The sequence below is a fragment of the Roseburia sp. 831b genome (assembly GCF_001940165.2).
Lineage (GTDB): Bacteria > Bacillota > Clostridia > Lachnospirales > Lachnospiraceae > Roseburia.
The window spans coordinates 410,515-871,887 of record NZ_CP135162.1; the positions used below are offsets into that span (position 1 = coordinate 410,515).

Consider the following 461,373-nt stretch of genomic DNA (forward strand, 5'->3'; position numbering starts at 1 on the left):
GCAGTATTAAGTATCACACCGGGCAGTTTTGAATTCAGTTTTAATTTTGGTGATTTGTTATCGTTGTTATGTGCTTTCTTTTTTGCAATGCATATTACTGTGCTGGGGAAGGTGACCAAAAAGGCAGATCCGATGCTGATTAATTTTGTCCAGCTGGCAACAGCCGCCATCATATCGGTGCTTGTTTTGGCGGTTACGGATGCGGATGCCCTTTCCAGGGCAGATATGTCATCTGGAATCTGGGCGATTTTATTTTTGGGATTGTTTAGCACATGTCTTTGCTTTTTCCTGCAGACGTATGCCCAGAAATATACGACATCTGCGCAGGCAGGCGTGCTTCTTTCCATGGAAGGATTGTTTGGCAGCGTGTTTTCTGTCCTGCTTGGGATGGAGGCGCTCACAGGCAATATGATAGCAGGAGGCGCAATGATTTTATGCTCGGTTATTGCACTTGAATTCTTTTCGGGAGCGTTGGAAAAGTAAGGAATATATTATATCAAGAGGCAAATGCACAAAGTGTGTTATGTAGCATATTGGATATATCGGTACAATATATAATAAATTGTCCGATTTTGATTCATTTTGCACATGTTGGTTTACATAAAAATAGCCTTTTGGATAATCATAAATTATTTGAAGAAAATTACCCAAATTCTGTGCGAATTTCAGCAGATTTTGGGTAATTTTTTTCGTTTGCGGTGTAATTGTAAAATCCTATCATATTCGGTTTACATAACATCAAAAATTAAGGTACTTTTGGAAAATTTATAAAAGAACAGCTTCTAATTGTCCAATGTACTATAATTGGCATTTACAACACATTGATTAATATCGAATAAAAAGAAAATGAAACCAACATCTGCCCTTTCTTTTTCAAGAAGTAAGGAACACAAGGTAAAAAAATACCGCCGGTCAAATCTGACCGGCGATATTTATAAGTACATTTGTGAGTTCTAAAAGTTATCGCAGTGCCTGCCCTATCTTATGTAAGAACCACTTTCCTTATTATCTGGAAAAATTAGAAATCTGTTAAGTCAGCAGCTCTCTTCTCTAAGAATGCTGTCATACCTTCTTTTTTGTCATGTGTAGAACATGTTACACCAAAGAGGTTTGCTTCCATCTCAACAGCGTTCTTGATATCCATGTCATAACCGTTGTTGATAGCAGCTTTTGCGATAGATACGGCATAGCTTCCTTTGGAAACAATCTTAGCAGCCATAGCTTTTGCGGTTGCCATTAATTCTTCTGGAGCAACAACTTTGTTAACAAGACCGATGCGGTATGCTTCGTCAGCTTTGATGTTGTCACATGTGAAGATCATTTCTTTTGCACGTCCCATACCAACAAGACGAGCTAATCTCTGAGTACCACCGAATCCTGGGATGATACCAAGACCACATTCTGGCTGTCCGAAGATTGCGTTGTCAGATGCGATACGGATATCACATGCCATAGAAATCTCACAACCACCGCCGAGTGCAAAGCCGTTAACAGCTGCGATTGTAACCTGACGCATGTTCATTAATTTGAAGAATGGTACGCTTGCTTTCATACCAAATGTTCTTGCTTCTGCTGCAGAGAAATTAACCATTTCTGCAATATCAGCACCAGCAACGAAAGATTTGAATTCGTTGCCTTTTTTATCAGGACCACCTGTTAAAATAACAACTTTGACATCATCTCTTGCTTCGATTTCGGTTAAAGCTACGTTTAACTCGTCAAGTGTCTCGCTGTTTAATGCATTTAAAGCAGCTGGTCTGGAAATAGTAAGAACGGCAACTTCGTTCTCAACATCCAATTTTAAATTCTTGAATTCACTCATGATAGGAACCCTCCTGAATAAGTTTGATAAAAAATTAACAATATCGTTATGATTAGCTTATTCCTTTTTACAGATTTTGTCAAGTGAAAAAGCGAAATGTGGCACATTTTTTCATACCAGAAATGTTAGTTGCCAAAAGGCTGTTCTTCCTTTTTGCGATGGTCAAAATGGAAGAGGCCTGGCTGATCGGTTCCACGGCATTCAACGCACAACAGAAGGCATACTAAGATTTTCTAAGATTCCGAAATTAAACATTTCCAACTGTGGTTAGATTTGGTATACTGTGTTAGGAAATTATTGACGTTTGAAGGATTAGAAAGAGGAAAAACAAGGAAATCATGTGGAATAAATTGGAAAAAAAGGTTGTCATCTTAGCCGTGGTACCGTTTCTTTTAACCGGGATTCTAACGGGCTGTACGGATGAAAAGCAGGAGAATGAGGATGCTTACCGGCAGATTGGAATCAACTGTATGAAAAGCAATGATTACGAGGGTGCAATCAGCGCGTTTGACAGTGCATTAGATCAAAAGATTGGAAAAATAGGCGACGAAGAGGTTGATATCTGCTATTACAAGGCAGCAGCACAATATGCAAACGGTGATACCGATGGAGCATTGGCCACTTATACCTCACTGGTGGACTATGACGACACCAACAGCAATGCTTATTATTTAAGAGGTGTGCTTTATCTTTCCATGCAAAATAATGCGGCAGCACTTGCAGATTTTTCCAGTGCGGTTGCAAATACGGATGCAAGCTATGAGCTTTATTTAAATATTTATCAGCAGCTTACGCAGGCGGGACTTTCAACGGAGGCACAGGATTATCTGGATAAGGCGCTGGAACTAAAAGGAAAAACAGCAGATGATTATTTCTGGCGGGGAAGAATTTATCAGACAACCGGAAAATATGAGGATGCGATTGAGCAGTACAAAGCAGCAATTGACAAGAAAAAGACAGAGGCAAATCTTTACCTGGCGCAGGTGTACGAGGCACAGGGCGATACTGATACAGCAGAGACTTATTATCAGGCTTACATTGATTCTGGAATTGCAGATTCCGAGGCAATGAATGCCCTTGGAAAAGTTGAGATGAACCAGCAGAATTACAAAGAGGCAATTGAATATTTTAAATCTGGATTAGAGATGGATGAGGTAACAAACGAGCAGGAGCTTTTGAAGAATCTGGTGCTTGCGTACGAGAATAACCGGGATTTCGAATCTGCAAAACAGACGATGGAGACCTATCTTTCCAAGTATCCGGATGACGAGGAAGCAAAGAGAGAATATACATTTTTATGTAACCGCTAAAAAGTTTGAAATGTATAAACGGACAGATTGTGTGAAACAGGAAAGTTTCACAGCAGAATAGGAGCATATATGGCAGAAACATATAAGATAGAAGAAGTAGAGGAAAAAGTCCTCCTAATCGGAGTGAGTGAGCAGGAGGGAGACGATGCAGAAGATTCTCTCACGGAGCTTGCAGAACTGGTAAAAACAGCGGGAGCAACCGTGGTTGGCACGCTGATTCAAAAAAGAGAATTGATTCACCCGGGGTATTATGTGGGAACCGGTAAGGTGCAGGAGATTCAGGAACTTATCGAACAGACCGGAGCAACCGGAATTGTGTGCGATGACGAACTGACACCGGCGCAGCTTCGCAACTTAGAGGATGCGCTTGACACGAAGGTGATGGACCGTACCCTGATTATCCTTGATATTTTTGCGGCACGTGCAACGACCAGTGAAGGAAAAATCCAGGTAGAATTAGCACAGTTAAAATACAGACTGGGACGACTGACCGGTATGGGAACTTCGATGTCACGTCTTGGTGGTGGAATCGGAACAAGGGGACCGGGAGAGAAAAAGTTAGAGGTAGACCGCCGTCTGATTAAAGACCGCATTGCGCAGCTCAACCGCGAATTAAAGGAAGTCAGACAGCACCGGGAGGTGACAAGAGCCCAAAGAGCGAAAAATCATGTGCCGGTTGCAGCGATTGTAGGTTATACCAATGCCGGAAAATCAACACTTTTGAACCGTCTGACGGATGCGGGCGTGTTAGAGGAAGACAAACTTTTTGCAACACTAGACCCAACTACCCGTGTACTTGAATTGCCGGGACGTCAGGAAATTTTACTGACAGATACCGTAGGTTTTATCCGAAAGCTGCCACATCACTTGATTGAGGCGTTTAAGAGTACCTTAGAGGAAGCAAAATATGCAGATTACATCATTCATGTGGTGGATTCTTCCAATCCGCAGATGGAAAAACAAATGCATATTGTATACGAGACACTCTCTGACTTAGAGGTAAAAGACAAACCGGTTGTGACACTTTTTAACAAGCAGGACAAGCGTACGGATGACGAACCGCTGCGGGATATGAAGGCAGATTATGTGCTTCACATTTCCGCTGCAAAAGGGGAAGGACTCGATGAGGTAAAAGAGCTGCTGTGCGAACTTTTGCGGGAAAACAAGATTCTGCTAGAACGTCTCATTTCGTATCAGGATGCAGGCATTATCCAGCAGATTCGGAAACAGGGAGAACTTTTGAAGGAAGAGTACCGCCCGGAAGGAATTTACATTGAAGCGTATGTTCCCATGCAGTTATATGGAAAACTTTAAGGCGATGTGAAAGGTTTTCATTAAGAGACGGTTATCCCGAAAAGATTTTGTGGAGAAACGATGGCTTGTGTGCTAGAATAAAGGTAAATAAGCGATAGAAAGTCAGAACAGTTATCGCACCTTACAAATGGAATAAGAATGAAGTGATAAATTCACAATAGAGAAATGGAGAACGCGTATGACCTTATTAATTAAAAACGGGCAGGTCATCAACCCTGCTACCGAGATGGACGAGATTGCAGATGTCTATGTGGAAGACGGAAAAGTTGCCGAGATTGGCAAAGGCTTAAAGAAGAAAGCAGACCGCGTCATTGACGCAAAAGGCTGCTTTGTCATGCCGGGATTTATTGACATGCATGTACATTTAAGAGATCCGGGTTTTGAACAGAAAGAGACGATTGAGACCGGATGTAAGGCGGCAGCACATGGCGGTTACACCACAATTCTTGCGATGCCAAATACAAAACCGGTGGTCGATAATGCGGATGTTGTAAAATATGTCCAGAACAAGGCAAAGGCAGTTGGAGTTGTCAATGTTCTTCAGGTTGGTGCCATTACCAAGGGACAGCAGGGAAAAGAATTGGCAGATATCGAGGGTATGGTAGCAGCCGGAATCCCAGCCATCAGCGAGGATGGAAAGTCCGTGATGAATGCCCAGCTTTACCGGGAAGCAATGCAAAAAGCAGCAGAGTTAAACATTCCTGTGCTGGCACATTGTGAAGATATTAACATGGTCAATGGCGGCGTGATGAATCAGGACGAGAAATCCAAAGAGCTTGGTCTAAAAGGAATCACAAACGCTGTGGAAGATATTATCACTGCAAGAGACATTATGTTAAGCAAAGAGACAGGGGCGAGATTACACCTTTGCCACTGTTCTACCTATGAATCGGTCGACATGGTAAAACATGCCAAAATGGAGAACATCAAAGTATCCGCGGAGGTTTGCCCACATCATTTTACCCTGACATCGGATGATATCCACAAAATCGACGCATCGGTAGACCCGACACACCAGATTTCGATTGAGGCAGATGCGGACACCAATTACAAAATGAATCCGCCACTCCGTACCAGACGTGATGTGGAACGTTTGAAGGAAGGACTTCGCGATGGTATCATGGAGGTCATTTCTACTGACCATGCACCACATACCTTTGAGGAAAAGAATACTTCCATGGCAAAGGCACCGTTTGGAATTGTCGGACTTGAGACAGCAGCATGCTTAACCTATTCGGAACTTGTACTAGGCGGATATCTCACACCGATGCAGATGGCAGAGAAAATGAGTTACAATCCGGCACGTATTGTCGGAATCGACAAAGGTGATATTGAGCCTGGAAAAGTTGCAGATATCGTGATTTTTGATCCAAAGAAAGAATATACGATTGATAAAAATGAGTTTGCAAGTAAAAGTAAGAATACCCCATTCCATGGTAGAAAAGTAACTGGAAAAGTTAGAACTACAATTGTAAATGGAACGGTTGTATATGAGGAAAAAAAGTAAAAAGGAGTTAGAAATGCCGGAAAAATTCGAAGAAACAGCAATTATCATCAGACAGGAAGAGATTGCGGATGACATTTACAGCATGTGGCTTAGAACAGATGAGATTGCGGCACATGCAAAAGCAGGACAGTTTGTGTCCGTCTATTGTAAGGAAGGAAGCAGACTTTTACCGCGTCCAATCAGTATTTGTGAGATTGATGCAAAAGATGGCGCAATCCGTCTTGTGTACCGTGTCGCCGGAAAAGGAACCGATGAATTCAGCAGAATGAGCACAGGAATGCAGCTTAAAATTGTGGGACCACTCGGAAATGGTTTCCCGAAAAAGAATAAGAAAGCATTCTTAATCGGAGGAGGAATCGGAATCCCGCCAATGTTACAGCTTGCAAAAGAATTAGACTGTGAAAAACAAATCGTGCTTGGTTTCCGCGACGAACTCTTTTTGATGGACGAGTTCCGCGCGCAGGGAGAGGTCTATGTAGCAACCGAGGACGGAAGTGCGGGAACAGAAGGAAATGTGTTAGATGCCATCCGTGAAAATGGTCTGGAAGCAGATATCATTTATGCCTGCGGTCCATTGCCGATGCTTCGTGCGTTAAAGACTTATGCGGCAGAAAAAAACATCGAATGCTGGATTTCCATGGAAGAGCGCATGGCATGCGGAATCGGTGCCTGTCTTGCCTGCGTTTGTAAATCCAAAGAAAAGGATGCACACTCAAACGTCAACAACAAGAGAGTCTGTAAAGAGGGTCCGGTATTCCGTGCAGAGGAGGTAGAATTCTAATGGCAAACATGAAAGTAGACCTTTGTGGTGTAACCTTAAACAATCCGGTTATGACAGCGTCCGGTACGTTTGGTTCCGGAGAAGAATTTTCCGAATTTGTGGATTTGAATAAATTAGGTGCCGTTGTGACAAAAGGTGTTGCAAATGTGCCGTGGGAAGGAAATCCTACCCCTCGTGTGGCTGAGGTATACGGTGGCATGTTAAATGCAATCGGACTGCAGAATCCGGGTATTGATTTATTTGTGGAACGCGATATTCCTTTTTTGAAAAAATACGATACGAAGATTATTGTCAATGTCTGCGGACGTACCATCGAAGATTACTGTGAGGTGGTAGATCGTCTCGCCGACCAGCCGATTGACATGATGGAAATCAATATTTCCTGCCCGAATGTCAAGGAAGGCGGAATCGCCTGGGGACAGGACCCGAAGGCAGTAGAGCAGATTACCAAAGAAGTGATGAAACATGCAAAACAGCCTGTCATCATGAAGTTATCTCCAAATGTGACAGACATTACCGAGATGGCAAAGGCAGCAGAGGCAGGTGGTGCAGATGCACTTTCTTTGATTAATACCTTAACCGGAATGAAGATTGACATTCACAGACGCTGCTTTGCACTTGCAAACCGCACCGGCGGAATGTCAGGCCCGGCCGTACATCCGGTGGCTGTGCGTATGGTTTACCAGACCGCACAGGCAGTGAAGATTCCAATCGTTGGAATGGGCGGCATTTTAACGGCAGAGGATGCCATTGAACTGATTTTAGCAGGAGCAACCGCCGTATCGGTTGGAACCGCGAACTTTACCGACCCTTCTGTTACAATGAAGATTGTAGACGGAATCGAAGATTACATGGATCGTTATCAGGTCAAAGATATAAAAGAATTAATCGGAGCGGTACACGACCGCTAGAGAATAGAAGAAAAGCCCGTATGGCAGAGATGCTGTGCGGGCTTTTTTCAAAATAGGATTCGGGTGTCAAAAGGCAGCTTACAGTTTTCTTGTTGGCAAATTGTACAAGGGCTGGACTCTTTTGTTCCGATGAGTAAACATAAGAAAAGTCTAAGTATGCCTAATGAAGATTATTATGAAAAGACGTGACCGGCATTCAATGAACCGTCCATGGTTCATGAAGCCTTGTTCTGCCATCCATGGCAGAACATCACTGGGTACCTTGAGGCATACTAAGATTTTCTAATGTTTTCTCAAAGTCACGAAAAGAGTCCAGCCCTTGTGCAATTTGCCAGCAACTAATTTGTGTGCTGCCTTTTGGCACCCGAATCCTATTTCAAAAATGCTCCGTGAGGATTCTTTCTTACAAATGTACGCCTTAATTCGAAAGGATATTGACGAAATAGAAGAAATCTTTTGTTATGAAGTTAGTTGTAACTAACCAACAGAAAGAGGATGAGAAAATGTTTTTAGAAATCAAGGGAATTGAAAAAAGTTTTGGCAGCAGAGAACGGCAATCGGAAGAGCGACTGTGAAAAACCCGGATATTTTGCTCTGCGATGAACCGACCGGGGTCCTCGACTACCACACTTCGAAAGAGATTTTAAAGCTGATTGAGGATGTCAACAAGAAGTACGGCAACACGATTATCATTGTCACACACAACGATGCCATCAAGGATATGGCAGACCGCGTTGTCATGCTCCACGATGGAAAAATCCGAAAGACTTACCGGAATGAGCATAAAATACCGGCACAAGAGTTAGAGTGGTAAGGAGGATAGTGGCATGAAAAATCCGATGAATCGCAGATACCTAAGGGAATTAAGGGATGATTTTGGAAAATATGTGGTGCTGTTTCTTTTTATGGCAGGCATGATAGCGTTAGTGTCCGGCTTTTTGGTATCAAATGACAGCATGCAGGCGTCTTATGAAGAGAGTTTTACAAAGTACAACATTGAGGACGGTAACTTTGAACTCTCGGAGGAGGCAGACGAGACACTGCTTGATACGCTTGAAAAAGAAGACCTGACCATCTATAAGAATTATTATCTTGAGGAAGAGACCAAAGAGGTCGACAGTACCCTGCGTATTTTTATAAATCGTGAAAAGATTAACAAAGCTTGTCTGATGGAGGGAGCATTTCCAACAGAAAAAAATGAGATTGCGATTGACCGTATGTATGCGGACAACAATGAGCTGAAAGTTGGAGATACGATTACCATTCAGAATCAGAAAATGAAGATTACCGGGCTGGTGGCACTTTCCGATTACAGCGCGCTTTTTTCCAATAATTCAGACATGATGTTTGATGCAATGAAGTTTGGTGTCGCTGTTGTAACCGAGGAAGGTTTTGCACAGTTTTCGGAGGACAATCTTCATTACAGTTATTCCTGGTTTTACGATGAAAAGCCAGAGGATGATACCGAAGCAAAAGAGATGGCAGACGATTTCATGAAAGTGCTGTCGGAAAATGCGATGATGGAAAACAGAATGCTCGAAAATTATATTCCGCAGTATTTGAACCAGGCAATTCACTTTACCGGGGATGATATGGTGGGTGATAATGCGATGATTGCGATTTTCCTGTATATTGTCGTATTGATTATTGCATTTGTCATGGCGATTACGACGAGCAACACAATCTCAAAAGAAGCAAACGTAATCGGAACACTCCGCGCGTCCGGTTACAGCAGGGGTGAGCTGGTGCGTCACTATATGGTGTTACCGCTCATTGTCATGTTTGTCGCCGCAGTTGTCGGAAATATCTTAGGATACAGTGCCGTCAAAGGTTATATGGCAAGTCTCTACTATGGAAGCTATAGTCTGCCGACTTATGTCACATGCTGGAATGCGGACGCTTTTATCCGGACAACGATTGTTCCGCTTGTCATTATGTTTGTCATTAATTTTGCTGTCCTTACAAAGAAAATGCGCCTATCACCGCTGCGCTTCTTACGGCGTGATTTAGCGACGAGAAAGAGGGAAAAGGCATTCCGCTTAAATACCAAGATTCCGATTTTTACCAGATTCCAGCTTCGTGTGTTTTTCCAGAACATCCCAAACTATGTGGTGATTTTTATCGGAATCATGTTTGCAAACTTTATTCTGCTGTTTGGATTCCTGTTCAACCCATTGCTGGATAAGTTTTCCGATGAGATTTTAGCGAAGATGATTTCGGATTATCAGTACGTTCTTAAGATGCCGGTTGAGACAGAGAATACGGATGCAGAAAAATACATTGCAGGAACCCTAAAGACCTTAGAGGGAAGCTTTAAGGTGGAGGATGTCTTAATCTATGGCATTGAGGCGGACAGCGATTACGTGACGATTGATTTTAAAAAGGACAGTGACATCTATATTTCGAGTGCCTATGCCGATAAATATGGTCTGGAAAAAGGCGATACCATCACACTTTCACAGAAGTACGGCGAGAAAGAATATGACTTTACAGTGGATGGTATTTACGATTATCCGTCCTCGATTGCCGTGTTTATGACAATGGATGAATATTGTGATATTTTTGACAAAGACGAAGGATATTTCAATGGCTACTTTTCAAATACAAAGTTAGACGATATAGAGGATAAGGTGGTTTCCACCATCATCACACAGGATGACCTGACGAAAACATCAAGGCAGTTAAAACTTTCCATGGGTGGTCAGATGGCAATCTTCTGGGTATTTGGTGTGGTGATGTTCCTTTCCCTCATCTACCCTTTGAGTAAAATTATCATTGAGAAGAACTCGGTATCCATTTCCATGACCAAGATTTTAGGATACAACAACGGGGAGATTAACCGGCTTTACATGATGTCGACAACCAGCGCAGTGCTGTTGTCACTTTTGCTTACGATTCCACTTGACAACTGCATTATGAAGGGAATGTGCGTCAGCCTTTTCGCGGATTATCCGGGTTATTTCCCATATTATGTGCCGGGTATTACATATGTGAAAATGCTCGTGCTCGGAGTACTTTCCTATGCTGTGGTAGCTGTGTTACAGATGAAAAAAATCAAGAAAGTTCCACTTGGCGAAGCCTTAAAAAATGTGGAATAATGCAAAGATGCGGACGTTTCGCGCCGCAATTTTGAAAAGATACGATTGTTGAGAAAAGTTGCCCAGTAACTTCGTTGACAGTATATATAGGAATTTCTAAAATAACAGTGTTAGCTAACACTGTTATTTTTTTGACCAAAACCAAGGAGGAACTTGAGATGCCGGATAAGACAATCACACAGGAAAAAATCTTAGAATCTGCGAAAACAGAATTTTTAGAGAAAGGATTTTTGAATGCGTCATTACGAAACATTGTGAAGAACGCCGGTGTGACGACGGGAGCTTTTTACCGCTATTATGACAGCAAGGAAGCGCTCTTTGAAGCAATCGTCGGGGAGCATGCGCAACATGTGCTTGCATTGTTTTGTCATACGATTGACCACTTTGAAGAACTTCCGGGGCAGGAACAGACCGAGCAGATGCTTGAACTGTCCACGGACTGCATCGGGGAGATGCTTGACTATGTGTATGAGCATTATGATGCATTTAAACTTTTAGTCGGATGTGCAGACGGAACGATATATGCTGATTTTATTCACAAGCTCGTGGAAAAGGAAGTGGAGTCGACGTACTTTTACATCGGGACGTTAGAGCGCATGGGACATAAAATGGAGCCGATTAACAAAAATCTGATTCACATGATAGCAAGCGGGCAGTTTACCGGCATCTTTGAGGCGATTGTGCATGACATGCCAAAAGAAGAGGCGGTCGAGTATGTGACACAGATGCGGCGCTTTTACTCTGCGGGATGGTCAGAACTTATGAATATTCAATTTGGCAGATGAAAGAGGAGGACATATGAAACAGAAAGAAAAATCAACCCTAGGATGGCTTGCTGAATTCGCCGGTACGCACAAAAAGGAATACATAAAAAGTGTTGTGTATGCGGTATGCGGCGTTATCTGCAGCCTGCTTCCCTATTTTATCATAGGGGATCTGGTGACAAATCTGATTGCGGGAAACCGCGACTGGGAGTTTTACCTGAAGGAAGGTATCTGGATGGCAGCATTTTGGCTTGCGCGCGTGCTGTTCCATGCACTTTCGACAAGCTGTTCCCATAAAGCAACCTTTGCGGTGCTTGGAAATATCCGAAAGAGATTGTGCGATAAGCTGGCAAGAGTGCCGCTTGGAAAAGTAAAAGAGGCATCTTCCGGCTCTTTAAAAAATATTATCGTGGAGCGCGTGGACAGCATTGAGACAACGCTCGCCCATATTTTGCCGGAATTTACGGCAAATCTGTTAGCTCCCATCTGTGTATTTGTTTATTTTTTAACAATTGACTGGAGAATGGCGCTGGTTTCTTTGATTACGTTTCCACTTGGCATGATTTGCTACATGGGCATGATGGTCGGATACGAGGAGAGTTTTCAAAATACCGTGACAAAGACGAAAGTGCTCAACGATACCGCAGTGGAATACATCAACGGAATCGAGGTGATTAAGGCGTTTGGCAAGGCAGAAAATTCTTACGAGAAATTTAAAATTGCCGCAAAAGAAGGCGCTGACTGTTACATCGAATGGATGAGACGATGCAATGTATTTTTCTGTCTGGCAATGACGGTGACACCATGTACGATGCTGACGGTACTTCCAATCGGTGGCTGTTTTGTGAAAAACGGAACGCTTGGAGTAGCGGATTTTATCATGTGCCTGATTCTGTCCATGGGACTTTTGACGCCACTCATCACAGTGATGTCCTATTCCGATGATATTGGAAAAATGCGCACGATTTTAGGGGAAGTGACAGACGTTTTAAGCTGGGAAGAGTTAGAACGTCCGGAGACCTTGAAAGACGAGCCGATGAGTTTTGACGTCGAGTTAGAGCATGTGACTTTCGGTTATGATGAAAAAGAAGTGTTACACGATATCAGCATGAAGATGAAAGAAGGAACCGTCAATGCTTTGGTTGGACCGTCAGGAAGCGGAAAATCTACCATTGCCAAACTGATTGCCTCCCTCTGGGATGTGCGAAGCGGAAGCATCCGCATCGGTGGTGTGGATGTAAAAGAACTTCCGTTAGAGGTGCATAACCGCAAGGTTGCCTATGTGTCACAGGATAATTATCTGTTTGATGATACCATCCGTGAAAATATCCGGATGGGACGCCCGGATGCGACGGATGCAGAGGTGGAGGAAGTTGCGAAAAACAGCGGATGCCATGATTTTATCATGCAGTTAGAGGACGGTTATGACACGATTGCGGGCGGCGCCGGCGGTCATCTTTCCGGTGGAGAACGACAGCGGATTGCGATTGCGCGCTCCGTGTTAAAGGATGCACCAATCGTCGTGCTAGACGAGGCGACAGCCTATACGAACCCGGAGAGCGAGGCTGTGATTCAGGCCTCAGGGGCAAAGCTTGTCCGCGGAAAAACATTGATTGTTATTGCACACCGCCTTTCTACCGTTGCCGATGCCGATAAGATTTTTGTCATTGAAAATGGAAAAGTAGAAGAGTGCGGAACACATGAGGAACTGTTAGGACAGCAAAAACTTTATCAAAAGATGTGGGAAGCCCATATTTCCACAAAAGATGACGGAGAGGAGAATACTGTTTATGCTTAAAATATATCAGAAATTCTTTCGCTTTTGCGGAAAAGTAAACAAAGGAAAATTCTACCGCTCCTTAGCAGACGGCGTAATGATTGCAATGATGGAGGCATTAAAAATTCCGGCGATGCTTTTGATGCTTCAGGGAGCAATCAATGGAACCATTACAGGAACTTTGATTTTAGAGTGTGTAGGAATTTTAGTGGCAAGTATTCTTATCAGTGCGGCATTCAAATACCGCTCCACGATGTATCAGTGTGAGGCAGGGTATGGAACGGCAGCAGGAAAAAGAATTGAGATTGCCCAGCATCTGCGCTATCTGCCGATGGGGTATTTTAACCGGAACAGCCTAGGTTCCATCACATCTGTCACAACAAACACGATGGAAGGACTTGCAGACGTAGCGACAAGAGTAGTTATGATGACAACGCAGGGAATTTTATCACCGGAATTATTGCAGTTTTGATGCTGCTTTATGACTGGCGCATCGGACTTATTGTATTTGCGGGAATTGCTCTGTTTTTCCTGGCAAACAGCCGGATACAGAAAAAGAGCCAGCGGCTTTCTCCAAGAAAATATGAGGTGGACCGCTCCCTGGTTGAAAAAGTAATCGAGTATGTGCAGAGGATTTCCGAGGTAAAAAGTTACAACCTGACCGGAAAAATGGCTGGAAAATTAAATCGGGCAATTCAGGAAAACACAGACTGCAACACGGAGATGGAGCTTACGTTTGTTCCTTTGATGGCATTACAGAATGGGATTATCAAACTGACCGGAGTTGCCATCACGCTCTGTTCCGTAGCTTTTTATCTAAACGGAAGCATGGAACTTTTAATCTGCATCGGAATGATTATCTGCTCGTTTATGGTATTTTCAAGTTTAGAGCAGGCGGGAAATTATTCGGCATTGCTTCGTACCGTGGATGTCTCTGTGGACCGTGCACAGGAGATTTTAGACTTGTCGGCGATGGATATTGATGGAAAAGAAATCACACCGCAGACGCATGATGTAGAATTGCGGGATGTAACATTTTCCTATGAAAAGAAGAAAATTATCGACGGTATTTCGGTTCGGATTCCGGAAAAAACGACAACGGCAATCGTTGGACCTTCCGGTGGCGGAAAGACCACACTGTGTCATCTGATTGCAAGATTCTGGGATACCGATACCGGTGAGATTTTATTGGGCGGTCACAATGTAAAAGAGTACAGCATGGACAGCCTGATGAAAAACTTCAGTTTCGTGTTCCAGAATGTGTATTTATTCCAGGATACGATTGCGAATAACATCCGCTTCGGACAGGAGGACGCCCCGATGGAAAAAGTAATCGAGGCGGCAAAACAGGCGTGCTGCCACGACTTTATCATGGCGCTGCCGGACGGCTATGAGACGGGCGGACACCATCCTTGTCGTAGACAAGGGAAAAATTGTGCAGCAGGGCAGACATGAGGAACTGATGCAGCAGGATGGAATCTACAGGCGGTTTGTGACATCACGTGAGCTTGCGGCAAGCTGGAAATTGTAAAAGTGAGAAATCCTCTCAATAGGAATTCTTGATTTTCCTGTTAAAATTCATTATGATAAACGAGGTTAGGAATGACTAACCTGTGTAAATCAATAAGACTCCTTGCGAACTGCAAAGCTGCTGAATTTGGAGTTCACCGGAAGTTGCTACCTTCCGGAAGGAGTTTCTTAGTGAGCGAGAGAATGGAGGAAAACAGCACATGAATTATTTAGAAATTGAAAAAGTAATCGGACGCGAAATCTTAGACTCAAGAGGAAATCCTACGGTTGAGGCAGAAGTGACATTGGTGGACGGAACAATCGGTCGCGGAATGGCACCAAGCGGTGCATCCACAGGTGAATTTGAGGCATTAGAGCTGCGCGACGGCGTAAAAGACAGATATCTCGGAAAAGGTGTGGAGAAGGCAGTTGAAAATATCAACACCATCATCAATGACACCTTATGCGGAATGGATGCTTCCGATATTTATGCAGTAGATAGAGCAATGATTGAGGCAGATGGAACAAAGGATAAATCAAAATTAGGCGCAAATGCAATTTTAGCAGTTTCCATTGCAAGTGCGAGAGCAGCCGCAACAGCACTTGATATTCCGCTTTACCGTTTCTTTGGCGGAATCAGTGGCAACAGACTTCCGGTACCGATGATGAACATTGTAAATGGTGGATGCCATGCATTATCCTCAGGTCTTGATGTGCAGGAATTTATGATTATGCCGGTTGGAGCACCGAATTTTAAAGAGTGCTTAAGATGGTGTGCAGAAGTGTTCCACGCACTTGCTTCTATTTTAAAAGAACGTGGACTTGCAACAAGCGTTGGAGATGAAGGTGGTTTCGCACCTGCATTAAAATCTGACGAAGAGGCGATTGAGACGATTTTAGAGGCAGTGAAAAAAGCCGGTTATGAACCGGGAAAAGACTTTAAGATTGCCATGGACGCAGCTTCTAGTGAATGGAAGACAGGCAAAAAGGGCGAGTACAAGCTTCCAAAAGCCGGAACCGTATTTACATCCGAGGAACTGATTGCACATTGGAAAGGTTTGGTTGAGAAATACCCAATCATTTCCATTGAAGATGCATTAGACGAAGAAGACTGGGAAGGCTGGAAGAAACTGACCGCAGAGTTAGGCGACAAAGTCCAGTTAGTCGGAGATGATTTATTCGTCACAAACACCGAGAGACTTTCCAAAGGAATAGAACTGGGATGCGGCAATTCTATCCTGATTAAATTAAACCAGATTGGTTCTGTCTCCGAGACGTTAGAGGCAATCAAGATGGCTCATAAAGCAGGCTATACCGCCATTGCTTCCCATCGTTCCGGTGAGACGGAAGATACCACAATCGCAGACCTTGCAGTTGCATTAAATACCTGTCAGATTAAGACCGGTGCACCGAGCAGAACAGAGCGTGTTGCAAAATATAATCAGCTGTTACGCATCGAAGAGGAACTCGGCGCTGCAGCAGTTTACCCGGGAATGGGTGCATTTAATGTGAAATAGAACGTTCCTGTAATTCTACATCTGAATTCTTGGAAACATACACTTTTTCAGGATTCTTATAAAGTTTATACAAATTTATAAAATACACGTTGTGTAATTATAGAACACATGCTATAATATACGCAACGTGTATTTTGTGTTTTAAATCAAACTTTGAAACTAGAATGTGAGGAGGCAGTTTATGAAGGAGAAGGAAGTGCTTACGGAATGTCAGAAGAAGATGAAGGAGCTTCGGGAAGAGACAGGAATGAACCGCAAGGAGTTTTGCGAGCAGTTTGATATTCCATACAGAACGGTGACGGAGTGGGAGCGTGGCAATCGAAATGCACCCGGTTATGTGCTGCGTTTTATGGAATACTATATTGCAATGGAAAAAGTGAAAGAGCGCTCGAAACAGAAGGATTTTTTGGCAGAAGAATTCGAGACCAAAAGATTACGGATACGCCATTTCAAAAAGGAAGATGCAGAGTCTTGTTATCAGGGCTGGGGAAAGGATGAGAGACTGGGAAGTTTTATATTGGGCTATCCGATGAACTTACCACAGATGGAAGATTTTGTGGGGAAGCAGCTTTTCAATGAGAATGCATGGGTTATCGTAGAAAAAGAAAGCGGAAGCTGCATTGGTGCTATAACGGTTACGATTCCATATACACAGCTTGGCATCGGGGAAGCAGGCTATGTCATAGGAGAGCATTATCAGAGAAAAGGCTATGCGTATGAGGCGGTGAAGTGTATATTACAACACTATCTGGTGGAGCGTGATTTGTATATGATAGAAGCAAAGTATCAGGAGAAGAATATAGCATCTGCCGGATTGTTGAAGAAATTAGGGTTTAAGGTGGATGGAACACTAAGAAACCGGAGGGTTGAGGTTTCCTCCGGCGAGCGAAGAAATCTGGTGGTATGTTCCATTACAGGTGATGAATATAAGGAGAAGAATGCTTATGAAGAAAACTAAAGAAGACATTACAATCAGAAGCTCTGCCGGAGAATACTTATCGTACATAGCCGCAACGGGCAATGGGGATGTTGACATGGAGGTCTTATATTTTGAGGAGTCTATCTGGATGACACAGAAGATGATGGCAACGATGTATGACGTTACAAAACAAAATATCAGTCAGCATATACAGAAAATTTTTGACGACAATGAGTTAGAGGAAGCGTCAACTGTAAAGAATTTCTTGACAGTTCAAAAGGAGGGTGCAAGACAGGTTGAACGGGAACTGGTTCATTACAATCTCCCTATGATTATCGCAGTCGGTTTCAAAGTGAATTCGATAAGAGCCGTCCAGTTTCGAAAGTGGGTCAACCAGATTGCGACCACTTATACCATTAAAGGATGGGTAATGGATTCGGAACGGTTGAAGGAAGGAACGTTTTTATCGGATCAATATTTTGAGGAACAGCTGGAGAAAATACGTGAAATCCGCTTGTCAGAACGAAAATTTTATCAGAAGATTACGGACATTTACGCGACGGCGGTAGATTATGACAAGACCGCTAAGACAACGAAGGATTTTTTTGCAAAGGTGCAAAATAAGATGCATTATGCGGTACATGGGCATACCGCGGCGGAGCTTATTTATGAGAGAGCGGATGCTGCCAGGGTGCATATGGGACTGCATACATGGAAGGATGCACCGGATGGGAAAATAATTCCAAGCGATGTTGTGGTAGCAAAGAATTATTTATCAAAAGAAGAGATGGAATCGTTAACCAGAATTGTGTCGGCTTATCTTGACTTAGCAGAAGACCGGGCGAAAAGAAAGATTCCAATGACAATGGAAGACTGGGCAAAAAGATTAGACATCTTTTTACAGGCAGACGACAGAGAAATTCTGCAGGATCCAGGAAAGATAACAGCGAAGATTGCAGAAGAACATGCCTTGTCAGAATTTGAAAAATATAGAATTATCCAGGATGAACAGTTTTTATCGGATTACGACAAATATTTGCTGGAGTTAGAACAATCCACAAAATAAAAAATGATAAAATTTCTCAACAAAGAAAAAAGCATGGAAATGTCGAAAAATAGGATTATAATATATAGTTAATAGCTAAAACCTATGAGGAGGCAGATAACACGTTAAAGAAGTTGAAAAAGATTGATCCAAAGAAAACAGGCATTTTTGCAGCAGGGGTACTGTTTGGTACTGCCGGAATTAAGATTCTTTCCAGCAAAGATGCAAAGAAACTTTACACAAACTGTACTGCAGCCGTACTTCGTGCAAAAGAATGTGTGATGAAGACTGCAACAACCGTACAGGAAAATGCAGAGGATATTTATGCAGAGGCTCAGCAGATTAATGAGGAAAGAGCTACAAAGGAAGCAGAAGTATTTTCTGAGGAAGAAGTTTCAGAGGAAGAAGTTTCCGAAACAGAAACAGAGGAATAAAAAATGAGGACACCTATGACCTTTTTGGGGTTATAGGTGTTTTATCGTTTTCATCAGCCCATAAATCCAAGATGCGTAAAAGTAACGCAGACCTGGAGAAGAAAATTGGAGTAAAGACATGAAATTTAAAATAGAACATGAGATAAAGGGAAGAATCAGAATCCATGTGATACAGAAGAGAATGTCGTTTGAGCAGGCAGATATGCTTCAATATTATCTGGATGAACAGGAAATGGTTCTTTCTGCAAAAATAAAAGAGCGTACCCAGGATATTACAGTATGTTATCAGGGAGAGCGGGAGGAATTACTTGATATTTTAAAGAAGTTTTCTTATGAAAAAGTAGAGCTGCCACAGGATTATTGTAAGAATTCCGGCAGGGAAATGAGCCGTGAGTATTGGGACAGATTAGTCAATCAGACCGTGCTTCATTTTGGAAATAAGATTTTTCTGCCGTATGAAATCCGTGCAGGAATCACACTGGTGAAATCCGCAAAATATATCTGGCAGGGAGTAAAGACACTTGCACGTGGAAAAATTGAGGTTCCGGTGCTGGATGCAACGGCAATCGGCGTATCAATTCTTCGTGGTGATTATGCAACTGCAGGTTCTGTGATGTATCTGCTTGGTGTAGGCGAAACCTTAGAGGAGTGGACATACAAAAAGTCCGTCGGAGACCTCGCAAGAAGCATGTCCTTAAATATTGATAAAGTATGGCTGGTAAGAGAAAATCAGGAAATACAGGTTTCCGCTTCTACCGTAAAAGCAAAGGACTGTATCCGGGTACATATGGGCAATCTGATTCCGTTTGACGGAGTTGTGACAGACGGGGAAGCAATGGTAAACCAGGCATCCCTTACCGGGGAATCAGAGCCGGTAAGAAAGGTCAAAGGAGGCGTGGTTTACGCTGGAACTGTGGTAGAAGAAGGCGAAATCACATTAGAGGTAAAAGAGGCAAATGGCGCCAGCAAGTATGATAAGATTATGACGATGATTGAGGAATCAGAGAAACTGAAATCATCCTTAGAAGGAAAGGCAGAGCACCTCGCAGACCGGTTAGTTCCATATACCTTTGCAGGAACCGGACTGGTATGGCTGCTTTCCCGTAACGAAGGCGCTTTCGGTTCTGATGGTAGACTTTTCCTGTGCGTTAAAGCTTGCAATGCCATTGTCGGTTCTTTCTGCAATTCGTGAGGCAAATACCTACGATATTACCGTAAAAGGTGGCAAATACCTAGAGGCGATGGCGGAGGCAGATACGATTGTATTTGATAAAACAGGAACGCTGACGAAGGCTCAGCCAACCGTTACACAGGTGATTTCGTTTAATGATATGGAACCGGATGAACTGCTTCGTGTTGCGGCGTGTTTAGAAGAATATTTTCCACATTCCATGGCGAAAGCAGTTGTACGTGAGGCACAAAGAAAAAATTTAGTGCACGAGGAACTTCATTCAAAAGTAGAATATATTGTGGCACATGGAATTTCATCCAAGATAGAGGATAAAAAGGTCATTATCGGAAGTTATCATTTCGTATTTGAAGATGAGAAAACCATGATACCGGAAGAAAAAAAAGAATTGTTTGACGAACTTCCACCGCAGTATTCCCAGCTTTATATGGCAATGGATGGAAAACTTGCCGCAGTAATCTGCATTGAAGACCCGCTGCGAAAAGAGGCCGCAGATGTTGTAAAATTATTGCGGAAAAATGGAATTACAAAAGTAGTTATGATGACCGGAGACAGCGAGCGGATTGCAGGTAATATTGCAAAAAAAGTTGGCGTGGATGAGTATCATTCAGAGGTGCTTCCGGAAGATAAAGCAGAATTTGTAAGAAAAGAAAGAGAAGCCGGACGAAAGGTCATTATGATTGGCGATGGAATCAATGATTCGCCGGCATTATCAGCCGCGGATGTAGGTGTTGCAATCAGAGCAGGAGCAGAGATTGCAAGGGAGATTGCGGATGTAACAATCGGTGCAGAAGATTTAGGCGAGATTGTTGTGTTAAAGAAATTGAGCAATGCACTGATGGAGCGAATCCGCAAGAATTACAAAGTCATCGTCGGATTTAACACAGCCTTGATTTTGCTTGGAGTAGGTGGCATTATTCAGCCAACTACATCTGCATTGCTTCACAATACATCGACACTGATTATCAGTACGAAAAGCATGAAAAATCTTTTAGAGGAAGAGAAGAAAGCTGCTTCACCAGAGAAAGTCTAATGACTTTCTCTGGTAAGCAGCTTTTTGTAGGTAGCTTCCATTCCAAAAGCTCCGAGCGGAGCTGTAAGAATAATTGCCATGACCGCTACTGACAGAACAAGTTTTCCACATGCAAGTCCAGAGGCGAGAGGCACGGAACCAATCGCCGCCTGTACCGTAGCTTTTGGTAAATATGCAATCACACAAAAAATGCGTTCTTTCCAATTCAGATTTGTTTTTGCGGTACATAATAATACGCCACATGCCCGAAAGAGCAGGGCGATAAAAATCATAAGAATGGCAGCAAATCCAGCTTTTAATGTGTAGCGGATGTCCACCGCTGCACCAACCAATACAAACAGCATAACCTCAGCGGCAATCCACAGCTTCCCAAATTTTTCGGACAAACGTTTTGACACAAAAGCAATACTTTTCATTTTTAAGACGCAGGCCATACTCACAACTGCTAACAGACCGGATATAGCGACTTTTCCCTCGAGCCAGCCTTCCACGGCAACAAGCAGGAAGGAAACACCCAGAACAATAATTACTTTTGTGCTGTTTCTTACATAATGCTTTTTCGCATAAGCAGTTTCAAAAAAACAATAAAGAAGATATCCGGCTGCCACTCCCAGCAGAATTCCCAAAACAATAGAAACCGGCACATTCAAAAAGTCTTTCATATGAGCAGTTCCACCTTGTGCCATGCCAAGAAATGTCGTAAATAGCACAATGACAAAGATATCATCACAGGAGGCACCAGCCAAAATCATCTGTGGAATTGCCTTCTTAGTACCATACTTGTTTTCCATGAGCTGTACCATTTTTGGAACAACAACGGCCGGGGAAACAGCACCTAACACAGCTCCCATGACAGCAGCTTCGATTCTGGTGATGCCAAAAAGAACAGGAGCAGCTAACACGTATCCTATCATTTCACAGGTTGCCGGAACAAAGGAAAGCATGATTGCCGGCCGTCCAACTTTTTTCAAATCCGCTAAATCCAAAGACAAACCAGCTTTAATCAATATGATAATGAGGGCCATCTTCCGTAAATTCGCTGATATTGAGAGTATGGAAGGGTCAAGAAAGTTTAGAACATACGGACCTAAAACGATACCGGTAAAAAGCATACCGATAATTTTTGGAAGCTTCAGGCGCTGGCAAATAGCTCCCGTGGCTAAACCAACAAGAAAAATAAGTGATAATGATGTTAACATAAAATATCCTCCTTTAAGCGCAAAAAAGCTGATGCTTTCTGCGACAATGATAATCGTAGAAGTCATCAGCCAATAAGCAGTTTAGGTTTCCCAAGGGAGAACTTCATTCCCTGTCAATTTATATAAAAATTACACCTCTTTTTTGAAAATGTCAAGATGTTTTCAAAATAAAGTTAGGAGAAACTAACTTTCGCGTTCCTGAATAAAGGTGATAAGATCCTGCATTTTGTCAGAAATTCCATCTAAGATTTCAGAGTTCGAGGATTCGGATTCAATGGTTTCTGTCGCGTGCGCAGAAAGTTCTTCTGTGACAGCGGAGATGGTCTGAACAGAATCGACGATAACCTGGTTAGCTTCCTTTAATGTCTGTGCACTTTCTGCCAAGTGTTCTACGTGTTGCTGAATGGAATTGGTATGTTCTTTAATCTGGGAAAAATTCTTAGCAGTGTTTTCAACGCTTTCTTTTTCACAGGAGATTCCGGTAATCATTGTGCCGATGACGGATACCACTTCTTTGATTGCGGAGGTCACGTTTTCAATCAATTCCGTAATCTGAACGGTGGCATCTTTGGTACGGGTAGACATCTGTGTAATCTCTGTGGCAACAACGGCAAATCCTTTTCCGGCTTCCCCGGCACGTGCAGCCTCGATGCTTGCATTTAAGGCAAGAAGGCTTGTCTGGGAGGTAATGTCGTCGATCAATTCTACAATGGTGTGCATCTCATCCATGTATCCGTCTAAGGTATTTAGCTTTGTGGCGGCAAGTTCGCTGTTAGAAACAGAAGTGTCAACCTGTTTGACCAATGCGTCCATGGCTTCATTTCCAGCTGATACGATGGAAAGCGTCTGCTCCATATTCTGCTCGATGGAGGTGGAAACAGATTCCACAATCTGCGTTTTTTCCTGAATGGATTTCGACTGGAGTGCCTGCTCCTGTACGGCATTTGCGGTATCGGACGCTCCGTTTGCAACCTCCTGCATGGCGTAGAGTGTATTTTTCGAGGAATCATTTAAGGTGGATAATTGCTTAGAAATATTGTTAATTTCTGCATTGATATGTTCGGATAATGTGGATAAATCGGTAAAAAGCTGCTGTGTCTTTGCTTCGGATTCCCTGGAGTCATCCAGTTTCTGTGTCAGGTTCAGGTTCAGTGTCTTGGAAGTATAGTAAGAAAAGAAACCGACAATCAACATAATGGTAATCTGAATGATAGCGGAATCTGCACTGGTATATCCAAATTTTCCGGTATTAGCACCCAGAATAATCAGGACAATATTTTCCAAAACGGCACCAATATTAATGAGAATAGAATATCTGGTATCGTTGTACACAGAGATGACGAGAATCATCGGAATGACAAATAAAAATACGAGGTTATTCGTGGAAGTAAAGATGGAAAATGTGTAAAAAACAGCAAAACCAATGCTGCAAAAATGCTTGATTTTAGGCGTTTCAAAATCTTTCTTCCAAAAATAAATTTCGGCTGCGACAGGACCAAAACCAAGAATGAGTGCGATTATAAAAAAGGAAAATGGCTGTGTGCCGGACAGTGCCTGAAGCAGGAAAAAAATAAGCATGATGATGACATTGCATGCATGTGCATATAAAACAGTTGTGTTGTTTCGCTCCAAATCGGTTTGATATCTTTTTTTCATGATGTCCTCTTTTCTACACGGAAAAAGGGTGGTGGAAAAATCCGTGTGTATCCCTAAAATTTACAAAAATACTCTTATTTCTTATTTTATATGGTTCGTTTTTAAATGCAATAAGAGTGGAAAAAACGGATGGAATATCGCAGAAAACAGGCTGATGTAAGACAGAATCTGGCTTGCAGCTCAAAAGACATTGCGTTATAGTGATTAGGGCAGTTTTCCAAAAAAGGGTGCTGTGGTTTCGATTTTACCGATAAAGGAGCAAGGGAAATGAAAAAACAGGAAAGTCTATTGTTACATGTGAAATATCAGGCGAAACCGGGAAGGAGAGAAGCCTTTTTAAAAGAGATTTTGGAATCCGGTATTTTAGAACAGATTCAAAAGGAAGATGGATATCTTGGTTATGCGTATTATTGTGATGTCGTCCATCCGGATGGGATTCTTCTGGTAGAGGAATGGGAGTCGAAAGCAAAGCAGGAGAAACATCTTTTGACACCACACATGATGGAACTGAAAAAAATCAAAGAACACTATATAGCGGATACTGTTGTCCGGGAAATGAAAATAAGCGAGGAGTAAGAGATGGAGTATATTTGTGGTTTTACATTTGCACCATTTTGTGGAGCAGGTGTATTAAAGGAGGCGTCAGCCAAAGAAAGTTTAAAAGAAATGAAAGAGAGAACAGGTGCCAATTTTGTGATTTTTGCACCGGGTGGTGTACAAAAGACAGCTCATTCAGAAGAAATCTGTTACACCTCGAAGGATACGATGACAGACGAAGAACTGATTTCGATGATTAAGTATGCAAAAGAATTAGGACTTGGGGTAGCATTAAAACCAACGGTAAACTGCAAGGATGGAACATGGAGAGCGTTTGTGAGCTTTTTCGACCATGATGTTGTCTGTGAGCCAAAGTGGGGAAACTGGTTTGAGTCCTACACAAAATTCCAGTTACATTATGCAAAGATTGCACAGGAACATGGATGCGAAATGTTTATCGCCGGATGCGAGATGGTGATGACAGAACACAGAGAGCAGGAGTGGAGAACACTGATTCGCGCAATAAAAAACGTGTATCATGGACTTGTTTCCTATAACACCGACAAGTATCAGGAAAGTTATGTAAACTGGTGGGATGAGGTGGATGTGATTTCCTCTAGCGGTTATTATCCGATTGACGATTGGGAAAATCAGTTAGACCGTATTGAAAAGGTAGTTGAAACATACCAAAAGCCATTCTTTTTTGCGGAGGCAGGATGCATGTCTGTCGAAAAATCAAATCTTGTGCCGAATAACTGGGAAGTAAGGGGAGAAGTAGACCTGATGGGACAGCGTGACTGGTACGAGGCGATGTTATCCGCAGCGCAGAAGAGAAGCTGGCTAAAAGGAGTGGCGTTCTGGTCCTGGAATGCAAAGCTCCCTTCCGTAGAGGAGGCAAGGGAAATGGGGGACTACGAAGTCTACGGAAAACCGGCAGAACAGGTGATAAACCAGTATTTTACTAGGAGATAGTCATGCCTATCTTAAAAATAACTAAAAATTAATCTCAAAATAAAATAATTTAGCTAAAATAAGTTTACATTTAACTAAAAATGATTTATACTTTTGGTAGTAAGGTTAGAAACAGGCTAATAAATAAAAGATGAAATGAGATAGGAGAATTGCGATGGATTACATGGAAACATACAAAGAATGGTGTACAGACCCATATTTTTCAGAGGAGACAAGAAAAGAATTAGAGGCGATAAAAGAGAACAAGGATGAGATTGAAGACCGTTTTTATCGTCAGTTAGAATTTGGAACCGGTGGACTCAGGGGCGTGATTGGTGCAGGTACCAACCGTATGAATATCTACACAGTGCGCCAGGCAACACAAGGACTTGCCAACTACATTTTGTCTCAGAATGGACAGGATAAGGGTGTTGCAATCGCACACGATTCCAGAATTATGTCACCGGAATTTGCAATGGAAGCTGCACTTTGCCTGAATGCAAATGGAATTAAGGCGTATGTCTTTGACAGCCTTCGTCCAACACCGGAACTTTCTTTTGCAGTGCGTGAGTTAGGATGCATTTCCGGAATTGTAATTACAGCAAGCCATAACCCTAGAGAATATAATGGATATAAAGTATACTGGGAGGACGGTGCACAGATTACACCACCTCACGATAAGAATATTTTAGCAGAAGTTGCAAAAGTAACCTCTTTTTCCCAGGTAAAGACCATGGAGAAAGCGGAAGCTGTTGAAAAAGGACTTTTCCATACAATTGGAAAAGAAATCGATGACCGTTACATGGAAGAGTTGAAAAAACAGTCCATTCACCCGGAAATCATCAAAGAGATGGCAAAAGACATTAAGATTGTTTACACACCATTACATGGAACAGGAAATCTTCCGGTACGCCGTGTCTTAAAGGAACTTGGATTTGAAAATGTTTATGTGGTAAAAGAGCAGGAACTTCCAGATGGAAATTTCCCGACCGTTGCATATCCAAATCCAGAATCACCAAAAGCATTTGAACTTGCATTGAAGCTTGCAAAAGAAGTGGATGCAGATATTGTGCTTGCCACAGACCCGGATGCAGACAGACTGGGTGTTTACTGCAAGGATACCAAGACCGGTGAGTATGTAACCTTTACCGGAAATATGTCCGGTATGCTGATTGCGGAGTATATCTTAAGAGAGAGAACTGCAACCAAGACTATGCCAAAGAATCCGGCACTGGTTGAGACCATTGTAACAACCGACATGGCAAAAGCGATGGCAGCTTCTTATGGTGTGGCATTGATTGAAGTTTTGACCGGATTCAAATATATCGGAGAGCAGATTAAATTCTTTGAACAGAATCATTCTCACAACTATGTGTTTGGATTAGAGGAAAGCTACGGATGCCTTGCAGGAACTTATGCAAGAGATAAGGATGCATGCGTGGCTGTTATGATGCTTTGTGAGGTTGCATCCTGGTGCAAGAAAAATGGAAAGACACTTTGGGATGCCATGATTGATTTATATGAGAAATATGGCTATTACAGAGAAGGTCTTGCAACCATGACATTAAAAGGAATTGATGGTGCGGCACAGATTCAGAACATGATGAGCAGCATGAGAGAAAATCCAAAGAGCACCTTAGGCGGATTTGAAGTGCTTGCAGTGCGTGATTACAAAGAAGATACCAGAAAAGATTTAAAGACCGGGGAAGTGACAAAGACAGGACTTCCAATATCGAACGTTCTTTATTATGAACTGAGTGATCAGGCATGGTGCTGTGTGCGTCCATCCGGAACAGAGCCAAAGATTAAATTCTACTTTGGTGTAAAAGGAAGCTCACTTTCCGATGCAGAAAAGAAGTTAGAAGTTTTAAAAGAAGATTTGATGCAGATGGCATAGAAATTTTTTTGGGGGAAAAAGCATGAATATTTTATTCGATGATGAAAAAAAGATTTTTAAAATAGATACCGAACACACAAGTTATGTGATAGCGGTTACGGATGAAGAAGGATTTTTAGGTCACGTTTATTATGGAACAAAGATTTCAGATATGGATGTAAACTATCTGCTTCGCACGGAGGAAAATCCGTTTGTTCCATCTAAAAATAACCGTGACAGAAGTTCTTTTTTGGATACGTTTCCAATGGAATATCCTGGAAATGGTGTCGGAGATTACAGAGAGAGTGCAATTGCAGTAAAAGACGGAAATGGTCATTCTGCTGTGATGCCGCTATATCGTTCTTACAACATAACTCCAGGAAAAGCAAAGATACCAGGACTTCCGGCTGCGTTTGCAAAAGAAGGAGAATGTCTTTCACTGGAAATTGTGTTATACGATGAGGTGCTTTCCTTAGAGGTTACGCTTGTATACACGATTTATGCAGGTTCTGATGTGATGACACGAAGCACAAAGGTCACAAACCGCTCCAAACAGGAGATTACATTGACAAAAGTAATGTCCGCATCCATTGACATGGATGCAGAAGACTATGAGATGCTGTCCTTGCATGGTTCCTGGGCGAGAGAACGTCAGATAGAGCAAAGACCAATCGGATACGGAAAACAGTCAGTAGGTTCCACAAGAGGGGAATCCTCCCACCAGGAACATCCATTTGTTGCATTGGTTTCCAAAGGAGCAACACAGGAAAGCGGCAGAGTTTACGGAATGCATTTTGTCTATTCCGGTAATTTCTTAGCCCAGGTGGAGAAAAACCAGTTTGATTCCCTGCGCATGATGATGGGAATCCACCCACAGGATTTTGCATGGAAATTAGGAGAAAATGAAACGTTTTATGCACCGGAGGCAGTGCTTGTTTATTCTGACCAGGGACTTGGTGCGATGACAAGAAATCTCCATGACTTTTACCGGAATCATATGATTCGCAGTCCTTACAAGAATAAGAAACGTCCAATTTTAATCAACAACTGGGAAGCTACTTATTTCGATTTTGATACAGAAAAACTGATTGCGATTGCAAAAGAAGCAAAAAAATGCGGCATTGAGATGCTGGTTATGGATGATGGCTGGTTTGGCCACCGAAATGACGACAACACCAGCCTGGGTGACTGGCAGGTGAATGAGAATAAAATAAAAGGTGGATTAAAACACCTGGTGGATGAGGTAAATAGGATTGGCCTTGCCTTTGGTATCTGGTTTGAGCCGGAAATGATTTCGCCGGATTCCAATCTGTATCAGAAACATTCAGACTGGGCGATTGCGCTGCCAAATCGTACACCATGCCGTTCCAGAAATCAGTATGTCTTAGACCTCTCCAGAAAAGAGGTAAGGGATTACGTCTACGAAGCGGTTGCATCTGTTTTACGAAGCGCCAACATCGCTTATGTAAAATGGGATATGAACCGTCAGCTGACAGATTTGGGCAGCAATTTCTTAGACGCAGATCATCAGGGAGAATTGATGCATCGTTATGTTTTGGGTGTTTATGAGTTACAGGAACGCCTGATTACAGAATTCCCGGAACTTTTATTGGAAAATTGTTCCGGAGGTGGTGCAAGATTCGACCCAGGTATGTTATACTATAGTCCGCAGATTTGGTGCTCCGATGATACAGACGCAATCGAGCGATTGAAAATCCAAGAAGGTACCGCGCTTATTTACCCACTTTCCACGATGGGAGCGCATGTTTCCGACTGCCCGAACCATACAGTAGGACGTGTGACACCGTTTGAGACAAGAGGAAATGTGGCGTTAGCAGGAACGTTTGGCTATGAGCTTGACATTACCAAGATTCCAGAAGAAGACCGCAATATGATTCCGAAACAGACCGCAATGTACCACAAATACAACGATCTTGTAAGGGAAGGCGATTATTACCGGATTGCATCCTATTCCAGCAATCATGAATATGACTGCTATGAGGTTGTCTCCAAAGATAAAAAGGAAGCATTGGTTACATTTGTGCAGGTTTTGAATCGTCCAAATTGCCATAGCCGCAGAATCCGCTTACAGGGATTGGATGAAAAAGTGCGCTATCAGATAGAAGGAATCGAGGGCAGTTTCTATGGAGATACCCTGATGCATGCCGGTGTGAAGATACCGAATATGTGGGGAGACTTCCAGTCTGTACTGCTCCACTTAAAAGAGGCAGAAAATTAGGAATTTAGCAATAAATACGAGGTGTAAAAATGGCGAAAGCAGTGAAGTTAGCTGATATTGCGGAACGATTATCCGTCAGTACCGTCACAGTTTCAAAGGCGCTCTCCGGGCAAAAAGGTGTCAGCGAGGAGATGCGTAAAAAGATAAAGGATCTTGCAGAAGAATTAGGATACCAGCAGCCTTCTACCAAGACAGCAAAAAAAGAAGGAAAAAGCTACAACATCGGAGTTTTGATTTCAGGAAGATATCTTGATAAATATGACTCTTTTTATTGGCAGATGTATCAGCAGGTAGCGACCAGAGCAGTGGCAAAAGGATGCTTTACACTGATGGAATCGGTCGATGAGAAGAACGAGAAGAATGCAGGTATTCCGGCTTTGGTACAGGAGCAGAAAGCGGATGGTCTGATTGTAATAGGAAGAATGTCAGATGATTATTTAAAAATGCTGAACAAAAAAGCAAACGTTCCATTGTTATACCTTGATTTTTGTACGGAAGACCGAAAGGCAGACGCTGTAATATCGGACAGTTATTACGGAGCATACCGCCTTACGAACTACCTGTTTGATAAAGGGCATCGCAAGATTGCCTATGTAGGAACACTCCGGGCAACGGGATCTATCATGGACCGTTACTTCGGCTATGTGAAATCCATGTTAGAGCATGGTGAAAATGTGAAAGAGGAATGGCTGTTAGAAGACCGTGATTTAGAGACAGGAATGATTGATACGGAGCTTTATATGAAGTTCCCGAAGGATATGCCGACGGCATTTGTCTGCAACTCGGATTTAACGGCAAGTTATCTGATTAAAAAACTTCGTGAAAACGGATACCGGGTTCCGGAAGATATCTCGGTTGCAGGGTATGATAATTACTTATATCCGGGACTCTGTGATATTGCACTCACAACCTATGAGGTAGACATCAAAGAGATGGCAAGATGTGCGATTCATACGATGATTAAAAAATTAAACGGTGAAAGTTACAGACAGGGAATCAACATTGTCGAGGGACATCTGGTGATTCGGGAAAGCGTAACCAAACTGGAAAAATAGAACAGGAATAAGAAAAGACCGCAGGAGAGACATTCTTCTGCGGTCTTTCTTATGTAATAGGGAATTTCGTTCCTATTACACAAAAAATACTCCGCGAGGATTCTTTTTTTATAAAGCAGTACTATCTCACTATAATATGGTTAAATAAGCTAAAAAGATAGGTTTAAAAATTAAGTTAAAATAAAGTAATAAATTAAGCTAAAAAAGAAAAAAGAAAAATTAATTATAAATATTGTATAAAAACAGAGTGCGAATATTGTAGGTAAAGTAGAAAAGCACAAAAACAGACAGAAATCAATTGACTTAGGAGCAAAAAGGGTATATGCTAAAAACAAGCTAAAAAACAACTTAATAAAAGCTTAAAGGGAGGAAGAATTACTATGAAACCAAAAAAAGTTTTAGCGGTATCTTTAGTAGCTACTATGGCAGTCGGAATGATGGCTTGCGGTTCTAAAGATGCAAGCAGCAAGGATGGCAATGCAACTGGAACAGAAACAGGTTCTCAGGCAGAAATGGAAGATGGCGCATTAAATTATGCGGATATCACTTTGGGGGAAGATTACACAGATCTTACTGCCACAATTACTTTCTTTAATCACAGAACAGATATGGATTCTGAAGATTACGGCGGAAAGAATTGGAAAGATTACATTGCGGCATTCAACGAAATGTACCCAAATATCACAGTAAAGGTTTCAACAGACACCAACTATGCAGACGATGCATTGACACATTTACAGTCTGGCGATTATGAAACAGTCGTTATGATTCCTGCAGTTGATAAAGCAGATTTGAGCGAGTACTTCATTCCTTATGGAGACCTCGATACCATGAAGAACGAAATCAACTATGCATCTACATGGGAATACGGTGGACTTGTTTACGGTGTACCTTCAACTGCTACTACACAGGGTATCGTATACAACAAGAAAGTATTTGAAGAAGCTGGTGTAACAGAACTTCCAAAGACACCAGAAGAATTCATCGCTGCTTTACAGGCAATCAAAGATAACACAGATGCAATTCCAATGTACACCAACTACGCAGCAGGATGGACAATGGGTGCATGGGATGCTTACATTGGAAACAATGCAACAGGCGATGTTACATATATGAACCAGAAATTAGTTCATACAAAAGATCCATTCCAGAATTATGGTGATGATACACATGCATATGCAGTATACAAGATTCTTTACGATGCAGTTGCAAATGGATTGATTGAAGATGACTACACAACAACAGACTGGGAAGGTTCTAAGACCAAATTAAACAACGGTGAAATCGGATGTATGGTACTTGGTTCCTGGGCTTACCCACAGATGGAAGCTGCTGGAGATCATGCAGAAGACATCGGATATATGCCATTCCCAATCACTGTAAACGGTGAACAGTATGCATCCGCTGGTGCAGATTACTCTTACGGTATTAACTGCAACGCTTCAAAAGAAGAGCAGGAAGCTGCTATGGTATTTGTAAAATGGATGACAAAAGAATCTGGATTCTCTTACAACGAGGATGGACTTCCAGTAGACGCAGCCAGCACAGGAACAAAACTTTCCTTTGACGGTGTTACATTCCTTGAGGATGAACCAGCTTTAGCAGGTGAGGAAGATTACTTAAACGAGATGAATGCAGAATCTGAATTAAACATCAACAACAGTGGTAACACAAAGATTCAGCAGATTATTGAGCATGCAGCCAACGGAGATGAAACATTCGACGATATTATGGACGAGTGGAATCAGGCTTGGTCAGATGCCCAGGATATGAATGGAATTGATGTAACATATTAAGTAAAAAAAGATGTTCTGCCGTGCCGGGAAACTGGCGCGGCAGAAAAATGAAATGGAGGAAGTGTGACAATGGCAGAAGCGGTTGCAAAAAAGAAAAGTGAAAAGAAGCCGTTTAATTTTGTTAGATGGGCAAAGAGCAGAAAAGGGCAGCAGGTTTTAATCTGCGTAGCATTTATGGTAATTCCACTGCTGTTGCTATTCACATTTACATATTTTCCGTTTGCGGAAATGGTGAAATTCAGTTTTTATAAAATGAAATATTTAACCCCAGTCGATAAAAGACAATTTGTCGGATGGCAGAATTACATTTCGGTATTCAAAAGAGATGACTGTTTTGGAGCTTTAAAATTAAGCGTTTACTACATGGTCGGAGCAATTTTACAGTTGGTAATTGCACTTTATCTGGCAACAATCTTAAGTTTCAAGGTAAAGGGTGGAAACGTATTCAAAGGACTTATGTTTTTCCCATATTTGATTAGTGGTATTGCAATTGGTTTTATTTTTAAGTTTTTCTATACAAGAGGATATGTATTCGACACAATTTTACAATGGATAGGCTTTAATATTGACAATCTTCCATACTGGTTAAAGGATCAGAAAGTAAATAACTGGTCCCTTGTCGCAACATCCGTATGGCGTTATTTCGGACAGAATATGGTTTTATTTATCGGAGCGATTATGTCTGTTGACGCTGATTTATACGAAGCGGCTGAACTGGATGGTGCAAATAAATTTCAGCAGTTTAAACACATTATTCTGCCAAGTATCAAAACAATCGTAACATTAAATGTTATTTTATCAATCACAGGTTCCTTAAGTGCATTCGAGCAGCCATACGTTATCACAAATGGTGCAAATGGAACAGGAACATACTTTGTAATCATGAATACAATTGCACACACAAGCCAGAAGGTTGGTCTTGCAAGTGCGATGGCGGTAGTACTGTTATTGATTATTTTTGCATGTACGATTTTACAGAAGTTGTTCTTCAAATATATTTTCCGCGATGCGAACAGTGAGGATGAGTCCTACAAGGCAAAACGTGCCCGTCTGAAAGCGGAAAAAGAGGCGAAGAAAATGAAAAAGGAGGTAGCATAACATGAGTGAGGCTATCACAAAAAGAAGAAAACATTACTCAGTTGGCGAGATTGTTTGGACAATTGTGAAATATGTATCTTTAATTTTCTTTGGATTATGTGCAGTTGTTCCAATTATCTCCTGCGTGATTACAGCATTTAAGACGGACACTGAGTATGCGCAGACCAATGTTATGACATTACCGGAAAGCTGGTTGAACTTTGACAACTTTGTGAAAGCTTTCACAAGTGCGAACATGGGAAGAGCGTTCTTAAACTCTTTCATTGTTATGGTAAGTGTACTGTTAGTATCCGTTGTCATCGGAACACAGCTTGCTTATGTATTAAACCGATTCAAATTTGTCGGTAATGGTTTGATTCGAAATTTATTCCTTTTTGCATCTTTGCTTCCAGCAGTTGCAATGCAGGTTACAGTGTATAAAATTATGACAACACTTAGCTTTGTCAATCACCTGTATGGTTACATCATCATGATGTGCGGAACTGACGTTATTTCGATTTACATTTTCATCCAGTTCATGGAAAACATTCCGGTTTCTCTGGATGAGTCAGCGATTATTGATGGAGCATCTTACTGGACGATTTATTGGAAAATCATGCTTCCATTATTAAAACCGGCAATCGTAACATCTTGTATTTTAAAAGGTGTAGGTGTTTACAACGAATATTACTGTGCGAACCTGTATTTACAGGATAAGAACTTACATACAATCGCAACTTCCCTTTATACCTTCGTTGGACCGATGGGAAGTCAGTACAACCTGATTTGTGCAGGTGTTATCATTTCCATGCTTCCGGCATTGTTGGTATTCATCTTATGTCAGAAACAGATTTACAGTGGTATTGCAGCAGGAGCAGTAAAAGGTTAAGAAATTAGAAATAAATTAGAACAAAGAAGGAGGAAATGTGATGAACGAAAAAGCAATGCTTGCAAAAGAAGCAAAAGAGCATTTGGTGCAGGACATCATTCCTTTTTGGAAGAGACTAAGAGATGACGAGTACGGCGGATATTATGGCTGGTTGTCTTATGACCTGGTTTTAGATAAAAAGGCTGTGAAGGGCTGCATTTTAAACAGCAGAATTACATGGTTTTTCTCCAACGCATACACGGTATTGAAAAATGCCGGTATGTGTGATGAGAGCTTACTAGATGAGGCAAGACATGGATATACGTTTTTAAAAGAGAAATGTCTGGATAAGGAAAATGGTGGAATATTCTGGTCATTAAAATATGACGGAACACCGGAAGATACAACAAAGCATACTTACAATCAGGCATTTTGCATCTACGCATTATCCTCCTATTTTGAGGCTTCCGGTGACAGAGAAGCATTGGAACATGCTTATGAACTTTTCAACCTGATTGAAGAAAAATGTACGGATGAAATTGGCTATTTAGAGGCATTTACCATTGATTTCAAACCGGAATCCAATGAAAAACTTTCCGAAAACGGAGTTCTTGCAGATAAGACAATGAATACTTTACTTCATGTATTCGAGGCATACACAGAGTTTGTCAGAGTGACAAAATCACTTTCGGATGCATGGGCAAAAGAGGCAAGAGAAAAAGTAGAAAAACGCCTGATGTGGATTATGGATACTTTTGCAGACAAAGTTTACAATCCAAAGCTTCACAGACAGGAAGTCTTTTTCGACAGAGAATATCACAGTATTTTGGACTTACATTCCTATGGACACGACATTGAGACAGCATGGCTGATGGACCGTGGTGTGGAAGTGCTTGGAAGAAGTGACTATGAAGCAAAAATGACGCCGATTACCAAAGATTTGACGGCGCAGATTTACAAGATTGCATTTGATGGAAGATCCCTTGCAAATGAATGTGACCGCGGTGTGGTGAATGAAAACCGCGTCTGGTGGGTACAGGCAGAGACTGTCATCGGATTCTTAAACGGATACGAGAAGGACTCTTCGAAAAAAGAGTATTTAGAGGCAGCCGTAAAGGAATGGAACTTTATCAAAGAGTACGTCATAGATAAACGAAATGGTTCCGAGTGGTTCTGGGAAGTAAACAAAGACGGAAGCCCAATCGAGGGCAGACCGATTGTGGAACCTTGGAAATGTCCATATCACAATGGACGTATGTGCATGGAACTAATCAAACGCTGTGCGGATTAGAGATAGGAGGAGCTATGATTCATAAGAAATATTTTGAATTGTTAGAACAACAAGAACAATTTTTAAATCGTAAAAATAAAAAAAGCGATTTCTATAACGGTGTTTATGACCGTTATGAATATCCGGTTTTGACAAGAGAGCATATTCCACTTACCTGGAGATATGACTTAAATGAAGAGACAAATCCATATTTTATGGAACGCTTAGGAATTAATGCAGTTATGAATTCCGGAGCAATTGAATTAAATGGAAAATATTACTTGGTTGCAAGAATCGAAGGAAACGACAGAAAGTCTTTCTTCGGTGTTGCAGAAAGTGATAATGGAATCGATGGATTCCGTTTCTGGGATTACCCAATTTTATTAGAGGACACCTGCCCGGATGAGACAAATGTTTATGACATGCGTTTAACCAAACATGAGGACGGATATATCTATGGTGTGTTCTGCTCAGAAAGCAAGGATCATTCGGTGAACGACTTGTCCGCAGCAGTTGCAGCAGCAGGAATTGTCCGTACCAAGGATTTAAAACATTGGGAGAGACTGGATAATTTAGTTACCTTAAATTCTCCACAGCAGAGAAACGTTGTGTTACATCCAGAATTTGTAGATGGAAAATATGCATTCTACACAAGACCAATGGATGATTTCATTGAAACCGGAAGCGGCGGAGGAATCGGATTTGGCTTATGTGATGATATTACACATGCAGTCATTGATGAAGAGAAAATGACCAGCCTTCGAAAATATCACACCATCACAGAGGCAAAGAATGGTGCCGGAGCAACTCCAATCAAGACAGAAAAAGGCTGGATTCACATTGCACATGGTGTTCGTAACACAGCAGCAGGACTTCGCTATGTAATTTATGCATTTGCAACAGACTTAAAAGATCCATCTAAAGTAATCGCAGAGCCATCTGGACTTTTGATTGGACCAAGAGGAGAAGAGCGTGTTGGTGATGTCAGCAACGTTGTATTCACAAACGGAGCAATCGTAAATGAGAAGAACGAAGTATTTATTTACTATGCTTCTTCTGACACCAGAATGCATGTTGCAACTACAACCGTAGATAAATTAGTAGATTATGTATTCAACACACCAAAGGACCCATTAAGATCCGTAGAGTGCGTTGCACAAAGATGTGATTTAATCACAAAGAACCTGGAATTATTAAAGGAACATAAAGGAGAATAGAGATGAGCAAATATCAGATGTTAAGCCCTGAGGTACCAAACGTACCTTGGCAGGAACGTCCAGAAGGAATCAAAGATGCTCCAATCTGGAGATATACAGAAAACCCAATTATCGGAAGAAATCCATTAAAAGGGGTTGCAAGAATTTTTAACAGTGCGGTAATGCCTTATGAAGGAGAATTTATCGGAGTATTCCGTGGAGAGCAGACAAATGGTATTCCATACATTTACATGGGAAGAAGTAAAGACGCTATCCACTGGGATTTTGAAGAAAATAAAATTCAGTTTGTCGATGAAGAAGGAAAGCCATTCATGCCGGTTTACGCTTACGACCCAAGACTGGTAAAAGTTGAAGATACCTACTATATCATCTGGTGCCAGGATTTTTACGGCGCAGCAATCGGAATGGCAAAGACAACGGATTTCAAGACATTTACCAGAATTGAGAATCCATTCCTTCCATTTAACAGAAATGCCGTTTTATTCCCAAGAAAAATCAACGGAAACTTCATGTTGTTATCCAGACCGTCTGACAGTGGTCATACACCATTTGGTGATATCTTCGTCAGCGAGAGCCCAGATATGGTTTACTGGGGCAAACACCGCCATGTAATGGGTAAAGGTTCCGAGTGGTGGGAATCCTTAAAAATCGGTGGTGGAGCTGCACCAATCGAGACATCAGAAGGATGGTTATTATTCTACCACGGCGTAAGTGGAACCTGTAATGGTTATGTATATTCTATCGGTGGCGCAATCTTAGATCGCGATAACCCATCGATTGTAAAATATCGTTGTGAAAACTTCCTTTTAACACCAGAAGAGTGGTATGAGGAACGTGGTTTCGTACCAAATGTCTGCTTCCCATGTGCAACCATCCATGATTCTAAGACTGGAAAGATTGCAATCTATTATGGAGCAGCAGATAGTTATGTTGGTCTTGCATTTACAGAACTGGATGAGATTATCGATTATATCAAAGATCACAGCGTTGTAAATAGTACAGATACAGAAATTGGCAGACGTTAATTGTTGTCCTTCCATATTTCTAATTATAAATATTCACTGCACGGAGGCTGCCAATTGGCGGCCTCTCTGTGCAATTAGAAAATGTAAAAAACAGGGGGAAGAAAATGCAGATATTTTCAGATAACGAAAACTTACAATACAGTGGCCGAATTGACTTTGACAATCCAAAGGAACCGGTATTTGTCTATGCGGCAAGCTATGTCAAGATGAATTTTACCGGAAGCACATTAAAGGTAAGAATTTCCAATCAAAAACAATACTGGACGAATTATGTGGGCTATATTCTGGATGGAGAGCAGGGAAAAATCACCCTAAGTGATGAGCCAGGGGAAAAGCTTTATGTGATAGCAGAAAACATGAAAAACGAAAAGCATGAACTGATGCTTTTTAAGAGAATGGATTCCTGTCACATTTTTACGCTTCATGGTTTTGAAGTTGGGGAGGGTGCCACACTTTTCCCGGTGGAAGAAAAACCAAACCGGAGGATTGAGGTGTTTGGAGACAGCGTATCCTGTGGTGAAGTGTCAGAGGCAGTTGAATATGTAGGAAAAGAAGATCCAAAGCATGACGGGGAGTACTCCAACAGCTGGTATTCCTATTCCTGGATGACAGCAAGAAAGTTAGGAGCCGAGCTTCACGATACCTCGCAGGGCGGAATTGCTCTTTTGGATGGAACAGGCTGGTTTTTAGCGCCGGATTACCTTGGAGTGGAGTCCTGCTATGACAAAATCGAATACAACACAGCGTTTGGAACTGTGAAACAGTGGGATTTCAAGAAGTACCAGCCGCAGGTTGTGATTGTGGCAATCGGTCAGAATGACAACCACCCGACAGATGAGATGGCAATCGACTATCACAGTGAAAAATCAAAGCACTGGAGAAAACGTTATCAGGATTTTATTGAAAAACTGATGCAGCTTTATCCAAAGAGCCAGGTGATTTTGACAACAACAATTTTGCGTCACGATAAAAGCTGGGATGAGGCAATTGAAGAAGTTTGTGAAAAAATAAACAATCCGAGGGTGCATCATTTTCTTTACAAAAGAAATGGCTGCGGTACACCGGGACATATAAGGATTCCAGAGGCAGAAGAAATGTCAGAGGAATTAAGCGCCTATATCGAATCACTCGGGGATATCTGGTAAAGAGAGGGGAGAAACATGCAGTATCAATTAGATTATACCAATGCAATTTCCAATCACGGTGATTGGACGAGAATGCAGAACTTAATGGAGCGTGCGAAAGCAGGAGAAAAGTTAATCATCGGATTTTTCGGTGGTTCTATCACAATGGGTTCTTTGTCAAGCACACCACAGACCTGTTATGCCTACCATGTTTACGAATGGTGGTGCAAGACTTTTCCACAGGCAGAATTTACTTATGTGAATGCAGGGATTGGTGCAACAGATTCCCAGTTTGGATGTGCAAGAGCGGAGTCGGATTTGTTACAGTACCAGCCTGATTTTGTGGTTGTGGATTTTTCCGTCAATGACGAGAGCAATGAGCACTATTTTGAGACATACGAAGGTGTGATTCGAAAACTCTATTTTTCAAAAACAAAGCCTGCCGTTTTGCTTTTACATAACGTTTATTACAACAATGGGGCAAATGCGCAGTTGTGGCATGCAAAAGTGGCACGCCAGTATGGAATTCCTGCGGTTAGTATGCAAAGCAGTATTTACCCGGAACTTTTGGCTGGAAGAATTGAAAACCGGGCGATTACACCGGATGACCTTCATCCAAATGATGCCGGACATGAACTTGTCGCATCCGTTATTACTTACGCATTAGAGCAGATGAAAGCTGCCCTGAAGAACGGTGTGGCTGATCCTATAAAAGAAGCAGAAAAGAAAGCACCAATCACACAGAATGCATACGAAGATTCGGTTCGTTACCAGAATAACAGCAATGTTTTTGTGTCCGATGGATTTTTAAAGGATGAAGAGAAGCAAGAGGTGATAACAGATATTTTTAAGAATGGCTGGACGGCAGCGAAGAAGGGCGATCGCATCACATTTGAAGTAGAAGGAAGCTGTATCGGTGTCCAGTACCGGAAAACCATTCAAAAACCGGCGCCGGTTGCAGAGCTTGTCTTAGATGGAGATAAGGAACATGCGGTATTGCTGGATGCCAATTTTGAGGAAACCTGGGGCGATAAATTACAGCTTGCTACTGTGTTAGACCATGGTGAGGCAAAGCTTCATAAGGTAGAGATTACGATAAAAGAGACACATGAAGGTGACAAGCTGCCATTTTATCTGGTATCTGTCATTGCTTCTGGAAAATAGGGAGGAGAAAAGGGATGTTTCAAGACGATTTTGTGTGGGGTGTGGCGAGCAGCGCATACCAGGTAGAGGGAACCGATGCAGAGGATGGCAGAGGAAGAACGGTCTGGGATAAATTCGTAGAGGAAGGAAATATCTACGAAAATCAGAATGCCAGAACCTCCTGCGACCACATGCACCGCTATAAAAGTGACTATGCATTGATGAGAAATCTTGGAATCAAAGCATATCGTTTTTCCATAAACTGGGCAAGAATTCTCCCGGAGGGAACCGGTCCGGTAAATGAGAAAGCGATTGCGATGTACCGCGATATGATTTTAACCATGAAAAAAAATGGAATTACGCCATACCTGACGATGTTTCACTGGGAATTTCCGCAGGCATTGCAGGAAAAAGGCGGCTGGTTAAATGAGGACGTGGTGGAGTGGTTTGGCGAATATGCAAAGGTTGTCGCAGAGAATTTTTCCGATATTTGTGAAAATTTTATCACAATCAATGAACCACAGTGCGTGGTTGGACTTGGTCATTTAAGAGGAGCTCAGGCGCCGGGGTTAAAGCTGTCTGTTCCAGAGACCTTTCAGATTGCGCATAACCTGTTAAAAGCGCATGGCAAGGCAGTCATCAATCTTAGAAAATATGCAAAACAGGAAATCAAGGTAGGATTTGCGCCGACAGGTGGAGTTGCGTATCCGTACACGGACAGCAAAGAAGACATTGGGGCAGCAAAAAAAGTTTATTTTGGATTTTACAATCCGATGGACAACTGGACCTGGAACATTTCCTGGTTTTCAGACCCTGTATTTTTGGGACACTATCCAAAAGAAGGGCTGGAAAAATTCAAAGAATATCTTCCGGTTATCACAAAAGAAGATATGGAGTTGATTCACCAGCCACTCGATTTTATGGGACAGAATATTTACAACGGCTACTATGTGCGAGCAGGAAAAGACGGCGAACCGGAATTTGTAGACCGTGCACCTGGATTTCCAAGGACAGCGAACAACTGGCCGATTACACCAAGGGCATTTTACTATGGAATCAAGTTTTTGACAGAGCGCTATCCGCTTCCACTCTACATTACGGAAAATGGAATGGCTTGCCATGACACCGTAGGAAGTGATGGAAGAGTGCATGATACGGATCGCATCAATTTCCTGGATTCTTATATTGGCGCAATGCAAAAGGCGTATGAGGAAGGCGCAAATATCAAAGGATATTTCCTGTGGACATTTTTAGATAATTTTGAGTGGACCGAAGGCTATAAGGATCGGTTTGGAATTGTATATGTTGATTTTCAGACACAAAGACGTATCGTAAAAGATTCTGCGTTGTGGTACCAGAAAGTTATGGAGACGAATGGAGAAAGCTTATCGATGAATCAGACGACAAAAGAAATTTTATTTTTAAATCCGGTTTGCACCCACAATATCTGGGGAGGCACAAGATTAAGAGAGGATTTTGGCTATCCGGTAGAAGGAAATGACTTAGGAGAATGCTGGGGAATTTCAGCACATCCAAACGGAGATGGAACCTTAAGAGATTGTTCTTATCAAGGCTGGAAATTATCCGAATTGTGGGAAAAACACCCGGAAATTTTCGGAAATGTGGAAAGTGACCGTTTCCCGCTTTTGATTAAAATTATTGATGCAAAGGATGATTTGAGTATTCAGGTGCATCCAAATGATGCCTATGCAAAGGAACATGAGAACGGCTCCCTTGGAAAAATGGAATGTTGGTATATCTTAGACTGCAAAGAAAATGCAACAATCGTCATCGGACACAACGCGAAGACCAAAGAAGAACTCCGCCAGATGATTGAAGAAGGAAGATGGAGTGATTTCATCCGTGAGGTTCCAATCAAAAAAGGAGATTTCTTACAGATTGATCCTGGAACCGTGCATGCCATCAAAGGCGGAACCTTGATTTTAGAGACACAGCAAAACAGTGATATTACCTATCGTGTGTATGATTACGACCGTCTTTCCAATGGAAAACCAAGAGAATTACACATTGAAAAGAGTATTGACGTCATCACCGTTCCTGCAAAATCCGTTGCAGACAGTGTGAAGTCCGCAGAAAATCTTCCGGTGAACCAGCTGAACGAACTGTATGCGTGCCAGTATTATCATGTATACAAGATGGAAGTATCGGGAAGCATGAGTTTTGAACAGGACAAACCATTTTTTAATATGACAGTGACAGAAGGCGACGGCATTGTCAATGGACAGCCGGTGAAAAAAGGTGATCATTTTATTCTTCCAAACGGATTTGGAACGGTAGAGTTGCAGGGTGAGATGCAGATTATTGCGTCAACCATATAATTACGGGCTGTAAACGAATACAAAAAAGACTGATTTGTAAAAAAATCGGTCTTTTTTTTGTGCAAAAAGGGCGTAAATATGCCCCAAAAGGCTCCTCTGTTGTAAACGTTTTCAAACAAGCAAATTGATGTGGACAGATGAATCCGATAAGATAGCAACAACAAAACAAAGTGCTGTAGCCGCTGGAAAGGCATAGGCTTGCAAAGCCGAAGTTGTTGGTTCGAATCCAACCAGTACTGCTTGTTTATGAAAATAAACATAGATTATGGAGAAAGAGGAGAAAAAGATTATGGGAAAATTATTTACGTCAGAATCAGTAACAGAAGGACATCCAGATAAGATTGCCGATCAGATTTCAGATGCAATCTTAGATGCCTTGCTTGAACAGGATCCATATTCAAGGGTTGCAGCGGAAACAACCGTAGCAACAGGAATTGCATTAGTCGTTGGAGAAATTACAACGAATGCATATGTGGATATTGCAAAAATTGCAAGAGAAACCATTAAGGAAATCGGATATGTAAACAATGTGGATGGATACAATGCAAATTCAATTGCAGTACTTACTTCCATTGATGAACAGTCAGCGGATATTGCACTTGGTGTTGATAAGGCGTATGAATCAAAGCAGGATGGAGTAACGGAAGATTTTGGAACGGGTGCAGGAGATCAGGGAATCATTTTTGGATACGCAACGGATGAGACACCGGAGTATCTTCCACCGGCTATCTCATTTGCACACAGACTTACAAGGCAGCTCACAAAGGTGAGAAAAGATGGAACGCTTCCATATCTTAGACCGGATGGAAAGTCACAGGTAACCGTAGAATTTGAGGAAGATGGCAAGACCGTAAAGCGTATACATACAATTGTAATCTCCACGCAGCATGCAGAGGAAGTAACACTCGAACAAATCAGGAAGGATATTCTTACCTATGTGATTAAACCGGTCATTCCAGAGGAACTTTTAGATGAAGATACAATATATTATGTAAATCCAACAGGCAGATTTGTAATTGGAGGACCACAAGGAGATTCTGGACTTACGGGAAGAAAAATTATTGTTGATACCTATGGTGGAACGGGACGCCATGGAGGTGGAGCATTTTCAGGAAAGGACCCGACAAAGGTAGACAGATCAGCAGCATATGCAGCAAGATGGGTTGCAAAGAACCTAGTGGCTGCGGGAGTTGCAAAGAGACTCGAAGTTGAACTTGCGTATGCAATTGGAGTTGCAAAACCAGTCTCGATTGCAGTTGAGACTTTTGGAACAGCCACAATTACAGAGGAGAAAATCGTAGAAATTATTGAAAAAGTATTTGATCTTCGGCCGGCAGCCATTATTGATGCACTAAATCTTAGAAGACCTATCTACAAGCAGACAGCAGCATATGGACATTTCGGCAGGACAGATATCGACCTTCCGTGGGAGCATCTTGATAAGGTGGAAGAGATTAAGAAATACCTGTAAGGGAACCGTAATAAGAGAACATATCAGAAATGGACTGGTCAGTGGATAAAAGATTCGGAGGAAATAAGCGTGGTAAAGGTAGAAAAAGATATTCATTGGAGAGAAAAAGAACTGAGTATAAAAGAAGTAATAGAAAAGTATCCAGAAGTTTCCCCATTTGTGATTATTAAGACAGATGCACAACGAAGGGGTGTAACGTATACACAGAAAGCTTTGGAGCGTGTTGATGAAAACGTGCATCAGCTGGTTCACAGGGGATTTTCAGGAGAAAAAAATGATAAGACACCATTTTCCTTACTGCTTAGAGATGGAACAAGCGTTCTGACAGGCGGAGCAGCAGGGTTTGGAAAAAGAGATCCGTTGGTTGTAGATGTGGTAGATGACAAAATTGTTCTGACAGATAATAGAGAAGTATTAGAAGAGGTATCCTATTGGGAAAAACCTGATTTTTATGAGAAATTCACAAGCAGTGGTGAACCAATGTGGCATGTTGCATGGGCAAGACCACAGAGAATCGATTTGAATCCACATCAGTATTGCCAGTTTTGGAATACGCCAGGGCATGGATGTAAGTACTGCTCCATCGCTGCTACTTATAAAAGCAGTGATAAGCCACAGTATGTCAATCTGGATGACATAGAAGAGACGGTAAAGGAAGCCTTAAAGCAGCCTGGACGATTTACCAGTATCTTTCTTACGGGTGGAACCATCTTAAGTGGAAAGGAATTGCTGGATGATGAAGTAGATTTGTATATCAATATTTTGCAGAGAATCGGAAAAAATTTTGGCGGAAAAAGATTCCCAAGTCAGCTGATTGGTACTGCGTTTAACCGAAGACAACTGCAAAGAATACATGATGAAACAGGGTTAATGAGCTACACGGCAGATATAGAAGTATTAAATGCAGAATTGTTTGACTGGATTTGCCCGGGTAAATCAGCCAAAATCGGATACGAGGAATGGAAAGACAGACTTTATCAGGCAGTTGATATTTTTGGCAAAGGATATGTAAATACAGGTCTTGTTGCAGGTGTCGAGATGGCAAAACCAAAGGGCTTTATTTCCGAAGAGGAATCTTTGGGAAAAGTTTTAGAAGAGGCAGAAGAACTTTGCCGGCATGGAGTAGCACCTGTTGGCTGCGTCTGGACAGTGGCACCAGGTTCCATTTTCTTTAAGCAGGAAACACCATCCCTAGAATACTATGTCCGTTTGGCAAAAGGATTTGATGGATTACGAAGAAAATATGACATAAGTGTGGATATGGACAATTACAGAAGATGTGGAAATCATCCGGACAGTGATTTATCAAGAGTATAGGAGGTTGTGGAAGAATGGCAGCAGCATTAGAACAGAAAGTAGTGGAACTTTTAAATGATGTCAACAGTGTAAAAGTTCTTGCAACGACAGATAAAGAGGGAAATCCTCATGTTACATTTAAAAATTCGATAAGAGCAAGAGAGGATGGATATATCCAATATTGGGAGTTGATTGAGACTTCAGGGACCAATAAAAATATGGTAAATAGTATCTGGTTTCACAAACAGGTGGCAATTAATGTATATGCGGATGGAGTGAGTTACCAGATTAAGGGAATACCATACAAAGCAATTATCTCCGGGAAAGAATTCGAGGAGGCATATAAACAGGTCCGGGAAAGATTTGAAGATGGAGATTTGTCAACGGTCTGGCTGATTGAACCGTTGCAGATTACGGAGGAAACCTTTCAAAAACGCAAGACACAGGAGGAAGAACAACACCCTATTTTGAAACATTTAGACAGATTATTGGAAAAGGAATAAAGAAAAGAAGAGGAGATTTCGTATGAAAAAGATAAAGTTTTTGAGTGCATTATTCGTCATTACCTTATTGGCTGGGATTGTGACCGGATGCGCTAAGAAAGTGGAGAATACAAGTACAAATGAAAGTGAAGCTAGTACTGCAGGCGAACAAAAAGATAAGACAGCTTCAAACGTGGATAGCAATTCGAAAAAAGAGAAGGTTACGGTAAGACTTGCGGACATGAGTGTCTATGGGATAGCAATATTCAATTATGCAGATAAAATAGGGCTTCTTGACGGATATTTTGACGACCTAAAGGATTATGATGTGACAGTCGAACTTTCAGAGTGGGCAAGTGGTGTTGACCAGAATACGGCATTTGCGGCAAAACAGATTGATTTTTCAAGTATGGGAAATATCCCGGCGGTATCAGGGGCAAGCAGTGGTTTTGGCACCAAAATAATTGCGGTTAATTATTTGTATGATGATGAGTATGTTCTTGTGGCAAGAGAAGGCTCCAATGTGAAAAAAGTTGAGGATTTGAAAGGAAAAAATGTAGGAACATATGTGGGGACCGTTACCCATTATGCTGTGGCAAAGTATCTTGAGAATGCCGGACTTACGGTGGATGATGTAAATTTGCTGAATGTAGCATCAGAAACAGCGACCTCTCTTAGAAATGGGGATATTGATGCCGGCGTACTTGGAAATGTTGTAGCACATCAAATAGAAGAAGAGGGAGCTGGCTATATTCTGTCAGAGGATAAGATACCAATTTACAATTATGTTGTAGGAAGAACGGAATTTGCGGAACAATATCCAGAGATTACGGTTCGTGTTCTTCAGCTGATTAATGATACCTGGGATTATGCACTGGAACATCAACAGGAGTATATGGAATTTTATGCAGGTGTATCAGGTACCGACCTTGCTACCGTTGAAGCATCCTGGAAAGATAATTTTCCTGTCAAATCAGCAAAGGATTTTGATACAAGCGATTATGATGCATATCTCGAATTGGTTGACTGGATGAAAGGGATTGAATACATTGGCGCGGATGTAAATCCGGATGATTTGCTGGATCTTTCTTATGTGAGACAGCTGAAAAAATAAATAGTATTCGAGAAATATTGCCATAAGTCGGGCTTTAAGAGGTGTGTTGAATGATAGGTTATGAGAAAGAAAAAGAGACGAATACAAAAACAGAGAGAGTGAAAAATTTTATACTTGCCATAATATTACCTGTTTTACTCTTGATTCTGTGGGAGTGGAACGTTTCCAAAGGAGTATTAAATGGAAATGTTGTTCCGGCACCGACAACATTATGGAACACATTTTTGGGGCTGGTTACATCGGGAAAGCTGCTAGAAGGGCTTGCAGTGAGCTTTCAGCGTGTTTTGATTGGATTTGTAATAGCAAGCTTTCTGGGAATTGGAATCGGATTTTTAATGGGATTGTTTTTGCCATTTCAGAAAGCGATGTCATCCTTGGTCAATATTTTACGGCCTATCCCGACCATTGCATTGGTACCAATATTCATAATTGTATTAGGTGTAGGTGAGGCTACCAATATTTCGATTATTATGATAGGAGCTGTCTGGTCAATATTATTAAATACGACAGCGGGAGTTATGAGTGTAGACCGGAAACTGATGGAATTAGCGTATGTGTATCGGCTGCCCAAAAGAGACATTATTTTCCGCATTGTGCTTCCATCCGCAATGTATAGCATTATTACAGGTTTGCGTTTAGGAATTGCCGGTGCGTGGATGAGCGTGGTGGCTGCCGAGATGATTGGAGCAACAAGTGGAATCGGATATATGATTATGTTTGCAAAATCGCTTGCGCAGGCAGCCAACATGTACGTTTTGGTAATCGTAATCGGTGTGATAGGGTTCCTGATAGATAAAATTCTGCAATTTTTCCAAAATCAGGTAAGAAGAAAGTTTTGTGGGATTTTGAATTAACCGGAAAGGCATGATGAATATGGAAAAGGATGAAACAATACTTAGTGTCAGACATGCAAAGAAAGATTTTGTGATTGGAAACGAAATCGTAAATGTGCTAGGAGACATTAATCTGGAGATAAAGAAAGGAGAATTTGTGTCAATTGTAGGCTCTAGCGGATGTGGAAAAAGCACCTTGCTGAAATTGATTACATCCCTGGAGAATCTCACGGATGGAGAGATTTTGATAGAGAATGAGCCGGTAATGGGACCATCTGAAAAATGTAGTATGATATTTCAGGAGGCAAGACTTTTTCCATGGTTGTCCGTGGAAAAGAATATTGAATTTACCATTCCGAAAAATGTGCCCAAAAAGGAACGGAAAGAAAGGGTCAAATCCCATATTGAACTGGTCGGATTAGGAGGATTTGAAAATGCCGTGCCCGCCCAGCTTTCTGGGGGAATGCAGCAGCGTGTGAGTATAGCAAGAGCACTGGCTGCCAAACCTGAAATCTTGTTACTGGATGAACCTTTTGGAGCATTAGATGCTTTTACCAGAATCAATATGCAAGAAGAAACGCTTCGCATATGGGAAAAGGAGAAAACGACCATGTTATTGGTCACACATGATATTGATGAGGCAATTTATCTAAGCGACAGAATCATTGTGTTATCTGCAAAGCCAGGACTTGTGAAAGCAGATATTAAGATAAACCTTCCAAGACCTCGGGAACGCAGTGGGGAAGCATTTATGCAGATACGGCGTAAGGTCATGATGGAATTGTTTGAAAAAAAGAATTCACAGCATGATATAGAATACTATATTTAGAACCAGCTTGGTCCGGATGAACAAAATTTTTATACTGACTGTAAACGTTTACAGAAAATTATGTTGAGTATGACACTGACAATGGATATACTGAAAATAGTAAATCAAACCAATGAAAAAAAGCTTGTGGAACATCCATCACTGCTAGAAGATGGTGTCATTATTTAGCGAGGTAATAACATGTCAATCAAAAAAATAGCAAAATTAGCAGGGGTTTCAACAGCAACAGTATCAAGGGTGTTGAATAATCCGGACTACCATTGTCAGGATGCCGGGGCGAGAGACCGAATATGGAAGGCTGCAATGGAGATAAATTATACACCAAATGAAGCAGCAAGAAATCTGAAAAGGGGTCAGATACAGATTGAGAAAACACGTTATATTCATGTGTTGATGACAAGAACGGAACGCAACAATGCGGATCCATTTTTTTCAGAGATGCTGCATGTGGTGGAATCTGAAATTCATAAACAGATGCATATTTTATCCAAGGTATGGTATATGTCTCTGTTTTCCGATGACAGACAGTGCCGACTGAAAAATCTGACAAAAATTGTAGATGAGTTGTACGAAGAGACAGAGGGAAAATGCGATGGCCTTATCATTATTGGAAGATGTAATGTGGAGGCATTAAAGAAAATAAAACGCCGGTTTGTTAATGTTGTTTCGATTAATCGGAATTCTACAAATTTTGAAGTCGACGAAGTGACTTGTGATGGAAAAAAGATAGCAGAAAAAGCAACTGAGTATTTGATTGAACTGGGACATACGGAAATTGGGTATGTAGGGGAATGCCGCCACGAAAAAAGATATCAAGGATATGTTGATGCGATGAAAAAGCACGGCCTGGAGCCAGCTGTTTCCTATATATATGAAACAAAACAGACGGAAGAAGCAGGTTATGAGGTGATGCAAAAAATCTTAAAAACGGAATATTGGCCAACGGGCATTTACTGTGCAAATGATATTACCGCAATTGGGATGTTAAAGGCATTACGAAAATCCAGAAAAAAACACATTACCATTTCGATTGTATCGAGTGATGATATTGAACAGGCACAGTACACGATACCTATGCTCACAACCGTAGCATTACCAAAGTATGAGATGGGAAAATTTGCTGTTTCACTTTTGCTGGATCGAATCAATAAGGAGCATAGCTCTGTGATTACAATGGAGTTTGAAGGACAATTAAAAATTCGGGAAAGTTGTTCTGATCTGAAGGATAGCAGTATCGCTTACTATATTTAAAAAATGTTATAAGAAATAATGATAAGTAATAATAAGTGAACAGCGATATATAAGTATTAATATTAAGGAAGGAATATCGATATGAAACAGATTATTCACAATGCCAAGGAGCTTATTGGAAATACACCGCTTATGGAAACTCACAATTATATGAAAGCTGTGCAGATTGAAAATGCTACCATTTTAGCGAAGTTAGAATATCTAAATCCGGCAGGGTCTGTAAAAGACAGAATCGCAATCGCTATGATAGAAGATGCGGAAAAAAAAGGTAAATTAAAGTCGGAATCTACGATTATAGAGCCGACAAGTGGAAATACAGGAATTGGACTTGCAGCGGTGGCAGCCGCAAAAGGGTACCGAATCATTTTAACCATGCCAGAGACAATGAGTATCGAAAGAAGAAACTTACTGAGAGCCTATGGTGCTGAGATAGAATTGACAGAGGGGCGCAAGGGTATGAAAGGAGCGATTGAGCGGGCCGAAGAACTGAGGGAGACAATTCCAAACTCTGTGATACTAGGGCAGTTTGATAATCCAGCGAATCCTGAAATTCACAGGAAGACAACGGGACCTGAGATTTGGAGACAGACAGATGGAAAAGTGGATATTTTTGTGGCTGGTGTTGGAACAGGAGGCACGATTACCGGCATTGGAGAATATCTAAAGAGTCAGAATCCCAATATAAAAGTTGTGGCTGTGGAGCCAGCAAGCAGCGCGGTATTGTCTGGAAAAAAGGCTGGCATACATAAAATCCAGGGAATAGGAGCAGGATTTATGCCATCCATATTAAATCAAAACATATACGATGAAGTATTGGCAATCGATAACGATGACGCCTTTGAGGAGGGAAGACGATTTGCAGTAAGCGAAGGAATTTTAGTCGGAATTTCGTCTGGAGCAGCACTCAAAGCGGCATGTATTCTTGCGGAAAGAAAAGAGAATGAGGGCAAAAATATTGTAGTATTATTGCCGGATTCCGGGGATCGCTATTTGTCAACACCACTTTTTGACTGATTACCGGAACACCCATTTTTCTTTTCTTTTGATATTTTGTAAGGATGCAACGGTCATAACTGCTGAAACTAATTGAAATACCCCCAATTTTATGATAGTATGAAAACGATATTGAAACTAATTTTAATATGTAAGAAAGGCGGCAAGCCCTTATAAATAGGAGGTAAAAGAAAGTGGAAGCATATAAGCAGGAATTTATTGAATTTATGGTAGAAAGTGATGTTTTAAAGTTTGGAGAATTTACCTTAAAGAGTGGTCGTAAATCTCCTTTTTTTATGAATGCAGGAGCTTACGTGACAGGTTCTCAGCTTATGAGATTGGGTGAATATTATGCAAAAGCGATTCATGAGACATACGGAGATGATTTTGATGTACTCTTTGGACCTGCTTACAAAGGTATTCCAATCAGCGTTGTGACAGCCGTTGCATTCAGCAAATTATATGGAAAAGAAGTTCGTTACTGTTCAGACCGAAAAGAAGAAAAAGACCACGGTGCAGATAAGGGATGCTTCCTTGGAAGTACATTAAAAGATGGCGACAGAGTTGTCATGATTGAGGATGTTACTACTTCCGGTAAATCCATGGAAGAGACAGTACCAAAGGTAAAAGGTGCTGCAAACGTTGAAATCATCGGTCTTATGGTATCTTTAAACCGTATGGAAAAAGGTCTTGGCGGCAAGAAGAGTGCCTTAGAAGAGATTAAAGAAAAATATGGATTTGATGCAAATGCAATCGTTAGCATGGAAGATGTAGTGGAGCACTTATATAACCGTCCATGTCAGGGAAAAATAGTAATTGATGATACGATGAAGAAAGCGATTGACAATTACTATGCAGAATATGGAGTTAACTAGAAAAAAGCGGCGCATTGTCGCATGGTTTCTATTTTTGGTTTATTTTACAGTTTTGTTTTACTTTTTATTTTTTTCAGAATCGTTAGGAAGGGGATTTTCGGAGCGGGAATACCAGTATAATCTGGTTCCGCTCAAGGAAATCGGTCGTTTTTTGAAATATGCACACATATTAGGGAAAAAAGCAGTCTGGTTGAATCTTGCAGGAAATGTCATTGCATTCATGCCGTTCGGCTTTTTTCTTCCTGCTTTTTCGAGAAGATGCAAGGAAATCTGGTATGTGCTGTTATATAGCTTTGAACTTAGCCTTTTGGTGGAAACGATTCAGTTAGTTACAAAAGTAGGCAGTTTTGATGTGGATGATCTGCTTTTAAATACCATAGGTGGAGTCTGTGGATATCTTGTATATGGAAGTTTGCAAAAGATCAGGAGAAAATGGAATGTCAACAAGAAGACGCAGAAAAGGGAGTTATAAATTTACAGAAAAAAAGCAATCCAAACGAGGCATTTTTGCATTGATACTTGCCATCATCTCAATCGTATGCTTGTGTGTGGTGGTCGTCGAGTCGTCTAGTGCAGGCGGGAATGGAACGATGTATTTAGGAAGCATTGGTGTCGCATCCATGCTTTTGGCATTGGTTGCATTGGTGTTTGCCATAAAAAGTATGTTTGAGGAAGAGTCGTTTAAACTTTTTCCATATTTAGGACTTGGAAGTTCGATTTTTGCAAGTGCGGTCTGGGTTGTGCTTTATATTGTGGGAATTGTAATCGGATAGGAAAGGATTGATAAAATGGGTTATCAGGAATTATACAAAGAGTCAAACGAGGCGGCAGCAGAGCGTTATGAACTCGTATTAGAAAGAATTTCACAGATTTGTGAGCATGCAGATGTAAAAGAACCATTTGCAGATTATTTTGAAAAGACAGCATCTTTTTTGATGTCTGTCGCAGAAGTAATGAAGTTACAGGAAGAGCAGAAACTGTTATTATCCGGGGACTGCCTTTCTTTGGAAGAGTTACAGAAATTAAATGCAAAATTCTGTAATGAGATTGAAAAAGAGCATTACGAAACCAGCTATTTAAACCCGGCTTATGCGAAGAACGCATTGGGAGAAGAGTTTGGAGCGTTACTTTGCATGCTTGCGGCGCATGAGAGACAGGTTTACCTAAAGGCATTTCGTGGTGACAAGATGATGGTTACCATCGCATTTGAACTTTTTGTGGAGGTTTATACCTGCTTTGAGGATGAGGATGTCGAGAAAAAGTCAGTAGAACAGGCAATTTACTGGTACTTCCATGATTACAGCGAATTGTTTGAGGAGCAGATGGTAAGCAACCTTGTAAATCCAGAAAACGATTTCGCAACACATATTGTGATGGATTCTGATTTAGAGGATTTGCGATTCTTATACCAGTATGGACAGCACGTCGGTCCAGACGAAATCGGTATCGCCAAATTTTTAAATACCATGTCAGAAGAACAGATTCAGGCAATGGCAGATACTTATACAGAAGGATACCGTATCGGTTTTGTGGCAACCGGAAAAGACCTTTCCAAGAAGACAACGGTAGATGTCCGTTATCCAATCGGATTTGAGCGTATGGTGCGCGCTGCACTACGTAATTTTGAAAAAATGGGCTTAAAACCGGTGATGGGACCATATGCAACTTCTGTGAACAAACAGTATGAGTATGATCACCGTGAAGACATGGCAGCATATTTTGATAAGGCGTATGTTGAGCGCAGATTAGAGTGCAGAAAAGCTGCGTTCGAAGCGTGCAAAGAGCTTGCAGCAGGTTATGCCGGACCAGCCGTAATCGAGGTGTTTGGCGAAGTCCCATTCTCTCCGGTTACCAAGGAAGAGGCTTTGAAATTTGATGAGAAACAGCAGCAGTTAAGTGTTTATGATTTGAGTCAGAGAGGACAGATGACGAATCAGTACATCAAAGGTGAGGAGAGAAGTTTCACCATTATTGCATACCCAATTCCATCCATCGGAGAAAAGTTCGAGGAAATTTTTGCAGAGACTGTGAAAATCAATACCTTAGATTATACGTTGTATCAGAATATGCAGCAGAAGCTGATTGATGTCTTAGACGACGCAAAACAGGTTCACATCACAGGAAAAGGTGCAAACAAAACAGACCTTTACGTTTCCATTTATCCATTGAAGGATAAGGCGAAAGAGACTGCATTTGAAAACTGTGTTGCAGATGTGAATATTCCGGTCGGAGAAGTCTTTACTTCCCCTGTTTTAGCCGGAACAACCGGAAAACTTTTTGTCAGCCAGGTTTATTTGAATGAATTAAAATATTTGAACTTAGAAGTAGATTTCAAGGATGGTATGATTTCTAACTACAATTGTACGAACTTTGAAAAAGAAGAGGACAATAAGAAATATATCTTTGACAATGTATTGTTCCATCATGAGACACTTCCGATGGGCGAGTTCGCAATCGGAACAAACACAACAGCATACCGCATGGCAAGAGAGTTTGACATTGCAGATAAGCTCCCAATCCTGATTGCAGAGAAGACGGGTCCTCATTTTGCAGTAGGTGACACCTGTTATTCCCACGAGGAAGATAATGTATCCTACAATCCAGATGGAAAACAGATTGTGGCAAGAGAAAACGCAGTTTCTGCTTTAAGAAAAGAGGATATGAGCAAGGCGTACTTTAACTGCCATACGGACATTACCATTCCTTATGACGAGTTGGATAAGATTACCGTTATCAAAGAAGATGGTACAGAAGTAGATGTGATTGCAGATGGAAAATTCGTGGTTCCTGGAACAGAGGAACTGAATGTTCCATTGAATTAGTTTTGCAAAGTACAGGTGCCAGTATATATTACACATACTTATTAACAGAATAATAATTATTAATTAGACTTCTAAAGAAAAAGAAGGTACAATATCCTTGTAAAAATTTCATAGACTCTCTGCAGGATTCAGCCCTTGGAATCCTGCAGAGATACTCGCAAAAAGAAAAAAGTCCGTGTTTTGTGTATGCGTTTGCAATTCAGACAGCACAGAGCCGGTTTCTTTTTTGAAATAAAGGAGGATTATTATGGCAAAAGTTGGTATTGTAATGGGCAGTGATTCTGATATGCCTGTTATGGCAAAGGCAGCTGATATTTTAGAAAAATTAGGAATTGATTATGAGATGACAATCATTTCGGCACATCGTGAGCCGGATGTTTTTTTTGAATATGCAAAGAGTGCAGAAGCAAAGGGATTTAAGGTAATTATCGCTGGAGCCGGAATGGCAGCACATCTTCCAGGAATGTGTGCAGCGATTTTCCCAATGCCTGTCATTGGAATCCCAATGCATACAACTTCCCTCGGCGGAAGAGATTCTCTTTATTCCATCGTACAGATGCCATCCGGCATTCCGGTTGCAACAGTTGCAATCAATGGTGGAGCAAATGCAGGTCTTCTCGCAGCGAAGATTCTTGCAACTTCGGATGAAGCGCTTTTAGAGCGCCTGAAAGCATACAGCAAGGATTTGAAAGAACAGGTTCAGGCAAAAGATGCACATCTTCAGGAAGTAGGCTATAAGAATTACTAGAATGGATAAAGATGTCTTGTGACGATTCCCAGGTAGAACGTTGCAGGGCATTTTTTTTGCCAGCAACGAATTTGTAATGAAATTAACAATGCTTGGAACAGGAAATGCACTTGTGACAGAATGTTACAACACCTGTTTTGTGTTAAGTGAAGATGCAATTATTTTATGGTAGATGGTGGCGGTGGAAACACCATTTTAAAGCAGTTGAAGGCTGCTGGTTTTGACTGGAAAAACATCATTCCACTGCAAAAGATGCCAGTGAGCTTGCAGAGAAGCTTGGTGTAAAAAATCTTGTACTCTATCATACAGAAGATAAAAATATCAAAGAACGAAAGAAAATTTATACGCAGGAAGGAAATCCTTGTTGAAAGAACTGGGAACAGTGGTGGATGATCTGGTGATTGAGCAGGTGATCCGTACCGGGACAGCAGATATTGGTGAGAAATATCTGACAGTCATTCGTAAAGCTGCCGGAGATTATACGAAAGAAATCTTTCATAAGATGAGGGAACGGGAATACAATCCAGAACTGATGCGTCTGTATGTGGTCGGCGGTGGCGGTTGTATGATCCAGAATTTTGGAGAATATGACAAGAGTCGGGTAACGATTGTACGGGACATCTGTGCCACAGCGAAAGGTTATGAAGCAATGACCGTAAGGAAAATCCTGAGAAACGGAGGGATGCTTGTATGAGAAAAGAACGAAAAATCATCAATACAAATATCCGTTTGAATCTTTGTGATGAACAGGACAGACAGGCATGGGAATATTTGCAGATGATGGACAGGGAAAATATAAATCGTACACTAGAGCAGTTGTAATTGCTTTAAACGATTATTTTTCCAGAGAGTACAGGAATGAAGCAGATCCGTATCTGGAAACCAGAGAAAAGGAAGATGCTTTTCTGGAAAGAGTGGAAACAGCTGTCCGGGATGGAGTGAAAGAATCTGCCCCGATGGCTATAGCGAAGAATCTGATGGAAATGCTTGTACCGTTTGTAAAAGAATCGGTAGGAGAAATTAATCTGCCGGACAGAACACTAACAATGGAGAAAACAGATGGAGAGATCGCAGAAGATAATCTGGACTGGGAGAAAGAAGCTGATATGGATGCAGCATTGGATTTTGCGGACAGTTTTTAGATAGTTATAAAATAGCAGTAACAGGAAAACAGACTGACAGTAAGGAATAGCTTTACAAAAACAGAATAGCAGAAAAAGACGATGGCAGTGATGGTATTTCTATTGGTAAAAATCAGTGGAATGTTCATGACTGCTATTTTTATGCCTTTCAGCAGAAATGGAAAGTGATTCAGAAAAAGAAAAGCAGAAATAACAGGGAACTATGGCAGAAAGGCGTTGGCAGATGGAAAATGTTGTATAAGCAAGGCAAAGAAGAAATATAGAGTGCCGGATACGGCACATGATTGTCCGATACTTCGCATCGGAGTGGTGCATGATCAGCCTGTTTCAGAAAGCGAAAAAATGAAACAGTTTGTATGGAATGTGAATTGGACAGAGAAACGGAAGCACATCACTTTTCAGAACCAGAATGGGAAGAAGGTGCGAGACAGCAATCTGTCCAAAACATTCCATCTGGACATCAGCAAGGAGGGATTGGAGAATGAATTTAATGGAAATTACGAAAGGGTACGAGCCGAAGCAGAACGAACAAACGGATCAGATGAAGAGCTTGCCGGATATTACCGACAAGTGGAAGCAGCTTGCGAAGGAGAAACAAAGAGAGCTAGAAAAACAATTGCAGTCAATGAAGTATCAGGCAGAACAGAATAGAAGGATTGCTGCGAAGGAGATACAAAAACTGAAAAAAAGAGTGGAGTTGCAATTAGGGAAATAAGTGAAATAAAACTCTTCTGTAGAATTGGATATGTTTCGGCGGTTATATTTGCTGTTTGTCTCATTGAGATATGTATTTTATGATTTTCCATAATGATGGCAATCATGCTGTGGTTATTTTTCTAGAAAAAAGCATTTGACTGAAATTCCGAAGATAGGTTTCTGCTAAATACACAATCTTATGGAGGATTGCATTGCTTGCTAATTTGTATTTTTAGAATATCTTAATTTGCTTTGCACATCTACTTTTCCTATTTTAATTTCTCTTATGCTATCGTTTAAGCATAAGGAGGAATTCTACTATGACAACGATAATAAAATCAATCTATAAATTTGAAGATAAATTTCCGGTTGAACTTGTGACCTGTTCCGGCAGCGGACTTGATCCGCATATCTCCCCTGCAGCGGCTAAATATCAGGTGACAAGAATTGCAAAAGCAAATAATATGAGTGAAGAAAAAGTCAGAGCTATTATTGAAAAATGCACCGACAGTAGATTTTTAGGTGTTTTTGAAGAGAAAACAGTAAATGTTCTGAAAGTCAATTTGATGTTGGACGGTATCCTGTAACTAGCACTCTCAAAAGATTTCAGACTTCTGCTCATCTTTATACAATCTTAATTTCAAAACAAACTTACTTACGCCCATTTAATACAAATAAAGATAAAATAAAGAGAATATACAAAAGAAATTAAGATTATGGGGATATAGTTATGCAACAGACAAACAGATCAAGACATCGACATATGACATCATTTCAAGTGATTAGTTTAGGGTTTTTATCCGTGATTCTCTTAGGCAGTCTGCTTTTGATGCTGCCGATTGCTACAAAAAGCGGCCAGTGTACCTCCATTTTGGATGCTTTGTTTACCGCAACTTCTGCGGTTTGTGTGACGGGACTGGTTATTAATGATACGGCAACCTACTGGTCTTTATTTGGCCAAGGAGTTATTTTACTGCTGATTCAAATCGGAGGTATGGGAATTATTACGATTGCTATTGCAATTGCTACTGTTTCCGGACGCAAAATCGGGTTGATGCAGCGAAGTACCATGCAAGAGGCAATTTCGGCTCCAACGGTGGGTGGTATTGTGCGGAGAACACAATTTATTATTCGGACTACTATTCTTATCGAAATCATTGGTGCAGCTCTTTTAGCCCCTGTTTTTTGCAGGGACTTTGGATTTTGGAAAGGAATATGGTATTCGGTGTTCCATTCCATTTCTGCTTTTTGCAATGCAGGATTTGATCTGATCGGTATAAGAAGCCCTTTTTCCTCGTTGACATCTTACTCTGTACAGCCGATTGTAAATCTTGTGATTATGGTGCTGATTGTTGCAGGAGGTATTGGATTCCTTACCTGGGAGGATATAAAGAATCATAAATGGCATTTCAAAAAATACCGAATGCAAAGCAAGGTAATTTTTATGGTAACAGGACTATTGATATTCTTACCGGCTCTTTACTTTTTTTGCTTTGAGTTTTCAAATTTGCCTCTTATGGAAAGAGTATGGGTTTCCGTGTTTCAATCTGTTACACCGAGAACAGCAGGATTTAATACGGCAGATTTGAATTTGCTCAGTGAAGTTGGGCAAATGCTTATCATTATGCTGATGCTCATCGGTGGCTCGCCCGGTTCCACTGCAGGTGGTATGAAAACGACAACTCTTGCAGTTCTCGTTTCATCGGCATTATCTGTATTTAGAAAAAAGGAACACACTCATTTTTTCGGCAGACAAATTCCAGATGGCACTATCAGAAATGCAGCTACGATTTTTTTGATGTATATCGTTTTATTCCTTCTCGGAGGAATGGTAATTAGCAGCACAGAAGATATTCCACTTATGACTGCTCTATTTGAGACAGCGTCGGCAATCGGGACGGTAGGGTTATCGCTGGGAATAACTCCTGAGCTGGGGCTTGTTTCCCATATAATCTTGATTTGCTTGATGTTTTTTGGCAGAGTGGGTGGATTAACCTTGATTTTTGCCACCCTTTCTGAAAAAAAGCCTAACGGTTCAAAATATCCTCAGGAAAATATCACAGTAGGTTAAAGGAGAATGAAAAATGAAATCAATATTACTTATCGGTCTGGGAAGATTCGGACGGCATATTGCTATAAAATTAGATGAATTGCACCATCAGGTGATGGCGGTAGATAAAGAAGATACCCGAGTTGATGCTGTACTTCCCTTTGTAACCAACGCTCAGATTGGGGATGCGACTAATGAGGATTTTTTAAGTTCGCTTGGTGTTGGAAATTTTGATGTTTGTATTGTGGCAATCGGAGATAACTTTCAGAATTCATTGGAAGTAACGTCCCTTTTGAAGGAACTCGGTGCAAGAATGGTGGTGTCTCGTGCCGCTCGTGATGTTCATGCAAAATTTCTTTTACGAAACGGCGCAGATGAAATTGTTTATCCCGAAAGGCAGCTTGCCGATTGGGTTGCAATCCGTTATAGCGCGGATCATATTCTCGATTACATAGAACTAGATGAAGAACATGCAATCTTTGAAATATCTATACCGGGAGAATGGATAGGAAAAACAATCGGTCAGTTGGATATACGAAAAAAATATAACATCAATATTATGGCACTAAAAACAAATGATATTATGAATTTGGAAATAAGTTCCGATACGCAGTTGTTAAAGGGTAGTACCATGCTTGTTCTCGGGGAGACAAAACATATTCAAAAATGTTTTCATATTTAATTTTTGAAAGAAGTTGGTGATATGAAAGACTTTGTTCTACTTATAGTAGTATTGGCAGCATTTATTTATGGTTATTTTCTTATGGGAAAACTGGATAAATTGCTCGAGGAAAATCAATCCCAAAAACTTATTTCAGGTTCTAAGATTAGAATTGGATTTGAAACACCTGCAATCATAGATTCTATTGCAGAACTATTAGAACAATTTTCAAGCGAATACCCAGACTATGAGCTGAACCTGTTCTATGGTTCTGTAGGTGAAATAATAAATGGGCTAGTAAATAATAAACTTGATTTTGGCTTTATCATAGAGGACTCTAACGATATTTTGAAAGATGAGTATTGTTCCTTATCCCTTCAAATAAAGCAAAATGTCATTACGCCAGGCTCTATAGACATTGCGGTACATCCAATCAACACGATTGAGAAACCAGTGAGAGTGATATGGAAAAATGACATTAATTGTATGAAGGGTGTATTTGTAGAAAAATTGCATGATTTTTCGAAGCGTTTTCTGTTTTCGGCTACATGCCCGAATGGAAAAAAAGAAGAAAAGGTGGTATAATTTTTATGCAATTTTAATGTCAGTACTAAAATGCTTTTTTGAAATTTACTTATTTTTTATATATTGTTTTTGTACAGGGAGGTGACCGTATGGGCGAAAGCAGACAAAATCCGGAACAGTTGCTAAAGTCAATCCAAACCGATGAAGAAAACCGGAATAAAGGGCATTTGAAAATCTTTTTCGGATATGCGGCTGGTGTGGGTAAAACCTACGCCATGTTAGAAGCAGCTCATATGGCAAAACAGCAGGGAATTGACGTGATAGCCGGTTATATAGAACCACACGCACGCCCCAAAACAGCAGCTCTTTTGAATGGCTTGGAAGTTCTTCCTACAAGAGAAGTTCTCTATAATGGTATGATACTGAACGAATTCGACATTGACATGGCGCTGAAAAGAAAACCACAGCTTATCCTTGTAGATGAACTTGCTCATACAAATGCAGAAGGATGCCGGCATGCAAAACGGTATCAGGACATTAAGGAACTTTTGAATGCAGGGATCGATGTCTATACGACTGTCAATGTTCAGCATATTGAAAGTCTTTGTGATACAGTTGCATCCATTACGGAAATTGTTGTACGGGAACGCATCCCTGATTCCTTGTTTGATAATGCAGACCAGGTTGAATTAATGGATATTGAGCCACAGGATTTAATTGACCGTTTGAATACAGGAAATGTATACAGACAGACACAGGCAAAACAGGCGATAGAAAATTTTTTTACAATAGAAAATTTGACAGCTCTTCGGGAGATTGCACTGCGGCGATGTGCGGATCGGGTGAGTATCCTCACAGAAAATGCCCGCATTAAAAATCATGGAGATTATCATACAGACGAACATATTCTTGTTTGTCTATCTTCTTCTCCATCTAATGCGAAAATTATCCGTACTGCCGCAAGAATGGCTTCTGCTTTCAAAGGAAAGTTTACGGCTCTGTTTGTAGAAACACCTGATTTTTCGGTGATGAGCGAGGAAAATGTAAAACGCCTGCGTTCAAATATTCGTCTTGCTGAGCAGCTTGGGGCAAAAATTGAAACAGTTTACGGAGAAGATATTCCGTTTCAGATTGCGGAATTTGCCCGTTTGTCCGGTGCGTCAAAGATTGTGATCGGGCGAAGTTCTGCTACAAAACGGCATTTGCTCAGCAAACCGCCCCTGACAGAAAAACTGATTGATTATGCCCCTAACCTGGATGTGCATATTATTCCGGATACGATTTCTAATGTGGCAGTGTATCAGTTAGGAGGGAGCAGGAAAAAGAACCATATCGTCTTCTCTGCCACTGATACATTAAAATCTACTGCGATTCTGATTTTATCCAGTTTAGTCGGAATGATTTTCCAGAATCTTGGATTTGACGAAGCAAATATCATTACTGTTTTTGTTTTAGGTGTTCTTGTCACTGCTGTCAGCACGAAACATCAGGTATACAGTCTAATTTCCTCAATTGTAAGTGTTTTGATTTTTAATTTTCTGTTTACGGACCCCCAATTTACCTTGCAGGCGTATGATCAGGGTTATCCTGTTACCTTTATTATCATGTTTTTGGCGGCATTTTTAACCGGTTCTCTTGCTATACGGATTAAAAACCAGGCAAAACAGGCAGCACAATCTGCTTACCGTACCAAAGTGTTATTTGATACAAACCAGTTATTGCAACAGGCAAAAGATAAAAATGCAATTGTATCCACAACTTCAAATCAGCTCATTAAACTCTTGGGAAAAGATATCGTTTTTTATTTGGCTGATGGAGAAGTGTTGGATACGCCACATATTTTTTCTGTAACTGAGGAAAACATGGAATCGTGTATTTCCGAAAATGAAAAGAACGTTGCCAGTTGGGTATTGAAAAACAATAAACGTGCCGGAGCCACAACAGGAACGCTTTCCAATGCAAAATGCCTGTATCTTGCTGTTCGCAGCAACAGTATGGTATATGGAGTTGTTGGAATTGTGATGGGGGAAATACCGCTTGATCCATTTGAAAACAGTATTCTACTGTCCATTCTCGGAGAATGTGCCCTGGCTTTGGAAAATGAGAAAAATGCCCGTGAGAAACAGGAGGCGGCTGTCCTTGCAAAAAATGAACAGTTGCGAGCGAACCTGTTGCGTGCTATTTCACATGATTTGAGGACACCGCTGACATCCATTTCCGGTAATGCCAGCAACCTTTTATCCAACGGAGATTCCTTTGATAATGATACAAAAAAGCAGCTATACATGGATATTTATGATGATTCCATGTGGCTGATTAACCTTGTAGAAAACTTGCTGGCTGTAACCCGGATTGAAGAAGGACGGTTGAATCTCCATATAACGGAAGATTTGATGGATGACGTGATCACAGAAGCGTTACATCATATTAACCGAAAGAGTGAAGAACATCATATTTCCGTTGAAAGCAAAGAAGAATTTCTTCTTGCAAAAATGGATGCAAAGCTTATTGTTCAGGTAATCATCAATATTGTTGATAATGCTATCAAATATACACCTAAAAACTCTCATATTGTTATTCGGACAGAAAAGCGGGGAAAACAAGCAATCGTATCTATATCGGATGACGGAAACGGAATTGCTGACGAAATAAAGCCACGGATATTCGACATGTTCTATAGCGGTGCAAATCAAATTGCAGACAGCCGCCGAAGTTTAGGACTCGGATTATCTTTGTGCAAGTCTATTATTAACGCCCACGGCGGAGAACTTACTGTTTCAGATAATCTGCCGCACGGAACAGTATTTACATTTACATTACCGGCAGGGGAGGTCAAAGTATATGAATAAGTCACTAATATTAGTTGTAGAAGATGACACATCTGTCAGAAATTTAATTACAACAACCTTAAAAACGCACGAATACCGATATCTGACGGCATCCGATGGTCAATCGGCAATTTTAGAAACATCTTCACACAATCCTGACATTGTTTTACTTGATTTAGGACTTCCTGATATAGACGGTGTTGAGATTATTAAAAAAATCCGTACTTGGTCAAACATGCCAATTATCGTAATCAGTGCTCGCAGTGAAGATACCGATAAAATTGATGCGTTGGATGCTGGCGCAGATGATTATTTAACAAAGCCATTTTCTGTTGAGGAACTGCTTGCCAGACTACGAGTCACGCAAAGAAGGTTATCGATGATGCAAAAAGTATCCCCTGCCGAAGCGGTTGTTTTTGTAAACGGAAAACTTCGTGTAGATTATGCTGCAGGTTGTGCTTATTTGAATGAAGAAGAGTTGCATTTAACACCTATTGAATATAAGTTGCTTTGCCTGTTGACAAGAAATATAGGAAAAGTTCTGACCCATACTTTCCTTACGCAAAGCATTTGGGGAAGTAGTTGGGATAATGATATTGCTTCCCTTCGTGTGTTTATGGCAACACTTCGTAAAAAAATCGAGAAAGAACCGAACTCTCCACAATATATCCAAACACACATTGGCGTGGGGTATCGGATGCTGAAAGTTGATTGAACTTCACAACACCATAGTTAAAGTTGGAATATAATCTAATAGGTAAAATTTAATAGAATAACACGTAAAAAAGCACTGAAAATCGTTTGCTGATCAGGAAGACGTGTTCTTTATAACGTGGATAAGATAAAAAAAATATCTTGATGCAATGGCAGTGTAATGAAAGATGAGAGGATAAAATACAACAACTTTCCTTCGGTATGAAAAGTAAAAAGGGAAAAATATTCCTGTAAAACAGGTGAATACCAGCGTCCGGATGGACGTTATGAGTATCGCTACAAGGATGAACTTACCGGAAAGCGCAATTCGGTTTATGCAGCTGATCTGATGAGTCTGCGAGAAATGGAAAAGAAGATCAAGGAAAGAACGAAAAAGAATTATATCCGTATGTGGGACTACCGGATACGAAATACTTTGGGAAACATTCGTGTTGTGGATTTTAAGACATCTCACGTAAGGACGTTCTTTTCAGCATTGTCAGATGAAGGACTGGCACACAGCACGATCAAAGGTCTTTATGGTTTATTGAATCCCAGTTTTGAACTGGCAGTGGAAGACGGGATTATCCGTAAGAATCCGGTAACTGGAACTCTTGGAGATTATGGGGCTCCGGCAAAAGAGAAAGAAGCACTGACACTGGAACAGCAGGAAAAACTTTTGAAATTTGTTGAACAGAGTAATGTGTATAAGCCTCATCTTCCAATGATGTAGGTTATGTTTGGGGCTTGTCTGAGAGTGAGTGAGACCATTGGATTAACCTGGTCAGATGTGGATATGAAGAACCGGGAGATTCATGTAGGTGGACAGCTTGTGCATTATGAAGGTGATGAAGGATATTGTTTCCATGATTCAGAAACTAAAACGGATGCAGGAATCAGAGATTTTCCTATGACACAGATGGTATATGATGCGTTCCGTAAACAGAGAGAGCTGAACCTGAGCTTGGTTTACAGAGTAATGTGGAGATTGGTGGACGCAGTGGATTCATCTTCAATACAAAGCAAGGACGTCCGATTATGCCGGCGGGAGCGAACAGCTTTCTGAAAAACATTGTTAATGCCTATAATTAAGAAAGAAAGCAAACTGGCAGAAGAAGAGAAGCGAGAGCCGGAGCTGATGCCTCCTATTTCATCGCATACCCTTCGTCATACGGGATGTACCAGATTGGGTGAGAACAATGTCAATCCCAAAGTTATGCAGTATGTGATGGACCATTCAGATGCACAGATCACAATGAATGTCTACAATCATATTGCAGAGAAGTCTCATGTGGAGAACGAGATGTCTAAAATGAATCTGCCAGAAACCGTACCTGCTGTGGTATAAACCATAAGTCGTTGCTGTAAAATGTGGTAAGAAAATCAGACGAATATATTTTTCCAAGAATTTGTCGTAAAAATGTGGTCAAATCAAGAAAATCGAGTGCGAAAGCAAGTGAAAAATCCCTGTGAAGTCTGCAAAATCAAGGCTTCACAAAATCTTCACAAAATAATTAGCACTCACCTCTTGACAGTGCTAATAACTGGTGCTATAACATAGTTAGAACAAAGGAAGGGAACAAAAAGAGGATAAGAAATCCAAGAGGCTTCTGGAAAAAGTCCTATGAGTTCTTGAAACATCCCGGTTCCAAAGAAACAAGGTAAACAAGCATGAGAGATTTGCAGAGCGCAAATCGTAAAGAAAAGGAGAGATGACTTATGTTAATGCCTAGTATTTTTGGAGAAAACTTATTTGATGATTGGTTTCATGATTTCCCATTCTATGATGACAGGGATATGCGTAAAGCAGAAAAGAAGCTGTACGGCGGAAGAGCTGCAAACGTTATGAAGACAGATGTCAAAGAGATGGACAATGGTTACGAAGTAATGATTGATCTTCCAGGATTTAAGAAAGACGAAGTAAAGGCATCCTTGCAGGACGGCTACCTGACCATCAGTGCAGCAAAAGGTCTTGATCAGGATGAAAAAGATAAGAAATCTGGAAAATATATCAGGAAAGAGCGTTACGCCGGTGCATGTGAGCGAAGCTTCTATGTTGGCGACGCTGTTACGCAGGATGAAATCAAAGGTGAGTTCAAGCATGGTATCTTGAAGCTCTTTGTTCCAAAGAAGGAAGAGAAACCTGCAGTAGAAAATAAAAATTACATTGCAATTGAAGGATAATTGTAATACCCATGGGGCTGTCGCATTGCGGCAGCCCTTTTTCTATGGTAGTATGTTAGAAGTAAAACATGGGAGGAAGAGTTTTGAAAAGAAAGATACGAAAGAGAAAAATAGTGGGAAGTCTGGCATTAACCATATTGTTAGCAACACAGTTTCTAGCATGCAAAACACCGGCAGAGAGCGAAACGGCAGCGAAGGAAAGTGTGACGGAAGTGGAAGCAGCAAGTGAGACAAAAGAGGATGCAGGCATTAACCTGGAACATAAAACAGGGGAGAAAGCTCCGGAAATTTCTTATGTGACGATTTCGATGGCGGGAGACTGTACACTTGGCAATACACAGCTTCAAGGGTATGCGGGAACTTTTAATGAGATGTACGATCAAAAAGGTCCAGCATACTTTTTCCAGAATGTAAGAGACATTTTTGAGGCAGACGATATGACAATCGTGAATTTCGAGGGAGTGCTGACCGAATCGGATGATAAGGTTGAAAAAGCCTATAATTTAAAAGGAAAACCAGAGTACAATCAGATTCTGGTTGATGCCGATATCGAGGCGGCAAGCCTTGGAAACAATCACCGGATTGATTATGGAAAACAAGGAATGATAGATACCCAGGCGGCGTTAGATGAAATCGGACTAACCTATGCATACGATGATGTGACCGATATTTATGAGACAAAGGATGGAATCAAGATTGGAATCGTGTCCGTGGATGAAGTTTATGATGGCACAAAGGTAGAAACGTATCTGCAGGATGGAATTGCCCGGTTAAAAGAGGAAGGTGCCAACATTATTTTAGCGTGCTGCCACTGGGGCATTGAGCATGTGTACTATCCGGAAAGTTATCAGACAGAACTTGGTCAGAAGTGCATTGACTGGGGAGCAGATTTTGTGATTGGATGCCACCCGCACGTGTTGCAGGGAATCGACAATTATCATGGAAAATATATGCTATATAGCTTAGGTAATTTTTGCTTTGGTGGAAATCGCAACCCACAGGATAAGGATACGATGATTGCGCAGGTAACTTTTCAGTTAGAGGACGGAGTTACAAGGGGAGAGGCGAGATTGCAGGTCATTCCGTGTACCCTAAGCTCAGTCACAAGTCGAAATGACTTTTGCCCGACACCAGCCCAGGGAGAAAAAAGAGAGAGCATCATTGAAAACTTAAATACTTACAGCCAGAGTTTTGGTGTTTCCATTGATCAGGATGGATGGGTGAGCCATGACTCCAAAGAGGAACAGTGAGAATTTTTATCCGAAAATAGTTATTAGAATAACAGAATTTAGCGAGATAATATATAAGATAACCTAATAAGTAACATTACAATATATAATTGGAAAAATCCGCTATTTAAAGCTATACTATACAGGTAGTAAAAATGTGTCAAACCGCTTTTTACAAGAAACGTTAAGAGGCTATAAACAGGAGGAAAAATAAATGGATTACAAGAACGCAGGTGTGGATATCGAGGCTGGATACAAATCAGTTGAGTTGATGAAGAAGTATGTGAAAGAGACAATGCGTCCAGAAGTTTTAGGAGGACTTGGCGGTTTCTCAGGAGCATTTTCATTAGGAAAAATCAAAGAGATGGAAAATCCGGTTTTGTTATCTGGAACAGACGGTTGTGGAACAAAAGTAAAACTTGCTTTTCTTATGGACAAGCATGACACCATCGGAATTGATGCCGTTGCAATGTGTGTCAATGATGTGGCATGTGCAGGTGGTGAACCATTATTTTTCCTTGATTATATCGCATGTGGAAAAAATTACCCAGAGAAAATCGCAACCATCGTAAAAGGTATTGCAGAAGGATGTAAACAGTCCGGCTGTGCATTGGTTGGTGGTGAGACTGCAGAGCATCCGGGACTTATGCCGGAAGATGAGTACGACTTAGCAGGATTTTCCGTTGGTGTTGTCGATGAAAAAGACATCATCACAGGAAAAGACTTAAAAGCCGGCGATGTTTTAATTGGTATGGCATCCACAGGTGTTCATTCCAACGGATTTTCACTGGTTCGTAAGATTTTCAAAATGGACAAAGAGACTTTAAATACTTATCATGAAGAATTGGGAACTACCTTGGGAGAAGCATTGCTTGCACCGACCAGAATCTATGTAAAAGCAATGAAATCCATCAAGGACGCAGGCGTTCGTGTCAAAGCGTGCAGCCATATCACAGGTGGTGGTTTCTATGAGAATATTCCAAGAATGCTTCCAGAAGGAAAACACGCAGTTGTCCGCAAAGACAGCTATGAAGTACCGGCAATTTTTAAAATGATGCAGCGTGTTGGAAACATCGAAGAAGAAATGATGTATAATACCTACAACATGGGACTTGGTATGATTGTAGCAGTTGATCCTGCAGATGTAGAAAAGACCATGGAAGCAATCAAAGCAACCGGAGATACACCATATATCGTTGGTGAAATCAAAGACGGTGAAAAAGGAGTAACTTTATGCTAAAGATCGCAGTTCTGGTGTCCGGAGGTGGAACCAACCTTCAGGCAATTTTAGATGCAATCGACAACGGAACAATCACAAATGCGAAAGTGGAAGTTGTCATCAGTAACAATAAAAATGCATATGCCTTAGAGCGTGCGAAAAAACATGGGATTGAGAATCTTTGCATTTCGCCAAGAGACTTTGCGTCTCGTGAAGAATTTAACGATGTATTTCTGGAAAAATTGAATTCATACAACGTGGATCTGGTGGTACTGGCAGGATTCTTGGTTGTCATTCCGGAAAAAATGATTCAGGCATACCGCAATCGCATCATCAACATTCATCCATCGTTAATCCCTTCTTTTTGCGGAACCGGCTACTATGGCTTGAAAGTGCATGAAGGAGTTTTGGCACGTGGCGTAAAGGTGACAGGTGCGACAGTTCATTTTGTGGATGAAGGAACGGATACCGGTCCAATCATTTTACAGAAAGCGGTCGAAGTAGAGCAGGGCGACACACCGGAGGTGTTACAGCGCCGTGTCATGGAGCAGGCGGAATGGGTGATTATGCCAAAGGCAATTGATTTGATTGCAAACGGTCATGTTACCGTGGAAGATGGACATGTTATTTTAAAATAGAAGGAGCGGGAAAAGATGAAGGTTTTAGTTGTAGGAAGCGGCGGACGTGAGCATGCAATCTGTACCAGTGTTGCAAAAAGCAAACATGTGGATAAAATTTACTGTGCACCGGGCAATGCAGGAATTGCTGCATTAGCAGAGTGTGTTCCAATCGGTGCGATGGAATTTGATAAATTGGTAGCATTTGCAAAAGAAAAAGAGATTGATTTTACCATCATCGGAATGGATGACCCATTGGTCGGCGGTATCGTGGATGTCTTTGAAGCAGAAGGTTTAAAAGTATTTGGACCTCGCAAAAATGCAGCTATCCTGGAAGGTTCCAAGGCATTTTCCAAGGATTTGATGAAAAAATACAACATCCCGACAGCAGCGTATGAGAATTTTACATCCGCAGAGGATGCGCTTGCTTACTTGGAGACAGCCAAGATGCCAATCGTATTAAAAGCGGACGGTCTCGCGCTCGGAAAAGGTGTTTTAATCTGTAACACTTTAGAGGAAGCAAAAGCGGGCGTCAAAGAAATCATGGAAGACAAGAAGTTCGGAACAGCCGGAAATACCATGGTTGTCGAAGAATTTATGACAGGACGTGAAATCTCCGTTTTATCTTTTGTAGATGGAAAAACTATCAAGACCATGTCTTCTGCACAGGATCACAAACGTGCAAAAGATGGTGACCAGGGGCTTAACACAGGAGGAATGGGTAACTTTTCTCCAAGCCCATTTTACACAAAAGAAGTGGATGAGTTCTGCAAGAAATATATCTACCAGCCAACCGTAGATGCGATGGCAGCAGAAGGAAGACCGTTTACCGGCGTTATCTTCTTTGGTTTGATGCTGACAGAGGATGGACCGAAAGTGTTAGAGTACAATGCCCGTTTCGGTGACCCGGAGGCACAGGTTGTACTCCCTAGAATGAAAAATGATGTCATTGATGTCATGGAAGCCTGTGTAGAAGGCAGATTAGACCAGATTGACCTTCAGTTTGAAGACAATGCAGCAGTCTGCGTTGTACTGGCATCTGACGGTTATCCGGTTTCCTATGAAAAAGGATTTGAAATCAAAGGCTTAGAGAACTTTGAAGGAAAAGACGATTACTTCTGTTTCCACGCCGGAACCAAATTCGACGAGAATGGTAAAATCGTGACAAACGGCGGCCGTGTTCTTGGCATTACAGCAACCGGTAAAGACTTAAAAGAGGCAAGAGCAAAAGCTTACGAGGCAACTGAGTGGGTTGATTTTGCCAATAAGTACATGCGTCATGATATTGGAAAAGCGATTGATGAGGCAAAATAAGACGGAATAGATTCGGATGCGAAAGGGTAGTTTTATTCCCTGTAAATAAAAGATACGAAGATAAGAAATGAGTCTGACATGTAGTAAAATGCAATGGTTAGACTCATTTTGTGTATAAAAGGCGGTTTTCTAAGATGAATGCTTGTATGAAAAAGAGTTTATCAAATCGATGTTTTTATCAATTGTATCTAAATGGAATTACTGTATAGAATAGAATTTTATCGTGTCAGACAGTATTTTTTACGGATGATTACTTAAAATTATAAGGAAATACTGCACAGAATAAAAAAACTGTCATCTAAGCAGTAAATTTCATTGCGAACGGCCTTGGAATCACGAAAATTACTGTGCGAAATAAAAAAATCTTTATCTAGGCAGTAATATTTTAGAATAACAGTAAATGGTTTAAAAATTACGGTACAGGAAATTATTTTATTTGAGCAATTCCATAATAGAACTTGTGATTTCCTCAGGTTTCCTATCGGTTGGATGATTTACCATTGATACCATTAAAGCAAACATTCCACCTAAAATAAAATTTTGCTGTGCCAGGTCACATTTTTTGTATTTTTCATTTTTAGATAAAACGATTTGCGTATATTTGGAAAAAGGTTCATACATCAATAAAGCTAAATTGCTATCTACAATTCGTTTTATTTCTTCGCGCAGCTCAAACCACACGTCAAAACATGAGGTAATAGCTTCCTCTATGTTTGTGATGCCTTCATCGAACTTCCCTATATATTCTTGAAAAACCTTATCAAAATGAAATCGTAAAATATCTTCTTTTACCTCAAAATTTCTATAAAAAGTTAATCTTGATATCCCAGCTTTTTCACAGATATCTGTAACTGTAATTGTTGCAAATTCTTTTTTCTCCATTAATTGAAGCAGGGCTTCCTCCATCCATAACTTGCTTTTTTCAGATTGTTTCATAGATTTTTCTCCAAACTGTAACAAAACAATAGAGTCTGTATCTTCTTTTTGTTTTGTTTCCTGTTTATAATAACCATACAAGATGTAACACCTGTTACAAATATAACACATGATTCATTAATTTTACAAGGAGGATTTTTTATGATTCTATTTTTAACATTATTAAGTGGTATTGCGTGGACAATCGTTTACGAAGAAAGTATTCGTGTTGGTTTTAAAGATAAAACCTACTGTATGCCATTGTTTGCACTTGCGCTCAACATCTGCTGGGAAGGACTTTATTCCGGGCTTGGGATACTTGAACCAAATGGAGCTCAGACAGTTGTAAATATAATCTGGTTTTTATGCGATATTTTGATTACGGTTACCTATTTCAAATATGCAAAGCCGGATTTCCCGGATCATGCAAAAAAATATTTTATCCCATTCAGCGTACTTGCATTTATTTCATGCTTCTTAATTCAGTATGGTTTCTATGTGGAATTTGGCCGTCACATGGGTTCAAGATATTCCGCCTTTTTACAGAATGTAGCGATGTCGATTCTTTTTCTGATTATGCTGTTTAGAAGGGACAGCTCGAAAGGACAAAACATGACAATCGCGATTGCTAAGTGGATTGGAACGCTTGCTCCTGCCATTCAGATGGGAATTTTAGAAGGATTTGATCCATTCATTGTAATCTGTGGAGTCCTTTGCAGTGTATTTGATTTAATCTATATTTTCATGCTGCCAAATGTCGCCTCATTACGAAAAAAAACGAAACCGTGACATGTAGCATTTTTTATGTTAATATAGAAATTGTGTTGTGTTATGAGAATTTTTTCAACCACAATACAAAAAGTTCATAAGTCTGTTTTGCCTGAAAACAGAAAATCATGCTAGTGTTAAGTTACAAAAGTTTTTGGAATTGCAAGTAAAAATGTAGTAGTTTGGAAAATGAGGTACAACATGAAAAAGGGAATCATATTCGACATGGATGGTACATTGTGGGACTCCGCACAGAACGTGGCAGAATCCTGGAATGTAGCGATTAAAGAAAGCGGTTTTATAGAACGAGTATTAACAGCTGAGGACATCTCACATGTCATGGGAAAGACGATGGATTGTATTGCAAAACAATTGTTTCCGGAATTATCGGAAATACAGCGCGTATTGCTGCTGCAGTCCTGTTGTAAGCATGAGAATGCTTATTTGAGGAAGCACGGTGGTAATCTTTATGAGGGCGTAAGGGAAGTCTTTACGGAACTGCGAAAGGATTATCATGTCTCAATTGTAAGTAACTGCCAGGGCGGTTATATAGAGGCATTTTTGGATTATTATCAGCTGAATGATCTGGTAGATGATTTTGAATGTTATGGAAAGACATTAAAGCAAAAAGGCGAAAATATCAGGCTTGTAGTAGAACGGAATAAATTAGAAGAGGCAGTTTATGTCGGTGACATTCAGGGAGATTACGATGAAAGCTGTAAGGCTGGAGTCGGATTCGTCCATGCAGCATATGGATTTGGAACGATTGACGCAAAAGTTCCGGCAATCCATAGTTTAGGGGAGCTTCCGGGTGTCTTAAAAGAAATGAATTTTTAAAAATATGAACTTTTGAAAAAAGGGAGATGCAGACGCTGCATCTCCTTTTGTAGTTGGTAAGGTGTTTCAAACAAAGCCAAAACTTACCTGCCATCCTATTTTTAACGATAATCACCCATATAATAAAGGGCTAAGGTACCAGGACCGGAATGAGCTCCAATGGTCGGACCAATGTAGTTAATCATAAAGTTATGGATGCCAAGGCGTTCTTTTAAAAGTTCAGCGAGTGCGTTTGCGTCCTCAACACAGTCTCCGTGGCTGATGATTACGATATCGTTTTTATCGCGCCAGGAACCAATCTGTTTTTCCATGCTGTCAGCCAAAGCAGTGATGGATTTTTTGCGTCCTCTTGATTTTGAAAGTGGAATCAGGTGTCCTTCGTTATCAACATGAAGGATAGGCTTGATACTTGCAAGCGTTCCAAGAAAAGCAGCCGTTTTGCTGACACGTCCGCCACGGTAGAGATGGTAAAGATCATCTACGGTAAAGTTGTGAACGACGTGAAGTTTATTTTCTTCCACCCATGCAGCCGTTTCTTCCAGTGATTTTCCGGCGTCCCTTAAAGTAACTGCCTTATGTACTAAGAGTCCTTCGCCAGTGGAAGCACAGAGGGAATCCACTACAATGACGTTTGCCTCTGGATGTGTTTCGGATACTTCTTCCACCGCAATACGTGCGCTGTTATAGGTTCCGCTTAATCCGGAAGAGAATGCAATATAGAGAATGTCTTTTCCAGTGGTCTCAATCAGATTGGTAAAAAATGTAGCAAGTTCCTGTGGGTTTGCCTGAGAAGTGGTCGGGAGAGAACCGTTTCGCATCATAGCGTAGAACTCTTTTTCAGGGAGAGAATTCTCTCTGGTGTAGGTTTTCCCCTCGATGGTATATGGTAAAGAAATTACAGCAAGGTCATGAGCCTTGATATAATCCTCCGGTAAATCCGCTGTTGTATCTGTCATGATAATAAAGTCTTTCATGTTGCCTCCTTATTCTGTTTGGTGTCAAATGCATCAAAACGATAATTTGCAAGAACAAACAATTGTATTTTATCGTGTCTATTATATAGGATTTCAAAATAAATGAAAAGACAATAAATGTGAAAATTAAAAAATATAAAAGAAAGTGCTTTACTTTTTCCAAAAAAGAAAGTATGATAAATGCAATCTTATTATCGTATTGTGTCAGTAATTCGAATACTCCGATTTTTCAGGGAGGATATGAATTGAAGATTATTGGCATGTTTGGCTGGGAGCAGACAGATCTTTGTATCTATCTTGCCAGCATCTTAGAGAACATGGGTTATCATGTTCTTGTCATTGACAATTCAAGGGAAGAGACCATGGATTGTTGTATTCCAAAACCAAAACAGGAATTGCACACCGTAACATACAAAAATGTGGATTACCGGCGCCATCTTACCGTACATTTGTGGAAAGATGAGGCTTATGATTTTATTATTGTGGATTTGGGGAATCAGATTTCAGGTGAGGAAGCGGCAGTGTGTGACGAATTATTTTTTGTGACAAGCTGCGATAGAAGAAATCTGGAAAATGCGAAAAATATTATGCTTGGTATGAAACGACCGATGGGTGTCATTATCCGCAATTTTTGCTCGGATACGCTAAGACCGGAGCGGATTCTTGCAACACTTGAGTCAGAAAACTGCTTTGTGATGGAGCGTTTCCTGCTTCCGTTCCATGTGGGGGATGAAAGTGTCAGAGTCCGGATGCAGTATGAAGGGTATGATGGCATTTGCCATATTTCCAAAGCGCTTGAGAGAATGCTATTTACAATCTGCAGTATGATAACGGAGCGGGAGGCGCATTTTGTGATACAGGGAATCCGCCGTGCCAAGAAGGGGGAATGTTATTGATTGTCTTATTCTGGAGCGAGTGGAAGGGGTGTGGAATCACATCCAATATGGAGGCAGTGGCGGCGCAGATTGCCATGCAGCATCATAAAAAATGTGTGCTGGTGCAGACAAAACGAATAAACAACGATATCAGTGCGTCCTTTTTTGAGCCGCAAAAAGGAGCATACCTTCGGGAAGCATGCGACTACTTTTTTGCAGAGGGATTGGATTATCTGATGATGCAAAAGGAGATGAAAACCGAGCAGGTGCTGCAGTCCTTAAAGGAAGTACTGCCACATCAGCTATATTATTTACCGCCTGGAGGACGGGAGCGGTTTGAACATGCCACGAAGCAGGCTGGGAAAATGAAACAGATTTTGGAGCAGTTGGATGCCTTATTTGACTTTGTTTTTGTGGATGCAGGATTTGGTGAAAATGAACTGATTACGGAATTTATGAGGAAGGCAGACTACATTGTGATTAATTTCACACAGGATGCGCACAGACTGGACTCGTTTTTTGAAAAATCCTATGACACATCGAAAAAGTTCTTTTACCTGATTGGCGCCTATCAGCCGCAATCTGTCTATAACCAGAAGAATATACAACGGATTTACCGGATTCCAAAGGAGAAAATGGGGGTTGTTCCATACAATCCCAAGTTTCAGTTCGCCTGTGAAAAAGGGCATCTGCTACATTATGTGGGGGAACAGAAGAAAGCATTTTTACATGAGAGAGACAGTTCATTTTTTCGTGAGATTGATGCGGTGTCAAATTATTTTTTAGGGGAGGTGGAGCGTGGAAAAACGAACGTTAACCTGTCTTAGCAGAGAGGAACTTGTGCAAAAAGTAAGGGAGCACATCAATCATATCTTAAGGGAAAATTTGTATGAGCTGAATATGAACGAGGAACAGGTTGTACGGCTGCAGCAGCAAAAGAAAGAACTACGAATGTACTTGAAACGTGCGGGGTGTGGAGATGCCGTTGCAAAAGATTTCCTTGTGAACCTTATCATGGAAAGCTTAAAGAAGTTGTTTTTTCAAGGGGAGGCGGATTTGGCAAAGACCTATCTTTTCTCGGATGCAGGACAGCAAAATGTGGAAAACCAATTTAAAATTCTGTTGTTTCAGTGGAAAAAGCAGTATGGAAAAGAGGCGTTGGAGCGTCTGCTGATGCAGGAAGAGACAATTGCAAAAGGGGATAATCAAACGTATGAGGTGACAGAACAACAGATTCGTAGGTGGTATTGCAACAGCCGTATCTCGTTTTCTTATGAGGAACAGTTAGAACTGCTTGGATTAGATGTTTATGCTTTTTATAAAGGGCTTGGAGTGATTGATGAAATCCGGGATATGAATGTGGATGGGGTTTCGGGCGGCGTATCAGGCGGCAGTGGCGATTATAAGAGTGTCTGGATTTTTCTTAGAGGAAAAAGTGTGCATCTTAGTTTTTTGGATTTTGGTTCAGAAAAAGAGATTGAGCGCATCGCCAGAAACTGTTGCAGATATCACCAGCCGGGGGAGATTTCCAAGGCAAAAGGTTATCTGGTACATGAGATGGCAGACCATGCCAGAGTTGTGGTTGCAAGGCCGGATTTTTCGGAGAACTGGACTTTTTTTATCCGTAAACTTGATATGGTTCGAAAGCAAAAATTAGAAACGCTCTTTTTAGAGGAGGGCGCAGAAAAAATGCTGGCATTACTTCGTTTCCTGATAAGGGGATGTCAGGTGTGTGGCATTACCGGCATGCAAGGGTGTGGAAAGACGACATTGCTGTTGGCGTTGATTGAGGAGATTGCACCGGAATATACACTACGTGTGTTAGAGCTTGCATTCGAACTGCATTTAAGGGATGTTTATCCGGGGCGCAACATTATGACATTTCGGGAGACAACCAATATTGATGGAGTAGAAGCACTTGAGGTCTCCAAAAAGACGGACGGAACCGTGACGATTATCGGGGAAATTGTGGCAGCAAAGGTGGCAGCCTGGATGATTGAGAGCGGGCAAAGCGGTTCTCTTTTTACCCTGTTTACGCATCATGCCAAGACGACGGAAGCACTTGTGTATACACTCCGCAACAGCCTGTTAAAAGAAGGAAACTTTCATTCCGAGGAGATTGCGCTCTCCCAGGTGGTACAGGTGGTGCGTTTTGATATTCATTTACATATGGACCGGAAGGGACATCGCTATATCGAAAGAATCAGTGAAATCATTCCTGATGAGACGACAAAAAAAGGATTTGTGGTTTCGGATTTAATCTGCCGGAAGGAGAACGGATACCAGTGGGTAGGAAAAATCAGCAGGAAAACCAGGGAAGATATGGTGAAGTGGATGACAGAGGCACAAAAGGAGGAGTTTCTTGGAATGGATTTATGAAGGGATATTGTATACAATCCTTAGTTTTTTCCTGGTATGGGTTCGGGCGCAGAAGAGGGCTGTAACAAAGAAGGAAAAAAGAGAAAGGCAGTTAGAAAAAAGGATTTCAAAACTATCGGGTGCATACCGGAGATATCACAATATGGAAGATGCCTTGTCGGAGGCAGAGTGGGAAACGTTTTTAGAGACAAAGGATAAGGGAACCAAAAGTGTGTATGAGAGACTATTACAAAAGTTGTGTGAGGAGGTATTAGAATCCGGCGATCGGAAAAAAGATGGCACATCTGTCTTTTTACGAAATCTGATGGCAATTTTGGACGAGGTGCGGGATAATGGTCTTTTTTCACAAAAAATATATTATGCGTTTTTAGGCCTAAGGCCACTTTGTGTTGTTCCTTTTTTCGCTGTACCACTCATTCATCTGTGGGCGGTCAAAAGTTCAGAGCAGTTATCCATCTATTACCAGGGCAGCTTTGAACTGATTACCATTACAATTACGTTTATAGTTACAATAATATCGTATTTATGGGTATCCTGGCTGGAAAATCAAAATCTTCTAGAAGGCTATTCCTATCGGGTGGAAAGGTGGCTGCTTAGGAATCCTTACTTAAAAAGAAGGGTGAATTGCAGAATTTCACGCAGGTATTCGTATTATTTAAAGAAAAATGAATTCCTAAAAGGAATCCAGGGATTTGGAAACGTGAGGGAGTTTGAAGTGCGAAAAAGGCTGACAGCGCTGCTTTTCGTGGGCGGAGCCGCGTTTGTTGTGATACTCGGATGGTACAGCAGCAAACATGAGTCTGAAAAACAGATTGCATTTCCGAGGATGTACACGCTTGCACTTGAGGCGGAGGAGGTAGAATTCTTAGAGGAGGATATGCGGGAGCAATTTCGTGCGCTTAGGAAGAAGCAGACGACGCTTTCTGACGTGGAAAGACGCTATGCAGGGTATCCGGATGAAGTAAAACAGACGGTTTTGCTTTTGCTTAAGCAGGCATTGGAAAAGGAAAATGCACACGGCGGACGCTGGTATTTGTTTGGCATTTGTCCCCTCTTTGGAGTAATGGGATATTTTTTACCGGAATTGTTGCTGCGGATGCAGGCAGGACACATGATGGAAAAGAAAATGGAGGAAGTACAGATATTATTGATTGTGCTGTTTGTACAGACACAGGATGCGCAGGCGACGGTAGAGCAGCTTTTAGAGGCGATGGAAGAACATGCGGTAGTATTCCGACGTGCCATTGAGGAGGCGGTCGACCACTTTTCCGTGGATTGGAAAAAAAGCATAGAAATATTGAAAGAGCAGATATCTTATGAGCCCATGGAGCAGATATGTGAGACACTTTGTCTTTGTGAAGAGGTCGGTGTGGAGGCTGCCTTTGCAGGCATTGAAAAGGAGAGGGAATACCTGATAAAAAAGAACAACCAGCAGCGTGAGGCAGGGCTTAGGGAGCGTGCTGCACTGGCAAAGGTGGTGGCGTATGTTCCTTTTTTGACGGTACTTACTTTAAAACTGATGATTCCATTTATTGCGGAAGGATTAAGCCAACTACATTTGTATGGGCAAGGAATTGGACAATTTTTTTAGAAAAAGGAGAGGAAGAAAATGGAAAATAGTTTAAAGGGTTTAACATTGGCAGCAGGCATTATCATTACCTGTATTATTATCAGCCTTGGATTTTATGTGGCAAGGGAGGCGAGAGATACGGCTGCAAACGGAACGGGACAAATCAATGCGTTACAGGCGGAGTTTTCCGATACTTCAAAAACCATGTATGATGGGACAGAGGTGTCGGGAAGTGAGGTGTTAAATGTGATTCGTAAGTTCAGCGATGAGACGTTTGGAATTCAGGTTGTGACAAGCAAAAAGAAGGAATCCTATTTTTATATTTATCGTTTCGACCCGGCAACCGGAGAGCTGGGCAAAAAATCCCAGACAGATTATAAAACTGCCCAGGATGTGACAAGTCCAAACTATATCAATCCAACCGGACGTTTTGAGGGCAGTGTGGTGAAAGATGGAAACGGAACAATCATAGGATTGATTTTTACACAGGTGTAGCTTATGGAACAGGTTTTAGAAGGCATTGAGATGGGCGCTGCGATGCTGTTTTTCCTTGCTGCGTTGTTCTTTTGTCGTCACCTGACAAGAGAGTGCGACAGAATGTATCAGTGTATGGAACAGGTGGAACATGACAATGCAGTCTGGAAAGAGGAAGGCACAATTTTCAATGGATGGTTAGAGGATGAATGATAGTCTGGGAAAGATTTTTTCCATTTTAATTGCGGCGGTTCTGATGGTGTATCTTCCGGTAACGGCAATGGAGGAACGTGCCAAAACGGCGGCACAGCTGTATTTGTTAACCGAAGAAACGGAACTGATAGACAGTGTCTGTAACGTCGGATTTTTGAGTCAGAATATGTACGAACAGTTTCAAAATAAAATTTTGCGTCTTCCAGGTATTTACGAGGTAAAGATTACGATAGAGCGTAAGGAATTGCAGTATGAGGATGAAAACGTCTCCTATGTCAGCCGGTTCTGGGATACCGATGAGATTGAGGAAATACTTCGGAATGAGGAACTGTTTGCACTGTATCGGAATGATTTTATCCGAATATGGGTGACAAGAAAAGATGCAAGACAGTCCTTTTGGCCGGGAATGGATCAGACCGTAAACGTCTTTTATGGAGGAACAGTCAAATATGAAGCTTACTGATTTTAGCATTGTTTTTGTTGTATTGTTTGTGGTAAGCCAGGTGCCGAAACTGTTAGAAAGTGAATGGGTAAGGCAGGAAAAATTTACAACGGTGGAATATAACCGGATTTTTGATCAGGCGGCAGAGGACTGTCTGATGGGAAGTGTAAAAGAGGAGTGCGCAGATGGTAGTATCAGAATGGATATAAAGACGGCAGAAAAGCATTTTTATGAACAGATTGCATTTGTGTTTGATGCCACGGATGAGGCGGCAATGGAGGCGCTTTATGATGGTGTGAAGATGGTGCAGTTTGTCAATCGAAACGAGAGCCCTGGTGTCTGGAACAGCTATCAGAAAGAGGAAGGAATCTCCGTGGAGGAGAGTAACAGGCTGCGGGCGCAGATGGAAGATACTATCCTTCGGGCAAGGCGAAAAGATGCAGCGCTATTTTCCCTGTCGTTTCCGTTTGCACCATATCAGGAATGGAATCAGAACTTAAAACCGCATGCGTTTTATGCAATGTATGAGGGCAGGGAATATGGATTCCACAGGCAAAACCGCAGATACTTTTTTAGCGGAAGCATGATAAGAAAAACGGATGAGGATTAATCCTCATCCGTCTTTTCCACTTCTGGTTTCTTAATATATATTTTTTCGACCCGGTTTTTATCCATTTTTTCAACGCGCAATAAAACGTTGTCATCTGTGATGATGATTTCATTCTTCTGTGGAAGATGATCGAGAAGACCAATCAGATAACCACCGATGGTATCATAGTCTTCGGAGGTAAAGTTTAAGTCAAGCTTTTCACAGAGGTCTTCTAAGTTTGTGGAGCCTAATACCAGGTATTCGCGGTCACTTAACTGCACAATGGAGTCTTCTTCGTCCATATCGTATTCATCCCGGATTTCACCGACAATCTCCTCTAAGAGGTCTTCTAATGTAATCAGTCCGGCGGTTGCACCATATTCGTCTAACACAATTGCAAGAGAGATAGAAGACTGACGCATTTCAAGGAAAAGCTCAGCGGTATTCTTATGCTCATATGTAAAGTATGGTTCACGCATGATATCACGGATGGAAAAATGCTCCTTATCCTGATAGAGTAACAGGTCTTTCATATTGATAATACCAATCACATTATCGGTGGTATCTTCGTAAACCGGAAGACGTGTGAATTTATCCTCCTGGAAGATTTCGATTAATTCCTCGTAAGTATTGTCGACATTGGCAAATGTCATATCAATTCTTGGAACCATCACTTCTTTTGCAACTGCATCGCCAAAATCAAACAGATTGTTAATCATTTCACGTTCTTCAGATTCGATGACACCGGTTTCATGGCTGACGTCTACGATAGTACGAAGTTCTTCTTCCGTCATCTGATTCTGTGTATTGTTTGGGTCAACGCGTAGTAATCGCAAAAATCCCAAAGACAGATGATTTACGATGAAGATGACAGGTGTTAAAAGCTTCATCAGATAGTAAATGATATTCGCATAGGAGAGCGAAATCTTCTCCGAGTTTATGGTGGCAAGTGTCTTTGGTGTAATTTCACCAAAAATTAAGATTAAGAGTGTTAAAATACCGGTGGCAATACCAGCGGCGACACTGCCAAAGAGTTTGATTGCGAGTGAAGTTGAAATGGAAGAGGCGGAAAGGTTTACAATGTTATTTCCAATCAAAATTGCACTGAGCATCTTACCGGAATTGTCGGTAATTTCCAAGACGCGTGCGGCTTTTTTATTTCCTTCCTCCATAAGGGTACGCATTTTAATCCGGTTGACGGTTGTAAGCGCTGTCTCTGCGGATGAAAAAAATGCGGATAAAGATAGTAGAATTGCAATGATGACAATTTGTGATATGTCACTTGTGTCCAAATAAGTTCACCTCAGTTTTCTTAGTTTTAGTTACAAGAAATGGATTATGAAAATTCATAATCCATCTCTTTTGTATGATATATACTATATTATATTGCGGTTTATTCGTCAACACTGTAGTTAGGAGCTTCTTTTGTGATGTGAATGTCATGTGGATGGCTTTCACGTAAAGCAGCAGCAGAAATCTTAACGAATTTTCCTTTTTCTTTTAAGTCTTCGATAGTTGGGCAGCCACAGTAACCCATACCGGAACGGATACCACCGACTAACTGGAATACAGTATCTTCCACGTTACCCTTGTATGCAACACGTCCTTCAACACCTTCTGGAACGAGTTTCTTTGCACCTTCCTGGAAGTAACGGTCTTTAGAACCATTCTCCATAGCGGCAAGAGAGCCCATACCACGGTAAACTTTGTATTTTCTTCCCTGGTATAATTCAAAAGTTCCAGGAGCTTCGTCACAACCGGCAAAGATACTACCCATCATACATACGTTTGCACCGGCAGCAAGAGCTTTTGTCATATCACCGGAGAATTTGATACCACCATCTGCGATAACTGGGATACCGTATTCTTTTGCAACGTTATAACAGTCCATAATAGCAGTTACCTGAGGAACACCGATACCGGCAACGATACGTGTTGTACAGATAGAACCAGGTCCGATACCAACTTTGACAGCATCAGCACCAGCTTCGATTAAGGCGCGTGTTGCTTCACCGGTTGCTACGTTACCTGCAATTACCTGAAGGTCTGGGTAAGCAGCTTTGATTTTCTTTACAGATTCCATGATATTTTTGGAATGACCATGAGCGGAATCCAAAACGATAACGTCAACGTGTGCTTTTACTAAAGCGTCAACACGTTCCATCATGTTTCCGGTTACACCAACACCTGCACCACAAAGAAGACGTCCCTGGGAATCCTTTGCGGAAAGTGGATATTTGATCTGTTTTTCGATATCTTTGATTGTGATTAATCCTTTTAAATGGAAATCTTTGTCAACGATAGGAAGTTTTTCTTTTCTGGCTTTTGCAAGAATCTGTTTTGCTTCCTCTAATGTGATGCCTTCTGGAGCAGTGATAAGACCTTCTGAAGTCATGCTTTCTTTGATTTTTTTAGAAAAATCTGTTTCGAATTTTAAATCACGGTTTGTAATAATACCAACTAATTTTTCGCCCTCGCAGATTGGAACACCGGAGATTCTGAACTTGCGCATCAAATCTTCAGCATCCTGCAATGTATGTTCAGGTGAAAGGAAAAATGGATCCGTAATAACACCGTTTTCAGAACGTTTTACCTTGTCAACTTCCTCTGCCTGAGCCTGAATAGACATATTTTTATGAATGATTCCGATACCACCCTGTCTAGCCATGGCGATTGCCATTCTATGCTCTGTTACAGTATCCATAGCGGCACTCATCATAGGAATGTTTAAAACAACTTTCTTTGTAAGGTGTGTTGTTAAATTAATCATGTTTGGAGTTACTTCGGAGTACTGTGGAACTAATAATACGTCATCAAAAGTAATTCCTTCACCGATAATTGTACCCATTTTTTTTTCCTCTCTTTCTTTTCTGTGCTTTGTTATATTTTTGCAATAATAGCAAAAAAAAATAGGCATGTCAATATGAAATTTGATATTGCTTATAAAAACTTATTTATTAAGAAGAAACTCTAATAAATAAAATTATAAAGGGTTATAGAAAAGGTTGTTCACAAATGAAATAAGGTGTGTTATGATTATTCATGTCAGGCGACGAGGCCACGTTTAGGGGGTTCGTCGCCCTTTTTACAATAAAAGACAAGTTTGATAAGGAGATTATCCATGCAGTTTCGACCATGTATTGACATTCATAACGGAAAGGTAAAGCAGATCGTCGGAGGAAGTCTAAGAGACGAGGGCGATGTGGCAACCGAGAATTTCGTGTCAGAGCAGGATGCGGCCTATTTTGCAAAGCTGTACCAAAAAGATGGCATTAAAGGCGGTCACATCATTTTACTGAATGCCGCAGACAGCCCCTATTATAAGGAAACAAAACAGCAGGCAAAGAATGCGCTGCAAGCTTATCCGGGTGGACTCCAGGTTGGAGGAGGAATCCATGATGGGAATGCCAAAGAATTTTTAGATGCGGGCGCAAGCCATGTGATTGTGACGTCATTTGTTTTTCGGGAAGGCAGAATCTTTTACGACAATTTAAGGAAAATTGAGCAGGCAGTTGGAAAAGAACATCTGGTGCTAGATCTTAGTTGCAGAAAAAGAGAAGATTCCTATTATATAGTGACGGACCGGTGGCAGAAATTTACAGAAGAAAAAGTGACGACAGAGTTGTTAGATGAATTGTCAGGTTACTGCGATGAATTTTTAATTCATGCAGTGGATGTGGAAGGAAAAAGCAAAGGAATCGAGACGGAGCTTGTGAAGCTGCTTGGTGACTGGGGAAAAATACCGGTAACCTATGCAGGTGGTGTAGGAAGTTTTGATGACTTAGAGCAGTTAAAAGAGCTTGGAAAAGGACACCTGAACGTAACGATTGGAAGCGCATTAGATTTATTTGGCGGTCCAATGGATTATCATAGCGTTTTAAAATTCATGAAAGAAGAGAGGGACTAGGTATGAGCAATTATTCGAAAGCAGATATTATCCGGATGGTTGAGGAAGAGGATGTCGAGTTTATCCGGCTTCAGTTTACGGATATGTTTGGAACATTAAAAAATGTGGCAATTACATCAAGTCAGTTAGAAAAGGCATTGAACAACGAATGTATGTTCGACGGCTCATCCATTGAAGGGTTTGTACGAATCGAGGAATCGGATATGTATCTTCACCCGGATTTGGATACGTTCACGATTTTTCCATGGAGACCACAGCAGGGAAAAGTTGCGAGAATTATCTGCGATGTCTATGGAACAGATCAGAAGCCGTTTGAAGGAGATCCCCGTTATATTTTAAAGAAGGTCATCAAAGAGGCAGCTGACATGGGATATCAGTTTGATGTCGGACCGGAATGTGAATTTTTCTTATTCCATCAGGATGACGAGGGGCAGCCAACAACCATCAGCCATGAGAGAGCAGGCTATTTTGACTTAGGACCGGTTGACCTTGGGGAAAATGCAAGACGTGATATGGTACTGACCTTAGAGGATATGGGATTTGAGATTGAGGCATCCCACCATGAGGCAGCACCGGCACAGCATGAGATTGATTTCCGTTATGATGAGGCATTAAAAACAGCCGACAATATCATGACCTTTAAGCTTGCAGTAAAGACAATTGCAAAGCGCCATGGTCTGTTTGCTAGCTTCATGCCAAAACCAAAGTACGGCATCAACGGTTCCGGCATGCATATCAATATGTCTTTATTTAAAGATGGAAAAAATATTTTTGCAGACGAGTCAGATGAATTAGGTTTAAGCCAGGAAACGTATTATTTTATCGGCGGTATCATGAAGCACATGAAAGGAATGTCTGTGATTACCAATCCACTTGTCAATTCCTATAAGAGATTAGTGCCAGGTTATGAAGCACCAATTTATATTGCATGGTCGGCTACCAATAGAAGTCCGTTGATTCGTATTCCGGCATCCAGAGGCGCAGGAACAAGAGTAGAACTCCGCTGCCCGGACCCGGCTGCAAACCCATATTTAGCATTGGCAGTTTGCCTTGCAGCGGGACTGGATGGAATCCGCAATCAGATGACACCACCGGAAAGTGTAACGGAGAATGTGTTTGAGATGCGTCTTTCCAAGAAAAATCAGTTAGGAATCGAGTCCCTTCCGGCAGATTTAGGAGAGGCTATTCATGAGTTTGAAGCAGATACCTATATTCAGGAAGTATTAGGAGCTCATATTACCGAGAAATACATGGAGGCCAAAAAAGCAGAGTGGGCAGATTATCGTTCTCAGGTAACCCAGTGGGAAATCGAGAATTATTTATATAAAATCTAAACGGAAGATGTAGAAATAGGGGAAAAGAATTGACGAATATCATTGTTGCGTTTCCGAAAGAGGAAATCGCAGGAAATATCAAAAAAGCTCTGCTGCAAAACGGGTTTTCGGTTGAGTCAGTGTGTACAACCGGAGCCCAGGTGTTACAGAGTGCCAATAGACTTGACTCCGGCATCTTAGTCTGCGGTTATCGTTTCGTCGATATGATGTGCACAGAACTGCAGGAATATCTTCCACCTCATTTTGAAATGCTTTTAATCGCCTCAAAGACAAACTGTGAGGAATTGGCGATTCAGAATATTGTAAGTCTTTCGACTCCGTTAAAGGTACACGAGCTGCTTCAGACGCTTGAGATGATGGAATACACCATCACAAGAAAAAGAAAGAAAGAGCGTGCAAAGCCAAAGGAGCGGAGCGAGGAGGACAGACAGTTAATCGACCAGGCCAAAAGGCTTCTGATGGAGCGAAACAACCTGTCGGAGGATGAGGCACACCGGTATATGCAAAAGAGAAGTATGGATAATGGCACGGGTCTGGCAGAGACTGCCCAGATGATTTTAAGTTTATTGACCTTGTAATTGCCGACAAAATAACATAACATAAGAAGTAGATTGAAATTGAAAAAGAAAAAGAGGGAAAACTATGTATCAGTTAAATGACAACTATCAGAAATTACCAGGAAGCTACCTTTTTAGTACCATTGCAAAAAAAGTAGCTGCATATTCACAGGTGAATCCAGAAAAAAATATCATCCGTCTTGGAATCGGTGATGTAACACAGCCGCTTGCACCAGCTATCATCGAGGCACTTCATAAGGCAGTAGATGAGATGGGAGATGCAGAAACATTTCATGGATATGCACCTGACCTTGGATATGAATTTTTAAGAAGCACGATTGCAAAGAATGATTATGCGGCAAGAGGATGTGACATCAGCGCAGATGAGATTTTTATCTCCGATGGTGCAAAGAGTGATTCTGGAAATATCCAGGAAATCTTTTCAACGAATAACCGTATTGCAGTTTGCGATCCAGTCTACCCGGTTTATGTAGACTCCAATGTTATGGCAGGAAGAACCGGAACTTATGATCCAAAGACAGAGATGTGGAGCAATGTCATTTACATGCCTTGTACCAAAGAAAATAATTTTGTACCTGAGTTCCCGAAGGAGACACCGGATATGATTTATCTTTGCCTTCCAAACAACCCGACCGGTACGACCATCACAAAAGCACAGTTACAGGAATGGGTAGATTATGCCAATAAAGTAAGTGCCGTGATTATTTACGATGCAGCTTATGAAGCTTATATTTCAGAGGATGATGTGGCACATTCCATCTATGAGTGTGAAGGTGCAAAGACCTGTGCCATCGAGCTTAGAAGTTTTTCCAAAAATGCAGGATTTACCGGAGTTCGTCTTGGATTTACGGTTGTTCCAAAAGAACTTACCTGCAACGGAATTTCGTTACATGATATGTGGGCAAGACGTCATGGAACAAAGTTCAACGGTGCACCATACATTGTACAGCGCGCCGGTGAAGCCGTTTACTCTGACGCAGGAAAAGCACAGTTAAAAGAGCAGATTGCTTATTATATGAGAAACGCAAAGACCATCAAAGAAGGATTAAAAGACGCAGGTTATACGGTATTTGGTGGTGTGAATGCACCTTACATCTGGTTAAAGACACCAGATCAGATGACATCCTGGGAATTCTTTGATTACTTACTTGAAAAAGCAAATGTAGTTGGAACACCAGGTTCTGGATTTGGACCAAGTGGAGAAGGTTACTTCAGACTGACCGCATTCGGAAGTTACGAAAATACGGTTGCAGCCTTAGAGCGCATTAAAAACCTTTAGAGAATAAGAAGTAAGATGGGAGAAATGTGAATGGAATCACATAATAATCAAAAGAAAATAGCATTGATCAACGACCTGTCTGGATTTGGAAAATGTTCCATTACCGTAGAACTTCCGATTATTTCTGCGATGGGCGTGCAATGCTGTCCCATGCCAACTTCCATTTTTTCAAACCATACCGGATATGAAAGCTTCTTTTTTGAAGATTATACGGACAAAATGGAACCATATTTTAAAGAATGGAAGAAACTTGATTTACAGTTTGAAGGAATCTGCACCGGTTTCTTAGCGTCCGCGCGTCAGATTGAGATTGTGGAAGCTTTTTTGAAGCAGTTTAAAACGGAAAAGACTATTGTTGTTGTAGACCCTGTGATGGGAGATTACGGTGAAATTTATCCAAGCTATGACAAAAAGACCTGCGAGAAAATGAAGCGTTTGATTCCGTATGCAGACATTATGACGCCAAACCTGACGGAGGCCTGTATTTTAACGGATACGCCTTATCAGGAAAAATGGACCAAGAAGGAGATTTTAAGTCTGGCTGAAAAGCTTTCAAATCTTGGACCGGACAAAATTGTCATTACCGGAATTGTCCAGGGAAAATACATTGCAAACCTCTGTTATGAAAAAGGAAAAGAGGCAAAACTGCTACGGTGCGAAAAAGTAGGAACGCAGCGCGCCGGAACAGGCGATATTTTCTGTTCGATTGTGGCAGCGGATGCCGTGAACGGTGTGTCGTTTGAAGAATCTGTAAAGAAAGCGTCCACTTTTTTAAAAAAATGTATTGCAAGAACAACAGAACTTTTGATACCGGAACAAGATGGCGTATGTTTTGAAGAATTTTTATATCAGCTTCGACCAAAAGAACGAAAGGGGAATTCGTGATGAAAGGAATGACGAAAGTCAAACTGGTGATTGCATTGTTGGTGGTAATCGCCGTTGCAATTTTTTATTATGTTTCACTTCCGGCAATTAATATTCATTCAACAGAAACTTGGAAATTTATTTTCCTGATTTTTGCGGTGCTTTTAGTGCTTTATATTGTAAGGAAAGCAAAGAAAGCAGGACAAAGCAAGATTGAACTGTCCTTTATTAAGGAATATACAGGTTTAAAGATTGGAGTGATTGTCTTTTTACTGTTTTTGGTGGTTTATGTGGCAGGATCCATTTTATCCTCACCGATTGTCAATGCAGCAAAATATCAAAGACTTTTAAAAGTGGAAGAGGGAGAATTTACCGAGGATATCAAACAGATTTCCTATGACCAGATTCCACTGTTAGACCGTGACTCCGCATCCATTCTGGGAAATCGTAAGATGGGTAGTCTTGTCGATATGGCGTCGCAGTTTGAAGTCAGCGATCTTTACTCACAGATTAACTACAAAGGGGAACCGGTTCGTGTGACACCGCTTCGTTATGCGGATACCATCAAGTGGCTGACGAACCAGAAGGAAGGAATTCCAGCCTATATCAAGATTGATATGGCAACGCAGGATACGGAGCTGGTTCGTTTGTCGGAAGGCATGAAATACACGCCATATGACCATTTCCATAGAAACTTAAATCGTCATTTAAGATTTCGCTATCCGACCTATATTTTCGATGATATCAGTTTTGAGATTGACGAGGAGGGTACGCCTTACTGGATTTGCAGTGTTGCAGATTATAAGATTGGCCTGTTTGGCGGTAAGACTATCGGCAGAGTTGTGCTTTGTAATGCTGTGACAGGTGAGTGCACCGATTATGCGGTAAAAGATGTGCCAAGCTGGGTAGACCGTGTTTATTCTGCAGATCTTTTGGTACAGCTTTATGATTATTATGGATCTTTAAAACATGGATTTATCAACAGTGTGTTAGGACAGAAGGATTGTCTGACCACCACGAACGGTTATAATTACCTTGCAATGAATGATGATGTCTGGGTTTATACCGGAGTAACCTCCATCACAAGTGACCAGTCTAACGTCGGATTTGTCCTGATGAATGAGAGAACGATGGAGACAAAATATTATCAGGTGGAAGGCGCGATTGAAGATTCTGCGATGTCCTCTGCGGAAGGTAAGGTGCAAAACCTTGGCTATACGGCAACCTTCCCACTGTTATTGAACATTGCAAATGAGCCGACCTATTTCATTGCATTAAAGGATGACTCCGGTCTGGTAAAAATGTATGCAATGGTAAATGTGCAGAAATACCAGATTGTAGCAACTGGCGATTCTGTCAGCGAATGTGAAAAGAATTACATGGAATTGATGAAGCAAAATGGCGTCAATGCGGAAACGAAAGAGAGCGACAGTGTTAAGAAAGCAACCGGTACGATTGCAAAAATCACCGATGCTGTGGTAGAGGGAAATACGCATCAATACATTTTACTCGAAAATGATTCCAATATTTACGATGTATCAGTAGCAGATTATCTTGATATCGTGCGCTATAGTGTAGGAGACACCATCACATTTGAATATATGGAAGGTGATCAGGCCAATACCGTGCTTGGAATTGAAAAATAGAACTATAATTGTAGTTGAAGAAAGGAACCGAAAGGTTCCTTTCTGGCTATATAGGGATGCCGGAATAGAGCATTACTGTACGGATAAAGGTTTTAGCATTTCAAGCAGTAAATTATGAGGAGTTTTAGAAAATTTGAAGGTGAAATACTGTACAGATAAAGTTTTTTTGATTTCAAGCAGTAAATTATGAGGAGTTCTAGAGAATTTGAAGGTGAAATACTGTACAGATAAAGTTTTTTTGATTTCAAGCAGTAAATTATGAGGAGTTCTAGAGAATTTGAAAGTGAAATACTGTACGGATAAAGTTTTTTTGATTCTAAACAGTATTGTATGAGAGTGAGGAGAAAAGTAGACAACTTCTAAGTTGAACGGAGGATGAATCAATTATGAATGACCTACATGTACACACGAAATTTTCATGTGATTCCGACGCAGAGATGAAAGAATACATCGAGAGTGCTATCCATAAAGGTATGAACTCGATTGGTTTTACAGAACATGTTGATATGAACCAAAATGACTACGGTTATAATTACTACAATTCTTCGGATTTTTTCGAAGAGTTTCACAGGTTGAAGAGTTTATATCAAGAAAAAATTACCATACTTGCAGGTATCGAATTTGGGGAACCACATCTATATCCAGATGAGCTAGATAAACTTGTTAGTCTGCCGTATGATTATGTGATTGGAAGTATTCATTGGATTGGTAATATGTTCCCTTGTCAAAAAGTTAGAGAACAGTATTCTGCTAAGGAATTTTATTCACTATATTGGAAAGAGGTTCTAAAAACAGTAAAGCATGGTGGCTTTCAGGTATTAGGACATATGGATTTTCCAAAAAGATATTATGGAGAAATCTATTATGAAGAAGCTGTAATGAATGAAATATTTAAAAGATTATTGGAACAGGATATCGTGCCGGAGATAAATAGTTCCTCTATTCGAAAAGGACATCATCAGACGATGCCAGGAAAAGAACTTCTTCAAATTTATGAAGATTGTGGTGGCAACTATATTACGATTGGTTCCGACGCACATGAGGTAAAAGATTTGGCTGCTGATAATGAAGCTGCAAAAGAATTAAGCAAATCTTTAGGATTGCAGGAAGTGATTTTTATAAATAGAAAGCGGGTATTGGTAAATGAAATCTTATCTTGAAAAAAGACCTTGATAAAGTCAATTTGACCGTATAAATATAGAAAGGGGCAGTTATAATGAATCATGACCAGATGATGAAAATAAAAAATTTTAAGTATTTAAACCAGAATGCATTAAAAGGAAAAATCCTTTTTACAGGGTCATCTCTGATGGAGATGTTTCCTGTCTGTGAAATTGCAAAGAGTCAGGGAATTAATCAGGTGATATACAATCGTGGTGTTGGTGGACTGAACACGGACGAGTTCCTAGAGAACATTGATATACTGCTTTTAGACCTTGCACCATCGAAGATATTCATCAACATTGGCACAAATGATATTACAAAAGAGCGGTTTGGAGATCAATGGATGACTCATTTGATGGATAATTTTGGTAAAATTATTAAGATGACAAAAGATAGTCTCCCGGATGCCAAAATCTATATAATGGCATTCTATCCGGCAAATCTTCATCTGCCTTGGCAGACAGAAGAGTCCATTCAATGGATGAAACTTCGTACGCCGGAAAATCTGGCACAGTGTAATGAACAGCTGAAAGAAATTGCAGAAAAATATGGTTGCCATTATCTTGACTGTAATGCAGAGCTTGTAGATGCAAACGGGGAGCAGAAAGAAGAGTATGCCATTGATGGCGTGCATATGTATGCAAACGGGTATCTGAATGTTTTTAAGGTGATAAAACCTTATTTGCAGCAGGAAATGAATTTTAGAAAAATAGATGAATCAAATTACTGGGATTGTATGGAATTAGAAGTTGATAAAAGCCAGGAGCATTTTGTTGCAGATAATAAGCGCTCTTTAGTGGAGGCTGCCTTTGAAGAAGGCTTGTATACACTGGGAATTTATCAGGGTGAAACAATGGTAGGGTTTATTCTATATGATTATGATGAAACTTTTCCAGGATGGTCGCTGAGCCGTTTTATGATAGGAAAACAGTATCAAGGCAAAGGATACGGCAAAAAAGCAGTGTTAGAATTTCTTGATTATTTTAAGAAAAAACATAATGCGGATAAAATATACATCAGTGTGTCGTTGGATAATGCGATAGCGCGGAAAATGTATTCCGACATCGGATTTCAAGAAATCAAGGAGATTGCATATACATTTTCAGGTATGAACTTTCAAGAAATGCAAATGGTAAAAGAATTATAAGGAGGAGAACGTAGCAGTTATCATTACTACGAAAAATAAGTTATGGATATCAAGGAAAGATTTGAATATTGGTGTAAAAAGTTAAGAATCAGCCCTCAATGGGATATTAAATTAGAAATGCTCGAGGATTCAGAGTGGAATAAGACAGGAGATTTTAAAATTGACCCAACAGACCGAAAAGCGGTGCTGATGCTCAATGCCAAGAGCCCGAAGCAGGAAAATATGGAGGAGGTTATTGTCCATGAATTGATGCATATAAAAATGTATCCGTTAGACCAGGTTTGCGAGTCGTTGATTACCTCAAATTTTGAAGAAGGTACGCCGGCCTGGGACTTTGCGTACCGCGAATTTTTTGAAAATCTGGAAATCACGGTGGAAGAATTAGCAAAGTGTTTTCTGCTTGAGTTTGGGGAGAACAAAAACTTTTCTTTTGGAAGATGTAAATCAGGAAAGAGCTTTGATGAATTATATCAGGGTTTGCAGAAAATAGAGTAGAAAGGAAAAGTAAGAATGGAAGTTCAGTACATACGATGTGACAGCAGCAATGAAGATTTTATTGAAAACTGTAGACTGCTTGACCAGGATTTAGACCGAAGAGTCGGAAAAGAAATTCAAAGAGACAAATACAAGACATACAACCAGATAGATAAAATCAAAGAATGTATGCTGGTTCTAGTCGATGGAAAAATAGCAGGAGGAGGTGCCATTCGTGCCTACAACAAGGAACAGGTTGAATTAAAGCGTGTTTTTGTCCGAAATGCTTTTCAGGGAAGAGGATTAGGAACCGGACTTGTAAAAGCACTCATAAGCTGGGCAACGGAATTAGGGTATCAAAGCATGATTTTAGAGACAGGAGAGCGATTAAAAGAAGCCCAGCATGTCTATGAAAAATTAGGCTTTGAGCGAATCAAAAATTATGGACCGTATGTTGACATGAAAGAATCCCTATGTATGGAGAAAAAGCTTGGTTCCGATTAAGTTTGGCTGTCAAAAGCTGCTTCATCTACTAAGTTAGGAAGCAGCTTTTGATATCAAAACTTAAGATACCCCTTGACAACGTCCGATTTTCTTGTATAATCAAATTTGCAACTTGTTTGCAAATGCATTTAACTTGCAAAAGCAAATGATTTGCAAAAATCAACTGTTTGTGAAGTAGAATATTTGAAAAGAGATTATAGTAGGAGAATCAGATGTTAGATATTATTTTAGATACCTGTATCGACAGTGTAAAATTACTTCCGTTTCTATTTCTCACCTATCTGGTGATGGAAGCATTGGAACATAGCACTGGAAAGAAATTAAGTAAAAGGATTCAGAATGCGGGAAAAGTCGGGCCGCTTTGGGGAGGACTTTTAGGAGTCATTCCACAGTGTGGATTTTCGGTAGCGGCATCTAGCCTTTATGCGGGACGTGTCATTACGGTCGGAACATTGCTGGCTGTTTTCTTATCGACCTCAGATGAGATGCTTCCGATTTTTATTTCGGAATCGGTTCCGGCAGCAACTATTTTTAAAATTCTTGCGGTAAAAGTAATCATTGCAATTCTATCCGGCTTTTTGGTGGAATTTGTCTATGTAAAGCTGTTGAAAAAGAAGGAAGAAGAGATGGACATCCATGTCGTGTGTGAAGAGGAACATTGCAGTTGTGAGGACGGCGTCCTAAAGTCAGCATTCAAGCACACCATAAAGATTTTTGTCTATATCCTATTGATTTCATTTGCATTAAATCTTTTGATTGGCGCAATCGGAGAAGAACATCTTGCAACACTTTTTTCTTCCGTTCCGGTAGTAGGAGAATTGGTTGCAGCATTGATTGGACTGATTCCAAACTGTGCATCCTCGGTGGTTATCACAGAACTTTATTTAGGTGGAATCATTCAGGCCGGAGCGATGATGTCCGGATTATTGGTAAATGCCGGCGTCGGAATGTTGATTTTAATCCGGTTAAACCGTAACTGGAAGGAAAATGCAGCGATTGTGGCAACCTTATATGGACTTGGTGTTTTCTGGGGAATTGTGATAGAATGCATAGGAATCGTATTTTAGAGAAAATCAGCCTGGAATCGCTGGTAAGAAAGGCAGAGGGATAAAAATGGCAGGAAACAGCTATACGACAGCAAGCAGAACAAAAATTTTAGAATATTTGAAAAAAAATGGCGACCGCACGGTAAATGTAAATGACATTTCCAATTATTTAAAGGAAAACAAAAGCGAGGTTAACATAACAACTATTTACCGATACTTAGATAAACTTGCCAAAGAAGGAACGGTAATCAAATATGTAGCAGAAAAAGGAAATCAGGCGGTTTACCAGTATGTGGAGCAGGGGCATCACTGTGACGAACACCTTCATTTGAAATGTGTAAAATGCGGCTGTATCATCCATCTGGAATGTGATTTCATGAGAGAAATTGCAGAGCATATCAAAAAAGACCATGGATTTGAACTTCAGTGTAAGAACTCCATTATTTATGGCATGTGCAGTAAATGCCAGGAAAATGAATAGCAGCTTATGAGAAAGTATGACGATAAAGGTGTATAGGAAAAAGAGCAGCATAGCATAAAAAAGAAGAAAAAAGCATAGTATGTTCTAAAAGTAGTTAGGTTTTTCGCATGAAAAAAAGGAACGTACTTCAGATAGGAATTCTGTTCGAGATGATACTATTGGTTATCATTGTGGTGGTTAAGAACGGAATTCCTTTTTTGCATTCAGAGGCGGTAGCAGTAAACGGAGATGGCTTTATCAAATGGGTAGACTTTAATGTATCCTATGAGGCATTAGAACGGGCATATGAGCTTGATTTGGAGTCGCATGATACAAATACACCACTCAACTGGATAGAGCTTCTAGCGTACGCAGGAGCAAAAGGAGGAGGGGAGTTTACCAAAGACAGCATTGCTGCAATCGAGGAGGTGGCAGAGAAGATTAGAAAAGGGGAGAGTACGATGGAGGAACTTTCTGCCGGAATGAAATATTATCCTTATTATAAAGAGGCATATTCTGCTGTCTTGGACGGCTATGTTGGAACCTATGAGATTGAGGAAAAGCAGAAAGATGGGACGGTATCTTATGTGGAAAAATATGGATTGAAGGCATTTTCTCCGATTGCAAAAGGATTTGAGTATCAGGATTACGATGATTTCGGGGTCTCGCGGTCGTATGGATATAAAAGGGAGCATTTAGGGCATGACATGATGGGGCAGATAGGTACACCCATAATCGCGGTGGAGTCCGGTGTGGTGGAGGCGCTAGGCTGGAACCAGTATGGAGGCTGGCGGATTGGAATCCGAAGTTATGATACGAAACGTTATTATTACTATGCGCATTTAAGGCAGAACTATCCTTATGTAAAAGAGTTAAAAGAAGGCAGTAAGGTGACGGCGGGAGACGTCATTGGGTATATGGGACATACCGGTTACAGCACAACCGAAAATGTGAATAATATTGAGATTACACACCTTCATTTTGGAGTGCAGCTTATTTTTGATGAATCACAAAAAGATGGCAACGGCGAAATCTGGATTAATGTATATCCGCTGGCACAGTTTTTACATCAGAATCAGAGTGAGGTAGAAAAGGTAACAGACAGTAAGGAGTGGAAACGCGTTTACCAGATGCGGGAAGAAGCAAAAAGCACTGAGCACGAATAATCGTGCAACAGTGCTTTTGTTTTTTCAACACCACGTAGTGGAATGAAAAATTTATTTTCTGAAGTTTGCTCTTTTACGCAAGGTTGGGTCAAGGATTCTTTTACGAATACGAAGACTCTCTGGTGTAATCTCAAGAAGCTCGTCAACATCGATGTAATCGATTGCCTGCTCTAAGCTTAAGATTTTAGGTGGAACAAGAGTTAAAGCTTCGTCAGCGGAAGAAGAACGTGTGTTTGTAAGATGTTTTTTCTTACATACGTTAATCTCGATATCTTCGGCTCTTGAACTCTGTCCGATAATCATACCGGCATATACTTTTTCACCAGGTCCGATGAATAATGTACCACGATCCTGTGCTGCAAATAATCCGTATGCAACAGATTCGCCGGATTCGAATGCAATGAGGGAACCGGTAGAACGGTAGTTGATATCGCCACAGTAAGCATCATAGCCATCGAAGATCGTGTTGATGATACCGTTACCCTTGGTATCTGTCATGAATTCTCCACGGTAACCGATAAGTCCACGGGAAGGAATTCGAAACTCGATACGGGTATATCCGCCTGAGATAGATCCCATGTTGCGGAGTTCGCCTTTACGCTGCTGTAATTTTGAGATAACAGCCCCGGTAAATTCATCTGGAACATCGACATAAGCGATTTCCATTGGCTCTAATGTCTTGCCGTTTTCATCTTTTTTGTATAAGACTTCTGCTTTACTTACTGCAAATTCGAAACCTTCACGACGCATGTTTTCAATCAATACGGATAAGTGAAGCTCACCACGGCCGGAAACTTTTAAGCTGTCAGGGCTGTCTGTTTCTTCGACACGCAAGGAAACGTCGGTATTTAATTCTTTAAACAAACGGTCACGGATGTGACGGGATGTGACATATTTTCCTTCTAATCCGGCAAGAGGACTGTCGTTTACGATAAAGTTCATAGAGATAGTAGGCTCTGAAATCTTCTGGAATGGGATTGCAACCGGATTCTCAGGAGCACAGATAGTATCTCCGATGTGGATGTCTGCAATACCGGAAATCGCAACGATGGAACCGATTTTTGCTTCTGTGACATCTACTTTATTTAAACCGTCGAACTCGTATAATTTGCTGATACGGACGCGTTCTTTTTTGTCAGGGTCATGATGGTTTACCACAACAGCTTCCTGGTTTACTTTTAACACACCGTTATCGACTTTACCGATACCGATACGTCCTACATATTCGTTGTAATCGATGGTGGAGATTAAGACCTGGGTATTGGCATCCGGATCTCCTTCTGGAGCTGGAATGTAGTTTACGATGGTTTCAAATAACGGAACCATGTCTTTTCTTTCATCGTCAAGGTCTAACATTGCATATCCATCTCTTGCAGATGCAAAGACGAATGGACAGTCAAGCTGCTCGTCGGAAGCATCTAAGTCCATGAAAAGCTCTAAGACTTCGTCGATTACTTCGTTTGGTCTTGCTTCAGGACGGTCAATTTTGTTGATACATACAATAACCGGAAGGTTTAAGGCAAGAGCTTTCATCAAAACGAATTTGGTCTGAGGCATCGCACCTTCGTAAGCGTCTACGACAAGAACAACACCGTTTACCATTTTCAGAACACGTTCTACCTCGCCACCGAAGTCTGCATGGCCTGGTGTATCGATAATGTTGATTTTAATATCTTTGTACTGAACTGCTGTATTTTTGGAAAGAATGGTGATACCACGTTCTCTTTCGATATCGTTTGAATCCATGACACGTTCCTGTACTTCCTGATTGGCACGGAACACACCACTCTGTTTTAAAAGCTGGTCGACCAAAGTTGTTTTACCGTGGTCAACGTGTGCAATAATTGCTATATTACGGACATCTTCACGTTTCATTTTCATAAAAATTATCTCTCTTTCTTTTCCTGTGGTAAGTTTTGCTATATCGCTTTTTGCTTTTGCAAAAGGTTTCCACAAATCATTTCCTACATGTAACCGAACTTTTTTATTTTATCACATATAAATAAGAACGCAAGCGTTTCTTCCATTTTAGGGAGTTTTCACGGATTTTGCCACGACGAAAAAGGTCGAATTGTACAATATTTATTATGATTTCTTATCGACACGTTATTCGAATATTTTGCAGAGGAAAAATGGTAAAAAATAGTATATCGTCGTGTTACCCGTACCAGAAAAATAAAAAAGCAGAAATTGCAGTACGAAAAAAAGAAAACATAAGACTGCGCGGGTTACAAAAGGAAGGGAGAAGAATTCATGGCAGATAAAATTTTTGAAAACAACCAGGTATCAATTGTAGGAGAAATCGTTTCGGATTTCCGGTTTAGCCACGAGGTTTATGGGGAAGGGTTTTATGTGGTGGATGTCTCGGTAAACAGATTAAGCAACATTATGGATTACATACCGGTTATGATATCGGAACGTCTGATTGACGTCGAGGGAGATTACATGGGGCAGTATTTAGCTGTTTCCGGTCAGTTCCGCTCGTTCAACCGGCATGAGGAAAAAAAGAACCGTCTGGTGCTGTCGGTTTTTGCAAGAGAAGTCGAATTTGTGGACGGACCGGAAGAAAATGTAAAGAGCAACCAGATTTTTCTGGATGGATTTATCTGTAAAGAGCCAATCTATCGTAAGACACCGTTAGGACGTGAGATTGCAGACCTGCTGATTGCAGTAAATCGTTCCTATGGAAAATCAGACTACATTCCATGCATCTGCTGGGGCAGAAACGCCAGATTCGCATCTAATTTTGATGTGGGTGGTCATGTGCAGGTATGGGGACGAATCCAAAGCCGTGAGTATGTGAAAAAATTATCAGAGGAAGAGACGGAAAAACGAGTTGCCTATGAGGTTTCTGTCAGCAAGGTAGAGTTTTTAGAGGAGTAGTTGCATTTTTAAAAAGACTGTGCTATATTTACACCATACATGAAAACAGAATTAAGTTGGATAGAGGTTGCGTGATTTAAGAGTACCGATTTGGATGTGCCAGACACAGACGAAGATGAGGAAAAGGAAAGAACGCCGAAAGCAGACGGGAACTGGTAACCGGAGGCTTGGGCATAAGGTTAAGAGCTTTATGACTGTCATCGATGAATCTGTTCATTTTGGAATGAATGGAACAGGATGGGGCGCTATCGAATTCTTTGGGATGATGAAATTCGTCCGTAAGATATTAGAAAAAGGAAGCTGGCTCATCGAGTCAGCTTTTATTTATGAAGTACTTCAAAAGGAATCCGGTTTAGTTCGCAAAGAAAAAGGAGAGAAAAAATGGCAATTTTTAAAGGAGCCGGTGTTGCAATCGTAACGCCAATGAAGAACAATGAGGATGTAAATTATGAGAAGTTAGAGGAACTGATTGAGTATCAGATTTCAGAGGGAACCGATTGCATCGTAATTGCAGGTACCACAGGAGAGGGTTCTACTCTTACCATGGAAGAGCACAGAGACGTCATCAAAGCGGCAGTTGAGTTCACCAGACACCGTATTCCAGTTGTGGCAGGAACCGGATCAAACTGTACCAGAACAGCAATCCAGTTATCCAAAGAAGCACAAGAGGCAGGAGTAGACGGACTTTTAGTTGTAACTCCATATTATAATAAAGCAACACAGGGAGGACTTGTCTCTCATTACACACAGATTGCAAACGAGACAAAGCTTCCAATTATTATGTATAATGTTCCGGGAAGAACCGGATGTAATATGCTGCCGGAGACAGCAGCGCAGTTATACCGCAACGTAGAAAATATTGTCGGATTAAAAGAAGCAACCGGCAATCTGGCACAGGCATCTAAGACCATGTACTTAACCGATGGAAAACTTGACTTATACTCCGGTGAGGACGGACTTGTGGTTCCACTTATGTCTATCGGTGCCGTTGGTGTTATTTCCGTCTGGTCGAATGTTGCGCCGAAAAAGGTACATGATATGTGTGCAAGCTATTTCGCAGGAGATGTGAAAAAAGCAATGGAATTACAGCGTGAGGCATTGCCACTGGTAGATGCTTTGTTTAGTGAAGTAAATCCTATCCCAGTAAAGAAAGCGTTGAATCTGATGGGATTAGAGGCAGGACCGGTACGTTCTCCACTTACTGAGATGACACCGGAAAATGCTGCTAAGATGGCAACAATCATGAGAGAGTATGGCATTCAGTTAAAATAGTTTCGCAGAAGAAAAGAGGAAATAAAAATGACAAAAGTAATTATGAGCGGTTGTAACGGAAAAATGGGACAGGTCATTACCGGAATCTGCAAAGAGGATGCAGACATTGAAATCGTAGCCGGAATTGATCCATACGATGGCATCAAGAATGATTACCCGGTATTTTCAAACATCTCACTTTGTGATGTAGATGCAGATGTTATCATCGATTTTTCCAATGCAAAAGCAGTGGATGATGTGTTGGTATACAGTGTAGAAAAACAGGTTCCGGTTGTCCTTTGTACCACAGGACTTTCCGAGGAACAGTTAAAGAAAGTGGAAGATGCGAGCAAGAAGGTTGCAATCTTAAAATCTGCAAACATGTCACTCGGTATCAATACCTTGATGGAACTTTTGAAAACGGCAGCAACTATTTTTGCACCGGCAGGATTTGATATGGAAATCGTAGAAAAACACCACAATCAGAAACTCGATGCACCAAGCGGTACCGCGCTTGCATTAGCAGATGCCATGAACGATGCGCTAGACCAGAAATATGAATACAAGTACGATCGTAGTCAGGAACGCAAGAAGAGAGACAAGTACGAAATCGGAATCTCTGCAGTCCGTGGTGGCAATATTGTCGGAGAGCATGAAGTCATTTTTGCGGGAATGGATGAAGTAATTGAATTCAAACACACAGCATATTCAAAGGGTGTTTTTGCAAAAGGTGCGGTTGAAGCTGCAAAATTCTTGAAAGGAAAGGCAGCCGGACATTACGAAATGAGTGATGTCATAAAGGCAACCATGTAAGAAAATGTTAGTAGGAAATCATTTGTCAGCGTCGAAAGGTTATGAGGCAATGGGAAAAATGGCATTGAAATTAAATGCCAACACCTTTGCATTTTTTACCAGAAATCCAAGAGGTGGAAAGGCAAAAGAAATCAACCAGGCGGACGTTGACCGTTATCTTGCTCTTGCAAAAGAGCATCAGTTTGGAAAGCTTGTGGCACATGCACCGTACACGATGAACCTTTGTGCCGCAAAGGAAGACATTCGTGCATTTTCCAAAGAGATGATTGCGGATGACCTGAAACGAATGGAATATACGCCGGGAAATTATTATAATTTTCATCCGGGTTCCCATGTCGGACAGGGCGCTGAGGCTGGTATCGAGCTGATTGCAGATGCATTAAATGATGTTTTAACAAAAGACCAGAATACGATTGTTCTCTTAGAGACCATGGCTGGAAAAGGAACCGAGGTTGGACGTAACTTCGAGGAGCTTCGGGAAATTTTAGACCGCGTCAAGTTAAAAGAAAAGATGGGAGTCTGCTTTGATACCTGTCATGTCTGGGACGGCGGATATGATATCGTAAATCATTTCGATGAGGTGCTGTCAGAGTTTGACCGTGTGATTGGGCTAGACCGCCTGTACGCAGTTCATTTTAACGATAGCATGAATGAATGTGGAGCACACAAGGACCGTCATGAGAAGATTGGAGATGGAAAGATTGGGCTAGAGGCGATGAAGCGTATCGCAACGCACCCTGCACTTTCCGGGAGACCGTTTATTTTAGAGACACCAAACGATGATGCAGGCTATGCAAGAGAGATTGCATGGATTCGCGAATGGACAGAATAAAAGAAGAGGATTGACAGATGATACTACCGCCTGGGCTTTCGGCTCAGGCGGTAGTTTTCTTTATGTAATAGGAAATTTCGTTCCTATTACATAAAAAAATGCTCCGCAGGGATCGCACTGCGGCGGAGTTGAACAATGTCGCAAATGCGACCCGCCGCAGGCGGAGAATCCTGCAAGCAGGATTCTTTTTTATTGCAGGCCCAGATGCCTTGCATGCAGGGCTTATTTTATAAATAGACAATAATGCATAGCTATTGTCCAAATTCATGTGTGTTATGTAAACTAATAGATGCACATTGGACAAATAGAGGTAGAAAATACGAAACCTATATAATTATTGGCTCAAATCCGCGAAATTTTGGCTAATATAAAATGAATTTATGACTATTATCCAAACAGGCATTTTTATGTAAACTAAATCCTGTAAAATGCCTTGAAATTAGACAAGAAATGAAGAAATGTGCCTTTATTATCCATTTGGAATCTGGTATCTGCTGATTAATCCACTTTTGACATATATAGTATTGAAAACTACATAACAAAGTAAATAATACAATAAAACATTGACATCAATACTGAAAAGTTCTATACTTAACCATAAATAGTTTGATTATCAAACTATTTGACGGCATGAGAGACCTATGAAGTGTGTTTCGCATGTGAAAAAGGATTAATTTGGAGGTTTTATTAAGATGAATACGGAAAAGAACGGATTTCAGGAGCTTCGAATCAGGGAAAAGGTTGCGAAACTTCCAATCGTGCAGGGAGGAATGGGGGTCGGTGTAAGCCGAAGCCACCTGGCAGGTGCAGTAGCAAAAGAGGGAGGTATTGGCATCATTTCAACAGCTCAAATCGGTTATGATGAGGAAGGATTTGAGTACGACCAGGCGGGATGTAACCTTCTTGCAATTCGAAAACATATCAAGAGGGCAAAGGAGATTGCCTGTGGAAATGGGCTTGTGGGCGTCAACATCATGGTTGCACTTAAGCATTATAAAGAGCACGTAAAAGAAGCGGTTTTGGCAGGAGCAGACGTCATTATCAGTGGTGCGGGGCTTCCAATGAGTCTGCCGGAGTTAATTGGAAAAGAGTGCAAAACCAAGATTGCACCGATTGTTTCTTCCAGGCGGGCAGCGCAGTTAATCTTAAAAATGTGGTCACATAAATATGACCGGACAGCAGATTTCCTTGTGGTAGAAGGACCAAAAGCGGGTGGTCATCTTGGATTTTCCAAAGAACAGTTAGCAGAGACGACGGATGCTGTCTTTGACGAAGAGATTCAACGTATCATCGAGTGTAAAAAAGAGTATGAAGAAAAATACGAAAAAGAGATACCGGTCATTGTAGCAGGCGGTATTTTTGATGCAAAGGATGTCCGCCATGCATTTTCACTTGGTGCAGATGGGGTGCAGGTTGCGAGCCGTTTTGTTGCGACGGAAGAATGTGATGCGTCGGATGCCTACAAACAGGCATATATCCAGGCGGATGAGGAGGATATCCAGATTATCCAAAGCCCGGTCGGCATGCCGGGGCGGGCGGTTCGAAACAAGTTTATCGAGCATTTGGAAAAGGCAAGAATCCCAATCTCAAAATGTTACAACTGCCTGGAAAAATGCAATCCGTCTAAGGTTCCATACTGTATTACAAAAGCTCTGATTGACGCAGTCAAGGGGGATGTAGAGAACGGACTTGTGTTCTGTGGTGCAAATGTTGGAAGAATTCATGAAATGACGACGGTTCACAAGCTGATGCAGGAACTTTTGGCATAGGGAACGAAGTAGATAAACAGAAGGAAAAAGTTCAACCCGGTTTTGACGAGAATCCAGCGCTTTGGATTCCCATTCATAACCGGGTCGAACTTTTTTTAGTGGAACTTTTCTATTAAAGTTCGCATTTATTAAAATTTGAATTGCAACTCATTAAAAAATTATAACAACTGAATTCCGTTTTCTTCACATTTTTTTGCAATCTCTTCTGGCCAGATAGAAGACTGAACTTCACCAATGTGAGCTTTTCTTAAGAAGAACATACAGATACGGGACTGTCCGATACCACCGCCGATGGTATATGGAAGTTCTTCGTTTAAGATTGCTTTCTGGAAAGGAAGTTCTGCACGTTCCGGGCAGCCTGCTTTTTTCAACTGGCTAAGAAGCGCTTTCTTGTCAACACGGATACCCATTGAGGATAATTCCAGTGCAATATCAAGAACCGGATAGTAAACTAAAATATCAGCGTTCAATTCCCAGTCATCGTAGTCAGGAGCACGGCCGTCATGTTTTTCTCCGGATTCCATGGTATCACCAATCTTCATGATGCAGACAGCACCCTTGGTCTTTGTAATATAGAATTCACGCTCCTTTGGTGTGTAATCCGGGAACATATCTTCCAATTCCTGTGTGGTGATGAAGAAAATATCATGTGGAAGAATTTCCTCTATGTAGTCATACTGGATTGCCATGTATTTTTCTGTCTTACGAAGACATTTGTAAACAGTGCGTACAGTTTCTTTTAAAGTCTCAATATTGCGTTCTTCCTTCTTGATGACTTTTTCCCAATCCCACTGATCCACAAAGATAGAGTGGATGTTATCCGTATCTTCGTCACGACGGATGGCGTTCATATCGGTGTAGATACCTTCACCATAAGAAAAATCATATTTTTTCAAGGCGTAACGTTTCCATTTTGCAAGGGAATGTACGATTTCAGCCTGTTTTTCATTCTGTTCTTTGATGCCAAAAGACACAGGTCTTTCCACACCGTTTAAGTTATCATTCAATCCGGATTCCGGGTCTACGAAAAGCGGTGCGGAAACACGGGTTAAATTCAAGCGTAAGGCAAGCAGATTTTGAAAGAAATCTTTTACCGTTTTGATTGCAATCTGTGTATCATGTAAATTTAATTCTGACTTATAGCCAGATGGGATAATTAAGTTGTCCATTGAAAGGCTCTCCTTTTATTTCCTGGTTTGGATAAAAATGGTGCTTAAGCACCGACCTTAATCATTATAGCACAAGGCAACTCAATTTCAAGAAAAGAAGAAGTATTTTGAAAAAAATACATGTATACCGGATACAAGGAAAAACGTAGTTGACAACCACAAAAATTTGCGTATAATGAAACTCAAGTTAGAAAATAAAATAAAGTCTTCAGGGCAGGGTGCAATTCCCTACCGGTGGTAAAGCCCACGAGCCGCAAGGCATGATTCGGTGAAACTCCGAAGCCGACAGTAAAGTCTGGATGAAAGAAGAATGAATGAAAATTGTAGTTGTATTTGGGAAAGAATACATGTGATTTTGGATTTATGCTCTGGAATGGGATTCATTTCAGAGCTTTTTTATGTAATTGGAAATTTCGTTTCGATTATATAAAAAAGGCTCCGCGAGGATAGCATTGCGGCGGAGTTGAACAATGACTTTTGGAAAAACAAGATTACAAGATATTCTTTAAACTTAAGCAATATCAAATCAACTACAAAGATAGTCAAAACCCCTGAACATACCGCTCAGGGGTTTTTCACTTTTTACTAACAATTCGCTATCAAAAATATTCCATAATGTAGTAATTGACAACTGACGCAAAGGCAGGAACAGTATGTGCCTATGGGAGAAGATTAGAAAATCTTAGATTTCCTTATCTTCGCACATTAAAACATACTATTCCTGCCGTTACGTCAGTTGTCAAATAGTAAGCTATGAAATATTTTTTGATACCGGAATCTATACAGGAAAAAGGAGAAACACATGGAACCAAAACAGCAAACAGAAGATGAAACATACATGAGGCTCGCAACCAAGCTTGCAAAAAAAGGCGTTGGCTGGGTTAATCCGAATCCAATGGTCGGTGCGGTCATCGTCAAAGATGGCAGAATCATCGGGCAAGGTTATCACCAAAAATGTGGGGAATTACATGCGGAGCGAAATGCTTTTGCAGATTGTAAAGAGGATGCATGCGGGGCGACACTTTATGTGACGCTTGAGCCTTGCTGTCATACCGGCCGGACAGCGCCTTGTACACAGGCAATCCTAGAACATAAGATTGCGCGTGTGGTGATTGGTTCGAATGACCCGAATCCGCTTGTTGCGGGTGGCGGAATCCGGATTTTAAAAGAACATGGAATTGAAGTGAAAACCGGTGTCTTAAAAGAAGAATGCGATGCGATAAATCCCGTCTTTTTTCACTATATCAAGAATAAGACACCCTATGTGACGATGAAGTATGCCATGACAATGGATGGAAAAATAGCTACAAAAACCGGAGCGTCGAAGTGGATTACCGGAGAGGCTGCAAGAAAAAGAGTGCACGAGGAGCGCCATAAAAATATGGCAATCATGGTGGGAATCGGAACGGTTCGCCTGGATAATCCAAGCCTTACGACGAGGCTTGAAAATTACAATGCCAAGAATCCCATCCGCATTATCTGCGATACCAATCTTGCCACACCGCTTGCGGCAACGGTGGTTACGACCGCAAAGGAGCAGCGCACGATTCTGGCAACCTGCTGCAAGGGGCAGGAAAAGTGGAAACCATACGAGGATGCCAGCTGTGAGATTCTTCTGGTAAAAGAAGAAAATGGAAGGATTAACCTTAAGGATTTGATGATACAGCTTGGGAAAATGGGAATTGACAGCATTTTGCTAGAAGGCGGAGGAACCTTAAACGAGGCAGCACTCCGAGCCGGAATTGTAAAAAAAGTGCAGACCTACATTGCACCGAAAATTTTTGGCGGAGATACAGCGAAAAGCCCGGTTGCGGGAATTGGTGTAAATGTTCCAAATGATGCATTTTTCCTGAAAAATACAACAATTGAGAAAATTGGAGATGATTTTTTATTGGAAAGTGAGGTGGTGACATGTTCACCGGAATTGTAGAGGAAATCGGAACCGTTGAGGCAGTCAGAAAAGGTGCCAGCTCTGCCGCAATGCGAATCGGCGCAAAAGAGATTCTATCGGATATCAAGGTAGGAGACAGTATTGCAGTCAATGGAATCTGTCTGACCGTAACTTCTTTTGACGGGAAGGGATTCTGGGTAGATGTTATGCCAGAGACGTTAAGCCGTTCTTCCATTGGAAAAGCGGCAAGAGGAAGTGCCGTGAATCTTGAGAGAGCGATGCTTTGTGGTGGCAGATTCGGCGGTCACATCGTCTCCGGCCACATCGATGGAACGGGAACGATTTTAGAGGTACAGGCAGATGACAATGCGGTCTGGTATACCATCGCCGCGGAGAAAGGGGTTATGCGCTATATCGTGGAAAAAGGATCGGTTGCAATCGATGGAATCAGTCTTACCGTCGCAAAAGTGCAGGAGGAGCGTTTTTCCGTGTCGGTGATTCCGCACACCAGGGAAAAAACTATACTTTCCAGAAAAAAAGCAGGCGACATTGTCAATTTAGAGAATGATGTCATTGGAAAATATGTGGAAAAACTTTTACAGACGCCAGATACGGAAAAGAAACCGTCCAATATTTCGAAAGAGTTTTTACTAAAAAATGGATTTTAGGAGGAGAAAAGATGTACGAATTTCAGACAGTAGAAGAAGCGTTAGAAGATTTACGAAATGGAAAAATCATTTTGGTAACGGATGATGAAGACCGGGAAAATGAGGGTGATTTTATCTGTGCAGCAGAGTTTGCAACAACAGAAAATGTCAACTTTATGGCAACCTATGGAAAGGGGTTAATCTGTATGCCTATGAGCGAAGCAATTGCCAAAAAGCTGATGTTTCCACAGATGGTGACGGACAATACGGACAATCACGAGACCGCATTTACGGTGTCTGTCGACCACGTTGCGACCACAACAGGAATTTCCGCAAAAGAGAGAGGACTTACCGCAAGAATGTGTGTCAGTGACGATGCAAAACCGCAGGATTTCCGAAGACCGGGACACATGTTCCCGCTTCAGGCGAAGAAAAACGGGGTGCTTGAGCGAAACGGTCATACGGAGGCAACCGTGGATTTGATGCGTCTGGCGGGTTTAAAAGAATGTGGTCTTTGCTGTGAAATCATGCGCGAGGATGGCACGATGATGCGCACCAAAGAATTGATGGAGCTTGCAAAAGAACATAAACTCTCATTCATCACCATTAAGGCAATCCAGGAATATCGAAAAAAACATGAAAAACTCGTCGAGCGCGTTACGGTAGCAAAGATGCCGACCAAATACGGAGAATTCATGGCATATGGTTATCGGAATCTTTTAAATGGAGAACATCATGTAGCACTGGTAAAAGGGGAGATTCGCGATGGCGAAAACCTGTTATGCCGTGTTCATTCGGAGTGCCTGACCGGTGACGCCTTTGGCTCCCTTCGCTGTGACTGTGGGCAGCAGTTTGCAGCTGCCATGACCCAGATTGAAAAAGAAGGCAGAGGAATCCTTCTTTACATGCGCCAGGAAGGGCGTGGCATCGGACTTTTAAATAAGCTTCGCGCCTATGAACTTCAGGATGGCGGAATGGATACGCTAGACGCCAACTTAGCACTCGGTTTTCCGGGAGACATGAGAGAATACTATATCGGCGCTCAAATTTTAAAAGACCTTGGCGTTAAGACCATGCGCCTTTTGACAAACAATCCAGACAAAGTATATCAGCTTTCCGATTTTGGAATGGAGATTACAAAGCGTGTGCCAATTCAGATGGAAGCAACGCCGTTTGATCGTTTTTATTTAAAGACAAAGCAGCAGCGCATGGGGCACATTCTGGATGTGACCGGTATGTAATAAGAAAGGTTACAAAAAGAAATGTTGTACCATAAAAAAATTATGTAAACCAATTAAAAAGATGATAAGAAAGAAGAGGAAAAGAACATGCAGATTTTAGAAGGAAAAGTAGTAGCAGAAAACGTAAAAATTGGAATCGTGGTAGCAAGATTCAACGAGTTCATCACAGGAAAATTATTAGCAGGTGCAGTAGACGGATTAAAACGTCACAATGTAGAAGAAGACAACATCGACGTGGCGTGGGTGCCGGGAGCCTTTGAAATTCCGCTGATTGCGTCAAAGATGGCAAAAAGCAAAAAGTACGATGCGGTGATCTGTTTAGGAGCAGTCATCCGTGGTGCCACCAGTCATTATGACTACGTTTGTAGTGAGGTTTCAAAAGGAATTGCAACCGTATCTTTAAACAGTGATATTCCAGTGATGTTCGGTGTCCTCACCACCGACAACATCGAGCAGGCAATCGAGCGTGCCGGTTCTAAAGCAGGAAACAAAGGATTCGAGTGTGCAACCGGAGCGATTGAGATGATTAACCTGATTCATGAATTGGAAGCATAAAGGAAAGTAGAAAAATGATGTTGCCGTTTGGGGTGACATCATTTTTTGATAGGAATATGTAAGAAAATCTATTGTCAAAAAATATTTTGCTTTGCCAGGGTAATGTGATAAACTATTAATAATTGTAAAAAAGGAGGATATAGGAAGAAAGGGTAAGAAATGGAGTTAGATGAGATTGCGGATCAGATGCGCCTGTTGTCACAAGTGATGGAAGAATCAGACTACGATATGAGACAAATGCGCAGGCAGACCGGATTGTTAAGAGAAAGAGCGGGAGTAAATCAAAGGATGCAGGAATTGATTAACAGAAGAGATTCTATTTTATCATCTTTCCAACGGGAAAAGGAATCCTGGCATGATGAAATCAAAGTGCATCTTGGTAAAGAAAAAGGCAGACAAGAGGAAAAGGAAGAGCAGAAAAAGCAAGAGGAGACTGAAAATGGCACAGATACAAGTGAATATGGAGGCAGTGGAGCAGAACGCAGAACAGAGCTTTACAATAGCGAGAGATCTTGAACCGAGATACTTATCACATTCTGATACGGAAAGCACGATTCAAGGCGCAGGATATTCAAAAACAGCGTTTGATGTATCGCAAAATCTGATTGATTTACTAGGAGATGCAGTGGAGGCGGAGGATAGAACAATTAAAAATCTGGGGTTACGCTTCAAGGAGCTGGATGAAATGCAGGCTGAACTGTTGGAGGAGAACATGGACAGCAGACCAACATTACGTCCTCTCAACAATTAAAAGGAGCGTGACATGAATTATAATTCAGTAATAAAACCGGATGCAATGATAAGCCAGTGTAATGAAATGCTGCTGATGTTTGAACAGGATAATGACAGTATCCAAACAGTCTGGAATGCATTTCATCAGTTTATCGAGGATTCCGAAATAGAAAGCGAAGCATTCCATGCACTAAAACAGCGTGTGAGCGATTACCTTACCGTTTTACAATCCATGAAAATTGCAAATGAGATGGATATGGAGGACTGCAGGAACTTTTCAAGGCTGATGGAAGCCGTAGGCGGAAATATCATAGGAAGTGATGTTCTGGATGGAAAAGAGGCTGCAAAGCAGGATATGCTAGACCATGATGCATTAGCAGATAAGAATGCGTCAAAGGCGAAGCATACCAGCAAACCTTTAAAATGGTATTACGAATGCCAGAAGAAATATTATGAAATGCTTGCCGAAAATGATGAGGACATTTACAATGAATGGAGACGTATGGAAGAAACTTATGATGAAATAGATGCGGCGTCAGCCAATTATTTCATCAGAGGAAATCAGGTTCGGACAATGGCGGCATCGGCGTTGCAGGAACTGAAACAATTGTCCATTGATAACAGCAGCACACCGATGAGCAGTGTATACAGAAATACCTTACAAGGTATCTGCACCACATATGAAGATACTTTTGACAAGGGAAACATATCCGAAAAGGAAAAATACCAGATTAAGAGCTGGATTGAGACAGATTATAAATTGTCGGACGAAGAGCTTGAAGTTGCAAAAGAATACATAGACAAGTATTTTAAAGAAAATAAACAGGCAAATCAACTATTGAACAGTAAAAAGGCGACAGCAGCGGCAGCTATAAGAAATCAGATGTCTGTGGAAGAATTCAAGGAATACCAGATGATGGCAGCCTTGTATAATAAGACAAGCAAGTGGAATGGCTTCTGGCTTGGTGTAATAGATGCAATTCCGTTTCTGACAGAGGTGATAGATTGGAGTGACAGCATGGTCTGTGAAATGGAAGAAAAACAGATCGTGAAAAATGCAACATTAAGCAGTATCATGGAAAATGTAAGGTGTCAAAATCCGTTTGCATATGGAGGTGAGTATGCGGCATCGTTAGCCGCACAGACAGCAGCAATAAAGGGATTGCTTGAATCTGGAGAAGGGGCTGAGATAGCTAAGTCAGCTGAGGGGCTAGAAAGAGCCGAAACAGCTGAAACGGTAAAAGGATTGGCTGTAGAGAGTGGTAGAATATCTAATTTAGATGATGGTTTAAACTTTTCTAGCAGTGCTTTAGGGCACATGGGAGAAGGTGAAAGACAAGTTCCGATGCAAACACTGCAAGATGCAATTAGATATGGGGAAGCCATGCCAGATCCAAGAGGTTCTAATGCAACGATGTACTATACCACTATGTATAAAAACGGGAAAATGTATAATTTGGAAGTGTTGTATGATGAAATTTCTAATACAGTGTATCATTTTGAGTATGCAAGGAAACCAATGGGAAATTTGCCGGCAATACCCAAGTAAGGAAGAAGGAGTGATGAAGAAGCATGACAGAAAAAGAGCAGTTATATTATCTGATTAATGGAGTTTTAGATGGCTCATATCAGGTTAAGGCATTTTGTTCAGAATTTACAAGAGTATATGATTTAGAGGTTGACTATGAGCAGTTGTCTGAATTAGAAAATAAGGAGTTCGGAGATTTGTGTGAAATGGCAGGTAGATTTTCTGATGACGAAGAAGAGTTAAAAATTCCAAATATGTTTTTCTCAGAGGAAAGTATTTTGAATAAAGTAAAACATGTAAAGCAACTATTAGAGTAAGGGTATAGTAAAAGTCAGCAAGAGATTTGATAGTGTTTATGAATGGTGGAATTTTTTGGCAGATATATCTTCAAAGGCAAAAAGTGAAGAGATATCATTAAGAAAATTGTAATTGCAAAACAAGTTGACACAGACAAAATACCGTGATATGTTCATAACACAGTACATTGTGTAACAGAAAAGGAATCATTTGAGATGAAAAAAGAAGAAATGACGGTGCTGGATTTTTTGCTTGAAGCACTAGGAATTTTAGGCTTATTATTTTATATTGGGTTTCAGATTTATTATGGAATTTTGTATAGTGTTCCAATTGTCACGATTATCGTGAATGTTTTGATAATGGCGCTTGTTTATGCATTGCTCACCGGACTTTGCTTTTTCCCGGAAAAAGTAAACGGAATCAAAAAGGAGATGTGCAAAGGACAGGTCAGACATTATACGATTGAAATGCTTCGTACCATCAAGTTAATTTTTACCTTGTGTCTGGTGTTCACCAGTGTATGTGATGTCCTCGGAACAGAGATTCAAAAAGGTTACAGCATCATTGTTGTGATTGCGATTCTTGTGGTGGCGATCTACTATGAGGCAAAAGTCATTCGTATTTTGAAAGAGCAGAATAAAAAGTAAAAAGCGATTCGAAAGGAAAAAGTGTGTCAAAACAAAAGTTTGGCACACTTTTTTTTGATGTCATGAATCTGCTGTTTTGGATATGAAAATGATATTTTGAATCTATATTATGAGATAAGATGAGGACATCAAAATGGAAACTGTATCAGATAGGAGGAAACATGAAAGGGATACATTTTATAGATGAGCATGGAACTTTCACCATGGAACAGGCGGAAAATGAGAGCTATCTTTATTTTCCAATTGCCGGAGAAAATGGAATGAAAAGTTCCGTTACTCCTAATTTTGGGGGAGACAGCAAATTAGACCAGAATACATTTTTGTTGGAACCAGTTAGTTCGGAGAATCTTCATAACAATCGCTCTGGAAGAAATTTCTGGTGTGAGATAAAAGGAGAGGGCGTTTGGTCGGCAGTAGGACAGTCGGCTGAGGCAGAAGCAGGAAAATTCACCGAAAACCAGGATGAGAGTGTATTGACAGCCGGATTTATGTGGCAGACTGTGGAAAGAACTTCTAAGAAGTATCAGTTGAAAGCTACTGTCACAGCATTTGTACCGAGGTCTGTCAATGCAGAGGTTATGCAGGTTACCATCCAAAATATAGGAGAGAACAGCAAGGAAATCACTTCGGTGGCAGCAATTCCAATCTATGGAAGAAGTGCGGATAACCTTCGGGACCATCGGCATGTTACTTCTTTATTACATAGAATCCGCACCACAGAAAATGGAATTTATGTAAAACCAACCTTGTCCTTTGACGAGCGCGGTCATCAGAAAAATCATTTGACCTATTATGTTTGTGGATTGACAGGAGAAGGAGAAAAACCACAGTCTTTCTATCCAGATGTTGATATTTTCTTAGGAGAAGGTGGTACTTTTACGCATCCAAGGGCTGTGTTAGAACATAGGGATGGTGAGCCTGCCGGAAAAACCTTTGAAGGAACAGAAGCAGTAGGTGGAATCCGTTTTGCACCGGTCACTTTAGCAAAAGGTGAAAGCAAGACATTTACGATCTTCTTAGGAGTCACCGACGATGAAAAAGAAATTGCTGCATTATCAGAAAGACTAGTAACCAAAGAAGCGGTTGAAAAAGAGTTTGCGGTTATAAAAGAAGACTGGAGAAAACAGGTGAATGTTGCATATCATACCGGGAACAGGGAATTCGACCAGCTTTTAAAATGGGTAAGTTTTCAGCCAATTTTACGTCGTATCTACGGATGTTCTTTTTTACCACATCACGATTATGGAAAAGGTGGAAGAGGCTGGAGAGATTTATGGCAGGACTGTCTTGCACTCCTAATCATGAATCCATCCAATGTCCGTAAAATGATTTTAGATAACTTCGGTGGAGTTCGCATGGATGGAACCAATGCAACCATTATTGGCGAAAAACCAGGAGAGTTTGTTGCAGATCGTAACAATATCACACGTGTGTGGATGGATCATGGAATGTGGCCATTTTTAACAACGATGTTATACCTGGATCAGACAGGTGACTTAGATTTATTAAATCAGGAAGTATTTTATTTTAAGGACCGTCAGGTAGAGCGTGGAACAGCGCACGATTTGGATTGGAACGAAGAGGAAGGTAACTGGCAAAGAGACGAAAATGGAATGTTATACAAAGGAACTGTATTGGAACACTTACTATTACAGCATCTTTGTTCCTTCTATGAGGTGGGTGAACACAATTACATTCGTCTTCGTGGTGCAGACTGGAATGATGCGATTGATCTTGCGAATGAAAGAGGCGAGAGTGTGGCATTTACCTGTGCATATGCTGGAAATTTAAAGAATTTAGCAGGTGTGATTCGAAAATTAGAAGAAGGAGACAAGGGACGTAAAATTACTCTGTTAGAGGAGATGCAAGAACTTATTCTTTCGAAAAAAGAAATCTGGGATGACATTGAGAAGAAGAAAGCATTGTTGGCAGACTTTACTACAAAATGCCGTCATACTGTGAGCGGAAGAAAAGTGGAAATGGATGCTCTTTTAGTTGCGGATTGTCTGGAAGAAAAAGCAGAGTGGATGATGGAGCATATCCGTAAAAACGAATGGATTGAAGATCAGGACGGAGATGGTTGGTTTAATAGTTACTATGACAATCACGGAAATGCAGTTGAGGGTATATTTGATTCCGGTGTCAGAATGATGCTGACCGGTCAGGTGTTTGCAGTGATGAGTCAGACTGCAGATGTAAAACAGACCAGAGCAATCTGTAACAGTGCTGATCGTTATCTTTATAAAAGAGAAGTGGGTGGTTATCGCTTAAATACCAATTTCCAGGAAGAAAAATATGACATGGGACGTATGTTTGGTTTTGCATATGGAGAAAAAGAAAATGGTGCAGTATTTTCACATATGACGGTAATGTACGCAAATGCGCTTTACCAGAATGGATTTGTGGAAGAGGGTTACAAAGCACTTCAGACTTTAGCGGACACAGCGCTTGATTTTGAAACGAGCCATATTTATCCAGGAATACCAGAGTATTTTAATGCAAAAGGCAGAGGACTTTATCATTATCTGACCGGTGCAGCAAGCTGGTATATGTTAACCATGGTAACACAGGTATTTGGTGTGCGTGGTGAATATGGAGATCTTGTGTTAGAACCAAAACTGACCAAAGAACAGTTTGATGCAGATGGAAAAGCACAGATTCATCTTGAATTTGCAGGAGCAAAACTTCAGGTAACTTATGAGAATCCAAAACATCTTGGCTATGGCGCATACAAAGCAGCCAAAGCAGCCTTAGACGATAAGACAGAGATTGCTGCAAAAGATGGAAAACTCGTAATCAAACGTGCCATGATTGAGAAACTTGGTTCTGGTGAACATCAGATTCAGGTTTCACTTCTTGGATAAAAACGGAAAAAATGTTCCGTTGTGAATAATTTAAATAAATGTGACATTATAAAGGAGAAAGAAAATGAAATATGGTTATTTTAATCAAAAAGAAAGAGAATACGTGATTACACGTCCGGACACACCGGCACCTTGGGTCAACTACTTAGGTTCTCCAGAATATGGTGCAATCATTTCCAACAATGCAGGTGGATATAGTTTTGCAAAATCTGGTGCAAACGGAAGAATTCTAAGATATGTTTTTAATGATTTTGATCAGCCAGGCCGTTATATTTATGTTAGAGATGATGAAAGTAAAGATTTCTGGTCCGCTTCCTGGCAGCCGGTTGGAAAAGATTTAGATAGTTACAAGAGTGAATGTCATCACGGACTTGCATACACAAGAATGCTTGCAGATTACAGTGAGATTCACACGGAGGCACTTTACTATGTCCCATCTGGAGAATCTTATGAAGTATGGAATTTAAAAGTAACCAATACTTCCGACACTGTTAGAAATTTAACAATTACAGGATATGCTGAATTTACAAATAACAGCAACTACGAACAGGATCAGGTCAATTTACAGTATTCCCAGTTCATCACAAGAACATTCTTTGAGGGAAACCGTATCCGTCAGGCAATCCATAGCAACCTAGATGGAATCGAAGATGGAAAAGAGGTAGACAACAAGATTGTAGAAAGCCGTATCTTTGGATTGGCAGGAGCATCCGTTTCTTCTTACTGTGGTGAAAAAGAGAAATTCTTAGGTCGTTATCACGGGTATGGGAATCCGATTGGTGTTGCAAATGGAGAATTGGATGGAAGCTTAACCTACAATGGAAATGGTTGTGGCGCACTTTCTACAAAGATGACCTTACAGCCAGGTGAGACAAAAGAAATTGCATTTGTAGTTGGAATGAAAGAAAAAGAAGAGACAGATGCCATTTTGACTCGCTATGAAAAACCAGAAAATGTTTGTGAAAAAGAAGTTGACGAACTGAAAAAATATTGGGATGAAAAATTATCACACTTCCAGGTTAAGACACCGAGCGAAGAGTTTGATACCATGATTAATACCTGGAATGCATACAATTGCTTTATGACCTTTATCTGGTCAAGAGCGGCATCCTTTATTTACTGTGGACTTCGTAATGGATATGGATATCGTGACACTGTTCAGGATATCCAGGGTGTGATTCATCTTGCCCCAGAGATGGCAGTAGAGAAAATCCGTTTCATGTTATCCGCTCAGGTACATCATGGCGGCGGACTTCCACTTGTAAAATTTACACACAACCCTGGACATGAGGATACACCAGAGGATGCTTCTTATGTAAAAGAAACAGGTCACCCAGCTTACCGGGCAGATGACGCACTTTGGTTATTCCCGACCGTTTACAAATACGTTGCAGAAACTGGAAATATTGCATTCTTAGACGAGGTGATTCCATTTGCAGACAAAGAGGAAGCAAGTGTTTATGAACATTTAAAACGTGCCATTGACTTCTCTATGAATCATCTTGGAATTCATGGAATGCCAGCAGGACTTTATGCAGACTGGAATGACTGCTTAAGACTTGGAAAAGATGGAGAGTCTACATTTGTAGCATTGCAGTTTTATTATGCAATGACCATTTTAAAGAAATTTGCAGAGGAAAAACAGGATACCGCTTACATTCAGTATCTAGAAGAGAGCCAGAAAAAGTTAGGCGATATCATCGAAGAAAACTGCTGGAACGAAGACCGTTTTATCCGTGGATTTACAGAAAAAGGTGAGGTAATCGGGAAGAGAACCGACAACGAGGCAAATATGTGGTTAAATCCTCAGAGTTGGAGTGTCATCAGTGGTTATGCAAGTGAAAAACAGGCAAAGCTTGCCATGGATAATGTATATGAAAAATTAAATACAAAATATGGTGCAATCCTGATGGACCCACCGTATCACAAAGAAGCATTCGACGGTGCACTTGCCGTTATTTACAATGCAGGAAGTAAAGAAAATGCCGGTATTTTCTCACAGTCACAGGGATGGGTTATTCTTGCAGAAGCGTTGCTTGGACATGGAGAAAGAGCATTCACCTATTTTATGGAAAATGCTCCCGCAGCACAGAACAATCAGGCTGAGGTGCGTGTGTTAGAGCCTTATTGCTATGGTCAGTTCACAGAAGGAAAGGCAAGTCCAAAATTCGGGCGCTCCCATGTGCATTGGTTAACAGGAACCGCATCTACGATGATGGTAGGATGCGTAGAAGGTATTCTTGGTATTCGCCCGGATGTGAAAGGTTTAAAACTTTCTCCATCTGTTCCAAAAGAGTGGAAAACATTTGAAATCAATAAGATATTCCGTGGAAAACAGCTTCACATTGTTGTAAACAATCCAAACGGCGTAGAATCTGGATGTAAGAAGTTAATGGTAAATGGTGCTGAGTTAGAAGGAAACTATATTCCAGAAGACATAATGACAGCACAGACTGAAATCGAACTTTTCATGTCATAAAGTTTCGATTCGTTTTTTTAGAAAATAAACAAAGAAAAGGTCAAAAATGGTATCGCTTTAAACGCATAGACAGATACTGTTTTTGACCTTTTTCTGTAAAAAGAAGGATTTGTATGAAGCAAAATAATTCTATTTTTGGACGGAAACCTTGTCCCACTCAGTTCGAAAGTGTTTGGTACGGTAGCGATGAGGCGTTAATCCGGTTTTCTTTTGAAAAACCTGGATAAAATGGCTTTGCGAGGAAAACGATAAGTAGTTTGCAATATCGACAATATTGTAATCGGAATACTGCAAAAGGTTTTTAGCTTTTTCAATTTTTAAATCCAGGATATACTGGCTTAACGAAATGCCCATCTCCTGATGAAAGAGCTTGGAAAGGTAACTTTCCGAAAGATTTAAGTATTCCGCAAGCTCTTTTAACGTAATGCGAAAATGAATGTGACTATAAATGTAGTCAATACAAAGTACAATCGGTTTGGAAAGTACCTGACTGCTTTTTAAGATATTCATCTGATTACAAAAGTCAAAACACATGGTATCGTGGAGAGCTGCGATTTCTTTGACATTTTTTAAGGTATCCATTTTTAAAATATAAAAATCACTCATACCATAGGCTTTTTCCTGTTCCATACCGGAGTGCACACAGTAACGTGTAATCATTGCGGTTGTAACCACAAAATGATACCGGATGTTTTGCAAGTAATTTTCGGATAATTTTCCCATACCGGCGGGCTTTAAAAAGGTGTTTTCCTTGATATTATTTTTGACATAATCAATATCTCCGCCCGCAATTGCGTCATAGAATGTAAATTCGTTTTCCATGACACGATGCTCCATCAAAGACTCATGTTGAATAAATTCACTTCGATACCATTCTTTTGTTAAATCCATATCCATACCGTGCCTTTCTCTCATGTTAAAAAATAGATAACATGAAATTGATATTTTGTCAATGATTTTTATATAATGAAACACCATTCCTCACTATAATCATAATTACAAAATACATCAATTCTTAGGGAGGAATTCAAAGATGAAAAGAAAGATTTTATCTATGGTGTTAGCTGCTTCTATGTTAGCAACACTCGTTGCAGGATGCGGAAGCAAATCAGCATCCAACGCAGATGCTTCTTCAACAGAAGCAGGCAATGCAGGAACAGCTGTTGAAGGTACAGCATCCGATGAAGGAAAGGTGTTAAATATCTACTGTTGGAACGAAGAGTTCAAAAGCAGATTAACAGACCATTATCCAGGATATGAAGAAGTAGATGCAACGCATGGAAAAATTGGGGACGTTTCCGTTGTATGGAATATCACGCCAAGTGATGATAATGCATATCAGAACAATCTTGATCAGACATTATTAAAGCAGCAGGATGCAGCAGATGATGACAAGATTGATATCTTCTTAGTAGAAGCTGACTACGCTTTAAAATATGTTGATACAGATTATACTTTACCAATTGAACAGCTTGGTATCACAGATTCCGATTTATCAGAACAGTATCAGTATACAAAAGATGTTGTAACAGATTCTAACGGACAGTTAAAAGGTATTTCATGGCAGGCAGCCCCTGGTGTATTGTTCTACAACAGAGAAGTTGCAAAAGAAGTACTTGGTACAGACGATCCGGCAGAAGTTCAGAACTATGTATCTGATTGGGACAAATTTGTTGAGACTGCTGGAACTATGAAAGATGCTGGTTACCATATGACATCCTCTGTTATGGATACATACCGTGTTTATTCTAACAATGTAACATCAAAATGGGTAGAAGATGGCAAAATCAACATTGATGACAATATTATGAAATGGGTAGAAGATTCTAAGAAAATGTACGATGCAGGTGAGACAGGAGCTCATGCAATGTGGAGTGATGACTGGAGCAAAGGTTTCTACCCAGAAGGAAAAGTATTTTGCTACTTTGGACCAGCATGGTTAATTAACTTCTGTATGGCTGCTGATGTAGATGGAAGTATTGCAAACCAGGGTGGCTGGGCTGCAACAACAGGTCCTCAGGGATTCTACTGGGGTGGTACGTGGATTTGTGCTGCTAACGGAACAGATAATGCAGGACTTATCAAGGATATCATGTTAAAACTTGCAACAGACAAAGATACCATGAAAGAAATCGTTGAAAAAGATGATGACTTTGCAAATAACAAGACCGTTATGGATGAAATGGCAAAAGACCCTAATTACAGCAGTAAAGTATTAGGTGGACAGAATCCACTTGATATGTATTGTGAAGGTGTGGAATCCATCAGCCTTGATAACATCTCTAACTACGATTCAGGTTGTAACTCTGAATTCCAGAGTGCATTAACCAATTACTTTGAAGGAAATGCAACATTAGACGAAGCACTTGATATTTTCTATACAGCTGTAGAAGAAAAATATCCAGAATTAACACACTAATCATAAAAAACAAAAATTTGTACCCGCCGATTTATTCGGTGGGTACGAATACCTTAATACGAGGCGCGTATAAAAACTGCAGAGTGAAATTGTGCAGTTTAAGGGTAGGAAAGGAAAGGTCTCATATGAAAAGAAAAGAGAAAGGAAAAGTCGTAAGATACAACAAATGGGGATATATCTTCTTAATTCCTTTTGTAGTTATCTATTTGATTTTTCAATTGGTTCCATTAATCACGACCATATACAACAGTTTTTTTGAATGTTATCAGTCAGGATTAACACAGATTGGTCCTAATTTTGTCGGACTCGAAAATTACAAAAGTATTTTAATGAATCCAGAACTCTGGGAGTATGCAAAAAATACCTTTGTTATTTGGATTATCGGGTTCGTTCCACAGATTTTGATTTCCCTGCTTTTAGGAGCATGGTTCTCAGATCCAAGTCTGAAACTTAAGGGACAGAGATTTTTTAAGACCGTTATCTACTTACCAAACTTAATCATGGCATCTGCTTTTGCAATGTTATTCTTCACTCTTTTCTCAGATGGAGGACCTGTAAACGACTTACTCATTCAGTTAGGAATTTTATCAAAACCATTTAAATTCTTGTCAAATGTAGGAAGTACCAGAGGATTAATTGCATTCATGAATATGATTATGTGGTTTGGTAACACAACCATCCTTTTGATGGCTGGTATGATGGGAATTGATACTGCGCTTTTTGAGGCGGCAGAAGTAGATGGTGCAACATCTACCCAGATTTTCTTCCGTATTACACTTCCATTACTTCGTCCAATCTTAGTATACACATTGATTACATCATTAATCGGTGGTATCCAGATGTTCGATGTTCCACAGATTTTAACAAATGGAACTGGTAACCCGGTACGTTCTTCCATGACATTAATCATGTTTTTGAACAAGCATTTATATAGTAAGAACTACGGTATGGGTGGTGCGCTATCGGTAATCTTATTTATCATAACCGGTATCCTTAGTATGATTGTATTCAAAATGACAACTCAGAAGGAGGAATATTAACGATGTCTGCAGAAAATAAAAAAAAGAATACGTCAAAAACAGGCAGCTCTCTTGGAATTAAAGGGAGAAGAACAATTGCATACATTGTATTAGCAATTATTTCATTCCTTTGTCTGTTTTGGTTTGTCGTTTTATTTGTCAACGCAACAAGATCACACTCAGAATTAACAAAAGGATTTACGCTTATTCCAAGTAAGTATTTGGGAAAGAACTGGTACAATATCATGCACGGAAGCCTGCCAGTATGGAGGGGAATGTTGAACTCACTTTTTGTATCAGTATGTTCTGCGGCGCTGTGTACCTACTTTTCCGCGATGACAGCATATGCCATTCATGCATATAATTTTAAGTTGAAAAAGTTCATGTTCACATTCATTTTAATGATTATGATGATTCCAACACAGGTAAACGCGTTAGGTTTCTTAAAATTAATTGATAGATTGCACATGGATAATACATTTGCCCCACTCATTATCCCAGCAATTGCTTCACCGGTGACATTTTTCTATATCAAGCAGTATATGGACAGTGCTTTGCCACTGTCGCTGGTGGAGGCTGCCAGAATCGATGGTTCCGGGGAGTTCAAAACTTTTAACCAGATTGTATTACCATTGTTAAAACCTGCGATTGCAGTACAGGCAATTTTCTCATTCGTAGGAAGCTGGAACAACTACTTCGTTCCTGCCTTAGTCTTACACGACAATGAGAAAAAGACACTGCCAATTTTGATTGCACAGTTAAGAGGTGCAGATTTCTTAAAATTCGATATGGGTCAGGTGTATATGATGATTGCATTCTCCATTTTCCCGGTTATCGTTGTTTATTTATTACTTTCTAAGCACATTGTACAAGGAGTTGCAATGGGAAGTGTGAAGGGTTGATTCTGCAACGTCACCCTTAGAAAAGAACCACAAAAGCTTCTGCTTGGCGGTTCTTGGAAAACATACTTGACTTTTTCGTAAGTCATACTCCTTCTTAATTTGTAGGGCTGTCGTACCTTAGTACGGCAGCCTAGATTTATTTTTGGAAAAAAAAACGCCTGGAGAACTCTCCAGGCACACTCCATTATCTAGTATAATATATTTTGTGTTACAAGTCTATACTTTTTTTCAGATTCTGTTAGAATAAGAAGAGTCGACAGCGGGATGTGGGAAAAGGAGAATGCAAATGAATGAATTACCTGGAATCACAAGAGAAGACGAAGAAAAAAGACTGGCGTATGTCATTGACATTGCGCAAAAGAATCTGGAACGGAATCAGCAAGGGGTTGCGAAATTAAAGCAAGACTTGCACGAATTGTTGGAAACCTATGGAGCAAAGGACGTTGAGGCGTTATCCATGTGGAACAACACGGTGGTTTTGTTAGAGGAGACTAAGACCGACCTGGTTCGAAGCGAGAAGGCAAGGAAGAAACCGTATTTTGGAAGAATTGATTTTACCGATGAGACGTTAAAAAAGAAGGAATCCTATTACATAGGAAGAGTTGGAATCGCAAAGGATATTACGAATCTTGAGGTAATCGACTGGCGTGCACCAATCGCAACGGTTTATTATGAAAATGCGCTCGGTCCTTGCAAGTACAGCGTGAAGAACGAGGGAACGTATCAGATTGATTTATCCAGAAAAAGAACGTATGAGATTGAACAGGATACGTTAAAAGATTTTTACGATTCGGATGTTGTCGCAAATGACGAACTTTTAACAAAGTATTTAGCAAAAAATAAAAAAGCGGTACTTGGTGAAATTATTGCGACCATTCAACAGGAACAAAATACCATTATCCGAAAATCCCCGAAACAAAATATTATCGTGCAAGGTGTTGCGGGTTCTGGAAAGACGACCGTTGCCATGCACCGGATTTCCTATATTTTGTATAACTATGAAGAGGAGTACCGGCCAGAAGATTTTTATATCGTGGGCAGTAACCGCATTTTACTAAATTATATCACCAGTGTTTTGCCGGATTTAGATGTCTATGGAATCAGGCAGATGACGATGGAGCAGCTTTTTACCAGACTTTTATATGAAGACTGGGATGAGGTCTCGATGAAAATCAGGCACCTTGAAAAAGGTGATATGACGGCGGCCGAAAAAGGAAGCTTTTCCTGGTTTCATGATTTGGAAAAATTCTGTAACGAGCTGGAATGGGAAACGATTCCAAGAGAAGATATTGTCATCAACCGCGCAGAATATGGTATTCACGCGGCCGAAAATAAGAAACGGAAATTAGTCCAAAAGCAGGTCCTTTTGTCAAAAGAAGCCATTGAAACCTATCTTAAGGAAAATCCGCAGGTTTCCATGCAAAATAAGATTTTAATGCTCAATGAGCGTCTTATGGCAAAGGTGCAAAATGAAATCATGGGAAAAGAGATTGGCTACATGCCGGAGGATAAAAAAGAAATTCAAAAACAGTTTCGCTTTTTCTTTGGACCGAAGTTGTGGAAGGGTTCTATTTTTGAATTATACGAAGACTTTTTAAATTTACAGGATGTCCGTGGAAAAGTGGTTCCCTATGTAAAAAATGAGTTTGATGTCTATGATTTAGCAGCGCTTGCTTACCTCTATAAAAGAATCAAGGAGACGGAAGAGGTCAGGGAAGCCAGCCATGTCGTCATTGATGAGGCGCAGGACTTTGGCATGATGGCGTATGCAGTTTTGAAATACTGTATGCGTGTGGGATGCACGTTTACCATCATGGGTGATGTATCCCAGAACATCAGTTTTGGCTACGGTTTAAATGACTGGGAAGAGTTAAAAGAGCATTTTTTAACCGGAACCTATGACAGTTTCAATCTGTTAAAGAAAAGCTATCGAAACACAATTGAAATATCCGATTTTGCCACGAATATTTTAAAACACGGAACCTTTCCAATTTATCCGGTTGAACCGATTTTGCGTCATGGCAACTCTGTGCGTATTGAGCAATGCGAGGATGACGCAGAATTAGAAAAAGAGGTCGCGGCCGCCATTCGAAAATGGCAGAAAAAGGGCTTGGAAACGATTGCGGTAATCTGCCGGGACGAAAAAGAGGCGACAGCGGTCGCAAAGAGATTGAAAAAGAAAGTGAAACTGCTTGACAGCAACCTGGAAACTACGGAATTTAGCAGCGGAGTCATGGTGCTTCCGGTCACTTACACCAAGGGATTAGAGTTTGATGCGGTCATTCTTTATGACCCGGATGAAGAAAAATATCCATCGGATAACGGTCATGTAAAACTTTTGTATGTAGCGGCAACACGAGCGCTTCATGAACTCGCAATCTTCCACAAAGGAAACTTAACTGGAATCATCAGAGATCCGGTTCCAGAGGGAAGACGTGTCGAGATGCTGCCGGAGGAGACGAAGCGTCCAGAAAAGAAGGAAGACAAGAAAGCATCCAAACAAGAAAGTGCTTCTAAATTATTGGATGCAGATGGCAAAAAAGCTTTGGAAAGAGCGCAAAAACCGCGCACCGAGGTTGGCCCACGAAAGATTGAACTTTCCGACTGCCAGAAGATACAAAAATCACAAAAGGTAGAAATGGTTCGCCCAGGAGGAGCGAAAACTTCTGCCAAAAACCAGGAACTTTTGAAAAAACGAAGAGAAGAGCAGGCAAAAAAAGCAGCTGTAAAGAACAATAGCATTACGGCAAAAACAGGAAGCCCACAGGAAGAAGAGAAAAATCTATCTCCATACAAGTTCGGTGATATTCCAGATCAGAGCAAACTTCGCCCGATGGGGCACAGCAAAGCAGATTGCGCAATTCGCTGGGGCAAAAAGGCAAAAGATTATGTGGATTTGGCAAGTGCTTATGGAACGCTTCGCATCACACCGGTTACGCCGGAAATTGTCCGTATCAGTTTTCAAAAATCACAGTTAGCGGAGTTCTCGGATTGTAAGAGCATTGCACTTTTGCAAGGAAGTGTGAAATGGAATTTCAAAGAGTCGAAGGATGCGTTTGAGCTTGCGACAGAGAAACTTCTTGTGCGTGTGGAAAAGAAAGTCGGAGCAGTGCAGTTTTTTACAAGAGATGGAAAGAAACTTCTGTCCGAAAATGCCAAAGAACCAAGACTGTTAGGCCAGGGCATGAAAAATCAAAGCTATGTCTTTTTTGACTGGGAAAAGAATGAAAAGCTTTGGGCGAAAGGTCTTTTAGACGATGATTTAATCAAGATGAATCTTTCTGCAAAATATATTTCTTACGGGAACCGTGCGCTGCGTCTGCCATGCCTGCTATCGGAAAAAGGATATGGACTCACATTCGCTGCAAAAGATGCGGTGATGTGCTGTGATATTTCGGTATATGGAACCTATGTGATGACAGAGGAGATGCCACAGACCGATTACTATTTCATGTACGGCGGTAGTGCAGGAGCATCCAGAGAACTTTACAAGCTTTTAACGGGGAAAATAAAATGACAAATATAGTTAAAATAACAGATTATAATGCAGCAGAATTGGATATTTATGCAAGAAAAAAGGAAAGCCAGCTGTTGCATTACTATGAACCAAAGCAGGGAATTTTTATTGCGGAGAGCCCGATTGTAATTACAAGGGCTCTCGATGCGGGATATGAGCCACTTTCTTTTCTTGTTGATGAGGCAGAACTAAAAACAGAGATGGCGGCGGCGCTTCTTTCGCGCTGCCCGGATACTTTGGTCTATACCGCAGAAGCATCCATTTTAAAACAGATAACCGGATTTGAACTGACAAGGGGAATGCTTTGTGCGATGCATCGAAGAGAGCTTCCTTCTGTGGAGGAGGTTTGTGCTAATGCAAAAAGGATTGCGGTGCTAGAGGATGTCGTAAATCCAACCAATATCGGTGCAATTTTCCGCTCTGCAGCAGCACTCAATATGGATGCGGTATTGTTGACACCGGCATGCAGTGACCCGCTGTATCGCCGGGCAATCCGTGTCAGTATGGGAACAATTTTTCAGGTGCCATGGACTTATTTTTCCAGGAAGGAGACAGTCTGGCCGGCAGAGGGAATGGATGAACTGCACCGACTTGGTTTTAAGACGGTGGCGATGGCGCTCCGGGACGATTCTTATAGTATTGATGATCCAAGGCTTCATGCGGAGGATAAGCTGGCGGTTATTCTTGGAACAGAAGGAGACGGTCTTTCTAACGATACGATTGCAGACTGTGATTATACAGTAAAAATTCCGATGACACATGGAGTAGATTCCTTAAATGTTGCAGCGGCAAGTGCGGTGGCATTCTGGGAGCTGGGTAGAAGCGGAAAAAGATAAAAAAGGTCGAAAACAAAATTTATGGTATTTATGAACAAAAAAAGGACATACGAATTGGTATAATTATGCATTGACGCGAAACGCAATATTGCAAATAATAATAATTACCAGACGTTTCGAAAATTTTCGAAACAAATACCGAATAGAGCATGCATGACGGAAACTATTTTGGAGAAGGGGAAGGAGAAAGTCTGGAAAATAGAATGAAGGGAGTTTTTTCAAAATGAAAAAACAGGAGAGAACAGCTTTACGGGCAGGAGCATGGTTGGCAGTGTTTGCACTTGGCATCGCATCAGCTCCGGTAGGTTATGCTCCACTACAGGCAGAGGCTGCAACATTACAGCAAAAGTACGAGTTACTAGATGATGTGCAGGACTCTGCCATTTTGCATTGTTGGAACTGGTCGTATCAGACGATTGAGGAGAACATGCAGCTGATTGCGGAATGTGGGTATTCTGCAATACAGACATCACCATGTACACAGCCGAAAGATTACACTTATGACGGTGTGGTCGGAACGGATGTCGGAACACCTGGGGTTGGTGGTTCCGGAAACTGGTGGAAACTGTACCAGCCGGTTACGTTTTCTGTCTGCGATAACGGACAGACATGGCTTGGCACAAAAGAGGAATTGGAATCCATGTGTGAAAAGGCAGAAGAGTACGGCATTAAGGTAATTGTGGATGTCGTTACCAATCACATGGGAAATATTAAGGGTTGGCAGAATTCATTGAGTGATGTTTCCCCGCAGGTTGGAACATATTGGAATGAAGATATGTTGACGGATGAGTCATACTGGCACATCAACGATTATCAGACCTGGATGAGTGACAGCAGACTTCATTTCACACAGGGAACCATGGGAATGCCGGACTTAAATACCGGGGACAGCCGTGTGCAGGCCTATGTTGCCAATTACTTAGACGAGCTGATTGACTGTGGCGTGGACGGATTCCGTTTTGATGCGGCGAAACACATCGAGACTCCGGACGATGATCCTTCGTTTGCAAGTGATTTCTGGCCGAATGTATTAGGGGAAGCCGAGTCACATTATAAAGCAGTCACCGGGGATGATTTGTATGTATACGGAGAAGTGTTAAATACAGTTGGGGATAATTTCAGCATTGACTCCTACACCAAATATATGACAGTGACAGACAACTCCGCCGGAAATCATTTGTTAGAAGCATTCCGAAACAATAATGTGGGAACGTTAAGCATGGATTATGCGCCGGAAGTCTCTCTTTTATGGGCAGAATCGCATGATACTTTTATGAATGAATCCTCCCGGTATGCATCCGATAAGTCGATTGTCAGAACCTGGGCGATGGTGGCAAATAAAGACAATGCATCCGCACTGTTTTTTGCAAGACCGTACGCATCCGCAGAGATTCTGGAAAATGATCAGGATGGCTGTATGAAGAGCAATCTTGCAGTGACACTGGTGCAGGCGCAGATGGGCGAATGTGAAACTTACGTGTGGGCAAGCAAGGAAATTGCGGCAATCAACCATTTCAACAACCGTATGAAAGACCAGTCGGATGAGATGGGCTCCGATGGAAATGTTGCGTACTGCAAACGTGGAAACGGAATTGTGCTGGCAAGTTTTAACGGAGCAGGAACCATCAGTATGTCGTCACACGGATTAGCAGATGGCACCTATACGGATGAGGTATCGCGCAATACATTTACCGTTTCCGGTGGAGTGCTTCGTGGAACGATAACCAGTGAGTATGGAATCGCAGTCATCTACCAGAATGTTATGGACAATCCATCCACAAACTATCCGGTTCAGATTACCTGTGACAAGGCAGGTGGCACAACATTTTACACAGATGGATTAGAGGTTACACTCTCAGAATCCTATGCTAACAGTGCTTCTTATCGTGCGTCGACAGGGGAGGCTGGAACTTTTTCCGGAACTTGCGCTGTCACCATCGGACAGGGATTAAAGGCTGGGGAGAGCGTTACGTTAACGGTTACGGCATCAAACAGCAAAGGAACACAGACGAAGACCTATACCTTTTACAGGGATGAATATGATCTGACAGACTGCATCTTTTTTGAAAATACGAATGACTGGGATAACGTGACGGCATACTTATGGAACGATGAGGGAACGACTGTTGCCACAAATGCATCCTGGCCTGGAGAAGCGATGTATGCGTGTGATACAAAAAATTGTATTTATGCATTAAAAATAGATACATCTGCCGGTTACAATAAGGTCATTTTCAGCAACAAAGGGGCATCGCAGACAGCAGACCTTGCGTTTGGAGAAGTTGGTTATCTGTATCATCCGTCGACTGGAACCTGGACAGAATATGTGGCAGATACGGTAAAGACGCCAATGATTACGGCAAGTGAGGATTCCAAGAAATTTACAGACAGCATCACCGTAACCTATACGGTAGAAAATGCGGCATCGGCTACGATTTCTGTAAATGGCAAGGAGGAGACGTTTACCGACTCCATCACCAAGACTCTGACGGAGAGCAGTACCGTTGTAATTACAGCTGTAAATGAAAAGAAATCGGCAACAAAAGAATTTACTTACACCAAGGTAGAGCCGGTGGAGACGACAACCGTATACTTAAATATTGCAGCCTGCAGCTGGTTTACCAACGATAAGGCTGTTCCTGCAATCAAAACAGACGAGGATGAGACGTATACACAGATGTCATCGTTTGTGAATGCAGCAGGCGAGACGATTTACACAGCAAAAATCAGTGGAGATGCAACAAAAGCAACGGTAGTTCGAATGCTGCCAAGTGGAAACGTTTACAATGCGGTAACGTTTTCGGTAAATCAGGGAAAGGATTACTTTACCGGCGACAGTAACTGGTCACAGGTGACGGCTTCTAAGTACGAGGAACCGGAAGAAGCTGAGATGATAACGGTTTATTTTGTAAATAACTATGAGTGGGGCAGCGTCTACGCCTACGCCTGGGGCGGCAGTGTGACAACATCGACATGGCTGGGAGATGCAATGGAATATGTAGGCACGAATGCGTCCAACCAGAAAATTTATAAGATTTCCATTGCCGGCGACAGCACAGGATTGATTTTTAACAATGGGGCAGGAAGCCAGACAGTGGATATTACAAGCGGAATTTCGGATGGAACCAGCTATATGTTAAGTGGCTCTGGAAGTAAACTTAGCGTTGTGGCAGGCACATATCAGAAGTAGAAAACATAATTTTTGAGTATAGGAAAAGGCAGTAGCTGCGGAAAGTCGTGGTTACTGTCTTTTTTTGAAGGTGAGAAGCAGAAAAATTCTTCATAAAAAATTAAACTTATTTTACATTGAATTTTAATTTTATTTATGATATGTTTAATAATGTTAAAACTAATGAGGAAGGATTGTTGATGTAAAAATAAATTTTACACAAATCTAAGCTTAAGATATGAAAAACAATAGAAAGGAGACTGCGATGGAGATTGATAAAATACCACAATGGATACTCATGTTAGAGCCGGAGGATATCGCATTTCTTAAGAACTTTGTTTTAAAATCAGGTTCCTTAAAAGAAATTGCACGCTTGTATGAAGTTTCTTATCCGACAGTGAGGTTAAGACTCGATAAGCTCATTCAAAAGATTGAGCTGAGTGACAAAAAGGAAGAAGAGCCATTTTCAAAATTCATCAAAGGGTTAGCAGTTGACTCTGTCATTGATTTAGAAACTGCAAAACTTATCATTGAAAAATACAAACAGGAAAAGGAGAACCGTCATGATTGAATTAATAGCCGGATTTGCAGTTGCAATTGTATTGTTAGGAGTGGAGTATTTTTTGTGTACAAAGTTAGAGAACCCGCTTTGGGGCGGAATCATTCCATTCGTTGTGCTTATCGCATCGATAGCACTTATTGTATGGAAAGATGTGCCATTGACGTCGGGAAAACTTGTTCCATTTATTTTGTTGAATGTGATTTGCTTTTTAGAGTGGGCAAGTGGCAGGGAAAAGCATAAACAGCTGAAGCAGGCTGAGTTAGAGCGTATGAAGGCGAAGGATATCCAGTAAAAAGCAGCTTGTCACAAGCAAAGGAGTAGTTATGCAATCAGATAGAGAATTAAGAGAACAGTTACGAAATATAGATCATAAAAGTTACCCGCTTTACAAGTCATTAAAGGGAAGTTATCGTTTTCCGAAGTATGTTTTGTGCATTGATCATGTGCAGGGAGATCCATTTGCGGCACCATCGGATGTGCGCGTCGTGGTAGAGATAAAAAATGCCGGATTCCCGGAATTTACAAGAAAGGATTCCCTGACAAGAGAGACACTTGCGGATATCCTTTTACGTGAGTTTGCAAGGCAGATTCATGCATTTACGTTTAAGGCGAAAGGCTCTGGAAAAAGTGGACTGATTTCCGTTTCACAGCCAGGACAGGAAGTGCTGAAAAGAACGGCATGTGAAGTAGGAGCCAAAGAAATTACGATGCGTTTTTCGGTTGGGTTTCCGGCAAATGGTCGAACCATCAATGCAAGAGAACTGGAAAAGATAGTATTTGAATATCTTCCGGTGTGCGTGGAAAAAGCACTTTATTACCAAAGCCTGGATGCAAAACGTGTGAAGGAAGCAATTGACCTTGCAGAGGATCAACAGGCGATTCGAGAGAAACTTAGCGATATGGGACTTGTGGCATTTGTTGCGAACGGTTCGATTCTGCCCCGCGAGAGTGGAATCTCATCGCGCCCGATGAAAGGTGCAAAAGAGTTCATTTCTCCGAAATCATTAGAAGTAACCATGGAACTTCCACACAAGGGAACCATCAAAGGTATGGGCATTCGAAAAGGAATCACTTTGATTGTAGGTGGCGGTTATCATGGTAAGTCCACAATTCTTACGGCACTAGAACTTGGTGTATACAATCACATTGCAGGCGATGGAAGGGAATATGTGATTGCCGATGACACAGCAGTGAAACTTCGCTCAGAGGATGGACGTTTCATCAAAAATGTTGATATTTCAATGTTTATCAATGATCTTCCAAGCGGCACGGACACACACGATTTTTCCACAATGGATGCCAGTGGAAGCACGTCGCAGGCAGCAGGAATTGTAGAAAGCATCGAGGCAGGCAGCCATCTTTTCCTGTTAGATGAAGATACCTCCGCAACGAATTTCATGGTGCGTGATGCTTTTATGCAAAAGGTTGTCAGCCCGGATAAAGAGCCAATCACACCATTTCTTGCAAGAGCAAGAGATTTGTATGAAAATTTAGAAATTTCAACGATTCTTGTGGCGGGAAGCTCCGGAGCCTTTTTCCACATTGCAGATACGGTCATTCAGATGGATTGCTACGAGCCGATTGATATCACAGAAAAAGCGAAGACGCTCTGCAAAGAATTCCCAATTTCAGAAGAAGAGACCAAACCATTCGTGAAACCAGACAGTCATCGCATCATGGAAAAAGATAAAGATGGTGCGACAAAACGCCGTGATTACCGCAGTGGAGCCGTGAAAAAAGACGCACCAGAGCGGCTGAAGGTAAAGACAATGGGAGTAGATGGTTTTGCCATCGGGAAACAGAATGTGGATTTGCGCTATCAGGAGCAGCTGATTGACAGTGAACAGACCGCGGCATTAGGTCTTTTGCTAAAATATGCAGTTGAGCATCTCGTAGATGGGAAAAGAACGATTGCTGAGGTTGTAGAATTGTTACAGAAAAAATTGGACGAAGACGGAATGAAATTTGCAGCAGAGCGTGGAGAGATATCCGGGGGATATGCAGTTCCGCGGAAACAGGAGCTGTTTGCCTGCATTAATCGGTATCGGGTGTAGAGGGATGAGAGATTTGAGATTACCATATGATGATAGTTTGAATATTAGCTTATTGAGTAAAGTATTTGAGCGTAAGCGTATTTCAAACTGCTATAAGTATTTTTGGTTCCAAGCTATATTGGAATTGCTTTCGGAAAAAAAAAGTGAGATTTTCTTATGATGAAATTCTGAATCAAATGATAGAAGATGCATGGTATATGGTTACAGAATATAAGCTGCGTTTAGGACCATGTAATACGACAGACAATCTGGAAGAGGTAGTGAAATATATTTTTTCTACCACGAAAATATCGTCTACGGCAAAAAAAGGAACCGTGATTCAGTATCTGGAAACGTGTGATGACCCCGTAATTCAAAGGTATAAGAAGAACTTAATTGTGAATGTGCCATATTGTTTACAGAGTCCATTTTATACCTCGATTAAGAATCTGGGACGTTCAAAAATTAATGAAATAAACACACAGAAGCATTTGCTTTATTATTTTGTGTCGGCTGAAGGAACAAACTCACAATTAGAGATGAATGAAGAGTGGGTGAGTTATCTGATTCACAACAGGGATATATTACGAGACTGGGTAAAATATAATCTTATAGGTTATTTACAGGATAGGAATCCAAGTGTGCCGGGAATCGTGGAAAAAATAATAAAGCCTGAGAAACGTGATTTGAGAAGAGTAAGGGAATATTGGAAGACGATAATTGAAATCGAGCCTGGCATAACGGAAATATATGAGAAAACGGTTATGAAGGATAAGGAGATAAGCATAGATCATTTTGTGCCATGGCAGTATGTGGCACATGATGAGCTGTGGAATCTGAGTCCGACAACGAAGAACATAAACAGTCAAAAAGGCAATCAGTTACCAAATTTTAAGGATTATTTTGGAAAATTGTCATCACTGGAATATCGGGCATACAAAGCTTCCTATAAGTATGAAAATGTAAAAGAGAAATATAAAATCTGTTTAGATCATCATGTTAATAATCTGGATGTAAGAAGTAGTTTATATCAGGCAGATTTAGACCAATCAATGTTTGAGACGCGTTTGTTTAATATAATCAAGCCGGTTTATGATTCTGCAAGGCTGAGTGGCTTTACGGAGTGGATACATTAACTAGAAATAATGGATACAATTGTTATTCATTAGAGAATGAATGTGAAATATGTGGGTTTTATGTGTAAATGCTGTTACAAGGGGATATCTCATTTTGTTTTGTACGAATTAGATGCTAATGTTAATATGGAGGATAAAAAATGATTGTGCAGTTTCAGAAAATGAGTGAATATATCAATGATGGTGGATTATGGGTATTAATACCCTATTGTCTCATATATTTGTTAATGACGCTAAATTATAAGGTGTCAAAAAATCGCGTTAGAGCAATAGAGTATTATATTATTTTTAAGTTTAGTATTTATTTTGCCGTAGCTATATTAGCCATGAAGTTTCTATTTGTCCCTATCGAAAACACGATTTTTGTGAGTTCTGGCATTGCCACTGCATTGATTCTGGTTTTGGTAGGAACGGTTGTATACAATTTGATTGTTCCGGTGAAGGCAATGAAGTTTAGTGACAGTGAATATACTTTCATGTCGGTGTTGGCTACAATATTAGTATTACTGTTGTTCTTTCCAATTGACATTGAAGTATCACTTAATGTAGTTGGTATACTTTTAGGAAAGTTTTTATGGTTTGATAGCAGAATTGAATTGAAAAGAATACAAAAAATGGTATCATCGATAAAAAATCGAAATGTAAGAATCTCTTTTTTGCAAAGGAACAAGGAACATATTATCGTCTCCGTAACCTGTAGTGTTATAATCCTTATTCAAGTTATTTTAATGAAAGTCGCTAGAGAATTATCAAGTGTACCAGTGCTAATAGGTATTTCCATATTGGGATTAGCAATCGGAGTAATCATTTCATCTATACTGGAAAGACAGATTGATAAAATTGGAAAGAAAAAAATGGAAGCAATTCAAAGGTTTGAGGAAGTAACAGGGAAAAAGATAAAAATTTGTAAATAATTTTTCCTTAGTACATGTCACGCAAGAGGGGCAATCACAAAAATTAGATGTGAATATGCGACGCATCATAGAAACTACAAAAACGGATGCTGGAACAAGGGTGCAGATACAAAATATAGTGCCACATGTGTGCTGACGCATCTATTGCTCGAATATGGCAAAATCGGGAAGAAATCCCAAGACATTGTAGTACCTTATGGGGTATTCGGATATAGGTGTAACAATGAATGTGTATACATATATCGGATTAGACGATGCTGAGGATTAGCTTAGAATGTCTCTATTTCAATTGCATCAAAATATTTTTAATTTACTCATTCTAATAAAAATGATGAAATGAAACTTGATTTTGACAAAGCTGAAATGTATACTTCAATTAAGTCATTATAAATAAAATGACGAAGTTGAATTCAAAATGAGGTAGTTAAAATGAAACAATTTGATTACACAGAAAAATGGAAAGAATTGCTTACACCTGAGATTGTTGGGTATCTAACAACAATTCATGAATACAAGGGTGAACAGCGTTTAATTGCGGAGCGCCATGCTGATGTATTAGAAAGTCTTGTTGAGGTGGCTAAGATTCAAAGTACAGAGAGTTCTAATAAAATTGAGGGGATTTATACTTCTGATGAACGTTTGAAGAAGATTGTTTTGGATAAGACAATGCCAAAGACAAGAAATGAGCGTGAGATTGCAGGATACAGGGATGTGCTTAATACAATACACGAGAATTTTACTCACATTCCAATCCGTGATACATTTATATTACAAATTCATAGGGATTTGTATAAATTTGAGAAAGGGAACTTCGTGTGGCCAAGAAATGAATCCGAAGTACGAGCACTTACCAGTCAGCAATTTCGTTGGCTCATGGAAGGTCTAACAATTTTTCCAAAGAAAACGGTTCAAGAGATCCGACCGCCAGAACATATGGCATAATGATTGTGCAAAAGGTAGAAATTTCAGGGGCATCATTCCTGGGTTCTAATATGGTAATTACAATCATCTGTAAGTCCAGTATTCTGCATTATTAGCGTGTTATTGCGCTTTTAGGTAATTGTAATTTATATCCATTGTTTTGAAAACTCTGCATTTACAAGGTCTACAAATCCCTTGTGGGAGCTTACAGGCATAGGCAATTTGCCGAATTTTGAAACGAACAACATTCGCAATTTAAGTCCATATCCGCTATAATAGACCTTAGAAAAGAGGTACATTATGGCGATGGAATATACAGAAGAACAATTGAATAATTTTGACAAGGCTACCCTTATTCAACTGTTTTTGGCACAACAATCACAACTCAAAGATATTGATCGGAAACTGCAACTGTTGTTGGAACAGGTCGCTGTATTGAACAATAACCGTTTTGGGAAGTCATCTGAGAAACTTGATGTAGATAACCAGATCAGCTTCTTAGAGGTTGATGGCAATATCGTTTATTTTAATGAAGCAGAAGCTGTTGCAGCCCTTGAATGCTCAGAGGAAGAAGAAACATCGAAACCTCATAGTAAAAAGAAAAAGGGGAAACGCGCTGCTGACATCAAAGGTCTTCCAATCGTTCCGGTTGAACACAAGATGACGGAAGACGAGTTAATCGACGAATTCGGAGAAGATGGCTGGTATCAGCTTGAAGATGAAGTATACCATCGCTATCGTTTTACCCCAATGAAGATTGAAATCGAAGAACATCACGTTGGCGTGTATAAATCTAAAAAGGACAATCATTTCAAAAAGGCAGATCATCCTGCTTATTTACTAAGAAACAGTCTTGTTTCACCATCTTTGCTAGCAGGCATTTGGAATGCCAAATATGTTAATGCAGCACCTCTTTATCGTCAGGAACAGGAATTCCAAAGAATGGGTCTTAACATCGATCGCGCGGATATGGCTCATTGGACCATTCTATGTGCAGAGAGATATCTCTCAATCTTTTATGATTATCTGCACGAGAAAATGTATGACTATCATGTCTTACAAGCAGATGAGACTCCGGTTCTTGTTTCAAAAGAAAACAGAACTACCGGAAATAAGCATTACATGTGGGTATACCGTACAGGAAAGATGTATCTGAATAAGCAGATCATCTTGTACGAGTACCAACCATCTCGTAATGCCAGTCATCCACGAGCTTTTCTTAAAGATTTTCAAGGAATTTGTCTGACGGATGGCTATCAGGTCTACCATACGATTGAAAAAGAACGCGAAGACCTGAAAATCGCTGGGTGCTGGGCACATGCAAGACGTCGCTTCGATGAGGCTGTTAAGGCTCTACCAAAGGCAAACCAGAAAATGTCTCTTGCATATCTGGCATTGAAGCAAATCCAAGCAATCTATCGCGAGGAGAACAAGCTTGGGGACATGAATCCGGATGAACGCCTGAAACATCGTCAGTTGACTGTAAAGCCACTGGTGGATGCTTATTTTGCATGGGCAAAACAGAATCTCATGTCTGTTCCGCCGAAGAGTAAGACAGCAAATGGATTTACTTACTCCTTGAATCAGGAAAAGTATTTGAGAACATTCCTTGAAGATGGAGAAGTGCCAATCGATAACAATTCGGCAGAACAGGCAATTCGGCCATTCTGTGTAGGCAAGAAAAACTGGGTTATGATTGATACCATCGCAGGGGCAGAAGCAAGTGCAATCATTTACAGCATTGCAGAAACTGCAAAGGCTAACGATCTAAAACCTTATAATTACTTTGAATATCTTCTGACAGAGATTCCAAAGCACATGGATGACCATGATGCAAGTTTTTGTGAAGATCTGCTTCCTTGGTCAGACAAGCTACCAAAGGAATGCAGAAAGCAACTTTAAAACCAACGCCGCTCTTTGGAGCGGCTAATCAAGTATTAGTACCGACTATGGTGCGTTTACATATTTTTTACACTATGGTAAATTTATTTCTTTTGTCTGCTTGATGATGTTTCGCATCGTAGATTTTTTGATGAATTCATAGTCTGTCCGAAAACCAAAAGTTTTGTGTAATGAATCTGTTATTTCTGTTCGGGTGTAGGATGGAACGTAGCCATTAGCGGTATTTAACAGAGTCATTTTCATGGAGCGTAAAGTCTCGATGAGCTGCTCTGTTGTATAGTTATTTCCTATTTTCTGCTCTAACAGGCGGTAGAGAAGAAGGCTGATATAGCAGGTCATGAAATGTGCCTTAATCCGGTCATTTCTTCTGACATACACAGGTCTGGCTTCGAATTCAGTTTTCATGATTCTGAAGTTCTCCTCAATTTCCCAGCGCTGCTTGTTAATCTTTATGATTTCCTCAATATTTCCCTCCAGATTTGTCATAACCGCATAGAAACCATCGTAAAGTTCTTCTTTTGCTATCTGTTCCTCATCAATCTCATATACGTTCTTTTCTGCAATCTCACCATCGTTTGTTACGGCAGTATTTTTCACAAAACGCATTGGATCATTTTGATTTTTGCCCTTTCGTTTTTTGCAAGGAGAGTTAATAATCATCTCTGCACGCTCGATTTGACGTGACCGGATTCTTTGCTGATAAGCTTTATATTTCGGTGAGTATGTAACGATTAGTGTTTCATCCAAATCTCCAGTAACAACAGGAACTTCTTTGTAATAAATGGAGTTAAAAACTTCTTCATCGGTTTCGTCCAAAGTCCTGATATCTATAAAATCTGTCGAACCAACCTTTCTGAACTGTGTTAGATTCAGGGCGATATCACGGTCTTCCTGCTTCATCTTCTTAAGGGAATGCGTGATGACATAAGCCCGATTCCCGATGCTGTTAAACGCTCGGTTATTTGCACTTCCAAGACCGGCATCTGAACAGAAAATAAATTCACTGCAGTTGAAATCCTGTATGATTTTTTTCTCCAAAGGTTTGAGCGTTGTCTGCTCGTTTTGATTGCCTGGAAAAATATTAAATGCAAGTGGAATGCCATCAGCATCCATAAACAGGCCCATACCAACAATCGGATTTGGGCGGTTCTCTTTGCTTTTTCCATAGTGCTTCAAACCGCTTTCTTCCTCAATCTCAAAGTAATAATTTGTACAGTCATAGTAAAGTATCTTCTGATTTCTTGGATAGATGAAGTTTGAGTTTTTGTATAGTTCACTTTGGATGAAATCTGATTCCTCTGCGATTACAGACAAAGCTCTGTAAACATCCTGAATTTCATACTTTGGCGGCTCCAGCAGAGTTTTACAAAAGTTATAGCTGCTGAGCTTGCTTGAAGGAGAAAGGATCCTTGCGTAAACCAGATCAGTAAGAATCGCATGGAAATCATACTTAAATTTATGGCGTCCTTTAATGGCACGGCAGATGTTATCAAGACGGAGGTGTGTGCATAGCTGTTGAAGGAAGAGATAACCGGCATGAAAAGAACGTTCTTCGTTCATAGGGATGCAGGCAGCCTGAGAAAACTCAACTGTGACTTTCCCTGTGCGCTCATTGTAGAGTTCGGTTTCTTTGGCAGCTTCGCTTTTCGCCCAAGCCATAAGTTTTTCATCATCACCATTGAACTGTTCCAGCAAAACGTTGTATTTTCCGAGCTTTTTATAGATACGAGAAGATGATTTTCAATCTTTTTTTCGTAGGAAGATTAATATCGCTTATTTTTATATTTTATTTGCAAAGTCATATTCTCTCAGCAAAGTTTATGGATTTGAGAGAGATAAAACGTATAAAAGGTGGATCGCTATTGACGAAAATATAGTAAAAGTGTATACTGATTTTATAACATACTTTGTATTTTTAGATAAAATATACAAAAGTGATCAGTTTCAAGGAAGGGAGGATAAAAATATGAAGAATATGAAGGTAAGAACCAAGCTAAATCTGATACTGGTTCTGGTTATTTTTCTTGTGGCTTTTGGGAGTGTTGTTTCCATCAAGGATTTGGAAGATGTGAAAGATAAAGCATTGGAGACAATGGATGCATCATCCCGTCAGAGTTATGATGATTCAATTAAAGAGCAGGTGGGCGTGGTTATTTCCCTGTTGTCGGAGATTAATGACGCATATAAAGCGGGAACTTATACGCTGGATGAAGCCAAGAAAATTGCGGCAGATGAGGTTCGGCAGATGCGTTACGGAGAGACAGGTTACTTTTGGATTGATCAGTCAGATGGAACAAATGTAGTTCTGCTTGGCAGCGATACCGAGGGAACGAACCGTATGGAGACAGAGGATGCAAACGGATACAAGATGGTGAAAGAAATCATACGTGTAGCAGTGGAAGATGGTGGAGGATACACAGATTATGTATTTCCTAAAGAAGGAGAGACTAAACCTTCACCGAAGCGTTCCTACAGTGAGTATTTTGAACCATTTGACTGGGTGGTCGGTACTGGAAATTATACCGATTATATTGATACTGCCATTGAAAAGCAGGACAAGGTATTTTCAAGCTATGCAATGAAAAAGGCAATCACACTGATTGGGGCATGTGTTGCAATGCTTGTGGTTGTTGCAGTGCTTGTTTTCATGATCGCACAGGATATTACAAAGTCACTTAAGAAAGTTGTAGCAGAGATTGAAGTGATTGCAGGTGGTAATTTTGCGCATAGAATGCGGACCAATATGATGAAACGGAAAGATGATTTCGGACAGCTGGCAGGAACACTTGAGACAATGAGGGAATCAATATGCGGATTGCTTTCCCAGGTAAAGATAGAGGCAGCAAATATTGATACAGTTGTGGAAGCAATGGATAGCAGTATATCAAATCTGAATGGGGAAATTGAGGATGTGTCTGCGACAACCGAGCAGCTTGCTGCAAGTACTGAAGAAACTGCCGCATCGACAGAACAGATCAACAGTATGACTCAGCAGATTGATGGTGCAGCGAAAGAGATTGCGATACGTGCACAGGATGGGGCTACGGAAGCAGAAGAAATTCATAAGAGGGCAGCACAGACGAAGGAAGCAACGGTGGAGAATCGACAGAAAGTTCAGACGATGCTCGGAGAAATCAGGGGAAGGCTGGAGCAGGCACTTGAAGAGGCAAAGGTTGTGGAACAGATCGGCGTGCTTGCTGATTCTATCCTTGCGATTACCGGACAGACTAATCTGCTTGCACTGAATGCATCCATTGAGGCAGCACGTGCTGGCGAGGCCGGAAAGGGATTTGCAGTTGTTGCAGAGGAAATCCGGGTATTGGCAGAGCAGTCTAAAGATGCCGTGGCAAATATTCAGGCCGTGACGGAAAATGTGGATAATGCAGTAGCAAATCTTGCAAATGACTCTAATCGTCTGTTGGATTTTGTAGATACAGATATTGTGAAGAGTTTTGATGATTTTGAGAAAATGGCAGATGATTATAATATGGATGCATCTAAAATTAATGATCTGGTATCGGATTTTAGTGCAACCTCAGAAGAATTGGTAGCATCAATTTCCAATATTACAGAGGCGATTGAAGGAATTACCTCCGCATCAAATGACAGTGCTGCAGGTACAACAAATATTGCGCAAAAAACCGTTTCTATTGCAGGCGGATCGGCAGAAGTCATGAAAGGTGTTAAGACAGCAGAGGCTTCGGCAGGAGAACTCCGCAAGAGTGTAAGCAACTTTGTAATTGAAGAATAAGAAATATATTTACAAGAGGAATTCGTATATTGCTCATTTGTGGAGAATCGGTTCACGACTTTCTGTTTGAGATTTCCGCAAAAATATCATACGAAAAGAAGGATAATATAGTCGGTCACACATTTTGTGTGACCGTTTTCTGTAATTTTATAAACTTTCTAGCCTAATAGATATTGAAATAATATATATTTTCTTTGGTTCTTATACAGAAGTCGGTATGGAAAACTGCCGGGGGGTTCTACTATTTGATCAAGATGATAATATCTATAGTGTACAATTTATGCGCCGGTGCTTCCGTAATGTTTTATTCCAATATGCCAAAAATTGTATGCAATTATTGCTATGATTAAAGCAATAATAGGTGAAATATGGGCAATCCATAAATGTGGCAAATTTTTTTCAAGCAGGTTTGCAACAGGATAATATCCGGTAAGTGCATAAGGTATAATAAAAGTAAGTACTAACTGCATTTCTTTTGAATAAATTTTTACTGGATAATCACAAAAGTTTTTGAGTCCATAATTATTATCTGTTAATAAGGAAACAATTTCTTCACTTTTTACTGTCCAAAAGCTAATTGTTCCGGTAATGACTGTAATTGCGGAAAATATAATAAAACCAGAAAGGAGGTTGAAACTATAATATATAATCCTTGTTGCAGTCCAGTGGATTTGAAGTCTTTGTAGACTATATATCCAAAAATATATAGAGAAAAATAATCGTGGTAAAAATGTATATTGGAATTGCTGCAAAACTAAATATGTAAAAGGACTTATAGGACGAGTTAAATATAAATCAAATTTTCCACTGTGAACCAATTCACCGATATCTCGCATTGGGCTCCAGAAAAAGAAACAACTAAAAGAATAGGACAACCAGCTTGTTGTAAACATAAAAAGAACTTCATATTTGTTCCAACCAGCAATACTGTTGAAATTATAAAATATAACATAAAATCCTGCAAAATATACACCAATCAATTTCTATCATTGCTTATGGATTAAACTTAAAGCGAACTTTCTTTCCGTGCTGTAACCGGAATGAATTGAAATCCTGCTTTGCTTTTTCGATTTCTTGGGTCTTATCAGAAGTCTTTTCTTTATCATATAAATCAAACAGGACTTCAACTACAAAGAGTCCATTTTCATCACTGATCCAGAAATCATTTGCATAATGTACCATGACTTCTAAATAATTCTTAGCATCGCAATAGAGATTATTTATGAAAAAACGGTCTCCACTGATGGTGATTTTACCAGTAAGTTTTTCATCATCAACATCAAGGATAACGTGCAATCCCTGGGTCATTGCTTCTTCCTCTAACCATGGATAAATCAAATCTATCCAGATACGCCACATTTCCTCATTGCGGATTCGGGTGTATTGAGATTCTACAATTTCCTGATGTTTGATACGCAAGTGCAATTCTTCTAAGTCAGCAGAATCATCTGTCTCAAACAGTTCACTTTTATCATTTTTGAACGCTTCAAGTTCTTTCAATTCCTGTCGGTATTCTTCAATATGGTCTACCTCTTCAGCTGTTTGAACGTAAGTGGAGAATGGCGCTAAATGCTTCATCGACAGGGACAAAAGTGGAATTGCTGAAAAAGGCTGTTGATCTTTATAATGGAGATTTACTTCGTTCTGCCAGTTCAGAGCATTGGATTATAGGACAGTCTGTACATTATCAGCATCGCTATATTGGTGCAGTGACAGAGCTTTTGAAAACGCTACATGAGGATCAGGATTATCATTGCGTCCATCGTTATGCGGCAAAGGCACTGGCGATTGTTCCGCATAGCGCAGATATTTATTACTGGCTGATTCATGCGATACATACGCAAGGGCATACAGAGATTGCCAGAAGTGAACTGCGGACAGCAAAAAATCATCTGCTTGAGGAAGATTATGAGCTGCTGGCAAATAGATTAGCTGTGGAAGAGAATATGACGTAAGAAATGCCGGAGGTGCAATTTATTCCTCCGGCATTTTCGTCCCTTACAAACTTGAATTTGAATTTCCTCAAATTATGACCTCTTAACAGAGTTTATAGGTTATCAATAAAATCCTCCAAAAACCTTGCAAATAAAGGATTTTTCGTAGTGTTCTCGCCTTATCCCTTTATACGATTTCACTATTGTTTATGCTTCCCTCGTGACCTCATAAGGGAAAAATCAAGGGAAGGAAAAACTCGCAACACAATATAACAAAATGTGGTAATCAGGAAACTGTGACATATGTGCGAATATAATATACTGGAGGATTTATTATATGGACAAGTACATTTTTGATGAAAGCAACGGCTTGTGGTATGAATTGCAGGGAGATTATTATATCCCTTGCCTGATACTTTCCGAAGAAGAAACACAGCCTATCGACTTATGGGGACAACGCCACAAGCAGTACCTAAAGGAGCATAGGCACATTGTTTACACCACAATGCTGATGGATAGAACACTTAACCGCTATCTTGCAGATATTAACCAACAGGCGGAGCAAATGTTCCATAGATTGATTGAGTAAATGGCTCAAAAGCAGGGTGTGACAGAACAGTTAAAAGCGGAACAGTCAATGGAATGGATAGGATTGATGAACAACATACAAGTTTGTGCAAAAGAGATTGTGAACAATGAGATAATTTTTGTATAATTAGATAAAGGGGCTGTGAAAAAAGAATAGTCCCGCATAAAAAAGAAAGACCAAGAGTTTTGCAATGAACTCAAGGTCTTTCTTTGTGTTATAATTAACTTACCATGAAAATTAATAACATAATCTATTCTAACCCAAAACAGGCAGTTTTGCCAATACTAATTCAAGATTATCTGGACATTTGTGATCCGGTGCTGACATTTGACAGATTTATGGGAGAAATCGAACTGGAGAAATATCTGAAAAATATTCCGCAACATCATACAGGAAGACTCAGATATGACCCGGTCAGCATGCTGAAGACAGTTTTGTTCGGATTTATGGAGAACGGCTATATATCATTGCGTGAGCTGGAGGATCAGTGCAAAGTCAATCTCCGCTTCATGTATCTCATGGATCATCAAACACCTTCTTACCGCACCTTCGGCTACTTCATTAACGAAGTAATTGCTGATTCCATTGAAGATATATTTCAGGACATAAACAAAAAAATCTTCGAGACAGAACATGTGGACCTCCAACATCTATATATCGATGGCTCCAAATTTGAAGCAAATGCGAATAAATACTCCTGGGTATGGAAAAAATCAACAGAAAAATCCAGATACCGCCTCTTTGATAAAATCACAACACTCTTTCAGGAAATCAATGAGGAACTGTCATGTACCGGTATAAAGTTTTGTATCAATAGTGAATATGCACCAGAGTATCTGAAAGAAGCCGCAGAACAGTATGCAAAAGCCTGGCAGATGGATAAAACGATGTTTGTTCATGGCAGGGGACATCGAAAAACCACGCAGCAGCGCCATTATGAGAAACTCAGTGAGTATGCTGCCAAGCTGGAAGAATACGTGGAAAAAATCAGGATCTGTGGAGAAGACCGCAACAGCTACTCAAAAACAGATCATTCGGCTACTTTTATGCGAATCAAGACAGACTACATGGGAAATGACCAGCTGCTTCCGGCTTATAATGTACAGGTCGGTGTTGCAGATGAGTACATTGCTGTTGTTGATGTAAATCAGTACCGCTCAGATATGGATTGTTTTGTTCCGCTGATGAACAAATTTTATACTACATATGGCTTCTATCCGAAGTATCCAGTAGCGGATGCCGGATATGGTTCTTACAACAATTACATCTTTTGTGAGCAGCATGGAATGGAAAAATATATGAAGTTTCCCATGTTCAAGAAAGAGACTACTGACAAAAAGTATCAAGAAGATCCATTTCGTGCAGTAAATTTCCCAATCGGGAAAGACGGAATCATGCGTTGCCCAAATGGGAAAAAATTTTATCTTCAGTACCGTAAAAACGTAAAGGGAAACAAGTATGGACGCCAGGAAGAAATATACCAGTGTGAAGACTGTTCTGGATGTCCATACGCTGAACACTGTAAAAAGACAGATAAAAACCGCACCGTTCGGATTAACCGTGAACTTACAGCGATGCATCAGGAAGTGATTGGAAATCTCGAAAGTATCCAGGGAGCACTTCTGAGGATGAACAGATCCATCCAGGCAGAGGGCACATTTGGTATCATAAAAAACGACCGTTGGTACAAAAGAATTGTCCGAAGAGGAATAAAATCTGTCCTGCTTGAAGTATTTCTTGTTTCTATTGGACACAATCTTTATAAATATCACAATAAACATGAAAAAAATGTAACAGCCGCATAGGATTCCATAATAGCCTTTCTTATGGGGTAAGGGGAATTATACACGTTTTATGAAATATAACTACTGTTGTATCCATAATAAAAAGGACGCATGAAAAAACTTTCGTTTTTTCACACGCCCTTTTATTTCAAAAAATTCTTGACAACTACATCGAACCTCGATACTATATATATAGAGGTTCGATATATCGAAGTGGAATAGTGAGGATGCCTATGAATAGTAAAATAAAAAGGATTTATGTACCTATGACAGAAAGCGGTTTTTACATTTTGTTCTGTCTCCAACAACCTCAGCATGGCTACGGAATTAGTCAACAGGTCAGGCAAATGACAGGTGGAGAGTTAATCATTAGTGCAGGAACAATGTATGGAACGCTTTCTAAAATGGAAAAAGATGGCTTAATTGATTTTGAGAGTGAGGAGGAAAAAAGAAAGCTTTATCGAATTACCGAACTTGGAAAAGAAATCTTACATCTTGAAATTAAACGTATAGAGCGATTGTATAAGAATAGCAAAGGAGAGGAAATAAATGAATAACAAAAAAACTGTAATACGCTTTTTTACCATTGCAGATTATGAAGATGAAGAAATTTGGTTGCATAATCAGCATATGAATGGTTGGAAACTGGTAAAAATGATTCCCCCTTGTTTCTTTATTTTTGAAAAGTGTACGCCAGCGGAAGTAGCGTACCGACTGGATTATAAAAATAATTCGGAAACCAGTAACTATTTCCAAATTTTTAGGGATTACGGTTGGGAATATATTGGCCGTTGTGTTGGATGGCTGTATTTTCGTAAACCGTCAACAGAGATGGATTCCGAGCGTGATGGCGAAATATTTTCCGATAATGAATCAAGAATAGAAATGATCGACCATGTGGTAAAAACTCGTTTACTTCCAATTTTAATAATCTTTCTATGCTGCGTTCTTCCTAATTTTATAAGAAGCATAGAAACCAATGACCCACTTACAACCGTGTTCACCGTGTTTTTGGCAATCATGACCCTGCTATATAGTTATCTGATTGTTTATTGTGGTTTGAAATTGCGAAAATTAAGGAAAAAATATAGAAATGATTAATATATGTTTATAATTTGGGTATCAAAAATAAAACTGGTGGAATTATCAAAGTTGCTCTGAAAACATAAGATATGAAGTCTCCTACAAGATTTTTCGTCACGCAGGAGACTTTCTTATATTCTGATATTTCCAGCTCAATCCTCTACATGAAATACATCTTCCACCAGCATATTAAAGTACTCTGATATTCGCAGCATAAATTCGGCAGATCGACCATGTGAAACAGTCGGATGCAAAGGTGTGGCTCATCAAATTACAGAAAGATGGTCGAGGGTATAGTACCATTCATACGGTGCGTGGTGTTGTAAGACCGGCTTTTCAAATGGCAACAGATGATGATTTGATTCGTAAGAATCCGTTTGATTTCCAATTGGTGACAGTAGTAGTAAATGACAGCGTGACAAGAGAAGCCATTTCTAGAGCAGATATGCGTAAGTTCTTAAAATTCGTGGAAGAGGATAAGCATTTTAGTAAATACTACGAAGGTTTTTTTATTCTTTTTCACACAGGACTTAGAATTTCAGAGTTTGTAGGACTTACCATAAATGATATTGATTTTACAGAGATGAAGATCCATGTTACGCATCAGCTTCAGCGAAAGAGAAATATGGAATATATCATTGAAGATCCCAAGACTTCCAGTGGTACCAGAGATATTCCCATGACTTCCGAAGTGGCAGAATGTTTTCATAGGATTATTGATAAGAGAAAGAAAGTAAAGGTGGAGCCGATGATAGATGGCTACAGTGGATTTCTTTATCTCGATAAGAATGGGATGCCTATGGTTGCCCTTCATTGGGAGAAATACTTTCAGCACGTTGTAGAGAAGTACAATGGCATTTATAAGATTCAGATGCCAAAGATTACACCACATGTTTGCAGGCACACGTTCTGTTCGAATATGGCAAAGTCAGGAATGAACCCAAAGACGCTTCAGTATATTATGGGGCATTCGGATATAGGTGTTACATTGAATACCTATACACATCTAACATTTGACGATGCAAAGGAAGAGACGGAGCGATTATCAAAGGCTCAGTAATAGCGAGTTGTACAGAATTCTAATTTACAACTTTTGATGGAAAATTTACAACTTTTTATGCCAAGATATGCCAAGAAACGGAACAAAATAATCTGCCGGAAATGTGCCGCAAACCCTGTAAAATCAAGGAAAACAGAGGAGTTACAATACTATGATAAAAGTACTGTTCATCTGCCACGGCAACATCTGCCGCAGCACCATGGCCGAGAGCGTTTTCACCCACATGGTGAACCAGTTAGGTCTTATACAACAATTTGAAATCGATTCCGCAGCAACAAGTCGCGAAGAAATCGGTAACCCACCACATTATGGAACAGTGGACAAACTGCGCAAGGAAGGCATCCCACTTGTCCCACATCGTGCACGTCAGATGACAAGGGACGATTATCTGTACTATGATTATTTGATTGGCATGGATTACGCGAATATCCGCAACATGACAAGAATTGCCGGTGGGACAGATAGTCAGGGAAAAATATATAAGATGCTTTCGTTTGCAGGCTATGAAGAAAATCATAAACTCACAGAGGCAAGAGATGTTGCAGATCCATGGTACACAGGCGACTTTGATGCGACTTATCGTGATGTAGTGGCAGGATGTGAAGGGCTGTTACAGTATATAAAAGAACATTTCTGAATCTTATATAAAAATTTTCCAAACATTATTTTTAAAAGTGCTTGCAAAACGCCCCCATCTGTGTTATAAATGTTACAACATTAATTCATTAAAGCGTTGAAAGAGACTCTTCTCTTTAGAGGCCGACAGGAATACAACGTCACCGACTGAGAGCGTTGTTTGGAAGAGAAGAAGAAGGGAACACTCTGGAGCAGACTGGTTGAACCAGTTTTACAGCGAAGACACTGCAGAACTGTTAAGTAGGTCAGTACGTGGGTGCGCGTTAAGCACATTGAGTGGGAAAATGATTTTTAATGTGAGTCGTTTTTCAAAGCGGGTGGTACCGCGGGATCATAGAAGAGGAATCTCGCCCCTGAGAAAGCAAAGTTGCTTTTTCAGGGGCTTTTTGTTTACCAATAGAATCCCGTCCCGCTCCTAATCAAACCGCACAAGCGGAAACGTAAGGAGAGTACAAGACATGGAATTTATGACAGGAGTAACAGGAAAAGACACACTGGAAATCAGCGATTTATTAGCTGGAGATTTCGCAGGAAAAAGCGTAAAAGTAAACGGAGCGGTTCACACCATCCGTGATATGGGGGAGGTTGCCTTCATCGTTTTGCGCAAAAGGGAAGGACTTCTTCAATGTGTTTATGAAGAAGGAAAAACAAAATTTGCCTTAAAGGATTTGAAAGAGGCATGCACGATTGAGGTCGAAGGAACTGTAAAAACAGAAGATCGTGCACCAAACGGATTCGAGATTCGACTTGATACGATTAAGGTATTGTCGGAGCCGAAGGAACCGATGCCGCTTGCCATTTCCAAATGGAAGATGAACACCTCATTGGAGGCAAATTTGAACAATCGTCCGATTGCACTTCGCAACATCAGGGAGAGAGCAAAGTTCCGTATCCAGGAAGGCGTGGTGAGAGGATTTCGTGATTTCCTTTATCAGGAGGGATTCACCGAGATTCATACTCCTAAGCTTGGTGCAAAGAGTGCTGAGGGCGGGGCAAACCTTTTCAAATTAGAGTATTTCCACAGACCTGCGATTTTACAGCAGAGCCCACAGTTTTATAAGCAGATGATGGTCGGCGTTTTTGACCGGGTATTTGAGACAGCACCGGTTTTCCGTGCAGAGAAACACAACACGAAACGTCACCTCAACGAATATACAAGTTTAGATTTTGAGATGGGATACATCGATGGATTCGAAGATATCATGGCGATGGAAACCGGATTTTTGCAGTATACAATGGAGTTACTGAAAAAAGATTACGCAAGAGAGTTGAAAATCCTCGGCGTAACCTTACCAAAAGTGGATAAGATTCCGGCAATCCGTTTTGATGAAGCAAAACAGCGTGTAGCGGAAAAATACAACAGACAGTTCCGCAATCCATACGATTTAGAGCCGGAAGAAGAGGCACTGATTGGTCAATACTTTAAAGAAGAATATGATGCAGATTTTGTGTTTGTCACACATTATCCATCCAAGAAAAGACCGTTTTATGCGATGGATGATCCGGCAGACCCGACTTACACTTTAAGTTTTGACTTACTTTATCAGGGACTTGAGATTACAACCGGTGGACAGCGAATCCACGATTATGATATGCTCATGGAAAAGATAGAAAAACGTGGCATGGAGACAGAGGGCATGGAACAGTATTTGAGCTGCTTCAAACACGGAATGCCGCCGCACGGAGGTCTTGGAATCGGAATGGAACGTCTCACAATGAAATTAATCGGCGAGGACAACGTCAGAGAGACGACACTATTCCCAAGAGATTTAAGCCGTTTGGAGCCATAGAGAGCCGGGACAACTAGATACGGCTTAAATCTCTTTGAGGTTCGCCAACCACTATCTCCATACCATCGACAAAAGAAAACGGAGAACAACAAATGAAACTACAAGAACAATTAGAACAATACCACCCTTTCAACGAACAGGAGGAGCGCGACAAAAAGGTCATGCTTCAGTTGCTTAAGACTCAGCCGGACATTTTTACCAGAGAAAATGAGGTAGCTCATTTTACCGCATCTTCCTGGCTGTTAAACTGCAAACACACAAAGGTGTTGATGATTTATCACAACATTTATCATTCCTGGTCATGGACGGGAGGTCACGCAGATGGTGAGGAAAATTTGCTTGCAGTAGCAATCAGAGAGGCACAGGAAGAGACCGGTGTGAAAGAGATTCAGACGGTTGATGATACCATTTTTTCCATTGAGACGCTGACCGTCGATGGCCATGAGAAAAGAGGACGCTATGTGCCATCCCATTTGCATTTGAATGTGACGTATCTTTTGGAGGCAGACGAAGCGGAGGTGCTTCGGATTAAGCCGGATGAAAATAGTGGTGTGAAATGGTATGCACTGGAGGAAGCGCTAGAGGCGTGCAGTGAGCCGTGGATGGTGGAGCGGATTTACAAAAAGTTAAATAAGAAACTACAAGTGTAGTTGCAAAAACAATGTGATACGATGAGATTACGAACAATAGAAAGATAAGAATGCAGCATACGAATCGTAATAGAAAAAGAGACATATAGAAAATGCAGGAAAAGAGGGATAACGTGAGACATTTAGGAACGAAAACGATTGAGACAAAACGCCTTACCCTACGACGTTTTACATTAGATGACGCAGAAAAAATGTATGAAAACTGGACAAGTGATGACCGCGTGACAAAGTTTTTGACCTGGCCGACACATAAGAGCGTTGAGGTGACAAAAAAAGTAGTGACAGAGTGGGTCAGCAATTACGACAAGGATGACACAAACAAATATTTGTGGTGTATTGCAAGGAAGGAAAATGACGAGCCAATCGGAAGTATCGATGCGCATATAGCCAAAGAGCAGGCAGAGAGTTTTGAGGTGGGCTACTGCATTTCGGAAAGCTGCTGGCATCAGGGATTTACCAGTGAGGCATTACAGGCAGTGATGGATTTCTTATTTGATGAGGTTGGGGCAAACCGTGTGGAGGCACGTCACGATCCGGCAAATTCTCATTCTGGTGAGGTTATGAAAAAATGTGGCATGCATTATGAGGGAACCAGAAAGATGGCAGACTGGAACAATACCGGAATCTGCGATGAAGCCCTTTATGGAAAAGTAAAAGGCGATGAAAAAGAAACCACAGAACAGGAAACTACGGGAAACAAAGCCGTTTCCAAGGAATGTAGCGATTCTACAAAACATAAAAAAAATATCATTTCCGATGAGACGATTGAGTATGTTGGAATTCTTGCGAAACTGGAATTAAACGAGGAAGAAGCCGAGCAGGCAAAAAAAGATATGGGTGATATGCTTGACTATATCGATAAATTGAATGAACTAGACGTGACAGGTGTGGAACCGATGTCACATATTTTCCCGGTTCATAATGTGTTCCGTGAGGATGTCGTAAATGAGCATGATGGAAGCAAGGATACCTTAGCCAATGCACCGGTACAAAAAGATGGTGGATTTAAGGTACCAAAGACCATAGGTGATTAGAAAACATTTATGTCGCAAATGCGACCCGCCGCAGGCAAAGAATCCTGCTTGCAGGATTCCTTTTATAGAAATGAGGGAAAAAGATGAACTTAATGAGTTTAACTGCCGTTGAATTAGGCAAGAAAATAAAAGCAAAAGAAGTGTCGGTGGAGGAAGCTGTACAGGCTGCAATCGATGCCATTGAGAAAAGAGAAGAAAGCGTACACAGTTTTGTGACTGTGGATAAAGAGGGTGCCTTGGCCCGTGCGAAGGAAGTACAAAAGTTAATCGAGGATGGAACCTTAAGTGGTCCGCTTGCCGGTGTTCCGGTTGCAATCAAGGACAACATGTGTACCAAGGGATTGCTTACCACCTGTTCTTCCAAGATTTTATATAATTTTTTACCAACTTATTCTGCTGAGGCAGTAGAGCGTCTGGAAAAAGCTGGTGCTGTTATCATTGGAAAAACAAACATGGATGAGTTTGCGATGGGAAGTACGACAGAGACTTCTGCCTTTGGAGAAACCAGAAATCCATGGAATTTAGAGCATGTGCCGGGAGGGTCTTCCGGTGGTTCTTGTGCAGCAGTGGCAGCCGAGGAGTGTTCATTTGCACTTGGTTCAGATACCGGTGGCTCGATTCGCCAGCCAAGTTCTTTTTGTGGCGTGACCGGAATCAAACCAACGTATGGAACCGTTTCCCGTTATGGGTTGATTGCCTACGGTTCTTCCTTAGATCAGATTGGACCGGTTGCCAAGGATGTGACAGACTGTGCAACCATTTTGGAAGCAATTTCTTCCTATGATAAAAAGGATTCCACTTCCGTAAAACGTGATGATTACCATTTTACAGAGGCGCTCGTGGATGATGTCAAGGGATTAAAAATTGGAATTCCAAAGGATTACTTTAAAGAGGGAATCGATGAAGATGTCAAGAACGCAGTCCTTTCGGCAGCAAAGACATTAGAGGAAAAAGGTGCGATTGTCGAAGAATTTGACCTTGGTCTGGTAGAATATGCAATTCCTGCTTATTACGTCATTGCGTGTGCGGAGGCAAGCTCGAACTTAGCACGTTTTGACGGTGTAAAATATGGCTATCGTACCAAAGAGTATGAAGGGCTTCACAATATGTATAAAAAAACCCGTTCCGAAGGATTTGGAGCAGAGGTAAAAAGACGTATCATGTTAGGTTCTTTCGTATTAAGCAGCGGTTATTACGATGCATATTATTTGAAAGCGCTTCGTACTAAAGCCTTGATTAAAAAAGAATTTGATAAAGCATTTGAAAAATACGATATCATTTTAGGACCGGCAGCACCAACCACAGCACCGAAATTAGGAGAGTCCTTAAAAGATCCAATCCAGATGTACCTGGGGGATATCTATACGATTTCCGTAAACTTAGCAGGTCTTCCGGGAATTTCGCTTCCATGCGGAGAGGATGAAAATGGACTTCCAATCGGGTTACAGCTGATTGGGGACTGTTTCGAGGAAAAGAAGATTATCCGCGCAGCGTATGCGTTTGAACAGACAAGAAACTACAAACATAGTCCGATTGCAGAAGATTGTGCTGCAAAAAAAGTGGCACAGGACTAGGAAAGGAGACAGAAAAAATGAGTAAAACATACGAAACCGTCATCGGACTTGAGGTCCATGTTGAATTAGCAACCAAGACGAAGATTTTCTGCTCCTGTTCCACTGCGTTTGGAGGAGCACCAAATACACACACCTGTCCGGTTTGTACCGGTATGCCAGGTTCCCTTCCTGTTTTAAATAAGCAGGTTGTAGAATATGCAATTGCAGTTGGACTTGCAACGAACTGTTCCATCACACAGTATTGCAAGTTTGACCGTAAAAACTATTTTTACCCGGACAACCCACAGAACTACCAGATTTCCCAGTTATATCTGCCAATTTGCAGGAACGGAAGCGTTGAGATTGAGACTTCTGCCGGTAAAAAGAACATTGGAATCCATGAAATTCATATGGAAGAGGATGCCGGAAAACTGGTACATGATGAGTGGGAAGATGTTTCCATCGTCGATTACAACCGTTCCGGTGTGCCACTGATTGAGATTGTATCTGAGCCAGACATGCGCTCGGCAGAAGAGGTTATCGCTTATCTGGAAAAATTAAGAACCCTGATTCAGTATCTTGGTGCATCCGACTGTAAGTTAAACGAAGGTTCCATGCGTGCCGATGTCAACCTGTCTGTACGTGAAGCAGGTTCTTCAGAGTTTGGTACCCGTACCGAGATGAAGAACTTAAACTCTTTTAAGGCAATCACACATGCGATTGAGGGTGAGAGAGAACGTCAGATTGAATTGCTTGAGATGGGACGTAAAGTTGTGCAGGAGACCAGAAGATGGGACGATAACAAGGAATCCTCCCACGCAATGCGTTCGAAGGAAGATGCACAGGATTACCGTTATTTTCCGGAACCAGACCTGGTTCCAATCGTGATTTCAGATGAATGGTTACAGGAAATCAAAGACCGCCAGCCGGAGTTCCGCTCGGAAAAATTAGAGCGTTACAAAAAGGAATATGAGATTCCAGAGTACGATGCCAAGATTTTGACCGAGTCCAAGCATTTAGCGGACTTATTCGAGGCGACAACCGCTATCTGTAAGAAACCGAAAAAGGTATCCAACTGGCTGATGGTAGAGACGATGCGTCTGATGAAAGAGCATGAGATGGATGCAGAGGACTTAAGCTTTTCACCGGAAAATCTTGCAAAACTGATTGAACTTGCAGATGCCGGAACCATCAACAGCAGTGTTGCAAAAGAAGTGTTTGAAAAAGTGTTCGAGGATGACATTGATCCAGAACAGTATGTTGAGGAACATGGCTTAAAGACAGTTCACGATGAGGGCGCACTCCGCAGCACGATTGAGCAGATTCTAAAAGACAACCCACAGTCCGTCTCGGATTACCACAGTGGAAAACAAAAAGCGATTGGATTTTTGGTGGGTCAGACGATGAAGGCGATGAAGGGAAAAGCAAATCCTTCCATGGTAAATGAAATCTTAACCGAGTTATTGAGAAAAGAATAACGTTATTGAGAATTTCTTGAATTGACGAAAAAAACAGAGCTTGTTATCCTAGAAAGAGAGTTAGTGTATGCTAACTCTCTTTGTGTTATACAAAAAGAAGAAGTATTATCAGGGTCTTGAAATTGACATATCAAAAGGGGGATATCTCAATTTATCAGAATAAGTTATAAAAGAGGGAAAAAGAAATGGAATTACTAAAAGTAAAAGTGTTGCTGGGCTTTTTGACGATGAGGGAGACGGACCTTACGGTAACAAATCTTGCGGTGGTATTAGGCGAAGAAAAATATGCCATCAGCCGGCTTTTTACCAGCATGGAAAAGGAGGGACTGTTGGACCGGACAAACAAGAGAAAACCGGTACTGACAGAATCTGGAATGCGAACGGCAAACATTTACCGTCACAAGGTGGAAGGGGTGTTAGGACACCTTTTATGTGCCGGCGTTTCGCAGGAGGAGGCAAAAGCGGATGCAATTGCAATGGCAGTGTATTGTTCCGATGCAACCTTTTCCAAGCTTCGCCAGCAGGGAATTGCAAGGAGGGTAAAATTAAGTTTTCATGAGGGACTTCATTTTGATGGGGCAAGACTATGCCGTTCTTATCAGGAAGGAACGGAGCCGCTTACCTTTCTGATTTATCAGGCGTTGGGAAATGAGCAGGAGCAGCTCTCAAAATGGAATGACCGGTTTGAAAATCCCGGTAAGCTTTGTATCCAAAATAAACAAGGACAGGTCTCATTACATGTGTTGGCAGGTTCACAGGGCTATGAGTTTGAGTATTGGGATGGAGAAAACTGGCGAAGCATGCTGCGTCAGGGAACGGTCATTTCTTTTCCGGCAGAGTATTTAAAGTTTACCAGCATTGCAAAAGACGAGGGGCGGATGCTCTATGGAAGAATTCCGCTTCGGGTGAAAAACGAGAAAAATATGGAAAAACTGCTGTTTACAACGTACATTGCATAAACTTTTGAAAATGATTATCAGTTGCAGATTGCAACAATAGTTAGTCGTGACAAACCAAGAAAAAGAATCGGAAGTAGAAAACTTTGTTGCAAACGTGCAACAAAAAGAGACTTTTCTGTGAAAATACAATGTGTTACTATCATTTCTGCAAAAAACAGATTAAAATTTTATACCAGGCGGTTAGACAAACCTAACCAAAAGGTGAAAGAGAAAGAGGAGAAATGATGAAGAGAGGAAGTTTGAAAAGATTTTGGAAAAAGACAGCAGTGCTTTCCCTTACCGCAATGTGTGTCTTAAATTTTGGAAGTACTCAGATTGCATGGGCAGAAGGAACGGAAAGTGCGACAGAAGCAGAGACAGCGAGTGAGCAATATAAATTAGAGGCAGGAACTTATCAGGTGCCAATCAAATCTTTGGTAAGCGCTGCACCACTTCCGGCGGTTCAGGAAGCATTTGCAACCGCATTTGGAACACAGGCTGTATTAAACGTAGCGGAAGATGGAAGCATGGAGGCAGTTGTCAATTGCCACAATATGCAGATTAATTTGATGGGAACCATCTATTATGCGAATGTCATGACGGTTCAGGATGCAACGAATCATACCTATCAGACCGTTACTTCTTCAAAAGCGTTTGGTTCAAGTGAGACAGAGCAGATTCAGGCACCGGATGAAGTGTCTTTCCCATTGCCTATAAAGGAGGATGGAACAAGCGTTTTAGAGATTACAGTTGATTTCATGGATAAATTTTTAGGAGGCGGTGATCCATATCCAACCAATGTAACCCTGACACTTGATTTTGACAATGCGAAGAAGAAAACAGATTTTACAGATCTTAAGGATTTTGTAGCGGAGTGCGAAAAGCTTTCAGCAGATTCATATACCAAGGAATCTTACGATGCATTTGCAGCAGTACTGGCAGAGGCAAAAGAAATGGTTGCAGCAGACGATGGCTTTACCGTATCTGAGACAGAGAAAAATGAAATGATGAAGCGTCTTACCGATGCGAAGAACGACTTGGTAGAAGTGACAAAAGATGATGACAGCAAAAAAGACGATGATGGCAAAAAGGATGACGATACCAAGAAGGACGACGACAGCAAGAAAGACGACGATACCAAGAAGGACGACGATACGAAGAAGGACGATGACACGAAGAAAGACGACGACAGCAAGAAGGATGAGTCAGAGAAATTAGAAGATGGAACATATTCCGTATCTGTTGCGTTATATCATGCCACAAAAGATACGTTATCGATGGCTTCTAGTGCGATTTTACCGAATGCCGAAATCGTGGTAAAAGATGGCGTGTCTACCATGTACATTCATACACAGCCGATGACATTTGGCTCGATTACAGCAAGCCTTCAGGAGTTAAAGGTTGCGGATATCAACAATCAGTTCAAGGATGCAGCGGTTACGACAAAATCAAAAGATGGAAACCCAACCGGATTTTCCTTTGTGCTCCCACATCAGGGAAGTTATCTGACTTTAAAAGTAAATCCACATGTTGCCATGATGGGAAATATGGATTTGGATGCCCGCTTGTTTGTTGATTATACAACACTGAAAAAAGTATCGGATGACACCACAGATGATACAAATAAGAATGGTTCTACCACAGATGGTACAGACAACAACGGCTCCACAACCGGCAGCAATGCCACAACAGGCAACAATGGAACTGCAGCCGACAACAACACTACAACAGGCAGCACAGTAAATACAACAAACAACACAGTAACAGCCACGACAGACCATACAGCATCTTCAACTACAATTGTAAATGCAGCATCCGACTGGGATATCGTCGCAGCGCAGCTTGCAGCACTCCAGGAAAAAGGAACGGTTACAGCAGCCGTATCCGATGTCACAGTCGTTTCCAAGACCGTATTGGAGCAGTTAAAAGGACAGGATAAGAACCTTGTAATCCAGCTTGGAAATGGAGCAAGATGGACTATCAATGGAAAAAATATTACAGCGGACAGCTTCCAGGATTTAGACCTTGGTGTTATTTTAAATGCGAATGTGATTCCACAGAATCTGGTAAATCAGGTTGCAGGAAATGGAAACGGCTCCATGCAGATCCACCTAAATCACAACGGAGCATTTGGATTTACTGGAACCTTGACTGTAAATGTCGGAACACAGTATGCAGGACAGTATGCGAACCTTTACTATTACAATGCGTCTACCGGAAAAATGGAACTTGTAGGAAGTTACGCAGTAAATGCAAATGGTGAGACAGATTTGACGTTTACACATGCATCGGACTACGTTCTTGTGATGGACAACGAAGCTTACACCGTGAAAACTCCAACAACAGGAGATGAAAGCAATATGGTATTCGCATTCTTCGTTCTGCTTGCAGGCGCAGGCGTATGCGTTGCATCAGCCAGAAAAAAGTACGAAAAATAATGTTTTAACACAGGATTTGTGCTTTGGCACAAAACCGGAATGTAAAAGAATGGAGATAAAAATGAAAAGAAGTTTGTCAAAAAAGATAGTTCAGTTTTTTGGCGGCGTGGTGATGGCAGCTTTTGTAGCTGCTATTTCCATGCCCGTTTATGCTATGGAGGACGGAGCATATACCGTTGGAAGAAGTACTTCATATGCGAATCCCCAGACGGGAGAGACCGTGGATGGGGGAACCAATATAGCACTCGGTGACAGTATGTGTGCAAGTATTGTGGAAGGAAGCGCATTGGTCGAGCAGTACCAGGGAAGTACTTACGTGACACTTGGAATCGGCTTAATGTCCAATATTACCAGCGTTCGTTTTCAGATTCAGGGGGCAGACGGAAGTTACCGCGAGGTCGCGGCAACACAGACCGGAAGCTGCCAAAGGGATGGGGATACCTGTAATCATTACCGTATTCAGGTAGATTCCGCAGATTTATATATCAGCCCGATTCTATACGTGGTACCGATGGGGCGTGATGTACAGTTTTTTGTAAAATTAGATACAGGTTCTGCAACACCGGGAAGTGGAAATTTTGTCAGTGAAATGATTCCGGCAGCACCGGCAAGCACAACAGCAGAGCCGTCAGCGGAAACAAGTGCGGCTGCTTCCTCCAAGGCATCCGCGGGCAGCACTGCGGCACCAAATGATTCAAGCACATCCGTAGTTACATCAGAGACAAAAGATGCAGCATCCCAAAAGACGGATGAGGATACCGAGGAAGCAGCAGAAATAGAAGAACCGGAGACAGAAAGTCTTGTGGAGGAAACGGAAAGGCTGATGGAGGACACGCAGGCTTTAGAAGCCGACACGGAAAATCGCGTGATGGAGGATACCGAGGACGCCAAAAAGACAAAGGATAAGGAACAAAAAAAGAAAAGTCATGCACCGGTTGTCGCAGGAGTTGTGGTACTTCTTGCAGCAGGTGGAGGGGCAGGTTATTGGTTTTATAGAAAGAAAAGGATGTAGAAAATGAAAAAGATTCGAATTGTGGCAGTATGTCTGTCACTGTTATTGCTCACAGGCTGCGTGGACCAGTCTGCACCCAAGGAGTCTGGGCAGGCATCGGAACGTGCAACAGAGCAAAATAAGACAGAAAACCAGCAGGAGAACGAGACAGGGGAAAAAGAGGTAGAAAATCAGCAGGAGAATGGCGAAAGGGTTGTTGCAACTTCTGTGGCGACTTGTGAAATTTTAGACAAACTTGGGATTGATTCTGTGGTAGGCGTTCCACAAACGGATAGCTATACCATCCCCAAGCGTTATGAAGATGCAGTCAGTATCGGTTCCCCGATGGCACCGGATATGGAGGTTGTCGCATCACTTAAGCCGACGCTGATTCTATCCCCCAATTCCCTGCAAGGAGAGTTAGAACCTCAATACGATAACATCGGTGTGGAAAGCTATTTCCTGGATTTAAAGAGTACAGAAGGCATGTATCGCTCCATCGAGGAATTAGGAGAGAAACTGAATGCCGCCGAGAATGCAAAAGCTTTGGTCGATGAGTATGAGACATTTTTGCAGTCATATCAGGAAAAGCATGAGGAAAAAGAGGCTCCGACGGTTTTGATTCTGATGGGACTTCCGGGTTCTTATGTTGTGGCAACCGAGAGCAGTTATGTCGGAAGTTTGGTAAAGCTTGCCGGAGGCGTCAATGTATATGGGGATGGAGACGGTTCTGATTTTTTAAATATCAATCCAGAAGACATGGTGGAAAAGAACCCGGATCTTATTTTGCGGACTTCCCATGCGATGCCGGAACAGGTGAAGCAGATGTTTGCGACAGAGTTTTCCACAAATGAAATCTGGCAGCATTTTACTGCGGTTTCCGAGGGAAGAGTCTATGACCTCGATAATGAAAAATTTGGGATGAGTGCCAATTTCCGTTATCAGGAAGCACTAGAGGACTTAGAGCCGATTTTGTATGGCAAGGAGTAGAACGATGGCTTTGAAAAAGAAAATAGGGGCAAAAAGAATTGTATTCGTTTATGTATTTACGACGGCTGCATTGCTGTTACTTTTGTTTGCATCGGTAAATATCGGCAGCATCAAAGTGACACCCATGCAGATGTTAAAAGGGCTGTTTGTCGCTTATGATGAACAGGTGGCAACCATCTATCACCTTCGTTTCCCAAGAATTTTTATTGCGATGGCAGGAGGAGCCGCGGTTGCGGTCTCTGGCGTATTGCTTCAGGCAGTCATGAAAAATCCATTGGCAGACCCGGGAATCCTTGGCATCAGTTCGGGTGCAAGCTTAGCGTCGGTTCTTATTACCATGTTTTTTCCGGCGATGTTTTTTTCGATTCCGGTCTTCGCCTTTTTAGGCGGAATCGCTGCATGTGCGCTGGTCTATGTATTATCCTGGAAGGGCGGGTTACATCCGCTGCGTGTGATTTTAACCGGTGTTGCCGTGAATGCATTTTTTACAGGACTGCTTTCGGCAGGAAACAGTATGCTTGGAAAAGATTACACCGGAGCCGCAAGTATCATAGATGGCAATATCAGCATGAAGACCTGGGATGATTTTAAAATGCTGATTTTTTATACGGTCATCGGGCTTGTGCTATCGCTTGTGCTTGCGAAATACTGCGATATTTTAGGACTTGAGGATAAGACGATTCTCTCTCTCGGAATTCACGTGAATGCGTCAAGAATGGGAATCTCAGTTGTTGCGGTTTTACTGGCATCCGTCAGCACAGCGGTCATGGGGAGCATTAGCTTTCTTGGACTTTTAGTGCCGCATATTGCAAGGCTTCTGGTTGGAAACAGCCATAAAATCTTATTGCCATATACGATGATACTGGGAGCTTTTACCCTTTTGGCTGCAGATACGCTTGGAAGAACGATTGCATATCCGTATGAGATTAGTGCAGCCGTTGTGATGGCGGTCATCGGCGGTCCATGTTTTATTTTACTGTTAAGGAGGTCGGCACACACGTATGAACAAGGTTAAGACAGTTTATGAAGCAAAGAATCTGTCCTTTTCCTATGGGAAAAATAAGGTTTTAGATGATATTAGCTTTTCCATCAAGGAAGGAAAGGTCACAACGTTAATCGGCGCAAACGGTTGCGGAAAGTCGACGCTGTTTCAGCTTTTGACCAGAAATTTGACACCGGATGTTGGAACGATTCTTCTAGAGCAGGAAGATATTTCCAAAATGCGTCTGAAAGAACTTGCAAAAAAAGTTGCAATCGTGCATCAGTACCATGTGACACCACAGGATCTGACAGTAGAAAAGCTGGTTGCATACGGCAGGCTTCCACATCAATCCATCCTTGGCAGCTTTCACAAAAAAGAATCGGATGGGGTAAGAAAGAGACAGCTTGACCAGGAAAAAATTGACTGGGCGCTTTCCGTGACCAACACCGATAAAATAAGAAAAAAGGCAGTGCTTGATCTCTCAGGCGGACAAAGGCAGCGTGTTTTCATTGCAATGGCATTAGCGCAGGACACAAAGCTTTTACTTTTGGATGAGCCAACTACCTATCTGGATATCCGTTACCAGGTGCAGATTCTTGGACTCGTGCGGGAATTGAATGAGACATACGGGATGACAATTGTGATGGTGTTACACGACATCAATCAGGCATTTGCTTACAGTGATGAGATTCTTGCACTAAAAAATGGGAAAATAGTGGCGCAGGGGGAACCAGCCAGACTGATTGATGAAGAACTGATTCAAACGGTATATGATGTCAAGCTGCCGGTTTACTCCATTGAGGAAAAAAAGGTTGTCTTAGCGGTGTAAGAAAAGATTGACTTTCTTTCGAAAAGTATTATAATGAAAACCAAGTTGTTTACTAGGAATTATAGGAATGGAGTTATAATACGAAATGGAAATGGTAGAACAGATTAAGAAATTACAGGAAGAAAAGGATGTTGTCATTTTGGCACATTATTATGTAGATGGAGCCGTACAGGAGATTGCGGACTATGTCGGAGACTCTTACTATTTAAGCAAGGTCGCAACACAGGTAAAACAGAAGAATATCCTGTTTTGCGGCGTCAGCTTTATGGGGGAGAGTGCGAAGATTTTGAATCCGGAAAAGACGGTTGTGATGGCGGACGAAACCGCAGACTGTCCGATGGCGCACATGGTTACCGTAGAGCAGATTGCAGAGGTAAGAGCGCAGTATGAGGACCTTGCCGTAGTCTGTTATGTAAACTCAACGGCTGAAATCAAGGCAGTCTCGGATGTCTGTGTAACATCCTCCAATGCGGTTCGCGTTGTGAAGAATCTGAAAGAGAAGAACATCTTTTTCGTGCCGGATGAGAACCTGGGAAGATATGTCGCAGAAAAACTGCCGGAGAAGCATTTTATTTTCCACGATGGATTCTGCCATGTACATAAAAGCATCAAAGCAGAGAATTTAAAGGCAGCAAAAAATGTGTATCCAGATGCACTTGTGCTGACGCATCCAGAGTGTACCGCAGATGTGATTGCATTGTCTGATTTTGTCGGAAGTACCTCTGAAATCATTGATTTTGCAACAAAGAGTGATGCAGAAAAGTTCATCATCTGTACCGAGATGGGCGTTTTTTTTGAACTTTCCCAGAAGAATCCAAAGAAGAAATTCTATTCGGTCGGTCACCGTCAGTTCTGCCCGAATATGAAAAAGGTGACACTTGAGAAGGTGTTACAGGCATTAGAAACGATGGAACCGGTGATGGAGCTTCCAGAGGATGTGAGAGTGAACGCCGAGAAACCGCTTTCCCGTATGCTAGAACTTGCAAAATAAAAAGGAGGGACGGCAATGTCAAAAAAAGAGATTTTAAAGCTGTCCTTCGTAAAGTCCATACCCATATTATGCAGCTATCTGTTTGTGAGCATGGCATATGGCATGATGATGGAAGAAGCCGGATTTCACTGGTATTGGTCGCTGTTTGTCAGTATGACCGTCTATACCGGTGCGTTCCAGTTCCTTCTTATCACACTTTTAAGCAGTGGTGCATCTATTTTTACAATTGCGCTCACTGCTTTTTTTATGAACAGCAGACAGGTGTTTTACAGCCTTACATTTGTAAATGAATTCAAGAAAAAGAAAAAACGTCTTCCCTATCTGATTCATACGATGACGGACGAGACGTACGCTATCAACTGCAGCCTCACACTCCCGGAGGAGGAAAAACAGGATGTGATGTTTTACGTTGCCTTTTTCAGCCGTTGTTACTGGATGATAGGAGCGGTGCTTGGTGGAATGATTGGACAGATTCTTCCCTTTGATATGGAAGGAATTGATTTTTGCATGACGGCACTTTTTGTGATTATCTTTATCGACCAGTGGGAACATGCCACGACACACCGGCCGGCACTGTTTGGAATTGGAATCGGCATGGTCTGTCTGCTTTTGTTTGGAAAAAATAGTTTTATGCTCCCGGCACTCCTTTTTACTTCCGGGATTTTGCTCGCCGGAATCTTGTATGAGGATGAAAAAAGAGAAAAGAATCAGAGGAAGAAGGAGGAAAAGGCATGACAATACGAATGATAGGAATTGTATTACTCTGTGCGGGCATTACGTTTTTCCTCCGGGCAGTTCCGTTTCTTGCCTTTTCAGGAGACAGAAAGATGCCAGCCTCGCTTGAGCAGCTTGGAAAAGTGCTGCCTTCTACACTGATGGCAATTTTGATTCTTTACTGTCTGCGGGATGTGCCGACCGGTGGTTTACATAATGCAATTTCCAAGCTTGTGGCGGTTCTTGTCGTAGGCGTCAGTTACAAACGAAAGCATCATACTTTTTTAAGCATTGTATTAGGAACGGCGGTGTATATGATATTGTTGCGGATTTTCTAAAGAAATCTAGACCGGGAACGAAAAATGTGATAAAACTAGATTAGAATAGAAACAATTTGCCACCTGAAGGATAATAGGAGAAGTAGATGGGATATCAGTTACCGAAGGAAAATGAAAAGATTTTTCGTGAAAAATTAGAACATATCTGTAAAAATTCAAGGTTGTTGTCGTCACACAAGTTCATGCAGCATGGTTCGACAAGTGTGTTCCGGCATAGTGTGTCGGTTGCATATGTCAGCTATTGTCTTGCAATCAAGTGGAAGGTTAAAGTTGACATGGATGCTCTGATTCGAGGAGCGCTGTTACACGATTACTTTCTGTATGACTGGCATGAGAAAGACGCATCTCACAGATGGCACGGCTATCATCATGCGGATAAGGCATTGAAGAATGCAGCGGAAGAGTTTGAGCTGACTGCGATTGAAAAAGATATGATTTTCTGTCACATGTTTCCACTGAATCTCACCAGAATTCCAAAGTATAAAGAAAGCTGGATTTTATGCTATGCGGATAAGCTTTGTTCCAGTGCCGAGACTGCAAAAGGGTTCAAAGAAGCAGGAGAACAGATTGCGATGAGTCTGCTTGCAAGGTTTCGGATGGCATAAAAATCAGAAAAGACATTTTGTAAGGTATCGTTTTTCAAACAAGAAATCGCCCAGACCGTGAGGTCTGAGCGATTTTTTTGTCGGTGGAAATTTCATTTCAAAAGCGGATTACTTATGCTTCTGCCAAATTTCCTGTGTATAACTGATAATATTTTCCGTGTTCGGCAATCAACTGGTCATGGTTGCCGCGTTCGATGACGCGTCCCTGTTCCAAAACGATGATACAGTCGGAGTTCTTGACGGTGGAGAGACGATGTGCAATGACAAATGTAGTTCTGCCATGCATCAGCTTATCCATACCATCCTGCACGATTTTTTCCGTTCTGGTATCGATGGAACTTGTTGCTTCATCAAGGATTAAAACAGGAGGATCGGCGATGGCTGCACGCGCAATGGCGAGAAGCTGGCGCTGTCCCTGGCTTAAGTTTGCACCGTCTCCGGTCAGCATGGTGTTGTAACCATCCGGCAGCTGGCGGATAAAGGTATCGGCATTTGCAAGTTTTGCGGCTGCGATGACTTCCTCCTCGGTTGCATCGAGTTTTCCGTAACGGATGTTATCCATAACAGTTGCGGTAAATAAATGTGTATCCTGCAATACAATGCCAAGAGAGGAACGAAGATCGTCCTTTTTAATCTTGTTGATGTTGATGCCGTCGTAACGGATTTTACCATCCTGAATATCGTAGAATCGGTTAATCAGGTTGGTGATGGTTGTTTTACCGGCACCGGTACTTCCAACAAAGGCAATTTTTTGTCCCGGTGTTGCGTAGAGGTCAACGTTGTGCAAGACAATTTTGTCCGGGTTATAACCAAAGTCGACATCATCAAAGACAACATCACCTTTTAATTCTTTATACTCAACAGAGCCGTCCGCCTGGTGTGTATGCTTCCATGCCCAAAGACCGGTATGCTCGTTGGTTTCTACAATCTGTCCATTTTCCTTTTTTGCATTGACTAAAGTAACATATCCTTCGTCGGTTTCGACTTCCTCGTCTAAGAGGTCAAAGATTCGCTCACATCCGGCAAGTGCCATGACGATGTTGTTTAACTGCATACTAATCTGGCTGACCGGCTGGTTGAAGCTCTTGTTAAAGGTCAAAAAGCTTGCAAGTCCGCCGAGGGTGAAGCCGCCAACCTGATTTAGGGCAAGTGCGCCACCGACAATCGCGCAGAGTACATAGCTGATATTTCCAATCTGTGCAACAACCGGCATTAAGATGTTACCAAAAGCGTTTGCGTTATCTGCACTTTGGAATAACTTGTCATTTAAGACATTGAAATCTTCGATACTTTCTTCCTCATGCGTAAAGACTTTTACTACTTTTTGTCCATTCATCATTTCTTCAATGTAACCATTTAAGGTTGCAATATCACGCTGCTGGGCAATGAAGTATTTCGCACTCTGGCCACCGATTTTTTTCGTGCAGATTAACATAATACCTACCATGACAAGGGTAAGGATGGTCAGTGGAACATTGAATGCAATCATGCACACAAAGACACTGACAATCGTAATCACGCTGTTTAAAAGCTGTGGCATACTCTGGCTGATCATCTGACGCAGCGTATCGATATCGTTTGTGTAGGTTGACATAATATCGCCATGCGGATGTGTGTCAAAGTAACGGATTGGAAGTTCTTCCATATGCGTGAACATATCGTTACGAAGGTTGCGAAGTGTTCCCTGGGATACATAAATCATCAGTTTACTCTGCGCATAAGCTGCGACAATACCGATGGCATAAAACACAGCGACACGTTCAATGGCATGTAACAGACCGCTAAAATCCGGAGCATCGGAAGAAAGAAGCGGTGTGATATAACCGTCAACCAACGTTCTCATAAAAGCAGTTCCCTGTACGTTTGCCAATACAGATACAAAAATCAAAATGACAACCAGCACGAGATGAACGGCATAGTTTTTCATCAGATAGCGTAATAACCGAAGGAAAAGTTTTCCTGGATTTTTTACATTGGATTTACGTCCAGGAGCGCCTGGATTTTTTGGATTCTTTGGCATTATGCAGCACCTCCTTCATCAAAGTCACCGCCGCCTTTTGTCTGGGACTCATAGACATCGCGGTAAATTTCGTTTGTTTTTAATAATGCTTCATGTGTGTCAAAGCCGCTGATGACACCATCATCAAGGACAATGATACGGTCTGCATTCTGCACAGAGGAAATTCTCTGGGCAATGATTAATTTGGTTGTACCCGGAATCTCTTTGGCAAAGGCCTCGCGGATTCTTGCATCGGTAGCGGTATCCACCGCACTAGTGCTGTCGTCTAAGATTAAAATCTTAGGATTCTTTAAAAGTGCTCTTGCGATACAAAGCCGCTGTTTCTGACCGCCGGATATGTTTGTTCCACCCTGCTCAATGTGGGTGTTGTATTTGTCAGGAAAACGTTCAATAAATTCATCTGCGCAGGCAGCCTCGCAGGCACGCTTGCATTCTTCCTCGGTCGCATTCTTATTTCCCCAGCGGAGATTATCTAAGATAGAGCCGGAGAAGAGAACATTGTTCTGCAGTACGACGGAAACCTCATTACGAAGAGTGTCCATATCGTAGTTGCGGACATCGATGCCGCCGACTTTTACAGATCCTGCTGTCACATCGTAAAGACGGCTGATTAAGTTGACAAACGAAGTCTTAGAACTTCCGGTACCGCCGATGATACCAATGGTTTCACCTGGGTGAATGGTAAGGTTAATATCGGAAAGAACCGGTTTTTCTGCAGTCTTATTATATTGGAAGAAAACGTGGTCGAATTCAATGCTTCCGTCTGCAATCTCATAGACTGGATGTTTTGGGTTGGAAAGATCACTTTTTTCTTCGATGATTTCTACAATACGCTCGGCACTTGCCATACTCATGGTTAACATAACGAATACCATGGAAAGGAACATCAGACTCATCATGATGTTCATACAATAGGTAAGAAGACTCATCAGTTCACCGGTGGAAAGGGAGCCGGCCACAATCATTTTTGCACCGAACCAGCTGATTAAGATAATGCAGGCATAAACGGTTAAAAACATGGCAGGGTTGTTCCAGACAACAACACTTTCTGCTTTGACAAACATTTTGTAGATGTTCTCACTTGCAGCGGTAAAACGTTTTTTCTCATATTTTTCACGCACATAAGCTTTTACTACACGAATCGCAGATACATTTTCCTGAACAGAGGCATTTAAGTCATCGTATTTTGGAAATACCTGGGAAAAGTATTTGTAAGCCTTTGTCGTAATAAATGCAAGGAAAAGTCCTAACACGATAACGGCAATTAGATAGATGCAGGCAATTCTTGCATTGATGAAAAAGGACATGCACATTGCACAAATCAGACTGATTGGGGCACGTACACACATACGCAAAATCATCTGGTATGCCATCTGGACGTTGGTGACGTCTGTCGTAAGACGGGTAACAAGACCAGCCGTGCTGTACTTATCAATATTGGAAAAAGAAAAAGTCTGGATGTTTTCATACATCGCTTTTCTTAAGTTGCGCGCAAATCCGGTTGAAGCACGCGCACCGTATTTTCCGCCTAAGATACCAAACAACAGACTAAAGCATGCGGCAATTACCATATAAATTCCCATCTTATAGATGTGATGGATATCGCCGGCATTGACACCTTTGTCGATGATGGATGCCATCATAAGCGGAATGATTGTCTCCATGATAACCTCTGCTACCATGAAAACGGGAGTAAGAAGGGAATCCTTTTTGAATTCCTTAATTTGAGCTCCTAAAGTTTTTAACATGTCATCACTTCCTTTATTATTATTTGCGAAGAATCACAAAAATGTGTTCTTCAGGCTTTGTACGAATACAAAAAAAACTTGCATTTTAAATGTTAGTGTGCTAACAATATATTTATAAGGCATTAAAAAAAGAATGTCAATCCTTATTTCAAACCGGAGGAAGACAGATGGATCACCAGAATACCCTTGGTCACAAGTTTCGAATCATCAACAAAGAGATTCGCAATAATATGGAAGAAAAGAAAATCGCGAACGGGGATGATTTGACGCCAATGCAGCGTTGGACGATTGGGTTTTTATATGATCACCAGGGGGAGAAAATCTATCAGCGTGATATAGAAGAGTTGTTTTCTGTATCGAGAGCAACGACAAGCAATATTCTTTCCTTAATGGAAAAAAAGGGACTCATCGAGCGCATTTCCAGTGAACAGGATGCAAGGAAAAAGCAAGTGCTTCTGACTGAGAAGTCAAGAAAAATGATGTGTCAGGTAGAAAAAGATGTCAGAGAGATGGAAGAAAAAATACTGTCAGGCATGACGCAGGAGGAGGAGGCACAGTTTCGAAATTATTTAGACCGTGTGATTCAAAATCTTGGGGGAGAAGTGGACTGTATGAAACAACATCTTGTGGTTAAGGAAGACATGTAAAAAAGTAACAAGATTTTGGTGAAAATTTAGTTATATTGAATAAAGGTAGCGTGGTTACTGGGTTTCACGCTATCTTTTTTTGAATTCGTTGACATAACAACACACATAATCTAGATTCGTTCATTGACAAAAACACAATATATTGTATAATAGGCTTATCAAATCATTCTTGCAAAAGAGAAGGATTTTTGTACGGAGTATGGTAATACGCAAAAATATAGAAGGAGAGTCAGAAAATGAAAATTATTAAGCGAAGTGGTGTAGAAGATATTTTTGATATCGATAAAATTGAGGCTGCAATTCGCAAGGCAAATGAAAGTGTCATTGATTACGAAAAGTTAAGTGATGAGAGAATCGAGGAGATTCTTTCTAACGTAGAGAAAGCATGCGAGAATATGAAACGTTCTCCAAGTGTGGAAGAGATTCAGGATATGGTGGAAAACCAGTTGATGAACCAGCGTGCTTTTAACGTAGCCAGAAATTATATCACCTATCGCTATAAGAGAGCTCTGATTCGTAAATCAAACTCAACAGATGAACAGATTTTAAGTCTGTTAGAGTGTAACAATGAGGAAGTAAAACAGGAGAATTCCAATAAGAACCCGACGGTCAACAGCGTACAAAGAGATTACATGGCGGGCGAGGTAAGTAAGGATATCACAAAGAGATTCTTATTACCACAAGATATTGTGGAGGCGCATGAAAAAGGAATCATCCATTTCCATGATGCAGATTATTTCGCACAGCACATGCATAACTGCTGCCTGGTAAACCTTGAGGACATGCTTCAGAACGGAACTGTCATCAGCGAGACCATGATTGACCGTCCAAGAAGCTTTTCTACGGCATGTAACATTGCCACACAGGCAATTGCACAGATTGCAAGTTCCCAGTATGGCGGACAGAGTATCTCACTTGCACATTTAGCACCATTTGTACAGGTGAGCCGTGAAAAATTCCGTGCTGCAGTCCGTAAAGAATTTGAAACAGCAGGAATTGAACTGGATGAAGAAAAGATTAATGAAGTTGCAGAACTTCGTGTCAAAGAAGAAATCAATCGTGGTGTCCAGATGATTCAGTACCAGGTTATCACATTGATGACGACAAATGGACAGGCTCCTTTTATCACGGTCTTTATGTACTTAAATGAAGTAAAAGACGAGCAGACCAAGGCCGATTTGGCAGCAATCATTGAGGAAATGCTTCACCAGAGAATCAAAGGTGTAAAGAATGAAAAAGGTGTTTACATTACACCTGCCTTCCCAAAACTGATTTATGTGTTAGAGGAAGATAACATCAAAGAGGGAACAAAATACTGGGAGTTAACCAAATTAGCAGCAGAGTGTACGGCAAAGAGAATGGTTCCGGATTACATTTCCGAGAAGATTATGAAAAAATTAAAACAGGGTAACTGCTACACCTGTATGGGATGCCGTTCTTTCTTAACGGTATACAAGGATGAGAATGATAAATTCAAGTTCTACGGAAGATTCAACCAGGGTGTTGTAACGTTGAACTTAGTAGACGTTGCCTGCTCTTCTGGAAAAGACATGGATAAGTTCTGGGAACTTTTAGATGAGAGATTAGAGTTGTGCCATCGTGCCTTGATGGCAAGACACAATCGTTTGAAAGGAACTCCATCCGATGTTGCTCCAATTCTTTGGCAGAACGGTGCATTAGCACGTCTGAAAAAAGGAGAGACCATCGATAAGTTGTTATATGGCGGATATTCTACTATTTCACTAGGATATGCGGGACTTTGTGAATGTACCCGTTATATGAAGGGAGTTTCCCACACAGATCCAGAGGGAACACCATTTGCATTAGAGGTTATGCATAAGTTAAACGATGCTTGTGAGAAGTGGAAAAAAGAGCATAATATCGACTTTAGTTTATACGGAACACCATTAGAGTCCACCACATACAAATTTGCAAAATGTTTGCAGAAACGTTTTGGCAGAATTCCAGGTGTTACAGACAAGAACTATATCACAAACAGCTATCATGTTCACGTTACAGAGGAAATGAATGCATTCGATAAATTAAAATTCGAATCCCAGTTCCAGGAGTTATCGCCAGGTGGTGCCATCAGTTATGTAGAAGTTCCAAACATGCAGAACAATCTGGATGCGGTACTTTCTGTTATGCAGTATATCTACGATAACATCATGTATGCAGAGCTTAACACCAAGAGTGATTACTGTCAGGAATGTGGCTATACCGGAGAGATTCAGATTGTCACCGATACCGATGGAAAATTAATCTGGGAATGCCCGAACTGCGGAAACCGTGATCAGAATAAGATGAGTGTTGCAAGAAGAACCTGCGGTTACATTGGAACACAGTTCTGGAACCAGGGTAGAACACAGGAAATCAAAGAACGAGTTTTACATTTATAATAGGAAAAACAGGATGTCACAAAGAAAAATAGCATTTTTTGATATAGATGGAACCATTACATCTGAGAAGGACGGTTCGATACCGGACAGCGCTGTTCTTGCAATCAGACAGGCGAGAGAGAACGGACATTTGATGTTTATCAACACAGGCCGCTGTTTTCAGAATGTGGAGCCACGTTTCAGGGAAATTGGCTTTGATGGGTATGTGTGTGGCTGTGGCACAAATATTTATTATCATGGAGAAGAACTACTTTATGTAAACCAAACACATGAAGTAGTAAGTGAACTTTTAGAGGCAGCACGAAGGACGGACGTCGATATCTGTTTTGAGTCAAGAGAAGAGGTTATTTTCGATACCAGCAGACCGATTCATCATCCAGACGCAAAGAAACAGTACTATGAATTTAAGGAACGCCATTATGATATGTCACATGATCCGGAAGCGGATGATTTTATCTGTGATAAGTTTGTAATTTGGTATGAAAAGGAAGAACAGCTTATCGAGTTTAAAAAGACCAGTGACCGCTATTTTGACTGTATCGACCGCGGTGGAACTTTCCGGGAATTTGTTCCACATCACTATTCAAAGGCGACCGGAATCGAGTTCCTCTTAACGCATTTTGCATTAAAATTAGAAAATGCCTATGCATTTGGGGACAGCAATAACGATTTGCCAATGCTTGGCTTTGTCCCACACAGCGTCGCAATGGGAAATGCAATGCCAGAGTCCTTAAAAGAGCGGGTATCCTACGTGACAACAAAAGCGAGCGAGGATGGAATCCAGAAAGCACTAGAGCATTTCGGATTTTTCGCATAAAGAAAACAGGAGAAAACGCATGATAGTTACCAGAACTTTCAGGTACCATCACGGTTTCTCCTGTTTTTTTGAGTGTAATTTTAGGATAAATTCAAATGTTTATCCGCCTGATTGTACTTGACTTATAAAGCAAGAAGGTTTGCTGCAAACTGTGATTCTAAAAGCGTTTTTGACAGGCAGGCTGCGTAGAAAGAAGAGAGCGCAAGTTCCGTTACAGAAGAATACTGCACGTAATGCCAGTGAAGCTTTTCTTTCCAGTTCTCAAGCGTAATCAGTTTGTCCTCATCAAGATGATAGTCAAAAAGATGATTCCGCAGCTCATAGGCAGCCGCATACTCGAAGAAATGGAACAGCATTTTCCCGGCCGCATCAAAGTCGGTAATCTCTGGCAGTTTTACAAACCCATAACGTTTCATTGCGGAGAACTTAGAGGCAGTTCCGCGCAGAGAGCTTGAAATTTCGCCACTTAACAGCTGCTCGATGCTGGTATTCTGATATCCAAGTGTCGCGTTGGCAAGCGTGTCAATCAATTCCAAAAACGCTTCGTTTGCAAGGCAGTTTTTCAGACCAAAGTATTCATTCATAAAATCGTAGAGTACAAAGTCCTCACAGGTAAAATGAAGGTCCTCCCAGTAAAGCTCGGCAAATTTTGGGAAAAGTTCCTCCATGGAAATGCGGTGCTTGGTGAAAATCTGATACAAGGCTGCAAAAAAATCGGCTTCCGTCTGAATGAGAGCCTTCAGATTTAAGTCAGGTTCATCAAAATCGGTTGCACAAACAGCCGGTCGTTCCTCTGCGAGTACGGACTCAAAAATACGCTGTCCGGCGCAGGTCTCATCATTTACAATTGTAATTGCAACAAGAAGCAGATAAGGTTCCATGCTGTTCGCCGTAAATCCTGTTGAAAAATAGAAATCCTCTGACAGGAACGCTTCTATTTTTGAAAAATCAGAGCGTGTAAAAGTGTAAGGAAGTCTCTTAGAAAGGGACACTGCAAAATCCGGGTTATCTTTTTGGATTGCAGCAAGAAAACGATAACTTACATACGTTAAAAAACGATTCTCTGCAAAAGCAGGACCGTTGCTTAGATATTCCATTAAAAATTCGGTTGGGAAAAATGGTTCAAAACGCTGATTCATACTAATCCTCCATTTTCTTCTAATCAATATTGTAGAAATAAAAATTTTAACGCTACTATTGTATCGCGGAATGGACAAAAGTGCAAAACAAATATAAGGCAGTTTCCTAAGGAAAATTTAAGAATAAATCAATTGACGTTAAAAAATGAAATTGGCATAATAGATTTAGACAAAAAACGACAAAAAGATGAAAGTGTGAATAGATTGCTTACAACAAGACAGAAGAAAAAATTATTACGAAATCTCATATCCATTGTATATTGCTGCTTTCAGTTAGCGATTGTGATTGTAGCGATAAAAGGTGCAACACATCTGCTTGGAAATTATATGAAAAACGATGTGGTAGAGGCGTTGGTGGGAGAAAAAGAGATTTCCACAGAAGAAAAAGAAATCGTGGAAAATGCAAAAGATGACGGGCTGGTTGTCTGCGTTGATGCGGGTCACGGTGGCAAGGATGATGGCTCCGATTATCGGAAAAGATTAGAAAAAAACGACAACCTGAACCTGGCACTAGCGCTGCAATCTTATCTGGAGAGTCAGGGCGCGACCGTCGTGATGACAAGGACAGACGATACCTTTTTAAAACTGTCAGAGCGCTGTGAGATTGCCAATAATGCCAATGCAGATTACTTTGTATCGCTTCACCGCAATAAGGGGGAAGGATGTGGCATTGAGAACTGGATTTATACAGGAGAGAATGAGGAGACGCAGACACTTGCCGAGAACATCAATGCAGGGCTGGTTGCAGTTGGCGTTCAAAAAGACCGTGGAGTGAAAAAGGGAACCCAAAAGGGTACGAATTCCAATTATTATATCAACAATCATTCCCATATGCCGTCCTGTATTTTAGAACTTGGATTCATGAACAGTGAGGTTGACAATGAGCTTTACGACGAGCATTTGAATGACTACGCAAAGGCAATCGGGGATGCGATTATTGCAACCTACACCAGCTTTGGTGGACAGATGCAGACTGCTTCAAATGACCAGGACTCTAATCAGACGGAGGGAACAGAAGCGGACACGGCGGATGTTTCCACGGAAACAATAAATAATCCGGTTATCGAATCCGTGGAAAGCCTGGACGCAACCTGTCAGAACTGGGGACAGGGAAGCCAGGTGGATGAACAGAACCGCCCGCTTGCGGCACTTTTTTTTCAGGAAAAATACAAAGATTACAGCGTGGCATTTATCGGGGAAGGGGAGCATACCATCTATCTGACGTTTGACGAAGGGTACGAGTATGGTCAGACGACCTCGATTTTAGATACTTTGAAGGAAAAAAATGTGCACGCTGTCTTTTTCGTGACAGAGCCTTATGCAAAGGCAGAGCCTGAATTGGTGCAAAGAATGATTGACGAAGGGCATGAAGTGGGAAATCACAGTGTAACACACCCGGCGGACGGACTTCCGTCTAAGAGCCTTGAGGAGCAAAAAGAAGAGGTTATGGGAAACGATGCCTATATCAAGGAACAGTTTGGATACCAGATGCGGCTTTTCCGTTTCCCGGCAGGAAAGTTCAGTGACCAGTCTTTGGCAATTGTCAACAACTGCAATTACAAGAGTGTGTTCTGGAGTTTTGCTTATGTAGACTATGATGTGAATAACCAGCCGAATCAGGCAGAAAGTTTGCAGAAGCTAAAAGATAAGATGCATCCGGGAGCCATCTATCTGTTACATGCGGAATCATCGACCAATGCAGCGATTTTGGGAGATTTTATCGATGCGGCGATAGCGGCGGGTTATGAATTTGGCTCACTTTGACGATAAATGAATTAGATGCGCAAAACAAACAGGGATGGAATAGAAGGGAGAAGGAAAGTTATGTTAGCTGGTGTAAACACGTCAGGAATGGCAGTTGCAACATCGTCAATGGCTGCAACCAAAACAAAGGCAAGACAGATGATAAGTGAACAGAAAGCAGATATCATCGATAAGTTAGAACGCGGCGAGACAGAAGAGAAGATTGCAACAGGTGGCAATGCATACACGCAGACCGAATGGCAGAAGATGATGAAATCGATGGATGAGACAATCGATACCATCAAAGAAGAACAGGAAGAATTCAAAGAGAAGAAAGAAAAAGACCAGGAAAAGCAGGAAGCGTTCGTAAAAGAACTGTATCAGAAGATGGCATCTGTTCCGGCGCAGGAAAAGGTTGGGGCAAGCAACATCATGGACCGTTTAAATGGAGCGGTAGCACCGTATTCCTATCTTGCGGATGAAAATGGAATCATTTCATATAAAGGAGCAACGTTTGTCTGCGATTATGAAAATAACAGACTCTGCTTAGGGGATGTGAGTCAGAAGGAAAAGGTTATCAATGTCCCACTTAAACACGGTGGAACACTAAGCTTTAACACGGACAACATCAGTGATTTGACAGGGGCAATCACCATGTTTTGCCCGGAGGATATCAACAGCATCCTAAGTGCAATTACGACTTACGAGAAGACACAGAAGGTACAACAGGAAATTGCAGATGAAGTGAACAGCATAGGGGAGAAACTTGCGCCGGATACGGATACTGTGTTAGAATAAAAGCAAAAGAAATAAGGACAGGAGGCAAAGGATGAATTACGCAGAGATTAAATACTGTGACATTGCAAATGGTCCTGGAGTTCGCACCTCACTTTTCGTAAGTGGCTGTACCCACCACTGTGAGGGATGCTTTAACCAAATGACATGGGATTTCCATTATGGAGAAGTTTTTACCAAAGAGGTTGAGGATCAGATTATAGAGTCCTTAAGACCAGATTATATAGAAGGGCTTACTATCTTAGGAGGTGAGCCGTTAGAACATGTGAACCAGATGGGTCTGCTCCCACTTGTGAAGCGGATTCGTGATGAGCTGCCACAGAAGAATATCTGGTGTTTTACCGGATACACCTTTGAGGCGGATGTGTTAGAACGAATGTCCAAAATGTGGCCGGAGACAATGGAGCTTATGAAGCGAATCGATGTCCTGGTGGATGGAAAATTCGTCCTCGAATTAAAAGATATTTCCCTGCAGTTCCGAGGTTCTTCGAACCAGAGACTGATTGATATGCCAAAGACCTTACAGGCAGGAGAGGTTGTTCTGTGGGAGGATAAGAACAACGCACATTCCTGATTTTGCATTTGAGGGATAGATATGTTATACTATCATTCGAAAGAAATGTTGTGGTTTTGAGTGATACGAGGGAGAAAAGAAAATGAAATTTAGCTGGAGAGCAGTTGTTGCATTGGTTTTTTATGTGCTAGGTGTGCTTGGCTGGTTGTATGTAGGCGGCTGGATGATTTTGACGAAACCGGTAAAAGACATTGTTTTAGCACAGATTGCAGGTAACCTGACGCTTATGAAGCTGGTTGCTGCATTTGTACAGGGATTTATATTGTTGTCCCTTGCAGGCGGAATTTGGTGTGTTGGTTATATGATAAGCAATCATTTTAAAGACAATAATAAATAAGTATTAATTTGCAGGAAGTACTATGTGATGAGGACATAGTACTTTTTTTAATGTAATAGGAAAATTCGTTCCTATTTACATTAAAAATGTTCCGCAGTCATTCTTTTTTATAAAAGAGAAAATCAGGGTATTTTGCAAAGGAGAAAGAGGAAACCAAAATATTACAAGAAATTAAAATGCCAAAAACTCCCATAAAATAAGATCCTAAAAGCATCTGCCAAAGGGTTGACAGAAAAGGATTCCTTTGCTATAATACAAAAACGTAATAAATGTAACAAAGTTGTAATAATTATGAAATGAAAAATTAATGGAGGAATCCGAATGAATAAAATTGGTAGAAAGTTTTTGGCAGGTATGTTAATCAGTGCGATGGTACTTGGAACAAATCCAGATGCGAATGTTCTTGCAAGTGGTGTGCAGGCAGGTGTGTCAGCAGAACTTTCCACACAGGAGGCAGCAGCACAGAATACTGAGACAGCACAGAATACCGAGACAACAACGCAGACCGGTGCAACGGCAGGTGTCAGTGCCATGGTAAGCACTCTTTTGACACAGGTTACGGAAAATGCCGGACAGGATGTGACACAGGATGCCCAGACGCAGGGTGATGCCCAGACGGATGCACAGGATGCGTCTTATGTTTCTGAGAATCAGATACCAGAGGTTCAGTCTGAATATGCGGATGTTGCAATTGCACAGGTTGATAATTATGTCAATGTCCGTGCAGAGGCAAATACAGACAGTGAAGTTGTTGGAAAGCTTTACAACAACTCAGCAGCAACTGTCCTTGCTACAACAGAAGATGGCTGGTATCAGATTACTTCTGGAAATGTAACCGGTTATATCAAATGTGAGTATCTGGTAGTTGGAAATGAAGAACTTGCAAAAGAAGTCAGCACCAGATATGCAACGGTGACAACACAGACCTTATATGTCAGAAGTGAGCCGACAACAGATGCGTCCGTTCTTACGATGCTTCCAGAGGGAGACGACCTTGTTGTGACAGATGAATCCAATGATGGATGGGTCAAAGTGACAACAGAGGCAGGAGACGGCTATGTTTCAACAGACTATGTCACACTTTCTACGGAGTATGTGCATGCAGAGTCTAAGGAAGAGGAAGAAGCCCGTCTTGCAAAAGAAGAGGAAGAAAGAGAAGCAGCCGCAGCTGCAGCAGCGGAAAAGGCACAGTCTTCTAGCAAAAAGAAATCAGAAAGTACTTCTGGTTCAGATACAAGCGCTGCAAGTACAACTGCAGTTGTAAGCAATGCAGAGTCCTTAAGCAATGGTCAGGCAGTGGCAAATTTTGCCTGTCAGTTCCTTGGAAATCCATACGTATATGGAGGAAGCAGCCTGACAAATGGAACAGACTGTTCTGGATTCGTAATGAGTGTATATGCGAACTTTGGAATCAGCTTACCACATTCTTCCGCAGCAATGAGAAGCTGTGGTTATGAAGTAAGCCTTTCCGATATCCAGCCGGGAGACATTGTATGTTACAGTGGACATGTTGGAATTTATGTCGGAAATAATACCATTATTTCCGCAAGTACAGAGGCAACCGGTATCAAATATACTTCACCGGTCACATACAAATCTGTTATTTCTGTAAGAAGAATTTTCTAGACAATAAGATAAGAAAAGCTATCGGCGGCAGACAGATTGAGGGGGTTCCTCAATGAAAAAGAAAATGTCTGCATGACTGCCGGTAGCTTTTTTGAGTTTTGAAATCCTATTGAGAAAATAGGAAAATTCCTCTATAATAAGGAGACGGATAAACCGCGAAAACAAGATATTGTATACTAGATACCATACAGTAAAAAGAACGTGAATAACAGAAGAAAGAAGTTTAGAATATGAAGTTAAGAATTCCCTCATATTATGAGAAATTTTCCTGTATTGCAGACCGATGTAAGGATAGCTGCTGTATCGGATGGGAGATTGATATTGACGAGGACACCTATTCCTACTATCACGAGATGCCAGGAGAATTTGGAGACCGGCTTCGGAACCATATGGTAACGGATTCGGATGGAACCAATCATTTCGTTTTAGAAAAAAATGGTTACTGTCCATTTTTAAATGAACAGAAATTATGTGATATCTGTATTCAGGCGGGAGAGGAAGCCTTAAGTGAAGTCTGTACAGAATATCCAAGATTTACGGTAGAATATGAGGATGTCCGGGAAAAGGCGCTTTGCCTTTCCTGTGAAGAGGTCGGTCGGATTGTTTTTTCGAAGCAGGAAAAAGTGACCATTTTAGAGAGAGAACTACCGGGAATGGTGCAGTATGAAGAGGATGATGAAGAAGAATCAGATGCAGTATATGCGAAAAATCTAGAGCAGGCAAGAGCGGTTGCCATTGAGATATTACAGGACCGTACCCAGCCAATCCGGGATCGTATCGTGCAGTATCTTTATTTTGGAAAAAGTGTGCAGGATTTGGTGAGTACAGAACAGATTTTTGACCATGAATTCAAAAAGGATAAGTTTTTGACCTTATGGCAAAAGGACAAACAGGCGACGGAAAATTTTTCATACGAGGCATTTTTAGAGCGTATGATAACGTTAGAGGAACTCGAAGTCTTAGACCACGAATGGCGCGAGACGACAAAAAAGCTGCGGGCATTTTTTTCAAAAGACAATTACGCCGCGACTCATGCCGAATTTTTAGCCGGGCGTAAGGAGCAGGAGACAGCGTATGAACAGTTGCTCGTATATTTTACCTTCCGCTATTTTATGAAAGCATATTATGATTATAATGTGTTTACCAAGATGGTGTTTGCGGTCGTCTCGTATCTGACGATTCTTGACATGAGCATCGAGCGTGTAAATGGCACAAATGCAGAATTTACACTCGAAGATATGATTGATGTTGCAAGAATTTATGCAAAAGAGGTAGAACATTCCGAAGAGAATATGGATTTGATGGCAGAAGAGTTTGCCTTTGATGCCATATATCAAATAGAAAATATCGTAAAGGAGATTTAACATGAAAGTAATTTTAGTAAACGGAAGTCCAAAGAAAAATGGTTGTACATACACAGCATTAGAAGAGGTTGCCGGCGCATTGGAAAAAAATGGGATTGAGACAGAGATTTTCTGGGTTGGAAACAAACCGTTGTCAGGCTGTCTTGGCTGCGGTGCCTGTCTGAAAACAGGCGAGTGCTGCATGGATGATACCGTCAATGAATTCGTAAGAAAGGCAAAAGAAGCGGACGGATTTATTTTTGGTTCACCGGTTCACTATGCAGCTGCATCCGGAAGTATTACCTCCTTTTTAGACCGTGCATTTTATGGAAAAGGAGCGCTTTTTGTAGGAAAGCCAGGAGCTGCAGTGGTAAGCTGTCGTCGTGGTGGTGCAAGTGCAGCATTTGATCAGTTAAACAAATATTTTACCATCAGCAACATGATGATTGTAGGTTCCCAGTACTGGAATCAGGTACACGGCAATACACCGGACGAAGTGCGCAAAGATGAAGAGGGACTCCAGACCATGCGTACCTTAGGAAACAATATGGCATGGCTGTTAAAATGCATCGAAGCAGGAAAAAAAGAAGGAATTTCCTTCCCAGAAAAGGAAGCGCCGCTAAAAACAAATTTTATCCGATAAAAGTTCTATGCGAATTGCAAAAACAAGAAAAATCCTTTAAAATGGCTATAAGATAAAACCAAAAGGAAATGATATGCAGAAAATATATTATGATGAAATAATCCAGAAAAAAAACGTAAGAGAGAATCTTAGCAAAATAAGAAAAGAATGTAAGGATGCGGCGGATTGCAGGGAATGGAAAAAGCTGTTCCAGGATGGCGAGGTGTTAGTTTCCTGCTTAAAGGAGAAAGACCCAAAGGTGCGGAAAAATGCGGCATTGCTGCTAGGAGACCTTTCCATCAAAAAGGCAATCGAGCCATTGATTAAGGCGTACGAATCGGAAGAGGTATTGTTCGTAAAAAGCTTTTATTTGGCGGCACTTTCCAGACTTCCTGTGACGGCGTATTTAGATACGTTTAAAAGTTTCTATGAGAAGGCAATCGCAGTCGAACCGCAGGAGAATGAGAAAAAGCATATCGGCGAGGAAATCCGTCAGCTGCAGAAAATCATAACAGATATTGAAGGCATAAAAAAACATAAGTTTACAGGATTTCGCGGGAAACACGATATTCTGCTGCTTACGAATCGTGAGCAAAAAGAGGCAACGGTTCAGGAGATTTCAAAGTCGGCAGGCTCTTTTTTACGCGATGCAAAAGTAAAAACACATCCGCTTGGCGTTCTTGTAACTACGGATGACGTTGTAACAGTGAAAAAATTAAGAACTTATCGCGAACTGTTATTTCCGCTTTGTGGGGGACAGTTTGTCTCATCAGACCCCGTAAAAGCAGCGGGACAGATTGCGGATGGCGGGCTGGTGTCTTTTTTAGAGGAGATTCACCAGGGGGAGGCACCGTTTTATTTCCGTGTGGAAGTCAAGAGCCGGATGCCTCTTGATAAAAGAAGCGCATATGCAAAGAAGTTTTCGATGGAGTTGGAGCGCTTGACGAACCGGAGAGTTATCAATTCGACGTCTGACTATGAGGTGGAGATTCGACTGATGGAGAACCGTGAGGGCAATTTCCTGGCAGCGCTCAAATGTTTTACCATCACAATGAAACGCTTTTCTTATCGTAAAAATGCAATTGCAACCTCAATGCATCCGTCTACCGCAGCGATGCTGATGCAGCTTGCAGCACCGTATTCTAAGGAAGATGCGCAGATTTTGGATCCATTCTGTGGTGTGGGTACGATACTGGTGGAACGCAATCAGGTGAAAAAAGCGAGAGAAAATTACGGAATTGATATTTTCGGGGAAGCGATTGAAGGTGCAAGAGAAAATACAGAGCTTGCAGGACTTGACATCAACTACATTCATCGTGACTTTTTTGATTTCAAGCATGATTATCTGTTTGACGAAATTTTAACAGACATGCCGCTTCGTGGAAAGAAAACCAAAGAGGAGATGGATTTCTTTTATCAGAAGTTTTTTGAAAAGGCGAAAGAACATCTGGCAAAAGACGGCATGATTTTTCTGTACACCAATGAGGCGGGATTTGTGATGAAACAGATTCGTCTGCATCCACAATATCGTCTTGTCCAGGATTTCGTTATCCGGAAAAAAGAGGACTTTCATTTCTATGTCATAAAGCTAAAGGGGTAAATGCAGATGATAATTCCGAAGAAAAAGACGGAAGAAAGTACAACAAAAAATAATATGGGACTTTTAGATGCTGGCTTGATGCAAGGGTTACAGGATCGGTTTTGCAGTGCAAATAACCTGTATCTTGTCTGCCTGAGCAGAAAATACGGTGTCATTACCAAGGCATATGGTTCGAAAGAAGAACTGGATTATCTTCACAAACGTGTCGATATGAACCGTCATGTGTCTTTGTTAAATAAATTAATCAGCAATCAGATTGAAAGTGTCGTGGAAGAGGATTGTGGCTACGAGAATATCAAAATGAGCGGGGTTTCCATCCGCGTAGATGGGGACACTGCCGCAATCTGGGTTGTGATTGGGGTCATACGTGAAAAAAGCGGGTCAGAATTACCGGATTACATCATGACGACGACGGAGGAAAGCTATTATAAATCACTGGAATTTCTAGAGGCACTCTCGAAGCAGATGTTTGCAGTAAAGATGGACGAGCTGCTTGCACAGGAGGCATTTTTAAAAAGCAAAGAATCGGAAGAACAGATGGAAGTTGAGCTTCGTCGGAACGAAGTGATGACTTCAATTGTAAGAATGTTAGAATCCGAGGAGGGATTTACGCAGATTGTGGACAATATCCTAGATGAAGTCTGCGATTATTTAAAGATACCGGCAGCCTCCCTGATTCGTGAAAACCATGACGGAACATACGAGATGATATGTGAGTATGCAAAAGAGCAGACAGCTTCCGTTATAGAGACAAGCAAACAGGTGCCAAAGGAAGAAATCCCGTTTTTTACCGGAAAACCTTATCTGCTTTCCTCAGATTCCATGATGCCGGAAGAATTTCGCAATTTTTTTGCAAAAAGAGGCATTACGGCTGGAATTTTCCTGCCAATCGAAGTGAATGACAAGACAACGATGTATGTCTGTTTCTTGGAAAAAGGAAAAGAGCGCTTATGGGAAATCAGCGAAGTGAAATTTCTCAATGATGTAAAGCGCATCATTCAAAGCATTTTGACAAAACGCATTACCAAGAATTCGCTGGCAAGTTCTTATGCTTCACTAGAGGCAATTCTGGAAAATGTAGGGTGTGGAATCTGTGTGAGAGATCCGTCGAATGGAACGATTCTTTATACTAATCAGCGTTTTCGAACAGCATTTGCAGAGGTGATTGCACAAAGAAAGCTGGATGCGTTCATTCCAAGGGAGTACAAAGATGCGGCTGCGAATAACGTAAATGAGTTATATTTAGAAGAATCCAACCGTTGGTTTGATATTCATAATACGATGATTCATTGGGTAGATGGCAGGGAAGTGCTGCTTTGTACGATATATGATGTGACGGATAAGAAACTATACCAGCAGAAGATTCAAAATCAGGCGGATCATGACTTCCTGACAGGATTATATAATCGGATGCGCTGTGAGGTGGATTTGAAAAGTTACATTGCACAGGCAAAAGAATTTGGCGGGGAAGGTGCTCTTTTATACATCGACCTTGATGATTTTAAACACATCAATGATGGTCTGGGGCACCAGTATGGTGATGTCCTGCTAAAATCCATCGCAAACAGCTTGCAGCAGATTTCCGGTGTGGAAAATAATTGTTACCGAATGGGTGGCGATGAGTTTATTGTCATCGTGGCGCATTATCATTACACCATGTTAAACCGCATTTTAAATGAAATCAGAACCATTTTTACCAAGCCATGGCTGTTAAAAGGTGCAGACTACTACTGTACGATGAGTATGGGCGTGGTTCGTTTCCCGACGGATGGCGACACGGTAGAGGAGCTGATTAAAAAAGCGGATATTGCAATGTACGGCGCAAAATGTTCGGGCAAAAACAGGATAGAATCTTATGATGACAATGTAGAGGCGACTTCCTTTAAGCGCCTTGATTTGGAAAAGAACATGCGAAATGCAACGCGAAATGCATGTGGCGAGTTTGAGGTCTATTACCAGCCGCTAGTAGACGTTACCAGACCGGGAAATCCGTGTTATGGCGCAGAGGCTTTGATTCGCTGGAATTCTCCGGAATTGGGTTTTGTAACACCAGCAGAGTTTATACCGCTGGCGGAGTATTTAGGGTTAATCAATCCAATTGGAACATATGTTCTAGAGGAGGCATGTAAGCGCTGCAAGTACTGGAATGATTTGGGACATCCGGAGTATAAGGTGAATGTCAACCTTTCGGTGGTACAGCTGTTACAGAAGGATATTGTGCGTACCATTGCTTTGATTTTGGAAAAAACCAGATTGAATCCGCAAAATCTGACACTGGAAGTGACGGAGAGTCTTGCAATTCACGACATGGCAAGGATGAAGGAGATTTTGTCGAAAATCAAACAGTTGGGTGTGAATGTTGCACTGGATGATTTTGGTACCGGATACTCTTCCTTAAATCATATTCGTGAAATGCCGATTGATATGATAAAAATAGACCGCTGCTTTATTCTTGATATTGGAAAAGATGAATTTTCCGATGCCTTTGTAAGAATGGTGGCAGAACTTGCGAATACCATTGGCGTAAAAGTCTGTGTAGAAGGAGTGGAGGAGGAAGAACAGCTCGCTGCCCTAAAACAGACCAAGATTCAACTGGTGCAGGGATTTTATTTTGGAAAACCGATGAGTGCAAAAGAATTTGAAGAGACATATTTATAGAAAAGATTGATAGAAAAATGGAACAGAACAATCAATTTTTATGGCAGAAAAAAGAAAATAACGAAGCAAGACTGCTTCGGGTGTTTGGAGATTACCCGGTTGTAAATCTCCCGGGAGAGATAGAAGGGCATCGATTAACGGAAATCGGTGCCTACTGTTTTTCACAAAAAGAGCATCTTCCAAAAGAGGGTGTGCGAAAAAGTGGTTTCTTAGAGAATGAACCTGGCCAGACATGGGAGCAGCAAAGGAAGTCACTCCACCCGATTTGTGGCAGCTATGTTGAGGCGGTGGTTTTGCCCGATACGATAGAGCAGATTGGAACCTGTGCATTTTATAATTGCACAAACCTAAAGCAACTTGAGATTGGAAAGGGATTGCAGCAGGTCGGCAGCGATGCATTTATGAACTGCAGATTGTTCACACAGTTAAAAATACGCGCAGACATTGTGGATAAAACCGGATTGCGTCAGATTTTAAACCAGATTTCATCCGGGCTGGAAGTTCGTTTTATAGAAAAAGAGACAGAGCTGGAACAGAATCAAGCGCTTGAGAATGATGTAAGCTTAGAAAATACGACGGCAGTTCTTTTTTACCCGGAATATACGGAAAGTTACGATGAGATTGCCCCGGCTCATATTTTTGGCAGAAATATCGAGGGTGAGGGTTTCCGTGCCAGACAGTGTTTTGTGGATGGCGTATTGGATTTGGAAAGCTACGATAAGATTTTTGAAAAAGCGTGTCAGGAAGAAGAGGTGGAAACACTTTTTGTTATGGCATGGAATCGTTTCTGCTACCCGGTATCGCTAAAAGAGGAACGCAGGGAAAAGTATGCAGCTTATTTAAAGGAACATGTCGATTTTGGCGCAGACTATTTTTTACAGAAAAGGAATCTTGGCGCACTTACAAAATTGTTCACAGAGCATGATTTATCGGATGCAAAGCAGAGTGAGATTGTGGTAAAAGCGGCGGAACTGGAATGGATAGAGGGAACAGCGGCTTTGTTAAAAATAAAACAAAGTAAGGCGGCACCATCCGCGGCATCGAAATATGAATTTGAAGATTTCTAGTAAGGAGAGACGATGGCAAACGTACAAACGCAGACCGAATGGGAAAATGAAATGTCCGTAAAAATATTGAATTTTGTCCGAAACGAGATTTATCTGGATCTTCGTTTCTTAGGTGTTGCGTTGTCTGCGATGCCTTATGAGGCGAAAGAAACTCTTCATACGATGGCAACGGACGGAAGGGTGCTTTATTTTTCAAGTGAGCAGCTGCTTCGCGTTTTTCAAAAAAATGCGAAATATTTAGACCGGCTGTATTTGCATACCATTTTACACTGTCTGTTTGCCCATCTTTGGATTGGTGGCAGCCGGAATCGGAAAATCTGGGGAATTGCGTGTGATATAGCGGTGGAATATACGATTGATAAGATTGATAAACCATGCACAAGACGGCTGCTTAGCTGGGAGAGAAAGACAATATACGAGGAACTGGAAAAAGAAAAAAAGGGGATTTCGGCGGCGGTTGTCTATCGGTTTTTGATGGAGATGGACGATGAAAGATTAAGGCGTCTTGCACAGGAATTTTATACGGATGACCACAGATACTGGCCAAGGCAGGAAGAGGGGCAGGCTCCCATAGAGCAGCAGGCGCAGAAAAACTGGAACCAGATTGCAAGGCAGTCAAAACTGCAGCAGGAGAGCCGAGGAAAAGAGCCAAAAGACGGCGAGGAATGTCTGGTGGCACAGATGAAGGCGGTGCGGGGAAGAAGAAATTACAAAGAATTTTTGAAAAAGTTTGCAGTGCTTCGGGAGGAAGTAAGCATTGATCCGGATGAGTTCGATTTGAATTATTATGCTTATGGGCTTAGGGTCTATCGGAATATGCCATTGATTGAGCCATTGGAAAGTCATGAAGTAAAGAAAATCCGTGACTTTGTGATTGTGGTAGATACAAGTTACTCGACGAGTGGGGAACTGGTGGAACGTTTTTTAAGGGAAACAGCAACGGTTCTGTTACAGGAACATACTTTTTTCCAGCAATGCCGGATTCGGGTTTTGCAATGTGACGACAGGGTTCGACTCGAACAGGAAATCACAAATTTAAACCAACTCGAGGCGTTTTTAAATCAATTTACAATTGTAGGTGGAGGAGGAACGGATTTTCGTCCTGCTTTTTCCTATGTGAATGAGAAAATCGAGAGTGGCGAATGGAAAGAAATAAGTGGTCTTTTGTATTTTACGGATGGACTTGGAACTTATCCGACGAAATGCCCACCGTATCAGACGGCGTTTCTTTATCTGGAAGATTTTGAAGAAGGAAAAGTGCCGCCCTGGGCAATCCGTATGAAATTGGAACCGGAACAGCTGGCTGGAAAGGAAGAAAGAGAATGAATATCAAGCAGGCAAAAGAAGAAATTAAAAATACCGTATTGGCTTATCTGAAAAAGGATGCGGATGGAGAATATCAGATTCCGTCTATCAGACAGCGCCCGATTCTTTTGATGGGACCTCCCGGAATTGGAAAGACGCAGATTATGGAACAGATTGCAAGAGAGTGCAAGATTGGACTTGTGTCCTACACGATTACACACCATACCAGACAAAGTGCTGTCGGTCTTCCTTTTATCAAAGAAGAGCAGTTTGATGGAAAAACATATTCGGTGACGGAATACACGATGAGTGAAATCATTGCAAGCGTTTATCGGAAACAAAAAGAGACCGGATTAAACGAGGGGATATTATTCATTGATGAGATTAATTGTGTCTCCGAGACACTTGCACCGACCATGCTTCAGTTTTTACAGTGCAAAATGTTTGGAAATCAGGCGGTTCCAAAGGGCTGGATTATTGTCGCTGCCGGAAATCCGCCAGAGTACAACAAGTCCGTGCGTGACTTTGATATGGTAACCTTAGACCGTCTTAGACGACTGGATATTGAGGCAGATTTTTCCGTGTGGAAAGAATATGCAAGAAAGCAGCATCTCAATGCGGCAATTTTAAGTTACCTTGAGCTTCGCCCGAATAATTTTTACAAGGTGGAAGCAGATGTGGAGGGCTTGCAGTTTGTGACAGCCAGAGGATGGGAAGACTTAAGCAATCTTATGGATGTGTACGAAGAACTTCAGATTCCGGTGGGAGAAGAGATTGTACATGAATTTCTTCGTCACGAAGATGTAGCAGAAGATGTTGCGGCGTATTTTGACTTATATAAGAAGTATCAGGATGACTACGGAATTCCGGAAATTCTGGCTGGAAATGTAAAACCACAGGTTTATGCCAGAATCGAAGCGGCAGCATTTGATGAAAGATTTTCTGTGGTAAGCCTGCTGCTTGATGGTTTGAGTGAGTGTTTTCACGCTTATGCAAAAGAAGCAAATCTTACCGATTCCTGGTTTGCATTTTTAAAACAATACTGTGCAGCGTTAAAGGACGCGGAACAAGATCGGAAAGCCTCAAAGTATAATGAGATTTATAAAACGTTCCTGAAAGCAGAGGAAGAACATTATGAACAGGAGAAGAAGGCAGATCTTTTGACAAAAGAGCAGATTCACGAAAAAGAAGCTTTTCTTTCTCTTTTGAAAAAAGGGACACCGGCAAGCGGACTTGACGCGAAGGAAAGTTTTACTTATGCAAAAGAGGGATTCGATGCTCAAAAAGAAAAATTAGCTGCAGCGGAGGAAAAGGCAGCTTTTGCGCTAGAGCATGCATTAGATTTTATGGAAAATGCGTTTGGCGACAGCCAGGAAATGGTTATGTTTGTGACAGAATTAACAATCGGCGCAGAAACTGCAAAATATTTAGCGGAACATACCTGCGAACGTTATTTAAAATACAAGGAAGAACTTCTTGTTGGTACGAAAAAGGCACAATTGTTGTCAGAACTAGCAAGAGATTAAAGTGGGAGACATGCCTGATAAGATAAAAATGTAAAAAGGCATGAAAAAACGCCTGACACAATGTGCCAGGCGTTTCTGGTAATGCAGAAGATGGGACTTGAACCCACACGATATTGCTACCACAGGCACCTGAAGCCTGCGCGTCTGCCAATTCCGCCACTTCTGCGTACAACAATAGTTATTTTAACTTTTTTTGATGGATAAGTCAATAGAAAAATGAAAAAGAAATAGCAAGCGTGTGAAAATATTTCAAGATGAAAGAAAAAATAATTTTATAAAAATAACTGTTGACAAATATTTTGAGAGTTGATATAATGATTAAGTCGTTGTGACAAACAAGTTCATACGATTTGCGGAAGTGTCGGAACTGGCAGACGAGCAAGACTAAGGATCTTGTAAGCATTGCGCTTGTGTGGGTTCAAGTCCCATCTTCCGCATTATATAAAGAAGTGAGGAAACCTTTTGTTGGAGAGGTTTCCTCATTTCTTGTTGTTATAATGCTTTGCTGTTGTAGAAAAATCTTTATGACCTGCAAACTTTCTGATTTCTTCATACGTAAGAGCTTTGGAGGCTTCCATATTTGAAATACAGGTTTTGCGAATACTGTGATCCCCTTTTTGTGGAGTTTTCATCATAAGTTGATATTTTAGTTATTGAGTTGAATTAGGTATAAGTTTAAAATTATCTAACAAATGTATTGCTAGCAGTGTATACTTATTTTACGGTATGATGACAGCGAAGATGTATATGGATGCGCGGGGCAAGATTATCCCGTGTGCGATTCATAAGGGTGGTTCTATTGGCGTGCATAAGCATGAAACAAGTGATGATATTAACTATGTCTTATCAGGTAATGGGTAAGCAGCCGGTGACGGAAAGGAAGAAATTCTGAGTCCGGGAACTTGCCACATCTGCAAAAAGGGCTCTGAACAGAGCATCGAAAATACAGGCGATGAAGATTTGGTTTTGCTTACTTTTGTGGTAGAACGCTAACTCGGGGATTGGTGGAGGGTACTGACTTATGAAAATACATATTATTGGTTGCAGTGGTTCTGGAAAAACCTTTTTAGCAAATGCACTTTCAAAGAAGCATCGTATTTCTCATTTCGACTTAGATGATATTCAATGGGATAACAACGCCAAAGGATATGGAGAAAAGAGAACACTCGATGAACGAAAAGCGTTATTACAGGAAATATTATTTGATAATGATGAGTGGATAATTGAGGGTGTATATTATGCTTGGGTACAGCAAAGTTTTGATGAAGCTGATAAAATATATGTTTTAGATATGCCTAGTTATTTATATAAAAGTAGAATTATTATGCGCTTTATAAAAAGAAAATTGGGAATACAAAAAGGAAAAAGAGAAACTTTGAAATCGGTCTATAACCTTTTGAAATGGACCGAAACTTTTCAGAATAAAAATCTGAAAGAAATAAGAAGTATTTTAGATAGATATGACAATAAAGTTATATGGTTATCAAGAAAAAAGGATGTAGAGAAAATAATAAAGGTGGTATGATAACAATCGGAATTTGGAGGTGTAACATGGATAGGACAGAAGTTGTTACAATAACTAATATGTGTATGGTATACGATGGTGATAAGGTTTTAGTACAAGAAAAAATAGATGATGATTATTGTGGCGTTACATTTCCGGGAGGTCATGTAGAAAAAGGAGAATCCTTTACTGATGCTGTAATTCGCGAAGTGTTTGAGGAAACGGGATTAAGAATTTCTTCGCCTGCATTATGCGGAATAAAAGATTGGTCAAATGATGATGGTTCAAGATATATGGTTTTATTTTATAAAACTAACAAATTTGAGGGGAAATTGTCTGCATCTAATGAGGGTGAAGTTTATTGGACAGAAATAGAAGATATGAAAAAGGCTGATTTAGCGGATGGAATGGAAAAGGTGTTGGAAGTTTTTTTTGAAAGAAAATTTAAGTGAGTATTTTTTCTATAAAGAAAACAATAGATGGGTAGATGTATTGAAATAGACAACTTCAAGTTTATGGAGAGTCACCGTTATGATTAGAGAATTTCAAAGGGATGATATAAATAAAGTTGCAGATATATGGTTGGATACAAATATAAAGGTACATAATTTTATCCCCGCCGAATACTGGAAAAGCAATTTCAAATCAGTAAAAGAAGCACTGTCACTAGCAGAGGTTTATGTGTATGAGTATGATACAGAAATACAGGGCTTTATAGGGTTAAATGATGAATATGTTGAGGGCATTTTTGTTTCTGGTGAAATGCAATCGCAGGGTATAGGTAAAATTCTGCTGAATTATGCAAAGGATAAAAGGAATAAGTTGCTCTTGAACGTATACCAAAAGAACGCACGGGCAATATCCTTTTATAGGAGAGAAGGATTTGAGATTCAGCATAGTGGCTTAGATGAGGCTACCGGAGAAAAAGATTATGTAATGACATGGCAACACAAATAGGACTTCAAGTTTATAAGGTTGAACATCTTTTTGAACACGTTATGATAGAGCTGCACTGAAAGCCTTTCTGTTATTGGTTTATTTTTGTGGAACAATGGGTTCAAGTCCCATCCTCCGCATTACATTTTAGAGAAAGCCATGAATTTTCAAAAATTTACAGACGAAATTGTAAAGCATCAATACCCGGATAGTTTTAGTGACATCAAGAAGGCAAATGAAGTTATGTCACAGTTTACGGAGGACATGGAGCATGGAAAAATGCTTGAACTGGTTATCCTTACACCTGAGGGTGAGTTTATAGGAAGCATGGAAGCATTTGATATTACTGGAAAAACACCTGAACTTGGGCTTTGGATAAAAAGTGCGGATGTGAAGAGATTACTACGAACTCGGGAAAAACTCTAAATACGCAAATATATCATATTTTTGATTAGGTATGAAGATAGAATAAGGATACACGATATGGAACTTGGAAATTTTGAAAAAGAAATCAACGACAATAAGATAGAAAAAATTGCTTCAGGTCTTATTCCTGACAAAATAAGAACAATATCCCGCATCTGCGAACAGTGGGGAGAAGCCGAAGATGAGGTACGAGAATACGATGTTTATCGAATCGAAACAGATGCAAAAAAATATATCTTAAAGAAGACGGCAAAAAGAGAGGCAGAGATTTATGAATGTTATCTGTCAAAAGGAGACTTTGCGACACCACACTTTTATGGAGTATTGCAGGACAAAGAGGATTTTTGGATTTGCATAGAGTATGTGAGCGGAAATGATTTGCGGGATATGACAGATGAGATAGCGCTTGAGGCAGCAAAGAGCATAAGCAAAATCCAGACAAGCTACTGGACGGAACAATTGGAGGAAATCCCTAAGAATGAGGTGGAACAACGTTTCGAGGTGTATTGGAAAAGGATATTGCGTCGTGCATCTTTTGTTGCAGATAAACCCGTTTTAAGAAAAGCATATCAGATGTTTTTGGATCGTCAGCTGACATGCCCGCGAACCTTATCCAACGGTGATTTTCTGGAGTGGAACGCAATTTATGACGGAACTCACGTTAAAATCATAGATTGGGGATTTGGTGGAATGATGCCGTATTCACTTGACCTTGCGAGATTCATTGCGCATGCGACAGAGACAAGAAGCACGTTCCCATTTTACATGAATGATAATCAGAAGGAACTGTTTTTGAATACAGTTTATGAACAGATTCCATCAAAGATTTCCTACGAACAGTTTCGGATGGATGTCAAACTTGCATTGTTAAATGAATACATAGAATTCGTGGAAGCAGATGAGGATGAAGATGATTGGTATCTGACACATGCTCAGGCACTGGCAGCGGAGATTACACATTCAGAAAGGCAAGAAGTAATATGAAAGAGAAAAAAGAGGTTACATTTACAGAGGGCTCGGTGTTTCAATCGTTGGTACGATTTGCAATACCGGTATTAGGAGCCTTGATTTTACAGGCAGCCTATGGAGCGGTCGACCTTCTGGTTGTTGGAAGATTTGGAAATGCAGCGAGTATTTCCGCGGTTGGAACCGGAAGTGCTTTTATGCAGATGGTGACGTTTATTATCACAAGTCTTGCGATGGGGTCAACCGTTATCATTGGTCAGCATATCGGGGAGCAGAAGCCGGAAAAAGCGGGAGACACCGTTGGAACAACGATTCTTTTGTTTGCGGGAATCGGCATAGTCATGACGGTTTTACTGGAACTTTTGGCAAACCAGATTGCAGTTATTTTAAAAGTACCTGCGGAATCATTTGACCTTACCGTTACTTATTTAAGAATCTGTTCAGCGGGAATTTTAATCATTATTGCATACAATGTCATCAGTGGTGTGCTGCGTGGAATTGGAAATGCAAATCTGCCGTTTTTATTTGTAGGTGTGGCCTGTGTTGTAAATATTGTAGGCGATTTGGTGCTGGTCGGAGTATGCCGTATGGATGTGGCAGGTGCCGCAATTGCAACAATCGCAGCGCAGACGGTATCGGTTATCATCGCAGTTATGGTATTGATGAAGCATAAACTGCCGATTTCTTTTTCCAAAAAGCAGCTTCGCATTACAAAAGAAGAGCTAAAGAAAATTTTGAACGTCGGTGTTCCGATTGCAGTGCAGGAGACGATGGTTCAGATTTCCTTTTTGGTCATCAATTCCATTATTAATAACATGGGATTGAACCAGTCTGCAGGATATGGTGTTGCACAAAAAATTGTATCGTTTATTATGCTGGTGCCATCCTCTGTCATGCAGAGTGTTTCAGCATTTGTGTCACAGAATGTCGGAGCAGGGAAAAAGGATCGTGCGAAAAAAGGACTTTTTACAGCGATGGCAGCGGGATGCGCAATCGGTTGTGTTATTTTCTGTGCAGGATTTTTCGGCGGAGCAGGTCTGTCCTCTATTTTTTCGGATGATGCTGCAGTTATCGCACAGAGCGCAAGTTATTTGAAGGGATTCTCACTGGAATGTATTTTGACATGTATTCTTTTCAGCAGTATCGGTTATTTTAATGGAAATGGGAAAAGTATACCGGTTATGATTCAGGGAATCTCATCCGCATTTGGAATCCGTATTCCGGTTTCTATTTTCATGTCAAAACTTCCCAATACATCTTTGATGCTGGTCGGATTTGCAACTCCGATTACGACCGTGTACGGAATTTTGTTTTTCCTGATTTGTTTCCAGGTATACAAAAAGAAACTATAATTTTTGGAAAACTTTTTGAAAAAAATAAAGGAAATTTGCAACTAACGTCGAATTATAATTATGTAGGCTGTGTAAAAATGCTTTTCAAAAGGAGAAGTTTACATGTCAATACGTGAAGATATGGAGAAGATGGAGCGTGAGAACTTAAGTCCTTACGCAATGTTGAGTGAAAATTCACGTGGAAGGGACAGACAGGAGGAAGAATGTGATATCCGTCCGGTGTTCCAGCGTGACAGAGATCGTATTTTACATTGCAAATCGTTCCGTCGATTAAAAAATAAGACACAGGTATTTCTGACACCGAAAGGTGATCATTACAGAACCAGATTGTCACACACGTTAGAGGTTTCACAGAATGCGAGAACCGTTGCAAAGGCGCTTCGTTTAAATGAAGATTTGGTGGAGGCGATTGCGCTTGGCCATGATTTGGGGCATACGCCGTTTGGTCATGCGGGAGAGTTTGTGCTAAACAAGATGTGCGAGGCTGGTTTCCGGCATAACGAACAATCCGTGCGGGTGGTGGAAAAGCTGGAAAAAAGTGGAAAGGGTCTTAATCTTACCTGGGAGGTAAGAGATGGAATCCTGAATCACCAGTCGAAGCTGATGCCACATACGCTAGAAGGTAAGATTGTCCGGTTTTCGGATAAAATTGCTTATGTAAACCACGATGTGGATGATGCAATTCGTGGGCAGATTATGGTGGAAGAGGATATTCCGCTTGAGATTCGTAAAACGCTGGGATATTCCAACAAGCAAAGGCTGAATACCTTGATACATAATATGATTAGCAACAGCATCGGAAGAGACGACATTCGCATGTCAGAAGAAGTCGAGGAGGCAATGTTTGATTTGCGCCACTTCATGTATGAGAATGTCTACAAGAATCCGGTTGCAAAAGGGGAAGAAGTAAAAGCAAAGGCAATGATTGAACAGCTTTTCCTGTTTTATATGGATCATGTGGATTTCCTCCCTGGAAAATATCTTCGGATGATGGAAGAAGGGGAGACGAAAGAACGTGTTGTCTGTGATTACATTGCAGGGATGACAGACCAGTATGCAATCACAAAATTTAGTGAATATTTCCTCCCGAAAGCATGGCAGGTAGACGGCTATTAGTAAAGTAAAAGCTTTCGGGATGACGAAAGCATGGCAGGTAGACGGCTATTAGTAAAGTAAAAGCTTTCGGGATGACGAAAGCATGGCAGGTAGATGGCTATTAGTAAAGTAAAAGCCTTCGGGATGACGAAGGCATGGCAGGTAGATGGTTACTAGTAAAGTAAAAGCCTTTGGGATGCAATGCAATAGATGGTTTAAGAGAGGTTAGGGAAAAATGCCGTATTTTTCAGATGAAATCATTGAAGAGGTGCGCTCTAGAAATGATATTGTCGATGTCATATCGCAGTATGTGCGGCTGACCAAGAAAGGCAGTACCTATTTTGGACTATGCCCTTTTCATAATGAAAAGACAGGTTCCTTTTCTGTTTCGCCCAACAAACAAATGTACTATTGCTTCGGATGTGGAGCCGGTGGAAATGTATTTACATTCCTGATGGAGTATGAGAATTTCACATTTGGGGAAGCGATGGAGGAGTTGGCGCAAAGGGCGGGCGTGGAACTCCCAAAACAGGAGTTTAGCGCTGCACAGAGACAGGAAGCAGATAAAAGACAACGATTACTTGAGATTAACAAAGAGGCTGCAAAATATTTTTATGTCCTTCTTCGCAGTGAGCGTGGTAAAAGAGCAAAAGAATATTTTAAAAAGCGTGAGCTTTCGGATGAGACCATGAAAAAGTTTGGTCTTGGCTATTCGGATCAGTACAGCGATGATTTGTATCGCTATCTTCGTTCCAAAGGATATGAGGATGAGATTTTAAAAGAATCCGGACTGGTGACGATTGACGAAAGACGTGGCGGCTATGATAAATTCTGGAACAGGGCAATGTTCCCGATTATGGATGTCCACAACAAGGTAATCGGTTTTGGTGGTCGAGTCATGGGAGATGGTGAACCAAAGTATTTAAACTCACCGGAGACCAAGATTTTTGATAAGAGCCGTAATTTGTACGGACTGAATATTGCAAGAACCACAAAGAAGCCGCAGCTTCTTTTGTGTGAAGGATATATGGATGTCATTGCACTGCATCAGGCAGGATTTGACAATGCGGTGGCATCGCTTGGAACGTCGCTTACCAGTGGACATGCCAATTTGTTAAAACGTTATACCAAGGAAGTGTATCTGACCTACGACAGCGATGGCGCTGGGGTGAAGGCAGCACTTCGTGCGATTCCAATTTTAAAAGAAGTTGGTATAACTACAAAGATAGTTAATATGCGCCCGTACAAGGACCCGGATGAATTTATCAAGGCACTTGGCGCCGAGGCTTACCAGGAGCGTATCGACCAGGCAGAAAATAGTTTTATGTTTGAAATCCGGATTTTAGAGCAGCAATATGACATGAAAGATCCGGAGAGCAAAACCGCATTTTTCAATGAGGTGGCAAAAAAGCTGCTTGGATTCCGCGAGGAGTTAGAGCGGGATAACTACATTGAGGCGGTTGCAGCCAAATATCAGACAGGCTTTGAAAAGTTAAGAAGTCTGGTAAACCATTTTGGCACAATGGGCGGAATCGCCAGAGAACCAGTGAAGTTAAAGAGTGGTATCAATGAGAAAAAGGGTCTGAAAAAAGACGATGGAATGAAGCAGTCACAGAAGCTGTTACTCACCTGGCTGATTGAAAATACCACACTTTTTCAAAAAATAAAACAATACATCGCACCGGAAGATTTCACCGAAGAAATTTATCACCAGGTAGCGACCATACTCTTTGAACAGTACGAACATACCGGAACTGTAAATCCGGCAAAAATCGTCAGTATGTTTCAAAATGAGGAGGAACAACGAGAGGTTGCAGGTCTTTTTAATGCCACAATCCACAGTGTTGAGACAAAAGAAGACAGGGAGAAAGCATTAAAGGAAACCATTGTTCGAATCAAGCAAAACAGCATTAATCACCAGTCGGATCACTTAGAACCAACTGATATGGCGGGGCTGCAAAAGCTGATTGCGGATAAAAGAGCACTTGAACAATTGGAAAGACTGCATATTTCTATTGATTAAGGACAAAATAGTTAACGAACCATGAGAGGATGAAAACAAAAATGGCAAAAAAGAAAGAAAATACCGAAAACGTAGAAGCAAAAATGTCTAAAGACGGAGAAAATGCGGAAACAAGAGAAAAATTCCAGGAAAAGTTAAAAGAACTTTTAGCTTTAGCCAAGAAGAAAAAGAATACATTAGAATATCAGGAAATCAATGAATTTTTCCGCGACATGCAATTGGACGCAGAAAAATTTGAAAAGATTTTGGACTTCTTAGAGGCAAATAATATCGATGTACTTCGTATTACAGCGGACGACGATTCCGATGACGATATCTTATTAGAGGTAGACGACGAGGAAGAAATCGAAGTAGAAAAGATTGACCTTTCCGTTCCAGACGGCGTGTCAATCGAAGATCCGGTCCGTATGTACTTAAAAGAGATTGGTAAAGTTCCTCTTTTGAGTGCAGAGGAAGAAATCGAACTTGCAAAACGTATGGAACTTGGCGACCAGGAAGCAAAGAAACGGTTAGCTGAGGCAAACCTTCGTCTTGTAGTCAGCATCGCAAAACGTTATGTAGGACGTGGAATGTTATTCCTTGATTTGATTCAGGAAGGTAACCTTGGTCTTATCAAAGCGGTTGAAAAGTTTGATTACCGTAAGGGATACAAATTCTCCACTTATGCAACCTGGTGGATTCGTCAGGCAATCACAAGAGCGATTGCAGACCAGGCAAGAACCATCCGTATTCCGGTTCATATGGTAGAGACCATCAACAAGCTGATTCGTGTCAGCCGTCAGTTGTTACAGGAATTAGGACGTGAGCCAAGTCCGGAAGAAATCGCAGCCGAGATGAATATGCCGGTAGAGCGTGTCCGTGAAATCTTAAAGATTTCCCAGGAGCCGGTTTCCCTAGAGACACCAATCGGTGAGGAAGAAGACAGCCATTTAGGTGACTTTATTCAGGATGAAAATGTTCCGGTACCGGCGGATGCCGCAGCGTTTACACTTTTAAAAGAACAGTTAGAAGAGGTTCTTGGAACACTGACAGAGAGAGAACAGAAGGTATTAACCCTTCGTTTTGGTCTTGAGGACGGCCGTGCAAGAACACTAGAAGAAGTTGGAAAAGAATTTAACGTTACACGTGAACGTATTCGTCAGATTGAAGCAAAGGCACTGCGTAAACTTCGCCACCCAAGCAGAAGCCGCAAGTTAAAAGATTATTTAGAGTAAAAGGCATAGGAATATGATTCAGATATCAGAAAGGCTGCAGCATGCAGCGGCAATGGTAATGCCAGGTAACCGGCTGGCGGATGTTGGAACAGACCATGGTTATGTCCCGATTTACCTCATTCAAAAAGGAATCATTCCAAATGCAATTGCAATGGATATTAACGCAGGACCGTTAGAACGCGCAAAAGAGCACATAGAGCAGTACGGATTGGGTGGATACATACAGACCCGGCAATCGGATGGTGTCGTTGCTTTGCAGCCGCAGGAGGCAGATAGCATTTTGATTGCGGGAATGGGCGGCGGTCTTGTGATGCACATTCTTACCGATGGGAAAAATGTGTGTACACAGGCAAAAGAACTGATTTTACAGCCACAGTCTGAGTTAGCGCGTGTCCGTCGATTTTTAGATGAGAATGGATATGTGGTTGACGAAGAAGACATGGTGCTAGAAGAGGGAAAGTTTTATCCGATGATGTGTGTCCACTATGAGAAGGAACATGCAGCCTGTGCGGATGAACTTTCGTATCTGTATGGGAAAAAACTTTTGAATTCCCAAAACAAAGTGTTGCTGCAGTATTTGCAGCAGGAAAAAAGAATCTACGATGGAATCCGGCAAAACCTTGTAAAAATGGACGATTCTCCAAAAATTAAAATAAGATTAAAGGAAGTAGAGCAGATTTTAGCGTGGAATCAGAAAGCATTTTCTTATTTTAAATAAATAGACTACAAATATAGTTGAAATATTGAAAAATGCCTGGTTAGGGGGGGATTACGATGGCAGCAGAAGAAATAACAGTCAAAGTAGAAGGCGAGGAAAGACAATATCCAACCGGAGTAAGCATCCAGAAGATTGCGAAAGATTATCAGAATAAATATCAGGATGATATTGTTCTTGCAATCATGGATGGAAAATTAAAAGAATTGAATGCAACATTAGATGCAGACGGTGAGATTGACCAGTTTGTGACAAGTGCGGATAAGATGGGCAATAAGGCATATCGAAGAAGTATGACACTTTTGATGCAGCGCGCGATTCATAATTGCTGGGGCGAACAGCATATTGTTGTACATGTGATGTATTCGCTTGGAAATGGTTATTATTGTGAGCTTGTTACCGGTCAGCCTGGAAAGGTGATTCCTGTGACACAGAAGATGATAACCGAATTAAAACAAGAAATGCGAAAGCTGGTTGAGGAAGATATTCCGTTCAAAAAGGAAAGTATCAATACCGATGATGCGATTGCCCTGTTCCATGAACTTGGTATGACAGATAAAGAAAAACTGTTCCGTTATCGCAGAAGCTCCAAGGTAAATTTATATGAACTCGGTCATTACAAAGACTATTTTTATGGCTATATGGTTCCATCCACAGGCTATTTAAAATATTTTGATTTGACATTGTTTGAGGATGGCTTCATGCTGTTGTTCCCGTCAAAGAATTCCAAAGTGGTGGATGAATTCAAACCATCTATGATGTTATTTGACACCTTAAAACATTCAAGAGAATGGGGCGAAATGTTAAAGATGGGAACCATCGGCGCATTGAACGACCGTATTGCAAGCGGTGAGATGCAGCAGATGATTTTAAGTCAGGAAGCGCTCATGGAGGAACGTATCGGAAAGCTTGCGGAGACGATTATCAGCACAGGAAATCGTAAATTTGTCATGATTGCAGGGCCGTCTTCCTCTGGAAAGACCACGTTTTCCCATCGTCTGTCGATTCAGCTGGCAGCAAAGGGGGCAAAACCGCATCCATTTCCACTGGACGATTATTATCTAGACCGTGATAAAGCACCAAAGGATGAAAATGGGGAACCGGATTTAGAGGCATTAGAAGCACTCGATGTCGAACTGTTTAATCATGACATGCAAGAGCTCCTTCAGGGAAAAAGAGTGGAACTTCCGGTTTTCAATTTTAAGACAGGAAAAAGAGAGTACAAAGGAAGATACATGCAGCTTGGACCAGACGATATTTTAGTCATCGAAGGAATCCATGGGTTGAATGATAAACTTTCCTATTCTTTACCGGCTGAGAGTAAATTTAAAATCTACATTAGTGCGTTGACACAGCTTAACATTGATGAACATAACTGTCTCCCGACAACAGATGGAAGACTGATTCGCCGTATTGTGCGTGATGCAAGAACAAGAGGAACTTCTGCTAGAGAGACCATCGCAATGTGGCCTTCCGTAAGAAGAGGGGAAGAACGCAATATTTTCCCATTTCAGGACAGCGCGGATGTGATGTTTAACTCCGCCTTGATTTACGAACTGGCAGTGCTAAAAGTGTATGCAGAACCGCTTCTTTTTGCAATTGAGAAGGATTGTCCGGAATATTTAGAGGCGAAACGTCTCCTGAAATTCTTAGACTACTTCCTGCCAATGCCAAGCGAAGGAATCAACCAGAATTCTATTTTACGTGAATTTATTGGTGGAAGCTGTTTCCAGGTGTAGAACCTTAAGGCAGGCTTTTGAAGCATAAGATGTTCCAGGGGAATGACAGGAGCTGTTTATAAACATTATGAAAAAGGCAGCAGTGTCGATAAGATGTTCCTGAAAAATGACAAGAACTGTTTACCAGACATGCAAACACTATTGTAAAAAAGTGATAAAATGTTTCTGGAAAATGACAGGAGCTGTTTACCAGACATAGGCAAGTAGAAAATATATTCTTGCTTAAATGGAAAATCTGGTGTATATTATTTAGCTGACAGTGTTTTCACTTGTAGGGAAAACATTTATAACTGAAAAATTAAGTAGGACAAATGATCGCGGCTGCAATCTCAGATTTTATCTGAGCATCTTTTGCCTGGCAAAGGGTGGTCGAAAGACAGCAGGTGAGGAAAGTCCGGGCTTCATAGGGCAGGATGCCGGATAACGTCCGGTAGAGGCGACTCTAAGGAAAGTGCAACAGAAATATACCGCCGCAGAACGCAAGGTGGATTCCACATGCGCCTGTTGGTAAGGTTGGAAGGGCAGTGTAAGAGACTACCGCCTTCTTGGTAACAAGAAGGGCATATGTAAACCCCATCCGAAGCAAGACCGAACAAAAGCGTTGACGTGGCCCGCCAGCTTTAGGTAGGTCGCTTGAAGTGCCTGGTAACAGTCACTCTAGAAAGATGATCATTCGTTTGCAGATTCTGCAGACCGACATAACCCGGCTTATCGTCCTGCTTAATTTATGAGAATAAAAGCAGCCTGTTTGGGTTGCTTTTTTTGCGCAAAAAAGAAAAAGTATTGAAGGTCACCCGGTATTGGTGGTCACCTGGTATCGAAGGTCACTCGGTAGCCAAGGTCACCAGGCATCCAAGGCGAATCTGGTGAATGGAGTAGAAATCCACGGAAATCGCTGAAACCACCTAAAGCTATCAAGCGAACGGAGTAGAAAAATAGGCAAGTCCTTGAAACTACCTAAAGCCACCAAGCGAATGGAGTAGAAATCCAAGGAAATCGCTGAAAACACCTAAAGCCGCCAACACAATGGAGTAGAAAAATAAGGAAATCGAAAAAAATACCTAAAGCCACCAATACAATGGAGTAGAAAAACAGAGAAACCGCTGAAAACACCTAAAGCATATAATTAATTCTAACAGCGAGTCCGCCACCGCAAATGCCGCTCAAAATAAACATACCAGGAGGAACAAAAATGGAGTACACACATGTGGTTCACACATTCGAGCCAGTATATGACAGCAATTCAGAAATTTTAATATTAGGCTCATTCCCATCGGTAAAATCGAGAGAACAACAGTTCTATTATGGACATCCGAGAAATCGTTTTTGGAACGTGCTTGCTGCTTGCTATTTAGACGAAACACCTGTTACAATAGAAGAAAAGAAACAGTTTTTATTGAGGCATCACGTAGCACTTTGGGATGTAATCGCAGAGTGCGATATCGAGGGTTCGTCGGATAGTTCCATTCGAAATGTGGTTCCGAACGAGATAGAGCGCATTTTAAAAGTGGCGAAAATTAAGGCGATTTTTGCAAATGGGGATAAGGCATATCAGTTGTTTTTAAAATATTGCAAGCAGGATGGCCAGCCGATGGTGTATAAACTCCCATCGACGAGTCCGGCAAATGCGGCCTATAAACTGGAGAAGTTAGTTGCATGTTGGAAGGAACAGCTTGAAAACGAAAAAGTTCTTGGAAAATAGATTTACAGATGTAGTTAAGTGCTAAGGTGAATGTAAAACAAGTTTTTGCATACAAACTTACGATGCATGGAAATGGAGAAATTTATGAATGTACGGGAAATGTTAGAAGAGAGACTGGGGATTTTTGATGGATTTTATGACAAACTGCAGGTGTTTGGACCGATAGACAAAGCTGATAGTTTTGAAAAACAGGGACGCTGTTTTGCAGGGGCAAACTGTATGAAACATAATAGCTGTGAAAACTGCATTGCACTTCGTTCCTTAAGAGATGATAAGACCTATGTGAAATATGAGGAACATGAGGGTGAAATTGTTCATGTGACATCAAGTCCTTTTTTATGGGAAAAGAAACAGTATATCGTCGAGCTGTTCCGGGGACTTTCTGCGGAAGAAAATGAGAGCCTTGGAATTGTAAAAGAAGAGACGTTAAAGTACGTGGAACAATTAAATTACAAGTTAATGCATGATAAATTAACAGGTGTTTATAATAGAATGTATTTAGAGGAAAAAATGGTTTTTCAAATGGTAAAAGCCTACGAAAAAGGGTGCGTGTCGGTTGCGATGTGTGACATTGATTTTTTCAAAAAGATTAATGATACCTATGGGCACCAGGCAGGGGATGAGGTTCTGCTAAGGTTTGCGCAGGTCTTAAAAGAAGAGACAAAGGGAACAGCCTGTAAGATTGCCAGATATGGCGGTGAGGAATTTTTAATTGTAATGCCTGGTATGGGGCAGAAAGAGGCAATGGAGTTACTAGAACGCGCAAGAAAAAACTACGAGCAGCTTCTCATTACATATGAGGAAAAGAAGATATCTTCGACCGCAAGTTTTGGTCTGGTGACCAAAGAATATCAAAAGGGAATCAGCTTAGAATCCTCAGATTTTATTAAAGCCGCAGATCAGAATGTATATCATGCAAAAAGACAGGGAAGAAACCAGATTGTAGCTTCTGTTTAAAATCTAACCAAAATCTAAAATGTTTCTTAAAAGACAATAGATTTATTGACGCAGTTAGGCGCAAGCGGTAACATACCTATAAGGACGAGGAGAATCCTAAAAAAACAGGATTCTTTTTCTGAAAGTTCAGAAAAGATTTTATTATCGTTGCGTGAAGAAAGAAGGAACAAGTTAGAATGCGGGAAAAGTTACAAAGATTTATGGCTGGAAGATATGGTGTGGATGAATTATCAAAGTTTTATTTTATATTGACATTTGTATTTTTGATTTTATCCATGATAACAAGAGTAGGAATTTTTTATCTGCTTGGAATCGCATTGTTAATTTATACATACTGGCGGACATTTTCTAAGAATATCAGCAAACGGTATGAAGAAAACCAGAAATATCGGACGGCAAGATATAAAATTGTAGCAAAATGGGGACTTTTTAAGAAGCATTTTGCACAGCGGAAAGAGTATCGTTTTTTCCATTGCCCAACATGCAAACAGAAGGTACGTGTTCCAAAGGGAAAAGGCAAAATCTGCATTACCTGTCCGAAATGTAGAACGGAATTTGTAAAAAGAAGTTAGACAAAGGAGACTTTGTATGTTTGGATATATTAATATCAATCAGAAAGAACTGTCATTAGAAAGCAAAAAGGCTTACCAGTCTTATTATTGTGGCTTGTGCCGCAGGTTGAAAAGCAATTGCGGAACAAAAGGACAGATGCTTTTAAATTACGATATGACCTTTTTGATTGTGTTATTGACTGGATTGTATGAATTGGAAAATGAAGAGCAGGATTTTACCTGTCCGCTGCATCCGACCAAGAAACGGAAGGCATGGATCAATGAAGCAACGGATTATGCCGCAGATATGAATATCATTCTGGCCTATCATAATATGTTGGATGACTGGAAGGACGAGAGAGCTTACGCCAAAAGAGCATTTGTCAAAATCCTGGATAAGGATTATAATCGTATTATGCAAAAATACCCAAGACAGGTAAAAGCGATTGAACAGTTCATGCAAAAGCAGGAGGAAGCTGAAAAACAAAAAGAGTCAAACATCGATATTGTGGCAGGACTCACAGGAGAGATGTTGGGTGAGCTTTTTGTCTGGAGAGACGATGTCTGGACGGATGAACTGAAAACACTTGGGTTCTACATGGGTAAGTTTATCTATATTATGGATGCGTACGAAGATTTTGAGGACGATTTGAAACACAATCGATATAACCCGCTCCGCAATCTTGCAAAAGAAAGTGAACAGGATTTCGACACATTATGTAAACTTGTTTTGACAAGCATGATGTCGGAATGTGCAAAGTCTTTTGAACGCCTTCCAATTTTACTTCATGCAGATATTCTTCGAAATATTCTATATTCCGGTGTCTGGTCGAAATACGAATATTTACAGCTTAAGAAAAAGAAGAATGCTAAGAAGGCATATTCCCAAAAATCAACAGAGAAAAAGAGTGAAAAATGAGTAATCCATATCAAGTTTTAGGCGTTTCTCCAAGCGCAAGTGATGATGAAATCAAAAAAGCATATCGAAATTTAAGCCGCAAGTATCACCCGGATGCGAACGTGAATAATCCGAACAAGGCAGAGGCAGAAGAGAAGTTCAAAGAAGTTCAGCAGGCATATGACCAGATTATGAAAGAAAAGCAGCAGGGAAACAGTTATGGCGGCCGTTATGGATATAATTCTTCCAATCAGTCTGGAAGCTCCTACCGTTATGGTGGAAACCGCAGTTATAGTGGTGGAGAGGAGTCTACCCAGATGCAGGCGGCTGCAAATTATATTGCAAACTGTTGTTATGCGGAAGCATTGAATGTACTGAACTCCATTCCGTTTGGGGACAGGCGCGCACGCTGGTATTATTTCAGTGCGATTGCAAATCAGGGAACCGGGAATAACATCATGGCGAAAGAGCATGCACAAAGAGCTGTGGATTTAGAGCCAAGCAACATGGAGTACCGGCAGTTTTTACAGCATTTAGAGTTTGGCGGAACCTGGTATCAGAATATGGGAAGCAATTACGACAGACCATATTCGAGTGCAGGAAGCTGGTGTTTAAGCCTGTTATTCTTAAATATGCTTTGCAACTGCTGTTGTCTGCGCCCATATTAAAAGAAAATAAGTGATGTGTCAGATGACACAAGAATATATGAAAAAGCCGCTCTACGGAGCGGCTTTTTGTCAAGAATGTTTAATACATCCTCTTTCTATATACAAAACTTAGCGTCTGCGATTTGGGTTGGTGTATTTTTCTTCACAATATTTGCAACGGTAAACTTCTTTTTCCTCATCCGTCAAAAGGAAAATCTGGTCTAACTCCTGCTCGATGGAAGTGATACAACGTGGATTCTTGCAGCAGATTACATTTTTTACCTGGGCTGGTAAATGCAATTCTTTTTTCTCTACAATTTTATCTCCCTGAATGACATTTACAGTGATGTCATGGTCAATGAATCCTAAGATATCAAGGTCGAGTGCTTCAATCGGGCATTCTACCTTAATAATATCCTTCTTGCCCATCTTGTTGCTTTTTGCATTTTTGATAATTGCAACGGTACAGTCAAGCTGATCTAATTTTAAATCATGATAAATCTGAAAACTCATACCGGCCTGGATATGGTCGAGTACAAAACCTTCATGGATTCCACTGATATTTAACATAATTCCTCCTATTGGTGCCTTGGCACCTGCTTTGGTAATGAAATACAATTTGTAGTTAGATGATGTAACACAACCTGTTAACAAAATTCTTTTGGAGCAAGTCCTAAAAGGGTAAGGATGAGTGCCATACGGACATAGACCGCATATTGTGCCTGCTTGAAATAAGCGGCTCTTGGGTCATCATCTACCTCAACGGAAATCTCATTGACACGAGGAAGTGGATGTAATACTAACATATCCTCTTTTGCAAGTTCCATTTTCTGTTTGGTAAGAATATAGAAATCTTTTAAGCGGATATAATCCTCTTCGTTAAAGAAACGTTCTTTTTGTACACGTGTCATGTATAAAACATCAAGTTCTGGCATTGCATCTTCTAAACGTTCTACCTCAACAAATGGAATGTTGTTTGCTTTTAAAACATCTTCACGGATATAACTTGGAATCTTAAGTTCTTCCGGTGAAATCAGAACAAATTTCACATTGTCATAACGAATCAATGCATTGATTAACGAATGTACGGTTCTGCCAAATTTTAAATCACCACAAAGACCGATTGTGATATTATTTAATCTTCCTTTTAAAGAACGAATTGTTAATAAATCTGCTAAAGTCTGGGTTGGATGTTGATGACCACCGTCGCCGGCGTTAATGACTGGAATAGAAGACTTTTGAGAGGCAACAAGAGGAGCTCCCTCTTTTGGATGACGCATTGCACAGATATCTGCATAACAGGAAATAACACGAATCGTATCGGAAACGCTTTCACCTTTTGATGCAGAACTTGAATTGGCATCAGAAAAACCTAAAACAGAACCACCAAGATTTAACATGGCAGCTTCAAAACTAAGTCTGGTTCTTGTACTTGGCTCGTAGAAACATGTGGCAAGCTTTTTGCCTTCGCATGCGTGAGCATATTTGCTCGGGTACTTCTCGATATCATTGGCAAGGTCTAACAGCTTGTCTAGTTCATCGACGGAGAAGTCCAATGGGCTCATTAAATGACGCATATTAATCCTCCTTGTGATAAGGCCTATGGAAGTGCGAAATCGGACTTCCTTTCTGGCATTTTTACTATCATATAATAATCAATTGCGAAATTCAAGAACGAATATTTAGGGAAAAATGTTTAGTTGTCAGAAAAATCAAGAGGAGGAACGAAGCAGAATCCGCTCGAAAATCAAACCGGCAATCATCCAAAAAGGAGTATAATCAAGGCGGATGACGCCGTTGATATTGGCTTTCGCATCGCTATAATCCCAAGGACAAAGACCTCTTTTTTTTAAAAAGGTTCCACTTAGATATTCGCCCAGGAAAATAAAAAAGGAATAAATGCTGCCCCGGATGAGAATCGATTTTTTGCGGATGAGACGGTAAAGCGGTTTGATGAAAGCTGCCATTCCATAGATAGGGAACATCCAAAGCGAAGTCTGGCCTTTCAGCCGAAAATCCTTTTTTTGAATTGAATGGAAAGAGGTAAACAAAATCTCCATGCACCAGCCGGTCAGACCACAAATGAGAAAATTTTTCTTTAACATAAAAATAACTCCTTTTTTTAAATTCCTTCGTTAAGATGCAAAGTCGAATAAGATACCTGGCGGTAACCAGATAATTCTAAAAAAAGTATGCGCTAATTAGAAAGCTTTTATGAATTTAGAGAGCCGGAACTTGTAAAAAAGCAGCTTCTGGAATATAATTCATTAAGGAAAAAGCAAATGAATGAGGTGGAACATGGCAAAATATGCCAATGTAATTGTAGATATATCACTGGAAAAATTAGACAAGACATTTCAATATAAAATACCGGAACACTTACAGCAGGTGATACGGCCTGGTGTGAGAGTCAAAATTCCTTTTGGAAACCGCAGTATGACAGGCTATGTCATTGAATTGACAGATGTAGTTGCATTCGATGAAACACGGCTAAAAGAGATTACGGCGGTGGAACAGGAAAGCATTGCAATCGAGTCACAGCTGATTGCGCTGGCGGGATGGATGAAAAAAAATTATGGGGCGACCATGAATCATGCACTAAAGACCGTGCTTCCAATCAAGCAAAAGTCAAACCATAAAGAACAGCAAAAGGTGCATCTTCTGCTAGGGGAAGATGAGGCAAGGCAGCTGTTGGATGTGTTTGTAAAAAAGCACAACACGGCAAGAGCAAGACTTCTTGAGGCATTGTTAGAACATCCCGTATTAGAAAAAGAGATGATTACCCAGAAACTGAATGTTTCCGGTGCAGTCATCAAGGCGCTGGAAGAAAAAGGTGTGGTAGAAGTTACCCATGAGACGAAATACCGGAATCCAATCGGGCGCCTCGAACAAAAAGGATATCATAAAATTTTGACCGGGGAACAGCAGAATGTAGTGCAGGAGATTATGGATAACTGGGACAACGATATTCATAAGACCTATCTTTTAAAAGGCATTACAGGAAGTGGCAAGACAGAGGTCTACATGGAGCTGATTGCACAGGTGATAGAAGCCGGAAAACAGGCGATTGTATTGATCCCGGAGATTGCGCTGACTTATCAGACGGTGATGCGTTTTTACGACCGGTTCGGAGACCGTGTCTCCATCCTGAATTCCAGACTTTCGGCTGGGGAGCGGTACGATCAGTTTGTGCGTGCAAAAAAAGGCGAAATTGACATTATGATTGGACCGCGTTCCGCTCTTTTTACCCCGTTTCAAAAACTTGGCCTTATCATCATCGACGAGGAACATGAGACTTCCTATAAAAGTGAGACACTCCCGCGCTATCACGCGAGGGAGACTGCAATTGAGCGTGCAAGGATGGCAGGTGCAAGCGTGGTTCTTGGGTCAGCGACCCCTTCCGTTGAAAGCTATTACAGGGCGAAAACGGGCGAGTACCAATTGCTCGAATTAAAACATCGAATCGGAGAGCGGAAGCTGCCGGAGTGCCAGGTTGTCGACCTTCGGGAAGAGTTAAGAAACGGGAATCGTTCCATCCTAAGTGTCCGGCTGCAGGAGCTGATAGAAGACCGCTTGAAAAAGGGACAGCAAACCATGTTGTTTCTCAATCGAAGAGGAGTGGCAGGGTTTGTCTCTTGCAGGTCTTGCGGCCATGTGATAAAATGTCCGCATTGCGATGTTTCACTAAGCCAGCACAACAATCACCGGATGGTGTGCCATTATTGCGGATATCAGGAGCCGGAGCCTGCGGTCTGCCCGGTATGTGGTTCCAGGTATATTGGTGGATTTAAAGCCGGAACGCAGAAAATCGAGATGATTGTAAAACAGCGTTTTCCACAGGCGAGAGTGCTTCGAATGGATATGGACACCACAAGGAATAAAGAAGGGCATGAGAAAATCCTTTCCGCATTTGCGAATGGAGAAGCGGATATCCTGATTGGAACCCAGATGATTGTAAAAGGACATGATTTCCCGAACGTGACGCTTGTCGGTGTTCTTGCAGCGGACATGTCACTACATGTCAGTGATTATCATGCGGCAGAACGTACGTTCCAATTGCTGACACAGGCAGCAGGAAGAGCAGGAAGAGGAAAAAGTCCGGGTGAGGTAGTTATCCAGACGTATGACCCGACACATTATAGCATTGAGACGGCAAAGGAACAGGACTACGAAAGCTTTTACAAGCAAGAGATTGCGTTTCGGAGTATGATGTCCTATCCGCCGGTTTCCAATATGCTCGTTATTTTATGCGCTTCTAAGCAGGAAGGACATGCAGCAGCAGGTGCAAAAGATCTTGCCACAAAAATTGCACAAAGTGTAAAAAATAATGAGGTAAAAATCATTGGCCCGGCAGATGCGGCGATTGCGAAAGTTCAGGATATTTATAAAAAAGTAATCTATTTAAAGGCAAAAGAGTATCAGACACTCGTTCAGGTGAAAGACCGGATTGAGCAGTATACCAAAGACAATTGTAGTTATAAAGATATCACCGTACAGTTTGATTTTAATCCTGTAAACGGTTTTTAAGGAGGAAAAAAAGATGGCATTAAGACAGATTAGAACACAGGGAGATCCGGTATTGAACAAAAAATGCCGTGAAGTGACAGAAGTAACAGATAGAATCGTGGAGTTAATCGACGATATGCTTGAAACCATGTATGAGGCAAATGGTGTTGGATTAGCAGCACCTCAGGTTGGTATTTTAAAACGAATCGTGGTTATCGATGTCGGAGAAGGACCAATCGTTATGATTAACCCAACAATCGTAGAGACATCCGGTGAGCAGACCGGAAGCGAGGGATGCTTAAGCATTCCTGGAAAAGCTGGTACGGTCACCAGACCAAATTATGTAAAAGCGCGTGCGTTTGATGAAAACATGGAAGAATATGAAATCGAAGGCACAGAATTACTTGCGAGAGCTATTATGCATGAAACAGATCATCTGGACGGTCATTTGTATACAGAACTTGTAGAAGGTCCACTTCAGGACGTGACCTACGATGACGAGGAAGCATAAAAAGTGTAACAATAATAAAGGTACATGATTTGTGCTTACACATGGACATAAGATGTGAAAAACAGCGAGGGATTGGAGAATAAAATGAGAGTAATTTTTATGGGAACACCTGATTTTGCGGTGGGAACGTTAGAGAAAATAATTGCCGCAGGCCATGAGGTGGTTTTGGTCGTTTCTCAGCCGGATAAACAAAAAGGAAGAGGAAAGGCATTCCAATATCCACCGGTAAAAGAATGTGCAATCGAACACGGAATCGAGGTTTACCAGCCAAAACGAATCCGTGAAGCAGAGAGTGTGGAATATTTAAGAAAATATCAGCCGGATATCATTGTTGTGGCTGCGTTTGGGCAGATTGTTTCAAGAGAGATTCTAGAGATGCCAAAATACGGCTGTATCAACGTACATGCATCTTTATTACCAAAATACCGTGGAGCTGCACCGATTCAGTATGCAGTCATCAACGGGGATGCGGTGAGCGGTGTGACAATTCAGCAGATGAACGAAGGTGTTGATACCGGTGATATTATTTTACAAAAAGAAGTAGAACTTGCACCGGATGAGACAGGTGGAAGCCTGTTTGACCGCCTGGCTAAGACAGGGGCAGAAGCTTGTGTGGAAGCAATGGCTCAGATTGCGCAGGGAACTGCCGTCCATACACCACAGGACTCTGCACTTGCAACACATACCGGAAAAATCACGAAAGAGATGGGAAGTATCGACTGGAACACACCTGCAGTTGAAATTGAAAGACTGATTCGCGGTTTAAATCCATGGCCAAGTGCTTATACTAGATTAGGTGAGAAAACCTTAAAAGTGTGGAAATCCCATGTGATTACAGAAGACTTTGAGGAAGAACCGGGCTGTATCGTCGATGTGACCAAAGATGCGATTTTGGTGCAGACAAAGGAAGGTGTGTTAGCACTGGACGAAGTTCAGCTTGAAGGAAAGAAACGCATGGCAACGGAAGCCTTTTTACGTGGTTATGATGTAGAAAGAGGAACATTTTTTAAACGTGGTTAAAAAGTGCAGGACAGGAGGATGATCATATGCCTTTTTACTATTATTATTGGGATAATACTTATATTTTAGTTTTAATTGGAGCTGTTATCTGTATGATAGCATCCGCCAGAGTAAGGACAACATTCAATAAATATTCACAGTACCGCAGTATGTCAGGACTAACCGGTGCACAGGCTGCAGAGCGTATTTTGCGTGCAGCAGGAATATATGACGTTGAGATTCGCCATGTATCCGGTAATCTGACGGACCACTACAATCCGGGAAACAAGACGTTAAATCTGTCGGATTCTGTTTACAATGCAACCTCGGTTGCAGCAGTCGGCGTAGCAGCACATGAGTGTGGTCATGCAATCCAGCATCAACAGTCTTATGCGCCGCTTAATATCAGAAGTGCCATTGTACCGGTAGCGAATTTAGGTTCCACCCTGGCGTGGCCGCTGATTATCATCGGATTGTTCTTTAACCGTTCCGTTGGAACTATGTTTATCAACGCCGGAATTTTGTTCTTTACATTTGCAGTACTGTTTCAGCTGGTAACGTTACCGGTCGAATTTAATGCATCGAAAAGAGCAATGCACCTTTTAGAGACACAGGGAATCTTAGGACAGGAAGAGTTAAAATACACAGGAAAAGTGTTAGGTGCAGCAGCGCTTACTTATGTTGCAAGTGCAGCGGCAGCTATTTTACAGCTTCTTCGTCTGGTTCTGTTATTTGGAGGAAGAGATCGTGACTAATGCGATAAATATTCGGGAACTGGTATTAGAGATTCTTATGCAGGTGACCAAGGAAGGCGAATACAGCCATCTTGTCATTCGTTCTGTGTTAGAGAAGTATCAGTATTTGGAAAAGCAGGAACGTGCCTTTTTGACAAGGGTTTCCGAGGGAACCCTTGAGTACATGATAGAGCTGGATTACATCATCAATCAGTTTTCCAAAGTAAAAGTAAATAAAATGAAACCAGTCATCCGCAACATCATGCGGATGTCTGTGTATCAGTTGAAATATATGGATTCGGTTCCGGCTTCTGCGGCGTGCAATGAGGCGGTCAAGCTTGCGAAAAGAAAAGGGTTTTCCAGTCTTAGCGGATTCGTAAACGGAGTGCTTCGCAATATTGCAAGGAACTTAGACCAGATTACATACCCAAAAGAGGAAGAAGACCCGGTACAGTTCTTATCGGTCTGCTATTCTATGCCGGAGTGGATTGTAACAAAATGGATTCGTGATTATGGCATGGAACTGACAAAAGAGATACTCAGCGCATTTTTGACAGATGCACCGATTATGATTCGAACCAACTGTACCAAGATTTCACCGGATGCATTAGAGGAACGCTTAAAGTCAGAGCATGTGACCGTGAAAAAAGCAGCATTAGAGGATGCAAAAGAACTTGATTATGCATTTTTGATTTCGGATTTTGATTATCTGAATGCACTTCCTTCCTTCCAGGAGGGACTTTTCTATGTGCAGGATATCAGTTCCATGATGGTCGCTGAATATGCGGACCCGAAGGAAGGGGATGTCGTTGTGGATGTCTGTGCCGCACCTGGTGGAAAAAGTATTCACATCGCCGAGAAATTAAATGGAACCGGAATGGTTTTTGCAAGAGATTTACCGGAGTACAAAGTTTCCCTGATAGAAGAAAACATTGCCCGCCATCAGCTTGCAAATATCAAGGCACAGCAGCAGGATGCCCTGGTTTTGGATGAATCCATGATAGGAAAAGCGGATATCGTCGTTGCAGATTTGCCATGCTCCGGTCTTGGTGTCATGCGCAAAAAGACGGACATCAAATATAAGATGGATGAGGCAAAACAAAAAGATTTAGAAAAGTTACAACGGGAAATGTTAGCCGTGGTACACAAATATGTGCGGGCTGGCGGAACACTTCTTTATTCTACCTGTACCATCAATCGTGGTGAGAATGAAGAAAATGCAGCATGGTTTTTGAAAGAATATCCAGAGTTTGAACTGGTAAAATCCAAACAGTTTTTCCCGAAAAAGGAATACGGAGACGGATTTTTCCTTGCAAAATTTATTCGGAAGAAATAAATACAAATGTAGTTAGATAGAGGATAAAAATGGAAGAGTTAAAAAATAAGGATGCGCTGACAGATGTCAAATCCATGAATCTAGAAGAATTGACTGAGTATGTAAAAACGCTTGGGGAAAAGGCATTCCGTGCCAAACAGATGTATCAGTGGATGCATGTAAAACACGTAGATTCGTTCGATGAGATGACAAATTTATCCGCATCTTTCCGGGAAAAATTAAAGGCGGAATGTCGTCTGATTTCCCTGAAAAAAGAAGAGGTTCAGATTTCCAAATTAGATGGAACCAGAAAGTACCTGTTTGTTCTTGAAGATGGAAATGTCATCGAAAGTGTATTGATGAAATATAAGCATGGTAATTCCGTCTGTATTTCTTCACAGGTTGGCTGCCGCATGGGCTGCCGCTTTTGCGCGTCGACCTTAGACGGACTCGTGCGTGGACTGCGCCCTGCGGAAATGATTGATCAGATTTATCAGATTGGAAAAGATATCGGGGAACGGATTTCCAATGTTGTCGTTATGGGAACCGGAGAGCCAATGGATAATTTTGACAATCTGCTTCGTTTTATCGAGCTTTTGACAGATGAAAACGGACTCAATATCAGCCAAAGGAACCTTACGGTATCCACATGTGGTATTGTGCCAAAGATGAAAGAGCTGGCAGATAAAAAGTTACAGATTACACTGGCGTTGTCCCTTCACGCATCCAACCAGCAAAAGCGTCTGGAGCTGATGCCGGTTGCCAATAAATATGAGATTCACGATGTGGTAGATGCCTGCAAATATTATTTTGAAAAGACAGGAAGGCGTGTCACATTTGAATACAGCCTGGTCGGCGGTGTCAACGATACCGATGAGGATGTCAACGAACTGGTGCAGCTTTTAAAAGGAATGAACTGTCACCTGAATCTGATTCCGGTGAACCCGATTAAGGAGCGCGATTTCGTGCAGCCGGATACCAGAATTATTACAGGATTTAAGAATAAATTAGAAAAGAGCGGGATGAACGTTACCGTCAGAAGAGAGATGGGGCGGGACATTGATGGAGCCTGCGGACAGCTTCGTAAAAAGTTCATGGATACGACAAACGATGCAATGTAACTTGTCCTTTTGATAGGGTTGTGCTAAAATAACCAAGATGTAAGATGCTAGAAGTGCATGTTTGCATAAATTGCGGGATGTATTTTTAGGGGAAGAAAGGTAGGAATTAAGGAAATGAAGACGTTTTCCATGACGGATATTGGAAAAAGACGTGAAATGAATCAGGACTATGTATTTACGTCTGAAACAGCCGTAGGAAATCTACCTAACCTTTTTCTGGTAGCAGATGGAATGGGAGGCCACAAAGCCGGTGAGTATGCTTCAAGATTTACGGTAGATACCATTGTAGAATCCGTAAAAGCATCGAGAGAAACAGAACCGGTCGCAATTATGAAAGAGGCAGTAACGAAAGCAAATGAGTTACTGATAGAAGAAGCCAGAGCGGATGAAAAGAAGTCAGGAATGGGAACTACAATTGTAGTTGCAACAATTCTTGGCAAAAAATTATATGTCGCCAATGTGGGTGACAGTCGTTTGTATCTGGTCAATCGGGAAATTTCACAGATTACAAGAGACCATTCTTTGGTAGAGGAAATGGTTCGTCTTGGAGAGATGGATAAAGCAGAAGCAAAAGATCATCCGGACAAGAATGTGATTACAAGAGCGATTGGAGCGATTCCTGATGTTGTAATTGATTTTTTTGAGGTAGAGCTTGAAGAAGAAGATACGGTATTGATGTGTTCGGATGGGCTTACGAATATGATTGAGGATGAGGACATTAAGAAAATTATCCTCACACAGAGGGATATAGCAGAAAAAGCAGAAAAGCTGGTTGTGACTGCGAATGAGAATGGTGGAAAAGATAATATTACTGTTGTGGTAATTGAGCCATTTTCTGTAAATTAGAGGAAAGGGATAGAAGATCTATGTTGACAGAAGGAACATATATAGCAGATCGTTATGAGATCGTTGGCAAGATTGGTGCAGGCGGAATGTCTGATGTTTACAAGGCAAAAGATCATACACTTGGCCGTTTTGTAGCAATAAAGGTATTGAAACCGGAATTTTCAGAAGATGTTAATTTCGTGACAAAATTCCGTACGGAGGCACAGTCTGCAGCGGGACTAGAACACCCTAATATTGTAAATATTTATGATGTTGGAAGCGAAAATGGAATGCACTACATTGTGATGGAATATGTAGAAGGCATTACTTTAAAAACATATATCGAGAAAAAAGGACAGCTTTCCTTTAAAGAGGCAGTCAGCATTGCCATTCAGGTAGGACGTGGTATTGAAGCCGCACACAATAAACATATTGTGCATCGTGACATTAAGCCACAGAATATTATTATCTCCACAGAAGGAAAAGTAAAAGTAACCGATTTTGGTATTGCACGTGCTGCGACATCCAACACCATCAATTCCGATGTGATGGGTTCGGTTCACTATTCTTCACCGGAGCAGGCCAGAAATGGATTTGTAGATGGAAAAAGTGATATTTATTCGCTCGGTATTGTCATGTACGAGATGGTAACCGGACGTGTTCCATTCGATGGAGACACAACGGTTGCAGTTGCAATCCAGCATTTACAGGAAGAGATGGTTGTGCCAAGTGCCTATGCGCCAGATCTTCCAATCAGCATGGAAAAAATCATTTTAAAATGTACCCAGAAGAATCCGGACAGACGTTACGAATCTATGGGAGACCTTTTAATGGATTTGAAAAAGGCACTTATCAGTCCAAACGAGGATTTTGTAGTGATGGTTCCACTCAGCAATCAGGATAAGACCCGTGTCATTGAAAAAGATGAGTTAGATGCCATCAAAAAAGAGACCAGTGGTGTCTACTACAACGAGGATGAAGAACCAGAAGAAGAGAATCAGGACGAGGATTACGACGAAGAGGACGAAGAGGACGATGATGAGGCAATCAATCCAAAGATGGAAAAAGCAATCACTATCATGGGAATTGCAGCCGGAGTGGTCATTGTCGGAATCATCATCTATCTGATTGCAAGTTTCTTTGGACTTGTAAAATTCGGCGGTCACAGTAAGGACACCGAGACAGAAACACAGACTGAGACACAGACCGAGACAGAAACAGAAGATGAGAGCGCAAAGAAAGTTGAAATGATTGACCTTACAGGCATGACTTTTGAGGAAGCTCAGACAGCATTAAAGAAGATAAAACTTGGAATCAAGGATAATGGTACCGTTTCCTCTGATACTGTCGAGGAAGGCAAAGTTGCCGAGCAGGATTACAAAAAGGGTGAAAAGATAGCAGAAAATACAACGATTAAAGTAAAAATCAGCAGCGGAAAAGGTGAGATATCAGTACCAAGCGTTGTTGGCAGTGATGAGAGTTCTGCAGGTTCTACTTTAAAGAGTGCAGGATTTAAAGTTTCAACCCAGTATGAGTACAACAATACCGTCGCAGAGGGAAAAGTTATTTCCCAGACTCCAGATGCCGGTGCAAGTGGAAAAGAAGGTGACACGGTTACCATTACGGTAAGTCAGGGTGTTAAGATGGTAACCGTACCTAATGTATTAGGTCAGTCACAGGATGCTGCAACTTCTGCTTTAACAGGTGCAGGTCTTACCGTATCCAGCGTATCCTCCGATTACAGTGATACCGTTGCAGCAGGTTCTGTCATTTCACAGAGCATTGCAGACGGTAAGATTGTGGATGAAGGAACTTCAATTACACTTGTAGTCAGCTTAGGACCAAAGGTCAAATTATATAGTTTCAGTGCTAAGATTGAGGCACCAAAGAATGATGATGGCACAACAAATGAAAACGTAAGTGCTGCAAACATTGTGTTAAAAGATGCTTCCGGAAATGTGTTAGAGACTTGGTCGAACCAGTCTATCGCATCCTTCCCACTTAGTATTTCAAAATCAGGAATTGAAGGACAGACATCCGGTACAGTTGAGATTACCTGGATGGATGCATCTGGCAATACGATGAATACACAGACACAAAATGTTACTTTCCAGGAACAATAGAAAACTGAATATGATTTCTTGTTCAAAAGAAAATAGGGAGAAAACTTTTCTATGCAAGGAAAGATTGTAAAAGGAATTTCCGGGTTCTACTACGTTCACGTAGCAGAATCCGGAATTTATGAATGTAAGGCAAAAGGAGCCTTCCGTAATCAGAAAATCAAACCGCTTGTCGGAGATGATGTAAGGATTGCGGTGATTGATGAAAATTTAAAAAAAGGAAATATCGAATCCATTTTACCAAGGAAAAATGAGCTGATTCGACCGGCAGTGGCAAACATTGATTTGGCACTGATTATTTTTGCCGCGGCGAAGCCACAGCCAAACTTTAATCTTCTCGACCGTTTTCTTGTTATGATGGGATATCAAAATGTCCCGGTGACGATTTGTTTTAACAAAAAGGATTTGGTTGAGGAAAAAGAGCAGGCTCGCCTTTCCAAAATCTATGAAAATTGTGGATACCAGGTGCTTTTTGTCAGTGCAAAAGAGGGCGAAGGAATTGATGAACTTCAAGCAGTATTAAAAGGGAAAACCACGGCAGTAGCTGGACCGTCCGGTGTTGGAAAATCATCCCTGATTAATACACTTCAGCCGAATGTCAAAATGGAAACCGGAACCATCAGCCGGAAGATTGAGCGTGGAAAGCATACGACCAGACATTCCGAGATTATCCCGATAGAGGGAAATACTTATATCATGGACACACCGGGTTTTTCTACCCTGCTGATACCAGGGTTTGAAAAAGAGGATTTACAGCAATTTTATCCAGAATTTGCGGAATATGAACCGTATTGCCGTTTTCAAGGCTGCAGTCACATCAGTGAACCGGATTGTGGGGTAAAAGATGCCTTGGAAGAAGGAAAAATAAGCACCATTCGTTATGAAAATTATAAATTGCTTTATGACGAATTAAAAAATGTAAAAAAATATTAAAGAACGCAAAACAAGCGAAGAAATGAGGATTATCATGAACTGTTTATCACCATCTATTTTATCAGCAGATTTTTCAAAATTAGGAGAGCAGATTAAGATGCTCGACGAGGCTGGCGCACAGTACGTTCATATTGATGTTATGGACGGTATGTTTGTACCAAGTATCTCACTTGGACTTCCGGTTATCAAAACAATTCGTCCATGTACCGAACGTATTTTTGACGTACATCTTATGATTGAGGAACCGGGACGTTATATTGATGAATTTGTGGATGCTGGAGCAGACATCATCACAGTTCATGCTGAAGCTTGTAAACATTTAGACCGTACCATCGATGCCATCAAGGAAAAAGGTGTTTTGGCCGGCGTTGCATTAAATCCTGCAACACCACTCAGTGCAATCGAATATGTACTTCCAAAAGTTGATATGGTTTTAATCATGACGGTAAATCCAGGATTTGGCGGACAGAGCCTGATTCCATATACCATCGATAAGGTAAGGGATGCGAAAAAAATGATTGAGGAACGCGGCCTTAAGACAGATATTGAGGTAGATGGTGGTGCTAATTTAGATAATGTATCCGAACTTCTTGATGCAGGAGCCAATGTAGTTGTTGCAGGAAGTGCAGTATTTAAAGGAGATATCTCTGAAAATATCTATCGTTTCTTAGATATTTTAAATGCAGAATAGATTCGGGAAAAAGAGCTGGCAAAAGGAGGAGAAGAGAATGAAACGATTTTTACTTGTAGCAGGAGGAAGTATACAGGATTCCTTTGCAACAGAATATCTGAAAGCAGAAAAATTTGATTGTATTCTTGCTGCAGATTCCGGGATGGAATTTTTTTATCGGAATGGATTCGTACCGGATGTGATTATCGGAGATTTCGATTCCGTACGCCAGGAAACCTTATCTTACTTTAAAGAAAAGGAGCAGATTTTGTGGCAGGAATTAAATCCCATTAAGGATGACACAGACACGGAGTCTGCAATCAGACGCGCAATCTCTATGGGGGCAGAAGAGATTGTTGTTTTAGGTGCAACCGGAACCAGATTAGACCATGTGCTTGGCAATATTGAATTGCTGGGAATTGGTCTATTAGAGCATGTAAAAATTTATCTGTTAGATGCTTATAATAGGATACAGATGATTGATACCGGAATCCGGTTAGACAAACAAAACCAGTTTGGCGATTATGTGTCGCTGATTCCTTATACGCAAAGCGTCAAAGGGCTTACGTTAACGGGAATGAAATATCCGCTCGACCATTATGAATTAAAAGGATTTTGTTCGCTTGGAATCAGCAATGAGATACAGGAGGATGTGGCAGAGATTTCGTTTGAGGATGGAATACTGATTGTAGTTGAATCCAGAGACAGAATGTAAAAATACTTGGTGGATTCTTCACATATCAAGTGCGATGAAGATGGGGATGATATGAAAAGAAAATACTACATAGACAACATTAGATGGATTTTTATTTTATTACTGATACCTTTTCATGCAGCAATGGCATGGAATGGATGGGAAGGAAACTATATTTGGTTTGAACCATGTAAGCCATTATCTGCGTTTGTAATTTTTGTTGATCCTCCTTATATGGCAACTCTTTTTGTGCTGGCAGGTATGAGTATTAAATTTTCTCTAAAAAAGCGTAGCTCAAAGCAGTTTCTGATGGAGCGGGTTCATAAATTATTGGTTCCATTACTGATTGGAATTGCAACGGTAGTTGCTGTTATGACTTATTATGCAGACCGTTTTCACAATGGGTATTGTGGTTCTTTTTTGAGCCACTATAAGGTTTTCTTTACGCATATAAGTGATTTTACCGGGTATGATGGATATTTTACACCAGGACATCTATGGTTCATGCTCTTTTTGTTTTTGGTATCTTGCCTGGTTTTAGGTGTGATTGGGTTACAAAAACGTTTTTTGCCAGATTTGAGTTTTGAAAACTGCAAGTTAATAGGGGTGATTTTGATTGGAGTAGTTCCAGAGATTTTTGCTCCGGTTCTTGATTTTGGAGGGAAAAGCATTGGAAGAAGTTTTGCACTGGTTTTGCTCGGTTACTATATTTTTTCCGAGGAGACAGTGATACACCGCATGGAAAAATATGCGGGAATTTTTTTAGGCATTACAGCAGTTTCCTCAAGTTGTCTTGTGATTCTTTTTGTATTTCTTGAAAATCAAACGTCTGTTTGGAATACGATATTTTGTGATATTTCACAGTGGTTTGGAATTCTAGGTGTGATTGGATTTGCCGGTAAGCATATGAACTGGAACAATAAAGTGACGCAATACTTAAGTAAAAATTCATTCCGGATTTATATTGTCCATTTCATGTGGATTGTAATCAGCCAGTATTACTTATCACAGGTTGTAAGTGAAATTTATCTGCTCTATGCGCTATCGGTGATAAGTGCATTGTTGCTTACACTTTTTACGGTAGAGGTGATTGGATGGATAGAAAAAATGATAAAAAGAGATAGAAAATAAAAAAGAAAAAGTGAGGAACCATAATGTTACCAACAAGAGAAGAAGCAATGGAACTTGTACGAGATGGGTTACGGTCGAATCCAGGACCATGGGGAAAACATTCCCTGACGGCGGCTCATTGTGCCGAAAAAATTGCCGCAGCCTGCGGGGATATGAATCCGGAAAAGGCTTACATATTAGGACTTTTACATGATATCGGCAGAAAATTTGGAACAAGACATTTAGGTCATGTTTCAGATGGCTATACCTACATGAAAAAGTTAGGGTACGATGAGGTAGCAAAAATTTGCCTTACACATTCCTTTAACAGCCAGACAGTAGATGAATACTTTGGAAAATTTGATGTTTCCGAAGAAGAATTAAGACTGATACAAACGGAACTTGCTAAAGTAGAATATGATGACTATGACAGATTGATTCAGTTATGCGACAGTCTTGCAGGGGCAGAGGGAGTTCTGGATATCGTAGAACGAATGGGCGATGTGAAGAAACGGTACGGTTCTTATCCGAAGGAAAAATGGGATGCTAACATAGCATTGCTGCATTACTTTGAGAAAAAGATGCAGCAGAACGTTTATCTTGTATGTGAAAAAGATACATTTTCACCGGAAGAAATAGAAGGATAAAAAAGGATACCATATAAGGAGAAAAAAATGATTGAAATTAGAAAAATCGATGCACAACATAAAGCGGATATCAATATTAAAAATGAGCCGTTTCCATTGTTTGGAAAAGTGATTCCATCTTATCAGGATGGTCAGTGGACGTATGAGGTTGTCCGTTACGCACCGGAAAATGTGACACAGATGTGCTTCCCGGATGAAAATTATGACTATGATTCCATGACAGACAGTGTGTTCTTAGGCGCTTATGATGGTGAAAAATGTATCGGACTTGCAATTTTACAGCCCGGATTTTTTAAGTATATGTACCTATATGACCTGAAAGTGAGCAATCAATATCGTGGACAGCACGTTGGTAAAATGCTTATGGAGAAGGCAAAAGAGGTAGCTGCTGCACGGGGCTATTGTGGCATTTATACACAAGGTCAGGATAATAACCCAGGTGCCTGCTTGTTTTATTTGAATTCAGGTTTCTATATCGGTGGATTGGATACCAATGTATACCGACACACCAAACAGGAAGGAAAGGCAGACATTCTTTTCTATTGTGAAAATAAGTAGACAGACAAAAAATTTGAAAATTACGACACCATAGGACTCCTCATTGTCACAGCAGATTAAATTTCTGACAATGAAAAAGAGAAAGGGTCAGTCTGTGGATGCACAAAAAATAGCTTGGCAGAATCTCATGCTGCTTTTCGTAGAATTTGGGAAAATGAAAGAGAAGCGATTGCGATTTATTGTGAATCGGAAAAATAAAACAGATTGTGTGATAAAATGATATTGATTTTTTCATAGTATGTGCATATAATAAAATTAAGAGCAGAAATGTTCTTCTTCATCATGTATGATGAGTCCTGTGACGGTTCTGACAGGACGGTAAAATAAAAATTGACCGAGTGATGAAGCTGATTACGAGAGGCTGGAAAGTCTCTCGTTTCTTTTTATGTAATAGGAAATTTCATTCCTATTACATAAAAAAGCTCCGCGAGAATCGCACTGCGGCAGAGTTGAACAATGTCGCAAATGCGACCCGCCGCAGGCGGAGAATCCTGCAAGCAGGATTCTTTCTTACTCAATCGAGTAGTTGTTCCCAAGGAGAAAAATTGAATGAGTTTACCAGAGAATGATTATCAAATTCTAAAATTGACGGATGAATTTTATCATGCATATCCGAATCCTCCATATAAGGAAATTTTAAAGAAGAAACAGGGGGCATATAATTGTTTACTGTTTCAGACGCATTATGATTATTTTATCTGTATTCCATATAGAACAGAGATTAGGCATGGGTATGCGTTTCATTTTACAACTTCGGCAAGAGCTAAGGTGCATAAGTCTGGGCTGGATTACAGTAAGATTGTTATCATTGAGAAGACAGATTATATTGATTCCATTGAGGCTATCATAGATAAGGATGAATTTAATGAAACTATGGTAAATTTAGAACAAATAAAGAAGGAAGCTATAGAATTTGTTGAAGATTATGTGGAACACATAAAGGGGACCAAATTGTTACATAAAAGAGAATTTGAAAGAAGATATGGATTCTCACCATTAAAATATTTTCATAAAGAACTAGGCATATAGGTTTTTGGATAGAAAGAAAAAATTGTACATTTCCCCCGCAATGTGGTAAACTATACGTTGTTGTTTTAGAACTTCAAGAACATAATCTTTTTCAAAGGAGAAATATATAAAATGAAACTAGGAATCGTTGGTTTACCGAACGTCGGTAAAAGTACATTGTTCAATTCACTTACAAAGGCAGGCGCACTTGCTGCAAACTATCCGTTTGCAACAATCGACCCAAACGTCGGAATTGTAGCAGTACCGGATGAGCGTATCGAGCAGCTTGGAGAGCTTTATCATACCAAAAAGGTTACTCCGGCAACAATCGAATTTGTGGATATTGCAGGACTTGTAAAAGGTGCCAGCAAAGGTGAGGGACTTGGAAACCAGTTCCTTGCAAACATTCGTGAGGTAGACGCAATCGTACATGTGGTACGTTGCTTTGAGGATACCAACATTGTTCATGTAGATGGTTCCATTGATCCGGCACGTGATATTGAGACAATCAATCTCGAACTGATTTTCTCTGACCTTGAGATTCTTGACAGAAGAATTCAGAAGGTACAGAAGCAGGCTCGTATGGATAAGACTCTTGCAAAAGAGATGGAATTATTGGAGGCAGTCAAGGCACATCTTGAGGATAATAAGATGGCTCGTACCTTTGAAGTGCCAGATGATGATGATATGCAGATTTGGTTTAAAGGATACAATCTTCTTACTGCAAAACCAACCATCTATGCAGCAAATGTAAAAGAGGATGACCTTGCAGATGATGGTGCTTCAAATGCATACGTTGCCAAGGTGCGTGAGATGGCAAAAGCTGAGGGTGCAGAAGTGTTTGTTATTTGTGCACAGATTGAACAGGAACTTGCAGAACTTGACGATGATGAGAAAGCAGAATTTTTAGCAGATCTTGGTGTAAAATCATCCGGACTTGATAAACTTGTGGCTGCAAGTTACAGCTTGCTTGGATTAATTTCTTTCTTAACCGCTGGTGAAGATGAGTGCCGTGCATGGACCATCAAAAAAGGCACAAAAGCACCTCAGGCAGCCGGAAAGATTCACACTGACTTCGAGCGTGGCTTCATCAAAGCAGAGGTTGTAAATTATAAAGATTTATTAGAGCTTGGAAGCCTTTCCGCAGCAAGAGAAAAAGGACTTGTCGGAATGGAAGGAAAAGAGTACGTGGTAAAAGACGGAGATGTTATTTTATTCCGTTTCAACGTATAAAATAAAAGTCAGAGCATAAGACGCATTGGAATCATCTTTTTCGTTTTGCATATGATATACAAAAACGGGGAAGTTCCAATGCGTTTTTGTGAATTACAGGAAAAAGAGGTCATCAATATCTGTGATGGAAAATGTTTAGGCTGCGTCAGGGATTTGGATATTGATGAATGTGACGGCATAATAAAAGCATTGATTGTGCCAGGACCGGGAAAATATTTCGGACTTTTTTGCAGGGATGTGGAGTTCTTTATTCCGTGGTGTAAGATTGTAAAAATTGGACCGGACATTATTCTTGTGGAGATTGACGAAAAAGAGGCGAAACATAAGGTTACATAATGTGGTTTTTCTACTATATTATGTTGACAAGAGAAGACAGGATAGCTATACTACACAATATAAGGGCTTTATCAATGTTTATTGTGGAGGTATTTTATGAAGTGTCCGTTTTGCAGTAGTGAAGATACGCGCGTGATTGATTCACGTCCGGCTGATGATAATAATTCGATTCGTCGACGCAGATTATGTGATGCCTGCGGTAAGCGTTTTACAACCTATGAGAAAGTGGAGACGATTCCGCTTATCGTCATTAAAAAAGACAACAACAGAGAACAGTATGACCGTTCTAAGATTGAGGCAGGTGTACTTCGTGCATGCCACAAGAGACCGGTTTCTGTGAACCAGATTAATCAGCTGGTAGATGAAGTGGAGACAGAGATATTCAACCGGGAAGAGAAAGAGATTCCAAGCTCTCTGATTGGTGAGATTGTAATGGATAAACTGAAGGATTTGGAAGCGGTAGCATATGTTCGATTTGCTTCTGTTTACCGTGAATTCAAGGATGTCAATACATTCATGAGTGAACTGAAAAAAATTTTGGATAAATAGCAAAAGGACTTTAGAAAAAGAAGTTTTGTTCCGATATATAAAGCAACTACAAAAGAAGTTAAGTAGGGGTAAGATATGAACATTTCTGGAATTCGTACGCATGCGGGTTTTTATGATTACAACGAAATAAAGAATGGTCAGGTAAGAAGCCAGCAGATGGAGCAGACAGAGCCGGAGGCTGAAAAGAACTTGCAGCAGACCATGGAAGTTCAGACAGAGTCGAAGAAGGCAGAGCAGACTTTTGATTCCTATGACTATGCGATGCAGTATGAGCCGGATCAGGAATATGAACTAAAAGGCGCAGACAGTGATTTGGCATTACTGGATGTGAATCAGGTTTTATCAGATGTGAAGAAAGATCAGATTCTGCAGCAGTATCAGTTTTTTGTCGGAGAGTCAAAGGCACAAAAGGATGGCATGACAGATTTAAATCCGCCCGATATGGAACATTTTTATTTATAAGAGAAGATTTAATGTCGTATGTAGTGATGCATACGGCATTTTTTTTCTTACGAGATTCGGGTGTCAAAAGGTTGCTCATAAATTAGTTATTGGCAAATTGCACAAAGACAAGACTCTTTTTGTGACTTTGAGGAAACGTTAGTAAATCTTAGTATGCCTTTCTGTCCCCAGTGATGTTCTGCCATGGATGGCAGAACAAGGCTTCACGAGCCATGGATGGCTCGTTGAATGCCGGTCACGTTACTTTGAAATAATCTTTATCAGGCATACTTAGAATTTTCTTATGTTTACTCATTGGAACAAAATTGGCTTGTCATTGTGTAATTTGCCAGTAAGAAAACTATAAGCAACCTTTTGACACCCGAATCCGTATAGGAAAATATAAAAATACCTCATGGTTGACAACAGGAAGAAAAACTGATAAATTCAAACTAAAATGTCCGAAAGACGGCGCAGGATTGGAGATATTATGTTACAGAAATTTTATCCGGGGGAATATGTGGATTCCACCTATCAAATAGATTTTGACAAGTTATATAAGGAAGGGTACCGTGGCGTTATCTTTGATATTGATAATACCTTAGTACCGCACGGTGCGCCGGCAGATGAGCGGGCAATCAAGCTTTTTGCACATTTAAAAGAGCTTGGATTTTCCTGTATGCTTTTGTCAAACAACAAAGAACCGCGTGTGAAGATGTTTAACGACGCGGTGCAGGTGGACTATATTTTTAAGGCAGGAAAGCCAAAACCGGCAAATTACCGCAAGGCAATGGAGAAGATGGGAACAAACGTACAGAATACGATTTTTGTTGGAGACCAGATTTTTACAGATGTATATGGAGCAAATCTCGCAGGAATCCGGACATTTCTTGTAAAGCCGATTCATCCAAAAGAAGAAATTCAGATTGTATTGAAACGTTATTTGGAAAAAATTGTGTTGTTTTTCTATAAACGACAGTTGAAAAAATAGACAATTTGCAGTAAAGTAGTACACGGTGCCAAAAGGCATCCAGGGAAAAAAGAAGAGAAAGAGGTAGAACATGAAGATTGCAATTGGAAATGATCACGCAGCAACAGATTTAAAATTTGTCATTGTAGATTATTTAAAAGAATTAGGACACGAAGTTGTAAATTTTGGTACAGACGGAAATGAGAGCTGTAATTATCCGGAATTTGGAGAAAAAGTAGGACGTGCCGTTGTAGCAGGAGAAGCAGACTGTGGTATTTTAATCTGTGGAACAGGAGTTGGCATTTCAATTGCGGCAAACAAAGTAAAAGGTGTGCGCGCAGCCGTTTGCTCTGACACTGCAACAGCAAGACTTGTAAAAGAACACAACAATGCGAACATCATTGCGTTCGGTGCAAGAATCGTTGGAACAGAACTTGCAAAAGATATTGTAAAGGCATATCTTAACGCAGAATTCCAGGGTGGAAGACACCAGACGAGAATCGACATGATTCATGCCATCGAGGAAAATAACTAGTTTTTTCAAAAAAATCCTAGAAAATAGGATGAAAACAGCCGTTAATGAGAAAAAAAGCTTGAAAAATAAGGCTGTTTATTATAAAATAGAGAAATCAGAGAGCATAGCCACGGGTAATTCTGCCCAAATGGCAAAGTTTCGTTATGCAATTTTTTAAGGAGGAAATTTGAATGATTTCAGCAGGAGATTTCAGAAATGGTATTACAATCGAATTAGAAGGTAATATCTATCAGATTATTGAATTCCAGCACGTTAAACCAGGTAAAGGTGCAGCGTTTGTTAGAACAAAATTAAAGAATATCAAGAGTGGCGGTGTTGTAGAAAAGACATTCCGTCCTACAGAGAAATGCCCACAGGCACGTATCGATAGAAAAGATATGCAGTACTTATACGCAGATGGCGATTTATACTACTTCATGGACGTTGAGACATACGATCAGATTCCATTATCCAAAGATGATATTGGAGATGCACTTAAATTCGTAAAAGAGAATGAAATGTGTAAAATCTGTTCTCACAACGGAAGCGTATTCGCTGTAGAACCACCTCTTTTTGTAGAGTTGAAAATCGTTGATACAGAGCCAGGTTTCAAAGGCGATACAGCTACAGGTGCTACAAAGCCAGCTGTTGTTGAGACAGGAGCTACTGTATATGTACCATTATTCGTAGAACAGGATGATGTTATCAAGATTGATACACGTACAGGCGAATATTTATCACGTGTTTAAGGATTAGACATAGTTTTATTATGAAATAACGAAAAACCTCGAAAACAATCATGTTTTCGGGGTTTTTCTTTTACCAGAACAAGCAGCAAAATGAAATTCTAGTATGTAGCTTCTGCATGGAATTTTTATATAAAAATTAGCTTTTCTTCTGGAAATTTGAACATAGTAAAATGATAGCTGTGTTAGAAATAAAAATCTGTCCAAGCAAAGTTCCAATCAGATAGGAGCGGATTCCAAACTGAGGAACGAAGAAGAGAACAAACAGAATTCGGATAAAACAGGAAATCAGGTTTAACACAAATGTAACGCCTGGATGTCCGAGTCCGTGCAGGATGCTATTTAAAGTGGTACTTAAGAAAAGAAACGGACAAATCCAGCTTAAGATACGGATAAAAGTGCCGGCGAGCGTGTTTTGAAAAATGAAATTGCCGATGAAATCCCCGGTCAGAAGGAAGCCTATGGTACAAAGCAAACCAAGCAGCGTACAATAGGCGATTGTTTTTTTGATGGCAGTTGCAATCTTTTTCTGGTTATGTTCCGCCTGAGCCTGGGCGATAGTAGGAAGAAGCAGGACAGACACTGAATTTGTCAAAACAGTAGGAAAAAGTATGATGGCGAGTGACATTCCGGTCAGGATTCCATAAACGCTTAGCGCTTCCGCATTGGTATAGCCAAAGAGGCAGAGCTGGTGTGGAATCATGATATTCTCATAAGCAGAAAAAAGGTTCAAGGCGACCCGGTTTGCACTTAGTGGAACAATCATGCGCATCAAATCTTTGGAGCAGGATAAGATACGGCCAGATGCTTTTTTAAAGTGAACGGCACTAAGAGATACCAGCATCCCGGCTAGTTCGCCGAGCGTGATTCCCCAGGCGGCAACCGACACCGTGACATCTTTTCCCTGGCTGGTGCTGATTAAGTAAATCAGATAGACGCCGCCGACTCTTGCAAGCTGTTCTACAAGCTGCGAAAGTGCCGGAATACCGGTTTTTTTTAAACCATAATAAAATCCATTGATGCAGGAGTGGATGCTGCATGGCAAAAAAGAGAATGCAAGAATTTTCAAAAGCGGAGCACAGCGGATTTCATGTAAAAAAGTTGTGGCAAAAAAAGTGGCATCCTTCCATAAAAGACAACCGGTTGCAATCGAAAGAATGCTGGAAAAAACAAGGCCACAATAGAGATACATTCTCGTCCCCGGCATGTCATCATTGGCGGCTTTTGCAGAGACAAAACGTGAGATGGCTGTCTGAATTCCGGCTGCAGTAATCGAAAAACAGAGTGCCATAACAGGAAATACAAGCTGATAAATGCCAAGACCCTCTGCACCAATTGTGCGTGATAAGAATATTCTATAAAAGAAGCCAATAATCCGGCTTAGGACACCGGCAAGGGTTAAAAGAAGAGTTCCGGTAATCAGCGGATTTTTTAGGAAATGTTTTCCGTTCAAAGGAACCTCCGAAAAGTTGGATTATTGAAAATATATGTGAAAAATATGAAATTAGTACGCAAATGGGAAGAAGGATTGATGGAGGGCAAGGAGAAGATGGAACATCCGGTATATTTTGATAATGCAGCGACAACACAGATGTCGCAGGAAGTCATAGAGGCAATGGAGCCATACCTAAGAGAAAATTTTGGAAATGCATCCACGGCATATCAGGCAGGGGAAGTCTGTAAAAAAGTGTTAGAGGAGACGAGGGAGACAATTGCCTGGAGCCTCGATGCAAAGCCGGCGGAAATTTTTTTTACATCTGGAGGTTCAGAGTCCGACAACTGGGCAATCAAAGGGATTGCGGGTGCCTATAAAGAGAAGGGAAAGCACATTATTACGGATAAGATTGAGCATCATGCCGTTTTAAATTCCTGCTCCTATCTGGAAAAGTTAGGATATGAGGTAACTTATCTGGATGTGGATGAAACTGGTTTTTTAAACCCGGAACAGGTGAAAAATGCGATTCGTCCAGATACGACACTGATTTCTGTTATGTTTGCAAATAACGAAATCGGAACGATTGAGCCGATTACGCAGATTGGCAGAATCGCAAGGGAAGCGGGCGTGCTGTTTCATACGGATGCCGTACAGGCGTATGCACAGCTGCCGATTTCCGTACAGCAGTACCCGGTTGATTTGTTAAGTGCAAGTGCGCATAAATTTCACGGACCAAAAGGTGTTGGTTTCCTTTATATCAGGGAAGGCGTTACAATACCGTCTTTTATCCATGGAGGGGCGCAGGAAAAAGGAAAGCGTGCCGGCACGGAAAATATTCCTGGAATCGTAGGAATGGGAGCAGCAGTAAAAAGTGCCATGTCAAATATGCGGATGAAAATTCGCCGTGAGACGATGCTGCGTAACTATATGACGGAAAAAATCATGCACGAGATTCATGATGTCCGATTAAATGGACACTATAACCGCAGACTTCCCGGAAATGCAAGCTTTAGCTTTGCAGGAATTGAGGGCGCGTCGCTTTTGGTGCTGCTAGACGAAGATGGAATCTGTGCGTCTGGAGGCTCTGCCTGTAATACAGGAGAAAGCCGGATATCGTATGTGATAGAGGCAATTGGAGTGTCAAAAGAGTATGCACCAGGCACCATCCGTCTGACTCTGTCAAAGGATTCTACCAGAAAAGAGGTTGATTATGTGGTAGCGTCTTTAAAACGAAATATTGCACGCCTAAGAGACGAGGTTTAAATGCTGCTTGTAATAGAAGGAAATTGAGAAAAGGCACTTGACAGAACAGAATTGTCACGTCAGAATAGAAAGGAATCAAAAGAAAAGAAAGCGAAAGGCTTAGGATATAGAGATGGAAAAAAAGAAAGTTGTAGTTGGAATGTCAGGAGGAGTGGACTCGTCTGTGGCTGCATATCTTTTGAAAAAAGAAGGATATGACGTCATTGGAGTGACCATGCAAATCTGGCAGGACGAGGATGAATTTACACAGGAATCGAATGGAGGCTGCTGTGGACTTAGCGCTGTGGACGATGCAAGAAGAGTCGCAGAGCGGTTAGAGATTCCTTACTATGTGATGAATTTTAAGAAAGAGTTTAAAGAGAATGTCATGGATTATTTTATGGCGGAATATTTAAAAGGCCGTACTCCGAATCCGTGTATTGCCTGCAACCGTTACGTGAAGTGGGAGGCATTGTTACAGCGAAGCCTTGCGATTGGGGCAGATTACATTGCGACCGGTCATTACGCAAGAATCGCAAAGCTTGAGAATGGAAGATATGCCATCAAGAATTCTGTGACAGCTGCAAAAGATCAGACATATGCATTGTATAATCTGACACAGGAGCAGCTGTCACATACCTTGATGCCGGTCGGAGCATACACGAAAGATCAGATTCGTGCGATTGCAGAAGACATCGGACTTATGGTAGCACACAAGAAAGACAGCCAGGAAATCTGCTTTATTCCAGACGATGATTACGCAGGATTTATCGACCGTGAGTGCAAAGGAAAAGTGCCGCCTCCAGGTAACTTTGTGACCGTAGACGGTGAGATTCTTGGAAAACACAAAGGAATTACGCATTATACGATTGGACAAAGAAAAGGACTCGGACTTGCATTAGGCCATCCGGTCTTTGTTGTTGATATTAGACCGGAGACCAATGAAGTGGTAATTGGTGAGAATGAAGATGTTTTCACTACGGAATTGTATGCAGACCATATTAATTTCATGGCGATTCCTGATATTGAAACAGAAGTGCGTTTAAAAGCAAAAATCCGCTATTCACATGCGGGAACGATGTGTAAGGTTATCCGTGTGGCGGAGGATAAAGTAAAATGTGAATTTGAAGAGCCGGTTCGTGCCGTGACACCGGGACAGGCAGTGGTATTCTACCAGGGTGATTATGTTGCCGGCGGTGGAATTATCTGCTAGCGGTTCCTTACAAATTTTTCAATTGCATATGCGACACCGCTTTCTTCGTTGGTGCGTGAAACAAAGTCGGCAGCCTTTTTGATATCCTCGGAGGCGTTCCCCATGGCAACGCCGACACCGGCAGTCTTTATGATATCAAGGTCATTTTGACTGTCGCCACAGGCCATGGTCTGTTCGATGGTGCAGCCAATTTTTTCGGCGAGAATGCGAAGCCCCTTTCCTTTTGTGACTCCACTTTTGGTAAACTCAAGATTGTGGTAGCCGCCAGTAAGAAAATGGACATCCGGGTATTTGCGAAGAATTTCTTTTGCGGCTTCGCGGTCTAAAAAGGTACCATCGTCCAGCGGACAAAAGTTCAAGGTTACCTTTTCTACATCCAAATTATTCTCACGGATATATCCCACAATGTTCTCTTTTAAAGTTCTGGTGGAAGAGATGTAACGCTTGATGGAGTCTGGAAATACAAGGTCTGGCACATATTTTTGCACGCTGACCTGACTGAAGGCGTCCCCATCGATAAAGACATCCATATGAATCTGTTTTTGCAGCAACTCGGATAAAATAGGGCAGATAAGAGCTGCCTCCATTGGTTCAGAGTGAATGCATTTTCTGGTTGGAAGTTCATAAATTCCGGCAGCGTTGGTCGTGATAGCGTAACGGATGCCAAGGCTTGTTAAAAGCTCTAGCGGAAGCCCGACATAAGGGCGTCCGGTTGAGATAACAACTTCTACGCCGGAAGCGGTGATGGAGCGAATCACATCCTGGTCTTTCTTGGAAATTTGGCTTTGGTTATTGAAAAGTGTTCCATCCATATCGAGTGCAACTAATTTTATTTGATTTGACATTTTTTTCTCCATTCTGATTCTGATAAATCCTAGTAAAACGCTAGTGATTTGGGGTTAAAATACCTTTTTATTATAACGGAATTCTAGAAAATAGCAATTCAAACACGAAAAAAAGGTTGCAGACATTTGCTGGAAATGTCATAATAGATAACAATTTAAAGTGTTAAACTAAAGATAGTGAACTGCAGAGGGGCATGGATATTAGAATGACAAAACAGGAATTTAGAAAACGAATTGAAAACGGACCACTTATTCTGGATGGAGCAACCGGAACGATGCTGCAAAAAGCTGGTATGCCGATTGGCGTCTGCCCGGAAGAGTGGATTTTAGAGAATAAAGAAGTGATGGTGAAGCTTCAGCAGGATTACGTTGCGGCTGGAAGTGACATTGTGTATGCACCGACTTTTACGGCAAACCGCATTAAATTAGAAGAATACGGATTGGAAGATAACATTGTAAAGATGAATGAAGAGCTTGTGGCACTTTCCAAGGAAGCGGTTGGTGACAAGGCATTGGTGGCAGGAGATATCACCATGACAGGACTCCAGCTATATCCAATCGGTGACTTCATGTTCGATGAATTGGTGGAAGTGTACAAAGAACAGGCATCCATTTTGGCGAAAGCGGGAGTGGATCTTTTTGTCGTTGAGACGATGATGAGCTTACAGGAGTGTCGTGCGGCGGTGCTTGCAATCCAGGAAGTCTGTGATTTGCCAATTATGGTATCTTTGACCTATAACGAAGACGGACGTACCCTTTATGGAACCGACCCGGCGACAGCGACGGTTGTATTGCAGAGCCTTGGCATCGATGCAATCGGAATCAACTGTTCCACCGGCCCGGAGGAAATGATTACACCTGTAGTTAAAATGACAGAGTATGCCACAATTCCGGTTTTTGCAAAACCAAATGCCGGTTTGCCGGAGTTGGAGGATGGCGTGACCGTTTACAAGACAACGCCGGAAGAGTTTGCCGCAGTTGGGAAAAAGTTAGTGGAGGCAGGTGCTGCAATTTTAGGTGGATGCTGTGGAACGACACCAGAGCACATCAGAGCGTTGAAAGAAGCGGTAACTGGAATGCCTGTAAAGGAGCCATTGAAGGTGCCTAGACGTGTACTTGCTTCAGAACGTAAACTTGTAGAAATCAAGTTAGATGGCAATTTCATGGTGATTGGGGAACGTATCAATCCAACCGGTAAAAAGAAGCTGCAGGCAGAATTAAAAGAAGGCAGTCTTAACATGGTGCGCAGCATGGCTGTGGAGCAGGAAGAGAATGGTGCTGCCATCTTAGACATTAATATGGGAATGAACGGAATCGATGAGAAAGAGATGATGAAGAAAGTCATCTACGAGGTAACGTCAACGGTTGACTGTCCGCTTTGCATTGATTCCAGCCACGTGGATATCATTGAGGAAGCACTGCGTATTTATCCAGGACGTGCTTTGATTAATTCGATTTCGCTTGAAAAAGAAAAGTTTGAGAAACTGTTGCCAATCGCAAAGCGTTACGGTGCGATGTTTATCCTGCTTCCATTGTCGGATGAGGGACTTCCAAAGGATTCCGCCGAAAAACATGAGATTATCCGTACTATTTTAGCAGAGGCAATCCGGATTGGAATGTCGAAAGAGGATATCATTGTCGATGGACTGGTAGCAACGATCGGTGCAGACCCGGAGGCTGCAAGGGCATGTTTTGAGACCTTTTCTTATTGTAAAAATGAATTAGAACTTCCGACTGTCTGTGGATTGTCCAATATTTCGTTTGGCCTTCCAGAAAGAATCTATGTCAATACCGCATTTCTTACGATGTCGGTTGCAAATGGTCTTACGATGGCGATTGCAAATCCGTCCCAGGAGCTTTTGATGAACGCTGCATTTGCGTCTGATTTGCTGTTACATAAAGAAGAGAGTGACATCCGCTACATCGAGCGCATGAATTTCTTGTCAGAAAAATATGCCGGCATGGAACGGCAGATGGTGCCGACACAAAAGACAGCGAAAAAGGCAGAGAGTGCAGGTGATACAACTACATCCGTAGAACATAGCTCCGTGTTTGAGGCTGTTTTAAAAGGAAATAAGAGCATAATTTTAGACGAGGTAAAGAAATGCTTAGATGCCGGAGAAAAACCGGGTGAAATCATCAATCAGCACCTGATTCCGGCAATCAATGAAGTTGGTGTGTTGTTTGACAAACAGAAATATTTTCTGCCACAGCTGATTTCGAGTGCCAATACGATGAAACAGGCAATCGAATACTTAGAGCCGATGCTTGCCGGAGACGACAGTGGAAAAGAGATGCCGACACTTGTCATTGCAACCGTAGAAGGAGATATTCATGATATTGGCAAGAATCTTGTCGTATTAATGTTAAAGAACTATGGTTACCGCGTGATTGACCTTGGAAAAGATGTCCCAGCGGATTTGATTGTGGATACCGCAATCAAAGAAGGTGCGGCATTGATAGGATTGTCAGCGCTAATGACAACAACGATGATGCGAATGAAAGATGTCGTAGAACTTGCAAAAGAAAAAGGATGCACAAGTAAGATTATTGTAGGTGGAGCGGCAATTACACCAAGTTTTGCAGATGAGATTGGTGCGGATGGCTATTCCAAAGACGCAGCAGATTGTGTGAAACTGGTCGAAAAGCTGTTGGCATAAAAAGTAAATTTTTACAGAGTATGCAAAACGCCGGGGAAGCGTTTTCGTACTCTGGTGAGAAGTGTAAATTTTTCGTGTAAAATATCAAAAAAAGAGTTGACTTTTATGTACCGTTATTGTACAATATCAAAGTCGCGTTACGAAAGCGAACGCATGGGATCTTAGCTCAGCTGGGAGAGCATCTGCCTTACAAGCAGAGGGTCACAGGTTCGAGCCCTGTAGGTCCCATTCCAAAAGAGAAGCGCAAGCAATCTTTTGCATTTATATGGCGAGATAGCTCAGTTGGCTAGAGCACACGGTTCATACCCGTGGTGTCGAGGGTTCAAATCCCCCTCTCGCTACTTCCCATGGGATCTTAGCTCAGCTGGGAGAGCATCTGCCTTACAAGCAGAGGGTCACAGGTTCGAGCCCTGTAGGTCCCATTCCAAAAGAGAAGCGCAAGCAAATCTTTTGCATATCATATGGCGAGATAGCTCAGTTGGCTAGAGCATACGGTTCATACCCGTAGTGTCGAGGGTTCGAATCCCCCTCTCGCTACTATCTATGAAGAGTAGAAAGCAAGAATAGTTGCTTTCTATTTTTTTGCCTGTAATACCTATAAAAATACATGTTTCTGCATAATGATACATTTCTATCAATAATGTATAGGGAAATTGATTTGTAGTTGAAAAATAAATGTAAAAATAGATAAAAAAAAGAGAAAAAAAGGGAGAAGATTGGCAACATTTATGGTGGGGATTATGGTACTATACTTCTTGTAAAACCCCCCAATACATTATATATATTTTTTACTAACCCCATAGTAAAAATACCTTCTCCTTAAAACAGCCAACTCGTAGTTGGCTGTTTTATTTTTCTTTTTTTCTACCCAAATCCCGTTTAACATGTTATGATAAAGCAGTGTCTGGAAAATGTTTCCACACACCAGAATAGTTTTGACAGAATCAGACATGTTATGATAAACTACCTAAAGTTAGATAAGACTAACTTGTTTGGGTCTTGCAATTTCAAATGTGCAAAGTTTGAATAAACAATAGTGAAATGAGGTAGAACATACATGAAAAGAATTCTTTTTGTCATATTAGGCTGTTTAAGCCTTGGATTAGGAACGGTGGGCATTGTGCTTCCGCTTCTCCCGACGGTTCCATTTTATCTGGCAACCGTATTTTTCTTTGCAAACAGTTCCAAGCGTCTTCATGACTGGTTTACCGGGACGAAGATGTACCGGAAACATCTGGAATCGTATGTAAAGAAAGAGGGCATGACAGTCAGAACTAAAGCAACCATTATGGCAAGCGCGTCCTTGATGATGGGAATCGGGTTTCTTTGCATGAGCCGCGTTCCAATCGCAAGAATTGTGCTTGCAGTTGTATGGGTATGTCATATCATCTACTTTGTGTTTATGGTAAAGACAATCCCGGAATCGGAGGAAAGATGCGAGTAGGAATGGGTTACGACGTCCACAAATTAGTGGAAGGAAGAGATTTGATTTTAGGCGGAGTGAAGATACCGCATACATTGGGATTATTAGGACATTCCGATGCGGATGTTTTGTTACATGCAATCATGGATGCACTGCTTGGAGCAGCAGCGCTCGGAGATATCGGGAAGCATTTCCCGGATACCGATCCGCAGTATAAGGGAATTTCCAGTATCAAATTATTAGAGCATGTAAGAGATTTGATTCAGGAAAAAGGCTATATGGTGGAAAATATTGATGCAACCATCATTGCACAGAAGCCAAAGATGCGTCCGTACATCGAACAGATGGAGCAGAATATTGCGGAAGCACTTGGCATTGATGTAAGCCAGATTAATGTGAAAGCAACCACGGAGGAAGGGCTCGGATTCACCGGAACAGAGCAGGGAATCTCCTCACAGGCAATCTGTGCACTGACCACGTTATATGAGAGTGCGGTTGCGGTAGCAGATTCTGCATCCGGCTGTGCAGGATGTGGCGGCTGCCAGGGCGCAAGATAACAGCGCATGCCAGAGCAAAGAAAGCCAGACTGTCACAGGATATGCGACATCCAATCAGAACAAAAAGAAAGCCGGGGCTGTCACACAAATCTGTGGCAGCCCCGGCTTAATGTTCGCTATAAGGTTCTCGTAGAACCCTGCAATATTAACTTATAATGTAATTGTAATGTTTTTCCAGGCTCGGAGGAGTTTGGATTTTTTTTCTTTAAAGAGTCGAGCAAAATGGTGGCAGCTTCCTCCCCGGCTTCCTCGTAGAAGAAGTGGACGGTGGTGAGCGTCGGTGTCGTCACTTTCGAGAGGGTGCTGTCGTTTAAGCCGGCAACCTGAACCTCGGAAGGGATGGCACGCCCTGCTTCCCGTACTGCCATCATTGCGCCGACGGCAAGACTGTCGGTAGCGCAGATGAGCGTGTCAATTTCGGGGTGGTCAGCTAAAAGTGCCTTGGCATGTTCGTAACCTGACTCCGTAGAAAAAGCACAGGTGTCGGTGAAAATATTCTGTTCTGGAAAATGAGCTTCCTTTGTGGCATCGGAAAAGCCGTTGAATCGATTTTTTCCGACGGAAACATCGTTTGGGTTTGCACTTAAATAACCGACGGAAGAAGCGGTCGGAAGAAGTGTCTTGGTAAGTTCGTAGGCTGCGGAATAATCGTCGTGGTAGACACACGAATAGCCGTTTAGATTTTGCCCTAGAATCACAATCGGGACGGAGAGCTGTTCGAGCATTGCCATGTGGTCGGCGGTAAAGATTGTGCCAAGTAAAAGAATCCCGTCGACATGGTTTTCACGGAAAATCGTCAGGTACTCTAATTCCTTCTGCTCCTGGTTCTCCGTGCAGGCGAGCAGAAGCTGGTAGCCGTTTTCGGTTAAGACGCGGCTGATACCGGACACCATGCGGCTGATGGAGTCGGAATTGATTTTTGGAATGATGACACCGATAATGTGTGTTTTCTTGCTGCGCAGCGTCTGTGCGGAGGCAGAAGGCTGATAGCCCGTCTCCTCGATGACTTTCTGGATGCTGATTTTTTTATCTTCGCTGACATAGCCGTTGTTCAAGTAACGCGAAACGGTCGCGCGTGAGACACCGGCGAGTTTTGCGATTTCATTTATATTCATAGAAACAACCTCAACTTTCTATCAATGTGAGAACGTTCTTACTATAAGCGTAAAAGTTCTTTCTAATCATATCAAATTTTTTCGCAAAATACAATTCCATAAATATTTGTCTAAATTGCATAAAAACGAGTAAAAATAAATGTGATAGATTCCTAATTTACATGAAAAAATTGTAGTGTTATAATACAAACAAGATGTGAGAACGATTCCATATTGAAACAAAATGCAACAGGGCAGTAAAAATGCCTGGAAAGAAATGGGAGGAAAAACTATGGATTACCGGAAAGCAGCACAAGGTGTTTTGCAGAACATCGGGGGGAAGTCAAATATTGTATCTGCAGCGCACTGTGCAACGAGACTGAGACTTGTCATTGCAGATAACAGCAAATGCTCTAAGGAAGCCTTGGAGGAGGTCGAAGGCGTAAAAGGCGTCTTTGAGGCAGCAGGACAGCTTCAGATTATTTTTGGAACAGGAATTGTCAACAAGGTATATGAAGAATTTATCGCGCAGGCAGGAATTGAAGGCGGCACGAAAGAGGATGTCAAACAGGCAGCTTCCGCAAAGCAGAACTGGGCGAAACGTGCAATTAAGACATTAGGCGATATTTTTGTACCGATTATCCCGGCAATTGTCGCAAGCGGACTTTTGATGGGACTTTTAGAAGGACTGTGCAACGTATGGCCGGACATGGCAAATTCTGGAACTTATACGATTATTCATTTATTCAGCAATGCGGCATTTGTATTTTTACCAATCTTAATTGCCATCAGTGCAGCTAAAACATTTGGCGGAAATATGTTTTTGGGTGCTGTTATCGGAATGATTATGATTCATTCAGACTTGCTCAATGCGTGGTCAGTGGCAAGCATGAATGCCTCTGATATTCCGACGGCAAGCGTGTGGTTCGGGCTTTATGATGTCAAGTTAGTCGGCTATCAGGGACACGTCATTCCGGTTGTAATTGCAGTATGGCTGATGTCCGTAATTGAAAAGAAACTGCACAAGATTGTGCCAGAAATGATAGATTTATTTGTAACACCGCTGGTAACGGTTTTGGTGACCGGTTATATGACACTGACAATCATTGGACCGATTTTCTCTACGATTGAAAACTGGGTGTTGACGGGAGCAAGAAACATTATTTCCCTGCCGTTTGGAATTGGCGGTATGATTATCGGTGGATTATATGCACCTACGGTCGTAGCTGGTGTCCATCATATGTATAATGCGATTGAGGCGGGACTTTTGAGCAGTACCGGAATTAATACCTGGATGCCGATTGCGACAGCAGCAAACGTGGCTCAGGGTGCAGCAGCACTTGCAGTAGCAGTGAAAACAAAAAATGCAAAGACAAAATCCATGGCATTACCGGCTTCCTTATCCGCATTTTTAGGAATTACGGAACCGGCAATCTTCGGTGTCAACATCCGCTTTTTCAAATCTTTCATTGCCGGATGTATCGGAGGAGCCTGTGGTGGTCTTGTGGCAGGATTGACAGGCGTTGGAGCAACCGCCTACGGTGTAACCGGAATTTTTGGATTCCTGATTACCACCAATTATACCGCGCAGTACGCACTCATCATTTTAGTATCGGTTGCAGTGGCATTTGCGGTATCCTGGGTACTTTACAAAGACCCTGTTGACGAGAAAAAAGAGACACCGGAAATCACCAAAACAAACGAAGTTTCCTTTGTGAAAAATCCAATCCGCGGTGAGGTCGTTGCCTTAAGTGAAGTGCCGGATGCAACGTTTGCAGGCGAGGTGTTAGGAAAAGGATTTGCCGTTGTGCCGGAAGAGGGAATCGTGATGGCACCGGTCGATGGAACCGTTTCAACCGTGATGGATACCGGTCATGCAGTCGGCATCGTTGGAAAAGACGGTGTAGAGCTTTTGATTCACGTCGGCATTAATACCGTAGAACTAAAAGGCGCGCACTATGATGTCAAGGTAAAAGAGGGCGATGTGGTGCAGGCAGGACAGGTATTGTTACAGTTTGAAAAAGAGGAAATCGAGAAAGCCGGTTACAATACAATTACACCGGTAGTTGTGACAAATACAGACGATTACAGTGAGATTTCTCTGGTGAAACGTGGTAAAATGAATACAGGAGAAACTGTTTTAGAGATTAAGAAATAGTGCAACAAAAAATGTTTTATACGTAAGGATGGAGATTACAATGAAAAAAGAAACCTATCGTTTACAATATCATTTGATGCCGCCGACAGGCTGGATGAACGACCCGAACGGACTTTGTTATTTTGCGGGAGCATACCATGTATTTTTTCAGTATTCGCCGCATGATGCGCTCGGAAGAACGAAATACTGGGGACATTACCGCTCAAAGAATCTGACAGACTGGGAGTATCTTGGAATTGCAATTCGAAGTGACTGTCCGTGGGATAAGGACGGTGCATACTCCGGCTGTGGATTCACGGAGGATGGGGAAATGGAGCTTTTCTATACCGGAAATGTCAAGGAAGAGGGCAAACATGACTACATTCATAGCGGAAGAGGCGCGAATGTGATTCGGATGACAAGTAAAGACGGGCTTCTTTTTTCGGAAAAAGAACTGCTCTTGACGAACCGGGATTATCCTAAGGATTACACCTGTCACATCAGAGATCCAAAGGTCTGGAAGTGTGGCGACACCTATTACATGGTATTAGGAGGCAGAAAAAGCGACGACACCGGAGCTGTTTTGCAGTACCGGTCAAAAGATAAAATGCACTGGGAACTTGCCGGTGAGATTACGACAGAGGAGCCGTTTGGCTACATGTGGGAATGCCCGGACACCTTTTCGCTCGGCGGGAAAACGGTGCTGATGTGCTGTCCACAGGGCGTGGAGCGGGAACGTTTCCGTTTCTGGAATGTGCATCAGAGCGGATATTTTCTGCTTGATGACCGTGAAAAAGAAAACCTGGGCGGAACCTGTAAAAAAGAACAATTCCGCGAATTTGACTTCGGATATGATTTTTATGCACCGCAGACAATGTTAGATCCGAAGGGAAGACGGATTTTGTTTGGCTGGGCAGGAATGTCTGAGATGGAGCCGGAATTTGACAATGCGCCGACCATCGAGGAAGGCTGGCAGCATTCGCTGACGCTGCCACGCAAGCTGACATACTGCAATGGAATCGTGTACCAGTATCCGGTGGAGGAAATTAATGCCCTGCGGGAAGTGGCAGTGACGCTTTGCAATGGGGCAAATTCCATCTTTGAATCGGCATTTGACTGCGAGATTCGTTTTCAGGAGGACACCGGCAGGAAAGAATGTCGGCTAGACGAGGACGTTCACATTTTGTGGGAAGATGGAATCCTTTCTGTCACACTCTCAAAAGAAAGCGGACGCGGCAGAGGAAAACGTGAGATACTGCTTTCGAAATTAAGAGAACTTCGCATTTTAAAAGATGTATCCATGTTAGAGATTTATGTAAACCACGGAGAGGCGGTGTATACAGCACGTTATTATCCGGAAAACATAACAACTACAAGCGTAACTATTACAAACAGTGCGGATGCCAGACTGTATCCGATGAGAAAAATGGAGGTAGAGAGTCATGTTGACACAGAAGCAGAATCCTAGATTACTTGCAATGGGGGAAGGACTCATTGATTTCGTTCCCGCAGAACCGGGAAAGGCAATCCGCGATGTCAGTTCCTTCCTGCCTGCAGTAGGCGGGGCACCGTGCAATGTGTGTGCGGTTTTTGCAAAGTTAGGCGGTGAAGCTGCGATGATTTCCCAGTTTGGCAGAGACCATTTTGGAGATAAAATTGTGGCAGAACTGGAAGAAAATGGCGTGGACTGCACTTACATCAGAAGGACGGATGAGGCAAATACATCGCTGGCGTTTGTGGCGTTGAAGGAAGACGGCGGACGTGAATTTTCTTTTTACCGCAATCCGGCAGCCGATATGCTCTACCGGGAAGAATATTTAAAATCGGAATGGTTTGACGTCGGATATGCGTTTCATTTCTGCTCTGTCTCATTGGGAGATTTTCCGATGAAGGAGGCACACCGCAAGGCAATCGCCTACGCAAAGGAAGCGGGAATGTTGGTAAGCTATGACCCGAATCTTCGTCCGGCACTCTGGGAAAGTGAAGAGAAAATGGTGGCAGCCGTCAGAGAATTTGTGCCGTATGCGGATATTTTAAAAGTTTCCGATGAGGAAATCGAATTGATTGCCGGTACAAATCAGGTGGGAAAAGCGGTGGAGACATTTTTTGCACAGGGCGTTTCGATGGTTTTGTATACCAAAGGTGGTGACGGTGCGGAAGTCTATACGAGAACGAAAAAGGCAGCAGTGCCTGGCATCCGCGTGAAGGCGGTCGACACGACCGGTGCAGGAGATGGATTCATCGGCGCGTTTTTATTTGGCTTGTGGAGAGAGGGCATCACAAAACAGAACCTCGAACATGTTTCCAAGGAAACATTAGAGCATTGTCTTGCTTTTGCAAACCGTTTTTGCAGTATCAGCGTGACGAAAAAGGGCGCAATCCGTTCGTACCCGTCCTTAGAGGAAGTGGAACAGGAAAGCAAATAAAAACATTGACAAATAACCGAAAACTGCATACACTATAGTAGGTATTGAAAAAAGCATTGAATGGAAAGAGTAGAAAATCAATGGAATCGCAGAGAGGAATTGTCATCGGCTGTAAGCAATTCTGATAACCGGATTTTTGAAGTGCCTCCAGGAGCTGATTCGGCGAAAATGGTTGTGTAGATACAACGTACATTGTAGTTGAATACGGGTTACACACGTTACGTGTCTTGAGTGAAAATCATTGATTTTTAATAGAGTGGAACCGCGGATTACTTCGTCTCTTAGCAGATAAGTAGTCGGCGGTTTTTTATATGAAAGGATGTTTTGTTCTATTTATAGGGAGGGAAAAAGAATGGGACTGATTAAACATATCAAAGAAGAAGTGGAAGTCATAAAAGAACGTGACCCGGCTTTAAAATCTACCGTAGAAGTTTTGCTTTATCCAAGTTTTCGTGTTATGCTAAGTTACAGGCGTGCACATAAGCTGTACCTGAAAGGTCACTTTTTCTGGGCAAGATTTATTTCCCAGCGCGCAGCAAGAAAGACCGGAATTGAGATTCATCCGGGTGCAACGATTGGAAAAGGATTTTTTATTGACCACGGAAGCGGGGTTATCATCGGAGAGACTGCGATTGTCGGCGATAACGTCACAATGTACCAGGGCGTTACGTTAGGTGGTACCGGAAAAGAGACCGGAAAACGTCATCCGACGATTGGCGATAATGTCATGATTAGTGCGGGTGCAAAGATTATCGGTTCCTTTACCGTTGGGGAGAATTCCAAGATTGGCGCAGGAAGTGTCGTCATTGAGGAGGTTCCGCCAAACTGTACCGTAGTTGGTGTGCCGGGCAGAATTGTAAAACGTGACAATGTTAAGATACCACGCAGCGACATGGATCAGTGTCATCTTCCAGATCCGGTCAAAGAGGACATTACATTATTACAGAAAGAAAATGCAGAATTGGTCAACCGTGTGCTTGATTTAGAGCAGGAGTTGCGGATTCTAAGACAAAATAAAAAGGAAAGTTATGGATTCGATGCATCCAATCTTGTGATGGCGGAGAAAAAAGACTAAGAAAAAGAATGGAGAATTTACAATGGAAAATCGTTTCAAATTTTACAATACGTTAAGCAGAACTGTTGAGACAGTGGTTCCACATGAAGATGGAAAAATCGCAATGTACACCTGTGGACCTACTGTGTATCATTTCGCACACATTGGTAATCTAAGAAGTTATATGATGGAAGATGTGTTAGAAAAAGCACTTCGCTATGTCGGCTACGATGTCAAACGTGTCATGAACATCACAGATGTCGGCCATTTATCTTCCGATGCAGATACCGGAGAAGATAAGATGGTAAAAAGTGCACAAAAAGAGCATAAGACCGTTATGGAAATTGCAAAATTTTACACAGACGCCTTTTTTGACGACTGCAAAAAGTTAAATATCAAAAGACCGGATGTGGTGGAACCGGCGACAAACTGTATTCCAGAGTTTATTCACATGGTAGAGGTTTTGCTGGAAAAAGGTTACGCTTATGTGGCAGGTGGAAATGTTTATTTTGACACCTCAAAATTAGAGAACTACTACGTTTTTTCCACACAGACGGAGGACGATATGTTAGTCGGTGTGCGTGACGATGTAGAAGAGGATACCAATAAGAAAAATAAAAACGATTTCGTGCTTTGGTTTACAAAATCCAAGTTCGAAGACCAGGCGTTGAAATGGGATAGCCCATGGGGCGTCGGATATCCGGGATGGCACATTGAATGTTCCTGCATCGCTATGAAATATTTAGGCGAATATATGGATATTCACTGCGGTGGTGTCGATAACATTTTCCCACATCACACAAATGAGATTGCACAGTCTGAGAGCTATCTGGGACATAAATGGTGTAATTACTGGTTCCATGTCAACCATTTGAATGATAAATCCGGCAAGATGAGTAAGTCAAAAGGAAATATTTTGACAGTATCGGTTTTGCAGGAAAAAGGATATGATCCAATGGTTTACCGTTTGTTCTGTTTACAGTCTCATTATCGGAAACCACTTGAATTTTCCTATGATATCATGGACAATACAGCGGCTGCATACAAGAAACTGGTAAAACGTATCGCAGGACTGAAGGCAGAGGGAGAAATTGAGCAGGAGAAATTTGATGAATTTAAAGGAAAATTCTTAGATGCCATCTGCAACGATTTAAATACTTCTATGGCAATTACGGTTCTTTATGATTTGTTAAAAGCTGATATGAATGACGCAACAAAATTAGCCCTTGTCAAGGATTTTGATAACGTGTTATCCTTAAATTTGACAGAGGCAAAAAATGGTGCAGAAAAAACAGTAGATGCTGAACTAGAAAGCTTCGTTCTTGCTAAGATTGAGGAAAGAAAAGAAGCCAAAAAAGCGAAAGATTTTGCAAAAGCAGATGCAATCCGTGACGAGCTTATGGCAAAAGGCATTGTGATTAAGGACACCAGAGAAGGTGTGGTATGGCATCTCGCAGAAGAATAAGATTAAGGAGGACGGGAGTCCTAGAAAAATTTTCTAGAATGAACGTAAAATAGAATGGAAAAAGGAATTGATTCGTATATCAGAGAACAGTTTGGCGTGGCAGATGTGGATATCCGCACGTATTCACCATTGACTTTAGCGTATATTGGAGACGGAATTTACGATTTGGTAATACGTACAATTGTAGTTGGAAAAGGAAATACACGTGCAGGAGATTTACACAGAAGAACCAGCCAGATTGTAAAAGCACATACACAGGCAATGATGATGGATATCTTACTTCCATGTTTAACAGAGGAAGAGGAGAGTGTTTATCGCAGAGGCAGAAATGCAAAATCGCCTACTATGGCAAAAAATGCGACAATGTCCGATTACAGAAAAGCAACAGGATTTGAAGCACTGATGGGATTTTTGTACCTGAAGGACGAGTTTGAGCGTCTGGTTGAGCTGGTAAAAATCGGCGCAGACGGTCTTCATTTGAAATTTTAGGAAAAGGTGCAGAATGTTAGAATAGATTAGGAGTATATATGGAAGAAAAAGTACAGGGATATCAGGAACTGAAAATCGAGGGAAGAAATGCCGTTTTAGAGGCATTTCGTTCTGGAAAACCGATTGATAAATTATATGTTTTGGATGGTTGTCAGGATGGACCGGTTCGAACCATCGTAAGAGAAGCAAGAAAACATGATACGATTATCAATTTTGTGGAAAAAGATCGTCTGGATCAGCTTTCCGAGACAAAAAAGCATCAGGGCGTGATTGCACTTGCAGCAGCATATGAATATGCGACCGTGGATGATATTTTAAAAAATGCAGAAGAAAAAGGGGAGGCACCATTTATCTTTTTACTGGATAATATCGAAGACCCACATAACCTTGGAGCCATTATCCGTACTGCAAACCTTGCAGGTGCACATGGTGTCATCATTCCAAAGCGTCGTGCGGTAGGACTTACCGGAACGGTTGCCAAAACATCGGCAGGTGCCATTAACTACACACCGGTTGCAAAGGTAACAAATCTAAGCAATACAATCAAAGAACTGAAAGAAAAAGGAATGTGGTTTGTGTGTGCCGATATGGGTGGCACAACCATGTATGACCTGGATTTGAAGGGATCAATCGGTCTTGTGATTGGAAATGAAGGGGAAGGAGTCAGCAAGCTCGTAAGAGAAAACTGTGACTTCATTGCATCCATTCCAATGAAAGGCGATATTGATTCCTTAAATGCATCTGTGGCAGCAGGTGTGCTTGCTTACGAGATTGTCAGACAGAGATTACAGTAAATAAGAAAAGGGGAGAAGATGGAATCTTATCAGGAGTTATCCGATGAACAATTGATTCGAAAATTAAGAGAAGGTGATTCTAAAATTATGGATTTCATCCTCGATAAATACAAACCTCTTGTGCGAAAGAAATCAAATGCAATGTATCTGATTGGCGGTGACACCGATGATTTGATTCAGGAAGGCATGATTGGACTTTTTAAGGCAATCCGTGATTATGATGAGAGCAAAGAGGCAAGTTTTTACCATTTTGCGGAACTTTGTATCAACCGGCAGATTTACAGTGCGATAGAGGCGTCTAATCGGAAAAAGCATGCACCGTTAAATTCCTATATTTCTTTTTATTCGGAATCAAACGAGGATGGCGTGGCGGTAGAGGATTTGCTTGGTGCAGATTTTCTGTCGAACCCGGAGGAGGTTGTCATTGCCCAGGAAAGCCAGGAAATCTTACTCCAAAAATTGCGTGCAAAGCTAAGCAAATTCGAACAAAATGTGTTAGACGATTATCTTTCCGGGATGAATTACCAGCAGATTGCGGAGAAAATGGGAAAATCCCCGAAGGCGATTGACAACGCATTGCAAAGAATCAAAGGGAAGATGAAGTAGGAAAAAGGATTTAGAAGTCAATTTTTTAAAATGTTGCATATCTTGTAATAGATAAGATAACGAGATAGAGCGTGATGCTTAGAAAGTGTTTTATTGTTACAAGGAGGCAATGGTATGAAAAATTGTGTTTTTAAAGAAAGTATTAGCACAAAAAGATGGTTAAAGGCGGCTGGAATCCGTGCAATCAAGACGATGGCACAGACAGCGGTAGCGCTCATCCCTGCGGCGGTATCGATTTCCCAGGTGGATTGGAAAATGGTAGCAGGAACGGCAGTGCTTGCAGGAATTGTTTCAGTGCTTACGTCGGTGGCGGGGATTCCGGAAGTGTGTGAAGAATAAGGGTAATGTGAAAAAGCAGCAGGATGTTCCTGCTGCTTTTTTAAGCTGGTAACGGGAATCGGACCCGTGACCTCCGCACTACCAATGCGACGCTCTACCGACTGAGCCATACCAGCACTTGTTAAGTTGTCTCAACAAACGGTATTTTACTATAATCGAGAAGAGTTGTCAAGGTATAAATGTTTGTAAAGTCATATTTTGCAAAAAAAAGTGATACAACAAATGTTTTTCTGGGCTATTCTGCTTCGCCTTCTGCTACGATGTCCTCTAGGACCTGAATCAAATCCCGCAGATTCTGGAGGTTTACATTTCGTTCTAAAATGAGGCTTCTTAATTCAGGGGAGAGAGTCCGAAATTGTTTTTCAATTGCAGGAGCAATATAGGATGACATCAAATCACCTTCCTTTTTCATAAGATAGGAATAGGATATGCAGTTTGTGAAAATTTAAACAAGGAATCTGCACAATCTATAGAATCCATAGATTCATGGAATTCATGGGAAAAATATCCTAATTATATTGAAAAAAATGAGTTTCCTCGATATAATCAAAGAATTGAAAACAAATAAGAGATAAAATGAAAGAAAAAAGTTATGAGTACAAAGAAAAATAATTATTTAAAACAGGCGGGAATTCTGGCGATTGCAGGAATTTTGTGTCGAATCATTGGTATTTTATATAGAAGTCCGTTGACGTCTATTATCGGGGATGAGGGAAATGGATATTATACCTCGGCGTATAATATCTATACCATTATTTTGTTGCTGTCATCGTACAGTATTCCTTCTGCAGTGTCCAAAATCATTGCGGAGAAGCTGGCAAGAAAAGAATATAAGAATGCGCAGAGAATTTTTCGGTGTGCTCTTGGTTATGTTTTTGTAGTTGGCGGAGCGGCGAGTCTGTTTACCTTTTTGGGAGCAGGACTTTTCTTAGAGGGAGAGGCATGCGTGGTTTTAAGAGTGTTTGCACCAACCATTTTTGTATCTGGTTTTGTCGGTGTCCTACGTGGTTATTTCCAGGCACATGGAAGTATGATGCAGACTTCTTTTTCCCAGATTGTAGAACAGATTCTAAATGCAGTTGTAAGTATTTTGGCGGCGTACGCCCTGATTGGTCTTGTAGAGTCAAAAGATACCACAACAAAGGCAATTTATGGTGCGGCAGGTAGTGCGCTTGGTACCGGAAGTGGTGTGTTGATTGCATTTTTCTTTATGCTGGGCGTGTATTTTTTAAATAAAAATTATATTCAAAGAAGAATTCGTCATGACCACACAAGAAAGATTGAGAGCTATCCGGAAATTGTAAAGATGTTATTTTCAATGGTAACACCAATTATTTTAAGTACCTTTATTTACAATTTCAGCACGTCCTTTAATCAGGTTGTGTATACAAAAGTTATGATTTACGCAAAAGGATTTACGGCGGCGAAGGCTGCGACGGAATATGGTGTTTTTTCTGGAAAAGCGATGGTCATCATCAATATTCCAATTGCGATTGCATCAGCGATGTCCTCGACCATGATTCCGACCATTTCCGCGAGCAATGCGCTTGGAAATAAGAAGGAGACAAATGGAAAAGTGGAAAATGCGATGTTTACAACGATGCTCATTGCTATTCCATCTGCGGTCGGACTTGGTGTGCTTTCAAAGCCGATTATGCAGCTTTTGTTCCCACAGAGGAATTCACTGGATCAGGCAGCATTTCTTTTGATGTGCATTGCAATCACGGTTGTTTTTTATTCCCTGTCGACGTTAAGCAACGGTATTTTACAGGGAATTGGAAAAGTAAATCTTCCGGTTCGAAACGCAGGGATTGCACTTGCAATTCAGACAATTTTATTGATTTGCCTGCTGGCTTTTACCGATTTAAATCTGTATGCATTGGTCATCTGTTTGATTGTATACTCCCTGATGATGTGTATTTTAAACAGCATGTCGGTGCGAAAATGTATGGGATTTAAAGAGAATTTTAAAAAGATGTTTTTTATGCCGTTGTTTGCAGCGGCAATCATGGGCGCTTCGGCACGATTGGTATATGAGGGAATTTATCATTTATATCCAAGCAATGTGATTGCGTTAGTGATGGCACTTATCGTGGCAGTTATCGTGTATTTCTTTGCGGTGCTGTATCTTCGGGTTGTGACGAAAGAACAGTTACAGGAAATTCCGTATGGAAATAAGATTCTTAAGATTGCCCGTAAAATGAAACTAAAGTTGTAATTCAATTGGATTGTGATAAAATAAAGACAGATAAAATGGAAACGGAGGAAAACGGAATGGAAACAATGGACGATTACAAAGACGAGTTAGAGGCATCTTTTCGAACCATTAAAGAAGGAGACATCATAACCGGAACAGTCATTGGTGTGAACGAAGAAGAAGTGACACTGGATTTAAAATATTACACACAGGGAATCATCAAGGTAGAAGATTTAAGCAATGATCCGGATTTTAATGTTTTGGAACAGATTCACGAAGGGGATGAGTTAGAGGCGACTGTTGTAAGAGAAGATGATGGACAGGGAAACATCCAGCTTTCCTGCAAAGAGGCAAACGAGGTGCTTGCCTGGGAAAAATTACAGCAGATGTTAGAAGATGAGACAACTGTTACGGTTCGAATCAAAGAGAGCGTTCCAAGCGGAGTGGTTACTTATCTGGAGGGAATCCGTGCGTTTATCCCGGCATCCCAGATTAGCTTAGAATACGTAGAAGATACCGATGCCTGGATTGGAAAAGAGATTCCGGCTCGAGTTATCACGGTAGACGAGGAACATCAGAAGTTAGTTCTTTCCGGAAAAGTAGTAGCGAGAGAAGCAGAGGTGGAAGAACGAAATCACAAGATTTCCATGATTGTACCGGGAAGTGTTCTAGAAGGTACGGTGGAGAGTTTACAGCCATATGGCGCATTCGTAAATCTTGGAAATGGCTTAAGTGGTCTGGTCCACATTTCTCAAATCTGTGAGCGTAGAATCAAAAAGCCATCTGAAGTTTTAAAAGAAGGCCAGAAGGTGAAGGTAAAAGTCTTAAATACAAACGACAACAAAATCAGCCTCAGCATGAAAGCTTTGGAAGAAGAAATGATTGACACCGAGCCAGTTGAGGAGATAGAAGCTTATACTTCCACAGAGAGTGCATCCACAAGCCTTGGAGATTTGTTGAGTAAGTTTAAATTTTAGAGAAAACTGTTTTAAAACAGGTATAGAAAGATGGGAGCAGCAGTTCTCATCTTTTTCTGTTAAAGATAATGGAGCAGCATTTTTTCTGGATGGTAAAGTTGAAAAAGAGATTCCGGCGGGAAAAGAGGATGTGCTTTTGGTTGGAATCTGAACATAGTTGAGAAAAATAGACAAATAAATCAGGGTAATTTTTGTTGACATGGAAACAATCTTATATTATAGTGAAACAAGAATATGATTGTTGCCAAGGAAACAAAAATATTCTTACGTAATAGGAAATTTCGTTCCTATTACACAAAAAATGCTCCGCGAGAATCGCACTGCGGCGGGGCACATTTGCGAGCGTGTATCAGCAGGATATGTGCACTTCGTAACAAAGGAACCTTGAAAAGTATCATAAGGTTTTGAGAGATAGGATGAATCATGAGAGAACAGGAAATGTTACTAAAAGAACTGGCGGGCATGATAGAACGCCAGGAAATGCTGTCAAAACTGACAGAGAGTCATGTGTTAGAGGGATATGGCTATTCCGAGACACAGTGTATTGATGCAATTGGACGTATGGAGCTCCCAAATGTGACAAAGATTGCGGAGCAGATGGGCATGACGCGTGGCGCAATCAGTAAGATGACGAAGAAGCTGCTTGCGAAGAACATGATTGAAAAGTACACATTAGAGACAAATCGAAAAGAAGTTTATTTTCGGTTAACAGAGGATGGACAGCTTTTATTTGAAGAACATGAGAAGAGACATCGTTTGTGGGAAAAACGGGACACAGAGTTTTTGAATCGCTATCCGAGTGAAGAAGTAGATGTGATGTTACGCTTTATGAAAGAGTTTAATGTCTATTTGCAGCAGAAAATCGAAGAACTTTCCTAAAAATAAAAATCCCGGATAACAATCCGGGACATAAAAGTTATTCGCTTTGAGCATCTGTTGAAATCTTATCGGTGACAAGTTCCACGAAATCGGATAAGGAATCCGAGTTGATGTTCAGCTTGGAAAAGATGACATCCAGCGCATCGCTTACCGCTTCTTTCGCCTCTGTACTAAGACCAGAGGAAGGCTGGTAGGAAGTGTTAGAACCGCTGACAGAGACATCGCCCTGCAGATAACCCATGATCTTACTTACATAATTCTGGGTTTCGGTGAAAGGTGGAATACCACCGTATTTATCAACATTGCCACTGCCGGCATTGTAAGCAGCGAGGGCGAGAGAAGTATCACCATTGTATTTTACTAAAAGCTGGCTGATTAAGTTTGCACCACCCATAATGTTCTGCTCAATGTCATAGGCGTCTGTGACACCAAGACCGGCTGCGGTGGAAGGCATTAACTGCATGATTCCCATAGCACCACTTTTACTGGTTGCATATTGTGTGAAATTCGATTCCGCTTTTGCAATTGCCTTTAACAGGTTTGCAGAAACACCGTAAGTATCAGCAGCTTTTTGGAAAACAGCTTCTAATGCTTCATCGGAACAGGTTACCGTGTTAGTAGTAGAAACGGCAGTGTTCGAAACGGGTGTCTGGGAAACGACATTCTCTAATGTAGAAGCAAAACTTGTATTGGCAGTATCAGCAGCTTTTGCAGCAGCAAGTTCTTTTGCCTCGGCGGCAGCCTTTTGTGCTTCTAATAAGGAATTTAGATAATCTTGATCGATATAAGGTAATACCGTAACGTTCATAGGAAACTCCTTTGCAAAAAATACATTTATTGACATATTATAACATATTTCAAGTAAATGTGAAACATAAATTTTATAGAAAAATACAACCATAGTACTAAGATGAGGAGGACTCAAAAAAGATGAGTAAGAAACCATTTGTAACAAAAGAACAGTTAGAAAAAATTGTAGAACAGTATCCGACACCGTTTCATCTTTATGATGAAAAAGGAATTCGCGAAAATGCAAAGGCAGTAAAAGAGGCATTTGCATGGAACCCAGGATTCCGCGAGTATTTTGCGGTAAAGGCAACACCAAACCCATTTTTGTTAAATATTTTAAAAGAATATGACTGCGGCTGCGATTGTTCTTCCTTGACAGAGCTGATGTTAGCAGATTCCCAGGGATTTAACGGGGAACACATTATGTTTTCTTCAAATGAAACTCCGGCCGAGGAATTCAAGTTTGCAAACGAGATTGGTGCAATCATCAACCTGGACGATTTTACACACATTGATTTTTTGGAAAAGACAATTGGAAAAATTCCAGAGACCATCAGCTGCCGTTATAATCCGGGCGGAGTGTTCCAGATGAGTAACGGAATCATGGACAATCCTGGTGACTCCAAATACGGATTTACCAAAGAGCAGTTGTTTGAAGGATTTAAGATTTTAAAAGAAAAAGGTGCAAAACATTTTGGTGTGCATGCCTTTTTGGCAAGTAATACCGTGACAAATGACTATTATCCACAGCTTGCAAGAGAGTTGTTTGAGCTTGTGGTAGAATTGAAAAAAGAGACAGGCTGCGACATCCGTTTCATCAATTTATCCGGTGGTGTTGGAGTTGCTTACAAACCAGACCAGACACCAAACGATATCCGTGCAATCGGCGCCGGTGTTAAAAAAGTGTACGATGAGATTTTAGTGCCTGCTGGTCTTGGCGATGTTGCAATTTACAGCGAAATGGGAAGATTTATGATGGGACCTTACGGCGCTTTGATTACAAAGGCAATCCATGAAAAACATATTTATAAGGAATACATTGGTGTAGATGCTTGTGCTGTAAATTTAATGCGTCCAGCAATTTATGGCGCATATCATCATATTACTGTTATGGGAAAAGAAGATGCACCATGTGATCACAAGTATGACGTTGTAGGTTCTCTTTGTGAAAACTGTGATAAATTTGCAGTGGATCGTATGCTTCCAAAGATTGACATGGGAGATTTGTTGTTCATCCATGATACAGGTGCGCATGGCTTTTCTATGGGATACAACTACAATGGTAAATTAAGATCAGCAGAGATTCTGTTAAAAGAGGATGGAAGCACGCAGCTTATCCGTCGTGCAGAAACTCCAGATGACTACTTTGCAACATTCGATTGTTTTGATATACTTAAGAACATGAAGCATCCAGAAAAAAGATCGTAACAGGGATGTCGGGAATGGCAGTCAATGAAGGGATGCCGGAAGAATGCTATGAAGATAGCAGTTAATTAGGAAATGTCGGAAAGGTGTAGAAAAATGGCAGTCGATCAGATGAGATTTGAGGAAGCAAAAAGAAGAATTATCGGGATCGATAGAAACAGACAGGGAATTGGGACGTTATCGGAAAAGACCGTTCACGCTGTTTTGAAAAATTACTATGCCCCAGACACCGATATGCATGAAATTCCGATTGAAAATTATGTGGCTGATATTTTTACCGGGTCTGAGATTATAGAAATCCAGACCCGGTCTTTTAATGCCATGCGAAAGAAATTGGATTGTTTTCTTGCGTTGTATCCGGTCACCATTGTCCACCCGATTCCAAATACGAAATGGGTAAGCTGGATTGATGAGGAGACAGGAGAGACAAGCGCAAAGCGAAAATCTCCGAAACACGGAAATTGTTATCAGGTTTTCCCAGAGCTTTATAAAATAAAATCTTATCTAAAAGACCCGAATCTGCATTTTCGCTTTGACTTGATTGATATGGAGGAATATCGCCTTTTAAATGGCTGGAGCAAAGACCGGAAAAAAGGAAGCCAAAGATACGACAGAATTCCGACCGAATTTGTGGAGGAAGTGGCAATCGATTGCCGCAATGATTATATGCAGTTTATCCCCTATGATATCGAGGAACCATTTGACACCAGCCAATTTGCAAAGGCTGCACACATTCCGTTAAAACTTTCACAGACAACCTTAAATATTCTTTATGATTTAGGCATTGTTTCACGTGTTGGGAAAAAAGGAAATCGCTATTTGTATGAGATTCATGAAATTTTATAGAAGAATGGAATTTTGTAGCAAATTGGAATCTTATAGCAGGTAGAAATCTTATAGCAGACTGAAATCTTGTAGCAGGTAGAAATCTTATAGTAAAATGAAATTTTATATCAGGTTGAAATTTATATCAGGTTGAAATTTATAGCAAATTAAAATCTTATAGTAAAATGAGCTGCGTGGCAGTATTATGTGCTTTTCATGATTTTCATGAAATGCTACTCCATCCGCAGGAGTGGGTTAGGTGTTTTTTGTGCTTTTCATGAAATGCTATTCCATTCGCCGGGACACATTAGGTGTTTTTTGCGATTTTCCTGATTTCCCACTCCATTCGCCGGGATGCATTAGGTGTTTTCAGTGCTTTTCATGAAATCCCACTCCATTCACTTGACTGCATTAGGTGTTTTTGGCGATTTTCCTGATTTTCTACTCCAATACTTGACTGTGATTAGAGTAAAAAATTTATATATTTCAAAAAAACACCTAAACCTGGAAAATCTATGGAGTGGAATTTGTAGAAATTGCAAGAAAACACCTAAAGCCACCTGACCGGTGGAGTAGAGAATTGAGAAAATTACAAAAAACACCTAAAGCCACCTGACTGGTGGAGCAGAAAATTCAGAAAAACGAAAAAAACACCTAAAGCTGCTGGTGAAATATTACAAGACTCTACCTATATATAAAAGATATGCTTTCTTTACAATCATAAGGATGAATCATTCAACAGGCATTTCATTTCTACTATATCATGATGGCAATATATTATCTTCTAAAAAGAAACATACCTTGAAACAAATACATTATTTTACCGATGAACAAAAAGCAGCGTTCTGAGAATTCTAAGTTTCCCAGAACGCTGCTTTTTACACAAAACGATAAATATTCTAATAATTGCTGACGACAAGTCGACGTCGATAGGCAGAATCAAGCTGGTCAATGGTACGTCTTGCCTGACCATAACGATTCTTGTTGGTGCGAATGATAAAAATCTGTTTGGCACCACGATATTTCTCTCTTAAGAAAAAAGGCACTTTTTTGCCATTTTTCGTAAAAGGAATATGATTCTCTACGAGAAGAGAGACGGCATACTCACTGACTCGCTCATTTGTGGTTCGACACAACTCAATATCCTTATCAATATGTTTTCCCATAGTTTTTACTTTCCCCATATCTATCATCCTTTCTGTGCGACATTTGTATATCGTAGACTTGCACACCTTTACTTCCAAGTGACTATTTTATAAGAAAATACAACTGCCTTATAAAATAAAATGTTTGGCGCAGGTGCGAAGTGCAAGTTATTTAATCTGTATCTGAATCTGTTTCCCAAGACTTCCGGCTACCTTAATTAGAAAATCAAGGCTAGGGTTGTAGGTGCCACTTTCAAATCTGGAAATATTTGATTTCTGTGTTCCGACGCGCTTTGCCAAAGTCTCTTGTGTGATATGTTGGGATTTGCGTTCCTGTTTTAGCTGCTCAACCACGTCGTAGCGGGGAGCAAGTCTTGCATCATCTTTCTTCATCAATCAAAAATTCCCTTCAAGCTTTCTCAAAGTCCTAAGCAAATATTCTTTTCAAGCTGTTTCAAAGTCTTGAAAAATACATTTCTTTCAAACTGTTTCGAAGCCTTGAGCAATACATTCCTTCCAAGCTTTCTCAAAGTCCTAAGCATATATTCTTTCCAAACTGTTTCAAAATCTTAAGCAATACACTCCTTCAAGCTGTCTTACAGTTCCCAATTAAGATACACCTGAAAAAAGCTGTAACCCCTAGTAAATACAGTGCTTTCATACTTAAAAAGTTATCATATATGATAACAAAAGTCAAGGAAAAACAAATGTAATTTTTTTGAAAATTTTGCTTGCAAAGAGAAGTGCAGTATGTTAATATATTTCTTGTTCGAGTGAAAACACGACAACACAATATGCCGGCGTGGCGGAATGGCAGACGCACCAGACTCAAAATCTGGCGGTGGCAACATCGTATGGGTTCAAGTCCCATTGCCGGCATTCATAGTAGGGAGAGAGAGCTAATAATCTGGAATAGATTGTTAGCTTTTTCGCTATTTAAAATTAAAATCAGACAGAAGTGTGGTAGAAATCGATGGAAGAAAATCAGAAAAAGATGATGCAAAAATTAGGAAAGAAGTGGATGAAAAAAGCAGCAAAGCCGGTTGCAAATGGTTTGCTATTTCTTTTGTTCCCGATTTTAAATTTTTATTTATTAGAATTCTATACACATAATCCGTTTGAGGAGGTGCGTTCTTTCGCACAGTTTGCAAATGTAATGCTGTTTTTGCTGTTGCAGACCGTTTTCTTTTTCCTGTTTGGAAAGCTTCGCGTGGCAGTGCGTATCGAGATGGGAATTACGATGGTATATGGAATTGCCAATGCTTACGTGACAGCATTTCGGACAAATCCGATTGTGCCGTGGGATGTTTTATCGCTTAAGACAGCGACAAGCGTGGCGGGAAACTATGATTTCGCACCATCGAGGCGCATGGTTGTGGTGACCGTTTTCTATCTTCTGATTCTTATTGGGGTTCAGTTTGTAAAACTAACCTGTCGCAGCATAAGTTTGTGGAAAAGATGTGGTTTTGGTATAATTACAGTTGTAGTTTTATGCCTGTTCTGCAATTCACTGCAAACGGAATCTTTTCAGAACAGACATCTTTTGTATAACAAATTATTTACCCCGGTTTATATGACAAATGTAGATGGAATAGCGGTGACATTTGTGATGAATCTTGCCTATATGGCGATTGAGAAACCGGCAGGATATAACAGTGAGACGGCAAAAGAGACATTATCAGCCTACGAATCCCAGGTGACAGAGCAAGAAGAGGAGGTTTCGAATGAGGAACTTCCGAATATTATTGTGATTATGAATGAGTCATTTTCAGATTTGTCGGTGCTTGGTGATTTTACCACCAATGAAGATTACATGCCGTATCTTCACCAGCTGCAAAAAGGTGAGGAAAACACGGTGACAGGAATGTTAAATGTGTCAGTGTGTGGTGGAAATACGGCCAACACGGAATTTGAATTCCTGACGGGAAATACAATGGCATTTTTGCCACAGGGAAGTATTGCCTATCAGCAGTATATCACAGGAGATTTGCCGGCAATTCCATCATATCTTGCATCATTAGGCTATGAAACTTACGCGACACATCCGTATTATGCGTCCGGCTGGGATCGCGACACGGTATATCCGAAGCTTGGATTTGAGCACATGGATTTTATCGATTCTTATGAATCGCCAACATATATCCGCAAATACATCAGTGACGATAGCTGTGTAGATAAAATCATCTCGCTTTATGAAAAGAAAAAGCAGGGTACGCCAATGTTTTTGTTTAATGTGACGATGCAAAATCATGGTGGTTATTCTGAAAAAAGTTATAATTTCACACCGGATATTAAGGTGGATGGAGTATCAAACTTTTCGCTAGAGCAATATTTGTCGTTGGTGAAACGTTCCGATGAGGCACTGGAACGATTGATTTCTTATTTTAAGGAGACAGATGAAAAAACAATTGTAGTCTTTTTCGGGGATCATCAGCCAAGTGATCTGGTGGCTTCTTCTATCTTAAATCTGAATGGGATGACGACAACGACGCTGACAGAGGAGGAAACAAAACTCCGCTACGAAGTTCCGTATGTCATTTGGGCGAACTATGACATTGGAGAGGAGACAAATGCGGACACAAGTGCGAATTATCTGGGGCTTGAGGTGTTACAAAAAGCCGGAATTACCTTGCCTGCTTACCAGAATTTCTTAAAGGAGACAAAAGAAAAATATCCGATTCTTTCCGCCGTTCGTATTACGAATCAGGACAGCGGGGAGACATCAAAGAAAAAAGAGAGCGAGGGACTTAATCTCTATCAGCAGCTTCAATATTATTTATTGTTTGATTTGGAGGAATAATTTCAAATGTATCTGCAAAAGGAAAAATGGAAGAAAAGAATGCCGTTACTTGCAGCTTTTTTCCTTCCGCTTCTGATTTCGATTCTTGTATGTATTGATCACAGCGTGTATCCATTTGGGGAAGAATGCATTCTTCATGTGGATATGTACCATCAATATTGTCCGTTCTTTACGGAATTGATGCAAAAATTAAAGAGTGGCGGCAGTCTGCTTTATTCGTTTCACATTGGGCTGGGCTCTGATTTTACATCCTTATTTGCTTATTATTTAGCAAGTCCGATGAACTGGCTGCTTCTCATCTGGCCGAAGAATCATGTCATTGAATTTATGACAATTCTGATTTTGTTAAAAATCGCATTGAGCGGGCTTGCGTTTGGCTATTACTTAAGAGAGCATTTTGGAAAAAATGACATTTCTCTAAGCCTGTTTGCAACGGCGTACGCATTGTCTGGGTTTGTGGCAGCATATAGCTGGAATATTATGTGGATGGATTGTATTTTCCTAACACCGCTCATTGTGCTTGGACTAGAACGACTGGTAAAGGAAGAAAAGTGCATACTGTATACAATTACACTTGCGCTGTCTATCTTAACCAATTATTACATTTCAATTATGATTTGCCTTTTCCTGGTGCTTTATTTTGTGATTCTCTGGTTTGAAGAAAGAAAAAATAAGGGAAAAAGCATTCTCTGGTTCACCGTCTGCTCGCTGCTTGCTGGCGGAATGGGTGCCGTTTTATTAATACCGGAAATTAAGATTTTAGGATACAGCGGTTCTTCCGGAATTTCGTTTCCAAAGGAAGTGGAGTGGTATTTTAATATCATCGCCGAGTTGTCGAGAAGCTGTGTCATCACCGAACCATATACGGGAAGAGACCACTGGCCGAACATTTACTGTGGAGTGTGGATGTTACTGTTTGTGGTGCTTTACATTTTAAATCGAAAAATTTCCTGGAAAAAGAAGATTCCCCGCGTGTTACTGCTTGCCTTTTTTGTGGTAAGCTTTGCAAATAATATGTTGGACTTTATCTGGCATGGATTGCATTTCCCGGATTCTCTGCCGGGAAGACAGTCGTTTCTTTTTATTTTCCTGCTGCTTTGCATTGGATACGAGACATTTTTATATTTAAAAGGAACAAAATTGTTTCATATTGGAATTGCGTTAGTGGTATCCATGCTCTTGCTGCTCGCCGGAAAATATGTGTCGGATGAGACGTTAGTGGACGGGGATGCATTTATCATGACGGCCGTGCTGCTTGGCTGTTACGCCGTTATTTTGGTACTCTACCTGACCGGAAATCGTGGCGTGAAAAGAGGAATGCGTGATTTGCTTTTTGCGGTTATGATTGTGGAACTGACGTTGAATTTTGATTTGACGGGGCTGGATACAACAAGCCGCAGCGCCTATGTGGCATCGAAAGAGGACTATCAGAATGTGCTAGACCAGATATCCGAATCGGAGGAAAAAGAGAACGATGCAGTTTTTTATCGGGTGGAGGAATTAGAGCGCAAGACCAAAAATGATGCCGCACTGTATCAGTACAATTCTGCAACACAGTTTTCTTCCTTGATGAATATTCAGGTTAGCCACTTCTACCGGAAACTGGGAATGGAGGGTGGCAAGAACTTTTATTGTATCAATGGAGCAACACCGCTTTCACAGGCACTTTTATCAGTAAAATATGTCATTGCAGACAATCCGGATGAAGCAGGCCCGCTTCGTTCGTTAGTAGCGCACAGTGGAAACGCCTATGTTTACGAGAATAAGTATTCGCTGCCTCTTGGTTTTATGGTAGAGGAAAATGTGGAGGATAACTGGAATCTTGATATTGGAAATGAGATGGGGGTATTAAACCAGCTGGCGGATTTGCTCGATGCGAAGGAAGAAATGTTTACAAAGACGGACGGAACACATGAGACGACGCAGGATGGAGAAACTACATTTGTAGTTCAAGAGGACGGGTATCTTTATGCGACCTATGAGAATCGGACGGTAGATAATCTGACAGAAAAAACCAGTGACGGGCGAACAAGGTCATTTACAAAATGTTCGCATGGGTATACACTAGAGCTTGGCTATTTAAAGGCAGGGACAACGGTGTCCATCACAAATGAGGATGGAGCATGCATTCCGATGCAGTTTTATACGCTCAATGAAAAGAGTGTCCAAGAAGCATTCGAGACATTAAACAGTCAGACGATGAAGCTTACGTCCTTTTCCGATACAAAAGTGAGTGGAGAAATCGAGGTAACAAAGGCGGGACGTTTTGTGGTTTCGATTCCAAATGAGGAAGGCTGGACACTGTTTGTCGATGGGAAAAAAGTAGAGACGCAAAGCTTTGCGGATACGTTTCTTAGTGTCCCTTTGGAAAAGGGAACACACCAGATTTGCCTTACTTACTGTACACCGGGGTTAAAAGAGGGGGCGGCAATCAGCCTGGCTTCGGTTGTGATTTTTTGGGGTATTGTTTATGGGAGAAGAAAAAGGAAAAACGAAAGGACTACAATTGTAAATGAAAAAGAAATGTGTGAGCATAGTGATTCCTTGTTACAACGAACAGGAGACATTACCTACAATTTATCCGGCGATTACGGATGTGATGAAAACGATTCCGGAATATGATTATGAGATTTTATTAGTGGATGACGGTTCTAAGGACCGTACCAATGAGATGATGAAAGAACTTGCCGCAAAAGATGAGCATGTGCGCTATTTTTCTTTTTCCAGAAATTTTGGAAAAGAGGCTGCAATTTATGCAGGTCTTTGTAATGCAAAAGGAGATTTTGTGACGACAATGGATGCGGATATGCAGGACCCGCCGGCACTTTTGCCAGAGATGGTACGGGTTTTAGAGGAAGAAGATTTTGACAGTGTCGCAACAAGACGTGTCAGCAGAAAAGGGGAACCGGTGATTCGTTCTTTCTTTTCAAGGTCTTTTTATAAGGTAATCCGCAAAATTTCAGATGTGGATATTGCAGATGGTGCAAGAGATTACCGCATGATGACACGTGAGATGACAGACAGTGTCATTGCATTAAGCGAGAATAACCGTTTCTCGAAGGGAATTTTTGCCTGGGTCGGTTACAAGACAAAATGGCTGGAATTTGAGAATGTGGAACGTGTGGCAGGAGAGACAAAATGGAGTTTCTGGAAGCTGCTTAAATATTCCATGGATGGAATTACAAACTTTTCAAATGTTCCGCTTATGATTTCTTCCTATATGGGAATGCTGCTGACATTTTTCTCTTTCCTTGCCATTATCTTTATCATTGTAAGAAAACTGATTTTTGATGACCCGGTCAGCGGATGGCCGTCCTTAGTCTGTATTATCACGCTGATAGGTGGAATTCAGCTTTTCTGCATGGGAATTATGGGACAGTATTTGTCAAAGACCTACATGGAAGTGAAGAGACGCCCACATTACATCATCCGTGAGACGAACAGCGAGGACGCAGAACGCAATAAATAAGGGCGGAATCATACAAAAAAAGAGCAGATACATACATGGCAAAAAGAGGTTGAAAAAAAGAGATTTTGGTACTTGAATCCTTACGAACATGTGTATATAATGTGTGAACGAAGTAAAATAAAAGACTTCGTTCACACTTTTTTTATGCTTGGAGAAGGAGAAATATCATGAAGACAGATATGACAAAGGGGAATCCGATGAAAATTATTCTGCTGTTTTCCATCCCTGTTTTGATGGGGAACCTGTTTCAGCAGTTTTATAATATGGTGGATACGATTATTGTGGGACAGTATTTAGGTTCAGATGCGCTGGCAGCAGTAGGTTCTACGGGCTGCTTAATGTTTTTGGTGCTGGGATTTGCAAACGGTATCGCACAAGGGTTTGGTGTTATGGTAAGCCATGCATTTGGAGCAAAGAATGAGAAGTTACTGAAACATTATGTGGCACTTGCTATTATTCTTACGGTGATAGTTTCAGTGATACTTACGATACCGACCGTTTTGGCATCAAGACAGTTTTTAATCTGGATGAATACGCCGGAAAATATTCTGGATATGGCGGATGCATATATTAAAGTTATTTTTGCAGGCATCTTTTGTACGATGTCCTACAATGTGGCATCTGGCCTGCTTCGAAGCATCGGCGACAGTAAGACACCACTTTACTTTTTGATTTTTTCATCCGCGCTTAATATTGTGCTGGATGTATTCCTGATTGTGGTGGCAAAGCTAGGAACTGCGGGAGCTGCGTATGCAACCGTTATCTCACAGGGAGTTTCTGCACTTCTTAGTTTTATTGTTATGTTTCGTAAATATGATATTTTGCGGACAAGCAGAGAGGATTACTATATGGATTTGAATGGAATTGGGCATATGTTATACATTGGAATCCAGATGGCGTTAAATTATTCGATTACAGCGATTGGAACCATGATTTTCCAGGCATCTGTCAATATGTTTGGCTCGCAGGTTGTGGCAGCTTTTACGGCTGCGTCCAAAGTACACAATATTGCAACACAGACGATGCCGACACTTGGAACCGCAGCTGCAACTTATTGCGGACAGAATCTTGGAGCTGGAAAATATGACCGTATCTTTAAAGGTATGAAGTCCTGCTTTTGGATTTGCATCGGTTGTGCCGTCGTGGCAGCAGCTATCAACTGTCTGGCAGGTCCTTATATGATAGGATGGTTTATCACCTCTCCGTCCGCAACGGATATTGAGAATGCAATGCGTTATCTAAGAATTGCAAGTATGTTTATGCTTCCGTTAGCATGGATTTTTGCATACCGGAATGGGCTGCAGGGATTAAACCGTGGATTGGTTCCAATGTTAAGCGGTGTTATGGAACTTGCAGCAAGAGCGATTGCAATTGCAATTTTAGCAAAACCATTCGGATATACCGGCGTGTGCTTTGCAGACCCAGCGGCATGGGTATCGACAGGAATCCTTTTGATTATCACTTATTTTATCTGGGAAATCCACATGAAGAAAAAGCTTTCCATGCAGGAACAGTTACAATAAAGCCTTTAAAATGCATATTAGCAAAAAAAGGATTGGAAATGCAGGCAAGAGTCCGATTTATTGGACTCTTGTTTTTTTATACTCCTAGTATCAAAAGACGGAACAAAAGTTAAAAGAAAAAGGAGTGTGAACACAATGAAAGGATATGTAGTAGAAGCAGGTTACATGGGATTTGTAGAGGGAAGATATATGTTGTTCGCGGATGAGGAAGATTATCGCGAATATTTTGAACAATGATTGAAATTTCCTTGCCGCTGTGGGATAATGGACAGGTAGACAACGAAGACTACAATTCCTTAGATAAGGGAGGCAGAATCATGGCAGGAAAAGAAATTGAAGTCTATGAAGGTGCACCAGACGTTAAAATCAAACCTTATGAGCACCATGCAAAATACTATGAGACCGATCAGATGGGAATCATTCATCATTCGAATTACATCAAGTGGATGGAAGAAGCAAGGATGGATCTGATGGAGCAGATGGGACTTAGTTACAAGCAGATGGAAGCAATGGAAATTATCAGTCCGGTATTATCCATTTCCTGTGACTATCACAGTATGGTTCACTTTGATGATGTTGTAGTAATCGAGACAAAGTTAGTAAAATATAACGGAATCAAGATGGAAGTGGAATACCGTATGACAGACAAAAAGACCGGAGAACTTCGCACGACAGGAAGAAGCTCCCATTGCTTTTTAAATCATGCAGGAAAGCCAATTTCCTTAAAGCGTTCCTATCCGGAACTTGATACCAAATTTTTCGAATATACGCAGAGTTAAAAATCTGCCATACCAGATGCGGTATGGCAGTTCTTGTTGCATGTAAAAGAATAATGAAAAGAAACGAGGAAGAAAGAAATGATAACAGAAAGATTAGCTGCGCTTCGCAAAGAGATGGCAAAACGCAACATTTCCATTTATGTTGTGCCAACAGCAGATTTTCATGAATCCGAATATGTCGGAGAACATTTTAAAGCAAGAAAATTTATTACAGGATTTACAGGTTCTGCGGGAACCGCAGTGATTACAATGGAGGAAGCAGGTCTTTGGACAGACGGCCGTTATTTTGTCCAGGCGGAAAAACAGTTACAGGGAAGTACCGTAACCTTATATCGCATGGGGGAAGAGGGCGTCCCGACTGTAAATGAATTTATCGAACAGAAGTTAAAAGAAGGCGGCACCATTGGCTTTGACGGACGTGTCGTTAACACCCGCTGGGGACTCCAGCTAAAGGAGATTGCAAAGAAGAAAAACGGAGCACTTTATGTCGAGGAAGATTTGATTGACCTTATCTGGAAAGACCGCCCGGCACTTGCAAAGACTCCGATGTTTATCTTAGAAGAAAAATATTCCGGAAAGAGCACAAAGACAAAATTAGAAGAGCTGCGTGCTGCAATGGAAAAAGAGGGCGCAGATACACATATTTTAACCTCACTTTACGATATCGCATGGCTGTTAAATGTCAGAGGAAATGATATCGAGTGTGTACCGGTTGTACTTTCTTTCTTACTTTTAACCAAGACAGACTGTACCTGGTTTTTACAGGAAGAGATTTTAACGGATGAGATTCGTGCTTATCTGAATGAGAATCACATCAAGACAAGACCTTATGAAGAGGTTTATGCGGCAGCAGCAGAACTTCCGGCAGATGCAAAAGTATTGCTTGACCGTGCATGCGTAAACTATCGAATCTGCAATAATTTAAAAGATTCAATTACAATTGTAGATGGAGCAAATCCAACTGAGTTGATGAAAGCGATAAAAAATCCGGTTGAGGTGGATAACACAAGAGCTGCCCATGTCAAAGACGGTGTCGCATTTACCAAGTTTATGTATTGGTTGAAACAGAACATTGGAAAAGAAAAGATTACCGAGATTTCAGCCTCTGATTATCTGGAAAAATGCAGAAGAGAGCAGGAGGGACTAATTGAGTTAAGCTTTAATACCATTTCTGCTTATGGACCAAATGCAGCCATGATGCACTATTCTGCAACACCGGAATCCGATGCAGAGTTAAAACCGGAAGGATTTTTACTGGTAGATTCCGGCGGACATTATTATGAAGGAACGACAGATATCACAAGAACAATTGCATTAGGACCGATTACGGATGAGATGAGATTACATTTTACAACCGTATGCCGTTCGAACTTAAATCTTGCAAATGCAAAGTTTTTATATGGATGCAGTGGCTTAAATCTGGACATCTTATCAAGAGGACCATTGTGGCAGATGGGAATTGACTATAAGTGTGGAACCGGTCACGGTGTTGGATATCTTTTGAATGTACACGAGGGACCAAACGGGTTCCGCTGGAGAGTTGTGCCGGAGCGTCATGACAATGGCACTTTGGAAGAGGGCATGATTACAACGGATGAACCTGGCGTATACTTAGAAGGAAAGTACGGAATCCGTACCGAGAATGAACTTGTCTGCCATAAGGCCGAGAAGAATGAGTATGGTCAGTTTATGGAATTTGAAAACATCACGTATGCGCCAATCGATCTGGATGCAATTGATCCGGACGAGATGACAGGCACAGAGCGTAAATTATTGAATGACTATCACAAGAAAGTCTACGAAACCATCTCACCGTATCTGACAGCGGAAGAGACGGAATGGTTAAAGAAATATACGAGAGCAATTTAAAGAAAGACATGGTGAATTTATGAGCGAAAAGTTAGTATTGATAGATGGACATAGTATTTTAAACCGGGCATATTTTGGAATCCCCGATTTGACAAACGCAGAAGGGCTGCATACCAATGCCGTATATGGTTTCTTAAACATTATGTTCAAGATTTTAGAGGAAGAGCAGCCGGATTATCTGACGGTTGCGTTTGATCTGTCGGCGCCGACTTTTCGCCATAAGATGTTTGATGCATACAAAGGAACCAGAAAACCGATGGCACAGGAACTTCGCCAGCAGGTTCCTTTGATGAAAGAAATGTTAGAGGCGATGGGCGTTACCGTTGTGACAAAAGAAGGATATGAGGCAGATGATATCCTTGGAACCATCGCAAAACAAAGTGAAAAAGAGGGTGTTGAAGTTGCGGTTGTCTCAGGAGACCGTGATTTGTTGCAGCTTGCCTCTGATCATATCAAAATCCGCATTCCAAAGACAAAACGTACCGGAACCGAGATTGAGGACTATTTAGCTACGGATGTAGTTGAAAAATATCAGGTAACACCACTTCAGTTTATCGATGTGAAAGCACTGATGGGGGATACCGCAGATAATATTCCGGGTGTGCCAGGAATCGGAGAAAAGACGGCAACCAGCCTGATTGTACAGTACGGAAGTATTGAAAATGCTTATGAGCATGTCGATGAAGTGAAACCACCTCGCGCAAGCAATAACTTAAGAGAACATTATGACATGGCAAAGATGAGTAAAACACTTGCCACCATCAAGATAGATGCTCCAATCGACTATCGGTTACAGGATGCAAAATTAGAGCATATTTCAGATCTTTATACCAAAGAAGCGTATTTGATGTGCAAACGGTTAGAGTTAAAGACTCTGTTAAAACGTTTCCAGGTAGAACAGTTTGCATCGGATGAGACGGAAAAGGAACAGCCGGAACAGTATTTTAAAGAAGTGACGGAGCCAAAAGAGGCAGAAAAGATTTTTGCTAAGGCAAAAGGAAAAGAGATTGGCTTTTATCTGGTTCCATCCGCAAAGGGTGGAGACAAAAAGATGGAGTCAGGCGGTCAGATGAGCCTTTTTGAGACGCCGGTGACAAACGCGTTCCTTGGAATGGCAGTTGCAATCTCAAAAGAAGAGATTTTTTATTTAAGAGCGGGTGAGCACTTGACAAGTGATAAGTTAGTCTCCCTTTTGGCGGACTGTGGGGCGGCATCCTATGCAACGCTTGACTTAAAGCCACAGGTAGCATTGCTTGGTTTATCGGACTGTAAGGAGAATGGAGGACTGAAAAAAGATTCCCTGTTCGATGCTGTGATTGCAGCTTATTTGATTAATCCGGCAAAAAATGAGTATGAATACGAAGACATTGCAAAAGATTTTGCAGACCTTTTCATTCCGTCTAAGGCAGATTTGCTTGGAAAACTTTCCTATGAACAGGCAAAAGAAGAAAAACCGCAGGATTTCTTAAAAAGTGTGTGCTATCCAGCCTATGTAGCGCTTGTTACAAAAGAAAAGTTATTACAGACACTAGACGAGATGGGAATGAAGAAACTCTATCTGACAATTGAGTTTCCACTGGTGTTCACATTGGCGGATATGGAAAAAGAAGGCATTATCTGTGACGCAACAGCTTTAAAAGAGTATGGCGAAAAGCTTTCCGTCAGAATCGACGAACTGGAAAAGAAGATTTACGAGGAAGCTGGCGAAGAATTTAATATCAATTCACCAAAACAGCTCGGCGTAATCTTATTTGAAAAGTTAGAGATGCCTAACGGAAAGAAAACGAAGACCGGCTATTCAACGGCAGCGGACGTGCTGGAAAAGCTAGCACCGGATTATCCGATTGTTGCCGATATTTTAGAGTACCGTCAGCTTACCAAATTAAAATCAACTTATGCCGATGGTCTTGCAAGCTGTATCAAAGAGGATGGAAGAATTCATACCACATTCAATCAGACAATCACGGTGACCGGCAGGTTAAGCAGTACCGAACCAAACTTACAGAATATCCCGATGAGAATTGAACTTGGACGCCTGATTCGAAAGACCTTCCTTCCAAAAGAAGGCTACGAATTTTTAGATTCCGATTATTCCCAGATAGAACTTCGTGTGTTAGCACATATGTCCGGGGATGAAAAACTGATTGAAGCGTACAAAGAGGCGCAGGATATTCACCGTATTACGGCATCCCAGGTTTTCCATATTCCGTTTGAGGAAGTGACTGATTTGCAAAGAAGAAATGCAAAAGCCGTAAACTTCGGGATTGTCTATGGAATCAGTTCCTTTGGCTTAAGCCAGGATTTAAGTATCAGTAAAAAAGAGGCGCAGCAATACATCGAGAGTTATTTTGCAACTTATCCAAAGATTAAGAGCTTTTTGGACGGCCTGGTAGAGCATGCAAAAGAAAATGGCTATGTGACGACCATGTTTGGAAGAAGAAGACCGGTACCGGAACTTAGCTCCAGTAATTTCATGCAGCGTTCCTTTGGAGAGCGCGTCGCAATGAATTCGCCAATCCAGGGAACTGCGGCAGACATTATCAAAATTGCAATGATTCGTGTCCATGACCGCCTGATTAAAGAGGGGCTAAAATCCAGACTGATTTTACAGGTACACGATGAATTATTGGTGGAGACTGCAAAAGAGGAACGCGATATCGTAGAAAAGATTTTAGAAGAAGAGATGCACGGTGCGGCAGACCTTAAGGTTTCCTTAGAGATTGATACCCATGCCGGCACGAACTGGTATGAGGCAAAATAATCGCAAAAAGATTGCAAGAGGAAAAGATAAGATGAGATTTATTGGAATTACAGGTGGCGTTGGTGCCGGAAAGTCTGCAATTCTTTCGTATTTAGCGAAAAAGGAGCGGACAAGGGTCATGTTAGCAGATGAAATTGCACATGACTTGATGAAACCGGGTACTTCGTGCTATGATAGGTTAAAGCAATGCTTTGGAAAAGAAGATATTTACCTGCCAGACGGTAATTTTGACCGGAATAAAATGGCTGCTGTTATTTTTGGGGATGATGCAAAGAGAGAGCAGCTCAATGCGATTGTGCATCCGGCAGTAAAAGAGTATGTGATAGAGCAGGAAGCTTTTGAACGGGAAAAAGGGAAACTGGATTTTCTGGTGTTAGAGGCTGCTTTGCTAATTGAAGAACATTATGATGAAATTTGCGATGAACTCTGGTATATTTATACGAAAGAGGAAGTGCGCAAAGTGCGTCTGATGGAGTCAAGGGGATATTCCGCGGAAAAAGTGCAGCAGATTTTTGACAGCCAGTTAAAAGAGTCGGAATACCGGAAACATTGCCGTGTTGTGATTGATAACAATGGCGCTTATGAGAAGACCTTTCAGCAGATAGATGCTGCGTTAGAATAGCTTAAAAAGCAAAAAATACAGATGGGGAGCCAAGAGGAGATACCGCAAATGAATGATGCAAAAGAATTAGAACAGCAATTGGTTTTCGGGCTTGATATTGGAACTAGAAATGTAGTTGGAACTGTCGGATATAAGGATGGTGATCAGTTTATTGTGGTTGCCCAATATGTCAAACAGCATGAGACAAGATCCATGCTCGACGGACAGATTCACGATATTGGCCGCGTTGGAAAGACAATAGAGGCTGTAAAAAAACAACTGGAAGAGCAGACAGGGGTGACGCTTTCAGAAGTATGTATCGCTGCAGCCGGACGTGTGTTAAAGACCGTTACGACATCGGTTGCGTTTGAATACGAGGAAGAGTCGGTTGTAACAGGAGAAGATATTCATACGCTTGACCTCCTTGGAATCGAGCATGCGCAGGAGATTTTAAAAGAAAAAAATGACACGAAGTATAAGTTCTACTGTGTTGGATACTCTGTTGTAAAATATTACTTAAATGACGAAGTTTTTTCCAATCTGGAGGGACATAAGGCGACTACGATTTCGGAGGATGTGATTGTAACATTCCTCCCGGAGGACGTTGTCGACGGTCTTTATGCAGCAGTTGGAATGGCGGGTCTAAGTGTTGCAAACTTAACCTTGGAGCCTATTGCGGCAATCAATGTCGCAATCCCGGAGAACTATCGTCTTTTGAATATTGGTCTTGTGGATGTAGGAGCCGGAACATCCGATATTTCCATCACCAAAGACGGAAGTATTGTGGCATACGGAATGATTCCTTTCGCCGGAGATGAAATCACAGAACTGATTGTACAAAATTACCTGGTTGATTTTAAGACAGCAGAGCATATCAAGCTTGCAAGTGGAACGGACTCACAGGTTACCTATGAGGATATCATGAGTATCACGCATACCATTCCATCTGAGGATGTCTGGAAATTGACAGAGCCTGTTGTAGATAAGATTACAACAGATGTTGCAGACAAAATCAAAGAGCTGAATGGAGATCAGGCTGTCAGCGCTACATTTGTAGTTGGAGGCGGCGGTAAAATCCACGGTTTTACGGAGATGCTTGCAGAAAAACTGGGACTTCCATCGGAACGTGTTGCGCTTCGAGGGGAGGAAGTCTTGCAGGAGGTTGTGTTTGAACAGGAGGATATCAAGAAAGACCCGCTTCTTGTAACACCGATTGGTATCTGCTTGAATTATTACGATCAGCGCAACAACTTTATTATGGTTCGTTTCAACGGAGAACGAATCCGCCTTTACGATAACAACAAGCTTACGATTGTAGATGCTGCACTTCAGGCAGGATTCCCGAATGATGAGCTTTTCCCAAAAAGAGGAAAAGAAATCAACTTTACGGTAAATGGAGTTGCCCGAATCGCAAGGGGTGAGGCCGGAGAGTCTGCAATTGTCACGATGAATGACAAGATTGTAAGCATCAACACACCGCTTGAACCAAACAGTGAGATTGTGATTGAGCCTTCCACCTGTGGTGAGGACGCACACTGTACGATTGAAGATCTTGGTGAGTACACACAGAGCACCATCATCTTCCAGGTCAATGACAAGAAAATCCGCTGCCCGAAATTTGTAGAGGTAAATGGAAGCTTAGAACCACCAAATTATCAGATTCAGGAAAATGATGTGATTGAGACAAGAAGCTTTTATACCGTCGGACAGGTGGCAGAATTTATGGATGTGGAACTTGATCCGGACAAAGAGATTTTTGTCAACAACCGTTTGGCAGATAAAAATACCCTGGTCTATGAAAACTTCACCATCGAATGGAGTGTATTATCCTTTGCATCTGCATCGGCAACCGGAAAGAAAATTGAGTATGTCGAAGATGACAAAGAGGATGTGGCAATTCCGTTTAGTGAGTCTATCCGTTCTTACGAACAGAATCTGGAACAGGAACAGAGTACAGAGCGCGGGTGGAACGAAGAAGAGAACTTAAGCCAGGAACAGAGCGAGTCAAAGGAACAGGACTTCGCTCAGGAAGAGAACCGGAATACAGAAAACGGTGTGGCAAATCCGAATGATTTTGCAGAGGAAACCACGCAGGTACAGCAGGAATGTGAAGATGCACCGGAAGACACTTTTAAGGCAGAAGAAACGACAAATGTAGTTGAAGATAAAACGCCACAGGGAGCGAAACTTTCTGTCTGGATTAACAACGAACCGTTTGAGATGTCAGGTAAGAAAGAATACATATTTGTAGATATTTTCAATTTTTACCCGTTTGATTTGACAGCTTCTAGGGGACGTGCAATTGTAACAAAGATTAATGGACAGAATGCACAGTTTGCGGAGCCGTTAAATGAGGGTGACCGAATTGAAATCTACTGGAAAGAGAATTAGAAAAGATGGAATTATGCAGTATTGCAAGTGGAAGCAGCGGAAACTGTATTTATGCAGGTTCCGATGAAAGCCACATTTTGATTGATGCCGGAATCAGCGGAAAGCGGATTGAGAACGGACTGAATTCGATAGACCTTAAGACGGCAGATATGCAGGGAATTTTAATTACACATGAACATATCGATCATATCGCAGGACTTGGAGTGGTAGCACGCCGCTACGGAATTCCGATGTATGCGACCAAAGAGACGATTGATGCCGTATTACATACGAAGTCCGTTGGAAAAATAGACGAAAGCCTTTTCCATGCGATTGAGCCGGGTGTTGATTTTTCAATCGGAGATTTGACGATTGAACCAATTTCCATTTCCCATGATGCAGCAAATCCGGTTGCATACAAGGTGAAACAACCGGGAAAAAGTATGGCGGTTATGACCGATTTAGGAAAGTATGACCAAAATATTATAGACAAACTAAAGAGTTTAGATGTATTATTGTTAGAAGCCAATCATGATGTGCAGATGTTACAGGTAGGATCTTATCCATACCCTTTGAAAAGAAGAATTCTTGGCGAAAAAGGGCATCTGTCGAATGAGGCGAGCGGACAGTTATTAGGTGAGATTTTACATGATCACTTTAACACTGTTTTTCTGGGGCATTTAAGTAAAGAGAATAATTACGAAGAATTAGCATATGAGACAGTACAGCTTGAGGTGACGATGGGTGAGAATCCGTACAACGGATCTGATTTCCCGATGTATGTTGCCAAGAGAGATGAAGTTTCGCCGATGATTCGTTTTTAGATATGTAAAAGAAAGAGGAGATTGAAAATGGAAAACACAGTAGACAAGACAATTATCACAGTAGTAGGCAAAGACACTGTCGGAATTATCGCCAAGGTATGTACTTATCTTGCAGAAGAGAAAATCAACGTGCTTGATATCTCACAGACAATTGTATCCGGCTATTTCAACATGATGATGGTGGTTGATATGAACAAAGCCGCAAAAGCATTTTCGGACTGCCAGAAAGATTTGGATGCACTTGGAACAGAAATCGGTGTTTCCATTAAATGCCAGCGCGCTGAGATTTTTGAAAAAATGCATCGTATCTAATGAAAGGAACTTGTGGAAATGATTAACATATTTGAAGTAAATGAAACCAACAAAATGGTGGAGCAGGAAAACCTTGATGTTAGAACGATTACAATCGGAATCAGCCTGCTGGATTGTATTGACTCAGACTTAAAGAAATTAAATGAAAATATCTACAATAAGATTACAACCGTTGCAAAGGATCTTGCAAAGACAGCGGAGACAATTGAGGGCGAATTCGGGATTCCAATCGTCAACAAACGTATTTCCGTTACCCCGATTGCATTGGTTGGCGGTTCTGCATGCAAGACACCAGAAGATTTCGTAACGATTGCACATACGATGGATAAAGCTGCAAAAGCAGTTGGCGTTAACCTGATTGGTGGTTATTCTGCATTAGTTTCCAAAGGAATGACAAAGGCAGATGAGACGCTGATTCGTTCGATTCCACAGGCATTGTCCACAACAGAGTGTGTCTGCAGTTCCGTAAATTTAGGCTCTACAAAGACGGGAATTAACATGGACGGCGTGAAGCTGATGGGCGAAATCTTACTCGAACTTGCAGAAGTGACAAAAGACCGTGATTCTGTTGACTGTATGAAGCTGGTTGTATTCTGTAACGCACCAGACGATAACCCATTTATGGCAGGTGCTTTCCATGGCGTGACAGAAGCAGATGCTATCATTAACGTTGGTGTCAGCGGCCCTGGTGTAGTAAAGACTGCCCTGGAAAAAGTACGTGGAGAGAGCTTTGAGGTTCTCTGCGAGACTATCAAAAAGACAGCGTTTAAGGTAACACGTGTTGGCCAGCTTGTTGCAAAAGAGGCTTCTAAGATGCTTGGAATTCCATTCGGAATCGTAGACTTATCTTTAGCACCGACACCTGCAGTTGGAGACAGTGTTGCAGATATTCTTTGTGAAATCGGATTAGAATATGCAGGAGCACCGGGTACAACAGCAGCGCTTGCGCTTTTGAATGACCAGGTGAAAAAAGGCGGCGTTATGGCATCCTCTTATGTTGGTGGCTTAAGCGGTGCGTTTATTCCGGTCAGCGAGGATCAGGGAATGATTGATGCTGTGACAGCAGGAGCCATGACAATCGAGAAGTTAGAGGCAATGACTTGTGTATGTTCCGTTGGACTTGATATGATTGCAATTCCAGGAGATACACCGGCAACTACAATTTCCGGTATTATTGCAGATGAGATGGCAATCGGTATGGTGAACCAGAAGACAACAGCAGCACGTTTGATTCCGGTGATTGGAAAAGGTGTTGGTGATACCGTAGAGTTTGGTGGATTGTTTGGTTATGCGCCAATTATGCCGGTAAACAAATACTCCTGTGCAGATTTTGTGAATCGTGGAGGAAGAATTCCTGCACCAATTCATAGCTTTAAGAACTAAGATGGGGATTTGCGCAACAATATTGTAAAATCAGATGATATTTCAAGTAAAAAGGAAGGTCGTTAAAAAACGACCTTCCTTTTTTGCGTAAAACACGCAAAAATATGCTCCATATATCCGAAAATGCTTAAAAAATAAAGGTTTATCGGTTGCGCAAAAGTTGAAAACGAGAAAAAAGTAGTGAAGATAGGACAAATTACCTTGTGCAAATCTGCTAAAAAACGGTCGGGATTATTATAAATCATGCACATTGACACAAAAACACTGCCGTAATATACTAAGAATACAGAACAACCGATTGCGCAAAGGTGCGCAGGGAGTATCACACACCAGCGTCGGTCGATTCCACGGAACCATATAGATTCCAAAAAGAATAGGGAGGATTTTTCAAAATGAAAAAGAAAGTAATTAGTGCTTTATTATGCGTAAGCATGATGGCAACATTAGTTGCTGGTTGCGGAAGCAAAGCAGCTGATGACAGCAGCAACACAGACAGTAACAACGCAGCAACAGCTGACACACAGGCAGCAGACAGCAGCAATGCAACATCTTCAGAAGATGCAATTGCAAACTTAATCGCTGCAACAGACGGAACCGTAAACATTCAGTTATGGTGTTCTGAACTTGAGTCTTATCAGAATGTTATGAAAGAATTAACAGATAAATTCCAGGAACAGTATTCTGATGTAGATTTCAACATCACAATCGGTGCTGTATCTGAGGCAGATGCAAAAGATAAGATTTTGGAAGATATTGACGCAGCAGCAGATGTATTCGTATTTGCAGATGATCAGGTAAATGACCTTGTAAATGCTGGCGCACTTCAGGAAGTAGCAGCTACTTATACATATGACCCAACAGAGACAAACTCTAAGGCGACTGTAGATGCAGCTACAAAAGACGGAAAGCTTTACGCTTACCCATTAACAGCTTCTAACGGATATTTCTTATATTATGATTCAAGCATTTTCTCAGAAGATGATGTAGCTTCCTGGGAAGCACTTACGGCAAAAGCTGAAGAAGCAGGAACTCAGGTAGGTATGGACGTAGCAAACGGCTGGTACTTATACGGATTCTTCGCAGGAGCAGGATGCGAACTTTCTATGAACGATGACAATACAAACAACTGTGACTGGAACAACGAAACAGGTGTGAAAGTAGCAGAGAGCGTTGAGAACATTACTTCTTCTTCCGCATTTGTAAGCGTAGCAGATGAAGATGCTATCACAATGTTAAGCGATGGAACACTTGGTGCATATGTTTCCGGTACATGGGATGCAAAATCATTCCAGGAAGCATATGGTGATGGATATGCAGCATGCAAACTTCCTACTTTTGATGTAGACGGAACAGCTACACAGATGGGATCTTACGCTGGTTACAAATTCGTTGGTGTTAACTCTCATGCAGAAAACATTGGTTGGTCTATGCTTCTTGCTGAGTACTTAACAAACGAAGAAAGCCAGTTAGCAATTGGTAATGCAACAGAAGAAGGTCCTGCAAACATCAATGCAGCAGCTCAGATTGATTCCCCAGCACTTGCAGCACTTGCAGCTCAGTCTGCATACGCAGATCAGCAGGTTGTAGGTCAGAACTACTGGGATCCAGCAAAAGCACTTGGTCAGAACCTTATTGATGGAGCTTCTGATATTCAGGGTGTACTTAATGATGCTGTAGATGGTATTACACAGGAAATCGCTGAATAATCATCAACTAGACAAAAGAACTTAAAAACTTAGTTTCCCGCATGCTCTGCACTGGGCAGGGCATGCGGAATTTTTAAAGACACAAGATTTGATCAGACAGATAAAAATTTTGTCAAAGGACAAAATTAATCATTCACGCGTATAGGGAGTGAATCTATGAAAACTTTTTTTAATGCAGTCAAAAAATACTTTGCCGATTTTGGAAAAGCCGTGGCAAAGGGCGATATCTGGTGTAAACTCTCACTGATTGTCATGGGTGCCGGATATTGGGGACGTAAACAGATATTGAAGGGAATTTTAATCACAGCTCTTGAAGTTGTATTCTTCCTATTTACCGGTCTTTTTTCTATCAATTATATTAAGGATTTAGGAACACTTGGTACCGTACAGTACGAAGCGGTATTCGATCCTCTGACAATGAAAAATACTGTTAACGATTACGATAACTCATTACTGATTCTTCTTTATGGTATTGTAGGTATCTTAGCAATCTTAGCATTCATACTTTTATATATAAGCAATATGAAGGCAGTTTACCGTCTCCAGCTTATGAAGGAAGAGGGAGAACACATCAATACATTTGGTGAGGACATAAAATCTCTTTTCAACGGTAAGTTTTATGTTACATTGCTTACCTTGCCAAGTATCGGTGTCATTATGATGAATATCATCCCAATTGTCTTTATGTCATGTGTGGCATTTACCAATTATGATATCAATCATATGCCGCCAAACTACTTGTTTACATGGGTTGGTCTTAGCAACTTTAAGAACATGTTTACAGGCGGTGCCACCATCACATTTTCCTATGCATTTATCAGAATTCTTGCATGGACATTGGTTTGGGCGGTATCGGCAACGTTTACAACGTTTATTGGTGGTATTCTTTTGGCAAAATTAATCAACCATGAAAATACCTATTTCAAGAAAGTGTGGAGATCACTTTTTGTAGTAACCATTGCAATTCCACAGTTTGTAACATTGTTGCTTGTCAGCAAAATGTTCAGCGACCACGGTATTGTAAATACATGGTGTTCCAATATTGGACTGACAGGTTTCCTCCAGCATATAGGACTTGTATCCGGTAACTTTATACCATTCCTGTCAAAACCGGGCTGGTCACATGTGATGATTGTCCTCATTAATATCTGGGTCGGTGTACCGTATCAGATGCTTTCCGCTACCGGTATTTTGATGAACATCCCGACAGACCAGTTAGAGAGTGCACGAATCGACGGCGCAAACAAATGGCAGATTTTCTGGAAAATCACAATGCCATATGTATTGTTTATCTGCGGACCATCCTTAGTTCAGAGCGTTATCGCAAATATCAATAACTTTAACGTTATTTACCTGCTTACAAGCTCAACCGCTACATCCAATATGGCGTTTGCAAACTCCAATGCAAAAGAGACAGACCTTCTGATTACATGGTTGTTTACATTGACGAACGACAACTCAAACTACAAGATGGCATCTGTCATCGGTATTGTTTCATTCGTTATCTGCGCACTTCTGACACTGCTTAGTTACACAAGAATGATTAGTGGCGACAAAGAGGAGGTGTACCAGTAAAATGAAGAAAAAAACCTGGAATATTATTATAAGGCATATTGTGCTAGCTCTGTTAGCATTTATCTGGCTGATACCGATTGTATGGCTGGTTGTAACCTCATTATCAACAGCAAAGGGAGTAAGTTACCAGCACTTTTTCCCATCACACTGGACACTGGCAAATTATCACCAGCTGTTCTTTGAGACAGATACGGCAGCGAATTTCCCTGCCTGGTTTAAAAATACATTCATTGTAGCGTTTTTCACCTGTATCGTTTCGTCCGCATTCGTATTGATGGTATCTTATGCATTCAGTTGTATGAGATTTAGAGGAAGAAAACAGCTTATGAGCTTTTCTATCATCCTTGGAATGTTCCCTGGTGTCCTTTCCATGATTGCTGTTTACTTCGTATTAAAGATGATTGGACTTACCGATACGCTCGCTGGTCTGGTTATCGTATACTCCGCAGGTTCCGGATTAGGATTTTTGGTATTAAAAGGATTCTTCGATACCATTCCGGTTTCCTTAAGAGAGGCAGCCCGCTTAGAGGGAGCTTCCGAGGCAACTATTTTTGGAAAAATCATCATTCCGTTGTCAAAACCAATGATTGTATACACGATTATCAATTCATTCTTAAATCCATGGATGGATTTCGTTATGGCACGAATCATGATTAAATCAAAAGATTCTGCGGACTGGACAGTTGCAATCGGACTTTACAACCTGCTTCAGAAGACGTTGATTGGCGATTATTTCGCAATCTTCTGTGCCGGCGGTGTTATGATTGCAATTCCAATTTCCGTCCTTTTCGTAGTGATGCAGAAATTCTACGTAGAAGGTGTAACAGGAGGAGCCGTAAAAGGCTAATAAAGTTGAAATGTTATTCATGAAGGCGGGCAGCACCCCCAATGCTGTCCGAGACCATGATGGGCATAATATAGAAAATAAATGCCAAAGAGTTTGGCTGAATGGAGGAAAAAATGGACAAATTTGTATTGAATCTGATCCATCGTCCAGAAATGGTTCCAGAGTATTCTGCAACTGTAACAGGACAGGGAAAAGAAGAGGATATCGGAGATAAAGCTCTCTTGACAGAGTCTTTGGATATCTTTAAGACACAGCAGAGACTTGCACATGAGAATGGATTAAAAGTAACCATTCAGATGACATATGCTTCTCTTTTCAACGACGAAGCAGTAGAAATCGCAAAACATGACCACGAAGTATATGGTGATGAAATTGCATTATCTTTACTTGGATTACCATGTGAAGAGTTCCGTGAAAAATATAAGACAAAGGACTTCTGTATCTGGATGTTCTCCATGGAAGATAAAAAGGCAATCGTCAATGACGTATTCGAGAAATTCCATGACAGATTTGGATTCTATCCAGAATCGACAGGTTCTTACTACATGGACGCAGATTTAACAAACTACATCAAAGCAACTTATCCAACTGTAAAATGTGCAGTTGCAACCTGCTGGGAGGAAGGACCAAAAGCATACCATACCTGTAACAACTCCTGGTATACATTATTCGATGGAGGCCCATGGGCACCTTGGATTCCATCCAAACAGAATACACATGCTCCGGCAGCGAACAAAGAAGAGGATAGCGGAATCGTAGCAATCCCTCATCTTTCCCGTGACTTAATTGCTTGTTACGATGGAAATGGTTCGAACTTCGGAACACATCCACAGAACGTACTTCGTGGAATGATTTACGATACAAAGACATGGGAGTATCCATATCTTTACAACTTAATTGACCAGTATCGTTCCCTTGAAAAATACAACAACGGATATTCATACAACATGATGTTTGTTGGACCAGGCTGGATGAACAAAATGGGACGCTGGGAGCAGCCATATGAGCTTCTCTATAAGTCTTACAGCGATGGATGTGCTTACTATGGTAAGCTGAAAAAAGAAGGACAGCTTGTTGATATGACAATGTCCGAGTTCGCAGATTACTACCGTGAGAAGAAGGGTGTAAACGACAACAACTACAACGAGCCGGAATGTGCTCTTTGGAGAGATATCTTATATGGTTCTGATAAACAGTTATTCTGGTATTGCGATCCATATATGAGAGCATGCGTTAACATGGATCAGGGTGGAGCAATCGTTGACCTTCGTCCATACGCAGCAAAATTAGAGTGGCCGGTTGGTATCGGAACAAAACATGTTCAGGATGCATCTTACCCATTCTTAATTCAGGAGAAATATCGTGCAGGTTACTTCACACATTACGCTGGAGAAGGAACCGTAAGAAGTGCAAAACTTTCTTACAAAGGAGAGGAAGTAGACCTTTGTCTCTGCCCTACACATGCACACTTCTCACAGGAAGGAAAGACAAGAATCTTAACACTCGACCCTGTTACAATCGAGTTTAGAGATTTAACCGTCAAACTTCAGACAAAAGAATACTTCGAGGAAGGTTCTTCGAACATCAAGATTGAACGTCATATCTTAGAGATGAGCGATCCTACTGCAGAAGTAACATTAAACGAATACATGGTAGCATGTTACGGTACAACAGAGTACTCTGAGGATATGTCCCATATCACATTAAAGATTGATGGACCGGAAGAAAAGACAATCAATTACGAATACAAATGCCGTGAAGAGGGCGTGAAAGGTGCTTCTGAAGTAAGCGCAGTCATTCCTGAAATCGAGACAAGAGTATCTATGACAGCATCAGATGCAAAGGCAGAAGGATATGTAAAAGAGGGATATGCTTTCTCACCAATGTTCACATTGGGATACAGAAAAACAATCTCAGATAAGGAGGTATTTGCAACATGGCTCAACTTGGCAAAGGCAAATTAAATTACAGATGTCCGTCTTGCTTTTTAAGAGATCTCGACATTGATATGTTCTACAATAAAGAAACAGGTATTTACAGCTGTATCCGCTGTCAGTACAGAGGAACTGAAGAGGACGTTTTAGAAAAAAACGAGATGATTCGTTTCCGCTATAAAGCAATGCATGACAGAATCACAAAATTTGATTTTGATTAAGTACAAGTCACGCATATGCGCATGACTCCGGTATTTAAAGGGCGCATAGGGAAATAACCTATGCGCCCTTTTTAGGCTGGTAAGGTGTAGGATGGATAAGAAAGATAGGAAGGAAAGGAACAAGAAATGAAATTTGTAAAGGGAATGGATTTATCTACCTTAGTAGAATTAGAGCGTTGTGGCGCAAAATATTATGACAATGGAAAAGAGATGGATATTTTAGATATCATGAAAAAATATGATGTCGATACCATCCGTATCCGACTTTGGAATGATCCATGGACCGAAACAGGAGAGTCTTATGGTGCAGGAGAAAATGATTTAAAGACATCCTTAGAAATCGCAAAAAGAGTGACAGACGCAGGATTTGGCGTATTGTTAAACTTCCATTACAGCGATTTCTGGGCAGACCCAGGAAAGCAGTTTAAACCAAAAGCATGGGCAAGCTACGGTGTGGAAGAATTAGAAAAAGCAGTATACGATTTTACAGCAGAGACGATGGAAGTTTTTGAAAAAGAAGGCGTAAATATCACAATGGTTCAGGTTGGAAATGAGCTTTCCAATGGACTGCTCTGGCCGGAGGGAAAAGTGCCAAACTATGACAACATCGCAAAATTTGTCAATGCCGGAATTCGTGGTGTCCGTAAAGTTGACGGTGAAGTGCCGATTATGATCCACTTAGACAACGGTGGCAAGAATGAATTGTACCGTGAATGGTTTGACAATTTCATGAAGCGTGGAGAGGATTTCCAGATTATTGGTTTGTCTTATTATCCATTCTGGCATGGAACACTCGATATGTTAGAAAATAACATGAACGATATCGCAAAGCGTTATGGAAAAGATTTGATTGTGGCAGAAGTTTCCATGGGATATACGATGCAAGACTATAAAGATTATGAAAAACTTTCCGATGAAGAAAGAAAAGGTTATGCAACACGCCAGGAACTGGTGGAAAAGATTGAATATCCAATGACCATACAAGGGCAGTATGATTTTATGCAGGATTTCTTAAACAGAATCAGTCATATTGCAGATAACAAAGGAAGAGGATTCTTCTACTGGGAGCCGGCATGGATTCCGGTACCAGGCTCCGGATGGGCAACTCCTGCATCTTTAAAATACATTCAGGACCCTGGTCCATGTGGAAACGAATGGGCAAACCAGGCGTTGTTTGACTATGAAGGAAATGTACTTCCTACTTTACAGTTAATCCGTGATTTTAAGGCAGAGTAAGAGATACAAATTGTTGTATGACTTTTGAACTTTACTAATTTTTCCAGGAGAGAACGATGGAACGGGTAATCCTATTTCAAAATGCGGTTGAGACGCTAGGGTATTTTTCGAAGCAGATAGCAGAAACGTTTATACAACAGGGAATGGATGTATTTTTTGTTGACTACGATAATTTGAATGAAAACCTAAGGGAACTTCCAGGGTTTGTAAAAAAAGGAACAACGGCACTTCTTACATTTAATTTTATTGGAGTCGGCGGAGAAGATATCTTTTGGAAGGAGAATGATACTTCCATCTGGGAGCAATATGAGATACCAATCTTAAACATTTTGGTGGATCATCCGCTTTATTACCATACAAAGTTAAAAAGATATGGAAAAGGGATGAAAATCTTTTGCATTGACAGAGAACACGTTACCTATTTGAAACGGTTTTACCCGGATTACATTGTGAAATTTTTGCCACTCGGTGGAAATGTTTTGCTCGAAAAAGAAAAAAAGACTTCCAATCTTATGTTGCAGGATGAAGAACACATGCTGCCAGTCGGGGAGCGGCCATATGACGTGGTTTTTACAGCCAACTATGTGCCAATGGAGCAGATTGACCGCCCAATCAGGGAGGCAGATGCGGAATATCAAAGATTTTATCGGGATATTTATCAAAGCCTGATGGAGCATCCGTATGTGCCGGTGGATGTAATTTTGGAGGAGAAGATTCGCCAGGAGGTAGGAGCAGTCACAGAGGAAGACCTGAGTTCTGTTATGGAAAAAATGTGTTTTCTGGATCTTTGTGCAAGAACTTCCTTCCGTGATCAGGTGATTCGTACCTTGACGGATGCAGACCTTAAGGTGCATGTATTTGGTGCTGGTTGGGAACATTTTTCCTGTAAAAAACCGTGGAATCTGATAACAAATGGGAGAATGATAAGTTCTGCGGATTGTGTGAACGTAATTTCCAATGCGAAAATCTGTTTGAATGTGATGCCTGGTTTTACCGACGGCGCACACGACAGGGTTTTTACAGCAATGCTTCAAAAGGCGGTCTCCCTTACCGATGATACGCATTATCTGCGGGAAGAGTGGAAGGATGGCGAACATCTGATTTTCTACTCCAAGGAGCAGATGGAAAGGCTGGAGTGTCAGGTAAAAAAATTATTGGAAAATCCGGAGCAGATGCAGCATATTGCGGACGTAGCTTATGAGCGTGCAAGCAGGGAATGTACCTGGGGGGAGCGGGCAATCCAATTACAAATGGAGTTAAATTCTTAAGATTTTTTAAATGGGGTTCATTTTTCATAGATAGATTCGATATATATCTTGTAACGTATTAAAAAGTAAGATTATACGAAACGGGGAAAGAGCTATGAGAATACAAAGCCGATCAGCAATGTCACTGTCTCGCTCAAGACAGGTTCGACAGGCGAAAATCAATTACAGAATCAGTGCTGGCAGAGCAAAGCGGACGAAGAGTTCCTCAGGTTCTAAGACGTTATCAGCACTCAATACGTCCAACAACAAATTATCACTCTATGATGCTTTGATGAAGAAGCTGCAGGGGACGGACACAAGTTCGAATAAGAACGAGAATGTCACGACAGCAGCCCAGAAGAAGAACTACACACTTTTAAAACAGTATGCGACAAATGTAGTTTCATCCGGTAAAAAGCTTTTGGATGAGAGTGAAGGCTCCCTTTTTGACGAGGCATCTAAGACGGTTTCTGAAGACATCACGGACGAGACGAAGAAGAAAGAAGCAGAACAAAAGATTGCAGATGCCAAGGATAAGGTGAAAAAACAGGCATTGGAGTTTATCAACGAGTATAACGATATGATAGACAAGATGAATGATATCTCATCGAATACCAATGAATTGTATTTAAAGCAGCTAAAACAGTATGGGACAATAAGTTCTGCTGCATTTACCAAAGTTGGTATCAGCGCAAACAAAGACGGTACACTTACCGTTGATGAGGCAAAGTTAAAGGCAGCTGATTGGAAGGATTTGAAAGCTGTTTTTGGCGAGAAAGGCAGCTTTGTTGACAAAGTGACGGCAAAGACAAAGTATATCAAATCGAGTGCAGAGTACAATCTGTCTAATCTTAGCAAGGTTTATAGCAGCAGTACTTACAGCAATACAGGCCGTGCTTACGAGACTGGCAGCAGCACGTTCCAGGCAAGAGGATGATATATTAGTTTTTCTAATAGAAATAAGTAAATAAATTCATATAACTAATAATGCCGATTCCATTGTAAAAAAAAAGGCATCATGCTAGAATGGATATCGGACAGGCGCAGGCTTATGTCTGCGCTATTTTTTTAGCTTGTTGGAACTGAAGGAGGAAAAAAATGGAATTAAGATCATTAAAGAATGAGTTGTCAGGAAATACTTATCCAGGACGTGGAATTGTAATTGGAAAATCTGCTGACGGAAAATATGCTGTAACTGCTTATTTTATTATGGGTAGAAGCGAGAATAGCCGTAACAGAGTTTTTGTAGAAGATGGAGAAGGAATTCGCACTCAGGCATTTGATCCTTCTAAATTAAGTGATCCAAGCTTGATTATCTATGCACCTGTTCGTGTATTAGGCAATAAGACAATTGTGACAAATGGTGATCAGACTGATACCATTTACGAATTGATGGATAAACAGCAGACATTTGAGCAGGCACTTCGTACCAGAGAGTTCGAGCCGGATGCACCAAACTATACACCAAGAATTTCAGGTATCATGCATGTAGAAAATGGTACATACAACTATGCAATGTCAATTTTAAAGAGCAACAATGGAAACCCGGATGCATGTAACCGTTACACTTTTGCATATCAGAATCCGGTAGCCGGAGAAGCTCATTTCATTCATACTTATATGGGAGATGGCAATCCACTTCCAAGTTTTGAGGGAGAACCAAAGCTTGTTGGATTAGAAGGTGATATCGATACGTTCACAAAGACAGTCTGGGAGAACTTAAACGAAGATAACAAGGTATCTTTATTTGTTCGTTACATCGATATTGCAACCGGAAAATATGAGACAAGAATCGTAAACAAAAATAAATAAGTTCCAAATCAGAACAGTTTAAAAAGAGAGACAATGTGAAAATTTTCACAAAAGGAATGGGAGATTATCATGAAAGAATTAGAATTAAAATATGGATGTAATCCAAATCAGAAACCATCAAGAATTTATATGCAGGAAGGCGAACTTCCAATCAAAGTACTGAACGGAAAACCTGGATATATCAACTTTCTCGATGCGTTCAACGGCTGGCAGCTAGTAAGCGAGTTAAAAAAAGCAACAGGTCTTCCGGCAGCAACATCTTTTAAACATGTATCACCTGCAGGTGCGGCTGTGGGTCTTCCACTTACCGAGGTAGAGCGTAAAATTTACTGGGTAGATGATATGGATATGGAATTTACACCACTTGCAAATGCTTATACAAGAGCAAGAGGTGCGGACAGAATGTCATCCTTTGGCGATTTCATTTCCTTATCCGATGTCTGTGATAAGGCAACTGCCATGATTATCAAACGTGAGGTTTCCGACGGTGTTATCGCACCTGGTTACACAGACGAGGCGCTTGAGATTTTAAAAGCAAAGAAAAAGGGAAATTACAATGTGATTGAGATTGATCCAAATTACGTACCGGCTCCAATCGAGCACAAAGAAGTATTTGGTGTCACATTTGAGCAGGGAAGAAATGAGCTGGTCATCGACGAGCATTTCTTTGACAATGTGGTAACAGAGAATAAAGAGATTCCAGAATCCGCAAAAATTGACCTTGCAATTTCCATGATTACGTTAAAATATACACAGTCCAATTCCGTATGTTATGTAAAAGGCGGACAGGCAATCGGTATCGGTGCAGGACAGCAGTCCAGAATCCACTGTACCCGTCTTGCAGGTTCTAAGGCAGATAACTGGTGGTTACGTCAGTCTCCACAGGTATTAGGACTTCAGTTCTTGGATAAAATCGGTCGTGCAGACAGAGACAATGCCATCGATTTATACATCGGAGAAGACTATATGGACGTCTTGGCAGATGGCGCATGGGAGAATATCTTTAAAGTAAAACCAGAAGTCTTTACAGCAGAAGAAAAACGTGCATGGTTAGATAAGAACACAGATGTATCTTTAGGTTCGGATGCATTCTTCCCATTTGGTGACAATGTAGAACGTGCACATAAGAGCGGTGTCAAATATATTGCCCAGCCAGGCGGATCTATCCGTGATGACCATGTTATTGCAATCTGTAACAAATATGATATCGCAATGGCATTTACCGGAATCCGTTTGTTCCATCATTAATTTGGGGAAGAGAAATTCCCGTTTGTATCAGGCTTATCTTCCCAAAAATGCTTGAAAAAGCTAAATGTATATGATATACTTTGATAAGTTGTGAGTAAAGAATAAGTAGGAGGTGTAGATCGTGGCTATCTTAAAAACGATTTTAACCGTTATTTTTATTATAATCAGTTTAGCTTTAACAGTTATTATCTTGATGCAGGAAGGTAAATCCGCAGGACTTGGTGCAATCAGTGGTGCAGCAGATACCTATTGGGGCAAGAACAAAGGACGTTCCATGGAAGGTATGTTAGTAAAGATTACCAGAGTTTTGGTAGTTTTGTTTGTTGTGATTGCAGCAGTTTTGAATATTGGAAGTTTCTAGAGAACAAGGAAGGCTGTCGTAAAGTGCGACAGTCTTTTTTCATGTAATAGGAAACTTGCAAAGTCAGGTTTGGAAAAGAACGCATAGTTTTTGATTTTTGGACACAATAAGAATGACGTCATACGAAGGAGGAACGTAGCAAAATGAATCAGGAGTTATTCCAGGAAAGAAAAAATATGATCTATAATTTTATCTGCGATGAGCTTTACGTGCCAATGAAAGCAAAAGAGATGGCGGTTGTTCTTGGCGTGCCAAAAGGACAGAGAAAAGAGCTGCAGGAAGTGTTACAGGTCTTATTGGAAGAAGGAAAAATTGACATTTCTTCCAAGGGAAAATACACAAAGTCAGAAGGAAAATTTTTAACCGGAACCTTCACAGCACACCAGAGAGGATTTGGATTTGTGACGGTGGAAGGGGAAGATGAGGATATTTTCATTCCAGAATCCAAGGTAAATGGAGCACTTCACCAGGATGTGGTTCAGGTGTCTGTGGAGGACGGACGAAGTGGAAAAAGAAGAGAAGGTGCGATCACCAAAATTATCAGCCGTGGCATGACGCAGGTGGTCTGTACCTATGAGCAGAGTAAAAACTTTGGCTTTGCAGTACCGGATAATCCTAAATTTGGAAAAGATATCTTTATTCCATTGGAGCGTTCAAAAGGTGCAATCAGTGGTCATAAAGTGGTCGTAGAATTGACCAGTTATGGAAAGCATGGAAAGAAACCGGAAGGAAAAGTGGTTGAGATTATCGGACATATCAATGATCCGGGAACGGATATTATGTCGATTGTAAGAGGCTATGATTTGCCGGTTGAATTTTCGGATAAGATTCTCCGCCAGGCTCAAAATGTTTCCAATGAGGTAAGTGAGGCAGACATGGCAGGCCGCATGGACATCCGAGACTGGCAGACGGTCACCATTGATGGTGAGGATGCAAAAGACTTAGACGATGCAATCACGCTGACAATGGACGGGGAGAATTACAAATTAGGCGTTCACATTGCGGACGTCAGCAATTACGTGCAGGAGAGAAGTGCGCTTGATGTAGAAGCCTTAAAAAGAGGAACTTCTGTCTATCTTGTAGACCGTGTGATACCAATGCTCCCACATAAGCTTTCCAACGGAATCTGTTCCTTGAATGCGGGTGAGAACCGTCTGGCACTAAGCTGTATCATGACAATCGATAAAAAAGGAAATGTAATCGATCACACCATTGCCGAAACGGTTGTAAAAGTGGACCGCAGAATGAGTTACACCAGCGTGAAAAAAATCTTAGAAGAGCATGATGAGGCGGAGTGCAGGGAATACGAAGAACTCATTCCAATGTTTGAGCGCATGAAAGAACTTGCCGCAATTTTGCGGAAAAAGCGCATGAAACGTGGTTCGATTGATTTTGATTTCCCGGAAACAAAAATCATTTTGGATGAAAAGGGAAAACCAATTGACATCAAGCCCTATGACAGGAATGTGGCAACCAAGATTATTGAAGATTTTATGTTGATTGCAAATGAGACGGTAGCACAGGACTTTTTCTGGCAGGAGCTCCCATTTGTGTATCGTACCCATGATAATCCAGACCCGGAAAAAATTCAAAAGCTGTCCACATTTATCAATAATTTTGGATATTCTATTCACATCAATCAGGATGAGGTACATCCGAAAGAATTACAAAAACTTTTGATGAAAATAGACGGAACACCGGAGGAGGCATTGATTAGCAGATTGACACTCCGTTCGATGAAACAGGCAAAATATTCGATTATGAGTACCGGACATTTTGGATTGGCAACATCTTACTACTGTCATTTTACATCCCCGATTCGAAGATATCCGGATTTGCAGATTCATCGTATTATCAAAGAGACACTTCGCGGCAGAATGAATGAAAAGAGAATTGAGCATTACAATGCAATTCTGCCAGAGGTTGCAAAGCACTCCAGCGAGATGGAACGACGCGCTGATGAGGCGGAGCGCGAGACTGACAAATTAAAGAAAGTAGAATATATGTCTACACATATCGGAGAGGTCTTTGAAGGTGTTATTTCCGGCGTGACAGAATGGGGCTTTTATGTAGAGCTTCCAAATACGGTGGAAGGACTCGTCCATGTGACAAGTCTTCGCGATGATTTTTATCATTATCAGGAATCTACTTACGAGATGGTCGGTGAGGTGACAAACAAGCGCTATAAGCTTGGTCAGAGCGTAAAAGTACGTCTTGTGGGGACAGACCGTGTGATGAGAACGATTGATTTTCATGTTGTGACAGACGAGGATGAGACATCACAAGAAAAGGATGCGGCAGAAGAACAGGTTTTATCAGAAGAATAAGTTGCATATACTGTAAAATTGGGGTATACTAGGAAAGCATCAGAAATTTGAAAGGGAGGATGGCGTGATGGCAAAAGATGCATTTAAGTTAGTGGCAAACAATAAAAAAGCATATCATGAGTATTTCCTGGAAGAAAAGTATGAATGCGGTGTGGAACTAAACGGAACCGAAGTCAAATCAATCCGCATGGGCAAATGCAGTATCAAGGAAGCGTTTGTGCGTATTGAAAAAGGAGAGGTCTATGTGTATGGAATGCACATCAGCCCTTATGAAAAAGGGAATATTTTTAACAAAGACCCGCTTCGTCCGAAAAAGCTTTTGATGCACAAGTCGGAGATTCGAAAACTGGAGTCGAAGAGTGCAGAGCAAGGCTATACGTTAGTTCCGGTGGAAGTATACTTAAAAGGCAGTCTGGTAAAAGTGCAGATTGCGCTTGCAAAAGGTAAAAAGTTATACGATAAACGTCAGGATATCGCAAAGAAAGATATGAGACGTGAGGCAGAGCGCGAATTTAAGATTCGGAATCTGTAAAAAAGTTTGTTTCACACATTTTTGTGTGTTACGATAGATGGCGCCTTAGGCGCCGCAAAAACTGAATAGGGGCTAGTAAAGGTTTCGACGGGGGATCTGCAGCTGGAGAAGCGAGTCGTATGGTAATGCGTCAAATGGCCAAACTAAAATTAAACGCTGAAGATAATTTAGCATACGCTGCCTAATGGCAGCAGTCGGCTCTAAAGCACTCACACTTTAGAATCCCGGCTTCGACCATGTGAGAAACGACACTGTCAAAGCTTTGAGGCAGTGGGCGTATTATGAAGCTACTAAAACGTCTAGGGTGTTTGTTCCCGAGGCGCAGAGGGAATGTCAAAGAATAAACTACACTCGTAGAAGGACAGGGAATTTTCCTTCGGACACGGGTTCGACTCCCGTCTAGTCCACTTGAAAAAGTACCGCATTTGCGGTACTTTTTTGTGCGTTTTAATGATAACGAGAGTTGGGAGTCTGGTTCTCCTTCACTATATACACATTTTATACACATAATAATATTGACAATACACAAAAAATGTGTATATTATAATTAAAGGAGGAAAATATATGAAACAAAGAGACTTAATTAAAAAGTTAGAGTCTGTGGGTTTTAAATTTGAACGACATGGTGGAAATCATGATGTATATGTCAGAGGTTTCGATGAGGAACAAATTCCAAGACATAAGGAAATTAATGAAAGATTGGCGAAAGCAATTCTAAGGAAATGGGGATTATAATATCCCCAAACCTTGGATATAGTTATAAATAGATAGTTGAATGGAGGTTATTAGAATGAGACAGGTATATCCAGTAATATTTACACCGTTAAATGATCAAAAGGATACGGTTTTAATAGAAGTACCTGACTTGGAAATTTTAACAGAGGGATATGGAATGGCAGATGCTGTTGAAATGGCTAGAGATGCAATTGGATTAAAGGGAATTTCATATGAGGATAAAGGAAAGAAATTGCCGGAACCAAGTGAATTTAACGTTATTGATGTATCACAAGGAACATTTGCAGAAGATGGTGCTGGATGTGTATCATTAGTAGATATTGATTTTGGTGAATATCGTCGCAAGGTGGACAATAAAACTGTAAGGAGGAATGTGACACTTCCTAACTGGTTGAATCAGGAAGCTGAGAAGGCGCATATTAATGTTTCGCGAGTATTACAAGAAGCATTGATGACTAAATTAGGAGTATCTAGATAGAGCAGAGATATAAGGAATGTGTGCCTGGCGAGGACACGCATAGCATTCATTATATAAGGCAGAATTAAAGCGATACAGGGAAAGCTTTCAGAAGATATACAAAACACTTGATAGTAATTGATACCACATCTGTGATATATATTATTTATCAGAAGCTAAGGGGCTGTAAAATAGGATCTAATCAGGGAATGCCCGAACAGGCATTTGTCGGAACTGACATTCCTTGATATGAGACATATTTTGCAGCTCCTTTTGTTTGCATCTCTATTACGATGGCTGTGCCTGACGCCGATTTTATTGGAATAGGCAGGTGCGCTTTTAAGCCATTTCCTGTTTTGTGACATGCCTATTGATGATTTTTGACAATATGGCATGCACATTTTCCTTTAAGAACAGGGCGTCGGGCATGCCTATTGCTTTTTATTTAGTATAAGGCACAGCAATCACCCCTGAAATTTGCGTGCCTAGAGCTTAATTTAGAGCCTAAAGCACCGCTTTTGTGTTACGGGACAGAGGAAAAAGGCGTGCCTATGACCGGATATTAGCTTGTAGGCATGCAAAACTTTGCAAAAAAAGATTCCATTCCCAAATTCCCTATTGACATATATTGACCATCGATATACTATATAGGTAGTCGATATATAGATTATCTATACACAAGGAGGTAGGGAAAATGTCAGTGGACAAAACGTTACTATCAGGCAGCATGACGATGTTATTGCTTAAGCTGCTGGATGAAAAGGATATGTATGGTTACGAAATGATTGATACCCTAAGGAAGAAATCAAACAATGTTTTTGAACTGAAAGCAGGTACTCTTTATCCGTTGTTACATGGGCTAGAGGAAAAAGGACTGCTAAAGTCCTATGAGCAAAAAATTACTGGAAAGACAAGGAAATATTACAGTATAACGAAAGAGGGCAAGGGACTTTTGGCAAAGAAAACGGTTGAGTGGAATGAATACAAAACGGCGGTATCCAACGTACTTGCGCTTGAAGGTTAGGTGGGAGGTAAGCGGATGGAAGAATATATTGAAAAACTTATCTCTCAGGTCAGGTGCAAGAAAGCAAGACCGTATATAGCAGAAGAAATAAGAGACCACATCGAAGAACAGATGGCAGATAACAAAGAGAACGGTATGTCTGATGCGGAAGCGGAAAAGAATGCAGTGCTCGATATGGGAGATCCTGTCGAAGTGGGGATTTCCTTAGATAGAATTCATAAACCCAAAATGGGATGGAATGTGATTGTCATTGTTGGAATTATCAGTTTGCTGGCAATACTGGTACAGTGGGCATTTGCATCTGCTATTAACAATTATGGTTTAGAGCAGCTAAGTCATATGAGTTATAATTATTCGATGAGAAAATTCTTAAAAAGCATTTTTGCTGGAATGTTGTTTATGGTAGTGATTTATTTTGTGGATTACACAGTGATTGCAAAGTATTCCAAAATCATAGGGCTTTTTATCATAGGAGCCGGACTTTACACGGTTTTGTTTGGAACTTCATTTCATGGAGCAAGGTATTATATTTTCAATTTGAGTGTCAGTGCCACTTCGTTTATGATGCTGTATGTTCCGGTGTATGGCGCAATTCTTTACAAATATCGGGGTGGAGGGTTTGGAGCTCTCTTAAAATGTATTGCATGGCTTTTGACTCCGACACTCATAGCAGTAAGAATACCAAGTCTTGGCGTGGCAGGAATTTTGCTGATTTGTATGTTGGTACAATTAACCATTGCGGTATGTAAAGGCTGGTTTAAAGTCAATAAAAGGGCTGCTTTAACCGGCTTATGGACGGTATTTCTGTTATTGCCATTCGTCAGCCTGTTCGGATTATATTCGCTGCATCTGCTCGCTGATTACCAGGAGGCAAGAATCCGAAGCTGGTTATTGCCAAATCAGGAAGAAGGTTATGTATTATCGGTCATAAGGGAGTATACCAAAAATGTTCCCATGTTTGGAAAAAGCCAGAAAGACATTTTGGGATATCTGCCGGATTTGAACAGAGATTATATCTTTACCTATATTATCAATAGTTATGGTTCCCTTGCTGGAATCATCATTATATCCGTACTGGCAGTGCTGCTTGTATTCCTGTTTGGTGCAGTGATGAGACAGAAAAATGAACTTGGTTTTACCATGGGTGTGGGATGCGGAATGATTTTACTCATGAATGCAGTTATAAACATATGTTGCTCCATCGGAGTTTTGCCACCATCCGCATCATTTCTTCCGTTCTTTTCAGCAGGTGGAAGTAATATGATATTGTGTTACGCATTGATTGGAATTGTGTTAAGCATATATAGATACAAGGATGTGTATCCGGGAAATATTTCAGACAGGGTAGTTATCAAGAAAAAACTGGATGTAAACTTATAGATATAAAGCTAGCCGTTCCCTGAACCGACTTCCCTGGCAACAAATCTTAAGCAGTTTTAAATTTCAAAATCAGATAACAAATCCAGGCTAACATCAGGTCACCTCCCATACTAATATATGCAGTGAGATAGGAAAACATGCAGGAAGGTGGGACAATCTTTTTCAAAAAATTGGCAGAATTCTTGCATTTATGCGTTGTATCACGCATAATAAGGATGGAACGATAATTGTAGTTAAAACATAGATAGAGAATTTGGAGCGAAAAATGGAAAAGATAGAAAAAATAGAACGTGTGAATACATATTCGCACCCGCTTTTTTCAGAAAAAGTGTTAAAACAGCATGGAGCCTTTTTGGTGAATGGGACGCAGCCGTATGAAGTAGAAATTGTTTCGAAGACAGATGCAATTATCCGTGGGGCGTGCGTGGATTTCTATGAAAAAATTATCGAGGAGTTTCGATTTTTTGCAGGGCATATCACTAGATTTTTGGATGAAAAAGGAAATCTGGTGAAGGAATTTCCGAAAGTAGAAGTGTTTCGCGTTCCAATTGAGAAAATCCAGCCATCCCAGTTTTATGTGGATGAAAGCAAAATGGAGGCAGTATCTTCTTTTATAAAGACGGAACAGGATGTGGTGATTCCACTTGGAAAAAGTGAGACAGGCTATATTTCACTGGATGGTCACACCAGGCTAAAAGTTGCACTTGTAAAAGGATTTACGCATGTGTATGGCTTCCTGACGGAGGTAGAAGAGTACGTTGCATGGTTTGTGGCGGAGGCAAAAAAGCGGGGCGTCACATCCGCAGCACAGATGGAAAAACTGAGTCATGAAGAATATGAGATAAAATGGAATGGATTTTGTGACGCCTTTTTCGCAGAGGAAGAATAGATACAGGCAATAAAAATGGAATCTTGGCATAGAATCGGGAAAAAATAGCCGAGTTTCGCTAGAAAAAGGAAAATTTTTTTGGGTGTAATGTGCTATACTTTTTTAGAGAGTGCTAAGATGATTCCATAGAATGGCAGGGGATAAAAGAAATGGCAAAGAAAGAAAATATAACTACGATTGTAAATGGATTTGTTTTTGAAGATCCAGAAGAGGCAAAGAAAGCCCAGAAGGAAGCAGAAGGCGTTCGTTATATCAAGAGCAAGACGGATATGGAGAATCCGGAGATGGTGTTACAGATTTATAAGGATATGATACGCCAGAAAGTGTTTGAAACGGAAGTTGGAATAGCCTACCTCGCAGAATTGCAGGATTATCTGAAAAAGGTACCGTATATCAACGATGAGGACATCCTACCGGTTCCGACGGTTACGAGAGAAACCGATGCGCTGGTCCGTAAAAAGGCAAAGAAAGCAGAGAAAAAGAACGCAGACATCAGACGGAATCAGGCACCAGTCACAGGAAAAGGGGTGGATTATAAGAAGAAGTTTCAGATTTCGCTGGTAATCAATGTTGTACTTGCAGTCTGTATCGTCTGCATGTTTTTGATTAATCTGACAACAAATCAGACAACAATCTTAAACTATGAATCGAAGATTATCGACAAATACGAATCCTGGGAACAGGAATTAAATGAGCGTGAGACTAAGCTTCGCCAGCAGGAACTGGAAAATGGAATCTCAGAGGATACACAGAATGATGGAACTGTTGAAGAAACAAATACACAAGAATAAATTCACATTTTTTTCATAGGTAGTTGGTATTCTATTAGCAAGAAAAGAATGAGCGAAGAGAGGCATGAGTCGTATGGAAAAAGTAAAAATTCTTGTAGTAGATGATGAAAGCAGAATGAGAAAATTAGTCAGGGACTTTTTGGTGCGTCAGAATTATGAGGTTTTAGAGGCAGCAGACGGCGAGGAAGCACTCGATTTATTTTATCGGGAAAAGGATATTGCACTGATTATCTTAGATGTTATGATGCCAAAATTAAATGGCTGGGATGTCTGCCGCGAGGTGAGGGAGACATCGAAAGTTCCGATTATTATGTTAACTGCAAAAGGGGACGAAAGCGACGAACTAAACGGTTTTGAACTTGGCGTAGATGAGTATATTTCAAAACCATTCTCCCCAAAGATTCTGGTTGCCCGTGTCGGCGCAATTTTGCGTAGAAGCGGAAAAACAGAAGAGACAGAGGAAAATATGGAACTGGGTGGAATTGTTGTGAATAAGACAGCACACCTTGTGACCGTAGATGGAGAGCGGATTGACTTAAGTTTTAAAGAATTTGAACTTCTCAGCTATTTTATGGAGAACGCCGGAATTGCACTTTCCAGAGAAAAAATTTTAAATCATGTCTGGAACTATGATTACTTTGGAGATGCCAGAACGATTGACACTCATGTAAAGAAGCTCCGCTCAAAGATGGGCAAAAAGGGTGAATATATCAAGACAATCTGGGGTATGGGTTATAAGTTCGAGGTGGAAAATGCGTAGGAAAGGACAAAAGAGGACACAGTCTTTGACATGGCAGATGGCAGTGATTATCATCGGTCTTGTGGCAGGGACGGTATTCTTATGCTGGTTTTTAAATAATACATTCCTGGAACGCTACTATATTGCACATAAGCAAAACAGCATGTTAGAAGGCTATGAATCGATTGATGATGCAGCGACAAAGGGAATCCTTGAAAAGCAAGAGTATGATGTAACGTTTGAAAATTTATGTGCCAACGGAAATATTACTGTGCTGATTATAGGACCGGACAGAACGATTGTAAGATCTTCTGCCAATGATAATCAGGGAATCATGATTCAGTTTATGGATTTGATTTTTGATGGCGGAAATGCAAAGACCACAACGTTAGAAAAATCCGACAATTATGTCTTACAAAAGCAGACAGATGAAAGGTTAAATTCTGAATACCTTGTCCTGTGGGGAACGTTGTCGGACGGCAATTTTATCATGATGAGAACCGCACTGGAAAGCATTCGTGAGAGCGCTTCAATCTCAAATCGTTTTATGGGATATGTTGGATTGCTTGCAATTTTAATCAGTGCAGTCATTGTTATTTTTGTGTCAAAGGGAATTACGACGCCAATCTTAGAGCTGACCAATATTTCAAAGCGGATGACAGAGCTTGATTTCGATATTAAGTATCAGAGCCGCAAGAAGTACACAAATGAGATTGACGAATTAGGCATGCATATCAACAATCTCTCCGAGGCATTAGAGAGAACGATTTCAGAGTTAAAAGGTGCAAATAACCAGTTAAAGCTTGATATTGAGAAAAAGACACAGATTGATGAAATGCGAAAAGAATTCTTATCGAATGTTTCTCATGAATTAAAGACGCCGTTAGCACTTATCCAGGGATATGCAGAAGGACTAAAAGAATGTATCAACGATGATGCAGAGAGCAGGGATTTTTACTGTGAAGTCATTATGGATGAAGCGGATAAGATGAACCAGATGGTGAAAAAGCTTTTGACATTGAATCAGCTGGAATTTGGAAATGACAAGGTTGTGATTGAACGGTTTGATATGACAGAACTCATCAAAGGTGTGCTGAATTCTACTACAATTTTGATGATGCAAAACGGAATAACGGTTGAATTTTTAGAGGATGAGCCGATGTATGTCTGGGCGGATGAATTTAAAATTGAAGAAGTTATGACAAATTATCTAAGTAATGCGGTCAATCATGCCGATTTAAATAAGAGAATTAAAATTTTCTATACGAAAAAGGCAGACTGTGTCAGAATCAGTGTCTTTAACACGGGAGAACCGATTCCGGAAGAGGATATCGATAATATCTGGATTAAGTTCTATAAAGTAGACAAGGCAAGAACACGTGAGTATGGTGGAAGTGGAATCGGATTGTCCATTGTAAAGGCAATCATGGAGTCCTTAAACCGCGAGTGTGGTGTCATTAACCATGAAGACGGAGTAGAGTTCTGGCTGGAGCTTGATACAAATGCAAGCAGTAATAGGAAAGAAGAACCAAAAATATAGTTGATAAATTTTCAAAAAAATGGTAACATGAAGTAAAATTTAACTGATATTTTCAAAGGAGTGAAAATGGGAAAATCAAGGATGAAAGCGGTAGCAGCGATTTGCACTGCAACATTATTACTTGGTGGATGCGGCGAGGCACCTTATGAATTGACGCAGTCAGAAGAGTCTTTGATTGTCAATTACGCGGCGCATGTTGTTGCGAAGTTTAATGTAAAGCAGAAAGATGGCATTACCTATGTGGATCCATCCAAGTTACAGCCACAGGAAGAGACGGAGACAGAACTTGCGGAAGAGACACCGCAGGATACGTCGACGGAGACTGCAGATGGTGCACAGAATGCCGGCGAGGGCGGACAGCCGCAGGAGAATGCAGAGCAGACAGGAAAGACACTGCAAGATTTATTTGGAACGGATGGATTGTCAGTTTCCTATACAGGGTATGATGTAAATGCAAGTTATGTAGAGGAAGATTATTATTCTTTAAATGCACCTGCAGGAAGTACATACGTGATTCTGAATGTGAACGTGACAAACAATACAAATCAGGATATCACGCTGGACAATCTGAGTAAAAAACCATCTTTTAAGGCAACGATTAACGGTGAAGAAGTGCCGGCAGAGACGACAATTCTGCTGACGGATTTTTCGACTTATCAAGGTACAATTGCAGCGGGACAGTCCGTAAACACCGTATTAATTTTTAAGGTAAATGAGGAAACAGGTGCTAATATTACAGATATGAACCTGGAAGTGAACATGAATGGAGAAAAAATAGCGGTTATTTTGTAAAAATACACGAAAAATCGTATAATTATGAAACAATATATGATATAATTATTTTACAAAGACTGCAGGAGGAGATATGTGATGGATACAAATATTCTTTTGGAAACAGGTACGAACGAATTAGAGGTTTTGGAATTTACATTAGGTGACAACCATTATGGAATTAATGTTGCGAAGATTCGTGAAATTTTAACATATCAGGCAGTTACACCAATTCCAAATGCACATCCGAGTGTGGAAGGTATTTTTATGCCACGTGATGTAATGATGACAGTTATTGACTTGAAACGCTGCTTGGGAATGCAGCCATCCGAAGAGGGCGGATTGTTCATTATTACCAACTTTAACAAATTAAATATTGCATTTCATGTAGATGAGGTAATCGGAATTCACAGAGTATCCTGGGAAGACATTATCAAACCGGATTCTACAATTAATACAGAAGATAACAGCGCATCTACCGGTGTTATCAAACTGGGTGACAAATTAGTTGTCATTCTTGACTTTGAAAAGATTGTGACAGATATCAGTCCAGAGACAGGACTTAAGGTATCTGATGTAGATAACATGACAGGAAGAGAGAGATGTGATTCTCCAATTCTGATTGCAGAGGATTCTCCGCTTCTTGGTAAATTGATTACAGACTGTCTGAAAAAATCAGGTTATACCAACATCATTATGAATATGAATGGACAGGAAGCATGGGATAAGCTTTGTCAGATGAAAGCGGAAGGAGATGTCTTAGATAAGGTTCATTGCATTATCACAGATATTGAGATGCCACTTATGGATGGTCACCGCCTCACAAAGCTTGTTAAGACAGATGATGTGTTAAAGAAGATTCCAGTTGTTATCTTCTCATCCTTAGTCAATGAGGAAATGAGAAGAAAAGGAGAACAGATCGGTGCAGATGCTCAGTTGACCAAGCCAGAGATTGGAAGTTTGGTATCCGCAATTGATGAACTCATCGACAAGGGACTTTCTTCAAGATAATACGTTTAAAGTGAAAAGGGGTGTGATGTTTCATCACATCCCTAATTCGGTTATAGAGAAACATCGGAGGAAACATAATGAGCAAATCTGAAGATTATTTGGACAATCTGCTTAGTTCTGTATCGCCAAAAAACAGTGGAAGGTCTATCTCCTTAAGTGATGCGGGGAGAGTGGTAGATCCAGACAAAGCATTTTTAGATGAATTTGAAAAACAGTTGATGGAAGACGACGGGGATGATCAGTTCCTGCGTGATTTCGAGAAAGAATTAGCAGGCGATCACAGCACTGTTTTCCAGGATGAGAAGCCGGATGCAGAGGAGACTGTACCAGCGGAACATGTTTCATCAGAGGATGAAGCGGATGTTGATAAGGAAGACCTGATTGGAAATCTCGACAACATTGTGAATTCTGCGAAAAAGAAAATGCAGGATGAGGAAGAGGCAGAGGGAGAGAATGAACTTTCAAAGGAATCAGATGATGAGTCAGAATTCGTTGTGGACACGTTAGATGATGACGCGAAAGCAATGATAGAGTCCAGCCAAAAGGGACCAAGCCTGAAAGAGGAGTTCGGAATCGAAGATGATGACTTTGATGATTTTGGAATTGAGGATGATATCACATTTGGCGATGAGCCAGAGACACAGAATGAGGCAACAAAAGACACAGAGTCAAACGGTGAGGATGACGATGTAGTATCTTTGCTGCAATCAGAAGATGACTTTGCCGAGCTTGGCAATATGATAAAAGAAAAAGACGAAGGTGCGGCAGAATCCACGGACAAAGAGGATGGAAAGAAAAAAGATTCCGACAAAAAAGAGGGATTTTTTGCAAAATTAAAACGTATCCTGTTTGGTGAGGATGAGGACGAGGAGAACGCAGCTAAGGAACCGGAGAAAAAAGAAGAAAGCACGATGGAAGGACTGGATGGATTATCAGATGAAAATCTTGATATTCTAAAAGAACTGGAAGGTTCCATGGGTGCAAAAGCAGAAAAAGAACCGGAAGAAGAGCCAAAAGATAAGAAAGAAAAGAAGAAGAAAGAGAAGAAGCCAAAGGAAAAGAAAGAAAAGAAACCGAAGGTTAAGAAGGAAAAGAAACCAAAGCCACCAAAGGAGAAGGACAATACACCACCTCTTCCAAAGGTTCCGGTGATTTTAATCTTTGTGATGGCAGCATCTTTCATGCTATTAATTTTGTTAGGAAGCAAAGTAATCAATTATTCTTCAAACATCAAGCAGGCACAGTCTTTGACAGACCAGGGAAAATATACAGAAGCATATGCCGAGTTATCAGGAATGGATGTGAAAGACAAAGATACAGAATTATATGAGAAAACCAAGATTTTAGCAGCTGTATCCAGCCAGTATGAGGCAGCACAGGTGTTCATAGAAGACGAAGATTATGATATGGCATTGGATTCTCTGATTTGTGCAGTAGGACGATACGATATCAATTATTCGGATGCAGAGACCTATAACTGTACCGTAGAATTAAACCTGATTGAGCAGAATGTGGAGGAAACATTAAGTTCCCAGTTCGCAATGACAGCAGATCAGGCAAGAGAATTATATGCAACACGATCCAGAAAAGATTATACAGTTGAAGTGTATAAAGTGATTCAAAATTTAGGCTTGGAAAAGGTGACGGAAGAATGATAGCAATTATTGATTATGATGCAGGAAATATCAAAAGTGTTGAGAAAGCACTCCATTATATCGGTCAGGAATGTGTGGTGACCAGAGATTTTAACGAAATCCGCAATTCTGACAGAGTTATTTTGCCGGGAGTAGGCTCCTTTGGAGATGCGATGGCACATTTGAAAAAATATGAGCTGGACAAGGTAATTCGGGAAGTAACTGAAATGGGAAAACCATTTCTTGGAATCTGCCTTGGCTTGCAGCTCTTATTCGAAGGAAGCGAAGAGAGCGAGGGTGTGGAAGGCTTACACTTGTTAGAGGGAACGATTAAAAAGATTCCGGACAAGGAAGGCTTAAAGATTCCGCACGTTGGCTGGAATTCCCTGACACTGCAGCATAATGGTAGATTGTTTGAGGGCATTGGACAGGATGCCTACGTCTATTTTGTACATTCCTATTATTTACAGGCAAAGAATGAGGAGATTGTAAAAGCAACCACAGAATACAGCACCTGTATTCATGCTTCGGTAGAACAGGGCAATATTTTTGCATGTCAGTTCCATCCGGAAAAAAGCAGTGCGGTTGGTCAGAAGATTCTAACAAACTTTTCAATGATTTAGGGAGGAAGGCAGAAGATGTTTACAAAAAGAATCATTCCTTGTCTTGATGTGAAAAACGGACGGGTCGTAAAAGGTGTTAACTTTGTTGATTTAAAAGATGCGGGAGACCCGGTTGAGATTGCAGCAGCCTATGATAAGGCTGGAGCAGACGAACTGGTGTTCCTTGATATTACAGCTACTTCGGATGCAAGAGAAACTGTTGTGGAGATGGTTCGAAAAGTAGCGGATAAAGTGTTTATTCCATTTACCGTTGGTGGAGGAATCCGTACGGTAGAGGATTTTCGTACCCTTTTAAGAGAAGGTGCGGATAAGATTTCGATTAATTCTGCAGCGATTAATTCGCCAAGACTTATCTCGGATGCAGCGGACAAATTTGGCAGCCAGTGTGTAGTGGTTGCAATTGATGCAAGAAAAAGAGAAGATGGAAGCGGCTGGAATGTATACAAGAATGGTGGCCGTATCGATACAGGACTTGACGCAATTGAGTGGGCGAGAGAAGCGGATAAGCTTGGAGCCGGTGAAATTCTTTTGACAAGTATGGATTGTGACGGTACAAAGGCAGGATATGACATTGAACTTACCAGATTGATTGCAGAAAACGTTTCCATTCCTGTGATTGCATCCGGTGGTGCCGGAACAAAAGAGCATTTTTATGAGGCTCTGACAAAAGGAAAAGCAGACGCAGCACTTGCAGCTTCCCTTTTCCATTATAAAGAATTAGAGATTGCAGATTTAAAAGACTATTTGGCAGAACGTGGAGTTTCCGTCAGAAGGTAGTAGATAGGAGATTGTTATGCCACCGATTCAAAATGACTGGCTGAAACCGTTAGAGCCAGAATTTCACAAAGATTATTACAAGTCACTGTTTCAGAAAGTGACACAAGAATATAAGACGCATTTGATTTTCCCACCGGCAGATGATATTTTTAATGCGTTTCACCTGACACCGCTTAAGGATGTGAAGGTTGTGATTTTAGGACAGGACCCTTATCACAATGATGGACAGGCACACGGACTTTGCTTTTCGGTAAAACCGGAAGTCGATATTCCACCGTCTCTGGTGAATATCTATCAGGAATTACATGATGATTTGGGTTGTTACATTCCAGACAACGGATATCTGGTAAAATGGGCAAAACAGGGTGTCCTGATGCTCAACACAGTACTCACAGTCCGTGCACACGCGGCAAATTCTCACAGAGGAATTGGCTGGGAGCAGTTTACAGATGCAGCAATCCGTATCTTGGATGAGCAAGACCGCCCAATCGTATTTATCCTATGGGGAAGACCTGCGCAGATGAAAAAGGCGATGCTTCATAATCCCAAACATTTGATTTTAGAAGCGCCTCATCCAAGTCCATTGTCCGCATACCGTGGTTTCTTTGGAAGCAAGCCTTTCAGCAAGACAAATCAGTTTTTGGTAGAACATGGATTAGAGCCGATTGACTGGCAGATTGAAAATAAGAATTCGTAAAGAATTGACATCGAAATGAAATTGAATACCGAAAAATGAGGAGTGCCCAGACATCTAAGATGCCTGGGCAATTATGAAAAAAATTTATCAAGTGATAAGTACTTAATAACTTATTTGATATTATAATTGTACCAATGAGTTATGAACAATCTATGAACGAACGGTAAAGGCTTTCTTAAGGTATTGTGTCTGTTATTTATACATGGAAAAACTAAAGAAAACAGCGCGTTATTACGATATACAATATAGTAGAAAATGATAACAGGGATGTGAATAGAATTCAAAGGAGTGATTACTATGGCAACAATTTCATCGTATGATTCTTCCTCTATCAGCACATTGTTTTCCAGCTTCTCCAACAAGAAGACGAGCAATGTAGCATCGGATTTGCTTGGAATTAGTTACAGTGATTATGCGATTATCAAAAATGGCAGTTATCATAAGCTGATGAAGGCATATTATTCGGATGATAAGAAGACAGAAAATATTGCGTCTTCGATGGCGACAGCAAAAGATACGACAAAGACGTTAGCTTCTGTTGAAAATGCTGCAGAAGATGTGAAGAAGAAGGCAGAAGATTTGCTTTCAAATGGAAGTAAGTCTGTATTCAAGAAAGAGAGTGTCAAGGGAAGCGATGGCACAACAACGCAGGAATATGACAAAGATGCCATCTATAAGGCAGTTTCTAATTTTGCAAGCAGTTATAATGACTTGTTAGATGCTGCGTCAAAGTCCAATACAAATCAGATTTTAAGTACAACCAAATCATTGGTAACTTATACAAGTCAGAATGAGAAACTGCTTGGTTCCATTGGAATCACCATCGGCAGTGACAATAAGATGTCAGTTGATGAGACACAATTTAAGAAGGCAGATATGTCGACTGTGAAGTCGATTTTCCAGACAACAGGTGCATATGGCTATCAGGTATCCGCCAAGGCATCCATGATTCAGTATTATGCGCAGAATGAGGCATCTAAGTCCAACACGTATTCTAAGAATGGAATGTATACATACAACTATAATTCCGGTCAGATTTATCAGTCTACGACCTAGAACTGTGAATTTAAAATATGAAAATAAGAGAACCGATTGCCTGTTAGCTGCAATCGGTTCTTTTGTGTGTAAAGAAAAATAATACAAAATTAGGTATGTTAATTTGATGTTTTATTCGACAGAAGGAAGTAATTTTAAGAATTCCTCTGTGGAAACGGAAGGTGGCAGACTCGGATTGATGGCGGCTACCATCTGACGGGTCGGCATTTTTTCTTTTGTCTTTAAGACGAAAAGCTCCTTCGATTCTTTGGTAAGACAGTAATCTGGAATAAAGGCAATGCCAAGTCCGATTTTGGCAAGGTCAATCAAGAGATCATTACTGCTTAATTCTACTTCAGGAACAAGCTCTAACTGATACTGTAAGAAAAGGTTGTGCAAGAATTCACTTGTGGTACTTTTCCGGTCAAGCATCAGAATAGGGTACTGCTTTAATTCTACAAAAGGAATCTCCTGCTGTTTCAGATTAAAGTAAGCCGGGTTTGCAATAAATACGTCATGGAAATTGCAAACGGTTTTCTGGATGTAGGAGCTGTTTAAGTTCGAGTTCGGATAATTCGTGATAATCAGGTCAACTTTTCCTTTTTCCAATAAATCGACACAGTTTAGGGAAGTTGCATTGGTAACCTTGATTGGCACATTTGGAAACTTCTTGTGGAACTGTTTTAAATAAGGAACGAGGAAGTAACGGCAGATGGTATCGCTGGCACCGATGTGGAGCTGGCCAAGTCCTAGAAGACTGCTGTCTAAAAGCTGATCCTCACCACGCTGAATCAGGTTCATCGCTGGCTCTACGTGTTTTAATAACAACTTTCCGGCAGGGGTAAGCTGAACCTTTTTCGTGCTTCGGATAAAAAGAGGCTGTCCTAACTTTTTCTCTAAAGTCTTGATGGACTGGCTGACCGCTGACTGGGAAATATAAAGGTGCTTGCTTGCCTCAGAAAAACTAAGGGAAGTTGCAACATAATAAAATACTTTATAAAGTTCATAATTGATATCCATAAGAATCCTCCGGGATTTAAAATTTCATAAGCAAATAACATTATAATTATAAGGCCTACTTATAATAGTGTCAATTAGAATTTCAAATCGTTCTATCACAATTTTTAAGTAGTTTTGCTCATGAATCAAACCCAAAACATTAAGATAACTTATAAATAACATTAAATATATTAATTGTTCTAATCGTATGACGTATGTTATACTTTTAACGATGAAAAAAGGAAAATCACTCGTAAACTAGGAGGTAAGTGATGAACGACGTAAAATTGAGTAATGTTCGTAGAGTTTATGTAGAAAAGAAACCTGCTTTTGCAGTAAAAGCAAAAGAACTTCAGGCAGAAATAAAGAATTATCTTGGAATCGACAGCGTGACAGGAGTGCGTGAGCTGATTCGTTACGATATTGAAAATATCTCAGAGGAGACTTATAAAAAAGCACTGGTTACCGTATTTTCAGAGCCTCCGGTGGACGATATTTATGAGGAAACATTTGAATTAAACGGAGCAAAAACATTCTCCGTAGAGTTTTTACCGGGACAGTTCGACCAGAGAGCGGATTCTGCAGAACAGTGTGTAAAATTGTTAAATGAGAACGAGGAGCCAATTATCCGTACCGCAGTTACTTACGTGATTGAAGGTGAGGTTGATGACACGCAGCTTGCAGCAATCAAACATCACTGCATCAATCCGGTAGATTCCCGCGAAGTTGGGTTAGAGAAACCACAGACATTGGTACAGGATTTTGAAGAGCCTGCAGATGTCATGATTTTTGACGGATTCTGCGAGATGCCGGAAAAAGAATTGAATGAATTATATGCATCCTTGAATCTTGCCATGACATTCAAAGACTTTTTACATATTCAGAATTACTTTAAAAATGAAGAAAAACGGAATCCATCCATGACAGAGATTCGTGTGTTAGATACTTACTGGTCAGACCACTGCCGTCACACTACATTCTCTACCGAGTTAAAGGATGTTACGTTTGAAGACGGATTCTACAAAGCACCAATCGAGGCAAGTTATGAAGATTATTTGAATACACACAAGAATCTTTATGCCGGAAGAAGCGACAAATTTGTCTGCCTGATGGACATTGCTTTGATGGCAATGAAGCGCCTGAAAAAAGAAGGAAAATTAGATGACCAGGAAGAATCCGATGAGATTAATGCATGTTCCATCGTAGTTCCTGTTGAAGTAGATGGAAAAGTAGAAGAGTGGCTTGTCAACTTCAAAAATGAGACACACAACCACCCGACGGAAATTGAGCCTTTCGGTGGTGCTGCAACCTGTCTTGGTGGAGCCATCCGTGACCCGTTGTCAGGACGTACTTATGTTTACCAGGCAATGCGTGTTACAGGTGCCGCTGACCCGACAAAGTCTGTAAAAGATACCATCGAAGGAAAGCTTCCACAGAAAAAATTAGTGCGCGAAGCAGCACACGGATACAGTTCTTACGGTAACCAGATTGGTCTTGCAACCGGTTATGTCAAAGAAGTATATCATCCAAACTACGTTGCAAAACGTATGGAAATCGGTGCTGTATTAGGTGCAGCTCCAAGACGTGCCGTACAGAGATTAACCTCAGATCCGGGTGACATTATCATTTTACTTGGCGGACGTACCGGACGTGACGGTATCGGTGGTGCAACCGGTTCTTCCAAGGCACACAACACAGAGTCTACCGCAGTATGTGGCGCAGAGGTACAGAAAGGTAATCCACCTACAGAGCGTAAAATCCAGAGATTATTCCGCCGTGAAGAAGTTGCCTATATCATCAAAAAATGTAACGACTTTGGTGCGGGCGGTGTTTCCGTTGCAATCGGTGAGTTAGCAGACGGATTAAGAGTTGATTTAGATAAAGTTCCTAAGAAATATGCAGGTCTTGACGGAACAGAACTTGCAATCTCCGAATCCCAGGAGCGTATGGCAGTTGTTGTTTCTCCGGAAAATGTAGAGAAATTCTTAGGCTATGCAAAAGAAGAAAACTTAGAGGCTGTGGAAGTTGCCGTTGTAACCGAAGAGCCAAGACTTGTATTATCCTGGAGAGGAAAAGAAGTTGTCAATATTTCCCGTGCATTCCTTGATACGAACGGAGCACACCAGGAAACAACGGTTGCAGTTGAGATGCCAAACCCAGAAGACAACTACTTAAATAAAATCTCAACCGAAGCTGTTGCAAAAGAAGTAGAAGCCGGCAATGTCAAAGAAGCATGGTTAAAAGAGTTAGCGGACTTAAATGTTTGTTCCCAGAAAGGACTTGTGGAAATGTTTGACGGTTCTATCGGAGCCGGAAGTGTTTACATGCCATTCGGTGGAAAATATCAGCTGACAGAGACACAGTCCATGGTAGCAAAACTTCCGGTTATGAAAGGAAAATCTGATACCGTAACGATGATGTCTTACGGATTTGATCCATACTTATCAAGCTGGAGCCCATACCACGGTGCTGTTTATGCGGTATTAGAGTCCTTATCCAGAATCGTAACAGCCGGTGGTGATTACAGCAAAGTCCGTTTCACTTTCCAGGAATACTTCCGCAGAATGAGCGAAGATCCAAAGCGATGGAGCCAGCCAATGGCAGCATTGCTTGGAGCTTATGATGCACAGATTGGATTCGGACTTCCATCCATCGGAGGAAAAGATTCCATGTCCGGTACCTTCAACGATATTGATGTACCACCAACCTTAGTATCCTTTGCAGTTGATGTTGCAAAAGAACAGGATATCATCACACCGGAGTTGAAGGCAGCAGGCAACCAGTTAGTTTTATTTAACATTGAGAAAAACGAATACGATTTACCTGTTTACGAGCAGGTTATGAAATTATACCGCACAGTCCGCAACATGATTCAGAAAAAAGTCATCGTATCTGCGTATGCGTTAGATGCAAAAGGTCTTGTGGCAGCAGTCAGCAAGATGGCATTCGGTAACAAACTTGGTGTGACATTAAATGCAGATGTTTCCAAGGAAACAATGTTTGCACCAGGATTTGGTAATATTGTGGCAGAAGTTCCGGCAGAGAAGCTTACAGAAGTAAAAGCTGCATTAGAAGAGGCTGGGTTAAGCGGATGTGACGCAGTTGTCGGTGCAGTAAACGATACGAAGAACTTTGTCTACGGAGATGTTGCAATTTCCATGGAAGAAGCCTTAAAGGCATGGACAGGAACTTTGGAAAAAGTATTCCCAACACGCGTAACAGAGAATAAAGACGAAGTAAAAGCGAACCTCTACAAAGCAGACAGCATCTACGTTTGCAAGAACAAGGTTGCAAAACCTACCGTATTTATTCCGGTATTCCCAGGTACGAACTGTGAATACGACAGTGCAAAGGCATTCGAGCGTGCTGGTGCAAATACGATTGTAAAAGTATTTAAGAACTTGAATGCAGAAGATATCCGTGAATCCGTTGACGAATTTGTAAAAGCAATCGAACAGTCACAGATTATCATGTTCCCAGGTGGATTCTCCGCCGGAGACGAACCGGAAGGTTCTGCAAAATTCTTTGCAACTGCATTCCGCAACGCAAAGATGACAGAGGCAGTCAACAAACTTTTGAATGAAAGAGACGGACTTGCACTTGGTATCTGTAACGGATTCCAGGCATTGATTAAGTTAGGACTTGTTCCTTACGGCGAGATTCGCCCACAGGCAGCAGATTCTCCTACTTTGACTTACAACACCATCGGACGCCACATCAGCAAGATGGTTTACACAAGAGTAACTTCTAACAAATCACCTTGGTTAGCACAGGCAGAGTTAGGAAAGACTTACTGCAACCCGGCATCCCACGGTGAAGGACGTTTCGTTGCACCACAGGAATGGTTAGACAAACTTTTCGCAAACGGACAGGTTGCAACCCAGTATGTCAACGAAGCCGGTGTTCCAACGATGGATGAAGAATGGAATGTCAACGGTTCCTACATGGCAATTGAAGGTATCACAAGCCCGGATGGCCGTGTACTTGGTAAGATGGCTCACTCCGAGAGACGTGACAGAAGTGTTGCAATGAATATTTATGGAGAGCAGGATTTGAAGATTTTTGAATCCGGTGTGAAATATTTTAAATAAGAAAATAAGAAAATAAGAAAAAGAGACCTTGTAAAGTGTTACAAGGTCTTTTTTCTCAAATATAGGGCAGACAACACACTTAGAAAATAGTATAATAAAAAATGACTGATTTAGAAGACCAGTAAATAAGACGACGAGGAGAACAAGGGATGAAAGTTGCATCTAGTAAATTGATTGAGCAAAAGAAACCAATCTTAAAAAAATTATTAGACGAATTACTGCAAACCTATTCCTATGCATCGATTCTGATGACGGATTCCCAGGGAAAAAGTTATTCCATTTCCAAACAGGGAACAAACATTGCAGAGAGTATGTTAGTGGAATGTGGTTATGTCGTAAAAGTATACGATGGCGAAAGCTATGGAGAGTATGCATTTAACCAGATAGAGGAAGAGGAGATTCCTGCTGTTTTAGAAGAAGTGAAAAAACATGTAATGCCATGGAAAGAGACATTGCCGGCTGGCACAGGTATTTTAAAATATCCACAGATGCCGGATGAAGAACAACAGTTCGAGAAAAGCACAGAGTACGAGATTTTGCCGGAAGATTTAGGAGACGAAGAGATTGTAAAACGTATTAACGCACTTCGTGATAAGGCACTTGCACAGGATGAGAAGATTATAGAGTTCCAGACAAGATGTGAATACCAGTTGTATCACAAATTGTTCCTTTCTCCGAAAAAGGACATGACACAAAACGTGATGTGGGTAAGTGGCATGCTGATTGGGCTGATTCCAAAAGGCGAAGAACTGAAAATGGCGTTTGAAAGCTGTTCGGATTGTGGTGGAATGGAAGTATTAGACCAGTTAGAAGCGAAGATTCCACATGCGGTAGAAACACTAAACAGACTTGCCGAGAGTGAACCGCTTACACCAGGAGAATACGATTGCATCTGTGCACCGGATGTTACCGGTATGATTGTGCATGAAGCGTTTGGTCATGGTGTGGAGATGGATATGTTCGTGAAGAAACGTGCGCTTGCAGAGAAGTATATTGGAAAACAAGTGGCATCCGAACTTGTCACCATGCACGACGGTGCGGCAGCAGCATCCCAGACGGCAACCTTTTTCTTTGATGATGAAGGAACGGTTGCACAGGATACCATTATTATTGAAAAAGGTATTCTAAAAACTGGTATGTGTGATGCACAGGCAGCAATGGCACTCGGAGTAAAACCTACCGGAAATGGCAGAAGAGAGGCAACCGATCACAAAGTATATACCCGAATGACCAATACGTTTTTTGAACCGGGAACCGACAAATTAGAGGATATGATAGCATCCATTTCCTATGGATTTTATCTGGAAAATGCAAGTAGTGGCATGGAAGATCCGAAGAACTGGGGCATTCAGTGCCTTGTAGATGTGGCAAGAGAAATCAAAGATGGAAAATTCACGGGAAAAGTATTCTCTCCAATTGTTTTGACGGGATATGTGCCAGATTTGTTGAAATCCATTTCCATGATGTCAGATGAAAAAGTACTTGCAGGTACGGGCTATTGTGGTAAAGGACATAAAGAGTGGGCAAAAGTATCAGACGGAGGCCCATATATCAAGGCAAAAATCAGATTGGGCTAAGAAGAGGGGAAAGACGATGCGAGAGAAAATATTACAGGCAATCAGGAAATTTGAGATAAAGACCTACCGGGTCGTAGAAGAAAGTACAGAAGGCGCAGAACTTTATTTCATCAAAAAAGATCTCGACATGCGCAGAAGAAAAAATGTGGCATCTTCCAATGTTACAATCTACCGGGATTTTGAGGATGATGGCAAGAAAATGCGTGGTTCTGCCAACATTCAGATTTTTCCGGAGATGACACAGGAAGACGTAGATAAGGCGATAAGTGATACTTATTATGCAGCATCTTTTGTAAAAAATCCTTATTACGAGCTTGTCGAAGGCAAGAAAGAAGACAAGATTTTGGTTGAAAGCAGCTTACAGGGAAAAAGCTTAGAGGAGATTGGAAATGGTTTTGTCGAAGCACTTTACAGTGTAGACAATGGAAAAGAGGCATTTATCAATTCCGCAGAATTTTTCATGAGCAAGACATCTACGGCAATTTATAATTCAGAGGGCGTGGATGTTTCTTATGAGAAAAACAGCGTAAGCGGTGAGTTTATTGTTCAGTGTATCACGCCACAGGATGTAGAACAGTATCAGGATTTTGCGTATGACGATTTTGATACGGAAGCCTTGAAAAAGCAGGCAAAAGAAGCCTTAGAGATGGTACAAAAAAGAGCACAGGCGACAGAAGCACCAGCAAAAGGAAATTACCGTTTACTCTTGTCAGGAAAAGAAGTAGGCGCGTTGATGGATTTATATTTGAGCCGTGCATGTGTTTCCATGATTTATCCTGGCTATTCCACCTACAAAAAAGGTATGAAAGTACAGGGAGAAGAGGTACAGGGCGAGACCTTAAACCTTACACTTCATGCGTCAGAACCGTATTCGTACGATGGAATACCAATGAAAGATCTTTCTCTTATGAAAGATGGCAAATTAGAGGCAATCTATGGTGGAATACAGTATGCTTATTATTTGGGCGTCGCACCAACCGGAATGTACAATGCAGTACACTTAGACAACGGAACAAAATCATTTGAAGAAATGAAAAAAGAACCATATCTTCATGTGGTAAGTTTTTCGGACTTTTCCATGGATAGTTTCAGTGGATATTTCGGAGGAGAAATCCGTTTAGGTTACTTATTTGATGGAGAGAAAGTAACGCCGGTAACCGGAGGTTCCGTGAGTGGTAACCTGTTAGAATTACAGAAAAATATGGTGTTTTCAACGGAGCGTTATAAGAACAAAGATTATGACGGACCATTTGCAGTTGAATTCCAGAATGTTGCGGTAGCTGGAAAATAGAAATAGGTAAGATTAGACATTACATAAATGGAACCAAAAAAGTTTCCGTTTATGTAATGTTTTTTTATTGGAAAAAAGGTAAAATGGATATTGGCATATAAAAACAGAATGAGGAGAGAGGTTATGAAACAAAAAATACAAGGCGGCATCCTGGTGGCTTTTTTACTTGGCTTACTTGCTTTTTGTGTTGTAATAGGAAACACGCAAAATAGTGCATTTAAGATAGGAAATGTGCAATGGAGTGAAAAAGAGTTAAATTTATACAGATGGAGTGGAGCAGCGACTTATCTGGAATACAATGATGTTACCTATTATTTTAAAACAGATTCCTTTGAGGAAAAGACTGCAAAAAATATAATTGGAAAAATTGACCAGGTGGTTCAATATTCGAATCAGATTTTCCCGGAGGATGAGCCAAAGGTAAAAATTTATGTTGGTTTTTCAAAGGATGATTTTTATTCCGATAAAACGGACTTTTTTATTCCACTAGAACAGGAACTTTTTTATGATGATATCTGGAGGCTGTTAAAAGAAGCACACAGGAATTCTATAAATGCAGCGGAACAGTATGGATTGTTTTATGTTTATTGCAAGGAACATCATATCATTGCACAGCAAAGCGAAGATTCATCGAAAAAATACGAAACATTGCGGAATTTTTTGGAAAAGGATGAGCAAATGTATCTGCTTGATTTTACCCTGCCGATGATAGAGGATGTGTATTTTGATGAAGAGACGTCCGAACTTGAAAGAGAGTGTGTAGCCGGATTTGCAGAGTGGTTTACACAGAAATATTCTTTTGAAGAATATGAAACGTTGTGTAAGACAATCGAGTCATATGACAGGGAACTTCTTACCAAAAGAAAAAATGAGTGGCTGCAGGAGATTGGCAGCAGAAAAAACTATACAGAGCTTGGAAAAATCTTGTTTCAGTATCATGATACCCAGAATGTTTGCTCAGGTGCAACTTATAGAATTGAAACGGAGGATGCAATCTGGAACTGGGATGATTTGGACGTAGTCACACTTGGCTATGTGGATATGGTGACCAATTATCAGATTATTGAACCACTTAGAATTGCAGATTTTAAGGAGGCGAGGGAATACCTAAAAGATTATTTGCCTAAAAATCTGGAAAAAGTAAATATCTGTACGAAGTTTACACAAATGAATACCATAGAGGATTACTGCTTCTATGTTCCTACTTCTAATACAATAATGCTGGCACTCGGCTGGGAGGAAACGGCACATGCACTGTTTCATGAATATTGCCATCATTTGACAATGGGGGATGGTAAGATACTGCAGGATGGAAATTCAATTTTTACAGAGTGGTTTTCCACGGTATTAGCCAATTTTGAATAAAAAAATCTGGAAAAAAACATTGCTTTTGTAAATTATATGGGAGAGGACTTTCTTCGTGAGTATGGCCTCTGGGATGAGAAAAACAATTGTTATTCTTGCTCGAATGCTGATATGCGCGATGCATGGAAAGGGTATCAGGAGCGTTTAGAAAAAGACCCCTGTTTTATTGAAAACAAAAATATAACTGTGATATCAACTGCTGGATTGAATTATTCTGAAAAGTGTGTTTTAGCAGAATATATTGTAAAAACGTATGGATTTGATAAGCTAGTTGAACTTGCAAAGAAAAATGCCGATTTTGAAGGCGTGTTAGGATGTTCTTTTATAGAACTGTATGCAGATACGGTGGGATGGATAGAAAACAGTGGCGAACTTGCTGAACAGATAGAGGAAAATTGAAAAACAAATGAGGAGAGAAAGCATGAAGAAAAATCTAAAAAGCAAAATTGTAAAAATGCATAGTAGCTTATTTTCAAATTTTTATCAGGAATATTTAGGACTAGATGATAGCATGATTTGCAACGGTGTCCATGTATGCAAATGTAAATATAGAGATATTCCGCTCAATAAGAAATATTTTTATAAAGTTATTGCAGCTAAATATAATGGGGAAAAAATCATTTCTTATTCGCCGGAATTTAATGAGACAGAATTAAGGTCACTGTATACGAAAATTAATTTTGATGCAATAGGCGTTGGTAATATACAGAATGATTTGAAATTGCCTCAATACGAGTTGTCGTATATGGATAGAATGTTGCTGGATACTCAAATGGATATAAGTACAGATGAGCGTTTTGCCTGTAACAGGAATAACGCAATCAAATATATATATTTAGAGGAATATAGAAAATATATTGCGTTGATGAATGGAGAGCTTGTCGGCTATTGTAAAGTGTCGGATGTAATCGCTGACTATGGAAATCTTGTAGTTTGGGTTGAAGAGCCCAGACGCAGATTGGGAATTGCAGAAAATTTGGTTAAGTTAATGATTAAAAAATGTTATGAAGAAAAAATTGTACCAATGTATGTTGTTAAAACAGAGAATCATGCTTCCATATCATTGGCGAAAAAACTTGGGTTTCAGGTAAAACAAAGAGAACTTGTTGTTTCAGTTGTCTCAGAATAAAATAACCGGTCTTTTATGTCAGAAGAGCTGGCATATCAGGCCGGTTTTCGTTTACTCAATTTTTATGAAATTCGGTTTCCTTTTTTCAAATACCGTATAATAAGTAAAACCGGCTTCTTTTAAAATGGAAGGAACTTTTGCAAAATCAAATGCAACGTGTTCCGGTTTATGCGCGTCAGCACCAAGTGTGATAATTTCACCGCCGAGTTCCCGGTAACGGCGGATGATTTCTTCGGTTGGATTCGGATGACCGAGTCCGTATTTGAATCCACCGGTGTTAATCTCGATACCTTTTCCACGCGAGATAAGCTGGCGTAAAATCTCGTCAATCACGTCTTTATAGTCTTCCCAGTGATAGTTTTGGTTCGTTGTAGGACCGTATCGCACGACATAATCGATATGTCCGTAGACATCAAATCCATCAAAAGCGGTGATATTTTCCAAAATAGATTCAAAATATTCCAGATAGGCAGTTTTTTCATCCCTTCCCTCGTAAAAATCCGGATAATAAGGGTCGAATCCGTGTACAACGTGGGAAGAACCGATGACAAAATCAAACGGATACTGTGACAAGATATCGCTGTGCAAACCGGCAAGGTGCGGCTGAAGACCAAGCTCAACACCGAAGCGGATTGGAAGTTTGTCCTGATAGGTTTCCTGATAAGCCATGACGGAAGCGTGATAGTTTGCAAGGTCCAACAGGAAAAGGTCTGGCTCCTTTGGATAATCGATATCCAGATGGTCGGTGAAGCAGATGCCGGCAAGCCCTTTTTCGATTGCGGAATGAATCATTTCTTCCTGCGGGGTGTCGCTGTCACCGGAAAACTGGCTGTGCATATGGGTATCCCAAAGCGGTTGGGATAAAAGTGTTTCTTCCATAATAATTAGAAATCCTTTCTGTGAAAAATTTATTAGTAAAAATAATAAGAATTTTTTGTTACATTTTGAAAATAAGTTATAATAAAAACGGGTTATTATAGCTACACCTAATAATAAATATAACTTATTTTACAACAGAAGAAAAGAGATTGTATGAAGATTTGTACAAAATGAATGAAAAACAGACTGGAAAACAAGATATAGTGAAAAATTTAACAAACTCATGAAAAAGACTTGAACTTTGTGCAAAAATTGGTTAAAATAAAAAAAGCTTGGGAACAATAGTTTCTCAAAAGTATATTTTATTTTTACAATTCTAGGAGGAATTAAAAATGGCAGTAAGAGTTGCAATTAATGGTTTCGGCCGTATCGGTCGTCTTGCTTTCAGACAGATGTTTGGAGCAGAAGGATATGAAGTAGTAGCAATCAATGATTTGACAAGCCCTAAAATGTTAGCACACTTGTTAAAATATGATTCATCTCAGGGAAAATATGAGCATGCTGATGAAGTAACAGCTTCTGATGATTCTATCACAGTATGTGGAAAAGAAATCAAAATCTATGCATTCCCAGATGCAAACAACTGCCCTTGGGGAGATTTAAAAGTTGACGTTGTATTAGAGTGTTCTGGATTCTACACAAGCAAAGAAAAAGCTCAGGCTCATATCAATGCAGGTGCTAGAAAAGTTGTTATCTCCGCTCCAGCAGGTAACGATCTTCCTACAATCGTTTACAACACAAACCACGAGACATTAAAAGCTTCTGATACAATCATTTCAGCAGCTTCTTGTACAACAAACTGTTTAGCACCTATGGCTGATGCATTAAACAAATTTGCACCAATCCAGTCTGGTATCATGGCAACAATCCATGCTTACACAGGTGATCAGATGACTCTTGATGGACCACAGAGAAAAGGTGATTTAAGAAGATCTCGTGCAGCAGCAGTTAACATCGTTCCTAACTCAACAGGAGCAGCTAAAGCAATCGGTTTAGTTATCCCAGAGTTAAATGGAAAATTAATTGGATCTGCTCAGCGTGTACCAGTTCCAACAGGTTCTACAACAATCTTAACAGCAGTTGTTAAGAAAGCTGATGTAACTGTAGAAGGAATCAACGCAGCTATGAAAGCAGCAGCTAACGAATCTTTCGGATACAACGAAGACTTAATCGTTTCTTCTGATATCGTTGGAATGAGATTTGGTTCTTTATTCGATGCTACTCAGACAATGGTTTCACACATCGCTGATGACTTATACGAAGTTCAGGTTGTTTCTTGGTATGATAACGAGAACAGCTACACATCTCAGATGGTAAGAACAATCAAATACTTCTCTGAATTAAAATAGTTCGAAGAGATTGTTCTCGAACAATCAAATACTTCTCTGAATTAAAATAGTTTGAAGAAGAATATTCTTTAAATTAGCATAATTTAGAATGTATTATCACTGCACGGTAGACTACTTTTTCAAGCCACAGGCTGCCAGAGTGCAGATAGACTCAGGAAGGGGGTCCGGTCTTTTGGGGCCGGGCTCCTTTTTCTGTATAAGAAAAATAATTAATCCTAGAAGGGAGACATAACTATGTCATTAAATAAAAAATCCGTAGATGATATTAACGTAAAAGGTCTTCGCGTTCTTTGCAGATGCGATTTTAACGTACCTTTAAAAGATGGAAAAATCACAGACGAGAACCGTCTTGTTGCAGCACTTCCTACAATTAAGAAATTAGTAGCTGATGGTGGAAAGGTAATCCTTTGCTCTCACCTTGGAAAAGTAAAAACAGAAGAAGACAAACAAACAAAGACTCTTGCTCCAGTTGCAAAGAGACTTTCTGAATTATTAGGACAGGAAGTAAAATTTGCTGCAGATCCAGAAGTAGTTGGACCTAACGCAAGAGCTGCTGTTGAAGCAATGAAAGATGGCGATGTAATCTTACTTGAGAATACACGTTTCAGAGCAGAAGAGACAAAGAACGGAGAAGCTTTCTCCAAAGACCTTGCTTCTTTATGTGATGTTTTCGTAAACGATGCATTTGGTACAGCTCATAGAGCACACTGCTCTAACGTTGGTGTTGCAAGCTTAGTAGACACAGCTGTAGTTGGATACTTAATGCAGAAAGAAATCGATTTCTTAGGAAAAGCTGTAGAGACACCTGTAAGACCATTCGTAGCAATCTTAGGTGGAGCTAAAGTTGCAGATAAATTAAATGTTATCTCTAACTTACTTGAGAAATGTGATACTCTTATCATCGGTGGTGGTATGGCATTCACATTCTTAAAAGCACAGGGCTATGAAATCGGAAAATCTTTAGTAGATGATACAAAACTTGACTACTGTAAAGAAATGATTGCAAAAGCTGAGAAGCTTGGCAAAAAATTATTACTTCCAGTTGATACAGTAGCAGCAGATGCATTCCCAGATCCAATCGATGCTGAAATCCCTGTAGAAGTATACGCAGTAGACGCTATGCCAGCAGACAAAGCAGGATTCGATATCGGACCTAAGACAGCAGAATTATACTCAGAAGCAGTTAAATCCGCTAAGACTGTTGTTTGGAACGGACCAATGGGTATCTTCGAGAACCCAATCCTTGCAAAAGGAACAATCGCTGTAGCAAAAGCTTTAGCTGAAACAGATGCAACTACAATCATCGGTGGTGGTGATTCCGCAGCAGCTGTTAACCAGTTAGGTTTCGGTGACAAGATGACTCACATTTCAACAGGTGGTGGAGCTTCCCTTGAATTCTTAGAGGGTAAAGAATTACCAGGTGTTGCAGCAGCAAACGATAAGTAAATACAGCATATTTAAGAAAGAAGGATATTCTAAAATGGCAAGAAAGAAAATCGTAGCCGGTAACTGGAAAATGAACATGACTCCAAGCCAGGCTGTAAAATTAGTAGAAGAATTAAAACCACTTGTAGCAAGTGATAATGTAGAAGTTGTTTACTGTGTTCCAGCAATCGACATCGTACCAGTTGTAGAAGCAACAAAAGGTACAAATGTTGCAGTTGGTGCTGAAAACATGTACTTCGAAGAAAAAGGTGCTTACACAGGTGAAATCTCTGCAGAAATGTTAGTAGACGCAGGTGTAAAATATGTTATCATCGGTCATTCTGAAAGACGTGACTACTTCAAAGAAGATGATGCATTATTAAACAAAAAAGTAAAGAAAGCTTTCGAAGCTGGTCTTACACCAATCCTTTGCTGTGGTGAGACATTAGAGCAGAGAGAAATGGGAATCATGTTAGAGTGGATTCGTATGCAGATTAAATCTGACTTAGCTGGTGTTACAGCAGAGCAGGTTGCATCTATGGTAATCGCTTACGAACCAATCTGGGCAATCGGAACAGGTAAAACTGCTACAACAGCTCAGGCTCAGGAAGTATGTAAAGCAATCCGTGAGTGCATCGCTGAAATGTACGACACAGATACAGCAGAAAAAGTTCGTATCCAGTACGGCGGATCTGTAAATGCAGGTAATGCAGCAGAGTTATTTGCTCAGGCAGATATCGATGGTGGATTAGTTGGTGGAGCATCTTTAAAAGCAGATTTTGGTAAGATTGTAAACTACTAATTCCAAAGACAGAAGAAAAATAAAACCCGCTCCGTAGATATTCTATGGAACGGGTTTTTCAAAAAGGAACACGCTCGATGAAAAAAAGGTGTATGTTAAATACGCTTTCGATACTGCTTTTCCTTGGTGCATTGACAGCCTGCTCAAAGGGCAATGATGTGCAGGAAACGACACAACAAGAGACAACACAGACAAGAGAACACGAGACTGCAAGGGAAGAGGCAGTGGAGGAGCCAGAGAAACACGAATTGCAAAAAACGCAGCTTTCAGATATGTCCGAGGCGTTTGATACAATATTAAATCATGCAACCAAAGAATTCATTGCCGGATATCTGGTGGATGATTCTTTTTTGATGTGGTTTGATGCAAAATATGGCGATTTTGCTGTACAGATGATTGCAGACGAGGTGCTTACAGAAAATCCGGATACAGAAGCATGGTATGATGCGTCCGGTGAGTCTTTGCATGTGTTGTGGATGGATTATTGCAAGGACATGAATATCGAACAGGAGGATTCCAATCCCGTCTATTATAAGGAAAGCAATCGGGCAGATGAGACCGTGTTAAGCTTTATTGGTGACATCAATTTTGCGGATGGATGGTACACGACAGAGTATATGGAGCAGCAGGAAAATGGGGTGGAGGACTGCATTTCAAGTGAGCTGTTACAGCTGATGAATGATGCGGACGTCATGACTGTAAATAACGAGTTTACTTACGGTGAAAAAGGAACCGCCTTACCTGGAAAAGCCTATACATTTCAGGCAGCGACATCGATGGTACAGAATCTGGAACTGTTTGGAACAGATCTTGTAAATCTCGCCAACAATCATGTTTATGATTATGGAAAAGAAGGACTGCGCAAAACGATGGATGCGATAGATGCTATCGGGATTCCGTATGTTGGCGCGGGAGAAAATTTAGACGAAGCAGAGAAAATTGTGTATTTTGTTGTAAATGGTCGAAAAATTGCAATTGTTTCTGCAACTGAGATAGAACGAACAACAAATTTTACAAAAGAGGCGACTGAAACTTCGCCGGGCGTTTTGAAAATGCTAAATCCAAATCGGTTTATGCAGGTGATCGAAAAAGCGGATCAGACAAGTGATTATGTGATTGCGCTTACGCACTGGGGAACCGAAGGAAAGATTTTATACGACAATTTAGAAATGATGTATGCACAAAAGCTGGTGGCAGCAGGGGCAGATGCCATTATTGGAGGTCATCCACACCGGTTGCAGGGATGTGGGGTCATAAATGGTGCGCCGGTAGCGTACAGTTTGGGAAATTTCTGGTTTTCCACAGGTAGTCTTTACACGACTGTGGCACAGATTGTGATTGAGGCGGATGGAACGTTGCGATTGCAGTATGTTCCGTGCATTCAGGAAAATCTGACAACGCATCTAATTACAAATCAGGAAGAAAGAGAAGATTTCTTTGACTATTTGGCAACAATATCTTATGATGTAGGTATTGATGAAAATGGTTTTGTTTACGATAAACAAGATGAGGATTATGAGAAACAAGACATTTTATATGATTCGGATATCTGTAATGCAGAGGTAACCGGATTATTTGATAACAACGATAATGCAATCGACATCGTTGGCAATCTGAAATAGAGAACAAAGATGGCGGGCATTTCTATAGAAACAGGCACTATAATGCCAATGGATGCAGTGATACTTAAGTACACTGCGCACAACGAAAAGAAAAGAGGAAAGAATCATGAGCAAAAAACCAACCGTATTAATGATTTTAGATGGATATGGTCTGAATGAAAAAACAGAAGGAAATGCAATTGCGCAGGCAAAAACACCAGTGATGGATGGACTTATGAAAGACTATCCTTATGTAAAAGGTTATGCAAGCGGATTAGCAGTTGGTCTTCCAGACGGACAGATGGGTAACTCTGAGGTAGGTCACTTAAATATGGGTGCCGGAAGAATTGTATACCAGGAGTTAACCAGAATTACAAAAGAAATCGAAGATGGTGATTTCTTCAAAAACGAAGCATTATTAGATGGTATGAAAAATGTAAAAGAGAACAATTCTGCCCTACATTTATATGGACTTCTTTCTGACGGTGGTGTGCACAGCCATATTACACATCTTTATGGATTACTTGAGATGGCCAAAAAAGAAGGAATCGAAAACGTATACGTTCACTGTTTCTTAGATGGACGTGATACAGCACCTACATCCGGTAAAGGATTCGTAGAAGAATTAGAAGCAAAAATGAAAGAAATCGGAGTTGGTCAGATTGCTTCTATTAGTGGACGTTATTATGCAATGGATCGTGATAACAGATGGGATCGTGTTGAAAAAGCATACAATGCCCTTACAAAAGGAGAAGGCGAGACAGCAGCGAGCGCAGTTGCAGCATTAGATGCTTCCTATGCAAAAGATGTGACAGATGAGTTCTTTGTTCCAACTGTCATCACAAAAGATGGAAAACCTGTTGCAACCGTAAACGATAACGATACCATTATTTTCTTCAACTTCCGTCCTGACCGTGCACGTGAGATGACAAGAGCATTCTGTGCAGACGAGTTTGATGGTTTTGACAGAGGTGCAAGAAAGAACGTTACTTACATCTGTTTCACAGAATATGATGTAACAATTCCAAACAAAGAAGTTGCATTCAAGAAAGTAGAATTAAAGAATACATTTGGTCAGTTCCTTGCTGCAAACGGTTTGAAACAGGCAAGAATTGCTGAGACAGAGAAATATGCACATGTAACTTTCTTCTTCAACGGTGGTGTAGAAGAGCCAAACGAAGGGGAAGACAGAATCCTCGTAAAATCTCCTAAGGTTGCAACTTATGACCTTCAGCCTGAGATGAGTGCACCGGAAGTATGTGACAAACTTTGTACTGCAATCCGCTCTGATAAATATGATGTTATCATCATCAATTTTGCCAACCCAGATATGGTAGGTCATACCGGAATCATGGAAGCAGCTGTAAAAGCGGTAGAAACTGTTGACACATGTGTTGGAAAAGCAGTAGATGCATTAAAAGAAGTTGGTGGACAGATGTTCATCTGTGCTGACCATGGTAATGCAGAGCAGTTAGTGGATTATGAGACAGGTGCTCCATTCACAGCACATACTACCAATCCAGTTCCATTCATCTTAGTAAATGCAGATGAATCTTACACCTTAAGAGAAAATGGATGCTTAGCAGATATCATTCCTACCTTAATCGAATTAATGGGAATGAAGCAGCCAGAAGAAATGACAGGAAAATCTTTATTAATCAAAAAATAAGACGGATAGGAAATTCCGGCAAAGGAAAGAAAGTATCCGTAAAAAATGCCCTGACTATAAAATATAGTCAGGGCATTTAAGTTAGTTCCTGTTATCTAGCAAGCCGTCGTATACTGGTCTAACAAAGACACCAACGGTTCTGTCATTTCTGTAAATTCACATCCATAACGATATTCATCACGGTCAATGATTTCACTGCGAATAATTTTTACTACGGTAAATACCGGGTCGGCGGAATCCGTTGTATTTAAAGATGCATTGAAATAATAATCCGTAGGGAGCACACATTCGGAACGGAAGCATAATCCTCCACGGGAAATATTTTCAAGGTGAATCGGGGAATCCAAATCATGGATGCCAATCATATCCTGTTTATATAAGTCACAGATACTTAAATGTAAATCGATAGGGTGACGAGTTGATTTTCTTTTTTCTGTCATGGTACCATCCTCCTATACAGATTATACCAATTTTGCGAAAAAGGTCAAGGAAACATTGAAAAAAGTAGGCAACATAAGAAAAAATAAATACAGTTATAAGTGCAATTAATCAAACAATTAAATTATACAAAAATATTAATAAAACGAGCTTTTTTTTCTACATGCCACAAAGCGGAAACTCCGGCAATGCGATTGACTTTGTAAAAGCCACTGTATTATAATTTTTTACATAATGAAGTACTAAAAGATATGTTTCTAGAAAGCATAAGATGGAGGAAAAGATGAGTATTCAGGAATTTAAACCATTTAAAGAAGGAAAAGTACGTGAGGTATATGATAACGGAGACAGCCTTATCATTGTTGCAACAGACAGAATTTCAGCATTTGACCATATTTTGAAAAATAAGATTACCAAAAAAGGTGCAATCTTAACACAGATGTCTAAGTTCTGGTTTGATTATACAAAGGATATCGTACCAAACCATATGCTTTCTGTTGATGTAAAAGATATGCCAGAATTTTTCCAGAGTGAAAGATTTGATGGAAACAGCATGATGTGTAAAAAGTTAGAGATGCTTCCAATCGAATGTATCGTGCGTGGATATATTACAGGAAGTGGCTGGGCAAGCTACAAAGAAAACGGCACTGTCTGTGGAATCAAGCTTCCAGAAGGATTAAAGGAATCTGACAAATTGCCTGAGCCAATTTACACACCAAGTACAAAAGCTGACTTAGGAGACCATGATGAGAATATTTCCTTTGAGCAGAGCGTAGAGGTATTAGAAAAATTATATCCTGGAAAAGGAAGAGATTACGCAACACAGATTAAAGACTGCACCATCAGCTTATACAAAAAATGTGCAGAATACGCATTAAGCAAAGGAATCATCATTGCAGATACCAAATTCGAGTTTGGTTTAGATGAGAATGGAAAAGTTGTCATCGGTGATGAAATGTTAACACCAGACAGCTCTAGATTCTGGCCATTAGAAGGATATGAACCAGGAAAATCACAGCCTTCCTACGACAAACAGTTTGTACGTGACTGGTTAAAAGCCAATCCAGACAGCGATTACTTACTTCCAGAAGAGGTAATCACAAAGACGATTGATAAATACAAAGAAGCATTCGAGTTATTAACAGGCAAGAAATTTGCATAAGAATGAATTTCGTATGATGTATAAAACGGATTGAGAAGAAAGGGTTAGTAAGTCTATGTTAAAAGATGACTTAAGAAATACTCAAAATGAGATAGTAGATACAGGAGAAAGCGGCTTAGGAGAAGAATGTGGCGTTTTCGGTATGTACGATTTTGATGGAAAAGATGTTGCATCTACTATCTATTATGGGTTGTTTGCATTACAGCACAGAGGACAGGAAAGTTGTGGTATCGCAGTAAGCGAGACAAGCGGTCCAAAAGGAAAGGTAACTTCCTACAAAGGAATGGGACTTGTAAACGAAGTGTTTACCCAGGAAAACTTAGAGGTAATGAAGGGTGATATCGGTGTCGGACATGTCCGTTATTCGACTGCAGGAGCATCCACCAGAGAAAATGCCCAGCCATTGGTTTTAAATTACGTGAAGGGAACACTTGCACTGGCACATAACGGTAACTTAATCAATGCAGCAGAATTAAAAGAGGATTTAGAGTACACAGGTGCTATTTTCCAGACCACGATTGATACAGAGGTAATTGCATATCATATTGCAAGAGAGCGTCTGAATTCGAAAACGGTAGAGGAAGCCGTAACACGTGCCTGTCGAAAATTAAAGGGAGCATTTTCCTTGGTTGTGATGAGCCCGCGCAAGTTAGTTGGTGCAAGAGACCCGTTTGGCTTTAAGCCACTTTGCATCGGAAAGCGTGACAATGCATATATTCTTGCATCCGAGACCTGTGCATTAGAGACCATCGGTGCCGAATTTGTGCGTGATGTTTTGCCGGGTGAGGTTGTAACCATCACACCGGAAAATGGAATTCAGTCTGATATGACTTTAGCACTTCCAAAAGAAAAACAGGCAAGATGTATTTTTGAATATATCTATTTTGCAAGACCGGACAGCCACATTGACGGTGTCAGTGTTTACCAGTCCAGAATTCAGGCAGGCCGATTCCTTGCAATGGATTCTCCGGTAGAAGCAGATTTGGTTGTCGGCGTACCAGAGTCCGGTAATGCTGCCGCACTCGGTTACTCTTTACAGTCTGGAATTCCTTATGGAACCGCTTTTGTAAAAAACAGCTATGTCGGAAGAACTTTCATCAAGCCAAAGCAGAGCAGCCGTGAATCCAGCGTCCGTGTGAAGTTAAATGTGTTAAAAGAAGCAGTAAAAGGCAAGAGAATCATCATGATTGACGATTCCATTGTACGTGGTACCACATCAGACCGTATCGTGAAAATGTTACGTGACGCCGGAGCAACAGAGGTACATGTCAGAATCAGTTCCCCTCCATTTTTATGGCCATGTTATTTTGGAACCGATATTCCAGAACGTGAACAATTGATTGCGTACAATCGTTCCATCGAAGATATCCGCAACATCATCGGAGCAGACACACTTGGATATTTAGAGATTGGACGTTTGAAGGAAATGGTTGGAGATTTAAATATCTGCCAGGGATGCTTTACCGGAAAATATCCGTTAGATCCTCCAAAAAACGATATTCGTGGAGAATACGAACGATAGAAAATCCTTTTGTGGAAAAGAAAATGCACAAAAACAGTGCAAGGATAAAGAATTGTATGGTATAATAAGAGATAGTGCGTTATACCTGTGCAAATGTGCGAAGGAGTCATCCGAAGGCATTATGTGCGTATGGCACAGATTGAGGAGTTAAAGGAGATTTAGAATATGAGTACAGATAGATACAGCAGCCCTTTGTCAGAGCGTTATGCAAGTAAGGAAATGCAGTACATTTTTTCTCAGGATATGAAATTTAAGACCTGGAGAAAACTTTGGATTGCACTTGCAGAGACAGAGATGGAATTAGGACTTAGCGAGAATGGCAAGCCAGTCATCACACAGGAACAGATTGATGAGTTGAAAGCCCATGCAGACGACATCAACTATGATGTGGCAAAAGAGCGTGAAAAATTAGTCCGTCATGATGTTATGAGCCATGTCTATGCTTATGGACAGCAGTGTCCGAAGGCAGCAGGAATCATCCACTTAGGTGCAACTTCCTGTTACGTAGGAGACAACACAGACATTATCATTATGAACGAAGCATTGAAATTAGTTCATAAGAAATTAGTTTCCGTGATTGATGAGTTGGCAAAATTTGCAGAGAAATACAAGAATCTTCCAACGCTTGCATTTACACATTTCCAGCCAGCCCAGCCTACGACAGTAGGAAAAAGAGCAACGCTTTGGACACAGGAATTCTTGATGGATTTAGAAGACCTTGAGTATGTGATGAGCACACTCAAATTATTAGGTTCCAAAGGTACTACCGGTACACAGGCAAGCTTCCTGGAATTATTCGATGGAGATCAGGAGACAATCGATAAGATTGATCCAATGATTGCAAAGAAAATGGGATTCAAAGAATGTTACGCCGTAAGCGGACAGACTTATTCCAGAAAAGTGGATACCCGTGTGGCTAACATATTAGCCGGTATCGCGGCAAGTGCGCACAAGATGTCAAACGATATCCGTTTACTTCAGCACTTAAAGGAAGTAGAAGAACCATTTGAAAAGAATCAGATTGGCTCCTCCGCAATGGCATACAAGAGAAATCCAATGCGCAGCGAACGTATTGCATCTCTTTCCCGTTATGTGATGGTAGATGCCTTAAATCCGGCAATCACTTCCGCAACACAGTGGTTTGAGAGAACCTTAGATGACTCGGCAAACAAACGTCTTAGCATTCCAGAAGGATTCCTTGCAATCGATGGAATCTTAGACCTTTGCTTAAACGTTGTAGACGGACTTGTTGTCTATGATAAAGTAATCCGCAAACATATGATGGCAGAACTTCCATTCATGGCAACAGAAAATATCATGATGGATGCGGTAAAGAATGGCGGTAACCGTCAGGAATTACACGAAAAGATTCGTCAGCTTTCCATGGAAGCCGGAAAACATGTCAAAGAAGAAGGTCAGGACAATAACCTGTTAGAGTTAATTGCAGCAGACCCATCCTTCAATCTTACATTAGAAGAGCTTCAGGCTACGATGGATCCATCCAAGTATGTGGGACGTGCTCCAATCCAGGTTGACAAATTCTTAACAAATGTAGTAAAACCTGTTTTAGATGCAAACAAATCAGAGCTTGGTGTAAAAGCAGAAATTAACGTATAAAGCGATTTTTCAAATGAATAAATAAGCCTCTTTTTTCAAATGCTAAGGAAAAAGGAGGCTTATTTTTATGTCATTGATGATTCAGATTGTAGACGTACATGCAAGACAAATTTTAGATTCCAGAGGGAATCCAACGGTTGAAGTCGAGGTGACGGCACAGACCGAGACGACTGGGAAAAAGATAACGGCAAGAGAATCTGTTCCTTCCGGGGCAAGTACCGGAAGATTTGAAGCGATAGAGCTTCGCGATGGAAGCGAACGCTATTTTGGGCTTGGCGTGGAAAAAGTGGTGGAACATGTCAATACTAAGATAAAGGATGCCCTGGTTGGAAAAAATGTGTTAGAGCAGCGGGAGCTTGACCGTATCTTAGTGGAACTCGATGGAACGGACAACAAAGGAAATCTTGGGGCAAATGCCATTCTTGGCGTGTCACTCGCCTGTGCCAAAACAGCCGCAAAAGCATTAGAGATGCCACTATACCGTTATCTTGGCGGCGCAGGAGCATACCGCCTGCCGGTTCCAATGATGAATGTAATCAATGGTGGTGTGCATGCCAAGAACTCCCTGGATTTCCAGGAATTTATGATTATGCCGGTCGGTGCGAAAACGTTTTCGGAAGGACTTCGCATGGGCGCTGAGGTGTACCATTTTTTACGTCAGATATTAAATGAGGATGGACTTAGTACTGCAGTGGGAGATGAAGGTGGTTTTGCGCCGGATTTTCATCAGTTAAGAGATGTTTTTACCTATTTAAAGAAAGCAGTAGAAAAAGCCGGATATGAAGTGGGAAAAGATGTTGTCTTTTCGATGGATGCTGCGGCAAGTGAACTTTATGATGAAGAAACGGGTTATTATATTTTCCCAGGAGAATCCAGGGAGGCGGATAAGGATGCCGGAAAAGGTGAGGGAGAACATTCCGCAAAGGATTACTGCAAAGATAGTGTGAAACGAACAGCGGAAGAAATGATTTGTCTGTATGAAGATTTGGTAAAAGAATTCCCAATTGTATCGATTGAAGACGGGCTTTACGAGGATGACTGGGACGGCTGGAAGGAGCTGACAAAACGTCTGGGGGATAAGGTGCAGCTTGTCGGAGATGATTTGTTTGTCACGAATCCAAAACGAATTAAATGTGGGATTGACTTAGGAGTTGCCAATGCGGTACTCATCAAGGTCAATCAGATTGGAACGGTCACAGAGGCACTCGAAGCAATTGAAAAAGCAAAATGCGCCGGCTACCGGAATGTGATTTCACATCGTTCCGGGGAGACGGAAGATTCCTTTATTGCAGACCTTGCGGTGGCGGTCAATGCGGGTCAGATTAAGACAGGCGCACCATGCCGTGCAGAGCGAACCAGCAAGTATAATCAGCTGTTGCGGATTGAGGAAGAATTAGGGGAGCAGGCAGCCTATCTTTTTTAAGAAGCGTTGAAACAGGTGATGGTTATGAGAAACCCACGGGATGACGTTTGACCAGAAAAGGCAGCTGGATTTTCACATGAAAATCTACTATAATAAAGAGTAGTGATGTGCTAATTGTAAAATACGATTTGCAATTAGCATACATAGTCAGATTCGAAAACAGGAGAGAAAAGGAATGACAAAAGAACAGATTTTAAATTTAAAAAAGATAGAGTTACACTGTCATTTAGACGGTTCCTTAAGCCAGAAATATCTGCAGGAACAGCTTGGACGCAAGGTGGAACTTAAGGAAATGCAGGTAGAGGAAGATTGCAGAAATCTTGCTGAGTACTTAGAAAAATTTGATTTGCCACTTCAGTGTCTGCAGACGGAAGAAGGGTTAGAGGCGGCAGGATATGATTTCATCCGAAGTGTTGCAAAGGAGAACGTGGGCTATGTGGAAGTGAGGTTTGCACCACTTTTATCGGTTCATGAGAAGCTAAACTGCAGACAGGTCATTGCTGCGGTACTTCGTGGATTAGAGCGCGGGAAAAAAGAATTTGGTGTAATGTATCATGTCATTACCTGTGCAATGCGCCACCATAGTGAGGAAGAAAATAAGGCAATGCTTACCGTTGCAAGAGAATTTTTAGGAAAAGGTGTCTGCGCGGCAGACTTGGCGGGAAATGAGGCAGCTTTTCCAATGAGTGAATTCCAGAATCTTTTCGCCTATGCAAAAGAAATTGGCCTGCCATATACGATTCATGCAGGTGAGTGTGGCAGTGTCCAGAATATTTTAGATTCCGTTGCAGCAGGAGCAAAACGTGTCGGTCACGGAATTGCAATGCGTGGAAAGAAAGAGGCACAGGAGATTTGCAAGAAGGAAAAAATTGGGGTTGAGATGTGCCCAATCAGCAACCAGCAGACAAAGGCAGTTGCCGGCATCGAGGAATATCCAATCCGGGAATTTTTAGATGCAGGACTTCTTGTGACACTTAATACCGACAACCGTTCTGTAAGCAATACAACCATCTCAAAGGAAATTGAGTTTGTACAAAAGCATTTCCAGATTTCAGATGAGGAAATTGTGCAGATGATGAAAAATGCCATAGAGGTTTCTTTTTCCACAGAAGAAGAAAAAGAAATCATGAGAAACTGGTATCGCTAAAAAAGAAATACATACAAATGTAGTTAAAAGCCCTTTTAGTTCCCAACGATGGGAAGTGAAAGGGCTTTACCTATTTTTTACAAGGATTTCGCATGGGATGGTAGAGGAGGTGGAAGGGATGACGTTAAAATACAGGTTGTACGCCTCTTAGGGTTTATAAGCAAAACCTGTATTTTTCATTAGAAAATACAATGAGCTAAAATATTGAAAAAATAGCGCAGACATTCTAAAATAGAAATCTGTGGTTGTGTGAATACTGGTATACACAAAATACCGGTATACATACAATCGCTGGCTAAGAGGGAAAAGAAAAAAGAAGGGTAAGGAGAGAGCATGGCAAAAAGAAATGGAAAACAGTTTGTTTCGTTTTTACTGATTGCATTGATGCTTTGTTTTAATGTATTTTCTGACATTGGAACGATGGCAGTACGTGCAGATGTAGTAGAAGCAAACACAGAAGTTACGACCATTGCGGATGTAAAAGAAGCCGCAAATGGTACATTTACAGTGAAAGGAACCGTAACAGAGGTTGAAGGCGAGCAGGCAGTTCTTAACGATGAGACGGGAACCATCACACTTCGTTTTATGGAGGCAGTATCCGGGATTGTGGCAGGTGATGTCATAACAGCAGAAGGTACCTACCAGAAAGAAAATGACGAAGATGTATTGATGAATGTCGTAGAGAGTGCTTGTGAGGTAGAACATGCAGCACAGACGACAGCAGCAGAATCACAGGAAGACGGAATTGCAACACAGGCAGAGACTTCTTTTGATCCAATCACAGATGATATGATTCCGGAAGGAGCAGTCACAACAGCAGCGGCAAATGCAGCAGCAAGTGGTACAGAAGCAACCGTAGTTGGCCAGGTGGTCTGTAAATATGGTTCCAAGGGAACTGTAAACTCTATTATTTTAGAGGATGTTATCGACGGTGAGATTAGCGGATTCCAGCTTTATGGAAAAAGTTATGTGGACAAATTCCAGATTGGTGATGTCGTAAGTGTAACAGGAACGATTTCGGCATACGGAAATGTAAATCAGATTTCATTAGGTGCAGAACCTACGGTAATCAAAGAGGCATCTGCAGTTGGCGGTGTGATTGCACCACAGGAGCTTACAATTGCAGAACTGCTTTCTGGTGGAGATGCATATCTTTCTGAGTATGTAAAAATCAAAAATGTGACACTTGGTGCATATAGCACATCCAATACATCCTTACAGGATGCAACAGGCACCTTAAACCTTTATCAGGGAGCACCGTTTGCAGATGGTCTGTCTGAGGGAGATGTTGCAGATGTATATGGTGTATTTTCTAAGTATAAAACATCTTACCAGCTTCGAAACGGACTTTCGACAGATTACGTGAAAGTCTCAGGTTCTGGCACGGAAAGTTCCGTAGAGGAATCCATCGTCGTAGATTATGCAGCATGGATTAACGGAAAAGATTTAGGGGATGCAACTTCTTATGTAAGCCAGGAAGGTGCAGATGCAAGTGCAGAATTAACTACAATTGTAAATGGTGCACAGGCAGCTCCGATTTTTACAACAAAAGGCAATACAGGAACAAACTATTACCTTGGCGCACAAGGTCTTGGTTCATCGGAAAAGGCTGGCTATTTCCAGATGACACTTCATCCGGAAAAGAAGTATGGCAAGTTCCAGATTGCAATGAGCATGAAAGGAACCAATACAGCAGCAAAAGACTGGACTTTAAGTTATAGTATAGATGGAACAAATTTCTCAGATGTTGAGACATTCACATTAAAAGCAAAATCAACAGTTTATGATTTTACCGCAGAGCTTCCTGCCACAGCAAACGGAGCAGAGACTTTAGTACTTCGTTTGACACCTGGGGAAAAAAGCATCGGAGGAAGTGCTCCGGCTGCAGGCGGAAACTTCTATTTGTCTCCAATCAATATCACGGCAAGCCCGGTATTGTCGGATGAGATTTGTGCACCTGTTATCATTGCTCCAGCATCGGGAGAGGTAATGGCAGGACAGGAATTGTCCCTAAGCTGTGCAACAGAAGGAGCATCCATTACATATTCCATCAACAATGGCGAAGAGAAAGTTTACGATGATGCCAACAAGCCTGTTTTAACGGCAGATATGGTCGTAAATGGCGCAACGGTAAAAGCTTACGCCACAAAAGAAGGAAAAACAGACAGCATTGTTACATCAGCAGACTATACACAGGTACAGGTTGCAACAGTAAAAGCAACTCCAAATGGAGGAAGTGTTGCAAAAGGAACAGAGGTAAAGCTCTCCTGTGAAACAGAAGGAGCAGCCATTCGTTATTCGAATGATAACGGAGCAACATGGGTAGATTGTAACGGAACGATAAAATTATCTTCACTTCCAGCAACCTATCTGGTAAAGGCAGTAAAAGAAGGCTGCAAAGACAGTGCAACGATTACCTGTTCTTATACAGAACGGACAAATGAAAAATACAATATTTATTTTGGACAGCTTCATTCTCACACCTCCTACTCCGATGGTGCAGGAACCTGTGAAGAAGCATACCAGCATGCATCAAAAGTAAAGAACTTAGACTTCCTTGCCGTGACCGATCACTCCAACTCTTTTGATAATGCAGACAGTTCCTCCATCACAGATGGCTCTATGAGCAGTGAATGGGTGGAAGGACATGAATTAGCAGACAAATATACAACGGAGAATTTTGTTGGTATCTTTGGTTTTGAAATGACATGGTCGAATGGACTTGGTCATATGAATACCTTTAACACCAATGGATTCCAGAGCAGAACACAAAAGCAGTATGCTACATATGCGACAGCACTTCAGAATTATTATGCAACTTTAAAGACAGTTCCGGATTCGATTAGTCAGTTTAACCATCCGGGTACCACATTTGGTGATTTTAGTGATTTTGCATATTATGATGAAGACATCGACCAGTTAATTACAACGATTGAAGTAGGAAACGGGGAAGGTGCAATCGGCAGCAGCGGATATTTCCCATCCTATGAATATTACCAGAGAGCCCTTGACAAAGGATGGCATGTAGCACCAACCAACAACCAGGATAACCACAAGGGACTTTGGGGTGATGCAAACACAGGACGAAGTGTAGTGTTAGCCGATAGTTTGACCAGAGATAACATTTATGACGCAATGCGTAACTATCGTGTGTATGCAACAGAGGATAACGACTTAAATATTTACTATACATTAGACGGTTACACCATGGGAACCATTCTTGAGGATGGTATGACCGGTGACAGCGTTGATTTGAAAGTTGAATTAAGCGATGCAACAGACAAATCCATCGGAAAAGTTCAGGTTATCACCAATGGTGGTCTTGTATTAGCAGAAAAGAAAGTAACCTCCAATCAGGAGACCGTTTCATTTAAAGTAGACAATGATTATTCTTACTACTATATTAAAGTCGCAGAAGATGATGGAGATATCGCTGTGACAGCACCTGTCTGGGTAGGTGATGTAGAGGCAGCCGGTATCAACAGTGTTTCCACGACAGAGGTTCTTCCGGTAAAAGGGGAATCCCTTCCGGTAAATGTAGAACTTTACAACAACGAGCCATCTGATATGCAGATTAATTCGATTGAGTTTCAGGTGGGAGGCCAGACTGTACATACGGTTGACCTTGCAAAAAATGACCTTACAACATTAAAATCCATGACAACAGCTTCTTATAGCTTTGATTATACCTATGATAAGGTTGGTAGTATGGAACTTGATGTTGTCGTGAATGCAACCTTAAATGGTGTCGCAAAAGTTTATAAGAGTGTGTTGAAACTTACATATGTTTCACAGGAAATGGTGACAAAAGTTGTCATTGACGGAACACATTACAATGATTATGTAACAGGTTATTATGGCGGAAATATGGGAAACTTCGCGGCGATTGCAGGAAAGAAAAACATTAAGGTGGAAGTCGTAAAAGATAAGATTACACCGGAAGTGTTAAAAGACTGTGCATTGCTTATTGTTTCCGCACCGGCAAAGAAAAACGGAACCGCAAATGCAGGAGATTACAAGATTTCCCATTTCGATGACGAGTTCCTTCAGACAGTAAAAGCATATACCGACAACGGCGGCGCCTTGATTGCCTGTGGTATTGCGGATTATCAGGATAGTACAGATTGTCAGACGACAACAGAGATGAACAAGCTCTTAAAGACAATTGGTGCAACGACAACCTTAAACAGTGATGAAGCTTACGATACAGAAAATAACGGTGGTCAGGCATACCGTCTGTATCTGACCAATTGCAACAAAGACTCAAAATACTTAAAAGGAGCCGTAGAAGGACAAAAATACAGTGCATACAGCGGATGTACGGTAAATGTAGATGCAGATGCCGTGGCAGCAGGAAAAGCAGAAGCACTTGTGACTGGATTTGATACAACTTATTCGATTGATTCGAAAAATGCAGATGGAAGCAGAGGCGACAGCTCTACCTATGTGGAAAAAGGAAATGTTGTTGCAATGGCACACGAAACGTTAGACAGCGGTGCAAACATTTTTGTTTCCGGTACAGTATTTGTTTCTGATTTCGAGGTAAAGGCAGAATTAGATAATATCTGGGATGTGCCTTATCTGAATCGTACTATTGCAGAGAATATTTTAGATGAAGTAACGGTAAAACTTCCGGCAACTTCCATTGCAGAAGTAAGAAAAGCCGATATGGGCGATGTATTTGCCATTGAAGGCTATGTGACAGCAGGTACAAGCGTAGAAGGAAATACGTTCTTTGATACGATTTATGTACAGGATGAGACAGGTGGAATCACCGTATTCCCTTACTCAGAGAGTGGTTTGGAAATTGGTACAAAAGTTCGAATCACAGGATATGTAGATGCATACCAGGGGGATAAAGAACTTCAGGTGATTTCCAGTGAAGTATTAGAAGACGAGGCACCACATGTATACACACCAGAGAAGATGAGTGCCAAAGATGCCATGAATTACAGCAAATCTGGTGGCAGACTGGTACAGGTACAGGGTAAAGTCGTAGATGCACTTTACGATGCCTCCGGTACAGGAGTATCACAGCTTTGGTTAGATGATGGAAGCGGTGATATTGCAAATGTCTTTATTGACGGATATATTTTCTCCGGCACAACCGGAAAGAATGAGTTAGCATCCTTTGTGAAAAAAGGAAACACGGTTTCCGCAGTCGGACTTGTTTATGCACATCCAGAAGGAACCTCCGATGAGGCAGTTATCTGTCTTAGAGTTCGTAACCTTGATGAGATTAAACTTGTAGAAGCTGCAAGTGAGGACAAGCCATCTGACGACAACAAACCGTCTGACGACAACAAACCATCTGACGATAATAAGCCATCTGACGACAATAAGCCATCGGATGACAACAAAACTACGGAAGATGGCAAAACATCTGATACGACAACAGGTTCTGTCACAACAACTACAACGGTATCCGGCGAACTGACTGTGAATACGGATGCAGATTGGAATACAGTTACAGAAAAACTTGCACAGATAAAAGAAGGTGAAACCTTAGAAGTAAGCCTTGTGGGAACTACAAAGGTATCTGGAAAAACATTAGAGAGCATCAAAGGTACAGACAAAACGGTAGTCCTGAAGCTTTCTAACGGTGTAAGATGGAAAATCAATGGTAAGAAGATTACCGGAACCAATCTGGCTGATTTGGATTTAGGTGTTACATTAAATGCAGATGTAATTCCGGCAAAATTAGTTTCAGATGTTGCAAAGAATGGAAATGGCTATCTTGAAATCAGCCTTGCACATGACGGACAGTTTGGATTTGAGGCAACCATGACAATTCCACTTGGAAAAGAGTATGCAGGTCAGTTTGCAAATCTTTACTACTATAATGTTTCAACCGGAAAAATGGAATTGATGGGAAGCTATCCAATCAATGCAAACGGTGAGGCAGATCTTGTGTTTACACATGCTTCTGATTATGTTATAGTTATGGACAACGTAGCACATACACAGAAGACAGCGACAGATACAGGTGATTCTACAAATGTAGTTGGAATTATCTTGCTGCTTGTGGCAGGAGCTATGCTTGTGGCTTTGGCATACAGAAGAAAGCTGTTGAAATAAGAATTAGGTGAAAATATGGGTTTTAGAAAAGAAGAGATGAAGAAAAACATTTTCAAAAAGAACCCGATGCAAAGCAAGACTCCAAAAGAGTGGTTGGGCAGCCTGGTGCTATATGCACTGGCTGCCATTGCTTTTGTAGGGCTTATCGTCTGGGCAAATCATGACAGACCGGTATACAAAAGCAGTGATACCTCCGGAGTGGAATATGAGGTTGCAAGGGTAAACCGGGTGTTAGAAGATAATGTCACGGTCGATGAGACGTCAGACGGATTGTGGCGTGGCAGCATGGAATTAGAGGTTCAGATTTTAAGTGGACGATACAAAGGAGACTATGCGGTTACCACGAATTATTTTAGTGCGTTGTATAATGTCAGAGTAAAAGAAGGCGATAAACTGTCGGTTCGTATTGATACGACCGGAGAGGGAACATATCAGGTATCGGTCTACAACTATTACAGAGTGCCGCAGATGATTGCCTGCGTGGTAGTATTTGCGTTGCTCTTAATCTTAATCGGAGGGAAAAAAGGGGCAAAGTCTGTGGTAGGTCTTGTGTTTACCGTCATCAGTATTTTGTTTATCCTTTTGCCACTTTCCCTGAAAGGCTATTCCTCGTTAGCAGTTACGCTTCTCTTGATACTGATTTGTAACTTCTTCTGTTTTTACCTGATTGACGGAATCAAGGTAAAAACAGTGGTTGCCTCCGTAGGAAGCTTGTGTGGTGTTCTCGCGGGAGCACTTTTCGCACAGATTGCGATGGCTGCAATGCATGCTACAACCTATCAGATGGACGAGGCGGAGACACTGATTCTGATTACTTCCTCGACGAAACTTCATTTGGGAGATTTGTTCTTGTGCGGAATCTTAATTGCCTGCATGGGAGCGGTTATGGATGTGTCCATGAGTATTACCTCTGCAGTGACAGAGCTGCACGAAGTAAATCCGAATATGACGGCGAAGGAACTGTTCCGTTCTGGCATGAATATTGGACGGGATGCAATGGGAACCATGTCAAATACCCTGATTCTTGCATTCGCCGGCAATTCCTTCAATATGCTGCTGATGATTTACTCCTATGGAGTGTCATTTCAGCAGCTGATGAACACCGATTTTGTTGCGATTGAGATTATCCGAAGCGCAGCAGGAAGTGTCGGAATTGTGTGTACAGTTCCAATTGTTGCATTTATTGCATCAGAAGTGTATGGAAAAAGAAAACAGAAATAATTACAAAAGAACAATTTCACGTCGAAACTCGTTGCGAATCTTTGTGTGAGCCTTTTGTGCGGACACAGATTCGTAGAGTGAGGCGGCAAAGACATCTTTTTCAAAAAGCATGTAGGCATCCTTCGATAAAAGACTGGCAGCATCTGCCGGTTTGGAAATCAATGGGATGTCTGCATTTTTTTTGATTTCGGACAATAGTGCGCTGGATTCCTTGCGGAAACCAAGAATGCGAAGATACGGAATAAAGTCAAGGCTTGCCGCTCTTTGGTAGTCCTCCTTTGTAATACCAAGAAGAATATGGTTTAAGATACGAGATATTCTGGTATAGGTAATCTCTTTTGTTTTTAACTGCTCACAAAAAGAACTGATATCCTCGAAGGAGTCAGCTGTTTTTAAAATACGATTTGATAAAAATTCGCTGCAGTCGCCATACGTCTGGAAGCCTTCTTTTACATGAGTCAAAAGAAGATAGCGCAAAAGCATGGAAAAATCGTTGGCGCAGACCGGTGCGTGCTTGGAGAGTGTTTCCATTAAAATTGCATAGGCAGATTCTGGCATCGCATGAGAAAAGTCTTGTCCGGAAAGGATGGCACTTCGAATGGCAGTTGCCGATGACATTGAAGAAAGTTTCTTGTCGTGATAACCACTTCCTTCTCTGGAAAGGATGGCACAGTTCATCGTGCTGTTCCTTTTTGACAATGCCTTTTGATATTCAATCGCAAGGATGTTATTTGGTTTCTGGCAAACGTCTGTAATCTGATGAAAAAGACTTTGTTCGAGGGATTCTGTGGCATCCTGGAACGGTGTACTGCCAGAAGAAGTTCTAGGAAAAAAGTCAGGGTGCGCTGTTGCATAATCAAGGATAGCCCTGCTCCTTGCAACCGGAAAAGAAAGTCCGTCTTTTATATACGCTTTTAAGCTTGTCCGGTAGGAATCCGGTTCTGCTACAAGAAGATTCGCAATGGCAGAAAAAAGTTCTCCATCGGCAGTCTCAGCACCAAAACAAAGAGTCGAGACACAGTTTGTTTTATCAAGGAGGGTGACGCCACCCATTGCAAAAAGTTCTGCGGAAGCAGTTGCCAATACGGTCGGCAGCTCGAACACAAGGTCGGCACCATTTGCAAGCGTCATTTTCGTACGCGCATATTTGTCGACGATGGCAGGAGCACCACGCTGTACAAAGTCACCGCTCATGGCAATGATAACATAGTCTGCATCGGTTTCTTTTTTTATTTTCTCTATCTGGTATGCATGCCCATTGTGAAAAGGGTTATATTCTGCGATGATTCCGGTAATTTTCATATAGGTTACTCCTAAAAAGATATATGGTTATGATGCTTTCGGCTTATATTTATGCACATTGGTACATGATATAATTCGCTTCACTCATTATATCATAGATGGTACTGTAAAAAACATGTAGAAAAGAAAAATGACTGATAAACATTATAATTTGTCAGCCATTTTTCTTTTGATAATTATTGGATATTTCCGTTAGCGCTACATGTTAATGTTAACGTTTTAGAAATTGTTTGTTTTGAAGATGATAATGTGAAGGAGCCAATGGCAGTATTTCCAGAAGCCCATGCAGCTTTTTGTGAGAAGGAATAGGTAGAATCCGAAACGGATGTGGAACATGAAGCCTTTGTGCAAGTAGAGGAAGAACCATTGTAAGTAAAAGTTCCTGTAAGAGTATATTTTGCAAGAACTTTTCCAGATTTATTCTTCAAAAAGTAGGTTTTTGATGTTGTTTTTCTGTTGGATGCAACTCTGGTGGTTGATATTGAGCTTGAAAAGCTATTCGCTTGAAAAGTTACATCTTTACTCTGAGACAATGTGATTTCGGCATATAAATCATCATTGATATATTCTATGTATGTGGTGGAAGTGGAATCAAGCGATTTGGCTTCTATGGAAGTAGCAGAGTTAAAAATGATACAAAAAGAAAAAAGTAATGCAAGGAAACGTTTCATGAATGTTAAGTCCTCCTAAAATAGTTAATGATGGTTGATATATATGAAATAGATTACTCCTCGTTGATGGTGGTTTCAGGGTATATAACTGTTCTTTCTTCAATTTCAACAATAGTATGCTCTGCCACCCAGTTGACGTGGTAAATCATTGCGGAAAGAATTCCAATGCCAATTATGATAATTATAAGAAGAATAATAAGATGTCTTTTGTTTTTTCGTGCAGTTGTCATTATTTCTTGGGAAGAAAGTGATTCCGCAAAAGAAAGGGTCATTTCCTCAGGAGTTCCAAAATGTTCTAAAATATCCTCATAGTCTGCATCAGGATGTTCCGAGAGGTAGGAAGAAATATCCTGGTGGATAGAAGAAATAATTTCTTTCCGATGTGGATATTTCTTCGGGATGTAGGAGTCGATTTTCCGATAATACTGCTTAAGCTTTGATGTCAATTTCTTTTTCATAAGTGTCTCCCTCTGTAGAATCAAGTAAAAACTGAATTAACTCAGAAAAATCAAGATACGACTGAAGTAATCCATTATAGTAGGAACGTCCGGCATCCTCAAGATGATAATAGATACGTGTTTGACGGACTCCAACCTTCTTCTCATAAAAGGAGATGTATTTTTCATCTGTCAGACGATACAGGATAGGATACATGGACCCCTCTAATACGGTGTAATACTGATTACTACGTTTTTTCAATTGTTGAGAAAGCTGATAGCCATACATATCTTGTTCGGATAAAAGCTTTAACAATAACATTTCAATTGTTGCTTTCTTATAGTTTGATACTAAAGAAGATGTTTTCATGATAAGCACCTCATTAATATTATTATGCACGAATACTATTTGCAAATCAATACCTAGAATAAAAATATATTGTTGACAAAGGTATATTTTTGTGAAACAATGTGAAAAGATTACGTAATCAATACAGAAACAAGAAAAATGGAGGCAGTGTTATGAAACAAAAATTATTATTAGCTTTAGTAACAGTGATATTAGCTGGAAGTCTATTTGGAGGAGCAAAGCAGGTTTATGCAAACAATCATAGAGATCGTGAATTTAGCTTTAGCTATTACGCTGATGGTACAGATCAGTCGATACGACCAAGAGAAAAAATGGATAATACGGCATCTTACATGAAAAATAATGCTTCAAGTACAGACCTTATGGTATGCGTTGCAGGTACTAATTCTATATCAAAGTACCCGGGAATAAATCCAAATCGTTGTTCAGGCGTTTGCCTGATACCAAAAGGAAGTTATCGTTATATGTCTAACAATGTGTATGGAAGATATAAATATGCGTATCTTGTAATGGGAGCGGATGATAAGAGAACGCATACGGTCAGCGGAAAGTGGAGTTCGGATAATATTAGTGGAAGATACTAAGTTAAAAGAGAACAAGGGAATGTGAAAAATACATTCCCTTGCTCTAAAGTAATAAAAATGGAGGGTGTTATGAAACAAAAATTAAGAACCTGTATCATCGTCGCAGCCTGTATGGTACTGATGTGCTGTCTGGCAGGATGCGCGCAAAACAAAGCAGAAACAGGAAGTCAGAATAACGCAGGGACAGAGACAAAAAATCAAAAGAAAGCAGCGTCCAATGAGTCTCTGGATGCAGAAATAGAGACAGCTACCAGAGGGTGCAAAGTTGTACAGGAGGGGGAGGAGAACCAGCAAGGCTCGTTAACCTATAAGGTAAACAGTGTACAGATAACGAAACAGACCGGAGACTGGTATAATATGTCAGGGGAAATCCCAAAAGTAGATGAAAACGGCAGGATTACGGAGGATGTTTCTTATGTTGTAATCAATGTAACTATTAAGGATGATGGGAACTATGACTTCTGGTGGAATATGTTTTGGCTATCTTTTTTTAATGATGATGAGCTAAGAATTGGGTCAATAGAATTAGTGTCTGCAAGCATATTTAATGATTATAGTGAGAAAGAGCGGGAGGATAATGATATCTATCAATACAAGTTACCGCAAGGGGAAGAGGTAACGACAGATTTGATTTTCGTGACGGAGGATTCGTTAATGACAAAAGAAAATCACTTTTTGCTGGATATGGATCCGACGGGGGTAGGATTGGAATATGTGAAACCAGAGGAATACAGTATGGTGTTTTTAAAGACAATGGAGGATGCGTGCAATGGGAACATTACTGAAAAATGAGTGGAGAAGGATTTTTCGGGGAATGAATTTTAAGGCAGCGTTATTCTTTGGATGTGGCATTGCGGTGTGGCATTTTTGGCAGAATGTATGGTGCATGGAGATGGGAGAATGGGAACTTCCGCAAAATGTATATGTCAGCTGGATGGGCGCAAGTTCATACAGGATGCAATCCTACTGGTATTTCCTGATTTTCCCGCTTTTGGCAGTAATACCGTTTGCAGGAACATTCTACGATGATTTAAAGTCTGGATACATGAAGAACGTAATGCTTCGATGCAGCAGAAAAACATATTTTATGGGAAAAGGAATGGCGGTATTTCTTTCGGGTGGAATGTGTGTAACGATTCCGTTAGTGCTGAATTTTATTTTGACAGCGATGTTTCGACCACTGACGTTGCCAGACCCGTATGTTGCGATAGGACCTTTGACAGCAGAATTAGGAAGTGAGTTGTATTACTTACATCCAATGGTTTATACCATAATTTATCTGATGTTTGATTTCTCCGTAGGTGGAATGCTTGCGTTAAGTGTATCGATATTTTGCTACTGGGCGAATTATAAATTCATTGCACTTTTGATTCCGTACGTCATATTTTATTTTTTATATTGTCTGGGAGGAATCTTAAACACGTCGGTATATTCACCAAATTACTTTTTGATTCCCGGAATGGGGATTGAAAAAGTAGATTCATTGATACTTATTCTTGCAAACTCAATCATTGTTCTTGCAATATATCATTGGAAGGGAAAACGCTATGAGGGTTAGAAAAGGATTTTTCCTATTTCCTGTTTTGTATCTGATTTGCGGATATACCATGTATCTACATTATTTATATGACATGGGTTCGCCGGTAAACCTGTCCATTTTTTCGCAGGCGGATATGCAGCTGTTGCTTTCTGCACCGAATTGTTACAATATGTTTTTAATGTTCCCATTTTTAGTGGGAATTGTGTTTTTGATGAGAGAATACCACAATGAAATGCAGGTGTTACGTTACCAGAATAAGAAATATATTTTGAAAATGCAATTATTAAAAGGCGGCTGTTGGAGCATTTTATTATGCACGGTGGGAATTGTGGTTACCTGGATATACGGAGCAATGCATGGAAAAACGGGAATGAACTGGACGAGTGCAAATAGCTATTATTGTGTGATGACAAAGCAGGTTTTGGAACATGGAAGTTTGCTGTTTGTGATCTTCCTGAATGCAATAATATTATTTGCAAGAAACTTTGTTTTCCTATTCATATTGTTAGATTGCTGGTGGAGCGGGAAAAACATCATATATGGTATTTTAGTAAGTGTAGGGATTTGTTTCCTGGAGGCAGGGGATGTGAGAATCCCACTGATTCTTCGGACGATAAGTGTGGACTATCCATTTTGGCGGAAGCCATCTGGATGGGTGGTTTCTTTTATAGTGGCAGCAGGTGTGAATGGGTTGCTTTTGGCACGAATCCTGTATTGGGTAAAAAGGAAGGAATTTTAAGGTGAAGGAACAGATAAGATATGACGTAAAAATGGGAATTTTACATGAATGGTGGAAATATCTGTTTGTTGGAATGCTGATACTGCTGGTATGTGCAATGGAGGCAGGGCAGGAAGCAGAATGTGTAAAACAAAAATTCTTTACAGAGCCATCATTTGGAAACTATCTTATTAAATGGATGCGCGGAATACAGCCAATCCAATATACGAATCGGGAACGGCAGATGGCAATGCCGTTTGAATGGATGGCATTGCAGATGAGTTATCTGATACTTATAGCAAAATATACGGCAACGGATTTAGAACAAAACGGATATAAACTTTTCATTAGAATTGGGAAAAAGTCAATATGGTGGTATGGAAAATGTGTCTGGGTGTTCCTAAGTACCCTGCTCTATTATGGATTGTTCTATGGAATCTTAAGCTGCTTTGCAATTGCTACCGGGAGCCTTCAACTGGAACCGACATCTGAAATATGGGTAGGAGGAATCGGGAGCCTTACAAATGCAAATGGTATCATACAAATATTTTTGATGCCGGTTCTTGTGAGTACAGTAATTGGACTAGGACAAATCTTTTTAGAACTGGTAGTTTCGCCGATGATAGCAATAATAGTAAGCTGTGGATATCTGTTGGCGTCACTTTATTGGTGTAATCCGCTTTTGCTGGGCAATTATAGCATGATAGAGAGAAATCGTGCTTTCATTGGTGAAAAAGGGGTTTCTTCCATAATAGGGGTGACTCTGTGCGTGGCTGCAATGATGACGATTTGTTTCCTGGGAAACAAATATATAAAAAAGATGGAACGATAGGAGAATAGGATGTATCTGGAATTGAAACAGGTTTCAAAAAAAATAAAAAACAATATGATTTTAGACCATATATCACTGGAATTAGAAAAAGGAAATATATATGGATTACAGGGAAAGAACGGTTCTGGAAAAACAATGTTGATAAAGGCGATGTGCGGTCTGCTGATTCCAACGGAGGGAAGCGTTACAGTAAATGGAGCAGTTTTGGGAAAAGACAGGGATTTTCCCGAAAGCGTAGGAGCATTGATTGAAAATCCAGGATTTGTAAATGGTTACTCGGCATTTCAGAACCTAAAGGTATTAGCAGAAATTCAACACAAGATAGAGGATGAAAAAATTTACGAGACAATCAAAGAAGTAGGACTTGAGGATGCTGGAGAAAAAAAGTTCCGGCAGTTCTCGCTTGGCATGAAACAAAAGCTTGGAATCGCCGCTGCAATCATGGAAGAACCAGATTTGATTTTGCTGGATGAGCCGACGAATGCATTAGACGAAAAAAGTGTGCTGGCATTGCGGGATATATTAAAAAAACGAAAGGAAAGAGGGGCATTGATTGTGATTGCTTCCCATGATGCTGAAGAATTGTCACTTTTAGCAGATGAGATATTCAGGGTTGAAAATGGAAAGATAACCGGAAGATTTCAACCAACCAAGGAGAAGGCAGAATGAAAAAGGGAGTAAAAATCGGAATTGGAATTGTACTATTAGTGGTATCAGTGGGAGTGGCCGCAAAAATCGTTCAGATAAATCAGAAGTATCCGCAGGTTCAAAAGGAGAAGATAAGCTTTGGAGAAACTGCTGAAATGAAGGACGGTATTTATCTCAAAGTTTTGGATGCAAAGCTACAATCGGAAGAGGAAGCCCGCAAAGCATATGGGGAAGATTTCGCAAAGGAAATGGAAGAAGGATATGAGTACCGCGTTTGTAAGGTTGACGTCGAACTGGAAAATCGAACGGACGAAGAACAGGCGGTATCCTTATATGATATTTATCTGGAAACAAACACTTATTGTAATGGACTTGCACCGGAGGTATTTTGTAATACAGACGAGAATCAGGAGATGGAACTTACGTTATCTCCAAATGAGAAAAAAGAGCAGACGCTGGGGTATGTGATATATAAGATGCAGTTTTCAAAAAAACAGTGGAATGGGATGGAGGAAGAAAACTTTTTCCTTGTAAATGAGCGTTATCCGGTAAAAAAGAGATGGAAATGTAAATGACAAAAGAAAAATCAGAACTACAAGCTGTACCCAAATTTATACACAAAACACAAAGTGTTGTCTTGAATCAAATACAATTTGGGAGTATACTAAATATATATGCGTATTATAACATATTGTAATGCGAAAACAACGAGTAGAAATGAGGAGAACAAATATGAACGTATTAGTAATCAACTGCGGAAGCTCATCATTAAAGTATCAGTTAATCGATTCAGAATCTGAAAACGTATTGGCAAAAGGTCTTTGCGAGAGAATCGGTATCGATGGAAGATTAGTTTACCAGAAAGCAGGCTGTGACAAAGAAATCACAGAAGCTGCTATGCCTACACATAAACAGGCTATCCAGATGGTATTGGATGCCCTTGTAAATGAAAAGACAGGTGCAATCAAGAGCCTTTCTGAAATTGATGCAGTAGGTCATCGTGTCGTACATGGTGGAGAGAAATTTGCAGCATCTACAGTACTTACTCCAGACGTATTAAAGGCAATCGAAGAGTGTAACGATCTTGCACCACTTCACAATCCTGCAAACTTAATCGGTATTGATGCTTGTAAGGAATTGATGCCAAACGTACCAATGGTTGGCGTGTTCGATACAGCATTCCATCAGACAATGCCGAAGAAAGCATACCTTTACGGTCTTCCTCATGAATATTATGAGAAATACAAAGTAAGAAGATACGGATTCCACGGAACAAGCCACAGCTTTGTTTCCAAACGTACAGCAGAATTCCTTGGAATGGATTTAAACAATTCTAAGATTATCGTTGCACACTTAGGAAATGGTGCTTCTATCAGTGCTGTTTTAAACGGAAAATGTGTTGATACTTCCATGGGTCTTACTCCACTTGAAGGTCTTGTCATGGGAACACGTTCCGGTGATATCGATCCGGCTATCATGGAATTCATTGCAAAGAAAGAGAACCTTGATATCGAAGAACTGATGACTGTATTAAATAAGAAGTCCGGTTTACAGGGAATGACAGGTGGTTTATCTGATTTCCGTGATTTGAAAGCAGCAGTCGAAGAAGGAAATGAATTGGCAATCGATGCCGTTGAAGTATTCTGTTATCGTATTGCAAAATACATTGGCGCTTATGTAGCAGCGATGAACGGTGTAGATGCCATCGCATTTACAGCAGGTATCGGTGAAAATGCCGGAATGGTCCGCAGCAAGGTATGTGAATATTTAGGATATCTTGGAATCTCCATCAAAGAAGACTTAAATATGGCAACATTCGGAGACGAAGTGGTTCTTTCCACAGAGGATTCTAAGGTAAAAGTTGCAGTTATTCCTACAAATGAGGAACTTGCAATTGCACGTGAGACAGTAGCATTGGTAAAATAGTTTTCCACAAAAACTTGTGGAAAAAGTTGTTGACAAATCAAGTTTGCCTATGTATAATTGGTTAGGTGTGAAATGACTTGGGTTGTTTCGCAACAAGATATAGGAGAGAGCCATAATGATTGATATTACAGACGTTTTATCTTGTGAGAACAAAGAGGTGTGTAGAACCGTTTCGATTGAGTTAGAGTCTTTTCAATCAAAGATGGGTGATTTTCCTATTTTAAATAAGTCACCGATTGAGTTACGGATTGCAAACCGGGAGAACAAGCATTTGCTTATTCAGGGTGAAGCCAATTTTGTGATTGCAATTCCATGTGACCGTTGTCTGGAAGAGGTTCCGACAACAATTCATTTCGACATCGACAAGGATCTTCCATTGAACGAAGAACTGGTTGAGAATGTGGCTGAAGATGACCGCGAAGATGAAATGGATGATACAGACTACCTGATTGGATTCAATCTAGATGTAGATAGACTGATCTATAGAGAGATTTTGGTTAACTGGCCGATGAAAGTTCTGTGCAAGGATGATTGCAAAGGAATTTGTAAAGTCTGCGGACATAACCTGAATAAGGGTGAATGCGGATGCCAGAGAACAGAACTTGATCCAAGAATGGCAGCTATCCAAGATGTCTTTAACAAATTTAAGGAGGTGTAAGTAAATGTCAATTTGTCCAAAAAATAAATCATCAAAATCTCATAGAGATAAAAGAAGAGCAAACTGGAAAATGACTGCTCCAGCTTTAGTAAAATGTAGCAAATGTGGAGAGTTGATGATGCCTCATAGAGTATGTAAAAACTGTGGCTCATACAACAAAAAAGAGATTATCGCTCAGGACTAATCCACTGAATAAGGCTTCCCGGCTTCACTGGGGAGCCTTTTTCATATAATAGGAAAATTCATTCCTATTATATGAAAAAGGCTCCGCGAGGATTGCACTGCGGCGGAGTTGAACAATGTCGCAAATGCGACCCGCCGCAGGCGGAGAATCCTGCTTGCAGGATTTCTTTTACAAGAAAAAAGAAAGAGAAGGTATATAAAATGGGAGATATTTTAAATTGGGATAACAAATTTTTCCAGGGATTAAATAAAATTGTAGATTGCGTCCTGGTAAGCATTTTATGGTTGATTTGCAGCCTGCCAATCGTTACAATGGGAGCTGCTTCATCTGCAATGTATTACACCATCAACAAGGTAATTCGGAACAATCATGGTTATGTGACAAAGGAATTCTTTCATTCTTTTGCAAACTGTTTTAAACAGTCCACGATTGTCTGGCTGGTATTCTGGGTAATCGCAGTATTTTTAGGCGCGGATACCTATATTATGTGGGGAAGCTTAAAGGCTGGAAATGCAATCGGCAATTTACTTTTTGTATTTTTGGTATTCATTGCATTTGATATGATGTGGGTCATGTATGCCTTGACTTATATTTCGCGTTTTCAGAATACGATGAAAAACATTATGAAAAATGCACTGTTGATGGCAGTGGCAGATTTTGGAAAAACATTACTTTTATTTTTGATTTTGGCGGCATCCATTTTTGCAATCTGGATGATGCCGTTTTTGGCAGTGCTGATTCCAGGATTTGTGACATGTCTTATGAATCTTATTTTTGAAAAGATTTTCCGCAAATATATGTCGGAAGAAGATATCAAGGAAGAGGATGAACGAAATCGGGAATATTTGAATTAGTTTCTTTTGCATTTCGTATTGATTTATAGAATAAGTTATAGTATATTTTTTAAGAGGCTTGTGGAGATAATGGAAAATATGTAAGAATCCACGAGGCGAAAGGGGCAAGGAAAGAATGCAGGATGTGACGAAAATAGCAGTGGATGCTATGGGAGGCGACAATGCACCCGGCGAGATTGTAAAAGGTGCAGTGGATGCAGTTTTAGGAAGAGAAGACATCAAAGTTTTTCTGGTAGGCCAAGAGGATGTCGTGAAGGAAGAACTTGAGAAATATAACTATCCGAAGGAGCAGATTGAAGTAATCCATGCGGAAGAAGTGATAGAAACAGCAGAACCACCGGTAAATGCAGTCCGTAAGAAGAAGCAGTCCTCGATTGTAATTGGAATGAACCTGGTAAAGCAAAAAGAGGTGGATGCATTTGTTTCAGCAGGAAGTTCAGGAGCGATTCTGGTTGGCGGACAGGTTATTGTCGGAAGAATTAAAGGAATCGAGAGACCACCGCTAGCACCATTGATTCCAACAGAAAAAGGAGTATCTTTACTGATTGACTGCGGCGCAAATGTTGATGCAAGAGCATCTCATCTGGTGCAGTTTGCAAAGATGGGTTCCCTTTATATGGAACATGTCGTTGGAATTAAGAATCCGCGTGTTGCAATTGTCAATATTGGAGCAGAGGAAGAGAAGGGAAATGCACTTGTGAAAGAGACATTTCCGCTTTTGAAAGAGTGTGAGGATATCAATTTCGTGGGAAGTATCGAGGCGAGAGAGATTCCACACGGAGAAGCGGATGTTATTTTGTGCGAAGCTTTTGTAGGAAATGTTATCTTAAAATTATATGAGGGATTAAGTTCCACTTTGATTGGTGTAATTAAGAAGGGTATGATGAGCACACTAAGAAGTAAGATTGGTGCAGCATTGGCTCTTCCAGCGTTAAAAGGAACTTTAAAGACTTTTGATGCGACACAATATGGTGGTGCTCCGCTGCTTGGATTGAATGGTCTTGTAGTAAAGACACATGGAAGTGCCAAGGCAAAAGAAATTACCAATTCAATCTACCAGTGTGTAACGTTTAAAGAACAGGACATCAATGGTAAGATTAAGAAAAATATAGTAAATAAAGAGTCAGACGAAAATAGAAAGGAATTATAACAATGGAATTTGAAAAGCTTAAGAAAATTATTGCAGAGGTCTTAAACGTAGACGAGGCAGAAATTACAATGGAAACTACATTTGTAGATGATCTTGGAGCAGATTCTTTGGATATCTTCCAGATTATCATGGGATTAGAAGAAGAATTCGATATTGAGATTCAAAACGAAGCAGCAGAAAGCATCGTAACAGTTGCAGATGCAGTAGAGCAGATTAAAAATGCTGTAAATCAGTAAAACGACTTTGTATACATGAGAACACAGTGACGAGAAGAAAAGCCCTTTATCCTATGTTATGGAGGGCTTTTTCTTTTCAATTAACGCAAGTAGTGAAAAAAGAAACTTGCAGGAAGAAAGAGATGGAGTAGAAATGGCAAAACAACAGGAATTAGAAGAAAAAATAGGTTATAGCTTTAACCAAAAAGGTTTGTTAAGACAGGCACTGACACACAGTTCCTACGCAAACGAAAAACACATGAAAAAAGGTTCTGACAATGAAAGACTGGAATTTTTAGGGGATGCTGTGTTAGAGCTGGTATCAAGTGATTTCTTATATCGTGAGTACCCGGATCTCCCAGAAGGCGATTTGACAAAATTACGTGCAAGCATCGTATGTGAGCCAACATTAGCGCTATGTACGGAACCATTGGAACTTGGTAAATACCTATACCTTGGAAAAGGAGAAGATTTGACAGGCGGAAGAACACGTAAATCAATTCTTTCCGATGCGTTAGAGGCAGTGATTGGCGCAATTTACTTAGATGGTGGTTTTACTAATGCAAAAGAGTTTATCCACAAATTTATTATGACGGATATTGAGCATAAAAAACTCTTTTATGATAGCAAGACTATCCTTCAGGAAGTGGTTCAGGGAAATTACAATGAAGCACTCCACTACGAATTGGTGGCAGAAGAAGGACCGGACCATGATAAGAAATTTAGTGTGGAAGCATTGATTGGGGATAAGGTGATTGGACATGGAGTTGGCCACACCAAAAAAGCTGCGGAACAGCAGGCAGCATATCAGGCATTGCTGAAATTGAAGCCAACGGAAAAATAATACAGCGAAAACGGAGACGGAATATGTATTTAAAAAGCATTGAGGTACATGGATTTAAATCATTTGCAAACAAGATTGTATTTGATTTTCATAATGGAATTACAGGAATTGTAGGTCCGAACGGAAGTGGAAAAAGTAATGTTGGAGATGCTGTTCGGTGGGTACTGGGTGAACAAAGTGCAAAGCAGCTGCGTGGTGCAAGCATGCAGGATATTATTTTTGCAGGAACGGAGAACCGTAAGCCATTAAGTTACGCTTATGTCGCAATCACGATGGATAATTCAGATCATGCACTCCCGGTTGAGTTTGAGGAGGTTACGGTCGCAAGAAGAGTGTATCGTTCCGGTGAGAGTGAGTATCTGCTGAATGGAAATCCATGCCGATTAAAGGATGTGACAGAACTTTTTTACGATACCGGTATTGGAAAAGAAGGGTATTCCATTATTGGACAGGGTCAGATTGAACGAATCTTAAATGGTAAGCCAGAGGAGCGAAGAGAGCTGTTTGACGAGGCGGCCGGAATTGTCAAGTATAAAAAGAGAAAGGCAACCGCACAGAAAAAGCTCGAGAATGAAAGAGAAAATCTGGTACGTGTAAATGATATTCTGTCGGAGTTAGAGCGCCAGGTTGGCCCGTTGGAAAAGCAGGCAGAAAAGGCGAGAATCTACCTTAAGAAAAAGGAAGAATTAAAAACCTTTGACGTGAATATGTTCCTTCTTGAAATGGAGCGCATTGACAAACAGTTAAAAGAGGTGCAGGACAATTTCCAAATTGCAGATGGTCAGTTAAAAGAGAAAAATGAGACTTACACCAATATCAAATCGGAATATGAAAAGATGGAGCGTGATGTCGAGGCAATCGAGGAGAAAATCACGTCTATTCGTGATACCATCAGCAATTCCAGTGTGACAAAAGGAAAATTAGAAGGACAGATTAACGTCTTAAATGAGCAGATTCATACTGCAAAAATGACGGATGAACATATGAGAAAGCGCTTAGAGACCATCGAGAGCGAGAAGAAGGAGCGTCTTTCTACAAAGTCCGGGTATGAGAAAGAAAAGGCGGATTTAGACGGTCAGCTTACAAATATTTCAGAACGAAAAGAGACTGCACAGAATCAGTATCAGGAAGTCCAGGAAAAGGCTGCAAAGTTAAAGGAAGAAATTGAGAACGGCAAAAATGAACTGATTCAGCTTTTAAATCAAAAAGCTTCCATCAAGGCGAGAATTCAAAGAAATGACACGATGGTGGAACAGATTAACATCCGCAGAGCGCAGTTAAATCAGAGACTTTTAGCAAGAAAATCCGAAGAGACCGATTTGGAATCAGTGTTAGAAGAGTACCAGCTTAAGTTAGATGAGACAAACCAGGAAATTGCGAAACTCCGCGAAAAGTCTGCGAAGATGGAAAACGAGCGCCGCGAATGGAAACAGAAGTCCATCGAGACGACGAAGACGTTGGAGGAGTCGCTTGCAAAATATCACAAAAACCAGTCCAGATTAGAATCCTTAAAAAATATTGCGGAACGCTATGACGGTTACGGGAACAGTATCCGAAAAGTGATGGAGCAAAAGGCAGCCAACAAAGGACTGCTGGGAGTCGTTTCGGATTTGATTCAGGTAGATAAGAAGTACGAGATTGCGATTGAGACAGCATTAGGCGGTAACATTCAAAATATCGTAACCGAGGATGAAGAGACTGCAAAGAAAATGATTTCCTATTTGAAGGCAAACCGCTTTGGGCGTGCAACATTCCTTCCAATTACAAGTGTAGATGGAAGAGGTAATTTCAAAAATCACGACGCCCTAAAAGAAAAAGGAGTCATTGGCCTTGCAAATACCCTGGTAAAAACAGATGCGAAATACGAAGGCGTCATCGCCTATCTGTTGGGGCGCGTTGTGGTAACGGAAAATATTGACCATGCCATTGCACTTGCCAGAAAGAATCATTATTCTTTACATATTGTAACATTAGAGGGAGAATACCTAAGTCCCGGTGGTTCGATGGCAGGTGGTGCATTTAAGAACAGCAGCAACTTACTTGCAAGAAAACGTGAAGTAGAGGAATTAGAGAAAAAAGTACAGGATTTAGATGACGCAGTAAAAGACAGCAGAAAGCGGTTAGAAGAGATAAAGACCGCGCAGGCACTTCTTGCGGACGATATGGAAGAGAATCGTAAGAATTTACAGGAAATGATTCTTGCCCAGAATACGGCGAAGATGAATGTAGACCGTGTTGTCTCCAAGAAAAATGAGAGTGAGACTGTTTACCAGGGACTTCAGACAGAACATAAGGAAATGGAAGGGCAGTTAGCAGAAATCGAGCAGGAGAAAGCGAAGATTGCCAAAGAGAGCGAAGACGCGCTTGCCCGTGAAAAAGAGATTGGCGTTCAAAATGAAGCATATCAAAAGGAATTAGAAGAGCAGGATCTTGTCATTGAAAAAGCGGGAAATGAACTGTCAAAGATTCAGTTAGAAGAGGCTAACCTTCGTCAGAAGGCAGAATTTGTGACACTTAATATAGAACGAATTGAAACGGAACTTGCCAAGTTTGATGCAGAATGTGAGCAGGTGCAAAAAGAGGCAGAGGAAGCAAAAGAAGAGGTACAAAAGAAGTTATCGGATATCGAAGAAATCAAAAAGACCATTCTTGCTTCCGATGGTGCCAATGAGAATCTTGCCAACGAGTTGCAGGAAGCACTTAATAAGAAGGAAGAGTTGTCCGCTTCTTACAAGGGATTTTTCCAGAAACAGGAAGAGATTTCAAAAGAGATTACCGAACTTGAAAAAGAGATTTTCCGTCTGAACAGTCAGCGGGAAAAATTAGAAGACGCTCATACTTACCAGAATAACTACATGTGGGAAGAATATGAGCTGACGCTTCACGCTGCGATGGAGCTTCGGAATGAGGAATACCAGAATCTGTCTGAACTGAAAAAAGAGATTGCCAATATCAAGGATGAGATACGAAAACTTGGAGATGTCAATGTCAATGCGATTGAGGATTACAAAGAGATTTCAGAGCGCTACACCTTTTTAAAAGGACAGCATGATGATTTGATAGAGGCAGAACAGACGCTTGTAAATATCATCGAAGAATTAGATACCGGCATGCGCAAACAGTTCTTAGAGAAGTTTGCAGAGATTCAAAAAGAATTTGACAAGGTATTCAAAGAATTGTTTGGCGGTGGAAAGGGAAGCCTTGAGCTTGTCGAGGATGAGGATATCTTGGAGTGTGGCATTCGTATCATTGCGCAGCCGCCAGGAAAGAAACTTCAGAATATGATGCAGATGTCCGGTGGAGAGAAATCTTTAACGGCAATTTCGTTGTTATTTGCAATTCAGAATCTGAAACCATCTCCATTTTGTCTTTTGGATGAGATTGAGGCGGCACTCGACGATTCAAACGTCAGCCGTTTTGCAAAATATTTACACAAACTTACGAAGAACACACAGTTCATCGTCATTACGCATCGAAGAGGTACCATGGCGGCAGCAGACCGGTTATACGGTATCACGATGCAGGAAAAGGGTGTTTCGACATTAGTTTCTGTCAATCTGATTGAAGATGAACTTGATAAATAAGTAGGGATTGCAAAATGTGGCAAGGTAGGATAATATTTGTATAAGCCTATTAACGCTTTAAAGTGAAATAGAAGAGAGGAAAGAATATGGCTGAAGAAAAGAAAGGCTTCTGGAGCCGCCTGGTATCCGGGTTAAGCAAGACAAGAGATAACATCGTTTCTGGAATCGATTCCATTTTTAGTGGATTTTCCAGTATTGATGATGATTTCTATGAAGAGATTGAAGAAATTTTAATTATGGGAGATCTTGGGGTACGTGCAACGGAAGCAATCATAGAAGATCTGAAACAGAAAGTAAAAGAGCAGAAAATCAAGGAGCCAAGTGCATGTAAGCAGCTTTTGATTGACAGTATCAAGGAGCAGATGAATGTCGGCGAGACGGCATACCGTTTTGAAAATGAGAAATCCGTCGTACTTGTCATCGGTGTAAACGGCGTTGGTAAAACTACATCCGTAGGTAAATTGGCCGGCAAACTGAAAGATCAGGGCAAAAAAGTGGTTCTTGCAGCGGCAGATACCTTCCGTGCAGCAGCGGGAAGCCAGCTGTCCGAGTGGGCAAACCGTGCCGGAGTGGAGATGATTGGCGGACAGGATGGAGCAGATCCTGCGGCCGTAATTTTTGATGCAGTTGCAGCTGCAAAGGCAAGAAACGCAGATGTTTTGTTGTGTGATACGGCAGGAAGACTCCACAATAAAAAGAATCTGATGGAAGAGTTAAAAAAGATTAACCGTATTTTAGAGAAAGAATATCCAGATGCCTATCGTGAGACACTTGTCGTGTTGGATGCGACAACCGGACAGAATGCGTTGGCACAGGCGAAGGAATTTTCCGAGTGTGCGCAGATTACCGGAATTATCTTAACCAAGATGGATGGTACAGCAAAGGGTGGTATCGCAGTTGCGATTCATTCAGAGCTTGGAATTCCGGTGAAATACATTGGAGTGGGCGAGACAATTGATGATTTGCAGAAATTCGATGCAGATGAATTTGTAAATGCCTTATTCGAGACAGAAGAACAGGAAGCATAGCCGCCTTTAGACGACTGAAAATATGCCATCATGGCAACAAAGACGAGGAGAAGTGAAATGCTGACATTAGACAAATTTGAAGAAGCAAGTGAAAAAGTAAAAGAGGTTACCTCTGAGACAAAGTTGATTTATAGCGATTTCTTAAGTAACCAGACAGGAAACAAGGTTTATTTAAAACCGGAAAATATGCAGTTTACCGGAGCTTATAAGGTTCGTGGTGCTTACTATAAAATCAGTACCCTGTCTGAGGAAGAAAGAGAAAAGGGACTGATTACCGCTTCCGCAGGTAACCACGCACAGGGCGTTGCTTATGCTGCAAAATGCTATGGCTGTAAGGCAACCATCGTAATGCCGACCACAACACCGTTGATTAAGGTAAACCGTACCAGGAGTTATGGAGCAGATGTCGTGCTTTACGGAGATGTTTATGATGAAGCATGTCAGAAGGCCTATGAACTTGCCAATGAACATGGTTATACCTTTATCCATCCGTTTGATGACCTTGCAGTTGCAACCGGACAGGGAACAATTGCGATGGAGATTTTTAAGGAACTTCCATTGGTAGAGTACATCCTGGTTCCAATCGGAGGAGGCGGACTTGCTACCGGTGTTTCCACCCTTGCAAAACTGTTAAATCCAAAGATTAAGGTAATTGGTGTAGAGCCGGCAGGTGCAAACTGTATGCAGGCATCTTTTGCAGCAGGAAAAGTCACAACACTTCCGACCGTAAATACAATTGCAGACGGTACTGCAGTAAAGACACCGGGAAGCAAGATTTTCCCATACATCCAGAAGAACCTGGACGATATCATTACCGTAGAGGATGACGAGTTAGTGGCAGCATTCTTGGATATGGTCGAAAATCACAAGATGGTGGTGGAGAACTCAGGACTTTTGACAGTGGCAGCATTAAAGCATCTTGATGTATCAGATAAACGGGTCGTATCCATCTTAAGTGGTGGAAATATGGACGTAATTACCATGTCATCTGTTGTTCAGCAGGGACTCATTTTCCGTGACCGTATCTTTACCGTATCCGTATTGTTGCCGGATAAGCCGGGAGAACTTTGCAAGGTATCTGGAATCCTTGCAAAGGAACAGGGAAATGTCATCAAGCTTGAACACAACCAGTTCGTGTCAACAAACCGTAATGCAGCCGTAGAGTTACGCATTACCTTAGAAAGTTTTGGAACAGATCATAAGAAGCAGATTATCAAAGCGTTAGAGAAGGAAGGCTATAAGCCAAAGCTTGTTCGAACCAGTTTGTAAATCGGGGAGGGGAAAGTTATGTGGAAACCAAAATCAAGAGAAGAACGTGAACTTGGACCGGAATTAGGAGAGGGCGAAGTAAAGACCATCGAAGATTTGCGAAGAGAGGAAGCGCAAAAGAAGAGCGGTGCAAGGATTTTCGCTGAGATTCTGATTTTACTGGCAGTTCTTTTAAGCGGATTTCTTGTGGCATTTCTGGTTGCAAAAGTAAATGGTGCCAGTTTTGGATTTTACACATGGCCTCTGATTGCATGTACAGATGTATTTGTTTTTACAACAATTGGATTTTTTCAAACAGAAGGAAAAATTGAAAAAATATATGGCCTCTGTTCGATTGCGAGCGCAGCCTGCGTTATCGTACAGATGGCGGTGTTATTTTAAAAGATAAGGTGTCAAGAAAAAATACTTGACACCTTTTTTTTATTATGGTATTCTATGTCAGGTGATAAATGATGGAAGAAAAAGTAGAACAGACATATCTCTATGATTTTTATGGAGAGTTGCTGAATCCGCATCAGAGAGAAGTCTATGAGAAGTTTGTTTTTGAGGATTTATCTCTCGGTGAGATTGCATTGGAAGAAGGAATATCGAGACAAGGCGTACACGATTTGATTAAGCGCTGTACGAAGTCATTAGAGGAATATGAAGAGAAGCTTCATCTGATTGCAAAGTTTCAGTCAGCGAAGAACATGGTGGGTGAGATTCACCAGCTGACCAAGCAGTTCCATCAGACACACAACGAAGCAATCATGGAAGAAATCGAACAGATTTCGAATCAGATTTTAGAGGAGCTATAAGATGGCATTTGACAGTTTATCTGAAAAACTTCAAAATGTATTCAAGAACCTTCGTGGAAAGGGTCGTTTGACAGAAGATGATGTAAAAGTTGCGTTGAAAGAAGTCAAGATGGCACTTTTAGAAGCGGATGTCAATTTCAAGGTTGTGAAACAGTTCACAAAGTCGGTTCAGGAGCGTGCAATCGGTCAGGATGTCATGAACGGATTGAATCCGGGTCAGATGGTCATTAAGATTGTAAATGAAGAGATGGTCAAGCTTATGGGCTCTGAGACGACAGAGATTGCATTTCGTCCCGGAAAAGAACTGACAATCATTATGATGGTTGGTTTACAGGGTGCAGGTAAGACGACCACAACTGCAAAGATTGCAGGAAAGCTTAAGACAAAAGGCAAGAAAGTTCTTCTTACAGCATGTGATGTTTACCGTCCGGCAGCGATTGAACAGCTGCAGATTAACGGTGAGAAACAGGGGGTAGAAGTTTTTGCAATGGGCGATAAGAACAAGCCGGTTGATATTGCAAAAGCAGCCATAGAACATGCGACAAAGAATGATTTTAATGTAGTAATCATTGATACTGCCGGACGTCTTCACATTGATGAAGAGATGATGGCGGAACTCATTGAGATAAAAGAGAACATCGCAGTGTCACAGACAATATTGGTTGTGGATTCCATGACCGGTCAGGATGCGGTGAATGTAGCCGGAATGTTCGATGAAAAGATTGGCATTGACGGCGTGGTATTAACCAAGTTAGACGGTGATACCAGAGGTGGTGCGGCACTTTCTATCCGTGCTGTAACCGGAAAACCGATTCTTTATGTCGGTATGGGTGAGAAGTTGTCCGATTTAGAGCAGTTCTACCCGGACCGTATGGCATCGAGAATTTTAGGTATGGGTGATGTGCTTACCCTCATTGAAAAAGCCCAGGAAGACTTCGATGAAGAAAAAGCGAAGAAACTGGAACAGAAGATGAAAAAAGCAGAATTTGACTTTGAGGATTATTTGGATTCGATGAGTCAGATGAAGAAGATGGGTGGACTTTCCAGTATTCTTGGCATGATGCCGGGGCTTGGTCAGGGCATGAAGATGCCACAGATTGACGAAGAACAGGCAGAGAAGAATATGGCACGCACCGAGGCAATCATTTATTCCATGACATTGGAAGAAAGACGGAATCCGTCCATTATGAATGTCAGCAGAAAGCACAGAATTGCAAAGGGCGCAGGCGTTGATATCGCAGAGGTAAACCGTCTGGTAAAACAGTTTGAACAGGCACGCAAGATGATGAAGCAGATGCCTGGCATGATGAAAAAAGGAAAAAGAGGAATGTTTAAAGGACTTCCTTTTTAATAAATAATTAACACAAATTACAGGAGGTGAAAGTAATGGCAGTAAAGATCAGATTAAGAAGAATGGGACAGAAGAAAGCTCCTTTCTATAGAATCGTCGTTGCAGATTCCAGATCCCCAAGAGATGGTAGATGTATCGAAGAGATTGGAACTTATGATCCAACTAAAGATCCAAGCGAATATCATGTAAATGAAGAATTAGCTAAGAAATGGTTAGCTAACGGAGCACAGCCAACTGAAACAGTTGCAAGAATCTTCAAAAACGCTGGTATCGAAAAATAAGACAGCGAGGTGAACCTAATGAAAGAGTTAGTTGAAGTAATTGCCAAAGCTCTTGTTGATTTCCCAGAGGAAGTTCAGGTAACAGAGACTGAGAATGAGAAGAGCATTGTATTGGAATTACGAGTAGCACAGTCCGACATGGGTAAAGTGATCGGCAAACAGGGTCGTATTGCGAAAGCAATCCGTTCTGTTGTAAAAGCTGCGGCCTCAAAAGAAGAAAAGAAAGTTGTTGTAGAAATTATGCAATAACACCGAAAAGAGTATCGTTTATGGCGATACTCTTTTTTTCTACCTCTTTTTTCAAAAATACGGATGTGGTAAAATAGTATTAGATATATGCAAGTAATCCATTTCGTTTTTGGTGGAATTATGGTAATGATACAAATGAGGATACAGGAAAACTACAAATGTAGTTTTTAACAGTAGAGAGGAGAAAGTTATGCATGGACGATTGGTGGTTGAGATAGCAAGAGATTCAATGTCGGTGGCGGTTACAGTTTATACGGATGGAAAGACACAGATTACGAGAAACCTGATTATGCAGGAACTTTCCAACAGGGGCATCAATACAGGAATCCAGGAACAGAAAATCAATGAACTGCTTCACTATGAGATTTACAGAAAAAGATGGATTGTGGCAAAAGGGGTTCCTGCGGTAAAAGGAAAAGACGGCTGGTATGAATTCATGTTTGATAAAGATTTCAAAGAGATGAAGCCAAAGATTCGTGAAGATGGGAGTGTAGATTACTCTCCAAACATTCAGATTGTGAATAAGGGAGATAAGGTTATGACGTACCATCCGCCAGTTCCAGGTAAAAATGGAATCACTGTTTTTGGTTCTACGATTGCGCCAATTGCGTCGAAGGATGCTAAGAAACTTTCGCTTTCCAAGGTTGAACAAAGGGGTAATGATTTCTATGCCAAAGAGGGTGGCCGTATTGCGCTAAAAGGCAATTGTCTGGAGGTTATGAGCCGGTTGGAAATCAATGGAAATGCAGGCTATGCAACCGGTATGATTAACTTTATCGGAGATGTCATTGTGGATGGTGATATCAAAGATGGTGTCACGATGGAGATTGGTGGAAACCTTGAAGTTTGTGGAGAAATGGATGCCGTACAGATTAAAGTATCCGGGGATATCATCTGTCATGGTGGAATCCACGGAAAAGAAAAGGCAAAGATTTCGGCAGGTGGTACCGTTACCGCCAATTTTATTGAGGAGGCAGACATTTACGCGGGTGGGGATGTACAGGCTGGACATATCATCAATGCGAAGGTTGTATCAGAAAACAATGTTGTTGTTGAGGGAAGAAATGGAACGATTCTTGGTGGTGAAGTGCAGGCAGATGAAAGTATTTCTGCGGTGAGAGTTGGAAATGAAAAGGGATGTAATACCATTTTGCGTATTTTAAGTACAGACGTCTGGAGCAGGGAATATGCAAGAATCGTTGTACAGGATAAGGTGTTCCCTTATACACAGGTGGAAATCAATGGTGTTACAGATACAGACTGCCGCCTTCAGCAAGGAGAGCTTCATCTGACAAGCAAAGGACTGGAACGCTATGAGATTGGCTCTTACGTTTACAAGGATGTTTTAGCAGAACTAGAAACCCAGTCTGATTTGCAGATGGCAGAAGAGTTCAAAGAGGAACATCATCTTGTCAAGGAGAAGAATCCAGATGAAAAGAAACTGATTCTTGTGGTGGATGATGACCCGCTTTTCTTAAAAACACAGTATACCTATCTGGTATCCGACTATTATGTAGCAGTGGTAAGTTCGGGAGCGGATGCTTTAAAATTCTTAGAAAAGAATAAACCAGACCTGATTCTGCTTGATTATCTGATGCCGGAAATGGATGGAAGTGAGCTCCTTTTAAGGATTCGTTCGATGAAGAATGAAAAAGCAGATATTCCGGTTTTCTTTTTGACAAGCGTGACGGATAAAAAGGTGATTATGAAGTGTTTAAGTCTGTATCCGCAGAAATATCTGATGAAACCATTGGAAAAAGACGAACTGCTTCAGATTATCGGGGACTTCTTTGCAAAAGAGCAAAAATAGGATTGGGTGAATGCCGTGAAAAAATTTTGGAAGAAGAAATGGAACGTCGTACTGTATTTTGTACTGGCGGGTATCAGTATTCTTTTTATCTATATGGCGAGTCAGAGCGGAGAGCAGTATCGTTTTGAGCGTTATGAAAGTTTAAAATTTGAACTTCCGTGGAACTATCAGTTTTCGGATGGCACAAAAGGAATTACAGATTTACCGACTGACCTTGAAGTGGAGGATGCACATCAGTTAGTCCTGACAAACACGCTCCCGGCAGTGGATACGGGAATGTCCTTATTTTACCGGGCAAGACATACAAATGCCAAAATCTATATCGGAGATGAACTGGTATATGATCAGGGAGAAGGAAAAGATGGCGCCATTAATGAGACTGCATTTCCGCTTCCGGGTACCGTGTGGGATGAGGTGCATCTTACAAAGGAAGATTCCCACAAGCAGGTAAAAATTGTATTAGACGGAAACGTGTTAAAGTATTTAAAAGCACCGGGTGAGGTGTTTATTGGGGATCGTGGAACCTTTTTTGTAAATCTTTTAAAAGAAAAGATGGGCAATATCATTGGTGGAACAATTTTGCTGTTATTATCTGCAATCTTGCTGGCATTATGGATTGTGCTTTCCATTTCCACACATGCAAAATATAATGAGTGTCTGTGTTTGGCGTTATTTACGTTTACAATTGCCTGCTGGCAGTTTACGGAAACCAGATGTTTACAGTTCATTTTCCCAAACCAGAGAATGTTTAGTGTGCTGGCATTTGAGTTTTTAACATTGGCACCGGTTCCAATTGCACTTTATTTTACCTATGGAAAGAGGGAGAAGACCAGAAAGCGTGCAAGAATAGCAGCCATCGTTCCACTTTTTGTATGGCTTTTTAACAATGCGTGCCATTTTCTGCACATCTTTGATATATCTGAGACGCTTATTGTAACACAGATTATGATTGCGTTCGAGACCATTTACCTGGGATATATCCAGACCTGTGATTTGATTGTGGACAAACGCAGCAACGGAAAAGAAGGCGGGGGATTCTTTTGGTGGATTCCATCTGTCGGTTTTATTCTGCTTAGTCCGTTGCTGTTGATGGAAGTATTAAAATATATTACGAATTTTACGTTGAAGTTTAACGATGATACCATACTTCCGACCATTGGAATTGTGTTCTATATTACATCGCTGGCGATTCATTCCGGGTTAAAACTTGCATCGGAGAACTTTATGGTGACGGAGGCAAGCCGCGCAAAATCGAACTTCCTTGCAAATACCAGCCATGATATCCGTACGCCGTTAAATGCAATTTTGGGATTTAACGACCTGATTTTAAGAGATTCCGAGGAAGAAAAGACGAAAGAATATGCAGCCAGTATTAAGAATGCGGGAAATTCGCTGCTTGATATCATTAATAATATTTTAGATTTGTCTAAGTTAGAGTCTGGCAAACTGGAATTAGAGGAAGCAGAATACAGCACAGAACAGGCAATCGACAATGTGACAAGTATGATACGTGCGCTTGCACAGAAGAAGAATTTAACGTTGGATGTCGTGATAGATGAAAAGCTGCCAAAGTATCTGATTGGGGATAAAGTCCGGATTCGCCAGGTTTTGGTCAACCTGCTTACGAATGCAGTAAAGTACACCAAAGAAGGCGGCGTCAAACTGGAAGTGAAGGTTGTTGAGAAAAATGAGGCATCCTGTAAAATTTTGTTTGTCGTGGAGGACACCGGAATCGGTATCCGGGAAGAGGACAGAGAACGTCTGTTCAAAAAGTTTGAACGTTTGGATTCTGAGAAAAACCGGAATATAGAAGGCACTGGACTTGGCATGAGTATTGTTGTAAAATTACTTGAGTCTATGAACAGTAAAATCGAACTTGAGAGCGTATATGGAAAAGGTTCTAAGTTCTATTTCGTGTTAGAGCAAAAGATGGCAGATGATGCCTGCGTCGGAGTGTATCTGCAGAAAAAGAAGCTTCTATTCGAGCAGGAGGAAGAGAATATTCTGATTGCGCCGGATGCAAGAGTTTTGATTGTAGATGATGTGATGTTGAATCTACAGGTTGCAAAAGGACTTTTGGAAGTGATGAAGATGCAGATTGATACGGCAGAGAGCGGGCAGGAGGCAATTGACCTCACGTTACAGAATCATTATGATTTGATTCTGATGGATCATATGATGCCTGGAATGGATGGAATTGCTGCAACCAGAGAGATTCGAAAACTGGCAGATACGACAGGGGATTCTTATTACAAAAAGGTTCCGATTCTTGCACTGACAGCCAATGCACTTTCCGGTATGCGGGAGAAGTTTTTGCAGGAGGGCATGCAGGATTATATCAGTAAACCGGTGGAAGAAAAGACATTGGTAGATGCTGTGACCAAATGGCTGCCACAGGAAAAACTGATTCCAAAGAAGAAGGGCTGGGACAAAAAGAAAAAGTCCGGGGAAGAAAACACGGGCGAAACAGATGCGAAGAACGACTGGTATTTTGAGATTCCGGGAATAGATATCGAATCTGCCAAAGCATATCTGTTAAATAAAGAGATGTATGTGGAGACACTTCGTATCTTTTTTGATTCGATTCCACAAAATCTTGAGAAAATTGAAAAATATTGCAGGGAGCACGATGAGAAGAACTATACCATTACGGTACATGGATTAAAGAGTTCTGCAAAGATTATCGGTGCGACGGAGCTTTCCGAGGAGGCAAAACGCTTAGAGAATCTTTCCAATGCAGGCAAGGTAGAAATGGCGTGGGAGCAGACCGGACATTTGTTGGAGCTGTATCAGTGGACACAGGATATTCTGGCAGACTTTTTCCATACGGATGCGCAACCGCCAAAGACAGTTTATTCCATGGAAGAATTTAAGGAGAGCCTAAGACGCTTAAAAAAAGCGGCAGAGACTTTCCAGATGGAAGACTTTTTTGCATGGGAGAAGGAGACAGAGTCGATGAGTGCACCAGAAGGATATGAAGAGGACTGGCAAAAGCTAAGAGATGCAGTGCGAAATGTCGCATTTTCAGAGACGGTAGAACGTATTGAGGGAATACTTACCCAAAAAGAACAAGAGGGTTAACTGGAGGAAAGAATGGAAGATTTTTTTAAAGTAGGTGTAATCACAACGACGCATGGAGTCCGTGGGGAGGTAAAGGTATTTCCGACCACGGATGATCCGGCGCGTTTTAAGAAGTTAAAAAAGGTAATCTTAGACAACGGAAAAGAAAGACGTGAATTGGAGATTGCTCAGGTAAAATTCTTTAAGAATCTTGTAATCTTAAAGTTTAAAGGTATCGATAACATCAATGATGTTGAAAAATACCGGAAAGCAGAACTTTTTGTATCAAGAGAACATGCGGTAAAATTGCAGAAGGATGAATATTTTATTGCGGACCTGATAGGAATTAAGGTTACTTCTGAGGAAGGCGAGGAACTTGGTGAGATTTCGGACGTACTTCAGACGGGTGCAAATGATGTGTATGTAATCCGAAACGCATCTGGTGAGGAGATTTTGCTTCCAGCGATTAAGGAGTGTGTCAAGGAGGTCTCGGTAGAGGAAGGAACGATGCTCGTGCATCTTTTACCAGGTCTTCGGGAAATGAATCAGAAGTAGGAGTAAGTATGGATTTTTATGTATTAACGCTGTTCCCGGATATGATTACACAGGGATTAAATACAAGTATTACAGGAAAAGCAATCGAGAAGGGATTGCTTTCCCTTCATGCAATCAACATCAGGGACTATACAAAAGACAAACACAAAAAAGTGGATGATTATCCATATGGAGGCGGTGCCGGTATGCTGATGCAGGCGCAGCCTGTTTCGGATGCATGGCACTCGATTGCGGACGGCATGGAAAGACATCCAAGGACAATTTATGTGACGCCACAAGGGAAACCATTTACACAGAAGATGGCAAAAGAATTTGTAAAAAGTGAAGAACTTGTTTTCTTATGTGGTCATTACGAAGGAATTGATGAGCGTGTATTAGAGGAAGTTGTGACAGACTACGTCTCGATTGGAGACTATGTTTTAACGGGCGGAGAACTTGCATCCATGGTCATGATTGATGCGGTATCCAGACTTGTTCCGGGTGTGTTGAATAATGAAGAGTCCGCACAGACAGAGTCCTTTCACAATGATTTGCTCGAACATCCACAGTATTCAAGACCGGTCGAATGGAAGGGAAAACGGGTCCCGGAGGTTTTACTGTCCGGCAATCAGAAAAAGATTGCAGCGTGGAGACTAGAGGAGTCCGAAAAAAGAACCAAAGAGCGCAGACCGGATTTGTATCAAAAGTATGAAAAATTGCAACAGTGCAAACAAATTCTACAAAAAGAAAAATTATTGCACCGTGATATGATAGAACTCATTGAAAGAGGGCAGGCAGAATGGATTTATCAGCAGAATGACTGCATCTGTCTTAAGGATCAAAAAAGCGGAGCGTTTTTCTTTTCTGCGAAGCAAGAGGAAACTGCGATACCTGCGTTAGAACAGATTATAAAAGAGTACAAAACACCGGAAGCCCTTGTGCTGCACCAGGAAGGAATCGCGCAGCATGCAAAGAGAGAGCTTGGATATCAGGGCATGCTCACCTGCACGCAGTACGTTTATACCAGAAAAGAAAAGCTTCCAATCACGGGGCTTTATCGTCTGGATGGAACACAGACAGAGGATATGGTTATGATAGAAAGATTAAACGAAACTTTTTTGGAAGAGGTTTTGAAACACTATCATGCACTCGTGAGTGAGGATTATATCTTAAGCCGTCTAAAGGACGGAGCGATGTATGGAGCTTTCCTAGCGGGAAAATTGACAGGCTTTATTGGTGTCCACGAGGAAGGCAGTATGGGTATGCTGGAAGTTTTCCCGGAATATCGTGGCAGAAAGATTGGAAAGGCATTGGAGACCTATCTGATTAACCTGCAGTTAGAACAGGGAATGACGCCTTACGGACAGGTTGTGGAAGGCAACGAGATTTCAACACAACTACAAAAATCGTTAGGATTATGTCCAGCCAAAACACCGGTTTACTGGATGGAATCTATTGAATAGAAAAGTGAAAAAAGTTCTTGCATCCAGCCCAAAGGGATGTTATACTGTTATAGTTGTGAATAAAGGAGATGGTCCTCTGCTGCAATAGGTGCATTAAGAACATCCAAATAATAGGAGGTCACAAAATGAGCGCAAGTGAAATTATTAAGAACATTGAAGCTGCTCAGTTAAAAGCTGAGGTACCTGAATTTAACACAGGTGATACTGTAAAAGTTTACGGTAAAATCAAAGAAGGAAACCGCGAAAGAATCCAGGTTTTCGAAGGTGTTGTAATTAAGAGACAGGGCGGAAGCAACCGTGAAACATTTACTGTTAGAAAGATTTCTAACGGTGTTGGTGTGGAAAAGACCTGGCCATTACATTCTCCAAACGTTGAAAAAGTAGAAGTTGTTCGTCAGGGTAAAGTAAGAAGAGCTAAATTATTCTACTTAAGAGACCGTGTTGGTAAGAAAGCTAAAGTTAAAGAATTAGTAAAATAATGAATGCCGGGAAAGGACAGGTACAGTCGTACTTTGTCCTTTTTTCTTTTAAGAGGAAAAGATAGGAGATCAAGATGCGTAGAAGAAGTGGGTTAAACTTTGGCAGACAGAAGAAAAAGATTAATATACCGTTTGTAAAAGAAGTATTGACCTGGGCGACCGAGATTATTTTAATGATTTCCATTGCCGTTGTTTTTGTGTATTTTATTGGCATGAGAACAGGGGTTGTAGGCTCGTCTATGGCAGACACCTTAAAAAGTGGGGACGAGGTGTTGATCAATCGTTTTGTGTACTTGTTAAAAGATCCAAAGCCGAATGACATTGTGGTATTTTTGCCAAACGGAAATGAAAAATCTCATTACTATGTAAAAAGAGTGATTGCAGTTCCAGGTGATACGGTAAAAATTGAGAATGGTTCGGTACTTGTGAATGGAAAACCGTTCGCAGAGAAAATTGATGCAATGTCAATTGAGGATGCAGGACTGGCATCCGAGGAAATCACATTGGATAAAGATGAGTATTTTGTGTTAGGAGATAACCGGAATAACAGTGAGGACAGCCGTTATGCGAACATCGGAAACATCAAGAAAGAATATATTGTTGGAAAAGCATGGTTTCGCATCACATCCTGGAATGATTTCGGATTTTTATAAAATGTTTGAAAGGAAAGAAGGTAACAATGCAATTTCAGTGGTACCCGGGGCATATGACGAAAGCAAAACGTCAGATGCAGGAAGATATAAAGTTAATTGATTTAGTGATTGAGTTAGTGGATGCGAGAATTCCACTCAGCAGCAGAAATCCGGATATTGATGAATTAGGAAAAAATAAATCACGTCTGATTCTGATGAATAAATCAGATTTATCGGATGATAAGAGAAACAAAGAATGGTCCGAGTATTTCAAAAAATTAGGTTATTACGTTGTCTGTCTGGATTCCAGAAGTAAAAATGGAATGAAGACGGTGACGAATGTAATTGCGGAAGCATGCAAGGAAAAGACAGAGCGGGACCGCAAGAGAGGAATCTTAAACCGTCCGGTACGTGCGATGGTAGTGGGAATCCCAAACGTTGGAAAATCAACGTTTATCAATTCCTTTGCGGGAAAAGCATGTGCTAAAACGGGAAATAAACCGGGCGTTACAAAAGGAAAACAGTGGATTCGCCTGAATAAAAATGTAGAACTTCTGGATACCCCTGGAATTCTCTGGCCGAAATTTGAAGACCAGACCGTAGGACTTCGTCTGGCATTGATTGGTGCCATCAAGGATGAGATTTTAAATATCGATGAGCTTTCGATGGAACTCATTCGGATTTTAAAAGAATATTATCCGGGAATTTTAGCTGCACGCTATCAGGTGGAGGAAGCGGCAGAAGAAGTTGCAATTTTAGAAGAGATTGCAAAAAACAGAAAATGCATCACAAGAGGAAATGAACTTGATATGAGCAAGGCAGCAGCCCTTGTGATTGAAGAATTCAGAAGTGGTAAATTAGGAAAAATTACAATTGAGTTTCCAACGAGTGAAGCATAAGTTTGAAATGAAAAAGCGGGATGGCGAAGACGTGGAGAAAAAAGAAAATCTGGTATTAGGAAAAAAGAAAAATCTAAGACAGGGAATGGGTTTCTTACTGTATCTGGCGGTACTGTGTTGTCTGACCTTTGCGGTTATACATTTTGTGGGGCAAAGAACGGTGGTAATCGGGCCGTCGATGCAGCCGACTTTGTACGAGGGTGATAACCTGATTGTGGATAAGATGACGTACCGTTTCCGCTTACCAAAACGTTTCGAAATTATCGTGTTTCCCTATCCAACGGAAGAGGACAGACTGTTAATCAAACGTATCATTGGCTTGCCGGGAGAACGTGTCAGAATCGCAGAAGATGGAACCATCTATATCAACGGAGAAGAACTCATAGAATCCTACGGCAAAGAGGTAATCAAAAATGCAGGGCTTGCCGCGCAGGAGATTGTACTTTCAGACGATGAGTATTTTGTGCTAGGAGATAACCGGAATGACAGTACAGACAGCAGGAGTGCAAGTGTAGGATGCATCAAACGTGAAACGATTGTGGGAAGAGCCTGGCTTCGCATTTTTCCGTTTGATAAGATACGACTTTTAAATCCAGAGAAAGAGTAAGTAGAAGGGAGCTTAAGATGGAAAAGAAAATCGGTGAAATCAAAGAGGAATTAAAGGCAGCAAACGATAATATGCTGCCTCATTTTATAGAAGAGTATGAAAAAGATGAGCGTGCCGGTGTTGTAAAAATCGTAGAGCAGGCAAGAAAACGCTATGAAAAACTGCAGCAGGAAATTGCCCGGATTGAGACGCTAAAAACGTACGAAAAAGAGTACGAATCTTACGGCTATGTCTGCGGAATTGATGAGGTTGGAAGAGGACCGCTTGCAGGCCCTGTTGTGGCAGGTGCTGTTATTTTGCCAAAGGACTGTGACATTTTGTATATCAATGATTCGAAAAAACTTTCTGCAAAGAAAAGGGAAGAGTTGTACGATGTGATTATGGAAAAAGCAGTGGCGGTTGAAATTGGAATGGCAAGTCCGAAACGGATTGATGAGATTAATATTTTGCAGGCAACCTATGAGGCAATGAGAGAAGCTATAAGCAAATTGTCCGTAAAACCCGATATATTATTAAACGATGCAGTGACGATTCCGCAGGTTGACATAAAGCAGGTGCCGATTATCAAAGGAGATGCCAAAAGTATCTCGATTGGTGCGGCAAGTATTGTAGCAAAAGTGACCAGGGATCGTCTTATGGTAGAATACGATAAACTATTACCGGAGTATGGATTTGCATCGAACAAAGGATATGGTTCGGCTGAGCACATTGAGGCATTAAAAAAGATTGGGCCATCGCCGATCCATAGAGCATCTTTTATCAAAAACTTTGTCTAAAGAGGGATGAGTTATGCAGATTTCAGATATGTTAGGACAATATAACCGAAACGTTACAGCAGGAAGTGAGAACCTGACCGGTGTAAAAGGGGTGGAACAGCTTGTTTCTTCCTTAAAAGAACTCAAAGTGGGAAATGTTTTTGAGGGCACCGTAAATGCGATGAAGAATGGTCAGGTGATGTTAGGCCTAAGTAACGGACAGACTATTTTGGCAAGACTGGATGGTAAGTTGAGCCTAACCGTTGGAGAGTCCATGTTCTTCCAGGTGAAGATGAACGATGGAACACAGATTGCGATTCGTCCTTTCTCTGGAACTGGAAATGCTGCAAACCCAACACTTTTGAATGCTCTTTTTGCTGCGGGACTTCCGGCAAATGAGAAGAATTTGAACATGGTGGATGCCATGATGCGGGAACAGATGTCGATTGACAAACAAAGTTTAAATGAGATGATGAAAGCGGTTCTTTCCAATGAAAAAGTACCGGTTGCAACGATTGTTCAAATGACAAAGCTGCACCTTCCGATTTCACCGGAGATGGCAGCACAGTTTGAAAACTACCAGAACGATTCTCATGCAATCTTAAACGAGATTGATACGATGATAGAAGATTTGCCGGGAATCTTTGAGGAGGAGACACTGTCGCAAAAACAGATTGTGAATCTAAACCATGGGCTTTTGGATGTGATTGGAAACGGGGAGATTTTACAGGAAACAGGGAGCATGGATGCCCAGGAAACGGCAAATATGGTATCACATGCAGGGCAGGAGACACCTGATGATGGCGCTATGAACTTGCAGGGAATGTCAGACAATACCTCGCAGAGTGCAGAGGAACTTACCGATGGTATTTCGAATGTGCAGGAGGAAGGCGTGCAGCTTACCTTAGGAGGACAGGAAGTTTTTGCAAAGGATACGCTGGGCAGTCTGCTAAATTCGGAACAGGCTGAGATATTGACAAGACAATTGCAGGAGATTCCAGAAGTGGCGTTAAATGGTCACCTTTTTACACAGGAGATGCAGGAGGAAGAGATTGTTCCAAAACTGAATCTGCACTTATCGGCGGCACAATTTTTAAAAGAAGTGGATGAAAATCTGATGCAGGCGGTAAAGAGCGGAACACTTTCCACACAGGATGTGTTTGGGGAGACAGCCGATGGACCTGCCGGAAAATTATTAAGCAGTAAGACCTATGCGGCAGTTTTAAAAAATGTGTTGGAGCAGCAATGGTTATTAAAACCGGAAAACTTAAAAGAAAAGGAAAAAATCTCCGAATTGTATGAGCGCCTGGATCATCAGATGGAAAAGATAGAACAGGTACTCAAAGAATCTGGAATTCAAAGAACTTCACTGTCAGAGACAATGAATGATATTCGAAGCAACATCGAATTTATGAATCAGATTAATCAGACCTATACTTATGTACAGATGCCATTAAAGCTTGTAAATCAGAATGCAAACGGGGAACTTTATGTATACACGAATAAAAAGAGTCTGCATGACCCAGAATCGGAACTTAGCGCATTTTTACATTTGGAATTAGATCATCTTGGAACAACGGATGTCTCGATTAAGATGCGCCCGAAAACAAAGGAAGTCTCGACGAATTTTTATCTGGATGATGACGAGGCGTACCGTCTGATTGCACAGAATATGCCAATCTTAGAGGACCGTTTAACAAGAAAAGGGTATCATTGTACGATGACGGTTACAAAGGGAGAGAAAGACGTTAACTTCGTGGATGATTTCTTGAAAAAAGACCAAAGGAGTGTAGGAACTCTACATCGCTATTCCTTTGATGTGCGTGCATGACAGAGGTGGGAAAATGGAAGAAGCAAAGGAATTTCGCCCTATTTTTGGCGTGAAAAATCAGGGAGAAAAAAAGGAAAAGCAAAAAACTGCGGTAGCGATTGCCTATGAACCGGGAGATGAGGCACCAAAGATTTTAGCAACCGGAAAAGGTGCGGTCGCAGAGCGCATCATCGAGACGGCAAAAGAGAATCATGTGCCGTTTTATCAGGATGGAAAATTAGCACAGACACTGTCCAAGCTTGAGATTGGGGATGCCATTCCACCAGAACTATATGGTGTTGTTGCAGAAATTCTTGTGTTTGTGGATGATATGGATAAAATGAGGGGAAAATTGCAAGATTACAGAAGAAAATAGAAAATTTTGCAGGAAATAATGCATAAAAAGGCAACGCAGGGATGGTGTTTTATGGAGAAGGGGAAGAAACAAAATAATCGTACGGTTGGGGCAGCGTATGAAAAACGTGCCGGTGAGTACTTAAAGAGTCAGGGATATCATATTTTAGAATATAACTACAGATGTAGAATGGGCGAGATTGATATCGTGGCAAGAAAGGAGACGTACCTCGTCTTTGTGGAGGTCAAGTACCGCAGGCGGGACGGACAAGGGCATCCTGCGGAGGCGGTGACGCTTGCAAAACAAAAAAAGATATCAAAGGTGGCACAGTTTTACTGCCTGACGCACGGCATTACGGAGGGAGTGCCATGCAGGTTTGATGTGGTGTCGATTTTAGGGGATGCCACCGAGCTTATCGAGAATGCATTTGAATACCGCGCATAAGGAAATGGAGTTAAAATAGCATGGAATGGATAAAAAAGAATAACGAAGAAATTTTAGTATGCAATCAGGTTGCATTGGAGGACGGAACGACGGTACCTTTGCTTTCCTACCCATTGTTGACGGAAACAGGAATTGTGAAACACTGTTTTACGACGCGCATGGGCGGTGTGAGTAAAGGTATTTTTTCTAGCATGAATCTAAGCTTTACACGTGGTGATGAAAAAGAGGACGTGATGGAGAATTACAAAAGGTTAGCGGAGGCACTCGGTGTATCGCTGGAAAATTTTGTGTTCACTGACCAGACCCATACAACCAATGTGCTGAAAGTGACAGAAAAGGATGCCGGAAAAGGGATTTTAAGAGAGCGTGATTATCAGGATGTGGATGGTCTGATTACGAATGTGAAAGGGTTAGTGCTGTCTACCTTTTTTGCAGACTGTGTGCCACTTTACTTTGTGGACCCGGTACACGAGGCGATTGGAATGAGTCATTCCGGCTGGAGAGGAACAGTCCGTAGAATGGGAAAAGCGACAATCGAGGCGATGGAGCAGGCATTTGGAACGAAACCATCCGATTTAATCTGTGCAATCGGTCCATCTATCTGCCAGGATTGTTACGAGGTCAGCGAAGATGTGGCAGAGGAATTTAAAAGTGCATTTCCTGGCTATGAGCGGGAAATTTTATTAGAGAAGGGAAATGGAAAGTACCAGCTTGATTTATGGAAGGCAAATGAGATTGTATTAGAGGAGGCAGGTGTAGAAAAGGAACACATCGCTGTCACCAATCTATGCACCTGCTGTAATCCAAATCTGTTGTTTTCCCATCGTGCAAGTCATGGAAAAAGAGGAAACTTAGGCGGATTCCTCTGCTTAAAATAAAAGTGTTCTTCCCTGGGTAGAATTTCTCTGCTTAACGTAGAATTCTTTTGTTTGCGACAGAATCAGGTAGAAATTCGAACAGGAAAGCGTTATAATAAAAAAAGGTTGTGAAAAAAATAACAATTTTCATGTAGGAGGATGTTTAGAATGGATACAAAGAAATATGTATCATATATGGTAGAAGAAACAAAAAAGATTTTAGCAATTGACAGCCCATCTGGCTTTACAAAAGAAGTGGCAGAGTATGTGATGGGAGAGTATCGTAAATTAGGATATGAACCAAAGCAGACCGTAAAAGGCGGAATCTTAGTGGCACTTGGCGGAAAAAAGAAAGAAGATGCAGTTATGTTAGAAGCGCATATCGATACACTTGGTGCCATGGTGTCTGAGATTAAAGCAAACGGAAACTTAAAAGTAACACCAATCGGTGGCATGAATGCAAACAATGCAGAGGCAGAGAACTGCAGAATTCATACCAGATTCGGCAAGGTTTACGAAGGAACCTTGCAGTTAGACAACGCATCTGTTCATGTCAATAAGGATTACAGCGATACAAAGCGTGAATTTTCCAGTATGGAAGTTGTCTTGGATGAGTTCGTAAAATCAGCAGAAGATACCGAAAAATTAGAGATTGGTGTCGGTGATTTTGTCTGCTTTGACCCAAGAACAACAGTAACGGAAAAAGGGTTTATCAAGAGCCGTTTTTTGGATGATAAATTAAGTGTTGGAATCTTACTTGGCTATGCAAAATATTTAAAAGAAGAAAAGGTAGAGCCGGAACGTATGGTTTATCAGCATATTACAGTTTATGAAGAGGTAGGACACGGCGGAGCAGCTTCCATTCCAGAAGGCGTGACAGAAGTGATTTCTGTGGATATGGGCTGCGTTGGCGACGGATTAAAATGTGATGAAAGACAGGTGTCCATCTGTGCAAAAGACAGCCATGGACCTTACAACTTTGATGTGGTAACAGGTCTTATTACAGCTGCAAAAGAAGAGGGATTAAACTATGCCGTTGACGTTTATCCATATTATGGTTCTGACGCGGATGTTGCCTTAACAGCCGGATATGATGTGCGTCATGGTTTGATTGGAGCGGGCGTTTATGCTTCCCACGGATATGAGAGAAGCCACGTGGAAGGTGTTGAAAATACATTCCGCCTGTTGTGCGCTTATTTAAAATAGACACAGGATGAGATATTAAGAAAATCTTTAAAATATCCTAGGATTATCTTTATTGTATGGCATAACCTTTCGTGCTATATTGACTGTATTAAAAATAATAGTACAGCTAGTACAGACGGGAGGTTATGTGCTTGATACAGCTAAATTATCGTGATTCAAAACCGATTTACGAGCAGATTAAGGACGGGATACGCCGCCTGATTGTGTCAAATTCACTGGCACCGGATGAAAAGATACCATCGGTACGGGAATTGGCAGCATCATTGGCAATCAATCCAAACACAATACAGAAAGCCTACCATGAACTTGAGGCAGAAGGATATCTTTATTCTCTGCCGGGAAAGGGAAGTTTCGTGGCAAAAAGGAACGAGGTGCTTGATGCAAGGGAAAAAGAACTGTTATCGGAATTGGATGAAGTAGTAACGGAATTGATGTATCTATCTGTAAAACCGACAGAACTTGTGACACGCGTGGAAAATCTGGTAAAAGGAGGGGGACAACTTGATACAGGTAAACAATCTAAGAAAGAGTTTTGATGGATTTTTGGCTTTAGATGGTGTAAATATGCATGTAAAAAAGGGTGCAATCTATGGCTTGGTAGGACCTAACGGTGCCGGTAAGTCAACGTTGATTCGCCATATTACAGGTGTGTACAGACCCGATGAGGGCGAAGTGCTTATCGATGGAGAGAATGTATTTGAAAACCGGAATGCAAAGTCAAAATTTTCTTATATACCAGATGAATTATTTTACTTTATGCAGGCAGATACATTGGAAATGAAACGTTTTTATCAGGGAATTTATCCGAATTTTGATGAAAAATTATTTTACCGGATGCAGGAATTCTTCCCGACAATCGATGTAAAACGAAACATCAGGAGACTTTCAAAAGGAATGCAAAAACAGGTCGCATTCTGGCTTGCCATCTGCTGCAAACCGGAACTTTTGATATTAGATGAGCCGGTGGATGGCTTAGATCCGGTTATGAGACGCCAGATTTGGAGCATTATCATGGCAGAAGTGGCAGAAAAAGAGATGACGGTTCTGGTATCATCCCACAATTTAAGAGAGTTAGAGGATGTCTGTGACCATGTCGGAATCATGCATGCAGGAAAAATTATGATAGAACGTTCCTTAAGTGAATTACAGGGAAGTGTGTGTAAGATTCAGGTTGCATGCCAGAATGGTATGCCAAAGCTTCCAGACAATTTTGAGGTACTTCATATGTCCAACACGGGAAGAGTCTATACTTTGATTGTAAAAGGCAACCCGGAGGACGCAAAGAGAGCATTATATGAGGAAGGAAGCCCGACGATTGTGGATGCACTTCCACTCACGTTAGAGGAGATTTTTATTTATGAGATGGGAGGTGCAGATTATGAAGTCAAAGACATTTTGCTTTAATCGCACAATTTTTCGGAAAAATGTGACGCATTTTTGGCCAATCTGGGTCCTTTATCTTTGCTACCTGCTTGTCTCACTGCCGATTAGTATCTGGGTTTCGGTAAAGACATCACAGGGAATGGAAATTTCACCCTATGAAATTTTGTATGGTGTATTAGATTATGGTGTGGATGCTTCCATGTATCTTATCGTATCTGTGATTGTCGCAGTTGCGGTATTTTCCTATTTGAATTTTGCAAAAAATACCAATATGATTCATGCATTGCCGGTAGACCGCAATGAACTGTTTCTTACCAACTATTGTTCAGGCCTTTGCTTTTTATGGGTACCGGAATTAATTACATTTGTAGTTGCCGTTTTTGTATGTCTGGCTTGTCAGATTACCTGTGCACAATATTTGCTTTACTGGTTGTTTTTTGCGGCGGGAATCTCACTGTTTGGCTACACATTAGCAGTACTTTTGACAATGTTTTCCGGTCAGATCCTTGCAATGCCAATTTATTTTATCATTGCAAACTTTTTGTATGTGGGCATCCGCTATATTATAGCCATGATAATCAATCTGATTTCTTATGGATTGATGGAAGGATGGAAACCGGGATATTCTGGAATGTTATCGCCATGGTATTTTCTGGAACTTCATTTAGGAGTGGAATATCAATACTCCCACAACGGAACGAAAATTGCAGGTCTGTCGGTCTATGGACAGAAATACGTTCTTATTTATGCAGCCGTCAGTGTGATTTTCTTTTTCCTGGCATGGTATTTATATAAGAAGAGGGATTTGGAGACAGCCGGAGACCTTATCAGTGTAAAATGGTTAAAACCAGTCTTTCGCTGGGGAATCGCGATGTGCGGCGGTATTTTACTTGCAATTGCTGTGACAACAGTGATTCAGACAGTTACGGAAATTTCAGCCTTTGTCTGCGTGTTAATCTGCATGGTAATTTTTGGATTCCTCTGTTTTATGATAGCGGAGATGTTATTGCAGAAGAGTTTTAAGGTCTTGAAAAAGAAAGTTTTTGTGGAGGCAGCAGCTTTTCTTTGCGTTTCCATCGGAATTTTATCTTTATTCCGAATGGATATTTTCGGATTAGAGGGAAAGGTGCCGGAAGAAAACGAGATTCAGGAAGCATTCCTATATATGGATTACCCGATTTATTATAAAGGAGACGATGTTGGCATTGTGACACAGATACATCAGGAGATATTGTCCCACAAAAAGGAATATCAGAATGTCGGAAACAATGGCAATATGCTGACTATCAAGTATATGTTAAAAGATGGCTCGTCACTGGTACGCCGTTACGTGATTCCAACCGGGGAAGAAGAGCTTGCAAAGAAAGACAGTGTGGCATCTTTGGTCGGACAGGAAGAAAAGAAGTTTGACAATCAGATGAAAAATATGTTTGGACTTTACTATGAAGAGGATAAACTGTTGTCTGGAACGATTGATTTATATGATAGTGAAGGAAAAGGCACAGATTATGACATGGATCAAAGACAGTTGGAAAAGATTTATCAGGCGTACATGCAGGATATCAAAGAAGGAAACCTGGATTATCAGCTTTACATATTAAATTCTGATTATGCGGATAATCAGCCGGGGGACTTTTATAATAATATCAAGATTACCTATTACAATGAAAAAGGCAGCCTGACGTCCAATGATTATTACTTTAATTATTATTACCATGACATTGATGTAAAACAAAAGACAGGTACAGCCTACATTCCGTTTAATGAAAATTGTACGAATCTGGTGAAAGCTTTAGAGGAGACAGGAATTGTCAATAATGGATGGCATTTATATACCTATGATGAGTATAATGCATTGACCGGTGTGGATACTTATGAGGAATAAATCGTGTTAAGAAAAGAGCGTGGAATAACAAGTGTTGTTATTCCGCGTTTTTTATTGTAAACTAAGAGGTAGAGTTGCAAATAGAAAAATGGAGATTTTGAATGAAAAATATGAAGCATGAACATGTGATAGATAGAGTTGAGGAAGGAAGCATTGCACAGGAACTTGATATTGAGCCGGGAGATGTGCTTCTTAGCATCAATGGAAAAGCGATAGAGGATGTGTTTGATTATCATTATTTAATCAATGACGATTACCTTGTGGTTACAATCCGTAAGCAGGATGGCGAGGAATGGGAGTATGAGATTGAGAAGGACTACCAGGAGGATTTGGGAATTGTATTTGAAAATGGTCTGATGGATGATTACAAATCCTGCCATAATAAATGTATCTTCTGTTTCATCGACCAGATGCCAAAAGGAATGAGGGAGACGCTTTATTTTAAGGATGATGACTCAAGACTTTCTTTTTTACAGGGAAATTATGTGACCCTAACTAATATGAAGGAAAAGGATTTACAGCGAATTATTGACTATAAATTAGCGCCGATTAACATTTCCGTACAGACGACGAATCCAGAACTTCGCTGCAAGATGTTGAACAACCGTTTTGCAGGAGAAGCACTCAAAAAGATTGATTTGTTATACGAAGCCGGAATTGAGATGAATGGCCAGATTGTTCTTTGCAAGGGAGTCAACGATGGAGAGGAATTAGAGCGTTCCATCCGCGATTTGTGCCGCTATCTTCCTTATATGGAAAGCGTCTCGGTGGTGCCGGTCGGATTGTCAAAGTACCGGGATGGTCTGTATCCGCTAGAGCCTTTTACAAAGGAAGATGCCAACCGGGTGTTAGATACGATTCACAAATGGCAGAAACACTGCATGGAGACGCATCATACACATTTTATCCATGCTTCGGATGAATGGTATCTTCTGGCAGAGCGTGAGCTGCCACAGGAGGACAATTACGATGGTTACATCCAGCTAGAGAATGGTGTGGGCATGATTCGTCTGCTCTTAGATGAGTTCCATGCGGCGTTAGATGATTTAAAACAGGAACTTTCTAATGGAACTACAAATGTAGATATAAATGAAAAAAGAAAGATTACGCTGGCAACCGGTCGTCTTGCAGCCCCATTTTTAGCACAGATGGCAGAAGAATTTGAAGAAGTGATGCCACAGCGCAAGATTGAAGTCGTGCCAATCCGAAATGACTTTTTCGGAGAGCGCATTACCGTGTCAGGGCTTTTGACCGGACAGGATCTTTTGGCACAGTTAAAGGAGAAAGACCTTGGAGATTTGGTTCTTTTACCATGCAATCTATTGCGCAGCGGAGAGGAAGTTTTCTTAGATGACATGACGTTAACAGAGCTTAAAAATGCTTTACAAGTGCCAATAGATATTGTAAAATCAAGCGGTCAGGATTTGCTGAACGGAATGTTATCGTAATGATTTCCATAGAGAAAAAGATAGTTTGACAGAAAAGGAGTATAAAATATGAGTAAACCAGTCGTAGCAATTGTAGGACGTCCAAACGTAGGAAAGTCTACATTGTTTAATGCACTTGCAGGTGAACGTATTTCAATCGTAAAAGATACCCCTGGTGTTACCAGAGACCGAATTTACGCGGACGTTTCCTGGTTAAATTACAATTTTACCATGATTGATACAGGTGGTATTGAACCAGATACCAAGGATATTATTCTCTCACAGATGAGAGAACAGGCAGAGATTGCCATTGCAACTGCCGATGTTATCGTCTTTTTGACAGACGTAAGACAGGGATTACAGGATTCGGATTCTAAGGTGGCAGATATGCTGCGCCGTTCTGGAAAGCCAGTTGTTCTTGTGGTAAATAAAGTGGACAGTTTCGAAAAATATATGGCAGATGTCTATGAGTTCTACAACCTGGGAATCGGAGATCCATTCCCGATTTCCGCTGCATCCTTACTTGGACTTGGAAATATGCTAGATGAGGTGGTAAAACACTTCCCAGCACCAAATCCGGAGGATGAAGAAGATGAGAGACCAAAGGTTGCAATCATCGGAAAACCAAACGTAGGAAAGTCTTCCTTGATTAACAAACTAGCAAAAGAAGACCGTGTGATTGTATCCAACATCGCGGGAACGACAAGAGATGCGATTGATACAGACATCAAATACAATGGAAAAGAATATGTTTTTATTGATACCGCAGGTCTAAGACGTAAGAATAAGATTAAGGAAGAAATCGAGCGTTACAGTATCATCCGTGCCGTGACGGCGGTAGAGCGTGCCGATGTCGTGATTATTGTGATTGATGCGACAGAAGGCGTTACCGAGCAGGATGCCAAGATTGCTGGAATTGCACATGATCGTGGAAAAGGAATTATTATTGCAGTTAATAAATGGGATGCAATTGAGAAGAACGACAAGACTGTGAAAAAGTACACAGAGGACGTACGTGATATCTTAAGCTTCATGCCATACGCAGAAATTTTATTCATTTCTGCCATGACCGGTCAAAGACTTGGAAAATTATTTGAAATGATTGACGTTGTCATGGAGAACAACAGCCTTCGTGTTGCAACCGGTGTCTTAAATGAAATCGTGGCAGAGGCAGTTGCGATGCAGCAGCCACCGTCAGACAAAGGAAAACGTTTGAGAATCTACTATGTGACACAGGTATCGGTAAAACCACCAACCTTTGTAATTTTTGTAAACGATAAGGAACTGATGCATTTTTCATATACCCGTTATCTGGAAAACAGAATCCGTGATACATTCGGATTCAGAGGCACTTCCTTAAAGTTTATTATCCGGGAAAGAAAAGAAGACAAATAATCGAAAGAGAAAGGTATGGTTTTTGATATGATACTGGCTAGATTAATTTCAATTTTAATTGGATATTTATTTGGCCTGTTTGAAACAGGATATTTTTATGGAAAGATGTATGGGATTGATATCCGAAAACAGGGAAGCGGTAATTCCGGTGCAACCAATACATTGCGTACATTGGGAAAGAAGGCAGGTATCATCACCTGCCTTGGTGATATTTTAAAAACGGTTCTTGCGGTCATTGTGGCGCGTGCAATCTTTAAAGACCGGTATCCGGACGGCGTTATGCTGTTAGGCCTTTATGCAGGTTTTGGAGCAGTGCTTGGACATAATTTCCCGTTCTATCTGAAGTTTAAAGGTGGAAAAGGAGTTGCCTGTACTGGTGGTACGGTACTTGCCGTGTTCCCGATTGTGGCACCGGTTAGTATGGGACTTTTCTTAATTATCAGTGCAACGACAAAATATGTTTCCCTTGGCTCCATCGTTGGTCTTGCAACGGTGTTTCTCCAGGTATTTATCTTTGGAAAATGTGGAATTTTATCAGTGCCGGCTTCCTATGCGACAGAGTTTTATATTATGACGTTCTGCTTTACAGCACTTGGAATCTGGCAGCACAGAAGTAACATCAAACGATTATTAAATGGAACTGAGAATAAACTTGGAGCAAAAAAAGAAAAATAGCCCAGGATGAAAAGAAAAGAGGGACAGAAATGGCAAAAGTAGCAATTATTGGTGCAGGAAGCTGGGGAACAGCGCTGTCAGTTGTGTTACACAACAATGGAAATGAAGTGACAATCTGGTCCATTATGGAAGCAGAAATCGCCATGTTAAAAGAAAAAAGAGAGCATGTAGAGAAACTTCCGGGCGTAAAATTGCCGGATGACATGATGTTTACCACAGATTTAAAGGAAGCAATCGAGGGCAAGGATTATCTTATACTTGCAGTTCCTTCGGTCTTCACCAGAAGTACCGCAAAGAGCATGGCACCTTTTGTAAAAGAAGGACAGGTCATCGTCTGCGTGGCAAAAGGAATCGAAGAGGATACTTTAATGACAATTACAGATGTAGTTGAACAGGAAATCCCACAGGCAGATGTTGCGGTCATGTGTGGACCAAGCCACGCGGAGGAAGTTGGAATCGGACTTCCAACTACGGTTGTAGCTGGTGCGAGAAAGAGAGCCATTGCGGAAGGAATTCAGGACATTTTCATGAACGAAGTGTTCCGTGTGTACACAAGCCCGGATATGCTTGGAATGGAACTGGGCGGTTCCTTAAAGAACGTTATCGCGCTTGCAGCCGGAATGGCAGACGGACTCGGCTATGGAGATAATACCAAGGCTGCACTGATTACAAGAGGTATCGCTGAGATTAACCGTCTGGCACTTAAGATGGGTGCAAAGAGCGAGACGTTAAGCGGCCTTACCGGAATCGGTGATTTGATTGTAACCTGTGAAAGCAAGCACAGCAGAAACCGTAAAGCAGGAATGTTAATCGGACAGGGTGCAACGATGAAAGAAGCAACCGAAGAAGTCAAGATGGTGGTAGAGGGAATCTACTCTGCAAAGGCTGCCATTGCACTTGCAAAAAAATATGATGTCAAGATGCCGATTATCGAGGAGGTAAATCAGGTATTATTTGCAGATAAACCTGCCAAAGAAGCGGTAAGGGATTTGATGATCCGTGATAAGAGAGCTGAACATGGAAACCTGGATTGGGAGGAGGATGCCAGATAGGCATTCTCTTTTCCATAATTAGAAAGCGTTTAAAAGAAAGAGGAAAAAGATGGAGACAGAAAGAATTAAGATTAAGTATCATTCAAGTGAGATTAGCAAGTTAGAATACATTGAAGGAAAAAGTGACTGGATTGATTTGCGTGCAGCAGAGCGTGTTGTTTTAAAAAAAGGAGAATTTAAACTGATTAACCTTGGCATTTCCATGGAACTTCCAAAAGGATATGAAGCTGTTATTGTACCAAGAAGTTCTACCTATAAGAATTTTGGCATTATTCAGACGAACCATATGGGTGTCATTGATGAGACTTACTGTGGTGATAACGATGTTTATATGATGCCTGTACTTGCAGTGCGCGATACGGAAATCAATGTCAATGACAGAATCTGCCAGTTCAGAATCCAGCGTCACCAGCCTCAGATTGTATTTGAGGAAGTGGAGCACCTTGGAAATGAGAACCGTGGTGGAATTGGCAGTACCGGAAAAAATTAGCCTTCGTCAATCTGTACAATTAGAAAGTGAAAACTCGTCAGATTGACGAATGAATAAGAAAACAGTCGAAAAATCGGTGATATGTCACAAACAATAACAAAATTATTTGTTTAAGTGGTGTATGGCGTTTCCGGCTGTTTTTTTGTATCATATACTTATCAAGTACGAGAGACGTACACAACAGGAGGTATTTAGAACAATGGCAAGTTTATCATTGAAAAACGTTTGTAAAGTATATCCTAACGGTTTCGAAGCTGTTAAGGATTTCAATCTTGAAGTAGCAGATCAGGAGTTCATCATCTTCGTTGGACCATCTGGATGTGGTAAATCAACAACACTTCGTATGATTGCTGGTTTGGAAGAAATTTCTTCTGGTGAATTCAGAATCGATGGAAAATTAATGAACGATGTTGAACCAAAAGATAGAGATATCGCAATGGTATTCCAGAACTATGCTTTATATCCACATATGACTGTATTTGATAATATGGCATTCGGATTAAAATTAAGAAAAGTTCCTAAGGATGAAATCAAGAAAAAAGTAGAAGAAGCTGCTAGAATTCTTGACCTTGACAAATTATTAGACCGTAAGCCAAAGGCTTTATCCGGTGGACAGAGACAGCGTGTTGCCATGGGTCGTGCAATCGTTCGTAATCCTAAGGTATTCCTTATGGATGAGCCTCTTTCAAACTTGGATGCAAAACTTCGTGTGCAGATGAGATCTGAGATTGCTTCCTTACATAACAGATTAAAAGCTACTATCATCTATGTAACACATGACCAGACAGAAGCTATGACATTAGGAACCAGAATCGTTGTATTAAAAGACGGTGTTATCATGCAGGTTGATTCTCCACAGAAATTATACAACGAGCCTAACAACTTATTCGTAGCTGGATTCATTGGTTCTCCTCAGATGAACTTTGTAGATGCTCAGTGTAAAGTAGAAGGCGAGAAAGTTACTCTTACATTTGATAAGACAACTGTTGTTCTTCCACCAGCAAAAGCTAAGAAATTAATCGATGGCGGATACAACGGAAAAACAGTTGTTATGGGTATCAGACCAGAAGACATCGATGATTCCCAGATTGCTGTTGAGACACGTCAGGAAAGTGTAATTGAGACAGAGGTTACTGGATATGAATTATTAGGTTCTGAAGTGTTGTTATACTTCAAAGTTGCTGATGCAAACATGTCTGCAAAGGTTGACTCCAGAACACCTGCTCGTTTAGGAGATCACATCAAATTAGCAATTGATGCTGAAAAGATTCATGTATTCGATAAAGAAACAGAATTGACAATTACAAACTAATTCGGTAAAATTGAATAAATGAAAAATAAAAGACTGGGTGTATGATGTACACCCAGTTTTTCTGATGGAGTGATAAATTGATTTCAAATCATAAAATTCAAACAACGTTAGATGAAATAAGAGAGATTTCACATATTGAATTAGCTCTTTATACCGAAAAAGGGAAACAGGTAGCGGCAACCTTTGAACCAGAGGGAGATATGGAAACAGCCGTTGCATCATTTGCAGTATCGATGGCAGAGAGCCAGATGCTTGCAGGATGCCATTTTTTTAAGGTTATCGTGGAAGGAGAAGTAGAGTATATCCTTTTGACGAAATCAGGCACAGAAGATGCCTACATGATAGGAAGACTGGCAGTTTGCCAGATTCGGAATATGGTTGCAGCCCACATGGAGCAATTTGACCGAAATAATTTTATGCAGAATATTCTGCTGGGCAATATGCTGGTTGTCGATATGTATAACAAAGCGCAGAAGCTCCATATTGAGCAGTCGGAGCGCGTGGTATTCGTGATTGACGTGGAACGCAAGAAAGATTCCACGATTATGGAGATGGTAAAAAATCTTTTTGTGACCAAAGCAAAAGATTTTGTGACAGAGGTGGACGAACAGAGCATTATTCTGGTCAAGGACACCAGAGACATGAAGGAAGAAGATAATTTGGAGAATCTGGCAGAGATGATTGTGGACAATCTTCACGCAGAGGCGATGGTAAGGGTACGTGTTGGGTACGGAAACCGTGTGCGGAATCTGCAGGACATAGCCAAATCATACCAGGAAGCAAAGATGGCACTGGAAGTTGGCCGGATTTTCTATGCAGATAAAGAAATTATTTCTTATAGTAAATTAGGAATTGGACGTCTGATTTATCAGCTGCCGATGAGTTTATGTGAAATGTTTATCCAGGAAGTGTTTGGAGGAGGAATTCCAGATATCTTTAACGAGGAGACATTAACCACCATTCAGAAGTTTTTTGAAAATAATCTGAATATCTCAGAGACAGCAAGACAATTATATGTACATAGAAACACATTGGTGTATCGATTAGAACGTTTAGAGAAGATAATAGGATTGGATATTCGTAAGTTTGATGATGCGATGACATTCAAGATTGCGATGATGGTATTAGACCATATGCATTATCAGGGACATACGAAAGCATAAAAGTCCAAAAAGAATAGGGATTTAGGAGAATAGAAAGCTCGATGGAGCTTTCTATTCCTTTGAAAGGACAGAAAGAAAGGATATGGAAAATGGCAAACAAGGCAACTTATGATGAACATAGCATCTCGGTATTAGAGGGATTAGAAGCGGTTCGAAAAAGACCTGGAATGTATATCGGAAGTGTGTCAAGAAAAGGATTGAATCATCTGATTTATGAGATTGTGGATAATGCAGTTGATGAGCACCTTGCAGGTGCATGTGACACCATCCATGTAACACTTGAGGCAGATGGCTCCTGTACAGTAGAAGATAACGGACGAGGTGTGCCGGTTGGAATGCATGCAAAGGGAGTGTCCGCAGCGCGTGTTGTCTATACCACATTACATGCGGGAGGTAAATTTGATGATTCTGCTTACAAGACAAGTGGTGGTCTTCACGGAGTAGGTTCCTCGGTTGTAAACGCACTTTCGACCTTTATGGACGTGGAAATCAGCAGAGACGGATATGTGCATCATGACCGTTACGAGCGTGGTGTGCCAACAGTAGAATTGGAAAACGGACTTCTTCCAAAGATTGCAAAGACGAAAAAGACCGGAACAAAGGTAAATTTCCTGCCGGACCCGGAAATTTTTGAAAAAACAAGATTTAAGGAAGATGAAGTCAAAAGCCGTATGCATGAGACTGCATACTTAAACCCGAAGTTAACAATTATCTACGAGGATAAAAGAGGCGAAGAGGTAGAGCATATTGTCTATCATGAAGAGGATGGAATCAAGGGCTTTGTAAAAGATTTGAATAAAAATGCGGAAGTACTTCACGATGTCATTTATTTCAAAGGTGAGAGTGAAGGCATCACGGTAGAGGCAGCGTTCCAGTACACCAATGAATTCCATGAGAATATTTTAGGTTTCTGTAACAATATCTTTAATGCAGAGGGTGGAACCCACATTACCGGATTTAAGACAGTCTTTACAACGGTAATCAACTCTTATGCAAGAGAACTTGGTATTTTAAAAGAAAAAGATGCAAACTTCACCGGAGCGGATGTCAGAAACGGTATGACAGCAGTGGTATCCATCAAACATCCGGACCCACGTTTTGAGGGACAGACCAAGACAAAGTTAGACAACCAGGATGCGTCCAGAGTAACCGCAAAAGTAACAGGTGATGAGATTCAGCTTTTCTTTGATAAGAACTTAGAAACTTTAAAAACAGTGATTTCCTGTGCCGAAAAGGCAGCGAAGATTCGTAAGACAGAGGAGAAGGCAAAGACCAATCTTTTGACCAAACAAAAGTTTTCTTTTGACTCAAACGGAAAGCTTGCAAACTGCGAGAGCAGAGATGCCTCCATTTGTGAAATTTTTATCGTAGAGGGAGATTCTGCGGGCGGTTCCGCAAAGACAGCGCGTGACCGTAATTTCCAGGCAATTTTGCCAATCCGAGGTAAAATCTTAAACGTAGAGAAAGCAAGTATTGATAAGGTGCTTGCAAATGCAGAAATCAAGACAATGATTAATGCATTTGGCTGTGGATTCTCGGAAGGATATGGAAACGATTTCGATATCACAAAGCTTCGTTATGATAAAATTATTATCATGGCGGATGCCGATGTCGACGGAGCTCATATCTCCACACTTTTATTGACATTATTCTATCGTTTTATGCCGGAACTTATTTATGAAGGACATGTGTATGTGGCAATGCCGCCACTTTATAAGGCGATTCCAAGCAAGGGCGAGGAAGAATATTTGTACGATGATGCAGCCTTAGAGCGTTATCGTAAAACACACAAAGGTAACTTCACATTACAGCGATACAAAGGTCTTGGTGAGATGGACGCCCAGCAGTTATGGGAGACAACACTAGATCCAAAGACACGTATTTTAAAACGCGTTGAAATTGAGGATGGACGTATGGCATCCGATGTGACAGAAATGTTGATGGGAACTGACGTTCCTCCGCGTAAGGCATTTATTTATGAAAATGCAAAGATGGCAGAACTGGACGTTTAAAAGAAAGAGGACAAGGATAAATGAAGACAGAGGAACAGATTATTCAGACAGAATATTCTGAGTTGATGCAAAAATCATATATCGATTATGCGATGAGTGTTATTATTGCACGTGCCCTGCCGGATGTAAGGGATGGGTTAAAACCGGTGCAAAGAAGAGCGCTCTACGATATGTATGAACTTGGAATCCGTTATGATAAACCATATAGAAAATGTGCCCGTATCGTCGGAGATACCATGGGTAAATATCACCCGCACGGAGACAGCTCCATCTACGATGCATTGGTTGTAATGGCACAGGATTTTAAAAAGGGACTTCCACTTGTGGATGGTCACGGTAACTTTGGCTCTATCGAGGGGGATGGAGCGGCTGCAATGCGATATACGGAAGCAAGGCTTCAGAAGATTACGCAGGAAGCATATCTTGCAGACTTAGATAAAAATGTGGTCGATTTCGTGCCAAACTTTGATGAGACCGAAAAAGAGCCATCTGTACTTCCGGTAAAGGTACCAAACCTTTTATTAAACGGAGCAGAAGGTATTGCAGTTGGTATGGCGACCAGTATTCCACCACATAACTTTGCAGAAGTGATAGATGGTGTCATTGCATATATGAAGAATCCGGACATCAATACCGAGCAGATGATGGAATATATCAAAGGACCGGATTTTCCAACCGGAGGAATTGTGGCAAACAAAGATGATTTGTTAGCCATCTACTCGACCGGTGCCGGAAAAATCAAAATCCGTGGTAAAGTAGAGGTAGAGCAGGTCAAAGGTGGAAAAGAAAGACTTGTCATCACGGAAATTCCTTACACCATGATTGGTGCGAATATCGGAAAATTTTTGAATGATGTATACAGTCTTGTAGAGACAAAAAAGACCAATGATATTGTCGATATCACAAACCAGTCTTCCAAAGAAGGAATCCGTATTGTATTAGAGCTTCGAAAAGGCGCTGATGTCAACAATTTAAAGAACCTTCTTTTTAAGAAAACCAAATTAGAAGATACGTTTGGTGTGAATATGTTAGCGGTTGCGGATGGAAAACCAGAGACGATGGGACTTGTCCCGATTATCAGACACCATGTGGATTTCCAGTATGAGATTGCAACAAGAAAATACAATACACTTCTTGCAAAAGAACTCGAAAAGAAAGAAGTGCAGGAAGGTCTGATTAAGGCATGTGATGTCATTGACCTGATTATTGAGATTTTGCGTGGAAGTAAGAATGTAAAAGAGGCAAAGGCATGTCTGGTGGAAGGTGAGACAGGAAACATCAAGTTTAAATCCGAACAGTCTAAAAAGGATGCCGCAAATCTTCATTTTACAGAAAAACAGGCTTCTGCAATCTTAGAGATGCGTCTTTATAAATTAATCGGATTAGAGATTGAGGCATTGTTAAAAGATCATGAGCAGACCTTGGCAAACATCGCAAACTATGAGGATATTTTAAATAACCGTGCGACGATGGCAAAAGTAATCATCAAAGAGCTGACAGCATTTAAGAAGGAATATGCAAGGGAAAGAAAGACTGAGATTGCAAACTTAGAAGCTGCGGTTGTCGAGGAGAAAAAGATTGAGGAAACCGATGTTGTATTCTTGATGGATCGTTTTGGATATGCCAAAACGATTGACGTGTCTGCATACGAGAGAAACAAAGAGGCGGCAGACAACGAGAATAAGTACATTTTAACCTGTAAGAACACCGACAAGATTTGTCTGTTTACCAATCAGGGACAGCTTCATCTTGTCAAGGTACTCGATTTGCCTTATGGAAAATTCCGTGACAAAGGAACACCGATTGATAATGTAAGTAACTACAGCAGTAGTCAGGAAGACCTCGTCTACGTCACTTCATTAGGACAGATACGTGGACGCATGGTTTTATTTGCAACAAAGACAGCGATGCTTAAGGTTGTAGATGGTGGCGAGTTTGACGTGGCAAAACGTACAACCGCTGCAACTAAGTTAAACGAGGGAGACGAAGTCCTTTTTGTACATGAGATTACAGGTGAAGAGAATATGGTCATGCAGTCTGAAAAGGACATGTTCCTCCGCATCGAGACAGGTACAATTCCAGAGAAGAAAAAAGGTGCTGTCGGTGTGCGTGGCATGAAATTATCGATGGGTGACAGCTTAACGAACGTTTACCTGCTAGACACAGAGGAACCGATAACTGTTGAAGTCAAAGGCAAAGAAGTCGTGTTAAACCGCCTTCATGTACAGAGCCGTGACACCAAAGGTGTAAAAAAGTAAAAGAGAGATGAGAGCATTGAGAACATACGAAGAAGCCAGAGCTTATAGCAAAACAATCAGCAAGACCGGAAGTATTCTTGGACTTACCAGTATCAGAAATTTAATGCGAGAACTGGGGGATGTTCAGGAAAAGCTGCACATTCTTCATATTGCAGGAACAAATGGGAAAGGTTCTACGGGAGCCTTTCTTGCTGCAATTTTAAAAGAAGCAGGTTTTTCGGTAGGAAGATATACCTCACCGGCTGTTTTTACACCATTAGAAGTATGGAGCATCAATGGAACAAACATTTCAGAGGAAGAATATTGTAAGATATTGTCACAGGTAAAAGATGCCTGTGACATTCTGGTATCAAAGGGAATGCCGCATCCTACCATTTTTGAGGTTGAGACTGCTGTTGCATTTCTTTATTTTTATCAGAAAAAGTGTGATTATGTCCTGTTAGAAACCGGAATGGGCGGAAAAGAGGATGCGACAAATCTGATTCAAAAGCCGGTATGCTCCATTTTAACTTCCATCAGCATGGATCACATGAAATTCCTTGGAAATACGTTGCCAAAGATTGCGGCGCAAAAAGCAGGAATCATCAAAAAGGGCTGCCCGGCTTTTTCCTCCATGCAAAAAGAAGAAGCGCTTGCGGTAATTTTAAAGGAAGCAGAAAAAATGGATGCAAAGCTTACTGTGGCAAATCCAGAAGGTTATCATATTTTACAAAAAGAGGAAGATTCAACTACATTTGTAGAGCCTGACCTGGGGGAACTTACCATTCCAATGGCAGGGGAGTATCAGATTTTTAACGTTTCGCTTGCGATTGAGACTGCGAAATGGCTGTTGCAGAAAGAGCAGGTAAAAAATGCCAAAGAAATCATAAAAAACGGGCTAAAGAAGGCATGCTGGCCGGGGCGTTTTGAACTTCTTTTAAAAGAGCCGGACGTCGTCGTGGACGGTGCCCACAATGAGGATGCGGCACTTCAACTGAAAAAAACCGTCGAAAATTGTTTTACAAATAGGCGGATAACTTATATAATAGGGGTGCTTGCTGACAAGGAGCATGAGAAGATGTTAAAAATCATGCTGCCGCTTGCAGCAAAGGTCTATACCGTCACTCCACACAATGACCGGGCGTTGTCCGGGGAACTGCTTGCAAAAGAAGCAAGAAAGTTTCACTCCGATGTGACGGAGGCAGAAAGTGTGGAAGAAGCAGTGGTACAGGCATTAAACCAAAGCAAAAAAGAGGATGTGATTCTTGCGTTTGGATCGCTCTCTTATCTGGCAGAGGTGAAAGAAGCAGTGAAAAAAGCTACGGACAGGAAGGCGTGAGTTTAAATGGTTGATAAAGAAAAAGTAAGACAGGGAGTGGAACTCATTCTCGAAGGAATTGGTGAGGATGCAGCAAGAGAGGGACTTCTTGAGACACCAGACAGAATTGCAAGAATGTATGAAGAAATATTTGCAGGAATGGATCAGGATGCAGCAGAGCCACTTTCTAAGACATTCCATGCGAAGAATAATGAGATGATTTTAGAAAAGGACATCACATTTTATTCTACTTGTGAGCATCATTTCATGCCATTCTATGGAAAAGCACACGTAGCGTATGTGCCGGATGGAAAAGTTGTAGGCTTAAGCAAGCTTGCAAGAACCGTAGAAATCTACGCAAAACGTCCACAGTTACAGGAACAGCTTACCGCGCAGATTGCGGATGCCCTGATGGAACATTTGCAGCCCAAAGGAGCAATGGTAATGATTGAAGCAGAGCATATGTGCATGACCATGCGTGGCATCAAAAAGCCGGGAAGCAAGACGGTGACCTACACAACAAGAGGTGTTTTTCAAGAAGATGAGAAACTTCAGAATCAGTTTTTTACACTTGTAAAATAAGCAGATTTGCGGGTGGAAGACAGACACAAATCAGGCAGGTTACAGGTGTTAAAATAAAGGCAACGATGAGTTAAGACAGAGGAAAGATAAAAGAGGGAAAAAAGATGAGAATTGGAACAAAGGATTTTGATGTAGCAAATCACACGTATGTAATGGGAATTTTGAATGTGACACCGGATTCTTTTTCAGATGGTGGAAAGTTCAATCAGATTGATCTAGCCTTAAAACATACGAAGGAAATGTTAGACGATGGAATGGCGATTGTAGATATCGGTGGTGAGTCGACAAGACCAGGATACACCAAGATTTCGGACGAAGAGGAAATTGAGCGTATTGTTCCGGTAATCGAGGCGGTAAAACGTGAGTTCGATGTTCCAATTTCAGTGGATACTTATAAAGGCGGCGTTGCCAAAGCAGCCATCGAGGCGGGTGCGGACTTAATCAACGACATCTGGGGATTAAAGTACGACGATAAGATGGCGGATGTCATTGCAAAAGGAAACGTTGCATGCTGCCTGATGCATAACAGAGAAAATCAGGATTATACCAACTTCAGACAGGATTTGTTAAGAGATTTAGAAGAAACAATTGAAATTGCAAAAAAGGCAGGTATTGCGGACGATAAGATTATCTTAGATCCAGGTGTTGGATTTGCAAAAAGTTATGAAAATAATTTAGAAGCAATTCATTATGTAGAGGATTTGCATCTGTTATCTTATCCGATTTTACTTGGCACTTCTCGCAAGTCTGTGATTGGATTAACATTGGATCTTCCGGCAGACGAACGTGTGGAGGGTACAGTTGTAACGACAGTTCTTGCCGTAGAAAAAGGCTGCGCATTCGTGCGTGTGCATGATGTGAAAGAAAACTATCGTGCCATCAAGATGACGGAAGCAATTCTTGGAAAATAGAACACATGAAATAAGATGATAGAAAACGATAAAAGCAAAATGATAGGAAAGCAAGGAAATAACATGGATTTTATCAAGATTACAAATTTGAAAATTTTTGCGCACCACGGTGTTTTCCCGGAGGAAACAAAGAACGGACAGTTTTTTTATATCAATGCAAAGCTGTATTTAGACTGCAGAGCCGCTGGAAAGACCGACGATTTGACGAAGTCGGTTCACTATGGGGAAGCATGTCAGTTTATGACAAAATTTTACGAGGAGCATACCTATCTTTTGATTGAGACAGCGGCAGAAAAGCTTGCCGAGGCATTACTTTTGGAATATGAATTATTGCAGAAGATTGAACTTGAATTATGTAAACCAGATGCACCGATTGGATTGCCGTTTGAAAATGTGTCGGTTACAATTGAGCGTGGATGGCATACCGTATACCTTGCGATGGGCTCAAATATGGGCGAAAAAGACGATTATCTTGCCATGGGGGTAGAAGAACTTAAGAAACAGAAAGAAATCCGTGTAACGGGCGTTTCTGACGTGATTACGACAAAGCCATACGGCGTGACGGATCAGGATGATTTCCGGAATGGTGCAATTGCGATTCAGACACTTTTTACACCACAGGAACTTTTAGATGTACTTCATGAGATTGAAGAAAAGGCGCAGCGCAAGAGAATCCGCCGCTGGGGACCAAGAACACTGGATTTGGATATCATTTTTTATGATAAATTGGTTTATGAGGATGAAAATCTGATTATTCCACATGTTGATATGGAAAATCGTACCTTCGTATTAGAACCATTGATGCAGTTATGCCCGAATTACAGGCACCCGATTCTAGGGAAAACGGTAGAACAGTTGTTGCGTGTGTTAAAAGAAAACAAGACGGAGTAGAGATGAGAGCAGTATTATTTGATTTGGATGGAACACTGATTAATTCCGAGGAAGGAATCACAAAGAGTGTTTCGTATGCACTTGCATATTATGGAATAAAAGTAGAGAATCTTGCAGATTTAAGATGCTTTATCGGACCGCCATTAGAGGTGATGTTTCACGAAAAATATCAGTTTGATGAAGAAAAATGCAAAGAGGCAGCCGCAAAATACCGGGAGCATTATCACGTAAAAGGGATTTTAGAGTGTTCACTTTACGATGGTGTGAAAGAGGCATTAGAGAAATTAAAAGCGGATGGATACCGGATTGCCCTGGCATCTTCAAAACCAGAGGAACTTTGCAGAAGAATTTTAAATATGTTTGAGATTACCGAGTATTTTGATGAGATTGTAGGTGCGACTTACGATGGGCGAATCAGCAGCAAGGACGAGGTATTAGAAGAGTTAGAAAGGCGTATGACCGATATCCCTAAAAGTGAGATGTGCCTGGTGGGAGATACCAAATATGATGTCTGCGGTGCAAAGAAGTTTGGAATTGACTGTGTAGCAGTAAGTTACGGATTTGGCGACAGAAGGGAATTTGAAGAGCTTGGCGCGGTCTGTGTCTGCGATAATTTGAAAGAAGTGGTGGATTACATTGAAGCAAATTAAAGGATACCGTTTGTGGCAAATTATTTACCCGGTTGGAATTTATTATGTGGTTTCGAGTGTCGTATTTCTTTTTGCAGGAATGCTTTTTGGCAATGCGAACGAGACGTATATGCTGAGGCAGACACTGTGTGCCCTGGTAACGATTCCATTTTTGTATTTTTCTTTCTACCGAAAGGATAGGCAGTTAGAAAAGATTGTGATGGATGGAAAAGAAAAAGATACAGCTACGGATGTAGTTAAGTATATTATTTACGCCGTTATTGGCACAGGCACGCTTGGAATTGCCTGCAACAATCTGATTGCGATGACACCGCTTATGCAGGTATCATCTGGCTATCAGGAGACGAACCAGGCATTTTTTGGCGGCGGAATGGTATTTGAAATCATAGGTTCCGGTCTTTTGATTCCGATTGCCGAGGAGATGCTTTTCCGTGGAATTGTGTTCAAACGCCTTAGAATCTGGGCAGGGGAGAGGATTGCAATCGCAGGATCAGCCTTGTTTTTTGCCCTGATTCATGTGAATCTGGTACAGTTTCTTTATGCTGGTATCTTAGGAATTTTTCTGGCACTTTTGCTGGAAAAGTCAGGAAAGCTCTACATCCCGGTTTTGGGTCATATAACGGCAAATCTGATTGCGATTGCACGTGCAGAGACAGGATGGCTTTCTTTTGCTTATCAGATAACGCCGGCAGGGATTGGAGTGACGGTGGGATGTCTGCTGGTGGCAGGCTGCATTGTCTGGGTGTTGACGAGAGAAAGATAAATTATTTTAGATAAAATGTACATTGTTCCTTTCAGAATCGGATGATATAATAATCTTGGGAGAGTGGAAGGAGCCTGAATGGCAAAAAATATGAGGAGTTGAATTTTACAGACGATTTCATGTTTTGTAAAGTTCTGACGAACAATCCACAGTTGTGTCACGAATTACTGGAACTTATAATCGGAAAAAAGGTTGGAAAGTTTCTAATGTTGGATAAACAAAAACCGATTGAGATTACAGCAGATGGAAAAGGAATTCGATTCGACGTGTACAGCGAGGATGACCAAAATGTTGTTTATGACTGTGAGATGCAGGCGGCAGACAATACGAATCTGCCGAAAAGAACGAGATATTATCAAGGAATGGTGGATTTGAATCTGATTGAGCGTGGGGCGGATTACAGTGAACTAAAAAAGAGCTATCTTATTTTCATTTGTCCCTTTGATGCGTTTGGACAGGGATTGCACAAGTACACATTTAAAAACTATTGTGAAGAGTTGCCAAGGCTTGCACTAGGGGATGAATCTACAAAAATTTTTCTGTGTGCAGAAGGAAACACAGATGATGTTTCCTTAGAAATGAGAGAATTTTTGAATTGGATGACAAGTGGACAAAAGGGAAACATTAATCTTGTTAAGAATCTGGAACAGGCGGTACAAAAAGCCAGAAATCATGAGGAATGGAGGACTGAGTATATGACATTACTTATGAGAGACAATAAAATGCGGGAAGAAGGTCGCAGCCTAGGGCGAGAAGAAGGTCGTGAGGAAGAAATTTTCCTGAGTGTACAGGAGGGAGACTACGGAATACGACGAGGCGCGGAAAAGCTGGGAATTACAGAGCAGGAATTCATCAAACGGATGAAAGCGGCTGGGTATCAAGTTACAGAGACAATATAATTAAGGACAGAAAAGTAAGTTTTATTCTAAAAAGCGAGGGAAAAGCCGAGTAATTGTATGACATGGTTTTTCTCTCGCTTTTGGTTTTATAAAGTAAAGCGTTTCGAGCAGTGCTGATAAGAAGGAAAAGTAGTTATATTTTGACACACAATTTAGACACAATTTAGGAAAGAGAGGGCAAAAAGCCCTCTCTTTCTTATTTTTTTACATTAATCTGATAGAGCGAATTGTGCGTATGAGTATAAAATGTAAAACACAATTTACAATAAAGACAGAAAATAATATGACAATATATGAATTCACAAACTATCAGACAATAACAATGAAAAACAATGTTTACAAGGAAACAAAAAAGTTGTATATTGATATCAACAGAAAATGGTTCTGGATTTAGACAGAGGATAGGAAAGGAAGTAAGTATGAAGGAACAGTTTAACGAGAGCAACGCAGTTGCGAAGGGATTGTATGATCCGTCTTTTGAGCATGATAACTGTGGTATTGGTTCTGTTGTCAACATCAAGGGAATCAAGACGCATGCCACAGTAGAGAATGCATTGAAGATTGTAGAAAACTTGAAGCACAGAGCAGGTAAGGACGCAGAAGGAAAAACAGGTGATGGTGTTGGTATCCTGTTACAGATTTCCCATAAGTTTTTTACAAAGGCTGTAAAACCACTTGGAATTGAACTTGGTGGAGAACGTGACTATGGTATTGGTATGTTTTTCTTCCCACAGGATGAGTTGAAACGCAATCAGGCAAAGAAAATGTTTGAAGTCATTGTGGCAAAAGAAGGTATGGAATTCCTTGGATGGAGAGAAGTGCCAAACGATCCTGGAAAATTAGGTCAGAAAGCCGTTGACTGTATGCCATATATCATGCAGGGTTTTGTAAAACGTCCGGCAGACGTTGCCAAGGGACTCGATTTTGACCGTAAATTGTATGTCGCAAGACGTGTTTTTGAACAGTCTAATGATGATACTTATGTTGTTTCATTATCAAGCAGAACAATTGTATACAAGGGTATGTTCTTAGTAGAGCAGTTAAGACAGTTCTTCCTGGATTTACAGGATAAGGATTATGAATCCGCAATTGCAACGGTTCACTCCCGTTTCTCAACAAACACAAATCCAAGCTGGGAACGTGCGCATCCAAACAGATTTATCGTACATAACGGTGAGATTAATACCATCAAGGGTAATGCCGACAAGATGCTAGCACGTGAGGAGACGATGGAATCCGAGCATTTACACGGAGAGTTACAGAAGGTGCTTCCTGTTATCAACACAGAGGGTTCTGACTCAGCAATGTTAGATAATACATTAGAGTTCTTAGTGATGAGTGGAATGGATTTACCGCTTGCTGTTATGATTATGATTCCGGAACCATGGGCAAACAACAACACAATGTCCCAGAAGAAAAAGGATTTCTATCAGTATTATGCAACAATGATGGAGCCTTGGGATGGACCGGCATCTATCCTCTTTTCCGATGGTGACATCATGGGTGCGGTGCTTGACCGTAACGGACTTCGTCCATCCAGATATTACATCACAGATGATGATTATTTAATCCTTTCTTCTGAGGTTGGTGTTCTTGACATTGACCCAACCAAGATTAAGGTAAAAGAGAGACTTCGTCCCGGTAAAATGCTTCTTGTTGATACCGTGGCCGGACGTGTGATTGATGATGACGAGTTAAAAGAGCGTTATGCAAGCATGCAGCCTTATGGTGAATGGCTTGACCGTAATCTTGTCCGTTTGCAGGATTTAAAGATTCCAAACCAGAGAGTGGAAGAATATTCCAAAGAAGAGCGCCAGAGAATGCAAAAAGCATTTGGATACACTTACGAATCCTTAAAAGACCAGATTCTTCCGATGGCATTAAACGGGGTGGAAGGAACTTCTGCAATGGGTATCGATACGCCGCTTGCAGCACTTTGCAACGACCATCAGCCATTGTTTAACTACTTCAAACAGTTGTTCGCACAGGTAACAAACCCGCCAATCGATTCCATCCGTGAAAAAGTTGTAACATCTACCACAACTTATATTGGTGAGGACGGAAACCTCTTAGAGGAATGTGCAGAGAACTGTCAGGTATTGCAGGTGAAAAATCCAATTTTGACCAACACAGACCTGATGAAGATTAAAAATATGAAAAAAGAAGGATTTAACGTTGTTGTCCTTCCAATTATCTACTATAAAAATACAAGCCTTGAAAAAGCACTCGATCGTCTGTTTATTGAAGCAGACCGTGCATACAGAGAGGGCGCAAACATCTTAATCCTTTCCGATAGAGGTGTGGATGAAAACCATGTTGCAATTCCATCTTTATTAGCAGTATCTGGATTGCAGCAGTACCTGGTTAAGACAAAGAAGAGAACAGCACTTGCAATCATTCTGGAATCCGGTGAACCAAGAGAGGTACATCATTTTGCAACCCTGATTGGATATGGTGCCTGTGCCATCAACCCATATTTGGCACATGAATCGGTCAAACAGTTAGTGGACGAGCATATGTTAGACAAAGATTACTATGCAGCAGTTGATGATTACAACAAAGCAATCATCAATGGTATCGTAAAGATTGCATCTAAGATGGGTATTTCCACAATCCAGTCCTACCAGGGTTCTAAGATTTTTGAGGCAATCGGTATTGATTCTACTGTAATTGACAAATATTTCACAAATACGGTCAGCCGTATCGGTGGTATCACATTAAAAGATATTGAAAATGATGTCAACGAGTTACATTCCGCAGCTTACGATCCACTGGGATTACAGACAGATTTAACGCTAGACAGCAAGGGACGTCATAAGATGAGAAGTGGAGCAGACACGCACCTTTACAATCCTGCTACAATTCATCTTTTACAGGAATCCACAAAGCGTGGCGATTACGAGCTGTTTAAACAGTATACCAAATTGGTAAACGAAGAAGAAAAAGATGGAAACTTACGAGGACTGATGGACTTTAACTTCCCGAAAAAAGAGATTCCGATTGAGGAAGTTGAAAGCGTTGACTCCATCGTAACCAGATTTAAAACAGGTGCAATGTCTTATGGTTCTATCTCAAAAGAAGCACACGAGACACTTGCAATTGCGATGAACCATTTACATGGAAAATCCAACACCGGTGAAGGTGGTGAGGATCCGGAGCGTATTCAGAGCAAGAACAGTTCGGTGAACCGTTGCTCTGCCATCAAGCAGGTTGCATCCGGTCGATTTGGTGTTACAAGCCGTTACTTAGTCAGTGCGGAAGAAATCCAGATTAAGATGGCACAGGGTGCAAAACCAGGTGAAGGTGGACATCTTCCAGGCAAGAAAGTATATCCTTGGATTGCAAAGACAAGACTTTCCACACCAGGTGTAGCATTGATTTCTCCACCACCTCATCATGATATTTACTCCATCGAGGATTTGGAGCAGTTGATTTACGATTTGAAGAATTCCAACCGTGATGCGAGAATTTCTGTAAAACTGGTTTCTGAGGCTGGTGTAGGTACCGTCGCAGCCGGTGTTGCGAAAGCAGGAGCACAGGTTATCTTAGTTTCCGGTTATGACGGTGGTACCGGAGCAGCACCAAGCAGTTCCATCCACAATGCAGGACTTCCTTGGGAACTTGGACTTGCCGAGACACACCAGACACTGATTATGAACGGACTTCGTAATAAGGTAAGAATCGAGACAGACGGTAAACTGATGAGTGGACGTGATGTTGCAATCGCAGCATTGCTTGGAGCAGAGGAATTTGGTTTTGCAACAGCTCCGCTTGTAACCATGGGATGTGTGATGATGCGTGTCTGCAACCTGGATACCTGCCCGGCTGGTATTGCAACACAAAACCCTGAACTTCGAAAACGTTTTGCAGGAAAGCCAGAATATGTAGAAAACTTCATGCGTTTTATCGCACAGGAATTACGTGAGTACATGGCAAAATTAGGCTGCAAGACAATCGATGAGATGGTCGGACGCAGCGACTTGTTAAAGGTAAGAGAAGATTTAACCGGCCATGAAAAAGAGTTGGATTTAAGCAAGATTTTGAACAACCCATTTGCAGGTCCAAAAGAAAAAGTGACCTTTGATCCAAAGCATGTTTATGACTTTGAATTAGAAAAGACAAAAGATGAGACCGTATTGTTAAAACAGCTTTCTTCTGCATTAAACAACAAGCAAAAGAGATGCATCGAGGTGGAAGTAACCAATACAGACCGTTCATTTGGTACCATTTTTGGTTCTGAAATCACAAAGAAATACGATGATACCTTAGAGGAAGATACCTTCATTGTAAAATGTAACGGTGCAGGTGGACAGAGCTTTGGTGCCTTTATTCCAAAGGGACTTACCTTAGAGCTTGTCGGAGATTCCAATGACTACTTCGGAAAAGGTTTATCCGGTGGTAAACTGGTTGTCTATGCGCCGGCTGGTGTCAAATACAAAAAAGATGAAAACATTATCATCGGTAACGTAGCACTTTATGGTGCGACAAGCGGAAAAGCATTTATCAGCGGTGTGGCAGGCGAACGTTTCTGCGTCCGTAACTCGGGAGCTTCCGCTGTCGTAGAAGGTGTTGGTGACCACGGCTGTGAATACATGACAGGTGGACGTGTTGTAATTCTTGGTAAAACTGGAAAGAACTTTGCGGCAGGTATGAGCGGTGGTATCGCTTATGTTTTAGATGAAGACAATGATCTCTATACCAGAATCAACAAAGAGATGGTATTTTCAGAGGAAGTAACCAATAAATACGATGTCATGGAATTGAAGGATATGATTAAAGAACATGTTTCCTTTACCAATTCTGAAAAAGGAAAAGAGATTCTAGATAACTTCAGCGAATATTTACCGAAGTTTAAGAAAGTCATTCCTTATGATTACAATCGTATGTTAATGGCAATCGTTCAGATGGAAGAGAAAGGTTTATCTTCCGAACAGGCACAGATTGAAGCATTCTATGCAAATGCAAAGATGTGAGAAAGGATTGAAGAAGATGGGAAAACCAACGGGATTTATGGATTATGATAGAGAGAATGCAGCCGCAGTTGCACCAAAAGAGCGTATTAAGAACTTTAACGAGTTCCACACACCGCTTTCAAAAGAAAAACAGCAGATTCAGGGCGCAAGATGTATGAACTGTGGAGTTCCTTTCTGCCAGGCAGGAATGAATATCTGTGGAATGACATCAGGTTGTCCGTTACATAACTTAGTACCAGAGTGGAATGATCTTGTATACACAGGAAATTGGGAGCAGGCATATAACCGTCTGGCAAAGACGAACAACTTCCCAGAATTTACCTCCAGAGTGTGCCCAGCACTCTGTGAGGCTGCATGCACCTGTGGACACTGGGAAGATCCGGTAACTTGTAGAGCGAATGAGAACGGAATCATTGAAAATGCATACGAACAGGGATATGCAAAGGCAAACCCACCAAAGGTCCGTACCGGAAAGAAGGTTGCAATCATCGGTTCCGGTCCATCCGGTCTTGCAGCGGCAGACCAGTTAAACAAACGTGGCCATCAGGTAACGGTATACGAGAGAGATGACCGTGTGGGCGGGCTTTTAATGTATGGTATTCCAAATATGAAGCTGGAAAAATGGGTGATTGACCGAAAGATTGCAATCATGAAAGAAGAAGGCATTGTATTTGAGACAGGAGTCAATGTCGGAAAAGATATTAAGGCAGCAAAATTAGTAAAGGAATATGACCGTGTGATTTTAGCATGTGGAGCAAAAAATCCTAGAGACATCAAGGTTCCGGGAAGAGATGCAAAGGGTATCTATTTTGCAGTTGATTTCTTAAAAGCAACCACAAAGAGCCTTTTAGACTCCGATTTAAAGGATAACAAATATATTTCTGCAAAAGGAAAGAAAGTTGTCATCATCGGTGGCGGTGATACCGGAAATGACTGTGTGGGAACCTCAATCCGTCATGGCTGTGCAAGTGTGACACAGCTTGAAATGATGCCAATGCCGCCAAAGGAGAGAGCAGAGGACAATCCTTGGCCAGAGTGGCCGAAGGTCTTAAAGACTGATTACGGCCAGGAGGAGGCAATCGCAGTATTCGGACACGACCCACGAATTTATCAGACTACCGTAAAAGAATTTACCAAAGATAAAAACGGAAATTTAAACGGTCTTGTGACAGTAAAATTAGAGCCGAAAAAAGATGAAAAGACCGGAAGAACAATAATGGAAGAGGTTGCCGGTTCTGAAAAGAAGATGGAGGCAGATTTAGTCTTAATCGCAGCCGGATTCCTTGGAACAGAACAGTATGTTGCCGATGCATTTGGCGTAAACTTAAATGCCAGAACTAATGTGGCAACAGAAGAAGGCGCTTATGCTACCAATGTGAAAAATGTATTCGCCGCAGGTGATATGCATAGAGGACAGTCCTTAGTAGTATGGGCAATCCGGGAAGGCAGAGAAGTCGCAAGAGAAGTCGACGAAAGTCTGATGGGATATTCTTACCTGTCTGTTCAGTAGCAGATAACAATTCCATAAGAAAAAGGAAACCCCGCATAAATGGTTGCAGTCATTTATGCGGGGTTTTTTAAGAAGGGGGTTTTGTTTTCTATAAAACCCATGTTGACGTCCTGACGCCAACGCATTTATTATGCATGATGATTCGAAAAAAATCTACAAAAAAATTGTGAACTTTTTTTGAAAATGCAATGACAAATGTACTTGAAACAGATACACAAAGTTTGCGCATCTGATACGTCGTGCTTGACGTGATTTAGAGTTATCAAGTATAATAGCCACATATGGAAACATGGTTTTGGAGGAATAAAAATTGGCAATAGATCAAAGTAAAATTCGTAATTTTTGTATTATCGCACATATCGATCACGGCAAGTCGACACTTGCAGATCGTATCATAGAGATGACCGGAACCCTGACAAGCCGTGAGATGCAGGCTCAGGTTCTGGATAATATGGACTTAGAGAGAGAAAGAGGAATTACCATCAAATCCCAGGCAGTCCGTATTATCTATAAGGCAAAAGACGGGGAAGAGTATATTTTCAACCTCATTGATACACCTGGACATGTTGACTTTAACTATGAGGTGTCAAGAAGTCTTGCGGCATGTGATGGTGCCATCCTGGTTGTGGATGCAGCGCAGGGGGTAGAGGCACAGACTCTGGCAAATGTTTATCTTGCCTTAGATCATGACCTTGATATTATGCCGGTTATCAATAAGATTGACCTTCCGAGCGCGCAGCCAGATGAAGTCATCCAGGAGATTGAGGACGTTATTGGAATTGAGGCAGAGGATGCACCACGCATTTCTGCAAAGACCGGATTGAATGTAGAAGAGGTGCTAGAGCAGATTGTGACAAAGATTCCGGCTCCAACCGGAGATCCGGCGGCTCCGTTAAAGGCATTGATTTTTGATGCTTTGTACGATGCTTATAAGGGTGTCATTATTTTTTGCCGTGTGAAAGAAGGTACGGTAAAAGTTGGAGATACCATTAAAATGATGGCAACCGGAGCGATGGATGAAGTCACAGAAGTAGGTTATTTTGGAGCAGGACAGTTTATCCCATGCGACGAATTGTCAGCAGGAATGGTAGGATATATCTGTGCCAGCATTAAGAATGTGAGAGATACCCGTGTCGGTGATACGGTTACGAATGCGAATCGCCCTTGCGCGGAGGCATTGCCGGGCTATAAAAAAGTAAACCCAATGGTATATTGTGGTCTGTATCCGGCTGACAGTGCGAAATACCCGGATTTAAGAGAGGCATTGGAAAAACTTCAGGTAAACGATGCATCGTTACAGTTTGAGCCGGAGACGTCGCTGGCGCTTGGATTTGGATTCCGCTGTGGGTTCTTGGGATTGCTTCATTTAGAGATTATCCAGGAACGATTAGAGCGTGAGTTTAATTTAGATTTGGTTACAACAGCACCGGGTGTTGTATACAAGGTGCATAAGACAAATGGAGAAGTCATCGACTTGACCAATCCATCTAATTTACCAGACCCATCCGAAATCGAATATATGGAAGAACCGATTGTTTCAGCAGAGATTATGGTAACAAGCGAGTATGTAGGTGCTATCATGAAATTATGCCAGGAGCGGCGCGGTGTTTATATCAGCATGGAATATTTAGAGGAGACCAGAGCTTTAATCAAGTATGATCTTCCTTTGAATGAGATTATCTACGATTTCTTTGACGCATTAAAATCACGTTCCAGAGGATATGCATCTTTTGATTATGAGTTGAAAGGTTATGAGCGTTCTGAACTTGTAAAACTGGATATTTTAATCAACAAAGAACAGGTGGATGCGTTATCCTTTATTGTGTTTGAGGGAAGTGCTTATGAGCGTGGCAGAAAGATGTGCGAGAAATTAAAAGAAGAGATTCCAAGACATTTGTTTGAGATTCCGATTCAGGCAGCAGTTGGTGGAAAAGTCATTGCGCGAGAAACGGTAAAAGCAATGCGAAAAGATGTGCTTGCAAAATGTTATGGTGGTGATATTTCCCGTAAGAGAAAGCTTTTGGAGAAACAGAAAGAAGGAAAGAAGCGAATGCGCCAGGTTGGAAATGTAGAGATTCCACAGGAAGCATTCATGAGCGTTCTAAAATTAGACGAAGATTAAGGAGAAGCTGTTACAGTAAAGTGGTCGAGAATGGAAACGTTACTGTGACAGCTTTTTATGAAATAAAGCGAGAATGGAAACGTTACCGTGACAGTTTTTTATAAAGAAATAAAACGAGAATGGAAACGTTACCGTGACAGTTTTTATAAAAAGAGAAGTATCAGGGAAAAGAGGTGAATCGATTTGGAACAAAAAGAATTGGAATTATATGTACATATTCCGTTTTGCATGAAAAAATGTTTGTATTGTGACTTTTTGTCAGCGCCGGCAGATGAGGAAACACAAAGAGAATATGTAGAAGCGCTGCTTCGGGAAATCCGTTTCTTTGGAGAGCGTTCGTCGGATTATGTGGTAAGTACCATTTATATTGGAGGCGGAACGCCATCCTGGCTGGACGAGTCATTGATGGCAAAGATTATGGAAGAGATAACGCATCGTTTTCTGCTTGCAAAAGATGCGGAGATTACGATTGAATGTAATCCGGGAACCGTGACAGAGCGGAAATTTCAGGTTTACAAAAAGATTGGAATCAATCGTTTAAGCATCGGATTACAATCCGTCAATGAAAAAGAGTTACAGTTATTAGGAAGGGTTCACACGTTTGACCAGTTTTTAAAGACCTATGAACTTGCGAGAAAAACAGGTTTTACCAACATCAATGTGGATTTGATGAGCTCCCTTCCGGGACAGACACCAAAGACGTTTGCAAAAACGCTTCAGCAGGTGATAAGGCTTCATCCAGAGCACATTTCAGCATATTCTTTGATTATTGAAAAAGGAACGCCTTTTTATGAAACTTATAAGTTTGATGCAGTGAAACAAAGAGCCGGAATGCAGACCGAATTTTTGCCGACGGAAGATGAAGAGTACGAGATTGGAAAATTAACGCAGGTGGTTTTGGAAAAAGCAGGGTATCACCGCTATGAGGTTTCGAATTATGCAAGAGAAGGATATGCCTGCCGCCACAACATTGGTTACTGGAGGAGAACGAATTATCTTGGAATGGGACTTGGAGCAGCCTCCCTTCTGGAGAACATCCGTTATACCAATACATCGGATTTGTATCACTATATTGAGGAAAGCGTTGACATCAAGAATGTCATGGTGCCGGTGACGTTAGCAAACCAGACGACTGTACCGGTTCCGGCAACCAATCTTTCTGATACCGTGGATGTCATTGAGCGAAATGCACAGATGGAAGAATTTATGTTTTTAGGACTTCGTATGACACAAGGGGTCTTTCGAGAAGATTTTGAGCGTGCGTTCGGAATGACGATTGAATCCGTTTATGGAGAGGTATTGCAGACCCTGTTACAGGAAGGGTTACTTGAAAAAAGTGAGGGCAGAATTTTTCTGACCGACCGGGGAATGGAATTAAACAGCTATGTGACGTCACAATTCCTTTTTGGAAATTAGATTGTATCTTAAAAAATACTTGTTAAAATATTGTCAATCTCGAAAATCCGTGTTAAGATAAGTTGTCTGCGTAATGAGAAAGATTCTTGTTACAAAGCCATAGGAAAATCGAATACGGATGTCACTGACGTCAAAAATCGGATGATTTGAGAGGAAAGAGATTGGCATATTACAATGGAGCATACTAGCGGCCACTCTTTTTTGCGTACAAAAAAGGGTGGCTTTTTTAGTTGAAAAGATTGGGATGTTGGAAAGGCTGTTCTATAAATTTATTTTCTGATTTGGTTTGGGTGTCAAAAGATGCCCCCAAACCTGGCTAATTGACAAATTACAAAACGTCAAGTTTATTTTGTGCTGATGTACGAACATAAGAAAATCTAAGTATGCTTGAAAAAGTAATCTTAGAGTGACGTGACCGGCATTCAACGAGCCTTCCATGGCTCGTGAAGCCTTGTTCTGCCATCCGTGGCAGAACATCACTGATGATGGACAAGTATACAAAGATTTTCTAATGTTCTTCCAAAGGCACGAAATAAACCTGTCTTTTTGCAATTTGTCAGTCAGCAGACAACGAGCCATCTTTTGACACCCGAACCCAAATCAGAAAATAAATTTATAGAACAGCCCTTCCAACACCCAAATCTTTCAAAAAACGTCGCACATCGAGGAAAGGAGCAATCATGGAGACGAGAGTGGCTTTGATTGGAATTATGGTGGAAAATCCGGATTCTGTGGGAGAATTAAACCAGCTGCTTCACGAGTATGGAAGTTACATCATTGGCAGAATGGGAATTCCGTATAAGGAGCGCGGAATCAACATCATAAGCGTTGCGATTGATGCACCGCAGGATAAAATCAATGCATTGTCCGGGAAAATCGGTAGATTGAACGGAATCAGTGCAAAGACGGTTTATTCCAATTTAAAAGAGAACAAATAAGAAATTTGAGGTTATATGAAAAAAGAATTTGAACTTATTACACAAATCAGAGAAAATCAGTCGATAAGCAGAGAGCAGTTTGAGACGCTTATGACGTGTGAGGATGCGCAGGTGATTGATTTTTTACATCAGCAGGCAAGAGAAGTGGCGGATGGCATTTATGAGAATAAAGTTTATATCCGCGGCCTGATTGAGTTTACAAACTACTGCAAAAATGACTGCCTGTATTGTGGAATCCGCAGAAGCAATGCGAAGGCGAACCGGTATCGTCTTACCAAAGAAGAGATTTTGGACTGCTGCAAGGTCGGATATGAATTAGGATTTCGGACATTCGTGCTGCAGGGCGGGGAAGACCCTTATTTTACAGATGACAGAATTTGTGAAATTGTATCTGCAATTCGAACAACTTATCCCGACTGTGCCATCACACTTTCCATTGGCGAGAAGGAAAAAGAAAGTTACGAGCGCTACTACAAGGCGGGAGCCAATCGTTATCTGCTCCGTCATGAGACCGCGGACGAGGCGCATTACCAATATCTGCATCCAAAAGAATTATCCCTTGCGCATCGCAAACAATGCCTTTGGGATTTAAAGGAGATTGGTTACCAGGTAGGATGCGGTTTTATGGTGGGTTCCCCTCACCAGACCAGAGATACCCTGTATGAGGATTTGATGTTTATCAAAGAACTGCAGCCGCACATGGTTGGAATTGGGCCGTTTATTCCACAGCAGGATACTCCGTTTGCAAAGGAGACAGCAGGAACGATGGAAGAGACGCTCCGGCTGCTTTCCATCATCCGGCTGATTCATCCGCATGTGTTATTGCCGGCGACAACAGCCCTAGGAACGATTCATCCGTTAGGAAGAGAAAAAGGAATCCAGGCGGGCGCCAATGTCGTGATGCCGAACCTTTCCCCGGTTGAGGTAAGGGACAAATATAAACTGTATGACAACAAAATCTGTACCGGCGATGAAGCCGCAGAGTGCCGTTTCTGTATGCAAAGACGTATGGAAAGCATCGGTTACGAAGTGGTGACAGACCGTGGAGATTTCAAATAGTAGAAAGAAGGAAAAAAATGTATAACGTAAAATCATTAAAAGCAGAAGAATTTATTTCAGATGAAGAGATTCAGGAGACACTTGCCTACGCAGATGCGAACAAGGACAACGTAGAACTGATTGACCAGATTATTGCAAAGGCAAAATTAGAAAAAGGACTGACACACCGTGAGGCATCTGTCTTATTAGCCTGTGAAATCCCGGAAAAATTAGACGAAGTCTACAAATTAGCAGAAAAAATCAAACAGGACTACTACGGAAACCGTATCGTTATGTTTGCACCGCTTTACTTATCCAACTATTGTGTCAATGGCTGTGTGTACTGTCCATATCATATGAAAAACAAACACATCGCCCGTAAAAAACTAACACAGGACGAGGTGCGCAAAGAAGTAATCGCATTGCAGGATATGGGACACAAACGACTTGCAATCGAGGCAGGAGAGGACCCGGTCAACAACCCAATCGAATATATCTTAGAGTGTATCGATACCATTTACAGCATCAAACACAAAAACGGTGCCATCCGTCGTGTTAATGTCAATATTGCCGCAACAACAGTCGAAAACTACCGTAAATTAAAAGAAGCCGGAATCGGAACCTATATTCTTTTCCAGGAGACCTACCACAAAAAGAGTTACGAAGAACTTCACCCGACAGGACCAAAACATGATTACGCCTATCACACAGAAGCAATGGATCGTGCGATGGAAGGTGGAATCGATGACGTAGGACTTGGTGTTTTATTCGGTCTTGAAATGTACCGCTATGAGTTTGCAGGACTCTTAATGCATGCAGAACACTTAGAGGCAGTACATGGCGTCGGACCACATACCATCAGTGTTCCTCGTGTCAAACATGCGGATGACATCGATCCAAACGCATTTGATAACGGCATCACCGACGATACTTTTGCAAAAATCTGTGCTTTAATCCGTATCTCCGTTCCATACACCGGAATGATTATCTCCACACGTGAGAGCCAGGCAGTTCGTGAAAAAGTATTGCCACTTGGTGTTTCCCAGATTAGTGGCGCTTCACGTACAAGTGTAGGTGGATATGCTGAGCCAGAACCGGAAGAAGAAAGTTCCGAACAGTTTGACGTCAGCGACAACCGTACCTTAGATGAAGTTGTAAACTGGCTGATGAAATTAGGTTATATTCCATCCTTCTGTACCGCATGCTACAGAGAAGGAAGAACCGGTGACCGTTTTATGGCACTTTGCAAGAGCATGCAGATTTTGAACTGCTGTCATCCAAACGCACTTATGACATTAAAGGAGTACTTGGAGGATTATGCAAGTGAAGAGACCAGAGAAATCGGAATGGCATTAATCGAGAAAGAATTAGAGAAAATCCCGAATCCAAAGGTAAAACAGACTGCATACGAGCATATTCATGACATCGCAGAAGGAAAACGTGATTTCCGTTTCTAAAAGCAGTCTTGTTTGACATGATAGGATGGTAATAAATTGCCGCAATTGTTGATGACTGACATCATGGGGATGATGGAATCGAAAGGAAAAAGTAATATGGCAACTCTAAATGAAACACCGAGCAGCAATCGGCTTCACATTGGAATCTATGGAAAAACAAACAGTGGAAAGTCTTCCTTTATCAATGCATTTACGAATCAGGAAGTCTCCATTGTGGCAGATGTAGCTGGTACAACCACCGATCCGGTTTATAAGCCGATGGAAATCAATCCACTCGGACCATGTGTCATTATTGACACAGCAGGTTTTGATGACGAGACAGAACTTGGCGCAAGACGTGTGGAAAAGACACAGCTTGCCGCAGAAAAAACGGATATTGCCGTCATTTTAGTGACGGCGGAAGCATCCGAAGAATCGGCTTCGGTATCCCAAAAAGAGATGGGCTGGAAAGCTGGAAATTTTGTGGAAAGTTTCCCGGAAGAGGCAAAGTGGTATCATATTTTTAAAGAAAAAAAGACACCGATTCTTTTCGTGGTCAACAAGGCAGACCAGGAAGAGGATTCCAATGCCTTAGCGGAATGGTTAAGAGAGCAGACAAAGACGGAGACGATTGTCGTCAGTGCCAAGACAGGTGATGGCATGGAGCAGGTAAAAGCTGCATTGACCCGCCTTATGCCGGAAAATTTCGGGGAAGAATATATCACCGGAACGTTAGTCGGCGAGGACGATTTAGTCCTTCTTGTGATGCCACAGGATATCCAGGCACCAAAAGGACGCTTGATTCTGCCGCAGGTGCAGACATTGCGGGAACTTTTAGATAAAAAATGTATGGTCATGAGTGTGACGACAGATAAATTGGTTCCTGTTTTAAAGGTCTTAAATCAGCCGCCAAAACTCATTATCACCGACTCCCAGGTATTTGGTTATGTCTATGAGCAGAAACCAAAGGAAAGTATGCTGACTTCCTTTTCGGTGCTGTTTGCAGCTTACAAAGGAGACCTTCCCTATTATATCGAAGGTGCAAAAGCAATCGATTCCCTGAAAGAGACATCGAAGGTATTGATTGCAGAGTGCTGTACGCATGCGCCGTTAGCGGAGGATATCGGACGTGTGAAGATTCCACGCATGCTGCGCAAACGTGTGGGAGAGGGACTTACCGTAGACGTGGTAAGCGGAACGGACTTCCCGGAAAACTTAAGTGATTACGACTTAATCATTCAGTGCGGCGCCTGTATGTTCAACCGCAAGTATGTGCTTTCGCGCATTGACCGTGCCAGAGCGCAGAAGGTGGCAATGACCAATTACGGTGTCACCATTGCACATATCACCGGAATTTTAGATAAAATTGCAGAACCTTAAAAATTGAAAAAGCGAATACCTAAAAAAAAGATACCATTTTTAAAAATGGTATCTTTTTTTGTATGCCCATCTTCTTTACAATGCAACTAACAGTGAAAAAGGAAAAGAGAGGCATGTGTTATGGAATATAAGTTTTTAGACGAAAATGGTACATTTTGCATGGACAGACCGGAAAATAACAGTGATTTTTATTTCCCGATTGCCGCAGAAAACGGAATCAAAAGTGCGGTGACGCCAAACTGGGGCGGAGATAGTAAATGGGATCAAAATCATTTTTTGTTAGAGCCTGTCAGTGTGGAAAATTTGCATAATAACCGGAGCAGCAGAAACTTCTGGTGTCAGGTGAAAGGAATTGGAAACTGGTCCGTGACAGGTGTTTCCGCGGAGGCAAATGCAGCGAAATTCACGGATTGTCAGGAAGAAAGCCAGATGGAAGCAGGTTACATGTGGCAGACGACACGAAGAAGTTCCAAAAAATATCAGTTACAGTCAGAAGTCACCATGTTTGCACCGGAAGTGGATGAGGATTTTTCGATGGAAGTGATGCAGGTGAAGGTCACAAACATAGGAAGAATCTGCGCGTTTCTTACACCGGTTGCCGCCGTTCCGATTTATGGAAGAAGTGCAGATAATATAAGAGATCACAGACACGTGACATCTTTGTTACATAGAATTTCCACAATGGACTGTGGTGTAGAAGTGACACCGACCATGTCCTTTGATGAGAGAGGACATCAGGAGAACTATACCACCTACTTTGTGTGCGGTGTCACGGGAGAAGGCGGCAAGCCAAAACGTTTTTATCCGACGCTGCGCGAATTTATTGGGGAGGGCGGTAACTTAGAACGTCCAAGAGCATTGATAGAAAAGAAAGAAGGACATCCTGCCGGCGCTTCCTTTACCGGGGAGGCATTTGGCGGAATAAAATTTGAGGAAATCTGCTTAGAACCGGGAGAGACGGCAAGCTATACCATCTTTTTAGGTATCTGCAAAGGTTCTGGCACACGAGAGGAAAAGAAAGAAAAGATTGCGAAAATAATCGAAAAATATAAAACCGAAAAACTGGTAGAAGAAGCATTTTTAAAGACCAAGGAGAAATGGAAAAACCAGGTGAACGTTCATTATCACACCGGAGAGGAAACATTCGACCAGTTTTTAAATTGGGTAAGTTTCCAGCCAATTTTAAGAAGAATTTACGGTTGTTCCTTTTTACCACATCATGATTACGGAAAAGGTGGAAGAGGATGGAGAGATCTCTGGCAGGACTGTCTGGCACTTTTGATTATGAGTCCGACGCAGGTTCGAAAAATGTTGTTAGATAATTTTGGCGGTGTGCGGATTGACGGAACAAATGCCACAATCATCGGAGAGAAACAGGGAGAATTTGTCGCAGACCGTAACAATATTACAAGAGTGTGGATGGATCATGGCGTCTGGCCGCTTTTGACCACAAATCTGTACTTAGAGCAGACCGGAGATTTTTCCATTTTAGAGGAGAAAGTTCCGTATTTTAAAGACAAACAGATTGTCCGTGGTACAAAGACAGATGAGGAATGGAAGGAAGGGGAGACCTGGCAGCAGACAAAGAACGGAGAAATCTATTATGGAAGCGTGTTAGAACATTTGTTAATCCAGCATTTGACGGCATTCTATGAAGTTGGGGAACACAATGAAATTTTGCTGCGCGGTGCAGATTGGAACGATGCTTTGGATATGGCATCAAAGCGCGGAGAGAGCGTTGCCTATACCAATGCTTATGCCGGAAATTTAAAGAGCCTGGCTTCCATTATCCGTTACGAAGCTAAAAGAACAGGAAAAAAACAGCTTCTGTTATGGGAAGAAATCGAAAGATTATTGGAAGATAACAAAGAACTTTATGAATCCGTTTCAGACAAGAAAAAATGTCTGGATTCCTACTTGGAACAGGGATGTCATTTCATTTCCGGAAAAAGAAAGGAATTTGACGCGGAGGATGTTGCAACAGGGTTAGAGCATAAGGCTGACTGGATGATGGAACATATCCGTAAGACGGAATGGGTGACGGACGCAAAAGGAAATGGCTGGTTCAACGGCTACTATGATGACCACGGAAGAATGGTAGAAGGAAAGATGGAACAGGGTGTCCGCATGATGCTGACAAGTCAGGTGTTCTCTATTATGGCGGGTACTGCAACCGATGAACAGGTGCGTGCAATTACAAAGAGTGCGGATACGTATCTTTTTGAAAAAGAGATTGGTGGTTATCGTCTGAATACAGATTTTAAAGAAGTGAAGATGGATTTAGGCCGCATGTTTGGATTTGCTTATGGAGAAAAGGAAAATGGAGCAGTATTTTCCCACATGGCGGTCATGTATGCAAATGCACTGTATCAGAGGGGATTTGTGGAAGAAGGATACAAAGCGTTGAAAGCATTAGAAGAACAGGCGATGAATCCTTCCGTCAGTCACATTTATCCGGGAATTCCAGAGTATTTTAACAGTGATGGAAAGGGCTTGTACCACTATCTGACCGGAGCTGCAAGCTGGTATATGCTCACGGTAATCACACAGATGTTTGGTGTTCGTGGAGAGAAAGGCGCCCTAAAGATTGCACCAAAACTCAAAAAAGAGCAGTTCGATGCGAAAAATGAGGCAAAAATTACATTGCCGTTTGGTGGAAAAAACTGGGAAATCTGTTTAAAAAATCAGTTCGGAGCCGAATACGGAACCTATCAGATAAAAAAAGCAGTATGGAATCAGACCGAATGTCAGCTGGACGGAGCAGAGTCATTCCTTTTGACAAAAGAGGAGATAGAACAGGCACCACAAAATAATGTAATAGAGATTTGGCTTAGTTAAAAAGGCAGAAGGAGAGAATGATTATGAAATTTGAACAGAGAGATTATGGAAAAAAGACAACATTTGCAAGCTTTCTTCCGGGAATAGCCGGAGTGAGAGGAATTCCAATCTGGTGTTATTATGTAAACCGTGGTCAGGCAGTGGTAAGCTTTGGTGTTGAAAACAAGGACCACGCAATCATGGAGTTTTATCCGGCACATCAGGCATACCAGAATGTAGAACGTACGGGTTTTCGTACGTTTTACCGGAAAAACGGTGTATATGGAGAAGCATTCCGTTCGGTAAAAAATGAGCAGGTAATGCGCATTGGACAAAATGACCTTGAGATAGAGGAAATGAACGACGAACAGCAGCTTAAGACAAAAGTAAATTATTTTACATTGCCAGGTGAGCATATCGGAGCACTGGTTCGAAAGGTGGAGGTAAAAAACTGTTCTAAGAAAGAAATTTCACTGGAACTTTTAGATGGAATGCCGGCGTTAATTCCTTATGGAGTTGACAATGAGAGCATGAAAAATATGGGACAGACGGCAAAAGCATGGATGCAGGTGGAAGATGTAGAAAAAAGAATCCCATATTTTAGAGTGCGTGCAAGTATGGGAGATACCGCATCTGTGCAGCAGATTGCAGGCGGTAACTTTTCGTATGCATGCCTTTCAAATGGAGAAAGCCTTCCAATGATTGTCGATCCTACCGTTGTCTTTTCTTATGATTTGTCTTTAGACCAGGCTGTGGGCTTTATAGAGCAGGGGGCAGATGGCATTTTAAAACAACACCAGAAGTTGCAGAATCAGCTGCCATGCAGTTTTGCAGTTGTGAAGAAAGATTTAGCAGCAGGTGAGAGTGTCGTTCTTTATGAGCTGATTGGTCAGGTAGAAAAAAAGGAGCTTTTAGAAGAATATTTTGCAGAAGTAAAGACAAAGGACTACTTTGAGGCGAAGCTTAAGGAAGCAAAAGAATTAGTGGAAGATATCTGCAAGGGTATCACAACCAAGACAGATTCAAAAGAATTTGATGCATATTGTAACTATACCTATATGGATAATGTGCTGCGTGGTGGTTTGCCGATGCAGCTTGGAAATAACAAGATTTTTTATGTGTACTCCAGAAAACATGGAGATTTGGAACGTGACTACAATTACTTTTCCATGCTGCCGGAATTTTATTCACAGGGAAATGGAAACTTCCGCGATGTGAACCAGAACCGTCGCTGTGATACGTTTTTTGCACCATTCGTTGGCAGAGAAAATATTCACACCTTTTACGGATTGATTCAGTTAGACGGATATAACCCATTGGGTGTGGAAAAGATTACCTACCAGATGGATGAGAAGGTCGCAGATGAACTTTTAGCGGAATTGAAAAAGGAAGAACGTGACGCCATAAAAGAGGTGGTTACCAAGCCGTACACACCGGGCAAGCTGTATGAAAAGTTAGAGGAAATCTGGAAGGAAGACTGGAGAGAATCGTTCTTTACACAGATGATAGATTTTTCAGACAGCCTTGTAAACGGGAACTTCGGGGAAGGCTACTGGAGCGACCACTGGACCTACAATATGGATTTGCTAGAAGATTATTTAGAGGTTTTCCCGGAAAAAGAAAGAGAATTGTTATATGAGGAGAACTATCCATATTTCTTAAGCCAGGTGAATGTGAACCGCCGTGCAAAACGTTATGTTGAGACGGAGCACGGAGTCCGTCAGTATCACGCACTGAACGAAAAGACCAAGCGTGATACCAAAGAAAAGCTGGTGCGCAGTGAATATGGAAAAGGAGACATCTACTATGGAACGCTGTTAGAAAAACTTCTTGTTTTATGTGCGACAAAGTTTGCAACGTTAGACAGCTATGGAATGGGTGTTGAGATGGAAGGCGGAAAGCCGGGCTGGTACGATGCATTAAATGGTTTACCGGGAATTTTTGGTTCTTCCATGGCGGAAACTTACGAGCTTGCACGTATGCTGGACGGAACGATTGCGGCATTGAAACGCTGCCCGGGTGAGGTGGCTGTATTTGAAGAGTTAGGCTGCCTTTTGGATGAACTGGAGCTTATCAACAAAATTGAGCAGGACAATCTGAAAGAACAGGAAGAAGTAATTTCTTTCTGGAACCGCATCAATGATGCAAAAGAAATTTACCGTGATAAGACATTTTCCGGCATACTCGGAAAAAAAGTTACGTATGCTTCTTCCCGTCTGGTTGAGATGTTAGAGGGATTCCGCGCAACAGTTGCATTGGGAATCGAAAAGGCATGCAGACTGGGAGATGGAATCTGCCCAACCTATTTTTCTTATAAAGTGCTGGATTATGAGAAGGAAGTGGATGAAATTAAAATAAAGAAATTCCAGGTGCAGAGTGTTCCGGATTTCCTGGAAGGACCGGTTCGTTACTTAAAACTTGACCGCACAAAAGAGGAAAAACAAGAACTTTATCAGGCAGTGAAAAAGAGTGAACTCTACGATCAAAAATTAAAGATGTATCGTGTAAACACTTCCTTGCAGGAGGCATCTTATGAACTTGGAAGAGCCAGAGCTTTTACACCGGGCTGGTTAGAAAATGAGTCCATCTGGCTTCATATGGAATATAAATATTTGCTGGAAGTCCTAAAATCCGGACTTTACAAAGAATTCTTTGCAGATTTTAAGAATGCTGCTGTTCCATTTTTGGATGAAAACGTATATGGAAGAAGCATTTTAGAGAATTCATCCTTTATTGCAAGCAGCAAGAACCCGGATGAATCCATTCACGGAAAAGGATTTGTGGCGCGCTTAAGCGGTTCTACCATTGAATTTATCAGCATCTGGAAACGCATGATGTTTGGCGCAAATGTGTTTAAAGAAGAGGAAAAAGAACTGGTGTTTGCACCACAACCGGCATTGCCAGAATACTTAGTATCGGAAGAAAAAGAAGTGGAAGCCATTCTGTTAGGAAAAACAAAAGTGGTTTATCAGTTTCTGGAAAAACAGGACTATATTCCGGGAACGTATCAGATTAAAAATATGAAATTTTACTATCCAAACGGAAGTGTGGCAGAAGTTCACAAGGAGTATGTAAAAGGAAAGTTAGCAGAGGATATCCGAAACGGAAACGTGGAAAAAATTGTCATTCGGATAGAAGGATAAGAGGAAAGATGAGGTAGAGACGATGAAAAATGTACGTGTAATAACAACAGACATTGCAAAAAAGACGTACTGGGAAGAAAAGACCGTGGCAAGTGAAGCATGCGACGAAGCGATGCAGGTCTTAAACGTTTTTCCGGAAGTCAAAGAACAGACGTTTCGCGGGTTTGGCGGAGCCTTTACGGAGGCAGCAGCCCATGTATATGCAGGGTTAAAGAAAGAGCAGAAAGAGGAAGTCATAAACGCTTACTTTGGAAAAGAGGGTCTTCGCTATCAGATGGGAAGAATTCATATGAACAGCTGTGATTTCGCACTTGGAAATTATACCTATATCGAAGAGGGGGATGTGGAGTTAAAGACATTCTCCATTGAACATGACAGAAAAGAGATTCTTCCATTTATTTTAGATGCCAAAAAGGCAGCGGGGGAAGAAATACCGCTTCTGGTAAGCCCTTGGTCACCACCAGCTTTTTGTAAGACAAACGGCGAGATGAATCATGGCGGTTCCCTAAAGAAGGAGTATTACGCATTCTGGGCTGATTACTTTGTAAGATTTATCAAGGAGTATCAAAAAGAAGGAATGCAGATTCGCTATCTTACTGTACAAAATGAGCCTGCAGCAGTCCAGACCTGGGATTCTTGCATTTACAGTGGAAAAGAAGAAGGCGAATTTGTAAGGGATTACCTTGGACCGAAGATGAAGGAAGCAGGCCTTGGCGATATTAAAATTTTTGTGTGGGATCACAATAAGGATTTGGTATATCAGAGAGCCAAAGAGACCATGTCTGTGCAGGGAGCGGGCGCGTATGTAGATGGTGTGGCAGTGCACTGGTACACCGGCGATCATTTTGATGGAATTTCACTTGTGAAAAAGCAGTATCCAAAGCTGGAGGTATTTTTCACAGAAGGATGTGTGGAATATTCTAGATTTTCCGACTCCAATGAAGTCGAAAAAGCAGAGATGTATGCACATGATATGATTGGCAATTTAAATGCAGGAATCAGCGGATCTTTGGACTGGAACCTTCTTTTAGACGAAAAAGGAGGCCCTAACCACGTAGGAAATTTCTGCGCGGCACCTTTACTGTGCGATGTGAAAAAGAGCGAAGTTTCCAAACAGTTATTCTACTATTACATTGGACATTTTAGCCGCTACATCAGAAGCGGAGCGGTAAAAATTGGTACAACACGCTATACAGATGCCATTGACATGACGGCATTTGAAAATCCAGATAAGAGCATTGCGATTATGCTGTTAAATAAGACAAATCAGGCACAGCCGTATGTCTTAAAAGAGGCGGAAAAAGGGGTTACAGGGGAACTTGCACCACATTCCATCCAGACGATTCTTTTTGAAAAATAAAAAAATGACACCTTTTTAAAATCTGGTACATTTTTTGCAAGATGGATACGTCTTATAATTCAATTATCAACAAAACAAGTTGTACAAAAAAAGGAGGAAGTTTATATGAACTGGAAAAAAGTAGTATCAGTATTAATGGTGGGGGCCATGTTGGCAGGATGTGCCGCATGTGGATCTTCCGGTAGCGGAGAAAGCGCAGGAAATGGCAGCACAGAGACAGGATCAAAAGATTCCAAAGGAGACAACAAATTAGTTGTCTGGACACTTTCAAACGACCTGATTGATTTCGGAGAGAGATACAAAGAACAGACAGGCGTGGATGTAGAGACTGTAGTCATTGAGCCAGCAAACTATCCAACCAAGGTTCAGACAGCTTTGATTGCTGGAGAGACAGAGCCGGATATCATCGTAGGAGAGCCAAAGATGTTAGAGGACTTCTATGACGCTGGATTCTTTGAAGATTTGAACCAGGCTCCATACAATGCACAGGATTACGCAGATCAGATTGTGGATTATGTATGGCAGGTAGGACAGGATTCCGAAGGAATTCAGAGAGCCATTTCTTACCAGATTACGCCAGCAGGTATCTACTACAGAAGAGATATCGCAAAAGAGGTATTTGGAACAGATGACCCGGATGAAGTTGGAAAACTGTTCAAGGATTATGGAACTATTTTACAGACAGCACAGACTTTAAAAGATGCAGGTTACAGAATCTTCTCCTCTGATGCTGAAATGAATGTATTCTCTGGTGACTCTGCATGGGTTGTAGATGATACCTTAAATGTTGATCAGTCCAGATATGATTACATGGATTTATGTGTCAGCTTATATCAGAATGATTTAACAGCTTATGCAAACCAGTGGTCTACACCATGGTACCAGGCAATGGCAGGTGAGGTCCCAATCTTAACAGCCGACATTCAGTCTTATGCAGATGATTCCGTTAACGTATGGGATGCAGATGAATTCGCAAAAGCAACAGAAGGACTTGATACAACAGAAGTATTTGCATTTGGTCTTCCTTCCTGGGGAGTTCTTACCATGAGAGATAATGTAGGTGACACATCAGGACTCTGGGGTGTTTGTGCAGGACCTTCTTATGGATTTGACGGTGGTACTTATATCGGAATTTCTTCTCTTTCAGAAAGAAAAGATACCGCTTGGGATTTCGTAAAATTCTGTACCTTAAATGAAGACACAGCTGACTGGTGGATTGATTACTCACAGGGTGATACTGTTTCCTTAAAATCAGCATTAGAGAAACATGCAGATGATGAGAACCCAATCTATGGTGGTGAGAAACTGTACTCCTTCTGGCAGGAACAGGCAAAAGGAATTGATTACTCAAAAGTAACAAGATACGACCAGGCAATCGGTGATGCATGGGGAGAAGCAATCTCTGCAGTTAAAACTGGTGAAAAGACAAAAGACGAAGCAGTATCTGATTTCTACGATAAGATTGAAGCTACATATCCAGAAATTAACATTAACAGAGATTAATGTTTCAGAACCAAACATGAGTGAGTAAGGGGCGAAAAGCCCCTTGCCCATTTCAAAATTCCAAAAAAAGCGTGGAGACAAACGCTTTAGAGAGGGGAAATAGTATATGACAAAGTCAGAGACGAAAGTTAAAAAGATGAGAGATTATAATAAAATGGGGTACCTGTTTGTATTGCCATTTGTAGTTGTGTTCCTGATTTTTAGCGTGTATCCCGTATTAAGAACCTTGTATTTAAGTTTTACCAATTATAGAGGATTTGGAGAGGCAACCTGGACGGGTTTTTCAAATTATATCAGAGTATTCCAGGATAAGTTTTTCTGGAAAGCGCTATGGAATACAGTAAGAATCTGGATTGTAAACATTGTATTACAGTTAGGATTAGCATTTTTACTTACCATTGTATTTAGTGATATTAAATATAAAATAAAAGGTTTGGGAATTTTCAGAGCAATTTATTTCTTACCAAACCTGATTGCAGCAACATCAGTTTCATTCATGTTTAAAACACTGTTAGACTGGAGATATGGAAGTTTTAACCAGATCATCAGTGCAGTGTATAAATTATTTGGAGCAACTTACAATCCAGTAAACTGGCTTGGTACTTCAGCAACAGCAGGTACGACCATCGCAGTCATCAATGCATGGATGTGGTTTGGTAATTCCTTCATCATGTTGATGGCGGGCGTACAGGGAATCTCAAAAGATTACTTTGAGGCAGCTGCAATTGACGGAGCCGGCAGATGGACAGTATTTGGAAAAATCACATTACCATTGTTAAAACCAATCTTATTATATGTGGCAATCACATCCTTGATTGGTGGATTACAGATGTTCGATATGCCATTCTTAATGACAGATAAGGCATCCGCATCTTATGAGTCTGTACAGACAGCGGTAATGTATCTCTATAAATTTGGATTTGAGACAGGCACCACACAGGTTGGATACGCATCCGCAATTGCTTACATCCTGTTTGATATCATCCTGATTGTTTCGATTGTTCAGTTTAAGTTGTTTAACAAGAAGGAGGACTAAAAATGAAAGCATTTGATAAAGTAAAAAAAGTGATTTTATATCTTTTGTTGATTTTATTAGGAGCAGCCTGCCTGTTACCATTCTTACTTACGATGGTAAATGCAACGAGAAGTGGAGTGGAGATTACAAAATCCTTTACCTTGATACCAAGCACACACCTGAAAGAAAATTTAGATATTGTATTCAGTTATTTCAATTTGTTTAAAGGTATGTGGAACAGTTTAATCGTTGCAGTTCCTGCAACAGCTTTGACAGCATATTTTTCAGCTTTGACAGCTTACGGACTTGCAATGTATAAGTTTAAAGGAAACAAAGTGTTGTTCTATACCATTGTGATTTTCATGATGATTCCGGGACAGTTAGGATTAATCGGTTTTTACAATTTATGTACCAAATTACATCTTGTAAATTCCTATGTTCCATTAATTATTCCAGCAATTGCAGCACCGGGAACCGTATTTTTCTTAAGACAGTATGTCCTTTCGGTTCTGCCACCATCTTTGATTGAGGCAGCAAGAATCGACGGCGCCGGAGAATTATATTCTTTCCATAGAATTGTTCTTCCAATCATGTCTCCAGGTATTGCAACCATGGCAATCATGGCTTTCATCGGAAGCTGGAACAACTACCTGATGCCAATGATTATTTTAAATAAGAATGATAAATTCACATTGCCGGTTATGATGGCAACATTAAGAGCTTCTACGGATATTCAGGCAAATCAGGGAGCCATTTATCTGGCTGTTGCAATTTCAGTCATTCCAATTTTGTTAGTATTTTGTTTCTGTTCGAAATACATTATCAGCAGTATTTCAGCCGGAAGTGTAAAAGAATAAGAAAATAAAATCGAAAAAAAGAAGCAAGACAGTGTCAGGATTTTCTGATGCTGCCTTGCCTTTTGTGATTTCAGGAAAGTTATGGTATAATAGATAGGTAAAAAAAGGAAACTCTTGGGGGAGAGAAAGATGAAGAAAAAGTGGTTGGCGCTCTTTTTAGTGGCGGTTCTTGGAACTTTGACACTGGAAACGGCAGCATGTGGTACAGAACAGACGGCAACGGGGGAAAAGGAAGAAGAACAGACAGCGTGGGAGCGCTATGCGAAAGATGATATTACATTAGACTGGTATGTCAATTACTCCTGGTTTGCAACGCCGTGGGGAAATAATCTGGTTTCGAAAACGATTACGGATGAGACCGGGGTAGATATCAATTTTATCACGCCAATTGGCAATGAGACAGAAAAATTAAATGCTTTGATTGCGTCGGATTCCCTGCCGGATATTATCACGTTAGGCTATTGGGAACCACAGGTATCGGAACTGATTTCAGGTGATATGGTTTATGCGCTCAATGAGCTTGCAGAGGAATATAACACAGATTTTTTCAAGGTCTGCGATGAGGATGCCGTGAACTGGTACACGCAAGAGGACGGCAATCTATACTGTTATCCGAATACCTGCGTGACACCGTCAGACTTAAAGGAGAATGAAATCAGCTCAAACGAGACATTTCTGGTACGAAAGGACATTTACGAGGCAATCGGTTCCCCGGATATGACAACGATGGAGGGATTCGAGGCTGCGGTAAAGAAGGCGGTAGAACTTTACCCGGAAGTGGATGGAGAACCACTAATTCCGATAGGAGCACAGGTATTTGACAATGAGGGATGTGTCTCGTTTGATAAATATCTGATGAATTTTCTGGCGGTTCCATGGGAAAAAGATGGTCAGTTTTATGACCGTTTTACAGACCCGGAATACATTTCGTGGCTGAAATTTTTCCGTCATTTAGGGGAGGAAGGATATCTTTCCAACGATATTTTTGTGGATACCAGGACGCAGATGGAAGAAAAATTGGCGTCCGGCAGATATTTTTGTATGCTTTATCAGTACACGGATATGTTGAGCCAGCAAAAAACATTGTTACAGGAACACCCGGAGCGTGTTTATATTGCGGTGGATGGACCGAAGAATTCAAAGGGGGACGATTATACCCTGCCATGCAACGGTGTAAGTGGCTGGACCGTTACCATGATTTCAAAAAACTGCAAGAATCCAGAGCGTGCGCTGGCACTGATGGAGTATATGATGAGTGAACACGGACAGAAGATGATTTATCTGGGCGTGGAAGGGGAGACGTACGATATGGTTGACGGGAAACCGGTTCTAAAAGATGACGTCAAAAACCTTTTAAATACAGACAGGGAAAAGTATGACGAACTGTACGGTGCAGACGATGCTTATTGGATGTTACAGGATAATGTGATGCAATTACAGTGGAAACAGGAGTTAAGCCCTGAGATTGAGCAGTTAGAACAGTGGACAATCCCTTATGTGGTATATGACGGACAGTATGATGTGCAGTTTCCGGTTGATTCGGATGAGGCAAATGAAGATAACAAGATAACCAGGCTATGGAGTCAGACACTTCCGCAATTGCTGTTAGCACCAACGGAAGAAAGTTTTGACGAGATATGGCAGGAATTTTTAGATAAGAGAGCATCCTATGGATTTGCTGATGTTCAACGTAAAAAGATAGAGTTTATGAAGGAAGCAAAAGAAAAATTAGGAATTGAGTAAAGATGAAACTAAATCAGTTATTTCACCAGCTTAAGTTGAATGTAAAATTTACAATATTAATCATTGTCATGTTGGTTATTCCAATCGGAGTTTTTGCAGGAATTTTATTTTACCTGATGGAACAGAACGTCGTGGATGAAAACTGTAACTATATGCAGTATACGATGGAGAGAAGTCAGGATGACATTGCAACGAAGATAGATTCCATTAATATGCCGACGCAGTTTTTCTTAAGTGATGATGATTTAAAAGAGGCGCTGCTTGCAGCCGCATCCGGACAGGAACTTTCCACAGAGGAATGGCTTTCCCTGAAAAAAAATGACATTTCCTCTCTGGAGCGTCTGGTCAACAACAACCCGCTTTTGTACAGTGTGCGTGTGTATGCAATCAATGATGATGTACAGGAGATGATGCCGATTTTATACAATCACACCCGTATGGAACGGCTTGCATGGGCGGATGATACGGAAAGCGGATGGAAATTTAATTATGTGGATGCAGTTTTTGATTCCTATACGATGAATCAGAATCAAAAACTGATTTCACTTGTCACACCGATTGTAGATTATGATTATGGTGTGATTGGAACAATAGAAGCTGCTATGACGATGCAGGATATGTTTCCGGGACTTTATGAAAACATTGAAAATGAGTGGAGCTGCTTTGTGACCGATGAGGGCGAACTTTATTTTGGAGACAATGAGCAGGATGATTCCGTAGAATTATTACAGGAAATCTTAAAACAGAATCAAAAGACAGAGGAGACCCAGGTAGTGTACTCTAAAATTAAGGGGAGAAAGCTGGTGATTTCTAGTATGCCAGTGAAAGAGCTTTCCGGAACCTTGATTTCTGTAAAAGATATCACAGAAAATGTACATCGTGTTTATTTTATCCGAAACGTATTTGTCGTTGTAATGCTTTTTGTCATTGCACTTTTGGTGCTCTGGGTCAATCATATTGTAAAACGTCTGCTCCGACAGCTTTACGATATTTTAGCGTCTATCCGTGAAGTACAGAAAGGAAACTTAGACGTTGTGATTGAAAACTGTGGTCCGGATGAAATGGGTGAGTTAGGAACGCAGATTAATAAGATGCTGCGTCGGATTAAGCGTCTGATGGAGGATAATTTAAAACGTGAGATGCTGATGAAAAACTCGGAAATCCGGGCGTTACAGAATCAGATTAATGCGCATTTCATTTATAATGTATTAGAGTCCATCAAGATGATGGCGGAAATCGACGAGGAATATGCAATTTCCGATGCGGTCACGTCCCTTGGAAAACTGCTTCGTTACAGTATGAAATGGGTATCCGGCAATGTGCTGGTTGAACAGGAATTGGAGTATATCAAAAATTATATGGCGCTGATTAACCTAAGGTTTGATTATGAAATTTATCTTTCCTTAAATATCCCGGACAGCATCTTAAAACAGGAGATTCCGAAGATGTCGTTACAGCCGATTGTGGAAAATGCAATTTATCACGGGATTGAGCAGATGGCGGAGGACACCAATATTTACATCAAAGGCTTTGTAGAAGAAAATGACTGTGTCATTGAGATTACTGATGCCGGAAAAGGAATGACAGAAGAAGAGGTTGAGCAGCTTAAAAAGAAGATAACCGGGGAGATGGAATCCGATGGTGGAAGTGGAAACGGGATTGGACTAAAGAACGTACAGGACCGTATCCAGATTGCATTCGGAGAAAAATATGGAATTGAGGTTGCCTCAAAGTTAGGATGTTATACGAAGATAAGGGTAAGAATTCCGTGGCATCCGGTATATGAAGAAACTGTGAAAGTGGGGGGAGCAGTGTGAAGAGCGTATTGATTGTAGAAGATGAAAAAATGATTCGACAGGGAATTAAGACGATGGTTTTGCGCAGCGGTGTGCCGGTCGAAATGGTTTTGGAATGCAATAACGGGGAGACGGCGTTAGAAATTTTAAGGGAACACAAAATAGACGTTATGTTTACGGATATCCGTATGCCAAAACTAGATGGAATCCAGCTGGTACAAAAAATGCAGGAGCTTGAACACATTCCGCTTACCGTTGCCATCAGTGGGTACGATGATTTTTCTTACGCAGTGGAAATGATGCGCCATGGAGTCAGAGAGTATCTGTTAAAGCCGATTGAGCGAACTAAGATAACAGAGATTTTAACAAAATTAAACGAAGAACTTGAGGCGGGAGCACAGAAAGAAAACGCAAACCGTAAAATTGGAATCCAGCAGATTAAGCGTCTTGTTTTAGAGGATACGATTTCGGATGATGAAATGGCAGCGTTAAAGGTGCAGTATGAGAAATCGTTTTATCAGGAACCTTACCGTGCCTGTTACATGAATTCATTCGAACACAGATTAGGGGCAACACGCGAGATTGTCTATCTGCCAAATCTTCCATACGGGGATGTTTTTTTTGTGGAGGAAAAGGAGTTAGAGGATTTTTTACAGGAAGAGCTTATGGAGGGAGCAGTTGCCATCAGCGATCCACACATGGGGATTGACCAGATCAGAACGGCCTATGAAGAAGCAAAGCAGGCGAGAAGAGAAGGATTTTATCAAGATATAAGAAAGTATTTCTGGTGTGAGAGAAAAGAGAAAAAAGAAGAAACAGTACCGGAACAGATGCGGCAGGAGGCAAAGAAACTAACCGAAGAAAGTGCTGCACTTCAGCGTGTTCAGCTGCTTGGAACAGAGAAGACAGAGGAACTGGAAAAAGTGTGGAAACGTTTCTTTTTTGAAGTGAAAAAAGGAAGAATAACCGTTGAGGAATTTGCTGTCTGCATGCAGAACTTTTTTGCTGATGTGAAAAAGACGTATCGGAGTGTATTAGAGGAGGAAGATCAGAACCTGGAACTGGAAAATATCTGGAGTTATCCAACGATTTCTTCCTATGAGGAGAATATGCTAGAGTGGCTGCTTGGAATGCAGGAAGGAATCAATAGCAGATTCGATGCGAACAAGAATAAGGCAAAGATTCAGATGGCATTAGAATACATGGAACAGCATTACGCCGAGGATTTAAATATGGCGGTGGTATCAAATTACATTTCCATGAATTATTCCCTGTTTTCCTATTCCTTTAAACAGTACACGGGAAGCAATTTTGTGAATTATCTAAAGGAAATCAGAATGAAAGAGGCGATGCGGCTTTTAAGGGAAACCGACGATAAAATCATTGACATCAGCCAAAAAGTAGGGTATGAAAATGAAAAACATTTTATGAAACTGTTTAAGGCAAGCTGTGGCGTATCGCCGAGCGAATACCGGAAAAACACAAGATGCGAGAAATAAAAGAGGAGCTATAAAATGGAACAGGAGAAAAAAAGGCCAAAGATTCTTGCCGTTGCAGGAAAAGGGGGTGTAGGTAAGACATCCATCGCAGCAACAATTGTTAAAATATTAACGAAAGCTTACCCAAACAAGAAGATTCTGGCAATTGATGCAGACCCTGCTGTTGGATTATCGACAGCACTTGGAATTGAGGTTGAAACAACCATTGACGATATCCGCAAGGAGGTAGTCGCAACTGTTGAGGACGGCAATACCAAAGCAGCGGTTGAACTTTTAGGGGAGGCGAGATACCGGATTTATGATGCAATCGTGGAAGCTGACGGTTATGCGTTTATCGCAATTGGAAGACCGGAAGCAGCAGGCTGTTACTGCAAAATCAATTCCTATTTAAAAGAAGTAATCAAGATGCTATCGGAGAATTTTGATTATATTGTAATCGATGGGGAGGCTGGAATCGAACAGATTAACCGTCGTGTGATGGAAAAGGTTACACATTTGCTTTTGATTACGGATGCAAGCAAGAAGGGAACGCAGGTGGTTAAGACAATCAAAAATGTTGCGGACGAACTTGTGATGTATGAAAAGATTGGTGCGATTGTAAACAGAGTCAGCGATATGAGCGTGACAGAGTTTATGGATATGGGAGAGATTCCGGTCATGGCTTATATTATGCAGGATTCCAAGCTTGCCATCTGTGACATCAAAGGGGAGAGTGTCTTTAAACTGCCAGAGGATGCAGCTATCGTAACAGGTGTTACAGAGGCTTTAAAGAATATGGAGATAATCGAAAAATAAGGGAACTTATAAAAAGTATTCTTTGAAACCGGATAGTATGGTATAATGAGCGATGTTTACAATATAATGAAAAATACGCGAGGAAAAAGAAGATGAAATATTATGGTGGTTGTGATTCGGGTAGCACTTATACCAAATGTGTTATTTTAGATGAGACTGGGAAAATGGTATCCGATGTGACATTAAGAAGCCGCATAAATTCTATTTTGAGTGCACAGGATGCATTAAATCAGGCAGTTGCAAAGGTAGATGGATTAGAGAAACCGGAAGATTTAGATTATCTGGTCGGAACCGGATATGGACGTAACAAGGTTCCGTTTGCGGATGAGAACATTTCTGAAATAAGTTGTCATGCGATGGGCGTTCATGTGGCGGACCCGGATGTCAAAGCAATTATCGATATCGGTGGACAGGACGTGAAGGGAATTGCGGTAGATGACGATGGAACCGTTTTAAATTTTGCGATGAATGACAAGTGTGCTGCCGGAACAGGGCGTTTCTTTGAGACGATGGCAAAAGCGTTCGAGATGGAATTGCCAGAGTTCTCAAAATTATCCCTAAATGCCAAAAATGTCATTCCGATTACAGCACAGTGTACCGTATTTGCAGAGAGCGAGGTTATCTCATTAGTCGGAGAAGGAAAACCGATGGATGAAATCGCAGCAGGAATCGAATTATCCGTTGCCAAAAGATGTTTTGTCATGGCTAAAAAAGCCGGTGCGGTAGAGAACATCACACTGACCGGTGGATGCGCAAAGAATGACGGGCTGAAGGCAGCTATTGAAAAAGTCTTAAAGTTAAACGTAATTGAACTTCCAATTGACCCGCAGCTTATGGGAGCACTTGGAGCAGCAGAATTTGCACGCCAGAAGGGAATGGCAAGATAGGGAGGAAATATGCCAGTTATGTTAAAAGTATTATTGATTGTTGCAATTGTGATTGCAGTTTTGTTTGTGCTAAGTCTGATTGTTTATTTTTTCAACTTAGACATGAAGCTTACTTCAGCTATCCAGCCATTGTTAGAAAAACATTATGATAAAATAAAAAGAGAGCGTAAATTATAAGCATGAAATTATACGATGAGTCCATTGCCAGACTTTATGAAATGTTAGATGGATTTGAAAAAAAGCAGCTTGACTTTTCAGACCGGAATTCTGATTGGATAGACAGTGGGAATGCAAATATGATTTTGCGGGGAGATATGGCATACGAGCTTGGTGGGGATGCACTTTTTGCCATCAGCGGGCTTGCGTTAACCACGGAGGAGCATTTGATTCCAAAGGATGAAATTTTACTATATGGACCAGATTTACCGGAAATCAAAGCGGACCTTCCTTATGCAAGACTTGCATTTGTAAGAGTGAAAAAAGACAGCATGGGAGAAGGCAATACGCTTTATAATGCCATCCGTAAAATTGAATATGTCAGATATCACTTGAATCCCAAAGGATTTATGATGCGTATTTCGGCATCGAATGACAGAGAACCGGCAAGAGTTGGAAAAGAGGCCTTACAGCAGGGACTTGATTTTGCAAAAGTTGGAAAGCTTTTTCTAAAGGCATATCATGAAAATCCAAATGTTGAGGCGGTAAAACTGGTGTTTGTTACCTGTAAGGATTTTCCTTATGAGGCATTAAAGAAACAAGTAAAAAAGAATGAGCAGATTACAGCAGCCATTGACCATATTATGAAAAATCTGATAATGGACTGTAAGGCGTGTAATTTAAAAGAGGTCTGCGATGAGGTTGAAGGAATGAAAGAACTTCACTTTGCGCAGACAAAAGATGTGACAAGAACCTCCTAAGTAGTTGGAAACCAGCTGCTTAGGGGGTTCTTGTTGTATAATAGGAAATTTTATTCAAAAAGTTTACAGAAATTGGAAAGATTTCTTAAGAATTTTTAAAAATCGGATATTTTGAAACACAATGTGATATGATTTGAAAGGTTTCGTTGTCGGAGACCTGTTTTAGATGGACAGGTGTCCGATGATGAAACCAAAAAGAAAGTAAAAATAAGGAGAACAGCATGAAGGGAAATGTAAAATCAAAAAAAACAAAAGTAATTTTGATTGTGGTGGCAGTCATTCTTGTGGTTGTCATTGCGATTAGTTTCGTGGTGTCACGTCTTAAAACAGCAGTGGAGAGCGTGGCAAATACGGTAGAGGTTGAGACAGTGGAAAAAAGAGATTTGTCTGATTCCATTTCTTTGACCGGTACAGCGGCGGGTGCAAGTAAGACAAATATTACATCCAAGGCACAGGCAGAGGTAACAGCAGTGAATGTACAGGTAGGAGACCAGGTAACGGCGGGAGATGTGCTTTGTACCTTTGATTCCGCAGCAATTCAGGAGAACCTTTCCATTACAGAGAAAACACTGACAAACGAATCTGCAGTTACAAAAAATACGGCAAAACAGAATGAAAAGGCATTGAGCGATGCAAAATCAGATCAGCAGGATCAGTTAAATGCAGCAAACACAAAGATTACGCAGGCACAGGAAGATTATGATTCTGCCAATACAAAACTTGCCAACGACAGGAATACATTAGCAGCCAAACAGGCAGATTTAAGTGCAGCAGAAGCTGCAATGAATCAGGCGAACAGCGATGCGGCAGCAGCACCGGACGATACCACAAAGGCAAAAGCAGCAGAGAATGCAGCAACTACATATGAATCCTTAAAGACAGAGGTAAGTGCGCTTCAGTCACAGGTGGATACCGAGAGTGCATCTTTGACAGACTTAGCAAGAGCAGTTGATTCTGCAAAAAGTGATTATGACAGTGTAAAAAAATCAACAGATAAAGCAATTGCATCCGCACAGAATGTTGTAGATATGCAAGGATATCAGGATACCGATTCTGCGACACAAAAAACACAAAAAGATTTACAGAATCAGTTAGATGATTGTCAGATTGTTGCACCATGCGATGGTGTTGTAACGGCTGTAAACGTTTCTGTTGGGGATACCAATACACCGGGAACAACAATCATTACGATTGAAGACACAAGCAGCATGAAAATCAATGCAACGGTAAATGAGAGTGATATTTTAAAAATTCAGGAAGGCATGACTGCAGTTGTAAAGACAAATGCAACCGGTAATGAAGAGATTCCTGGTACTGTCAGCCGTGTAGTCCGCGTGAAAAATCAGTCCACAGCACCTACAACAGACAGCACAGCATCTGCATCCACATCTACAAGTGGAGGTTATGCGGCAGAGGTAACAGTAGGTCCATCCGATCTTTTGGTTGGAATGAGTGCAAAAGTAAAGGTTATCATCGAAGAGCGTAAAAATGTACTTGCAGTTCCATACGATTTGATTCAGACAGATGAGAACGGTAAAAATTATGTGATGCTCGCAGACTATCAGAAAGATGGTTCCGCAGTTGCAAAACGTTGTAATGTAGAAGTTGGAAAAGAAGTCAATTATTATACAGAGATTACAGGCGGAGACTTAAAAGAGGGAGATGCTTTGATTTATGATACTTCCATACAGGAAGGAGCAACGTTTTCTCCTAGCCAGATGTACTCGAATGGAACTACAACCGTAGAGAATGAGACAACGGAGGAAGAACAGTGAGTGAACCAGTAATTCGAATGGAACAAATTATTAAGAGGTATTATATTGGCCAGCCGAATGAACTTCAGATTTTAAACGGGATTGACCTTACAGTAGAAAAAGGTGAGTTTGTTTCGATTGTAGGAGAATCCGGTTCTGGTAAGAGTACGTTGATGAATATTATTGGTGTCCTCGACAGACAGACAGAAGGACGTTATTTTCTGGAAGGAAGGGATGTCAATATGATGCGTGATGAAGAACGAAGTGCAATTCGAAACAGACGAATTGGATTTGTTTTTCAGAATTTTAATCTGCTGCCACGTGCCAATGCATTGAAAAATGTAATGGTACCTCTTATGTATAGCGAAGAGCATATAAAAAATCAAAAAGAAAAAGCAATGGAAATGTTAGAAATGGTTGGAATGCAGGAGCGTGCACTGCATCGTCCAAATGAGCTTTCCGGTGGACAAAAACAGCGTGTTGCCATTGCAAGAGCAATGATTAATGACCCGGCAATTATTCTGGCAGATGAGCCTACTGGAGCGCTCGACTCCAAAACAAGTCATATGGTGATGGATTTATTTCATGAACTTCACGAGAAACAGGGAAAAACGATTGTATTAATTACACATTCTCAGGAACTTGCGGCAGAGACACAGCGTATTGTGACAATCCGTGATGGTAACGTGATATCGGATAATGGGGGTGTGAAAGCGTGATATTTGAAAATATTAAAGAGGCAATTACGAGCATATTTAGTAATAAAATGAGATCAATTCTAACGATGCTTGGAATCATCATCGGTATCAGTGCCGTGATTACCATTACGACGATAGGTAGTTCCATCAAGAGTACACTAAGTTCGACAATGAATTCGCTTGGTGGAAATACAGTTTCTGTTTATGTGGAAGCAAGATATCCGGAGGATGATGCAGACTGGGACACCTGGATTTATCCAGATATGAAAGAGAGTGATTATGTCACACAGGAGATGATTGATGCACTCAAAGAAAAATATCCGGGAGAATTTCAGGGGATTGCAGCCAACAATTACTTTACGGATGGTCAGGTAAGACAGGACAGTAAACGTTATGCAAACGTTAGTGTACAGGGAATGACATCAGAGTATCTTGATTATTTAAAGCTTGAATTATTAGAAGGACGTGGAATTACCGATAAGGACTGTGAAGGAAGAAAGAATGTCTGCGTCATTTCAGACCTTATGCAAAATCAATATTTTGGTGATGAAAATCCGATTGGCCAGGAAATCAGTGTGGATGCAAATGATGGAAATTCCTATGATTTTGTTGTGGTTGGTGTTTTCAAGTATAATTCGGCTCTTTTTGGAAAGATTGACACATCTGTTCCAGAAAAAGACCGTTCTACACCATTGCTGATTCCATATCAGACAACGACAAAACTGCAGGGAAGTGAACAGGTTGGATATGATATGTTTAACTTATTGATTAATTCAACTGCGGACATCGAACAGGCAACCCAGGATGCATCCGATTTCTTGAATCAGTATTATGAGAACAATGAAAACTTTAACATTGTAACGAACAATGCATCATCTAGTCTTGGAATTATTAATGTTGTGATTAATGTTGTAACCGTTGCAATTTCCGGAATCGCAGCAATCTCATTGATTGTTGGTGGTGTCGGTGTTATGAATATCATGCTGGTATCGATTACAGAGCGTACAAGAGAAATTGGTGTTCGTATGGCACTTGGAGCAAAACGAAAAGTGATTCGTATGCAGTTTGTGATTGAGGCGATTGTTCTTTGCCTGATTGGTGGAATGATTGGAATTACACTTGGCATTTTAAATGGATTCCTGTTAGGAAAAGTTGCAGGACTGATTATTCAGTCTGCCTACTCGGAATACTCCCAGTACATTATCATGTCCGTTCATCCATCACTCACCGCAATCTTATTGTCCTTGTTCTTCTCAATGCTCACAGGTGTATTTTTCGGATACTATCCTGCGAACAAGGCATCTAAGATGGAGGTCATTGACGCACTCCGCTACGAATAAAAGCGTGTTGAAGATTTGTTTCGGATAGAACAGATAGAGAAAAAAGAAGGGCGTATGTAGAAAAGATTATTATATAGAAGAAACCGGTGATTTTTGCATAAAAGTTAAAAGCAAAGGTCGCTGGTTTTCTTTTTTAGAAAAAAATCGAAAAAAAAGAAATTTTTTTGAAATGAGTGTTGACAAAGAAATATGATGGTGCTATCTTAAATACAAGGATATTAGCACTCCGCATTAATGAGTGCTAACAAATCTGAAAGCTTGTGAGAAAAAGTACCAAGTTCTAAGAGAAAGACAGGAGCGATGACATGGAAGAGTTCGAATTAGATGATCGAAAAACTAAAATTTTAAATGCAATCATCAAGAACTATATGGAAACTGGTGAGCCGGTTGGTTCTAGAACAATTTCCAAGTATACAGATTTGAATCTAAGTTCTGCAACAATCCGAAATGAGATGGCAGATTTAGAGGAATTAGGATACATTGTTCAGCCACATACTTCGGCAGGACGAATTCCATCGGATAAAGGATATCGTTTCTATGTGGACAATCTGATGGCAGAGAAGAATCAGGAAGTGTCCGACATGAAGGATTTTGTAATCGAACATACCGAGAAGATGGAACAGGTCTTACAGAAAGTTGCAAAAATACTTGCGACAAATACCAACTATGCGACCATGGTATCGGCGCCATCCTATCATAAGAACAAGGTGAAATTCATTCAGTTGTCGAACGTGCAGGATGATCAGATTCTTGCAGTAATCGTAACAGAGGGCAACATCGTAAAGAACAAGATGATTTCTGTTTCAGAGCCAATCGACAATGAGACGATGTTGAAACTGAACATCCTACTGAATTCCAATTTGAATGGTCTTGCATTGCAGGATATCAATCTTGCCACAATCGCAAAACTGAAAGAGCAGGCAGGAATCCATAGCGACATTATCAGTAATGTGTTAGATACCATTGCAGAGACGATGGGAGCAGATGATGACATTCGAATCTATACAAGCGGTGCAACAAACTTTTTCAAGTATCCGGAATTAAGTGATTCGGAGAAAGCAAGTGAACTGATTTCCACATTCGAAGAGAAACAACAGTTAGCAAGCCTTGTGACAGAGAATCTTTTGGATGAGGAGAATACCGGAATACAGGTTTATATCGGAAATGAAAGCCCGATTCAGACCATGAAAGATTGCAGTGTTGTGACAGCAACCTACGAGCTTGGCGAGGGTGTTCGAGGAACGATTGGAATTGTCGGACCGAAGCGAATGGATTATGAAAAAGTAATGGATAATTTAAAAACGCTGAAAAATTCTTTAGATGGAATTTTAGATAAACAAAAGAATGAGTTAGAATAGAAAGGTGGCTGGATGATGGCAGAGAATAAAGAAGAAGTTTTAGAAGAAGTTTTAGAAGATTTAGAAAAAGAAGCAGCAGAATCTGAAGAGACAACAGCGGAAGACACCACTTCTACCGAAGAAGAAACTTCCGAGGAACATACAGAACAGACAGAGGAAGAAAGCGAATCAGACGATTCAGCTTCCGATGAGAAGAAAGGATTTTTCAAAAAGAAAAAGGACAAAAAAGACGAACAGATTGAAGATTTAAACGATCGTTTGAAACGTCAGATGGCAGAATTTGATAACTTTAGAAAACGTTCTGAAAAAGAAAAATCCCAGATGTATGATATGGGTGCTAAAACAGTTGTAGAAAAGATTTTACCAGTTGTTGATAACTTCGAAAGAGGTCTTGCAGCAGTCCCGGAAGAGAATAAAGAAGATGCATTCGTAGCCGGAATGGATAAAATCTACAAACAGATGATGACCGTATTAGAGGAGATTGGAGTAAAACCAATCGAGGCAGTTGGTCAGGAATTTGATCCAAATTTCCATAACGCAGTGATGCATGTGGAAGATGAAGAACTTGGCGAAAATGTAATCGCAGAGGAACTTCAGAAAGGTTATATGTACCGTGATGCAGTTGTAAGACACAGCATGGTAAAAGTGGCAAACTAATTTTATCTGTTGCATAAATAATTCAAACAATAGATAAAATTTAGATAAGAGCAAATGCTCATAAGAACAAGTAAATTAAGTTTCATTTTATAATAGGAGGAAAAGATCATGAGTAAAATCATTGGTATTGACTTAGGAACAACAAACAGTTGTGTAGCTGTTATGGAAGGTGGAAAACCTACCGTTATCGCAAACCAGGAAGGTGCAAGAACAACACCATCTATCGTTGCATTTACAAAAACAGGAGAAAGATTAGTCGGTGAACCTGCAAAACGTCAGGCTGTTACAAACGCTGACAAGACAATCTCTTCTATCAAGAGACATATGGGTGAAGATTACAAGAAAACAATCGATGACAAACAGTATTCTCCACAGCAGATTTCCGCTATGATTCTTCAGAAATTAAAAGCAGATGCAGAAGGATATTTAGGAGAAAAAGTAACAGAAGCTGTTATCACAGTACCTGCTTACTTCAACGATGCTCAGCGTCAGGCAACCAAAGATGCTGGTAAGATTGCAGGTCTTGATGTAAAACGTATCATCAACGAGCCTACAGCAGCAGCATTAGCTTACGGTCTTGACAACGAAAAAGAACAGAAAATCATGGTATATGATTTAGGTGGTGGTACATTCGATGTATCTATTATCGAAATCGGTGACGGTGTTATCGAAGTATTATCTACAAACGGTGATACACACCTTGGTGGTGATGATTTTGATAACAAGATTACACAGTGGATGATTGATGAATTCAAGAAAGCAGAAGGTGTTGACTTATCAACCGATAAGATGGCACTTCAGAGATTAAAAGAAGCAGCAGAGAAAGCAAAGAAAGAGTTATCTTCTGCTACAACTACAAACATCAACTTACCATTCATCACAGCAACAGCTGAGGGACCAAAACATTTCGATATGAACCTCACAAGAGCAAAATTTGATGAATTGACACACGACTTAGTAGAAAGAACAGCTATTCCAGTACAGAAAGCTATGCAGGATGCAGGACTTACAAACGCTGATTTAGGTCAGGTATTATTAGTTGGTGGTTCTACACGTATCCCAGCTGTACAGGATAAAGTAAGACAGTTAACAGGCAAAGAGCCAAGCAAATCCTTAAACCCAGATGAATGTGTAGCACTTGGTGCTTCTATCCAGGGTGGTAAATTAGCAGGAGATGCCGGTGCAGGCGAAATCTTACTTCTTGATGTAACTCCATTATCCTTATCTATCGAGACAATGGGTGGTGTTGCTACAAGATTGATTGAGAGAAATACAACAATTCCTACCAAGAAGAGCCAGATCTTCTCTACAGCAGCAGATAACCAGACAGCCGTTGATATCAACGTTGTACAGGGTGAGAGACAGTTCGCAAGAGATAACAAATCCCTTGGACAGTTCCGTCTGGATGGTATCCCACCAGCACGTCGTGGTGTTCCACAGATTGAAGTTACATTCGATATTGATGCAAACGGTATCGTAAACGTATCTGCAAAAGATCTTGGTACAGGAAAAGAACAGCACATCACAATCACATCCGGAACATCTATGTCTGATGATGAAATCGATAAGGCTGTAAAAGAAGCTGCTGAGTTCGAAGCACAGGATAAGAAGAGAAAAGAAGCAATCGATGCAAGAAACGATGCTGATTCCTTCGTATTCCAGACACAGCAGGCATTAGACCAGGTTGGTGATCAGGTTGACGCAAACGACAAAGCAGAAGTAGAAGCAGACTTAAATGCAGTAAAATCATTCTTAGATGCTCATCAGAATGCAGAAGACATGACAGACGCTGACATCGCTGAGTTAAAAGCAGCTCAGGAGAAATTAACACAGAGCGCTCAGAAAGTATTTGCTAAGATGTACGAACAGGCTCAGGCAGCTCAGGGAGCAGCTGGTGCTGGCCCAGATATGGGTGGTGCTCAGGCAGGTGCTACACAGGCAGATGATGATGTTGTAGATGCAGACTACAAGGAAGTATAGAATTGAGTCATTCTAAAGTCGGCGATGCACCAGAGGGTGCGTCGCCGAAGAATGACTAACAATTCTACAAAGTTTGCAAAGGCAGCAAACTTCTGAGTCATTCTAAAATCGACAACGAACCAGAGGGTGCGTCGCCGAAGAATGACTAACAATTCTACAAAGTTTGCAAAGGCAGCAAACTTTAGAGTTGTTAGATGTATGGATAGAGGGGTTTCCAGGTATGGATGTATCTGGAAACCTTACTGTATTGTAAGATGGATGAGTGATATTAGAGGAAAAAGTTATGGCAGATAAGAGAGATTATTATGAGGTATTAGGCGTTCCAAAGAATGCGACTGAGGCCGAGATTAAGAAGGCGTTCCGTACCACTGCGAAGAAATATCATCCGGATATGCATCCAGGTGATAAGGAGTGTGAGGAGAAGTTTAAAGAGGCGCAGGAAGCTTATGCTGTATTAAGTGATGCAGAAAAGAGAAGACAATACGATCAGTTCGGTCATGCTGCATTTGACGGAAGCGCAGGAGCAGGAGCTGGTGGATTCGATTTCTCCGGCATGGATATGGGAGATATCTTTGGAGATATTTTCGGAGATTTCTTCGGTGGCGGTTCTAGACGTAGAGATAACAGTGGCCCTATGAAAGGTGCAAACCTTCGTACAAGCGTGCGCATTACATTTGAAGAGGCTGTTTTCGGTTGTGAAAAAGAAATCGAAATGGTATTAAAAGATGAGTGTAAGACCTGTCATGGAACAGGTGCTAAACCTGGAACCAATCCAGAAACCTGTACAAAATGTGGTGGTAAAGGTAAAGTTGTCTTTACCCAGCAGTCCTTCCTTGGAACAGTTCAGAATGTGCAGACCTGTCCGGATTGTGGAGGCAAGGGTAAGATTGTACGTGAGAAGTGTCCAGATTGTCGTGGAACAGGTTATATTGCAAGCAAGAAGAAGATTCAGGTATCTATTCCAGCCGGTATTGACAACGGACAGAGTGTCCGTATCCGTGAAAAAGGGGAACCGGGTGTAAATGGCGGACCAAGAGGAGATTTGCTGGTTGAAGTAATTGTATCCAGACATCCAATTTTCCAGCGTCAGGATATGAATATTTTCTCCACAGCACCAATTTCCTACGCGATTGCGGCATTAGGGGGAACAATCCGAATCAACACAGTGGATGGAGATATCTTGTACGATGTAAAACCAGGTACACAGACAGATACCAAGATTCGTTTAAAAGGAAAAGGTGTTCCATCCTTGCGTAATAAAGCTGTACGTGGAGACCATTATGTAACACTTGTTGTTCAGGTACCGACAGGCTTAAATGCGGAGGCAAAAGATTTGCTTCGTCAGTTTGATGAGGCATCCGGCGGTTCTTTGACAAAAGAATCCGGTTCCGGAGAAAAAACAGAGAAAAAGAAAAAAGGCTTCATGGGAAAGATTTTTGATGAATTATAAAACCAGGAAGAGATAGAAAAAAGGACATTTCCTGTCTGATACAGGAGATGTCCTTTTTCGTGTGCACCTTGTGTTATATGTTTCCGTTACAATTTCCTATTGTCCTAAGATCCCATCTTTGACAGTTGAAAAGCAAGAAAACGGTTGTGAAGCCAGTAAAATCAAGGCTTACAGCCGTTTTTTATTTCGTAGCGATATGTGCTATTGTGCTATATTTTTACATTATTGTAAGTTAATTTCTTTTGTCTGCTTGATGATGCTTCGCATCGTAGATTTTTTGATAAATTCATAATCGGTCCGAAACCCGAAAGTTTGGTGTAAAGAATCTGTTATTTCAGTTCGGGTGTAGGATGGAACGTATCCATTAGCAGTATTTAACAGTGTCATTTTCATGGAGCGTAAAGTCTCGATGAGCTGCTCTGTTGTATAGCTGTTTCCTATTTTTTTCTCTAACAGGCGGTAGAGAAGAAGGCTGATATAGCAGGTCATGAAATGTGCCTTAATCCGGTCATCTCTTCTGACATACACAGGCCTTGCTTCGAATTCGGTTTTCATAATTCTGAAGTTCTCTTCAATTTCCCAGCGCTGCTTGTTAATCTTTATGATTTCCTCAATATTTCCCTCCAGATTTGTCATAACCGCATAGAAACCATCGTAAAGTTCTTCTTTTGCTATCTGTTCCTCATCAATCTCATATACGTTCTTTTCTGCAATCTCACCATCGTTTGTTACGGCAGTATTTTTCACAAAACGCATTGGATCATTTTGATTTTTGCCCTTTCGTTTTTTGCAAGGAGAGTTAATAATCATCTCTGCACGCTCGATTTGACGTGACCGGATTCTTTGCTGATAAGCTTTATATTTCGGTGAGTATGTAACGATTAGTGTTTCATCCAAATCTCCAGTAACAACAGGAACTTCTTTGTAATAAATGGAGTTAAAAACTTCTTCATCGGTTTCGTCCAAAGTCCTGATATCTATAAAATCTGTCGAACCAACCTTTCTGAACTGTGTTAGATTCAGGGCGATATCACGGTCTTCCTGCTTCATCTTCTTAAGGGAATGCGTGATGACATAAGCCCGATTCCCGATGCTGTTAAACGCTCGGTTATTTGCACTTCCAAGACCGGCATCTGAACAGAAAATAAATTCACTGCAGTTGAAATCCTGTATGATTTTTTTCTCCAAAGGTTTGAGCGTTGTCTGCTCGTTTTGATTGCCTGGAAAAATATTAAATGCAAGTGGAATGCCATCAGCATCCATAAACAGGCCCATACCAACAATCGGATTTGGGCGGTTCTCTTTGCTTTTTCCATAGTGCTTCAAACCGCTTTCTTCCTCAATCTCAAAGTAATAATTTGTACAGTCATAGTAAAGTATCTTCTGATTTCTTGGATAGATGAAGTTTGAGTTTTTGTATAGTTCACTTTGGATGAAATCTGATTCCTCTGCGATTACAGACAAAGCTCTGTAAACATCCTGAATTTCATACTTTGGCGGCTCCAGCAGAGTTTTACAAAAGTTATAGCTGCTGAGCTTGCTTGAAGGAGAAAGGATCCTTGCGTAAACCAGATCAGTAAGAATCGCATGGAAATCATACTTAAATTTATGGCGTCCTTTAATGGCACGGCAGATGTTATCAAGACGGAGGTGTGTGCATAGCTGTTGAAGGAAGAGATAACCGGCATGAAAAGAACGTTCTTCGTTCATAGGGATGCAGGCAGCCTGAGAAAACTCAACTGTGACTTTCCCTGTGCGCTCATTGTAGAGTTCGGTTTCTTTGGCAGCTTCGCTTTTCGCCCAAGCCATAAGTTTTTCATCATCACCATTGAACTGTTCCAGCAAAACGTTGTATTTTCCGAGCTTTTTATAGATACGAGAAGATGATTTTCCGTCTTCTTTTCGGAATGACTGATAAATGTAAACATCTTTATTGTTTTTACTACCTGTAACTGCAATATACATAACACAAAATCCTTTTTTTCTTTTAAGTATACCACACTATTGCAAACAAGTACATATTAAAACGAAAAATTTGACATAAAAAATGCAGGTTTTATGCGACCTGCGATAACTTTTTTTAATATTCAACTGTCAAACTCCCGTGATGAGGCATCCGGCGGTTCTTTGACAAAAGAATCCGGTTCCGGAGAAAAAACAGAGAAAAAGAAAAAAGGCTTCATGGGAAAGATTTTTGATGAATTATAAAACCAGGAAGAGATAGAAAAAAGGACATTTCCTGTCTGATACAGGAGATGTCCTTTTTCGTGTGCACCTTGTGTTATATGTTTCCGTTACAATTTCCTATTGTCCTAAGATACCAAATGTAGTAAGATGAGTTTAAAATAGAGTGATTATTATCTGGATATTGCGGTAAAATGTGTGAATTACATATTCTTTTTGAAAAATATATAATATTCAGACAAAAGATGCCAGACATGAGCCAGGACAAGCACACAAAAGAAGAAAGGATGAGTCGGAATGGAACAGACGGCCTTTGATAATTGGTGTTTTCAGGAAACGGTTGAGATGGAACACAAAAAACAGATTATAAAAAAAGCATGTGAAGACTTAACCAGACAACAGAAATTGCTTGAACAGGAACGGAAAGATTTTTTAAGAAAAAAAGAGATGGAAGAGCGGAGAATCGAGCAGGAACATCATCTTTTTGAGATGAAGTGGAAGATTCTAGAAGAAGAGATGCGAAAGCTTGCGGACGAAAAATTGCAGATTAAGAAGCAGAGAGCATTTTTTAAACGTGTGGAAGAGTATGAGGAGAGCATGCAGGAAGACAATGCGCAAGAGGACTTTGAAAAAGAAATGTCTAGTCTTATCGGCGATGATATGTTTTTTGTCGGCGTGAAGGATCTTAGCTCGCTAAAGAAACGCTATAAGGATTTGATTAAGATTTACCACCCGGACAATGTGGCGGGAGATACGGAGGCACTGCAGGAAATCAACCGCGAGTATGAAGCATTACAGCAAAGATTCCGGGCGTAATTTCTGGAAAAGCAGGCGACGAGCGCATGGAAAGATTAGAAGAATAAATTTTTAGGTAAGGAATCAGTATGGAGAACAGACTCGTTGATAAGGAACTAAAATTAGTTCGATATTACCCGAATTATAAAACTTCCCTGGCATGGTATCAGGACTTAGATGTATGCAAGCAGGTGGATAACCGGGATACGGTCTATGATTTGGATGTGCTAAAGCGCATGTACAAATATCTGGACAAAAAAGGGGACTTATTTTACATCAAATACAAAAACAGATTATGCGGAGATGTATGCCTGCTACCAGATGGTGAAGTCTGTATTGTGGTTGCAAAGCCATTTCAGAACAGGCACATTGGAAGAAGAGTGATAAATGAAATCATAAAGCTTGCGGGAGAGCAGGGACTTTCAGAATTGCATGCGCAGATTTATTCCTTCAATACCCAATCACAGAAGATGTTTGAAAGTATTGGATTTAGGAAAGTGGAAGAGGAACAATATTGTTTAAAGTTATAGCAAAAAAGAGAATGGAAGAAGCCATTCTCTTTTTTGTGTAATAGGAAATTTCGTTCCTATTACACAAAAATGCTCCGCGAGGATCGCACTGCGGCGGAGTTGAACAGTGTCGCAAATGCGACCCGCCGCAGGCGGAGAATCCTGCAAGCAGGATTCTTATTTAAATCTATTATGCTGGATAAACAAGATGTTTTTCATCAATACCGTACAAGGTATTCTCTAAGTAACGGTTGGCAAGGTAATTTGCCATGCCAAGGTTCATATCAAGGTAATTGCCGCAGTCTTTCGGGCTTGCGCCTGGAACGTCTCCTTTAAAGTCACGGATAAATTCAAACATTTCTGTCATCAGTGGCACGATGTCTTTGGATTCATAATCGCCTGCAAGGAGCAGGTAAAATCCGGTACGGCATCCCATCGGTCCAAAATAAATGGTCTTATCTGCATAGACAGCATGATTTCTTAAAAAAGTAGCAGCAAGATGCTCAATTGTGTGAACCTCTGCTGTATTCATGACCGGCTCATCGTTTGGAGATGTCATACGAAGGTCAAAGGTTGTGATAACCTCGGAACCAACATGGTCTTTTCTGGAAACGTAAATCCCTGGTTCAAGTTTGATATGATCAATGGTAAAGCTTGCAATTTTTTTCATAAAAAGCCTCCTTTGGATAATAAATTTTCTGAATCATCATTCTAAATGAAACATTAAATCATGACGTTAAAATAGTCAAGAAAAAGATGTAGGAAAAAGGGAGAAAAAAGACGGCAATAAAGATTGACAAACGTCGATAAAACGTTTATTTTGAGAGAACAGTAAAAGAAAGTAAAAAGAAAGTGAAAAGGAATGAAGATGGAAAATAAGAGAACACTAACAGAAGGAGAACCAATGAAGTTGATTTTGCTGTTTGCAATCCCAATTTTCTTTGGAAACCTTTTTCAGATTTTATATAGTTTGATTGACACAAAAATTGTAGGAAGTATTTTAGGAGAGAATGCACTTGCTGCAGTTGGTTCGGTATCCACACTTTATAACCTGCTTGCAGGGTTTGTGAACGGACTTACGATGGGATTTTCCGTGCTCACGGCGCGCTACTATGGAAGCAAAGAGGAAGAAGCCTTAAAGAAAAGTGTAGCAAATACCATTTCACTTGGATTCCTTATTACATTACTACTTGTAGTTGGAACACTTGCAGGACTGGGACCGATTCTTCATCTTTTAAATGTTCCCTCTAAGCAGTATGCAATGTCATATGAATATGTGGGTATTTTGATTCTGGGAATGTTTGTCACACTGGGTTATAACATTTGTGCGAACACACTTCGTGCAATCGGAGATTCCCTGACGCCACTTATTTATCTGATTGTTGCTGCTGTGCTGAATGTCGGTCTGGATTATCTTTTTATCTTAGGATTCCAGACAGGGGTAAAAGGTGCTGCGTATGCGACTGTAATTGCGCAGGGAATTTCAGTGGTGCTTTGTCTGGTGCGCATTATTCGTAAATTCCCGATTTTGCATGTAAAGCGCAAAGATTTTAAGATGGAAGCAAGGCAGGTGGCACTTATGATGAAAGGTGGCCTTTCCATGGGACTAATGTCTTGTCTGGTTAATTTTGGAACCTTATCCTTACAGACGGGAATTAATACGCTTGGTACGACCATTATTGTGGCACATACAGCGGCAAGAAAAATTTTTGAAATCTGGTGTCTGCCGATTACTGTAATCGGTTCTGCGATGGCGACTTACTGCGGACAAAATTATGGGGCAGGAAAGTATGACAGGATACGGGATGGATTAAAGGCAGCCTTAACGTTAGGAACCGTATGGAGCGCGCTTGTTGTGCTGATGGCGCATACCATATCAAAGCCACTGATTCATTTTGTGGCAAGTACCACAAACAAGGAAATTATCTATTGGGGTTCAACGTATCTAAAATTTGATATGTCATTCATTGTGATTTGTGCGTTTATCGTGATTTTGCGAAATTCCATGCAGGGATTTGGAGATCATGTGACACCTGTGGTTTCCAGTTTTATTGAACTGGTCGCAAAACTTGCATTTTCTTTCATTTTTGTTGGCATTTTTGACTACTGGGGTATTATCTGGGCAGAGCCGGTTGCCTGGATTCTGATGGTAATTCCGCTTGTTTTGAAAACGTTTCGAAATCGGGAGATATTTCCACAAAAAACGACGTCGAAAAGAAATTGATTGAAACGTTATTTCGAGTTAAAATATAGGTATAGACAATGAGAGAAAACGAAGGATAAGAAGGTGATGGTATGGATATTAAAAGACTTGGCGAGAATTCCGTCCGCTGCGTATTGACTGAGGAAGAGATTCACGGTATGGGATTTGATATTGATGAGATTATAACAGACAGCTCCAAAACGCAGGAGTTCATGCAGGAAGTATTAGAACTGGTGGAGGAAGAGGAGAACATCCGCTTTGAGAAGATTTCACCAATGGTGCAGGCAGAACTTTTGCCAGATCACCAGCTTGCTGTTACCTTTGGTTCAGATAGTGAGGCTGGAATCCGTAGTATCGTAGATACCATCCGTCAGATGATGAATGGAATTTCAATGGAAAAGAAAGCAGCAGAGCAGAAAGAGGATGCCACGCCGGATGCGGGTGACGAAGAATACGAGGAACGCAAAGTCTGCAGTCTGTGCTTTGAAGATTTAAAAGAGGCCATGCTTTTTTGTAAGGGCAGCGTAGGATTAAAATTACCTGAGAGCATGCTATATAAGCTGAAAGAAGAATATGAGCTGATTTTAGACTTCTCCGCATTCACAGAGGAGGAGATAAAATCTTATGCGTTTGTGACAGGAGAATTTGGAAAGAAATATGAATTTGGAGAGGCACGTGTTGCCTATATTCTTGAACACGGAAGCAAGTTGATTGCAGAGGATGCAATTATGACACTTGCAAGTTTGTAAAAAAATCAGATAGCGTCCCTTCATCGTTAGAATATTGGCTGACGGTGAGGGGACGTTTTTATTTTTATAATTTGCAAGCACGCACATTTTGTGGTAGTATGTTTCATGAGTTTGTGCGCCTTGCGCAAAAGTAGAACGGAGGATATGCCATGAAATGGAATAAATATACCATTGAGACAACGACAGCAGCGGAAGATTTTATGAGCTCTATGCTGATGGACTTAGGAATTGAAGGCGTGGAGATTGAGGATAATATCCCATTGTCTAAAGAAGATCAGGCAGATATGTTTATCGACTTTTTGCCGGAACTTCCACCGGACGAGGGAATCAGTCATGTTAGTTTCTATTTAGAGGACCAGGGACAGGATGATACAGAGACTTTGAAAAAAGTAAAAATCGGTCTTGAGAATCTTAGAAAAATCGTGGACGTGGGAAGTGGAGAAATCACATCCGCACAGACAGAAGATTTAGACTGGATTAATAACTGGAAGAAATATTTCAGCTCTTTTTATATCGAGGATATTTTAATCAAACCAACCTGGGAAGAATTAAAAGAGGAAGATAAAGATAAATTCCTGATTGAGATTGACCCTGGAATTTCATTCGGTACCGGAAAACATGAGACAACACAGCTTTGTATCAGACAGCTGTTAAAATATATCCGTGGTGATAAGGATTACACACCAAAAAATCAGACGCCGAAGGTATTGGATGTTGGCTGTGGAAGTGGAATTTTGTCGATTGTCTCCTTAAAATTAGGCGCAAAAGAGGTTGTTGGAACCGATTTGGACCCGGATTGCATGACTTCCACCTACGATAACATGGAAGTCAACCATCTTGCAAGGGAACTTGGAACATTCTATGTTGGAAATCTGATTGACGACGTCGAATTACAGGAAAAAGTAGGAACAGAGGAATACGATATCGTAGTGGCAAATATTTTGGCAGACGTAATTATTCCAATGGCACCGGTAATCCCGGCAAGACTAAAAAAAGGCGGAATGTTTATCACATCCGGAATCATTGACTTTAAGGAAAACGAAGTGAAGGATGCAATTGAGGCAGCAGGCCTTGAGGTGGTAGAAATCAATCACCAGGGAGAGTGGGTCAATATTACAGCCCGTAAGAACTAAGCATTTGGAGGAAAGGCGATGTACCAGTTTTTTATAGAGGACGAGCAGGTTCATGATACCTATGTGACGATTGAAGGCACAGATGTAAATCATATCCGGAATGTCTTGAGAATGAAAAAAGGAGAAAAAATCCGCGTGAGCAGCCGCTCTGGAATGGGATATTTCTGTGAGGTCGATATGATTACAGAGCAGTGCGTAGAGGCGAAGATTCTTTCTTTGGATGAGACTGGTACCGAGCTTTCCAGCAAGATTTCTTTATATCAGGGATTGCCAAAGAGTGATAAGATGGAACTCATTATACAAAAGGCAGTGGAGCTTGGTGTGTATGAGGTAATTCCGGTTGCCATGAAAAACTGCGTGGTAAAACTGGATGAGAAAAAGGCAGCATCGAAGGTAAAAAGATGGCAAAGCATTGCAGAGAGTGCGGCAAAGCAATCTAAAAGAAGCCTGATCCCGGAAGTCGTGCAGCCAATGAGTTACAAACAGGCCTTAGAAAGAGCGCAGGATTGTGACAGAATCTTAATTCCGTATGAGAATGAGCGTGGCATGCTTGCAACAAAAGAGGCGGTGGAGGCAATCGAACCCGGAGAGTCCATAGCCATTTTTATCGGGCCGGAAGGTGGATTTGCACCGGAAGAAATTACAAATGTAGGTGAAAAGGCAAAGCTGATTTCTCTTGGCAAACGGATTCTTCGTACGGAGACAGCAGGACTTGCAACACTTGCAATTTTAGGATATCAGTTAGAAAGCAAAGAAGGATAAGAAAATGGAAGCATATTTGGACAACTCAGCAACAACGCGTTGCAGTGAACGTGCAAAGGATTTGATGGTAAAGGTACTGATGGAGGACTATGGCAATCCATCGTCCTTACACATGAAAGGTGTGGACGCTGAAAATTATATCAAAGAGGCACAGAAAAAGATTGCAAAGACCTTAAAGGTTGACGAAAAAGAAATTCTTTTTACCTCAGGTGGAACGGAATCGAACAACATGGCACTGATTGGAACGGCACTTGCAAACAAAAGAAGTGGAATGCATTTGATTACGACTTCCATCGAACATGCATCCATTTCAAGCCCTATGCAGTTTTTAGAAGAGCAAGGCTTTCATGTGACCTATCTTAGCGTGGATGAGAATGGAGTCATTTCTTTGGATGAGCTAAAAGATGCCGTCTGTGAGGACACGATTCTGGTCTCTCTTATGATGGTAAACAACGAGATTGGAGCGTTAGAGCCAATTGAAGAGGCAGTAAAGGTAATCAAAGCGAAAAATCCCGCAACACTCGTTCATGTGGATGCGATTCAGGCATATGGAAAGTTTCGTATTTTTCCCAAAAAATGGGGAATCGATTTGCTTTCCGTGAGCGGTCATAAGATTCATGGACCAAAGGGAAGCGGATTTTTATATATCAAAGACAAGACGAAAATTAAGCCGTTAATCTACGGTGGCGGACAGCAGAAGGGAATGCGCTCTGGAACCGAAAATGTGCCGGGAATCGCAGGGCTTGGCGAAGCTGCAGCGGAAATTTACGAAAATTTTGAAGAAAAGATTGACCGCATGTATCAATTGAAACAGAAATTTGTGGAAGAAGCGTCTAAAATTGAAGGGGTATCCATCAATGGAAAGACAGGGCGTGATTCCGCACCGCAGGTTGTCTCTGTCAGTGTGGATGGAGTGAGAAGTGAAGTCATGCTTCATACATTAGAGGACCGCAACATTTTTGTTTCAGCGGGAAGTGCCTGCTCCTCGAATAAACCGGCAGTTAGTCACACCTTACAGCAGATTGGGTTAAAACAGAATCTTCTTGATTCGACCATTCGTTTTAGTTTCAGTGTTCATACAAGCGAGGAGGAAATCGATTATGCAATCGAAGTGATGCGTGAAGTGATTCCTCAGCTGCGGAAATATACAAGACATTAGAAAACAGGAGGAAATTATGTACAAAGCATTTCTTATCAAATATGCAGAAATTGCAATCAAGGGAAAGAACCGTTATTTGTTTGAAGATGCACTGGTAAGCCAGATAAACCATGCATTGAAAAAAGTAGAAGGAGAGTTTCTGGTCCGAAAAGAGCAGGGAAGAATCTACGTCGATGCATTAGGTGACTATGATTACGATGAGGCAGTGGATGCCTTAAAATGCGTATTCGGTATCGTGGGAATCTGTCCGGTTGTTTTATTAGAGGACGAAGGATTCGACAAATTAGCAGAAGAAGTGGTTGCTTACATTGACAAGGCATACGAGAACAAGAATTTTACATTCAAAGTAAATGCAAGACGTGCCAGAAAAAATTATCCAATGGACTCCATGGAAATCAATGCAGCATTAGGAGAAAAAATCCTAGATGCATTTCCGGAGACAAAGGTGGATGTACACAAACCAGAGGTTGTATTTAACGTAGAGATTCGTAATAAAATCAACGTTTATTCCATTATTGTTCCAGGTCCTGGCGGAATGCCGGTTGGCTCGAATGGAAAAGCAATGTTATTATTGTCCGGTGGTATCGACAGCCCGGTTGCCGGCTATATGATTTCCAAACGAGGTGTTGCAATTGATGCAACTTATTTCCATGCACCACCATATACCAGTGAGAGAGCAAAACAGAAAGTGGTCGATCTTGCAAAAATTATTTCCCGATATACAGGACCAATCAATCTTCATGTTGTCAATTTTACTGATATTCAGCTTTATATTTATGAAAAATGCCCGCACGAGGAACTGACAATTATTATGCGCCGTTACATGATGCGGATTGCAGAACATTTTGCAAAAGAAAATAATTGTCTTGGACTGATTACAGGAGAGAGTATTGGTCAGGTGGCAAGCCAGACGATGCAGTCACTTGCAGCTACCAATGATGTTTGTACCATGCCGGTATATCGTCCGCTCATTGGATTTGATAAACAGGAAATCATCACAATCTCAGAGAAAATAGATGCTTATGAGACATCTATCTTGCCATTTGAAGATTGTTGTACGATTTTCGTAGCAAAACATCCGGTTACGAAGCCAAATATCAATGTGATTCGGAAATCAGAGGAGAAGCTTTCGGAAAAAATCGATGAGCTTGTGAAAACAGCAATTGATACGACAGAAGTTATCTGTGTAAAAGCGGAGTAAAATCAGTTAAGGATAAAAAAGACAGAAAATAAGTGCGTTTTTTCATAAAAAGAAAGACAGCGCAACAGATTTTAGGCATACAAAAAGCCACAGGACATTTGTCTTGTGGCTTATGTACAAGATTTAAAATTAGACTAAATATGGTTTTAAAATTTCCATAATTTCATCTACATTTGCCTCAGCATGGATTGCTAAATCGATAGGTTTAGATAAATCTAAGCTGAAAATACCCATGATAGATTTTGCATCAATGACATATCTTCCGGAAATTAAGTCGAAGTCATATTCGAACTGTGTAATTGCATTAACGAAAGATTTAACCTTGTCAATAGAATTTAATGAAATCTGTACTGTTTTCATGTAAAAAACCTCCTTGTTAACTAAATATAAGATAATTTTATAGTAATGTTTTTTGAACAAAAAGTCAAGATATACAGCGAGAATTTTCGCAGTTTTTACCAAAAAATAGAAAGGAAAGGCATTGATAAAATATGACAAAAAAAGCAGCATTACATAACCTTGGATGTAAGGTAAATGCGTATGAGACAGAGGCAATGCAGCAGATCTTAGAAGATGCCGGATATGAGATTGTTCCGTTCCAGGAATATGCGGATGTCTATGTGATTAACACCTGTTCTGTGACGAATATGGCGGACCGCAAATCCAGACAGATGCTTCATAAGGCAAAAAAAATAAATCCAAATGCAATTGTAGTTGGAGCGGGCTGTTATGTGCAGACGAAAGAGGCACAGGCACTTTTGGATGATGCAATTGACATTGTGATTGGAAATAACAAGAAACATGAGTTGCTTTCTTTGATTGAGCAGTACGAGAAAGACCACGGCATGAACCATCTTGTGGTTGACATCAATCACGAGAAACAGGAATACGAAGAACTTTACCTGGAAAAGACAGCGGAACACACCAGAGCGTTTATCAAAGTGCAGGATGGATGTAACCAGTTTTGCAGTTACTGCATTATTCCGTTTGCAAGAGGAAGAGTCAGAAGCAGAAAAGCAAAGGATGTTGTGGCAGAGGTGAAACGTCTGGCTGAAAGCGGATTCCATGAGGTGGTTTTAACCGGAATCCATTTAAGTTCCTACGGTGTGGATACGGATGATAATTTGTTGCATCTGATTGAACTTGTTCACCAGGTGGATGGAATTGAGCGGATTCGTCTTGGAAGTTTAGAACCAAGAATTGTGACGGAAGAATTTACAAAGCGCCTGTCACAGTTAGAAAAAATATGTCCGCATTTTCATTTGTCCCTGCAGAGCGGCTGCGATGCAACGTTACAGAGAATGAACCGGAAGTATGATACTGCGCAGTACGAAGAGGGCTGTAAGATTTTACGGAAGTATTTTGAACATCCGGCAATCACAACCGATGTCATTGTAGGTTTTCCGCAGGAGAGTGAGGAGGAATTTGCAGTCACAAAGGCATTTTTAGAAAAAATCCATTTTTATGAAATGCATATTTTTAAATATTCCAAGCGTGAGGGTACGAAAGCGGCCGTGATGCCAGGACAGATACCGGAACCGGAAAAGACCAAAAGAAGTGCCATTCTTCTCGACCTGGAAAAGAAAATGTCGGAGGAATTCCGCAATTATTATGTTGGAAAAGAAGTAGAAGTTCTGATGGAAGAGGAGATGGAATATCAGGGCGAGACTTATTTTACCGGATACACGAAAGAATATGTAAAAGTTGCGGTAAAGGGAGATAAAAATCTTTCCAATACATTTGTAAGTGGCACAATTACAGGACGTCTGACAGAGGAAGTCTATTTGTTACAGATGTAAAAAAGATGCAGGCTGCTGTTTTTATTTATAACAGCAGTTCGCATTTTTTTCGTACTTTTTTGGGGAATACTTTTTTTAGTTGAATTTTAGGACAAACTATATTAAAATAAATGTAGCAATGCTTTTAGGTCTAGTACAAAAGAGCAATCATAAGGGCGTGAAAAATATGCAGAATATCAATAATACACAATATTTTAGAGTTGAAAAAGAACCGGAATTACAGGTGGGCGAAGTGCTTGCTATCGTTTATCGTGCCTTAAGCGAGAAAGGATATAATCCGGTAAATCAGATTGTTGGATATATTATGTCTGGTGATCCAACTTACATTACCAGCCATAATAATGCAAGAAGCTTGATTATGAAAGTGGAACGTGATGAATTAGTGGAAGAAGTTTTAAAGGCATACATTAAAAACAATTCCTGGGAATAATTTTTCGGGGAACATGTATCGTTTGAACGGAATCCGTGTGCGTTTTTTCAAAAAGAATATGGGATAGTAGCGTCTGTGACTTTTACGTTAAAAAGGAAAGGCATGGTTATTTTTTTATGCGAATTTTAGGACTTGATTTTGGTTCCAAGACAGTCGGAGTAGCAGTGAGTGACAGTTTAGGCTGGACGGCGCAGGGACTTGAGATTATCAGAAGGCAGTCTCCTGGTAAGCTGCGTCAGACCTTAGCGAGAATCGAGCAGATTATTGCGGAATATCAGGTAGAAAAGATTGTATTAGGTTTTCCTAAGAATATGAACAATACAGAGGGAGACCGTTGCGAAAAGACAAAAGAATTTAAAGAGATGTTAGAAAGAAGAACCGGACTTGAGGTTGTACTTTGGGATGAGAGACTGACAACGGTAGCAGCAGACCGTACGATGATGGAATCTGGAATCCGAAGAGAACATCGAAAAGAATATGTGGACGAGATTGCGGCAATTTTTATTTTACAGGGTTATCTGGACTATTTGAGCATGCACAACAAGACACAGGAAGAGAATGAGTAAAAAGGATAGAAATGGAGTAGAACATGGAGAAAGTTAAATTTTGTGATCCGCAGACACAGGAAGAGATTGAACTTTATGTGGTAGAAGAGACACAGTTAAATGGTGTGAAATACCTTTTTGTAACTGAGGAAGAAGATGGCGACAGTGACGCTTATATTTTAAAAGAGATTGAGTCAAAGGAGCAGGATATCGTGTACGAGATGGTAGACGATGATGCAGAACTTGCAGCAATCGGAAAAGTTTTTTCAGAATTGATTGAGGACGCAGATATTGAGTATTAAGAAAGAAAGTAATCGGAAAGAAAATAATGGAGGTAAAAATTTGAAAGGCGAAAAGAAAGAAAGCACTTCAAAGCTTAAAATCATTCCTCTTGGCGGATTAGAGCAGATTGGAATGAATATTACAGCGTTTGAATATGAAGACAGTATTATTGTAGTAGATTGTGGATTATCCTTCCCGGAAGATGACATGTACGGAATTGATCTGGTAATCCCGGATGTTACTTACTTAAAAGATAACATTGATAAAGTAAAAGGATTTTTCATCACACATGGTCATGAAGACCATATTGGTGCGATTCCTTATGTCCTTCGCGACATCAATGTGCCAATCTATGCGACAAAGTTAACCATTGGTATCATTGAACATAAATTAAAAGAACATAACATGCTTACAAAAGTAAAACGTAAGGTTGTAAAATACGGACAGCACATCAATTTAGGATGTTTCCGTGTGGAATTTATTAAGACAAACCATAGTATCCAGGATGCAGCTGCACTTGCGATTTATTCACCAGCAGGTATTGTTGTGCATACCGGAGACTTTAAAGTAGATTACACGCCAGTATTTGGTGATGCAATCGATTTACAGCGTTTTGGTGAGATTGGTAAAAAGGGTGTTCTTGCGCTGATGTGTGATAGTACAAATGCAGAGAGACCTGGATTTACTATGTCTGAGAAAACAGTTGGTAAGACATTTGATGAGATTTTTGAGGACCACAAGAAATCAAGAATTATCATTGCAACTTTTGCATCAAATGTAGACCGTGTGCAGCAGATTATGAATACTGCATACAAGAATGGAAGAAAAGTTGTCATTGAGGGACGAAGCATGGTAAACATCATTGGAACCGCTTCTGAACTTGGTTATATTAATATCCCGGACAACACATTGATTGATATCGAAGAGGTAAAACGTTACCCGGATGAACAGACTGTCTTAATTACAACGGGAAGCCAGGGTGAGTCCATGGCAGCGTTATCCCGTATGGCATCTGGTATGCATAAAAAGATTACCATTAAGCCAAACGATACCATTGTATTAAGTTCCAATCCAATCCCAGGTAATGAGAAAGCGGTTTCCAAGATTATCAACGAACTTTCCATGAAGGGTGCAAATGTTATTTTCCAGGATGTTCATGTATCCGGTCATGCATGCCAGGAAGAAATCAAACTGATTTATTCTCTGGTACGTCCAAAGTATGCGATTCCGGTTCACGGTGAATATCGTCACCTGATTGCGCAGGCAAAAGTGGCAGAGGAACTTGGCATTGACAAAGATAATATTTTCTTATTGTCTTCCGGAGATGTATTGGAATTAGACAGTGAGAGCGCTGCTGTGACAGGGCGTGTACATGTTGGCGATGTCATGGTAGACGGTCTTGGAGTCGGTGATGTCGGAAATATCGTATTGCGCGACAGACAGCATCTTGCAGAGGATGGAATTATCATTGTTGTCCTGACATTAGAGGCAGGAAGCGGACAGGTTCTGGCTGGACCAGATATCGTTTCCAGAGGATTTGTTTATGTAAGAGGTTCTGAGAGCCTGATGGATGAAGCAAAACAGGTCTTAGAAGCAAAGATGCAGTATTGCATGGACCGCAATATTACAGACTGGAGCAAGATTAAGACCGAGATTAAGGATGCTCTTGGCGAATTTGTCTGGAAAGAGACAAAGAGAAGACCAATGATTATGCCAATCATTATGGAAGTCTAGTCAGATAAAAGACTCTGTGGAAAAGACGAGCGAGGTGGACAATGAATCTTAATAAAGCAATTTTTAAATTTGTACGAATCAGTTTTTCAGTGTTAGTCATTCTTCTTGTAGTGTTTGGTCTGACCAAGCTTGGAATGTTTGGATATGACTTTGGATACAGAGTCTTTACCGAAGGGGCAATGGAAAGTGCCCCTGGAAAAGATGTGACAGTCCAGGTGACATCGGATATGTCTGAGTATGAGATTGCGCAGATGTTAGAGGAAAAAGGTCTTACAAGGGATGCAAAACTTTTTGTAGTTCAATTGAAACTTTCCTCCTATTCCCATAAATTGCAGCCAGGTGTGTATGTTTTAAATACCTCCATGGAGCCGGAAGAAATGATGGCTTTAATGGCAACGGATAAGGAGAAGGAGACCGAGACACAGGAGATGGAAACGGTGGAAGCGGACACGCAGGCTTTGGATACACAAAGCACGCAGGAGATCGGAACACAGAGTCAGATTGAGGAGTAATATAGCGTGATTGTTGATGAGAGATTAGTGACATATATAAACTCACTTGACACAGGAAATACAAAGATATTAGATCAAATTGAAAAGGAAGCGCTAGATACGTTTGTGCCGATTATACGAAAGGAAATGCAGTCTTTTTTAAAGATGTTCCTTTCGGTAAGTAAGCCGATGCGTATCTTAGAGGTTGGTACAGCTGTCGGATTTTCTGCCATATTAATGGCAGAGTATGGTCCGGCAGATTGTCGTATTACGACCATTGAGAATTATGAAAAGCGTATTCCAATTGCAAAAGAGAACTTTAAGAGGGCAGGAAAAGAAAGCCAGATTACCTTACTGGAAGGCGATGCTGCTGATGTTTTAAAAGAATTAGACGAGCCGTATGATCTGATTTTTATGGATGCGGCAAAAGGACAGTACATCCATTTCATGCCGGATGTTCTTAGACTTTTAAAACCAGGTGGTGTCCTGATTTCGGATAATGTACTGCAGGATGGTGACATTATCGAATCCCATTTTGCGGTGACGAGAAGAAATCGTACCATCCATAAAAGAATGCGTGATTATCTTTATGAATTAACACACAATGAGGAGCTTGTGACAGCCGTGCTTCCAATCGGGGATGGCATTACGGTCAGCAGCAAGAAAGAAAATAGTTAATGATAAAACTACACAAGTAGTTAAATGGAAAGGCATAGATTTATGAGAAGAAAAACAGAATTATTGGTTCCAGCCAGTAGTTTAGAAGTATTAAAAGTAGCAGTTGTGTTTGGAGCAGATGCTGTTTATATTGGTGGAGAGGTGTTCGGACTCCGCGCAAAAGCAAAAAACTTTTCCTTAGAGGAAATGAAAGAAGGAATTGATTTTGCACATGAGCATGGCGTGAAAGTATATGTCACAGCCAATATTTTAGCGCACAACAGTGATTTAGAGGGTGTAAGAGAGTACTTTAAAGAATTAAAGAAAATCAAGCCGGATGCGCTTATTATTGCGGACCCAGCCATTTTTATGATTGCAAAGGAGATTTGCCCGGAGATTGACAGACATATCAGTACACAGGCAAACAATACAAACTACGGAACCTATCAGTTCTGGTACAGCCAGGGAGCCAGCAGAGTTGTCTCCGCACGCGAACTTTCACTGCAGGAAATTAAAGAGATTCGTGCTAATATTCCAGACGATTTGGAGATAGAGACATTTATTCACGGAGCAATGTGTATTTCTTATTCTGGAAGATGCCTTTTAAGTAACTACTTTACAGGAAGAGATGCAAACCAGGGAGCCTGTACCCATCCATGCAGATGGAAATACTCCGTTGTGGAAGAAAAACGTCCGGGAGAATATTTGCCGGTTTATGAAAATGAGCGTGGAACCTATATTTTTAACTCCAAGGATTTATGTATGATTGAGCATATTCCAGAGATTTTAGACGCTGGTATTGACAGTTTAAAAATCGAAGGACGTATGAAGACGGCGCTTTATGTGGCAACGGTTGCAAGAACCTACCGCAAGGCAATCGATGATTACAACAAATCACCGGAACTTTACAAACAGAATATGCCGTGGTATTTAGACCAGATTTCCAATTGTACTTACCGTCAGTTTACAACGGGATTCTTTTTTGGAAAGCCAACGGAAGAAGCTCAGATATACGACAACAACACTTATGTGAAAGAATACACCTATCTTGGTATTGTCGGAGAGCAGAATGAAGTGGGATTGTACCGGATTGAGCAAAGAAATAAATTTTCTGTGGGAGAAACTATTGAAGTTATGAAGCCAAACGGCGATAATATAGTTGTAACGGTAAAACGGATTTTGGATGAAGAAGGTCATGAGATGGAATCTGCACCACATCCAAAACAGGTTTTATATCTTGATTTAGGACAGCCGTTAGAAAAATACGATATTTTGCGCAGAAAAGAAGAAGATGCGTAAAGCGAAAAACATCTTCAAAACATACCGGGTTGTCAGAGGCATGTAGAGAGTCTGTAAGCAATAAGAAAGGAATGGTATTGAGATGAAACAGGAGAAGTACGTAGCTTATGTGGGCACCTATACCCATGAAAACAGTGTAGGAATTCATATTTATGATGTGGACACAACCAATGCAGGGTTAAAAGAGCGTAAGGTAGTTCCAATCAACAATCCGTCCGATCTCGTAGTATCGAAAGACCGAAGATTTCTTTACTCCATCGCGGATGAAGGGGTAGAATCGTTCCAGATTTTACCAGATGGAGACTTAAAACCAATCAACAAACAGGCAATCGGCGGAATCAGAGGCTGCTATGTAGAAGTAGATGATGAGAATCGTTATCTTTTTGTGGCAGGACATCATGATGGACGAGTTACGATGATGCACTTGAATGAAGATGGCAGCATCGGAGACATTGCAGATGGAATTTTCCATAAAGGAACCGGCAGAAGCATCGCACAGCGTAATTTTGTACCACATGTTGACTGTGTGAAATTAACACCGGATCAGAAGTTTTTGTGTGCCGTTGATAATGGGCTAGATCAGACCAAGGTTTACAAGGTAGACTATGAAAAAGGAAAACTTACATTAGTCGACATTGTAAGAGGACCACTAGAGTCTGCACCGCGTATGATTCGTTTTTCCAGAGACCACAAATATGCCTATATTTTGTATGAATTACTGAACATTGTGGAAGTATATGCTTACAGTGTCGAACATGATATGCCAAAATTCGAGAAGATTCAGACTATCTCGACCAAAGAAAAAGGGGATGATGACTCCTGCGCTGCATCCGGCATGGAAATTTCCAAATCCGGAAAATACTTATTCTGCAGTAATGCAGGTGTTGACAGTGTCAACTGCTTTGAAATCGACGAAAAGACCGGCATGTTAACCGAGATTTTCAATACCAGGGTTTACAGCGATTATCCAAAGATGCTCGCCATTTACCCGGATGAAAAACATTATTTGACATTAAATAACGGAACCAATGAGATTGTTTCCTATCAGATTGATTTCGAGAAAAAATGCTCCCTTGAGGTTGGAAAACCAGTCAAGGTAGACAAGCCAAACAGTATTTATATCTTAAAATTAGAACAGGAATAATTTTTAGCGGAAAAGGCTGCACACGTTTTTATGCGTGTGCAGCTTTTTTTATGTAATAGGAAATTTCGTTCCTATTACATAAAAAAATGCTCCGCAGGGATCGCACTGCGGCGGAGTTGAACAATGTCGCAAATGCGACCCGCCGCAGGCGGAGAATCCTGCAAGCAGGATTCTTTTTTATTCTTGACAAAAGAAAGGTGTTGTGCTAATTTCATATCTGTATTAGTTAAATATATTTAACTAAATAAAATTAGATAAATAAATGGAAACAAAAAGGAGAATGTTATGTTAGAGAAAGTAAGAACAATTATTTCAGACACCATCAATTGTAATGGGGAGGATATCCAGTTAGAGACATCCTTAAAGGATGATTTGGAAATGGATTCTTTGGATGCAGTGGAACTTAACCTTGCAATCGAAGAAGCTTTTGGAATTACCATCAGTGATGAAGCATTAGAAGGATTTGTTACAGTCGGTGATATTGTAAATTACTTAGAGGCAATGTGAGGATAAAATGCAGTTACAGGAAATATATGAATTGATGGACCGCTTTGAAAAAAGCGGTCTTGGTGAAATGGAAGTTCACTTTGGGGAAGACAGTTTACGTCTGAAAAAAGAAGAAGCAAAAGTTCAGACGACTGTTTTGACAGAACAGCCGAAGACAATGACAAAGGAAGTCAAAGAGCCGGAAGCAGCGGCGGAAGAAAGTCATGGCCAGGTTGTAGCGGCACCGACGGTTGGAACTTTTTACAGAAGCGCAAAGCCGGGTGAGGAACCATTTGTAAAAGAAGGGGAACACGTCGAGAAAGGTCAGGTCATTGGTCTGATGGAGGCCATGAAGATGATTAGTGAGATTGAAGCACCATATAGCGGTGTTATCAAAAAAATCTTGGTCGAGGATGGAAATTTTGTCAGTGCCGGACAGGAAATCATGTGGATGGATTAGGAGGTTAGCAGATGTTTAAGCGCATTTTAATCGCCAATCGAGGAGAGATTGCAATGCGAATCCTACGGTGTGCAAGAACCATGGGAATGGAGGTTGTAGTTGTTTACTCGAAAGCAGACAAGGACAGTATGCCAGTGCAGATGGCGGACATTGCCGTCTGTATCGGACCGGCACCTGCGAAGGACAGTTACCTAAACATGAACGCGATTGTTGAGGTTGCAAAACACTACGAATGTCAGGCGATACATCCTGGATTTGGTTTTTTATCGGAGAACGCGGATTTTGCAAGACTCTGCCAGGAAGAGGGAATTACCTTCATTGGACCGACACCGGAAAATATGATTCAGCTAGGGGATAAGAACAATGCGAGAGAGATTGTAAAACAGCAGAATGTTCCGGTTGTACCAGGTTCCAAAAAGCTTGTGGAGACGGCAGAGGAAGCCGTCGCAATTGCAAATGAGATTGGCTATCCGGTGCTTTGTAAGGCTTCTGCCGGCGGCGGCGGAAGAGGAATGCGAACGGCAGAGGATGAGGAAGAGTTGGTAAAAGCTTTTGACAGTGCAAAAGCAGAAGCAATTTCATGCTTTGGAAATGGAGATATGTATCTTGAAAAGCTTATTATAAAGCCACGTCATATCGAATTTCAGATTTTAGCAGACAATTATGGAAATGTGATTCATCTAGGGGAAAGAGATTGTTCCTTACAGCGAAGAAACCAGAAACTGATGGAGGAAGCGCCTGCGAAGGTTTTGACCGAGGAGCTTCGTCAACGAATGGGGCAGGATGCGGTTGCGATTGCAAGAGCCGTAAATTACAGAGGTGTTGGTACCGTGGAGTTTATCCTGGATCACGATATGAATTACTACTTCATTGAGATGAATACCAGGGTTCAGGTAGAGCATCCCATCACGGAAGAGATTACGGGAATTGATATCATCCGGGAACAAATCAAAGTGGCGGCAGGAAATCGGTTAAGTATCGGTCAGCAGGATGTAAAAATCCACGGTTATGCGATTGAGTGCCGTATTAATGCGGAAAATGTGGAGAAAAATTTTGCTCCGTCTCCGGGAAAAATCAAAATGCTGCATTTGCCGGCAGGTCTTGGAATCCGTGTGGAATCCGCAATGTATCCAGGATGTGAGGTAAGCCCATTTTATGACTCCATGATTGCAAAAGTGATTGCATATGGAAATACCAGATTAGAGGCAATTCACAGAATGCGTGTCGCACTCGAGGAATTGGTTGTGGATGGCGTTGATACGAATGCAACATTTTTATTTTTGCTCACCTATCACAAAGACTATTTAAAAGGTGATTTTCACACCAAATTTTTGGAGAGCGAGACCGAGAAGATACTGAACTGGAAAAAGGAGAGTGAAGCACATGGCAGGTGAGTTTGAACAGAACCGGACGGTATTTTTAAAGTTCCGCCAATACCGAAAAGAGGGGCTGCAGGAAAAAGAGCCTGAGCAGAATAAGGGGAGACAATGGATTTCACTTTTGACAGATCAGGATTCCTTCGTGGAAAAGAATGCAGGCGTTAAAACAACAGACCCGCTTCATTTCCCGGATTACAAAAAGAAGTTAAAGAAAATGAAGGAACTGACAAACGAGGAAGATGCTGTCATTACAGGGTATGCAAAGGTTGAAAAAACACCGGTTGTGCTTTGTGTATTAAACGGTGATTTCATGATGGGAAGCATGGGTACTGTGGTAGGAGAAAAGCTTACGCTAGCAATCGAGGCGGCGGGAAGAAAAAAACTTCCGCTTGTCATTGTTTCTGCGAGTGGCGGAGCCAGAATGCAGGAGGGGCTTTTCTCTTTAATGCAGATGGCAAAAACAGCACAGGCGATTGAATGTTTTAAAGAAAATGGAGGACTTTACATTTCGATTTTGACCCATCCAACGACAGGCGGTGTCAGTGCAAGTTTTGCATTTTTAGGAGATATTATTCTTGCTGAAAAAAATGCATTGATTGGATTTGCAGGACCTAGAGTAATCGAGCAGACCATCAAACAAAAGCTGCCGGATGGATTTCAGAGCAGTGAATTTCAATGCGAGCATGGTTTTGTAGATGCCGTGTTAGACAAAAGTGAAATGAAAAAGTTCTTAGGAAAAATTCTCTTTTTGCATAAAAGCAGGAGATAAATTTAGGAGAAAAGCGGGTTAATACAATGAAATTAAGTGCTTATGATCATGTAATGCTTGCAAGAGACTGTAAGCGACCAAACATAAGAGATTACATAGAGGAACTGTTTACCGATTTCGTAGAACTAAAAGGGGACAGACTTGGAATGGAAGATGCGAGTATCCTTGGCGGCATTGCGCTGTTTGAAGGGCAGCCTGTTACGGTCATCGGACATGTGAAAGGTCATAACTTAGTGGAGAATGCAGCGGTGAATTTTGGAATGCCACAGCCGGAAGGATACCGAAAGGCGCTTCGATTGATGAAGCAGGCAGAAAAGTTTCATAGACCTGTCATTACCATTGTGGATACACCGGGGGCGTATCCGGGAATTGAGGCGGAAAGCAATGGACAAAGTATTGCGATTGCCAATAATCTTGCCAAGATGAGCCGTTTAAAGACGCCAATCGTTTGTGTAATTACCGGAGAAGGAAGCAGTGGTGGAGCCTTAGCACTTGCCGTGGCAGACAAAGTTTATATGTTAGAACATGCGGTTTATAACGTCTTGTCACCGGAAGGATTCGCAACTATTTTGTGGAAGGATTCCAAAAAGTGTAAGGATGCAGCAAAGGTAATGGGAATGACTGCGGACGAACTTTTCAAGGATGGTTTGATTGACGGAATTCTAAAGGAAACGCCAGAAGGTGTTCAGGTGGATAAAAGTATTACAATTGCGGCATTCAAGGAGATGCTGCAAAGAGAATTGAGCGAACTTTGTGGGTTAAAGACGGAGGAACTGCTCAAAAGACGATTTGAAAAATATCGTAGAAAGGGACTAGATGGAAGGGATTAAAATCATTGGCTATGGCCATGCATTGCCAGAAAAAATCGTGAGCAATGAAGATTTAAGCAAGATGGTGGACACCTCAGATGAATGGATTTCGTCGAGGACCGGCATTAAGAATCGCTATGTGTCAGAGCAGGAAACAAATGCAAGCCTCTCACTTGCGGCGGCAAAGGAAGCGATTGCAGACAGTGGGAAAAAAGAGGAAGACCTCGATTTGATTTTACTTGCAACGGTGACACCGGATTATGTGACACCTTCGGTTGCATGCAGGGTCGCAGCAGAGCTTTCCGTCAAAAAGGAGATACCGGTATTTGATTTTAATGCAGCTTGTTCCGGCTTTTTATATGGACTTTATCTGGCAGACAGATTGTTAAAAGTTGGACAATGTGCATTGCTCATGGCAACCGAACAGTTATCAAAAATTACGGATTTTACAGACAGAAGCACCTGTGTCTTGTTTGGGGATGGCTCTGGTGCCGTTGTCGTGGAAAAGAAAAAGGAGGTATCCTTTGACTGTTTTGTGGGAGCCGACGGAAATGCAGGGCCGCTTTATTGTAAGAGCCTTCGTTTTACAAAGGATGCTTACATTCACATGAATGGAAAAGAAGTGTTCCGTTTTGCAGTAGATAAGATTCAAAAAAGCATTGCAAGAATCTTAGAACAAAATCACCTTACGATGGATGACATTGATTATGTGGTTTGTCATCAGGCAAATTACCGGATTATCGATTATGTGAGAAAAAAGCTGCATGCCCCGGAAGAAAAATTTTTTTGCAATATCCAAAATTACGCCAATACATCGGCTGCGAGCATCCCATTAGCACTCTATGACATGAGGCAGCAAGGCTTACTTTGTCCAGGGAAAAAGGTAATCGTAGTTGGTTTTGGAGGCGGATTTACCTGGGGAGCAGCACTTTTAGATTGTTAGGATAAGAAAAGAAAGGAAATAACATGCAGTTACATAAAATGTTAGGGATACAGTATCCCATCATACAAGGTGCAATGGCAAATATCGCGACAGCAGAGTTTGCGGCAGCCGTTTCAAATGCGGGTGGACTTGGAATTATCGCAGGAGGCGGTATGAGTCCGGAAGAATTAGAAGAAAGCATTGTAACATGTAAACGTCTGACCAAGAAACCATTTGGGGTAAACCTGATGTTGATGCATCCAAAAGCAGCAGAACAGGCAGAGGTGATTCAAAGACAGCGTGTTGCACTTGTGACAACAGGAGCGGGAAATCCTGGAAAATATATTGAAGGTTTTAAGGAGAATGGAATTTTGGTTTTTCCGGTGCTATCTAGTGTTTTGATGGCACAGCGAATGGAAAAATTAGGGGTAGATGCCGTGATTGCTGAGGGAACGGAAAGTGGTGGCCATGTAGGAGAGATGACCACAATGGCACTTATTCCACAGATGGTAGATGCGCTTTCGATTCCGGTCATTGCCGCAGGGGGAATTGCGGATGGAAGACAGATGGCAGCGGCTGCATTGCTTGGTGCAAGTGGGGTTCAGATTGGAACCTGTCTTTTGCCAACGAAGGAGTGCCCAATTCATGAAAATTACAAACAGGCAGTGCTTAAGGCAAAGGATAACGACACAATTGTGACAGGAAGAATTGCTGGAACACCAGTTCGAATCTTAAAAAATCAGATGGCAAGAGAGTATGTCAAGCAGGAGAAGGCTGGCGCAGATAAAATGGAGCTGGAAAAATATACGCTTGGCTCGCTTAGAAGAGCTGTATTCGAGGGGGACACGCTGACGGGGTCATTGATGGCAGGTCAGGTGTGCGGAATGTTAAAAGAAGAAAAAACGATTGCGCAGGTGTTAGAGGAAATGGTAAAGACAGCCCAGGAGAAGTTAGCGGGTACCAATGGAATTTTAGAATCGTAACGGGCAGAAAAGACAAAGTTTAGGCTAGAAGGGAGAATCGAATGAAGTTAGCAGTGTTATTTGCAGGGCAGGGAAGCCAGAAAGTCGGAATGGGAAAAGACTTTTATGAGACCTATCCGGAATTTGCCGGGTGTATTGACCTTGCAGGTGAAAAGATAAAGTCGATGATGTTTGACGGTCCGATGGAGGAATTATCGCAGACAAAGCATACGCAGCCGGCTCTTGTTGCATACGCAGCCGGTATCGTTGCACTTTTGCAAAAAGAAGGGCTTGAAATTGCAAGTACGGCAGGGCTTAGTTTAGGAGAATACAGTGCCCTTTATCTGGCACAGGCGATGGATCTTCCTACCCTGTATGAACTTTGCAGTTATCGGGGCAGCATTATGCAAGAGGCTGCAAAAGGTGTTACAACCGCGATGTCAGCCATCATGACACCACAGCGTGAACTGGTGGAAGAGGCGGTAGAGAAGGCAAAGCAGTCTGGAAGAGTTGAGATTTCAAATTACAATGCGACCGGACAGATTGTGATTGCAGGTGAAGAAGCAGGAGTAGCGGCAGCAGAGGCGCTTTTGAAGGAACAGGGGGTTCGAAAATGCATCCGCCTGAAGGTGAGTGGGCCATTTCACACCAGCTATATGGAGGAAGTCTCAAAGCAACTACAAACATACTTGGATTCTTGCAAATTTCAGACGCCAAAGATAAAAGTCTATTCGAATGTAACGGCAAAACCAATGCAGACAGAGCATGAAATCAAAGAACTTTTAACAAAACAGATTAAAACAGCAGTTCATATGGAAGACATCCTGAAAAATATGAAGGAGGATGGCATCACGCACGTGATAGAAGTTGGTCCCGGAAAAGTATTAGCTGGCTTTTTAAAACGGACAGCGCCAGAACTTCAGGTAAGAAGTATTGATTGTGT

404 protein-coding genes, 9 tRNA genes, 2 other RNA genes, 10 pseudogenes, 3 riboswitches and 1 other annotated feature (2 of these 429 cut by a window edge) are annotated in these 461,373 nt (G+C 41.1%); of the genes and pseudogenes, 387 read left to right on the top strand and 38 right to left on the bottom strand.

Annotated features, from left to right (window positions below; genetic code table 11):
• Nucleotides 1–483, top strand: the 3' portion of a protein-coding gene (locus tag BIV16_RS01770) for a DMT family transporter (protein WP_075679613.1). 405 nt of this gene lie to the left of the window's left edge; 483 of the gene's 888 nt are visible here — the last part of the coding sequence; its start codon lies off the left edge, out of view; the stop codon is at nt 481–483.
• Between the two features lie 535 nt (nt 484–1,018).
• On the opposite strand, the gene BIV16_RS01775 is transcribed toward BIV16_RS01770, so the two are convergent.
• The gene (locus BIV16_RS01775) at nt 1,019–1,822 is read right to left on the bottom strand and encodes an enoyl-CoA hydratase-related protein (RefSeq protein ID WP_075679612.1); all 804 of its coding nucleotides are present in this window, start codon (nt 1,820–1,822) and stop codon (nt 1,019–1,021) included.
• Between the two features lie 338 nt (nt 1,823–2,160).
• Between BIV16_RS01775 and BIV16_RS01780 the strand changes: the two genes are divergently transcribed.
• The 15 genes and pseudogenes from BIV16_RS01780 to BIV16_RS15695 all read left to right on the top strand — a co-directional run bounded on the left by BIV16_RS01780 (nt 2,161) and on the right by BIV16_RS15695 (nt 20,930).
• The gene (locus BIV16_RS01780) at nt 2,161–3,132 is read left to right on the top strand and encodes a tetratricopeptide repeat protein (RefSeq protein WP_075679611.1); all 972 of its coding nucleotides are present in this window, start codon (nt 2,161–2,163) and stop codon (nt 3,130–3,132) included.
• Nucleotides 3,133–3,201: 69 nt separating this feature from the next.
• Nucleotides 3,202–4,446, top strand: coding sequence for a GTPase HflX (gene hflX, locus BIV16_RS01785; protein ID WP_075679610.1), 1,245 nt, complete (start codon nt 3,202–3,204; stop codon nt 4,444–4,446).
• Between the two features lie 178 nt (nt 4,447–4,624).
• Nucleotides 4,625–5,953 (top strand): dihydroorotase, encoded by a 1,329-nt coding sequence (locus BIV16_RS01790; RefSeq protein WP_075679609.1) that lies wholly within the window; start codon nt 4,625–4,627, stop codon nt 5,951–5,953.
• Nucleotides 5,954–5,966: 13 nt separating this feature from the next.
• On the top strand, nt 5,967–6,734 hold the full coding sequence (locus BIV16_RS01795) for a dihydroorotate dehydrogenase electron transfer subunit (protein ID WP_075679769.1): 768 nt from the start codon (nt 5,967–5,969) through the stop codon (nt 6,732–6,734).
• Entirely contained in the window at nt 6,734–7,645 is a 912-nt protein-coding gene (locus tag BIV16_RS01800; protein ID WP_075679608.1) for a dihydroorotate dehydrogenase, read from the top strand. The genes BIV16_RS01795 and BIV16_RS01800 overlap by 1 nt, the downstream gene beginning before the upstream one ends.
• A 541-nt stretch (nt 7,646–8,186) precedes the next feature.
• Nucleotides 8,187–8,459 (top strand): annotated as a pseudogene (locus BIV16_RS01805) (ABC transporter ATP-binding protein); the annotation flags it as partial.
• A 13-nt stretch (nt 8,460–8,472) separates the two neighbouring features.
• Nucleotides 8,473–10,743 (top strand): ABC transporter permease, encoded by a 2,271-nt coding sequence (locus BIV16_RS01810; protein ID WP_075679607.1) that lies wholly within the window; start codon nt 8,473–8,475, stop codon nt 10,741–10,743.
• A gap of 158 nt (nt 10,744–10,901) precedes the next feature.
• The gene (locus BIV16_RS01815; RefSeq protein ID WP_075679606.1) at nt 10,902–11,528 is read left to right on the top strand and encodes a TetR/AcrR family transcriptional regulator; all 627 of its coding nucleotides are present in this window, start codon (nt 10,902–10,904) and stop codon (nt 11,526–11,528) included.
• Between the two features lie 13 nt (nt 11,529–11,541).
• A complete protein-coding gene (locus BIV16_RS01820) occupies nt 11,542–13,305 on the top strand; it encodes an ABC transporter ATP-binding protein (RefSeq protein WP_075679605.1) in 1,764 nt (587 codons plus the stop codon).
• Nucleotides 13,298–14,815, top strand: a pseudogene (locus tag BIV16_RS15685) (ABC transporter ATP-binding protein). The gene BIV16_RS01820 and the pseudogene BIV16_RS15685 overlap by 8 nt, the downstream one beginning before the upstream one ends.
• 199 nt (nt 14,816–15,014) lie before the next feature.
• Nucleotides 15,015–16,310, top strand: a complete 1,296-nt coding sequence (gene eno, locus BIV16_RS01835) for a phosphopyruvate hydratase (protein ID WP_075679604.1) — start codon at nt 15,015–15,017, stop codon at nt 16,308–16,310.
• 181 nt (nt 16,311–16,491) lie between these two features.
• A complete protein-coding gene (locus tag BIV16_RS01840; protein ID WP_083625051.1) occupies nt 16,492–17,268 on the top strand; it encodes a GNAT family N-acetyltransferase in 777 nt (258 codons plus the stop codon).
• Nucleotides 17,255–18,295, top strand: coding sequence for a virulence RhuM family protein (locus tag BIV16_RS01845; RefSeq protein ID WP_075679603.1), 1,041 nt, complete (start codon nt 17,255–17,257; stop codon nt 18,293–18,295). Before BIV16_RS01840 ends, BIV16_RS01845 begins: the two co-directional genes overlap by 14 nt.
• A gap of 113 nt (nt 18,296–18,408) precedes the next feature.
• Nucleotides 18,409–18,708, top strand: a complete 300-nt coding sequence (locus tag BIV16_RS01850) for a DUF6110 family protein (RefSeq protein WP_075679602.1) — start codon at nt 18,409–18,411, stop codon at nt 18,706–18,708.
• Between the two features lie 118 nt (nt 18,709–18,826).
• Nucleotides 18,827–20,930: pseudogene (locus BIV16_RS15695) on the top strand (heavy metal translocating P-type ATPase).
• Here BIV16_RS15695 and BIV16_RS01865 read toward each other — a convergent pair.
• Nucleotides 20,927–22,129, bottom strand: coding sequence for a cation:proton antiporter (locus BIV16_RS01865; protein ID WP_075679601.1), 1,203 nt, complete (start codon nt 22,127–22,129; stop codon nt 20,927–20,929). The pseudogene BIV16_RS15695 and the gene BIV16_RS01865 overlap by 4 nt on opposite strands.
• 49 nt (nt 22,130–22,178) lie before the next feature.
• Nucleotides 22,179–22,249: riboswitch (Fluoride riboswitch) on the bottom strand.
• Between the two features lie 63 nt (nt 22,250–22,312).
• Nucleotides 22,313–23,785 carry a methyl-accepting chemotaxis protein gene (locus BIV16_RS01870; RefSeq protein WP_075679600.1) on the bottom strand — a complete coding sequence of 491 codons (1,473 nt, stop codon included), beginning with the start codon at nt 23,783–23,785 and terminating at the stop codon, nt 22,313–22,315.
• Between the two features lie 267 nt (nt 23,786–24,052).
• Between BIV16_RS01870 and BIV16_RS01875 the strand changes: the two genes are divergently transcribed.
• From BIV16_RS01875 to purD, 47 genes and pseudogenes are all read left to right on the top strand, one after another.
• Nucleotides 24,053–24,361, top strand: coding sequence for a putative quinol monooxygenase (locus BIV16_RS01875; RefSeq protein ID WP_075679599.1), 309 nt, complete (start codon nt 24,053–24,055; stop codon nt 24,359–24,361).
• Between the two features lie 3 nt (nt 24,362–24,364).
• Nucleotides 24,365–25,294: a glycoside hydrolase family 113 gene (locus BIV16_RS01880; protein ID WP_075679598.1), complete on the top strand. Its 930-nt coding sequence runs from the start codon at nt 24,365–24,367 to the stop codon at nt 25,292–25,294.
• Nucleotides 25,295–25,448: 154 nt separating this feature from the next.
• Nucleotides 25,449–27,170, top strand: coding sequence for a phospho-sugar mutase (locus BIV16_RS01885; RefSeq protein ID WP_075679597.1), 1,722 nt, complete (start codon nt 25,449–25,451; stop codon nt 27,168–27,170).
• A 22-nt stretch (nt 27,171–27,192) separates the two neighbouring features.
• On the top strand, nt 27,193–29,388 hold the full coding sequence (locus BIV16_RS01890; protein WP_075679596.1) for an alpha-galactosidase: 2,196 nt from the start codon (nt 27,193–27,195) through the stop codon (nt 29,386–29,388).
• 29 nt (nt 29,389–29,417) lie between these two features.
• Complete coding sequence (locus BIV16_RS01895; protein ID WP_075679595.1) at nt 29,418–30,443, top strand: LacI family DNA-binding transcriptional regulator; 1,026 nt, start codon at nt 29,418–29,420, stop codon at nt 30,441–30,443.
• 380 nt (nt 30,444–30,823) lie between these two features.
• Nucleotides 30,824–32,239, top strand: a complete 1,416-nt coding sequence (locus BIV16_RS01900) for an ABC transporter substrate-binding protein (RefSeq protein ID WP_075679594.1) — start codon at nt 30,824–30,826, stop codon at nt 32,237–32,239.
• A 69-nt stretch (nt 32,240–32,308) separates the two neighbouring features.
• Entirely contained in the window at nt 32,309–33,337 is a 1,029-nt protein-coding gene (locus tag BIV16_RS01905; protein WP_075679593.1) for a carbohydrate ABC transporter permease, read from the top strand.
• A gap of 1 nt (nt 33,338) precedes the next feature.
• Nucleotides 33,339–34,205 carry a carbohydrate ABC transporter permease gene (locus BIV16_RS01910; RefSeq protein WP_075679592.1) on the top strand — a complete coding sequence of 289 codons (867 nt, stop codon included), beginning with the start codon at nt 33,339–33,341 and terminating at the stop codon, nt 34,203–34,205.
• Nucleotides 34,206–34,245: 40 nt separating this feature from the next.
• The gene (locus BIV16_RS01915; protein ID WP_075679591.1) at nt 34,246–35,475 is read left to right on the top strand and encodes an AGE family epimerase/isomerase; all 1,230 of its coding nucleotides are present in this window, start codon (nt 34,246–34,248) and stop codon (nt 35,473–35,475) included.
• 14 nt (nt 35,476–35,489) lie between these two features.
• Nucleotides 35,490–36,671 carry a glycoside hydrolase family 130 protein gene (locus tag BIV16_RS01920; RefSeq protein WP_075679590.1) on the top strand — a complete coding sequence of 394 codons (1,182 nt, stop codon included), beginning with the start codon at nt 35,490–35,492 and terminating at the stop codon, nt 36,669–36,671.
• A 2-nt stretch (nt 36,672–36,673) separates the two neighbouring features.
• Complete coding sequence (locus BIV16_RS01925; RefSeq protein ID WP_075679589.1) at nt 36,674–37,696, top strand: glycoside hydrolase family 130 protein; 1,023 nt, start codon at nt 36,674–36,676, stop codon at nt 37,694–37,696.
• 104 nt (nt 37,697–37,800) lie between these two features.
• Nucleotides 37,801–38,841 (top strand): electron transporter RnfD, encoded by a 1,041-nt coding sequence (locus BIV16_RS01930; RefSeq protein ID WP_075679588.1) that lies wholly within the window; start codon nt 37,801–37,803, stop codon nt 38,839–38,841.
• Nucleotides 38,842–38,856: 15 nt separating this feature from the next.
• Nucleotides 38,857–39,984 carry an SGNH/GDSL hydrolase family protein gene (locus BIV16_RS01935; protein WP_075679587.1) on the top strand — a complete coding sequence of 376 codons (1,128 nt, stop codon included), beginning with the start codon at nt 38,857–38,859 and terminating at the stop codon, nt 39,982–39,984.
• A gap of 14 nt (nt 39,985–39,998) precedes the next feature.
• Complete coding sequence (locus BIV16_RS01940) at nt 39,999–42,302, top strand: GH1 family beta-glucosidase (RefSeq protein WP_075679586.1); 2,304 nt, start codon at nt 39,999–40,001, stop codon at nt 42,300–42,302.
• Nucleotides 42,303–42,471: 169 nt separating this feature from the next.
• Nucleotides 42,472–42,541 (top strand) — tRNA-Cys (locus tag BIV16_RS01945).
• 50 nt (nt 42,542–42,591) lie between these two features.
• Nucleotides 42,592–43,773 carry a methionine adenosyltransferase gene (gene metK / locus BIV16_RS01950; protein WP_075679585.1) on the top strand — a complete coding sequence of 394 codons (1,182 nt, stop codon included), beginning with the start codon at nt 42,592–42,594 and terminating at the stop codon, nt 43,771–43,773.
• Nucleotides 43,774–43,842: 69 nt separating this feature from the next.
• Nucleotides 43,843–45,090 carry a radical SAM protein gene (locus BIV16_RS01955; RefSeq protein WP_242940330.1) on the top strand — a complete coding sequence of 416 codons (1,248 nt, stop codon included), beginning with the start codon at nt 43,843–43,845 and terminating at the stop codon, nt 45,088–45,090.
• Nucleotides 45,091–45,104: 14 nt separating this feature from the next.
• The gene (locus tag BIV16_RS01960; protein WP_075679584.1) at nt 45,105–45,572 is read left to right on the top strand and encodes a pyridoxamine 5'-phosphate oxidase family protein; all 468 of its coding nucleotides are present in this window, start codon (nt 45,105–45,107) and stop codon (nt 45,570–45,572) included.
• 22 nt (nt 45,573–45,594) lie between these two features.
• The gene (locus BIV16_RS01965; protein ID WP_075679583.1) at nt 45,595–46,665 is read left to right on the top strand and encodes an ABC transporter substrate-binding protein; all 1,071 of its coding nucleotides are present in this window, start codon (nt 45,595–45,597) and stop codon (nt 46,663–46,665) included.
• Between the two features lie 50 nt (nt 46,666–46,715).
• Nucleotides 46,716–47,519 carry an ABC transporter permease gene (locus BIV16_RS01970; protein ID WP_075679582.1) on the top strand — a complete coding sequence of 268 codons (804 nt, stop codon included), beginning with the start codon at nt 46,716–46,718 and terminating at the stop codon, nt 47,517–47,519.
• Between the two features lie 19 nt (nt 47,520–47,538).
• The gene (locus tag BIV16_RS01975) at nt 47,539–48,327 is read left to right on the top strand and encodes an ABC transporter ATP-binding protein (protein WP_173664533.1); all 789 of its coding nucleotides are present in this window, start codon (nt 47,539–47,541) and stop codon (nt 48,325–48,327) included.
• 180 nt (nt 48,328–48,507) lie between these two features.
• Nucleotides 48,508–49,578 (top strand): LacI family DNA-binding transcriptional regulator, encoded by a 1,071-nt coding sequence (locus BIV16_RS01980; protein WP_075679580.1) that lies wholly within the window; start codon nt 48,508–48,510, stop codon nt 49,576–49,578.
• An 81-nt stretch (nt 49,579–49,659) separates the two neighbouring features.
• A complete protein-coding gene (gene cysK, locus BIV16_RS01985) occupies nt 49,660–50,592 on the top strand; it encodes a cysteine synthase A (RefSeq protein ID WP_075679579.1) in 933 nt (310 codons plus the stop codon).
• Nucleotides 50,593–50,765: 173 nt separating this feature from the next.
• On the top strand, nt 50,766–51,446 hold the full coding sequence (pyrE, locus tag BIV16_RS01990; protein WP_075679578.1) for an orotate phosphoribosyltransferase: 681 nt from the start codon (nt 50,766–50,768) through the stop codon (nt 51,444–51,446).
• Entirely contained in the window at nt 51,433–51,918 is a 486-nt protein-coding gene (locus tag BIV16_RS01995; protein WP_143524720.1) for a VanZ family protein, read from the top strand. The genes pyrE and BIV16_RS01995 overlap by 14 nt, the downstream gene beginning before the upstream one ends.
• Nucleotides 51,884–52,219, top strand: coding sequence for a DUF6142 family protein (locus BIV16_RS02000; protein WP_075679576.1), 336 nt, complete (start codon nt 51,884–51,886; stop codon nt 52,217–52,219). The genes BIV16_RS01995 and BIV16_RS02000 overlap by 35 nt, the downstream gene beginning before the upstream one ends.
• Nucleotides 52,220–52,234: 15 nt before the next feature.
• Nucleotides 52,235–54,268, top strand: a complete 2,034-nt coding sequence (locus tag BIV16_RS02005; RefSeq protein ID WP_075679575.1) for an aminopeptidase — start codon at nt 52,235–52,237, stop codon at nt 54,266–54,268.
• 247 nt (nt 54,269–54,515) lie between these two features.
• Nucleotides 54,516–55,016 (top strand): 5-(carboxyamino)imidazole ribonucleotide mutase, encoded by a 501-nt coding sequence (gene purE, locus BIV16_RS02010; RefSeq protein ID WP_075679574.1) that lies wholly within the window; start codon nt 54,516–54,518, stop codon nt 55,014–55,016.
• A gap of 76 nt (nt 55,017–55,092) precedes the next feature.
• Nucleotides 55,093–55,253, top strand: a pseudogene (locus tag BIV16_RS15795) (MBL fold metallo-hydrolase); the annotation flags it as partial.
• 124 nt (nt 55,254–55,377) lie between these two features.
• Nucleotides 55,378–55,710, top strand: coding sequence for a hypothetical protein (locus BIV16_RS02015; RefSeq protein WP_242940329.1), 333 nt, complete (start codon nt 55,378–55,380; stop codon nt 55,708–55,710).
• Nucleotides 55,707–55,838 (top strand): hypothetical protein, encoded by a 132-nt coding sequence (locus BIV16_RS02020; protein ID WP_278335599.1) that lies wholly within the window; start codon nt 55,707–55,709, stop codon nt 55,836–55,838. Before BIV16_RS02015 ends, BIV16_RS02020 begins: the two co-directional genes overlap by 4 nt.
• Complete coding sequence (locus BIV16_RS02025) at nt 55,778–56,158, top strand: hypothetical protein (protein WP_242940328.1); 381 nt, start codon at nt 55,778–55,780, stop codon at nt 56,156–56,158. The genes BIV16_RS02020 and BIV16_RS02025 overlap by 61 nt, the downstream gene beginning before the upstream one ends.
• 216 nt (nt 56,159–56,374) lie before the next feature.
• On the top strand, nt 56,375–56,809 hold the full coding sequence (locus BIV16_RS02030) for a hypothetical protein (protein WP_242940327.1): 435 nt from the start codon (nt 56,375–56,377) through the stop codon (nt 56,807–56,809).
• Nucleotides 56,810–57,207: 398 nt separating this feature from the next.
• Nucleotides 57,208–57,441: pseudogene (locus tag BIV16_RS02035) on the top strand (potassium-transporting ATPase subunit C); the annotation flags it as partial.
• A gap of 143 nt (nt 57,442–57,584) precedes the next feature.
• Nucleotides 57,585–58,925, top strand: coding sequence for a TrkH family potassium uptake protein (locus BIV16_RS02040; RefSeq protein ID WP_075679573.1), 1,341 nt, complete (start codon nt 57,585–57,587; stop codon nt 58,923–58,925).
• A gap of 13 nt (nt 58,926–58,938) precedes the next feature.
• Nucleotides 58,939–59,586 (top strand): potassium channel family protein, encoded by a 648-nt coding sequence (locus BIV16_RS02045; protein ID WP_075679572.1) that lies wholly within the window; start codon nt 58,939–58,941, stop codon nt 59,584–59,586.
• 21 nt (nt 59,587–59,607) lie between these two features.
• Nucleotides 59,608–60,150, top strand: a complete 543-nt coding sequence (locus BIV16_RS02050) for a LysR family transcriptional regulator (RefSeq protein ID WP_075679571.1) — start codon at nt 59,608–59,610, stop codon at nt 60,148–60,150.
• Nucleotides 60,151–60,239: 89 nt separating this feature from the next.
• Nucleotides 60,240–62,939 (top strand): sensor histidine kinase, encoded by a 2,700-nt coding sequence (locus BIV16_RS02055; protein ID WP_075679570.1) that lies wholly within the window; start codon nt 60,240–60,242, stop codon nt 62,937–62,939.
• Complete coding sequence (locus BIV16_RS02060; RefSeq protein WP_075679569.1) at nt 62,932–63,633, top strand: response regulator; 702 nt, start codon at nt 62,932–62,934, stop codon at nt 63,631–63,633. Before BIV16_RS02055 ends, BIV16_RS02060 begins: the two co-directional genes overlap by 8 nt.
• Before the next feature lie 342 nt (nt 63,634–63,975).
• Nucleotides 63,976–64,344, top strand: a complete 369-nt coding sequence (locus BIV16_RS02065) for a hypothetical protein (RefSeq protein ID WP_242940326.1) — start codon at nt 63,976–63,978, stop codon at nt 64,342–64,344.
• Between the two features lie 3 nt (nt 64,345–64,347).
• Complete coding sequence (locus tag BIV16_RS02070; RefSeq protein ID WP_242940325.1) at nt 64,348–64,677, top strand: hypothetical protein; 330 nt, start codon at nt 64,348–64,350, stop codon at nt 64,675–64,677.
• Nucleotides 64,678–64,689: 12 nt separating this feature from the next.
• Nucleotides 64,690–64,959 carry a tyrosine-type recombinase/integrase gene (locus tag BIV16_RS02075; RefSeq protein ID WP_242940324.1) on the top strand — a complete coding sequence of 90 codons (270 nt, stop codon included), beginning with the start codon at nt 64,690–64,692 and terminating at the stop codon, nt 64,957–64,959.
• 371 nt (nt 64,960–65,330) lie between these two features.
• A complete protein-coding gene (locus BIV16_RS02080) occupies nt 65,331–65,795 on the top strand; it encodes an Hsp20/alpha crystallin family protein (protein WP_075679568.1) in 465 nt (154 codons plus the stop codon).
• An 83-nt stretch (nt 65,796–65,878) separates the two neighbouring features.
• Complete coding sequence (locus tag BIV16_RS02085; protein ID WP_159435920.1) at nt 65,879–67,045, top strand: CapA family protein; 1,167 nt, start codon at nt 65,879–65,881, stop codon at nt 67,043–67,045.
• Between the two features lie 193 nt (nt 67,046–67,238).
• Entirely contained in the window at nt 67,239–68,264 is a 1,026-nt protein-coding gene (gene purM / locus BIV16_RS02090) for a phosphoribosylformylglycinamidine cyclo-ligase (protein WP_075679566.1), read from the top strand.
• On the top strand, nt 68,258–68,881 hold the full coding sequence (gene purN, locus BIV16_RS02095) for a phosphoribosylglycinamide formyltransferase (RefSeq protein WP_075679565.1): 624 nt from the start codon (nt 68,258–68,260) through the stop codon (nt 68,879–68,881). The genes purM and purN overlap by 7 nt, the downstream gene beginning before the upstream one ends.
• Before the next feature lie 15 nt (nt 68,882–68,896).
• Nucleotides 68,897–70,174 carry a phosphoribosylamine--glycine ligase gene (gene purD, locus BIV16_RS02100; protein WP_075679564.1) on the top strand — a complete coding sequence of 426 codons (1,278 nt, stop codon included), beginning with the start codon at nt 68,897–68,899 and terminating at the stop codon, nt 70,172–70,174.
• A 432-nt stretch (nt 70,175–70,606) separates the two neighbouring features.
• Here purD and BIV16_RS02105 read toward each other — a convergent pair whose 3' ends face one another.
• Nucleotides 70,607–71,110 (bottom strand): TetR/AcrR family transcriptional regulator, encoded by a 504-nt coding sequence (locus tag BIV16_RS02105; protein ID WP_159435919.1) that lies wholly within the window; start codon nt 71,108–71,110, stop codon nt 70,607–70,609.
• A gap of 141 nt (nt 71,111–71,251) precedes the next feature.
• Between BIV16_RS02105 and BIV16_RS02110 the strand changes: the two genes are divergently transcribed.
• Entirely contained in the window at nt 71,252–71,878 is a 627-nt protein-coding gene (locus BIV16_RS02110; RefSeq protein ID WP_075679562.1) for a transmembrane-type terpene cyclase, read from the top strand.
• Nucleotides 71,879–72,058: 180 nt separating this feature from the next.
• Nucleotides 72,059–72,694 carry an HAD family hydrolase gene (locus BIV16_RS02115; RefSeq protein ID WP_075679561.1) on the top strand — a complete coding sequence of 212 codons (636 nt, stop codon included), beginning with the start codon at nt 72,059–72,061 and terminating at the stop codon, nt 72,692–72,694.
• 101 nt (nt 72,695–72,795) lie between these two features.
• On the opposite strand, the gene BIV16_RS02120 is transcribed toward BIV16_RS02115, so the two are convergent.
• Complete coding sequence (locus tag BIV16_RS02120) at nt 72,796–73,668, bottom strand: DegV family protein (protein WP_075679560.1); 873 nt, start codon at nt 73,666–73,668, stop codon at nt 72,796–72,798.
• A 245-nt stretch (nt 73,669–73,913) separates the two neighbouring features.
• Here BIV16_RS02120 and BIV16_RS02125 point away from each other — a divergent pair, with 245 nt between their 5' ends.
• The 8 genes from BIV16_RS02125 to BIV16_RS02160 are packed head-to-tail and all read left to right on the top strand — an operon-like array spanning nt 73,914 to nt 80,231.
• The gene (locus BIV16_RS02125) at nt 73,914–74,564 is read left to right on the top strand and encodes a hypothetical protein (protein WP_143524707.1); all 651 of its coding nucleotides are present in this window, start codon (nt 73,914–73,916) and stop codon (nt 74,562–74,564) included.
• Nucleotides 74,555–75,370: a hypothetical protein gene (locus tag BIV16_RS02130; RefSeq protein WP_075679558.1), complete on the top strand. Its 816-nt coding sequence runs from the start codon at nt 74,555–74,557 to the stop codon at nt 75,368–75,370. Before BIV16_RS02125 ends, BIV16_RS02130 begins: the two co-directional genes overlap by 10 nt.
• A complete protein-coding gene (locus BIV16_RS02135; RefSeq protein ID WP_075679557.1) occupies nt 75,342–76,922 on the top strand; it encodes an ATPase, T2SS/T4P/T4SS family in 1,581 nt (526 codons plus the stop codon). The genes BIV16_RS02130 and BIV16_RS02135 overlap by 29 nt, the downstream gene beginning before the upstream one ends.
• Entirely contained in the window at nt 76,906–78,513 is a 1,608-nt protein-coding gene (locus BIV16_RS02140; RefSeq protein WP_075679556.1) for a hypothetical protein, read from the top strand. Before BIV16_RS02135 ends, BIV16_RS02140 begins: the two co-directional genes overlap by 17 nt.
• 18 nt (nt 78,514–78,531) lie before the next feature.
• Complete coding sequence (locus BIV16_RS02145) at nt 78,532–78,987, top strand: hypothetical protein (RefSeq protein ID WP_075679555.1); 456 nt, start codon at nt 78,532–78,534, stop codon at nt 78,985–78,987.
• 3 nt (nt 78,988–78,990) lie between these two features.
• A complete protein-coding gene (locus tag BIV16_RS02150) occupies nt 78,991–79,179 on the top strand; it encodes a hypothetical protein (RefSeq protein WP_075679554.1) in 189 nt (62 codons plus the stop codon).
• Nucleotides 79,172–79,642 carry a hypothetical protein gene (locus BIV16_RS02155; RefSeq protein ID WP_075679553.1) on the top strand — a complete coding sequence of 157 codons (471 nt, stop codon included), beginning with the start codon at nt 79,172–79,174 and terminating at the stop codon, nt 79,640–79,642. The genes BIV16_RS02150 and BIV16_RS02155 overlap by 8 nt, the downstream gene beginning before the upstream one ends.
• A complete protein-coding gene (locus BIV16_RS02160) occupies nt 79,629–80,231 on the top strand; it encodes a hypothetical protein (protein WP_075679552.1) in 603 nt (200 codons plus the stop codon). The genes BIV16_RS02155 and BIV16_RS02160 overlap by 14 nt, the downstream gene beginning before the upstream one ends.
• Here BIV16_RS02160 and BIV16_RS02165 read toward each other — a convergent pair.
• Complete coding sequence (locus BIV16_RS02165; RefSeq protein ID WP_075679551.1) at nt 80,228–81,502, bottom strand: HlyC/CorC family transporter; 1,275 nt, start codon at nt 81,500–81,502, stop codon at nt 80,228–80,230. The two genes, BIV16_RS02160 and BIV16_RS02165, sit on opposite strands and share 4 nt — an antisense overlap.
• A 101-nt stretch (nt 81,503–81,603) precedes the next feature.
• Nucleotides 81,604–83,058: an IMP dehydrogenase gene (gene guaB / locus BIV16_RS02170; protein WP_075679550.1), complete on the bottom strand. Its 1,455-nt coding sequence runs from the start codon at nt 83,056–83,058 to the stop codon at nt 81,604–81,606.
• Nucleotides 83,059–83,331: 273 nt separating this feature from the next.
• Between guaB and hisA the strand changes: the two genes are divergently transcribed.
• From hisA to BIV16_RS02235, 13 genes are all read left to right on the top strand, one after another.
• Nucleotides 83,332–84,117 carry a phosphoribosylformimino-5-aminoimidazole carboxamide ribotide isomerase gene (gene hisA / locus BIV16_RS02175; RefSeq protein WP_075679549.1) on the top strand — a complete coding sequence of 262 codons (786 nt, stop codon included), beginning with the start codon at nt 83,332–83,334 and terminating at the stop codon, nt 84,115–84,117.
• A gap of 2 nt (nt 84,118–84,119) precedes the next feature.
• Nucleotides 84,120–85,451 carry a type I glutamate--ammonia ligase gene (glnA, locus tag BIV16_RS02180; RefSeq protein WP_075679548.1) on the top strand — a complete coding sequence of 444 codons (1,332 nt, stop codon included), beginning with the start codon at nt 84,120–84,122 and terminating at the stop codon, nt 85,449–85,451.
• Nucleotides 85,452–85,480: 29 nt separating this feature from the next.
• Nucleotides 85,481–86,029 carry an ANTAR domain-containing response regulator gene (locus BIV16_RS02185; protein WP_075679547.1) on the top strand — a complete coding sequence of 183 codons (549 nt, stop codon included), beginning with the start codon at nt 85,481–85,483 and terminating at the stop codon, nt 86,027–86,029.
• A gap of 64 nt (nt 86,030–86,093) precedes the next feature.
• The gene (locus tag BIV16_RS02190; RefSeq protein WP_075679546.1) at nt 86,094–87,308 is read left to right on the top strand and encodes an LL-diaminopimelate aminotransferase; all 1,215 of its coding nucleotides are present in this window, start codon (nt 86,094–86,096) and stop codon (nt 87,306–87,308) included.
• A 30-nt stretch (nt 87,309–87,338) separates the two neighbouring features.
• Nucleotides 87,339–88,193: a pyridoxamine kinase gene (locus BIV16_RS02195; protein WP_075679545.1), complete on the top strand. Its 855-nt coding sequence runs from the start codon at nt 87,339–87,341 to the stop codon at nt 88,191–88,193.
• On the top strand, nt 88,193–89,818 hold the full coding sequence (locus tag BIV16_RS02200; protein WP_330546380.1) for a hypothetical protein: 1,626 nt from the start codon (nt 88,193–88,195) through the stop codon (nt 89,816–89,818). Before BIV16_RS02195 ends, BIV16_RS02200 begins: the two co-directional genes overlap by 1 nt.
• Before the next feature lie 386 nt (nt 89,819–90,204).
• Nucleotides 90,205–90,978, top strand: a complete 774-nt coding sequence (locus tag BIV16_RS02205) for a histidinol-phosphatase HisJ family protein (RefSeq protein ID WP_075679544.1) — start codon at nt 90,205–90,207, stop codon at nt 90,976–90,978.
• A 56-nt stretch (nt 90,979–91,034) separates the two neighbouring features.
• The gene (locus tag BIV16_RS02210) at nt 91,035–92,129 is read left to right on the top strand and encodes a GNAT family N-acetyltransferase (RefSeq protein WP_242940323.1); all 1,095 of its coding nucleotides are present in this window, start codon (nt 91,035–91,037) and stop codon (nt 92,127–92,129) included.
• Between the two features lie 42 nt (nt 92,130–92,171).
• Complete coding sequence (locus BIV16_RS02215; protein WP_075679543.1) at nt 92,172–92,624, top strand: hypothetical protein; 453 nt, start codon at nt 92,172–92,174, stop codon at nt 92,622–92,624.
• A gap of 15 nt (nt 92,625–92,639) precedes the next feature.
• A complete protein-coding gene (locus BIV16_RS02220; RefSeq protein WP_075679542.1) occupies nt 92,640–93,107 on the top strand; it encodes a GNAT family N-acetyltransferase in 468 nt (155 codons plus the stop codon).
• Nucleotides 93,108–93,319: 212 nt separating this feature from the next.
• Nucleotides 93,320–94,174 carry a putative manganese transporter gene (locus BIV16_RS02225; RefSeq protein WP_075679541.1) on the top strand — a complete coding sequence of 285 codons (855 nt, stop codon included), beginning with the start codon at nt 93,320–93,322 and terminating at the stop codon, nt 94,172–94,174.
• A 46-nt stretch (nt 94,175–94,220) separates the two neighbouring features.
• Nucleotides 94,221–94,634: a Fur family transcriptional regulator gene (locus tag BIV16_RS02230; RefSeq protein ID WP_075679540.1), complete on the top strand. Its 414-nt coding sequence runs from the start codon at nt 94,221–94,223 to the stop codon at nt 94,632–94,634.
• A 107-nt stretch (nt 94,635–94,741) separates the two neighbouring features.
• Nucleotides 94,742–95,779, top strand: coding sequence for a M23 family metallopeptidase (locus BIV16_RS02235; protein ID WP_075679539.1), 1,038 nt, complete (start codon nt 94,742–94,744; stop codon nt 95,777–95,779).
• 51 nt (nt 95,780–95,830) lie between these two features.
• Here the strand turns inward: BIV16_RS02235 and typA are convergent, their stop codons facing one another.
• The gene (gene typA, locus BIV16_RS02240) at nt 95,831–97,660 is read right to left on the bottom strand and encodes a translational GTPase TypA (RefSeq protein ID WP_075679765.1); all 1,830 of its coding nucleotides are present in this window, start codon (nt 97,658–97,660) and stop codon (nt 95,831–95,833) included.
• A 372-nt stretch (nt 97,661–98,032) separates the two neighbouring features.
• Between typA and BIV16_RS02245 the strand changes: the two genes are divergently transcribed.
• From BIV16_RS02245 to BIV16_RS02265, 5 genes are all read left to right on the top strand, one after another.
• Nucleotides 98,033–98,662 (top strand): single-stranded DNA-binding protein, encoded by a 630-nt coding sequence (locus BIV16_RS02245; protein WP_075679538.1) that lies wholly within the window; start codon nt 98,033–98,035, stop codon nt 98,660–98,662.
• 53 nt (nt 98,663–98,715) lie between these two features.
• Nucleotides 98,716–98,918, top strand: a riboswitch (Lysine riboswitch).
• Between the two features lie 125 nt (nt 98,919–99,043).
• Nucleotides 99,044–99,934 (top strand): 4-hydroxy-tetrahydrodipicolinate synthase, encoded by an 891-nt coding sequence (dapA, locus tag BIV16_RS02250; RefSeq protein ID WP_143524706.1) that lies wholly within the window; start codon nt 99,044–99,046, stop codon nt 99,932–99,934.
• A 27-nt stretch (nt 99,935–99,961) separates the two neighbouring features.
• On the top strand, nt 99,962–100,726 hold the full coding sequence (dapB, locus tag BIV16_RS02255) for a 4-hydroxy-tetrahydrodipicolinate reductase (protein WP_143524705.1): 765 nt from the start codon (nt 99,962–99,964) through the stop codon (nt 100,724–100,726).
• 4 nt (nt 100,727–100,730) lie between these two features.
• On the top strand, nt 100,731–101,558 hold the full coding sequence (locus BIV16_RS02260) for a deoxyribonuclease IV (protein WP_075679536.1): 828 nt from the start codon (nt 100,731–100,733) through the stop codon (nt 101,556–101,558).
• A 692-nt stretch (nt 101,559–102,250) separates the two neighbouring features.
• Nucleotides 102,251–103,327 (top strand): NAD(P)H-dependent flavin oxidoreductase, encoded by a 1,077-nt coding sequence (locus tag BIV16_RS02265; protein ID WP_075679535.1) that lies wholly within the window; start codon nt 102,251–102,253, stop codon nt 103,325–103,327.
• A gap of 158 nt (nt 103,328–103,485) precedes the next feature.
• Here the strand turns inward: BIV16_RS02265 and asnA are convergent, their stop codons facing one another.
• Entirely contained in the window at nt 103,486–104,496 is a 1,011-nt protein-coding gene (gene asnA / locus BIV16_RS02270) for an aspartate--ammonia ligase (protein ID WP_075679534.1), read from the bottom strand.
• A 200-nt stretch (nt 104,497–104,696) separates the two neighbouring features.
• A riboswitch (FMN riboswitch) is annotated at nt 104,697–104,811 on the top strand.
• A 487-nt stretch (nt 104,812–105,298) separates the two neighbouring features.
• On the opposite strand from asnA, the gene ribD reads away from it, so the two are divergent.
• The 11 genes from ribD (at nt 105,299) to BIV16_RS02325 (ending at nt 117,377) form a co-directional block, all read left to right on the top strand.
• Nucleotides 105,299–106,426, top strand: coding sequence for a bifunctional diaminohydroxyphosphoribosylaminopyrimidine deaminase/5-amino-6-(5-phosphoribosylamino)uracil reductase RibD (gene ribD / locus BIV16_RS02275; protein ID WP_075679533.1), 1,128 nt, complete (start codon nt 105,299–105,301; stop codon nt 106,424–106,426).
• Nucleotides 106,408–107,055, top strand: coding sequence for a riboflavin synthase (ribE, locus tag BIV16_RS02280; protein WP_075679532.1), 648 nt, complete (start codon nt 106,408–106,410; stop codon nt 107,053–107,055). The genes ribD and ribE overlap by 19 nt, the downstream gene beginning before the upstream one ends.
• 11 nt (nt 107,056–107,066) lie before the next feature.
• Nucleotides 107,067–108,275: a bifunctional 3,4-dihydroxy-2-butanone-4-phosphate synthase/GTP cyclohydrolase II gene (locus BIV16_RS02285; protein WP_075679531.1), complete on the top strand. Its 1,209-nt coding sequence runs from the start codon at nt 107,067–107,069 to the stop codon at nt 108,273–108,275.
• An 87-nt stretch (nt 108,276–108,362) separates the two neighbouring features.
• Nucleotides 108,363–108,830: a 6,7-dimethyl-8-ribityllumazine synthase gene (gene ribH, locus BIV16_RS02290; RefSeq protein WP_075679530.1), complete on the top strand. Its 468-nt coding sequence runs from the start codon at nt 108,363–108,365 to the stop codon at nt 108,828–108,830.
• A 159-nt stretch (nt 108,831–108,989) separates the two neighbouring features.
• A complete protein-coding gene (locus tag BIV16_RS02295; protein ID WP_075679529.1) occupies nt 108,990–109,346 on the top strand; it encodes a hypothetical protein in 357 nt (118 codons plus the stop codon).
• Complete coding sequence (locus tag BIV16_RS02300; RefSeq protein ID WP_075678698.1) at nt 109,270–109,581, top strand: TIGR04197 family type VII secretion effector; 312 nt, start codon at nt 109,270–109,272, stop codon at nt 109,579–109,581. The genes BIV16_RS02295 and BIV16_RS02300 overlap by 77 nt, the downstream gene beginning before the upstream one ends.
• A 12-nt stretch (nt 109,582–109,593) precedes the next feature.
• Nucleotides 109,594–111,111 (top strand): hypothetical protein, encoded by a 1,518-nt coding sequence (locus tag BIV16_RS02305; protein ID WP_075679527.1) that lies wholly within the window; start codon nt 109,594–109,596, stop codon nt 111,109–111,111.
• Nucleotides 111,112–111,134: 23 nt separating this feature from the next.
• A complete protein-coding gene (locus BIV16_RS02310) occupies nt 111,135–111,407 on the top strand; it encodes a hypothetical protein (RefSeq protein WP_075679526.1) in 273 nt (90 codons plus the stop codon).
• Nucleotides 111,408–111,602: 195 nt separating this feature from the next.
• A complete protein-coding gene (locus BIV16_RS02315) occupies nt 111,603–112,034 on the top strand; it encodes a transglycosylase (protein WP_075679525.1) in 432 nt (143 codons plus the stop codon).
• 161 nt (nt 112,035–112,195) lie between these two features.
• The gene (locus BIV16_RS02320) at nt 112,196–114,898 is read left to right on the top strand and encodes a GH36-type glycosyl hydrolase domain-containing protein (protein WP_075679524.1); all 2,703 of its coding nucleotides are present in this window, start codon (nt 112,196–112,198) and stop codon (nt 114,896–114,898) included.
• Between the two features lie 64 nt (nt 114,899–114,962).
• Nucleotides 114,963–117,377: a GH36-type glycosyl hydrolase domain-containing protein gene (locus tag BIV16_RS02325; protein ID WP_075679523.1), complete on the top strand. Its 2,415-nt coding sequence runs from the start codon at nt 114,963–114,965 to the stop codon at nt 117,375–117,377.
• Nucleotides 117,378–117,506: 129 nt separating this feature from the next.
• Here BIV16_RS02325 and BIV16_RS02330 read toward each other — a convergent pair whose 3' ends face one another.
• Nucleotides 117,507–118,274 carry a helix-turn-helix transcriptional regulator gene (locus BIV16_RS02330; RefSeq protein WP_330546382.1) on the bottom strand — a complete coding sequence of 256 codons (768 nt, stop codon included), beginning with the start codon at nt 118,272–118,274 and terminating at the stop codon, nt 117,507–117,509.
• A gap of 136 nt (nt 118,275–118,410) precedes the next feature.
• On the opposite strand from BIV16_RS02330, the gene BIV16_RS02335 reads away from it, so the two are divergent.
• The 14 genes and pseudogenes from BIV16_RS02335 (at nt 118,411) to tnpC (ending at nt 136,707) form a co-directional block, all read left to right on the top strand.
• Complete coding sequence (locus BIV16_RS02335; RefSeq protein ID WP_075679522.1) at nt 118,411–119,796, top strand: ABC transporter substrate-binding protein; 1,386 nt, start codon at nt 118,411–118,413, stop codon at nt 119,794–119,796.
• 125 nt (nt 119,797–119,921) lie between these two features.
• A complete protein-coding gene (locus tag BIV16_RS02340; RefSeq protein WP_075679521.1) occupies nt 119,922–120,836 on the top strand; it encodes a carbohydrate ABC transporter permease in 915 nt (304 codons plus the stop codon).
• A gap of 2 nt (nt 120,837–120,838) precedes the next feature.
• Nucleotides 120,839–121,717, top strand: coding sequence for a carbohydrate ABC transporter permease (locus BIV16_RS02345; protein ID WP_075679520.1), 879 nt, complete (start codon nt 120,839–120,841; stop codon nt 121,715–121,717).
• Nucleotides 121,718–122,003: 286 nt separating this feature from the next.
• Nucleotides 122,004–125,234 carry a 3'-5' exonuclease gene (locus tag BIV16_RS02350; protein WP_242940322.1) on the top strand — a complete coding sequence of 1,077 codons (3,231 nt, stop codon included), beginning with the start codon at nt 122,004–122,006 and terminating at the stop codon, nt 125,232–125,234.
• Complete coding sequence (locus BIV16_RS02355) at nt 125,231–126,070, top strand: TrmH family RNA methyltransferase (RefSeq protein ID WP_075679518.1); 840 nt, start codon at nt 125,231–125,233, stop codon at nt 126,068–126,070. Before BIV16_RS02350 ends, BIV16_RS02355 begins: the two co-directional genes overlap by 4 nt.
• A gap of 223 nt (nt 126,071–126,293) precedes the next feature.
• Nucleotides 126,294–129,260: a starch-binding protein gene (locus BIV16_RS02360; protein ID WP_075679517.1), complete on the top strand. Its 2,967-nt coding sequence runs from the start codon at nt 126,294–126,296 to the stop codon at nt 129,258–129,260.
• A 244-nt stretch (nt 129,261–129,504) separates the two neighbouring features.
• Nucleotides 129,505–129,810, top strand: a complete 306-nt coding sequence (locus BIV16_RS02365) for a DUF2089 family protein (protein ID WP_075679516.1) — start codon at nt 129,505–129,507, stop codon at nt 129,808–129,810.
• The gene (locus tag BIV16_RS02370; protein ID WP_075679515.1) at nt 129,803–130,093 is read left to right on the top strand and encodes a hypothetical protein; all 291 of its coding nucleotides are present in this window, start codon (nt 129,803–129,805) and stop codon (nt 130,091–130,093) included. Before BIV16_RS02365 ends, BIV16_RS02370 begins: the two co-directional genes overlap by 8 nt.
• A 31-nt stretch (nt 130,094–130,124) precedes the next feature.
• Nucleotides 130,125–131,855: an ABC-ATPase domain-containing protein gene (locus BIV16_RS02375; RefSeq protein WP_075679514.1), complete on the top strand. Its 1,731-nt coding sequence runs from the start codon at nt 130,125–130,127 to the stop codon at nt 131,853–131,855.
• Nucleotides 131,856–132,052: 197 nt separating this feature from the next.
• Nucleotides 132,053–132,970, top strand: coding sequence for an HNH endonuclease domain-containing protein (locus tag BIV16_RS02380; RefSeq protein WP_242940321.1), 918 nt, complete (start codon nt 132,053–132,055; stop codon nt 132,968–132,970).
• Between the two features lie 140 nt (nt 132,971–133,110).
• The gene (locus BIV16_RS02385) at nt 133,111–133,884 is read left to right on the top strand and encodes a hypothetical protein (protein ID WP_075679513.1); all 774 of its coding nucleotides are present in this window, start codon (nt 133,111–133,113) and stop codon (nt 133,882–133,884) included.
• 97 nt (nt 133,885–133,981) lie between these two features.
• Nucleotides 133,982–134,149, top strand: a pseudogene (locus BIV16_RS15700) (site-specific integrase); the annotation flags it as partial.
• A 164-nt stretch (nt 134,150–134,313) separates the two neighbouring features.
• Entirely contained in the window at nt 134,314–134,826 is a 513-nt protein-coding gene (gene tnpB / locus BIV16_RS02390; protein ID WP_075679512.1) for an IS66 family insertion sequence element accessory protein TnpB, read from the top strand.
• Nucleotides 134,827–135,105: 279 nt separating this feature from the next.
• Entirely contained in the window at nt 135,106–136,707 is a 1,602-nt protein-coding gene (tnpC, locus tag BIV16_RS02395) for an IS66 family transposase (RefSeq protein WP_075680494.1), read from the top strand.
• 72 nt (nt 136,708–136,779) lie between these two features.
• Here tnpC and BIV16_RS02400 read toward each other — a convergent pair.
• Nucleotides 136,780–138,447 (bottom strand): annotated as a pseudogene (locus tag BIV16_RS02400) (IS1634 family transposase); the annotation flags it as partial.
• A 226-nt stretch (nt 138,448–138,673) separates the two neighbouring features.
• Between BIV16_RS02400 and BIV16_RS02405 the strand changes: the two are divergent.
• The gene (locus BIV16_RS02405) at nt 138,674–140,458 is read left to right on the top strand and encodes a methyl-accepting chemotaxis protein (RefSeq protein WP_242940320.1); all 1,785 of its coding nucleotides are present in this window, start codon (nt 138,674–138,676) and stop codon (nt 140,456–140,458) included.
• A gap of 278 nt (nt 140,459–140,736) precedes the next feature.
• On the opposite strand, the gene BIV16_RS02410 is transcribed toward BIV16_RS02405, so the two are convergent.
• Together BIV16_RS02410 and BIV16_RS02415 are read right to left on the bottom strand one after the other, a co-directional pair.
• Nucleotides 140,737–141,438 carry an ABC transporter permease gene (locus tag BIV16_RS02410; protein WP_075679509.1) on the bottom strand — a complete coding sequence of 234 codons (702 nt, stop codon included), beginning with the start codon at nt 141,436–141,438 and terminating at the stop codon, nt 140,737–140,739.
• A gap of 13 nt (nt 141,439–141,451) precedes the next feature.
• Complete coding sequence (locus tag BIV16_RS02415; protein WP_143524704.1) at nt 141,452–141,958, bottom strand: hypothetical protein; 507 nt, start codon at nt 141,956–141,958, stop codon at nt 141,452–141,454.
• 59 nt (nt 141,959–142,017) lie between these two features.
• Here BIV16_RS02415 and BIV16_RS02420 point away from each other — a divergent pair, with 59 nt between their 5' ends.
• From BIV16_RS02420 to BIV16_RS02525, 23 genes and pseudogenes are all read left to right on the top strand, one after another.
• Nucleotides 142,018–142,413 carry a bacterial transcriptional activator domain-containing protein gene (locus BIV16_RS02420; protein ID WP_075679507.1) on the top strand — a complete coding sequence of 132 codons (396 nt, stop codon included), beginning with the start codon at nt 142,018–142,020 and terminating at the stop codon, nt 142,411–142,413.
• A gap of 316 nt (nt 142,414–142,729) precedes the next feature.
• Nucleotides 142,730–143,107 (top strand): annotated as a pseudogene (locus BIV16_RS02425) (TnpV protein).
• Nucleotides 143,108–143,211: 104 nt separating this feature from the next.
• Entirely contained in the window at nt 143,212–144,786 is a 1,575-nt protein-coding gene (locus BIV16_RS02430; RefSeq protein ID WP_075679506.1) for an IS1182 family transposase, read from the top strand.
• Nucleotides 144,787–144,998: 212 nt separating this feature from the next.
• On the top strand, nt 144,999–145,322 hold the full coding sequence (locus tag BIV16_RS02435) for a PadR family transcriptional regulator (RefSeq protein ID WP_075679763.1): 324 nt from the start codon (nt 144,999–145,001) through the stop codon (nt 145,320–145,322).
• A complete protein-coding gene (locus tag BIV16_RS02440) occupies nt 145,315–145,866 on the top strand; it encodes a DUF2812 domain-containing protein (protein WP_075679505.1) in 552 nt (183 codons plus the stop codon). The genes BIV16_RS02435 and BIV16_RS02440 overlap by 8 nt, the downstream gene beginning before the upstream one ends.
• A 202-nt stretch (nt 145,867–146,068) precedes the next feature.
• Nucleotides 146,069–146,908 (top strand): annotated as a pseudogene (locus tag BIV16_RS02445) (site-specific integrase); the annotation flags it as partial.
• 151 nt (nt 146,909–147,059) lie between these two features.
• The gene (locus BIV16_RS02450; RefSeq protein WP_075679503.1) at nt 147,060–147,545 is read left to right on the top strand and encodes a low molecular weight protein-tyrosine-phosphatase; all 486 of its coding nucleotides are present in this window, start codon (nt 147,060–147,062) and stop codon (nt 147,543–147,545) included.
• Between the two features lie 457 nt (nt 147,546–148,002).
• Nucleotides 148,003–149,334, top strand: coding sequence for an aspartate--tRNA(Asn) ligase (gene aspS / locus BIV16_RS02455; protein WP_075679502.1), 1,332 nt, complete (start codon nt 148,003–148,005; stop codon nt 149,332–149,334).
• 92 nt (nt 149,335–149,426) lie between these two features.
• Entirely contained in the window at nt 149,427–149,984 is a 558-nt protein-coding gene (locus tag BIV16_RS02460) for an NUDIX hydrolase (RefSeq protein ID WP_075679501.1), read from the top strand.
• 191 nt (nt 149,985–150,175) lie between these two features.
• Nucleotides 150,176–150,505: pseudogene (locus BIV16_RS15710) on the top strand (GNAT family N-acetyltransferase); the annotation flags it as partial.
• A 225-nt stretch (nt 150,506–150,730) separates the two neighbouring features.
• A complete protein-coding gene (gatC, locus tag BIV16_RS15715) occupies nt 150,731–151,018 on the top strand; it encodes an Asp-tRNA(Asn)/Glu-tRNA(Gln) amidotransferase subunit GatC (RefSeq protein ID WP_334309948.1) in 288 nt (95 codons plus the stop codon).
• Nucleotides 151,019–151,101: 83 nt separating this feature from the next.
• Nucleotides 151,102–152,592 carry an Asp-tRNA(Asn)/Glu-tRNA(Gln) amidotransferase subunit GatA gene (gene gatA, locus BIV16_RS02470; RefSeq protein ID WP_075679500.1) on the top strand — a complete coding sequence of 497 codons (1,491 nt, stop codon included), beginning with the start codon at nt 151,102–151,104 and terminating at the stop codon, nt 152,590–152,592.
• A gap of 17 nt (nt 152,593–152,609) precedes the next feature.
• Nucleotides 152,610–154,049, top strand: a complete 1,440-nt coding sequence (gene gatB / locus BIV16_RS02475; RefSeq protein WP_075679499.1) for an Asp-tRNA(Asn)/Glu-tRNA(Gln) amidotransferase subunit GatB — start codon at nt 152,610–152,612, stop codon at nt 154,047–154,049.
• A gap of 185 nt (nt 154,050–154,234) precedes the next feature.
• Nucleotides 154,235–155,008 carry a hypothetical protein gene (locus tag BIV16_RS02480; RefSeq protein WP_075679498.1) on the top strand — a complete coding sequence of 258 codons (774 nt, stop codon included), beginning with the start codon at nt 154,235–154,237 and terminating at the stop codon, nt 155,006–155,008.
• A 221-nt stretch (nt 155,009–155,229) separates the two neighbouring features.
• On the top strand, nt 155,230–157,425 hold the full coding sequence (locus BIV16_RS02485) for an NEAT domain-containing protein (protein WP_143524702.1): 2,196 nt from the start codon (nt 155,230–155,232) through the stop codon (nt 157,423–157,425).
• A 61-nt stretch (nt 157,426–157,486) separates the two neighbouring features.
• Nucleotides 157,487–158,437 carry a heme-binding Shp domain-containing protein gene (locus BIV16_RS02490; protein ID WP_242940319.1) on the top strand — a complete coding sequence of 317 codons (951 nt, stop codon included), beginning with the start codon at nt 157,487–157,489 and terminating at the stop codon, nt 158,435–158,437.
• Between the two features lie 3 nt (nt 158,438–158,440).
• Nucleotides 158,441–159,406, top strand: coding sequence for a heme ABC transporter substrate-binding protein IsdE (gene isdE / locus BIV16_RS02495; RefSeq protein ID WP_075679495.1), 966 nt, complete (start codon nt 158,441–158,443; stop codon nt 159,404–159,406).
• Between the two features lie 4 nt (nt 159,407–159,410).
• Nucleotides 159,411–160,421, top strand: a complete 1,011-nt coding sequence (locus tag BIV16_RS02500; protein WP_173664532.1) for a FecCD family ABC transporter permease — start codon at nt 159,411–159,413, stop codon at nt 160,419–160,421.
• The gene (locus BIV16_RS02505) at nt 160,408–161,217 is read left to right on the top strand and encodes an ABC transporter ATP-binding protein (RefSeq protein WP_075679494.1); all 810 of its coding nucleotides are present in this window, start codon (nt 160,408–160,410) and stop codon (nt 161,215–161,217) included. The genes BIV16_RS02500 and BIV16_RS02505 overlap by 14 nt, the downstream gene beginning before the upstream one ends.
• A gap of 85 nt (nt 161,218–161,302) precedes the next feature.
• Nucleotides 161,303–162,208, top strand: a complete 906-nt coding sequence (gene nadA, locus BIV16_RS02510; RefSeq protein WP_075679493.1) for a quinolinate synthase NadA — start codon at nt 161,303–161,305, stop codon at nt 162,206–162,208.
• Nucleotides 162,209–162,223: 15 nt separating this feature from the next.
• A complete protein-coding gene (locus BIV16_RS02515) occupies nt 162,224–162,943 on the top strand; it encodes an AzlC family ABC transporter permease (RefSeq protein WP_075679492.1) in 720 nt (239 codons plus the stop codon).
• Complete coding sequence (locus BIV16_RS02520) at nt 162,940–163,260, top strand: branched-chain amino acid transporter permease (RefSeq protein ID WP_075679491.1); 321 nt, start codon at nt 162,940–162,942, stop codon at nt 163,258–163,260. The genes BIV16_RS02515 and BIV16_RS02520 overlap by 4 nt, the downstream gene beginning before the upstream one ends.
• Nucleotides 163,261–163,346: 86 nt before the next feature.
• A complete protein-coding gene (locus BIV16_RS02525) occupies nt 163,347–163,865 on the top strand; it encodes an HD domain-containing protein (RefSeq protein WP_075679490.1) in 519 nt (172 codons plus the stop codon).
• Between the two features lie 112 nt (nt 163,866–163,977).
• Here BIV16_RS02525 and BIV16_RS02530 read toward each other — a convergent pair whose 3' ends face one another.
• Together BIV16_RS02530 and BIV16_RS02535 are read right to left on the bottom strand one after the other, a co-directional pair.
• On the bottom strand, nt 163,978–165,885 hold the full coding sequence (locus tag BIV16_RS02530; RefSeq protein ID WP_075679489.1) for an ABC transporter ATP-binding protein: 1,908 nt from the start codon (nt 165,883–165,885) through the stop codon (nt 163,978–163,980).
• Entirely contained in the window at nt 165,885–167,633 is a 1,749-nt protein-coding gene (locus BIV16_RS02535) for an ABC transporter ATP-binding protein (protein WP_075679488.1), read from the bottom strand. Before BIV16_RS02535 ends, BIV16_RS02530 begins: the two co-directional genes overlap by 1 nt.
• A 167-nt stretch (nt 167,634–167,800) precedes the next feature.
• Here BIV16_RS02535 and BIV16_RS02540 point away from each other — a divergent pair, with 167 nt between their 5' ends.
• The 3 genes from BIV16_RS02540 (at nt 167,801) to BIV16_RS02550 (ending at nt 171,496) form a co-directional block, all read left to right on the top strand.
• Nucleotides 167,801–168,280 (top strand): MarR family winged helix-turn-helix transcriptional regulator, encoded by a 480-nt coding sequence (locus BIV16_RS02540; protein WP_075679487.1) that lies wholly within the window; start codon nt 167,801–167,803, stop codon nt 168,278–168,280.
• Nucleotides 168,281–168,516: 236 nt separating this feature from the next.
• Nucleotides 168,517–170,679 (top strand): anaerobic ribonucleoside-triphosphate reductase, encoded by a 2,163-nt coding sequence (gene nrdD, locus BIV16_RS02545; protein ID WP_075679486.1) that lies wholly within the window; start codon nt 168,517–168,519, stop codon nt 170,677–170,679.
• A gap of 13 nt (nt 170,680–170,692) precedes the next feature.
• Nucleotides 170,693–171,496 carry a Cof-type HAD-IIB family hydrolase gene (locus BIV16_RS02550; protein WP_075679485.1) on the top strand — a complete coding sequence of 268 codons (804 nt, stop codon included), beginning with the start codon at nt 170,693–170,695 and terminating at the stop codon, nt 171,494–171,496.
• Between the two features lie 122 nt (nt 171,497–171,618).
• Here BIV16_RS02550 and BIV16_RS02555 read toward each other — a convergent pair whose 3' ends face one another.
• Nucleotides 171,619–172,635, bottom strand: a complete 1,017-nt coding sequence (locus tag BIV16_RS02555; RefSeq protein WP_075679484.1) for a hypothetical protein — start codon at nt 172,633–172,635, stop codon at nt 171,619–171,621.
• Nucleotides 172,636–172,830: 195 nt separating this feature from the next.
• Here BIV16_RS02555 and BIV16_RS02560 point away from each other — a divergent pair, with 195 nt between their 5' ends.
• From BIV16_RS02560 to BIV16_RS02615, 12 genes are all read left to right on the top strand, one after another.
• On the top strand, nt 172,831–174,399 hold the full coding sequence (locus BIV16_RS02560; RefSeq protein WP_242940318.1) for an N-acetylmuramoyl-L-alanine amidase: 1,569 nt from the start codon (nt 172,831–172,833) through the stop codon (nt 174,397–174,399).
• A 60-nt stretch (nt 174,400–174,459) separates the two neighbouring features.
• Nucleotides 174,460–175,176 carry a hypothetical protein gene (locus BIV16_RS02565; protein ID WP_075679483.1) on the top strand — a complete coding sequence of 239 codons (717 nt, stop codon included), beginning with the start codon at nt 174,460–174,462 and terminating at the stop codon, nt 175,174–175,176.
• A gap of 31 nt (nt 175,177–175,207) precedes the next feature.
• The gene (gene nrdG / locus BIV16_RS02570; RefSeq protein WP_075679482.1) at nt 175,208–175,747 is read left to right on the top strand and encodes an anaerobic ribonucleoside-triphosphate reductase activating protein; all 540 of its coding nucleotides are present in this window, start codon (nt 175,208–175,210) and stop codon (nt 175,745–175,747) included.
• 82 nt (nt 175,748–175,829) lie between these two features.
• On the top strand, nt 175,830–176,084 hold the full coding sequence (locus BIV16_RS02575; protein ID WP_075679481.1) for a phospho-N-acetylmuramoyl-pentapeptide-transferase: 255 nt from the start codon (nt 175,830–175,832) through the stop codon (nt 176,082–176,084).
• A 315-nt stretch (nt 176,085–176,399) separates the two neighbouring features.
• Nucleotides 176,400–177,710 carry a C40 family peptidase gene (locus BIV16_RS02580; RefSeq protein ID WP_442971732.1) on the top strand — a complete coding sequence of 437 codons (1,311 nt, stop codon included), beginning with the start codon at nt 176,400–176,402 and terminating at the stop codon, nt 177,708–177,710.
• A 230-nt stretch (nt 177,711–177,940) separates the two neighbouring features.
• Nucleotides 177,941–179,074 carry a flagellin lysine-N-methylase gene (gene fliB / locus BIV16_RS02585; protein ID WP_075679480.1) on the top strand — a complete coding sequence of 378 codons (1,134 nt, stop codon included), beginning with the start codon at nt 177,941–177,943 and terminating at the stop codon, nt 179,072–179,074.
• Nucleotide 179,075: 1 nt separating this feature from the next.
• Nucleotides 179,076–179,696 carry a flavodoxin family protein gene (locus BIV16_RS02590; RefSeq protein WP_075679479.1) on the top strand — a complete coding sequence of 207 codons (621 nt, stop codon included), beginning with the start codon at nt 179,076–179,078 and terminating at the stop codon, nt 179,694–179,696.
• A 73-nt stretch (nt 179,697–179,769) separates the two neighbouring features.
• Nucleotides 179,770–181,275: a methyltransferase gene (locus tag BIV16_RS02595; RefSeq protein WP_075679478.1), complete on the top strand. Its 1,506-nt coding sequence runs from the start codon at nt 179,770–179,772 to the stop codon at nt 181,273–181,275.
• Complete coding sequence (locus BIV16_RS02600) at nt 181,276–183,933, top strand: bifunctional diguanylate cyclase/phosphodiesterase (protein ID WP_242940316.1); 2,658 nt, start codon at nt 181,276–181,278, stop codon at nt 183,931–183,933.
• 17 nt (nt 183,934–183,950) lie between these two features.
• Nucleotides 183,951–185,000: a leucine-rich repeat domain-containing protein gene (locus tag BIV16_RS02605; RefSeq protein ID WP_075679477.1), complete on the top strand. Its 1,050-nt coding sequence runs from the start codon at nt 183,951–183,953 to the stop codon at nt 184,998–185,000.
• 12 nt (nt 185,001–185,012) lie between these two features.
• Nucleotides 185,013–186,326 (top strand): vWA domain-containing protein, encoded by a 1,314-nt coding sequence (locus BIV16_RS02610; RefSeq protein WP_075679476.1) that lies wholly within the window; start codon nt 185,013–185,015, stop codon nt 186,324–186,326.
• The gene (locus BIV16_RS02615; RefSeq protein WP_075679475.1) at nt 186,323–187,831 is read left to right on the top strand and encodes an ATP-binding protein; all 1,509 of its coding nucleotides are present in this window, start codon (nt 186,323–186,325) and stop codon (nt 187,829–187,831) included. Before BIV16_RS02610 ends, BIV16_RS02615 begins: the two co-directional genes overlap by 4 nt.
• 82 nt (nt 187,832–187,913) lie before the next feature.
• Here the strand turns inward: BIV16_RS02615 and BIV16_RS02620 are convergent.
• Nucleotides 187,914–187,997: transfer RNA gene (locus tag BIV16_RS02620), tRNA-Leu, on the bottom strand.
• Between the two features lie 186 nt (nt 187,998–188,183).
• Here BIV16_RS02620 and BIV16_RS02625 point away from each other — a divergent pair.
• The 18 genes from BIV16_RS02625 to BIV16_RS02710 all read left to right on the top strand — a co-directional run bounded on the left by BIV16_RS02625 (nt 188,184) and on the right by BIV16_RS02710 (nt 204,577).
• Nucleotides 188,184–188,268: transfer RNA gene (locus tag BIV16_RS02625), tRNA-Leu, on the top strand.
• 584 nt (nt 188,269–188,852) lie between these two features.
• Nucleotides 188,853–189,356: a DNA topology modulation protein FlaR gene (locus BIV16_RS02630; protein ID WP_075679474.1), complete on the top strand. Its 504-nt coding sequence runs from the start codon at nt 188,853–188,855 to the stop codon at nt 189,354–189,356.
• 26 nt (nt 189,357–189,382) lie between these two features.
• On the top strand, nt 189,383–189,787 hold the full coding sequence (locus tag BIV16_RS02635; protein WP_242940315.1) for an 8-oxo-dGTP diphosphatase: 405 nt from the start codon (nt 189,383–189,385) through the stop codon (nt 189,785–189,787).
• Between the two features lie 79 nt (nt 189,788–189,866).
• Nucleotides 189,867–190,292 carry a GNAT family N-acetyltransferase gene (locus BIV16_RS02640; RefSeq protein WP_075679473.1) on the top strand — a complete coding sequence of 142 codons (426 nt, stop codon included), beginning with the start codon at nt 189,867–189,869 and terminating at the stop codon, nt 190,290–190,292.
• 138 nt (nt 190,293–190,430) lie between these two features.
• Nucleotides 190,431–190,697 carry a hypothetical protein gene (locus tag BIV16_RS02645; RefSeq protein ID WP_075679472.1) on the top strand — a complete coding sequence of 89 codons (267 nt, stop codon included), beginning with the start codon at nt 190,431–190,433 and terminating at the stop codon, nt 190,695–190,697.
• A 57-nt stretch (nt 190,698–190,754) separates the two neighbouring features.
• On the top strand, nt 190,755–191,681 hold the full coding sequence (locus BIV16_RS02650) for a phosphotransferase (protein WP_075679471.1): 927 nt from the start codon (nt 190,755–190,757) through the stop codon (nt 191,679–191,681).
• On the top strand, nt 191,678–193,015 hold the full coding sequence (locus BIV16_RS02655) for an MATE family efflux transporter (RefSeq protein ID WP_075679470.1): 1,338 nt from the start codon (nt 191,678–191,680) through the stop codon (nt 193,013–193,015). Before BIV16_RS02650 ends, BIV16_RS02655 begins: the two co-directional genes overlap by 4 nt.
• Before the next feature lie 102 nt (nt 193,016–193,117).
• Nucleotides 193,118–194,131 carry a deoxyguanosinetriphosphate triphosphohydrolase gene (locus BIV16_RS02660; protein WP_075679469.1) on the top strand — a complete coding sequence of 338 codons (1,014 nt, stop codon included), beginning with the start codon at nt 193,118–193,120 and terminating at the stop codon, nt 194,129–194,131.
• A gap of 214 nt (nt 194,132–194,345) precedes the next feature.
• Complete coding sequence (dnaG, locus tag BIV16_RS02665; RefSeq protein WP_075679468.1) at nt 194,346–196,133, top strand: DNA primase; 1,788 nt, start codon at nt 194,346–194,348, stop codon at nt 196,131–196,133.
• A gap of 41 nt (nt 196,134–196,174) precedes the next feature.
• Nucleotides 196,175–197,347 carry an RNA polymerase sigma factor RpoD gene (gene rpoD, locus BIV16_RS02670; protein WP_075679467.1) on the top strand — a complete coding sequence of 391 codons (1,173 nt, stop codon included), beginning with the start codon at nt 196,175–196,177 and terminating at the stop codon, nt 197,345–197,347.
• 13 nt (nt 197,348–197,360) lie between these two features.
• A complete protein-coding gene (locus BIV16_RS02675; RefSeq protein ID WP_075679466.1) occupies nt 197,361–198,065 on the top strand; it encodes a tRNA (adenine(22)-N(1))-methyltransferase in 705 nt (234 codons plus the stop codon).
• Nucleotides 198,066–198,121: 56 nt separating this feature from the next.
• Entirely contained in the window at nt 198,122–199,801 is a 1,680-nt protein-coding gene (locus tag BIV16_RS02680; protein ID WP_075679465.1) for a nucleoside kinase, read from the top strand.
• 299 nt (nt 199,802–200,100) lie between these two features.
• An RNA gene (gene rnpB / locus BIV16_RS02685) (RNase P RNA component class A) lies at nt 200,101–200,528 on the top strand.
• Nucleotides 200,529–200,993: 465 nt separating this feature from the next.
• Nucleotides 200,994–201,503 carry a DNA-deoxyinosine glycosylase gene (locus tag BIV16_RS02690; RefSeq protein ID WP_083625039.1) on the top strand — a complete coding sequence of 170 codons (510 nt, stop codon included), beginning with the start codon at nt 200,994–200,996 and terminating at the stop codon, nt 201,501–201,503.
• Between the two features lie 84 nt (nt 201,504–201,587).
• Nucleotides 201,588–202,460, top strand: coding sequence for a GGDEF domain-containing protein (locus BIV16_RS02695; protein WP_075679463.1), 873 nt, complete (start codon nt 201,588–201,590; stop codon nt 202,458–202,460).
• A 176-nt stretch (nt 202,461–202,636) separates the two neighbouring features.
• Nucleotides 202,637–203,032 carry a hypothetical protein gene (locus BIV16_RS02700; protein ID WP_075679462.1) on the top strand — a complete coding sequence of 132 codons (396 nt, stop codon included), beginning with the start codon at nt 202,637–202,639 and terminating at the stop codon, nt 203,030–203,032.
• 16 nt (nt 203,033–203,048) lie between these two features.
• Nucleotides 203,049–203,930 carry a DUF5685 family protein gene (locus tag BIV16_RS02705; protein WP_075679461.1) on the top strand — a complete coding sequence of 294 codons (882 nt, stop codon included), beginning with the start codon at nt 203,049–203,051 and terminating at the stop codon, nt 203,928–203,930.
• Nucleotides 203,927–204,577 (top strand): J domain-containing protein, encoded by a 651-nt coding sequence (locus BIV16_RS02710; protein WP_075679460.1) that lies wholly within the window; start codon nt 203,927–203,929, stop codon nt 204,575–204,577. Before BIV16_RS02705 ends, BIV16_RS02710 begins: the two co-directional genes overlap by 4 nt.
• A gap of 108 nt (nt 204,578–204,685) precedes the next feature.
• Here the strand turns inward: BIV16_RS02710 and BIV16_RS02715 are convergent, their stop codons facing one another.
• The 3 genes from BIV16_RS02715 to BIV16_RS02725 all read right to left on the bottom strand — a co-directional run bounded on the left by BIV16_RS02715 (nt 204,686) and on the right by BIV16_RS02725 (nt 206,661).
• Nucleotides 204,686–205,126 carry an aspartate carbamoyltransferase regulatory subunit gene (locus BIV16_RS02715; RefSeq protein WP_075679459.1) on the bottom strand — a complete coding sequence of 147 codons (441 nt, stop codon included), beginning with the start codon at nt 205,124–205,126 and terminating at the stop codon, nt 204,686–204,688.
• Between the two features lie 77 nt (nt 205,127–205,203).
• Nucleotides 205,204–206,133 (bottom strand): aspartate carbamoyltransferase, encoded by a 930-nt coding sequence (gene pyrB / locus BIV16_RS02720; RefSeq protein ID WP_075679458.1) that lies wholly within the window; start codon nt 206,131–206,133, stop codon nt 205,204–205,206.
• A 135-nt stretch (nt 206,134–206,268) separates the two neighbouring features.
• Entirely contained in the window at nt 206,269–206,661 is a 393-nt protein-coding gene (locus BIV16_RS02725) for a putative ABC transporter permease (RefSeq protein ID WP_075679457.1), read from the bottom strand.
• 193 nt (nt 206,662–206,854) lie between these two features.
• Here BIV16_RS02725 and priA point away from each other — a divergent pair, with 193 nt between their 5' ends.
• From priA to efp, 22 genes are all read left to right on the top strand, one after another.
• Complete coding sequence (gene priA / locus BIV16_RS02730; protein ID WP_075679456.1) at nt 206,855–209,083, top strand: replication restart helicase PriA; 2,229 nt, start codon at nt 206,855–206,857, stop codon at nt 209,081–209,083.
• A 13-nt stretch (nt 209,084–209,096) separates the two neighbouring features.
• Nucleotides 209,097–209,573, top strand: coding sequence for a peptide deformylase (gene def / locus BIV16_RS02735; RefSeq protein ID WP_075679455.1), 477 nt, complete (start codon nt 209,097–209,099; stop codon nt 209,571–209,573).
• Between the two features lie 84 nt (nt 209,574–209,657).
• A complete protein-coding gene (gene fmt / locus BIV16_RS02740) occupies nt 209,658–210,593 on the top strand; it encodes a methionyl-tRNA formyltransferase (RefSeq protein WP_075679454.1) in 936 nt (311 codons plus the stop codon).
• A 26-nt stretch (nt 210,594–210,619) separates the two neighbouring features.
• Nucleotides 210,620–211,327 carry a zinc metallopeptidase gene (locus BIV16_RS02745; RefSeq protein WP_075679453.1) on the top strand — a complete coding sequence of 236 codons (708 nt, stop codon included), beginning with the start codon at nt 210,620–210,622 and terminating at the stop codon, nt 211,325–211,327.
• Nucleotides 211,320–212,642 carry a 16S rRNA (cytosine(967)-C(5))-methyltransferase RsmB gene (gene rsmB, locus BIV16_RS02750; protein WP_075679452.1) on the top strand — a complete coding sequence of 441 codons (1,323 nt, stop codon included), beginning with the start codon at nt 211,320–211,322 and terminating at the stop codon, nt 212,640–212,642. The genes BIV16_RS02745 and rsmB overlap by 8 nt, the downstream gene beginning before the upstream one ends.
• Nucleotides 212,643–212,671: 29 nt before the next feature.
• A complete protein-coding gene (gene rlmN / locus BIV16_RS02755; RefSeq protein WP_075679451.1) occupies nt 212,672–213,742 on the top strand; it encodes a 23S rRNA (adenine(2503)-C(2))-methyltransferase RlmN in 1,071 nt (356 codons plus the stop codon).
• Between the two features lie 114 nt (nt 213,743–213,856).
• Nucleotides 213,857–214,588 carry a Stp1/IreP family PP2C-type Ser/Thr phosphatase gene (locus BIV16_RS02760; RefSeq protein WP_075679450.1) on the top strand — a complete coding sequence of 244 codons (732 nt, stop codon included), beginning with the start codon at nt 213,857–213,859 and terminating at the stop codon, nt 214,586–214,588.
• A 20-nt stretch (nt 214,589–214,608) separates the two neighbouring features.
• Nucleotides 214,609–216,690: a Stk1 family PASTA domain-containing Ser/Thr kinase gene (gene pknB / locus BIV16_RS02765; protein WP_075679449.1), complete on the top strand. Its 2,082-nt coding sequence runs from the start codon at nt 214,609–214,611 to the stop codon at nt 216,688–216,690.
• A 51-nt stretch (nt 216,691–216,741) separates the two neighbouring features.
• Nucleotides 216,742–217,620, top strand: a complete 879-nt coding sequence (gene rsgA, locus BIV16_RS02770; RefSeq protein ID WP_075679448.1) for a ribosome small subunit-dependent GTPase A — start codon at nt 216,742–216,744, stop codon at nt 217,618–217,620.
• A 34-nt stretch (nt 217,621–217,654) separates the two neighbouring features.
• On the top strand, nt 217,655–218,311 hold the full coding sequence (gene rpe / locus BIV16_RS02775) for a ribulose-phosphate 3-epimerase (protein WP_075679447.1): 657 nt from the start codon (nt 217,655–217,657) through the stop codon (nt 218,309–218,311).
• 37 nt (nt 218,312–218,348) lie between these two features.
• A complete protein-coding gene (locus BIV16_RS02780; RefSeq protein ID WP_075679446.1) occupies nt 218,349–219,005 on the top strand; it encodes a thiamine diphosphokinase in 657 nt (218 codons plus the stop codon).
• Between the two features lie 51 nt (nt 219,006–219,056).
• Nucleotides 219,057–220,115 (top strand): acyltransferase family protein, encoded by a 1,059-nt coding sequence (locus BIV16_RS02785; protein ID WP_143524700.1) that lies wholly within the window; start codon nt 219,057–219,059, stop codon nt 220,113–220,115.
• Between the two features lie 23 nt (nt 220,116–220,138).
• Nucleotides 220,139–220,741 (top strand): HD domain-containing protein, encoded by a 603-nt coding sequence (locus BIV16_RS02790; protein WP_075679444.1) that lies wholly within the window; start codon nt 220,139–220,141, stop codon nt 220,739–220,741.
• Nucleotides 220,742–220,768: 27 nt separating this feature from the next.
• Nucleotides 220,769–221,299, top strand: coding sequence for a GNAT family N-acetyltransferase (locus BIV16_RS02795; protein ID WP_075679443.1), 531 nt, complete (start codon nt 220,769–220,771; stop codon nt 221,297–221,299).
• Nucleotides 221,300–221,848: 549 nt separating this feature from the next.
• Complete coding sequence (gene tenpIN, locus BIV16_RS02800) at nt 221,849–222,328, top strand: type III toxin-antitoxin system TenpIN family toxin (RefSeq protein WP_075679442.1); 480 nt, start codon at nt 221,849–221,851, stop codon at nt 222,326–222,328.
• Nucleotides 222,329–222,439: 111 nt separating this feature from the next.
• Nucleotides 222,440–223,540, top strand: coding sequence for a redox-regulated ATPase YchF (ychF, locus tag BIV16_RS02805; protein ID WP_075679441.1), 1,101 nt, complete (start codon nt 222,440–222,442; stop codon nt 223,538–223,540).
• Nucleotides 223,541–223,618: 78 nt separating this feature from the next.
• A complete protein-coding gene (locus tag BIV16_RS02810; RefSeq protein WP_075679440.1) occupies nt 223,619–223,876 on the top strand; it encodes a YlmC/YmxH family sporulation protein in 258 nt (85 codons plus the stop codon).
• A gap of 96 nt (nt 223,877–223,972) precedes the next feature.
• Nucleotides 223,973–224,425, top strand: coding sequence for a transcriptional regulator NrdR (gene nrdR / locus BIV16_RS02815; protein ID WP_075679439.1), 453 nt, complete (start codon nt 223,973–223,975; stop codon nt 224,423–224,425).
• Nucleotides 224,426–224,500: 75 nt separating this feature from the next.
• On the top strand, nt 224,501–224,887 hold the full coding sequence (locus BIV16_RS02820; RefSeq protein ID WP_075679438.1) for a hypothetical protein: 387 nt from the start codon (nt 224,501–224,503) through the stop codon (nt 224,885–224,887).
• Nucleotides 224,888–225,356: 469 nt separating this feature from the next.
• Nucleotides 225,357–225,857, top strand: coding sequence for a YqeG family HAD IIIA-type phosphatase (locus BIV16_RS02825; RefSeq protein ID WP_075679437.1), 501 nt, complete (start codon nt 225,357–225,359; stop codon nt 225,855–225,857).
• Between the two features lie 70 nt (nt 225,858–225,927).
• On the top strand, nt 225,928–226,371 hold the full coding sequence (rpiB, locus tag BIV16_RS02830) for a ribose 5-phosphate isomerase B (protein ID WP_075679436.1): 444 nt from the start codon (nt 225,928–225,930) through the stop codon (nt 226,369–226,371).
• A 170-nt stretch (nt 226,372–226,541) separates the two neighbouring features.
• The gene (efp, locus tag BIV16_RS02835) at nt 226,542–227,099 is read left to right on the top strand and encodes an elongation factor P (RefSeq protein ID WP_075679434.1); all 558 of its coding nucleotides are present in this window, start codon (nt 226,542–226,544) and stop codon (nt 227,097–227,099) included.
• Nucleotides 227,100–227,235: 136 nt separating this feature from the next.
• On the opposite strand, the gene BIV16_RS02840 is transcribed toward efp, so the two are convergent.
• Complete coding sequence (locus BIV16_RS02840; protein WP_075679433.1) at nt 227,236–228,549, bottom strand: polysaccharide biosynthesis protein; 1,314 nt, start codon at nt 228,547–228,549, stop codon at nt 227,236–227,238.
• A gap of 96 nt (nt 228,550–228,645) precedes the next feature.
• Between BIV16_RS02840 and BIV16_RS02845 the strand changes: the two genes are divergently transcribed.
• The gene (locus BIV16_RS02845) at nt 228,646–229,794 is read left to right on the top strand and encodes a cysteine desulfurase family protein (RefSeq protein ID WP_075679756.1); all 1,149 of its coding nucleotides are present in this window, start codon (nt 228,646–228,648) and stop codon (nt 229,792–229,794) included.
• Nucleotides 229,795–229,906: 112 nt separating this feature from the next.
• Nucleotides 229,907–230,986 (top strand): tRNA 2-thiouridine(34) synthase MnmA, encoded by a 1,080-nt coding sequence (gene mnmA / locus BIV16_RS02850; protein ID WP_075679432.1) that lies wholly within the window; start codon nt 229,907–229,909, stop codon nt 230,984–230,986.
• Here the strand turns inward: mnmA and BIV16_RS02855 are convergent.
• On the bottom strand, nt 230,983–231,831 hold the full coding sequence (locus tag BIV16_RS02855; protein ID WP_159435917.1) for a Cof-type HAD-IIB family hydrolase: 849 nt from the start codon (nt 231,829–231,831) through the stop codon (nt 230,983–230,985). The two genes, mnmA and BIV16_RS02855, sit on opposite strands and share 4 nt — an antisense overlap.
• A gap of 206 nt (nt 231,832–232,037) precedes the next feature.
• On the opposite strand from BIV16_RS02855, the gene BIV16_RS02860 reads away from it, so the two are divergent.
• The 7 genes from BIV16_RS02860 to ispF all read left to right on the top strand — a co-directional run bounded on the left by BIV16_RS02860 (nt 232,038) and on the right by ispF (nt 236,471).
• Complete coding sequence (locus BIV16_RS02860) at nt 232,038–234,491, top strand: homocysteine S-methyltransferase family protein (protein ID WP_075679754.1); 2,454 nt, start codon at nt 232,038–232,040, stop codon at nt 234,489–234,491.
• A gap of 155 nt (nt 234,492–234,646) precedes the next feature.
• Nucleotides 234,647–234,719 (top strand) — tRNA-Val (locus BIV16_RS02865).
• Between the two features lie 39 nt (nt 234,720–234,758).
• Nucleotides 234,759–234,832: transfer RNA gene (locus BIV16_RS02870), tRNA-Met, on the top strand.
• Between the two features lie 8 nt (nt 234,833–234,840).
• A tRNA-Val gene (locus tag BIV16_RS02875) sits at nt 234,841–234,913 on the top strand.
• A gap of 41 nt (nt 234,914–234,954) precedes the next feature.
• Nucleotides 234,955–235,028 (top strand) — tRNA-Met (locus tag BIV16_RS02880).
• Nucleotides 235,029–235,548: 520 nt separating this feature from the next.
• Complete coding sequence (locus tag BIV16_RS02885; protein ID WP_075679431.1) at nt 235,549–235,935, top strand: YbaN family protein; 387 nt, start codon at nt 235,549–235,551, stop codon at nt 235,933–235,935.
• Nucleotides 235,926–236,471, top strand: coding sequence for a 2-C-methyl-D-erythritol 2,4-cyclodiphosphate synthase (gene ispF, locus BIV16_RS02890; RefSeq protein ID WP_075679430.1), 546 nt, complete (start codon nt 235,926–235,928; stop codon nt 236,469–236,471). Before BIV16_RS02885 ends, ispF begins: the two co-directional genes overlap by 10 nt.
• A gap of 116 nt (nt 236,472–236,587) precedes the next feature.
• Here ispF and BIV16_RS02895 read toward each other — a convergent pair whose 3' ends face one another.
• The gene (locus tag BIV16_RS02895) at nt 236,588–237,586 is read right to left on the bottom strand and encodes a LacI family DNA-binding transcriptional regulator (protein WP_075679429.1); all 999 of its coding nucleotides are present in this window, start codon (nt 237,584–237,586) and stop codon (nt 236,588–236,590) included.
• A 271-nt stretch (nt 237,587–237,857) separates the two neighbouring features.
• Between BIV16_RS02895 and BIV16_RS02900 the strand changes: the two genes are divergently transcribed.
• The 9 genes from BIV16_RS02900 to BIV16_RS02940 all read left to right on the top strand — a co-directional run bounded on the left by BIV16_RS02900 (nt 237,858) and on the right by BIV16_RS02940 (nt 246,875).
• Nucleotides 237,858–239,723, top strand: coding sequence for a PTS beta-glucoside transporter subunit IIBCA (locus tag BIV16_RS02900; RefSeq protein WP_075679428.1), 1,866 nt, complete (start codon nt 237,858–237,860; stop codon nt 239,721–239,723).
• 40 nt (nt 239,724–239,763) lie between these two features.
• The gene (locus BIV16_RS02905; protein WP_159435916.1) at nt 239,764–241,170 is read left to right on the top strand and encodes a glycoside hydrolase family 32 protein; all 1,407 of its coding nucleotides are present in this window, start codon (nt 239,764–239,766) and stop codon (nt 241,168–241,170) included.
• Entirely contained in the window at nt 241,145–242,128 is a 984-nt protein-coding gene (locus BIV16_RS02910; RefSeq protein WP_075679426.1) for a carbohydrate kinase family protein, read from the top strand. The genes BIV16_RS02905 and BIV16_RS02910 overlap by 26 nt, the downstream gene beginning before the upstream one ends.
• Nucleotides 242,129–242,175: 47 nt before the next feature.
• Nucleotides 242,176–242,413: a binding site (T-box leader), on the top strand.
• Between the two features lie 67 nt (nt 242,414–242,480).
• The gene (gene epsC, locus BIV16_RS02915) at nt 242,481–243,203 is read left to right on the top strand and encodes a serine O-acetyltransferase EpsC (protein WP_075679425.1); all 723 of its coding nucleotides are present in this window, start codon (nt 242,481–242,483) and stop codon (nt 243,201–243,203) included.
• 22 nt (nt 243,204–243,225) lie between these two features.
• Nucleotides 243,226–244,647, top strand: a complete 1,422-nt coding sequence (gene cysS, locus BIV16_RS02920) for a cysteine--tRNA ligase (RefSeq protein ID WP_075679424.1) — start codon at nt 243,226–243,228, stop codon at nt 244,645–244,647.
• Between the two features lie 54 nt (nt 244,648–244,701).
• A complete protein-coding gene (locus BIV16_RS02925) occupies nt 244,702–245,136 on the top strand; it encodes a Mini-ribonuclease 3 (RefSeq protein WP_075679423.1) in 435 nt (144 codons plus the stop codon).
• Nucleotides 245,137–245,174: 38 nt separating this feature from the next.
• Nucleotides 245,175–245,930 carry a 23S rRNA (guanosine(2251)-2'-O)-methyltransferase RlmB gene (rlmB, locus tag BIV16_RS02930; RefSeq protein ID WP_075679422.1) on the top strand — a complete coding sequence of 252 codons (756 nt, stop codon included), beginning with the start codon at nt 245,175–245,177 and terminating at the stop codon, nt 245,928–245,930.
• A gap of 18 nt (nt 245,931–245,948) precedes the next feature.
• Nucleotides 245,949–246,536 (top strand): sigma-70 family RNA polymerase sigma factor, encoded by a 588-nt coding sequence (locus tag BIV16_RS02935; RefSeq protein WP_075679421.1) that lies wholly within the window; start codon nt 245,949–245,951, stop codon nt 246,534–246,536.
• A gap of 114 nt (nt 246,537–246,650) precedes the next feature.
• Nucleotides 246,651–246,875 (top strand): holin, encoded by a 225-nt coding sequence (locus tag BIV16_RS02940; protein WP_075679420.1) that lies wholly within the window; start codon nt 246,651–246,653, stop codon nt 246,873–246,875.
• Between the two features lie 43 nt (nt 246,876–246,918).
• Here BIV16_RS02940 and BIV16_RS02945 read toward each other — a convergent pair.
• Together BIV16_RS02945 and BIV16_RS02950 are read right to left on the bottom strand one after the other, a co-directional pair.
• A tRNA-Thr gene (locus tag BIV16_RS02945) sits at nt 246,919–246,991 on the bottom strand.
• A 119-nt stretch (nt 246,992–247,110) separates the two neighbouring features.
• A complete protein-coding gene (locus BIV16_RS02950) occupies nt 247,111–247,266 on the bottom strand; it encodes a hypothetical protein (RefSeq protein WP_173664531.1) in 156 nt (51 codons plus the stop codon).
• Between the two features lie 201 nt (nt 247,267–247,467).
• Here BIV16_RS02950 and BIV16_RS02955 point away from each other — a divergent pair, with 201 nt between their 5' ends.
• The 3 genes from BIV16_RS02955 (at nt 247,468) to BIV16_RS02965 (ending at nt 250,928) form a co-directional block, all read left to right on the top strand.
• The gene (locus tag BIV16_RS02955) at nt 247,468–249,093 is read left to right on the top strand and encodes a putative polysaccharide biosynthesis protein (protein ID WP_075679419.1); all 1,626 of its coding nucleotides are present in this window, start codon (nt 247,468–247,470) and stop codon (nt 249,091–249,093) included.
• A 56-nt stretch (nt 249,094–249,149) separates the two neighbouring features.
• Nucleotides 249,150–250,049 (top strand): S1 RNA-binding domain-containing protein, encoded by a 900-nt coding sequence (locus BIV16_RS02960; RefSeq protein WP_075679753.1) that lies wholly within the window; start codon nt 249,150–249,152, stop codon nt 250,047–250,049.
• A gap of 423 nt (nt 250,050–250,472) precedes the next feature.
• Complete coding sequence (locus BIV16_RS02965; RefSeq protein ID WP_075679418.1) at nt 250,473–250,928, top strand: MarR family transcriptional regulator; 456 nt, start codon at nt 250,473–250,475, stop codon at nt 250,926–250,928.
• A gap of 37 nt (nt 250,929–250,965) precedes the next feature.
• Here the strand turns inward: BIV16_RS02965 and BIV16_RS02970 are convergent, their stop codons facing one another.
• Nucleotides 250,966–251,736, bottom strand: coding sequence for a lytic transglycosylase domain-containing protein (locus BIV16_RS02970; RefSeq protein ID WP_075679417.1), 771 nt, complete (start codon nt 251,734–251,736; stop codon nt 250,966–250,968).
• 122 nt (nt 251,737–251,858) lie between these two features.
• Here BIV16_RS02970 and BIV16_RS02975 point away from each other — a divergent pair, with 122 nt between their 5' ends.
• Nucleotides 251,859–253,145 (top strand): diaminopimelate decarboxylase, encoded by a 1,287-nt coding sequence (locus BIV16_RS02975; RefSeq protein WP_075679416.1) that lies wholly within the window; start codon nt 251,859–251,861, stop codon nt 253,143–253,145.
• A 93-nt stretch (nt 253,146–253,238) separates the two neighbouring features.
• A complete protein-coding gene (locus BIV16_RS02980) occupies nt 253,239–253,988 on the top strand; it encodes a hypothetical protein (protein WP_075679415.1) in 750 nt (249 codons plus the stop codon).
• 878 nt (nt 253,989–254,866) lie between these two features.
• Here BIV16_RS02980 and BIV16_RS02985 read toward each other — a convergent pair.
• Together BIV16_RS02985 and BIV16_RS02990 are read right to left on the bottom strand one after the other, a co-directional pair.
• Nucleotides 254,867–255,151: a hypothetical protein gene (locus tag BIV16_RS02985; protein WP_075679414.1), complete on the bottom strand. Its 285-nt coding sequence runs from the start codon at nt 255,149–255,151 to the stop codon at nt 254,867–254,869.
• Nucleotides 255,152–255,280: 129 nt separating this feature from the next.
• A complete protein-coding gene (locus tag BIV16_RS02990; protein WP_075679413.1) occupies nt 255,281–255,505 on the bottom strand; it encodes a helix-turn-helix domain-containing protein in 225 nt (74 codons plus the stop codon).
• A gap of 403 nt (nt 255,506–255,908) precedes the next feature.
• On the opposite strand from BIV16_RS02990, the gene BIV16_RS02995 reads away from it, so the two are divergent.
• The 42 genes from BIV16_RS02995 to BIV16_RS03200 all read left to right on the top strand — a co-directional run bounded on the left by BIV16_RS02995 (nt 255,909) and on the right by BIV16_RS03200 (nt 302,973).
• Nucleotides 255,909–255,991 (top strand) — tRNA-Leu (locus BIV16_RS02995).
• Nucleotides 255,992–256,085: 94 nt separating this feature from the next.
• Nucleotides 256,086–257,912, top strand: coding sequence for an LTA synthase family protein (locus tag BIV16_RS03000; RefSeq protein WP_242940314.1), 1,827 nt, complete (start codon nt 256,086–256,088; stop codon nt 257,910–257,912).
• Nucleotides 257,913–257,918: 6 nt separating this feature from the next.
• Nucleotides 257,919–260,534: a YfhO family protein gene (locus BIV16_RS03005; RefSeq protein ID WP_075679412.1), complete on the top strand. Its 2,616-nt coding sequence runs from the start codon at nt 257,919–257,921 to the stop codon at nt 260,532–260,534.
• Nucleotides 260,425–261,381: a glycosyltransferase family 2 protein gene (locus BIV16_RS03010; RefSeq protein ID WP_075679411.1), complete on the top strand. Its 957-nt coding sequence runs from the start codon at nt 260,425–260,427 to the stop codon at nt 261,379–261,381. The genes BIV16_RS03005 and BIV16_RS03010 overlap by 110 nt, the downstream gene beginning before the upstream one ends.
• Before the next feature lie 167 nt (nt 261,382–261,548).
• Nucleotides 261,549–262,904: an MATE family efflux transporter gene (locus tag BIV16_RS03015; protein WP_075679410.1), complete on the top strand. Its 1,356-nt coding sequence runs from the start codon at nt 261,549–261,551 to the stop codon at nt 262,902–262,904.
• A 317-nt stretch (nt 262,905–263,221) separates the two neighbouring features.
• Entirely contained in the window at nt 263,222–263,683 is a 462-nt protein-coding gene (locus tag BIV16_RS03020) for an acyl-CoA thioesterase (RefSeq protein ID WP_075679751.1), read from the top strand.
• Between the two features lie 78 nt (nt 263,684–263,761).
• Nucleotides 263,762–265,552 (top strand): aminopeptidase P family protein, encoded by a 1,791-nt coding sequence (locus BIV16_RS03025; RefSeq protein WP_075679409.1) that lies wholly within the window; start codon nt 263,762–263,764, stop codon nt 265,550–265,552.
• Nucleotides 265,553–265,571: 19 nt separating this feature from the next.
• On the top strand, nt 265,572–268,313 hold the full coding sequence (gene polA / locus BIV16_RS03030; protein ID WP_075679408.1) for a DNA polymerase I: 2,742 nt from the start codon (nt 265,572–265,574) through the stop codon (nt 268,311–268,313).
• Nucleotides 268,314–268,344: 31 nt separating this feature from the next.
• On the top strand, nt 268,345–268,935 hold the full coding sequence (gene coaE / locus BIV16_RS03035) for a dephospho-CoA kinase (RefSeq protein WP_143524698.1): 591 nt from the start codon (nt 268,345–268,347) through the stop codon (nt 268,933–268,935).
• Between the two features lie 48 nt (nt 268,936–268,983).
• On the top strand, nt 268,984–271,305 hold the full coding sequence (locus BIV16_RS03040; RefSeq protein ID WP_075679406.1) for a cell division FtsA domain-containing protein: 2,322 nt from the start codon (nt 268,984–268,986) through the stop codon (nt 271,303–271,305).
• Between the two features lie 5 nt (nt 271,306–271,310).
• Nucleotides 271,311–272,108, top strand: coding sequence for an MBL fold metallo-hydrolase (locus BIV16_RS03045; RefSeq protein ID WP_075679405.1), 798 nt, complete (start codon nt 271,311–271,313; stop codon nt 272,106–272,108).
• Between the two features lie 27 nt (nt 272,109–272,135).
• A complete protein-coding gene (locus BIV16_RS03050; RefSeq protein WP_075679404.1) occupies nt 272,136–272,420 on the top strand; it encodes an ACT domain-containing protein in 285 nt (94 codons plus the stop codon).
• An 18-nt stretch (nt 272,421–272,438) separates the two neighbouring features.
• Entirely contained in the window at nt 272,439–273,803 is a 1,365-nt protein-coding gene (locus tag BIV16_RS03055; RefSeq protein WP_075679403.1) for a PFL family protein, read from the top strand.
• Between the two features lie 392 nt (nt 273,804–274,195).
• A complete protein-coding gene (locus tag BIV16_RS03060) occupies nt 274,196–275,509 on the top strand; it encodes an extracellular solute-binding protein (RefSeq protein ID WP_075679402.1) in 1,314 nt (437 codons plus the stop codon).
• 156 nt (nt 275,510–275,665) lie between these two features.
• Entirely contained in the window at nt 275,666–277,084 is a 1,419-nt protein-coding gene (locus tag BIV16_RS03065; protein ID WP_075679401.1) for a carbohydrate ABC transporter permease, read from the top strand.
• Between the two features lies 1 nt (nt 277,085).
• The gene (locus BIV16_RS03070; protein ID WP_075679400.1) at nt 277,086–277,931 is read left to right on the top strand and encodes a sugar ABC transporter permease; all 846 of its coding nucleotides are present in this window, start codon (nt 277,086–277,088) and stop codon (nt 277,929–277,931) included.
• Nucleotides 277,932–278,044: 113 nt separating this feature from the next.
• Nucleotides 278,045–279,895: a hypothetical protein gene (locus BIV16_RS03075; protein ID WP_075679750.1), complete on the top strand. Its 1,851-nt coding sequence runs from the start codon at nt 278,045–278,047 to the stop codon at nt 279,893–279,895.
• Nucleotides 279,868–280,086, top strand: a complete 219-nt coding sequence (locus tag BIV16_RS03080) for a hypothetical protein (protein ID WP_006858267.1) — start codon at nt 279,868–279,870, stop codon at nt 280,084–280,086. The genes BIV16_RS03075 and BIV16_RS03080 overlap by 28 nt, the downstream gene beginning before the upstream one ends.
• Nucleotides 280,087–280,212: 126 nt before the next feature.
• A complete protein-coding gene (locus tag BIV16_RS03085) occupies nt 280,213–281,322 on the top strand; it encodes a glycoside hydrolase family 53 protein (RefSeq protein WP_075679399.1) in 1,110 nt (369 codons plus the stop codon).
• Nucleotides 281,323–281,378: 56 nt separating this feature from the next.
• Nucleotides 281,379–282,590: a glycosyltransferase family protein gene (locus tag BIV16_RS03090; protein WP_075679398.1), complete on the top strand. Its 1,212-nt coding sequence runs from the start codon at nt 281,379–281,381 to the stop codon at nt 282,588–282,590.
• A gap of 94 nt (nt 282,591–282,684) precedes the next feature.
• Entirely contained in the window at nt 282,685–283,506 is an 822-nt protein-coding gene (locus BIV16_RS03095) for a hypothetical protein (RefSeq protein ID WP_143524697.1), read from the top strand.
• Nucleotides 283,507–283,667: 161 nt separating this feature from the next.
• The gene (locus tag BIV16_RS03100; protein ID WP_075679396.1) at nt 283,668–284,381 is read left to right on the top strand and encodes an IMP cyclohydrolase; all 714 of its coding nucleotides are present in this window, start codon (nt 283,668–283,670) and stop codon (nt 284,379–284,381) included.
• A 69-nt stretch (nt 284,382–284,450) separates the two neighbouring features.
• Nucleotides 284,451–285,629, top strand: coding sequence for a phosphoribosylaminoimidazolecarboxamide formyltransferase (locus BIV16_RS03105; protein ID WP_075679395.1), 1,179 nt, complete (start codon nt 284,451–284,453; stop codon nt 285,627–285,629).
• 121 nt (nt 285,630–285,750) lie between these two features.
• Complete coding sequence (gene secG / locus BIV16_RS03110) at nt 285,751–285,990, top strand: preprotein translocase subunit SecG (RefSeq protein WP_075679394.1); 240 nt, start codon at nt 285,751–285,753, stop codon at nt 285,988–285,990.
• A 143-nt stretch (nt 285,991–286,133) separates the two neighbouring features.
• The gene (gene rnr, locus BIV16_RS03115) at nt 286,134–288,317 is read left to right on the top strand and encodes a ribonuclease R (RefSeq protein ID WP_075679393.1); all 2,184 of its coding nucleotides are present in this window, start codon (nt 286,134–286,136) and stop codon (nt 288,315–288,317) included.
• A gap of 67 nt (nt 288,318–288,384) precedes the next feature.
• A complete protein-coding gene (smpB, locus tag BIV16_RS03120; protein ID WP_075679392.1) occupies nt 288,385–288,849 on the top strand; it encodes an SsrA-binding protein SmpB in 465 nt (154 codons plus the stop codon).
• A 69-nt stretch (nt 288,850–288,918) separates the two neighbouring features.
• Nucleotides 288,919–289,259: a transfer-messenger RNA gene (gene ssrA / locus BIV16_RS03125) on the top strand.
• A gap of 154 nt (nt 289,260–289,413) precedes the next feature.
• Nucleotides 289,414–289,584 carry a type II toxin-antitoxin system HicA family toxin gene (locus BIV16_RS03130; protein ID WP_075679391.1) on the top strand — a complete coding sequence of 57 codons (171 nt, stop codon included), beginning with the start codon at nt 289,414–289,416 and terminating at the stop codon, nt 289,582–289,584.
• A gap of 55 nt (nt 289,585–289,639) precedes the next feature.
• Nucleotides 289,640–290,062 carry a type II toxin-antitoxin system HicB family antitoxin gene (locus BIV16_RS03135; protein WP_075679390.1) on the top strand — a complete coding sequence of 141 codons (423 nt, stop codon included), beginning with the start codon at nt 289,640–289,642 and terminating at the stop codon, nt 290,060–290,062.
• A gap of 673 nt (nt 290,063–290,735) precedes the next feature.
• Nucleotides 290,736–291,065, top strand: coding sequence for a PadR family transcriptional regulator (locus BIV16_RS03140; RefSeq protein WP_075679389.1), 330 nt, complete (start codon nt 290,736–290,738; stop codon nt 291,063–291,065).
• A gap of 15 nt (nt 291,066–291,080) precedes the next feature.
• On the top strand, nt 291,081–292,445 hold the full coding sequence (locus BIV16_RS03145; RefSeq protein WP_075679388.1) for an FtsW/RodA/SpoVE family cell cycle protein: 1,365 nt from the start codon (nt 291,081–291,083) through the stop codon (nt 292,443–292,445).
• Nucleotides 292,446–292,710: 265 nt separating this feature from the next.
• Nucleotides 292,711–293,334: a hypothetical protein gene (locus tag BIV16_RS03150; protein WP_075679387.1), complete on the top strand. Its 624-nt coding sequence runs from the start codon at nt 292,711–292,713 to the stop codon at nt 293,332–293,334.
• Nucleotides 293,335–293,483: 149 nt separating this feature from the next.
• Nucleotides 293,484–294,125, top strand: coding sequence for a hypothetical protein (locus BIV16_RS03155; protein ID WP_075679386.1), 642 nt, complete (start codon nt 293,484–293,486; stop codon nt 294,123–294,125).
• A 73-nt stretch (nt 294,126–294,198) separates the two neighbouring features.
• Nucleotides 294,199–294,885, top strand: a complete 687-nt coding sequence (locus BIV16_RS03160) for a response regulator transcription factor (protein ID WP_075679385.1) — start codon at nt 294,199–294,201, stop codon at nt 294,883–294,885.
• The gene (locus BIV16_RS03165; RefSeq protein WP_075679384.1) at nt 294,878–296,404 is read left to right on the top strand and encodes a sensor histidine kinase; all 1,527 of its coding nucleotides are present in this window, start codon (nt 294,878–294,880) and stop codon (nt 296,402–296,404) included. The genes BIV16_RS03160 and BIV16_RS03165 overlap by 8 nt, the downstream gene beginning before the upstream one ends.
• 66 nt (nt 296,405–296,470) lie before the next feature.
• Nucleotides 296,471–297,196: a DUF4352 domain-containing protein gene (locus BIV16_RS03170; RefSeq protein WP_075679383.1), complete on the top strand. Its 726-nt coding sequence runs from the start codon at nt 296,471–296,473 to the stop codon at nt 297,194–297,196.
• 78 nt (nt 297,197–297,274) lie between these two features.
• Entirely contained in the window at nt 297,275–298,186 is a 912-nt protein-coding gene (locus BIV16_RS03175) for a chemotaxis protein (RefSeq protein WP_075679382.1), read from the top strand.
• A gap of 77 nt (nt 298,187–298,263) precedes the next feature.
• Nucleotides 298,264–299,841, top strand: coding sequence for a hypothetical protein (locus tag BIV16_RS03180; RefSeq protein ID WP_075679381.1), 1,578 nt, complete (start codon nt 298,264–298,266; stop codon nt 299,839–299,841).
• The gene (gene hisH, locus BIV16_RS03185; RefSeq protein ID WP_075679380.1) at nt 299,838–300,443 is read left to right on the top strand and encodes an imidazole glycerol phosphate synthase subunit HisH; all 606 of its coding nucleotides are present in this window, start codon (nt 299,838–299,840) and stop codon (nt 300,441–300,443) included. The genes BIV16_RS03180 and hisH overlap by 4 nt, the downstream gene beginning before the upstream one ends.
• Nucleotides 300,444–300,458: 15 nt before the next feature.
• Nucleotides 300,459–301,220, top strand: coding sequence for an imidazole glycerol phosphate synthase subunit HisF (gene hisF, locus BIV16_RS03190; protein WP_075679379.1), 762 nt, complete (start codon nt 300,459–300,461; stop codon nt 301,218–301,220).
• A 16-nt stretch (nt 301,221–301,236) separates the two neighbouring features.
• On the top strand, nt 301,237–301,917 hold the full coding sequence (locus BIV16_RS03195) for a uracil-DNA glycosylase (RefSeq protein WP_075679378.1): 681 nt from the start codon (nt 301,237–301,239) through the stop codon (nt 301,915–301,917).
• A 297-nt stretch (nt 301,918–302,214) separates the two neighbouring features.
• On the top strand, nt 302,215–302,973 hold the full coding sequence (locus BIV16_RS03200; RefSeq protein ID WP_173664530.1) for a hypothetical protein: 759 nt from the start codon (nt 302,215–302,217) through the stop codon (nt 302,971–302,973).
• A gap of 111 nt (nt 302,974–303,084) precedes the next feature.
• Here BIV16_RS03200 and BIV16_RS03205 read toward each other — a convergent pair whose 3' ends face one another.
• Nucleotides 303,085–303,972, bottom strand: a complete 888-nt coding sequence (locus BIV16_RS03205) for a LysR family transcriptional regulator (protein WP_075679377.1) — start codon at nt 303,970–303,972, stop codon at nt 303,085–303,087.
• Nucleotides 303,973–304,238: 266 nt separating this feature from the next.
• Between BIV16_RS03205 and BIV16_RS03210 the strand changes: the two genes are divergently transcribed.
• The 6 genes from BIV16_RS03210 (at nt 304,239) to BIV16_RS03235 (ending at nt 313,404) form a co-directional block, all read left to right on the top strand.
• A complete protein-coding gene (locus BIV16_RS03210) occupies nt 304,239–308,042 on the top strand; it encodes a phosphoribosylformylglycinamidine synthase (protein WP_075679748.1) in 3,804 nt (1,267 codons plus the stop codon).
• Between the two features lie 149 nt (nt 308,043–308,191).
• On the top strand, nt 308,192–309,619 hold the full coding sequence (locus BIV16_RS03215) for a TldD/PmbA family protein (RefSeq protein WP_075679376.1): 1,428 nt from the start codon (nt 308,192–308,194) through the stop codon (nt 309,617–309,619).
• Nucleotides 309,620–309,635: 16 nt separating this feature from the next.
• Entirely contained in the window at nt 309,636–310,910 is a 1,275-nt protein-coding gene (locus tag BIV16_RS03220) for a metallopeptidase TldD-related protein (RefSeq protein WP_075679375.1), read from the top strand.
• A 123-nt stretch (nt 310,911–311,033) separates the two neighbouring features.
• The gene (locus tag BIV16_RS03225) at nt 311,034–312,275 is read left to right on the top strand and encodes a hypothetical protein (RefSeq protein ID WP_075679374.1); all 1,242 of its coding nucleotides are present in this window, start codon (nt 311,034–311,036) and stop codon (nt 312,273–312,275) included.
• Nucleotides 312,276–312,386: 111 nt separating this feature from the next.
• Nucleotides 312,387–312,674 (top strand): hypothetical protein, encoded by a 288-nt coding sequence (locus BIV16_RS03230; protein WP_143524696.1) that lies wholly within the window; start codon nt 312,387–312,389, stop codon nt 312,672–312,674.
• A 22-nt stretch (nt 312,675–312,696) separates the two neighbouring features.
• Complete coding sequence (locus tag BIV16_RS03235) at nt 312,697–313,404, top strand: GNAT family N-acetyltransferase (protein ID WP_075679372.1); 708 nt, start codon at nt 312,697–312,699, stop codon at nt 313,402–313,404.
• Nucleotides 313,405–313,455: 51 nt separating this feature from the next.
• Here the strand turns inward: BIV16_RS03235 and BIV16_RS03240 are convergent, their stop codons facing one another.
• Complete coding sequence (locus BIV16_RS03240) at nt 313,456–314,283, bottom strand: histidinol-phosphatase HisJ family protein (RefSeq protein WP_075679371.1); 828 nt, start codon at nt 314,281–314,283, stop codon at nt 313,456–313,458.
• A 332-nt stretch (nt 314,284–314,615) separates the two neighbouring features.
• On the opposite strand from BIV16_RS03240, the gene gap reads away from it, so the two are divergent.
• The 5 genes from gap to gpmI all read left to right on the top strand — a co-directional run bounded on the left by gap (nt 314,616) and on the right by gpmI (nt 321,129).
• Nucleotides 314,616–315,632, top strand: a complete 1,017-nt coding sequence (gene gap / locus BIV16_RS03245) for a type I glyceraldehyde-3-phosphate dehydrogenase (RefSeq protein ID WP_075679370.1) — start codon at nt 314,616–314,618, stop codon at nt 315,630–315,632.
• Between the two features lie 234 nt (nt 315,633–315,866).
• Nucleotides 315,867–317,078 carry a phosphoglycerate kinase gene (locus BIV16_RS03250; protein ID WP_075679369.1) on the top strand — a complete coding sequence of 404 codons (1,212 nt, stop codon included), beginning with the start codon at nt 315,867–315,869 and terminating at the stop codon, nt 317,076–317,078.
• 34 nt (nt 317,079–317,112) lie between these two features.
• Complete coding sequence (tpiA, locus tag BIV16_RS03255) at nt 317,113–317,859, top strand: triose-phosphate isomerase (protein WP_075679368.1); 747 nt, start codon at nt 317,113–317,115, stop codon at nt 317,857–317,859.
• 77 nt (nt 317,860–317,936) lie between these two features.
• Entirely contained in the window at nt 317,937–319,481 is a 1,545-nt protein-coding gene (locus BIV16_RS03260) for a CapA family protein (protein WP_242940313.1), read from the top strand.
• A gap of 106 nt (nt 319,482–319,587) precedes the next feature.
• Nucleotides 319,588–321,129: a 2,3-bisphosphoglycerate-independent phosphoglycerate mutase gene (gene gpmI / locus BIV16_RS03265; protein WP_075679366.1), complete on the top strand. Its 1,542-nt coding sequence runs from the start codon at nt 319,588–319,590 to the stop codon at nt 321,127–321,129.
• A 95-nt stretch (nt 321,130–321,224) separates the two neighbouring features.
• On the opposite strand, the gene BIV16_RS03270 is transcribed toward gpmI, so the two are convergent.
• Entirely contained in the window at nt 321,225–321,569 is a 345-nt protein-coding gene (locus BIV16_RS03270) for a PilZ domain-containing protein (RefSeq protein ID WP_075679365.1), read from the bottom strand.
• A gap of 281 nt (nt 321,570–321,850) precedes the next feature.
• Between BIV16_RS03270 and BIV16_RS03275 the strand changes: the two genes are divergently transcribed.
• The 7 genes from BIV16_RS03275 (at nt 321,851) to BIV16_RS03305 (ending at nt 335,737) form a co-directional block, all read left to right on the top strand.
• The gene (locus tag BIV16_RS03275; RefSeq protein ID WP_173664529.1) at nt 321,851–322,729 is read left to right on the top strand and encodes a phosphoribosylaminoimidazolesuccinocarboxamide synthase; all 879 of its coding nucleotides are present in this window, start codon (nt 321,851–321,853) and stop codon (nt 322,727–322,729) included.
• Nucleotides 322,730–322,784: 55 nt separating this feature from the next.
• Nucleotides 322,785–324,251 carry an amidophosphoribosyltransferase gene (gene purF / locus BIV16_RS03280; protein ID WP_075679363.1) on the top strand — a complete coding sequence of 489 codons (1,467 nt, stop codon included), beginning with the start codon at nt 322,785–322,787 and terminating at the stop codon, nt 324,249–324,251.
• A gap of 165 nt (nt 324,252–324,416) precedes the next feature.
• Nucleotides 324,417–325,868: an adenylosuccinate lyase gene (gene purB / locus BIV16_RS03285; protein WP_075679362.1), complete on the top strand. Its 1,452-nt coding sequence runs from the start codon at nt 324,417–324,419 to the stop codon at nt 325,866–325,868.
• 67 nt (nt 325,869–325,935) lie between these two features.
• Complete coding sequence (gene eno / locus BIV16_RS03290; RefSeq protein WP_075679361.1) at nt 325,936–327,291, top strand: phosphopyruvate hydratase; 1,356 nt, start codon at nt 325,936–325,938, stop codon at nt 327,289–327,291.
• 175 nt (nt 327,292–327,466) lie between these two features.
• Nucleotides 327,467–328,438, top strand: coding sequence for an adenosine deaminase (gene add, locus BIV16_RS03295; RefSeq protein ID WP_075679360.1), 972 nt, complete (start codon nt 327,467–327,469; stop codon nt 328,436–328,438).
• A gap of 333 nt (nt 328,439–328,771) precedes the next feature.
• The gene (locus BIV16_RS03300; RefSeq protein ID WP_075679359.1) at nt 328,772–334,516 is read left to right on the top strand and encodes a CehA/McbA family metallohydrolase; all 5,745 of its coding nucleotides are present in this window, start codon (nt 328,772–328,774) and stop codon (nt 334,514–334,516) included.
• Between the two features lie 15 nt (nt 334,517–334,531).
• Nucleotides 334,532–335,737 (top strand): YibE/F family protein, encoded by a 1,206-nt coding sequence (locus BIV16_RS03305; protein WP_242940312.1) that lies wholly within the window; start codon nt 334,532–334,534, stop codon nt 335,735–335,737.
• Here BIV16_RS03305 and BIV16_RS03310 read toward each other — a convergent pair whose 3' ends face one another.
• The 4 genes from BIV16_RS03310 to BIV16_RS03325 form a co-directional block, all read right to left on the bottom strand.
• Nucleotides 335,738–337,039, bottom strand: a complete 1,302-nt coding sequence (locus tag BIV16_RS03310) for a nucleotidyltransferase (RefSeq protein ID WP_075679358.1) — start codon at nt 337,037–337,039, stop codon at nt 335,738–335,740.
• A 176-nt stretch (nt 337,040–337,215) separates the two neighbouring features.
• Entirely contained in the window at nt 337,216–337,710 is a 495-nt protein-coding gene (locus tag BIV16_RS03315) for a hypothetical protein (protein ID WP_075679357.1), read from the bottom strand.
• 53 nt (nt 337,711–337,763) lie between these two features.
• A complete protein-coding gene (locus BIV16_RS03320; protein WP_075679356.1) occupies nt 337,764–338,168 on the bottom strand; it encodes a DUF6120 family protein in 405 nt (134 codons plus the stop codon).
• A complete protein-coding gene (locus BIV16_RS03325) occupies nt 338,140–338,517 on the bottom strand; it encodes a PadR family transcriptional regulator (RefSeq protein WP_075679355.1) in 378 nt (125 codons plus the stop codon). Before BIV16_RS03325 ends, BIV16_RS03320 begins: the two co-directional genes overlap by 29 nt.
• 152 nt (nt 338,518–338,669) lie before the next feature.
• Between BIV16_RS03325 and BIV16_RS03330 the strand changes: the two genes are divergently transcribed.
• From BIV16_RS03330 to dnaJ, 83 genes are all read left to right on the top strand, one after another.
• Nucleotides 338,670–339,101 carry a DUF2712 domain-containing protein gene (locus BIV16_RS03330; RefSeq protein WP_075679354.1) on the top strand — a complete coding sequence of 144 codons (432 nt, stop codon included), beginning with the start codon at nt 338,670–338,672 and terminating at the stop codon, nt 339,099–339,101.
• A gap of 69 nt (nt 339,102–339,170) precedes the next feature.
• Nucleotides 339,171–339,893 (top strand): hypothetical protein, encoded by a 723-nt coding sequence (locus BIV16_RS03335; protein ID WP_075679353.1) that lies wholly within the window; start codon nt 339,171–339,173, stop codon nt 339,891–339,893.
• Nucleotides 339,871–340,659, top strand: coding sequence for a hypothetical protein (locus tag BIV16_RS03340; protein ID WP_075679352.1), 789 nt, complete (start codon nt 339,871–339,873; stop codon nt 340,657–340,659). The genes BIV16_RS03335 and BIV16_RS03340 overlap by 23 nt, the downstream gene beginning before the upstream one ends.
• The gene (locus BIV16_RS03345; RefSeq protein WP_075679351.1) at nt 340,649–341,380 is read left to right on the top strand and encodes a hypothetical protein; all 732 of its coding nucleotides are present in this window, start codon (nt 340,649–340,651) and stop codon (nt 341,378–341,380) included. The genes BIV16_RS03340 and BIV16_RS03345 overlap by 11 nt, the downstream gene beginning before the upstream one ends.
• A gap of 1 nt (nt 341,381) precedes the next feature.
• The gene (locus tag BIV16_RS03350; RefSeq protein ID WP_075679350.1) at nt 341,382–342,191 is read left to right on the top strand and encodes a hypothetical protein; all 810 of its coding nucleotides are present in this window, start codon (nt 341,382–341,384) and stop codon (nt 342,189–342,191) included.
• 9 nt (nt 342,192–342,200) lie between these two features.
• Nucleotides 342,201–342,860, top strand: coding sequence for an ATP-binding cassette domain-containing protein (locus BIV16_RS03355; RefSeq protein ID WP_075679349.1), 660 nt, complete (start codon nt 342,201–342,203; stop codon nt 342,858–342,860).
• Nucleotides 342,857–343,414: a hypothetical protein gene (locus tag BIV16_RS03360; RefSeq protein WP_075679348.1), complete on the top strand. Its 558-nt coding sequence runs from the start codon at nt 342,857–342,859 to the stop codon at nt 343,412–343,414. Before BIV16_RS03355 ends, BIV16_RS03360 begins: the two co-directional genes overlap by 4 nt.
• 157 nt (nt 343,415–343,571) lie before the next feature.
• On the top strand, nt 343,572–344,765 hold the full coding sequence (locus BIV16_RS03365) for an acetate kinase (RefSeq protein WP_075679347.1): 1,194 nt from the start codon (nt 343,572–343,574) through the stop codon (nt 344,763–344,765).
• Nucleotides 344,766–344,880: 115 nt separating this feature from the next.
• Nucleotides 344,881–345,423, top strand: coding sequence for a YceD family protein (locus BIV16_RS03370; RefSeq protein WP_075679346.1), 543 nt, complete (start codon nt 344,881–344,883; stop codon nt 345,421–345,423).
• A 4-nt stretch (nt 345,424–345,427) separates the two neighbouring features.
• Nucleotides 345,428–345,607 (top strand): 50S ribosomal protein L32, encoded by a 180-nt coding sequence (gene rpmF, locus BIV16_RS03375; RefSeq protein ID WP_075679345.1) that lies wholly within the window; start codon nt 345,428–345,430, stop codon nt 345,605–345,607.
• 200 nt (nt 345,608–345,807) lie between these two features.
• The gene (locus BIV16_RS03380) at nt 345,808–346,461 is read left to right on the top strand and encodes a YesL family protein (RefSeq protein ID WP_075679746.1); all 654 of its coding nucleotides are present in this window, start codon (nt 345,808–345,810) and stop codon (nt 346,459–346,461) included.
• Nucleotides 346,462–346,576: 115 nt separating this feature from the next.
• Nucleotides 346,577–347,611 (top strand): phosphate acyltransferase PlsX, encoded by a 1,035-nt coding sequence (gene plsX, locus BIV16_RS03385; protein WP_075679344.1) that lies wholly within the window; start codon nt 346,577–346,579, stop codon nt 347,609–347,611.
• Between the two features lie 2 nt (nt 347,612–347,613).
• Entirely contained in the window at nt 347,614–347,847 is a 234-nt protein-coding gene (gene acpP / locus BIV16_RS03390) for an acyl carrier protein (RefSeq protein WP_075679343.1), read from the top strand.
• 133 nt (nt 347,848–347,980) lie between these two features.
• A complete protein-coding gene (gene rnc, locus BIV16_RS03395) occupies nt 347,981–348,670 on the top strand; it encodes a ribonuclease III (protein WP_075679745.1) in 690 nt (229 codons plus the stop codon).
• Between the two features lie 23 nt (nt 348,671–348,693).
• The gene (gene smc / locus BIV16_RS03400) at nt 348,694–352,254 is read left to right on the top strand and encodes a chromosome segregation protein SMC (protein WP_075679342.1); all 3,561 of its coding nucleotides are present in this window, start codon (nt 348,694–348,696) and stop codon (nt 352,252–352,254) included.
• Nucleotides 352,255–352,340: 86 nt separating this feature from the next.
• A complete protein-coding gene (ftsY, locus tag BIV16_RS03405) occupies nt 352,341–353,282 on the top strand; it encodes a signal recognition particle-docking protein FtsY (protein ID WP_075679341.1) in 942 nt (313 codons plus the stop codon).
• A 57-nt stretch (nt 353,283–353,339) separates the two neighbouring features.
• A complete protein-coding gene (gene ilvA, locus BIV16_RS03410) occupies nt 353,340–354,551 on the top strand; it encodes a threonine ammonia-lyase (RefSeq protein ID WP_075679340.1) in 1,212 nt (403 codons plus the stop codon).
• A gap of 18 nt (nt 354,552–354,569) precedes the next feature.
• Nucleotides 354,570–354,932 (top strand): hypothetical protein, encoded by a 363-nt coding sequence (locus BIV16_RS03415; protein ID WP_075679339.1) that lies wholly within the window; start codon nt 354,570–354,572, stop codon nt 354,930–354,932.
• A gap of 71 nt (nt 354,933–355,003) precedes the next feature.
• On the top strand, nt 355,004–355,348 hold the full coding sequence (gene ylxM, locus BIV16_RS03420) for a YlxM family DNA-binding protein (RefSeq protein ID WP_075679338.1): 345 nt from the start codon (nt 355,004–355,006) through the stop codon (nt 355,346–355,348).
• A 1-nt stretch (nt 355,349) separates the two neighbouring features.
• Nucleotides 355,350–356,699 (top strand): signal recognition particle protein, encoded by a 1,350-nt coding sequence (gene ffh, locus BIV16_RS03425; protein ID WP_075679337.1) that lies wholly within the window; start codon nt 355,350–355,352, stop codon nt 356,697–356,699.
• A 35-nt stretch (nt 356,700–356,734) separates the two neighbouring features.
• Nucleotides 356,735–356,980 carry a 30S ribosomal protein S16 gene (rpsP, locus tag BIV16_RS03430; RefSeq protein ID WP_075679336.1) on the top strand — a complete coding sequence of 82 codons (246 nt, stop codon included), beginning with the start codon at nt 356,735–356,737 and terminating at the stop codon, nt 356,978–356,980.
• An 18-nt stretch (nt 356,981–356,998) separates the two neighbouring features.
• Nucleotides 356,999–357,229: a KH domain-containing protein gene (locus BIV16_RS03435; RefSeq protein ID WP_075679335.1), complete on the top strand. Its 231-nt coding sequence runs from the start codon at nt 356,999–357,001 to the stop codon at nt 357,227–357,229.
• Nucleotides 357,230–357,419: 190 nt separating this feature from the next.
• The gene (locus BIV16_RS03440; protein WP_075679334.1) at nt 357,420–359,039 is read left to right on the top strand and encodes a flagellar assembly protein A; all 1,620 of its coding nucleotides are present in this window, start codon (nt 357,420–357,422) and stop codon (nt 359,037–359,039) included.
• 15 nt (nt 359,040–359,054) lie between these two features.
• Nucleotides 359,055–362,120: an ATP-binding protein gene (locus tag BIV16_RS03445; protein WP_143524695.1), complete on the top strand. Its 3,066-nt coding sequence runs from the start codon at nt 359,055–359,057 to the stop codon at nt 362,118–362,120.
• Nucleotides 362,121–362,132: 12 nt separating this feature from the next.
• The gene (rimM, locus tag BIV16_RS03450) at nt 362,133–362,654 is read left to right on the top strand and encodes a ribosome maturation factor RimM (RefSeq protein ID WP_075679332.1); all 522 of its coding nucleotides are present in this window, start codon (nt 362,133–362,135) and stop codon (nt 362,652–362,654) included.
• An 8-nt stretch (nt 362,655–362,662) separates the two neighbouring features.
• The gene (trmD, locus tag BIV16_RS03455; protein WP_075679331.1) at nt 362,663–364,096 is read left to right on the top strand and encodes a tRNA (guanosine(37)-N1)-methyltransferase TrmD; all 1,434 of its coding nucleotides are present in this window, start codon (nt 362,663–362,665) and stop codon (nt 364,094–364,096) included.
• Nucleotides 364,097–364,221: 125 nt separating this feature from the next.
• Nucleotides 364,222–364,575 carry a 50S ribosomal protein L19 gene (gene rplS, locus BIV16_RS03460; protein WP_075679330.1) on the top strand — a complete coding sequence of 118 codons (354 nt, stop codon included), beginning with the start codon at nt 364,222–364,224 and terminating at the stop codon, nt 364,573–364,575.
• A 74-nt stretch (nt 364,576–364,649) separates the two neighbouring features.
• The gene (gene lepB / locus BIV16_RS03465; RefSeq protein ID WP_075679329.1) at nt 364,650–365,228 is read left to right on the top strand and encodes a signal peptidase I; all 579 of its coding nucleotides are present in this window, start codon (nt 364,650–364,652) and stop codon (nt 365,226–365,228) included.
• 26 nt (nt 365,229–365,254) lie between these two features.
• Nucleotides 365,255–366,106: a ribosome biogenesis GTPase YlqF gene (ylqF, locus tag BIV16_RS03470; RefSeq protein ID WP_075679328.1), complete on the top strand. Its 852-nt coding sequence runs from the start codon at nt 365,255–365,257 to the stop codon at nt 366,104–366,106.
• Between the two features lie 85 nt (nt 366,107–366,191).
• Nucleotides 366,192–366,713: a signal peptidase I gene (gene lepB, locus BIV16_RS03475; RefSeq protein ID WP_075679744.1), complete on the top strand. Its 522-nt coding sequence runs from the start codon at nt 366,192–366,194 to the stop codon at nt 366,711–366,713.
• A gap of 17 nt (nt 366,714–366,730) precedes the next feature.
• On the top strand, nt 366,731–367,489 hold the full coding sequence (locus BIV16_RS03480; protein ID WP_075679327.1) for a ribonuclease HII: 759 nt from the start codon (nt 366,731–366,733) through the stop codon (nt 367,487–367,489).
• Nucleotides 367,490–367,502: 13 nt separating this feature from the next.
• A complete protein-coding gene (fliK, locus tag BIV16_RS03485; protein ID WP_075679326.1) occupies nt 367,503–369,299 on the top strand; it encodes a flagellar hook-length control protein FliK in 1,797 nt (598 codons plus the stop codon).
• A 13-nt stretch (nt 369,300–369,312) separates the two neighbouring features.
• Nucleotides 369,313–369,654: an EscU/YscU/HrcU family type III secretion system export apparatus switch protein gene (locus tag BIV16_RS03490; protein WP_075679743.1), complete on the top strand. Its 342-nt coding sequence runs from the start codon at nt 369,313–369,315 to the stop codon at nt 369,652–369,654.
• A gap of 51 nt (nt 369,655–369,705) precedes the next feature.
• Nucleotides 369,706–370,077 carry a YraN family protein gene (locus tag BIV16_RS03495; RefSeq protein ID WP_075679742.1) on the top strand — a complete coding sequence of 124 codons (372 nt, stop codon included), beginning with the start codon at nt 369,706–369,708 and terminating at the stop codon, nt 370,075–370,077.
• Between the two features lie 20 nt (nt 370,078–370,097).
• Entirely contained in the window at nt 370,098–370,955 is an 858-nt protein-coding gene (pgeF, locus tag BIV16_RS03500; protein ID WP_075679325.1) for a peptidoglycan editing factor PgeF, read from the top strand.
• A gap of 147 nt (nt 370,956–371,102) precedes the next feature.
• A complete protein-coding gene (locus tag BIV16_RS03505; protein WP_075679324.1) occupies nt 371,103–372,140 on the top strand; it encodes a M42 family metallopeptidase in 1,038 nt (345 codons plus the stop codon).
• 131 nt (nt 372,141–372,271) lie between these two features.
• The gene (locus BIV16_RS03510; RefSeq protein ID WP_075679323.1) at nt 372,272–372,676 is read left to right on the top strand and encodes a GntR family transcriptional regulator; all 405 of its coding nucleotides are present in this window, start codon (nt 372,272–372,274) and stop codon (nt 372,674–372,676) included.
• Nucleotides 372,642–373,544, top strand: a complete 903-nt coding sequence (locus BIV16_RS03515) for an ABC transporter ATP-binding protein (RefSeq protein ID WP_075679322.1) — start codon at nt 372,642–372,644, stop codon at nt 373,542–373,544. The genes BIV16_RS03510 and BIV16_RS03515 overlap by 35 nt, the downstream gene beginning before the upstream one ends.
• Nucleotides 373,519–375,408: an ABC transporter permease gene (locus BIV16_RS03520; RefSeq protein ID WP_143524694.1), complete on the top strand. Its 1,890-nt coding sequence runs from the start codon at nt 373,519–373,521 to the stop codon at nt 375,406–375,408. Before BIV16_RS03515 ends, BIV16_RS03520 begins: the two co-directional genes overlap by 26 nt.
• A gap of 101 nt (nt 375,409–375,509) precedes the next feature.
• On the top strand, nt 375,510–376,856 hold the full coding sequence (locus BIV16_RS03525) for a DUF512 domain-containing protein (protein WP_075679320.1): 1,347 nt from the start codon (nt 375,510–375,512) through the stop codon (nt 376,854–376,856).
• A 48-nt stretch (nt 376,857–376,904) separates the two neighbouring features.
• Nucleotides 376,905–378,230, top strand: a complete 1,326-nt coding sequence (gene der, locus BIV16_RS03530; RefSeq protein ID WP_075679319.1) for a ribosome biogenesis GTPase Der — start codon at nt 376,905–376,907, stop codon at nt 378,228–378,230.
• 27 nt (nt 378,231–378,257) lie between these two features.
• On the top strand, nt 378,258–378,905 hold the full coding sequence (plsY, locus tag BIV16_RS03535; RefSeq protein ID WP_075679741.1) for a glycerol-3-phosphate 1-O-acyltransferase PlsY: 648 nt from the start codon (nt 378,258–378,260) through the stop codon (nt 378,903–378,905).
• Between the two features lie 29 nt (nt 378,906–378,934).
• Nucleotides 378,935–379,957 carry an NAD(P)H-dependent glycerol-3-phosphate dehydrogenase gene (locus BIV16_RS03540; protein ID WP_075679318.1) on the top strand — a complete coding sequence of 341 codons (1,023 nt, stop codon included), beginning with the start codon at nt 378,935–378,937 and terminating at the stop codon, nt 379,955–379,957.
• Between the two features lie 49 nt (nt 379,958–380,006).
• Nucleotides 380,007–380,447, top strand: a complete 441-nt coding sequence (locus tag BIV16_RS03545) for a dUTP diphosphatase (protein WP_075679317.1) — start codon at nt 380,007–380,009, stop codon at nt 380,445–380,447.
• A gap of 199 nt (nt 380,448–380,646) precedes the next feature.
• Nucleotides 380,647–381,759, top strand: coding sequence for an ABC transporter ATP-binding protein (locus BIV16_RS03550; protein WP_075679316.1), 1,113 nt, complete (start codon nt 380,647–380,649; stop codon nt 381,757–381,759).
• 77 nt (nt 381,760–381,836) lie between these two features.
• Nucleotides 381,837–382,922: a PucR family transcriptional regulator gene (locus BIV16_RS03555; RefSeq protein ID WP_075679315.1), complete on the top strand. Its 1,086-nt coding sequence runs from the start codon at nt 381,837–381,839 to the stop codon at nt 382,920–382,922.
• Between the two features lie 89 nt (nt 382,923–383,011).
• Complete coding sequence (locus BIV16_RS03560) at nt 383,012–384,934, top strand: DNA gyrase/topoisomerase IV subunit B (RefSeq protein ID WP_075679740.1); 1,923 nt, start codon at nt 383,012–383,014, stop codon at nt 384,932–384,934.
• A 20-nt stretch (nt 384,935–384,954) separates the two neighbouring features.
• Nucleotides 384,955–387,192 carry a DNA gyrase/topoisomerase IV subunit A gene (locus BIV16_RS03565; RefSeq protein ID WP_075679314.1) on the top strand — a complete coding sequence of 746 codons (2,238 nt, stop codon included), beginning with the start codon at nt 384,955–384,957 and terminating at the stop codon, nt 387,190–387,192.
• Between the two features lie 16 nt (nt 387,193–387,208).
• Nucleotides 387,209–388,510, top strand: a complete 1,302-nt coding sequence (locus BIV16_RS03570) for a bifunctional folylpolyglutamate synthase/dihydrofolate synthase (RefSeq protein ID WP_159435915.1) — start codon at nt 387,209–387,211, stop codon at nt 388,508–388,510.
• Between the two features lie 6 nt (nt 388,511–388,516).
• Nucleotides 388,517–389,071, top strand: coding sequence for a GTP cyclohydrolase I FolE (gene folE / locus BIV16_RS03575; protein WP_075679312.1), 555 nt, complete (start codon nt 388,517–388,519; stop codon nt 389,069–389,071).
• 104 nt (nt 389,072–389,175) lie between these two features.
• Nucleotides 389,176–389,982: a dihydropteroate synthase gene (gene folP, locus BIV16_RS03580; RefSeq protein ID WP_075679311.1), complete on the top strand. Its 807-nt coding sequence runs from the start codon at nt 389,176–389,178 to the stop codon at nt 389,980–389,982.
• Nucleotides 389,983–390,045: 63 nt separating this feature from the next.
• Nucleotides 390,046–390,873 (top strand): 2-amino-4-hydroxy-6-hydroxymethyldihydropteridine diphosphokinase, encoded by an 828-nt coding sequence (gene folK / locus BIV16_RS03585; protein ID WP_075679739.1) that lies wholly within the window; start codon nt 390,046–390,048, stop codon nt 390,871–390,873.
• Between the two features lie 2 nt (nt 390,874–390,875).
• Nucleotides 390,876–391,523: an HAD hydrolase-like protein gene (locus BIV16_RS03590; RefSeq protein WP_075679310.1), complete on the top strand. Its 648-nt coding sequence runs from the start codon at nt 390,876–390,878 to the stop codon at nt 391,521–391,523.
• The gene (locus BIV16_RS03595) at nt 391,510–392,286 is read left to right on the top strand and encodes a CPBP family intramembrane glutamic endopeptidase (protein WP_075679309.1); all 777 of its coding nucleotides are present in this window, start codon (nt 391,510–391,512) and stop codon (nt 392,284–392,286) included. Before BIV16_RS03590 ends, BIV16_RS03595 begins: the two co-directional genes overlap by 14 nt.
• A gap of 119 nt (nt 392,287–392,405) precedes the next feature.
• Nucleotides 392,406–393,185: an Rpn family recombination-promoting nuclease/putative transposase gene (locus BIV16_RS03600; RefSeq protein ID WP_075679308.1), complete on the top strand. Its 780-nt coding sequence runs from the start codon at nt 392,406–392,408 to the stop codon at nt 393,183–393,185.
• A 419-nt stretch (nt 393,186–393,604) separates the two neighbouring features.
• A complete protein-coding gene (gene gltB, locus BIV16_RS03605) occupies nt 393,605–398,158 on the top strand; it encodes a glutamate synthase large subunit (RefSeq protein ID WP_075679307.1) in 4,554 nt (1,517 codons plus the stop codon).
• A 16-nt stretch (nt 398,159–398,174) separates the two neighbouring features.
• Complete coding sequence (locus tag BIV16_RS03610) at nt 398,175–399,668, top strand: glutamate synthase subunit beta (protein WP_075679738.1); 1,494 nt, start codon at nt 398,175–398,177, stop codon at nt 399,666–399,668.
• Nucleotides 399,669–399,978: 310 nt separating this feature from the next.
• A complete protein-coding gene (gene lepA / locus BIV16_RS03615) occupies nt 399,979–401,790 on the top strand; it encodes a translation elongation factor 4 (protein WP_075679306.1) in 1,812 nt (603 codons plus the stop codon).
• A 228-nt stretch (nt 401,791–402,018) separates the two neighbouring features.
• A complete protein-coding gene (gene hemW / locus BIV16_RS03620) occupies nt 402,019–403,206 on the top strand; it encodes a coproporphyrinogen-III oxidase family protein (protein WP_442971733.1) in 1,188 nt (395 codons plus the stop codon).
• Nucleotides 403,207–403,886: 680 nt separating this feature from the next.
• Complete coding sequence (locus tag BIV16_RS03625) at nt 403,887–404,144, top strand: TM1266 family iron-only hydrogenase system putative regulator (protein ID WP_075679304.1); 258 nt, start codon at nt 403,887–403,889, stop codon at nt 404,142–404,144.
• Between the two features lie 15 nt (nt 404,145–404,159).
• Complete coding sequence (gene hydE, locus BIV16_RS03630; protein ID WP_075679303.1) at nt 404,160–405,203, top strand: [FeFe] hydrogenase H-cluster radical SAM maturase HydE; 1,044 nt, start codon at nt 404,160–404,162, stop codon at nt 405,201–405,203.
• A gap of 17 nt (nt 405,204–405,220) precedes the next feature.
• Entirely contained in the window at nt 405,221–406,639 is a 1,419-nt protein-coding gene (gene hydG / locus BIV16_RS03635; RefSeq protein WP_075679302.1) for a [FeFe] hydrogenase H-cluster radical SAM maturase HydG, read from the top strand.
• A 96-nt stretch (nt 406,640–406,735) separates the two neighbouring features.
• Entirely contained in the window at nt 406,736–407,998 is a 1,263-nt protein-coding gene (gene hydF, locus BIV16_RS03640) for a [FeFe] hydrogenase H-cluster maturation GTPase HydF (RefSeq protein WP_075679301.1), read from the top strand.
• 120 nt (nt 407,999–408,118) lie between these two features.
• Nucleotides 408,119–410,836, top strand: coding sequence for a GH36-type glycosyl hydrolase domain-containing protein (locus tag BIV16_RS03645; RefSeq protein WP_075679300.1), 2,718 nt, complete (start codon nt 408,119–408,121; stop codon nt 410,834–410,836).
• Nucleotides 410,837–410,859: 23 nt separating this feature from the next.
• Nucleotides 410,860–413,958 carry a hypothetical protein gene (locus BIV16_RS03650; RefSeq protein WP_242940311.1) on the top strand — a complete coding sequence of 1,033 codons (3,099 nt, stop codon included), beginning with the start codon at nt 410,860–410,862 and terminating at the stop codon, nt 413,956–413,958.
• 22 nt (nt 413,959–413,980) lie between these two features.
• Complete coding sequence (locus tag BIV16_RS03655; RefSeq protein WP_075679298.1) at nt 413,981–415,318, top strand: glycoside hydrolase family 30 protein; 1,338 nt, start codon at nt 413,981–413,983, stop codon at nt 415,316–415,318.
• A gap of 105 nt (nt 415,319–415,423) precedes the next feature.
• Nucleotides 415,424–416,821, top strand: coding sequence for an ABC transporter substrate-binding protein (locus BIV16_RS03660; protein ID WP_075679297.1), 1,398 nt, complete (start codon nt 415,424–415,426; stop codon nt 416,819–416,821).
• Between the two features lie 106 nt (nt 416,822–416,927).
• The gene (locus BIV16_RS03665; RefSeq protein ID WP_075679296.1) at nt 416,928–417,857 is read left to right on the top strand and encodes a carbohydrate ABC transporter permease; all 930 of its coding nucleotides are present in this window, start codon (nt 416,928–416,930) and stop codon (nt 417,855–417,857) included.
• Between the two features lie 2 nt (nt 417,858–417,859).
• Nucleotides 417,860–418,693 (top strand): carbohydrate ABC transporter permease, encoded by an 834-nt coding sequence (locus BIV16_RS03670; RefSeq protein ID WP_075679295.1) that lies wholly within the window; start codon nt 417,860–417,862, stop codon nt 418,691–418,693.
• A gap of 129 nt (nt 418,694–418,822) precedes the next feature.
• Nucleotides 418,823–420,436, top strand: coding sequence for an extracellular solute-binding protein (locus tag BIV16_RS03675; protein WP_075679294.1), 1,614 nt, complete (start codon nt 418,823–418,825; stop codon nt 420,434–420,436).
• Nucleotides 420,437–420,438: 2 nt separating this feature from the next.
• Entirely contained in the window at nt 420,439–422,253 is a 1,815-nt protein-coding gene (locus BIV16_RS03680) for a sensor histidine kinase (RefSeq protein ID WP_075679293.1), read from the top strand.
• Nucleotides 422,250–423,731: a response regulator gene (locus BIV16_RS03685; protein WP_075679292.1), complete on the top strand. Its 1,482-nt coding sequence runs from the start codon at nt 422,250–422,252 to the stop codon at nt 423,729–423,731. Before BIV16_RS03680 ends, BIV16_RS03685 begins: the two co-directional genes overlap by 4 nt.
• 15 nt (nt 423,732–423,746) lie before the next feature.
• On the top strand, nt 423,747–424,526 hold the full coding sequence (locus BIV16_RS03690; RefSeq protein WP_075679291.1) for an ATP-binding protein: 780 nt from the start codon (nt 423,747–423,749) through the stop codon (nt 424,524–424,526).
• Between the two features lie 92 nt (nt 424,527–424,618).
• A complete protein-coding gene (locus BIV16_RS03695) occupies nt 424,619–425,413 on the top strand; it encodes an acyl-CoA dehydratase activase (protein ID WP_075679290.1) in 795 nt (264 codons plus the stop codon).
• A gap of 18 nt (nt 425,414–425,431) precedes the next feature.
• Complete coding sequence (locus BIV16_RS03700) at nt 425,432–425,590, top strand: hypothetical protein (RefSeq protein ID WP_173664528.1); 159 nt, start codon at nt 425,432–425,434, stop codon at nt 425,588–425,590.
• A 2-nt stretch (nt 425,591–425,592) separates the two neighbouring features.
• On the top strand, nt 425,593–426,330 hold the full coding sequence (locus tag BIV16_RS03705; protein WP_075679289.1) for a carbon monoxide dehydrogenase: 738 nt from the start codon (nt 425,593–425,595) through the stop codon (nt 426,328–426,330).
• A 221-nt stretch (nt 426,331–426,551) separates the two neighbouring features.
• Nucleotides 426,552–428,105, top strand: coding sequence for an efflux RND transporter periplasmic adaptor subunit (locus BIV16_RS03710; RefSeq protein ID WP_083625030.1), 1,554 nt, complete (start codon nt 426,552–426,554; stop codon nt 428,103–428,105).
• A gap of 17 nt (nt 428,106–428,122) precedes the next feature.
• Nucleotides 428,123–428,803: an ABC transporter ATP-binding protein gene (locus BIV16_RS03715; protein WP_075679736.1), complete on the top strand. Its 681-nt coding sequence runs from the start codon at nt 428,123–428,125 to the stop codon at nt 428,801–428,803.
• A gap of 47 nt (nt 428,804–428,850) precedes the next feature.
• On the top strand, nt 428,851–430,122 hold the full coding sequence (locus BIV16_RS03720) for an ABC transporter permease (RefSeq protein ID WP_075679288.1): 1,272 nt from the start codon (nt 428,851–428,853) through the stop codon (nt 430,120–430,122).
• Nucleotides 430,123–430,427: 305 nt separating this feature from the next.
• Entirely contained in the window at nt 430,428–431,480 is a 1,053-nt protein-coding gene (gene hrcA, locus BIV16_RS03725; RefSeq protein WP_075679287.1) for a heat-inducible transcriptional repressor HrcA, read from the top strand.
• 15 nt (nt 431,481–431,495) lie between these two features.
• Nucleotides 431,496–432,137 (top strand): nucleotide exchange factor GrpE, encoded by a 642-nt coding sequence (gene grpE, locus BIV16_RS03730; protein ID WP_075679286.1) that lies wholly within the window; start codon nt 431,496–431,498, stop codon nt 432,135–432,137.
• Nucleotides 432,138–432,245: 108 nt separating this feature from the next.
• Complete coding sequence (gene dnaK, locus BIV16_RS03735) at nt 432,246–434,117, top strand: molecular chaperone DnaK (protein WP_075679285.1); 1,872 nt, start codon at nt 432,246–432,248, stop codon at nt 434,115–434,117.
• A gap of 283 nt (nt 434,118–434,400) precedes the next feature.
• Nucleotides 434,401–435,567 carry a molecular chaperone DnaJ gene (gene dnaJ / locus BIV16_RS03740; RefSeq protein ID WP_075679284.1) on the top strand — a complete coding sequence of 389 codons (1,167 nt, stop codon included), beginning with the start codon at nt 434,401–434,403 and terminating at the stop codon, nt 435,565–435,567.
• 222 nt (nt 435,568–435,789) lie between these two features.
• Here dnaJ and BIV16_RS03745 read toward each other — a convergent pair whose 3' ends face one another.
• Nucleotides 435,790–437,532 carry an IS1634 family transposase gene (locus BIV16_RS03745; RefSeq protein WP_075679283.1) on the bottom strand — a complete coding sequence of 581 codons (1,743 nt, stop codon included), beginning with the start codon at nt 437,530–437,532 and terminating at the stop codon, nt 435,790–435,792.
• Between the two features lie 93 nt (nt 437,533–437,625).
• Here BIV16_RS03745 and BIV16_RS03750 point away from each other — a divergent pair, with 93 nt between their 5' ends.
• The 3 genes from BIV16_RS03750 to BIV16_RS03760 all read left to right on the top strand — a co-directional run bounded on the left by BIV16_RS03750 (nt 437,626) and on the right by BIV16_RS03760 (nt 439,076).
• Nucleotides 437,626–437,775 carry a hypothetical protein gene (locus BIV16_RS03750; RefSeq protein WP_159435914.1) on the top strand — a complete coding sequence of 50 codons (150 nt, stop codon included), beginning with the start codon at nt 437,626–437,628 and terminating at the stop codon, nt 437,773–437,775.
• A 273-nt stretch (nt 437,776–438,048) separates the two neighbouring features.
• The gene (locus BIV16_RS03755) at nt 438,049–438,567 is read left to right on the top strand and encodes a hypothetical protein (RefSeq protein ID WP_075679282.1); all 519 of its coding nucleotides are present in this window, start codon (nt 438,049–438,051) and stop codon (nt 438,565–438,567) included.
• A 68-nt stretch (nt 438,568–438,635) separates the two neighbouring features.
• Nucleotides 438,636–439,076 (top strand): GNAT family N-acetyltransferase, encoded by a 441-nt coding sequence (locus BIV16_RS03760; protein WP_075679281.1) that lies wholly within the window; start codon nt 438,636–438,638, stop codon nt 439,074–439,076.
• Nucleotides 439,077–439,245: 169 nt separating this feature from the next.
• Here BIV16_RS03760 and BIV16_RS03765 read toward each other — a convergent pair whose 3' ends face one another.
• On the bottom strand, nt 439,246–439,725 hold the full coding sequence (locus tag BIV16_RS03765; RefSeq protein ID WP_075679280.1) for an S-ribosylhomocysteine lyase: 480 nt from the start codon (nt 439,723–439,725) through the stop codon (nt 439,246–439,248).
• A gap of 198 nt (nt 439,726–439,923) precedes the next feature.
• Here BIV16_RS03765 and BIV16_RS03770 point away from each other — a divergent pair, with 198 nt between their 5' ends.
• From BIV16_RS03770 to thiI, 6 genes are all read left to right on the top strand, one after another.
• Nucleotides 439,924–441,279: an MATE family efflux transporter gene (locus BIV16_RS03770; protein ID WP_143524693.1), complete on the top strand. Its 1,356-nt coding sequence runs from the start codon at nt 439,924–439,926 to the stop codon at nt 441,277–441,279.
• 71 nt (nt 441,280–441,350) lie between these two features.
• The gene (locus tag BIV16_RS03775; protein WP_075679278.1) at nt 441,351–442,007 is read left to right on the top strand and encodes an adaptor protein MecA; all 657 of its coding nucleotides are present in this window, start codon (nt 441,351–441,353) and stop codon (nt 442,005–442,007) included.
• 149 nt (nt 442,008–442,156) lie between these two features.
• Nucleotides 442,157–443,140, top strand: a complete 984-nt coding sequence (gene prmA, locus BIV16_RS03780; RefSeq protein ID WP_075679277.1) for a 50S ribosomal protein L11 methyltransferase — start codon at nt 442,157–442,159, stop codon at nt 443,138–443,140.
• A gap of 18 nt (nt 443,141–443,158) precedes the next feature.
• Nucleotides 443,159–443,902: a 16S rRNA (uracil(1498)-N(3))-methyltransferase gene (locus BIV16_RS03785; protein ID WP_075679276.1), complete on the top strand. Its 744-nt coding sequence runs from the start codon at nt 443,159–443,161 to the stop codon at nt 443,900–443,902.
• A gap of 4 nt (nt 443,903–443,906) precedes the next feature.
• Complete coding sequence (locus BIV16_RS03790; RefSeq protein ID WP_075679275.1) at nt 443,907–445,061, top strand: cysteine desulfurase family protein; 1,155 nt, start codon at nt 443,907–443,909, stop codon at nt 445,059–445,061.
• 16 nt (nt 445,062–445,077) lie between these two features.
• Nucleotides 445,078–446,262 carry a tRNA uracil 4-sulfurtransferase ThiI gene (gene thiI, locus BIV16_RS03795; protein ID WP_075679274.1) on the top strand — a complete coding sequence of 395 codons (1,185 nt, stop codon included), beginning with the start codon at nt 445,078–445,080 and terminating at the stop codon, nt 446,260–446,262.
• A 129-nt stretch (nt 446,263–446,391) separates the two neighbouring features.
• On the opposite strand, the gene BIV16_RS03800 is transcribed toward thiI, so the two are convergent.
• A complete protein-coding gene (locus BIV16_RS03800) occupies nt 446,392–446,622 on the bottom strand; it encodes an HPr family phosphocarrier protein (protein ID WP_075679273.1) in 231 nt (76 codons plus the stop codon).
• A gap of 131 nt (nt 446,623–446,753) precedes the next feature.
• Here BIV16_RS03800 and mtaB point away from each other — a divergent pair, with 131 nt between their 5' ends.
• From mtaB to fabD, 17 genes are all read left to right on the top strand, one after another.
• The gene (gene mtaB, locus BIV16_RS03805; protein WP_075679272.1) at nt 446,754–448,061 is read left to right on the top strand and encodes a tRNA (N(6)-L-threonylcarbamoyladenosine(37)-C(2))-methylthiotransferase MtaB; all 1,308 of its coding nucleotides are present in this window, start codon (nt 446,754–446,756) and stop codon (nt 448,059–448,061) included.
• A 166-nt stretch (nt 448,062–448,227) separates the two neighbouring features.
• Nucleotides 448,228–448,491, top strand: a complete 264-nt coding sequence (locus BIV16_RS03810) for an IreB family regulatory phosphoprotein (protein ID WP_075679735.1) — start codon at nt 448,228–448,230, stop codon at nt 448,489–448,491.
• A 116-nt stretch (nt 448,492–448,607) separates the two neighbouring features.
• Nucleotides 448,608–449,057 carry a Holliday junction resolvase RuvX gene (gene ruvX / locus BIV16_RS03815; RefSeq protein WP_075679271.1) on the top strand — a complete coding sequence of 150 codons (450 nt, stop codon included), beginning with the start codon at nt 448,608–448,610 and terminating at the stop codon, nt 449,055–449,057.
• A gap of 23 nt (nt 449,058–449,080) precedes the next feature.
• Nucleotides 449,081–449,338 (top strand): DUF1292 domain-containing protein, encoded by a 258-nt coding sequence (locus tag BIV16_RS03820; protein ID WP_075679270.1) that lies wholly within the window; start codon nt 449,081–449,083, stop codon nt 449,336–449,338.
• A gap of 40 nt (nt 449,339–449,378) precedes the next feature.
• Nucleotides 449,379–451,052, top strand: coding sequence for a ribonuclease J (locus BIV16_RS03825; RefSeq protein WP_143524692.1), 1,674 nt, complete (start codon nt 449,379–449,381; stop codon nt 451,050–451,052).
• A gap of 41 nt (nt 451,053–451,093) precedes the next feature.
• Nucleotides 451,094–451,564 (top strand): endolytic transglycosylase MltG, encoded by a 471-nt coding sequence (locus tag BIV16_RS03830; RefSeq protein ID WP_075679269.1) that lies wholly within the window; start codon nt 451,094–451,096, stop codon nt 451,562–451,564.
• A gap of 6 nt (nt 451,565–451,570) precedes the next feature.
• Entirely contained in the window at nt 451,571–452,221 is a 651-nt protein-coding gene (locus BIV16_RS03835; protein WP_075679268.1) for an O-methyltransferase, read from the top strand.
• 42 nt (nt 452,222–452,263) lie between these two features.
• Nucleotides 452,264–453,499 carry a peptidase U32 family protein gene (locus BIV16_RS03840; RefSeq protein WP_075679267.1) on the top strand — a complete coding sequence of 412 codons (1,236 nt, stop codon included), beginning with the start codon at nt 452,264–452,266 and terminating at the stop codon, nt 453,497–453,499.
• 82 nt (nt 453,500–453,581) lie between these two features.
• Nucleotides 453,582–454,643, top strand: coding sequence for a lactonase family protein (locus tag BIV16_RS03845; RefSeq protein ID WP_075679266.1), 1,062 nt, complete (start codon nt 453,582–453,584; stop codon nt 454,641–454,643).
• Between the two features lie 285 nt (nt 454,644–454,928).
• Nucleotides 454,929–455,150: an acyl carrier protein gene (locus BIV16_RS03850; protein ID WP_075679265.1), complete on the top strand. Its 222-nt coding sequence runs from the start codon at nt 454,929–454,931 to the stop codon at nt 455,148–455,150.
• A 7-nt stretch (nt 455,151–455,157) separates the two neighbouring features.
• A complete protein-coding gene (gene accB / locus BIV16_RS03855) occupies nt 455,158–455,589 on the top strand; it encodes an acetyl-CoA carboxylase biotin carboxyl carrier protein (protein WP_075679264.1) in 432 nt (143 codons plus the stop codon).
• An 11-nt stretch (nt 455,590–455,600) separates the two neighbouring features.
• Nucleotides 455,601–456,983: an acetyl-CoA carboxylase biotin carboxylase subunit gene (gene accC / locus BIV16_RS03860; protein ID WP_075679263.1), complete on the top strand. Its 1,383-nt coding sequence runs from the start codon at nt 455,601–455,603 to the stop codon at nt 456,981–456,983.
• A complete protein-coding gene (locus BIV16_RS03865; RefSeq protein ID WP_075679262.1) occupies nt 456,973–457,737 on the top strand; it encodes an acetyl-CoA carboxylase carboxyltransferase subunit beta in 765 nt (254 codons plus the stop codon). The genes accC and BIV16_RS03865 overlap by 11 nt, the downstream gene beginning before the upstream one ends.
• A 26-nt stretch (nt 457,738–457,763) precedes the next feature.
• A complete protein-coding gene (locus BIV16_RS03870) occupies nt 457,764–458,567 on the top strand; it encodes an acetyl-CoA carboxylase carboxyltransferase subunit alpha (RefSeq protein ID WP_075679261.1) in 804 nt (267 codons plus the stop codon).
• On the top strand, nt 458,554–459,489 hold the full coding sequence (locus tag BIV16_RS03875) for a beta-ketoacyl-ACP synthase III (protein ID WP_075679260.1): 936 nt from the start codon (nt 458,554–458,556) through the stop codon (nt 459,487–459,489). Before BIV16_RS03870 ends, BIV16_RS03875 begins: the two co-directional genes overlap by 14 nt.
• A 23-nt stretch (nt 459,490–459,512) precedes the next feature.
• Entirely contained in the window at nt 459,513–460,451 is a 939-nt protein-coding gene (locus BIV16_RS03880; RefSeq protein WP_075679259.1) for a nitronate monooxygenase, read from the top strand.
• A gap of 41 nt (nt 460,452–460,492) precedes the next feature.
• Nucleotides 460,493–461,373, top strand: partial view of an ACP S-malonyltransferase gene (gene fabD / locus BIV16_RS03885; RefSeq protein ID WP_075679258.1) — the 5' portion only. Its footprint extends 49 nt past the window's final position; 881 of the gene's 930 nt are visible here — the first part of the coding sequence; its start codon is at nt 460,493–460,495; its stop codon lies beyond the right edge, outside the window.

Excerpts from the sequence above, each read along its gene's own strand:
- plsY (WP_075679741.1), top strand. The coding sequence starts at position 378,258 with ATGATACTGGCTAGATTAATTTCAATTTTAATTGGATATTTATTTGGC.
- BIV16_RS02695 (WP_075679463.1), top strand. The coding sequence starts at position 201,588 with ATGAATGTACGGGAAATGTTAGAAGAGAGACTGGGGATTTTTGATGGA.
- BIV16_RS03550 (WP_075679316.1), top strand. The coding sequence starts at position 380,647 with ATGGCAAGTTTATCATTGAAAAACGTTTGTAAAGTATATCCTAACGGT.
- BIV16_RS03200 (WP_173664530.1), top strand. The coding sequence starts at position 302,215 with ATGGCAACAATTTCATCGTATGATTCTTCCTCTATCAGCACATTGTTT.
- BIV16_RS03875 (WP_075679260.1), top strand. The coding sequence starts at position 458,554 with ATGGAAGGGATTAAAATCATTGGCTATGGCCATGCATTGCCAGAAAAA.
- BIV16_RS03070 (WP_075679400.1), top strand. The coding sequence starts at position 277,086 with ATGAAGAAAAAAACCTGGAATATTATTATAAGGCATATTGTGCTAGCT.
- BIV16_RS02005 (WP_075679575.1), top strand. The coding sequence starts at position 52,235 with ATGGGTTATCAGGAATTATACAAAGAGTCAAACGAGGCGGCAGCAGAG.
- BIV16_RS03690 (WP_075679291.1), top strand. The coding sequence starts at position 423,747 with ATGGAACAGGAGAAAAAAAGGCCAAAGATTCTTGCCGTTGCAGGAAAA.
- ylqF (WP_075679328.1), top strand. The coding sequence starts at position 365,255 with ATGCAATTTCAGTGGTACCCGGGGCATATGACGAAAGCAAAACGTCAG.
- BIV16_RS02430 (WP_075679506.1), top strand. The coding sequence starts at position 143,212 with ATGAAAATTAATAACATAATCTATTCTAACCCAAAACAGGCAGTTTTG.
- BIV16_RS02610 (WP_075679476.1), top strand. The coding sequence starts at position 185,013 with ATGGCAAACGTACAAACGCAGACCGAATGGGAAAATGAAATGTCCGTA.
- BIV16_RS02550 (WP_075679485.1), top strand. The coding sequence starts at position 170,693 with ATGTCACAAAGAAAAATAGCATTTTTTGATATAGATGGAACCATTACA.
- BIV16_RS03025 (WP_075679409.1), top strand. The coding sequence starts at position 263,762 with ATGATAACAGAAAGATTAGCTGCGCTTCGCAAAGAGATGGCAAAACGC.
- BIV16_RS03230 (WP_143524696.1), top strand. The coding sequence starts at position 312,387 with ATGCGCGATGCATGGAAAGGGTATCAGGAGCGTTTAGAAAAAGACCCC.
- hydF (WP_075679301.1), top strand. The coding sequence starts at position 406,736 with ATGGCAACTCTAAATGAAACACCGAGCAGCAATCGGCTTCACATTGGA.
- BIV16_RS03220 (WP_075679375.1), top strand. The coding sequence starts at position 309,636 with ATGCGAGAGAAAATATTACAGGCAATCAGGAAATTTGAGATAAAGACC.
- smpB (WP_075679392.1), top strand. The coding sequence starts at position 288,385 with ATGGCAAAAGATGCATTTAAGTTAGTGGCAAACAATAAAAAAGCATAT.
- cysK (WP_075679579.1), top strand. The coding sequence starts at position 49,660 with ATGAAACAGATTATTCACAATGCCAAGGAGCTTATTGGAAATACACCG.
- BIV16_RS03150 (WP_075679387.1), top strand. The coding sequence starts at position 292,711 with ATGGAAAAGATAGAAAAAATAGAACGTGTGAATACATATTCGCACCCG.
- BIV16_RS02115 (WP_075679561.1), top strand. The coding sequence starts at position 72,059 with ATGAAAAAGGGAATCATATTCGACATGGATGGTACATTGTGGGACTCC.
- ychF (WP_075679441.1), top strand. The coding sequence starts at position 222,440 with ATGAAACTAGGAATCGTTGGTTTACCGAACGTCGGTAAAAGTACATTG.
- BIV16_RS02200 (WP_330546380.1), top strand. The coding sequence starts at position 88,193 with ATGAAAGGAATGACGAAAGTCAAACTGGTGATTGCATTGTTGGTGGTA.
- rimM (WP_075679332.1), top strand. The coding sequence starts at position 362,133 with ATGGAAGATTTTTTTAAAGTAGGTGTAATCACAACGACGCATGGAGTC.
- BIV16_RS03850 (WP_075679265.1), top strand. The coding sequence starts at position 454,929 with ATGTTAGAGAAAGTAAGAACAATTATTTCAGACACCATCAATTGTAAT.
- BIV16_RS02910 (WP_075679426.1), top strand. The coding sequence starts at position 241,145 with ATGTTGACACAGAAGCAGAATCCTAGATTACTTGCAATGGGGGAAGGA.
- BIV16_RS03015 (WP_075679410.1), top strand. The coding sequence starts at position 261,549 with ATGAAGACAGATATGACAAAGGGGAATCCGATGAAAATTATTCTGCTG.
- BIV16_RS03810 (WP_075679735.1), top strand. The coding sequence starts at position 448,228 with ATGCAGAATATCAATAATACACAATATTTTAGAGTTGAAAAAGAACCG.
- ribE (WP_075679532.1), top strand. The coding sequence starts at position 106,408 with ATGTTCACCGGAATTGTAGAGGAAATCGGAACCGTTGAGGCAGTCAGA.
- BIV16_RS03315 (WP_075679357.1), bottom strand. The coding sequence starts at position 337,710 with ATGAAACGTTTCCTTGCATTACTTTTTTCTTTTTGTATCATTTTTAAC.
- BIV16_RS02065 (WP_242940326.1), top strand. The coding sequence starts at position 63,976 with ATGGAAAAGAAGATCAAGGAAAGAACGAAAAAGAATTATATCCGTATG.
- BIV16_RS02360 (WP_075679517.1), top strand. The coding sequence starts at position 126,294 with ATGAAAAAACAGGAGAGAACAGCTTTACGGGCAGGAGCATGGTTGGCA.
- folK (WP_075679739.1), top strand. The coding sequence starts at position 390,046 with ATGGATTTTATCAAGATTACAAATTTGAAAATTTTTGCGCACCACGGT.
- BIV16_RS03370 (WP_075679346.1), top strand. The coding sequence starts at position 344,881 with ATGATTGATATTACAGACGTTTTATCTTGTGAGAACAAAGAGGTGTGT.
- BIV16_RS03050 (WP_075679404.1), top strand. The coding sequence starts at position 272,136 with ATGGAAAACACAGTAGACAAGACAATTATCACAGTAGTAGGCAAAGAC.
- BIV16_RS03415 (WP_075679339.1), top strand. The coding sequence starts at position 354,570 with ATGTGGAAACCAAAATCAAGAGAAGAACGTGAACTTGGACCGGAATTA.
- rsgA (WP_075679448.1), top strand. The coding sequence starts at position 216,742 with ATGCAAGGAAAGATTGTAAAAGGAATTTCCGGGTTCTACTACGTTCAC.
- BIV16_RS02105 (WP_159435919.1), bottom strand. The coding sequence starts at position 71,110 with ATGAAACAATCTGAAAAAAGCAAGTTATGGATGGAGGAAGCCCTGCTT.
- BIV16_RS01865 (WP_075679601.1), bottom strand. The coding sequence starts at position 22,129 with ATGTTAACATCATTATCACTTATTTTTCTTGTTGGTTTAGCCACGGGA.
- BIV16_RS02605 (WP_075679477.1), top strand. The coding sequence starts at position 183,951 with ATGGAACAGAACAATCAATTTTTATGGCAGAAAAAAGAAAATAACGAA.
- BIV16_RS02965 (WP_075679418.1), top strand. The coding sequence starts at position 250,473 with ATGAGAGAACAGGAAATGTTACTAAAAGAACTGGCGGGCATGATAGAA.
- folP (WP_075679311.1), top strand. The coding sequence starts at position 389,176 with ATGAGAATTGGAACAAAGGATTTTGATGTAGCAAATCACACGTATGTA.
- BIV16_RS02810 (WP_075679440.1), top strand. The coding sequence starts at position 223,619 with ATGCGTTTTTGTGAATTACAGGAAAAAGAGGTCATCAATATCTGTGAT.
- BIV16_RS02795 (WP_075679443.1), top strand. The coding sequence starts at position 220,769 with ATGATTGAAATTAGAAAAATCGATGCACAACATAAAGCGGATATCAAT.
- BIV16_RS01780 (WP_075679611.1), top strand. The coding sequence starts at position 2,161 with ATGTGGAATAAATTGGAAAAAAAGGTTGTCATCTTAGCCGTGGTACCG.
- rpiB (WP_075679436.1), top strand. The coding sequence starts at position 225,928 with ATGAAGATTGCAATTGGAAATGATCACGCAGCAACAGATTTAAAATTT.
- BIV16_RS02420 (WP_075679507.1), top strand. The coding sequence starts at position 142,018 with ATGGCGCTAAATGCTTCATCGACAGGGACAAAAGTGGAATTGCTGAAA.
- BIV16_RS03770 (WP_143524693.1), top strand. The coding sequence starts at position 439,924 with ATGGAAAATAAGAGAACACTAACAGAAGGAGAACCAATGAAGTTGATT.
- BIV16_RS02785 (WP_143524700.1), top strand. The coding sequence starts at position 219,057 with ATGAAAAGAAAATACTACATAGACAACATTAGATGGATTTTTATTTTA.
- BIV16_RS02525 (WP_075679490.1), top strand. The coding sequence starts at position 163,347 with ATGGGATATCAGTTACCGAAGGAAAATGAAAAGATTTTTCGTGAAAAA.
- BIV16_RS02505 (WP_075679494.1), top strand. The coding sequence starts at position 160,408 with ATGAACAAGGTTAAGACAGTTTATGAAGCAAAGAATCTGTCCTTTTCC.
- BIV16_RS03760 (WP_075679281.1), top strand. The coding sequence starts at position 438,636 with ATGGAGAACAGACTCGTTGATAAGGAACTAAAATTAGTTCGATATTAC.
- pknB (WP_075679449.1), top strand. The coding sequence starts at position 214,609 with ATGTTGACAGAAGGAACATATATAGCAGATCGTTATGAGATCGTTGGC.
- glnA (WP_075679548.1), top strand. The coding sequence starts at position 84,120 with ATGAGCAATTATTCGAAAGCAGATATTATCCGGATGGTTGAGGAAGAG.
- priA (WP_075679456.1), top strand. The coding sequence starts at position 206,855 with ATGGCAAAATATGCCAATGTAATTGTAGATATATCACTGGAAAAATTA.
- BIV16_RS01790 (WP_075679609.1), top strand. The coding sequence starts at position 4,625 with ATGACCTTATTAATTAAAAACGGGCAGGTCATCAACCCTGCTACCGAG.
- BIV16_RS03545 (WP_075679317.1), top strand. The coding sequence starts at position 380,007 with ATGGAGACAGAAAGAATTAAGATTAAGTATCATTCAAGTGAGATTAGC.
- BIV16_RS02935 (WP_075679421.1), top strand. The coding sequence starts at position 245,949 with ATGGAATCTTATCAGGAGTTATCCGATGAACAATTGATTCGAAAATTA.
- accB (WP_075679264.1), top strand. The coding sequence starts at position 455,158 with ATGCAGTTACAGGAAATATATGAATTGATGGACCGCTTTGAAAAAAGC.
- BIV16_RS02700 (WP_075679462.1), top strand. The coding sequence starts at position 202,637 with ATGCGGGAAAAGTTACAAAGATTTATGGCTGGAAGATATGGTGTGGAT.
- BIV16_RS03720 (WP_075679288.1), top strand. The coding sequence starts at position 428,851 with ATGAGATCAATTCTAACGATGCTTGGAATCATCATCGGTATCAGTGCC.
- BIV16_RS03655 (WP_075679298.1), top strand. The coding sequence starts at position 413,981 with ATGAAAAATGTACGTGTAATAACAACAGACATTGCAAAAAAGACGTAC.
- rpoD (WP_075679467.1), top strand. The coding sequence starts at position 196,175 with ATGGCAAAAAAGAAAGAAAATACCGAAAACGTAGAAGCAAAAATGTCT.
- nrdR (WP_075679439.1), top strand. The coding sequence starts at position 223,973 with ATGAAGTGTCCGTTTTGCAGTAGTGAAGATACGCGCGTGATTGATTCA.
- BIV16_RS03090 (WP_075679398.1), top strand. The coding sequence starts at position 281,379 with ATGGAACGGGTAATCCTATTTCAAAATGCGGTTGAGACGCTAGGGTAT.
- hrcA (WP_075679287.1), top strand. The coding sequence starts at position 430,428 with ATGGAAGAGTTCGAATTAGATGATCGAAAAACTAAAATTTTAAATGCA.
- fmt (WP_075679454.1), top strand. The coding sequence starts at position 209,658 with ATGAGAGTAATTTTTATGGGAACACCTGATTTTGCGGTGGGAACGTTA.
- nadA (WP_075679493.1), top strand. The coding sequence starts at position 161,303 with ATGGAAATGGTAGAACAGATTAAGAAATTACAGGAAGAAAAGGATGTT.
- BIV16_RS02535 (WP_075679488.1), bottom strand. The coding sequence starts at position 167,633 with ATGTTAAAAACTTTAGGAGCTCAAATTAAGGAATTCAAAAAGGATTCC.
- BIV16_RS01915 (WP_075679591.1), top strand. The coding sequence starts at position 34,246 with ATGAACGAAAAAGCAATGCTTGCAAAAGAAGCAAAAGAGCATTTGGTG.
- BIV16_RS01920 (WP_075679590.1), top strand. The coding sequence starts at position 35,490 with ATGATTCATAAGAAATATTTTGAATTGTTAGAACAACAAGAACAATTT.
- BIV16_RS03270 (WP_075679365.1), bottom strand. The coding sequence starts at position 321,569 with ATGACAGAAAAAAGAAAATCAACTCGTCACCCTATCGATTTACATTTA.
- BIV16_RS02260 (WP_075679536.1), top strand. The coding sequence starts at position 100,731 with ATGTTAGTAGGAAATCATTTGTCAGCGTCGAAAGGTTATGAGGCAATG.
- eno (WP_075679361.1), top strand. The coding sequence starts at position 325,936 with ATGTCATTGATGATTCAGATTGTAGACGTACATGCAAGACAAATTTTA.
- BIV16_RS03145 (WP_075679388.1), top strand. The coding sequence starts at position 291,081 with ATGGAAGAATATATTGAAAAACTTATCTCTCAGGTCAGGTGCAAGAAA.
- BIV16_RS02050 (WP_075679571.1), top strand. The coding sequence starts at position 59,608 with ATGAAAGACTTTGTTCTACTTATAGTAGTATTGGCAGCATTTATTTAT.
- BIV16_RS01995 (WP_143524720.1), top strand. The coding sequence starts at position 51,433 with ATGGAGTTAACTAGAAAAAAGCGGCGCATTGTCGCATGGTTTCTATTT.
- smc (WP_075679342.1), top strand. The coding sequence starts at position 348,694 with ATGTATTTAAAAAGCATTGAGGTACATGGATTTAAATCATTTGCAAAC.
- BIV16_RS02760 (WP_075679450.1), top strand. The coding sequence starts at position 213,857 with ATGAAGACGTTTTCCATGACGGATATTGGAAAAAGACGTGAAATGAAT.
- dapA (WP_143524706.1), top strand. The coding sequence starts at position 99,044 with ATGGCAATTTTTAAAGGAGCCGGTGTTGCAATCGTAACGCCAATGAAG.
- ribH (WP_075679530.1), top strand. The coding sequence starts at position 108,363 with ATGCAGATTTTAGAAGGAAAAGTAGTAGCAGAAAACGTAAAAATTGGA.
- BIV16_RS03260 (WP_242940313.1), top strand. The coding sequence starts at position 317,937 with ATGAAAAAAAGGTGTATGTTAAATACGCTTTCGATACTGCTTTTCCTT.
- BIV16_RS02235 (WP_075679539.1), top strand. The coding sequence starts at position 94,742 with ATGAAAAAAAGGAACGTACTTCAGATAGGAATTCTGTTCGAGATGATA.
- BIV16_RS03325 (WP_075679355.1), bottom strand. The coding sequence starts at position 338,517 with ATGAAAACATCTTCTTTAGTATCAAACTATAAGAAAGCAACAATTGAA.
- BIV16_RS02975 (WP_075679416.1), top strand. The coding sequence starts at position 251,859 with ATGAGTAAGAAACCATTTGTAACAAAAGAACAGTTAGAAAAAATTGTA.
- BIV16_RS03310 (WP_075679358.1), bottom strand. The coding sequence starts at position 337,039 with ATGAAAATTACCGGAATCATCGCAGAATATAACCCTTTTCACAATGGG.
- tenpIN (WP_075679442.1), top strand. The coding sequence starts at position 221,849 with ATGAGTTTACCAGAGAATGATTATCAAATTCTAAAATTGACGGATGAA.
- BIV16_RS03155 (WP_075679386.1), top strand. The coding sequence starts at position 293,484 with ATGGCAAAGAAAGAAAATATAACTACGATTGTAAATGGATTTGTTTTT.
- BIV16_RS01975 (WP_173664533.1), top strand. The coding sequence starts at position 47,539 with ATGGAAAAGGATGAAACAATACTTAGTGTCAGACATGCAAAGAAAGAT.
- BIV16_RS03080 (WP_006858267.1), top strand. The coding sequence starts at position 279,868 with ATGGCTCAACTTGGCAAAGGCAAATTAAATTACAGATGTCCGTCTTGC.
- gatA (WP_075679500.1), top strand. The coding sequence starts at position 151,102 with ATGAACTTAATGAGTTTAACTGCCGTTGAATTAGGCAAGAAAATAAAA.
- folE (WP_075679312.1), top strand. The coding sequence starts at position 388,517 with ATGGTTGATAAAGAAAAAGTAAGACAGGGAGTGGAACTCATTCTCGAA.
- BIV16_RS03435 (WP_075679335.1), top strand. The coding sequence starts at position 356,999 with ATGAAAGAGTTAGTTGAAGTAATTGCCAAAGCTCTTGTTGATTTCCCA.
- BIV16_RS02955 (WP_075679419.1), top strand. The coding sequence starts at position 247,468 with ATGAGTACAAAGAAAAATAATTATTTAAAACAGGCGGGAATTCTGGCG.
- BIV16_RS03600 (WP_075679308.1), top strand. The coding sequence starts at position 392,406 with ATGTTTTGTAAAGTTCTGACGAACAATCCACAGTTGTGTCACGAATTA.
- BIV16_RS03225 (WP_075679374.1), top strand. The coding sequence starts at position 311,034 with ATGAAACAAAAAATACAAGGCGGCATCCTGGTGGCTTTTTTACTTGGC.
- BIV16_RS03380 (WP_075679746.1), top strand. The coding sequence starts at position 345,808 with ATGGGAGATATTTTAAATTGGGATAACAAATTTTTCCAGGGATTAAAT.
- BIV16_RS02820 (WP_075679438.1), top strand. The coding sequence starts at position 224,501 with ATGAACATTTCTGGAATTCGTACGCATGCGGGTTTTTATGATTACAAC.
- BIV16_RS03000 (WP_242940314.1), top strand. The coding sequence starts at position 256,086 with ATGGAAGAAAATCAGAAAAAGATGATGCAAAAATTAGGAAAGAAGTGG.
- lepB (WP_075679744.1), top strand. The coding sequence starts at position 366,192 with ATGGGTTTCTTACTGTATCTGGCGGTACTGTGTTGTCTGACCTTTGCG.
- BIV16_RS02000 (WP_075679576.1), top strand. The coding sequence starts at position 51,884 with ATGTCAACAAGAAGACGCAGAAAAGGGAGTTATAAATTTACAGAAAAA.
- BIV16_RS03665 (WP_075679296.1), top strand. The coding sequence starts at position 416,928 with ATGACAAAGTCAGAGACGAAAGTTAAAAAGATGAGAGATTATAATAAA.
- BIV16_RS03505 (WP_075679324.1), top strand. The coding sequence starts at position 371,103 with ATGGATACAAAGAAATATGTATCATATATGGTAGAAGAAACAAAAAAG.
- BIV16_RS02540 (WP_075679487.1), top strand. The coding sequence starts at position 167,801 with ATGGATCACCAGAATACCCTTGGTCACAAGTTTCGAATCATCAACAAA.
- rpmF (WP_075679345.1), top strand. The coding sequence starts at position 345,428 with ATGTCAATTTGTCCAAAAAATAAATCATCAAAATCTCATAGAGATAAA.
- BIV16_RS03650 (WP_242940311.1), top strand. The coding sequence starts at position 410,860 with ATGAAATTTGAACAGAGAGATTATGGAAAAAAGACAACATTTGCAAGC.
- BIV16_RS02040 (WP_075679573.1), top strand. The coding sequence starts at position 57,585 with ATGCAACAGACAAACAGATCAAGACATCGACATATGACATCATTTCAA.
- BIV16_RS02680 (WP_075679465.1), top strand. The coding sequence starts at position 198,122 with ATGGCAGCAGAAGAAATAACAGTCAAAGTAGAAGGCGAGGAAAGACAA.
- BIV16_RS02675 (WP_075679466.1), top strand. The coding sequence starts at position 197,361 with ATGATTCAGATATCAGAAAGGCTGCAGCATGCAGCGGCAATGGTAATG.
- BIV16_RS03565 (WP_075679314.1), top strand. The coding sequence starts at position 384,955 with ATGAAGACAGAGGAACAGATTATTCAGACAGAATATTCTGAGTTGATG.
- BIV16_RS02405 (WP_242940320.1), top strand. The coding sequence starts at position 138,674 with ATGAAGAATATGAAGGTAAGAACCAAGCTAAATCTGATACTGGTTCTG.
- BIV16_RS02450 (WP_075679503.1), top strand. The coding sequence starts at position 147,060 with ATGATAAAAGTACTGTTCATCTGCCACGGCAACATCTGCCGCAGCACC.
- BIV16_RS03705 (WP_075679289.1), top strand. The coding sequence starts at position 425,593 with ATGAAATTATACGATGAGTCCATTGCCAGACTTTATGAAATGTTAGAT.
- BIV16_RS01905 (WP_075679593.1), top strand. The coding sequence starts at position 32,309 with ATGGCAGAAGCGGTTGCAAAAAAGAAAAGTGAAAAGAAGCCGTTTAAT.
- BIV16_RS01960 (WP_075679584.1), top strand. The coding sequence starts at position 45,105 with ATGGCAGCAGCATTAGAACAGAAAGTAGTGGAACTTTTAAATGATGTC.
- BIV16_RS02150 (WP_075679554.1), top strand. The coding sequence starts at position 78,991 with ATGGAACAGGTTTTAGAAGGCATTGAGATGGGCGCTGCGATGCTGTTT.
- BIV16_RS03235 (WP_075679372.1), top strand. The coding sequence starts at position 312,697 with ATGAAGAAAAATCTAAAAAGCAAAATTGTAAAAATGCATAGTAGCTTA.
- BIV16_RS02355 (WP_075679518.1), top strand. The coding sequence starts at position 125,231 with ATGACAAATATAGTTAAAATAACAGATTATAATGCAGCAGAATTGGAT.
- purE (WP_075679574.1), top strand. The coding sequence starts at position 54,516 with ATGGCAAAAGTTGGTATTGTAATGGGCAGTGATTCTGATATGCCTGTT.
- ribD (WP_075679533.1), top strand. The coding sequence starts at position 105,299 with ATGGAACCAAAACAGCAAACAGAAGATGAAACATACATGAGGCTCGCA.
- BIV16_RS02315 (WP_075679525.1), top strand. The coding sequence starts at position 111,603 with ATGAAAAAAGAAGAAATGACGGTGCTGGATTTTTTGCTTGAAGCACTA.
- BIV16_RS03105 (WP_075679395.1), top strand. The coding sequence starts at position 284,451 with ATGAAAGAATTAGAATTAAAATATGGATGTAATCCAAATCAGAAACCA.
- BIV16_RS02855 (WP_159435917.1), bottom strand. The coding sequence starts at position 231,831 with ATGTCAAATCAAATAAAATTAGTTGCACTCGATATGGATGGAACACTT.
- BIV16_RS03065 (WP_075679401.1), top strand. The coding sequence starts at position 275,666 with ATGAAAACTTTTTTTAATGCAGTCAAAAAATACTTTGCCGATTTTGGA.
- BIV16_RS03275 (WP_173664529.1), top strand. The coding sequence starts at position 321,851 with ATGAGTATTCAGGAATTTAAACCATTTAAAGAAGGAAAAGTACGTGAG.
- BIV16_RS01775 (WP_075679612.1), bottom strand. The coding sequence starts at position 1,822 with ATGAGTGAATTCAAGAATTTAAAATTGGATGTTGAGAACGAAGTTGCC.
- BIV16_RS02025 (WP_242940328.1), top strand. The coding sequence starts at position 55,778 with ATGGGAATATTTGCAGATGATGGACAGGGAAAATATAAATCGTACACT.
- BIV16_RS02515 (WP_075679492.1), top strand. The coding sequence starts at position 162,224 with ATGTCAAAAAAAGAGATTTTAAAGCTGTCCTTCGTAAAGTCCATACCC.
- ilvA (WP_075679340.1), top strand. The coding sequence starts at position 353,340 with ATGCTGACATTAGACAAATTTGAAGAAGCAAGTGAAAAAGTAAAAGAG.
- BIV16_RS02530 (WP_075679489.1), bottom strand. The coding sequence starts at position 165,885 with ATGCCAAAGAATCCAAAAAATCCAGGCGCTCCTGGACGTAAATCCAAT.
- BIV16_RS01935 (WP_075679587.1), top strand. The coding sequence starts at position 38,857 with ATGCAGTATCAATTAGATTATACCAATGCAATTTCCAATCACGGTGAT.
- BIV16_RS02860 (WP_075679754.1), top strand. The coding sequence starts at position 232,038 with ATGACAAAACAGGAATTTAGAAAACGAATTGAAAACGGACCACTTATT.
- BIV16_RS02845 (WP_075679756.1), top strand. The coding sequence starts at position 228,646 with ATGGAACATCCGGTATATTTTGATAATGCAGCGACAACACAGATGTCG.
- dapB (WP_143524705.1), top strand. The coding sequence starts at position 99,962 with ATGACAAAAGTAATTATGAGCGGTTGTAACGGAAAAATGGGACAGGTC.
- BIV16_RS03075 (WP_075679750.1), top strand. The coding sequence starts at position 278,045 with ATGGACAAATTTGTATTGAATCTGATCCATCGTCCAGAAATGGTTCCA.
- BIV16_RS01900 (WP_075679594.1), top strand. The coding sequence starts at position 30,824 with ATGAAACCAAAAAAAGTTTTAGCGGTATCTTTAGTAGCTACTATGGCA.
- BIV16_RS02925 (WP_075679423.1), top strand. The coding sequence starts at position 244,702 with ATGGAAAAAGGAATTGATTCGTATATCAGAGAACAGTTTGGCGTGGCA.
- lepB (WP_075679329.1), top strand. The coding sequence starts at position 364,650 with ATGCGTAGAAGAAGTGGGTTAAACTTTGGCAGACAGAAGAAAAAGATT.
- guaB (WP_075679550.1), bottom strand. The coding sequence starts at position 83,058 with ATGGGTACAATTATCGGTGAAGGAATTACTTTTGATGACGTATTATTA.
- BIV16_RS02220 (WP_075679542.1), top strand. The coding sequence starts at position 92,640 with ATGGAAGTTCAGTACATACGATGTGACAGCAGCAATGAAGATTTTATT.
- BIV16_RS03045 (WP_075679405.1), top strand. The coding sequence starts at position 271,311 with ATGGAATTATGCAGTATTGCAAGTGGAAGCAGCGGAAACTGTATTTAT.
- BIV16_RS03480 (WP_075679327.1), top strand. The coding sequence starts at position 366,731 with ATGGAAAAGAAAATCGGTGAAATCAAAGAGGAATTAAAGGCAGCAAAC.
- BIV16_RS02245 (WP_075679538.1), top strand. The coding sequence starts at position 98,033 with ATGGCAGATAAAATTTTTGAAAACAACCAGGTATCAATTGTAGGAGAA.
- rpsP (WP_075679336.1), top strand. The coding sequence starts at position 356,735 with ATGGCAGTAAAGATCAGATTAAGAAGAATGGGACAGAAGAAAGCTCCT.
- BIV16_RS02120 (WP_075679560.1), bottom strand. The coding sequence starts at position 73,668 with ATGAAAGACTTTATTATCATGACAGATACAACAGCGGATTTACCGGAG.
- trmD (WP_075679331.1), top strand. The coding sequence starts at position 362,663 with ATGGATTTTTATGTATTAACGCTGTTCCCGGATATGATTACACAGGGA.
- acpP (WP_075679343.1), top strand. The coding sequence starts at position 347,614 with ATGGAATTTGAAAAGCTTAAGAAAATTATTGCAGAGGTCTTAAACGTA.
- BIV16_RS02565 (WP_075679483.1), top strand. The coding sequence starts at position 174,460 with ATGTTAGCTGGTGTAAACACGTCAGGAATGGCAGTTGCAACATCGTCA.
- BIV16_RS01970 (WP_075679582.1), top strand. The coding sequence starts at position 46,716 with ATGATAGGTTATGAGAAAGAAAAAGAGACGAATACAAAAACAGAGAGA.
- BIV16_RS01820 (WP_075679605.1), top strand. The coding sequence starts at position 11,542 with ATGAAACAGAAAGAAAAATCAACCCTAGGATGGCTTGCTGAATTCGCC.
- BIV16_RS01965 (WP_075679583.1), top strand. The coding sequence starts at position 45,595 with ATGAAAAAGATAAAGTTTTTGAGTGCATTATTCGTCATTACCTTATTG.
- dnaG (WP_075679468.1), top strand. The coding sequence starts at position 194,346 with ATGCCGTATTTTTCAGATGAAATCATTGAAGAGGTGCGCTCTAGAAAT.
- BIV16_RS03660 (WP_075679297.1), top strand. The coding sequence starts at position 415,424 with ATGAACTGGAAAAAAGTAGTATCAGTATTAATGGTGGGGGCCATGTTG.
- BIV16_RS03625 (WP_075679304.1), top strand. The coding sequence starts at position 403,887 with ATGGAGACGAGAGTGGCTTTGATTGGAATTATGGTGGAAAATCCGGAT.
- BIV16_RS03355 (WP_075679349.1), top strand. The coding sequence starts at position 342,201 with ATGTATCTGGAATTGAAACAGGTTTCAAAAAAAATAAAAAACAATATG.
- mnmA (WP_075679432.1), top strand. The coding sequence starts at position 229,907 with ATGGAAAAAAAGAAAGTTGTAGTTGGAATGTCAGGAGGAGTGGACTCG.
- mtaB (WP_075679272.1), top strand. The coding sequence starts at position 446,754 with ATGACAAAAAAAGCAGCATTACATAACCTTGGATGTAAGGTAAATGCG.
- BIV16_RS02615 (WP_075679475.1), top strand. The coding sequence starts at position 186,323 with ATGAATATCAAGCAGGCAAAAGAAGAAATTAAAAATACCGTATTGGCT.
- BIV16_RS03365 (WP_075679347.1), top strand. The coding sequence starts at position 343,572 with ATGAACGTATTAGTAATCAACTGCGGAAGCTCATCATTAAAGTATCAG.
- BIV16_RS03335 (WP_075679353.1), top strand. The coding sequence starts at position 339,171 with ATGAAACAAAAATTAAGAACCTGTATCATCGTCGCAGCCTGTATGGTA.
- BIV16_RS03775 (WP_075679278.1), top strand. The coding sequence starts at position 441,351 with ATGGATATTAAAAGACTTGGCGAGAATTCCGTCCGCTGCGTATTGACT.
- BIV16_RS03130 (WP_075679391.1), top strand. The coding sequence starts at position 289,414 with ATGAAACAAAGAGACTTAATTAAAAAGTTAGAGTCTGTGGGTTTTAAA.
- dnaJ (WP_075679284.1), top strand. The coding sequence starts at position 434,401 with ATGGCAGATAAGAGAGATTATTATGAGGTATTAGGCGTTCCAAAGAAT.
- BIV16_RS03215 (WP_075679376.1), top strand. The coding sequence starts at position 308,192 with ATGAAAGTTGCATCTAGTAAATTGATTGAGCAAAAGAAACCAATCTTA.
- BIV16_RS03670 (WP_075679295.1), top strand. The coding sequence starts at position 417,860 with ATGAAAGCATTTGATAAAGTAAAAAAAGTGATTTTATATCTTTTGTTG.
- BIV16_RS03830 (WP_075679269.1), top strand. The coding sequence starts at position 451,094 with ATGAATCTTAATAAAGCAATTTTTAAATTTGTACGAATCAGTTTTTCA.
- rnc (WP_075679745.1), top strand. The coding sequence starts at position 347,981 with ATGGCAAAACAACAGGAATTAGAAGAAAAAATAGGTTATAGCTTTAAC.
- BIV16_RS02210 (WP_242940323.1), top strand. The coding sequence starts at position 91,035 with ATGAATCATGACCAGATGATGAAAATAAAAAATTTTAAGTATTTAAAC.
- BIV16_RS02590 (WP_075679479.1), top strand. The coding sequence starts at position 179,076 with ATGAAAGTAATTTTAGTAAACGGAAGTCCAAAGAAAAATGGTTGTACA.
- BIV16_RS02340 (WP_075679521.1), top strand. The coding sequence starts at position 119,922 with ATGAAAAGAAAAGAGAAAGGAAAAGTCGTAAGATACAACAAATGGGGA.
- BIV16_RS02595 (WP_075679478.1), top strand. The coding sequence starts at position 179,770 with ATGCAGAAAATATATTATGATGAAATAATCCAGAAAAAAAACGTAAGA.
- BIV16_RS03300 (WP_075679359.1), top strand. The coding sequence starts at position 328,772 with ATGGCAAAAAGAAATGGAAAACAGTTTGTTTCGTTTTTACTGATTGCA.
- BIV16_RS02060 (WP_075679569.1), top strand. The coding sequence starts at position 62,932 with ATGAATAAGTCACTAATATTAGTTGTAGAAGATGACACATCTGTCAGA.
- BIV16_RS02490 (WP_242940319.1), top strand. The coding sequence starts at position 157,487 with ATGAAAAGAAGTTTGTCAAAAAAGATAGTTCAGTTTTTTGGCGGCGTG.
- BIV16_RS03865 (WP_075679262.1), top strand. The coding sequence starts at position 456,973 with ATGGCAGGTGAGTTTGAACAGAACCGGACGGTATTTTTAAAGTTCCGC.
- BIV16_RS03305 (WP_242940312.1), top strand. The coding sequence starts at position 334,532 with ATGGGTTTTAGAAAAGAAGAGATGAAGAAAAACATTTTCAAAAAGAAC.
- purD (WP_075679564.1), top strand. The coding sequence starts at position 68,897 with ATGAAGGTTTTAGTTGTAGGAAGCGGCGGACGTGAGCATGCAATCTGT.
- purM (WP_075679566.1), top strand. The coding sequence starts at position 67,239 with ATGGATTACAAGAACGCAGGTGTGGATATCGAGGCTGGATACAAATCA.
- BIV16_RS02195 (WP_075679545.1), top strand. The coding sequence starts at position 87,339 with ATGGAATCACATAATAATCAAAAGAAAATAGCATTGATCAACGACCTG.
- BIV16_RS03170 (WP_075679383.1), top strand. The coding sequence starts at position 296,471 with ATGGGAAAATCAAGGATGAAAGCGGTAGCAGCGATTTGCACTGCAACA.
- eno (WP_075679604.1), top strand. The coding sequence starts at position 15,015 with ATGAATTATTTAGAAATTGAAAAAGTAATCGGACGCGAAATCTTAGAC.
- BIV16_RS02640 (WP_075679473.1), top strand. The coding sequence starts at position 189,867 with ATGATTAGAGAATTTCAAAGGGATGATATAAATAAAGTTGCAGATATA.
- thiI (WP_075679274.1), top strand. The coding sequence starts at position 445,078 with ATGTACAAAGCATTTCTTATCAAATATGCAGAAATTGCAATCAAGGGA.
- BIV16_RS03175 (WP_075679382.1), top strand. The coding sequence starts at position 297,275 with ATGGATACAAATATTCTTTTGGAAACAGGTACGAACGAATTAGAGGTT.
- BIV16_RS02660 (WP_075679469.1), top strand. The coding sequence starts at position 193,118 with ATGTCAATACGTGAAGATATGGAGAAGATGGAGCGTGAGAACTTAAGT.
- BIV16_RS02940 (WP_075679420.1), top strand. The coding sequence starts at position 246,651 with ATGAAAAATTGTGTTTTTAAAGAAAGTATTAGCACAAAAAGATGGTTA.
- hisH (WP_075679380.1), top strand. The coding sequence starts at position 299,838 with ATGATAGCAATTATTGATTATGATGCAGGAAATATCAAAAGTGTTGAG.
- BIV16_RS02885 (WP_075679431.1), top strand. The coding sequence starts at position 235,549 with ATGAAAAGAATTCTTTTTGTCATATTAGGCTGTTTAAGCCTTGGATTA.
- rnr (WP_075679393.1), top strand. The coding sequence starts at position 286,134 with ATGAATCAGGAGTTATTCCAGGAAAGAAAAAATATGATCTATAATTTT.
- BIV16_RS02320 (WP_075679524.1), top strand. The coding sequence starts at position 112,196 with ATGAAAGGGATACATTTTATAGATGAGCATGGAACTTTCACCATGGAA.
- BIV16_RS02950 (WP_173664531.1), bottom strand. The coding sequence starts at position 247,266 with ATGTCATCCTATATTGCTCCTGCAATTGAAAAACAATTTCGGACTCTC.
- BIV16_RS03790 (WP_075679275.1), top strand. The coding sequence starts at position 443,907 with ATGGAAGCATATTTGGACAACTCAGCAACAACGCGTTGCAGTGAACGT.
- ylxM (WP_075679338.1), top strand. The coding sequence starts at position 355,004 with ATGGAAGAAAAAGTAGAACAGACATATCTCTATGATTTTTATGGAGAG.
- BIV16_RS02225 (WP_075679541.1), top strand. The coding sequence starts at position 93,320 with ATGTTAGATATTATTTTAGATACCTGTATCGACAGTGTAAAATTACTT.
- BIV16_RS03800 (WP_075679273.1), bottom strand. The coding sequence starts at position 446,622 with ATGAAAACAGTACAGATTTCATTAAATTCTATTGACAAGGTTAAATCT.
- BIV16_RS02365 (WP_075679516.1), top strand. The coding sequence starts at position 129,505 with ATGGAGATTGATAAAATACCACAATGGATACTCATGTTAGAGCCGGAG.
- BIV16_RS01795 (WP_075679769.1), top strand. The coding sequence starts at position 5,967 with ATGCCGGAAAAATTCGAAGAAACAGCAATTATCATCAGACAGGAAGAG.
- BIV16_RS03870 (WP_075679261.1), top strand. The coding sequence starts at position 457,764 with ATGAAATTAAGTGCTTATGATCATGTAATGCTTGCAAGAGACTGTAAG.
- metK (WP_075679585.1), top strand. The coding sequence starts at position 42,592 with ATGGGAAAATTATTTACGTCAGAATCAGTAACAGAAGGACATCCAGAT.
- BIV16_RS03880 (WP_075679259.1), top strand. The coding sequence starts at position 459,513 with ATGCAGTTACATAAAATGTTAGGGATACAGTATCCCATCATACAAGGT.
- BIV16_RS01875 (WP_075679599.1), top strand. The coding sequence starts at position 24,053 with ATGAAAAAACAGGAAAGTCTATTGTTACATGTGAAATATCAGGCGAAA.
- BIV16_RS03495 (WP_075679742.1), top strand. The coding sequence starts at position 369,706 with ATGGAGAAGGGGAAGAAACAAAATAATCGTACGGTTGGGGCAGCGTAT.
- BIV16_RS02480 (WP_075679498.1), top strand. The coding sequence starts at position 154,235 with ATGGAATTACTAAAAGTAAAAGTGTTGCTGGGCTTTTTGACGATGAGG.
- BIV16_RS03165 (WP_075679384.1), top strand. The coding sequence starts at position 294,878 with ATGCGTAGGAAAGGACAAAAGAGGACACAGTCTTTGACATGGCAGATG.
- BIV16_RS02900 (WP_075679428.1), top strand. The coding sequence starts at position 237,858 with ATGGATTACCGGAAAGCAGCACAAGGTGTTTTGCAGAACATCGGGGGG.
- epsC (WP_075679425.1), top strand. The coding sequence starts at position 242,481 with ATGGGACTGATTAAACATATCAAAGAAGAAGTGGAAGTCATAAAAGAA.
- BIV16_RS03820 (WP_075679270.1), top strand. The coding sequence starts at position 449,081 with ATGGAGAAAGTTAAATTTTGTGATCCGCAGACACAGGAAGAGATTGAA.
- BIV16_RS02690 (WP_083625039.1), top strand. The coding sequence starts at position 200,994 with ATGGAGTACACACATGTGGTTCACACATTCGAGCCAGTATATGACAGC.
- BIV16_RS02485 (WP_143524702.1), top strand. The coding sequence starts at position 155,230 with ATGATGAAGAGAGGAAGTTTGAAAAGATTTTGGAAAAAGACAGCAGTG.
- aspS (WP_075679502.1), top strand. The coding sequence starts at position 148,003 with ATGGAATTTATGACAGGAGTAACAGGAAAAGACACACTGGAAATCAGC.
- BIV16_RS02070 (WP_242940325.1), top strand. The coding sequence starts at position 64,348 with ATGTTTGGGGCTTGTCTGAGAGTGAGTGAGACCATTGGATTAACCTGG.
- BIV16_RS02705 (WP_075679461.1), top strand. The coding sequence starts at position 203,049 with ATGTTTGGATATATTAATATCAATCAGAAAGAACTGTCATTAGAAAGC.
- BIV16_RS02230 (WP_075679540.1), top strand. The coding sequence starts at position 94,221 with ATGGCAGGAAACAGCTATACGACAGCAAGCAGAACAAAAATTTTAGAA.
- BIV16_RS02350 (WP_242940322.1), top strand. The coding sequence starts at position 122,004 with ATGAATGAATTACCTGGAATCACAAGAGAAGACGAAGAAAAAAGACTG.
- BIV16_RS03540 (WP_075679318.1), top strand. The coding sequence starts at position 378,935 with ATGGCAAAAGTAGCAATTATTGGTGCAGGAAGCTGGGGAACAGCGCTG.
- dnaK (WP_075679285.1), top strand. The coding sequence starts at position 432,246 with ATGAGTAAAATCATTGGTATTGACTTAGGAACAACAAACAGTTGTGTA.
- BIV16_RS02985 (WP_075679414.1), bottom strand. The coding sequence starts at position 255,151 with ATGGGGAAAGTAAAAACTATGGGAAAACATATTGATAAGGATATTGAG.
- BIV16_RS02990 (WP_075679413.1), bottom strand. The coding sequence starts at position 255,505 with ATGAAGAAAGATGATGCAAGACTTGCTCCCCGCTACGACGTGGTTGAG.
- BIV16_RS03745 (WP_075679283.1), bottom strand. The coding sequence starts at position 437,532 with ATGTATATTGCAGTTACAGGTAGTAAAAACAATAAAGATGTTTACATT.
- BIV16_RS03360 (WP_075679348.1), top strand. The coding sequence starts at position 342,857 with ATGAAAAAGGGAGTAAAAATCGGAATTGGAATTGTACTATTAGTGGTA.
- pyrB (WP_075679458.1), bottom strand. The coding sequence starts at position 206,133 with ATGCGTCATTTAATGAGCCCATTGGACTTCTCCGTCGATGAACTAGAC.
- BIV16_RS03680 (WP_075679293.1), top strand. The coding sequence starts at position 420,439 with ATGAAACTAAATCAGTTATTTCACCAGCTTAAGTTGAATGTAAAATTT.
- BIV16_RS03320 (WP_075679356.1), bottom strand. The coding sequence starts at position 338,168 with ATGAAAAAGAAATTGACATCAAAGCTTAAGCAGTATTATCGGAAAATC.
- purB (WP_075679362.1), top strand. The coding sequence starts at position 324,417 with ATGAGTACAGATAGATACAGCAGCCCTTTGTCAGAGCGTTATGCAAGT.
- BIV16_RS02650 (WP_075679471.1), top strand. The coding sequence starts at position 190,755 with ATGGAACTTGGAAATTTTGAAAAAGAAATCAACGACAATAAGATAGAA.
- BIV16_RS02825 (WP_075679437.1), top strand. The coding sequence starts at position 225,357 with ATGTTACAGAAATTTTATCCGGGGGAATATGTGGATTCCACCTATCAA.
- BIV16_RS02460 (WP_075679501.1), top strand. The coding sequence starts at position 149,427 with ATGAAACTACAAGAACAATTAGAACAATACCACCCTTTCAACGAACAG.
- BIV16_RS02645 (WP_075679472.1), top strand. The coding sequence starts at position 190,431 with ATGAATTTTCAAAAATTTACAGACGAAATTGTAAAGCATCAATACCCG.
- hflX (WP_075679610.1), top strand. The coding sequence starts at position 3,202 with ATGGCAGAAACATATAAGATAGAAGAAGTAGAGGAAAAAGTCCTCCTA.
- isdE (WP_075679495.1), top strand. The coding sequence starts at position 158,441 with ATGAAAAAGATTCGAATTGTGGCAGTATGTCTGTCACTGTTATTGCTC.
- BIV16_RS03590 (WP_075679310.1), top strand. The coding sequence starts at position 390,876 with ATGAGAGCAGTATTATTTGATTTGGATGGAACACTGATTAATTCCGAG.
- BIV16_RS02145 (WP_075679555.1), top strand. The coding sequence starts at position 78,532 with ATGGAAAATAGTTTAAAGGGTTTAACATTGGCAGCAGGCATTATCATT.
- BIV16_RS03675 (WP_075679294.1), top strand. The coding sequence starts at position 418,823 with ATGAAGAAAAAGTGGTTGGCGCTCTTTTTAGTGGCGGTTCTTGGAACT.
- BIV16_RS02300 (WP_075678698.1), top strand. The coding sequence starts at position 109,270 with ATGGCACAGATACAAGTGAATATGGAGGCAGTGGAGCAGAACGCAGAA.
- BIV16_RS02045 (WP_075679572.1), top strand. The coding sequence starts at position 58,939 with ATGAAATCAATATTACTTATCGGTCTGGGAAGATTCGGACGGCATATT.
- fliK (WP_075679326.1), top strand. The coding sequence starts at position 367,503 with ATGCAGATTTCAGATATGTTAGGACAATATAACCGAAACGTTACAGCA.
- BIV16_RS03765 (WP_075679280.1), bottom strand. The coding sequence starts at position 439,725 with ATGAAAAAAATTGCAAGCTTTACCATTGATCATATCAAACTTGAACCA.
- BIV16_RS02160 (WP_075679552.1), top strand. The coding sequence starts at position 79,629 with ATGAAGCTTACTGATTTTAGCATTGTTTTTGTTGTATTGTTTGTGGTA.
- def (WP_075679455.1), top strand. The coding sequence starts at position 209,097 with ATGGCATTAAGACAGATTAGAACACAGGGAGATCCGGTATTGAACAAA.
- BIV16_RS03490 (WP_075679743.1), top strand. The coding sequence starts at position 369,313 with ATGGAAGAAGCAAAGGAATTTCGCCCTATTTTTGGCGTGAAAAATCAG.
- BIV16_RS01880 (WP_075679598.1), top strand. The coding sequence starts at position 24,365 with ATGGAGTATATTTGTGGTTTTACATTTGCACCATTTTGTGGAGCAGGT.
- rlmB (WP_075679422.1), top strand. The coding sequence starts at position 245,175 with ATGGAAGAAAAAGTACAGGGATATCAGGAACTGAAAATCGAGGGAAGA.
- fliB (WP_075679480.1), top strand. The coding sequence starts at position 177,941 with ATGAAGTTAAGAATTCCCTCATATTATGAGAAATTTTCCTGTATTGCA.
- BIV16_RS03205 (WP_075679377.1), bottom strand. The coding sequence starts at position 303,972 with ATGGATATCAATTATGAACTTTATAAAGTATTTTATTATGTTGCAACT.
- rpe (WP_075679447.1), top strand. The coding sequence starts at position 217,655 with ATGAACTGTTTATCACCATCTATTTTATCAGCAGATTTTTCAAAATTA.
- BIV16_RS02110 (WP_075679562.1), top strand. The coding sequence starts at position 71,252 with ATGATTCTATTTTTAACATTATTAAGTGGTATTGCGTGGACAATCGTT.
- grpE (WP_075679286.1), top strand. The coding sequence starts at position 431,496 with ATGGCAGAGAATAAAGAAGAAGTTTTAGAAGAAGTTTTAGAAGATTTA.
- BIV16_RS02155 (WP_075679553.1), top strand. The coding sequence starts at position 79,172 with ATGAATGATAGTCTGGGAAAGATTTTTTCCATTTTAATTGCGGCGGTT.
- BIV16_RS03010 (WP_075679411.1), top strand. The coding sequence starts at position 260,425 with ATGAAAAAGAAATGTGTGAGCATAGTGATTCCTTGTTACAACGAACAG.
- BIV16_RS03845 (WP_075679266.1), top strand. The coding sequence starts at position 453,582 with ATGAAACAGGAGAAGTACGTAGCTTATGTGGGCACCTATACCCATGAA.
- BIV16_RS03715 (WP_075679736.1), top strand. The coding sequence starts at position 428,123 with ATGGAACAAATTATTAAGAGGTATTATATTGGCCAGCCGAATGAACTT.
- prmA (WP_075679277.1), top strand. The coding sequence starts at position 442,157 with ATGAAATGGAATAAATATACCATTGAGACAACGACAGCAGCGGAAGAT.
- BIV16_RS02555 (WP_075679484.1), bottom strand. The coding sequence starts at position 172,635 with ATGAATCAGCGTTTTGAACCATTTTTCCCAACCGAATTTTTAATGGAA.
- BIV16_RS02075 (WP_242940324.1), top strand. The coding sequence starts at position 64,690 with ATGCCTATAATTAAGAAAGAAAGCAAACTGGCAGAAGAAGAGAAGCGA.
- BIV16_RS02370 (WP_075679515.1), top strand. The coding sequence starts at position 129,803 with ATGATTGAATTAATAGCCGGATTTGCAGTTGCAATTGTATTGTTAGGA.
- BIV16_RS02630 (WP_075679474.1), top strand. The coding sequence starts at position 188,853 with ATGAAAATACATATTATTGGTTGCAGTGGTTCTGGAAAAACCTTTTTA.
- BIV16_RS03040 (WP_075679406.1), top strand. The coding sequence starts at position 268,984 with ATGAATGATGCAAAAGAATTAGAACAGCAATTGGTTTTCGGGCTTGAT.
- BIV16_RS02780 (WP_075679446.1), top strand. The coding sequence starts at position 218,349 with ATGAAACGATTTTTACTTGTAGCAGGAGGAAGTATACAGGATTCCTTT.
- BIV16_RS03240 (WP_075679371.1), bottom strand. The coding sequence starts at position 314,283 with ATGGAAGAAACACTTTTATCCCAACCGCTTTGGGATACCCATATGCAC.
- BIV16_RS02080 (WP_075679568.1), top strand. The coding sequence starts at position 65,331 with ATGTTAATGCCTAGTATTTTTGGAGAAAACTTATTTGATGATTGGTTT.
- der (WP_075679319.1), top strand. The coding sequence starts at position 376,905 with ATGAGTAAACCAGTCGTAGCAATTGTAGGACGTCCAAACGTAGGAAAG.
- BIV16_RS03345 (WP_075679351.1), top strand. The coding sequence starts at position 340,649 with ATGAGGGTTAGAAAAGGATTTTTCCTATTTCCTGTTTTGTATCTGATT.
- BIV16_RS02655 (WP_075679470.1), top strand. The coding sequence starts at position 191,678 with ATGAAAGAGAAAAAAGAGGTTACATTTACAGAGGGCTCGGTGTTTCAA.
- BIV16_RS03005 (WP_075679412.1), top strand. The coding sequence starts at position 257,919 with ATGTATCTGCAAAAGGAAAAATGGAAGAAAAGAATGCCGTTACTTGCA.
- efp (WP_075679434.1), top strand. The coding sequence starts at position 226,542 with ATGATTTCAGCAGGAGATTTCAGAAATGGTATTACAATCGAATTAGAA.
- BIV16_RS01980 (WP_075679580.1), top strand. The coding sequence starts at position 48,508 with ATGTCAATCAAAAAAATAGCAAAATTAGCAGGGGTTTCAACAGCAACA.
- BIV16_RS02335 (WP_075679522.1), top strand. The coding sequence starts at position 118,411 with ATGAAAAGAAAGATTTTATCTATGGTGTTAGCTGCTTCTATGTTAGCA.
- BIV16_RS03085 (WP_075679399.1), top strand. The coding sequence starts at position 280,213 with ATGAAATTTGTAAAGGGAATGGATTTATCTACCTTAGTAGAATTAGAG.
- BIV16_RS03250 (WP_075679369.1), top strand. The coding sequence starts at position 315,867 with ATGTCATTAAATAAAAAATCCGTAGATGATATTAACGTAAAAGGTCTT.
- BIV16_RS02345 (WP_075679520.1), top strand. The coding sequence starts at position 120,839 with ATGTCTGCAGAAAATAAAAAAAAGAATACGTCAAAAACAGGCAGCTCT.
- BIV16_RS01940 (WP_075679586.1), top strand. The coding sequence starts at position 39,999 with ATGTTTCAAGACGATTTTGTGTGGGGTGTGGCGAGCAGCGCATACCAG.
- BIV16_RS02710 (WP_075679460.1), top strand. The coding sequence starts at position 203,927 with ATGAGTAATCCATATCAAGTTTTAGGCGTTTCTCCAAGCGCAAGTGAT.
- BIV16_RS02310 (WP_075679526.1), top strand. The coding sequence starts at position 111,135 with ATGACAGAAAAAGAGCAGTTATATTATCTGATTAATGGAGTTTTAGAT.
- BIV16_RS03020 (WP_075679751.1), top strand. The coding sequence starts at position 263,222 with ATGGCAGGAAAAGAAATTGAAGTCTATGAAGGTGCACCAGACGTTAAA.
- BIV16_RS01885 (WP_075679597.1), top strand. The coding sequence starts at position 25,449 with ATGGATTACATGGAAACATACAAAGAATGGTGTACAGACCCATATTTT.
- BIV16_RS01845 (WP_075679603.1), top strand. The coding sequence starts at position 17,255 with ATGAAGAAAACTAAAGAAGACATTACAATCAGAAGCTCTGCCGGAGAA.
- BIV16_RS01890 (WP_075679596.1), top strand. The coding sequence starts at position 27,193 with ATGAATATTTTATTCGATGATGAAAAAAAGATTTTTAAAATAGATACC.
- BIV16_RS03440 (WP_075679334.1), top strand. The coding sequence starts at position 357,420 with ATGCATGGACGATTGGTGGTTGAGATAGCAAGAGATTCAATGTCGGTG.
- purF (WP_075679363.1), top strand. The coding sequence starts at position 322,785 with ATGTTAAAAGATGACTTAAGAAATACTCAAAATGAGATAGTAGATACA.
- BIV16_RS02020 (WP_278335599.1), top strand. The coding sequence starts at position 55,707 with ATGAGAAAAGAACGAAAAATCATCAATACAAATATCCGTTTGAATCTT.
- pgeF (WP_075679325.1), top strand. The coding sequence starts at position 370,098 with ATGGAATGGATAAAAAAGAATAACGAAGAAATTTTAGTATGCAATCAG.
- ruvX (WP_075679271.1), top strand. The coding sequence starts at position 448,608 with ATGCGAATTTTAGGACTTGATTTTGGTTCCAAGACAGTCGGAGTAGCA.
- BIV16_RS02575 (WP_075679481.1), top strand. The coding sequence starts at position 175,830 with ATGAAATTTAGCTGGAGAGCAGTTGTTGCATTGGTTTTTTATGTGCTA.
- nrdG (WP_075679482.1), top strand. The coding sequence starts at position 175,208 with ATGAATTACGCAGAGATTAAATACTGTGACATTGCAAATGGTCCTGGA.
- BIV16_RS03330 (WP_075679354.1), top strand. The coding sequence starts at position 338,670 with ATGAAACAAAAATTATTATTAGCTTTAGTAACAGTGATATTAGCTGGA.
- hisA (WP_075679549.1), top strand. The coding sequence starts at position 83,332 with ATGCAGTTTCGACCATGTATTGACATTCATAACGGAAAGGTAAAGCAG.
- BIV16_RS02385 (WP_075679513.1), top strand. The coding sequence starts at position 133,111 with ATGATTGTGCAGTTTCAGAAAATGAGTGAATATATCAATGATGGTGGA.
- BIV16_RS02500 (WP_173664532.1), top strand. The coding sequence starts at position 159,411 with ATGGCTTTGAAAAAGAAAATAGGGGCAAAAAGAATTGTATTCGTTTAT.
- BIV16_RS01895 (WP_075679595.1), top strand. The coding sequence starts at position 29,418 with ATGGCGAAAGCAGTGAAGTTAGCTGATATTGCGGAACGATTATCCGTC.
- polA (WP_075679408.1), top strand. The coding sequence starts at position 265,572 with ATGAGCGAAAAGTTAGTATTGATAGATGGACATAGTATTTTAAACCGG.
- BIV16_RS03340 (WP_075679352.1), top strand. The coding sequence starts at position 339,871 with ATGGGAACATTACTGAAAAATGAGTGGAGAAGGATTTTTCGGGGAATG.
- gpmI (WP_075679366.1), top strand. The coding sequence starts at position 319,588 with ATGAGCAAAAAACCAACCGTATTAATGATTTTAGATGGATATGGTCTG.
- BIV16_RS02895 (WP_075679429.1), bottom strand. The coding sequence starts at position 237,586 with ATGAATATAAATGAAATCGCAAAACTCGCCGGTGTCTCACGCGCGACC.
- BIV16_RS01870 (WP_075679600.1), bottom strand. The coding sequence starts at position 23,785 with ATGAAAAAAAGATATCAAACCGATTTGGAGCGAAACAACACAACTGTT.
- BIV16_RS03785 (WP_075679276.1), top strand. The coding sequence starts at position 443,159 with ATGTACCAGTTTTTTATAGAGGACGAGCAGGTTCATGATACCTATGTG.
- BIV16_RS02440 (WP_075679505.1), top strand. The coding sequence starts at position 145,315 with ATGAATAACAAAAAAACTGTAATACGCTTTTTTACCATTGCAGATTAT.
- add (WP_075679360.1), top strand. The coding sequence starts at position 327,467 with ATGACAAAAGAACAGATTTTAAATTTAAAAAAGATAGAGTTACACTGT.
- BIV16_RS02130 (WP_075679558.1), top strand. The coding sequence starts at position 74,555 with ATGTTATTGATTGTCTTATTCTGGAGCGAGTGGAAGGGGTGTGGAATC.
- BIV16_RS03645 (WP_075679300.1), top strand. The coding sequence starts at position 408,119 with ATGGAATATAAGTTTTTAGACGAAAATGGTACATTTTGCATGGACAGA.
- BIV16_RS02265 (WP_075679535.1), top strand. The coding sequence starts at position 102,251 with ATGAATACGGAAAAGAACGGATTTCAGGAGCTTCGAATCAGGGAAAAG.
- tnpB (WP_075679512.1), top strand. The coding sequence starts at position 134,314 with ATGAAACAATTTGATTACACAGAAAAATGGAAAGAATTGCTTACACCT.
- hydE (WP_075679303.1), top strand. The coding sequence starts at position 404,160 with ATGAAAAAAGAATTTGAACTTATTACACAAATCAGAGAAAATCAGTCG.
- gltB (WP_075679307.1), top strand. The coding sequence starts at position 393,605 with ATGAAGGAACAGTTTAACGAGAGCAACGCAGTTGCGAAGGGATTGTAT.
- BIV16_RS02380 (WP_242940321.1), top strand. The coding sequence starts at position 132,053 with ATGGTTACAGAATATAAGCTGCGTTTAGGACCATGTAATACGACAGAC.
- nrdD (WP_075679486.1), top strand. The coding sequence starts at position 168,517 with ATGAAAATTATTAAGCGAAGTGGTGTAGAAGATATTTTTGATATCGAT.
- BIV16_RS02960 (WP_075679753.1), top strand. The coding sequence starts at position 249,150 with ATGGAAACAATGGACGATTACAAAGACGAGTTAGAGGCATCTTTTCGA.
- BIV16_RS02055 (WP_075679570.1), top strand. The coding sequence starts at position 60,240 with ATGGGCGAAAGCAGACAAAATCCGGAACAGTTGCTAAAGTCAATCCAA.
- BIV16_RS01810 (WP_075679607.1), top strand. The coding sequence starts at position 8,473 with ATGAAAAATCCGATGAATCGCAGATACCTAAGGGAATTAAGGGATGAT.
- hisF (WP_075679379.1), top strand. The coding sequence starts at position 300,459 with ATGTTTACAAAAAGAATCATTCCTTGTCTTGATGTGAAAAACGGACGG.
- BIV16_RS02715 (WP_075679459.1), bottom strand. The coding sequence starts at position 205,126 with ATGTTAAATATCAGTGGAATCCATGAAGGTTTTGTACTCGACCATATC.
- hemW (WP_442971733.1), top strand. The coding sequence starts at position 402,019 with ATGAAAAAATGTTTGTATTGTGACTTTTTGTCAGCGCCGGCAGATGAG.
- BIV16_RS01800 (WP_075679608.1), top strand. The coding sequence starts at position 6,734 with ATGGCAAACATGAAAGTAGACCTTTGTGGTGTAACCTTAAACAATCCG.
- BIV16_RS02375 (WP_075679514.1), top strand. The coding sequence starts at position 130,125 with ATGCAATCAGATAGAGAATTAAGAGAACAGTTACGAAATATAGATCAT.
- BIV16_RS03135 (WP_075679390.1), top strand. The coding sequence starts at position 289,640 with ATGAGACAGGTATATCCAGTAATATTTACACCGTTAAATGATCAAAAG.
- ffh (WP_075679337.1), top strand. The coding sequence starts at position 355,350 with ATGGCATTTGACAGTTTATCTGAAAAACTTCAAAATGTATTCAAGAAC.
- BIV16_RS02980 (WP_075679415.1), top strand. The coding sequence starts at position 253,239 with ATGGCAGTCGATCAGATGAGATTTGAGGAAGCAAAAAGAAGAATTATC.
- BIV16_RS01815 (WP_075679606.1), top strand. The coding sequence starts at position 10,902 with ATGCCGGATAAGACAATCACACAGGAAAAAATCTTAGAATCTGCGAAA.
- BIV16_RS02970 (WP_075679417.1), bottom strand. The coding sequence starts at position 251,736 with ATGAACGTTACGGTATTACCTTATATCGATCAAGATTATCTAAATTCC.
- BIV16_RS01925 (WP_075679589.1), top strand. The coding sequence starts at position 36,674 with ATGAGCAAATATCAGATGTTAAGCCCTGAGGTACCAAACGTACCTTGG.
- BIV16_RS03140 (WP_075679389.1), top strand. The coding sequence starts at position 290,736 with ATGTCAGTGGACAAAACGTTACTATCAGGCAGCATGACGATGTTATTG.
- BIV16_RS03180 (WP_075679381.1), top strand. The coding sequence starts at position 298,264 with ATGAGCAAATCTGAAGATTATTTGGACAATCTGCTTAGTTCTGTATCG.
- asnA (WP_075679534.1), bottom strand. The coding sequence starts at position 104,496 with ATGGACAACTTAATTATCCCATCTGGCTATAAGTCAGAATTAAATTTA.
- coaE (WP_143524698.1), top strand. The coding sequence starts at position 268,345 with ATGAGATTTATTGGAATTACAGGTGGCGTTGGTGCCGGAAAGTCTGCA.
- BIV16_RS02285 (WP_075679531.1), top strand. The coding sequence starts at position 107,067 with ATGTACGAATTTCAGACAGTAGAAGAAGCGTTAGAAGATTTACGAAAT.
- gap (WP_075679370.1), top strand. The coding sequence starts at position 314,616 with ATGGCAGTAAGAGTTGCAATTAATGGTTTCGGCCGTATCGGTCGTCTT.
- BIV16_RS02295 (WP_075679529.1), top strand. The coding sequence starts at position 108,990 with ATGGAGTTAGATGAGATTGCGGATCAGATGCGCCTGTTGTCACAAGTG.
- BIV16_RS03060 (WP_075679402.1), top strand. The coding sequence starts at position 274,196 with ATGAAAAAGAAAGTAATTAGTGCTTTATTATGCGTAAGCATGATGGCA.
- rplS (WP_075679330.1), top strand. The coding sequence starts at position 364,222 with ATGAGCGCAAGTGAAATTATTAAGAACATTGAAGCTGCTCAGTTAAAA.
- BIV16_RS03160 (WP_075679385.1), top strand. The coding sequence starts at position 294,199 with ATGGAAAAAGTAAAAATTCTTGTAGTAGATGATGAAAGCAGAATGAGA.
- BIV16_RS02205 (WP_075679544.1), top strand. The coding sequence starts at position 90,205 with ATGAATGACCTACATGTACACACGAAATTTTCATGTGATTCCGACGCA.
- BIV16_RS02435 (WP_075679763.1), top strand. The coding sequence starts at position 144,999 with ATGAATAGTAAAATAAAAAGGATTTATGTACCTATGACAGAAAGCGGT.
- gatB (WP_075679499.1), top strand. The coding sequence starts at position 152,610 with ATGAGTAAAACATACGAAACCGTCATCGGACTTGAGGTCCATGTTGAA.
- plsX (WP_075679344.1), top strand. The coding sequence starts at position 346,577 with ATGCAGGATGTGACGAAAATAGCAGTGGATGCTATGGGAGGCGACAAT.
- BIV16_RS03055 (WP_075679403.1), top strand. The coding sequence starts at position 272,439 with ATGATTAACATATTTGAAGTAAATGAAACCAACAAAATGGTGGAGCAG.
- BIV16_RS03750 (WP_159435914.1), top strand. The coding sequence starts at position 437,626 with ATGCGACCTGCGATAACTTTTTTTAATATTCAACTGTCAAACTCCCGT.
- BIV16_RS02215 (WP_075679543.1), top strand. The coding sequence starts at position 92,172 with ATGGATATCAAGGAAAGATTTGAATATTGGTGTAAAAAGTTAAGAATC.
- hydG (WP_075679302.1), top strand. The coding sequence starts at position 405,221 with ATGTATAACGTAAAATCATTAAAAGCAGAAGAATTTATTTCAGATGAA.
- BIV16_RS03710 (WP_083625030.1), top strand. The coding sequence starts at position 426,552 with ATGAAGGGAAATGTAAAATCAAAAAAAACAAAAGTAATTTTGATTGTG.
- tnpC (WP_075680494.1), top strand. The coding sequence starts at position 135,106 with ATGGCGATGGAATATACAGAAGAACAATTGAATAATTTTGACAAGGCT.
- BIV16_RS02520 (WP_075679491.1), top strand. The coding sequence starts at position 162,940 with ATGACAATACGAATGATAGGAATTGTATTACTCTGTGCGGGCATTACG.
- BIV16_RS02305 (WP_075679527.1), top strand. The coding sequence starts at position 109,594 with ATGAATTATAATTCAGTAATAAAACCGGATGCAATGATAAGCCAGTGT.
- BIV16_RS02190 (WP_075679546.1), top strand. The coding sequence starts at position 86,094 with ATGTATCAGTTAAATGACAACTATCAGAAATTACCAGGAAGCTACCTT.
- BIV16_RS03525 (WP_075679320.1), top strand. The coding sequence starts at position 375,510 with ATGAAAAATATGAAGCATGAACATGTGATAGATAGAGTTGAGGAAGGA.
- BIV16_RS03700 (WP_173664528.1), top strand. The coding sequence starts at position 425,432 with ATGTTAAAAGTATTATTGATTGTTGCAATTGTGATTGCAGTTTTGTTT.
- BIV16_RS01910 (WP_075679592.1), top strand. The coding sequence starts at position 33,339 with ATGAGTGAGGCTATCACAAAAAGAAGAAAACATTACTCAGTTGGCGAG.
- BIV16_RS02905 (WP_159435916.1), top strand. The coding sequence starts at position 239,764 with ATGAAAAAAGAAACCTATCGTTTACAATATCATTTGATGCCGCCGACA.
- BIV16_RS03840 (WP_075679267.1), top strand. The coding sequence starts at position 452,264 with ATGAGAAGAAAAACAGAATTATTGGTTCCAGCCAGTAGTTTAGAAGTA.
- BIV16_RS03195 (WP_075679378.1), top strand. The coding sequence starts at position 301,237 with ATGCCACCGATTCAAAATGACTGGCTGAAACCGTTAGAGCCAGAATTT.
- ftsY (WP_075679341.1), top strand. The coding sequence starts at position 352,341 with ATGGCTGAAGAAAAGAAAGGCTTCTGGAGCCGCCTGGTATCCGGGTTA.
- BIV16_RS02635 (WP_242940315.1), top strand. The coding sequence starts at position 189,383 with ATGGATAGGACAGAAGTTGTTACAATAACTAATATGTGTATGGTATAC.
- BIV16_RS03610 (WP_075679738.1), top strand. The coding sequence starts at position 398,175 with ATGGGAAAACCAACGGGATTTATGGATTATGATAGAGAGAATGCAGCC.
- BIV16_RS02745 (WP_075679453.1), top strand. The coding sequence starts at position 210,620 with ATGCCTTTTTACTATTATTATTGGGATAATACTTATATTTTAGTTTTA.
- tpiA (WP_075679368.1), top strand. The coding sequence starts at position 317,113 with ATGGCAAGAAAGAAAATCGTAGCCGGTAACTGGAAAATGAACATGACT.
- cysS (WP_075679424.1), top strand. The coding sequence starts at position 243,226 with ATGGAAAATCGTTTCAAATTTTACAATACGTTAAGCAGAACTGTTGAG.
- BIV16_RS02600 (WP_242940316.1), top strand. The coding sequence starts at position 181,276 with ATGCAGATGATAATTCCGAAGAAAAAGACGGAAGAAAGTACAACAAAA.
- BIV16_RS03095 (WP_143524697.1), top strand. The coding sequence starts at position 282,685 with ATGAGAATACAAAGCCGATCAGCAATGTCACTGTCTCGCTCAAGACAG.
- typA (WP_075679765.1), bottom strand. The coding sequence starts at position 97,660 with ATGAAAATGAAACGTGAAGATGTCCGTAATATAGCAATTATTGCACAC.
- BIV16_RS03100 (WP_075679396.1), top strand. The coding sequence starts at position 283,668 with ATGGAATTAAGATCATTAAAGAATGAGTTGTCAGGAAATACTTATCCA.
- BIV16_RS02330 (WP_330546382.1), bottom strand. The coding sequence starts at position 118,274 with ATGGATATGGATTTAACAAAAGAATGGTATCGAAGTGAATTTATTCAA.
- accC (WP_075679263.1), top strand. The coding sequence starts at position 455,601 with ATGTTTAAGCGCATTTTAATCGCCAATCGAGGAGAGATTGCAATGCGA.
- ispF (WP_075679430.1), top strand. The coding sequence starts at position 235,926 with ATGCGAGTAGGAATGGGTTACGACGTCCACAAATTAGTGGAAGGAAGA.
- BIV16_RS03560 (WP_075679740.1), top strand. The coding sequence starts at position 383,012 with ATGGCAAACAAGGCAACTTATGATGAACATAGCATCTCGGTATTAGAG.
- BIV16_RS02725 (WP_075679457.1), bottom strand. The coding sequence starts at position 206,661 with ATGTTAAAGAAAAATTTTCTCATTTGTGGTCTGACCGGCTGGTGCATG.
- BIV16_RS03755 (WP_075679282.1), top strand. The coding sequence starts at position 438,049 with ATGGAACAGACGGCCTTTGATAATTGGTGTTTTCAGGAAACGGTTGAG.
- purN (WP_075679565.1), top strand. The coding sequence starts at position 68,258 with ATGCTAAAGATCGCAGTTCTGGTGTCCGGAGGTGGAACCAACCTTCAG.
- BIV16_RS01840 (WP_083625051.1), top strand. The coding sequence starts at position 16,492 with ATGAAGGAGAAGGAAGTGCTTACGGAATGTCAGAAGAAGATGAAGGAG.
- BIV16_RS01930 (WP_075679588.1), top strand. The coding sequence starts at position 37,801 with ATGCAGATATTTTCAGATAACGAAAACTTACAATACAGTGGCCGAATT.
- BIV16_RS03520 (WP_143524694.1), top strand. The coding sequence starts at position 373,519 with ATGAAGTCAAAGACATTTTGCTTTAATCGCACAATTTTTCGGAAAAAT.
- BIV16_RS02325 (WP_075679523.1), top strand. The coding sequence starts at position 114,963 with ATGAAATATGGTTATTTTAATCAAAAAGAAAGAGAATACGTGATTACA.
- rlmN (WP_075679451.1), top strand. The coding sequence starts at position 212,672 with ATGGAAGAGTTAAAAAATAAGGATGCGCTGACAGATGTCAAATCCATG.
- BIV16_RS03695 (WP_075679290.1), top strand. The coding sequence starts at position 424,619 with ATGAAATATTATGGTGGTTGTGATTCGGGTAGCACTTATACCAAATGT.
- BIV16_RS02790 (WP_075679444.1), top strand. The coding sequence starts at position 220,139 with ATGTTACCAACAAGAGAAGAAGCAATGGAACTTGTACGAGATGGGTTA.